A 449,013-nucleotide genomic window follows, 5' to 3' on the forward strand; every position below is an offset into this window, starting at 1 on the left:
GCGTGAGCGAGCCTGCGGCGGGCAGCGATGTGTCGGGCATCAAGAGTGTGGCGCGCAAGGATGGTGACGACTACGTGATCACCGGCCAGAAGATGTGGATCACCAACAGCCTGCAGGCCGACTGGATGTGCATGCTGGTCAACACGGGCGAAGGCCCCGTGCACAAGAACAAGAGCCTGGTGATGGTGCCCATGCGCGATGGCCCGGGCGGCAAGCTCACCAAGGGCATCGAGGTGGCGCAAAAGATCCGCAAGATCGGCATGCACAGCAGCGACACCGGCCTGATCTACTTTGACGAGGTGCGTGTGCCGCAGCGCTACCGCATCGGCGCCGAGGGGCAGGGCTTTATCTACCAGATGCAGCAGTTCCAGGAAGAGCGCCTGTGGTGCGCGGCCAGCACGCTCGAATCGCTGAACCACTGCATCCAGTGGACCATCGACTACGCACAGGAGCGCAAGCTGTTTGGCAGCACGCTGGCCGACCAGCAGTGGGTGCAGTTCAAGCTGGCCGAGCTCAAGACCGAGGTCGAAGCGCTGCGTGCACTCACCTACCGCGCCTGCGACCTGTATGTGAACGGGCAGGACGTGCTGGAGCTGGCCAGCATGGCCAAGCTCAAGGCCGGCCGCCTGAACCGCGAGGTGCCCGACACCTGCCTGCAATTCTGGGGCGGCATGGGCTTCACGCTGGAGAACAAGGTCTCGCGCATGTACCGCGACGGGCGGCTGGCGTCGATTGGTGGCGGGGCCGACGAAGTGATGCTGGGCATCCTCGCCAAGCTCATGGGCATCGCCAAGCGACCCGTGCACTGACATGACTGATTCGCTGTTGATCAGCCGCATGCCGCTGCCCAGCGGCAGCGTGGAAACCTGGACGCTCAACGACCCGGCCAGCCGCAATGCGCTGTCAGAAGCCATGGTGGACGCCCTGCTGGCCGCGTGCGAGCGCGCTGCGGCAGATGCCGACTTGCGTGGCGTGGTGCTGCGGGGTGCCGGTGGGCACTTCTGTGCGGGCGGCAGCCTGGGCGGTTTTGCCAAGACCATCGGCCAGCCACTGGCTGCGGGTACATCCGACCCGCTGGTGCCGCTGAACCGCCGCTTTGGCACGCTGCTGCAGGCGCTGTGTGCGTTGCCGCAGTGGTTCATCGTGGCTGTGGAGGGCGCCGCGATGGGCGGCGGCTTTGGGCTCGTGTGCTGCGCCGACCATGTGCTGGCCCACACCAGTGCACAGTTCGCCACGCCCGAGGTCACACTGGGCATCGTGCCTGCGCAGATTGCACCGTTTGTCGTGCGGCGCCTGGGCCAAGCGGCAGCGCGGCGGTGTTTGTTGACAGGCGAGCGCTGGGATGCTGCGACAGCTCAACGTGCGGGGCTGGTGGATGAGGTGGTCGCTGGCGACATGGAGGCTGCTGTGCAAGCCGCCATCGCGCGCCACGCCGCCGCAGCGCCGCAGGCCGTGGCCGCCACCAAACGTTTGTTGCTGGCCCAGACTGATACGCCGTTGCCCGCGCTGCTGGATGAGGCAGCGATGGCTTTTGCGCAAGCGCTGCGCGGGCCTGAGGCGCCGCAAGGGCTGGCGGCATTTGCCGCGCGCAAGGCACCGCCGTGGAGTGCGAAGCTATGAAAAAGATCCTTGTAGCGAACCGATCAGAGATCGCCCGCCGCATCATCCACACCGCCCAGCGCATGGGCATTGAAACGGTAGCCGTCTACTCCGACCCCGATGCCAACGCCCTGCATGTGCGCGAAGCCACGCAGGCCGTGGCCTTGGGCGGTGCGGCCAGTGCCGACACCTACCTGCGCATCGACAAGCTGCTGGCCGCCGCCCGTGCCACCGGCGCAGATGCCGTGCACCCCGGCTATGGCTTCCTCAGCGAGAACGCTGAATTTGCCCAGGCCGTGGTGGATGCGGGCCTGGCGTGGATCGGCCCGCCACCCGCTGCCATCCGTGCACTCGGCAGCAAGGCCGGGGCCAAGGCGCTGGCCCAGGCGCATGGCGTGCCCTGCCTGCCCGGCTATGCGGGGGAGGACCAGAGCGACGAACGTTTGGCCGCCGAGGCCGCGCGCATCGGCACGCCCCTCATGGTCAAGGCTGTGGCGGGTGGGGGAGGGCGCGGCATGCGCTTGGTCACCGACCTTGCGCAGTTGTCTGCTGCGCTCGCCAGCGCCCGGTCCGAAGCGCTGGCGGGTTTTGGCTGTGGCGACCTGCTCATCGAACGCGCGCTGCTGCAGCCGCGCCATGTGGAGGTGCAAGTCTTTGCCGACGCCCACGGTGCGTGCATCCACCTGGGCGAGCGCGATTGTTCGGTGCAGCGCCGCCACCAGAAGATCATTGAAGAGGCACCCAGCCCGGCGGTGGACGCAGCGCTGCGCGAGCGCATGGGCGCGTGCGCCGTGGCGCTGGCCCAGGCCGCTGGCTATGTGGGTGCAGGGACCGTGGAGTTCTTGCTCGACGGCAGTGACTTGAGCGCCGCCGGGCCGCCCCAAGGCGCGAAGGCCCCCTCGGGGGGCAGCGAACCACGCGAAGCGGGGAGCGTGGGGGCGCAATTCTTCTTGATGGAGATGAACACCCGCCTGCAGGTGGAGCACCCGGTGACCGAAGCGCTCACGGGGCTGGACCTGGTGGAGTGGCAAATCCGCGTGGCGCGGGGCGAGCCGCTGCCGCTCGCGCAAGACCAGGTGCATCTGCAAGGCCACGCCATCGAAGTGCGCCTGTGCGCCGAAGACGCGCACTTCCGCCCCCATACCGGTCGTGTACTGCAGTTCAGCGCGCCACCGGCCACCGCGTTTGAACGGGCTGCGCCGGGCGCGCTGCGCTTTGACCATGCGCTGGAGGAGGGGGCAGAGGTCACGCCTCACTACGACGCCATGCTGGGCAAGCTCATCGTGCACGCGCCCACGCGGGCCGAGGCCATCGCCGCGCTGGTGCGCGCGCTGCACAGCACCCGCGTGCTGGGCCTGCCCACCAACCGCGCGTTTCTGGCGGCCTGCCTGCAGCACCCGGTGTTTGCCAGCGGGCAGGCGCTGGTGCCGTTCTTGTCCGAACATGCCGCAGATTTGCAAGATTTGCTATTGAAAAGTGAGCTTAAAGCGCTTGCTCACTGCGCGGTAGAGGCTATTTTTTCTTCAAAAATTTCGTCTGACTTGCCCTGTGCGCTCGCCCGCCCGATGCGTCTGCGCCACCAGGGCCAGGTACATCCCGTGGCCGTGCGGGAGTTGGGCGGTGGGCGGCTGCAGGTGGAGCAGGCCGGGGCAGAACCTGTGACATTGCAACTGCCCCAGCACGGCGTGTATTGCTTGGCAGTGGGCTCCCGGCGTTGGCACTGGCAGTCGGGCGGTGTGGACGGCTGGGTGGAAGACGCATCGTGGGAGCCCGCAGCGCGCGCAGATGCGGCGGGCGGCGTCACGGAGCTGCGCGCCCCCTTCAACGGCAAGGTGGTTGCGCTGCCTGTGGCCGCAGGCCAGGCGCTGGCGGCGGGCGACACGGTGGTGGTCATCGAATCCATGAAGCTCGAACACAGCCTGTCCAGCCCCGCAGCCGCCACCGTGGCCGAGCTACTGGTAGCACCCGGCCAGCAGGTGTCGCCCGGCCAGGTGCTGGCCCGCTTTGCACCCGCCACGAAAGGGGCTCCCGCATGACCGCCGCAGCCGATGCAAATTCCGTGAGCGACGAAGACCGCGCCGCCCTCACCGACACCGTCACCCGCTTTGCCCGCACCGAGATCGCACCGCATGTGGACGCGTGGGACGCTGCGGGCGAGTTCCCCCGCAGCCTGTACCGCCGCGCAGCCGACCTGGGCCTGCTCGGCCTGGGCTACCCCGAGCAGTACGGTGGCACGCCCGCGAGCTATGCGCTGCGCCTGCCGCTGTGGCGCGCACTCAGCCGCCACGGCGCCAGCGGCGGTGTGCTGGCCAGCCTGCTGTCGCACAACATCGGCCTGCCGCCCGTGCTGGCGCATGGCAGCGACGCCGTGCGTGCCGAGGTCATCCCGCCGGTGCTGGCGGGCGAGCAGATTGCCGCACTGGCGATTACCGAGCCCGGTGGTGGGTCCGACGTGGCGCAGCTCAGGACCACCGCGCGGCGCGAGGGGGATGACTACGTCGTCAACGGCGAAAAGGTGTTCATCACGTCGGGCATGCGCGCGGACTGGATCACCGTGGCCTTACGCACCGGCGATGCTGGAAGCAAGGGCGCTGGGGGAATCTCCATGCTGCTCATCCCCGGCCACAGCGCAGGCCTGTCGCGCAGCAAACTCGACAAGATGGGCTGGCTCTGCTCCGACACTGCCCACCTGCGTTTTGACAACGTGCGTGTGCCCGCTCGCTACCTGTTGGGCGAGGAGGGCGCAGGCTTTCGCATCATCATGGCCAACTTCAATGGCGAGCGCTTTGGCCTGGCCGCATCGGCGCTGGGCTTTGCCGAGGCCTGCTACGACGAGGCACTGGCCTGGGCCCGCCAGCGCAAGACCTTTGGCGCCGCGCTGGTGGAGCACCAGGTCATCCGCCACAAGCTGGTGGACATGCAGATGCGCGTCCAGTCCACCGCCGCGTGGTGCGAATCCGTGGCTGCGCAGGCCGACGCGGGGCGCACTGGCCCCGATTGGGTCGCGCAGGTGTGCATGTTGAAGAACCACGCCACCCAAACCATGCAGTTCTGCGCCGACCAGGCCGTGCAGATCCTGGGCGGCATGGGCTTCATGCGTGGCATCGTCAGCGAGCGCATCTACCGCGAGGTCAAGGTCATGATGATCGGCGGCGGTGCAGAAGAAATCATGAAAGACCTGGCTGCACGACAGCTCGGCATTTGAATGAAGGAGACAGGCCCCATGCACAGCACCGACCACGGTAACAAAGCCATCATCACCTGCGCGATCACCGGCGTGCTGACCGACCCCGGCCAGCACCACGTGCCCGTCACGCCCGAGCAACTGGCCAAAGAAGCCCGCCGCGCCTATGACGCAGGCGCCGCCGTGGTCCACGTGCACTTTCGCAACCAGGAGCCCGGCAAAGGCCACTTGCCCAGCTGGGATACGGAGGTGGCGCGCGACTGCGTGCAAGCCATGCGTGAGGCCTGCCCGGGTTTGATCATCAACCAGACCACCGGCGTGGTCGGCCCCAATTACCAGGGCCCACTCGACTGCCTGCGCGCCACCCGCCCCGAGATGGCCGCGTGCAACGCTGGTTCGCTCAACTACCTGAAGGTGCGCAGCAACGGCACCTGGGCCTGGCCGCCCATGCTGTTTGACAACCAGCCCGCCAAGGTCAAGGACTTCATCGACGTGATGCTGGAGACCGGCACGCTGCCCGAGTTCGAATGCTTCGACGTGGGCATCGTGCGCTGCGTGGAGATGTATGTGCAGACCGGCATGTACACCGAGCGCCTGCCTGAATACAACTTTGTGATGGGCGTCGAGTCCGGCATGCCTGCGGACCCGGACCTGCTGCCCATATTGCTCAAGCTCAAGATCAAGGACGCCCCCTGGCAAGCCACCGTCATCGGCCGCAGCGAGATCTGGCCCGTGCACCAGCGCGTGGCCGAGCTGGGCGGGCACCTGCGCACGGGGTTGGAGGACACGTTCTATCTGCCGGATGGGACGAAGGCGGATTCGAACGGGCCGTTGATTGAGAAACTGGCGGAGTACGCGCGCAATGCGGGGCGTGAGGTGGCTTCGCCGCAGGAGGCGCGGGGGATGTTGGGGTTGGAGGCTGCCGGCGTGCCATAAGCACTGGCGCCTTCCGTCGCATGGTTTTTCATCCTTGCAAATTGATCAGCCAGCGATCAATTTGCAAGGATGAGAGGGTGCACATGGTTCCGTAGGACGCGAAGAGATTTCCCAACCTCTTTGCCATGGCGTTCATGTGCCAAGATGATATTGAAAGTTAATCCCAAAAAGGACTGGAAGGTAAGTTTTCTTCGCCTTCCTACAGGGCTTAAAGAAAAAACTAGGGTTTTTTAAGTGGTGGAAGCGGTGGCAGCTTGATTTCCTGCGCATCGACTGAGTATGGCTCTTGGGCAATTGCTTTTCGTGCTAGGGTTACGAAGGCATCCGAATACTTGTGAGATGTGCTGGTGGCCGCCATTCCAAATTTCAGGGCGACATGATATCGGTTGTCGAAGCTTTTTATGTTAATTCCTGTTTTTTCTGTTATGTCTTTAATAAGTTGGTTGACCTGATAGACGTTTTTCAGATTCAAAATTTTGACAAGCTCTGTAATAACGTATTTGTGGGTTAAATTGATCTTTGTCGGATCGCCAACTGATGTGACGCCGAAGAGCTTCGCAAACGTTTCACCACTCTTGACTGCATCTTCCAGCATCTGGAAATCAATTTCGATGTGCTTCTTTGGAATATCCGATCGAACCAAATCGACTGCGCGAGCCATCAATGCGCGCAGCAGTTTTGTATCCACTTTTTCCAGATTCCCAGCTTGGCCGAATGCTCTAAAAACCCATTCAAAAGATGATGCGCTAATGCTCTTGATTCGAATGTTTCGATCTGGTGTCACCGCCAAGACTTTGTCCCTTGGGGGGTAGGAAGCGTCGGTAATGGCCTCATTTCTCTCTAATATGTATATATTGGGAACGAGATCATATTCGCTGGCTCGTACCATTCGATCCACGTCGGAAAGAATTTTCTTTATATTTGGGTCGTTTGCTCGATATCCAATGAAAACCAGTGGATGTTCGATGAAGTAGGTGAGTAATTTGGCACTCAAATACTTGTGATCTACATCGAAGCGCTGGTAATCGGCCTCATTTATGACGATTGTATTTGGTTGTGATACGCATCCATGAATCTTGAAGATCTCGCCAATTGCTAAAAAGGGCTTCCTTAGAATCTGTTGGCTAATAACGCGCTCGTAGTCGGGGAACAGCGGTTCGATGATCTCGTCATAGTTAGTCGTTACTATTGCATGGGCGCTGATTGCTTTGAGGGCCGCAATTTCCGCATCAAGTGCGGCTGATCCGTATGACCCCATTTTGTCGGGGCCAAGTTTTTTTAGTAGTTGAGCAATGGCATGCTTCATGAATATGTCGCTAGGCATATTCGCTGCAAAGTACTCGGCCGGGAAATTTTCTTTCCCCTCGTTCCACGCCCATTCGTGATATTTTTCAGAAAAGAGCGAGCCGATCTTTAAAAGATCATCCTTGTAAGTCTGCATGTAATAGACAAAATTTTTGTCTATGAGTGGGCAACCCTCTGCAAGCAGTTTAAGAAGCCCTTCCCAACTGGGGCCCTTGGCATATCGCTGTGTGAATCCTGAACCAATAAACAAGATGGGCTGGCAACTTGCATCGGCAATGACTTTTGCGATGTCTTCTGTGACCTCTTGCTGGTACTGCTTGTAGTCCATCGGCATGGATTGGCCCTTTCATGAGACAGCAAGTATCTATCAGGGGGGCAATCCGCTAGATGCCCACTCTCGCGCGGGTCACACATTTTTTCCCGTGATCAAACGTTTCTCACCGGTAGTCTGGGGCAAGTCTATTTGTAGCTTCGAGCGTCTCGGCATCTATCGCGAACCCTGTTCCATGCTTTTTTGCTAGTTCGGTTGCCCTCTGCAAGAACGCTTCAATTCCAGTCCCGTAGACGAACTGCATCGCCCCCCCCGTCCACGCCGGAAACCCGATCCCAAAAATCGACCCAATGTTCGCGTCATGCACGCTGGTCAGCACACCCTCGGCCAAGCAGCGCGCGGTTTCGATGGCTTGGCGGTAGAGCAGGCGGTCCTGAATTTCCTGCACGCTCCATTCCACACCGGGCTTTTCGAATAGAGGTTTCAGCTCAGGCCACAGGTGCTTCTTGGCACCTGCAGGGTAGTCATAGAAGCCACCGCCACCCGCACGGCCGGGGCGCTTGAGCTCTTTGACCATGCGTTCCACCAGCAGCTCTCCGGGCGTGGCGTTGTACGTCTTGCCTTCGGCGGCGTAGTCGGCGCGGGTCTGGTCCAGCACATGCACGCTCAGGGTCAGCGCAGTTTCGTCCAGCACGGCCAGCGGCCCCACGGGCAGGCCCGCCTGCATGGCGGCGTTTTCAATCGCGGCGGCGGGGATGCCTTCGCCCAGCATGGCAGCGCCTTCCATCACAAAGGTGCCGAAGGTGCGGCTGGTATAGAAGCCGCGTGAGTCGTTGACCACGATGGGCACCTTGCCCAGGGCCTGCACGTAGTCGAAGGCGCGGGCCACCGTCTCATCGTCGGTGGCCTTGCCGCGGATGATCTCCACCAGCTTCATCTTGTCCACGGGGCTGAAGAAGTGGATGCCGACAAACTTCTCGGGCTTGCTGCTGGCCGTGGCCAGGCCGCTGATGGGCAGGGTGGAGGTGTTGCTGGCAAAGAAGCCGCCGGGTGCCAATTGCGGCTCGGCTTCTTGCGTCACCTTGGCCTTGAGGTCGCGGCTTTCGAAAACGGCTTCGATGATGAGGTCGCAGCCCGCCAGGTCGGCCGCGCTGGCGGTGGGCGTGATGCGGGCCAGCAGTGCCTGCTGCGCTTCGGCCGTCATGCGGCCTTTGTCCACGCGGGCCTGGGTGAGTTTGGCGCTGTAGGCCTTGCCCGCCTCGGCCTTCTCGGTGCTCACGTCCTTGAGCACGGTTGCGATGCCTTTGCTCGCCTGGGCCCAGGCGATGCCCGCGCCCATCATGCCCGCGCCCAGGATGCCGACCTTTTGCGGCTTGTAGCGCGGGGCCGAGCCAGGGCGTGACTTGCCGCTCTTGATCGCGTTCATGTCGAAGAAGAACGTGTTGATCATGTTGCGCGCGACGGGGCCGGTCATCAGGCGGGCGAGGTAGCGGCTTTCGATGCGCAGGGCGGTGTCGTAGTCCACCATCGCGCCTTCGACCATGGCGGCCAGCGCCGCCTCGGGTGCGGGGTAGCGGCCTCGGGTGGTCTTCTTGAGCATGGCGGGCGCCACGGTGAGGGCGCCAGCGATCTTGGGGTTGGCAGGTGTGCCGCCGGGCATCTTGTAGTTCTTGTCGTCCCACGGCTGCACCGCGTGTGGGTGGGTGGCGATGTGGGCCAGCGCGGCGGGCAGCAGTTGCTCGCGCGTAGCGACCAGCTCGTGCACCAGTTGCAGTTCCAGCGCCTCGGCGGGGTTGAAGAGCTTGCCTTCCAGGATGTAGGGCTGCGCGCCCATCAGCCCCAGCAGGCGCGTCATCTTGGTCACGCCGGTGGCGCCGGGCATCAGGCCCAGCGTGACTTCGGGCAGGCCGAACTGGATCTTGGGGTCGGCCACGGCGATGCGGTAGTGGGCGACCAGCGCCACCTCCCACCCACCGCCCAGCGCTGCGCCATTGAGGCAGGCCACCACGGGGATACCCAGCGTTTCGAGCGTGCGGAAGTGCTTCTTCATGCGCTCGATTTCGCCAAACGCGTTGGGCGCATTGGCGGGTGTGAGGCGCATGGTGGCCTTGAGGTCGGCACCGGCAAAGAAGCTGGTCTTGGCCGATGCCAGCACGATGCCTTTGAGCGCGGGGCCCAAGCGTTCGCGGTCGCCCAGCACCTGGGCCGTGACCTCGCCCAGCTCTTGTTGCCACTGGCGGCACATGGTGTTGACGGGGGAGTTGGTTTCGTCAAAGGTGATGACGACAACTTCGCCGTCGGTGCCCTGGGCGGGGATGAGTTCGTAGCGGATGGTTTGCATGTTGTTGTCTCCTTCCCAGTCAATCAGATTCGCTCGACGATGGTGGCAATGCCCATGCCGCCGCCCACGCACAGCGTGGCCAGGCCATAGCGCTGGCCCCGGCGGTGCAGTTCGTCAATCAGGGTGCCGAGGATCATGGCGCCTGTGGCGCCCAGCGGGTGGCCCATGGCGATGGCGCCGCCGTTCACGTTGACCTTGTCGTGTGGCACGCCCAGCTCGCGCATGAAGCGCATGGGCACGGCGGCAAAGGCCTCGTTCACTTCAAACAGGTCGATCTGGTCGATGGTCATGCCTGCACGGGCCAGCGCCTTCCTGGCGGCGGGCACGGGGCCGGTCAACATGATGGTGGGGTCTGCACCGCTGAGCGCCGTGGCCACGATGCGTGCGCGGGGCGTGAGGCCGTGGGCCTTGGCGGCGGCCTCGTTGCCGATGAGCACGGCGGCGGCGCCATCCACAATGCCGGACGAGTTGCCCGCGTGGTGCACGTGGTGGATGCGCTCCACCTGCGGGTAGCGTTGCAGCGCCACGGCGTCAAAGCCCATGCCGCCCAGTTGCTCGAACGATGCCTTGAGCGCTCCGAGGCCTTCGAGGGTTGTCTTGGGCTTGATGAACTCGTCTTCGGCCAGGATGGTCTGGCCGATGAAGTCGCGTACGGGTACGACCGAATTTTTGAAGTAGCCCGCCGCGCGCGCGGCGGTGGCGCGGCGCTGCGATTCGAGTGCGAAGGCGTCCACGTCGGCGCGGGTGTAGCCGTCCAGCGTGGCGATCAGGTCGGCGCCGATGCCCTGGGGCACGAACAGCGTGGCGGAGTTGGTCTCCGGGTCTTGCGCCCAGGCGCCGCCGTCGGAGCCGATGGGCACGCGGCTCATGCTCTCCACGCCACCTGCCACCACCAGGTCCTCCCAGCCGCTGCGCACCTTTTGCGCGGCCAGGTTCACGGCTTCGAGGCCCGAGGCGCAGAAGCGGTTGACCTGCACGCCCGCGCAGCGAAAGTCCCATCCGGCCTTGAGCGCCGCCACCTTGGGCAACACCGAGCCCTGCTCGCCCACGGGCGAGACGATGCCCATGACCACATCGTCCACCGCGGCGGTGTCAAAGCGGTGGCGCGCTTGCAGTTCGGTCAGCAGGCCCACCAGCAGGTCGATGGGCTTGACCTCGTGCAGGGTGCCGTCCTTCTTGCCCTTGCCGCGCGGGGTGCGCAGCGCGTCGAAAACGTAGGCTTCGGTCATGGTGTGGTCTCCAGATTTGAATGAAATTGGCCGTTTGCGCGCGTCCATCAAGCGCTATTAGCTATAAAAATTGAAGCGTCAGCGCGCTGGCAGGCCCATGCCGCGCGAGATGACTTCTTTCATGATCTCGTTGGTGCCGCCATAGATGCGCTGCACGCGCGCGTCGGCGTAGGCGCGGGTGATGGGGTACTCCCACATGTAGCCGTAGCCACCAAACAGCTGCACGCATTCGTCCATCACCTTGCACTGCAGGTCGGTCGTCCAATACTTGGCCATGCTGGCGGTCTGGGTGTCGAGCTGGTCTTTCACGATCAGCTCGCAGCATTTGTCCACAAACACGCGGGCCACCTGCACCTGGGTCTGCAGCTCGGCCAGGGTGTAGCGGGTGTTCTGGAAGGCGGCGACAGGCTGGCCGAAGACCTTGCGCTCTTTCACATAGTCGAGCGTCCAGTCAATCGCGGCCTGGGCAGCGGCCACTGCGGTGATGGCGATCTGCAGGCGTTCCCACGGCAGCTGCTCCATCAGGCAGATAAAGCCGCGCCCTTCCATGGCGGGACCGCCCAGCAGGTTCTCCACCGGCACCTTCACGTCATTGAAGAACAGCTCGGAGGTGTCCTGTGCCTTCATGCCCATCTTCTTGAGGCGCTGGCCTTTTTCAAAGCCGGGCATGCCGCGCTCCACCAGCAACAGGCTGGTGCCCTTGGCGCCTGCTGCCGGGTCGGTCTTGGCGACCACGATGACCAAGTCGGCATGCCAGCCGTTGGTGATGAAGGTCTTGCTGCCATTGAGCACATAGTGGCTGCCGTCGGCGCTCTTGATGGCGGTGGTCTTGATGCCTTGCAGGTCGCTGCCTGCGGCGGGCTCACTCATGGCGATGGCGCCCACCACCGCGCCGCTGGCCATCTGGGGCAGGTACTTTTGTTTTTGCGCCTCGGTGCCGTAGTGCAGGATGTACGGCGCCACGATCTCGCTGTGCAGGCCAAAGCCGATGCCCGTGGTGCCCGCGCGCGCCAGCTCTTCCATCTGTGCTACCGAATACAGCTTGTCGGCCCCGGCGCCGCCGTATTCCTCGGGCAGGCTCATGCACAGAAAGCCGTTGGCGCCCGCCTGGCTCCACACCTCGCGCCCCACGTAGCCCTGGTCTTCCCAGTCGGCGTGGTGGGGCGTCACTTCTTTCTCGATAAAGCGGCGGAAGCTGTCGGCAAAGGCCTGGTGGTCGGGCTGGAAGAGGGTGCGTTCGATCATGGTGCTGGCAGATCCTATTTATGCAAAGTTACTGCTTGGTTAAAATCATTTTGCCACCGACGCCGCCGAAACGCACCCCCTGAAATGCAAAAGCCGCCCGAGGGCGGCTTGAGTGCGGCGGGTCAGGCGCTCATGGCTTGACGTAGTCGGAGACCACCTTCCACTTGCCGTCGGTGATCTGCGACAGGCGCGAGAGGTCGCTGCCCAGGCGCTTCTGGGGGCCAAAGGTGCCCTCGGCGCTGCCGAACATGTCGGGCGGGATCACCATGGTGTCCATGGCCTTGATGAAGCTGTCGGTGCTCAGGTTGGGGCCTGCCTTCTGGGCCGCCTTGATGAACGCATCGACCGCGTTGTAGCCGTAGACCGAGAAGACGGTGGGGTCTTCGTTGAACTTGGTCTTGTACTTGTTGGCCCAGAAGCGGATGGGCTGGCTGGCCTCGTCCAGGTAGGGGTGCTGCACCGTCATGGTGGCGTACAGGCCATCCATGGGCTTGCCGCCCAGCTTGTGGATGAGGTCGGTGTAGGCGGCGCTGGAGCCGAGGAAGGTGGGGTTGAAGCCCGTCTTGCGCGCCTCGCCAATCGTGCCAATGGTCTCGCGGATGATGGTGCCCAGGATCACGAAGTCGCATTCGGACGATTTCATCTTGGCGACCTGCGAGGAAAAGTCGGTGGCGCCGCGCTTGTACGAGGTCTTCTCGGCAAAGTCCATGCCCATGGACTTGAGCGCTGCCTCGCCGCCGCGCATCACCTCCAGGCCGAACTCATCGTCCTGGTAGATGGTGCAGATCTTCTTGGCGCCTTTTTCCTTGATGAGCTTGGGGGCCGCCAGGCGGATCTGGTCGTAGTAGGTGGCGGCAAACGAATACTTGAGCTTGTGGAAGGGCTCGTACATTTCCCGCGCAGCGGTGACGGGGAAGAAGTTGATCACGTTCTTGCTGAACTGCACGGGCATGGCGGCCAGGTTCTGCGCCGTGCCGATGTGCGCAATCATCATGAAGATCTTGTCCTGGTTCACGAGCTTCTGCGCGGCCAGCACGGCTTTCTTGGGGTCGTAGCCCGAGTCTTCCACTTTCAGGTCGAGCTTGCGGCCGTTCACGCCGCCTTGCTCGTTGGCCTCGTCCACGCGCAGCATCATGCCCAGCCGCACCTGCTTGCCAAACCCGGCCAGCGGGCCCGACAGGTCCTGGATGGACCCCAGCGTGATGGTGTCCTTGCTCACGCCCTGGCTGGGCTGGGCCTGGGCGGAGGCACCGGCCATGGCCACGAGGGCCAGCGCGGCGATGTGATGAAACTTCATGGCACGTCTCCTTCGGTTGGATCGAAACAAAAACGATCGCTCGTTATAGAACGATGCCCCGGGTGGGGCACCAGCACTTTCCCTATCCTGATGGGCGTGGCCTGTCGTTGCGTGACGTGCGTGCCTATCGGTACATGGCTTCAATCTGCGGCGCGTACTTCTGTTGCACCAGCTTGCGCTTGAGCTTCATGGTGGGGGTCAGCTCTTCATCCTCGGCCGTGAGCTGGGTGTCGAGCAGGAAGAACTTCTTGATCTGTTCCACACGCGCGAACTTGGCGTTGACGCGGTCGATCTCGGCCTGGATCAGGTCCTGCACCTCGCGCGCGCGGGTCAGGCTGGCGTAGTTGCTGAAGGGCACGTCGTGGTCCTGCGCAAACTTCTCCACGTTCTCCTGGTCGATCATGATGATCACCGTGAGGTAGGGCAGCTTGTCGCCAATCACCACCGCGTCCGTCACATAGGGGCTGAACTTGAGTTCGTTCTCCAGCTCGCTGGGCGTGATGTTCTTGCCACCGGCCGTGATGATGATGTCCTTCATGCGGTCGGTGATGCGCAGGTAGCCGTCGGCGTCGATATTGCCCACGTCACCCGTGTGCAGCCACCCGTCGGCGTCAATGGTCTCGGCGGTCTTCTCGGGCAGGTTGAGATAGCCCTTGAACACATTGGGGCCGCGCACCAGGATCTCGCCCGTGGCGGGGTCGATGCGCACCTCGTTGTAGCTGGCGGCCGGGCCGATGGAGCCGGGCTTGATGCGCGTGGCAGGCACGCCCGTGGCCGCGCCACAGGTCTCTGTCATGCCCCACACCTCCAGCATGGGCACGCCCAGGGCCAGGTACCACTTCACCAGCTCGGGCGAGATGGGCGCCGCTCCCGTAACCAGGAAGCGCGCGCGGTGGATGCCGATAAGCTTGCGCACATTGTTCAGCGCCAGAAAGCGCGCGAGCATGAACTGCGCCTTTAGCAGACCGCCCACTGGCTGGCCCGCCAGCACCTTCTCTGCGATGCGTGTGCCCACGCCGATGGACCAGGCATAGGCCGCCTGCTGCAGCCGCGTCGATTCCTTGAGGGCAATCATCACGCCCGAATAGAACTTCTCCCACACGCGTGGCACGGCGGTGAAGACCGTGGGGGCGATCTCGCGCACGTTCTCGGGCACGGTGTCGGGGTTCTCCACAAAGTTCAGGCGCGCGCCGGTGTAGAGCGAGAAGTATTCGCCGCCCATGCGCTCGGCGATGTGGCACAGCGGCAGGAAACACATGGTCTCGTCGGCCTCGCTGCGCGAGATGAGGGTGTTGTAGCCGCGCACGGTGTAGGTGAGCGCGGCGTGCGTGTGCATCGCGCCCTTGGGCTTGCCCGTGGTGCCCGAGGTGTAGACCAGGATGGCCACGTCGTCGGGGCGGCAGGCCTTGACGCGCTGCATCAGCGCGTCGGGGTGTTGGGCGTTCCAGGCGCGGCCCAGTTCACGCAGGGCCGTGAGGCTCAGCACATCAGCGTCCTGCAGGCCGCGCAGGCCTTCCATGTCGAACACCACGATCTTGCGCAGCAGCGGCAGCTGGCCGCGCACTTCCAGCGCCTTGTCGAGCTGCTCGTCGTCTTCCACAAAAAGCACGGTGGTGCGCGAGTCTTCGCTCAGGTAGCGCACCTGCGCGGCCGCGTCGGTGGGGTAGATGCCGTTGGCCACGCCGCCGCAGCTCAGCACGGCCAGGTCGGCCAGCACCCATTCGATGTTGGTGTTGGACAGGATGGACGCACATTCGCCGGGCGCAAAGCCCAGCGACATCAGGCCGCCTGCAATCTCGCGCACGGCCTCGGCCGTCTGGTTCCAGGTCCAGCTCTTCCAGATGCCCAGCTCTTTTTGCCGCATCCACACGCGCGGGCCGCGCTCGGCCACGGCGTTCCAGAACATGGCGGCGATGGTGTCGCCTGCCAGCACGTCGGTGCCTGCGGGCTGGATGTGATCGAGGTCCCAGAGATTGCTCATGTTGTCCTCATCGCCATGTTTTCTTTTTCTTCCACCGCCGCTCGCCCCGCACGCCCTCGTCCTTCATGCCGAGGTAGAACTCCTTGATGTCGTCCTTCTCGCGCAGGCGCTCGCAGCTGTCTTCCATCACGATGCGGCCGTTCTCCAGCACATAGCCGTAGTCCGATGCGTTGAGCGCCATGTTGGCGTTCTGCTCCACCAGCAGGATGGTGGTGCCGCGCTCGCGGTTGATGCGCACTACGATCTCGAAGATCTCCTTGGTGAGCTTGGGAGACAGGCCCAGGCTGGGCTCGTCCAGAAGGATCAGCTCGGGCGCGGCCATGAGCGCGCGCGAGATGGCCAGCATCTGCTGCTGCCCGCCCGAGAGCAGGCCCGCGTCCTGCGCGGCGCGCTCCTTGAGGATGGGGAAGTAGCCGAACACCGTCTCGATGTCGCGCGCCACCGCGTCGCTATCGCTGCGGGTGTAGGCGCCCATCAGCAGGTTGTCGCGCACCGACAGCAGCGGGAACACCTCGCGCCCCTCGGGCACATGCATCAGGCCTTTGCGCACGATGGCGGCCGGGTCACGGGCGGTGATGTCCTGGCCCTGGAATTCGATGGAGCCCTTGCGCGGGTCGATGATGCCGCTGATGGTCTTGAGGATGGTGGTCTTTCCCGCCCCGTTACTTCCCAGCACGGCAGCGATCTCGCCGCGCCGCACCTGCAGGCTCACGCCCCGGATGGCCTTGATGGGGCCGTAGGCGCTTTCCACGTTCTGCAGGCGCAGCAGGGGCTGATCGGCGGCGCTGGCCACCGGGCTGGTGGCGGGGTCGGACAGCACGGCGCTCATGTGCGGACTCCCATGCTGGAACCCGCTGGGCGGCGCAGGTTGCTCACATCGTCGATGGTGCCCAGGTACGCCTCGATCACCCCTGGATGCGTCTGCACCTCGCGCGGCGTGCCCATGGCCACCACCTCGCCCTGGTTCATGGCCAGCACGCGGTCGGACACCTTGGAGACCAGCGACATATCGTGTTCCACCATCAGCACCGTGATGCCCAGCTCGTGCTGGATGTCCTGAATCCAGAAGGCCATGTCGTCGGTCTCCTCCACATTCAGGCCCGACGAAGGCTCGTCGAGCAGCAGCAACTGGGGTTCGGCGCACAGCGCGCGCGCCAGCTCCACCACCTTGCGCACACCGTACGGCAGGCCGGCCACCATGGTGTCGCGGTAGTGCTGCAGGTCAAGAAAGTCGATGACCTGCTCGGCCTTCTCGCGCGCCTGAATTTCGCCTTCGCGCACTTTGCGCGTGAAGAACATCTCGGCCCACAGGTTGCTGTGCTGCTGCGTGTGGCGGCCGATCAGCAGGTTGTGCAGCACGCTTGCGTGCTCGAAGAGTTCGATGTTCTGGAAGGTGCGCGCAATGCCCAGCCCTGCCACCTTGTGCGGCGGCTGGTCGGTGAGCGGCAGCATGGCGCCGCCGGGGCCTGCGTAGGCAATGGTGCCGGTGGTGGGCGTGTAGATGCGGCTGATGAGGTTGAACACCGTGGTCTTGCCCGCACCGTTGGGGCCGATGAGGGTGAATACCTCGCCGCGCCGCACGTCAAAGCTCACGTTGTTGACGGCCAGCACGCCGCCAAAGCGCACGCTGAGGTTCTGGGCGCTGAGAAGCACATCGGTCGTCACAGTGCTCCCTCCATGGCGCTCGTACTGTTGCGTGTGGGTTGAGACTGGCGTGGCCCAGGCCAGGAACGCCGAGCAAGGGCCGCCCCGCAGCGAGGGCGTTGTCCCCCTGCCCGCGCAGCGCAGCGAAGCGAGAGCGGGGGGAAGGCGCGAAGCGACTCAGGGGGGTGTTTCATTTCAAGCGATCCGATTTCTGGAACGATTTCTGCCGCTTGAACATGCCCTGGCGGTAGAACGGGAACATCTGCAGCCAGGTGCGCACCTTGAGCCAGCGGCCGTACAGGCCCATGGGTTCGAACAGCACAAACGCGATCAGCACCGCGCCATACACCACGGCCTGCAACCCCGGCGCCTGACCGATGGCGGCGGGCAGAAAGTCCTTGCTCAGCGAGATGAGCTGGGGCATCGAGATCAGGAAGATGGCCCCCAGGAAGGCGCCGTGCACCGAGCCCAGGCCACCGATCACGATCATGAGCAAGAGGTCGATGGACTGCAGGATGTTGAACTGGTCCGGCGAGATGAACTGCAGCTTGTGGGCATACAGCGCGCCACCCACGCCCGCAAGTGCGGCCGAGAGCGAGAACGACAGCGTCTTGTAGCGCGCCAGGTGGATGCCCATGCTCTGCGCCGAGATCTCCGAATCGCGAATGGCTACGAACGCGCGACCCGTGGGCGAGCGCAGCAGGTTCAGGATGGCCAGCGTGCTCACCACCGCAATCACCAGGCACAAGAAGTAGAACGACTCGGTGGACTCGAACGAGTAGCCGAACATCTGCGGCGGCACCAGGTGCTTGCCGGAGTTGCCGCCGGTGACGGACTCCCAGCGCGCAAACACCTCCTCAACGATGAAGCCGAACGACAGCGTGGCCATGCCCAGGTAGATGCCCTTGACGCGCAGCGCGGGCAGGCCTACCACCACGCCCACGGCGGCCGACAGACCGGCTGCACAGGCCAGCGACAGCGCAAACGGCCAGCCCATGCCCGTGAGCACAGCCTGTGTGTATGCCCCCACGCCCAGAAAGGCCGCGTGCCCCAGCGAGAACAGCCCCGTGAAGCCCGCCAGCAGCATCAGCCCCAGGCCCACGATGGCGTAGATGAGCACAAAAGTGAGCTGCGCCAGCCAGTATTCCGGCGCGACCCAGGGCGCGGCGACGAGGGCCAGGCCCAGCAGGCTGTACCAGAACACATGGCCGCCGTGTTTGGCGAGACGGATGTCTTGCGCGTAAGAGGTCTTAAAAAGAAAGCGCATGGGGTCAGACTTTCTTTCTCAGCTTTTCGCCGAACAGTCCATTCGGTTTGACCATCAGCATGATCAGCACCACGATGTACGCCGCCGTGTCCTTGAAGCCATCAGGCAGATAGAAGCCCGAGAGCGATTCGACAATGCCAATCACCAGTCCGCCAACAATGGCGCCCGGCAGGCTGCCAAAGCCCCCCACCACGGCGGCCGGGAAGGCCTTGAGCCCGATGAAGCCCATGTTGGCATGCACAAAAGTGATGGGCGCCAGCAGCAGCCCGGCCACCGCCGCCACCACCGCGGCCAGCCCCCAGGCCAGGCCGTTGAGCCGCTGCACCGGGATGCCCATGTAGTAGGCCGCCAGCTGGTTCTGCGATGCGGCCTGCATTGCAATGCCCAGCTTGCTGTAGCGGAACATCGCAAACAGCAGCACGCACAACACGCCCGTGGCGCCGATCACCACCAGCTGCTCGGCGCTGACCACCAGCTCACCCAGGCGCAGGGACTGGTCTTTGTAGGGCACGGGCAGCGTGTGTGTGTCGGTGCCAATGTTGGGGATCATGGTGACCAGGCCGCGCATCACGTAGCCGATGCCGATGGTGAGCATGACGATGGAGAACGCGGGCTGGCCGAGGATGGGGCGGATCACTGCGCGCTCGACCAGCACGCCGAAAAGCCCCATGGCCACCACGCTGGCCAGCACCGCCACCCAGAAGGGAAAGCCCAGCACGGTCATCAGCGCCAGGCCGCAAAACGCGCCGAGCATCATGAGTTCGCCCTGCGCAAAGCTCACGGTTTCGGTGGCCTTGTAGATGAGCACAAAGCCCAGCGCGATCAGCCCGTAGATGCACCCCTGGGAGACACCGCTGATCAACAGTTGCACAAATTGCACCCTGGCTCTCCAGAAGATTTTTACAAAGCGGTTGCTTTGCATAAATAATGTTGACTGCGACCGCTGCTTACCGCACTCGGGGCTAACCCTGAGAGGGGTGACGATCGGGTCGCGGCGGATATTGACGCAGCACGGCACCCCGCGCAATAGGAATAACGTCGGGTGGGTGAACAGGCTCTGAGCATCGGCCCATAGGAGAAGCACATGTCCGTAGAGGTGGAAACGCGAGGCCGTGTCACGCTGGTGACATTGCGCAGGCCCGATGTGCGCAACGCGGTGGACGCGGCAACGGCGCAGGCCCTGCATGCGGCCTTCCTCGCGTTCGACCAGGACGAGCACGCGGATGTGGCCGTGTTTCACGGTGCGGGCGGGCACTTCTGTGCGGGTTGGGACCTGCAAGCGGGGGCGCGCCTGCTGGCCGATGGCGTGGCGCCTGAGGCGCTGGCGCAAACGCTTGATTTCGCCGCCGATGCGGTCCACCCGCCGGGGCCGATGGGACCGAGCCGCATGCAGTTGTCCAAGCCTGTGATTGCGGCGATTGAAGGCGCGGCCGTGGCGGGCGGCATGGAGCTGGCGCTGTGGTGTGACCTGCGTGTGATGGCCGAGGACGCGTACATGGGCGTGTTCTGCCGCCGCTTTGGTGTGCCCCTGATCGACGGCGGCACGGTGCGGTTGCCGCGCCTGGTGGGCCTGTCGCACGCGCTGGACCTGATCCTGACCGGCCGCAAAGTCGAGGCGGACGAGGCCCTGCGCATGGGCCTGTGCAACCGCGTGGTGCCTGCGGGCCAGGCGCTGCAGGCGGCGCTGGCGCTGGCACACACACTGGCCGCCTTTCCGCAAGCCACCTTGCGTGCCGACCGCGCGAGCGCGCTGGCGGGCGAGGGGCTGCCGCTGCAGCAGGCGCTGCTGCAGGAGTGGGCCGGTGGGCGCGAATGCCTGGCCGAAGCGCTGCGCGGAGCCACCCGGTTTGCCACCGGGGAAGGGCGCCACGGCAAGTTTTAGATAAAAATGGCCGCTTGCGCCTGTCCATCAAGCGCTGATAGCTACAAAATCAGGAGCATTCAGGGGCGTGGCCCCTTGTTCCTCACACAACATCCATCCCAGGAGACCCATGAGCAAATCCGCGCCCCCCGCCCCGCAAGCCTTCGAGCCCGCCTTCGTCGCCGGGCTCAAGGCCATCTTTGAAGAGAAGATCGTGTTCAACCAGGTGCTGGGCCTCAAGATCACATCGCTGGCGCCCGATGGCGTGGTGGGCCGTATTGACATGAAGCCCGACCTAGTGGGGCACTATGCCTACAACCGAATCCACGGCGGCGTGATCAGCGCGGGGCTCGACGCCATGGGTGGCCTGGCCGTGATGGCCGCGATTGGCGCCAAGCACCTGGACGAGCTGCCCGAGCAGCGCCTGCACCGCTTTGCCAAGCTGGGCACGATCGACCTGCGCATCGACTACCTGCGCCCCGGCATTGGCAGCCACTTCGAGCTGCGAGCCCAGGTGCTGCGCCTGGGCTCGCGTGTGGCCACCACACGCATGGAGTTCCTGGGGCCGGACGGGCAGATCATGTCGGCGGGCGCGGCTGCCTACATCGTGTCTTGAGGTGTGCGCCGCAGGATGTAACTGCGGGATGTGTGATCCCGCAAGCCTTGCAAGTGCATGCAACCATCGAACCGTTTGGTTACCGTTCTTGCGTAACGAAGGCATCTTTCGCGGAGCGTGAAACCTAGCATGGCCTCTTTTCAAGGAGATCTGATGGCCGTGCAAAACCCCTTCTTTGGCAAGCGTGAACCCGAGTCGTTCCAACCCCGCAGCAGCACCACTTCAGGCTCCGTATTGGGCAGCAGTGCGGTGAGCAGCAGCGCAGCATCGGCACAGCCGGTGCCCCCAGCGGCAGCCCCCAAGCCCAGCAGTGCCAGCGACAGCACGGGCAGCAAGCTCACAGTGGGCCCCAACATCAAGCTCAAGGGCGTGGAGATCACCGACTGCGACACGCTCGTGGTCGAGGGCACGGTCGAGGCCACGATGGACTCGCGCGTGATCCAGATCTCGGAGAACGGGGCGTTCAAGGGCTCAGCCGAGATCGACATTGCCGAGATCCACGGCGAATTCAACGGCACGCTCACCGTGCGCCAGAAGCTCGTGATCTACAGCTCGGGCAAGGTCAACGGCAAGATCCGTTACGGTAAGCTGGTGGTGGAAGAGGGGGGCCAACTGGCGGGTGAGATCGAGGCCGGGTTCTCGGCCTCATCGTCGTCTTCCGGCAGCAGCCATCTGCAGCGCGGGGCAGGGCCTTTGCGCACCGAACCGGCCACCGCACTGGCGGCCTGAAGCCCCTATCTGCGCGCCGCCGCGTGTGGCGCGTCACTGCAGCGCCGTGCTCAGGCCGGTGCGTCGTGCTTGGGCACCGGGCGCGGGCGGCCCTGGTGGTCGATGGCCACGTACGTCAGGCGCGCCTCCGTCACTTTCACATACTGCCCCTGGGCAGAAAAACGTTCGGCATACACCTCCACCTCCACGGTGACCGAGGTGTTGCCCACGCGCGTGATGGCTGAGAAGAACGACAGGATGTCGCCCACGCGCACGGGCTGCTTGAAGATGAATTCATTGACCGCCACGGTGGCCATGCGGCCCTGGATGTAGCGCGCGGGCAGCACGGAGCCCGCCAGGTCCACCTGCGCCATCACCCATCCGCCAAAGATGTCGCCATTGCCGTTGGTGTCGGCGGGCATGGGGATGACCTTGAGCACCAGTTCCTTGTCGGTGGGCAATGCGGCGGGTGGTGGGCTGAAAACGGCAGACATGGGCACAATCTCGGTTGGGGCTGAGCCAATCCTTGGGGAAACCGGTGGTTTCACCAGGCCTTGCGCCCCGAGAAAAACCACCTGGGCATCAGCCAGGTCGGTAAAAACAACAACCGGAATTGTCCCCCATGCGCCACCACGGCGAAACTGCCCCCACCGCTGCCGGTGCCATTGCCCCCGCCGCTGGCACCCCGCCCGCCCCGTCCGACTGGGCCACCCTGCACCGGCTCCTGCCCTACCTGTGGCAATACAAATGGCGCGTGATCGCCGCCATCGTTTTCATGGTGGGCGCCAAGTTCGCCAATGTGGGCGTGCCCATCCTGCTCAAGACGCTGGTCGATGCCATGAGCCTGCAGCCCGGCGACCCGGCCGCCTTGCTGGTGGTGCCGGTGGGGCTGCTGGTGGCCTACGGCGCGCTGCGGCTGTCCACGTCGCTGTTCACCGAGCTACGCGAGCTGGTGTTTGCCAAGGCCACGCAGGGCGCGGCGCGCTCGATTGCGCTGCAGACTTTTGAGCACCTGCACGCCCTGAGCCTGCGCTTTCACCTGGAGCGCCAGACCGGCGGCATGACGCGCGACATCGAGCGCGGTGTGCGCGGCATCGAGTCGCTGATCTCCTTCACCCTGTTCAACGTGGTGGCCACGCTGGTCGAAGTGGTGCTGGTGCTGTCGGTGCTGGCCATCAAGTTCGATGCCTGGTTTGCGTGGATCACGCTGGCGGCGCTGGCGCTGTACATCACCTTCACGGTGCTGGTGACCGAGTGGCGCACCCAGTTCCGCCGCGAGGCCAACGAGTTTGACTCGGCCGCGCACTCCAAGGCCGTGGACTCGCTGCTCAACTACGAGACGGTCAAGTACTTCAACAACGAAGGCTTCGAGGCACGCCGCTACGACGAAAGCCTGGAGCGCCTGCGCCGTGCGCGGCTCAAGAGCCAGACCACGCTGTCCATGCTCAACACCGGCCAGCAGCTCATCATTGCCGTGGGCCTGGTGGCTATGCTCTGGCGCGCCACGCAGGGCGTGGTCGATGGCCGCATGACGCTGGGCGACCTGGTCATGGTCAACGCGTTCATGATCCAGCTGTACATCCCGCTCAACTTCCTGGGCGTGATCTACCGCGAGATCAAGCAGAGCCTGACCGACCTGGACAAGATGTTTACGCTGATGGACAAGGAGCGCGAGGTGGCCGATGCCCCCGGCGCGCTGCCGCTGGCAGGGTTGGACCAGCCCACCGTGTGCTTCGAGGACGTGGTGTTTGCCTACGATCCTGGCGTTATCAGCACTGGCGGGCGCACCATCCTGCAAGGCATCAGCTTTGAGATCCCTGCGGGCAAGACGGTGGCGGTGGTGGGGCCGTCGGGCTCGGGCAAGAGCACACTGGCACGGTTGCTGTTCCGCTTCTACGACATCCAGCAGGGCCGCATCACCATTGCGGGGCAGGAGATCCGCAGCGTGACGCAGGGCAGCGTGCGCCAGGCGATTGGCATCGTGCCGCAGGACACCGTGCTGTTCAACGACACCGTGGCCTACAACATTGCCTACGGCCGCCCCGGCGCCAGCCAGGACGAGATCGAAGCCGCCGCCCGTGCCGCGCGCATCCACGACTTCATCGCCAGCACGCCCAAGGGCTACGCCACCATGGTGGGCGAGCGGGGGCTCAAGCTCTCGGGCGGCGAAAAGCAGCGGGTGGCGATTGCGCGCACCCTGCTCAAGAACCCGCCCATCCTGATCTTTGACGAGGCCACCAGCGCGCTGGACTCCGCCAACGAACGCGCCATCCAGGCCGAGCTGCAGGGCGTGGCGCAGAACAAGACCACGCTGGTGATTGCCCACCGCCTGTCCACGGTGGTGGACGCACACGAGATCCTGGTCATGGACGCGGGCCGCATCATTGAACGCGGCACGCACGCGCAGCTGCTGGCCCTGGGAGGTCGCTATGCCAGCATGTGGTCGCTCCAGCAAAGCGATGCCGCCTGAGCGGCATCCCTCTCTCTTTCATTTGTTTCGCGATTTTTGATCCATGAAGCCCGTCCTTCTCGCCCTCATGTTTTTGTCTGAAGAGCACATCGCCCAGATGGCCCAGACCTTTGAAGTGATCTACGCGCCCGACGCGCCGCAGGCCGCCGCTGCCATCGCGCAGCACGGCCCCCGCGTGCGGGTGGTGTTGACCATTGGTGCGGTGGGCCTGAGCCCGGCGCAGATCGATGCGCTGCCTGCGCTCACGCTCATCTGCGCGCTGGGCGCGGGCTACGAGAACATTGCCGTGGCCCATGCCAAGGCGCGCGGCATTGTGGTGGCCACCGGTGCGGGCACCAACGACGACTGCGTGGCCGACCACACCTGGGGCCTGCTGATTGCGGCGCAGCGCCGCATCCTGCCGCTGGACAAGGCCACCCGCGCAGGCATCTGGCGCACGGCCCTGCCGCTGCCGCCCAACGTGTCGCACAAGCGGCTGGGCATCATCGGCCTGGGCACCATCGGCAAGAAGATTGCGCAGCGCGCGCTGGGCTTCGAGATCGAGGTGGGCTACCACAACCGCAGCGCGCGCACCGATGTGCCTTATCGCTACTTTGCCGACGTGGCGGCGCTGGCCGCGTGGGCGGACTTCCTCGTCGTGGCCACGCCGGGTGGCGCGGGCACCAAGCATCTGGTCAACGCCGACGTGCTGAACGCACTGGGCCCACGCGGCGTGGTGGTCAATATCGCGCGCGGCAGCGTGATCGACACCGCCGCCCTGGCCGCAGCGCTGCGCGGCGGCCGGATTGCCGCCGCAGGGCTGGACGTGTACGAGAGCGAGCCCGCGCCCCCGGCCGAGCTGCTGGACCTGGACAGCGTGGTGCTCACGCCCCATGTGGCGGGCTGGTCGCCCGAGGCGGTGCAGGCGTCGGTGGACCGGTTCATGGAGAACGCCCGGCGCCACCTGGCGGGTGAGGCGCCGGTGTCGCCGCTCTGAAATTTGAATAAAAAAGGCCTTCTGCGCGCAATGGGTAAGCGATTTTCGCTATCAAATCAGGAGTATTGATGTCCGCTGTCGATCTCGACGCCCTGAAAGCCCGGCTGCGCGCCTTTGCGGCCGAGCGCCACTGGCAGCCGTTCCACACGCCCAAGAACCTGGCCATGGCGCTGATGGTGGAGGCGGCCGAGCTTGCCGAGATCTTCCAGTGGATGACGCCCGAGCAATCGCTGGCGGTGGCAGGCGATCCGGCGCTGAAGGAGCCCATCGCCGACGAGGTGGCTGATGTGCTGCTCTACCTGCTGCAGATCGCCGACCACGCGGGCGTGGACCTGGCCGAGGCGGTGGAGCACAAGCTGCGCAAGAACGCGGTCAAACACCCGGTGCCAGATGGCGATTCGAAGAAATAATAGCTGCCTGAGCCTGATGGACAAGCGCTGGCAGCTATTATTTGTATAGCGCCGTCAGGTCGCTGATGGCGCGGGGTGGGCGGGCGTTTGCTTTCTTTTACTGCTTGCGCGCCGCAATCGCCTTCTCGGCCATGTTCACCAGGTCGGCGCCGATCTGGCCCTTCCACTTGTCGTACACGGGGCGGGTGGCCTTGACAAACGCGGCGCGCTCGGCGGGGGAGAGCTGGGTCACGGTCACGCCCAGGGCGGCGATGTCCTTGAGCAGGGGCTTGTCGGCCTCGACCACGCCCTTGCGGGCGATGGCGATTTCTTCCTTGCCTGCGTCGATGGCCGCCTGCTTCACGATCTCGCGGTCGGCGGGCGTCCAGCTGTTCCAGATTTCCTTGTTCACCACAAAGATCAGCGGGTCGTTCACGTAGCCCCACAGCGTGATGTTCTTCTGCGCCACGCTGTGCAGCTTGGCGGCGGTGAAGATGGACAAGGGGTTCTCCTGCCCGTCCACCGCGCCGCTGGCAAACGCGGGCTGTGCGTCGGCCCAGCTCATCTGCGTGGGGTTGGCGCCCAGGGCGGTGAAGGTGTCCAGGAACAGTGGCGAGCCCACCACGCGAATCTTCAGGCCCTTGAGGTCTTCCGGGGTTTTGATCGCCTTCTTGGAGTTGGAGATTTCGCGGTAGCCGTTTTCGCCCCAGGCCAGGGGCACCACGCCCGCCTTGTCCAGCGTGGCGAAGATGCTCTTGCCCACATCGCCCTGCGTCACCGCGTCCACGGCGGCGTAGTCGGGGAACAAAAAGGGCAGCGAGAACAGGTTGAGCTGCTTGACCTGGGGCGACCAGTTGATGGTGGAGCCCACGGCCATGTCGATCACGCCCTGGCGCAGCGCGCTGAACTCGCGCGTCTGGTCGCCCTGGATCAGCGACACGCCGGGGTAGAGCTTGATGTTGATGCGGCCCTGGGTGCGCTCGCGCACCTTGTTGGCCCACAGCTCGCCGCCCTTACCCCAGGGGAAGGCGGTGCCCAGCACCAGCGACATGCGGTATTCGCTCTTGTAGGTGGTCTGTGCGATGGCGGCGGGCGCGGTGAACGCCAGGGCGGCCGCAGCGGCCACGGCCGAGGTGAGGAAGGTGCGCAGTTTCATGGGTTGTCTCCTTGTTGGATGGATGGTGGGTTGAGTGAATAAGCAAAAGGCAATCAGTAGCCCAGGCGCTGGGGCAGCCACAGTGCAATCTGCGGGAACACGACGACCAGCAGCATGGCCACGGTCATGGCCAGCACCAGCCACACGACCCAGCGGGTGGTCTGCTCCATCCGCACGCCCGCGATCTTGCTGGACACCATGAGGTTCACGGCCATGGGGGGCGTGAACTGGCCAATCGCCACGGTGAGCGTCAGCACCACGCCGAACCACACCACGTCCCACTGGTAGTGCTGCATGATGGGCATGAGCAGGGGCACAAAGATCAGGAAGATGGAAATGCCATCGAGGAACATGCCCGCGACGAGCAGCACCACAATCAGCGCGCCCAGCACGCCTTGCTCGCTCAGGCCCGACTGCACGATGGCGCGGGTGATGGGGTCGATCACGCCCAGCGTGGACAGCGAGAACGCAAAGATGCCCGCGAGCGAGACCACCACCAGGATCACGGCCGAGAGTTCGCCCGCCTCGCGCAGGATGCCGAACAGGTCACGCACTCGGATCGTGCGGTGCACCACCATGCCCACAAACAGGCCGTAGAACACGGCGACCACGGCGGCCTCGGTGGGCGTGAACCAGCCCGCGCGCATGCCGCCCAGGATCACCACGGGCGCCGCCAGGCCCCAGGAGGCCTCGCGCAGGCTGCGCCAGAACGGCGGGCGCGGCATGTCGGCCTCGGCGCCGCCCATCTTGTGGCGCCGCGCCAGCCACACGGCCGGGACAATCAGTGCAATGCCCGCCAGCACCCCGGGGAACATGCCGGCAGCAAACAGCGCGGGCACCGAGGCGCCGGGCACCAACACCGAGTACACGATGAAGGCCACAGACGGCGGTATGAGGATGTCGGTGGCGGCCGCGCCCGCCACCACGCTGGCCGAGTAGGCGGCGGGGTAGCCCGCGCGCGCCATGGCCGCAATCATGACCCCGCCCACAGCAGCTGCGGTGGCCGGGCCCGAGCCCGAGATGCCGCCCAGAAACATGGCCACCGCAATCGCCACCAGTGGCAGCATGCCCGGGCCGCGCCCGACGATGGAGACCGCAAAGTTCACCAGCCGTAGCGCCACACCCGAGCGGTCGAAGATCGAGCCCACGAGCACAAACATGGGGATGGCCAGCAGCGGGTATTTGCCGAGCCCGGCATAGAAGTTCTGCGGCACGGCCAGCAGGCCGAACCAGGGGGTCTCGGCATTGGCCAGCGCAATGGCGGCAGCGCCCGCCAGGCCCAGGGCGGCGCCAATCGGCACGCCCAGAAACATCATGCCCAGAAAGGCCACAAACAGCAGCGTGGCGATCATGTGCGTGCCTCCGCTGTGGCTGATGTGGCCGCTGCGCGCCGCAGGCGTGCCCACAGTTGCAGCGCCCGGGCCGTCGTCAGCGCACACAGCACCGGCAGCCACACCGAGTACCACCACTGCGGCACGCCGATGCCGGGGGAGGTTTCTTCATACCGGTAGTCGTCCCACACCACGCGCACGCTCAGCACCGTGATCAGCCCAAACAGCAGCGCGACCATGAGCGCGCCGAACTGTGCGAGCCGCTGACGGCGTTGCTCGGAGCCACCATCGGCATAGAACTCGATGCGGATGTGCAGCTGCCGCGCCACTGCCGCCGAGCCGCCGACCAGCGCCAGCACGATCATCAGGAACACCGAGATCTCCTCGGTCCAGGCAAACGATGCATCGGTGAAATAGCGCACCACCACATTGACGAAGGTGATGAGTGCCAGGGCGGCCATCGTCAGGACGATGAGCCAGTCTTCCAGGCGCAGGGAGCGGGGGGCGTCAGCAGCCGCTGGCGCGTCGGGCGCAGCGGGCCGCCCATCGGGAGTGGAGGTGGACATGGACGCGGGGAGTCAGAAAACACAAGGGGCGGATACCGATCTTGTGGCCCGGCGGTGTTGTGCACCTGGGCGTTGACCGATGGAGCGGCGGGGTGAGCGCGCCGAGCATTATGCGTTGCCTGCTATGCATGCACAGCATTGGTGCAGTGCCGCAAGCGATGCCACCGGGCGCGGCCGGGGCCCGCGCAGGTGCCCCAACCACACTGGATCGCTCCACCCGTGATCTGTAGAAACCCTCATGCCGGGCGCCAGCAAGGCGCAGCCTGCGCGCGGATAATGCGCCGATGGAAACCAAGTGGCTTGAAGATTTCGTCAGTCTTGCGGAAACCCGCAGCTTCAGCCGGTCAGCGCAGCTGCGGCATGTGACCCAGCCAGCGTTCTCGCGGCGGATCCAGGCGCTGGAGGCCTGGGCCGGTACCGACTTGGTGGACCGCAGCTCCTACCCCACCCGCCTCACGCCCGCTGGCAAAACCCTCTACGACCAGGCCCTGGAAATGCTGCAGGCGCTGCAGAACACCCGCGCCATGCTGCGCGCGCACACCAGCGCGGGCAAGGACATGATCGAGTTCGCCGTGCCGCACACGCTGGCATTCACCTTCTTCCCCGCCTGGGTGTCCAGCCTGGCCGACAAGTTCGGCCCGTTCAAGAGCCGCCTGATCGCCCTGAACGTGCACGACGCCGTGATGCGCCTGGTAGAGGGCGGCTGCGACCTGCTGATTGCCTACCACCACCCTTCTCAGCCCTTCCAGCTTGATGCCGACCGTTATGAAATGGTCAGCCTGGGGCAGGAGGTGCTGTCGCCCTACAGCAAGGCCGACGCCGAGGGCCAGCCCGTGCACCGCCTGCCGGGCCGCGCGGGCCAGCCGCTGCCCTATCTGGGCTACGCACCCGGCGCCTATCTGGGGCGGGTGACTGAACTCATCCTCAAGCAGTCGCAAACGCCCATCCACCTGGAGCGTGTGTATGAGACCGACATGGCCGAAGGCCTCAAGGCCATGGCGCTGGAAGGCCATGGCGTGGCCTTCTTGCCGCACAGCGCCGTGAAGAAGGAGCTGCGCTCGCGCCGCCTGGTCAGCGCGGCGCCCTCGGAGGCAGAAGGCCTGCAGATGACCATGGACGTGCGGGCCTACCGCGAGAAACCAGCGGGCAAGGAGGCCCCCAAAGGCACGGCCCAGGCGCTGTGGACCTACCTCCAGGCCCAGGCCGGGTCATGCTAAGGGTAAATACGGATATAAACACTTTGCATAGTTGCGCCCGCAAACGGCATTGGAGTTTCATAGTAACGACACGTACAGTTCGCGCCATCGCTGGGTCGGTGGCAACAACACATGCCTGCAACTGCCGCGATGGCACGAACATTGCAAACCCGATTCCTTTCTTTTACCGGGACGTCGTATGAAAGTTCAGCACTGGAGATTCGCTAAGGGCCTGGTCGCCCTGGGCTGCCTGCTGGCGGCGTCTGTGCAGGCGGCAACGGTGCTGGAACGTGTGAGCGCTGGCGGCAAGTTGGTGATTGCCCACCGCGAGTCGTCGGTGCCGTTCTCGTATGTGGATTCCCAGTCGGGCAAGCCCGTAGGTTATGCCGTGGACCTGTGCCTGCGCCTGGCCGATGTGGTGCGCAAGAAGACCGGCAAGAAGGACATGGAGGTGGAGTTTGTGGCTGTCACGCCCGCCAACCGCATCACCATGATCGAGCAGGGCAAGGCCGACATGGAATGTGGCTCCACCACCAACAACGCCGAGCGGCGTCAACAAGTGGCGTTCACCATCCCCCATTTCATCACCGGTGCCCGGCTGCTCGTGAAGTCCGCCAGTGCCATCGACAAGGTGGAAGACCTCAACGGCAAGAAGCTGGTGTCCACCAAAGGCACCACACCGCTCAAGGCGGCCGACCAGGCCAACCGCGAGCGCCTGATGGGCATCACCATCGTGGAAGCCCCAGACCATGCCAAGGCCGTAGATATGGTCGAAAAGGGCGAGGCCGATGCCTTCGTGATGGACGACGTACTGCTGTATGGCCTGGCGGCTGGCCGGCCCAACCCCAAGGCGCTCAAGGTGGTGGGCCGCTTCATGACCACCGAGCCGCTGGCCATCATGCTGCCCAAGAACGACCCCGAGTTCAAAAAACTGGTAGACGAAGAGATGCGCCGCCTGATCACCAGCCGCGACATCTACCCCATCTATGATAAGTGGTTCAACAAACCCATCCCTCCGAATAACACGGTGCTGAACCTTCCGGTCAGTTATCTGTTGCGCGACTTCTGGAAATACCCTACCGATCAGGTCCCCTTCTGACGAGTATCCTCGGGTAAGTCCTCCCCCATTTCTAGACGTTTGGGCTTGCAGCCCGGGCGGGTTGCGGCCAGTCTCTAGAATTTCCCCCTTTTTTCTGTTTTCAACACAAGGAGATCCCTATGAAGAAACATTTGCTCGCGATTGCTGTGACCGCCCTGGCCGCAGGCAGCGCGTTCGCTCAAGCCACCGACACCCTGGCCAAGATCAAGGCCTCGGGCAGCGTGACGCTGGGTGTGCGCGAGTCTTCGGGTCTTTCCTACACGCTGGGCAACGGCAAGTACGTGGGCTTTCACACAGAAATGGGTGAAATCGTCCTGCACGACGTTCAGAAGCAACTGGGCCTGGCCAAGCTGGACATCAAGTACCAGCCTGTGACCTCGCAGAACCGTATTCCCCTGGTGACCAACGGCACCGTGGACCTGGAGTGTGGCTCCACCACCAACAGCGCCGCCCGCCAGAAGGACGTGGCCTTTGCCGTGACCACCTATGTGGAAGAAGTCCGCATGGTCGTCAAGGCCAACTCGGGCATCACCTCCATCAAGGACCTGAACGGCAAGACTGTGGCCACCACCACGGGCACCACCTCGGTGCAGACGCTGCGCAAGCACGAACGTGCTGGCGGCATTGACTTCAAGGAAGTCATGGGCAAGGACCACGCCGACAGCTTCCTGATGCTGGAAACCGGCCGTGCCGAAGCGTTCGTGATGGACGGCTCCATCCTGGCCGCCAACATCTCCAAGTCCAAGGCACCTGCCGACTACAAGATCGTCGGCGAAGTGCTGAACGTGGAGCCCATCGCCTGCATGCTGCGCAAGGACGACCCTGCGTTCAAGAAGGCCGTGGATGATTCCATCAAGCGCCAGATCAAGGATGGTTCGCTGGCCAAGCTGTACGACAAGTGGTTCATGCAGCCCGTGCCACCCACCAACGTGAAGATCGGCCTGCCGATGTCGGATGCGACCAAGGAAGCTTGGGCCAACCCGAACGACAAGCCCATGGAAGACTACGCCAAGAAGTAATCTTCTTGACGCGCGTGCCCCTTCGGCCAGCCGGTTTGAAGGGGCTTTTTTGTTGGGCACGCTGCCTGCGCGCCGTGCCCGGCGCAATACCAAGAATTAAAGGGGTGCTCCTATGAGTTGGGATTGGCAGGTGTTCTGCCAGGACACCATGGACCGGGAAGTTGTGCAGAGCTGCTTTGGCAAGGGCGGCGACATCACTTACCTGGACTGGATGCTGTCGGCCTGGGGCTGGACGGTGTCCGTTTCGTTGCTGGCCCTGGTGCTGGCGCTTGTGTTGGGCTCTTTCATCGGCACGCTGCGCACGCTGCAGGACCGGCCCATGATTGTTCGGCTGGGCAACGCCTGGGTCGAGCTGTTCCGCAACATTCCGCTTCTGGTCCAGATTTTCCTCTGGTACCACGTTCTCCCCAGCCTGTTCCCGGTGCTCAAGGGGGTTCCCGGCTTTGCCCTCGTGGTGCTGGCCCTGGGCTTCTTCACCTCGGCGCGTATCGCCGAGCAGGTGCGCTCGGGCATCCAGGCCCTGCCGCGCGGCCAGCGTTACGCGGGCATGGCTGTGGGGTTCACCACCTTCCAGACCTACCGCTACGTGCTGCTGCCCATGGCGTTCCGCATCATCATCCCGCCGCTGACCAGCGAGACGATGAACATCTTCAAGAACTCGTCCGTGGCGTTTGCCGTGTCGGTGGCCGAACTCACCATGTTCGCCATGCAGGCGCAGGAAGAAACCTCGCGCGGCATCGAGGTGTACCTGGCCGTGACCACGCTCTACATCATCTCGGCCTTTGCCATCAACCGGATCATGGCGTTCATCGAAAAACGCGTGCGCATCCCGGGCATGGTGGTCGCAGGTGCTGCTGGAGGGGGGCATTGATATGAATCTCGACTTTTCCTTCTACAACTGGGACCTGATCTCCAACTTCGTGCTCAAGGGGCTGTACTTCAGCCTGATGCTCACGGTGATCGCCACCATCGGCGGCGTGTTTTTTGGCACCCTGCTGGCGCTGATGCGCCTGTCGGGCAAGAAGTGGCTCGATGTGCCCGCCACCATCTACGTCAACGGCATGCGCTCCATTCCGCTGGTGATGGTGATCCTGTGGTTCTTCCTGCTGGTGCCCGCCATCATCGGCCGCCCCATCGGCGCGGAAGTGTCGGCAGTCATCACCTTCATCGCCTTTGAAGCGGCGTACTTCAGCGAAATCATGCGCGCCGGCATCCAGTCCATCCCGCGTGGCCAGGTGTATGCCGGGCAGGCGCTGGGCATGACGTATGGCCAGAACATGAAGCTGGTGGTGCTCCCCCAGGCGTTCCGCAACATGCTGCCGGTGCTGCTCACGCAGACCATCATCCTGTTCCAGGATACGTCGCTCGTGTATGCCATCGGTGCCTACGACATGCTCAAGGGCTTTGAAGTGGCGGGCAAGAACTTCGGCCGCCCCATCGAGGCGTACCTGGCTGCCGCCGTGCTGTATTTTGTGATGTGCTATGCGCTGTCCTGGGCGGTCAAGCGCCTGCACCAGAAGATCGCCATCATCCGGTGATCCGAGAGATTGAGGAATAAACAATGATCGAACTCAAAAACGTATCCAAGTGGTATGGCCCCGTGCAGGTGCTCAACGAGTGCTCGGCCACCATCAACAAGGGCGAAGTGGTGGTGGTCTGCGGCCCCTCGGGCTCGGGCAAGTCCACGCTCATCAAGACCATCAACGCGCTCGAACCCTTCCAGAAGGGCGAGATCACGGTCGATGGCGTGAAGCTGCATGACCCCAGCACCAACCTGCCCAAGCTGCGCAGCCGCGTGGGTATGGTGTTCCAGCACTTCGAGCTGTTCCCCCACCTGTCGGTGACGGACAACCTGACCATCGCGCAGATCAAGGTGCTGGGCCGCAGTGCGGACGACGCCAAGAAGCGCGGCCTGAAGATGCTGGAGCGCGTGGGCCTGATCGCCCACAAGGACAAGTTCCCCGGCCAGCTCTCGGGCGGCCAGCAGCAGCGCGTGGCCATTGCGCGCGCCCTGTCGATGGACCCCATCGTGATGCTGTTTGACGAACCCACGTCCGCGCTCGACCCCGAAATGGTCGGCGAAGTGCTGGACGTGATGGTGGGCCTGGCCAACGAAGGCATGACCATGATGTGCGTGACCCACGAAATGGGCTTTGCGCGCAAGGTGAGCAACCGCGTGATCTTCATGGACGTGGGCGGCAAGATCCTGGAAGACTGCTCGAAGGACGAGTTCTTCAACAACCCCGAGGCACGCCAGCCGCGCACAAAAGACTTCCTCAACAAGATCCTGCAGCACTGATGCAGCGTCGCCCCGGACCGTCAGGTCTCGGGATTGGAAGCAAAAAAAGCGCTCTTCGGAGCGCTTTTTTCATGGGCGTCGTAACGCCTGAAAACCTTGCGCGGGCCAGTAGCCAGGATCACGCCGGTCAGCGCTTGCCTCCCCGCCGCCCCGCTGGCGGGTTGCCTTCCACGATGAGCTGGGCTTCCACGTCCTTCCACAGGTCGTCGCGCCGCTGCAGGGCTTCGGACACGGCTTCGTGCCGCAGCTGGGCCACGGCCGACACCAGGGCGTTGCACACGAAGAACGCGGCGGTGTACGAGTCAAAGGGCGAGGCGTTGGAGATGCGCACCTGCACGCGGTGGTGGGCCAGGGCCGCCAGCGGCGCGGCGGTGCTGTCCACAATGGCCAGCACCTGGGCCCCCGCGTCGCGAAACCGCTGCGCTACTTTCACAGGCCCGCTGGCATAGCGCCGGATGCTGAAGACCAGCAGCGTGTCCTCGGGCTGGATCCAGAGCAGCTGGTCGGTGGCGGCCACGGCGCCCGCGCCCAGTTCGTGTACGCCGGGGCGGCACATGTTCAGGTGCAGCGCCAGCCAGGCGGCCACGGGGGCGCTATTGATCTGCGCCAGCACAAACACACGCCCGCTGTTCTGCGCGATGCGCGCCACGATGGCCTCGAACGCCGCCATGTCCAGCCCGTCGCGCGTGGCGGTGATGTTGTGCTGGTCGTGCAGCAGGGCGTCGTCCACGCATTGCTGCAGGCTGCGCTCGGTGCCGATGGTGACGGGCGCACGCTGCCCGGCGGTTTGCAGCAGGGCCGTGACCTCGCCCCGGGCCTCGCGCTGCGCCTCGGCATAACTCGCGTAACCGAGCTTGGCAAACAGCCGCACCACGGTCGATGCGCTGGTGCCGGTGCGCGCTGCCAGGGCGGTGGCCGACTCCAGCAGCGCGTGGGGGTAGTCCCGCCCCAGGGCCTCGGCCAGGGCGCGTTCGCTGGCCGTGAGTTCGCCGCCCTGGCGGGCCAGGCGCTCGGTCAGCAGTGCGGTGGATGTTTGCAATGATGATTTCATTTATGTCTCATTTATGAAAAATGTATTGCAAACAGCCGAAACGCATGCAACACTGCGGCCCAAATTTTGCCCCGACCCGGGGTCCGACCCAAGGACAACCATGCTCGAAACGCTTGAAAACACAGCATCCCAGGCGCCATCTGCCCCATCCGCGCCGGCACTGGCCTGGCTGGCGGGCCAGGGGCAGGCCATGCAAGAGCTATTGCAGAAAGTGGTCAACATCGACAGCGGCAGCCGCGATGAGGCGGGCGTGACCGCTGTGGCCCATGCACTGGCCGAGCGCCTGCTGGCTGCGGGCGTGCCCGTGCAGTTCGAGCCCGTGCCCGGCTACGGTGTGCTGCTGCACGCACAGGTCAACGCGGCCGGGGCAGGCGGGGAGGGCGCGCCCCTGATCCTCATGGGCCACATGGACACCGTCTATCCCGCAGGCACCGTGGCGCGCCGCCCCTTCCGTGTGGAAGACGGCCGTGCCTACGGCCCCGGCGTGGCCGACATGAAGTCGGGCCTGGTGCTCAACGTGTTTGTGGCCGAGGCCTTTGCCCGCTGCGGCGGGCTGAAGGCGCCCCTGCACCTGTTCTTCTCGTGCGACGAAGAGATCGGCTCGCCCGCCACGCGCGACCTCATCATGGCCCGGGTGCGCGGCGCCCGGGCCGTGCTCAATGCCGAGCCCGGCCGCGTGAGCGGCAACGTGGTCACCAGCCGCAAGGGCTCGATGGTGGTGGAGTTCGAAGTGCAGGGCGTGGCCGCGCATGCGGGCATCAACCACGCGGCAGGCGCCAGCGCCATCGAGGCCCTGGCACGCAAGACGCTGGCGCTGCACGCGCTCACCGACCTGGCCACGGGCGTGACCTGCAACGTGGGTGTGGTGCAGGGCGGCATTGTGCCCAACATGGTCGCCCCGCATGCCAAGGCCGAGGTGGACCTGCGCTTCACCGCCGACACCAACCCCGACGACCTGCTGGAGCGCGTGCGTTCCATCGTCGAGGAAGAATCCGTGCCTCGCACCCAGGGCCGCATCACCTTGCACCGCCGCACGCTGCCGATGAAGCCCACGCCAGACTACCTGCTGGCTCTGTACCAGCAGGGCGCCCGTTCGCTCGGCTTTGAGGTGCAGGGCGAGTTCACCGGCGGCGCGGCAGACAGTGGCCTCACCGCCTCGGTGGGCGTGCCCACGCTGTGTGCCACGGGCCCCGTGGGCGGCCACCCCCACACCGAGCGCGAGTACTGCGAACTGGCCACCTTTGTGCCGCGCGCCCAGGCCGTGGCGCTGGCGGTGCTGGGCCATCCCTGATTCCAGCTTTTATTCCCCTTTTTTGCTTTTTGCGTTTTTGAAGACTGCCATGAACCACATCCCTTCCCGCCGCCACCTCCTGTCTACCGGCCTAGGCCTCGGCCTGGCCGGTCTTGCAGCGCTGCCTGCGCTGGCGCAGGACAAGTTCCCCTCGCGTCCCATCACGCTGGTGGTGCCGTTCCCGCCCGGTGGGTCGGTGGACATCATGGCGCGCCAGTATTCCGAGCCGCTGTCCAAGGTGCTGGGCGTGCCCATCGTGGTGGAAAACCGCGCGGGCGCGGGCGGCTCGGTGGGCGCGCAGTATGTGGCGCGTGCCAAGGCCGACGGCTACACGCTGGTCGTGTCGTCGCAAAGCAGCCACTTGGCCAACCCGCTCACGCAGCCCAAGGTCGGCTACGACCCGGTGAAGGACTTTGAAAACATCGCCATCCTGGGCCGCCTGCCCAATGCGCTGGTAGTGCACAGCAGCCTGCCGTTCAAGACCTTCAAGGAGTTCATCGACTACGCCAAGAAGAACCCCGGCAAGCTCAACTACGGCAGCGGCGGCGTGGGCAGCATGGGTCAGCTGAACGTGGAAATGCTCAAGGCCGCCACCGGTGCCTTCACCACCCACATCCCCTACCGGGGCGGCACGCCGCTGATCACGGCGGTGCTGGGCAATGAGGTGCAGTTCATCCTCGACAACCTGGTCATCATGCTGCCGCACATCCAGGCGGGCAAGGTGCGTGCGCTGGCCCTGGCCAACGACCAGCGCCTGCCGCAGCTGCCCGACGTGCCGACCCTGGCCGAAGTGGGCTACCCCCAGCTCAACCTCACCTCGTGGATCGGCCTGGCTGCGCCGGGCGGCACGCCCGATGCGGTGGTGCAGACCCTGTACAAGGCGGTGCGCGAGGTCGCCACCTCGCCCGCGATGCTGGCCAACCTCAAGGAACGCGGCGTGATCGCCCCGGAAGAGATGACCCCCGCCGCCTTCGAGAAGATGATGTCCGAGCGCCTGGTGAAGTTTGGCGAGGTGGTGCGCAAGGCCGGCATCACCGCCGAATAAGGTGTGGGCCGCTGGGATATGAGTGTTTTTGGCTGCCTCCGCGCAATGGATAAGCGCTGATAGCTATAAAAATGATAGTAATCATGCCAATGGGACAATGTCGCCCATGACAGCCGCACTCCACACCCCCACCGCGCCCACCACCCTCACCATCACCCGCCCCGACGACTGGCACCTGCACGTGCGCGACGGGGCGCCGCTGCACACGGTGGTGCCGCACACCGCCGCCCAGTTCGGCCGCGCGATCATCATGCCCAACCTGCGCCCGCCCGTGACCACGGCCGAGCAGGCCCTGGCCTACAAGCAGCGCATCCTGGCCGCCGTGCCCGCGGGCGTGAGCTTTGAGCCGCTGATGACGTTGTACCTCACCGACAACCTGCCGCCCGAAGAAATCGCCCGCGCCAAGGCCGCCGGCGTGGTGGCCTGCAAGCTCTACCCCGCAGGCGCCACCACCAACAGCGACGCAGGCGTGACCGACCTGCGCAAGACCTATAAAACGCTGGAAGCCATGCAGAAGGTGGGCATGCTGCTCTTGGTGCACGGCGAGGTGACCAGCAGCGACATCGACCTGTTCGACCGTGAGGCGGTGTTCATCGAGCAGCAACTCATCCCGCTGCGCCGCGACTTCCCCGAGCTGAAGATCGTCTTCGAGCACATCACCACCAAGGACGCGGCCGACTACGTGATGCAGGCCGACCGCTTCACCGCCGCCACCATCACCGCGCACCACCTGCTCTACAACCGCAACGCCATCTTTGTGGGTGGCGTGCGCCCGCACTACTACTGCCTGCCGGTGCTCAAGCGCGAAACCCACCGCGTGGCCCTGGTGCAGGCCGCCACCAGCGGCAGCAGCAAGTTCTTTCTGGGCACCGACAGCGCACCGCACCCCGCGCACCTCAAGGAGCACGCCAGCGGCTGCGCAGGTTGCTACACCGCCCACGCCGCCATCGAGATGTACGCTGAGGCGTTCGACAACGCGGGTGCGCTCGACCAGCTCGAAGGCTTTGCCAGCTTCCACGGCCCGGACTTTTACAGCCTGCCGCGCAACACTGGCACCGTCACCCTGCGCCGCGAGTCGTGGACACCGCCCGACAGCTTTGCGTTTGGCGAAGCCGAACTCAAGCCCCTGCGCGCCGGTGAAGCCCTGCCGTGGCGGCTGGTGTAAGCGAAACCTTCGCCGCCATTGACTGGAGCGCCCCCTGGCTAGCGCCGTGGCGCGGCCTGGGCCAGCCCCTGGCGCAGCAGCTTCAGCACGATCCGACAGTGCACCGGGCGTTACAGACGGCAGCGCCACCGGGTGCACCGGTAGCTTTTGTGCCCCAGTCCGACCTGCCCGAAGGCACCGCCTACGAGCAGCACATCTGGGACACCCGCAGCGTGCCCACCCGCGACAACCTGCACGACTTCTTCAACGGCCTGGTGTGGCAACACCTGCCGCACACCAAGCGCCGCCTGAACCAGCTGCAGGCCCAGGCGATTGCCGCCGATGGTGTACAGGCTGTGCGCGGCCCGCTGCGTGATGCCCTCACGGTGTTCGACGAAAACGGCGCACTGCTGCAGGCGCCGGATGCCCTGTGGGATGCGCTCCGGGCGCGGGACTGGCAGCGTCTGTTCATCGACCTGCGCCCGCGGTGGGCCGAGGCCCGGCTGGTGCTGGTGGGCCATGCGCTGCTCGAAAAGCTGGTTGTGCCTCGAAAACCCATGGTTGCGCACGTCTATCAAGTCCCATTAGCTATTGAATCGATAGCGAATATGGACGCCTGGCTGGCGCAGGAGATCCAGCCGCTGACCTGGGCTGCCAAGCCCTTCACGCCGCTGCCGGTGCTGGGCGTGCCCGGCTGGTGGCCCGCCAACGAGGCGCCGGGCTTTTATGCCGACGCCCAGGTGTTCCGGCCCTTGCGGGCAGCGCCTGTGCCGTAATTCCCGCCAAGCCTTGTGTGATAAGGCCCTGGCCGGGGTTTGCACCTACCATAGCGCGATGCAATCGCGGCCATGGGGCGGGTGCCGTTGCCACCAAGGACAGCGGCGCTTGAAGCGCGGCCCCCGGCCCCCATCTGAGCCAGCAAACACTCGTTGTTGTTTACCCCACGGAGAAACCATTCCATGAAGCGGATCCTTTTGTTTGTGATGACCAACCTGGCCGTCGTTGTCGTGCTGGGGGTGGTGGCCAGCCTGCTGGGCGTCAACCGCTACCTCACGGCCAACGGCCTGAACCTGGGCGCGCTGTTGGGCTTCGCGCTCATCATGGGTTTTGGCGGCGCGATCATCTCGTTGCTCATCAGCAAGCCCATGGCCAAGTGGACCTCGGGCGTGCGCGTGATCGACGGCTCCGGCTCGCCTGACGAGCGCTGGATCGTCGAGACCGTGCGCAAGTTCGCCGACCAAGCCAAGATCGGCATGCCCGAAGTCGGCATCTTTGAAGGCGACCCCAATGCGTTTGCCACGGGCGCGTTCAAGAACTCGGCGCTGGTGGCCGTGTCCACCGGTCTGCTGCAGGGCATGACCCGCGACGAGGTCGAGGCCGTGATCGGCCACGAGGTGGCCCACATCGCCAACGGCGACATGGTGACCATGACGCTGATCCAGGGCGTGATGAACACCTTCGTGGTGTTCCTGTCGCGCGTCATCGGCTACGCGGTGGACAGCTTCCTGCGCAAGAACGACGAGAACAGCTCGGGCCCCGGCATCGGCTACTACGTGACCACCATCGTGCTCGACATCGTGCTGGGCTTTGCCGCTGCCATGGTCGTGGCCTGGTTCAGCCGCCAGCGCGAGTTCCGCGCCGATGCAGGCGCCGCCCAGCTGATGGGCCGCCGCCAGCCCATGATCAACGCCCTGGCCCGCCTGGGCGGCATGCACCCCGGCGAGCTGCCCAAGAGCGTGGCCGCCATGGGCATTGCCGGTGGCATTGGCAAGCTGTTCAGCACCCACCCGCCCATTGAAGAGCGCATTGCTGCGCTGCAGAACGCACAGCAGCAATAACCAGCCTCGGGTGCAATGCCTGTTGGGCCCGGAGGGCCGCCATAGTCTCGCACTGTGGCGGTCTTTTTGTTTGCGCATTGAGGCTGTTGCTTTGCCGCTCCGGTAGGGAGCCGCCTGTTGTAGGGCGGCTCAAGGACTTGTAACTTTTTGTCGATACCTCCGCAACGGCTGCCACCCGAAACGGCGGCGCCATGTGGTCCCCTTCACCCTCACGAGAGCCTCCCCATGTCCATCTCCCACGCACGTGTTGCCGTCCGCCTGGCCCTGGCCTTTGGTGTGGTCTGCCTCGTCATGTCCCTGTCGGCGGCCGTGGGCATCTGGCGGCTGGCGGGGCTGCAGGACATTGCGGACGACTTGGGCGGCGCGTCCTCCGAACGTGCGCTGCTGGCGCGCGAGCTGCACGCCATCGTCGTGCTCAGCTCCGCGCGCGCCGAGACGCTGCTGGAGATCGACAACAACCCTGCCTACGCCGCGCGCATCGATGCGGACCGCAAAACCACCTCCGCCCGTTCGTCCGAGGTGCGCAAGCGCCTGGATGAGTTGGCCGCAGACCCCGAATCACAGGCACTGTTCGACGCCATCGACAAGGCGGGCAACGGCTTTCGTACGGTGCGTGACGACCTGGTGAAGCGCCGCAAGGCGGGCGAGGCCCTGCCTGCAGACGCCATTGCCAACCAGTTGCGCCCGGCGGCCGATGCCTATGCGGCGGCGGTGAACAAGCTGGCTGAATTCCAGCGCCAGCGCGTGGCCCAGGCCCGCGATGCCGCCGCCAGCAGTGCGCGCCAGGGCATCACCCTGCTGGTGGCAGGCTCGGTGGTGGGGCTGCTGCTGAGCCTGGCCTGCGCATGGTGGCTGTCGCGTTCCATCCTGCAGCCGCTCGCCCAGGCGTCCGAGGTGACGGACCGCATTGCCGACGGTGACCTCACCTCCGCCATCCCCGCACAGAGTGCAGGCAACCGCGACGAGCTGCAGGCGCTGCTGTCGCGCCTGGGGGGCATGCAGGCCCGTCTGGCGGGGCTGGTGGTGGGTATGCGCCAGGCCAGCACCTCGGTGGCCGGGGCCAGCAGCGAGATCGCAGCAGGCAACAGCGACCTGTCGGCCCGCACCGAACACACGGCCTCCAACCTCGAAGAAATCGCCGCCAGCATGGAGGAGCTGCTGGCCACCGTGCGCCACAGCGCCGACGCCGCCACGCAGGCCAGCAACCTGGCCACGGGCGCGAGCGACGTGGCCCAGCGGGGCCGCGAGGCGGTGGACCGCGTGGTGGGCACCATGGATGGCATTGCCTTGTCATCGCGCCGCATTGCCGACATCACCAGCGTGATCGATGGCATTGCGTTCCAGACCAACATCCTCGCGCTGAATGCCGCCGTGGAAGCCGCCCGGGCCGGTGAGCAGGGGCGGGGCTTTGCGGTGGTGGCCAGCGAGGTGCGCAACCTGGCCCAGCGCTCGGCCACGGCGGCCAAGGAGATCGGCGGGCTCATCAGCGACAGCGTGCGGCAGGTGGATGAGGGCACGCAGCTGGTCCACGCTGCAGGCGGCACCATGGGCGAGATTGTTCAGTCCGTGCAGCAGGTGGCCACCATCATTGGTGAGATCAGCACCGCTGCCCGTGAGCAGACCACGGGCCTGAGCCAGGTGGGCGAGGCGGTGTCGCAGCTCGACCAGATGACGCAGCAGAACGCGGCGCTGGTGGAGGAATCCTCTGCCGCCGCGCAGGGCTTGCGCGTGCAGGCGCAGCAGCTGGCCGAGCTGGTGGAGGCGTTCCGCCTGCCCGCCGGCAACGCGCTGCGCTGAGCTGGGCGCAGGGGCGTTCCGCTACTTCACCTCCACCCGCCAACGCCTGCGCGGCGCGCGCAGCGCATGGCGCTTGCGGTACTCGGCGGGCGCCATGCCCATGTAGCGCACAAAAATGCGCCTGAATGCCGCCGGGTCCGCATAGCCGCAGGCCACGGCAATGCTGGGCACGCTCTCCAGCGTTACTTCCAGCATCACCCGGGCGCGTGCGCAGCGCAGGCTGTGCAGGTGGTCCAGGGGCGACTGTGACAGCTCCTGCTGAAAGTGCCGCAGCAAGGTGCGCCTGCTCACCGATGCGGCCTCGGCCAGCCGGGCCAGTGAGTAGGGCTCGTCGAGGTGGGCCTCCATCCAGGCGATGGCACGGGCCAGTGCGCTGTCGCGCGTGGCGGGGATGTGCTGCTGCGCGTTGGCCTGCAGCGCCGCGCGGGCGCGCTGGTGATCCGGGGCCATCACGGTTTCGCAGGCGATCCCCAGCTCTGGCCCCAGCGCATGGCGTGCCAGGGCCATGACCAGCAGGTTCACGCTGCTGGGCAGCGCGCAGCTCAGCCAGGGGCCGTCTTCCGACAGGTCCTGGCCCAGGCTGTGGCCGATGCCCGGGAAGTCCCGCTCAAACCCCGCGACGTAGAACCAGGGCAGGCAGGCCTGGCGCCCGTTCAGCCGCCCGCTTTGTGCAGCCAGCCAGGCGCCGTTGCCCACGGTGAGCAGTTTCTGGCCTGCGTCGAGCGCGATGCCCAGCTGGCGCGACAGCGCCTGGTGGCGGGCTGCCACAGCACGGATGCCCGGGATGTCGGGTGCGTGGAACGAGGGGATGAGCAGGGCATGGGCGGGCGCGGGGCCCGTGGCCTGCTCATCGGGTGTGGTGTAGGCCGCCAGGGGGCCGGGCAGCGGCGCCAGGGGCAGGCCCTCGGCATCCAGCAGGCGCCAGGCCAGGCGCGGTGCCTGCGCGCCTTGGCGCTGGCTGGCCAGCAGGTTGGCGCCGCGCAGCAGGTCGATGAACTGCAAGGCACTGCCCACGGCCGACTCGGGCAGCAGCGGGATGTCCACGCGGAACACTGGGGGCTTCGAGCTGGCCGAGGGCAAGGACAAAAGGGACGGTGGCATGGCGATATTGGCTCTGTGGATGGCCATTTTCGCTTGTCATGAAGGCACAGGCGGCTTTTAGCATGAACGTGCATTTCGCTTCCCCCACCCAGGCCCTTGAGGCTTTTTTACTCCCTACGGATCTGCCCATGCACAAACCCCTTTCTGCCATTGCGCTTGCCGCCAGCCTCGTCGCCAGCGGGCTGACTTTTGTCTCGTCGGCCCAGGCCCAGGCGCTGGATGCCTCCGGCCTGCAGGCCATTGACGCCGCCGTGACGGCCGTGGCGCCCAAGATGGTCAACTGGCGCCGCGACATCCATTCCCACCCCGAACTCTCGGGCCAGGAAGTGCGCACCGCCAAGCTGGTGGCGGAGCACCTGAAGAAGCTCGGCATGGAAGTGCAGACCGGCGTGGGCGGCACCGGCGTGGTGGGCACACTCAAGGGGGGGCTGCCCGGCAAGGTGGTGGCCTTGCGCGCCGACATGGACGCGCTGCCCGTGCTGGAGAACACCGGCCTGCCGTTTGCCAGCAAGGCCAAGGCCAACTACCTGGGCAAGGAAGTGCCCGTGATGCACGCCTGCGGCCACGATGCCCACACCGCGATGCTGATGGGCGCGGCCGAGGTGCTGGCGGGCATGAAGGCCCAGCTGCCCGGCACCGTGAAGTTCATCTTCCAGCCCGCAGAAGAGGGCGCGCCGGTGGAGCCCGATGCCAACGGCAAGGTGCCCAGCTTCGGCGCCAAGGCCATGATCGAAGCCGGTGCGCTCAAGGACGTGCAGGCCATCTACGGGCTGCACATCACCTCCAACCTGCCTGGTGGCGTGGTGGGCTACCGCAGCGGCCCGCTGATGGCCGGGTCGGACAACATCACCATCCATGTGGAAGGGCGCGGCGGCCATGGCTCGTCGCCCTGGGCCACCATCGACCCCATCGTAGCCGCCAGCCAGGTGGTGATGGGCCTGCAGACCGTGGTGAGCCGCCAGCTCAACATCAGCCAGGAACCGGCCGTGGTCACCATCGGCCAGATCCAGGGTGGCACGCGCTACAACATCATCCCCGACAAGGTGGAAATGATGGGCACGCTGCGCACCTTCGACGAAGACATGCGCCAGGAAGCGCTCAAGCGCATCACTACCACGGCCGAGTCGATCGCCGCCGCCAGCGGCGCCAAGGCCAGCGTGCGTTTTGGCCCTGTGGCCTACCCCGTGACCACCAACCCCGCGCAACTCACGCAGGCCTCGCTGCCCGCGCTGAACCTGGCCATGGGCGGCAAGACCATGGTGATCCCCAAGGTCGCAGGGTCGGAGGACTTCTCGGAGTTCCAGAAGGTTGTGCCGGGCTTCTTCTACTTCCTGGGCGCGCCGCCCAAGGGCAAGGAGTTTGCCAAGGCCCCGCCCAACCACTCTGCGCTGTTCGACATCGACGAAGACCAGCTGCCCACCGGCGCACGCAGCTTGGCCGCGCTGGCCGTGGACTTTTTGCAGCGCAAGTAAGAAGCGAAAAGCAGAGGGGCGCCCCGCGGCTCAGGCCGTGCGGCGGGGCGAAGCCAGTCGGCTGCCGATGAGCAGGCGAAACGGCAGCAGCAGCGCCACGCCCAGCCCCAGCTTCACCGCGAGGTCACCCAGTGCCCAGGTGATCCACGGGTCGCTGGTGCCTGCAAACGCAATGCTCCAGAACACGGCGGTGTCCAGCACCGCTGCGAGCAGCGTGGCCACCAGCGGCGCGCGCCACCAGGTGCCGTGGCGCAGGCGGTGGAACACGCTGATGTCCAGCCACTGCGAGAGCAAAAACGCGGTGCCCGACGCGATGGCAATGCGCACCGGCGCCAGCACCAGCGAGGCCGCCACCGCCACCGCAAACCCCACCCACGCCACCCGCCGCGCCTGTTGCGGGCCATGGGCGCGGTTCACCAGCTCGCTCACCAGAAAGGCCACCGGGTAGGTGATGGCGCCCCAGGTGAGCCAGTCATTGAGCGGGAACTGGACGAGGATGTTGGACGCCAGCACCACGGCGGCCATGGCCAGGGCCGCCGCTGCAAACTGCGGCAGGCTGGGCGCCCGCATCATGCGGCCGCGCCGAGCAGGCTGCGCGCCACGGCCTCGCCCACCTTGATGCCATCCACCCCGGCTGACAAAATGCCGCCCGCGTAGCTGGCGCCTTCACCCGCCGGGTACAGCCCCGGCGTGTTCAGGCTTTGCAGGTTCTCGCCCCGCCCGATCTTGAGCGGCGACGAGGTGCGCGTCTCCACGCCCGTCAGCACCGCGTCGTGCATGTCAAAGCCCTTGATCTTGCGGCCGAACACGGGCAGTGCCTCGCGCAGCGCCTCGATGGCATAGCCGGGCAGGGCGGCGTGCAGGTCACCAAGGGCCACGCCGGGCTTGTACGAGGGCTCCACGCTGCCCAGCTGGGTCGAAGGCTTGCCCGCAATGAACTCACCCACCAGCTGACCCGGCGCGCTGTAGTCGCGCCCGCCCAGCACGAAGGCGTTGGATTCGAGCTGGCGCTGCAGCACGCTGCCCGACAGCGGGTGGAACTGCCCGGCGGGCAAGGCCTCCACGCCATAGGTCTGGCCCAGGTGGGTTTCAAACGCCTGTGCGTCCTGCGGGTAGTCGCGCGGGTCGATGCCCACCACCATGCCCGCGTTGGCATTGCGCTCGTTGCGCGAATACTGGCTCATGCCATTGGTCACCACGCGGTTGGGCTCGCTGGTGGCGGCCACCACGGTGCCGCCGGGGCACATGCAGAAGCTGTAGACCGCACGCCCATTGGCGGCGTGGTGCACCAGCTTGTAGTCGGCCGCGCCCAGCAACGGGTGGCCCGCGTGGCGGCCCCAGCGCGCGCGGTCGATCACACCCTGCGGGTGCTCGATGCGAAAGCCGATGGAAAACGGCTTGGCCTCCATGTCCACGCCGCGCTGGTAGAGCATGGCAAAGGTGTCGCGCGAGCTGTGGCCCAGCGCCATCACCACATGGTCGGCGCGCAGCTCGGTGGTCTCGCCCGTGGCCTGGTTCAGCACCTTGAGGCCGCGCAGGTGGCGTTTCTCGCCAGTGCCTTCCACGATGACGTCCGTCACGCGCTGCTCGAAGCGGATCTCACCGCCCAGCGCAATGATCTGCTCGCGCAGGTTCTCCACCACCTTCACCAGTTTGAAGGTGCCGATGTGCGGGTGGGCGACGTACAGAATTTCTTCGGGCGCACCGGCCTTGACGAACTCGTTCATGACTTTGCGGCCCAGGTGGCGCGGGTCCTTGATCTGGCTGTAGAGCTTGCCGTCACTGAACGTGCCAGCACCGCCTTCGCCAAACTGCACGTTGCTCTCGGCATGCAGCTCGCGCTTGCGCCACAGGCCCCAGGTGTCCTTGGTGCGCTCGCGCACGGTCTTGCCGCGCTCCAGCACGATGGGTTTGAAACCCATCTGCGCCAGCACCAGTGCCGCAAAAATGCCGCAGGGCCCAAAGCCCACCACCACGGGGCGCAGGGGCAGGTTGGCAGGTGCCTGGCCTACGGGGTGCCAGGCCATGTCGGGCGTGGGCTGGATGTGCGGGTTGCCTGCAAACTGGGCCAGCAGCGCGGCCTCGCGTGCGGGTTGGGCCAATGTCACGTCCACGATGTAGACGGCCTGCAGGTCCGCCTTGCGCGCATCAAAGCTGCGCTTGAAGACGTGCAGGTGGGCAATGTCGGTGTCTGCCAGGCCCAAGATCTTGGCGGCAGCGGCGCGCAGGGGCGCCTCGGGGGCTTCGGCCACGGTGAAGGGCAGCCGGATTTCGGAGAGTCGGATCATGGTCTTGCGGGCCCGTGGTTATCGGGCGGCTTGCAAAGTCGTGGGGCCATGATTTTACCGGGGCGGGCCCGCTGACCAGTGCCAAGACAAAAGGCCCGCCGGGCGGCGGGCCTTGGGGCGCAAGCTGTCAAAGCTTGAATGCTATCAATTAAGTAGCTTTAAGCGCTTGATGGTCGCGCGCAAACGGCCTTTTTGTTGTATTTTCTGCCATCAGGCAGGCAGGAAACCTTCCACCGACAGGTAGCGCTCGCCCGTGTCGTAGTTGAAGCCCAGCACTTTGGCGCCTGCAGGCAGCTCGGGCAGCTTTTGCGCAATGGCCGCCAGCGTGGCGCCCGACGAGATGCCCACCAGCAGGCCCTCTTCACGGGCAGCGCGGCGCGCAAATTCGCGCGCGGGTTCGGCATCGACCTGGATCACTCCGTCGAGCAGGCTGGTGTCCAGGTTCTTGGGGATGAAGCCTGCGCCAATGCCCTGAATCGGGTGGGGCGAAGGCTGGCCACCCGAGATCACGGGCGAGGCCGTGGGCTCGACCGCAAACACCTTCAGCTGGGGGAACTTCGCCTTGAGCACCTTGGCAACGCCTGTGATGTGGCCGCCCGTGCCCACGCCCGTGATCAGCACGTCGATGCCGTCGGGGAAGTCCGCCAGGATCTCCTGTGCCGTGGTGCGCACATGGATGTCGATGTTGGCGGGGTTCTCGAACTGCTGGGGGATCCACGATCCGGGCGTCTGCGCCTGCAGCTCCTGCGCACGGGCAATCGCGCCCTTCATGCCCTTCTCGCGCGGGGTCAGGTCAAACTGCGCGCCATAGGCCAGCATCAGGCGGCGGCGTTCGATGCTCATGCTGTCGGGCATCACCAGAATCAGCTTGTAGCCCTTGACAGCAGCCACCAGCGCCAGGCCAATGCCGGTGTTGCCGCTGGTGGGCTCGATGATGGTGCCGCCGGGTTTCAGTGCGCCGGACTTTTCCGCGTCTTCCACCATCGACAGCGCAATGCGGTCCTTGATGGAGCCGCCCGGGTTGCTGCGCTCGGACTTCACCCACACGCTGGCGGCAGGGCCAAACAGGCGGTTGATGCGCACGTGGGGCGTGTTGCCGATGGTCTGCAGAATGTTGTCAACTTTCATGGCGTCTCCTGTGAAATGTCGGGTGGGTCCAAGGGGAAGGATGTGAGGCGCATTCTGAACCAGTTGTTCTACTGCCCTGGTGATATGGATATAGCCAGGACGTTGATCCAGGTGCCTGGCCGCCCGGACAGAGCCTGTTTGCGATCCTCTGCGAGATCGCAAACAGGCTCTTAGGGTGCGGGCAGGATCCCCACCTGCATGGCGCGTTCCACGGACGTGATCTGTACACGCACCGGCAGCCCGAGCGCAATCGTCTGCGCGTTGGTGGCCGTGTGCTGCGTCACCTCGCTGCAGGTGTAGCTGGCGGCCTGCCCACTGCGCCACACCGCCAGGGCCAGCGGCAGCATCCACTGATCAGCCAGGTGCGGGCCCAGGGCGCCCGTGCTGCGTTGGTAGGCGCGCACCTCGTCCACCAGCCGCTTGGCCACTTGCTCGGCCGACAGGTGGCGTTCGCCCAGCTGGCAGAACACTTCGGTCACCTGCTCGTATTCCAGCGTGGCGATCAGCGCATTGCCCGGCCCTTCGTTCTGGCGCGTGGGCGGGTGGCGCAACTGGCCGCCCTCAAACGTCCAGCCCATGCGCTGGCCCAACGCCTCCAGCTCCCGCGTGGCAATGTTGCGCGCCAGGCCCGGCACCAGCGCTTCGCCATAGGCGTTCAGCAATGCCCCGCGCTCCGTTGCATCCACGGGCGTGAGCGGCTGCGCTGAGGGCGCAATGCGCGCCACCAGCTCGCCGCCCCCGGCGGGGTAAAAACCGCGCCGCTGCAATTGCAGCTCCAGCCCCACGCCCAGCCGCCGCACCAGCGGCGCAAAGGCCCGCTCCAGAAAATCAAACGGCGGCGCCATCGGGTTGTGTGTGCCGCCCGAGAGCTGCACGCGGCTCTCGCCATCGGCCAGCATCAGCGCAGGCAACACGGTCTGCAGCACCAGCAGGCAGCTGCCCGCTGTGGCGATCTGAAACTGGTAGTCGCCTGCGCGCACCGCACCCGGTGTGAACACCAGCGTTTGCGACCCCAGTTCGGCGCCCTCCGACTGCCCGCCGCATACGGCGGCGGCCGCCTGCACACAGGCCAGGTGCTGGCGCATCAGCCCCGGCTTGGGCCGCCCGGCGCGGATGCTTGTGATGTGCAGCGGCCGCCCGGTGACCATGGCAAGCGCCAGCCCGGTGCGCAGGATCTGGCCGCCGCCCTCGCCGGTGGAGCCGTCGAGGGCGAGGATGCTTTGAATGGCACTGCCTGTAGCGGTGAGTGTCTCGTTCAAGGTAACCTCAAACGTTGATTTGGTGCGACAGCGGCGCGTGGTGCAAGATGGCTTGCTCCATGCGCTGCGCTCTGCCGGATATCCATGGGTTTGGGGTGTTCCGCAGGACGCGTAGCTCTTGCAAGAAGCGCTGGTCTGAGACCTGGATGGCCAGCCGACAGTCGTATCGGAAGCCGCCCGTAGAAGGGCGACGAACGATGGATGCCAGCAGCGCGTACTGGATGTCCTTGCGTTCGCGGTGGGTGAGCGCGGCTTGCTTCAGTCTCGTGCACACCACATCGCGCAGATAGCCGGAGCGAAAGAACCTGGGACTGATAGCCAGATACACAATGGCCGTTTCGCGCCACCCAGCGTTGCCCGCCACGATATCGCTCTGCGCTCGTGTGCCCCACAGTTCCCATAGAGGGCTCTGGTATGTTCGAAACGCTTCGGCTGCGCGCAGGTACTCTCTACGCGCAGCCGTGCCGCCACGCTGGCCTGCGGTTTTTTCCCGGCATGCTGCGTAGAGCAAGTTCATTGCAGTCTCTGTCTCGCGGATCACGCGAGCGTCGATCAAAGTGCTTGTCACGTTCGACTGCGGATCGAGTCTGTGGTGCCGTACCGCAGCACAGTGTCATATAGCAGCGCATCCAGCGTGGCATGCCCGGGCACGGGCAGCGGCTGTAACGGCTCGGCCGCGTTCCGCGCCAGCTCGGCTTCGATGAACGCATGGATGCCGGGCCAGCGTGGGCTGGTGGCGGCCTCGCCTGCGCGCATCTTCACCTCCAGCAGGGCGTTGATCTCAGCGACCAGCGCCGTATCCTGCACAGGGTGCAACGTGTGCTGGGCCAGCTCGGCAAAGCGCATGGGCGGCACGCCGGGTTGCGTGCGGGTCCAGCGCGCCGCCAGCAGCGGGCGCAGCACGTACAGGTACTTTTTGTAGCGCACCTCGTCGGCCTGCAGATGTTCGCGAAAATTCTTCTTCGCCATCGATGCGTAGTGGTGCCAACCCTTGGCGTTGGAGAACACCTGCGCCGCCAGCGCGCGGAACTGTGCCATGGTGTCGGCCTCTTCGCGGTAGACGATGGGCGAGCGCAGCCACTCCAGCAGCGTGGGGTTGGATTCGCGCATCAGGCTCAGGGCCTTGCGCAGGTCCCAGCCGTTGATGTCCAGGTCGCCGCTGATGGGAACTTCGATCACGTCACGCCCTGGCGCCACAGTCAGGTACCAGGGCAGGCGGTTCACGTAGATGAAGCGCACGTCGTAGTCGCTGTCAGGCGAGGCAAAGCCCCAACCCCGGCTGCCGGATTCGCAGGCAAACAGCACGGTCACGCCGTGCGTGGATTCGATGCGCTGCAGCTCCTGCATCACCTGCGCGCGCATGTGCGGCTCCACCGGGTGGGCGGAGTGCAGCATTTCTTGTTGTTCTCTTTTCATAAAAAATGGCTCCTGCGCCTGATGGTCGGCCGCTGGTAGCTATCAAAAATATAGTAAATGGTGCGGCGCTGTCCTCAGCGCCGCACGGAGCTACCCCTTCACACACACCACCTGCTTGAGCGTGTACCCCCGATGGCCACCCCAAACTGCTCCACTGTTGGCCAGTCAAACTGCTCCAGGCAGGACGGGGTGATTATGCGGGGTCTGAGGTGATGATCAGGCGTGCAGCAGCCTCTTTGAGCCTGTAGCTCTTGCCCTCGAACTCCAGCATGGCGCAGCGGTGCATGAGGCGATCGAGGATGGTGGTGGCCATGGTCGCGTCGCCCAGGTAGCGACCCCAGTCCTGCACGACGCGGTTGGAGGTGATGACGATGGAGCGGCGCAGCTTGTAACGCTGGTGGACCAGGGCCTGCAGCAACTCGGCGGCATGCTCGCTGATGCGCCTTGCCAGGAACAGGTCATCGAGCACCAGCAAGTCGGCCGCCACCCAGCCCTTGAGCAGACTGGCGCGCTCGTCGGCGTCGGCCAGCGCATAGCGAGCGAACTCGCTGTCAGCTTCGATGTAGGACACGTCATGACCGAGCAAGGTGGCTTGGTAGGCCACGGCCTTGGCGATGTGGCTCTTGCCGGTGCCGGGCTTGCCTACGATCAGGGCGTTGGCGCCTTCGCTGAGGAACTTCAAGGTGTGCAACTCGAAGCAGGCTGCGCGCGGCAGCTTTGGGTTGAAGCGCCAGTCGAAGTCGGCCAGGGAGGGCTTCTCATCCAGGCCGGAGAGCTTGAAGCGACGTGCCATCAGCCTGCTGTGGCGTCGGTCGAGTTCGTCTTGCAGCAAGGCTGAGAGCGTATCCAGAAAGGGCTCCTGAGCGGCCTGGGCCTGCATCAGGCGCGTCTGCAGGGTCTCAGCCATGCCTGACAGGCGCAGCTTGCGCAGGGTGGCCTCGATGTCGTGGGGGGTCATGGCGGTCATGCGAAGAAATCTCCTTGAGGTGTGATGGCGGGTGTCGTGGCCGCTGTGGCCATGGCGAAGAGTTCGCCGTACTCCTGTGGGTTGCGGATGAGGTCGTGCGTTTGCGTGGTGCTCGCGGGTGCGGCCTGCGTCGCTGTCGGGGCGGCATCGAGTTGGGCCAGAGCCTGCGCCACCAGGCGTTCGGTGATGGCCTTGACGTGGCGGTAGCTGTGCACACCGTCGTCGATGGCCTGGGCACAGGCGGTGTTGACCATCTGGCGTGGATAGCGGTCGGCCAGGTGCACGATGCCCCACAGCTTGCGCTGGCCCACACGGCCTTCGATGGCAAACAGCATCTGGCACAGCCGGGCGGCGTCCACGCCGATGGCATCGGCCTGCTTGAGGATGTGGAGGGTCTCGCGGGAGGGGTTGAAGACGCGCTCGTCCATGGGCAGCACCACGGTGCCTGGCCGCTCGGCCAAGGTGTGCGTGCGCAGCAGGGCCTGGGTCTGTAGGTCGCGAATCTCCAGGCGGCGCTCGAAGATGCGCACCAGCACCTTGGTGCCAATGTGCGCCGGCCGCGCGGCGTAGCTGCAATGGGCCACGCGCACGCAGCCGTCGTCGCACACGGTGCGCTGCTCGTCACGGAAGTACGCCATGGGCAGCGTGGGCAAGGGCTGCAGGTGGGGCCGCTCTTCTTCGAACATGGCCTGTACCTGGCGGCGCTCTGAGCCGTGGATGCGAGAGGCCGCCCACTTGGTCTCCCAGTGCTCCAGGTAGGTGTTCTGTTCTTCAATGGTCTCGAAGCGCTTGCCCTTGAGTGCCGTGGCCTGAGTGTGACCAATGGCATTCTCGACACTGCCCTTGCGGTTGGGGTCACGTACCCGCGCCGGGTCGGCCACGACCTCGTAGTGTGCCAGGGTGGCGGCGTACACGGGGTTGAGCTCGGGCTCGTACAGGTCGGGCTTGAGCACGCCTTCCTTGAGGTTGTCCAGGACCACGTATCGGCACGAGCCGCCAAAGTAGCGCCAGGCTTGTTCGTGCAGTTCGGCCCAGACCTGTTGGCCAGAATTCCAGACCACGCGGCGGAAACTGCGGCGCGAATACCGAAGCGTGGCCACGAACAGGCGTGGCTTGCGCCAGCGGTCGGTGCCGGGCACGCGGGTGGGCGCGCCTTCGCCGAAGTCCACCTGCATCTCCTCGCCGGGCAGGAAGCTCAGGCGGTCGAACTGCTCAGGCTCACGCACCCGGATGCGCGCCACGAAGCGTTTGACGGAGTTGTAGCGTGCAGCAAAGCCGTGGGCATCGACCAGGTCCTGGTAGATGGCCGTGGCATTGCGGCCCAAGCGCAACTGAGCTTCGATGAAGGCGCGGTGGGGCTCACACAGCGAGGTGGCCGCCGGCGCAGGCGCCAGCAGTAAAGCCGGTGGCCGGGGTGGAGCAGTTTGGCTGGCCAGGGGCACAACCAGGTCGGTGGCCACCCCGGGGCAGTTTGAATCGTCAGGCGACGGGGGCGGCGGATCGCCCTGGGCCTCAAAGCGCTTAGCCCAGGCGCGGATGGTGTGGCGGGAGATGCCGGTGCGGCGCTCAATCTCGCGCTGGGTGTTACCCGCGCGCAGGAGCGTCCAGATCGTGGTTTGTAGATGTGGCTTCAAGACGTTCACCTCGTGAATCCCCCCTTGTGATCAAGGGGGTGGAAGTTACGTCCTGCACGTCAGAGCTGAGGCGCCTGACTCACCGAAATCAATGGGTCAACTCACCCCGGCCAGGTGGAGCAGTTTGGGTGGCCATAAGTGGGGCAGTTTGGGTGGCCGCCGGGGGTACACCACCTCCACCAGGTCTTCCTGCGCCGCCATCACCGCGTCGATGTCCTTGTACGCCATCGGAATCTCGTCGATCACATCCGCGTCCTTTCGGCATTCCACACCCTCGGTGGCCTTGATCTGGTCTTCCACGGTGAACAGCTTCTTGGCCTTGGTGCGGCTCATGGTGCGGCCCGCGCCGTGGCTGCAGCTGTTGAAGCTCTCGGGGTTGCCTTTTCCGCGCACGATGAAGCTTTTGGCCCCCATGCTCCCCGGTATGATCCCCAGCTTGCCTTGTTCGGCACTCACCGCGCCCTTGCGGGTCACGAACACGTCTTGCCCGAAGTGCGTTTCGCGCTGCACGTAGTTGTGGTGGCAGTTCACGGCTTCCACGTGGGCTTCGAACGGCTTGGTGATCACCTTGCGCAGCGCGGCAATCACGCGGCCCATCATCACCTCGCGGTTCGCGGCAGCAAATTTTTGCGCCCACCCCACGGCCTTCACGTAGTCGCCAAAGTACTGCGCGCCTTCCTCAAAGTACGCCAGGTCCTTGTCCGGCAGGTTGCGCTGGTTCATCTCGGCGTCTTTCTTGGCCAGCTCGATGAAGTGGGTGCCGATGGCGTTTCCCACTCCGCGCGAGCCCGAGTGCAGCATCACCCACACGCTCTGGTGTTCGTCCAGGCAGATTTCGATGAAGTGGTTCCCCGTTCCGAGCGTTCCCAGGTGCTTGTAGTTGTTCGTGTTCTTGATGCGCGGGTGCGCCTCGCAAATTTCATCGAACTCATCCACCAGAGCGGCCCAGGCGCGGTCGGTTTCTGCTGGCGGGGTATCCCAGCTCCCCTTGTCGCGGCCGAAACGCTTGGGGGTCATCCCCACGGGCACGGCGCGTTCAATGGCAGCGCGCACGCCACATAGGTTATCGGGCAGGTCGCTGGCCGTGAGCGTGGTCTTGCACGCCATCATTCCGCACCCCAGATCCACCCCCACCGCAGCGGGGATGATGGCCTTGAGGGTGGGCACCACCGAGCCGATGGTCGCGCCGATCCCCAGGTGCACATCGGGCATCACCGCCACGTGCTTGAACACGATGGGCAGGCGAGCGATGTTGCGCAGCTGGTTCTTGGCGTCTTCTTCCACGGGCACGCCGTTCGTCCACATCTTCACGGGCACGCCGTTCGGGATTTCGAGTTGTTCGTAGTTCATGGTTCTTTTCTCGTTGTTTCTTCGTTGTGTTTCTTTTTTGCGGCGAGGGGCGTCATGCAGCCATTGCGTCAAAGACCGCGCTGATCCGCTCTGGGAGCGGGTAGCAATGGTGGTCCACGGCCCCCGCTGGCAACCAGGAACTGGTGGGGCCCGCATCTACCAGCCGCATGAGCTTTTCTGTCCAACGCGCTTTGGTGGCGGGTCTGTTCAGCCATTCCTCCATGGTGCGTTTGTATTCGACCTCATCCGTGGCAAACGCATTGCCCATCTGGTTGGCATTCCACACATAGTCCCAATAGCACGCGTCCACAAAGTTCAGGGTCGATGCGTCGCTTTCGCAGTCCAGCCAGTGTTGCAGCAGCGGCTCCAGCGGCACGCGGGCATAGGCCCAGATGAGCAAGATGGAGAAAGCGTTATCGCCCTGGAACAGCGAATCGCCGCCCGCAGACCATTGCTCCAACCCCTGTGCAAAGTACGCCAGCGCAAAGCCCCGCAGCGCAGATTGTTCGGCCGCTGAAAACGAGCCGGGCTCGCACCGCCCCAAGCGGTCCAGGTACAGCTCGGTGGAGTGGTGCAGCCGGGCGCCTTCGGCCAGCAGTTCCAGCAGCCGTGGAGCCAGGTATTTGATTTCATCCGCAGGCTGCACCTGGCTCTTGGCCGAATCGTTGTACTCGTAGAAGTGCCTCTGGGTCAGTTGGCGCAGCGGCAGATGTCGCATTTCGCGTTCCAACTCAGCATCCATGCAGCAGGCAGTACACACGTCCAGCAGGCCATGCGGTGCGTCGTAGCGTGCAAAGGCCTGGTAGACCGCCTGTGTGGCGACTTCCAGCGGCGTACCCCTGGGGGGGATTGCTTTTTCATAGCGTTCTTTCATCTCATCTTCACCAGCCCATTCAGCACCTGGTCCAGGCCGCCAAACACCGAGATCTTGTCGATGCGCTCGGCCACACGTTCCAGCGTCTCCAGCTCCTTCATGCGCAGGGCGACGGGGTTGTCCTCCATCACCTTGGCGGTGTTGAGCAGCGAGCGCGTGGCGGCGGTTTCTTCGCGGCGGCGGATCACGTTGGCCTCGGCCTGCTTCTGGGCTTGCACCACCTGGGTCAGGATGGTTTTCATCTCGCCCGGCAGCACGATGTCCTTCACGCCCACGCTCTCCAGTTGCATGCCATAGGGCAACAGCTTGGCGGACATATGTGCGGTCACCACCTCGTCGATCGCCGTCTTGTTCTCCAGCAGTTCATCGAGCGTGCGGGTGCCCACGGCGGCACGCAGCGCAAACTGCAGCTCGCGGTACAGGTAGTCGGCAGGCTTTTGCAACTGGGTATAGGCCTGCAGCACCTGCACAAACCGGTAGGTGGCGCACAGGTTCAGGCGCAGGCTCACCTTGTCGCGGGTCATGATGTCCTGGCCCGACACCTCCACGGCTTGCAGGCGCAAATCCACCATCTCTACAGCCACGGTGCGGCCATACTTCCAGAAGGCGTAGGTGCCAGCGTTCAGCAGGCGTTCCACCTTGCCGTCCACCGTCAGCAGGCCGCACTGGCCCTCGGGCACCTGCACCTGCAGCACGCCGGCCAATCCGGTCACGCTGCGCTGGCGCAGCTGGGTTTGCGTCAATCGCGCCACCAGTGCGGCGGGCAGTTCTGCGCCTGCTTGCAGGTCCACCACCTGCACGCTCACCTCCACCAAACCTTTCCAATAAAGGCGGCGGGTGCCAGGGGGCAGGATCTCGACCAGCACGCCGTTTTCGCTGCGCAGGCCCACTTCGGTTTCCGACAGGTTCACCTGCACAAACTCGGCTGCTACCACGGCGGGTTCTTGCGCCATCAGGTACTCGGCCAGGCCGTGGGTGAAGGCGGGTTGTTCGAGGGCGAAGGTCTCCACGCGCAGCGCGTCGGTGCCTGCAAACAGCCAGTAGGTGCCGCTGCGCAGCACGCGGTCAAAGCTGCCATTGCGCAGCAGCAGTGCGCGTTCGTTTTTCTTCACGGTGGCGCGTTGGAACATCTTCATCAGCATCTCTTTTTCCTCTTTCTTCTTCGTTGTCGTCACTCGTCACATATCGGGTTGCCGTTACAGCGATGGCGGGGTGCCAGCGGGCGCAGCCTGGGCCGTGCAGTGCGCCGTGGTGGCTGCCCCCATCCCCAGCGGGAAGGGCGGCAGCGCGGCTGGCTGCGGGCGCGGGCTGTGCCGGGTGCTGGCACAAACCGCCACCGGCTGACGGGGTGACTCCCTTGCGGTTGCGGCGCAACCTCGGGGCCTCTCCCCGCGTTCGGCGGGTGGTCTTTCGACCGGTACAAAGTTCCAGCCTTGCGGCCGGAGTAATGGGCAGGAATCGAACCTGCGACAACCGCCTTTCGGCGGGGCTCTACCAGACTGAGCTACCAGTGGTGGCACGCCTGGAGTCGAACCAGACAGTTCCTTTGGGAGTGGTCACCACGACCGTGCCGTCGTTACCCAGCGTTTGCGATGTGCGGCATGCAGAACATCAACAGAGCCCGAAGGCCCCGGATGCCCGGCACCGGTGGGGCGGACGGCTGTCCTAACCCCGGCCTGTGAGCGGTCACCGCTTGCGCTAGATATCTCTTCTATTGCCAGATATGTGCCAGCTTGCAATGCATGGCGTTGGATGCGAATAAGTTGTTGATTTGTATGAAATTATTTTCTTTTTGGTGATGCTGGTATGGTGCTTGTCTATCAAAATAACTAGAATAAAAACTAGTTAAATAGACAAAAATACATGCGGAAAAACAAGGTGGTCATCGGCTTCCTGGGCACTCAGCTGGACTCTGGCAAGGGCGCCGGCCGGTGGGAGAAATGGCGCCCCACCGCGTCCCTGGTGCAGCATGAGGACGTGGTGATCGAGCGGCTGGAGCTGCTCTACACCCCGCCGCACCGCGAGCTGGCCCACCAGGTGCGTGCGGACATGGCCACCGCCTCGCCCGAAACCACGGTGAACCTGGTGCCGTTGCCCATCGCCGACCCCTGGGACTTTGGCGAGGTCTATGCCCAGCTGTACGACTGGACGCAGGCCTACCGCTTTGACAACGAGCGTGAGGAATACTGGACGCACATCACCACCGGCACGCATGTCGCGCAGATCTGCCTGTTCCTATTGGTGGAGTCGCGCCGAATTCCTGGTGTGCTGGTGCAGACATCCCCGCCCAAGCGCCAGCGCATCGGCGACCCCGGCAGCTACACGCTGATCGACCTGGACCTCTCGCGCTACGACGTGATCGCGCAGCGCTTTGGCGCCGAGCAGCAGGACGCAGTGCAGTTCCTCAAAAGCGGCATTGCCACGCGCAACGCCTGCTTCAATGCACTGATCGACGAGGTGGAGCGGGTCGCAGTGCGTTCGCGCGCGCCCATCCTATTCACCGGGCCCACGGGCGCGGGCAAGTCGCATCTGGCACGGCGCATGTACGAGCTGAAGAAGGCGCGACACCAGGTGGAGGGCGAATTTGTGGAAGTGAACTGCGCCACGCTGCACGGCGACGGTGCCGCGTCCACCCTGTTTGGTCACAAGAAAGGCTCTTTCACCGGCGCGGCGGCCGACCGCGCGGGCCTGCTGCGCACGGCACACAAGGGTGTGTTGTTCCTCGACGAGATTGGCGAGCTGGGCCCCGACGAGCAGGCCATGCTGCTCAAGGCCGTGGAAGAAAAGCGCTTCTACCCCCTGGGCAGCGACCGCGAGGTGGAGAGCGATTTTCAGTTGGTGGCGGGCACCAACCGCGACCTGCGCACTGAGGTGGCGGCCGGGCGCTTTCGTGAGGACCTGTTTGCGCGCATCAATCTCTGGAGCTATGTGCTGCCCGGCCTGGCGCAGCGGCCCGAAGACATCGAGCCCAACGTGGACCACCTGCTGCAGCGCGCGGGCGAAGAGCTGGGCCGCAGCGTGCGCTTTTCCAACGAGGCGCGCGCCGCTTACCTGCGCTACGCCCAGTCGCCCGAAGCGCTGTGGACTGGCAACTTCCGCGACCTCTCAGCTAGTGTCACGCGCCTGGCCACGCTGGCCGACAGCGGCCGCATCGGCCTGCCGCTGGTGGAGGCCGAAATCGCCCGACTGCGCTGGCTGTGGCAGCCCGCGAGCGATGCACGCCATGGCCTGGCTCCCGCCGCAGGCGCGGTGGGGCGCGACGAACTCGCGGCCTTGCTGGGGGACGAGGTGGTGGAGTCCATGGACCTCTTCGACCAGTTGCAATTGGCCGCCGTGTTGCAGGTCTGCCGCCAGTCGCGCACCTTGTCGGACGCGGGGCGCCTGCTGTTCCAGGCCTCGCGCACGCAGCGCACCGTGGTCAACGATGCGGACCGGCTGCGCAAGTACCTGGCGCGGTTTGGGCTGGATTGGGAGCGGGCATTGGGTGCTGGGCGATAATCTTGCCTGTGAAGCACGCCAGACCGCCGCTGGTGCAATCTGGGAAACCAGGCACTGGAGGAACGTCCGGACTGCACAGGACAGCGTAGCAGCTAACGGCTGCCCATCGTGAGGTGAGGATCAGAGCAACAGAGACGAGTCCCGGGGGAGTGCCGCAAGGCAAACCACCGGGGGTGAAACGGGCAATCTCTACGCGCAGCAATACCAAGTAGGCCAGCGTTGATGTGGTTCCGCAGAGCTGGCGGGTAGGTAGCACCGAGCCGTGGTGGCGACACCCGGCCCAGATTAATGGCGGTCACACTGCGGGCAACCGTGGTGCACAGAATCCGGCTTATCGGTGTGCTTCACACTTTATTTTGTCCCGCTCTGGCGAGCGGGTGCGGTGCCCGCCCTGGGCGCCGCTTCAAACCATTCATTCAGCTTTTGGCGCAATGTGGCGCATGCCCCTGCTCCAGCTCGGTGGCGCGTTTCACCGTCTCGGGGTGGCTGCTGAGCAGCGACCAGACCGGGTGGGATTCGGCCTCCTGGCCCAGCTTGCGTTTGCGTGTGGCGTCGGGTGCGCTGGCGGCGGATTGGGGCGTGGGGGCGTGGGCAGCATCGGCTGGGTTGTCGCCGGCCGCTTTTTTGTCCTTGTCGCTGCCCTTGTCCTTGCTCTCTTCGTCTTCCTCGTCGCGCGCAATGGCCAGCAGCAGCTTGCCCATGGGCGCCGTGGGCAGCGCGGTATGGCGCATGAGGGCGATGGCGTAGCAGTCCGCCTCGCGCTCGTGGCTGCGGCTGTAGGCAAGGCCTGTCATCACCGAGGCACCGGTGGAGACGATGGCCGACACATCCCCCAGTGCCAGGCCCAGGCCGACGTTGAGCACGCCTTGTTCCACCACCATGCGGGTGGTGTGGCGGTGCACGACATGGCCGATCTCGTGGGCCAGCACGCCCACCAGGGCGTCGTCGGGCAGGCCCTTGTCGGCAGCGGCTTTCACGATGCCATCGGTCATCACGATCTTGCCGCCGGGCAGGGCAAAGGCGTTGGCGCCCATGCCCGAGCGGAACTCCAGTGACAGGGGCGGGTTGTACTGTGTGTAGCGGTGCAGCGTGGCGGGGGCTTGTTGCACCAGTGTGTTGAAGCGTGCCTGGAGTTGCTGCTGCCGCTCCTTGGGGAGCTTGCTGGGCTTCAAGGTGCCGTTGTCCATCTGCTGGAGCACGTTCTCAGCCACGCTGGTTTCCCAGCCCAGGGGCACAAACCGTGTGAGCTGCGTGGCGGCCCAGGGCGTTCCGTAGCGGTAGAACAGCGTGAGGCCGATGACGGCGGCGGCCGTCACGCCCAGCAGTACGGGCCAGCGGGTCTGCATGCGTTGTGCGATGCCGGGGCGTTCGCCTGCAGCGGCCAGGGCGACGCGCCATTCGGTCACGGCGTCGATCTCTACGCTGCCATGGTCGCGCAGATCCACGACTACGCGGGGCTGGGGCTTGCGCTCGTTCCAGGCTTCGGGCCAGCCCACCTGTTTCCAGGCAAAGACCACGGGCTCGGCTCCGGGCTGCGAAAGCGGGTGCAGCACCAGGGAGGGGCCCTGCGGCGTGGGCCGCAGGCTCACCATCACATGCCGGGCCTTGCTGCTCTGGCCGTCAAACCAGCGCCCTGGGACCAGGGTGGTGTGCTCGGATGCCGACATGCTCAACCGATGAGGTCGAGGCCAGCAGCATCTGCCAGCGCATCGCCCAGGCCGCCCTGCTGCTGGCGCACCATGGCACCGGCCACCTGTTCCACGCCACCCTTGACGTGCAGGGTGACGGACTCGACCTTCATGCGGTATTCACTCACCCGCGCAAACGGGCGGTACAGGCCCAGCGTGAGCAGGGTGAGCAGGATGTTCTTGATGCGCAGCCACACATAGCTGCTGCTCTTGAGGCGGCTTTTGAAGCGGGCCACATGGCTCACGCCGATGTTGTTCCACATGAGCTGGAACATGCGCGCCTCACGGTAGGCCCGGGCGGGGGCCGAGGCCAGGATCAGCATGAAGAAACCCACCACGGCAGCCACGATGCCCACCACGATCATCCACAGGCCCATGCGCTCGCTCTGGCTGGCCATCAGCGCGATGGAGCTGCCCGCGAGCACGCCCACCAGGGCGGCGATGCCCACCACACACAGGATGAACACGGCCACAGTGGCCAGCCAGATCTTCACAAAGTCCATGTAGACCGGCTTCCAGCGGCCTTTTTCGGCGCCGATCTGGGCCTTGAGCACCAGCAGGCTCTTGAAGTTGTATTCCAGCCGGATGAAACACAGGATCGACAGCACCGGGCCCAGCAGCAGCAAGCCGCCCATGGCCGGGGTGAAGCTGGGCATGGGGGCTTTCTTGCCTTCTTCCTCGACGGCGTCCATGGCCTGCGCCAGGTCGGGTGAGAGCATCTGCAGGCCGAAGAACACGCCAAACCACACCAGTGCCAGTGCAAACACGGGCCAGCTGGCGATGTAAACCTCTTTCCAGCTCGCGGTGAACTGCAGCCGCAGGCCGCGCCAGCGCGTGGCCCCAAGGCGAAAACGCATGGCGCTGGCCCAGATGAACGGGGCCAGCGCCGCGCCCGCCAGAAGGAACAGTCCCACGGCCGTGTCCTGCCCGGTTCGGACGGCGATGTTGTAGGCAATGGTGAGCATCATCAGCATCACAAAACCCATCACCATCTTGCGCTGCTGCGCGGTGAATTCGAGGGGGCTGCCCGCCACCAGGGTGTGGCTGTAGAAATACTGGGCGGTGCGGCGCCGGGCCCAGGGGGTGTAGATGCCCAGCGTGACGATGGACAGCAGCACGTTGACGATCCACACCCGGAAATACTCGCCACCGCTGCCGGTGAATTCGATGGGGTGGGCATCGATGGCCTGTGGCATGAAGGTGGACATCGGCCCCGCCGTGCCACCGGATTGTTGTTGGTTCATGAACTCCCTCCTGAGTGCCGCGCAGTGTAGCAGCGGCCCCAGCGCAAGGGAATCATGAAAAAATGGCCGTCAGCGCTCGGCCATCATGCCTGGATAGCTATGTTTTCAGGAGCATATCTGGGCTGATTCATACCGCCTCAGAACTTCTCCCACGGCTGCAGGTAGCGCCATTGCCCCTCGGGCACCTTGGCCAGTGGCACGCGGCCGATGCGGATGCGCTTGATGCCCACCACCGAGAGGCTCACGGCATCGCACATGGCCGGAATCTGGCCTGGGCGAATGCCCTTGAGCGCAAAGCGCAGCTTGGTTTCGTTCTGCCAGCTCACCTTGATGGGCGGCAGCGGGCGGCCGTTGAAGCTCAGGCCATGGCACAGGCGCTGCAGGCCGTTGGGGGCGATGTCGCCCGCCACTTCGACGATGCACTCCTGCTCCAGCACCTCGATGTCTTCGGCCAGCTTGCGCGCGATGCGTTTGTCCTGCGTGTAGACCACGAGGCCGCTGGCCTCGGTGGGCAAGGGCGTGAAGCATTCGAGCTGCTTGAAGTGGCGCTGCAGCACGCGGATGCCCGAGGCGTCTTCGGGCAGGTGGGACGCGGCGCTGAGCAGCGTGAGCGCCTGTTGCGCCCCCTGGCTGCGGCTGGCGTGGGCCGCTTGCCCTGTGGGTGCGCCTGGCAGACCCAGGCCGGCTTCAAACCCTGCGGGCTTGTGCAGCAACAAGGTGACCGGGGTCAGCTCCAGCAGGCTGGCATCGGGTGCGACCGCTACCGTCTGATCGGGCCGCACGCGCGCGCCGGGGGCTTCCTCGATCTGGCCGTCCACGCTCACAAAGCCGCCCTCGATGAATTGCTCGGCCGTGCTGCGCGAGCAGTTCAGTTGTTCGGCCACGCGTTTGGCCAGGCGGATGTGGGTGGGGTCGGGGTTCTTCTCGGTCATTGAATCAGGGTGATTGTGTTTGGGTGTTCTTCGGTTCAGTTGTTGCCGGGGCGCTGGGAGCGGATGCGTTCCACATGCGCCAGCAGCGAGCGCTGCGCCACCGGCCACATGCGCGGCGGCACGTCGTCGTAGGCGTGGCGCACCCAGTCTTCCATGCTGCCCTGGGGCAGCGCCTGCATGGCGGCCAGCACCTTGGCCTCGCGCGCCAGGCGGTGGGCCTTGAGCTTGGCGATGGCGCCGCGCGCATCGCCGAGCACATAACCGTGCGCGGGCAGGATGAACTCCACGCCCTGCTCGGCGCAGACGGCGTCCAGCCGGTCCAGCGAATCCAGGTAGTCGGCCATGTTGCCGTCCGGTGGGTCCACCACGGTGGTGTTGCCGTTCAGGATGTGGTCGCCGCTGAAGAGCAGGCCGTCTTCCACCAGCAGCAGGCACAGGTGGTTGGCCGCGTGGCCGGGGGTGTGGATGACCTGCAGGGTATGGGTGATTTTGGCCTCTCCCGCGCCACCATTCAGCCTGAGTAGCTCATCATTTTGTAGCGCCCTGTCGGGCGTGAACTGGCTGGCGGCGCGCGCCGTGGGGGCCGAGGGCAGGCCCAGGATCGGCGGTTGGGGCCTGCCTGCCTGCACACACTGCGCCTGCAGCGGTGCTGCGCCGGGCGAATGGTCGGGGTGCGAGTGCGTGCAGACAATCATGCGGATGTCGCCGCCCGCAGCGCGCCAGAGTTTGTCCAGGTGCTCGGGGTCGGCCGGGCCGGGGTCGATGGCGATGAAACCCGTGGCCGGGTCGCCCACCAGGTAGCTGTTGGTGCCGGGGCCGGTCATCACGCCGGGGTTGGGGGCGGTGAGGCGCATCACATTGCGCAGCAGCGGCACGGGGCGCTCGGTCTGCCAGTCCAGCGGGTGCACGATCTGCCCGTCGGGGCAGACCAGGGCCAGCTCGCCGTAGGGCATGTCGCTTTCCATGTAGCGGGCCTCTTTGCCTGCCAGCGTGCCCGCGCGCGGGCAGCTGGTCCACAGCGGCGCTTCGCTTTTCAGCGCATCGAACACCGCCTGCGTGCTGCAAAACGCGGCCAGCCGCTGCAGGGTGCGGATGGTCGGGAAGATCATGAAGAACTGCCCTGCCTCGTGCCGCGCCAGCGCATCGGCCGGGCGCACCCACACGGGCTCAAACTGCTCGGCCTCGTCGGCCACGGGCTCCTGGCCCTCGGGCATGCGGGCGACGAGGAAGGGAACGTCAAAGCGGCGCGGCAGGTCGCGGTCGGTGATCCAGTGCGCGAGCAGAAACACGCCGTCGGCCGCCAGCCGCAGCCCGCGCGCGGCGCATTGCGCCACAAAGGGCTGGTGGCGGTCGATGGCGGCGATGTCCTGCGCATCGGCCATCTGCCCCTGGCGCGGGCCATCGGTATGGCGCGCGAGCAGGATGCCCAGCTCTTCAAAGCTCTCGCGGATGGCGGCGATCGCCTGCGTGAGGTGCAGGTCGCTCTGCGTGGGGCGGCAGTCAGCGGCCGCGTGGGTGTCGGGGGCCGCATCCAGCGCATCGATGCCGCCGCCGGGGAACACATAGGCGCCCGGAGCAAAGCTGGCTTTGTCGGAGCGCCGCGTCATCAGCACCTCGATCCCCCCCGCGCCGTCAGCGGCGGTGGCATCGCGCAGTAGCAGCACGGTGGCGGCGGGGCGGGTGGCGACGGGTTCGCGGAAGGGGTGGAGCTGTTGGGTGGAGCGAGGCATCGGGCCATTATCCGGCGTTGCCCCTAGGGCGTGTCATCAATCAATACCCCCACGCGAAAGCCATCCAGGCCGTGCAGTGCTAGGCGCCCTGAGTGCCGTGTAGCCCCGCTACACAAGCGAAGGGCAACGACGCAATGCGCGGCCTGGATGGCTTTCCCTCCGGGCTGACCCCGCAATGCGGCGTCTGCTTTGTCGCGTGGCTTGCCCATAGATGACTATGGGCTGCGCCCCGCTTCGCGCATCCATCCGCATTGCGGGGTCAGCGCGTGGGGGTATTGATTGATGACACGCCCTAGCTGCTTTCGGCTTCCGCCAAAGACGAAGCCTTTTGCTCCGCGCAGGGATCAGTAGGCGCCGGAGAGCAGCGCGCCTGCGTTGGGTACCCGCGTTTCCAGCCCCAGGCGCTTGAGCATCGCCCAGGTGGTGCATGCAGCGGCGGACACGACAGGAATGCCCAACTGGTCCTGTGCCATCTGCACGGACGCCAGCGAGGGCATCTGCACGCAGGCCGAGATCACCACCACATCCACGCCGCGCGTGTCCAGCCGTTGCACCAGCTCGGCCGGGGCGGCCGGGTCCTGTGCGCCCACCTGCAGGTTGTCGGCAATTTCCAGCGACAGGCTGTCGTGCACGGCAATGCCTTCGTGCTCGATGTAGTCCACCACCAGTTGGGTCAGCGGCTTCATGTACGGCGTGAGCACCGAGACCTTCTTCGCGCCCATGGCCTTGAGCCCTTCGACCAGTGCGCCTGCGCTGGACACCACGGGCGCGGGCTTGCCATTGGCCACGGTGACCTCGTGCAGCCGCTTTTCGGATGTGCGGTGGTAGCCCAGGCCCATGCTCATGATGGCCACGAGGCAGGCGTAGCCCATCACGTCCATCTTGCCGTCCGACAGCTCCAGCGCGCAGCGGTCAGAGTCGCGGTCCATCGCGGCCAGCTCTTCCTTGGTGACCTTTTGCATGCGCATGCGGCTGGCGTGGAAGCTGAAGCGCTCGGGCAGGATCTGCTCGCGGGCGCGCAGCATGGCCGGGATCTCGGTCTCCATGGTGGTGTTGGAGCTGGGCACGATCTGCCCGATGCGGTAAGTGCGTTGCATGGTGGTCTTTCAGGGATAGATGGGCAAAGCGCTGCCCAACCGGCGCGCAAAGCGCCGGGAATGGGAGTGCGCAGGGGATGTTTGTGGGCCGGTCAGTCGGCCTTGATGCCGGCGGCCTTGATGGTCTTGGCCCAGTAGGCGGTTTCGGTCTTCACCAGCTCACCCAGCGCGTCGGGCGGCAGGTAGCGCAGTTCGATGCCCGCCGCGTCGGCGCGCTGGCGTGTCTCGGGCATGTCCAGCGCCTTCTTCACATCGGCTGTGAGCTTGGCCACCACGGCGGGTGGCGTGGCGGCCGGGGCGAACAGGCCCACCCAGGCTTCGAGCTTGAAGTCGGGCATGCCGGCCTCGGCCACGGTGGGCACGTTGGGAAGACCGGGGTGGCGCTTGGTGCCGGTCACGGCAAAGGCCTTGAGCTTGCCACTCAGCACATGCTGCATGACCGACGGTGGCGTGGTGATGAACACCTGCACCTGGCCCGCCAGCACATCGGCCACCGCAGGGCCCGAGCCACGGTAGGGGATGTGGGTCATGAAGGTGCCGCTCTGCTGCTTGAGGATCTCGGTGCCGATGTGCGACAGCGAGCCGTTGCCCTGCGAGGCGTAGTTCACCTTGCCCGGGTTGGCCTTGAGGTACGCGATGAATTCCTTGAGGTTGTTGGCTGGCACCGAGGGGTGAGCGGCAATCACGTTGGTGGCCACGGTGAGCAGCGCGATGGGGGCGAAGTCCTTGGCCTCCCAGGGCAGACTGGGGGTGAGCGCCGGGTTGCCCACGTGGTAGGCCGAGTACGAGATCAGCAGGTTGTAGCCATCGGCCTTGGCGCGGGCCACGGCGCCATAGGCCACGTTGCCGCTGCCGCCTGCCTTGTTGTCGATCACCACGGGCTGGCCGATCACACGGGCCAGCGGCTCGTTGAGCAGGCGGGCCGAGGTGTCCACCACACCGCCGGGCGGGTTGGGCACGGTGAGCGTGATGGCTTTGCTGGGGTAGTTGTCTTGCGCCATGGCCAGGCTGGAAAGAGCGAGCGTGGCTGCCATCAGGCTGTGTGAAATCTTCATGGGTGTCTCCGCCGGGTTGTTGTGGTCTGGGCGTATTGTCGAAACGGCGGGGTTTACAGTCCAATATATTGTTGGTCTTGATCTAGATCGGAAAAGTATCAATGGAACTGCGCCACCTGCGTTACTTCGTCGCCCTGGCGGAAGAGCTGAGCTTCACACGTGCCGCGCAGCGCCTGCATGTCTCGCAGCCGCCGCTGAGCCTGCAGATCGCCCAGCTGGAACAAGAACTGGGCGCCCAGCTCTTCGTGCGCACCAGCCGACGCGTGGAGCTGACGCTGGCAGGCCAGGCCTATCTGGTGGATGCGCGTGCGGTGCTGGAGCGGCTGGACACGGCGCGCCAGCGTGTGGCGGCCATCGGCCAGGGGCAGGCCGGGCGCATCGAGGTGGGGCTGTCGGGCTCACATTTCCTCGGGCCGTTTCCGGCGGCGCTGGCGCGCTACCGGCAAAGCCACCCGGGCGTGGACGTGGTGCTGCACGAGATGCAGCCCTCGCTGCAGCAGGCGGCACTGCGCGACAAGCGCATCGATGTGGGCATCTCGCGCACGGCAGTGAATGACGACCAGCTCGCCAGCACCCTGCTGTGGCCCGACCCTGTGGTGGCTGCTTTGCCGCCCGGCCACCCACTCGCAGCGCGCAAGGCGCTGGCCTTGAAGGACCTGCGCAGCGAGCCCTTTGTGATGCTGCGCCGTGATTCATCGGCCCATGCCGAGCACATGGTGCAGTGCTGCGTGCAGGCGGGCTTTGCGCCCCGGGTGGCGCAGACCACGGTGGAGCTGGCGGCTGTGCTGAGCCTGGTGGCGGCTGGGCTGGGCGTGGCCCTGGTGCCGTCGTCCCTGGGCATGCTGTTCGGGCCGCGCGTGGTGTTCAAGCCCCTGGGCGCCAAGGCACCGCGCGCCGATGTGCATGCGGTGCAGCGGCGCGACGACCTGCTGGGCGTGGTGCCGGCTTTTGTGCGGGTGATGGCGGGCTGACGTGGGCTCAGTGCCCCGCAGGCACCACACCAGCGGCACGCACGGGGATGCCGCTGCGCCGGTCCAGCACGCCGCTCCAGTGCGTGAGGGCCAGCGACACCAGCACCACCAGCGCACCGATCCACGGCGTGTGCTGCAGGCCCAGGTGCGTCACCATCAGGCCTCCGGCCCACGCGGCGCCTGCAATGCCCAGGTTGAAGGCAGCGATGTTCAGGCCCGAGGCCACGTCCACCGCTTGCGGCGTGAAGCGCTCGGCCTGCTTGACCACATACACCTGCAGCCCCGGCACATTGCCGAATGCCACGGCGCCCCACAGCAGCACGGTGCCCACGGCCAGCCAGGGGTGGGGCGCGGTGAACTGCAGCAGCAGCAACACGGCCGCCAGCAGCGCAAAGATGATGCGCAGCGCAGGAATGGGGCCCAGTCGGTCGGCCAGCTTGCCGCCCCAGAGGTTGCCCACGGCCACGGATACGCCGTACACCAGCATCACCCAGCCCACGGCACGGGCGCTGAAGCCCGAGATGTCGGTGAGGATGGATGCGAGAAAGGTGAACGGAATGAAGGTGCCGCCGTAGCCAATGGCCGTCTTGGCGTACACCAGCAGCAGACGGGGCTCGACCAGCACCTGGGCCTGTTGCGCCAGCGAAGCGGGGGGCGTGTGGGCGATGTGGCGGGGCACAAAGACTGCACTGCCGATGAAGGCCACCATCCCCAGGACCGACACGGCCAGAAAGGTCTCGCGCCAGCCGAAATGCTGGCCGATGAAAGTGCCCAGTGGCACGCCGGTGACCATGGCCACCGTGAGGCCGGTGAACATGATGGCGATGGCGCTCGCGGCCTTCTCGCGCGGCACCAGGCCGGTGGCGATGGTGGAGCCGATCGAGAAGAACACGCCATGTGCCAGCCCGGTCAGGATGCGCGCGGCCACCAGCGTCTCATAGCTGGGGGCCTGCCAGGCCAGCAGGTTGCCGGCGGTGAACAAGGCCATCAGCGCCAACAGCAGCGCCTTGCGCGGCAGCTTGCCGGTGAGTGCGGTGAGTACCGGGGCGCCGACGGCGACCCCCAGGGCGTACAGGCTGACCAGCAGGCCCGCCGAGGGGATGCTGATGGAAAGGTCTGCCGCCACGGTGGGCAGCAGGCCAACGATCACGAACTCGGTCGTGCCGATGGCAAATGCGCTGAGCGTCAGCGCGAGCAAGGCAATGGGCATGGGAACACTCCAGTTTTCAGGCTTTCGGGCTGTGGAGTGTGGGTGTTTAAGTCTTGCTGAAAAAGATAGTTATGTGCCATTGATAATTGATTTGAAATCAACAATCAAGCGCCAGGAGTCCCCATGAAAACCACGCTGGAAGAACTGCAGGCCTTTGTGGCCGTGGTGGACGGCGGTTCGATCACGGCCGCAGCCGACACCCTGGGCCAGACCGTCTCGGGCATCAGCCGGGCGCTGGCGCGGCTGGAGAAAAAGCTGGACACCACGCTGCTGCGCCGCACCACGCGCCGCACCGAGCTGACGGAGGAGGGCCAGGCCTTTTTGCAGCGCACGCGCGCCATCCTGGCCTCCATCGACGACGCCGAGGAGCACATGGCCGCGCGCCGCCAGCAGCCCGCCGGCCGCCTGCGGGTGAATGCGGCCACGCCGTTCATGCTCCATGCCGTGGTGCCCCTGGTGCCAGCGTTTCGCAAGGCCTATCCGCAAATCACGCTGCAGCTGGACACGGACGAGACATACATCGACCTGCTGGAGCGGCGCACGGACGTGGCCATTCGCATCGGGCAGCTTCCCGACTCCACCCTGCACGCGCGCCCCCTGTGCACCAGCCGCCTGCGGGTGCTGGCCAGCCCTGACTACCTGGCGCGGACGGGCAGGCCCAAGAGCGTGGCGGACCTGGCCCGGCACACGCTGCTGGGCTTCAACCAGCCCGAGTCGCTCAACCAGTGGCCGCTGCGGGGCGCGCATGGTGATGCCTGGCCCATCGTGCCCAGCCTCACAGCATCGAGCGGCGAAACGTTGCGCCAGCTCGCGCTGCAGGGGGTGGGCATTGTGTGCCTGTCGGACTTCATGACCGCTGGCGACCGCGCGCGCGGCGATCTGGTGCAGGTGCTGGCCAAGGACACGGTGGAGGTGCGCCAGCCCATCAGCGCGGTGTATTACCGCAACACGCAGCTGGCGGCACGCATCGCGTGTTTTCTGGATTTCTTGCAGGAGCGTCTGGGCTGAGCAGACCTGTCTTGCAGGCCCGCCGTCAGCGCAAGGCGCGCAGTTGCTGCAGGCGCTGCAGCACGGCGTCGATGACGGCGTTGGCGCCCTCCACATCGCAGCTCCACAGCATTTCCAGCAACTCGATCAGCGCGATGGCGTTGGTTTCCTGCAGCGCTGCGCGGGCGGCAGCCTGCAGGTCGTGCAGGTCCAGATCCTGAAGAACATCAACGGTCAATCCCATGGGGTGCTCCCTGTTTTTTTGAGGAGGCCCATGGTAGGTGCGTGGCGGCCGGGTGCCGGGCTGCGCGGCATGATCAAGATCAAGGGCGGATGAGAAACCCGGCGCCCTGGCCGTCAGCCGCGTGCCGGAATTGCCAGCCCCCGGGCCACCGCCGGGCGGGCCACGAAGGCGGCGAGCACGCGCTGCACTTCCTTGAACTGGCCAAACTCCACCAGTTCGCCCGCGCCGTAAAAGCCCACCAGGTTGCGCACCCAGGGAAGGATGGCGATGTCGGCGATGGTGTACTGGTCACCCATCACCCACTGGCGGCCCGCAAGGCGTTCGTCCAGCACCTTGAGCAGGCGCTTCGATTCGGCCACATACCGGTCGCGTGGACGCTTGTCTTCATAGTCCTTGCCCGCAAACTTGTGGAAAAAGCCGAGCTGGCCAAACATGGGGCCTACACCACCCATCTGCCACATCACCCACTGCAGGGTTTCGTAGCGTCCGACGGTGTCTTGTGGCATCAATTGGCCGGTCTTGCTGGCCAGGTAGACCAGGATGGCGCCGGACTCGAACAGCGCCAGCGGCTTTCCATCCGGCCCGTTCGGGTCCAGGATGGCCGGGATCTTGTTGTTGGGGTTGAGCGAGAGGAATTCGGGCGAGGTCTGGTCGTTGGTCTCAAAGCTCACCAGGTGGGGCTCGTAGGGCAGGCCCAGTTCTTCGAGGGCAATCGACACCTTCACGCCGTTGGGCGTGGGCAGCGAATACAGCTGCAGGCGGTCGGGATGCTGGGCTGGCCACTTGCGGGTGATGGCAAAAGCGGAAAGATCGGTCATGCGCGGTTCCTGAAAAGCCGGGGGACGAATGGAGTGGCGAAGCCTACCCTCGCGCGCGGTTTGGCGCAGGGCCGGGGCCATAATCCCTTCCCATGCAGATTCGCTTTACCAAAATGCAAGGCGCGGGCAACGATTTCGTGGTGCTCGACGAAACCCAGGGCCGCCTGGGGCTGTCTGCGGCGCAATACCGCTTTCTGGCCGACCGCCACTTTGGCGTGGGTGCCGACCAGATCCTCACCGTGCGGCCCTCGCCGGGTGAAGGCATCGACTTCGAATACGTGATCCACAACGCCGATGGCGGCGAGGTGGAGCAGTGTGGCAACGGCGCGCGCTGCTTTGCGCGCTTTGTGCACGACAAGGGGCTCACCGGCAAGGACCAAATCCGTGTGCAGACCCAAAGCGGCGTGATCGCCCCGCGCCTCACGGCCGATGGCCGCGTCACCGTGGACATGGGGCGCCCCGAGTTCGACCCTGCCAAGGTGCCGTTTGATGCATCCGGCCTGGAGCCCGTGGCGCAAGGTTTGGGGCAAAAATGGCCGTTACCGCCTGATGGTAAAGCGCTTTCAGCTATTGTTTTGGTAGCGGTTGTGTCCATGGGCAACCCCCATGCCGTGCAGCTGGTGGACGACGTGGACACCGCGCCCGTGCTGGAGACCGGCCCGCTCATCGAAAGCCACGCACGCTTTCCGCAGCGGGTGAATGCGGGCTACCTGCAGATCGTGGACCGCCGCCATGTGCGCCTGCGTGTGTTTGAGCGCGGCGTGGGCGAAACCCTGGCCTGTGGCACCGGTGCCTGCGCAGCGGTGTCGGCAGGCATCCGCCTGGGCCTGCTGGACCCCGAGGTGCACGTGGACACGCGCGGCGGCCGCCTCACCATTGCCTGGAGCGGCCAGGAGGCCGATTCCGTTTTCATGACCGGCCCCGCCACCACGGTGTTCGAAGGCCAGATCGACATTCCTGACACCCTCGTATGACGACCTCCCACATCCCACCGATCACCGAAGACGACATCGCCCAGTTCCTGACCAACACCCCTGGCTTCTTCGAGCGCCATGCCGAGGTGCTGGCCAGCGTGCAGATCACCAGCCCCCACGGCGCGCGCGCCGTGAGCCTGCAGGAGCGCCAGGCCGAGATGCTGCGCGAAAAGATCAAGGGCCTGGAGCACCGCATCATGGAGATGGTGCGCAACAGCACCGAAAACGCCGCCATTGCCCACAAGGTGCACCAGTGGACGGGCGCGTTGCTGCAGGTGAAGGACCCGTTCGACCTGCCCCAGGCCGTGGTTGATGGGGTGCGCATCCTGTTTGATGTGCCCCAGGCCACCGTGCGTGTGTGGGACGTGGCCGGCCCTTACATCGATGCCGACTTCACCCAGGGCGCAAGCGAGGATGCGCGCGCGTTTGCCTCGTCCCTGACCATGCCGTTTTGTGGCCCCAACCTGGGCTTTGAGCCCGCGGGCTGGCTGGCGCAGGAGGCGGGCGAACCGGCACAGTCGCTGGCGCTGCTGCCGCTGCGCGCGGGCGCCATCGACAGCGCCACGCCCGCATTTGGCCTGCTGGTGCTGGGCTCGCACGACCCGCAGCGCTTTGACGCCACCATGGGCACGGACTTCCTGTCGCGCATGGCTGAGCTGGCCAGCGCCGCCCTGCTGCGGCTGAAGTAATCCCACCCACGCGCAGCAACCCGTTGGGCGTCCAGCCAAGGCAAGCATGTCTGACACGCCCACCGTCCCCGACCCCCATGTGCTGCGCTACCTGGAGCATGTGCGCGTCGAAAAGCGGCTGGCCGCGCGCACGCTCACGCTCTACACCCTCGATCTGGAAAAGCTGGCGCAGTTCGCGGCGGGCGTGAATGTGCCGCTCTTGCAACTCACCAGCGCGCACATCCGCCGGTTTGTGGCGCAGATGCACAGCGCGGGGCGCAGCGGGCGGGGCATTGCGCTCATCCTCTCGGGCTGGCGCGGTTTTTTCACCTGGGCCGGGCGGCAGGGGCTGGTCCCGCACAACCCCGTGCAGGACGTGCGCGCCCCCAAGGCGCCCAAGCCGCTGCCCAAGGCGCTGGGCGTGGACGACGCCGTGCGCCTGGCCGAGTTTGACAACACCGGCGCCGACCCCTGGCTCGAAGCGCGCGACGCGGCCATGGTCGAGCTGCTGTATGGCTGTGGTCTGCGTGTGGGCGAGCTGGCGGGGCTGGACGCCGTCCCCAACGCCGACACCCAGCGCTTGGGGCGCGGCTGGATCGATCTGCAGGCGGGCGAGGCCCATGTGTTTGGCAAAGGCAGCAAGCGCCGCAGCGTGCCCGTGGGCAGTGCCGCCACGGCCGCGCTGCAGGCCTGGCTGGCCATCCGCGCCACGCCGTTTGGTGGCGAGGGCTCGGCACGGCTGGATGCCGCGCTGTTTGTGGGCCAGCGCGGCGCGCGGCTCACGGCGCAGGCCATCTGGCTGCGCCTGCGCCAGCGCAGCCAGCAGGCAGGGCTGACCACACCGGTGCACCCGCACATGCTGCGCCACTCGTTTGCCAGCCACCTTCTGCAAAGCAGCGGCGACCTGCGCGCGGTGCAGGAGCTGCTGGGCCACGCCAACATCACCACCACGCAGGTTTACACGCGGCTCGACTTTCAGCACCTGGCCAAGGTCTACGACGCCGCCCATCCGCGCGCGCGCAAAAAGCCGCCCTGAGCCGCTGCGCGGCTTTTCAGGGGGATGGCGCAACCGGCTGCCTGCCGGGTGGAACCAAGTGGCCACCCGGCGCCTCCGACCAAACTGGCGTCCGCTGCGGGCGCCCTGGAGTTGTCGTCATGCTGCTGAACTGGATCAAATCGAACCGGTGGTTCATCGTGCTGTTGTTGTGCTTCGGCGTTTTTCGCACTGCTGTGGCCGATTGGAACCCCATCCCCTCGGGCTCGATGCGGCCCACGCTGCTGGAAGGGGACGTGGTGCTGGTCAACCGCCTGGCCTACGACCTCAAGCTGCCGCTCACCGACGTGATACTGGCGCACATCGACGACCCGCAGCGCGGCGATGTGGTCACCTTCTCGTCACCGCTGGATGGCACCCGCCTGATCAAACGCATTGCCGCTTTGCCCGGCGACACGGTGGAGATGCGCAACGAGGTGCTCTACATCAACGGCCAGGCGGCCGAATACGACATGCCCGATTCTGTGCAAGAGGCGGTGCTGCCGGGCCACACGCTCACCGCCACGCGCTGGACGGAGCGCCTGCTGGGGCATGAGCGCCGCGTGCAGTGGCTGCAGGGCGTGACAGCGCGCAGCAGCTTCGATCCGGTGCAGGTGCCCGAGGGCGAGTACCTGGTGCTGGGTGACAACCGGGACAACAGCGCCGATTCGCGCTACATCGGCCTGGTGCCGCGCCATCTGCTCATCGGGCAGGCGCACCGCGTGCTGCTGTCGGCCGATGTACTGGGCCACTGGGCGCCGCGCCTGGAGCGCTTTGGCCAGGCGCTGTAGTCCGGTTCATCCACGGCGTGACCTGCCTGGTTAAGAGGGGCCAAAAAACTCAGCGAAGCGGCACTGGCTAGGCGTTTCGCCGCAGGCAGTACAGCCAGTACGACAAGGCGAGACAACGACGCCAGGGGCGTTTTGTTAGCCGCGCTGAGCCGCTCAGGCGGCCGCCATCGGCAGATGGGCGTGGCCCAGCAAGGGGCGGCGTACGGGGCGGTGTTGCACGACAGCGCGTGGCTCCTGGACGGGCGTCTGGGCTTGGTCCTGGCCATCAGGCAGCTTGAAGGTGGCGACCGTGTGGACCAATTCGCCCGCCTGCTGGTTCAGGCTGGCAGCGGCGGCGGCCATTTCTTCCACCAGGGCAGCGTTTTGCTGTGTGGCCTGGTCCATCTGCGTTACGGCCTCGTTGATCTGGTCTACGCCCTGGCTTTGTTCGGTGCTGGCGGCACTGATCTCGCCCATGATGTCGGTGACACGGCGGATGGAGGCGACGACCTCGCTCATGGTCTGACCGGCGCGGTTCACCAGGGCCGAGCCGGCTTCCACGCGCTCCACGCTGGTCCCGATCAGGCCCTTGATCTCGCGGGACGCCTCGGCCGAGCGGCTTGCCAGCACGCGCACCTCGGTGGCAACCACGGCAAAGCCCCGGCCCTGGTCGCCTGCGCGGGCGGCCTCCACGGCAGCGTTCAGCGCCAGGATGTTGGTCTGGAACGCGATGGAGTCGATGACACCAATGATTTCGGAGATCTTGTTGCTGCTGTCGTTGATGTCCTTCATGGTGCTCACCACATCTGCCACCACCTCGCCACCTTGCACGGCAATCGATGTGGCGGCCTGGGCCAGCTGGTTGGCCTGGCGCGAGTTGTCGGCGTTCTGGCGCACGGTGGCGTTGAGCTGCTCCATGGAGGCGGCGGTTTCCTGCAGTGCGCTGGCCTGTTGCTCCGTACGGGCCGACAGATCGTTGTTGCCCTGTGCGATTTCGGCCGATGCGTAGGAAACGCTGTCACTGTTGGTCCGCACCTGGCCGACCAGATGCACCAGTGACTGCTGCATCTCCTGCAGGGCCTGCAGCAATTGTGCGGCTTCGTTGGTGCCACGGTAGGTGATGGGCAGGCTCAGGTCCCCGGCCGCCACAGCGCGGGCAGCATCCACCGCACGGCGCAGGGGGGCGGTGGTGGAGCGCACGATGCCAAAACCAATCGCCGCACCGGCCACCAGGGCCAGCCCCGTGAGCGCCAGCACAGACACGTTCAGCGTGGACACAGCCGCCACGGCATCGCCCTGGGCCGTCTTCGCCAGCGACTCCTGGAATTCGATCAGACCGTCCAGGGCATCAAAGTACGCCTTTCGCGGCGCCGCCATGGACCCTGTCAGGACGGCCCGTGCATCGTCCATCCGGCCGGCGGTCAGCAGTTCGGAGTAGCGCGACAACTGCGCGGCGTACTCACCGCGTGCGCGCAGGGTTTCGGCCAGCGCGGCCTTGCCTTGGGGCGTGGTGATCTGCTGTGCGAGGGTTTCGAACAGCTGCGTGATCTGTTGGCGCTTGGCGTTGATGGTGGCCTGGTGCCGTTGCACGTTTTCGGGGCTGGTATCCAGCAGCATCTGCGTGAGGGCCAGCTCGACCCCGGTTGCGTCTTCCTTGGCCACATGCAGGTGCAGCACCTTGGGAAAGCGGTCGTCAATGATGGAGTGAAAGGCTTTGTCAGCGCTGCTTGCCAGCACCACCGACAGCGTGCCCATGAGGCCGATGAGCAGCGCCATGAAGCCGAAGCCCAGCGTGAGGCGGGTCGAAATCTTCAGGTCATTGAATTTCATGGTGTGTCCAGTTTTTGGGGTATGGGGCCGTTCAGTGGGTGGTGGCAAGGGCTTCGCCCTCCACCGATCTGGCAAGGAATTTCTCGATGTCCAAGAGGATCAGCATGCGCGGGCCCACCGAGCCGATGGCCAGCAGGTGTTCGGGCTTGACGTTGCCGCGCAGGGCGGGCACGGGGCGCAGCTGTTCGCGCTCCAGAGTGAGTACATCGGAGACCCCGTCCACCACCACGCCCACCGTCCGCTGGCCGATGTGCAGCACGATCACTACCTTCAGGTGGTCGTATTGCACGGCTGTCTGTCCCAGCTTCAGGCGCAGGTCGATGATGGGCACGATCACGCCGCGCAGGTTCATCACGCCCTGGAGTTCGCCCGTGGCATTGGCGATGGTGGTGGGCTTTTCGTACGAGCGGATCTCCTGCACGCGCAGGATGTCCACCCCGTATTCCTCGTTCCCGATCTTGAACGCCAGAAACTCGCGCAGGTCGGTCATGGTGGCCTGTGCGGCGCCGGGCGCTGGTGCCAGTCGGGTGGCAGGGGGAAGAGCGTGGGTTGTGGTCATGTTTGATAAAAATGATATTTTCCGAAATTCTAAATTTGATAAATCATATTTGTCAAATAAAAGTGCAAATTTGATAAATCGCGGAGAGGCAAGGGCGGCTGTTGTGTCGCATTGCCCAAGTCCCCATTGGGGCGTGAAGGCCGCTGGATGCAGAGGGCATCGCTGTTTTTGAGCGGTCCGGGACCGAGGCCGGCTCCCAACCCGCACAATCCGGGGCATGAAAACCCTCCGCCTTCGCCCTGGCAAAGAGCGCTCGCTCTTGCGCCGCCATCCCTGGATTTTTGAATCGGCCATCGCCAAAGGCGGCGGCGACAGTGGCGAGACCGTGCGTGTGGAGTCGCACGAGGGCCAGTTCCTGGCCTGGGCCGCTTTCAGCCCCAGTTCGCGCATTCGCTCGCGGGTGTGGAGCTTTGACGAGGCGCAGCGCATTGATGCTCCATTTTTTATAGCTGCTTGCGCACGATCCATCATCGCCAGAGCCCGTTTTGACGTGCAAAGTGATGGTGTTCGTCTGGTGCATGGCGAGTCCGATGGCCTGCCTGGGCTCATCGTGGACCGCTATGGCGATACGCTGGTGGCGCAGTTCACCAGTGCGGGCACGGAGCGCTGGAAAAGCGTGATTGCCGATGCGCTGCTGCGCGAGACGGGCCTGACCAAGCTGTATGAGCGTTCGGACGCCAGCGTGCGTTCGCTGGAGGGCCTGGAGCCCGCCACCGGCTGGCTGCGCGGCGGGCCCACGGGCGCGGCGGGCGATGGCGAAGGGCCACCGCTGGAGCTGACGATCCGCGAGCACCAGTGGCGCCTGACCCTCAACATCGCTGAGGGCCACAAAACGGGCTTTTATCTGGACCAGCGCGACAGCCGCAAGCGCTTTGCCGACTACACGCAGCGCCTGGGCTTCAAACATGTGCTCAACTGCTTTTGCTACACCGGCGGCTTCAGCGTGGCAGCGCTGGCGGGCATGCGTGCGGCGGGCGCAGCAGCCGATGGGCATGTGACGTCCATTGACTCGTCCGGCCCCGCCTTGGAGCGCGCCCGTGCGCACGTGGCGCTCAACGGGTTCGACCCGAACCGCGCAAGCTTTATGGACGCTGATGTGAACGCCTCGCTGCGCCAGTTCCTCAAGGAAGGCCAGCGCTTCGACGCCATCATCCTGGACCCGCCCAAGTTCGCGCCCACGGCGGCCCACGCCGAACGGGCAGCCCGCGCCTACAAGGACATCAACCGGCTAGCGCTGCAGCTGCTGTCGCCTGGCGGGGTGCTGTTCACCTTCTCATGCTCGGGCGGTATCAGCGCCGACCTGTTCCACAAGATCGTGGCGTCGGCCGGCGCGGATGCAGGAGTGGACGGCTACATCCTGGAGCGCCTGGGCGGCGCGCCCGACCACCCGATGACGCTGGAGTTCCCGGAGGGCGAGTACCTCAAGGGGCTGGTGGTAATGCGCAAGGGGTGAACGTTCCGGCGTCAGCAGGGGCTTGACAGCCTCGGTAAACTGAAAAGCGCTCCCTGACCGGGCCCCTGCGGCCTGCAGCGCAAGTATTTGATCCCCTTGAAAGACAGATTTATGGCACTGATCCCCGTCACCATCCTCACCGGCTTCCTGGGCTCGGGCAAAACCACGCTGCTCAAGCGCCTGCTCTCCGAAGCCCATGGCCAGAAGATCGCCGTGATCGAGAACGAGTTCGGTGAAGAGAACATCGATAACGACATCCTGGTGACCGAGTCCAAGGAGCAGATCGTGCAGATGAGCAACGGCTGCATCTGCTGCACCATCCGCGAAGACCTGCGCGAGACGCTGCAGCTGCTGGCGGCCAAGAAGCGCAAGAACCTGCTCGAATTCGACCGCATCGTGATCGAAACCACCGGCGTGGCCGACCCAGGCCCGGTGGCGCAGACCTTCTTTATGGACGAGGAGATCGCCGAGACCTACCTCATCGACTCCATCATCACCCTGGTGGATGCCAAGCATGCACCGCAGCAGCTTAACGACCGCCAGGAGGCGCGCCGCCAGGTGGGTTTTGCGGACCAGATTTTCCTGTCCAAGACCGACCTGGTATCCAAGGAAGAGACCGAGGCGCTGACCCATCGCCTCAAGCACATGAACCCGCGTGCGCCTATCAAGGCCGTGCACTTTGGCGAAGTGCCTTTGAGCGAGGTGCTGGACCTGCGCGGCTTCAACCTCAACGCCAAGCTCGACATCGACCCGGACTTCCTCAAGGAGGAGGGCGATGACCATGGCCATGACCATCATGATCACGACCATGAACATGGCGAGCACTGCAACCATCCCTCGCACCAGCACGACCACGGGCATGGCCACCACCATCACCATGACGACGATGTGAAGAGTTTTGTCTACCGCTCGGAGCGCCCGTTCGACCCGGCAAAGCTTGAAGACTTCCTCGGAGCGATTGTCAACATTTATGGCCCGCGCATGCTGCGCTACAAAGGCGTGCTTAATATGAAGGGCACCGAGCGTAAGGTGATCTTCCAGGGCGTGCACCAGCTCATGGGCAGCGACCTGGGCCCCCAGTGGGCCGAGGGCGAGCCAAGGATGAGCAAGATGGTCTTTATCGGCATCGACCTGCCCAAGGACATCTTCCTGCAGGGGCTGGAGCAGAGCCTGGTCTGAGCCTTTCGCCGGTGCGTGGGCGCCGATTCGGCCCGATTTGTGTTGTATCTGCAACGTTTCCGTTTGCGTCAGCCCAGGTCGATACAATCGCGCCCCGGTAAAACCACCCAAGGCTTGCCACCAGTCCCGGGCCGTGAGAGCGGCCAAGGGCCCGCCCGTACAGCGAGGAGACCAGGAAGTGAAAGCCGACACCAGCAAACCCAAGGCGGCCACGAAGGCAACCAAGCCCGCCGCTGCAGCCCCTGCGGTAGCGCCCAAGGCAGCAGCCAAGGCCGCTGTGGCCAAAGTGGCCGCAGCCGCTCCCAAGGCTGTTGTGGCCAAGGCCGCCAGTCCCGCCGCAGCGCCCGTGGCAGCCCCTGCTGCCCCGGTCGATCCACAGGTACCCGTGCGCACAACCCGGCCTTCTTCCCGATTGGCCCAATTGACCGTACCATCCATGGCACAGGCAGTGGCTTCCACCGCTGCCAAAGCCAGTTATCTACATACCATGCCCACGACCGCGCAAGCGCAGCCCACTTTCACGGCTGCCAAAAAAGACCCCAAGCTGGCGAACAACTGGAAGACCAAGTCCGCCGCCGAGTTGACCGACGCTGAAGTCATGGCCATGCCCGACAGCGAGTACATGAACGACAAGCAGATGGCGTTTTTCCGCCTCAAGCTCGTTCAGCTCAAGCAGGACATCCACAACAGCGCTGGCGAAACCACCGAGCACCTGCGGGAAGACACCGTGGTGGTGCCCGACCCGGCCGACCGCGCCACGATCGAAGAAGAGCACGCCCTGGAGCTGCGCACCCGCGACCGCGAGCGCAAGCTGCTCAAGAAGATCGAGCAATCCATCGCCCGCATCGACGCTGGCGACTACGGCTATTGCGACGAGACCGGTGAGCCCATCGGTACGGGCCGCCTGATTGCCCGCCCCACGGCCACGCTGTCGCTGGAAGCGCAGCAGCGCCGCGAACTCAAGCAGAAGATGTTCGGAGACTGATCCGGCCGCCCTGGCCTGATGACGATCATCGCTGCGCACTCTCTCCTCTACCCTGAGCCATGAGCAAGGAAGAAACCACCCCCGGCGGCCTGCTATCAAAGGTGGTTCGGTTCGTGAAAAACCCGACCGTCAACTGGACGGAGCTGGACTCCATCCAGGACGACCGGGAGAGCCAGTACAGCAAGCAGATGCTCAAGGAGATGATCGAGCGCAAGCGCCGCAACGACTTTGTGCGGCGCCGCGAGTTCGATCAGCTACGCAAGCTGCGCCAGCGTGAAGTGCTGCAAGGCCAGCGCGTGGAAGACGCGGCAGGCCGTCCCTCGTTCTTCCAGAGCAGCATGGCCTCGCCCGATGAGCGCGCCGTCACGCTCAAGAAGATCGACGAGATCGAGGCGCAGATGTCGCAGCAGTGGTGGAAGAGCAAGCAGGGCGCCGACGCACCCACCCAGTCTGGTGTGATGCCCGAATCCAGTGCGGAGCCCTCCGACTCCGCCCACGCCCGGGCTTATGCCCCCACGGCACCTGGCAGCCTGCCTGCGCCGCTCGATAACAAAGCCGCTGTCCAGCCGCTGTTTGCGGACGACAGCATGGCCATTGGCAAGTTTGGTGGCACCGACGCGCAGATGCTTGCCGGCAGCCAACACCCTGTCGAGGCGTCCTTCAGCCCTGCGGCCCCTGCGGCATCGCCCGCGACCGCATTCGAACCGGAGGAATTCGTGCACGAACCCGACCTAGAAGAAGCCGCCATCCGGTTTGCCAATGGTGACCACGCGGGTGCAGAGTCCGGACTGCTGGATGTGCTGGCCCAGCACCAGCAGGACGAGCCCGAACAGCAGCTCGAAATCTGGATGACGCTGTTTGACCTGTACCGCGCCACCGGACAACACGATCGTTTCGATGCGCTGGCCATCGACTTTGCGGCCCAGTACAGCCGCTCGGCCCCCCTGTGGTTCTCGATACCCGAGCAATTGGGCTTGGTGGCAGCAGCCGTGCCCGCTGCGGGCGCCGTGGAAGCCGCGCCTGCGCCTGGCATGCGCCGCGATTTCAGCTGGAATGCGCCCCCCACCCTGGCGGTGTCGTCGGTGGCGGCACTGCAGGCCTCGCTGGCGCGCGCAGCCTCCCCCTGGACGTTGTCCTGGTCGCGCCTCACTGGCATCGACGAGGCGGCGGTGCCCCTCTTGGCTGATCTGGTCTCGCAGTGGTCTGACCGCGAAGGCCAGTTGGTGTTCTCGGGGGTAGAGAAGCTCAACGCACTGATGGACGCCAAGACCCAGTCGGGCGACCGGTCCAACAGCCCTGAATGGTGGCGCCTGCGCATGGCCATGATGCGGCTCATGGGCAAGCCCGATGAGTTCGAGCTGGTGGCGCTGGACTACTGCGTGACCTACGAGGTTTCGCCCCCGTCCTGGGTGTCGCCGCGCTGTGGGTATTCCGACAACGAAGGTGTGTCCTCCGGCGCAGCACCCCTGGCGGCCGACAGTGACTTCATGGCCTCCGACCTGGGTGAGCTGTCGGCCCCGGCGCCGCTGGAGTCCGGGCCCGTGGCGCAGCTCAGTGGCCACATTGACGGCGATGCCACGCCGCTGCTGCAGCCATTCGAGGCTTTCCTGCGGCCGGGCGTGCCCCTGACCATCGCCTGCGACAAGCTCATCCGCGTGGATTTTGCGGCGGCTGGCTCGGTGCTCAACTGGGCGGCCGAGCAGCAAGGGCATGGCCATGTGGTCCAGTTCCACAACCTGCAGCGGCTGGTGGCGATTTTCTTCAACGTGATCGGCATCAACGAGCACGCCTGGGTGGTTCCACGAAAGAACTGACTCCCCCTGAGTCGCTTCGCGCCTTCCCCCTCTCTCGCTGCGCGGGAGGGTGACGCCCCCAGCGCACGCAAGCGAAGCGCCGCATCCGCAGCTTGGCGGCCCTTGCGCGGGGGCGCTGGCCTGGGCCGTGCCAGTAGCGTGAGCCGCCTGACAGTGGCTTAGATTTGCGCACGGCATGCGGTGCCACCTTGGCTTGAAAGTGGCGCCCGTGCCCCCATCTTCCGCAGCTATGGACTCATCTCAAAACACCCCGGTGTTCCACGGCACCACCATCCTCAGCGTGCGCCGCCAGACGCCCGCAGGCATCCAGGTCGCCATTGGCGGCGACGGTCAGGTCACCCTGGGCAACATCGTGGTCAAGGGCACGGCGCGCAAGGTGCGCAAGCTGTACCACGGCAAGGTGCTGGCAGGTTTTGCGGGCGCCACGGCCGATGCCTTCACGCTGTTCGAGCGGTTTGAAGCCAAACTGGAAAAACACCAGGGCCACCTGACGCGCGCAGCCATCGAACTCACCAAGGACTGGCGCACCGACCGCGTGCTGCGCCGACTCGAAGCCATGCTGGCCGTGGCCGACGCAAGCGCCTCGCTCATCATCACGGGCAATGGCGACGTGCTGGAGCCTGAGCAGGGCATCGTGGCGATCGGTTCGGGCGGCGCCTACGCGCACTCGGCCGCCAAGGCGCTGCTGGTGAACACCGATCTGTCCGCGCAGGAGATCGTGAAGAAGTCGCTCGAAATCGCGGGCGAACTCTGCATCTACACCAACATGAACCACACCATCGAAACGCTGTAAGGCGGCGAGGTGCGTTTACTCCCATTTTGATAGCTGACTGCGCTTATCCATTGCGCGCAGACGGCTGTTTTTGCTTTGAATTTGAAGGCAGGCCCCGCATGTCCTCCATGACCCCCCAGGAAATCGTCTCCGAACTCGACCACCACATCGTGGGCCAGGCCAGCGCCAAGCGCGCCGTGGCCATTGCGCTGCGCAACCGCTGGCGCCGCCAGCAGGTCGAAGGCAGCCTGCGCCACGAGATCACGCCCAAGAACATCCTCATGATCGGCCCCACGGGCGTGGGCAAGACCGAGATTGCCCGGCGCCTGGCGCGGCTGGCCGATGCGCCCTTCATCAAGGTCGAGGCCACCAAGTTCACCGAGGTGGGCTATGTGGGCAAGGACGTGGATTCCATCATCCGCGATCTGGCCGAGATGGCCGTCAAGCAGACGCGCGAGGCAGAGGTGAAGAAGGTGCGCATGCGTGCCGAAGACGCCGCCGAGGAGCGCATTCTGGATGTCCTGATCCCACCCGCCCGGGCCGCCACGGGCGCCGAGCCTGCGGCCGACAGCACCGCCCGGCAGGTGTTCCGCAAGAAGCTGCGCGAGGGCGCTCTGGACGACAAGGAAATCGAGATCGACGTTGCCGAAGCCCGCGCGCCGCTGGAGATCATGGGGCCCCAGGGCATGGAGGAAATGACCGAGCAGCTGCGCGGCATGTTCAGCCAGATGGGCCAGGACCGGCGCCGCGCGCGCAAGCTCAAGATCGCGGAAGCGCTCAAGCTGCTCACCGATGAAGAGGCGGGCAAACTCGTGAACGAGGAAGAGATCAAGACCCGCGCCGTGGCGAATGCCGAGCAGAACGGCATTGTCTTCATCGACGAGATCGACAAGGTGGCTGCGCGCCAGGAAAGCAGCGGCGCCGATGTGTCACGCCAGGGCGTGCAGCGCGACCTGCTGCCGCTGGTGGAAGGCACGACGGTGTCCACCAAGTACGGCATGATCAAGACGGACCACATCCTGTTCATCGCTTCGGGCGCGTTCCACCTGTCCAAGCCCAGCGACCTGATCCCGGAGTTGCAAGGGCGTTTCCCGATCCGTGTGGAGCTGGAGTCGCTGTCGGTGAAGGACTTCGAGGCTATCCTCACGCAGACGCACGCATCGCTGGTCAAGCAGTACCAGGCTCTGCTGGCCACAGAAGGGGTCACGCTGGAGTTTGCGCCCGAAGGCATCACGCGCCTCGCGCACATTGCCTTCGAGGTGAACGAGCGCACCGAAAACATCGGTGCGCGCCGCCTGTCCACGGTGATGGAGCGCCTGCTGGACGAGGTGAGTTTTGACGCCACGCGCCTATCCGGGCAGACCATCACCATCGACGCCGCCTACGTCGATGCCCGCCTGCAGACCCTGAGCCAGGACGAAGACCTGTCACGCTACATCCTGTGACGATACGGCCCGGCCTTGAGAGGTCACTTTCATAGGCTTCCGTAAGTTCTTCTTTTTCAACAACTTTTGGCACTTTGCGGTCTGCAAAGTCGCGTCTAAGTCGTTGATTTCATTACCAAAGTTTGGTGGACGCCCTGTTGTTCGGTGTGCTTTTCCTGCTACAGTGCAAAAAAGTGCAATTAAGTGGTGAAAAGTGCCCTCAAAGTCCGCTTCTGGACCTGCGAGGCGCAAAACCGAACTGGGAATCTGTCCGTGTTTCAAGGTGCCTCGTCGCTAAGTCTCGATGCGAAGGGTCGGCTGTCCGTGCCGACCCGGCATCGTGACGTGCTCACGGCCACCGCATCGGGCCAGCTCACGATCACCAAACACCCGCACGGCTGCCTGATGGTGTTCCCCCGCCCCGAGTGGGAGAAGTTCCGCGAGCGCATCGCCCAGCTGCCCATGTCCGCCCAGTGGTGGAAGCGCATCTTTCTGGGCAACGCCATGGATGTGGAGATGGACGCCACGGGCCGCGTGCTGATTTCGCCCGAGCTGCGCGAAGCCGCCGGGATTTCCAGGGACACCATGCTGCTGGGCATGGGCAACCACTTCGAACTCTGGGACAAGGCCACCTACGACGAGCAGGAGGCCAAGGCCATGCAGGGCGAGATGCCGGATGTCTTCAAGGACTTCTCCTTCTGACCATGACATCCACTCCTTTGCAACACACCACCGTTCTGCTCGATGAAGCCGTGGACGCCCTGCTGGGCGGCGCCGGCCCCGAGCCTGCAGGCACCTGGGTCGATGGCACCTTCGGGCGCGGAGGGCATTCGCGGCGCATCCTGCTGCGGCTGGGCCCCCAAGGGCGTCTTGTCGCTTTTGACAAGGACCCCGAAGCCATCGCCGAAGCAACGCGCATCACCGATGCGCGTTTTTCCATTCGGCACGAAGGTTTTCGCCATCTGGCCGACCTGCCGCCCGCCAGCGCTGCGGGCTTGCTGATGGACCTGGGCGTGAGTTCGCCCCAGATCGACAGCCCCGGTCGGGGTTTCAGTTTCCGTTTTGACGGCCCGCTGGACATGCGCATGGACACCACGCGCGGCGAAAGCGTGGCCGATTGGTTGGCCACGGCCGAAGTCGGTCAGATTGCGGAGGTGATACGTGACTACGGTGAAGAACGGTTTGCTGGCCCCATTGCAAAGGCGATTGTTGCGCGGCGCGAAGAGCGGGGCCCTGTTGCAACCACCGCCGAATTGGCCGATCTCGTGGCTGGCGCGGTCAAAACCCGCGAGCCGGGCCAGAACCCTGCAACGCGCACATTTCAAGCTCTTCGGATTTTCATCAACGCCGAGCTTGAAGAGCTGCAACAGGCGCTAGAGGCCAGCCTCTCGGTGCTGCAGCCGGGCGGGCGCCTGGTGGTGATCAGCTTCCATTCGCTCGAAGACCGCATCGTGAAGCAGTTCATCGCCAAACACTCCAAGGAGGTGTTTGACCGCCGCGCGCCCTTTGCCAAGCCGCAGGCCATGAAGCTCGTGGCGCTGGACCGCATCAAGCCCTCTGCCGCCGAGGTCGAGGCAAACCCCCGCGCGCGCAGCGCGATCATGCGCGTGGCCGAACGCACTGGGGTCTGAAAACATGACCCGGCTCAACCTCGTCCTGCTGGTGGCCGTGCTGGCCAGCGCCGTCTATCTGGTGCATACCCAGTACGAGTCGCGCCGCCTGTTCACCGAGCTGGACCGGGCCATTGCCGAAGCCCGCCGCCTGGAAACCGAACACCAGCGCCTGCAGGTGGAAAAGCGCGCGCAGGCCACGCCGCTGCGTGTGGAGAAAATTGCCCGCGACCAGCTGAAAATGCGCACGGCCACCCCCGCCATCACGCAGTATGTGTCCGACCCCCAAGGGGTGTCCGGTGCTGCGGTGGCGGCGGCCAGCACGGCGGCACAACCTGGGGGCACGCAGCCATGAGCCGCAGCGTGGTCTACACCGCAAGCCCCCTGCTGGCGAGCAAGACGCCAGTCTGGCGCAGCAAGTTCATCGTGGCGGTGATCGCACTGGGCTTTGTGGGCCTGGGCGCGCGCGCGGCCTATGTGCAGGTGTTCGGCAACGACTTCTTCCAGCGCCAGGGCGAGGTGCGGTTTGCACGCACGCTGGAGCTGCCCGCCAACCGCGGCAAGATCCTGGACCGCAACGGCCTGATCCTGGCGTCCAGCGTGCCGGCGGCCAGCATCTGGGCCATCCCCGAGGACGTAGACCAGGACAAGCCCGAGGTGCGCGCCAAGCTCAAGCAGCTGGCCAAGCTGCTCGACATGCCCCAGGCCGAGTTGATGAAGAAGCTGGCCGACGAAGACAAGACCTTTGTCTGGGTCAAGCGCCAGCTGGACTGGGATGTGGGCCAGCAGATCGCCAAGCTCGATATCAAGGGCATCTATCAGCGCAAGGAATACAAGCGCCAGTACCCCGAGGGCGAGGCAGCTGCCCACGTGGTGGGGTTCACCAACGTGGAAGACCATGGCCAGGAAGGCATGGAACTGGCCTTCAACAAGGACTTGGCGGGCAAGCCGGGCTCGCGCCGCGTGATCAAGGACCGCCTGGGTCGGGTGGTGGAGGGCGTGGGCGAGACAGTACCCCCTGTGGACGGCAAGGACATGCAGCTGTCCATCGACAGCAAGGTGCAATTCTTTGCTTACCAGAAGCTGCGCGACCAGGTCACGGCGCACAAGGCCAAGGCGGGCAGCGTGGTGGTGCTCGATGCCCACACGGGCGAGGTGCTGGCGCTGGCCAACTACCCCAGCTACGTGCCCGACAAGCGCCAGAGCCTCACGGGCGAGCAGCTGCGCAACCGGGCGCTCACCGACACCTTCGAGCCGGGCTCGACCATGAAGCCCATCACCATCGGCCTGGCGCTCGAAAGCGGCCGGGTGCGGCCCGAGACCGTGGTGGATACCAACCCAGGCCGCATCAATATCACGGGCTCCACCATTTCGGACACGCACAACTATGGCGTGCTCACGGTGGAGGGCGTGATCCAGAAATCCAGCAATGTGGGCACGACCAAGCTCGCCATGCAGATGCCCGCGCGCGAGATGTGGGAGACCTTCTCCGCCGCAGGCTTTGGCCAGAAGCCGCAGATCGACTTCCCCGGTGCGGTCAGCGGCCGGTTGCGCCCCTACAAGAGCTGGCGCCCGGTGGAGCAGGCCACCATGTCCTACGGCTACGGCCTGTCGGCCAGCCTGTTCCAGATGGCGCGCTCGTACACCGTGTTTGCCAACAGCGGGCGCGTGATCCCCGCCACCATGCTCAAGTCCGAGCAGCCCGCCGTGGGCGTGCCCGTGTTCTCCGAGCGCACGGCCGACCAGGTGCGCAAGATGCTGCAGATGGCCGCAGGCCCCGGCGGCACGGGCCAGAAGGCGCAGACCGTGGGCTACTCGGTGGGCGGCAAGTCCGGCACGGCGCGCAAGCAGGTCGGCAAGAGCTACGCCGTGGGCAAGTACCGCGCCTGGTTCACCGGCATGGCGCCCATCGACAAGCCGCGCATCGTCGTGGCCGTGATGATCGACGAGCCCAGCAACGGCGTGTATTACGGCGGCGCCGTGGCTGCGCCGGTGTTCAGCGAAGTGGTGCAGCAGACGCTGCGCATGATGGGTGTGCAGCCCGACATGGCGGTCAAGCCGCAGATCGTGGCCAACGCGGTGGAGGAGTCGCTATGACGCTGCCACTGCCCTTGCTCACCTCGGTGCATGACGCAGTGGCCTGGCTGCGCGAGCGCGTCACGGGCACGCTGCAGACCGACAGCCGCCAGATCCGCCCGGGCGATGGTTTCATTGCCTGGCCCGGTGCCGCCACCGATGGCCGCGCGCACATTGGCGATGCGATCGCACGCGGGGCCGTGGCTTGCCTGGTGGAGCATGAAGGCGCCGAAGCGTTTGCGCTGTCTGGCCTGCCTGTGGCCGCACTGCACGGACTGAAGGCCGCCACGGGCCTGATCGCTGCCGACTGGTTCGAACACCCCACGCAGGGTCTGGACGTGCTGGCCGTGACAGGCACCAATGGCAAAACCAGCACCAGTTGGTGGCTGGCCGAAGCACTCAATGTGCTATCGAAAAATGAGCTATATGGGCAGGATGGTTGCGCGCTGGTAGGCACTTTGGGTATGGGAACGCCCCCCGCGCTGACCAGCACGGGCATGACCACGCCCGACCCGGTCCGCCTGCAGCGTGCGTTCCGGCAGTTTGCCGATGCAGGCCGTGGCGCCTGCGCCATTGAAGCCTCGTCCATCGGCCTGGCCGAACACCGCATGGCAGGCACCCGCATCCGGGTGGCGCTGTTCACCAACTTCACGCAAGACCACCTGGATTACCACGCGGGCATGGCGGCCTATTGGCAGGCCAAGAGCATGCTGTTCGACTGGCCCGGGCTGCAGGCCGCTGTGGTCAACATCGACGATGTGCGTGGGGCCGAGCTGCACGCGGCACTGGCAGGGCGCCACCTGGATCTGTGGAGCGTCTCCATCACCGGCCCCGCCCGGCTGGCGGCGCGCGACATCGGCATGGGCGAAGGCGGCCTGCGCTTCACTGTGGCTGAAGGCGTGCAGGCGCATGTGCTGCAGACGCGCGTGATCGGTCTGTACAACGTATCCAACCTGCTGGGCGTGCTGGCGGGTTTGCGCGCGCTGGGTGTGCCGCTGGAGCACGCGCTGTACGCCTGTGCCCAGCTCTCGCCCGTGCCGGGCCGCATGGAGCAGATCCACCAAAGCGGCCAGCCCCTGGTGGCCGTGGACTATGCCCACACGCCCGATGCCCTGGACAAAGCCCTGCAAGCTTTGCGCCCCATCGCTGCCGAGCGCGGTGGGCAGCTGTGGTGCGTGTTTGGCTGCGGCGGCGACCGCGATGCGGGCAAGCGCCCGCTGATGGGCGCTGTGGCGCAGCAGCAGGCCGACCAGGTGGTCGTGACCAGCGACAACCCACGCAGCGAAGATCCCGCTGCCATCCTGCACCAGATCCTGCAAGGCACCATCGCCAGCACCGCCGTGCGGGCCGAGCCCGACCGCGCTGCCGCCATCGCCCTGGCCGTGGCCGAAGCCGCCCCTGCCGATGTGGTGCTGATCGCCGGCAAGGGCCATGAAAACACCCAGGAGACAGCGGGTGTACACCAGCCGTTCTCCGACATGGCCCATGCGCTCGGAGCGCTGCAGGCCCGAGGAGCCCGCCCATGAGCGCCACCCCTGGCACCATGCTCACCCTGCAACAGGCCTTGGCGCTGCTGCAGCCGCAGATCCCCGCAGCGCGCCTGGTGGGCGAGGGCAGCACGCCCCTGGCCCGTGTGCACACCGACACCCGCACCCTGCAGGCGGGCGACCTGTTTGTGGCGCTCAAGGGCGAGCGTTTTGATGCCAACGCCTTCATCGCCGACGCACGCGCCGGGGGCGCTGCTGCGGCCATTGCCCACGGCGGCCTGGCTGCTGCGGGCTTGCCGGGCATCGAGGTGCCCGACAGCCTGGCCGCCCTCGGGGCGCTGGCCACCGGCTGGCGCGCGCAATTCCACCTGCCGCTGATCGGCGTGACCGGCAGCAATGGCAAGACCACGGTGACGCAGATGATCGCGTCCATCCTGCGCGCCTGGCAGGGCGAGGCTGCGTTCGCCACTCAGGGAAATTTCAACAACGACATCGGCGTGCCGCTGATGCTGCTGCGCCTCACGCCCGCACACTGCGCCGCCGTGATCGAGATGGGCATGAACCACCCGGGTGAAATCGCCACGCTGGCTGCCATGGCCCAGCCCACGGTGGCCCTGGTCAACAACGCGCAGCGTGAGCATCTGGAGTTCATGCACACCGTGGAGGCCGTGGCGCGCGAGAACGGCGCGGTGTTTGCCAGCCTGCCCGCCGATGGCGTGGCGGTGTTCCCGGCGGGCGATGCCTACACGGGCCTGTGGCAGTCGCTGGCACTGGCCCAGCCGGGCCGCCGCACGCTCACGTTTGGCGAGGGCGGCGATGTCCGCTGCACACGCGCCGCGTGGGAGCGCGGCGCCTGGGCCGTGGCCCTGGCCACGCCCCGGGGCGAGGTCGTCACGCGCCTGCACATTGCGGGTCGCCACAACGTGACCAATGCCCTGGCCGCCACCGCCTGCGCGCTGGCCGCAGGCGCGCCGCTGGCTGCCATCGCCCAGGGGCTGCGCGACTTCACGCCCGTCAAGGGCCGCTCGCGCGCTTTCAGCGTGGCGGTGGCGGACCGCGAGGTCACGGTGGTGGACGACACCTACAACGCCAACCCCGACTCCATGCACGCCGCCATCGATGTGCTGGCCGAACTGCCCGGCCCGCAACTGCTGGTGATGGGCGACATGGGCGAAGTGGGCGATCAGGGGCCGCAGTTCCACGCCGAGGCCGGGACGTTGGCCCGCGCGGCGGACATTCCCCTGCTGTTTGCGCTGGGCGCACAGTCGGTGCACGCGGCTTCGGCCTATGGCGACGGGCAGGGGGGTGTTGCCCGGCATTTCAACGATATGGGCGCGCTGCTGGATGCGGTGCGCCAGGCCCTGCCCACGGTGGGCAGCGTGCTGGTCAAGGGATCGCGATTCATGAAGATGGAACAGGTGGTGGGGGCCATTGCCGCTGCTGCACCACCCGCAGAACAACAACAAAAGACGATGGAATCACCGGAGGGACCCCATGGCGCAACACATTGATCTTGCCCGCGTGGTGCCTGCCTTGGTCGGAGGTACCCCATGCTGCTGATGCTCTCGCAATGGTTGCAGGGGCTGTCGCCCGAGTTCGGCTTTTTCCGCGTTTTCCAGTACCTCACCTTCCGTGCGGTGATGGCGGCCATGACGGCGCTGCTCATCGGCCTGGTGGCGGGCCCCAAGGTGATCCGCATCCTCACCTCGCTCAAGATCGGCCAGCCCATCCGGGGCTATGCCATGCAGTCGCACCTGTCCAAGAGTGGCACGCCCACCATGGGCGGCGTGCTGATCCTGTTGTCGATCGCGATCTCTACCTTGCTGTGGTTCGACCTGTCCAACCGCTTCGTGTGGATCGTGCTCATCGTCACGCTGGGCTTTGGCGCCATCGGCTGGGTGGATGACTGGCGCAAGGTGGTTAACAAGGACCCCGAGGGCATGCGCTCGCGCGAGAAGTATTTCTGGCAGTCCATCATCGGCCTGGTGGCCGCGCTGTACCTGGCGTTCAGCATTTCCGAAAGCTCCAACGCCAAGGTGTGGGAGCTGTTCGTGGCGTGGGTGCAGTCCGGCTTTTCGCTCGACCTGCCGCCCAAGGCCGGGCTGCAGTTGCCCTTCTTCAAGGAGATCAGCTACCCGCTGGGCGTGCTGGGCTTTGTGGTCCTGACCTACCTGGTCATCGTGGGTTCGAGCAACGCAGTGAACCTGACCGACGGTCTGGACGGCCTGGCCATCATGCCCGTGGTGATGGTGGGTTCGGCTCTGGGCGTGTTCGCCTATGTCACCGGAAGCTCGGTGTACTCCAAATACCTGTTCTTCCCGCACATCCCCGGCTCGGGCGAGCTGCTGATCTTCTGCGCGGCCATGGCCGGCGCGGGCCTGGCCTTCCTGTGGTTCAACGCCCACCCTGCGCAGGTGTTCATGGGCGACGTAGGCGCACTGGCGCTTGGGGGCGCCCTGGGAACCATCGCCGTGATCGTGCGGCAAGAGATCGTGCTGGCCATCATGGGCGGCATCTTCGTGGTCGAGGCCCTGTCGGTGATGCTGCAGGTGACCTGGTTCAAGTACACCAAGAAGCGCTACGGGGAAGGCCGCCGTCTGCTGAAGATGGCGCCGCTGCACCACCATTTCGAAAAGAGCGGCTGGAAGGAAACGCAGGTCGTCGTGCGCTTCTGGATCATCACCATGCTGCTGTGCCTGATTGGCCTGTCCACCCTGAAACTGCGATGAATCCGAACGATCCTTCCACCCTCTCTGGCACCCCGGGTGTGCCCGAGGCCACGCCGACCGAGGCGGGGCTGGGGGTGGGCGCGCCCAGCGCTGCAAGCGCCGGGCCCGTGCCTGATGAGGTGGTTTTGTCTGGGTCGTCTGCTGCTCCGGTCGCCGATACGGATGGTGATGCCAACGTGGACATGGGCCAGTCGGAAGAGGCCGCGCCCGAAATGACGGTTTCTTCCGAGGCCGAGGCCCCAGCGCCCGCCACCGATGCCCATGCCGCTGCGGCCCCAACCCCCGGCACCGCCTGGAACCCTGAGGCTGTGCCAGCCGTCTCGGCCGCCAAGGCCGCCGCCGATTTTGTGGCCCAGATTTTTGCCGAGGTGGCGGCGCCCGAAGGGCCTGCCGCTACCGAGCCCGATGTCGTGCAAGACGCGGATTTGGAGGAAGACGCCTCGCCCGCAGAACCCCTGGTCAGCCCCGTAGAGGCCATGGCCCAGTTGCTGCAAGGCCAGAACATCCTCATCCTGGGCCTGGGTGCCTCGGGCATGGCCATGGCGCGCTGGTGTGTGCGCTGCGGGGCTGAGGTCACCGTGGCCGACACCCGTGCCACCCCGCCACAACTGCCCGCGCTGCAGCAAGAGATGCCCCAGGTCCGCTTTGTGGCGGGTGCCTTCGATGCCAGCCTGGTGGTGGGGCACAACCTGCAGGCCGTCTACCGCTCGCCGGGGCTGAGTCCGCAGCAGGTTGCTCCTGTTTTGGAAGCGGCTGTGGCAAGCGGGGTGCGCGCAGGGGGTGAATTAAGCTTGTATTCCGATGCGCTGGCAGCGCTGCGCGCCTCGCATGCGTATGCACCTGCGGTGCTGGCCATCACCGGCACCAATGGCAAGACCACCGTGACATCGCTCACCGGCCAGCTGGTGGAGCGCGCTGGTAAAAGCGTGGCGGTGGCGGGCAACATCGGGCCCACGCTGCTGGACACGCTGGCCACGCACCTGGACGCCGACACGCTGCCTGAGGTGTGGGTGCTGGAGTTGTCGAGCTTCCAGCTCGACGGCGTCACCGGTTTCGAGCCTACGGCCGCTACCGTGCTCAACATTACGCAAGACCACCTCGACTGGCACGGCAGCATCGAGGCCTATGCCGCCGCCAAGGCCCGCATCTTCGGCCAGACCGGGCTCATGGTGCTGAACCGCGAAGACAGCGCCGTGATGGGCATGCTGCCGCCGCCCGTCAAGGTCAAGCTGCAAAAACCGCAGGTGCGCGCCCACATCACCTTCGGCGCCGACATGCCCCGGCGCCCGGGCGACTTCGGCATCGAGGTCGTGAGTGGCATGCCCTGGCTGGTGCGCGCCATGGATGCCGACGAAACCCGCAAGCGCGGCCGCAATGAGGTGGAGGAAGACCTCCACATCCAGCGCCTCATGCCTGCTGACGCGCTGCGTATCCGGGGGCGCCACAACGCCACCAACGCGCTGGCGGCGCTGGCCCTGGCGTCGGCCACGGGCTGCCCGCTTGCGCCCATGCTGTACGGCTTGCGCGAGTACCGGGGCGAACCCCACCGTGTGGAGCCCGTGGCCATCATCTACGGGGTGGAGTATTTCGACGACAGCAAGGGCACGAACGTGGGCGCCACGGCGGCCGCCCTCGTCGGGCTGGGCGCCGAGCGCCGCCTGGTGGTCATCCTGGGGGGCGAGGGCAAGGGGCAGGACTTTGCGCCGCTGGCCGCCCCCGTGGCGCGCTATGCCCGCGCCGTGGTGCTGATCGGCCGCGACGCACCGCTGATCCGCACCGCGCTGCAAGACGCCGGCGTGGCGCTGCTGGACGCCCCCACGCTGCCCGAGGCCGTGGCGCTGGCCACCCAGCGCGCCCATGCGGGCGATGCGGTGCTGATGTCGCCCGCCTGCGCCAGCTTCGACATGTTCAAGGACTACGAGCACCGTGCGCAGGTCTTCTGCGACACCGTGCGGGCCATGGCCGACGATGCCGGGCAGTCGGCAGGGGGCATGCAATGACCATGTCTGCCAGCGCCCTCTTGCAACGCCTGACCGGCTGGTTCGGCGGCTTGCCCGGCAAGGCGGCCGATGTGCTGCCCGTGCGTGTGGGCGGCACCGAGTACCGCCAGTCGTCGGCCACACCGGCCAGCGTGCTGGGCTTTGACCAGACCCTGCTGTGGGTGGTGGTGGCGCTGCTCGCCTGGGGGCTGGTGATGGTGTATTCGGCGTCGATCGCGATGCCGGACAACCCCCGTTTTGCCAACTATGCGCCCACCCATTTCCTCACCCGCCACATGATGTATCTGGTGGTGGGTTTTGTGGCGGCGCTGTTGGCGTTCCAGGTGCCCATGCTGCTGTGGGAGCGTGTGGCGCCCTGGCTGTTTGTGGTGGCGCTGCTGCTGCTGGTGGCGGTGCTGATCCCCGGCGTGGGCAAGGTGGTCAATGGCGCGCGCCGCTGGTTGTCCATCGGACCCATCGGTTTTCAGCCCTCCGAGGTGGCCAAGTTCGCGGTGCTCATCTACGCCGCCGACTACATGGTGCGCAAGATGGAAGTGAAAGAACGCTTCTTCCGCGCGGTGCTGCCCATGGGCGCGGCCGTGGCCATTGTGGGTGTGCTGCTGCTGGCCGAGCCCGACATGGGCGCCTTCATGGTGGTGGCCGTGATCGCCATGGGCATCCTGTTCCTGGGCGGCGTCAACGCCCGCATGTTCTTCCTGATTGCGGGCGTGCTCGTGGGCGCGTTCGCCTTGATGATCGCCAGCTCGCCCTGGCGGCGTGAGCGCGTGTTTGCGTACCTAGATCCGTTCAGCGAACAACACGCGCTGGGCAAGGGCTACCAGCTGTCGCACTCGCTGATCGCCATCGGGCGGGGCGAAATTTTTGGCGTGGGCTTGGGCGGCAGCGTGGAAAAACTGCACTGGCTGCCCGAGGCCCACACCGACTTCCTGCTCGCCGTGATCGGCGAGGAGTTCGGCCTGGTGGGCGTGCTGGCGCTGATCGTGCTGTTCTTCTGGATGATCCGCCGCATCATGCACATCGGCCGCCAGGCCATTGCGCTGGACCGCGTGTTCTCCGGCCTCGTCGCGCAGGGCGTGGCGATCTGGATCGGCTTCCAGGCCTTCATCAACATGGGCGTGAACCTGGGCGCCTTGCCCACCAAGGGGCTCACGCTGCCGCTGATGAGCTTTGGCGGCTCGGCGATTCTGATGAATCTGGTGGCGCTGGCGGTGGTGCTGCGGGTCGATTACGAGAACAAACTTCTCATGCGCGGAGGCCGCGTATGAGCAAGCAGAAAACCGCCCTCATCATGGCTGGTGGTACCGGCGGCCACATCTTCCCCGGCTTGGCTGTTGCCGAAGAGCTGCGCGCGCGCGGCTGGCGCGTGCACTGGCTGGGCGCGCCCGGCAGCATGGAGTCGCGCATCGTGCCGCAACACGGCTTTGCGCTGGAACTCATCGATTTTTCGGGCGTGCGCGGCAAGGGCCTTGTCACGCTGGCCTTGTTGCCGCTGCGCCTGCTGCGTGCGTTCTGGCAGGCGCTGCAGGTCGTGCGGCGCGTCAAACCCGATGTGGTGGTGGGCCTGGGCGGCTACATCACCTTTCCGGGCGGGATGATGGGCGTGCTGGCGGGCAAGCCCCTGGTGCTGCACGAGCAGAACTCGGTGGCAGGCATGGCCAACAAGGTGCTGGCCGGTGTGGCCGACCGCGTGTTCACCGCCTTCCCCAACGTGTTCAAGCAGGGGCAGTGGGTGGGCAACCCGCTGCGCACCGCCTTCACGCAGCAGCCCGGCCCGGCCGAGCGCTTTGCGGGCCGCACCGGCCCGCTGCGCCTGCTGGTGGTAGGGGGCAGCCTGGGCGCGCGTGCGCTCAACGAGATCGTGCCGCAGGCCGTGGCGCTGATGCCCGCCGACCAGCGCCCGCAGGTGATCCACCAGAGCGGCGCCACGCAGATCGACCAGCTCCGCGCCAACTACGCCGCCGCCGGGGTCGAGGCAGAGTTGACACCTTTCATCGACGACACGGCCAGCGCGTTTGCGGCGGCCGACGTCATCGTCTGCCGCGCGGGCGCCAGCACCGTGACCGAAATTGCCGCTGTGGGGGCCGCGTCCATTTTTGTGCCCTTCCCCTCGGCCGTGGACGACCACCAGACCACCAACGCGCAGTTCCTCGTGGATGCCGGGGGCGGCTGGCTGGTGCAGCAACGCGACCTGACGCCCGAAGGGCTGTCGCAGATGCTATTGAAATTAGAGCGCTCCACGCTCGTGGATAGCGCGCAGAAGGCCAAAAACATGCAAAAAATCAACGCCACCCGCGAAGTGGTGACTGCCTGCGAGGAGTTGGCCCAACCATGAAGCACGCGATTCGACACATCCATTTTGTCGGCTTGGGCGGTGCGGGCATGAGCGGCATTGCCGAGGTGCTGTTCAACCTGGGCTACCGCATCTCGGGCTCGGACCTGGCCGACAGCGCCACGCTGCGCCGCCTGGAGGGCCTGGGTATCAAGACCTGCCTGGGCCACGCTGCGGCGCACATCGATGGCGCGGATGCGGTGGTCACCTCCACTGCAGTCACGCCCGACAACCCCGAGGTGCTGGCCGCCCGCGAGAAAAAGATCCCTGTGGTGCCGCGCGCCCTCATGCTGGCCGAGCTGATGCGCCTCAAGCAGGGTATTGCCATTGCGGGCACGCACGGCAAGACGACAACCACCAGCCTCGTGACCAGCGTGCTGGCCGAGGCGGGCCTGGACCCGACCTTTGTGATCGGCGGCAAGCTCAACAGCGCGGGCGCCAATGCCAAGCTGGGCAGCGGCGACTACATCGTGGTCGAAGCCGATGAGTCCGACGCGTCGTTCCTGAACCTGCTGCCCGTGATGGCGGTGGTGACCAACATCGACGCCGACCACATGGAGACCTACGGCCACGACTTTGGCCGACTCAAGGGCGCGTTTGTCGATTTCCTGCATCGCATGCCGTTCTACGGCACGGCCATCCTGTGTGTGGACAGCCCGGCCGTGCGCGACATCCTGCAGAGCGTGACCTGCCCCATCACCAGCTACGGCTTCTCGGAAGACGCCCAGGTGCGGGCCATCAACGTGCGCGCCGAGGCGGGGCAGATGCGCTTCACGGTGCAGCGGCGCAATGGTGTCACGCTGCCTGACATGGAGATCGTGCTCAACCTCGCAGGCGAGCACAACGTGCTCAACGCACTCTCGGCCATTGCCGTGGCGGTGGAGCTGAACATCCCCGACGAAGCCGTGCAGCGCGCGCTCGCAGGCTTCAAGGGGGTGGGCCGGCGCTTCCAGCGCTATGGCGATTTGCCCGCGAAGGACGGCGGCCAGTTCACCGTGATCGACGACTACGGCCACCACCCGGTGGAGATGGCCGCGACGCTGGCCGCTGCTCGCGGTGCCTTCCCAGGCCGCCGTCTGGTGCTGGCCTTCCAGCCGCACCGCTACAGCCGCACGCGCGACTGCTTCGAGGATTTCGTGAAGGTCATCGGCAACGCCGACGCCGTGCTACTGACCGAGGTGTATGCCGCAGGCGAAGCGCCGGTGGTGGCGGCCGATGGCCGGTCGCTGGCGCGCGCGCTGCGCGTGGCGGGCCGGGTGGAGCCCGTGTTCATCGACAACGTGGCAGACCTGCCCCAGGCCATCGCCGACAACGCCAGGGACGGCGACGTGGTGATGTGCATGGGCGCGGGCTCCATCGGTGCCGTGCCTGGCAAGGTCGTGGATATGCTACAAAATAGTGAGCTTAAGGCGCTGAAGGGGAGCGCGGTATGACCTCTTTTGAATCGAACATTGATGTGAAAACCCTGGGCAAGGTGGCCGTGCTCATGGGCGGCGAATCGGCCGAGCGCGAGGTCTCGCTCATGTCGGGCAGCGGCGTGCTGCAGGCGCTGCGCTCGCGCGGTGTGGATGCCCATGCCTTCGACCCGGCGCAGAACGCGCTGGGCGACCTGAAGCGCGACGGTTATGCGCGCTGCTTCATCGCGCTGCATGGCCGCCATGGGGAAGACGGCACGGTCCAGGGCGCTCTCGAACTGCTGGGCATCCCGTACACCGGCCCAGGCGTGATGGCGTCCAGCATTGCCATGGACAAGGTCATGACCAAGCGCGTGTGGCTGGCCGAGGGGCTGCCCACGCCACGCTACGTGTGGCTGGCGCCCGACCGCCAGCAGCGCGAAGTGGTGCGCACCGTGCCCGACGAGCTGGGGCTGCCCCTGATCGTGAAGCCGCCGCGCGAAGGTTCATCGATTGGCGTGACCAAGGTGCGCGGCTATTCAGACATGCAGGAGGCGGTGCAGCTGTCTGCCCAGTACGACCCCGATGTGCTGTGCGAGGAATTCATCGATGGCGAAGAGGTCACCTGCCCCGTGCTGGGCCAGGGCGCCGACGCCCGCGCGCTGCCGGTGATCCGCATCGTCGCGCCCGATGGCGCCTACGACTACCAGAACAAATACTTCACCGACGACGTGAAGTACCAGTGCCCGAGCGGCCTGCCCGAGGCCGAGGAACGCGAAATCCAGCGCATCGTGCTGGAGGCCTACCGCAGCCTGGGCTGCCGAGGCTGGGGCCGCGCCGACCTGATGATCCGCGCGAGCGACCGCAAGCCCTTCCTGCTGGAGATGAACACCTCGCCGGGCATGACGGGCCACTCGCTCGTGCCCATGTCGGCACGGGCCTCGGGCATCAGCTACGAAGAACTGTGCCTGCGCATCCTGGCAAGCGCAGCACTGGACACGCCCGCAAGGCCAAAGGCTGCCTGATGACCCACACGCTGCCCGCACCCCTGGACGTCAAGCTCATGAACCTGACCGCGTCGGTCTTGTTCGTGGGCTGCGCCATGGCCGTGCTGGCAGCGGGGGTCGGGTGGGTGCTGCGCTACCCGGGCTTTGCGATTGCGCGCATCGTGGTGCAGGGCGAACTGGTGCACAACAACGCCGTGACGCTGCGGGCCAATGTGGGGCCGCACCTGACGGGAAACTTCTTCACGGTGGATCTGCGTGCAGCGCGCGAGGCCTTCGAGCAGGTGCCCTGGGTGCGCAGCGCCCAGGTGCGCCGCGTGTACCCCGCCAGCCTGCGGGTGGAGCTGCAGGAACACGACGCCGTGGCGTTCTGGGGGCCGGAGTCCGGTTCCTCCATGGTCAACAGCCATGGCGAGGTGTTCGAGGCCAACGTGGGCGATGTGGAGCAGGAGGGCCTGCCGCGCCTGCTGGGCCCCCAGGGCTCGTCTGCCGAGGCTCTGAAGATGGTGGGGCTGCTGCAGCCTGTGTTCCGGCCGCTGGGGCTGGAGGTGGAAGAGCTGGAGCTGACCGGCCGGGGCGGCTGGCGTGCGCGGCTGGACAGTGATGCCATGGTGGAGCTGGGCGGCGGCACTCCTGAAGAGGTTGTGCTGCGCACGCAGCGGTTTGCGCGCACGCTGACCCAAGTGGCGGCGCAGTACGGGCGGCGTGTGGACGCGCTGGAGTCGGCCGATTTGCGCCACGCCGGGGGTTATGCACTGCGGCTGCGGGGAGTCACCACGGTGATCCCCGATGCCGCCGGGGCCGTGGCCGGTGCCACCGGCGGCGTGCGCAGGAGGTGACGCGATGTTGGGCAGCAGAACAGCACAAAGGGCGGGGCAGGCCATCGGGCGGTTGATCACGCGGTGGGACGGGCAGCGGGACAGAACAGAAAAGGGCAGAGGCTGATATGGCAAGAGAGTACAAAGACGTGGTGGTGGGGCTCGACATCGGCACGGCCAAGGTCATGGCCGTGGTGGCCGAAGTGCTGCCCGGCGGCGAGCTGAAACTGGCCGGCCTGGGCGTGGCGCCCAGCAATGGCCTCAAGCGCGGCGTGGTGGTCAATATCGACGCTACGGTGCAGAGCATTCAGCAGGCCTTGAAAGAGGCCGAGCTGATGGCCGACTGCAAGATTCAGCGCGTGTACACCGGCATCACCGGCAGCCATATCCGCGGCCTCAACTCCAGCGGCATGGTGGCAGTCAAAGACAAGGAAGTCACCTCTGCCGACGTGGCGCGCGTGGTGGAGACGGCCAAGGCCATCAACATCAGCAGCGACCAGCGCCTGTTGCTGGTGGAGCCTCAAGAGTTCGTGATCGACGGGCAGGATGTGAAGGAGCCCATCGGCATGAGCGGCATCCGACTGGAGGCCAAAATCCATATCGTGACCGGCGCGCAGAGCGCGGCCGAGAACATCATCAAGTGCGTGCGCCGCTGCGGCCTCGAAGTGGAGCAGCTCATGCTCAACCCGCTGGCCAGCAGCCAGGCCGTGTTGACCGACGATGAGCGCGAGCTGGGCGTGGTGGTGGTGGACATCGGCGCAGGCACGACCGACGTCGCCATCTTCACCGGCGGTGCCATCCGCCACACGGCCGTGATTCCGATTGCGGGCGACCTGATCACCAGCGACATCGCCATGGCGCTGCGCACGCCCACCAAAGACGCTGAAGACATCAAGGTGGAAAGCGGTTACGCCAAGCAATTGCTGGCCGACCCTGAAGCCCAGGTGGAAGTGCCCGGCCTGGGTGACCGCAGCCCGCGCATGCTGAGCAAGCAGGCGCTGGCCGGCGTGATCGAGCCGCGTGTCGAAGAAATCTTCTCGCTCGTACAGCAGGTGGTGCGCGAGTCGGGCTACGAAGAAGTGCTGTCGTCGGGCATCGTGCTCACGGGCGGCAGCTCCGTGATGCCCGGGATGATCGAGTTGGGCGAGGACATCTTCCTCAAGCCTGTGCGGCGCGGCATTCCCAAGTATTCGAGCGCTCTGGCGGACATGGTGGCCCAGCCCCGTGCAGCCACTGTGATGGGCCTTCTGGAAGAGGCCCGGCTGGCACGCCTGCGCGGGTTCAAGGTGGCGCAGAAGAGCGGGTCCATGAAGACCGCGTTCGGGCGTTTCAAAGATTTCATCGTGGGGAATTTCTGACCATGAAATACCCCCTCTGGCTGGCGCGCGGTAGCCCACACCGAAGACCGCGAGAGCGATGGCGATGCACAGGCCCGCCACGCTCTCCGTCCGTCAATACCCCATCTCCCATTTGGCAATTGCATACGAATTTAGAACCAGGAGCTCCAAGATGACCATCGAAATGATCGAAGCCGAAGAATTCAACCAGGGCACCCAGATCAAGGTGATCGGTGTGGGCGGCGGCGGCAGCAATGCCGTCGAGCACATGATTGCCCGCAGCGTGCAGGGCGTGGAGTTTGTCAGCGCCAACACCGATGCACAGGCGCTCACGCGCAGCTCGGCCCACCGTGTCATCCAGCTGGGTGGCAGCGGCCTGGGCGCGGGCGGCAAGCCTGAAAAGGCCCGCGATGCGGCCGAAGCCGCCGTGGAAGACATCCGCGACGCCATTTCCGGCGCGCACATGCTGTTCATCACGGCCGGCATGGGCGGCGGCACGGGCACGGGGGCGGCCCCCGTGATCGCGCGCGTCGCCAAGGAAATGGGCATCCTGACCGTGGGCGTGGTGACCAAGCCGTTCGACTGGGAAGGCGGCCGCCGCATGAAGAACGCCGATGACGGCTTGGCAGAGCTGGAAGCCAATGTGGACTCGCTGATCGTGGTGCTCAACGAAAAGCTGCTCGACGTGCTGGGTGACGACATCACCCAGGACGAGGCCTTTGCGCACGCCAACGACGTGCTCAAGAACGCCGTGGGCGGCATCGCCGAAATCATCAACGAGTACGGCCAGGTGAACGTGGACTTTGAGGACGTGCGCACCGTGATGGGCGAGCCCGGCAAGGCCATGATGGGCACGGCCACGGCCAGCGGCCCTGACCGCGCGCGCATCGCCGCCGAACAGGCCATCGCCTGCCCGCTGCTCGAAGGCATCGACCTGTCGGGCGCCAAGGGCGTGCTGGTGCTGGTCACGGCGAGCAAGGGCAGCCTCAAGCTGTCCGAGTCGCGCCAGGCCATGAACACCATCAATGCCTACGCCTCGACCGACGCGCATGTGATCTTCGGTGCGGCCTACGACGAAACCCTGGGCGACGAGATCCGCGTGACCGTGGTGGCCACGGGCCTGTCGCGTGCCAACGCACGCCGCCAGCCTATCTCGGTGGTGCAGGGTGGCCTGCGCACGGGTACGGACAACATGGCCTACCAGATGCCCGTCGCAGGTGTGGGCACGCTGGGTGGCGCCGTGGGCGTGCAGGGCGGCCATGCAGGCAGTGCGCAGGCCGACTACGGCAGCATGTCGGTGCCCAGCGTGTGGCGCACCAACCGCACGCAGGCGGCAGCCCGCGTGGATGCGCTGTCGTCCGGCGGCATGGATGACCTGGAGATCCCGGCCTTCCTGCGCAAGCAAGCCGACTGACATCCCGCTGATCGCACAGTGCTGGCCCCTCCCGGGGCCGCAAGACAAAAAGCCCTGCCAGCGCAAGCTGGCAGGGCTTTTTTACTGGTGGGGTGTGGCGTGATTCAGCGCGCACTCAGGCCTGGGTAGCCCCAGGCATCTCAGCGATCAGAAAGACTCCCAATCATCGTTGTTGTCTGCCGCAGGCTTGGTGCTGCTCGCTTTGGGTGGCAAAGCCGCCGCTGGGGCTGGCGAAGGGGTGGAAGGGCGAGGGGGCGCCGGCGCCTTGGCGAGGGCCGGGCGGGGCGCTGCTGCACGCGCCACAGGAGCCACGGCGGGGCGTGGAGCGGCTGCGGGCCGGCTGGCCGGAGCGGGAGCGGCGGTGCTGCCGTTCACTCGGAACAACGCCACCACCTGGGTGAGCTTCATGGCCTGCTCCCGCAGGCTGTCGGCGGCGGCGGCGGATTGTTCCACCAGCGCCGAGTTCTGCTGCGTCATCTGGTCCAGCTGGTTCACGGCCGTGTTGACCTGGGCAATGCCCTGGCTTTGCTCGGAGGTGGCCGAACGGATCTCTCCGATGATGTCCGTCACGCGCTGAACGCTGTCCACGATCTCGGTCATGGTGGCGCCGGCATTGCCTACCAGCTGGGTGCCCGATGCGACCTTTTCCACGGATGCGTCGATTAGCGCCTTGATTTCCTTGGCGGCAGCAGCGCTGCGCTGGGCCAGGTTGCGCACTTCGCTGGCCACCACGGCAAAACCGCGCCCTTGCTCGCCAGCTCGGGCGGCCTCGACGGCGGCGTTGAGCGCCAGGATGTTGGTCTGGAAGGCGATGCCGTCGATCACGCCGATGATGTCGCTGATCTTGCTGCTGCTGGCATTGATGTCCTGCATGGTGGACACCACGCGCGACACCACCTCGCCCCCCCGTGCCGCCACCGCAGCGGCCGATGTCGCCATCTGGTTGGCGGTCTGGGCCGAGTCCGAGGTCTGCTTGACGGTGCTGGTCAGCTCTTCCATGCTGCTGGCCGTGGTCTGCAGGTTGCTGGCCGTGTCTTCGGTGCGGTGGGCCAGGTCGTTGTTGCCCTGGGCAATTTCGCCCGAGGCAGTGGCAATGCTGTCGGTGGCCGAACGCACCTCGGTGACCAGCTTGCGCAGCGATCCCACCATGTGGGCCAGGCCGTCCAGCATCGAGCCCGGGTGGGCGGTCGGGATCTGCGCGTCCAGGTTGCCCTCGGCCACCTCCTGCATGATGGCGATGGCCTCGGTAGGCTCACCGCCGATCTGGCGCAGCACCGAGCGCGAGACCACCATGCCAATGGCTCCCACCACCAGGAACACCACCACCACCAGCGCCAGGCTGGACCACAGGGCCTTTTGCAGCAGCGCATCCACATCATCGGTGTACAGGCCCGAGCCCACCATCCAGTTCCAGCCATCCACCCGCACGATGTACTGCAGCTTGGGCACGGCAGTAGTCTGGCCGGGGCGGGCAAACATGGTGGGCACGAACGCCTTGCCATCCTTGCTGCTGCGCATGCCGTTCACGAGCAGGCCGATGATGTCCACGCCCGAGCCGTCCTTGACCTTGCCCAGCATGTCCTGCCCATCCCATTCGGGCTTGAAGGGGTGCATTACCCCCACGCCTTCGGTGGTCCAGATGTAGAAGTACTCGGTCTTGCCCTCGGGGCCGCCGTAGCGCGCCAGGCGCAGGGCCTCCTTGGCGGCTTTCTGGGCTTCCTCCTGCGGCATGGCGCCGCTCGCGGCCTTGGCCTGGTAGGCAGCCACGATGCTGTGGGCAGACTGCACGGCGGTGGTCAGCATGTCCTTGCGCGATTCGCTGATGAGCCTGCGTTCCTGCAGCAGCGACAGGATGGCCATGATCAGCAGCGCTGCAAGCGCGGTGCCGATCATGAGCATGATTTTCATTTTGAAGCTGAGCTTGCTCATGGTGTGCGTTCTCCGGTGGGGCGGCTTCTGTCGGTCTCTGTGGGCTGTCACGTTGTCTTTGTTTTTGCTGGGGCGCCGGGGCGCTGCCGCCAAGGCATTGTGCGGCGAAGGCCGGGCCGGGCGCTGTAGGTGAAAACGCTGCGGTAGCTCTACCTACCCGCGATGCCGGTGCCCGTAAAACCTCAGTGTGTACGGGGCAGGGCCCAGAAACTAAAATGCGCGGATGCTCCAGCAACGCACCCTCAAGACATTGACCCGCGCCGTTGGCGTCGGACTGCACAGCGGCCAGCGGGTCGAACTGACGCTCCGGCCTGCACAACCCGACACTGGCATCGTCTTCCGCCGGGTGGACTTGCCCCAGCCCGTGGACATTCCGATCCGGGCTGAGGCCGTCACGGACACGCGGCTGGCGTCCACCATCGCGGTGGGCAGTGCCAAGGTGCACACGGTGGAGCACCTGATGTCGGCCTGTGCGGGGTTGGGCATCGACAATCTCTATGTGGACATCACGGCCGAAGAGGTGCCCATCCTTGACGGCTCGTCTGCAGCCTTCGTGTTTCTGCTGCAAAGCGCGGGTATCGCGCTGCAAAATGCGCCCAAGCGCTTCATCTGCGTCACTCGGCCGGTGGAGGTGCGCGAGGGCGAGGGCTCCAACACCAAATGGGCGCGTCTGTCGCCGTACCACGGCTACAAGCTCCGTTTCGAGATCGACTTTGACCACCCCGCGGTCGATTCCACCGGCCAGAGCGTGGAGTTCGACATGGGCACTGGCAACTACAGCCGCGATATCGCCCGGGCGCGCACCTTCGGTTTCACACGCGATGTCGAGATGATGCGCTCGCGCGGGCTGGGACTGGGCGGCGGTCTGGACAACGCGATCGTGATGGATGACTACAAGGTACTCAACAGCGAGGGCCTGCGCTATGACGATGAATTCGTCAAGCACAAGATGCTGGACGCCATGGGCGACCTGTACCTCATCGGCAAGCCCTTGCTGGCCGCGTACAGCGCATTCCGCTCGGGCCATGCCATGAACAACCTGCTGCTGCGCGAGTTGCTGGCCCAGCGCGATGCATGGGAGGTGGTCACCTTCGAGGACGAGCGCCAGGCCCCCAGCGGTTTTGCGCAGACCGTGCGCGCCTGGTAGCGCTGCGATGCTGATCTTCCGCTGGCTGGCGATGCTGCTGCTTCTGGCGGCGGCCGTGTCGTTTGCGTTTTATGCCGGCACGGGGCAGGTGCGCTACAAGCGCCTGGGGCTGGTCATCCTCAAATGGACGGTGATTGCAACCGTCTTCTTCTTTGCGGTGATCCTCATCGGCCGCCTGGCCTGAGCTTCTGATCGCACTGACACCGACGCCCCCGTTTTTCCTCTGCCCTATACTCGCGCCTGCTCCGGGGTGTGCTGATGCGCTGAGATGCAAGGGTCCTGAAGGAATTCAGGCGAGCTTGCGAACCCGACGAACTTGATCCGGTTCATACCGGCGGAAGAAGAGCCGACCTCCTTGTCCCCGTGCCCGCAGTCCCTGTGGGCACGCCTTGCCTCAGGGGCTGCCATGCGCAGCCACCCGAGGGGCGCACAGGTCCATTCCGGAGCAGAACCCACCGCCCCGGAACCAGGAGACCTGCCCATGAACGCCCCCGACCCCCACGCCAAGCTCGCCGCCCCCGAAAAATTTGCCGAGCTGCTGGCCCGCACTCGCGAACCCTTCCCCGCATCGCGCAAGGCCTACATCCCCGGCGAACTGCACACCGACCTGCGCGTGCCTGTGCGTGACATCGCGCTCACCAATGGCGAGCTGGTCAGTGTGTACGACACCTCGGGCCCCTACACCGACCCGAACGCCGTGATCGACGTGCGCCAGGGCCTGGCCAGCGTGCGCGGTGGCTGGATCACCGGCCGTGGCGATGTCGAGCACTACGAAGGCCGTGCGCCCGTGGCGCTGGACGACGGACAAAAGAGCGAAGACGCCACCCGCCTGGCCCAGCTGCGCGCCGAGGCTGCCGCGCTGCAGCGCAAGCCGTTGCGTGCCAAGGCAGGCGCCAACGTCACGCAGATGCACTACGCCAAGAAGGGCATCATCACGCCCGAGATGGAATACGTGGCCATTCGCGAAAACGGCAAGCGCGAGTGGATGGAGCAGTACATGGCCGACGCAGGCCGTGAGAAGCGCCTGATGGGCAACCCGATGGGTGCCAGCATCCCTCGCATCATCACTCCCGAATTTGTGCGCGACGAAGTGGCCCGGGGCCGCGCCATCATCCCCGCCAACATCAACCACCCCGAGGTGGAGCCGATGGCGATTGGCCGCAACTTCTTGGTCAAGATCAACGCCAACATCGGCAATTCGGCTGTCACATCGAGTATCGAGGAAGAAGTGGAAAAGCTCGTGTGGGCGATCCGCTGGGGCGCCGACAACGTGATGGACCTCTCCACCGGCAAGAACATCCACACCACGCGCGACTGGATCGTGCGCAACTCGCCCGTGCCGATTGGCACGGTGCCGATCTACCAGGCGCTGGAAAAAGTGGGCGGCGTGGCCGAAGACCTGACCTGGGAAATCTTCCGCGACACGCTGATCGAGCAGGCCGAGCAGGGCGTGGACTACTTCACCATCCATGCGGGCGTGCGCCTGGCCTACATCCACCTCACGGCGCAGCGGCGCACGGGCATCGTGTCGCGCGGGGGCTCCATCATGGCCAAGTGGTGCATGGCGCACCACCGCGAGAGCTTCCTGTACGAGCACTTCGAGGACATCTGCGACATCATGAAGGCGTACGACGTGTCGTTCAGCCTGGGCGATGGCCTGCGGCCCGGCTGCGCATCGGACGCCAATGACGAAGCGCAGTTTGCCGAGCTGCACACGCTGGGCGAGCTGACCCAGGTGGCCTGGAAGCACGACGTGCAGACCATGATCGAAGGCCCCGGCCATGTGCCCATGCACATGATCCAGGCCAACATGACCGAGCAGCTCAAGACCTGCCACGAGGCGCCGTTCTACACACTGGGCCCGCTGACCATCGACATCGCCCCCGGCTACGACCACATCGCCAGCGCGATTGGCGCCGCCATGATCGGCTGGATGGGCACGGCGATGCTGTGCTACGTGACGCCCAAGGAACACCTGGGTCTGCCCGACCGCGACGACGTGAAGCAGGGGATCATTGCCTACAAGATCGCCGCGCACGCCGCTGATGTGGCCAAGGGGCACCCAGGCTCCCGTGCGCGCGACGATGCACTCAGCCAGGCGCGCTTCGACTTCCGCTGGCAGGACCAATTCAACCTGGGCCTGGACCCCGAAACAGCCAAGGAATACCACGACGAAACCCTGCCCAAGGACTCGGCCAAGGTGGCGCATTTCTGCTCGATGTGCGGGCCCAAGTTCTGCTCCATGAAGATCACCCAGGAAGTGCGCGACTTTGCTGCGCAAAAGGGCCTGGCCGAGGCCGATGCGCTGGCCCAGGGCATGGAGACCAAGGCGGTGGAGTTCCAGCGCGGCGGCGGCGAGCTGTACATCCCGCTCAAGCCCGTCTGATCGGCACGGCGCGATCCTCTGGATAAGAGCGGCTACTGGCCCCGTGGTTTCCCTACACAAGGGCCACGGGGCCGTGCTTACCCTGTGCGGCGAAGGCAGCGGCTGGGCCTATATTTCCTCCAACGTCCGGCCCAGAAGGCCGGTTGGTGGGTGTGGCACCAAATTTGCTATGCTGGGTAATCTGTTAAAAATTGTAAGGAAGAGCCATGAATGCTCTCGGCCGCTTCTCCATCCGCACGCGTCTCTATTTCGGAACCGTCTTTTCCCTGATTCTTCTGGTCGTCATTGGTGCGATGGGTTATGTGGCCCTGGACCGCACGCGTGGCACGCTGCAGGTGCTGTTCTCCGAGCGGGTGCAGACGCTGACCGACATGTCCGAACTGCGCACCACCCTGGGTGACCTGCGCCGGACCGAAAAAGACATCATCATCAATTTCAACAACTCGGTCGAGGTGTCTGCCCTGCGCGAGTCCTGGGCCAAGACCCTGGCTTCGCTGCGCAAGAGTCTGGCCGAGGTGCGGCAGGTGCAGTCGGGCGACGCCGCGTTTGTGGCCTCCATCGACAAGTCGCTGGACGAGATCAAGCAGTACGAAACCGGCATCTCCCCCATCTTCGAGAAGATCGAGGGTGCGCAGCTCGATGGCGCGGGCGGCGGCGCCTATGCCGACCGCCTCAAGGTGCACATGGAGGCCACCGACAAGTTGTTCTCCAGCCTGGCCAGCTCGGCCCGCACACAGATGGACGAGGCCCGCGCGGGCGTTGAGTCGCGCACCTCCACCATGTCGGCGCTGATCGGCATCGGGCTGGTGCTGGGGCTGGCGGTGCTGATCCCGCTCACCTTCTTCAGCGTGCGCTCCATCACCAAGTCGCTGGGCCAGGCCCAGGAACTGGCCGAACGGATCGCCAGCGGAGATCTGTCGCGCGATGTGGCGCCCATGAACCAGGACGAGGTGGGCCAGCTGGTGGGCGCCATGGGCCGCATGCAGGATGCGTTGCGCAGCCTGGTGCGCGAGGTGCAGGACGCAGCGGGCAACATCTCCACTGCCAGCTCCGAGATCGCCAGCGGCAACCACGACCTGAGCCACCGTACCGAGCAGACGGCGGCCAACCTGGAAGAAACCGCTTCGTCGATGGAAGTGCTGACCAGCACGGTGCAGCAAAGTGCGCAGTCATCGCGCCAGGCCAGCGACTTCGCCTCGTCGGCCGCCGAAGTGGCTGCGCGCGGTGGTGCCGTGGTGTCACAGGTGGTGACCACCATGGACCAGATCACCACCAGCTCGCGCAAGATTGCCGACATCACGGGCGTGATCGATTCCATCGCGTTCCAGACCAACATCCTCGCGCTCAATGCCGCCGTGGAAGCCGCGCGTGCCGGTGAGCAGGGCCGGGGTTTTGCGGTGGTGGCCAGCGAGGTGCGCAACCTCGCGCAGCGCAGCGCCGAGGCCGCCAAGGAGATCAAGGGCTTGATCGGATCGTCGGTGGAGCGGGTCGAAGACGGCTCGCGCCTGGTGAGCCAGGCGGGCCAGACCATGACCGAGATCGTGAGCAGCGTGCGCCGTGTGTCGGACATCATTGCCGAGATCACCGCCTCGTCGGCCGAACAGAGCGACAACATCGGCCAGATCAGCCAGTCGGTCACCCAGCTCGACCAGATGACGCAGCAGAACGCGGCGCTGGTGGAGGAGTCCACGGCGGCCTCCGAATCCCTCAGGGAGCAGGCGCACCACCTGACCAGTGCGGTCAGCCAGTTCAAGCTGCAGGACGGCGGCGCCTCGTCGGGGTTTGCCATGCCCGCCCCGGTGGCCGCGCACCCGCCGGCGGTGGCCCAGGTGGCGCGGCGCTCGGCCTTGCAGATCCGGTAGTTTGAAGCTTTTCTGGCCGTTTGCGCGCGGCCAGTAAGCCTTTTGAGCTACTAAATATGTAGCAAACTCAGTCCCGTGTCACTCGCAGCACTTCTTCGCGGCTGGTGATGCCCGCCGCAATCAGGCGTTCGCCATCCTCCCGCATCAGGGCCATGCCATCGGCCATGGCGGCGGCGCGGATGTCGGCCTCGGCGGCTTGGTTGTGGATCTGGGCGCGGATGGCGTCGTTGGTCACCAGCAGTTCAAACACGCCCGTGCGCCCCGCGTAGCCTGTGTGGCCGCAGGCGTCACAGCCCGTGCCGTGGCAGTGGGTGCAGTATTTGCGCACCAGGCGCTGGGCCAGCACACCCAGCAGCGAGGACGACAGCAGGAACGGCTCCACGCCCATGTCGGTCAGGCGCGTGACGGCGCTGGCGGCGTCGTTGGTGTGCAGCGTGGCCAGCACCAGGTGGCCGGTCAGCGAGGCCTGGATGGCAATCTGCGCGGTCTCGAAGTCGCGGATTTCGCCAATCATGATGATGTCCGGGTCCTGGCGCAGGATGGCGCGCAGGGCCTTGGCAAAGGTCAGGTCGATCTTGCTGTTGACCTGCGTTTGCCCCACGCCGGGCAGCTCGTATTCGATGGGGTCTTCCACCGTCATGATGTTGTTGCGCGTGGCGTCGAGCCGCCCCAGGCCCGCGTACAGCGTGGTCGTCTTGCCCGAGCCCGTGGGCCCGGTCACGAGGATGATGCCGTGCGGCTGGCTGATCAGGCCCTCAAAGCGCTGCAGCGTGTCGCCCTGCATGCCCACGGATTCCAGGCTGAGCTTGCTTTCACTCTTGTCCAGCAGGCGCAGCACGGCGCGTTCGCCATGGGCGCTGGGCAGGGTCGAAACGCGCACATCGATGGCACGCGTGCCCAGGCGCAGGCTGATGCGGCCATCCTGCGGCAGGCGTTTTTCCGAAATGTCGAGGTCGGCCATGATCTTCAGGCGCGAGATCAGGGCCGCGTGCAGCGCGCGGTTGGGCTGCACCACTTCGCGCAGCGTGCCGTCCACACGGAAGCGTACGCTGCTGTGGCGCTCGTAGGGCTCGATGTGGATGTCGCTCGCGCCATCGCGCGCGGCCTGCGTGAGCAGGGCGTTGAGCATGCGGATGATGGGCGCGTCGCCCGCCGACTCCAGCAAGTCCTCGACGGCAGGCAGCTCCTGCATCATGCGCGAGAGGTCGGCGTCGCTCTCGACCTCGCTCACCACGGTGGCGGCGCTCGATTCGCTGTGCGAGTAGGCGGCGCTGATGCGCTGGGCCAGGCCCGGTGCATCGAGCGGCAGCAGCTGCTGCACGGGGTGCTTGCGCAGCACTTCGGACAGCGCCCCCGCGTCGGGGCTGGGGCCATGCCACAGCACGAGCTGGTGGCCGTCATCCTCCAGCAGCAGCTGGGCCGTGCGGGCAAAGGCGTAGGGCAGGGGGTGGCGCATGGTTTGGTCTGCCTGCCTGCTTATTGCTGCGGCTGGGGCGCCGCCGGGGTGGTGGCGGGCTTGTTGGCGGCAGGCGCTGGCAACGCAGGCAGTACGGGGGCGCCCGACACGGTGCCCATCATCAGGCTGGGCGCAGGCTGGGTGGTCTGCTGCAGCGCGCGGATGGCTTCGTAGCGGTCCACCACCAGCGCGTCGCTGGTGGCGGTGTCGCGCACCACGATGGGGCGCAGGAAGATCATCAGGTTGGTCTTGCGGCGCGAGCGGTTCTCGCTCTTGAACAGATTGCCCACCACGGGCAGGTCGCCCATCAGGGGCACCTTGTCCTCGCCCTGCGAGTAGGTGTCTTCCAGCAGGCCGCCAATAACGATGATGCTGCCGTCGTCCACCACCACGTTCGATTCGACCGCACGCTTGCTGGTGGTGGGGCCAGTGGCGTTGGACAGGGTGGAGCGGTCGATTTTGGAGATCTCCTGGTAGATCGCCATCTTCACCATGCCGTTTTCACCGATCTGCGGGCGCACCTTGAGCATCAGGCCCACGTCCTTGCGCTCCACGGTGTTGAACGGATTCACGGTGCCGTTGTTGCCGGTGTTCGCATACGAACCCGTGACGAAGGGCACGTTGTCGCCGATGAGGATGCGTGCCTCTTCGTTGTCCAGCGTCATGAGGTTTGGGGTGGACAGCACGTTGGCGTCGCCGCTGTTCTGCAGGAAGTTGGCCAGCGCGCCCAGGTAGTACTGGCCGTTGATGCGTGGCGCCAGCGCCAGGTTCATGCCAGCGCCCAGGCCTGTCGCTGCGGTGGCGATGCTGGTGGTGCTGCCCGAGGCCAGCGCGGCGGTCAGCCCGATGATGTTGGAGCCCGCGGCACCGGAGTTGGTGCCAATCACGCCAATGGTGCCATCGCCCTGCTTGCCCAGGATGCCCTGCCACTGGATGCCGAACTGCGCCACCTTGTTGGCCGCGACTTCCACGATCAGGCTTTCCACCAGCACCTGCGCGCGGCGGCCGTCGAGCTTGTCGATCACGGTGCGCAGCTGGCGGTACAGCGGTTCGGGCGCGGTGATGATGAGTGAGTTGGTGGTCGGGTCGGCCTGGATCTGGCCGCCGGTGGAGGGCTGGTTGTTGTTGGTGCTGGCGGTGCCCATGGTGTTGCTGCCAGCGCCCAGGCCGCTGCTGTTGCCCGACAGGCCGCTGCCCGTGGACAACATGCTGCCGCTGTTGTTGCTGCCGCCGCTCAGGCTGGTGCTGGGGGCCGGGGCCGGGCTGGCGCCACCACCCGTGCTGGTGCCGCCGCCTGCGCCCATGGCGGCCATGGCCGCGCGCAGCGTGGTGGCCAGCTTGGTGGCGTCGGCGTTCTTGAGGTAGACCACATGGATGTTGCCGCTGGCGGCGCTGCTGCCGGGGGCGGGTGGTTGGTCCAGCCGGTCCACCAGGGCGCGCACCTGGGCCACGCGGGCCGGGTTGGCCGCTCGCAGGATGAGCGAGTTGCTGCGCGGCTCGGCGATCAGCGTGGTCTTGAACGAGGTGTCGGCCTGGCCGGGTGTGGCGGCGGGCGCACTGCCGCCATCGATCAGGCGGGCCACCAGCGGCGCCAGGTCAGCGGCCACGGCGTTGCGCAGCGGGATCACCTCCACGTCGCTCGCGTTGGAGACATCCATGGCTGCCACGATGCGCGCCAGGCGCTGCAGGTTGTCGGCGTAGTCGGTGATCACCAGCGAGTTGTTGCCGGGGTTCACGTTGATGGTGTTGTTGGGGCTGATGAGCGGGCGCAGCACCGGCACCAGGTTGGCCGCGTTTTCGAAGTTGAGCTTGAAGATCTGCGTGACGATCTGCCCGCCGCTCGGGGCGCTGCCCGCGTTGCCCTGCACCACGCTCACGCTGCCGCCCTGCAGCTTGGCATCGGCCTCGGGCACCACCTTGTAGAGGCCCGCGGTTTCGACCACGGTGAAACCTTGCAGCCGCAGGGCTGCCAAAAACTGCTGGAACGCGGCGGCGGGTGTCACTGCGCGCTCGGTCACCAGGTTGAGCTGGCCCTTCACGCGCGGGTCCACCACCACGTTGCGGCCGGTGATGGTGGCCATGGTGCGGGCCACGGCCTCGATTTCGGCGTTGGCAAAGTTGAGCGTGACGGGTTCGCTGGCGCGCACGCTGCCAGTCCGGGTATCGATCGCAGTTTGGGCAAAAATTTGGCCGCTTCCGCCCGCTAGTAAAGCGCTTGCAGCTATTGTTTTGAGAGCGAATCGCAGGCGTGGTGACAACAAGGAGTTCATAGGTTCAACCCACCGTGATGATGGAGCGCGCGCCGTTGCGCCGTCCGATGATGTTCAGAAGATTCGACAGGGCGGCCTCGCGTTCCGGGGCAGCACTGGCCTCCCCGGCAAAACGCAGGCGCTGGCCCACCCATTGGCCGGTGCCGCTGAGTTGCAGCGCGCCGTCCAGGGTGCTGAGCGTGAGGGTGGGGGCTTCGCCACCTTGCAGTGCCAGCCGGTAGCTGCCCATGGGGCGCAGCGTGGACAGCCGCGACGACATGGCCCGCGCATCCAGCTGCGCCTGGCCGGACAGCACCATGCGGCCCGCCGCCCAGCGCAGGGTGAGCGCCTGGGTCTGCAGGGCCAGCTGGCCTTGGGGCTGCAGCGTGTTCCAGGGCGTGCCCAGGCCCGCCAGCAGCGCGGCAGGCCATTGGCTCTGCCCATCGGCCACGGTCAGGGCCATGCCCGCCCAGCGCGCTTGCACCCGGGCCTGCAGGGGGGCCGGGGTGCAGCAGGCGGCGTGCAACTGCACGCGCAGGCCATCGAAGGTGGGGCGCAGCTGCCAGTCCACGCGGCCGGGCAGGGCGGCGCTGTCGCGGCTGGCGGCGCCACCGGTAAGCACCAGCTGTGCCGATCCCGTCCAGACCGTGCCGCGCGCCTGCAGCAGCTGCACCTGCCCCTGGGTGGCGCGCGCCACGCCATGGGCGAGCCAGTGCGCAGGTGCAAATGCGACCACGGCGGGCAGCACCCCGGCCACGGCACCCACCAGCGCCCAGCCCCAGGCGGGGCGGGGGGCGGCGGCAGTGGCCGTGCGGCCTCGGGGGTTGCGGTGCGTGCGGGGGGATCGGTTCACGGTGGCGGGGCGGTTCAAGGGGCTCAACGGGCTCACCGGCTGGATGCCGTGGGCAGGGCCAGCACCAGGGTGCCATCCCAGCGGGGCATGGCCACCACGGGGCGGCCCAGCGTGACCGGGGTTTGGCTGGCGGGCGCGGCAGGTGTGGCGCTACGGGTCAGGCGGGCCTCGATGGGTGTGGCGCGTGCATTGCTGCGCGCCTGTGCCAGCCACTGGGCCAGGGCGTCGGCCGACGCGCCTTTGAGGGTGATGGTGGCGCGGTCGCCTGCCACATTGAGCTGGGCCGTTGTGCCCAGGCGCTGCGTGAGGGCTGCGCGCAAGGCGCCGACGGCATCGCCGGTGCTGGTGGCGGGGGCGGCCTGAAGTTGCTGGGCTTCGGCCTGCAGGCTGTGCATGCGCTGCAGCTGGGCGTCGAGCGCCGTGTGGCGCGCAGGGGCTGCGCGCAGGGTGGCCAGCGCGGGGGCCACGGCCACCCACCACAGCAGGGCCAGGCCCACCAGGGCGGCAGCGGCCAGCACCAGGTTTTGCTCACGGGGGGCCAGCGCTTGCCAGCGGGCTTGCAGTGCCGACTCAGAGAGGGGGGTAGTCATGGGCTCACCTCGGTGCGCAGCAGCAGGCTGCCGTCGTCCAGCCGCGCACGGTAGCCGGCGGCCTGCACGCGGCCAAAAAGCGCGGTTTCTTCGTCGGGGGCCAGCGTCACGCCGCGCAGGCGCAGCTCGCCAGGGGTGTATTCGATGCTGGTGGGTAGGCGGCCGTCGGGCAGTGCAGCCCCGGCGGCGGCGAGCAGGGGCTCCAGGTCGCGGGCCGACACGCTGCCTGCAGCCTGCCGCAGCTGGGCCAGTTCGCGTTCCATCTGCACGGGGGCATCGACCACCACCTGCACCTTGGGGAAGGTCTGGGTGAGCGCAGTGCGCACGGCGGTCTGCTTAGCGGCCAGTGCCTGGCGCTCCTGCCAGGCCCAGGCATTGAGGCCCACCAGGTGGGCCACCACCAGCAGCCCGGCGCCCCAGCGCGCGGCGCGCCATTGGGGGGCATTGAGCAGTGCGCTGGCCAGGCTGCCCGCCTTGCGCAGGGCGCGGGTGCGGCCGGTGCTGGCCAGGTCGAACTGGGCCAGGTCCCAGTCACCCCGGGCGGCATCGAGTGCGCGCTGGCTGGCGGTGTGCAGTGCAACGCGCTGGCCCAGCGTGCGCTCGGCCAAGGCCGCGACGGCGGGTTCGGCGCGCACGGGGAGGGTGTTGCCATCTTGTTCGGCCGTGGTGCTGGCGATGGGCGCCCCCGCACGGGCCAGTGTCAGGGCCATGGGGGTCAGGGGCAACACGGCCACGCCCTGGTCGGCGCCCTGGCCGGTGAGCACCACAAAGGCTTCTTCCGGGGTGCCCAGTGCGCAGAGTTCGGGGCCGCCGCTGGCTGTGGGGCCGGGGGCGAATTCGGGCACCACGCGGGACACCCGGCGACCTGCGGCCTCCAGCGCCTGCAGGTTCTCGCGCAGCCAGGCGCGGTCGCACACGGCCACCCACACGGGTTCGCCGCCCTGGGCCGTGCTTTGCGCGCCGGGCTGCAGTGCAAAGTGCAGCTGGGTGGCGTCGTCCAGCACGCGGTCTTCGAGCAGGCCTTCGAGCACCGAGCGCAGCCGGGGTGTCTGCTGGCCCGACCCCAAGGGCACACCGGCGGGCATCTGCACCCGCTGCCACGACAGCGCGCGGGCGGGCACCACCGCCACCACCTCGCCCCCGGGGCGGGTGGGCTCGGGCAGCAGCGCGGCGGGCGCGGTGGCGTGGCGAAGGGCGGTGTGGCCGTCGGCCGTCAGCGTGTAGCTGTACTCGGTGGCGGGGCCCGGGCGGACCGGCGGCAGGAAAAGGATGAGGGTGCTCATGGACAGGTTTTGCGGGCCATTTTAGGGGGCGGACTTGACGCTGGCGGCCAGTCGTTGTGCGGGTGTCGCCAATGTGCTGCAGCTCATCGCGGCAGCGGCGCCGTGGCCAGGGTGTTTTCGCGGTCGAATGCGCCCCGCTCGCGCCATAGCGTGGTCACGTCGATGCCCTGTTTGCGCACCAGCGAACGCTCGTCCACCATCGCATCGCCCAGGCGCAGGCGGCCCCGCACTTCGAAGTAGGACGAGGCCACGGCATGGGCGCCTTCGTTGATGTCGATGGTGGCGCCCACCAGGTCGCGCACCTCGCTGAGGGTGCGGAAATGCCGGGCCTCGCGCGCCTGCACCATTTTTTGAGCAGTGGCGCTGTCCAGCCCGTCGATGGCGGCCATGAGCACGTCGATGTCTGCGGTGTTCACGTTGACCGGCGTGCGCACCGGCAGCAGGGTCACATGGGGGGCCAGGGTGGCCACCGTGGCCGGGTTCAGGCCCAGCCACCCCAGCTGGCTGATGGTGGGGGGAAGCAGCGGCGCCGCATTGCCATCGCTGCCTGCGCCCGCCTGTGCCCGGCGCAGGCCGTCCACCAGCCGCGCGAGCTGCTGCGGCGGCAGGCCCAGGCGTTCGAAAAGGCGGGTGAACTGCCGCAACGCCACAGCCTGCACCTGCCCGCCCTCGGCCAGGTTGGTGATGTTCAGGCGGCCCTGCATGTCGGTGATCTGGCCCGACAGAAAGGCTTCGGTGGTGTCGGTGCTCGCGTCATCGACCTGGCTCACATTGTTTTCGGCCGCCAGGAAGGTGGACAGCCGCGCTTCCTCCAGTGGCACGGCCCAGGGCTCGGCCAGGTGGTCGGCGCCGCCCGAACGCCCGTCTTCGCGCAGGATCAGGCGCGACCAGTCGAGTGCGCCAATCAGGATCCAGGTGGACTGCACCCGGCCCCGCTCGGCCGTCTCGACCTCCACCGCGCGCCACTGCTGCCACATGGCGGCAGCGGCAAAGGTGGCGACCAGGGTGACGGTGAGCATGGCGGCGAGCAGGGCGGCGCCTTGCGTCCTGTGCCTGCGCAGTGGGTGCTGCAGCCGCGTGTTCAGGTGGGGGCTCATGTCCTGCCTCCGCCCAGCACGGGATTGACCCAGTCGCGCGTGAGCTGGCCCGCCAGCGCCTGGCCGGGGGGCAGCGTGATCTGCAAGCGCACGCCATCGGGGACGGCGGCCGAACTGTCGCCCGGCGTGGTGCCGGTGCTGGACAGTGGGTTGGACCAGGCACCGCCCCGGTAATAGAAGATCTGCCAGCTGTCGAGCGGCAGCAGCGTCACTTCGTAGCGCCGCTCGGCATCGCCCGGCGTGCGCGCCCACTGGGCTGCCTGCTGCCAGGCCTGCTGCCAGTCGGCGCGGGTGCGCACCGGGGGCGATTGCCAGCGCAGCCACTGGCCGCCGCCGTTGGCATTGCGGCGTGTCCAGGCCACCACCAGTGCGCCTTCATCGGGCACGGCGCTGCTGCGGCGTGTGAGGCGCAGTACCTGGCCATCCCAGTCCAGCGGCGTGGTGTTGGCGATGGGCATCAGCGCATCGAGGTCGGTGCCCCACTGGCCCAGGGCGGCTTGCAGCACCAGCATTTCATCGGCCCGCTGGCGTGTGATTTCCTGCGCCCGCACCATGCCATCAAGCCCGCGCCAGCTCAGGATGGCCAGCAGGCTCATCACCGCAATCGCCAGCAGCAGCTCGACCAGCGTGAAGCCGCGCACAATTTTCACAACTGGCGCGGCGCGAGGCCAGCGCACCCGTGGAGCTGGCTCTGCCAGGCCACCGGGTGCGTCCCCTCCACGGGGGGAAGGCGCGAAGCGACTCAGGGGGGGCATCAATACCTTCCAATGATGGTGGAGATGCGCAGGATGGAGTTGTCGCCATCCAGCACCTGGGCGTCGATGCGCCGGAAGCTCGGGTTGGGCGTGGGGCGCACGATGGTCAGCACCTGCAGCTGGCGCCCGGCCTGCTCGCAGGGCTGGGTGCTGTCGCCCACGCTGGGCATCTGGCGCGAGAGCCGGGCCTTGACGAGTTCATTCTCGGCGCAGAGCTGTGCCAGCACGATGTCGGATTGCCGCAGCGCGTTGCGCGTGAGCGCCGAGGTGGCCTGCAGCCCCGCCATGAGCGCGATCGCCACAATGGCCAGCGCCACTAGCACCTCGACCAGCGTGAAGCCCTGCTGTCGGGGCATCGGCGCAGCGGCGTGTTTTTTCACTGCACTGCGTCCACAGAAAACGGGCGCACGCCATCGGTGGCGATGCGCAAGACGCGCTCGGGGTGGGTCTGGTGGGTGATCAGCACCTGCTGCGGGCCAATGAGGGGCTCGGGCCCCAGCTGCAGCACGGCCGGGCCGCGCACGGTGGTGCCATTGTCCAGCCACTGGTTGGGCAGCGCCGCCTGCGCGCTGGGCGGCAGCCCCTCGAAGCGGAACCCCTGGGGCAATGCCCGCCAGCGCACGGGCAGGCCCCCGGCGCGCGATTGGGCTCGCGCAGATTCGAGCAGGGCCGCCAGCCGTGCGGCTTCGCGCTCCAGCTGCGTCTGCCCGCTGTCGCGCATGGCCAGGCCTGCACCGGCGGTGGCCAGCGCAACGATGCTGAGGACCACCAGCAGCTCTAACAGGGTGAAGCCGCGTGAATGGTTCATGGGCCGGTGCGGCGCTTGGTTGCAATGGTCACGGCGTTTCCAGAAGGAGTGCGGCCGCAGGGCCGGGCCGCCCCAAGCAAGGCCCGGCCCCCTCGGGGGGCAGGGAGCGACACGCAGTGCGCGACCGTGGGGGCCATTTATTGCCAGCTGCCGATATCGGCGTCCTTGCCTTCGCCGCCCGATTGGCCGTCGGCGCCGAACGACATCACGTCGATCTCGCCCTTGATGCCGGGGTTCAGGTACTGGTAGGGGCGGCCCCAGGGGTCGTTGGGCAGCTTTTCCAGGTACAGCTTCCAGTTGCCGGGCACCGGCGCGGCGCTGGGCTTGATGACCAGCGATTGCAGGCCCTGCTCTGCCGTGGGGTAGCGCTGGTTGTCCAGGCGGTAGAGCTTGAGCGCCTGCATGATGTTGGTGATGTCGGTGCGGGCGGCCGTCACACGGGCGTCGTCGGCGCGTTCGAGCACGTTGGGCACGATGAGGGCGGCCAGCACGCCGATGATCACCAGCACCACCATCAGCTCGATGAGGGTGAAGCCCCGGGCCACGGTACGGGCCAGGCGGCGGGGGGCGGAGCGCACAAGGAGGGGAAGGGATGTGTTCACTGCAAGCGATCTCTCGGTGGGTCGAATCGCGTGAATCATAATCGCCGCATGGTGACCAATTCGTACAGCAAATGGGGCGTCCGTCTGGGCACACTGGCGCTCTGGGCCGTGGCCGGTGCCAGTGTGGTGTTCTGGGGGCTGCGTCTGTCGGCGCCGTCGGCCTCTGGTGTGGGCCCGGCGGTGGCCCCGGCCCCCGTGGTGCCGGATGCCCAGGCATTGGCGCGTTTGCTGGGGGCCCAGCCGTCGGTTGCTGGCGCTGCACCCGTGGCGCCCGTGGCATCACCGGCCAGCCGTTTCACGCTGGTGGGGGTGCTGTCGGGGCGCAGCAGTGGCGGCGGCGCGGCGCTGATCGCGGTGGATGGCAAACCGGCCAAGCCCTTCCGCGTGGGGGCTGCGGTGGACGAGGGGCTGGTGGTGCAGGCGCTGGGGCCCCGGCAGGCACAACTGGGTGGGCAGGTGGGTGGGCCCGCCACGCTGACGCTGGACATGCCGCTCAAGAACTGACGAGAACGGACCTGTCTAGGAGGCCGGGCGCCCAAGCCTGGTCGTGAAGCCGGTCTGGGGCCGGGTGTCAGGCCAAATCCCGGGTTTCCCATTCGCCCCAGCCCGGTGCGGCCACGGGCCAGTCTTCTGAGCGGGGCATCACGCCTTCGCCATGCTGCTGCAGCCAGGCCACACAACGCATCACGCCCGCGTGGGTGATCCACACCACATCGGCCCCGGCATGGTGGGCGCTCCACTCGCGGGCCGTCTGCAGCGCCAGCGCCACGCGGTCGAGCATGTGGGACAGGGGCTCGCCGCCGCCGGGCGCGTGGTGGGCGAAATCTGCCGTCCAGGCGTCGATGTCGCTTTTGGCGAGGGTGTTCCAGGCGCGGCCCTCCCAGGCGCCAAAGTCCATTTCACGCAGCCTGGCGTCCGGAATTGGCATCAAATCAGGCCTTTCCGCGCACAGCGCTTGCCCTAGCTGCTCACATCTTTGTAGCGTGGAGCAAAACACCCCCGGTGCTGGCGGCAGGGCAGCGGCCAGGCGCCGGGCGGTGGCCTGGGTGGCGGCCGGGTCGGCGGGCACATCCAGCGTGCCATAGCAGGTGCCTGGGGCCACCTGGGGCGCGGCATGGCGCACCAGCCACAGGCGGGCGCCGGGGTGGGGGCGGGTCATGCCCAGCGCAGGGCGAGGGCCGCGCCCAGGTAGAAGCCGATCTCGCCGATCTGTTGGGTGGCGCCCAGGCAGTCGCCGGTAAAGCCCTGCAGGCGCCGCGCAAACCAGCGCCACATCCAGGCGGCAGCCGCCGCGCTCACAGTGACGGCTGCTGCTAAAAAGATAGCTGACTGGGTATGCCAGACAAGCGCCAGCGGCACAAAACACCACACAACGGCTGTGGCCAGGGCGCCGCCCGAGATCTGGTCGGCCAGCGGCTTGCTTTTGGAGCGCGCCGTGTCGCCCACATGCGGCAGGCTGCGCACGATGAACAGCGGCCACAGCCGCGACAGCACGTGTGCGCCAACCACTGCCGACAACGCGACTCCCAGGCTGTGTGCACCCAGCAACGCCAGCAGCGCCAGTTTGGACAGCAGGGCCAGCACCAGCGCCATGGCGCCGAAGGCACCGATGCGCGAGTCCTTCATGATGTCGAGCGCTCGCTCGCGCTGGGCGCTGCCGCCCAGGCCGTCGGCCACGTCGGCCAGGCCGTCTTCATGGAAGCCGCCCGTCATGAGCACGGTGGCCACGGTGCTGAGCACGGCGGCCACGGCCGGGGCAAAGGGGTTGGGGGCCAGCGCCCAGTGCAGGCCGCCATACACCCCCGCCGCCAGCAGGGCCGCAAGCCAGCCGATGCCGGGGAAGTGCGCGGCACTGGCGCGCAGCATGGCGGGGCTGTAGCCCACCCAGTCCGCCAGCCGCCCGGTGACGGGAATGCGGGTGAAGAACTGCACGGCCAGCAGGTAGTGGCGCAGGGCTTGCATGGCGTGCGGTGGGGCGAGTTTTGGGTTTGCTTCTGTTTTGATAGCTATCACCGCCCTTGTATCAGGCGGTGGAGGCCATTTTTTGCCATTATTTCGAACGCAGGAACAGCCGGTAGGCCGGGTTCAGCGTCTCTTCCACGTAGGGGTAGCCCAGCGTGGCCAGGAAGGCGTCGAAGGTGGCGGTGTCTTCGGGTGGCACCTGAATGCCCACAAGGATGCGTCCGTAGTCCGCGCCCTGGTTGCGGTAGTGGAACAGGCTGATGTTCCAGGTCGGCTGCATCAGGCTCAGGAACTTGAGCAGCGCGCCCGGCCGCTCGGGGAAGGTGAAGCGCATCAGGCGCTCGTCCTGCGCCAGCGCCGAGTGGCCGCCCACCAGGTGGCGCAGGTGTTCCTTGGCCAGTTCATCGTGGGTCAGGTCCAGCGCCTCGAAGCCGTTGCGGCCGAAGTTCTTGGCGATCTTTTCCGACTCGCCCTTGCCGTTGGTCGTCAGGCCCACAAACACATGCGCTTGGGCGGCGTCGCTGATGCGGTAGTTGAACTCGGTCACGTTGCGTGGGCCGCCGGGCAGGCCGCCCACCACCTCGCAGAAGCGGCGGAAGCTGCCGCGCTCTTCAGGGATGGTGACGGCGAAAAGGGCTTCACGCTCCTCGCCCACCTCGGCGCGCTCGGCCACAAAGCGCAGCCGGTCGAAGTTCATGTTGGCGCCACAGAGGATGGCGGCGTAGGTCTCGCCCTTGGTCTTGTTCTTGGCCACATATTGTTTGATGGCCGCCACGGCCAGCGCGCCAGCGGGCTCGACGATGCTGCGCGTGTCCACAAAGATGTCCTTGATGGCGGCGCAGACGGCGTCGGTGTCCACCGTCACGAACTCATCCACCAGGCCCTGGGCCACGCGGAAGGTTTCCTCGCCCACCAGCTTGACCGCCGTGCCGTCGGAGAACAGGCCCACATCGGGCAGCGTGACGCGCTGGTGGGCGTTGACGGACTGGATCATCGCGTCCGAGTCGTTCATCTGCACACCGATCACCTTGATCTCGGGCCGCACGGCCTTGATGTAGTTGGCCACGCCCGACACCAGGCCGCCGCCGCCGATGGCCACGAACACTGCGTCGAGCTGGTTGCTGCCCAGGCTTTGCAGCTGGCGCAGGATTTCCATGGCGATGGTGCCCTGGCCCGCGATGACCAAGGGGTCGTCAAAGGGGTGGACGAAGGTCAGGCCCTGTTCCTTCTGCAGGCGGGCGGCGTGCTCGTAGGCGTCGGAGTAGCTCTCGCCGTGCAGCACCACGTCGCCACCCAGGGTCTTGACGGCATCCACCTTGAGCTGGGGCGTGGTCGTGGGCATGACGACCACGGCGCGCGTGCCCAGCTTGTGGGCGCTCATGGCTACGCCCTGGGCGTGGTTGCCTGCCGAAGCGCAGATCACGCCACGCTGCAGTTGCTCGGACGTGAGGTGCGCCATCTTGTTATAGGCACCCCGCAGCTTGAAGCTGAACACGGGCTGCTGGTCCTCGCGCTTGAGGAGCACCTTGTTGTGCAGGCGGCGGCTGAGGCTCTTGGCGGGTTCCAGGGCCGACTCGACGGCCACGTCATAGACGCGGGCGGTCAGGATCTTCTTGAGGTAGTCGGCGGGGGTGAGGTGCTGGGTCATGGCAGAAGCTGGGGAGTGCCCGCTCAGGTGCTGAAGGCGGGGGCCACATCATAGGGGGTCGCCTCTGGCGCTCCCTGGGGGGCGGGCCGTGTGGGCACCCTGCAGGGCCTGGGCAAAAAAAAGCCCCGGGCCGTGAGGCCTGGGGCTAATCCATCCTTTGAGGAGATGGAGGAGACAATCGGTGCGGGGCAGAGATCCGGGGTTGTTCAGACGCCTGCCGTCTGCTTCTTCAGTGATCACTCAAAAAGCAGCGCATGTGGAAAGTTTACCGCGAGTCTTGTTGCGATGCAGCAAAATCTGCATCAAATTCACCTCGCCGGGCCCATCCGTGCGAAAAAAACCACGTCATTTAGGAGAAATATCAATGGAATGCACAGTCAGCTGGACCGGCGCTGCGGGAACCCGCTCGGGCATGGGTTTTGTGGCCGAGACCGGCAGCGGCCATGTCCTGGCCATGGACGGCGCACCCGATGCCGCCAATCCGGCCAACGGCGGCCAGAACCTGGCGCCCCGGCCCATGGAGACCGTGCTGGCGGGCACGGGCGGCTGCACGGCCTATGACGTGGTGCTGATCCTCAAGCGTGGTCGCCACGATGTGCGTGGCTGCAGCGTCAAGCTGACCACCGAGCGCGCCACCACCGATCCCAAGGTGTTCACCAAAATCCACATGCACTTCACGGTGACCGGCAAAAGTATTCCGGCGGCTGCCGTGGAGCGCGCCATTGCCATGAGCCACGACAAATACTGCTCGGCCAGCATCATGCTGGGGAAAACGGCGGAAATCACCACCGGATTCGAGGTGCTGGAAGCTTGAGGGCGACCGGGGCTACTAGGCCCCGGGGCGTGCCTGCCGCTCAGAGGTAGTGGGCGGTGGTCGTCATCACCTTGGCCGCCGCCTTCATGGCCAGGCGCACCGGTGCGGGCAGCTCCAGTGCCCCGGAGGCGCGGGCTTGTGCGGCGTGCCGCTCCTCATCTTCTTTCATGCGCGCCACCACGGCCCGCGAGGCGAGGTCCTGCTCCGGAAGCCGTGCGAGGTGGCTTTGCAGGTGGGCTGCGACCTGGTTTTCGGTTTCCACCACAAACCCCAGGCTGGCCTGGTCACTGACTTTGGCCGCCGCCAGGCCCAAGGCGAACGCACCGGCGAACCACAGGGGGTTGAGCAGGCTGGGCCGGGCACCCAGTGCGTCCAGCCGCTGCCGGGTCCAAGCGAGGTGGTCTGTTTCTTCCCGCGCCGCCTCTAGCAGATGTGCGCGCAATTCAGGGTCGCGGGTCACAGCGGCCTGGGCGGTGTACAGCGCCTGCGCGCACACCTCGCCCACATGGTTCACGCGCATCAGCGCTCCTGCGAGCCGCTTCTCTGCGGGCTCCAGCGCGGCTTCAGCCACGCCGTGGGCCGGCGTCCTCTCGGCGGCACGGGGAGATGCAAAAAGGGTGCGCAACGCGCTGTCTGCTGCAGTGAAAAAAGCGTCCATGGAAACCTTGCGGCGCAAAGGGTGCGCCGAAACAAAAATTGCACTTTGATACAAAAATCAAGGCGTGCGGCACAGGAGTTGCGAGGTCCAAAAGCGATTCTGCCCCCATGCACTGGAATGTTGCAACACTGCAACGAAATTTCCCTTTCGGGGCGATTGTGGGTGAATTCCTTTGCGAAACCCGGCCGGGTCTGGTGCAATAAGAGCAACTTCCCCACCAGGAGGTTGGCCCGGGAAACCGGCGGGACTGTGCAGGTGCTTTCACCATAGACCCCCCGTACCGGAGCCCGATGTTTAACCTTGGAGTAACTCGCAATGAAAAAATCCCTGATTGCCCTGGCTGTGCTGGCTGCTTCCGGCGCTGCAATGGCTCAATCTTCCGTGACCCTGTTCGGCGTGGTTGACGCAACCTATGCCTACGGTTCCGGTAGCGTCGCTAACAAGTCGCAACTGACGAACTCCGGCTACAACAGCAGCCGTCTGGGTTTCCGTGGCGTTGAAGATCTGGGTGGCGGTCTGTCTGCTTCCTTCTGGCTCGAAGCTGGCGTGAACAACGACAACGGCACCGGCGGCGTTACCAACACCAACAACCAAGCAGCTACCAGCACTGGCGGCGGCCTGACTTTCAACCGTCGTTCGACGGTTAGCCTGAACGGCGGCTTCGGTGAAGTGCGTCTGGGCCGTGACTACACTCCCCAATTCTGGAACCTGACCGTGTTCGATCCGTTCGGCACGAACGGCGTGGGCACGACCCAAACCCTGAACTCCAGCCTGGGTGGCCCTACCACCGTCCGCGCTTCGAACGCCATCGGCTACTTCCTGCCTGGCAACCTGGGTGGTTTCTACGGCCAAGCCCAGTACTACATGGGTGAAAACCTGAGCAACGCAGCCAACAAGAAGGACGGCAACGGCCTGGCACTGCGCGCTGGTTACGCTAACGGCCCCATCAACGTCGCTCTGGCTTTCTCTGAAACCAAGTTCGTTTCCGGCAACATCCAAGCTTGGAACCTGGGTGGTCAATACGATCTGGGCGTCGCCAAGATCATGGCTCACTACAGCAACGACGACGTCAAGAACGGCAACGAAGGCACTGGTTTCCTGATCGGTGGTCTGATCCCCGTGGGCGCTGGCGAAGTTCGCCTGGCTTACTCCACCTACAAGATCGACACCGTGGGTGCTGATCCCCGTTCGAACAAGATCGCTCTGGGCTACGTGCACAACCTGTCCAAGCGTACCGCTCTGTACACCACGTTCGCTCGCGTGAGCAACAAGAACGGTGCCGCTCAGTCCCTGAACGGTGCAGTGACTGCTGCAAACCGCAACTCGACCGGTTACGACTTCGGTATCCGTCACAGCTTCTAATATCAACGCTGGCTTATGCCAGTGGTCGATATGAAAAGCAAAAAAGCCGCCTTCGGGCGGCTTTTTTTTGCTTGTTTTGGCCGTGAGGTTGGTGGAGCAGCGTTTGGGTTATTGGTGGTTTTAGTGGCCGATTTTGTGGATTGATTCCAAGTGTGGCTGCGCTAATGCTGCTTGATGAATTCTGATGGCCGGGCGGCGATCATCCGTCGGTCAGTCTGTCGCTTTGGGGTTTTGTGGCGCAACGCGCAGCGAATGAAGCTGGTGGATAAAAGACTTCACTTGGGGGGAGTGGAGGATCACCTCTGTGCGGAGGCTGAGATCGCGTGCTGTAACCCTATTTCAGGTGCAATCGCATCAGGATGACGGGTGTCGAATGATTGGCACCATCCTTGCATGAGAAATGCTGCCTAAAGCAGTATGCATTGGCCCTTCGATGCGCCCGGGATTCAGGGATTTCCCGTTGGCTATAGAGCAATCATTACTGCATAGTAAAACTTTTATTCAAGAGGGTTCCATGAAACTCAAATACAGTCTTTTGTCGGTGGCTGCGGCCGCCGCGCTGTTGTGTGCACCTGTGGTGCACGCCAAGCCCTTCAAGTGGGCGAGCCAGGGAGAAATTGCTACGTGGGATATCCACTCCCAAAACAATGCTCTGCAAAACGGCATACATGCCAATGTGTATGAGAGCCTGGTTTACTACAACAGCAAGACATTTGAGGTGGAGCCGGTCTTGGCAACCGCCTGGAGGGAAGTCAGCCCCACGCAGGTGCGTTTCACTCTGCGCCAAGGGGTCAAGTTCCATGACGGTTCGATGCTGACTACGGATGACGCTGTGTACTCGATCCAGCGCGCCATGGCCAAGACCTCGAACTTTACGCCCTACGTGCAGGGCATCAGCAAGGTTGTCAAAGTCGACGCCCAGACCTTCGACGTGATCCTGTCGGCGCCCAACCCCGTGCTGCTGCGCCAGATGACCGAGCTGCGCATCATGAGCAAGGCTTGGGCCGAAAAGAACAAGTCGGTCGAGCCTAAAGACATCAAGGGTTCGGACGAGAACTTCGCGCACCGCAATGCCATGGGCACCGGCCCCTATACGCTGGATTCGTGGCAGCCCGACGTGAAAATGGTGTTCAAGCGCAACCCTAACTGGTGGGGCAAGATGGACGGCAACGTGACCGAGATCACCTACACGCCGATCAAGTCCAATGCGACGCGTATTGCAGCGCTGATTTCGGGTGAAGTCGATATGGTGCTGGACCCCACGCCCCAGGATCTGGGTCGCCTGCGCGCGAGCCCTGACCTGAAGGTGATTGACGGTGTCGAGAACCGCACCATCTTCCTGGGCATGGACCAGTTCCGCGAAGAACTGCCGGGCTCCAACATCAAGGGCAAGAACCCGCTCAAGGACGTGCGCGTGCGCAAGGCCCTGTACCAGGCCATCGACGCCGACACCATCTCGCGCAACATCATGCGTGGCCTGGGCAAGCCCACCGGCACCATCGTGGCGCCCCAGGTGGCGGGCTACACCGAAGCCGTGGGCAAGCGCTTCCCCTACAGCGTTGAGGCTTCCAAGAAGCTGCTGGCCGAAGCGGGCTACCCCGATGGCTTTGAAGTGGACTTCGCCTGCCCCAACAACCGTTACATCAACGATGAGGCCATTTGCCAGGCCGTGACCGCGATGTGGTCGCGCGTGGGGGTGAAAGCCAAGCTGCGTACGCTGCCGCTGGTGAACTACTTCCCGATGATTCAGCGCTATGAAGCCAGCATCTACATGCTGGGCTGGGGCGTGCCCACCTTCGATGCGCTGTACAGCCTGCAGTCGCTGGTGCGCAGCGTGGGCCAGGGCGGTGACGGCAACTACAACGTGGGCCGCTACAGCAACCAGCGCATGGACTACCTGGTGGATCGCATCAAGGCAGAAACAGATGCGCCGGTGCGCTCGCGCATGTTGACCGAAGCGCTGCAGCTGTCCAACGACACGGTGTCCCACATCCCACTGCATGACCAAGTGATTCCATGGGCCATGAAGAAGAATGTGGAACTGGTGCACCGCGCCGACAACCGTGTGGACATGCGTACGGTCAAGGTGAACTGATCTCGCTCAGCCTGAAGAGAGCAAGGGCCTGAAGGTCCTTGCTCTTTTTGGCTTAGATTGACGACATCTCGCCAACCGGCGCCCTGGCCATCAAAAGTAGCTGCGGCGCCTCCATCGAACACTCACTCGACTCTCCGATGCTTGCTTTTATATTGCGCCGCCTGATCCAGGCTGTGATTGTCATGATCACGGTGGCCTTCATCTCCTTCATGCTGTTCCAGTATGTGGGCGATCCCGTGGTGTTCCTGCTGGGCCAGGATGCCACCCCTGAACAGATCCGTGAGCTGCGCGCCTCACTCGGTCTGGACAAACCCTTTTTCGTGCAGTTCGGCCACTTTCTGGTGAACGCGGCCCAGGGCGAATTCGGCCTGAGCCTGCGCCAGGGCGCCAAGGTCTCGCGGCTGATTGCTGAACGTTTCCCTGCCACGCTGGAACTGGCCCTTGTGGCTGCGTTTCTGGCGCTGGTCATCGGTGTGCCCATGGGCGTGTATGCAGCGCTCAAGCGCGGCACCTTCACCAGCCAGCTGTTCATGACCTTGTCGCTGCTGGGCGTGTCGCTGCCCACCTTCCTCATTGGCATTCTGCTGATCCTGGTGTTCGCGGTCACCCTGGGCTGGTTCCCGAGCTTTGGGCGTGGCGAAGTGGTTCAGATGGGGTGGTGGAGCACGGGTCTGCTCAAGGCCAAGGGCTGGCACCACATCATCCTGCCGGCAGTGACGCTGGCCATCTTCCAGCTCACGCTGATCATGCGGCTGGTGCGCGCTGAAATGCTGGAGGTGCTGCGCACCGACTACATCAAGTTTGCACGTGCGCGGGGTCTGTCCAACCGGGCGATCCACTTTGGCCATGCACTCAAGAATACGCTGGTGCCCGTGATGACCATCACTGGCCTGCAGCTGGGTGGCCTGATTGCGTTTGCCATCATCACCGAGACCGTGTTCCAGTGGCCGGGCATGGGCCTGCTGTTCATCCAGGCAGTGACTTTTGCGGACATCCCTGTGATGGCGGCCTATCTCTGCCTGATCGCCCTGATTTTTGTGGTGATCAACCTGGTGGTGGACCTGTTGTATTTTGCGGTGGACCCGCGCCTGCGCGTTGGCAAGGCAGGAGGCCACTGAAATGAAGTACCCCCTGAGTCGCTTCGCGCCATCCCCCCGGAGGGGGGACGCTCCCGGCGCGGCGGGGCGGCCCTTGCGCGGGAGCGCTCGCTTGCGCCGCGCCGGTTTCGCGGGCTGTGGGTGCATCCCGAACTTTTCGGACAACTGAAATGCAGTCGCTTCGATACAAAGCAGGTGGACGGGCGTTCGCACATATCGCCCAGTTCCATCCCGAGCTGACGGCATTGCGCCGTGACTTGCACGCCCACCCCGAGCTGGGGTTCGAGGAGGTTTACACCAGCAAGCGCGTCAAGGAAGCCTTGAAGCTCTGCGGTGTGGACGAGATCCATGACGGCATCGGGCGCACCGGTGTGGTGGGTGTGATCCGGGGGCGCAGCACTTCCAGCGGCAGCATGGTCGGCCTGCGGGCCGACATGGATGCGTTGCCGCTGGCCGAGCACAACGACTTCTCCTGGAAGTCGTGCAAGCCCGGCCTGATGCACGGCTGCGGCCACGATGGCCACACCGCCATGCTGGTGGGTGCAGCCCGTTACCTGGCCGAAACCCGCAACTTCGACGGTACGGCCGTGCTGGTGTTCCAGCCCGGCGAAGAGGGCTTTGCGGGTGCTCGCGTGATGATGGAAGACGGCCTGTTTGACCGCTTTCCGGTGCAGTCCATCTATGCCATGCACAACTGGCCCGCCATGAAGCCCGGTACTGTGGGCATCAACTCGGGCCCCATGATGGCGGCGGCAGACCGCTTCACCATCGAGATCACTGGCCGTGGTGGCCATGGCGCCCACGCCTACCAGACCGTGGACGTGATGGTCGTTGCGGCCCACATCATCACTGCGGCGCAGACCATCGTGTCGCGTAACGTGCGCCCCATTGAAAGTGCTGTAGTCAGCATCTGCGCTGCGCAGGCGGGCGACCTGGGGGCATTCAGTGTGTTGCCGGGCTCTGCCACGCTGGTGGGCACCGTGCGCACGTTCGATCCGGTGGTGCAAGAACTGGTGGAAAAGCGCCTCAAGGAGCTTTGCAACGCCATTGCGCTCGGCTTCGGGGCTACTGCCACCGTGCATTACGAACGCATCTACCCGGCCACCATCAACAGTGAAAGCGAAGCCATCTTTGCCGGTGACGTCGCCGAATCGCTGCTGGGCGCCGACCATGTCGTGCGCGACCTGGAGCCCAGCATGGGCGCCGAGGATTTCGCCTTCATGCTCCAGACCCGCCCTGGCGCTTACCTGCGCCTGGGCCAGGGCACGGGTGCCAGCGGCAGTGCATTGCACAACAGCCGCTATGACTTCAACGACGACATCCTGCCCCTGGGCTCCGCACTGCACGCGAGCCTGATCGAGCAGTCGATGCCCTTGGCAACGCCCTGAGGCAACCCGCTTCGTGCTATGCCAGAACCTGTACCCCTGGATGTACATCCCTTCCGCATCCTTTTCCACTACGAGGAGATTTCCATGAAATTCCAGAAGAAAGCCACCTTGGCTGCATTGTTTGTTGCGATGGCCGCAGGCAGCATGGTTGCCGGCGCGCAGACCATCCGGATTGCGAACCAGGGTGACGCGCTGTCCATGGACCCGCACTCGCTCAACGAGTCGCTGCAGCTGAGCGTGACCAGCAACGTGTACGAGCCGCTGGTTGGCCGCAACAAGGATCTGAGCGTTGCGCCCGCGCTGGCGACGGCCTGGAAGCAGACGGCGCCCACCGTGTGGCGTTTCGAGCTGCGCAAGGGCGTGCAATTCCATGACGGTACGCCTTTCACCGCCGACGACGTGGTGTTCAGCTTCGGCCGTATGAAGGGCGAAGGCTCCGACATGAAGGCTACCAACAGCGACATCAAGCAGGTGCGCAAGATCGACGACCACACTGTCGAGATCGAAACCGTTGCGCCGCAGCCCATCCTGCCCGACGTGATCACGACCTCGTTCATCATGAGCAAGAAGTGGTGCGAGACCAACCAGGCCGTGATGCCTGTGGACCGCCGCAAGGGCATCGAGAACGCAGCCTCGTTCCGCGCCAACGGCACCGGCCCCTTCCGCCTGCGCGAGCGCCAGCCCAACGTGCGCTCCGTGTTCGTGCGCAACGGCTCCTACTGGGGCAAGATCGAAGGCAACGTGAGTGAGGTGGTCTTCACCCCCATCGCCAACGATGCCACGCGCGTGGCGGCCCTGCTGTCGGGCGAAGTGGACGTGATGGAGCCCGTGCCGGTGCAGGATATCGACCGCGTCAACAGCAGCGCCAACACGCGCGCGGTGACTGGCCCTGAGCTGCGCACCATCTTCCTGGGCATGGACCAGAAGCGTGATGAGCTGCTGTACTCCAACGTCAAAGGCAAGAACCCCTTCAAGGACAAGCGCGTGCGCCAGGCCTTCTACCAGGCCATCGACATCGAAGGCATCAAGAAGACCGTGATGCGCGGCGCATCGAACCCCTCTGCGCTGATGGTCGGCCCGGGCATCAACGGCTTCCAGCCCGAGACCAAGCGCCTGCCCTATGACGTCGAAGCCGCCAAGAAGCTGATGGTGGAAGCGGGCTACCCCAACGGTTTTGAAGTGGCCATGAACTGCCCGAACGACCGCTATGTGAATGACGGCCGCATCTGCCAGACCGTGGCTGCCAACCTGTCGCGCATCAACGTCAAGATCAACCTGCAGGCCGAGACCAAGGGCACCTACTTCCCCAAGGTGCTGCGCCGCGACACCAGCTTCTACATGCTGGGCTGGACGCCTACGACGTACGACTCGCACAACGCGCTCAATGCGCTCATGATCTGTCCGGACGAAAAAGGCGGTGCGGGCCAGTTCAACCTGGGTGCTTACTGCAACCCCAAGCTTGATGAGCTGACCAAGAAGGTGCTGGTTGAGACCGACAAGGCCAAGCGCGACGCCATGATCAAGGAGGCCTTCGATCTGCACAGCGCCGACATCGGCCACCTGCCGCTGCATCAGCAGGCGCTGGCCTGGGGTGTGAACAAGAACGTGAAGCTCGTGCAGATGGCCGACAACTTCATGTACTTCAAGTGGATGAGCATTAACAAGTGATCAGCTGGCAACGCAACAAGAAGATCCGCACGTAGAGCGAAAGAAATCGAGAGAACGACAACCGTTTCTTTTGACAATCCACACCACCGCGAGGCTGCTATCCGCGCCCTGCGGTGGTGCCTGTTTACTGGTTCCCACAATGAAAACAACCCTTGCCCGCTGGTTTGACAGCGATGTCGGCTACAGCTTTCGCACATCGCCCATGGCGATGGTCGCTGCCGCGATTGCGCTGATCTGTGTGTTCTGTTCGGTGTTTGCCGGATGGGTCGCACCGCACAACCCCTTTGACCTGGCCACGCTGGAGCTGAGCGACGCCCGCTTGCCCCCCGCCTGGAGCGCCGAAGGCTCGATGAAATACCCCCTGGGCACCGACGACCAGGGCCGCGACATCCTGTCCGCGCTGATCTATGGCGCTCGCATCTCGCTCGTCGTGGGCCTGGCCTCTGTGGTGCTGTCGGTGCTGGTGGGTGTGGCTTTTGGCCTGCTGGCCGGCTTCAAGGGCGGCTGGATCGATGGCCTGCTCATGCGCCTGTGCGACGTGATGCTTTCCTTCCCCGCCATTCTGGTGGCCCTGCTGATTGCTGGCGTGGGCCGTGCGCTGTTTCCCAACGCGCACGAATCACTGGCCTTTGGCGTGCTGATTATCTCCATCTCGCTCACCGGCTGGGTGCAATATGCGCGCACGGTGCGCGGCTCCACGCTGGTGGAGCGCAACAAGGAATACGTGCAGGCCGCCCGCGTCACCGGGGTGTCGCCGCTGCGCATCATGCGGAAGCATGTGCTGCCCAACGTGATGGGCCCGGTGCTGGTGCTGGCCACCATCCAGGTGGCCACGGCCATCATCACCGAGGCCACGCTGTCCTTCCTGGGCGTGGGCGCACCGCCCACGTCACCGTCGCTGGGCACGCTGATCCGCATCGGCAACGACTACCTGTTCTCCGGCGAATGGTGGATCACCGTGTTCCCCGGCGCCATGCTGGTGCTGATTGCCCTGTCGGTGAACCTGCTGGGCGACTGGCTGCGTGATGCGCTCAACCCACGCCTGCGTTGAACAAGAACAACAAGAAAAGCGACATTCCCATGAGCCTTCTCGAAGTCAAAAACCTCGTTGTCGAATTCCCTGGCCGCCGCGGTACCCTGCGCGCCCTGGACGACATTTCCTTTTCCATCGCACCCGGTGAGATCCTGGGCGTGGTGGGAGAGTCCGGCGCTGGAAAATCCCTCACCGGCGCGGCCATCATCGGCCTGCTGGAGCCACCAGGCCGCGTGGCCTCGGGCCAGATCCTGCTGGAAGGCCAGCGCATCGACAACCTCGGCAACGAGGAAATGCGCCACATCCGTGGCCGCCGCATCGGTGCGATCTTCCAGGATCCGCTGACCTCGCTGAACCCGCTGTACACCGTGGGCCGCCAGCTCACCGAGACCATCCTGGCCCACCTGCCTGTGAATGCGGCAGAAGCCCGCCAGCGCGCCATCCAGCTGCTCAAGGACACCGGCATTCCGGCCGCCGAAGAGCGCATTGACCACTACCCGCACCAGTTCTCCGGCGGCATGCGCCAGCGCGTGGTGATCGCCCTGGCCCTGGCCGCCGAGCCCAAGCTCATCGTGGCCGACGAGCCCACCACGGCGCTCGATGTGTCGATCCAGGCGCAGATCATCACGCTGCTGAAAAACATCTGCAAATCGCGCGGCGCGGCCGTGATGCTGATCACCCACGACATGGGCGTGATCGCCGAGACCTGCGACCGCGTGGCCGTGCTCTACGCCGGGCGCGTGGCCGAAATCGGCCCGGTGCACGATGTGATCAACAAGCCCTCGCACCCCTACACCAGCGGCCTCATGGCCTCCATCCCTGACATGGAGCAGGACCGCGAACGCTTGAACCAGATCGACGGTGCCATGCCCCGCCTGAACGCCATCCCCAAGGGCTGCGCCTACAACCCCCGCTGCCCCAACACCATTGACCGTTGCATGACCGAACGCCCTGAACTGATGTCTGCAGGCTCCACCCGTGCCGCTTGCTGGCTGCACGCCGGTGCGTCCACGACCGCCCACACCGCCACGAAAGCCGGGGTGACCGCATGAGCGCCGCAGCCACCACCTCTACGGCGGCCCCCGCCGCCGTGAAGAGCAAGGCCCTGGTCCAGGCCCACGACCTGGCCAAGACCTTCGACGTCTCCGCCCCTTGGCTCAACCGCGTGCTCGAGCGCAAGCCGCGCACCCTGCTGCATGCGGTAGACGGCGTGAGCTTCGAGATTGAAAAAGGCAAGACCCTGGCCCTGGTGGGCGAATCCGGCTGTGGCAAGAGCACCGTGGCGCGCCTGCTGGTGGGCCTGTACGAACCCACACGCGGCGGCCTCACGTTCGACAACCAGGACGCCCACGCCGCCTTCAAGGGCAAGGACGCGCAGGCCATGCGCCGCCGCATCCAGATGATCTTCCAGGACCCGTACGCGAGTTTGAACCCGCGCTGGTTGGTCGAAGACATCATCGGCGAGCCGCTGCGCGAGCATGGCCTCATCACCGACAAGGCCGAACTCAAGGCCCGTGTGGGCGAGCTGCTCAAGTCCGTGGGCCTGTCACCGCTCGACATGGTGAAGTACCCGCACCAGTTCTCCGGCGGCCAGCGCCAGCGCATCTCCATCGCACGCGCCCTGGCCACCGAGCCAGAGTTCCTGGTGTGCGACGAGCCCACCTCGGCTCTCGACGTGTCGGTGCAGGCCCAGGTGCTCAACATCATGAAGGACCTGCAGCGCGAGCGGCAGCTCACCTACCTGTTCATCAGCCACAACCTGGCCGTGGTGCGCCACGTGAGCGACCAGGTGGGCGTGATGTACCTGGGCCGCCTGGTCGAACTGGCCGACAAGCACCAGCTGTTCAACAGCCCGCGCCACCCCTACACCCGCATGCTGCTCGATGCCATCCCCAAGATGCACGACACCGGCAAGGCGCGCACCCCCGTGCAGGGCGAGGTGCCCAACCCGCTGAACCCGCCGCCCGGCTGCGCCTTCAACCCGCGCTGCCCCCATGTGAACGACCGCTGCCGCACCGAGCGCCCCAAGCTGCTGAGCATTGGCGGCATCCGCATCGCGTGCCACGCGGTGGAAGAGGGCCGTATTTGATAACTTGCTATTGAATGTATAGCTATCAGCGCATGATGGACGCGCGGTGAAGGCCTTTTTCCTTTAAAGAATTGACCTGTCCCGCCCATCCTGCGCGGTGGGCTCCACGCCAGACAACGCCACAGGCTCCTTCGGGGGCCTGTGGCGTTTTTGCCTTGGGCGAAGCCTGGTGCGGTTTCACGCCCCTGTCACGCGGCCTGCCCACCATGCAGGCTCTAACAGCGGCTAACAAAACTCTTCTGGCGTCGTTGCCGCGTCTTGTCGTACTGCTCGTACTGCCAGCGACGTGGCGCCTGACCAGAACCGCTTTGCTGAGTTTGTTAGCCGCTCTCAACACAGGGGCTGGAACATGACGATGGGTTTGTGGGCAATTCAAAAGCAGGTGCGCCGCGTGCGCGTGGGCATGCTGTCGCTGGCGGCCGCCAGTGCGCTGGCCGCTTGTGGCGGCTCCGACGGCGGCGATCAGGCCAAGCCGCTGGAGCTGACCATCCTGCACATCAACGACCACCACTCCACGCTGGAGTCCCGGTCCAAGATGCTCAAGCTCTCGGCGGGCGGCGCGGCGGCCGTGGATGTGGTGGTGGATGCCGGTGGCTTCCCGCGTGTCACGGCGGCCATCAACGAACTGGCCGCCCAGTCCCCCCATGTGCTCAAGCTGCATGCGGGCGATGCCCTCACCGGCACGCTGTACTTCAACCGCGCCGGGGCCGATGGCGAGGCCGACGCCGCGCTGATGAACACCGTGTGCTTCGACGCTTTCACCCTGGGCAACCACGAGTTCGACAAGGGCGATTCGGGCCTCAAGGCATTTCTGGACCTGCTGCGCAAAGGCGCGTGCAAGACCCCCGTGCTCAGCGCCAATGTGCAGTTTGGCGCAGGCTCTGCCTTGAATGCCACGCGCGCGCCGGGTTACGTCAGCCCGTCCACCGTGGTCGAGCGTGACGGGCAAAAGATCGGCATCGTGGGCCTGACCATTGCGCAGAAGACCAAGGCATCGTCCAGCCCCGACGCGGACACCACCTTCCAGGACGAGACCGCTGCCGCCCAGCGCGAGATCGACGCGCTGCGTGCCAAGAACGTTAACAAGATCATTCTGCTCAGCCACATTGGCTACGACTACGACAAGCAGGTGGCCGCGCGCCTGTCGGGGGTGGATGTTGTGGTGGGCGGCGACTCGCACACCCTGCTGGGCCCAAACACCCTGACCACCAGTGGCGTGGGCTCGCCCGCCGGGGCCTACCCCACCCGCGTCACCGACAAGGACGGCAAGCCCGTGTGTGTGGTGCAGGCCTGGGAGTACGCGCAGGTGGTGGGCGAACTCAAGGTCAGCTTCAACGCGCAGGGCGAGGTCACGCAGTGCGCGGGCACGCCCCATGTGCTGATGGGCGACAGCTTCACCCTCGGCGGCAAGGCCGCTACCGACGCGGAAAAGGCGGCGATCAAGGCCAGCGCAACCGCCACTGGCGTGCTGCGCATCACCGCCCCGTCTGCCCCGGCGACCACCGCCCTGCAGCCGTTCAAGGACCGCGTGGCCGTGTTCAACAAGACGCAGGTCGCCGTGGTGCCGCAGGAGCTGTGCTCGCGCCGCGTGCCGGGAGGTGTGGGGTCGGTGGACTACAGCCGCTCCAGCGCAGCCTGCAATGCCGAGGGCAGCGTGAGCCTGCGCGGTGGCGACATCCAGCAGCTGGTGGCCCAGGCCTACCTGGACGTGGCCAACCAGAAATACGGTGGTGCCGACATCACGCTGCAAAGCGGCGGTGGCGTGCGCATTCCGCTGCAGGGCACGGTGACGGCTGCGCAGGTGATCCAGGTGCTGCCGTTTGGCAACATGCTGTTCCGCCTCGACATCACGGGCCAGGAGGTCAAGGGCATGCTCGAAGACGGCCTGGAAGCCGTGTACGGCACGGGTGGCTCCACCGGCCCGTACCCGTACACCGGCGGCCTGCGCTACGACGTGAACCCCAAGGCCGTCTTCGGCAGCCGCGTGGCCAACATCGAGGTGCGCAATCCGGCCACCGGCGCCTGGGGCGCGCTGGACCCCGCCAAGACCTACAAGCTGTTTGTGCTGAGCTTCAACGCCACTGGCGGTGACGGCTACAAGACCCTGGCCGCCGTGCCCGCCGCACGCCGCCTGGACATTGGTGTGCTGGATGCCGACGTGTTCTTCAGCTACATCGACAAACAGGCCAAGGACACGGCCACCGGGCTGCCGGTGCTCCAGCGCCTGCCGGTGGAGCTGTACAGCACCAGGAACTTTGCGAACTGAGTGCTGCCAGTTTTCTGAAGCAAAAATGGCTGCCTGCGCCTGATGGATAAGCGCCGGCAGCTATGCTTTTTGTAGTGTTTGTGCCGCGCGCCCCCGGCGCGTCCCGAACCCGCCGTCAGGCATACCGCTTGGCCCGCAGGTTCTCCTTCATCTGCTGCAGGATGGGCTGCAGCGACCCCCCGATGCGCAGCGCCACGCAGGTAGCCAGCACGTCGATGATGAGCAGGTGCATGAGCCGCGACACCATGGGGCTGTAGCGGTCGTAGCCCTCGGGGTGGTCTGCCGCCAGGTGGATCTGGCAGGTGCTGGCCAGGGGCGAGCCGCTGGCGGTGATGGCGATGGTGGTGGCGCCGTTCTTGCGCGCAATGTCGGCGGCGTCCATCAAATCGCGCGTGCGGCCCGAGTTGGAGATGATCACCGCGCAGTCGCCCGGGCCCAGCAAGGTGGCGCTCATCACCTGCATGTGGCCGTCGCTGGTGGCGATGGATGTGACACCCAGGCGGAAGAATTTGTGCTGCGCGTCCTGCGCCACGATGCCGGAGTTGCCTACGCCGTAGAACTCGATGCGCTTGCCGGTTTGCCAGGTGGCGGCAATGGCCTCGGCCGCGCGCTCCAGCGCCACGGTGCTGGCGGCGTTGCGGTACTGCAGGAAGGCGGCCACAGCGTTGTCCACCACCTTTACCAGCACATCGCCCGTCTTGTCGTCCACGTCCACGCTGCGGTGGATGAAGGGCACCCCCTCGCTCACGCTGCCCGCGAGCTTGAGCTTGAAATCGGCCAAGCCGTCATACCCCATGCTGCGGCAAAAGCGCACCACGGTGGGTTTGCTCACATGGGCACGCTCGGCCAGTTCGCGCACCGGCAGGCGGGCAAAGCTGCGCGGGTCGGCAAGCACCAGCTTGGCCACACGTTGTTCGGCAGGGGCCAGGGACGAGAGCGAGGCGGTGATGCGGTCGAGCATGGGAGCGGGTTTCCTGGGAGGGGGCGGCAACAGAGAAAGAAATGGTAACTGCGTTTCACGAAAAGTGGATCATGAGTTACCACGAGGGCGGCTTCGCTCGGCGTTTTCATTCAGTGTTCGCATAAGGCCCTCGCGCACTGTGTGCGCCCCCTGCGTGTTATCCCGGTGGCCGGGGGCGTGGCATGGCCCTAGGATGAACTGAAACTTTGTTGTCATATTTGAATGGAACGGACACCCCCGATGCGCAAGCCCATGCTCCACACCTTTGCCGCTGCCGCCCTGGCCCTGCTGGCCACCGGCGCCCACGCCCAAGGCCAAGTCAACATCATCTGTTCCGTGCAGGCCGAGTGGTGCAACCTGATGTCCACCGTGTATGCCAAGACCACCGGTACCAAGGTCAACATGACCGCCAAGGGATCGGGCGAGGCGCTGGCCCAGCTCAACGCCGAGAAGGCCAACCCCAAGACCGACATCTGGTTCGGCGGCACCGGCGACCCGCACCTGCAGGCGGCCGAGCAGGGCCTGACGCTCGAATACAAATCGCCCCAGCTCGCGCAGCTGCACCCCTGGGCGCAGAAGCAGGCGGTCGATTCCAAGTACCGCACCGTGGGCGTGTACCTGGGCCCGCTGGGCTTCGGCTACAACACGGAGCTGCTGGCCAAGCGCAAGCTGAAAGCCCCGCAGTCGTGGGCCGACCTGCTCAAGCCTGAATTCAAGGGCGAAGTGCAGATGGCCAACCCCGCATCGAGCGGCACGGCATACACCATGATCGCCACGCTGGTGCAGATCATGGGCGAGGAAAAGGCGTTCGAATACCTCAAGGCGCTGCACCCCAACGTCAGCACCTACACCCGCTCGGGCACCGCACCCGTCAAGGCCGCGGCGCGCGGTGAGACAACCATCTCGGTAAGCTTTGTGCACGACGTGACCACCGAGGCGGTCAACGGCTTCCCTGTGGGCTCGGTCACGCCGTCCGAAGGCACTGGGGCCGAGGTGGGCTCCATGAGCATTGTCAAGAACGGCCCCAACACCGAGGTCGCCAAGAAGTTCTATGAATGGGCGCTCACGCCCGGCGGCCAGCAGTTTGGCCTGGCGGCCAAGCAGTTCCAGCTGCCCAGCAACACGCAGGTGCCCAAGGACCCGCGCATGACCGATCCCGCCAAGATCAAGCTCATCAACTACGACTACGCCAAGTACGGCGCCAGCGCCGAGCGCCGCCGCCTGATTGCGCGTTGGGAAAAAGAAGTCCAGAACGCGGCGCGCTGAAGTGCTGCACCCCCTGAGCGGCTGCGCCGCTTCCCCCTCTCCTGCGGGAGGGGGACGCCCCCGGTGGCCTGGCACAGCCAGTTCCACGGGTGCACTGGCCTTGGCCACGCCGGTTTCACACGACTTGGATCGTGCGGCGCATCATGAACAACGGATCCGATGATGGTATCTACACCGAACCGGCCCCTGTGGGCCTGGGTAGTGATGGGTGTGTTGGGTTACCTGCTGCTGCCCTGGTATGCGCAGCAGGACGCCAACGGCCTGCTGGCCATGGGGCAGGTGTGGGGCGATGCACAGGCGGCCAATGGCCTGCTGCAGGCCGCCCAGCATGGGCGGCCCTGGCTGTGGCTGGGCCTGCTGGGCCTGGCCGTGGCGGGCGCAGGCGCGGCCCTGCCAGCAGGGCGCCGGCAAGGCGCCGCGCTGATCGCCGGTGGTGCGCTGGGGCTGGTGGCCCTGCTGCTCAGCGGCTTTGCGATTGGTGCGCGCGGCTGGGCGTTTGAATGGATGAACGCCAGCCTGGGCGAGTTGGGCGCGCGCCAGCCGGGCATGGGCTGGGGCGGCTTCGTGGTGCTGTCGGCGCTGCTGGTGTTGATGTCGTTCGGCATTGCGCGGCGCGGCTTCTTCAAGGGCGATTTGTTCGTGGCAGCGGCCGTGCTGGGCTGCGGCAGCCTGCTGGCGCTGTTCATCGTGTTTCCGGTGCTCAAGGCGCTGTCGGCTGCGTTTTTTCTGGAAGACGGGCCGTTCTCACTGGCCGTGGTGTGGGAGCGCATTGCGCACGAGCGCAACTTTGGCCTGGCATGCCTCAGTGGTGGGCAGCGCTGCGGTGTGGCCTGGAACACGCTGTTCCTCGGTCTCATGACCGCCACCAGCACCACGCTCCTGGGCACCTTCATGGCGCTGATGGCCGAGCGCGCCTCGCGCCGCTATGCGCGGCCGCTGAACATCGTGGCGCTGTTGCCCATCATCACGCCGCCGTTTGTGGTGGGCCTGGGGCTTATCCTGCTGTTTGGCCGGGCGGGGGTGTTCAACCAGTTTCTCGAATACGCGTTCGGCATCACGCCCAGCCGCTGGTTCTACGGCTGGTTTGGCGTGTGGGTGGCGCAGACCTTTGCCTTCACGCCGATTGCCTTCATGATCATGCGCGGTGTAGTGCAGGGCGTGGCCCCCAGCCTGGAAGAGGCTGCACAAACCCTGCGCGCCAGCCCGCACCGCACCTTCATGACCGTGACCTTGCCACTGCTCAAGCCCGGCCTGGCCAATGCGTTCCTGGTGGGCTTCATTGAGAGCATGGCCGACTTCGGCAACCCCATCGTGGTGGGCGGGCAGTTCTCGGTGCTGTCCACCGAAATCTTCTTCGCCATCGTGGGCGCGCAGTACGACCAGGGCCGTGCCGCGTCGCTGGCCTGGATCCTCACGTTCTTTGCGCTCACGGTGTTTGCTATCCAGCGTGGGCTGCTGGGCAGGCAGAACTTCACCACCGTGTCGGGCAAGGGCGATGCGGGCATTGCCATGCCGCTGCCCACCGGCGTGCGCCGCGTGGTGCATTCGATTGCGCTGCCTTGGATGGCCTTCACGCTCATCGTGTACCTGTTCGCACTGGCCGGTGGCTTTGTGCAGACCTGGGGGCGTGACTACACCATCACCCTGGCGCATTTCCGCACCGCGTTCAGCGTGGAGTGGGGTGAGTTTGGTGTGGTGTGGGCAGGCACGGCGTGGAACTCGTTCTTCACCACGCTCAAGCTCGCCGCCATTTCGGCGCCACTCACGGCCACGCTGGGCATTGGCATTGCGTGGCTGCTGGCACGCACCGAGTTCCGGGGGCAGGGCGCGTTCGAGTTTGCGGCGTTGCTGGCCTTTGCCATCCCCGGCACGGTGCTGGGCGTGAGCTACATCCTGGCCTTCAACGTGCCGCCGTTCGAGCTGACAGGCACGGCTCTCATCATCGTGTTGTGCTTCATGTTCCGCAATTTGCCCGTGGGCGTGCGCGCGGGCACGGCGGCGTTCAAGCAGCTGGACCGCTCGCTCGACGAAGCGTCCGTCATGCTGCGCGCAGGCAGTGTGCAGACGCTGCGCCACGTGGTGCTGCCACTGCTCAAGCCTGCGCTGGTGGCGGCACTGGTCTACAGCTTTGTGCGCGCCATCACCACCGTGAGTGCGGTGATCTTCCTGGTCACGGCCGAGAACGAGCTGGCCACCACCTACATCATTGGCCGCGTGGGCAATGGCGACTATGGCGTGGCGCTGGCGTACTGCACGGTGCTCATCATTCTCATGTCGGCCTCCATCGGCCTGATCCAGCTGCTTGTCGGCGACCGCAAGCTGGGCCGCCGTGGGGCCGCCCCCGTCGCGCACTGAACACCCTTGCAGAAAAAGAAGAAACGCCATGAACCACAACGACGCGGGCATCGTGTTCCGCAACATCACCAAACGCTACGGAAGCGACAGCAGCGCAGCCCTGGCCGTCAAAGGCATCAGCTTCGAGGTGCCGCGCGGCACGCTCACCACCATCCTCGGCCCCTCGGGCTGCGGCAAGACCACCACCTTGCGCATGATCGCGGGGCTGGAGTCGCCCACCTCGGGCGAAATTTTCATCGGCGGCAAGGACGTGACCACGCTCGGCCCCGCGCAGCGCAACGTGAGCATGATGTTCCAGAGCTACGCGCTGTTCCCACACATGAACGTGGTAGAGAACGTGATGTACGGCCTGCGCATGTCGGGCCAGCCCAAGGAGCAGGCGCGCGCCAAGGCCGTGGAGGCGTTGCGCGGCGTGGGCCTGGTGGGCTATGACGACCGCTTGCCCAGCGAACTCTCGGGGGGGCAGCAGCAGCGTGTGGCCCTGGCCCGCGCGCTGGTGCTGGAGCCCGAGGTGCTGCTGTTCGACGAGCCCTTGTCCAACCTCGACGCCCGCCTGCGCCGCGAGATGCGCGAGGAGATTCGCGCGCTGCAGCAGCGCCTGTCGCTCACGGTGGCCTATGTGACGCACGACCAGGCCGAGGCCATGGCCGTGAGCGACCAGATCATCGTGATGAACCAGGGCCTGATTGCGCAGAAGGGCTCGCCCCGCGCGCTGTACGAAACCCCACACAGCGAATTTGTCGCAGGCTTCATGGGCGAGGCCATGCTGTTCCCGGCTGTGGCGGGCCCCGACGGCACGGTGGCGCTGGGCCCGTTGGTGCTGCGCCCTCGCATGGCGGTGCAGAGCGGCCCGGTGAAGGTGGCGGTGCGGCCGGAGGCCTGGCGCATCACCCGGCAGGGCGACGGACTGCTGCCCGCGCGGCTGGCCAAGTCGGCCTACCTGGGCGCGGTGTACGAGTACACGTTCGACACCTCGCTGGGCTCCATCTTTGTGGTGTCGTCCGATCTGGACGATGTGCTGGCCGTGGGCGACGAGGTGCTGCTTGGCCTGGGTGTGCACGGCGTATCGGTGGTTGGTAGTACCGAAGGCCGCGAGCGTGATGCGGAATAATGGCGCCATGACCAACCAACTCGACGCCCTCAAACAGTTCACCACCGTGGTTGCCGACACTGGCGACTTCAAGCAACTGGCGCAGTTCCAGCCCCAGGATGCCACCACCAATCCGTCGCTGATCCTCAAGGCTGTGCAAAAGCCCGAGTACGCACCGCTGCTGCAGGACACCGTGGCCCAGTTTCGGGGCCGCCCCATGGACGAGATCATCGACCGCCTGCTGGTGCGTTTTGGCCGCGAAATCCTCGCCACCATTCCAGGGCGCGTGTCTACCGAAGTGGACGTCCGCCTGAGCTTTGACACCAGCGCCACCGTCACGCGCGCCGAGCGCATCATCGAGCTGTACCAGGCCGAAGGCATCCACATCGACCGCGTGCTCATCAAGATCGCTGCCACCTGGGAGGGCATCAAGGCCGCAGAGCAGCTGGAGCGCAAGGGCATCCACACCAACCTCACGCTGTTGTTCTCGTTTGCCCAGGCCGTGGCCTGCGGCGATGCCAAGGTGCAGCTGATCTCGCCCTTTGTGGGCCGCATCTACGACTGGTACAAGAAGCAGGCGGGTGCGAGCTGGGACGAGGCCGCGCGCGCTGGCGCCAACGACCCCGGCGTGCAGTCGGTCACGCAGATCTACAACCACTACAAGCGCTTTGGCATCGCCACCGAGGTGATGGGCGCGAGCTTCCGCAATGTGGGGCAGATCACGGCCCTGGCCGGGTGCGACCTGCTGACGATCGCTCCCGAACTGCTGGCGCAACTGGCTGCGAGCGATGCGCCATTGCAGCGGGCGCTGAACGCCGACGCCGCCAAGACCATGGACTTGCCCGCCGTGAACTACGACGAGGCGGGTTTCCGTTACGCGCTGAACGAAGACGCGATGGCCACCGAGAAGCTGGCCGAGGGCATCCGTGCGTTTGCCGTGGATGCGGTGAAGCTGGAGAAGTTGATCCTGGCTGCTTGAGTCTGTTTCTGGTTTTGTTGGGCGGCTGGTGCTTGTTGGGGGAGCGCCAGCCGTTTTTTGTTTTTGTGGCTCTGTCGTTTTGATGTCCCGGTGGGCTGGGTTTTTTGGCGCTTGGGCGTGCGCCCAGGCTGCGAAAGTTCAGCTCCTTGTTGCATTTTGCTATCAAAAAAAGAGCTATAAGGGCATAGCCAATGCGCGGAGAAGCCCGAAAAGGGGCTTAAAAATCACCCCGCAGGCACCCGCATCCCCACCCGCAACCCCTTCGGCACCACTCCCTCGGCCACCGTCCGGCCCCCATGCCGCAGTGCAATCTCCTCCACGATCGACAAGCCCAGCCCACATCCGCCCGCCTTGTCCGACCCGCGCCAGAAGCGAGCGAACAGGTCGCCCAGATGTTCGGCGGGTACGCCCGGCCCGTCGTCTTCCACCACCAGCTGGGCCCAGTGGCCGCGCTCCTCGCGGCGCACGCGCACCGTCACGGTGGCGCCGGGGCCTGCGTAGTGCAGGGCGTTGTCGATGAGGTTGTTGAGCGCCTCGCGCAGCAGCAGCGGATGGCCCTGTACGGGCAGGCTGTCGTCGCCCTCGTAGCCCAGGTCCATGCCCTGGGCCAGGGCACGGGCCGCCCATTCGCGGGCCACCTCGCGGGCCAGGGCGGCGAGGTCGGTGGGCTGCATCTCCACGTTCGATTCGGAGCGCGCAAGCTGCAGCAGCTGGTGCACCAGGTGGGCGCTGCGCTGGGCAGCCGAGAGCACTTTTTGCAGCCGCTCCTGCACGGCGGGCTCGTGGCTTTCGTGCAGGGCCAGCTCGGTCTGGCCGATCAAGCCAGCCAGTGGTGTGCGCAGCTGGTGTGCAGCATCGTTGAGAAAACGCTTTTCCTTCTGCTGACCGCGCGCCACGGTCTCCAGCAAGCGGTTGATGGTGCTGGCCAGCGAGTGCACCTCCTGCGGGGCCTCAGTCAGCTCGATGGGGGGCAGGGGGGCGGAGCCCGCCTTGGGCAGTGCGCCAGCGCGCTCGATCTGGGCCTCCAGCCGCTTCAATGGCTGCAGGCCGCGCAGCACGCCCGCATACACCACGGCGCTGAGCGCCAGGCCCATCAGCCCCATGGGGAACACCATCTGCTCCAGCAGCTCCTGCGCGATGCGCTCGCGCACCGTAAGGCTCTGGGCCACCTGCACGCGCAGAGTCTGGCGCGTCTGGGGCGTGCCGTAGTCCACATCCAGCAGCGCCACGCGCACGGCGCGGTCGTCCACGCGCGCGTGGTACAGGTAGGGGTCGCCCACACGCACCTCCACGGGCGGTGGTGGCGGCAGCTGCGCGTTGCCCAGCAAAAAACGGCCGGGCGGGGACGACACCATGTAGGTGATGCGGTCGGCCGGGTCCTGCTCCAGGATGTCCTGCGCGGCCTTCGGAAAATCCACCAGCAACCCATCGCCAATCGGCTTGATCTGCCGCGCCAGCGCCCGCACCGACTGGGTCAGCGTCTGGTCAATGCCCTTCTCGCCGTTCTGCAGCGCAATGCGCCACGCCAGAAACCCGCCCGACAGCCACAGCACCAGCTGCGGCAGCAGCAGCCACAGCAGCAGCTTGCGTTGAAGAGAAACCCCAGGAACGTGGCGCATGAATGACCGTAAAAATTAAGCGGCGCGCGGCTTGCAACTGGCGCGACCGAGGCCAGTGCCGCCGCGCAAGGGCCGCCAAGCCGCAGATACGGCGCTGCGCTTGTGTGCGCTGGCGGCGTCCCCCCCAAGGGGGGAAGATGCGAAGCATCTCAGGGGGGGCTTCATGGTCTATTTAGCATGTACCCCAGCCCCCGGATATTGCGGATGTTCAGGGGCGAGGCGTCCAGCTTCTTGCGCAGGCGGTGCACATACACCTCCAGCGCGTTCGAGGCCAAGGGGGCTGCGGCCTGGCCGGGGTCGGTGGGGCTGGCGCGCCAGGCGGCCAGCACGTCGTCGCGCGTGACCACCTCGCCTGCGCGGTGGGCCAGCAGCGCCAGCAGTTCCCACTCGCGCTGGGTCAGGTCCAGCGGGTCGCCGTTCAGCGCGGCGGCCTGGCCCGCGTGGTCCAGCACCAGCGGGCCCAGGGTGGTGAGCTGCGGGCCCTGGGTGCTGCTGGCCTGGGTAAATGCGGGCTGGCGTGCACGGCGCAGCATGGCCTGCAGGCGGGCCTGCAGCTCCTGCATGTTGAAGGGTTTGGTGAGGTAGTCGTCGGCCCCGGCGTTGAGGCCCTGCACGCGGTCTTCCACGCCGTCGCGGGCGGTGAGGATCAGCACAGGCAGGCCCGCAATGTGGGCGCGGGCCCAGGTCAGCAGCTCGGTGCCATCGGCGCCCGGCAGGCCCAGGTCCAGGATGATTCCGTCCACGGCCTGCATCTGCAAAAGCGCCATGGCCTGTGGCACGCTGCTGGCGGTGCAGACGCTGTAATCGAGTTGCTTGAGTTGGCCGGTAAGTGCGTCGAGCAGGAGGGCGTCGTCTTCGACAATGAGTAGCGTGGCCATGGATTGAGCATATCAAAGCGCCCCGTGGCGGGCCTGTTGTGGGCCTTCCGCGACTCTCAGGGAAAGCCCTGAGAATTAAATTAATTATTGTAATTAAAGTACCGACTGCGCTGAACAGCACCGGATTCCGGCGCACCAAACGGATTCAAACATCGAGGAGACACGGGTATGTGGAAGATGACAAAAATCGCCGCAGTGGCGGTGGGCCTGGCGGCAGCGATGTCGGCCAGCGCGGGGGAGGTCGAAGTCCTGCACTACTGGACATCGGGCGGCGAGGCCAAGTCGGTGGCCGAACTCAAGAAGATCATGCAGGGCAAGGGCCACACCTGGCGCGACTTTGCCGTGGCGGGCGGCGGTGGCGACAGTGCCATGACGGTGCTGAAAAGCCGTGTGATCTCGGGCAACCCGCCCTCGGCCGCGCAGACCAAGGGCCCGGCCATCCAGGAATGGGCTGCCGAAGGCGTGCTGGCCAACATGGACACCCTGGCCAAGGCCGAGAAGTGGGACGAGCTGCTGCCCAAGGTCGTCGCCGACGTGATGAAGTACAAGGGCGCCTACGTGGCCGCCCCGGTCAACGTGCACCGCGTGAACTGGATGTGGGGCAGCTCCGAAGCCCTGAAGAAGGCCGGTGTGGCCGCCATGCCCAAGACCTGGGACGAGTTTTTTGCCGCCGCCGACAAGCTCAAGGCCGCGGGCCTGGTGCCTGTGGCCCACGGCGGCCAGAACTGGCAGGACTTCACCACGTTTGAATCCGTGGTGCTGGGTGTGGGCGGCGCCAAGTTCTACCAGGACGCCCTGGTCAAGCTCGACAACACCGCACTCACCAGCGACACCATGAAGAAGTCGCTGGAGACCTTCCGCCGCATCAAGGGCTACACCGACCCCGGCGCACCCGGCCGCGACTGGAACCTGGCCACGGCCATGCTCATCCAGGGCAAGGCGGGCTTCCAGCTGATGGGTGACTGGGCCAAGGGCGAGTTCCTGGCCGCAGGCAAGGCACCGGGCAAGGACTTCCTGTGCGCTGCTGCGCCGGGCTCGGCCAACGCGTTCACCTTCAACGTCGATTCGTTCATCCTGTTCAAGCTCAAGGACGCTGCCGCGCAGAAGGCCCAGAGCGACCTGGCCAGCTCCATCATGAGCCCGGCCTTCCAGGAAGTGTTCAACCTGAACAAGGGCTCCATCCCCGTGCGTGCGGGCCAGCCCATGGACAAGTTCGACGACTGCGCCAAGGCCTCGGCCAAGGACTTTGTGGACACCGCCAAGAGCGGCGGCCTGGTGCCCAGCGCGGCCCACGGCATGGCGATTGCCCCGGCCACCGAAGGCGCCATCAAGGACGTGGTCAGCCAGTTCTGGAACGACGACAAGGTCAGCGTCGCCGATGCCATGAAGAAGATCGCGGCCGCCGCGAAGACCAAGTAAGCCGTGCCAGATACACGCGCACACACGCACTAAAACCAACCCCAGAGGGATCCCATCATGAAGACAAGAAACCGCCTCACGGCGGTGGCTTTGGCCGCCGCATGCGCGAATGGCGCCTTTGCTATGGACGTAGCAGGCTTTGAGTTCAACGGCTACTCACGCGGTGGCCCGGTGTTCAATCACTCGGACGGCGTCAAGGGCAACCTGGCGCTCGGTGGCGAGCTGCAGAAGTACCGCCTGGGCAACGAAGGCGACAACGGTATCGAAGTCAACTTTGCGCGCACCTTTGAAGCCGGTGGCGTGAAGTGGAAGGTGAACTACATGCCCGCCAAGTGGGGCAGCGGCGACATCAGCACCGAGCAGGCATTTGTGGAAATGAGCGGCTTCTCGTTCGCTCCCGAAGCCAAGTTCTGGGCCGGCCAGCGCCGCCTGCGCATCCAGGACGTGCACATCGTTGATTACTTCCTGCTGAACTACGGCGACAACATCGGTGCCGGTGTGACCGACGTGCCCGTGGGTGGCATGAAGCTGGGCGTGGGCGTGTTCACCGGCGACAAGTTCGACGGCGGCCTGCCCAACAACGTGAAGGCGCACCGCCTCAACGCCGACCTGTCCGAAATCAACACCAACCCCGGCGGCAAGCTGCGGGTGTTGCTCACGGCCGTGGGCGGCAAGGGCCAGGTCAACGGCGGTTCGGGCTCGGGTATCTCCTTCATGCACACGCAAAAGGAATTCCTGCTGCCCAGCATCAGCAACACCTTCTACCTGCAGACCTCGCGCGGCCACGCCCGCATCGACGGCGAGTTCGAAGCCATCGACGGCACGCGGGCCGGCCGGCGCTCCACGCGCATTGCCGACTCGATCAACTGGCAAAGCGGTCCGTTTGGCGGCCAGGCCCTCATCGGCTACCAGACCAACAAGGCCGACCTGACCGGTGTGGAGACCAAGGACTTCTCGCTGGGTGGCCGGGGCTCGTACGCGTTCACCAAGAACTTCAAGGGCCTGGTGGAACTGTCCACCACCACCCGCAAGGGCAGCGGCCCGGACCAGCGCCTGTCCAAGGCCACGCTGGCGGGTGCCCTGGCCCTGTCGGAAGACTTCTGGTCGCGCCCCGAGCTGCGCCTGTATGTGACCAAGGCCAACTGGAACCAGGCCGCCGCCGCAGCCAACGCGGGCAGCTTTGGTGCCAATGGCAAGACCTCACGCACGCTGGTGGGCGTGCAGTACGAGGTGTGGTGGTGATCCGTTGAGGAGATCGTGAGTTAGCGAGTTATTCCGAGGTGACTTTGTTCAGTTTTGGGGGGCACTCCTGCGTGTCCCCCGCTTTTTTTCCCTGCAGGACGATGACAAACACATACCGCAGCCATGAGCAAAAACACGTTTGAAACATGGCTGCCCAAGCTGGTGGTAGCGCCTGCCTTTGTGCTGGGCTTCGCCTTCATTTACGGCCTGATGGTGTGGAACGGCGTGCTCAGCCTCACCGTCTCGCGCATGCTGCCCAACTATGAATGGGCGGGCCTGGCGCAGTACGAGCGCCTGTGGGAGATGGACCGCTGGTGGGTCGCCCTCAAGAACCTGGGCATCTTCGGCGTGGGCTACGTGGGCGGGTCGCTCGCCATCGGCGTGGTGCTGGCCGTGCTGCTGGACCAGAAGATCCGCGCCGAAGGTGCATTGCGCACCATCTACCTCTACCCCATGGCCCTGTCGTTTGTGGTCACGGGCACGGCCTGGAAGTGGCTGCTCAACCCCGGCCTGGGTCTCGAAAAAATGGTGCGCGACTGGGGCTTTCCCAATTTCGAATTCGGCTGGCTGGTGGACACCGAGATGGCCATCTACTGCGTGGTCATCGCTGGCATCTGGCAAAGCGCCGGGTTTGCCATGGCGCTGTTCCTGGCGGGCCTGCGCGGCATCGACGATAGCATCATCAAGGCTGCGCAGGTCGATGGCGCCTCGCTGCCGCGCATCTACTGGCGCATCGTGCTGCCCGCATTGCGGCCCGTGTTCTTCTCCACGCTCATGGTGCTGTCGCACCTGGCGATCAAGAGCTTTGACCTGGTGATGGCGCTCACGGCGGGTGGCCCCGGTTTTGCCACCGATGTGCCCGCCACCTTCATGTACACCATGTCGTTCTCGCGCGGCCAGATTGGCCTGGGCGCGGCCAGCGCCACCATGATGCTGGCCACCGTGGCCGCCCTGGTGATTCCTTACCTTTACAGCGAACTGCGGACCAAGCCCCATGACCGCTAAGCCTTCTTTGTTCCCTTCCGTGGGCCGCCTGCTGGTCTACGTGGTGCTGGCCCTGGCCACCGCCTTCTTCCTGCTGCCGCTGTACGCGATGCTCGTCACGTCGTTCAAGGACGCTGAAGAGATCCGCAGCACCTCGCTGCTGGCGCTGCCGGGTTCGCTGAACTGGTCGGCCTGGGGCACGGCCTGGTCCAGCGCTTGCACGGGCGTGGACTGCAATGGTCTGCGCCCGTTCTTCATGAACTCCGTGTTCATGGCCGTGCCTGCGGTGCTGATCTCCACCGTGTGGGGCGCCGTCAACGGCTATGTGCTCAGCCTGTGGAAGTTTCGCGGTAGCGATGTTCTGTTTGGCCTGCTGCTGTTCGGCGTGTTCATGCCTTTCCAGGTGGTGCTGCTGCCCATGAGCCAGGTGCTGGGCTGGCTCGGCCTGTCGAGCTCGATCACGGGCCTGGTGCTGGTGCACTGCCTGGCGGGGCTGGCGGGCACCACGCTGTTCTTCCGCAACTACTACGCGGCCATCCCCAAGGAGCTGGTGAACGCGGCGCGCATGGATGGCGCGAGCTTCTGGCAGATTTTCTGGCGCATCGTGCTGCCGCTGTCCACACCCATCGTCATGGTTACGCTGATCTGGCAGTTCACCAACATCTGGAACGACTTCCTGTTCGGCGTGGTGTTCTCGGGCACGGATTCGAAGCCGGTGACGGTGGGGCTGAACAACCTGGCCAACACCAGCTCCAGCGTGAAGGCCTACAACGTGGACATGGCGGCCGCCATCATCGCGGGCCTGCCGACCATGGTGATCTATGTTCTCGCAGGCAAGTTTTTTGTGCGCGGCCTCACGGCGGGCGCGGTCAAGGGTTAAAGGTTAGAAATCATGGCGTCATCACTCGACATTGCAGGCATCAACAAGCGCTTTGGCAAAGGCGACAAAAGCGTGGAGGTGCTGCGCAAGGTGGACATCCACGTGGCACCGGGCGAGTTCCTGATCCTGGTAGGCCCCTCGGGCTGCGGCAAGTCCACGCTGCTCAACATCATTGCGGGGCTGGACGAGCCTACCGAGGGCGAGATCCGCATCGGCGGCAAGAACGTGGTGGGTATGCCCCCGCGCGACCGCGATATCGCCATGGTGTTCCAGAGCTATGCGCTGTATCCCACGTTGAGCGTGGCCGACAACATCGGCTTTGCGCTGGAGATGCGCAAGATGCCCAAGGCCGAGCGCCAAAAGCGCATCGACGAAGTCGCAGCCATGCTGCAGATCAGCCACCTGCTGGACCGCCGCCCCAGCCAGTTGTCGGGCGGCCAGCGCCAGCGCGTGGCCATGGGCCGGGCATTGGCGCGCCAGCCGCAGCTGTTCCTGTTCGATGAGCCGCTGTCCAACCTCGATGCCAAGCTGCGCGTGGAAATGCGCGCCGAGATCAAGCGCCTGCACCAGGCCAGCGGCATCACCAGCGTGTACGTCACGCACGACCAGGTCGAGGCCATGACGCTGGGCTCGCGCATCGCGGTGATGAAGGGCGGGGTGGTGCAGCAGCTGGGCACGCCCGACGAGATCTACAACCGCCCGGCCAACACCTACGTGGCCACCTTCATCGGCTCGCCCACTATGAACCTGCTGCGCGGCGCGGTCACCGGGGGGCAGTTTGGTATCCAGGGCGCGGCGTTGAACCTGGCGCCGCCACCCTCCAGCGCCAACGAGGTGCTGCTGGGCGTGCGACCCGAGCACCTGGTGATGCAGGAGACCGCCCCCTGGCGCGGTCGGGTCAGCGTGGTTGAGCCCACGGGCCCGGACACCTATGTGATGGTGGACACCGCTGCGGGCAGCGTCACGCTGCGCACCGACGCCCAGACCCGCGTGCAGCCCGGCGAGCATGTGGGCCTGGCGCTGGCGCCCGCGCATGCTCACTGGTTCGATGTGAAGTCGGAAGAGCGGCTGGTGGCCTGAGAGAAAAGGTGTGATCCTGCGGCGCTGGCGCCGCCACCCGACTTTGGTCTTTGTCGCGGCAAAGATTTGAAGTAAAAACAGGCTTCTGCGCGCGACTGGTATGCCTTTTAAGCTATAAATTATGTAGCATATGAGGGCCGCAGTCGCTGGCTCTCCCGCTGCCGGGCGGGTGGCGCATGCTGCCTGCCCGGCCCTTCTTCGGACCCTTTGGGATTCTTTTCGTCGATCTATGCACCCGCAGCGCCTTCTTGCCGACATTGGCGGCACCAACATCCGCCTGGCCTGGCAGGCATCGCCCACGGGCCCGCTCAACGACACGCGGGTCTTGCCCTGTGCGCAGTTCCCCACGGTGGACGCAGCACTGGCCGCCTACCTGCAAGAGGTGGGCGTGCCCACCCCGCGCGAGGCTGCTTTTGGCATTGCCAACCCGGTCACGGGCGACGCGATCCGCATGACCAACCACAGCTGGAGCTTTTCGCAGCGCGCCGTGCGCGAGGCGTTTGGTTTTGAGCGGCTGGTGGTCATCAACGACTTCACCGCGCTTGCACTGGCGCTGCCCCTGCTCACGCCCGACCAACTGCGCCCCGTGGGCGGCGGTGCGGCCGTGCCAGGCGCCGCGATTGCGCTGCTGGGCCCAGGCACGGGCCTGGGCGTGTCGGGCCTGGTGTTTCCGCCCGGCTCCAGCCTGGGCGTGCCGCTGTCGGGCGAGGGCGGCCACGTCACGCTGGCCGCGCAGACCCAGCGTGAATTCGATGTGCTGGCCATCCTGCAAGAGCGCTACGGCCATGTGTCGGCCGAACGCGCTGTGTGTGGCGCCGGGCTGGTGGATCTGTACCACGCGCTGCGCCGGCTGGCCCAGCGCGGCGGCAAGGAAGTCAGCTCGGCCGCGCAGGTGACCGAGCTGGCATTGCAGGCCAACGACCCGCTGGCGCTGGAGGCGCTGGAGCTGTTCTGCGGCTTTCTGGGCAGCGTGGCGGGCAACCTCGCGCTCACGCTGGGCGCGCGCGGTGGTGTCTTCATCGGCGGTGGCATGGTGCCGCGCCTGGGCACCTGGTTCGACCAGTCGCCGTTCCGCGCGCGGTTTGAATCCAAGGGGCGCTTCCAGTCTTACCTGGCGACCATTCCCTGCTGGGTGATCGACCCCGGCGCCACGCCCGCGCTGCACGGCGCCTCGCGCGCGCTGGACATTGCGGGCTCCGGCGCGTGAGCGGCAGCACCCCGGCCACTGCGCCGCTGCCCGCGCTGCGGCCCAGCGGCGTGCACCACGTGGCCATCATTGCCAGCGACTACGCCCGCTCGCGCCGCTTCTACACCGAGGTGCTGGGCCTGCAGGTGGTGCACGAGCACTACCGCGCCGAGCGGCAGTCGCACAAGCTGGACCTGCAGCTGCCTGACGGCACACAGGTGGAGCTGTTTTCTTTCCCCCACCCGCCCGCACGCCCGTCTTACCCCGAGGCCTGCGGCCTGCGCCACCTGGCCCTGCGCGTGGCCGACATGGAGGCCGGCGTGGCCGCCCTGGTGGCGCACGGCGTGGCTGTGGAGCCGGTGCGGGTGGACCCGTTCACGGGCGCGCTGTTCACGTTTTTTGCCGATCCGGATGGGTTGCCCATCGAGCTGGTTGAGGGGCGCGATAGAAAGACCGCTGGAACCGACTGAGCCTCCCGCGCGAATCACAACGCCTGTTTTTTCTCTCTCGTTGTTGACTTGGCTTCTACCGACACTAGCTGCTGGCGCTCGGAGAGGTGAAACGACACTGAGTAACCTCGTGCTGAGGTGCGTTTGAATTGAAGCCAGTAGTCGCAGCGATAGAGGCGGGCATTCACCTCTTCGCAGGTAGATTCCATGAATCTGCTGGTTTCCTTGATTTCTCGCATGCTGGAGCCAACGGGAATCTTGCGCCTGAAGCCAGAGGCAACTCTTTCTGCGTCCAGCTTGTCGAGGTCCACAGAAGCCGGGAAAGATGACCCTTCCGCTTCAATCGACAGGATGCGCACGAACTCCCAGTCTGCAGGCATGCATCCACACGCAGACTTCCAACCTTCAGGACTCAATGGCCCGAAGAAGGCGACCGCCCCGATCAAAGGAATGCTCAGGATGAAGGGTATTAGCTTTCGTTTCGTGAGCATGCCAGTGGCGCTGTTTGATTCTGGGGCAGGCGGAGCTTTCAAGGCTACCACCTGTCGATCACATCTCCTCGCTCCAGCAATACCCGTCGCGCGCAATCATCGCGCTGGCTGCACGCGGGCCCCAGCTGCCGGCGGGGTAGGGGCGGGGGCCTGTCGGGTCGTTCTTCCAGTATTGCAAGATGGGTTCCACCCAGCGCCAGGCTTCTTCCTGCTCGTCGCTGCGCACGAACAGGTTCAGGCGGCCGGCAATCACGTCGAGCAGCAGGCGTTCGTAGGCGCCCACGCGTTCGGTGCCAAAGCGCTGGTCAAAGTCCAGGTTCAGGTGCACCTGCGACAGCGCGGGCTCGGTCTGGTGCTGGGCGGCGCCCTGCGCCATCAGGTGCAGCTCCAGCCCGTCCTTGGGTTGCAGGTTGATCACCAGGCGGTTGGCGGCGCCCGCAGGCGTCTTGAAGATGGGGTGGGGCACGGGCCGGAAGTTGATGACGATGTGCGCATCGCGCCCCGCCAGCCGCTTGCCGGTGCGGATATAGAACGGCACACCCGCCCAGCGCCAGTTGCTGATTTCGGTGCGCAGCGCCACAAAGGTTTCGGTGGTGCTGCCGGGGGCTACGCCTTTTTCTTGCGCGTAGCCGGGCACGGGCTGGCCCTGGTGGTTGCCTGCCGCGTACTGCCCGCGGATCACATGCTGGCCGATGGTCTCCAGCGTCCAGGGCTTGAGCGATTGCAGCACCTTGAGCTTTTCGTCGCGGATGGCGTTGGCGCTGGAGTTGATGGGCGGCTCCATGCCAATGGCGCACAAGAGCTGCAGCGCATGGTTCTGCACCATGTCGCGCATCGCGCCGGTCTGGTCGTAGAACGCGCCGCGCGACTCCACGCCCAGCTCTTCGGCAATCGTGATCTGGATGTTGGCAATGGTCTCGCGGCGCCACAGGGGCTCGAACAGCGCGTTGCCAAAGCGCAGCGCAAACAGGTTCTGCACCGAGGGCTTGCCCAGGTAGTGGTCGATGCGGAAGACCTGCTCTTCCTTCAGCACGCGGCGCAGCGTGTCGTTGATGGCGCGGTTGGACTGCAGGTCGTGGCCCAAGGGCTTTTCCAGCACCACGCGGGTGGTGGGGCCGTTCAGGCCCACGGCGGCGATCTGCTCGCACACGTTGGTGAACAGGCTGGGCGCGGTGGCCACATACATCACCACAGAATCCGCACCGCGTGCCTTCAGCGTTTCGGCCAGGCGTTCGTAGTCCTGGGTTTTGGACAGGTCCATGCGCAGGTAATTCAGCAGGGCCGCAAACCGCGCAAACTCGTCCGGCGTCGGGCGCTTGGCCAGCTCCACGCTGTCGAACCGCGACTGGATCAGGCTGCGGTATTGTTCGTCGCTCAGGTCGTCGCGCGCCACGGCGATGATGCGTCCGCCCTCGGGCAGCGTGCCATGCCGGAATGCCTGAAACAATGCGGGCATGAGCTTGCGCCAGGCAAGGTCGCCGGTGCCGCCGAACAGGACGAGGTCAAAACTCATGGTGTCTCCGTGGTGGGTGTTTCGTTTTGCTGCGTGGAATTGTAATCACGTTACATAAATTTGTAGTCTTCTTTGCTATGTTCCTGCTGCTTGTAACCCAAAAGAATCTGTGAAGTTCATTGAATTTCTGTAATCAAGTTACCATTCCGGCGCATTTCCAACCCCAGACGACTGACCTTCATGCCCACCCGTTGCGACCAGACTGCTTCTTGGCCCCTGCTGGCGGCCCACTTCGACGCCCAGGGCCGCAGCCTGGACATGCGCCAGGCCTTTGCGCAGGACGCCCAGCGTTTTGCACATTTCAGCCAGCAGGCGCCCCACGTGTTTGCCGACCTCTCCAAGAACCTCTGGAGCCGCGAGACTGAAGCTCTGCTGCTGGACCTGGCCCGCGCCTGCGGGGTGGAGCAGCACCGCGATGCGATGTTGGCGGGCGAGGCCATCAACACCACCGAAAACCGCGCCGTGCTGCACACGCTGCTGCGCCGCCCTGCAGGCGTGGCCCTGCCCGGTGATGTGCCCGAAACCGCGCAGCGCCTGGCCGACGTGCACCACACGCTCGATGCGATGCTGCACTACGCCGAGCAGGTGCGCAGTGATGCCGCCATCACCGATGTGGTGAACATCGGCATCGGCGGGTCGGACCTGGGGCCACACATGGCCGTGCGTGCGCTCGAAGAGTTCCGCACACCCGGCAAGCGCTTTCACTTTGTCTCCAACGTGGACGGGCACGAGCTGCACCATGTACTCAAGGGCCTGCAGCCCGAGAGCACGCTGTTCCTGGTCGCGTCCAAGACCTTCACCACCGCCGAGACCATGACCAATGCGCGCTCGGCCCTCGCGTGGTTTGCTGCCCAGGGCGGTCGCAATGTGGCGCGCCACTTTGCGGCGCTCACCACCAACATCGAGGCTGCAGCGGCCCTCGGCATCACCACCACGTTCGGCTTCTGGGACTGGGTGGGCGGCCGCTATTCGCTGTGGTCGGCCATTGGGTTGCCGATTGCCATTGCGATCGGTGCGCAGGGCTTCCGCGACTTCCTCGCGGGCGCACACGCCATGGACGAGCATTTCCGCACCGCGCCACTCGCGCAGAACCTGCCTGTGCGCTTGGGCCTGCTCGATGTCTGGTACCGCAACTTCCATGGCTTCACCAGCCGCTGCATTGCGCCGTACCACGCGGCGCTGGGCCGCTACTCGGCCTATCTGCAGCAGCTGGAGATGGAGAGCAATGGCAAGCGCGTGGCGCAAGACGGCAGTGCACTGGCGTGCGTGACATCGCCCGTGCTGTGGGGTGAGCCCGGCACCAACGGCCAGCACGCGTTCTTCCAGATGCTGCATCAGGGCGCCGACGTGCTGCCGCTGGAGATCGTGGCCGTGCGCAAGGCCTCGCACCCGCTGCCGGGCCACCAGCAAAAACTGCTGGCCAACGCGCTGGCGCAAACGCAGGCGCTGATGGTGGGCAAGGCCAGCGACGACGGCCACCGGCACTTTCCGGGCAACCGCCCCAGCACGCTGATGCTGCTCGATTCGCTCACCCCCACGTCGCTGGGTGCGCTGATTGCACTGCAGGAGCACCGCGTGTTTGTGAGCGGCAGCCTGTGGGGCATCAACAGCTTTGACCAGTGGGGCGTGGAGCTGGGCAAGGTGCTGGCCAAGGATCTGGAAGCGCGGCTGGAGAGTGGCGATGTGTCGGGGCTCGATGGCTCCACTGCAGGCCTGCTGGGCCTGTTGCGCGACGCGACCTGACCGCCGGAACACCACATGTCTTGGGGCAGCGCTGGCGGCAGACCACGCGCCCCATCGGCAGAAACCGCACGGTTTCCGGCCGATAGCTAATGCATCAGGAGACACCTACCATGCCGATCCCGCCCCTTCCGGACTTCCGCTCCGTTGCCTTTTTGCGCCAGCATCTGCGGGACACCATGGCGTTCTATGACCCCGTGGCCACCGACCCGGGCGGCGGGCAGTACCACTTCTTTCTTGACGATGGCACGGTCTACAACACGCACACCCGCCACCTCGTCAGCGCCACACGTTTTGTGGTCACACACGCCATGCTCTACCGCACCACGGGCGAAGCACGTTACCAGGCGGGCATGCGGCATGCGCTCACGTTCCTGCGCGCCGCGTTTCGCGACCCTGCCACGGGCGGCTATGCGTGGCTGATCGACTGGCAGGATGGCCGCGCCACCGTGCAAGACGCCACACGCCACTGCTATGGCATGGCCTTTGTGATGCTGGCCTACGCCCGCGCTTTCGAGGCCGGTGTGCCCGAAGCCCGCGCGTGGCTGGCCGAAGCGTTTGACACCGCTGAACAGCATTTCTGGCAACCCGACGCTGGCCTGTATGCCGACGAGGCCAGCCCCGCCTGGCAGCTGACGGGCTACCGGGGCCAGAACGCCAACATGCACGCCTGCGAGGCCATGATCTCGGCCTTCCGCGCCACGGGCGAGCGCCGCTACATCGAGCGCGCCGAGCAGCTCGCGCAAGGCATCTGCCAGCGGCAAGCCGCACTGTCGGACCCAGCGCATGCCCCTGCTGCCGAAGGCTGGGTGTGGGAGCACTTCCATGCCGACTGGTCCGTGGACTGGGACTACAACCGCCACGATCGCAGCAACATCTTCCGCCCCTGGGGCTACCAAGTCGGCCACCAGACCGAGTGGGCCAAGCTGCTGCTGCAGCTCGACGCCTTGCTGCCCGCCGACTGGCACCTGCCCTGTGCGCAGCGCCTGTTCGATGCTGCGGTGGAGTGGGGCTGGGACGCCGAGCACGGTGGCCTGTACTACGGCATGGCGCCCGATGGCAGCATCTGCGACGACGGCAAATACCACTGGGTGCAGGCCGAAAGCCTGGCTGCCGCTGCCGTGCTGGCCCAGCGCACAGGCGATGAACGCTACTGGCAGTGGTACGACCGCATCTGGGCCTACTGCTGGGCGCATTTTGTGGACCACGAACACGGCGCGTGGTTTCGCATCCTGCACCGCGACAACCGCAACACCACCCGCGAGAAGAGCAACGCGGGGAAGGTGGACTATCACAACATGGGGGCGTGTTATGACGTATTGTTGTGGGCGCTGGATGCGCAGGGATTCTTGGGGGAGGGCCGTTTGCGGCCCCTGGTCACCCTTGAGAACCGGTGACTGTGCTGGCCCGCTTTCGCTGTCAGCACTGCTGCGCCACGCGCCGGAACAACCCTTGAAGATCCGTTACGGCGCCGCCAGGGCTGCCGTGGTTCCCGTGCCGACAGCGCCTGGCCAGTGAGCGCTCAAGCCGCGGAGTTGCGAGCTGCTCTGGAAGGCCAGAACTTGCCGACCCCCACGACCAGCGCTGCGCCCAAAGCTGCGGCGATGTAGTGCAGCGCCGGGTGTGCCACGGCATAGTCATGCAGCGCCGCATCGCTTGCGATGGTTTCCCCGCCCACCCATCCAATGAGTGCGGCACCCAGCAGCACGATGACGGGGAAGCGTTCCATCAACTTGATCATCAGCGTGCTGCCGAAGATCACCAGCGGGATGCTGATGGCCAGGCCCAGCACGAGCAGCAAGACACTGCCTTGCGCCGCAGCAGCCACGGCAATCACGTTGTCCAGGCTCATCACCAGGTCGGCGATCAGGATCGTGCGCACAGCGGCCATCAGGCTGCCATAGGTCTTCGATTCGCCTTCGTCTTCTTCATCGCTGCTGAGCAGCTGAAAGCCGATCCACAGCAGCAGGCATCCGCCCAAAATCTGCAGGAAGGACAGTTGCAGCAATTTGGCTGCAACAACAGTGAGCGCAATGCGCAGCACGACGGCCGCGCCCGAGCCCCAGAAAACTGCCTTGCGCTGCTGGTGCGGCGGAAGCGAGCGGGCCGCCAAGGCAATGACCACGGCGTTGTCGCCGGAAAGAATGATGTTGATCCAGACGATCTTCACCAGGCCGATCCAGAAATCGGCACTTTGAACAAACTCCATACTGAACTCCACTGTTATGAATGCAAGAAGCGCCCGGAACAGGGTTCCGAGCGCTTCTCTTTTTATGGGAGTGGCCAGTCTACTGAACGGCGTAGCGCTCGGCGTCCGTAATTGTGCTTACGGTGGGCGTTTTGCAGCCGGGGCCGGTCGCGTGGTTTGGCATCCTGTGCTGCGACAACCGCAACACCACCTGCGAGATGGGCAATGCGGGGGGCGTCACAACATAGGGGCGTGTTGTGACGTGTTGGGTGTGGTGGTGTGTGAGCAAGAATGATGGCTATCGGCCAATTTCGGACAAGGGAGTCACAAGTGTCAATCGAATGGAAACACTCTACGGATGGGATCGACTGGGAAGAACTTTCTGCCCTTTATCGAGCCGCCCCTTTGGGTGAGAAGAGCCCGCTTCATCTGCAGAAGGTCTTCTCGAACAGCATGTTCAAGTGTTTCGTCTACGAGGATGCAAAGCTGGTAGCGGTGGGGCGTGCGCTCGCAGATGGTGCAGATTGCTCGTATATCTGCGACATTGCGGTATCGCCCGGTCATCAGGGGACTGGCCTTGGCAAACAGGTTGTCCGCAACTTGATGGAAATGTCATGCGGACACAAGAAAATCATCTTGTATGCAGTCCCTGGCAAAGAGCCTTTCTACAGGAAGTTTGGCTTCTTGCGAATGAAGACTGCCATGGCTGTTTTTGAAAATCAGAAGCAGCAAGTTGAAAAGGGCTACCTCAGTGAAGCCTAGTTCTCCTGTCGTTAGAGTAAGCGTGGGCAGTAGGTGCCGACCTTCAGAGAGGTCAAACGTCTGCAATGTTTCTTGAGCTGCCCAGCGTCCTCAGTACGTGAAGAGATTCACTGGTAGTCCAGCAGTCTCCACCCGCACGCTGAATAGCGACCCCGCAGGAATGTCTGCCTGCTGCTCCTCCACCGGTCTCCCCGCCCGTGCCGATGTGATGAACAGCGTCCGCAAGTCCTCCCCTCCAAAACAGACCATGGTCGGGCACTGCACCGGCACGGCGATGCGCTGCAGCACCTTACCCGCTGGCGAGAGCTGCAACACACACGCCCCCTCGTACATCGCCACCCAGTAGTTCCCCTCCACATCCACCGCTGCGCCATCGGGCCGGCCACCGTAGGGCTGGCCTTCCACCTTGCGGTCGAACTGCACCCAGGGGCGGCGGTTGGTGATTTCGCCTGTGGCCGCATCGAACTCGAATTGATCGATGCGGTGCTCCGGCGTGTTGGACCAGTACAGCGTGTGGTTGTCGGGGCTGAAGGCCAGGCCGTTGGCGGTGAAGTTGTCGCCTGCCATGTGGCGCACGCTGTAGCCGGTGGCACTGGCCGGGTCGGCCTGCAGGCACCACAGCGCTGCATGGGGCGCGGTGCGGGGCGTGATGACCGAGCCCGCCCAGAACCGGCCTGCGGTGTCGCAACGCCCGTCATTCAGGCGCAGCACGGCGGTGTCGTGCCGCTCGGGCGGCAGCAGGGCCAGGCAGGTGAGGGCGGTGGGGTCTGCGCTGGCTTTCGCCGTATCCAGAAGATAGAAACCGTTTCGTAACCCGATTACCAATCGCCCATCCGCCGCTGGCGCGCAGCAGCCGGGTTCGCTGGGCATGTGCCATTGGCGATGCTGGCCGGTGCTGGGGTTCCACGCATGCACTGCAAAACCCTGAATATCGCACCAGTAGAGCTGCTGCTCCTCGGGGTGCCAGAAGGGGGATTCGCCCAGTTCGGACGGCGGCAAGGGCAAGGTTTGCAGGGACATGGGTTGAATCGAGGTGGTTATCGAGTTACATTCTAGGGCCTCAGATACTGAGCCCTGGCACCATGCACGGGGCCGAGCCACCCACCGATGGAGACTTCCATGCATCCAGTTGTAGCGCGCGTCACCGAGCGCATTGTCCAGCGCAGCGCAGACACGCGCGGCGCATACATTGCAGGCATCGACGCCATGATCGCTCGCAAGCCCGCACAAGACCGCATGGGCTGCGCCAATCTGGCCCATGCCTATGCGGCGTTGCCGGGCTCGGACAAGTTCAAGGTCACGGTCGAGAAAGCCCCCAACATCGGCATCGTCACGGCCTACAACGACATGCTCTCGGCCCATCAGCCGTACCAAAGCTACCCCGCCGTTTTGCGCGACGAAGCCGCCCAGCTTGGCGCCACGGTGCAAGTGGCGGGCGGTGTGCCTGCGATGTGCGACGGCGTGACGCAAGGCACGCCCGGCATGGAGCTCTCGCTGTTCTCCCGCGATGCCATTGCCATGGCCACGGCGGTAGCGCTGTCCCACGATGTGTTTGACGGTGCGCTGCTGCTGGGCGTGTGCGACAAGATCGTGCCGGGCCTGCTGATCGGCGCGCTGCACTACGGCCACTTGCCCTGCGTGTTTGTGCCCGCAGGCCCCATGGGCACGGGCCTGTCGAACAAAGACAAAGCCAAGGTGCGCGAGCAGTACGCACAAGGCCTGGTGGGCCGCGACGAGCTGCTCAAGGCCGAGTCCGCCGCGTACCACAGCCCTGGCACCTGTACCTTTTACGGAACGGCCAACAGCAACCAGATGCTGCTCGAAGCCATGGGCCTGCATGTGCCCGGCGCGGCGTTCGAGTCGCCCGGCACCGAGGCGCGCGAGGCCTTCACGCGCCAGGCGATGCGCACGGTGCTCGACATCGGCAAGCGCAGCAAGCGCTTCACGCCCATTGGCAAACTCGTGGACGAGCGCTGTATCGTCAACGCCATGGTGGCCCTGCTGGCCACGGGCGGCTCTACCAACCACCTGATCCATTGGGTGGCCATTGCGCGCAGCGCGGGCATCCTGATCGACTGGACGGACTTTGACGAACTCTCGTCCGCCGTGCCGCTGCTGGCCCGCGTGTACCCCAATGGCGATGCCGATGTGAACCAGTTCCAGGCCGCAGGCGGCCCGCCCTGGATCCTGCGCGAGCTGCTGGCGGGCGGCTTCATGCACCCCGATGTGATGAGCGTGAACGCGGGCGGCATTGCCGATGGCGGCAAGAGCGCACCGGCCGTGTCGGGCGACACCTCGGTGCTGCGGCCCGTGAGCGCGCCGTTCTCGCCCACGGGTGGCCTGCGCCTGCTGCAGGGCCGCCTGGGCCGCGCGGTGATCAAGGTGTCGGCCGTACCCGAAGACCGCCACATCGTCGAGGCACCCGCCCGTGTGTTCGATTCGCAAGAAGCCCTGCTCGCAGCCTTCAGCGCGGGCGATGTGAACCAGGACATGGTGGCCGTGGTGCGTTTTCAGGGCCCGCAGGCCAACGGCATGCCCGAGCTGCACAAGCTCACGCCCCCGCTGGCGGTGCTGCAGAACCAGGGCTTCAAGGTGGCGCTGGTGACCGATGGCCGCATGAGCGGTGCATCCGGCAAGGTGCCCGCCGCCATCCACGTCACGCCCGAGGCGCTGGCCGGTGGCCCGCTGGCCAAGGTGCGCGACGGTGACATCGTGCGCGTGGACGCGGTGGCGGGCACGCTCGATGTGCTGGTCGATGAAGCCACCTGGGCGGCACGCACACCAGCGCCGTACAGCGCCCCATCCCAAACCGGCTTTGGCCGCGAACTCTTCACCAACTTCCGTCGCCACGCTGGCGGTGCCGAGCAAGGCGCCTGCACGTGGCTGTAGCAGGATGCACCCTGAGAAGCCGAGAGTCTTTTATCCATGCCCGCCTTGCACGCCAAAAAGCCCCGGCTCGTCGTTGCAAATGCTCGCCATAGCCCGAGCTATGGCTGTGCTTTGTGCCTAGATCCGAGGCGTTTTCGCGCGCCTTTCGGGCTTGGCTAAAAAACTCTCAGCCTCTAAGTCGCTTCGCGCCTTCCCCCTCTCTCGCTGCGCGGGAGGGGGACGCACCCGGTGGCCTGGCAAAGCCAGTTCCACGGGTGCACTGGCATCGCGTCGCGCCCGTTTTGTAGGCCGCTTGCGGCATCCGACATCGAACACACCAAGGAGCACCAACCCATGAACCCTCTCGACATCGCCAGCCACGGCCCTGTGATCCCTGTCATCGTGATTGACCGCGTGGAAGACGCGTTGCCCCTGGCCGAGGCCCTGCTGGCCGGTGGCGTGAAGGTGCTGGAGGTGACGCTGCGCACCGCTGCCGGTCTGCCCGCCATCGAAACCATCGCCCGCCATCTGCCCGAAGCCGTCGTGGGCGTGGGCACGGTCCTCAATGCCGATGACGCCCGCCGTGCGAGCGAGGCCGGTGCGCGTTTTGCCGTGAGCCCAGGCTACACGTCGGAAGTGGGCAGCGCCTGCAAGGGCCTGAACCTGCCGCTGCTGCCCGGCGTGGCCACGTCGAGCGAGATCATGGCGGCGCTGGCCGATGGGTTCTCGTTCCTCAAGCTGTTCCCGGCCGAGGCTGTGGGCGGCATCCCGCTGCTCAAGTCCTGGGCCAGCCCGTTTGGGCAGGTGAGTTTTTGCCCCACCGGCGGCATCAGCAACGCCACGGCACCTAACTACCTGGCGCTGCCCAATGTGCGCTGCGTGGGCGGCTCGTGGCTTACGCCCACCGACGCGGTGCGTGCGGGCGACTGGGCACGCATCACCGAGCTGGCACGCGCCACGCAGGCGCTGCGCACAGCGGGTTGATACCGAAAAATGTAGTCAAAATGGCCGCTTCCGCCTAACGGATATGCCTTTATAGCTATAAAAATAGTAGTAAATGGCTGCGGATGCGCCGCAGGCCGCCCGAGCTGCCAAGAGCAGCCAGGCGGCGTCAGGCAGTTTCCTTCAGGCTCTGACGCAGAGCGCCCCTATCATGGTGCGGGGGCTGGGGCCCCACATCGCTGGTTTGCTTTTTCAACCAAGAGAGGGAGTTCACTATGGATTTTGTTTCGGCTGTCAAAAGCTGCTTCGCGCAGTACGCAGGTTTTTCGGGCCGTGCGCCGCGCTCGGAGTTCTGGTGGTTTGCCTTGTTCCAGCTGGGCGTGTTGGTGATTGCCACCCTGGTGAGCCAAGTGCTTTATGGCATTGCTGCGCTGGCGCTGCTGCTCCCAGCACTGGCCGTGGGTGCGCGCCGCTTGCATGACATCGGGCGCTCGGGCTGGTGGCAGCTGCTGTCGCTCACCGGCATCGGCTCGCTGGTCTTGATCTACTGGTGGGTGCAGCCCAGCGGCGACGATTGAACCCCGCTGCGCAGGCGCCCGCGCCCTCAGCGCAGAGCTGCCCAAAGAAACAAAGCCCGCAGGCCATGAGGTCTGCGGGCTTTTTTGTGGCGGGTCGGAGGCGCGGCGGGCCGCGCGGGCTTCAGACCTTGAGCGAGCGCTCGATGTCCGTGAGCTTGTAGCGCGCCAGGGCGAGGTTGCCCTTGGCCTTGTCGAGCACCAGGTACAGGAACAGGCCCAGGTTGTTGGGCACCAGGCGGATCAGGTGGTACTGGTCGCCCAGGGTGATGAGGATGTCCTCGATGCCGCGGCGCAGGCCCAGCATCTCCATGGTCTTGAGCTTGGCCCTGACCACTTCGGTGTTGCCGGCGGCCGCCAGGTCCAGGTCCAGGCCACCGCCTGCCTGCGCCAGGCACATGCCGCTGCGGTAGTCCACCAGCGCCACCGCTTGCGCGCCGTCGATGGTCATTGCGGCATCCATACATTGCTTCAGGTTGGAATTCATATCGTCGGTCTGCGAAAGGTTGTGGGTGTGTTGGAGGGCCAGTTCATCCATGGCGCTGAGCTTGCCCAGCTGCTCCATCAGGATGAACCACAGGGTCTGGGGGCTGCTGTCGGGCAGTTGGTAGACATGGGTGCGCGCCATCTGTGCAGGTGGCGCAGACTTGAAGATGGACTCCTCCATGAGCGCGTTGGGCATCAGGAAGGCCCAGACCACGGCGGGGTTCTGGGGGGCCAGCCACTCCAGCGTGGCACGCACCAGGTTCACCGAGCCCGGGCCCACCAGCAAGATCACGGCGGCGCTTGCGGGCGAGGGCAGCTGCAGCTCCTTGGCGCTGGCGGGGCGCAGCCAGTCGATCATGGGCGCCACGCTGGCGTCGGCCAGCGGCACCTGCAGCCAAGGCCCGGGGCCAGACGCATTGGCCACCCCCAGCTGCGCCAGGGCATGCAGGCCCAGCCGGGCGGTCAGGTCAAGAACGGTGACGGTGGGAGGGGTGAACGCCATGGTCGTGGAGGGGGGGGGCTCCGAGACGCGGCGCTGCAAGGAAGATCGCCAGCGAATCCACGCAGAGGGTGACGGAACGCTAAAAATTGTATCGAAATATAACTAATTGGGTGTTTCACGCTGAATGGCGTATTCAGTATGAGGGCTTATGAATTGTTGATATTTGTTAACTGCTGATATCGCATATAGGCGGGTGAATGCGGTTTGCTTCCGCCATGAAAAAAGCCCGCAGGCCGTGGGGCCTGCGGGCTTGGGGGTGCGGAGCCAGGGGCTCAGCAGCCGGGCAATTACATGCCCATGCCGCCCATGCCACCCATGCCGCCCATGTCGGGCATGCCGCCGCCAGCACCGGCTTCTTCCTTCGGAGCCTCTGCCACCATGGCTTCGGTCGTCAGCAGCAGCGATGCCACGGAAGCAGCGTTCTGCAGGGCCGTGCGGGTGACCTTCGTGGGGTCCAGGATGCCCAGTTCGAGCATGTCGCCGTACGTGTCGTTGGATGCGTTGAAGCCGTAGTTGCCCTTGCCAGCCAGCACAGCGTTCACCACGACGGAGGCTTCGCCACCGGCGTTGTTCACGATTTCGCGCAGGGGGGCTTCGATGGCCTTCAGCACCAGCTTGATACCGGCTTCCTGGTCGGCGTTGTCGCCCTTGACCGAGTCACCCACAGCTTGCTTGGCACGCAGCAGAGCCACGCCGCCGCCAGCCACAACGCCTTCTTCCACAGCTGCGCGGGTAGCGTGCAGTGCGTCTTCCACGCGGGCCTTCTTTTCCTTCATTTCGACTTCGGTGGCAGCGCCGACCTTGATCACGGCCACACCGCCAGCCAGCTTGGCCACGCGCTCTTGCAGCTTTTCGCGGTCGTAGTCGGACGTGGCTTCTTCGATCTGCACGCGCACTTGCTTGACGCGGGCTTCGATGTCAGCGGCAGCGCCAGCGCCGTCGATGATGATGGTGTTTTCCTTGCCCACTTCGATGCGCTTGGCTTGGCCCAGGTCGGCCAGGGTGACCTTTTCCAGGGTCAGGCCCACTTCTTCAGCGATGACCTTGCCGCCCGTCAGGATGGCGATGTCTTCCAGCATGGCCTTGCGGCGGTCGCCGAAGCCAGGAGCCTTCACAGCCACCACCTTCAGGATGCCGCGGATCGTGTTGACCACCAGCGTAGCCAGGGCTTCGCCGTCAACTTCTTCGGCAATGATCAGCAGGGGACGGCCAGCCTTGGCGACTTGTTCCAGCGTAGGCAGCAGGTCGCGGATGTTGCTGATCTTCTTGTCGAACAGCAGCACGAAGGGGTTGTCCAGAATGGCGGATTGCTTTTCTGGGTTGTTGATGAAGTAGGGCGACAGGTAGCCGCGGTCGAACTGCATGCCTTCCACGACGTCCAGTTCGCTGTCCAGCGACTTGCCGTCTTCCACGGTGATCACGCCTTCCTTGCCGACCTTGTCCATGGCGTCAGCGATCAGCTTGCCGATGGTTTCGTCGGAGTTGGCGGAGATCGAACCCACTTGGGCGATTTCCTTGGAGGTGGTGGTGGGCTTGGAAGCCTTCTTCAGCTCGATCACCAGGGCTGCAACAGCCTTGTCGATACCGCGCTTCAGGTCCATGGGGTTGATGCCAGCGGCCACGTACTTGAAGCCTTCGCGCACGATGGCTTGTGCCAGCACGGTGGCGGTGGTGGTGCCGTCACCAGCGTTGTCGCTGGTCTTGGAGGCCACTTCCTTCACGAGCTGGGCGCCCATGTTCTGCAGCTTGTCCTTGAGTTCGATTTCCTTGGCCACGGACACACCGTCCTTGGTCACGGTGGGGGCGCCGAACGAGCGCTCCAGCACCACATTGCGACCCTTGGGGCCCAGCGTGACCTTGACCGCGTTGGCCAGGATGTTCACGCCTTCAACCATGCGAGCGCGGGCTTCGCCGCCGAAAACTACGTCTTTTGCTGCCATGTTTGGCTCCTAAAATTTGATTCAAATTGGCTGCTTGCGCCTATCTGGTAAGCGCTAGCAGCTATGAAAAAGTGAGTAAACGAGGGAGGAGGGATTACTTCTCGACCACGGCGAACAGGTCGTCTTCCTTCATGACCAGCAGCTCGTCGCCCTTGACCTTGACGGTCTGGCCCGAGTACTTGCCGAACAGAACGCGGTCGCCGACCTTCACGTTCAGGGCAACCACTTCGCCCTTGTCGTTCTTCTTGCCAGGGCCCACGGCCAGCACTTCACCTTGATCAGGCTTTTCAGCAGCGTTGTCGGGGATCACGATGCCGGAGGCGGTCGTGGTTTCGCTTTCAATACGCTTGACGATCACGCGATCGTGCAGAGGGCGAAGGTTCATTGCAATGCTCCTGTTTTCAGTAAAAAAGCTGACGTACTCAGCGCCTGGATGCCCAGGCGCTACCAAACTTCCGGCAGGCGGGGTGGTGTTAGCACTCGTCTGCAGTGAGTGCTAATGATACGGGCATTTGTGGCCGTTTCAAGACACCCCCTACAGACGCCTGGGGGTTTGGAGGGGCAAAAAGGGGGGCGAAGGTGTGCAGAACGCCGCCGCCCGGGTGGGGTAGGGGTGGAGGCCCCCGGGTGACAGGCGCTGGGCAGGTTGTCGGGGCGGCCGTTACAGGCCCTGCAATACCTGGGCGTGCCAGGATTGCAGGGTGGCCTGCCGCTCGCGGCGGGCGGTGTCGTCCGCGTCCTGGGCCTCCTGCTGGCGCTGCAACTGCTTGAGCAGGGGGAGCAGGTCGGTGTGCCGGGACTGCTCGCCGGGCGCGGTGGTGGTGCTGGCGGTGACTTGGTTGTTTTCGACCCGGGTGGTGTGTTGCGAGCGCGACATGGCCCGTGTGAGCGTGGCGCGGATAGCCTCGCCGTTGTCGTAGGCCAGGTCCACCTCCGTGCTGCTGCGGTCTTCCACCTTGTTGTAGAGGTAGTTCTGCGATGCCGAGGTGGTGTCGAGCCGGGGCGCGGCCGACACCAGCAGGGACTGGTGGTAGGACGCCATGAGCTGCGCCGTCTGGGTCTGGCTGACGGCCCGGTTGCGGCTGGAGCTGCCCGTGATGTGGGTGGACTGGTTCAGCGTGTAGTGGAACGTGTCGAGTTCCTGCGTGCGGCGCGGGTTGGTGGCCCGGGTGGTGGCGGTGATGCTGGCATCGAAGTCTGCCAGGCCCGTCAGCAGGCCCTGGTCGTCTTCGCCGAAGGTGCCTGTTTGGGTGTGCAGCGGGGTGCCAAGCTTCAGGCCGACGCCCGCCTGGGGGGCGTCGTAGCGGCTGTGCATGGCCGCAAAGGTGGACTTGAACAGGTCCACCAGCGCCGGTTGGGCCTGGCCGCGTTCTGCCGCCTTGTCGATGCGGCCCAGGTAGTGCTCCACCGCGCTGGCTCGTTGCGCATCCGTGCCCCACTGCGCGGGTTGGCGCAGGTCGGTGGCCATCTTCACCACCCCCTCGCGGCTGCGCAGCTGCACTGCGCGCCGGTCTCCATCGACCTGAAGCTGTGCTCCCAGCGTCAGCACCCGGTTGCCGTCCCTGTCCTTGCCGTAACTCTCCAGCTGCAGTTCCAGCCGGGCAAAAGCCTTGGTGTCGAACCGGAGCAGTTCTTCCACGTCCAGCTTGGGGTCGTCGCCCGACAGGCCTTGCACGGCCTTGTCGAACCCGCCCGCGAGGGCCCGAAGCGCCTCGCGCTCCTGCACGCTGAGTTCTCCGTCCACCACGATTTCAACCGACATGCCAGAACCCGTGGCGCTGGGCTCGCGCTGGTCGTGGATGGACAGTCGCACCCGGGCGCCGGAACGGGTCTCGATGGAGAGTTCCACGCTGCCGCTCGGGCGGCTCTTGAAGGACCAGAGCGCATCCATCGCCTTGCTCTGGATCCGGTCGGGCGAATAGGCGGGAGCCATGTCCACCACGGTTTGCCGGTAGCCTGCCCCCGTGCTGGCCACTTGCTCCAGCAGCGCCGAGCCCAGGCCCGCCAGACGGCCCTGTTGTGTGGTGCCGCTGGCGTTGCGGCCCATGACCTCGGCCAGTGTGTTGTCAGGGGCCTGTTCCCAGACCTGCATGCGCCCGCCCCGGTTTTGCATTTCCAGCAGCGCTTCGTAGGTGGCAGTGGCTGTCTCCAGGCTGCCTGGCCTCTGCGTGATGTGCAGGAACTGGCTGCTGCCATTCACCGATGGGGTGGCGGCGGCGCTGTGGCTGGGCGTGGTGGGGTTGACTGTGATGGGTGTCGGCGGTGCGGCGACCAGGGGCGTAGCTGCCAATGGGGCGGGGGCCACTGTGGGGCTCCACGCGGTCGCCGGGGTGGGGGAGAGGCTGGACAGGCCGACAACACTCATTGCTGGATTTTTCTCGTTGGTTTTATCCAGGTTTTATCGGCAGCCAGCCGCAGAACTGAAAGGCAAGCACACCGCCAGCCCCGTCTGTCAACCCGGCTTCGGTGGGGTGGGTGCGAGCGCCTGCAAAAACTAGAGTGCGTGCTGGCCTGCCGGGCCGCTGTCCCTGTCCCGTGCGCGGAGAACCCTTGATGTCCCGATCTGCTTCTTTTCCCTCCCCTACCCCTAGCCCAACCCTTTGCCCACAGCGCCCCAGCGGCGCACCGTGTGGGCCGCTCGGGCTGCCCCAGGCGCTGCAGCGCATGCGCCGCTGGGCGGCCGGAGTGTTTGTGGGGGTGTTGGGCAGCGCGCTGGTGGCCTGCGGGGGCGGCGATGGCGCGGCGGCCCCTCCGCCCCCGCCGCCTGCGGCAGTGCAGCACCCCGTGGGTGGCCAGGTGAGCGGGCTCGCCGGGGTGCTGGTGCTGGCCAATGGCACGCGGGGGGAATGGACCATCACCACCAGCGGCAGCTATGCCACCCAGGTGGCGCAGGGCGAGTCGTACAACATCGTGGTGCGCACCCAGCCCATGGGGCAGACCTGCCTGGTGGAGAACGGCGCGGGCGTGGTGGCGGGGCCGGTCACCAATGTGCTGGTCCGCTGCACCACCAACACCTATGCCGTGGGCGGGACGGTGGCGGGCCTCGCGGGGGCGCTGACCTTGCGGCTCAATGGCACGGCCGACCTGTTGGTGACCATCGATGGGGCATTCCGTTTTGCCCAGGCCGTGCCCCATGGCAGCACCTATTCGGTGGCTGTGCAGGTGCAGCCGGTGGACCAGTTTTGCGAGGCCAATGGCGCCACTGGCGTGGCATTGTCAGAGGTGACGCAGGTGCGGGTGACCTGTCGCACGATCGATGTGCCCCCCCCGCCACAGCCCCCTCCACCCATTGCTGCTGCTCCGCTGGGCCTGGCCATTGCCTATGGGACGAAGACGCTCAACTTTTCGTGGCAGGCCGCAGTTCATGCCACCAGCTACACCGTGTACGAAGACCCTGACGGGCCGGGGCCGCTGGCAGCTGCGCAGATCGGCACCACGGCCACCACCACGCTCGCGCACGCGGTGCCGGTGCTGCTGCACCTGCGGCTGAATGCCAACTACACGGTGCGGGCCTGCAACGTCAGCGGATGCAGCGCCCCCTCGGCCTCGGTGGCGGCAGACATGGTGCAGGCCGTTGGCTACTTCAAAGCCTCCAGCACGGCAGCGGAGGCGCGGTTTGGAAACCGGGTGGCCTTGTCGAGTAACGGCACGACCCTGGCCGTCGGGGCGTATGGCGAAGCTGGCAACACGGGCGCGGTGTATGTCTTCACCCGCACGGGCAGCACCTGGTCGCAGCAGGCGCGCATCACCGCGCCCAATGGCGAGGCCAACGATTACTTCGGCAACGCCGTGGCCCTGTCGGCCGACGGCAACACCCTGGCGATTGGCGCCGATGGCGAAAGCGGCGACCAGACGGGAACCTTTGCGGCCATGCCCCCCAGCAACAACCTGGCCAGCAGCTCTGGCGCCGTGTATGTCTATTCCCGCGCGGGCACCGCGTGGTCGCAGCAGGCGTTCATCAAGGCCAGTAACACCTTTGCCTTCGATCTGTTCGGCGCGTTTGTTGCGCTCTCGGCCGATGGCAACACCCTGGCCGTTGGCGCCTACTACGAAAGTGGGGACCTGACGGGTGCCCACGGCGATGCGGCGTTTGCGTCGTCCGGCGCGGCCTATGTGTTCAACCGCACGGGCACCAGCTGGGCGCAGCAGGGCTATATCAAGGCCGCCAATGCAGGGGCGGGGGACTTCTTCGGGATCTACCTCAGCCTGTCTGGCAGTGGCGACACGCTGGCAGTGGGGGCGTTCTTTGAGCGCAGCGCCTCGGCCGCCACCCCGGCCGACGACTCCCTGCAGGACGCGGGTGCCGCCTATGTGTTCCAGCGCAGCGCCGGGGTCTGGGCCCAGCAGGCCTACCTCAAGGCCCCCAGCCCTCTGGCGCTGGACCGCTTTGGCGTGGCGGTCATGCTGTCGGGGGACGGCAATACGCTGGCCGTGGGCATGGACGGAGACAGCAGCGACCACACGGGCGTTTTTGTGGTGCCACCGGCCAGCAACAGCCTTGCACTCAACTCGGGGGCCGTGTTTGTCTACACCCGTGCAGGCGGGACCTGGCAGCCGCAGGCTTACCTGAAGGCGTCCAACACCCGCACCCCGCACCGCTTTGGCAACAACCTCAGCATGTCGAGCGACGGCAACACGCTGGTTGTGCCCTCCTACCGCGACAACAGCGCGGCCACGGGCTTCAACGGCAACCAGGCCGACACCACGGCCGCAGATGCGGGCGCCGTGCTGGTGTTTCGCCGCACGGCGGGCACCTGGGTGCAACAGGCCTACCTGAAGGCGCCGAACACCGGGACTGGCGACCGTTTCGGCGGCCGGGTGGCGCTGTCGGGCGATGGCACCACGCTGGCCGTCGGGGCCTCGACGGAAGACGGTGGATCGAACGGCATTGGCGGCAACCAGGCTGACGAAAGCCGCACCAACGCGGGTGCCGTGTACCTGTACTAGAGACGGCGGTGGGGGGCGCACAGCCCTTGCGTGCCGCCAAGAAAGCGTCGCCTTTAAACAGGCTCTGAGGGTTTGCGCCCGCCCTGCCCGTGGTTCTGAAAGAAACCACGGGCTTTTTTTATGCCTGTCCACACCACGCGGCATTGTTTCAAATACTGGAACAGTCAGTTCGCGACCCAGTGGTTTTTCCCTGAACACCATCGGCGTACAGTTCAACCCATCGATGAGCCGAACCCGCAAGGCGACTCACCGAACCCGGTTCAGGAATGGTTTTTTGGCCCGGCTTTTTTGAGACGCTTTTTAACTTCAAGGATTTTCATCATGAACAACACCGCACGTTTCCTCTCCATTGCCGCTGTCGCTGCTTTCGCCTCTTTCGGCGCCCACGCTGACGAAGCCGATGCTTCGCAATTCGCCACCAAGTTCGAAACGAACCGCACCCGCGCTGAAGTGGCTGCCGAAGCCGCCACTGTGGCCCAGACCCGCAGCATTGAGCCTGCTGGTTCCCGCGTCGTGACCTACAAGAGCACCGCTGATCGCGCTGCTGTGCGTGCCCAGGCTGCTGAAGCTGTGCGCACTGGCCAGATCTCTTACGGCGAGCGTGGTTGATTGATCAGCGCTTGATTCGCTGAATCCACCGCTCTTCCTGTTTCGTATTGCCTAGTACATCCCTCTTTTTTGAATTTCATCGGAGTTTCACCATGAACAAGACCGCTCGCATCATCTCCATCGCTGCTGTGGCTGCTTTCTCTGCTTTCGGCGCCCACGCTGACGAAGCCGATGGCTCGCAGTTCGCTCTGAAGTTCGACACCAACCGCACCCGTGCTGAAGTGGCTGCTGAAGCCGCCACGGTGGCCCAGACCCGCAGCATTGAGCCCGCAGGTTCGCGTGTGGTGACCTACAAGTCCACGGCCGACCGCGCTGCTGTGCGTGCCCAGGCTGCTGAAGCCCTGCGCACGGGCCAGATCCCTTCGGGCGAATTCAGCGCCATGTAATCGGTTGACGCAGTTGCGGGCCTTCCCATGGTGGTGGCACGCCGCGTTGGCGGGGTGTTGCTGCCATGGGGAGTGTTTTTCCCCGGGGCTGCAAATCAAACAGATCGGGCTCCCATCGGGAGCCCTTTTTGTTGGCGCGGGCTCAGAGCCCTGGGGCTAACCGGCCCTGTGGGCCAGCATCAAATCCAGGTTCTGCACGGCCGCGCCCGATGCGCCCTTGCCCAGGTTGTCGAACACAGCAGTGAGCAGCACCTGCCCATGCCGCGCGTTGTGGAACACGCCCAGCCGCAGCTGGTTGGTGCCATTGAGGGCCTGCGGGTCCAGGTGTTCGGCGGCTTCGGCCTGTGCCAGGGGCATGACTTCGACATGGGCGGCGCCCGTGTAGTGCTGCTGCAAACAGGCGTGCAGCCGCTCGCCGCTGGCACCCGAAGGCAGCTGGTGCATGAACAGGGGAATGCTCAGCACGATGCCCTGGCGGAACGCGCCATAGGCGGGCACAAAAAAAGGGCGCTGGGCCAGGCCCGCGTGCAGTGCGATTTCAGGCGTGTGCTTGTGCTTCAGCTGCAGTCCATACAGCTGAAAGGCCGGGGCATGCGCGCCACTGGGGCCTTCATGCGCTTCCACCCGGGCCCGCCCGCCGCCCGAGTAACCCGATACCGCGTGCACCGACACCGCATGCTCGCGGCCCAGCAGGCCCGCTTGCACCAGGGGGCACAGCAGGGCCACTGCGCCGGTGGGATAGCAGCCGGGGTTGCTTACCCGCCGGGCGCTTGCAATGCGCGCAGGCTGCGCGGCATCCATTTCAGGAAAACCATAGACCCACTGCGGGTCGGTGCGGTGCGCCGAACTGGCGTCGATCACCTGCACGGCCGGGTTGGTGATGGCGGCCACGGACTCGCGCGCGGCGGCATCGGGCAGGCACAGGATGGCGATGTCGCAGCTGTTGATGGCCTCGGCCCGGCGGGCCGCATTTTTGCGTTCGGCATCGGGCAGGATCAGCAGGCGCAGGTCGGTGCGGCCGCGCAGGCGCTCGTGGATCTGCAGGCCGGTGGTGCCCTGGTCGCCGTCGATAAAAACAAGGGGAGATGCAGTCATGGGGTGGGGCTCCTGGTGGTCAAGGCAGCATCCCTGGCCGGGGGGCGGATGCCGAAGTGGATGGGTGCCGGTAAAGAAGGGATGTGAGGGATGTGCAATCTTCGGCGCCGGTCTAAACTTTGAAAAGTTGAATTTCACAAACATCAGCATCAGGTTTACTGAACGTCATGCGCGAACTCAACCTTGACCGGCTGCGTACCCTGGTCACCATTGCCGACCTCTGCTCCTTCGCCGAAGCCGCACGGGTGCTGCACCTGGCACCACCCACGGTGAGCCTGCACATCGCCGACCTGGAGGCACAGATTGGCGCGCCCCTGCTGGTGCGCAAACGTGGCGAGGTGCGGCCCTCGGGCGTGGGCGAGGCGCTCGTCGAACGCGCGCGGCGCTTGCTGTCCGATGCGGACGACACTCTGGACCTGATTCAGCGCCAGGTGCAGGGGCTGGCCGGGCGGGTGCGCCTGGGTGCATCCACTGGCGCCATTGCGCACCTGCTGCCCCAGGCGCTGGAGGTGCTGGGCCAGCACCACCCGGGCGTGGATGTGCAGGTGGCGGTGCTGACCTCGCCAGAGACCATGGCCCGGCTGGCGAGCGGAGCGCTGGACATTGGCCTGGTGGCCTTGCCGCAGCCCGCCGTGCGCGGGATGGCGGTGCTGCCCTGGCGCCGCGATCCGGTCATGGCCTTTGTGCCATCGGCCTGGGCCGCGCCCCGGCGCGCCACACCCCGTTGGCTGGCGGGCCAGCCGCTGATCCTGAACGACGAGGGCACCAGCCTGTCGCGCCTGTGCAAGGAATGGTTTACCCAAGCGGGCGAGCACCCCCGGGCGCGCATCCAGCTCAACTACAACGACGCCATCAAAAGCTTGGTGGCGGCTGGGTATGGCGCCACGCTGCTACCCCATGAAGCCCCCTCTGCCCCCGGCGGCCACCCAAACTGCCCCACTTATGGCCACCCAAACTGCTCCACCTGGCCGGGGTGAGTTGACCCATTGATTTCGGTGAGTCAGGCGCCTCAGCTCTGACGTGCAGGACGTAACTTCCACCCCCTTGATCACAAGGGGGGATTCACGAGGTGAACGTCTTGAAGCCACATCTACAAACCACGATCTGGACGCTCCTGCGCGCGGGTAACACCCAGCGCGAGATTGAGCGCCGCACCGGCATCTCCCGCCACACCATCCGCGCCTGGGCTAAGCGCTTTGAGGCCCAGGGCGATCCGCCGCCCCCGTCGCCTGACGATTCAAACTGCCCCGGGGTGGCCACCGACCTGGTTGTGCCCCTGGCCAGCCAAACTGCTCCACCCCGGCCACCGGCTTTACTGCTGGCGCCTGCGCCGGCGGCCACCTCGCTGTGTGAGCCCCACCGCGCCTTCATCGAAGCTCAGTTGCGCTTGGGCCGCAATGCCACGGCCATCTACCAGGACCTGGTCGATGCCCACGGCTTTGCTGCACGCTACAACTCCGTCAAACGCTTCGTGGCGCGCATCCGGGTGCGTGAGCCTGAGCAGTTCGACCGCCTGAGCTTCCTGCCCGGCGAGGAGATGCAGGTGGACTTCGGCGAAGGCGCGCCCACCCGCGTGCCCGGCACCGACCGCTGGCGCAAGCCACGCCTGTTCGTGGCCACGCTTCGGTATTCGCGCCGCAGTTTCCGCCGCGTGGTCTGGAATTCTGGCCAACAGGTCTGGGCCGAACTGCACGAACAAGCCTGGCGCTACTTTGGCGGCTCGTGCCGATACGTGGTCCTGGACAACCTCAAGGAAGGCGTGCTCAAGCCCGACCTGTACGAGCCCGAGCTCAACCCCGTGTACGCCGCCACCCTGGCACACTACGAGGTCGTGGCCGACCCGGCGCGGGTACGTGACCCCAACCGCAAGGGCAGTGTCGAGAATGCCATTGGTCACACTCAGGCCACGGCACTCAAGGGCAAGCGCTTCGAGACCATTGAAGAACAGAACACCTACCTGGAGCACTGGGAGACCAAGTGGGCGGCCTCTCGCATCCACGGCTCAGAGCGCCGCCAGGTACAGGCCATGTTCGAAGAAGAGCGGCCCCACCTGCAGCCCTTGCCCACGCTGCCCATGGCGTACTTCCGTGACGAGCAGCGCACCGTGTGCGACGACGGCTGCGTGCGCGTGGCCCATTGCAGCTACGCCGCGCGGCCGGCGCACATTGGCACCAAGGTGCTGGTGCGCATCTTCGAGCGCCGCCTGGAGATTCGCGACCTACAGACCCAGGCCCTGCTGCGCACGCACACCTTGGCCGAGCGGCCAGGCACCGTGGTGCTGCCCATGGACGAGCGCGTCTTCAACCCCTCCCGCGAGACCCTCCACATCCTCAAGCAGGCCGATGCCATCGGCGTGGACGCCGCCCGGCTGTGCCAGATGCTGTTTGCCATCGAAGGCCGTGTGGGCCAGCGCAAGCTGTGGGGCATCGTGCACCTGGCCGACCGCTATCCACGCCAGATGGTCAACACCGCCTGTGCCCAGGCCATCGACGACGGTGTGCACAGCTACCGCCACGTCAAGGCCATCACCGAACGCCTGGTGGCGCAGGCTCTGGCCCAACTCGATGCCGCCCCGACAGCGACGCAGGCCGCACCCGCGAGCACCACGCAAACGCACGACCTCATCCGCAACCCACAGGAGTACGGCGAACTCTTCGCCATGGCCACAGCGGCCACGACACCCGCCATCACACCTCAAGGAGATTTCTTCGCATGACCGCCATGACCCCCCACGACATCGAGGCCACCCTGCGCAAGCTGCGCCTGTCAGGCATGGCTGAGACCCTGCAGACGCGCCTGATGCAGGCCCAGGCCGCTCAGGAGCCCTTTCTGGATACGCTCTCAGCCTTGCTGCAAGACGAACTCGACCGACGCCACAGCAGGCTGATGGCACGTCGCTTCAAGCTCTCCGGCCTGGATGAGAAGCCCTCCCTGGCCGACTTCGACTGGCGCTTCAACCCAAAGCTGCCGCGCGCAGCCTGCTTCGAGTTGCACACCTTGAAGTTCCTCAGCGAAGGCGCCAACGCCCTGATCGTAGGCAAGCCCGGCACCGGCAAGAGCCACATCGCCAAGGCCGTGGCCTACCAAGCCACCTTGCTCGGTCATGACGTGTCCTACATCGAAGCTGACAGCGAGTTCGCTCGCTATGCGCTGGCCGACGCCGACGAGCGCGCCAGTCTGCTCAAGGGCTGGGTGGCGGCCGACTTGCTGGTGCTCGATGACCTGTTCCTGGCAAGGCGCATCAGCGAGCATGCCGCCGAGTTGCTGCAGGCCCTGGTCCACCAGCGTTACAAGCTGCGCCGCTCCATCGTCATCACCTCCAACCGCGTCGTGCAGGACTGGGGTCGCTACCTGGGCGACGCGACCATGGCCACCACCATCCTCGATCGCCTCATGCACCGCTGCGCCATGCTGGAGTTCGAGGGCAAGAGCTACAGGCTCAAAGAGGCTGCTGCACGCCTGATCATCACCTCAGACCCCGCATAATCACCCCGTCCTGCCTGGAGCAGTTTGACTGGCCAACAGTGGAGCAGTTTGGGGTGGCCATCGGGGCCTCTGCTGTGCCGCTGGACCCGCGCATCCGCATGCTGCCCCTGCAGCGCCCGCTCTGGCGCCCGCTGGGCATTGCCCACCGCGAAGGCGGCGTGGAGCCTGCCACCCAGCATGTGCTGGATGTGCTGTGGCAGCAAAAGCAGGCCTGATGCGACCGGGGCGTGGGTTGCCAGCGCCGATCCCTCAGGCGCTGTCATCACCAATCAGCAGGCGGGTGTCCGACACGTAGTGGTGGGGCGGCACTTCCAGGTTGACGGGCGCTGGCTTGTTCTTGAACACGCGACCCGCCAGGTCGAAGGTGGAGCCATGGCAAGGGCAGAAGAAACCCCCTTGCCAGTCGGGCACCACGCTGGGGTGGGCCGTGCCCGCGGGGATGGCGCTGGGCGAGCAACCCAGGTGGGTGCAGATGCCCACGGCCACTAGAAGTTCGGGGCGGATGGAGCGTGCCGGGTTGCGGGCGTAGGCGGGCTGCTGGTCTTTCTGCGATGTGGGGTCGGCCAGGGCCGGGTCCAGCTGGGGCAGGGCGGCCAGCATGTCGGGCGTGCGCCGCAGGATCCACACCGGTTTGCCGCGCCACTCCACTGTGGCCAGCCCGCCCGGCGGCAGGTCGCTGATGTCCACCTCCACGCTGGCACCCAGGGCCCGCGCCCGCTCACTGGGCGCGAGGCTAGACACCAGGGGGATCGCCACCCCGGCGGCGGCCAGGCCGCCAGCGGCTGCGGCCAGCAGCACCATCTGGCGGCGTTCGGTGGGGGCCGGGTTGTCGATAGCGGGGACAAGTGCGGCAGGGGAGGGCAGGAGTGTGGAGGGCATGGCGACTTTCCAGTGTTCGAGAGGGAGGTGGAGCAGGCGGGGGCGCGACCAGAGGGGATACAAAATCGTCCGGCGGCTGTTCCGGTCTGGCTTTCTCTTGGCAATTGGCGTGCCACCGAGGCGCCGGGCGGAAAACCGTTGTGAATCAACGGGGTGCCGAAATTTTTCGCGTGCCCAGGGATACGAGCTACTGCCAAAACACTGCCAACCGACTGCCAGGTGCAGACGCCATGGCATAGATCAAAGCCAGGGAGCCCGAACTCGGGCACCGTAGGGCCTTCGGCGCTCTGCCTTGTGCTCCGTCTGCACCACATCCATCCATGGCCAGCCCCCACCTCCCGCCGCCCGAACTGGTGTCGTTCCTCGACGGTCTGCCCGACCCCCACATCCTGCTGGACGGTGCCTACCGCATCCTGGCGGCCAATGCGGCCTACCGGCAGCAGTTTGGCGGCGGTGCCCCTGTGGTGGGCCGCCGCTGCCATGAGGTGTCGCACCATGCCAGCCTGCCCTGCGACCAGGCGGGCGAGTCCTGCCCCCTGGCGCAGGCGCGCCAGTCGGGCCAGCGCGAACATGTGCTGCACCTGCACCACACGCCGCAGGGCGAGGAATATGTGCAGATCGCGCTCGCGCCCATCCGGGGGGCTGACGGGCAGGCCGCCTTCTTCGTCGAGAAGATGGTGCCGCTGCCCCTGGCGGCCCCCACCCTGCCCGGCGTGCCGGGCCTGGTCGGGCGCTCGCCAGCGTTCCAGCGCATGCTGGCGCTGGTGGCGCGTGCGGCACCCGCGCGGGCAGCCGTGCTGCTGCTGGGTGAATCTGGCACCGGCAAGGAGCTGGTGGCCCGGGCGCTGCACCAGGGCAGCCCCCGGGCCACACGCGCCCTGGTGCCGGTGGATTGCGCCAGCCTGTCCGAAAGCCTGTTCGAGGCCGAGCTGTTCGGGCACGAGAAGGGCGCCTTCACCGGCGCGGCCCAGGCCCGGGCCGGGCTGGTGGAGGTGGCGGACGGTGGCACGCTGTTTCTGGACGAGGTGGGCGACATCCCCCTGCCCCAGCAGGTCAAGCTGCTGCGCCTGCTGGAGACCGGCACCTACCGCCGTGTGGGCAGCACCGAGCTGCGGCATGCCGACCTGCGTGTGGTGTCGGCCACCCACCGCCACCTGCCGCGTCTGGTGGCCGAGGGGCGCTTCCGCGAAGACCTGTACTACCGCCTGGGCACCTTCCCCGTCCTCCTGCCGCCCCTGCGCGAGCGGCAGGAGGACATCGCGCTGCTGGCGCAGGCGCTGCTCGACCGCCTGGCACCTGCCCACCGCGCGCTGCGCCTGTCCGAAGCCGCTGTGGCCGTGCTGCAGGCGCAGCCCTACCCGGGCAACGTGCGCGAGCTGCGCAACCTGCTGGAACGCGCCGCCCTGCTGTGCGACCACACGCTGATCGATGCCGAACATGTGCACCAGGCGCTGGCCTGTGGCCTGCCAGCCTTGGCGGATGGTGCGGGTGCAACACATGCCTCCGCCCCGCCGGACGACGCCACCCTGCGCCAGGCGCTCGCCAGCCACCGGGGCAGCCGTGCGGCGCTGGCGCGGCAACTGGGCATCAGCGAACGTTCGCTGTACCGGCGGCTCAGGGCGCTGGTGCCGCCGGTGAGAGGGGAGGTTGGATAAAAATTGGCCTTCTGCGCGCGACCATATTGGCTTTTAAGCTATTAAATATATAGCATTCAGGCTTTGGCCCGCTGGATGGCTTCGCCACCATGCCGCTTTCAGCGCTCAGACCACCGCGTCGGGCGACAGCGCGCTCAACACCATGCGCACGATCAGTTCCTCGGCCTTCTCGTAGTCGCGCTCGGTCAGTGCGGGTTTGCCCAGCAGCAGGGCGAACTGCGCTTCCTGCTCCGCATACGCCTGCGTGACCGACCAGATGATGAACATCAGGTGTGTGAAATTGACCTTGGCAATGCGGCCCTCGCGCGCCCAGCGTTCGAAGGTGCGCACCTCGGTCTTGAGCAGCGGCGCCACCCGCTCGGTGATGGCCGTGCCATAGCGTGGTGCACCCGCAATCACCTCTTTGGTGAACACCTTGGCGCCCTGGGGCCGGGTGCGCGAGTAGTGCAGCTTGGCGCGGATGTAGCGCCGCAGCGCCTGCTGCGGGTCGTCGCTGTGCGACAGGTCTTCCATGCCCGCCAGCCACTGGGTGAGCACGTCGTCCAGCACCCGCTGGTACAGCGCCTCCTTGCTCGGGAAGTAGTACAGCAGGTTGTGGCGGCTGATGCCCGCAGCGGCGGCAATGTTCTCCAGTGAGGCGCCCTCGAAGCCGAATTGGGCGAAGTGGTTCTCGGCCTCGGTGAGGATGCCCTGCTCCTTGGCCAGGCGCGAGGCCTTGGGTGCGCGGGGCGCCACCTCGTCACCAGGGGCGGTGCGTCGCACCTGGGGGGATCGGGGCTTGCGGAGGGCGGAGGGGGCTTGGGGCGGGCGGGCGGCGGCAGTCATTGCACCATTGTGGAACAAGCCGGGGCCTGAAAACTGGCAAATCGCTGGCGCGGGGCTGGCACGCGGTTTGCTCTAGGGATTTTACCAATTGGTAAATTTTTACGCGTTGGTAAATTGACCCACAACGCAGGGCACCGCTGCACCAAAGCAGCGGGCACCTGCCACCCCACAGCGAGGACCACGATGAAACCTCCGAAGTTTGCGGGTACCAGCATTCACGCTGGTGCCGCATTGGTTGGCGCCACTGGCTGGCGTTCCAACGCCGCGCGGCGTGCGCTTGCACGCCCCATGGGCGCCCAGACCCCCACCCTGACCCCCTCGGAGGAAACCTGATGGACACACCCGCAAGCCGTGCCTGCGGCATTCATGCCGCACGCCTGAACCTGGCCGACTACGCCGTCAACTTTGGCGACGCACACCCACCGCTCACCCGGGCGCAGGCGCTGATCGAGGCCGAGCGCTGCTACTACTGCCACGACGCCCCCTGCGCCACGGCCTGCCCCACGGGCATCGACATCCCCTCGTTCATCCACCGCATTGCGCAGGACAACAACCGGGGCGCCGCCCGCGCCATCCTGGAGGCCAACCCGCTGGGCGGTATGTGCGCCCGCGTGTGCCCCACCGAGGTGCTGTGCGAACAGGCCTGCGTGCGCAACACCAACGAAGACAAGCCGGTGGAGATCGGCTCGCTGCAGCGCTACGCCACCGACGCATTTTTTGAAAAGCCCGGTGCACCGCTGTTCCAGCGCGCAGCCGCCACCGGCAAGCGCGTGGCCGTGGTGGGCGCCGGGCCTGCGGGCCTGGCCTGCGCACATGGCCTGGCCGTGCGTGGGCATGACGTGGTGCTGTTCGAGGCACGCCCCAAGCTCGGCGGCCTCAATGAATATGGCCTGGCCAGCTACAAGACCTCCAACAACTTTGCGCAGAAGGAAGTGGAGTGGCTGCTGTCCATCGGCGGCATTGAAGTGCGCACCGGCCAGCAGCTGGGCCGCGATATCACGCTCGACAGCCTGCTGGACGCCTACGACGCCGTGTTCCTGGGGCTGGGCCTGCAGGGCGTGAACGCGCTGGGCGTGGCCGAGCCCACGGCCTCCGGCTTGCGCAATGCGGTGGATTTCATCGCCGAGCTGCGCCAGAGCACTGATCTCTCGACGCTGCCCGTGGGTCGCCGAGTGGTGGTGATTGGCGGCGGCATGACGGCGGTGGATGCCGCCGTGCAGTCGCGCAAGCTGGGCGCCGACGAAGTGACCATCGTCTACCGCCGGGGCGCTGAGGCCATGTCGGCATCGGCTGTGGAGCAGCAGTGGGCGCAGACAAATGGCGTGACCATTCGCCACTGGGCCGCACCGAAAGAGGTGCTGAGCGAAGGCGGCGCGGTGAAGGGCGTGCGCTTCGCCGCCACGGCGCTCAGCGGCGGCAAGCTGGTGGAAACCGGCGAGACCTTCACGCTCGATGCGGACATGGTGCTCAAGGCCATCGGCCAGACCTTTGTGGCCGAGCCCGTGGGCAAGAGCATTGCACTGGAGGGCGGGCGCATCGCCACCGATGCCGAAGGCCAGACCAGCCTGGCGCGTGTGTGGGCGGGTGGCGACTGCCGCGTGGGCGGCCGCGACCTCACGGTGGAGGCGGTGGAGCACGGCAAGGTCGCCGCTGTTTCCATCCACGCCGCATTGATGGCTTGAACCCCTTCACCCCAGTTTTCACGGGAGTACCCCATGGCAGACATTCGCAGCAATTTTCTGGGAATCCAAAGTCCCAACCCCTTCTGGCTGGCCTCCGCACCACCCACCGACAAAGAGATCAACGTCACCCGCGCCTTCGAGGCGGGCTGGGGCGGTGTGGTGTGGAAGACGCTGGGCGAAGACCCGGCGGTCGTCAACGTCAACGGCCCGCGCTACTCCACGCTCATGTCGCAAGACCGCCGCGTGATCGGCCTGAACAACATCGAGCTGATCACTGACCGGCCGCTGCACACCAACCTCGAAGAGATCAAACGCGTCAAACGCAACTGGCCGGACCGGGCCATGATCGTCTCGCTCATGGTGCCCTGCGTGGAAGAGAGCTGGAAGAACATCCTGCCGCTGGTGGAGGACACCGGTGCTGATGGCATCGAACTCAACTTCGGCTGCCCGCACGGCATGAGCGAGCGCGGTATGGGCGCGGCCGTCGGCCAGGTGCCTGAATACATCCAGATGGTCACGGCCTGGTGCAAGCACTACAGCAAGCTGCCCGTGATCGTGAAGCTCACGCCCAACATCACCGACGTGCGCCAGCCTGCGCGCGCCGCCAAGGCGGGCGGGGCGGATGCGGTGTCGCTCATCAACACCATCAACTCCATCATGGGGGTGGACCTGGACCGCATGGTCATGAGCCCGAGCACCGACGGCTGGGGCTCGCACGGCGGCTACTGCGGCCCGGCCGTCAAGCCTATCGCGCTCAACATGGTGGCGGAGATTGCGCGCGACGCACAGACCGCCGGTCTGCCCATCAGCGGCATTGGCGGCATCACCACCTGGCGCGATGCGGCCGAGTACATCGCGCTGGGCTGCGGCACGGTGCAGGTGTGCACGGCGGCCATGGTGTACGGCTTCAAGATCGTGCAGGACATGTGCGACGGCCTGTCCAACTTCATGGACGAGCACGGCTACGCCACGCTCGACGACTTCAAAGGCCAGGCCGTGCCCACGGTCAAGGACTGGAAGAACCTCAACCTCAATCACATTGAAAAAGCCGTCATCAACCAGGACGCCTGCATCCAGTGCGGCCGCTGCCATGTGGTGTGCGAAGACACCTCGCACCAGGCCATCACCTTCACCAAGGAAGGCGGCGTGCGCAAGTTCGAAATCAACGAGGCCGAGTGCGTGGGCTGCAACCTCTGCGTGTCGATCTGCCCCGTGCCCGAGTGCATCACCATGCGCGCGCTGGAGCCCGGCGAGGTCGATGTGCGCACGGGTAAGAAGGTGACGGGCGAATACGCCAACTGGACCACGCACCCCAACAACCCGCAGCGCGTGTCTGCAGCCGCTTGATATGTGCCCCTGCGAGCTTGTGCCACCGACCCCGCAAAGCGTTGTGACAGCACCCGTTGTGGTGCCGATTTGCAACGCATGCTGCACTGCATCTGGTGCAGTTCTTGCGTGATCTCTAGCATCGCTCGCTTCCCTTTGCCCGCCATCTGCCAGCGTGAGGGCGCTAGACCAGACAGCGGGTTGTGTGCAACCCTAACGACGTCTTTGACAGGAGTACAGGCATGACCAACAGTACCGGCAGCGCGGCCCATGTGGCGGGGCTGATGCCCGGCGATGCATCCAACACGCTCGCCAATGAAGATCTGCTCCCCACCACCGCCGCGCAGCGACACTGGACGTGGAAGGACTTTGCCGCACTCTGGGTGGGCATGGTTGTGTGTGTGCCCACCTACACCATGGCCAGCTCCATGCTGGACCAGGGCTTCACCTGGCAGATGGCGGTGTGGCTGGTGTTCCTGGCCAACTGCATCGTGCTCATTCCCATGGTGCTGATCGGTCGCGTGGGGCCCAAATATGGTGTGCCGTTCCCGGTGCTGGCGCGCGCTTCGTTCGGTGTGAAAGGCGCCAATCTGCCGGCCGTGTTGCGCGGCCTGGTGGCGTGTGGCTGGTTCTCCATCAACTGCTACTTTGGCGCGCTGGCGCTGCATGGCTTCCTGAATATCCTGGGCATGGGGCTCGCGGGCCCGGCCGAGGGGCAGACCATCAGCACCTCGCAGTTCATGTGTTTCCTGGCGTTCTGGGCAGTGCACATCTACTTCATCTGGAAGGGGCCTGAATCCATCCGCAAGCTCGAAGTGATTGCCGCGCCTCTGATGATCATTGCGTCCATCGTGCTGGTGGTGGTGCTGATGATGAAGGTGCCCTCGGGTCAACTCTTCAACCTGCCTGCCAAGGTGGTCGAAGGTGGCCCCAAGACCTGGGCGGCATTGACCGGCCTGGTCGGCTTCTGGGCCACGCTGGCGCTCAACATTCCGGACTTCACACGGTTCGCCAAGACGCAGAAGGACCAGGTCATGGGCCAGGCGATTGGCCTGCCGATTCCCATGGCGCTGTTCTCCATGGTGGGTGTGATTGGCTTCTCGGCATCGGCCATCCTGTACGGCAAGGCGCAACTGTTCCCCGATGGCCTGCTCACGCAAATGGGCAGCGTGGCCGCAGGCCTGGGTCTGCTGGTGATCTTGCTGGCCAACCTCACGACCAACGTGGCCGCCAATCTGGTGTCTCCGTCGTATGACTTCAGCCAGTGCGCGCCGTCCAAGATCAGCTTCCGCATGGGTGGCCTGATCGCTGCGCTGATTGGCCTGGTGTTCATGCCCTGGAAGCTGCTGGCAACGTCGGGCGGCTATTTGTTCACCTGGCTGGGCGGCTATGGCACGTTGCTGGGCGCCATTGCGGGCATCCTGCTGGTGGACTACTACCTGGTGCGCAAGAGCGAGCTGAAGGTGGACGACCTGTACCGCCGTGGCGGTGAATACGAGTACAGCAACGGCTGGAACCTGCAGGCGCTGATTGCCTTTGCGCTGGGCGTGCTGCCCTGCCTGCCCGGTTACCTGGCCGTGTCCGGTGTGATCGATAAAGCGGCTGTTTCCGGCCTGTTGCTGTCCTTGTTCGACTTTGGCTGGTTCTTCAGCCTGGCAGTGGCCGGCACCTACTACTACCTGACTGCCAAGAAGAAGTAACCCCTTGGCCCTGCCTGGGCCTGGTGCCAGCGCAGGGCCTTTTTTGATCTGAACCTTATCCCTGAAGGAGACCCCCATGAGCCAAGCTACTACCCAAGCTCTGGTGATCCGCGGTGGCACCGTGGTCAACGCCGACCGTGAACAGCGCGCCGATGTGTTGTGCGTCGATGGCCGCATCGTGGCCGTGGGGGAGGACGCTGCGGCCCAGGCCCCTGCGGGTGCGCAGATGCTGGATGCCAGCGGCCAGTACGTGCTGCCCGGCGGCATCGACCCGCACACGCACATGCAATTGCCGTTCATGGGCACCGTCACCATGGACGACTTCTTCACCGGCACGGCGGCCGCGCTGGCGGGCGGCACCACGAGCATCATCGACTTCGTGATCCCCGACCCGCAAGAGCCGCTGATGGACGCCTACCGCAAGTGGCGCGGCTGGGCGGAGAAGTCAGCGGCTGACTATTCCTTCCACGTCGCTGTCACCTGGTGGAGCGAGCAGGTGCGCGCCGACATGGGCACGCTGGTGCAGCAAGAAGGCGTGAACAGCTTCAAGCACTTCATGGCCTACAAGAACGCCATCATGTGCGACGACGAAACCCTGGTGAACAGCTTCAAGCGCGCGCTGGAGCTGGGCGCCATGCCCACGGTGCATGCCGAAAACGGCGAGCTGGTCTACCTGCTGCAGCAAGAGGTCGCCAAGATGGGCATCACCGGCCCCGAGGGTCACCCGCTGTCGCGCCCGCCCATGGTCGAGGCCGAGGCCGCCAACCGCGCCATCGCCATTGCCGACGTGCTGGGCGTGCCCATCTACGTGGTGCATGTGAGCTGCATGGAATCGGCCGACGCCATTGCCCGTGCCCGCGCACGCGGCCAGCGCGTGTACGGCGAGGTGCTGGCGGGCCACCTGCTGGTGGACGACAGCGTGTACCGCGACCCCGACTTTGCCAAGGCCGCCGCCTACGTGATGAGCCCACCCTTCCGCCCCAAGGGCCACCAGGAGGCGTTGTGGCGCGGCCTGCAGTCGGGCCAGCTGCACACCACCGCGACGGACCACTGCACCTTCTGCGCCGCGCAAAAGGCCATGGGCAAGGAGAACTTCGCCAAGATTCCCAACGGCACGGGCGGCGTGGAAGAGCGCATGGCCGCGCTGTGGGATGGCGGCGTGAACACCGGGCGCCTCACGCCCAGCGAGTTCGTTGCCATCACCTCGGCCAACGCGGCCAAGCTGTTCAACATCTACCCGAAGAAGGGCTACATCGGCGAAGGTGCCGACGCCGACCTGGTGCTGTGGGACCCTGAGGGGACCAAGACCTTCTCGGCCAAGACCCAGTTCAGCAAGGGCGACTTCAACATCTTTGAAGGCCGCACCGTGCGCGGCATCCCCAGCCACACCGTGAGCCAGGGCCGCGTGGTGTTTGCCAACGGCGACCTGCGCGCCGAGCAGGGCAAGGGCCGCTACATCAAGCGCCCGGCGTTTGGCGCCAACTTTCAGGCCGTGCAAAAGCGCGCGCAGGACCTGGCCCCTACGGCGGTGGCGCGCAACTAACGACGAGTTCCGTTTCAACGGCGCACAACTCCCCCCAGCCCGTTCAGCCTGAGCCTGTCGAAGGCCGTCACCGCCCTGGCCTCGACAGGCTCAGCCCGAACGGGTGGTGAATGCATTGGCATCCCAGACATCCCCGGAGAACCCCATGGACACCCAAGTCAAACCCAACATCGACAACCTGCGCATCAACGGCGAGCGCCTGTGGGATTCGCTCATGGAGCTGGCGCAGATCGGCGCCACGCCCAAGGGCGGCGTGTGCCGCTTGACCCTCACTGACCTGGACAAGCAGGGCCGCGACCTCGTCACCCGCTGGGCACGCGAGGCGGGCATGACGGTGACCATCGACAAGATCGGCAACGGCTTCATGCGCCGCCCCGGCCGCAACAACAGCCTGCCGCCCATCATGACCGGCAGCCACATCGACACCCAGCCCACGGGCGGCAAGTTCGACGGCAACTACGGTGTGCTCGCGGGCATCGAGGTGGTCCGCACGCTGAATGACCATGGCATCGAAACCGAAGCACCCATCGAGGTGGCTTTCTGGACCAACGAAGAAGGATCGCGCTTTGTGCCCGTGATGATGGGATCGGGCGTGTTCGCCAAAGCCTTCACGTTGGAGCACGCCTATGCCGCCACCGACACCGAAGGCAAGACGGTGAAGGGCGAGCTGGAGCGCATCGGCTACATCGGCGACCAGGAGCCCGGCGACCACCCCATTGGCGCGTACTTCGAGACCCACATCGAGCAAGGCCCGGTGCTGGAAGACAACGACAAAACCATCGGTGTGGTCAGCGGCGTGCTGGGCATCCGCTGGTTTGACTGCACGGTGACCGGCATGGAAGCCCACGCCGGCCCCACGCCCATGGCCCTGCGCAAGGACGCGATGCTGGCCGCCACGCGCATCATGCAGGACGTGGTGGCGGCAGCCCACCGTCACCCGCCCCACGGGCGTGGCACCGTGGGCATGGTGCAGGTCTTCCCCAACAGCCGCAACGTGATTCCGGGCCGGGTCAAGTTCAGCATCGACCTGCGCAACAGCACCGATGCACTGGTGGACGCCATGGCTGCCGAGGTCAAGGCCTTTGCCGATCAGGTGGCCCAAGAACACGGTGTGCAGGTGCACATCGAGATGGTGTCCAGCTACCCCGCACAGCTGTTCCAGCCCGAGTGCGTGGAGGCCGTGGGCCGCGCCGCCGCCAAGCTGGGCTACAGCCACATGCCCGCCGTCTCGGGTGCGGGGCACGATGCTGTCTACATGGCCAAGCTCGCGCCCAGCGGCATGATCTTCATCCCCTGCAAGGACGGCATCAGCCACAACGAGATCGAGGATGCGAAACCCGAGCACATCGAGGCGGGGTGCAATGTGTTGCTGCATGCCATGCTGGAGCGGGCCGGGACCTGATCTGGCGCGGCCAGACGGGGCTCCGCGCCCCAGGTTTTAGGCCACCACGCCCACAGGATATGGGCCACGTTGTATCTTCTGGTTACTTTCAATTTCGTATTCCGAGAAGAGGACAGGTCCATGAAGCTCAAAACCCGCATCCTGTGGCTGTGTGCCGCCACGCTCCTGGGCCTGGTCGTGCTGTCGGCCATGGCGCTGACCACGCTCTACCAGTCGATGATGAAAGAGCGCACGGCGCAGCTGTCCAACCTGGTGGTGCTGGCCCATGCGGCCGCCCAGAAGTCGCACGAAAAAGAGAAGAGCGGTGCGCTCTCGCGCGAAGACGCCATCAAGGAAGCCACCCAGACCATCGGCAGTTTTGTGGACAAGGACAAATACTTCTTTGTCCGGGGCTTCACGAACGATGTGAACTACGTGCACCCCAACCCCAAGCGCATCGGCATCGTCGATGAAAAAGGCGGCAAGGAGGCGGGCGTGCGCTACCGCGCCGCGCTGCAGGGCGTAACCGTGGGCACCGTGACGGCGCCCGGCACGCGCCCCGGTGCCAAGGAGCCGGTGGACAAGCTCTACGCCATCATCAAGTTCGAGCCCTGGGACTGGATCATCGGCTTTGGCGACTATGTGGACGACATCGAAAACGCCTTCTGGCGCAACACGGCCATCCTGCTGTCCATCGGCGCGGTGCTGATGCTCATCGTGGCGCTGATGGCCTGGCAGATGCTGCGCACGCTGGTGCACCAGCTTGGCGGCGAGCCGCAGTACGCGGCCGAGGTGGTCACCCAGATCGCCGAAGGCAACCTCGCCGTGGACGTGCAGACGCTGCCCGGCGACACCACCAGCATCCTGCATGCCATCCGCGCCATGCGCGACAACCTCTCGCACCTGGTGAAGCAGGTGCGCGACAGCACCGACTCCATCAACACCGCGTCCTCCGAAATTGCCGCAGGCAATGGCGACCTGTCAGCCCGCACCGAGTCGCAGGCCAGCGCGCTGCAGGAGACAGCGGCCTCGATGGAGCAGCTCACCTCCACCGTGCAGCAGAACGCGGCCAACGCCAAACGGGCCGATGAGCTGGCCCGCTCGGCATCCGACATGGCCGTGCGCGGCGGCGACGTGGTGCAGCAGGTGGTCGGCACCATGGGCTCCATCGACCAGTCCTCGCGCAAGATCGTGGACATCATCAGCGTGATCGACGGTATTGCGTTCCAGACCAACATCCTTGCGCTCAACGCTGCGGTGGAAGCGGCCCGCGCCGGTGAGCAGGGCCGGGGTTTTGCCGTGGTGGCCAGCGAGGTGCGCAGCCTGGCCCAGCGCAGCGCGGCCGCAGCCAAGGAGATCAAGGGCCTGATCGATGACTCCGTGGCCAAGGTGGGTGTGGGCACCCAGTTGGTGGAGCAGGCCGGCGCCACCATGGGCGAGGTGGTGGCGGGCGTGAAAAGCGTGACCACCATGGTCGCCGAGATCAGCGCCGCCAGCGGCGAACAAAGCGCGGGCATTGCCCAGGTCAACCAGGCCATCTCGCAGATGGACCAGAGCACGCAACAGAACGCGGCGCTGGTGGAGGAAGCCCTGGCAGCTGCCCAGTCGCTGAGCCAGCAAGCCGTGGCGTTGTCGCAGACCGTGGGGCAATTCCGCGTGGCCTGACCCCGGAGGCGGGCAGGGCAGGCGACGGGCGCAGCCCCTGCCAAAGTGGACTGGACAAGCCATGGGAGTGTGCGAAGATGCAATTGATAATTGCTTCTGGCGCAAACCTCCCTTGCGTTTTTCTCCCACCTTCTGACCGCCCATGTCCGCCCGTTTGTCGCTGACCCTCTTGTGTGCGCAGGCCCTGGGCCTGGCGCCGGGCTGCGGGTTGGCATGACCGTGTCGGCACCCACCCCGGCAGCCCGCCTGCCGGCGGACCGCCTGCCCCCCGCCAGCGAGCTGGCCGCGCGCGCAGCGCGCTACGCGGCGCTGGAATGGCTGGCGCCCCCCGTCTGGGTGTTCGACATCGACGGCCGGTGTGTCCACTGGGCCAACAGCCCCGCATTGGCGGTATGGAACGCCGCCACACTGGCCGAACTGTGTGGGCGTGACATGGGGCACGACATGTCCGAGTCGGTGGCACGGCGGCTGGCGCAGTACCAGAGCGACTTTGTGCTGCGGGCCGACGCCAGCTTCAACGAGCAGTGGACCATCTACCCCGGTGGCGTGCCGGTGTCGCTCAATGTGCGCTTCAGTGGCCACCGGCTGCCCGATGGTCGCACGAGCATGCTGTGCGAGGCCGAGCCCGTGGGCGCGGTGCCGCCCGAGTCGCTGCGCTCGGTGGAGGCCCTGCTGCACACGGCGGTGATGATCACCCTGTATGACCAGGGCGGCGCGGCGCTGTACCGCAACCCGGCCGCGCGGGCTGCCGTGCTCAGCCCGGGCGAGCGGCTGCAGGAGCGCATCGGCAACCCGGCGGCCTTTGCCGCGCTGTCGCGCAGCCTGGACCAGCACGGCGTGGGCACGCTCACGCTGGCGGTGCGCACGCCGCAGGGCGACCGCTGGCACGAGCTGTCGGCACGGCGCTGCAACGACGCCATCACCGGCCAGGAGGCCGTGCTGGTGAGCGAGGCCGACATCAGCGCCATCAAGCACACCGAGGAGCGCGCCAACTTCCAGTCGCTGCACGACGTGCTCACCGGCCTGCCCAACCGGGCCCACTTCACCCAGCGGTTTGCGCGCGCCATCGACGAAGCCCGCGCGCAGTCGCTGGAGGCCGCGCTGCTGCTCATCGACCTGGACCATTTCAAGGATGTGAACGACACCCTGGGCCACGCGGCGGGCGACGAGCTGCTGGTGGCCTTGTCGCAGCGCCTGCACCACACGCGCCATGGCACCGAGGTGCTGGCCCGCTGGGGAGGCGACGAGTTCCTGGTGCTGCTGACCTCGCCGCGCATCCGCGAGGACCTGGATGCGCTGCACGAACGCATCTCTGTGGCGCTGGCTGCGCCGCTGCTGGTGGCCGGCACGCAGCTGCGCGTGACCTCCAGCATCGGCGTGGCGCTGTATCCGCAGGATGGCGAGAGCATCGAGATCCTGCTGCGCAACGCCGACCTGGCGATGTACGCGGCCAAACAGCGCGGGCGCAATACGCTGGCCTATTTCGACGGGCACATGGCCGAGACGGTGCGCAGCCGCACCGAGTTGGAGAAAGAGCTGCGCCACGCGCTGGAGCGGGAGGAGTTCGAGGTGTACTTCCAGCCCCGGGTCGATGTGGCCACCAACCGCATCCGCGCGGTGGAGGCGCTGGTGCGCTGGAACCACCCGCGCCTGGGCCTGGTGTCGCCCGCACATTTCATCCCGGCCTGCGAAAGCATGGGCCTCATCGGTGCACTGGGGCTGTGGGTGCTGGCCCAGGCCGCGCGCCAGCAGGTGGCGTGGGCCGCGCAGGGCTGGGACCTGGTGGTGTCCGTCAACCTGTCGCCGCGCCAGTTTGCCGCGCCCGACCTGCTGCACGACATCACCGGTGTGCTGCGCGAAGCCGGGGTGAACCCTGCGCGCATGGAGCTGGAGATCACCGAATCCATGCTGCTGGGCGAAGATGAGCATGTGTTGAGCGTGCTGCGCGAGCTCTCGGTGCTGGGCCTGACGATTGCGCTGGACGACTTTGGCACGGGCTATTCCAACCTGGTCTATCTGCAGCGTTTTCCCATCCACACGCTCAAGATCGACAAGACCTTCATCCAGGACACGGACGCCAACCGCTCGCTGGCCGATCTGATTGTGTCGCTCTCCACACTCATGAAACTCACCGCCGTGGCCGAAGGCGTGGAGACGCAGGAGCAGCTGGACTGGGTGGCAGGGCGTGGCATTGCGCAGTACCAGGGCTACCTGTATGCGCGGCCCATGCCGGTGCAGGCCCTCACAGACTGGCTGCGCAAGCACCCGCTGCCGCGTTGATCGGCGGGTTCGCGGGGCGGACTGTCAGCCCCGCAGCGGCGCCCCGGTGATCGTCAGGAAGTGGTCCAGCATGTGGAAGTGGTCTTCAAAGAACTCTTCTTCCATCCCGGCGAGCTGATCGATGCGGGTCCACTGCACCAGCATCGCATCGTCATCGGCCTGCACCACCGGGAACGGCGCATCGCCCAGGTCGAAGTAATGCGCATGTGTGATGGTGCGCCCGCGCTGGCTGCGGTCAGGGTGGTCGAACACGGCCACCGACTGCAGCGCGGCGCGCATGTGGGCCTCGGGCAGGTGGCAGTGGGTTTCTTCCACCAGCTCGCGCAGGCAGGACTGCCACACGGTTTCGCGCTGTTCGATGAAGCCGCCGGGCACGGCCAGCTGGCCCTTGCCGGGCGCGTGCGCACGGCGGATCAGCAGCACCTGGTCCTGGCAGCGCAGCACGGCGTCCACCGTCACGAACACGGGTGGGTAGGGCGCGGCAGACCAAGCCTGGCGGTAGCCGCGCAGCATGCGCCATTCCTCCTGCAGCGCCGCGTAGTGCGGGGTGTGCGCAAAGGCCTGCAGCTGGGCGAGCGTGCTGGCCGGAATCTGCGCGGCCAGCGGCGCCAGGGCTTGGTCCACGGTGGTGGCCGTGGCGCCAAAGTAGGCGTCGCGGATGGTGGTGGCGTCCATGCTGCCCTGGCGCGGCAGGTCAATCAGCGCCCAGCTGGGGAAGGCGCGCAGGTAGCTGCTGGTCGCGTCCTTGAAATGGCCCACCAGCGCAATGTGGGCACCGTGTTGCGTGTGCTGTGCCACGCCCTGGCGCACGGCCTGCACCCACACGGCTTCGTTGTAGTAGTCGCGCACGGGCAGCACGCGCACGCGGCTGCGGTCGGCCAGGGGCAGCGCATCGCGCAGCATGGCCTCGCGCTCTTGCCAGGTGAAGGGGTTCTTGGGCGAGCGGGCCTGCCAAGCCGAGCCCACCACCACGATGACCTGGGGCGCCATGCGCAGGGCCTCGTGCAGCAGGGCGAGGTGGCCGCTGTGCACGGGTTCAAAGCGGCCGATGAGGAGGGCGGTGTCGTACATGGGTCTCCGAAATTTTGAGGTTTTTTGGCCCCTTGCGCTCGTCCATCATGCCCAAGTAGCTATTGTTTTTATAGTAATTCTACCGAAGGGGAACAGCTCACACATACCGCGCAGCAATGGGCATTTGGCGCCCGCTGCCAAATGCCCGGGGCCGTACGCGCAGGATGGGCGGGGCCTGGCGGCGTTTGTACTCGTTGCGCGCCACCATCATGCGCACGCGGTGCACCAGGGCGCGGCCTGCGTCGTCGGTCTGCAGTTGCGCCACGAACCCCTGTGCGGCGGCCAGTTCGGGGGGCGACAGGCGCTCGCCTTCGATGAGCAGCTTGAGCACTTCGTCCAGCACGGGGTAGGGCGGCAGGCTGTCCACGTCGCGCTGGTCCGGGGCCAGTTCGGCCGACGGCTCCTTGTCGATGATGGCCTGCGGGATCAGCTCGCGCCCCGCTTGTTCGTTGACATGGCGCGAGAGCGCAAACACCTCGGTCTTGTACAGGTCGCCAATCAGCCCCAGCCCGCCGTTGGTGTCGCCATACAGCGTGCAGTAGCCCACCGAGATTTCGCTCTTGTTGCCCGTGGTCAGCAGCAGGTGGCCGAAGGCGTTGGAGTATTCCATCAGCACCGTGCCTCGGATGCGGGCCTGCAGGTTTTCGAGCGGCAGGCCCTGCAGCGGCTGGCCGAAGCTGCCCTCGAACTGCTGCGCGTAGCCCGCCACCAGGTCGGCAATCGGGTGGGTGTGCAGCTGCACGCCCAGGTTCTGGCACAGCGCCACCGAGTCATCGACCGAGCCGCTGCTGGAGTAGCGCGAGGGCATGGTCACGCCCGCCACGTTCTCGGGTCCGAGTGCCTGCGCAGCCAGTGCCAGCGTGAGTGCGCTGTCGATGCCACCCGAGCTGCCCACCACCACCTGGCTGAAACCGCAGCGCCGCGCGTAGTCCTTGAGGCCCAGCAGGATCTGCTGGCGGTAGAACTCCATGGTGGGCAGGCCTTCGGCGGGCACACGCTCTGGCGCCTGGCCGTCGGCCGTGAGGAAGTGGCCGTTGTCAAACCTCAGCGTGCGCAGGTCCTCCACAAAACGTGGCGCCTCGAACACGATGCCTGCCTCGGGCTCGGCCGCGAACGATGCGCCGTCGTACACCACCTAGTCGTGCCCGCCGACTTGGTTCACGTACAGGATAGGCAGGCCGTGGCGGCGCGACGAGCCTCCGAAGATCTGGTGCCGCTGCTCGCGTTTGCCCACGTGGCTGGGGCTGGCGTTGATGCTGATGACCAGGTCGGGCGCAGCGTCGCGTAGGCGCTCGAAGGGGTTGGTGGCGTAGTCGGTGCCATGGTCGTTCCAGCCGTCCTCGCACACCAGCAGGCCCACCTGCGTGCCGCTAATGCGCAGCACCTTGGCCACGTCCGGGCCGGGCTCAAAGTGGCGGCGCTCGTCAAAGATGTTGTAAGTGGGCAGCAACTGCTTGGCGTACTGCAGGCGCACGGCGCCGCCTTGCAGCACCAGCAGGCTGTTGTGCAGGCGTTTGCCCGGTCCTGTGGCGGGCGTGGGCGCGCCCACCACCCAGTGCAGCGCGGGCAGGTCGGCCGATGCCTTCAGCAGTGCCGCCAGGCCGTCCTGCACACGTTGCAGGAAGGGCGGTTCGTCCAGCATGTCGCCGGGGTAGTAGCCGCACAGCGCGAGTTCGCTGAACACGATGAGGTTGGACCGCTCGCTGGCGGCCTGCTGGGCGGCAGCCACCATGCGGGCCACGTTGCCCTCGATGTCGCCGACGGTGAGGTCGAGCTGGGCGATGGTGATGCGAAGCATGGTGTCAGTCCTTCACGTTGAAGACTTGGCGCAAGTACGCGAGGTAGGTTTCATCGTCGCACAGCGTCTTGCCCGGCGTGTCCGACAGCTTCGCCACCGCTTGGCCATTGGCGCGGGTGAGTTTCATCACGATGTTCAGGGGGCGCATCTCGGGCGCATCCCCCATGTCGTTGGTGAGGTGGGTGCCAATGCCAAAGCCCAGCTGCGTGCGGTCGCCGAAATGCCGGTACAGCGCCAGTGCCTTGGTGAGCGTGAGGCCGTCCGAGAACACCAGCCGCTTGGTGTGCGCGTCGATGCGCAGCTTGGCGTAGTGGGCCAGCGCCTTCTCGCCCCAGGCCACCGGGTCGCCCGAGTCGTGCCGTAGGCCGTCGAACAGCTTGGCGAAGTACAGGTCGAAGTCGGCGAGGAAGGTGTCCATGCCCACGGTGTCTGTCAGCGCAATGCCCAGGTCACCCCGGTACTCTTGCACCCAGTCTTCGAGCGCCGCCTTTTGAAAATCGCGCAGGCGCACGCCCAGCGCCTGGTAGCTTTGCAGGTATTCGTGCGCCATGGTGCCGATAGGCACCAGGCCCAGGTCGCGCGCCAGCAGCACGTTGCTGGTGCCCTTGAACCACTGTGGCGCCTGTTCTGCAAAGGTCTTGACTACCTCGCGCTGCCAAGCACCGCTGTAGCGGCGGCGCAGGCCAAAGTCGAACAGCTCGAAGGGGTGGCGCAGCGTGGCCTGTTGCGCCAGGTCCTGCAGCTGCTGCACCTTGACTGCCAGCCGCTCGCGGCCGCTGGCCAGGGCGGCGGTGGCATCGAAGCGGCGGAAGTACAGCTCGTTCACGATGGCCAGCACAAAGATCTCGAAGCCCATCACATGCACCTGCGGCCCCTGCGCCACGATGTGCAGCTGGTCGCCCTCGGCGCGCGCCTCGATGAAGCTGCGCTGGAACTGGAAGATGCGCAAAAAGTCGATGAAGTCGCTCTTGATAAAGCGCAGGCTGCCCAGGTAGGCCAGCTCGTCGGCACTGAAGCGCAGCGAGCACAGGTGGTCCAGTGCGGCATTCACTTAGGGCAACAGCTCGGCCAGCGGGTAGATGGGCTGGTTGCGGCAGACAAAGCGGTATTCGCTCTGCGTCTGTGGGTGCCGGTGCAGCAGCGCCTGCCACATGGTGAACTTGTAGAGGTCGTTGTCGAGCAGACTGGTGATGATGGGAGACATGGTTTGCTTCTGAATTAATAGCTATCAGGGGAAGATGGTCAGGCGCTAGAGGCCAATTTCATTCATGGTTTTCAGCTGTACGCCTGCGGCGCGCATGGCCTCCAGAAACGCCTGGTGCTGCGCCTCAAAGCCACCCACGGGGCTCATGGCGTCGGTCAGTAGCACGATGCGGCTGGCCTGCCAGCCGGGCACCAGGCGGGGCAGGTGCTGAACGATGTGCTCGGTGGTCGAGCGCACGCAGTGGCTGCTGGCCTCGCCCGCAACCAGCAGCTGATCGGCCTGGCCCAGCGACAGCAGCAGGGCGGTGTTGAGCGCGGTGCTGGCGTCGTCCGCATCGGGCACCTCGGCCTCGATGGCGCTGTAGTGCTCGGTCCAGGGGTTGGTGCCCTTGAACACGTTGCGCACCGCGCGCTGGCGCTGCAGTTGCCAGTCGCCACAGGCGGCCAGCACATCGGCGTGGATGCCGTGGCCCCAGCTGCCGATCTCGCAGTGCACAGGCCAGACCATGAGCGTGTAGCGGCCCTGGGCTTCGAGTGCGTCCAGGTAGGCCAGCGTGCGCGGCAGGGCGGCCGCATCGCGCGGCGTGAAGTCGCCTGCGCGGACCTGGGCGGCGGTGATGGGGGTGAAGGGCGCCACCTCGGCCTCTGCGCCGGTGCGCCAGAAGCCAGGGTGGGCGATGTCAAAGCGCTGGTGCGAATCGAGCGTGACGGTGATGGCGTCGATCTGGCCGCCCTGTGCCCGGATGAAGTCCGCCAGGCGCAGCATGTCGGCATGGGCACCCGCCACAGGCAGGCTGGGCGCGCGGCCTGCGGGACAGTGGCTGGCGGGCAGGTCGCAGAAATCGTTTTGGGGGTCGATCACCAGAAGCTGGGTGGTACGCGTGGCCATGGTCTTTCTCCTTCGCTGTGGCTGCAGTGTAGTTTTGTTAATTCAAATTTGCAACTAAGTAATTTGCAAGCCGATGTTTCCAATGCGCGGGGCATAGCGGGATTGCAGTGCTTTCCCGATGTGCGGCTTGGTGGTAGCCTTGTTCGTTCAACTTTGCAATGAACTACCACGCAGCATGACAACCGACAGCATTCCCGCCGTGATCTGCACCGTGGACGTGGTGCTGCTGACCCTGGAACAAGCCACGCTGAAGGTGGCCCTGGTGCGCCGCGAGCGCGAGCCTTTTGCCCAGGCCCTGGCGCTGCCCGGCGGCTACATCCATGCGCAGGACGATGTGGATGCCCAGGCCAGCGCCGCGCGGGTGCTGCGGGACAAGGCTGGGCTCGAAAGCCCTTACCTGGAGCAACTCGCCACTTTTACCGGCGCAGTGCGCGACCCGCGCGGCTGGTCGGTGGCCGTGGCCTATTGCGCCCTGGTGCCCGCCACCGTGCTGGCACAGGCCGGGGGGCGGGTGGAGCTGGTGGCGGTGGATGCACTGCCGCCGCTGCCCTTCGACCACCGCCAGATCATCGACACGGCCGTGTTGCGCGTGCGCAGCAAAAGCCAGTATTCGTCGCTGCCTGTGCACCTGTGCTCTGAGCCCTTCACGCTGCCGCAGCTGCAGGCGGTGTACGAAGTGGTGCTGGGCGAGCCGGTCAACAAGGTGAGCTTTCGCCGCAAGGTGGACGAGCTGGCTATGCTGGAGCCCGTGCCCGGTGCGTTGCAGACCGGCGGCGCACACCGCCCCGCACAGTTGTACCGGGTGCGCCCCGCTTACCGTCGCCAGCTGTCGTTGAGTGCCCGGGGCCTGTAGCCTTGCCCCGGTGGGCGCACAAAACATTGGACCGCCGCGCGCAAATCTGGCACAAACGCAAACTTTGTGTCCCACGAACAATGGTTGCGCGCGGCCGGACTCTTCGGCCCCAGTGCCACCGCCAATGAACCGCCAGCCCGGTGCTGGTCCCTGAGGGAGATCCATGTCTTTGCGGCTCAAATTCAACCTGGTGCTGGCGGGCGTGCTGCTGCTGGCGGTGCTGGGCGCGGGCGCCTATGTGCACCGCTTCCTGCAGCAGTCGGCCATCGAAGAGGTGCAGCACAACTCGCAGATCATGATGCACGCCGCCATGGCCATCCGCGACTACACCACCGAGCTGGTCAAGCCGCACCTGGACGTGACGCTGGCCGAGAAATTCCTGCCGCAGACCGTGCCCGCCTACGCCGCCACCGAGACGCTGCGTCGCCTGCAAGGCCGCTTTCCGGGCTATGAATACAAGGAGGCGGTGCTCAACCCCACCAACCTGCGCGACCGGGCCAACGAGTGGGAGGAGCGCCTTATCAGCGACTTCCGCGAAGGCCGGGCAGACCTCAAGAAAGAGGTGACGGGCGAGGTGGGCGAGGGCATGCACCGCGCCATGTATGTGGCCCGGCCCATCACCATCAAGCAGGCCCAGTGCATGGCCTGCCACAGCACACCGGCCGTGGCGCCGCCCACCATGCTCAAGGTCTATGGCGACAAGAACGGCTTTGGCTGGGGCATGAACGAGACCGTGGGCATCCAGGTGGTGAAGGTGCCCATGTACTTCCCGCTGGAGAAGGCGCGCCAGACCTTCAACACCGTGATGGCGGCGCTGGTGGTCAGCTTTGCGCTGCTGTTTGTGGTGCTCAACCTTTCGTTGTCGTCGCTGGTGATTGAGCCCATGGCGCGGCTCAATGCCAAGCTGGAAGACCTGGCGACCAAGGACTTCCTCACCGACCTGGTCAACCGCCGCCGTTTCTTCGAGCGGCTGGAGGGTGACATGGCCGAGACCCGGGTCAAGAAGAGCCAGTTGTCGGTGGTGATGTTCGACATCGACTTCTTCAAGCGCATCAACGACACCTTCGGCCACGACTCGGGCGATGTGGTGCTGAAGAACACGGCGCTGCGCGTGCGCGAGCTGCTGCGCTCATCCGACTGCGCCGCGCGCTTCGGGGGCGAGGAATTCATCATCCTGCTCAAGGAAACCCCGGTGGATGCCGCCATGGCCATGGCCGAGGCGGTGCGCGCGCGCATTGCGGGTGTGCCGTTCGACGCGGTGGGCCATGTGAGCGCCAGCTTCGGCGTGGCCACCTGGGACCACAAGGAAGACAGCCATGCGCTCATCAAGCGCGCGGACACGGCGCTGTACAAGGCCAAGTCCAGCGGGCGCAACTGCGTGGTCCAGGCCGAAGACGCAGCCTGATTCGTGGGTGCGGGGCTTCAGGCCGTGGTGGCCAGGGCCTCTTCGTAGTCCGCCCGGTAGTCAGCAGCCAGCGCGGTCTTCTGCTTTTCTGTCAGCAGCTTGCCCGCCATCTGGAAGAAGCGGTGTTCCTCTTCCTTGAGGTGGTGCTCTACCTTCTCGGCGAGCTTCTTGGCCAGGGGCAGCCATGCAGGGCTTGAAGGCTCGGTTTCTTCCAACGACTCCACCAGCTCATCGATCTGGTGGTGCTCGGAAATGGCGTGGCGCGACAGATCAATGCCTGCGTCGTGCGCCATCAGCGGGATGTAGAAGTGGCGGTCCTCCGCTTGGGCGTGTGCGGAGAGTTCCTTCTTGAGCTGATCGAACAGATCGCGCCGCTCGGGCGTGTCGCCACTGGTGTTGGTGAGTGCGCTGTACAGCGCGCGCTGGCGCTCGTGGCTTTCGCGCAGGGCTTCAAAGATGTTGGTGGTGTCGGTCATGGTGGGGTGTGTATCGGATGTTGGTTGCGAAGGCGTGTGGCCTTACTTGAGGACCTTGCGTGCGGCGCCCACGCCGATGGCGGCCAGCACCACAAACACCACGGCAATCACCAGGAACAGCACAAACAGCACCTTGGCGATGCCCGCCGCGCCTGCGGCCACACCGGTGAAACCCAGGGCACCGGCTACGAGGGAGATGAGGGCAAAAATGAGGGCGTACTTCAGCATGGTGGTCGCTCCTTGCAGTGGATGTTGACGCAGCGCGGGGCTGCGGAGGGTGTGCAGGAACGATACCGGTGGGCGGTGGGGTGCGCCGTCAGTGCAGGCGGGTGGCGGGTGTAGGAGAGGGCCGCTGGCGGGTTGGGGTGAAGCGCCAAAAGAAAAGCCGCAACGCGGGGCGTTGCGGCTTGGGAGGTGGGGCGGCTTTGGCGGTCTTTTGGGTCTCCGTTCACATCGCTTGTACGATATGAGCCTTGTCCGTACCTTGGTCTTCGTTCACATCGCTGGCGCGATATGAACTGCGCTCGAAGACCGAAAACCGCGCTAGTGCGCGGCGGGCTTACAGCCCGGCTGCCGCGCGCAGCGCAGCAGCTTTATCAGTCTTTTGGCCTGCGCTCACATCGCTGCGCGATATGAGCTTCGTCCACGTACGGAAAGCCGCGCGTGCCGCGCGGAGGGCTTACAGCCCTGCTGCCGCACGCAGTGCGGCAGCCTTGTCCGTACCTTGGTCTCCGTTCACATCGCTGGCGCGATATGAACTGCGCCCGAAGACCGATGCCGCGCTATTCGCGCGGCGGGCTTTACAGCCCGGCTGCCGCGCGCAGCGCAGCAGCTTTATCGGTCTTCTCCCAGCTGAACTCGGGTTCTTCGCGGCCGAAGTGGCCGTAGGCGGCCGTCTTCTCGTAGATCGGGCGCAGCAGGTCCAGCATCTGGATGATGCCCTTGGGGCGCAGGTCGAAGTGCGCGCGGACCAGCTTGGCGATCTGGTCGTCGGGGATCACGCCCGTGCCTTCGGTGTAGACCGTGATGTTCATCGGCTCGGCCACACCAATCGCGTAGGCCACCTGGATCTGGCACTGGCGGGCCAGACCGGCGGCCACGATGTTCTTGGCCACGTAGCGGGCAGCGTAGGCGGCCGAGCGGTCCACCTTCGTTGGGTCCTTGCCGCTGAACGCGCCGCCGCCGTGGGGGCAGGCGCCGCCGTAGGTGTCTACGATGATCTTGCGGCCGGTCAGCCCGCAGTCGCCTTGCGGGCCGCCGATGACAAAACGGCCGGTGGGGTTGATCAGGTAGCGCGTGTCCTGGATCCACTCCTTGGGCAGCACGGGCTTGATGATCTCTTCGATGATGGCTTCGGTGAACGAGGCCTTCATCTTGGTTTGCGTTTCGCTCTGGTCGGGGTGGTGCTGGGTGGAGAGCACCACGGTGTCGATGCTGTGGGGCTTGCCGTCCACGTAGCGCATCGTCACTTGCGACTTGGCATCAGGGCGCAGGAAGGGCAGGCGGCCGTCCTTGCGCAGCTGGGCCTGGCGCTCGACGAGGCGGTGCGCGTAGTAGATGGGCGCGGGCATCAGCTCGGGCGTTTCGTCGCAGGCGTAGCCGAACATCAGGCCCTGGTCACCGGCGCCAGTGTTCAGGTGGTCGTCGCTCGCGTGGTCCACGCCCTGGGCGATGTCGTTGCTCTGCTTGTCGTAGGCCACGAGCACGGCGCAGCCCTTGTAGTCAATGCCGTAGTCGGTGTTGTCGTAGCCGATGCGCTTGATGGTGTCGCGCGCCACCTGGATGTAGTCCACGTGGGCGTTGGTGGTGATTTCGCCTGCCAGCACCACGAGGCCGGTGTTGGTCAGCGTTTCAGCGGCGACGCGGCTGCGGGGGTCCTGTTTGAAGATCGCATCGAGAATCGCATCCGAGATCTGGTCGGCCACCTTGTCGGGGTGGCCTTCGGAGACGGATTCCGAGGTAAAGAGAAAGTCGTTCGCCATTTGAATAAACTCCTGTGTTCCGGCATTTGGGGCGTTGCCCTCACCCCGAAGGAGATCTGGCGAACGCTTTAGCAGATTTTTTTAACGTCGCCCTGCAAGTTGCTCATTTAACTCAGCGACCTCTTTATTTTAATGCCAGTCGTCTTTCGATTCTTTTCCGTATTTCCACTGTGGTTGCTGCATGTCATGGGCGCGGCCATGGGCTGGATGGCGTTTTGCGCGTCGCCCACCTACCGGCGCCGCTTCCTTGCCAATTCGGCACTGGCGGGCTATTCGTTCGGTGCGGTGCGTGCCGCCGTGGCCCATGCAGGCCGCATGGTGGCCGAGCTGCCGCGCCTGTGGCTGGGGGCGCCGCTGCCCTGCCGCATCGAAGGCGAAGCCTGTGTGGAGCAGGCCTATGCCGCCGGTCGTGGCATCGTTCTTTTGACCCCGCACCAGGGGTGTTTTGAGCTGTCGGCGCAGGCGGTGGCGCGGCGCTGGAGCGGCGAACGGGGCCCGATCACGGTGCTGTACCGCCCGGCGCGCCAGGCCTGGCTGGCCAAGGTGATGGAGACCGCGCGCAACCGCCCCGGCATGCTGGCTGTGCCCACCACGCTGGCGGGGGTGCGCCAGATGATCAAGGCGCTGCGCCGGGGCGAGGCTGTGGGCTTGCTGCCCGATCAGGTGCCGCCCGAAGGCCAGGGCCAGTGGGCGCCGTTTTTTGGCCGCGATGCCTACACCATGACCCTGGCCGCGCGCCTGGCGCAGCAGACCGGCGCCGCCGTGGTGCTGGTGCGCTGCGAGCGCCTGTCCTGGGGGCGGGGCTATGTCACGCATTTCGAGCCTTTGCCCGCGCCGCTGTCGGCAGACATGGACCAGGCCTTGCTGCAGATCAACCAGGCTATGGAACACCTCGTCCGCCAGTGCCCCGAGCAGTACCTGTGGGGCTACGGCCGCTACAAGCAGCCACGCGGCGACGCCGCGCCCGCCGAGCCTGCTGCAGGAGGTGCCGCATGACCGGCCGCCTGGGTGTGTGGTTCATGAGCGTGCTGGCGCTGCTGCCTTTGCCCGTGCTGCGCGGCATGGGCTGGGTGCTGGGGCAGGTGGCCTATGTGCTGGTGGTGCGGCGGCGCAAGGTGGCGCTGCGCAATCTGGCGTTGTGTTTCCCCGACTGGACCGAGGCGCGCCGCCGGGCCGTGGCGCGGGCCAACTTTGTGGTGTTTTGCCAGACCTGGCTGGACCGCAGCTGGCTGTGGGCCGCACCGCGCGCGGTGGTCGAGCAGCGCGTGCGCCTGACCGGGGCGGTTCATGAGCTGGAGGGCGACACGCCCACCATCCTGTTCGCACCGCATTTCTACGGCATGGACGCAGGCGGCCTGGCGCTGCCGCTGAACACCCAGCGCGCCTTCACGTCGATTTTTGCCACCCACCCCGACCCGGCGGTGGATGCCTGGTTCATGGCCGGGCGCCAGCGTTTTGGCGATGTGCGCATGCTCAACCGGGCTGATGGCGTCAAGCCCATCATCTCCAGCCTGCGCAAGGGCGGATTGTTGTATTTGCTGCCCGACATGGACTATGGCCGCAACGATTCGCTGTTTGTGCCGTTCTATGGCGTGACGGCGGCCACCATCCCGTCGCTGTCGCGTTTTGCGCGGCTGGGGCGGGCCAAGGTGGTGGGTGTGTACTCGCGCATGACACCCACGGGCTATGTGGCCGAGGTCTCGCCCGCGTGGGCCCACTACCCCACCGACGACGCCGAGGCCGACACCGTGCGCATGAACCGAGAGCTGCAGGCCGTGATCGACACCATGCCCGAGCAGTACTACTGGGTGCACAAGCGCTTCAAGACCCGGCCTGAGGGCGAGGATTCGGTGTACTGATCTTTGGCGGTGGGGCTCCGCCCGGGCAGCGTAGTTTGGGTCCGCTGATGGACTTCATGAATTTTGGCAAAAATGGCCGACTCCGCGCTCCCAGTATGCCTTTGTAGCTATGATTTTTGATAAAAGAAGCGCTGCAACTCCTGGGCCACGCGCTCCGGGTGTTCGTGCACGATCCAGTGCGAAGCGGCTTCCACCTGCTGCAGTTGCAGCCGGGGCACCCAGCCCGGCAGCCCGTCGAGCAGGCCGGGCAGCAGGGCCGGGTCGTCCATGCCCCACAGCACCAGGGTGGGCAAGTCCACCGTCAGCATCGATTCGGGCAAGGTGATGGCCTGCGCGCCGGGGTCACCATCGCGTGGCGGGCGGATGGGGCTGGCGCGGTAGTAGTTGCAAGCGCCCTTCAGGCCCTGTTGCCACAGCGCGCGGTACTGGGCACGCACGCTGTCGGTGAGCCAGGCCGGTGCACGGCCGTGCGGGTCGTCAAAAAAGCCGAACAGGCGGCGGAAATCGTTGTCTGCCAGCAGCTCTTCGGCGTCCGGGCGGCACAGGAAGTGCATGTACTGGCTGCCCGCCTGCTGTGCGGCGTTGTGCGACAGCTCGCGCACAAAGGCGCCGGGGTGGGGGGAGTTGATGATCGCCAGGCGCTTCATCAGCTGCGGCTGCTGATTTGCCAGGTTCCAGGCCACGGCGCCGCCCCAGTCGTGGGCCACCAGGCATTCCAGTGCGCCGCCAGGACATTCGTGGGCGATCAGCGCCACCAGGTCCTGCACCAGGTGTTTGGCGCGGTAGGCCTCCACCTCGGCCGGGCTGCTCGATGGGCCAAACCCGCGCAGGTAGGGCGCTACGCAGCGGTAGCCGCCGTTTTCGGGACGGGAGAAGTGCAGCATCAGCTCGTCCCAGATGAAGGCCCCCTCGGGAAACCCGTGCAGGAACAGCAGCACCGGGCGCCCCGCCACGCCACTCACGCGGCAGTGCAGGGTGATGCCATGGGGGAGGGCGACGGGGTGTTGTTGGATCATGGCGCTTTTGCTACTAATTGAATAGCTTCTAGCGCATGATGGTCGCGCGCTAGGGGCTGTTTTTGTCTGAATCCTCAGGGGCAGGGCCTGTTGCAGAAGGCTGCGCGCTGTCGGCCGCCTCGGGTTCTGCCGCAGGGCGCACCGGGTGGGCCCACTGCCACAGCAGCTGGGCCACTTCGTCCACCCCTTGCTTCTTGAGGGCCGAGAACATCTTCACCTCGCCGCCGCCCGCGTGCAGTCGCGTAATCGACAGCACCTTGGCTTGCTCGGCGCGCGTGAGCTTGTCGGCCTTGGTCAGCACGACCAGGAACTTCAGGCCCTCTTCAACGCGGGGGCGTACCACTTCCAGCAGGGCTTCGTCCAGTTCGGTCAGGCCCAGGCGGGGGTCGCACAGCAGCACGATGCCGGTGAGGCTGGTGCGGCTGACGAGGTAGTTCACCATCACCTGCTGCCAGCGCACCTTGTCCGAGCGCGACACTGCGGCATAGCCATAACCGGGCAGGTCGGCCAGCACGGCGTCCGTCACGCCCTGCTTGCCCAGCGAAAACAGGTTGATGTGCTGCGTGCGGCCGGGTTTTTTGGACGCAAACGCGAGCTGCTTTTGCTGCGTCAGCGTGTTGATGCAGGTGGATTTACCGGCGTTGGAGCGGCCCACAAACGCGATTTCGGGCACATCAATGGGGGGCAGATGGTGCAGCTGCGCGGCCGTGGTCAGGAACCTGGCCGTGTGCATCCAGCCCATGGCGATCTTGGCGTCGGGTGCGGGCGGAAGGGAGCCAGCAACTGGCGCGGTAGGAGAAGTCGTCATGAGAAATTGGGATGCGAGGAAGCCTCATTGTAGAATCGCGCGGTTTTGCGCACATAAACATACACCCTCGATATGAAGTTGCTCGCCTCCCTGCTGACGGCTGCCACACTGGCAGCACCTGTTTTCTCGGCCTACGCGGCGGGCGACGCCCCCAAGGCGGCCAAGCCGGATCTCGTCAAAGGCGAGGCCAGCTTCACCGCCGTGTGTGCGGCCTGCCACAGCGCCGACGGCAATTCGGCCATCGCGGCCAACCCCAAGCTGTCGCAGCAACACCCTGAATATCTGGTCAAGCAATTGCAGGAATTCAAGTCGGGCAAGCGCAACAACGCCGTGATGAAGGGTTTCGCGTCCGCCCTGTCGGACGACGACATGCGCAACATTTCCTACTGGCTGGCCTCCAAGCCCGCCAAGGCAGGTTTCGCCAAGGACAAGGACCTGGTCGCCCTGGGCGAGCGCATCTACCGTGGCGGCATTGCCGACCGCAACATCGCCGCCTGTGCGGGCTGCCACAGCCCCAATGGCGCAGGCATCCCCGCCCAGTACCCCCGTCTGGCGGGTCAGCACGCCGACTACACCACTGCCCAGCTGAACATGTTCCGCGACGGTTCGCGCGCCAACAGCCTGCAGATGACCCAGGTGGCTGCCAAGCTCAACGACAAGGAAATCAAGGCCGTCTCGGATTACATCGCCGGCCTGCGCTGATTGATCTTCGTCAAACCGTGGCCCCATGACGTCTTTTTGACCGGGTCACGCGGAACCTACCGCCAATAACAACCCCAAAAAGGGCGGGTCCATCTGAACAGATGGTCCCGCCCTTTTTCTTTCGCGCTTCGCAGACCCGTTTTATCCATGTCCGACAACACCCAAGGCCTTCGCATCCAGTCTGGTTCCCAGGCATGGCGCGCCGGGATCGAACTGCTGTCCTCCATGCGGTTCGCCATCTCCCTGCTGACGGTGATCTGCATTGCCTCGGTGATCGGCACGGTGCTCAAGCAGCACGAGCCTGCGGCCAACTACGTCAACCAGTTCGGGCCGTTCTGGGCCGAGCTGTTTGGTGCCATCCAGCTCAATGCGGTGTACAGCGCCTGGTGGTTTCTGCTGATCCTCGCGTTCCTGGTGATCAGCACCTCGCTGTGCATTGCACGCAACACGCCCAAGATCCTGGTGGACCTCAAGGCCTACAAGGAAAACATCCGCGAGCAAAGCCTCAAGGCCTTTCACCACAAGGCGCAGGCCGACCTGCCCGCATCGGCTGAGGCCGAGGCACGCCGCATTGGCACCCTGCTGGCCGGTGGTGGCTGGAAGGTGCGCCTGCAGCAGCGCGACACCGCCGCAGGCCCCGGCACGGGCTGGATGGTGGCGGCCAAGGCGGGTGCGGCCAACAAGATCGGCTACATCGCGGCGCACAGCGCCATCGTGCTGGTGTGCGTGGGCGGCCTGCTGGACGGCGACCTTATCGTGCGCGCCCAGATGCTGCTGGGCGGCAAGACGCCGTACCAGGGCGGCGGGCTGATTGCCGACGTGAAGCCCGAGCACCGTTTGTCCGAGCGCAACCCCACCTTCCGTGGCAACCTGCTGGTGGCCGAAGGCACGCAGTCGAGCACGGCCATCCTGAACCAGTCCGACGGCGTGCTGCTGCAGGACCTGCCGTTTGCCATCGAACTCAAGAAGTTCATCGTGGAGCATTACTCCACCGGCATGCCCAAGCTGTTCGCCAGCGAGATCGTGATCCACGACAAGGCCACGGGCGAAAAAACCCCGGCGCGCGTCGAGGTGAACCACCCGGCCAGCTACAAAGGCATCGAGATCTACCAGTCGAGTTTTGACGACGGCGGCTCGCACCTCAAGCTGCGCGCTGCGCCCATGGTGGCCGGAGCCAAGCCGTTTGATGTGGAGGGTGTGGTGGGCGGCTCTACCCAGCTCACCAACAAGGGCGGCGGCCCGGGCAGCGATACGCTGACGCTGGAGTTCACGGCCCTGCGCACCATCAACGTCGAGAACTTTGGCGGCGCGGGCCCTGGCGGCAGCGGCGCGGACGTGCGCAAGGTGGACCTGCGCGAATCGGTGGAATCCCGTCTGGGGGCCGCCAACAAGACTGTGACCAAAAAAGAGCTGCGCAATGTGGGCCCGAGCGTGAGCTACAAGCTGCGCGACGCCGCAGGCCAGGCGCGCGAGTTCCACAACTACATGCTGCCGGTGGACACCGGCGATGGTGTGCCGGTGTTCCTGCTCGGCGTGCGCGAGTCGCCTGCCGACCCCTTCCGGTATCTGCGTGTGCCTGCCGACGACAACGGCAGCATGGACGGATTCCTGCGCATGAAGGCCCTGCTGGCCGATCCCGATGCGCGCGAGCAGGCCGTGCGCCGCTATGTGTCGCAGGCCATGGATTCGTCGCGCCCCGAACTGGCCGAGCAGCTGCGCCTTTCTGCATCCCGCGCGCTGGCGCTGTTCGCGGGCCAGGGCATGGTCGATGGCAAGCCCACGGGCGGCCTGCAGGCGGTATCGGACTTCATGGAAACCAATGTGCCCGAGGCCGAGCGTGCGCGGGCGGGCGAGGTGCTGGTGCGCATCCTCAACGGCACGCTGTTCGAGGTGGCCCAGCTCGCGCGCAAGCAGGCGGGCCAGGCACCGCTGCAGCAGGATGACCGCACCCAGGGCTTCATGACGCAGGCCGTGCTCTCGCTGTCTGACGCGCAGATCTACCCCGCGCCGCTGGCGTTCGAACTCAAGGACTTCACCCAGGTGCAGGCCAGCGTGTTCCAGGTGGCGCGCGCCCCTGGCAAGAATGTTGTCTATCTGGGCTGCGCCTTGCTGATTCTGGGCGTTTTTGCCATGCTCTACGTGCGCGAGCGGCGCGTCTGGGTCTGGGTGGCGCCGCAGGATGGACGCACCCATGCCACCATGGCCCTGTCCACCAACCGCAAGACCATGGATGGCGATCAGGAGTTTGTCCAGCTCGCACACAAACTGATCGGGGCATCGCCCCGCGAAGGCACCGCATGAACACCGCGACTTCTTCCTCGACTGCTACCACGATCACCCTGAACGAGGGCTTTTTTGCCCGCCGCAACTGGCTGGACTGGCTGTTTGCGGCCATCGTGACCGTGGGGGGGCTCTACGCGCTGCAGCGCTACGGCAATTTCATGGACGGGTACGAAAAAGGCATCCTGCTCGGCGCCATCCCGTGCACGATCTGGCTGTGCTGGTTCTGGCGCCCGCTGCGGGTGCTGCTGCTCATCGTCGCAGCCGTGGCGCTGATGGCGATTGGGCTCTACCAGCAGGACGGGGCGGGCAATCTGGCGCGGGCCGATACCGTGTTCGGCCTCAAGTATTTCCTCTCCAGTCAGTCGGCCATCCTGTGGATGAGCATGCTGTTCTTCATCAGCACCGCGTTCTACTGGATCGGCATGTTCTCGCGCGGAGAAGGCAAGACCATGGGCATGCTCGGCTCGCGCATCGCCTGGTTGGCAGTGGCCATGGCGCTCATCGGCACGCTGGTGCGCTGGTACGAGAGCTACCTCATCGGCCCCGACATCGGCCACATCCCCGTGAGCAATTTGTACGAAGTGTTCGTGCTGTTTTGCTGGATGACGGCGGCTTTCTACCTGTACTACGAAGAGCAGTACGACACGCGCGCCCTGGGTGGCTTCGTGATGCTGGTGGTGAGCGCGGCCGTGGGCTTTTTGCTCTGGTACACCGTGGTGCGCGAGGCGCACGAAATCCAGCCCCTGGTGCCCGCCCTCAAGAGCTGGTGGATGAAGCTGCACGTGCCCGCCAACTTCATCGGCTACGGCACCTTTGCGCTGGCGGCCATGGTGGCGTTTGCGTATCTCATCAAGCAACAGGCCACCGAAACCCGCTGGTACAAGCTGGCCCCGCTGTGGCTGCTGGGCGTGGTGCTGTGTTTTGAGCCCATCGTGTTCCGCCAAGGGGCGACCGAAAACGGCGGCAGCTACTGGATGGTGTATTTCGGCATCTCCGCGCTCATCGTCGCGGGCATCCTGCTGGGCCGCAAGCGCATTGCGGCACGCCTGCCGTCGTTCGAGATCCTGGACGATGTGATGTACAAGTCCATCGCCGTGGGCTTTGCGTTCTTCACCATCGCCACCGTGCTGGGCGCCCTCTGGGCGGCCGAGGCCTGGGGTGGCTACTGGAGTTGGGACCCGAAGGAGACCTGGGCGCTGATCGTCTGGCTCAACTATGCCGCCTGGCTGCACATGCGCCTCATGAAGGGGCTGCGCGGCACAGTGTCCGCCTGGTGGGCGCTGGTGGGCCTGGCGGTGACCACGTTCGCGTTCCTCGGGGTGAACATGTTCCTGAGCGGCCTGCACAGCTATGGCACGTTGTAAGAACGTCAACACGTTCTAAGAGCCTGTTTACGATCTCCCAGGGGTCGCGCAGCGGTCTTTGCGGGATGGGATGCAAGGCGCGGTGCGCGGTGAATAGCCCGGCTATCCACAAGCGCCGCAACGCCGCAGACTGCCCGCAAAGACCACTGCCCGAAGGGTTGGAGCGAAATCGGGCGATTGAACGCCCCGGCTGCTTGCATGGGCATGAGCCCATGCGGCGCATCTGCAGCATCCACTCATCCCGATTGCGCGCCAGCGCGATCCCCCGCGAGATCGTAAACAGGCTCTAAGGGTTGAAGGGATGGCGCCCCGGTCGGGCATCGGCGCAGGAGGCGGCAACTATTGCGTCGTCGGTGTAACCTGCGCGGTTCAGGGAACGAACTAACAGTTGTGCAGCTCTACCGCTGCAGCTGTTTCCACCAGACCATGACCGGAGCCTCCCCATGCTGATCCCCTCGCGCGACTCGGGTTTCAACCACCCCCATCCCTCCGAAATCACGCCCCGCGCGTTCTACGAAGACCGCCGCCAGATGCTCAAGCTCATGGCGGGCGGCGCGGCAGGTGCCGCGATGGCGGCCTGGGCGGGCCGCGAAGCGCTGGCGCAGCAGGCCCAGGTGGTGCGGCCCAACAAGCTGGCTGCGCTGACGGGCGCCAAGTCCACCGTTGCCGGTGCGATCACGATGGAAAAGCTCACCGACTACAAAGACGCGAGCACCTACAACAACTTCTACGAGTTCGGCACCGACAAGGCCGACCCGGCGCGCAATGCCCATACGCTCAAGACCACCCCCTGGACAGTGGAAGTGGAAGGCCTGGTCAAGAAGCCCGGCAAATACGGCATCGAAGACCTGATCAAGCTCAGCGCGCAAGAAGAGCGCATCTACCGGCTGCGCTGCGTGGAGGGCTGGTCGATGGTGATCCCCTGGGTGGGCTATTCGCTGGCCGAACTGATCAAGCGCGTGGAGCCGCAGGGCAGCGCCAAGTATGTAGAGTTTGTGACCCTGGCCGACAAGGCCACCATGCCCTACGTGGGCTCGCGGGTGCTCGACTGGCCGTATGTGGAAGGCTTGCGCCTGGACGAAGCCATGAACCCACTGACCCTGCTCGCGTTTGGCATGTACGGCGAAGTGCTGCCCAATCAGAACGGTGCGCCGGTGCGCCTGGTGGTGCCTTGGAAATACGGCTTCAAGAGCGCCAAGAGCATCGTCAAGATCCGCTTCGTCGAGAAGGAGCCGGGCACGGCCTGGAACAAGGCGGCCAAGCAGGAATATGGTTTCTACTCGAATGTGAACCCTGAGGTGGACCACCCGCGCTGGAGCCAGGCCACCGAGCGGCGCATTGGCGAAGACGGCCTGTTCGCCAAGAAGCGCAAGACGTTGATGTTCAACGGCTACGAAGCCCAGGTCGGCCAGCTCTATGCGGGCATGGACCTCAAGAAGTTCTACTGATTCCGGTAGTCACCGACGACCTCCGACGATCATGGCCTGATGCTCCCTGGTCCTTGTGTTGCGCCCGGCCCGCCTTGTGGGGGCTGCGGAGGCAATGCCAGGCACTGATCCCATGCGCAAACTCCTGCTCCACCCCGCTGCCAAACCCTTGGTGTTCGCTCTGTGCCTGCTTCCCCTGGTGTGGCTGGTCCTGGCCACCGCTACCAACCAGCTAGGCGCCAACCCGGCCGAGGCCCTGATCCGCGCCACGGGTGACTGGACGCTGCGGGCACTGTGCCTGGTGCTGGCTGTCACGCCGCTGCGGGTGCTCACGGCCACGCCACAGCTGGCGCGGTTTCGGCGCATGCTGGGCCTGTTCGTGTTTTTCTACGGGGTGCTGCACCTGCTGAGCTATGCCTGGTTCGACATGGGCTTTGATGTGGCCGACATCCTGCGCGACATCGCCAAGCGGCCCTTCATCCTGGTGGGATCGCTGGCGTTGCTGCTGCTGGCACTGCTGGCGGGCACCTCGTTCAACCGGGCGATCAAGGCCTTGGGAGGCAAGCGCTGGCAAGCGCTGCACCGTACGGTCTATGCGGTGGCGGGCCTGGCGGTGCTGCATTTTTTCTGGATGCGCGCCGGGAAGAATGACTTTGCCGAGGTCGCGCTGTATGCCTCTATCCTGGCTGCGCTGTTGGGCTGGCGTGCCTGGCACCGCTGGCGCAGGCCGCAGCCCACTGTGACCGCGTCCCAGCGCGGGCGCGGCAATCCGGCGGGTTCGCCATAGCATCACTAGCTGTTTGCTATATGTTTAATAGCAAACTTTGCTTGCCCATCGCGCGGAGAAGGCTCTTTTTCCTTGTGGGGGCAGGTTTTTATCCGTTGACGGCCCGCAGTGCAGGGCGCATCTGCCGGGTCACCGGGTCGATGTAGGCCGTGGGGATCTGGTAGGCCCGGTCGTCGAACAGGTCAATGCCACACATCAGGTTCTCTATCCACTCAAAGAAGTCGTTGATGGCTTCCTTGCCCATGATGGGGGCTCCGTGTTGTGGCACCAGCATGGCAATGTCGAGCTGACGCACCATGCGCACCCACAGGCGCAGGATCTTGTTGGACACCATGTAGCGGCGGTGGAAACCCTCCATGCGCGGGATGTGCGCCTTGAGGTCGGTCACCGGCACCCGGGCTTCGGCGCCCGACATCATCGACACGCCCAGGTCACCTGTGAACAGGATGCGGCTGACCGGGTCGTAGAAGTGGAAGTTGCCTTCGGAATGCATGAAGTGCGCAGGCAGCAGCACCAGCTCATGGCGGCCCAGGGGCAGGTGGCCGCCGCTGTCGGGCACGCCGATCACGCGGTTCTCGGTCTTGCCCACCTTGGTGAAGTGGGGCGCAAAACGTTCCCACACGCGCGAGATCACCAGGTTGGCCTTGGTGCTTGTCATCCAGCGGTCGAGCGAGGCGATGATGTCCGGGTCGGCGTGCGATGCAATCAGGTACGAGAGCTTGTGGGGTGGGAAATGTTTGGTCATCCCCATGAACAGCTCGTTGAAGGCCAGGTTGCCACCCGGGTCGATGATGGCGCCCGTGTCGTCATCAACGATCAAAAACTGATTGGCCTGCACGGCCTGGCCGTCCTCCTCAATGAGGTCGGTGAACATCAGGCAAGCGTGATTCTTGTCGCGGTAGAGTTCCAGGGCCATGGCCATCCTGCGGTGCAATAAAGCGCAGACTGTACGAGTGCCCCTAGGGTTTGTACTTGATAGAAATCAAGTGAATGGGCATTGGCGCCCCTGGGTGAAGAGGCGCTCGCGGCGCTTGCCCCGGTCGGGCTAGCGAGGGGCCGATGCTGCCGGAGTGGGCGCCTGCGTGGCCCCGGCGCTGCTGCCGGGCGTCAGCGTCTCGGGCAGCGTGGCGCGTTGCCCTGCAGCGGGCCCGGTAGGAAGATACAGCGGCCCCCGCTGTCCACAGCCAAACAGGGCCGCCGCGCTGGCAGCAAGGACAAGCGTCCTGACTAGAATTTGGGGAGCTTTCAACATGCGCAAATTGTAATGACCGACCTTGAATACATGGACCACGCCGAACAACTGCTGCTTGCCGTCGAGCGCAGTTGTGATCGCATCAACGACACCACGGATGCCGATGTGGACGCCCAGCGGTCGGGAGGCATGGTGACGTTGACTTTCCCCAACCGCAGCCAGATCGTGATCAACCTGCAAAAGCCTCTGCAGGAGGTCTGGATGGCCGCCCGCTCCGGGGGCTACCACTACCGGTTTGATGGCAGCGTGTGGCAAGACACCAAGGGGGCGGGAGAGTTTTTCGTGTGCCTGAGCCGCGATGCGACCCAGCAATCAGGGCTGCCCCTGCAGTTTGCGGCCGCCCTTTAGGCGCCCCTGCCCGGCCGACCGGCTTCAACCCCCAAAACGGCTGGCGCCGGGTGGCCCCTGCTGCAACGTCATCCTGTCGGGCTGTTCAGCCCCCCAACACCAATGCAGTGTCGGGGGGAAGCGCCGATCAGTTGCGGAACAAGTCCAGAATGCGGCTGCGCTCTTCGGAAGGCGGGGGCGCCTGGGGGGTAACCGCCGGTGAGGCCGAGCGATGGTCTTCCAGCCCCACGCTGGACACGCCAGAGCTGCGTGCGTATTCGTCGTAGAACCATTCCCCGCCGACATTGACTACGCCTGCCGGCACGGTGGGCTCCATGACCGGCACGCCCTTGAGCGCACGCTCCATGAAGCTGATCCAGACAGGCAGGCTGAGTCCACCCCCGGTTTCACGGCTGCCCAGATTGCGGGGCGTGTCGTATCCGATCCAGGTCACGGCTGCGATGGTCGGCTGGTAGCCCGCAAACCAGGCGTCCACCGAATCGTTGGTGGTACCGGTCTTGCCGTAAAGGTCGGGGCGCTTGAGGGTGGCCTGGGCACGGGCCGCAGTCCCGGAGCGGGTGACTTCCTGCAGCAGGCTGTTCATCAGAAAAGCGTTGCGTGCCTCAATCGCCCGAGGTTGTTCGCTGGTCACCGGCGGTATGGTCTCGGAAATCACCCGGCCCTTGTGGTCGGTCACCTTGGTGATCAACCAGGGGTTCACGCGGTAGCCCCCGTTGGCAAACACCGAGTAGGCGGTCGCCATCTGTAGCGGCGTGACGGATCCCGCGCCCAGCGCCATGGTCAGGTAGGCGGGGTGTTTTTCGGGGTCGAAGCCAAAACGCCCCACCCACTCTTGCGCCGTCTTGGGGCCCACGGCCTGCAGGATGCGGATCGAGATCATGTTTTTGGACTTGGCCAGACCCGTGCGCATGCTCATGGGCCCATCGTATTTGCCGTCGTAGTTCTTCGGCTCCCAAGGTTGGCCGCCAGTGACCCCTGCGTCAAAGAAAAGGGGCGCGTCGTTGATGACCGTGGCCGGGGTGAAGCCTTTTTCGAGGGCTGCCGAGTAGATGAACGGCTTAAAGCTGGAGCCCGGCTGGCGCCACGCTTGAGCGGCGTGGTTGAACTTGTTCTTATCGAAGTCGAACCCCCCCACCAGGGCTCGGATGGAGCCGTTGCGCGGGTCGAGGGCCACAAAGGCGCCTTCCACTTCAGGCAGTTGCGTGATCTCCCAGGCACCCTTGGGGGTCTTGACTACGCGGATCACTGCTCCACGGCGGATTTTGATGTTGGGCGGTGCCTTATCGCTCAGGCCGGACTGCGCAGGCTTCAAGCCGTCGCCCGTGATCTCCAGTGCATCGCCATTGGCGCGGGCCGCCACGATCTTGCGCGGGCTGGCCTCCAGCACCACGGCTGAAAGCACATCGCCGTTGTCCGGGTGGTTGGCCAGGGCGTCGTCAATTGCATCCTCGACTTCCTGCTGGGCCGTAGGCAACGTCACGAACTTCTCGGGGCCCCGGTACTGCTGGCGCCGCTCGTAGTCCATGATGCCTCTGCGCAAGGCGCTGTAGGCAGCCTCTTGCTCTGCCGCATTCAGCGTGGTGTAGACGTTGAGGCCCCGCGTGTAGGCCTCGTTGCCGTACTGCGTAAAAATCAGCTGGCGCGCCATCTCGGCCACGTATTCGGCATGGACTCGCGTGTTGTCGGGGCCGGTCCGGATCTTGAGTTCTTCCTTCTTGGCTTCTGCCGCCTGCTGCGCCGTGATGAACCCGTTTTCCTCCATGCGTTCGATGATGTACTGCTGGCGAACGCGGGCACGTTTGGGGTTGCTGATGGGGTTGTAGGCCGACGGGGCCTTGGGCAGGCCCGCGAGCATGGCAGCTTCTGCAATCGACAGTGATTTCAGCGGTTTGCCAAAATAGGCTTCCGAGGCTGCGGCAAAACCATAAGCGCGATTGCCCAAGAAAATCTGATTCATGTAAATCTCAAGAATCTGATCCTTGGTTAGTAAGTGCTCCAGTTTGAATGTCAGTAAGATTTCGTAAATTTTGCGGGTAAATGTTTTTTCTGAAGACAGATAAACATTGCGTGCCACTTGCATTGTGATAGTCGATGCCCCCTGGCTCTTCACGCGGCCCAAATTGGCAAGGCCTGCACGCAACACACCTTTGTAGTCCACGCCCCCGTGCTGGAAGAAACGCGCGTCTTCAATCGCCAGGACCGCGTCCTTCATCACCTTCGGGATGTCGTCAATGGGCGTGAGGTTTCTACGCTCTTCACCAAACTCACCCAGCAAGGCACCTTCGGCAGAGTAGACGCGCAGCGGCAGCTTGGGCCGGTAGTCGGCCAGGTCCGAGATGTCGGGAAGGTTGGGGTAGGCCACCGAGAGCGCCACCGCAATGATCAGTGCAAGCCCTGCCGCTCCAGCCGCAGCCAGCCCCGCCATCCACAGCGTGATGCGAAGAAGCCAGCGAAGCCAAGTGGACCGGGGGCGAGCAGAGGATGTGTCCGACTTGTCGGACGACTTCGAGGAGGAGGGCGGCATATCGCTCCGGATGGGTAAGGCTGCCCATTATAAAAATGTCTGTCCGAGCTTCCCTGGAATCTCAAATTCCAGCCATTCCGCTGCTGCCGAAAGGCGTCCGATCCTTGTCGAACGGTATTGCCGTCCGTCGAAATTTCGTCTGCTTTTGGCAACGCTACGCAGACGTTACAACGGGAAAAATCTTTGCTGGAGAACTATCTTACTGATAGCATTCATGTGAAGTGTTAAGTTTTGTTGCCTCATTTTGGCAAGTTACAGGGGACCAATCTTGATCTCAATGGGGTCTTTGTTCAGTCGCCAGTCTGCTCCGCTGCTGGGAATCGACATCAGTTCCTCCAGTGTCAAACTGGTGGAGTTGGGGCGTGATAAGGCGGGTGGCCTGGTTCTGGAGCGCTGCGCCATCGAGCCACTAGAACGTGGCTGGATCACGGATGGCAACATCGAAAAGTTCGACGAGGTCGCAGACGCTCTGCGTCGGCTTGTGAAGAAGAGCGGCACGCGGACAAAAAATGTCGCACTCGCTCTGCCGCCGTCCGCCGTCATCACGAAGAAGATCACTCTGCCGGGTGGAATGACGGAACAGGAACTCGAAGTCCAGGTCGAGTCGGAAGCCAATCAATACATTCCATTTTCTCTGGATGAAGTGAGCCTGGACTTCTGCGTGATCGGGCCGAGCAAAAATGCTCCCGGCGACGTGGATGTGCTCATCGCTGCGTCGCGGCGCGAGAAGGTCCAGGATCGACAGGGCCTGGCGGAGGCTGCGGGGCTGAAGCCGGTGGTAGTGGATATCGAGTCCCATGCTTCCCGGCTGGCTGCGGGACGTTTGATTGAGGCACTGCCCAACAAAGGTGTCGATGCGATGGTGGCATTGTTCGAGGTGGGGGCGTTGACCACCAGCATGCAGGTTATTCGCAATGAAGAAGTCCTTTATGACCGCGACCAAGCCTTTGGCGGCGCGCAACTGACGCAGTTGATCGTGCGCCAATATGGTTTCTCTGTAGAAGAGGCCGAAGGCAAAAAACGCAATGGCGATCTCCCAGAGGACTACCAGTCGGCGGTCCTCCGTCCATTTGTCGATAGCATGGCCCAGGAAATTGGCCGGGCGTTGCAGTTCTTCTTTACCAGTACGCCACACAACCGTGTGGATCACATCATGCTTGCGGGGGGGTCTGCTCCTTTGCCCGGTCTCACCGAAGCGGTAACTCAGCAGACGGGGTTCGCCTGTAGCGCGGTCAACCCATTTGATGGGATGGAGATAGGAAGTTCCGTCCGGCTCAAAAAGATGGTCCGTGAAGCGCCGTCCTATTTGACCTCTTGTGGCTTGGCTATGCGGAGGTTCTTGCAGTGATTCTGATTAACCTACTTCCTCACCGAGAGGAGGCGCGTAAGCGCCGTAAAGAGGCCTTCCAGGCCACGATGTTTGCGTCATTCCTTCTTGGGCTGGTGATCGCTGGTGCTATTTACTGGTGGTTCCAGATGATGATCACCGATCAGCAGGCCAAGAATAATTTCCTGCAACGAGAAATAAAGGTGCTCGAAGAGCAGATCAAAGAGATCGCGTCCATTGAAGACGAGATCGCAGCTTTGCGCGCACGCCAGAAGGCCGTGGAGGATCTTCAGTCCGACCGCAATCTGCCGGTTCACTTGTTGACAGAGCTGGTCAAGCAGTTGCCAGACGGTGTCTACATTACCGCGATCGGGCAAACCGGGCAAACGATCACAATGCAAGGCATGGCCCAGTCTAATGAACGGGTTTCCGAGTTGCTGCGTAACCTGTCCGCAAATACCCCATGGCTCGACAAGCCGGAGTTGAGTGAAATTACAGCCAGCACGGTGTCCTTAAGTCAACGTGATCAGCGGAGAGTGTCTTCATTCAATCTGAAGTTCCAACTAGTGCGTGCTAGTGAAGCCCAAAAAACGATGGCTGCTGCGAGTGCCGCTTCATCGTCGGGAGGTAAGTAATATGGCTAATAAGAAAGAGAAATCTATTAGCTTTGCCGAGCAGATGGAGCTGGTTCAACGGCAATTCAAAAATTTGGATGCCAAAGATCCATCCCTGTGGCCGGCACTGCCCAAAGGGTTGCTGTGTCTTTTTATCGCGGGAGCTGTGGCAGCGGTTTCGTGGTTTGCATTTTTGCAGGATTATGAGGCCGAGCTTGAAGGTGAGCGAAATAAAGAAATAGCATTGCGAACTGATTATCAAAAAAAATTGGTGAAAGCCGTAAGCTTGGATGCACTAAAAAAACAGAGAGAGCAAATTCAACAATACGTTATTCAGTTGGAGAAGCAGCTTCCTAGCAAAGCCGAGATGGCTGCGCTGTTGTCTGATATCAATCAAGCGGGCCTCGGACGGAGTTTGCAGTTTGAATTGTTCCGGCCGGGGCAGGTTGTCGCGAAAGACTATTATGCGGAGCTGCCTATTTCGATTCGCGTGACAGGGAAATATCACGATATAGGCGCTTTTGCGTCAGATATTGCGCATCTTTCGCGAATTGTGACTCTGAATAATTTGGCGATCACTCCGGGGGCTCGCGATAATTTGATTATGGATGCAACGGCGCGGACTTTTAGATATCTGGATCCAGAAGAGATCCAAGCCCAGAAGAAGGCAGGAGGCGCGAAATGATGAATGCCGTACGTAGCCTGCTTCTTTTTTTGTCTATGGTTGTCCTTGTTGGATGCTTGCCATCAGGTGAGGATGAGTTGCGTCTTTGGATTGCCGATCAGCGAGCTAGCACGAAGCCCAGTGTCGCGCCTTTGACGGAGCCCAAGAAATTTATCCCAGAGCCATACTCCCAAGAAGCTGCACTTGAGCCATTCAATCAAATGAAGCTCACTCAGGCATTGCGAAGGGATTCAGCACAAGTCGCCTCCAATGCAGCGCTAATTGCCCCTGAAATGACTCGGCGTAAAGAGCCTCTAGAAGCGTTCCCGTTGGACGCTATGGTGATGGTTGGTAGTCTGAACAAGACGGGCGTCCCTACTGCTTTATTGAAGGTTGATAATCTTGTTTATCAAATTAGGGTTGGAAATTATTTGGGGCAAAATTACGGCAAAGTTGTTCAGATAACTGAAAATTCTATTCAGGTGCGTGAAATTGCGCAGGATGCAACTGGAGACTGGATAGAGCGCCCAGTGTCGCTTGACCTGCAAGAGGGGAAAAAATGAAATATCAAAATGGCTTTTTTGTAAGTTTTTGCCGTAGCGCCGTTGTAGGCGTTTCTGTTGCAGTTATTTCCTTAAGCGCAGTTGCCCAAGGCTCTATCAACGGGATTGCTGCAAGCATCCAAGGTGGAGTAGAGGTATTGAAGGTTGATTTCGACGAGCCAATCTTAACGGCTCCTACGGGATTCTCAACGCAATCACCTGCGCGCGTTGCACTTGATTTTTTAGGCGTTGGAAATTCTACCGGTAAATCAAACTACGAAGTAAATCTTGGTAACTTAAAATCGGTCAATGTGATTCAGGCAGGTGAGCGATCGCGCATTGTTTTGAATCTAAAATCTGCGACCTCATATCGCACGGACATTCAGGGCAAAACTCTGATATTGTCGCTTGATCCGATTGTGGGATCGGTTGCAGGAGCTACTCAGTCTGTAGTTCATTTTTCTGACGGCCAGAATGGGGACGTTTTGCCATTGAAAGATGTTGATTTCCGCCGTGGTGCAGATGGTTCTGGCAGGGTGGTGGTTAATTTGGCGAGCAACCAAGTGGGGGTAGACCTTCAGCAGCAGTCTAAAGGAATAGTTATTGATTTTATGCGTTCTTCGCTGCCTGAGGGTTTGAGGCGTCGCTTAGATGTGACCGATTTTGGAACGCCCGTGCAGACTGTGACAACGACTCAAACTGGCGAACGTGTCCGAATGTTGATTGAGTCGACCGGGGATTGGGAGCACAGTGCGTATCAAAGCGATAGTCAGTTTGTTGTGGAAATCCGTCAAAAGAAAGTTGACCTGAGCAAGCTCACCCAGGGGCCAGGATATTCAGGAGAAAAGCTCTCGTTGAATTTTCAAAACATCGAAGTGAGATCTCTGCTCCAGGTAATCGCAGATTTTACGAATTTTAATATTGTAACTTCTGATACTGTTACTGGCGCTCTTACATTGAGGCTCAAAGATGTGCCGTGGGATCAGGCTCTGCAAATCATCATGGATGCCAAGGGCCTTGGCATGAAAAAAACCGGTTCTGTTCTCTGGATTGCGCCGAAGGACGAAATTGATGCCCGATTAAAGAAGGACTTTGAAGCAGCTCAGGCTATACAAAAGCTTGAGCCTTTGAAAACACAGGCATATCAGCTCAATTACGCAAAAGCTGGAGATATTCTTACTCAACTCACGACCTCTGCTTCTAGTGGTGGTGGTGTTGGTACTCGCTTTTTGTCGGAGCGTGGTAGCGCGATCTCTGAGCCACGCACCAATCAGTTGTTTGTGACAGATACGCCGAGTAAGTTGGAGGAAGTGCGTCTTCTCCTTGCAAGCCTGGATGTTGCGGTTCGGCAAGTTCTTATAGAGGCTCGCATTGTTGAAGCGCGAGACTCATTTGGTCGCTCGCTGGGTGTTCGCCTTGGGGGCACCGATCTCCGTGCTAATCGTGGCGGGGATGGTGGGTACGGACTCGGTGGGGGTAACCGCGTTGCCTTTGGCTCATCGTATGGAGACGCTGTGGCATCAAGTGGAGCGGGCGGGACAACCAATACGAATGGGAATTTCGTCAATCTGCCCGCGAGTCTTTCAAATGTGAGCAGCGTCGGGAGTTTTGCTCTTTCGATATTTAATTCGGCTGCCAATCGATTTCTGACTTTGGAGCTTTCTGCGATGGAGGCTGATGGAAAGGGACGTATTGTTTCAAGCCCAAGAATCATAACGGCAGACCAGACGAAGGCGCTTATTGAGCAAGGTACAGAATATCCTTATTCAGTAACTGCTCCAAATGGTGCAACTACTCTTGCTTTTAAGAAGGCTGTATTGAAACTCGAGGTGACCCCGCAGATAACTCCAGAGGGTAATATAATCTTGGACCTCGATGTGAATAAAGACAGTCGAGGTGAAACAACAACCCAAGGGGTAGCTATTGATACTAAACATGTCAAGACACAGATTCTAATTGAAAACGGCGGAACTGTTGTAATTGGTGGTATTTTTGAAATGGAAGAGACTAATCAAGAAAATAAGGTTCCTCTGATTGGAGATGTGCCTGTCGTTGGTAATCTTTTCAAGAGCCGAACGAAAGAATCTACAAAGCGTGAAATGCTTGTATTTATTACGCCAAAGGTTCTCTCGGACAAGGTGTCTGCAAAATAGTTGACAAGGAGGATATATGCGTTTGTGGAAAAATTTTCTAATTACAGGAGTTGCTCTTTTGCTGGCTTCCTGTGGTGGTGGTGGTGGCAGTGGTGGAGACTCCAAATTACAGTACTCCATATCTCTACGCAGTGCAAAGAGTCAACTGCCTCTTAATATTTCTAACGCCGGTGCGGGTTTGGGTGCAAACGCCTCGTACACCACTACGCTGTATGTGGAGGGGAGAGAGGGAAGTGCCCCCATTTTGAATGGGGCGGAAGTTTTTAGTTGTAATCTTGCTCAGGGACTTGATACCGGGGCACTTTATTATCTTGACGGGAAGCCGGAGCATGAAAAGGATGGGGTCCCTCTCGCATATCGATCCGTAGTTTTGGGGTCGAATGCAGGTGGGGCTACTTTTCATTTTCATGCTGGGAATCAGGCTGGGACCGCTCGCGTAACCTGCTCAATCACAAATCCACGCGACCTACAGGTGTCGATCGCCTCTGTTGACATCGTTGTTGGTGCGGCAACGGGTAAGCCGGCAAGTGTCGTTGGTGTGACGCAGGCGCCCTCGTATTTGGGTACAAAAAATAATCCCAATATGGTTCGGAATAATGTTGCTATTCAGGCCTTTTTGAGGGATGATGCCAATCAGCCGATTCCCACCTCGACCGCCGCGAATCTGCAAGTCAGTATTCTTCCGATAGGTAGCGCTGCTGATGGTGCCCGTCTGGTCTCTGGAAATCAGTCTGGTAGCGTGCTCCAAGTTCGCACTATTGGTGGAATTGGGCAGATTTCATTGTCGAGTGGTGTAAATATCGGGACGATTATTTTGCAATATGTTGCAGATCGTTTTGATAATGACGTCACGAATGGCATTCAGGATCCTGTTACATCTTTGCATCCTGTAGTTGTTGTCACGGGTGTTCCAAATGCCGTTTTGGCCTATGCGGATGAGGTTGATATATCTGTTCCAAATGGTCGCCCATTCATTCGAGGACTCACTGCTTCCGGAGGGGTTCCTCCATATGCCTGGACATATTCTGGAACTCTGCCCAAGGGGTTGACAGTGGATGTGGCTGGCTTGCTAGTTGGTACGCCTAAGGATAATCCCGGTGATTATCCAGTTCAATTGATTGTGACCGATGCTAACGGCATGAGCGTTGCGAAAAATGTGACTATCAAATTGGTCGGTGCCTTGATTGAGCCTATCGTGTTTAACATCACGGGTTGCACTGGTGACGTGAATACGCCGTGTGTTCTCCCTGCTGCGACGTTGGGGGCGGACTACGCATATGCATTCTCTGCAACTGGTGGGGATTCAAGCGCGGGTTACACTTGGACCTTTACTGGGCTGCCCGCTTGGTTGACCGCAGCTGGCGTGGGGTCCAATGGCCTTATTACATCAGCTGCTGCTACGCCGGCGGGAACATATCTGTTCTTTGTAACAGTACGAAGCGGCACGCAGTCGGTGACTCGCCAAGTGTCTATAACGGTTCTGTAGTTCACCAAGAGTGATTTGGTCTGGAGTTCCCTCCAGACCATCACATCAAGCCCTGCTGAGTTATCAGCGGGGCTTTTTTTCGCACTCGTGGCATCGCTATATACATGTACATATGGGTTGGACGACCTGAGGGGCGTTAGCGCATTCACGGCAGCGCTGGTGCCCTAAAATAGATAGCAATAGTCCACAGGTGTCGAGGGAAAGTCTGGGCGCCTTTCACATCAATTCAGCCGAGGGGCGTTATGTCTTCAAATGGAGAAAGAGTTTTTATCGACCTTGAAGAGCGTAGCTACGACATTGTTGTTGGGGAAGGCCTGCTCAATGTGGTGGCTAGTTTTGACGGTTTGCCGTCCGCCAACGCAGCACTGATCGTCTCAAACTCTACCGTGGCGCCTCTGTATGCCTCGGCCCTGCGCTCCGCGCTCCATAGTCGTTACCCGATGATTTTTGAAGTTCTCTTGCCAGACGGCGAAGAGTACAAAAATTGGGAGACGTTGCAGCTGATATTTGATGCTCTGCTGTCAAATGCCTGCGATCGCAAAACGGTGCTTTTTGCTTTGGGCGGCGGGGTGATTGGGGACATGACGGGGTTTGCTGCTGCCAGCTACATGCGGGGTGTGCCCTTTGTGCAAGTGCCTACTACCCTGCTTGCGCAAGTGGATTCCTCTGTGGGCGGAAAAACGGCCATCAATCATCCGCAAGGCAAAAACATGATTGGGGCCTTTTATCAGCCACGGCTTGTCGTGTGTGACCTCGCCACCTTGGATTCACTGCCTTTGCGTGAGCTCAGCGCCGGTTTGGCCGAAGTGATCAAGTACGGACCCATCGCCGACACCAATTTCATGGATTGGCTTGAGTCTTCTATGGAGGCCTTGTTGGCCCGTGAACGATCGGCCTTGGCACATGCGGTGCGCCGCAGCTGCGAAATCAAGGCCTGGGTCGTCAGCCAAGACGAAAAGGAAACCGGCCTGCGTGCCATCCTTAACTTCGGGCACACCTTTGGCCACGCCATCGAGGCGGGCATGGGGTATGGCGTCTGGCTGCATGGCGAAGGGGTGGCTGCCGGCATGGTGATGGCCGCTGAGCTGTCTCTTCGCCTGGGTTTGGTGGATGCTGCGTTTGTCGAGCGGCTTACCGCATTGATTGCGCGGGCGGGTTTGCCTACGAAGGGGCCTGTTCTGGATGTGACCGACAATGCGGGTCGCTATCTGGAGTTGATGCGTATCGACAAGAAGTCGGAAGGTGGGGAGATCCGTTTTGTGCTGATTGACGGACCGGGCAAGGCTGTTGTGCGGGCTGCACCTGACGCTTTAGTGCGAGAGGTCATTGACGCGTGTTGCGTGTGATCGTTGCTCGATTGCTATTTAATCAATAGCTGATAACGTAAATCAGAAGCGCGCAGGCATCGATTTTGATTCAAAATTCTGACCATTCACCCTGCGCTGCAAACCCCGCGCAGACACGGGGGCGACGCTACCCGGAGCAACCGGCGCCGACGCGCACCGAGTACCAGCGGGACCGCGACCGGATCGTGCATTCCACCGCGTTCCGGCGTCTGGTGTACAAGACACAGGTTTTCCTCAATCACGAAGGGGATCTGTTCCGCACCCGGTTGACCCACTCGCTGGAGGTGGCTCAACTTGGGCGTTCGATTGCGCGGTCTTTGCAGATCAATGAAGATCTGGTGGAAGCGATTTCGCTGGCCCATGACCTGGGCCATACACCGTTTGGGCACGCGGGGCAGGATGCGCTGCATGGTTGCATGGCGGGGTTTGGCGGGTTTGAGCACAACCTGCAAAGCCTGCGCGTGGTGGACCGGCTCGAAGAGCGCTACCCCCAATACGACGGCCTCAATCTCACCTTCGAAACGCGAGAAGGCATCCTCAAACATTGCTCCCGGCAACACGCCGAGCAGTTGGAGGCCGCAGAGCCCGGTGGTGTCGGCGGCCGCTTTTTGCGACGCGAGCAGCCCGGTCTGGAGGCGCAGCTGTGCAACCTGGCCGACGAGATTGCCTACAACGCGCACGACATTGACGATGGCGTGCGATCGGGCTTGATCAGTCTGGCGCAATTGCGTGACGTTCCCCTGTTCGATGCGTACCGGGCTGCAGCGCAGGCCGAGTACCCGGATCTCTCCGCGCCCAGCCTGCAGCGGCGCCTGTTGTTCGAGGCCATTCGGCGCATGCTCAGCGCGCAGGTGTACGACGTGATTGATGCGACGCGGGAGGCGCTGCGCGAGCATGCGCCAGGCAGTGCTGACGAGGTTCGCCGTTGCCCACCGCTGGTGCTGTTCAGTGGGGGCATGCGCGAGCGATCGACGGCGCTCAAGCAGTTCCTGTTTCGGCACCTGTACCGGCATCCCCAGGTGATGGAGACCACGGGGCTGGCCCAGGAAATTGTGCGCGACCTTTTCGCCGCCTATGTGGCTGCTCCGCAGGAAATGAAAGCGGCGTTTGCCCAGCAGGCGCTGGCGGGCGATGCCAGCATGCGGGCGCGTGCCGTGGCCGACTTCATTGCCGGGATGACGGACCGTTTTGCCGCACGTGAGCATGAGCGGCTGACGGGGCGCAGTCTGTTGGGTGGCTAAGGGCTTTCAGCCGCAAGGCCACCTGAGTTCGCAGCTGTAGTGGGCTCTGGCACCGGCCCGTTGCCTAATTACTCTATCGCCTGCGGAATGGCAACAAATCTGCTCGCGTGCCCGTGCTGCACTGCCTTGTGAGGTACCGTCTACCTCGGGCCAAGCCGATGCCCCCGGTAAAATCGGGTCCCGCTTTACTGTGCCAGCCAGCGCGCCTATGACCTCCACCCCTTCCATCACCCCGATGGGCGCGTCCGATCCCGCAGCCCCGTTCATTCATGACACCGTGCACTGGCTTGAGAAGGCTGTGATCGGGCTGAATCTGTGTCCGTTCGCCAAAGGCGTGCATGTCAAAGGACAGATCCACTACGTTGTGGCGCTGACCGAAGACACCGAAACAGTGCTATCGCTGCTGCGCGAGGAGTTGCTGGCTTTGCAGAAGACACCCGCCGAGGTGCGGGATACGACCCTGCTGGTGCTACCGCATTGTTTGCAGGATTTTCTGGACTTCAATGATTTTCTTGGTGACGCGGAAGGTCTGCTGGATGCCTTGGGGCTGGATGGCATTTTGCAAATCGCCAGCTTTCACCCCCAGTTCCAGTTTGCGGGCACCGAGGTGGACGATGTGACCAACTGCACAAACCGCGCGCCCTATCCCACGCTGCATTTGCTGCGCGAGGACAGCATCGACCGGGCCGTGGAAGTGTTCCCAGAGGCTGAGGCCATTTTTGAGCGGAACATGGAAGTGCTGGAGGGCCTGGGGCTGGAGGGATGGCGCGCGCTGGATGTGGGGCCCCACGTGGTTGCGCCCCTGGCAGTAGACTCTCAGGGCCAGGGAGCTTGATGATGCAGAAGAAACCATCTCCCTCTTTGTGTGGAACTGCAGGGGCTACTTCCAAGAAGAACGCCCAAGCCTCGGCCCAGGCAGCCGAGCTGTCCGAGCTGCGGCCGGGGCAGTCGGTGGAACTGCTCAAGGAGTTGCACATCCTCACCCGTGACGGGCGGCTGAACCAGGACTCACGGCGCAAGCTCAAGCAGGTGTACCACCTGTTCAATTTCATCGAGCCGTTGCTGACAGAGCTGTCTGCGGGCGAGCAGGGCCCCACCCTGGCCGACCATGGCGCGGGCAAGTCATACCTCGGGTTCATTCTGTACGACCTGTACTTCAAGGCCCTGGGGCGTGGCCATATTTACGGGGTGGAAACCCGGGCCGAGCTGGTGGAGAAGTCGCGCCTGCTCGCGCAGCGGCTTGATTTTGGGCGCATGTCCTTTCTCAATCTGTCCGTGGCTGAATCGTCGGATGCGGGCGAGTTGCCTGCGCAGATCGATGTGGTCACGGCCTTGCATGCCTGCGATACCGCCACGGACGATGCCATCGCTTTCGGGCTGCAAAAGAAGGCGCGGGCCATGGTGTTGGTGCCCTGCTGTCAGGCCGAGATGGCTGCCTGCCTGCGCCAGGGCAAGGCCTTGCAGCTGGCCCGCACGCCTCTGGCCGAGCTGTGGCGGCACCCACTGCACACCCGCGAGCTGGGGAGCCAGGTGACCAATGTGCTGCGCTGCCTGTACTTGGAGGCCAGCGGCTACCAGGTGACGGTGACCGAGCTGGTCGGGTGGGAGCACAGCATGAAGAACGAACTCATCATCGCCCGCTACACCGGGCAGAAGAAACGCAGCGCGGCCGAGCGCCTGCGGGCCATCCTGGTTGAGTTCGGGCTGGAGAAGGCCCTGGGACCGCGTTTTGGGTTGGCGGTGGCTGCCGAGGTGACAGAGTCTGCCGCTGCGGGCTGATTGCGTCAGCCGTGCTTCCGTGGCGCGGCAGCGTGCCGGAGGTTTCAAAATCGGGGACGGGTCTATGATGGCGCGCATCGACTTCATTGACCCCCACTCATGGCCCGCCTTCCGCGCCTGACCCTGCCAGGCCATCTGCACCACGTGATCCAGCGTGGCAACAACCGCCAGCCGATTTTTCTGGATGGCGAAGACTTCAACACCATGCTCGGCCTGCTGGCAGACAACGCGCAGCAGCATGGGGTGGCTGTGCATGCCTATGTGCTGATGGACAACCATTTCCACCTGCTGGTGACCCCCTCGTCGGCCGATGCTTTGCCGCAGATGATGCAGGCGGTAGGGCGGCGTTATGTGCAGTATTTCAACCGCCGCCATGGGCGCACCGGCACCTTGTGGGAAGGGCGCTACCGCTCCACGGTGCTGCAAGCCGACAAGTACCTGCTGCCCTGCATGGTGTACTTGGACCTCAACCCGGTGCGTGCCGGACTGGTGGCGAATGCGGCGGACTACCCCTGGTCCAGCAATGCCCACTGGCGTGGCGTGCGCAATGACCGCCTGCTCACGCCGCATGCCCTGTACTGGGCGCTGGGCAACACGCCCTTTGCCCGCGAGGCGGCCTATGCGGCGCTGGTGCAGACAGGGATCGGATCGCTGGAGCAGACGGCACTCACGGCATCGGCCCTGAGCGGGTGGGCGCTGGGCGACACTGATTTCATTGAGGGTTTGCAAAAACAGACACCCCGTCGTGTGACGGCGGGGCAGGCCGGGCGGCCGAAGAGCATGAAAAAATCAGAGAAAAAATAGCTCTCTCCGACCATCTATATTGGGTTTTATGCTATTAAAATTGATATGTCCCCAATAAAGTATCAAACTGAGATACTTGGTTATTAAAGGGAATCTGACCCTAATTAATGTGCTTGCCAAATCATGTTGCAATGCACTAATCTCCCACTCCCTGCGAAAAATATGAGGAGTGCGCCATGACCACGGCTGCCGAGATCCAGCATCTGCAACAACACGGTTTGTATTCATCGGGTAACGAACACGACGCCTGCGGCCTCGGCTTCGTCGCCCACATCAAGGGTGTGAAGCGCCACGACATCGTGACGCAGGCCCTGAAGATCCTGGAAAACATCGACCACCGTGGCGCTGTGGGGGCCGACCCCCTGATGGGCGACGGCGCGGGCATCTTGATCCAGATCCCCGATGCGCTGTATCGCGAGGAAATGGCCAAGCAGGGCATCACGCTGCCTGCCGCCGGTGAATACGGCGTGGGCATGATCTTCCTGCCCAAGGAGCACGCCTCCCGTCTGGCCTGTGAGCAGGAAATGGAGCGCGCGATCAAGGCCGAAGGCCAGGTGCTGCTGGGCTGGCGCGATGTGCCGGTGAATGTGGACATGCCCATGTCGCCCACCGTGCGCAAGAAGGAGCCCATCCTGCGCCAGGTCTTCATCGGCCGTGGCAACGACGTGATCGTGCAGGATGCGCTGGAGCGCAAGCTGTACGTGATCCGCAAGACGGCCAGCGCCAACATCCAGGCGCTGAAGCTCAAGCACAGCAAGGAATACTACGTTCCGTCCATGTCCAGCCGCACCGTGGTCTACAAGGGCCTGTTGCTGGCCGACCAGGTGGGCGTGTACTACAAGGACCTGTCGGATGAGCGCTGCATCTCGGCCATCGGCCTGGTGCACCAACGCTTCTCCACCAACACTTTCCCCGAGTGGCCGCTGGCCCACCCGTACCGCTACGTGGCGCACAACGGTGAAATCAACACCGTCAAGGGCAACTACAATTGGATGAAGGCCCGCGAAGGCGTGATGGCCTCGCCCGTGCTGGCGGCCGACCTGCAAAAGCTCTACCCCATCAGCTTTGCCGACCAGTCTGACACGGCCACGTTCGACAACTGCCTCGAACTGCTGACCATGGCCGGCTACCCCATCAGCCAGGCCGTGATGATGATGATCCCCGAGCCCTGGGAGCAGCACACCACCATGGACGAGCGCCGCCGTGCCTTCTATGAATACCACGCCGCCATGCTGGAGCCATGGGACGGCCCAGCCTCCATCGTGTTTACCGACGGCCGCCAGATCGGCGCCACGCTGGACCGCAACGGCCTGCGCCCCTCGCGCTACTGCATCACCGATGACGACCTGGTCATCATGGGCTCGGAGTCGGGTGTGCTGCCCGTGCCCGAGAACAAGATTGTGCGCAAGTGGCGCCTGCAGCCCGGCAAGATGTTCCTGATCGACCTGGAGCAAGGCCGCATGATCGACGACGACGAGCTCAAGGCCAACGTCGTCAACACCAAGCCCTACAAGCAGTGGATTGAGAACCTGCGCATCAAGCTCGACAGCATCGAGGCCGGTGCCCAGGCTGCCGCGCCCCAGGCTGCGGAACTGCCCCTGCTGGACCGCCAACAGGCCTTTGGCTACACCCAGGAAGACATCAAATTCCTGATGGCGCCCATGGCCAAGAACGGCGAAGAGGGCATTGGCTCCATGGGCAACGACAGCCCGCTGGCCGTGCTCTCGGGCAAGAACAAGCCGCTGTACAACTACTTCAAGCAGCTGTTCGCCCAGGTGACGAACCCGCCCATCGACCCGATCCGCGAAGCGATCGTGATGTCGCTCAACAGCTTCATCGGCCCCAAGCCCAACCTGCTGGACATCAACCAGGTCAACCCACCGATGCGGCTCGAAGTGAGCCAGCCCGTGCTCGACTTTGCCGACATGGCCAAGCTGCGCGACATCGCGCAGTACACGCAGGGCAAGTTCAAGAGCGCGACCATCGACATCACCTACCCGCTGAGCTGGGGCCGTGAAGGCGTGGAAGCCAAGCTCGCCTCGCTGTGCGCACAGGCCGTGGACGCCATCAAGGGTGGCGCCAACATCCTGATCATCAGCGACCGCGCCGTGAGCGCCACGCAAGTGGCCATTCCCGCGCTGCTGGCACTGTCGGCCATCCACCAGCACCTGGTGGGCGCTGGCCTGCGCACCACGGCAGGCCTGGTGGTCGAGACCGGCACCGCCCGCGAAGTGCACCACTTCGCCGTGCTGGCAGGCTACGGCGCAGAAGCTGTGCACCCCTACCTGGCCATGGAAACCCTGGCCGACATGCACAAGGACCTGGGCGGCGACCTGTCGGCCGACAAGGCCATCTACAACTACGTCAAGGCCATCGGCAAGGGGCTGTCCAAGATCATGTCCAAGATGGGCGTGAGCACGTACATGAGCTACTGCGGTGCCCAGCTGTTCGAGGCGATTGGCCTGAACACGGAAACCGTGGGCAAGTACTTCACCGGCACCGCCAGCCGCGTGGAAGGCATCGGCGTGTTCGAGATCGCCGAAGAAGCCATCCGCATGCACAAGGCCGCGTTTGGTGACGACCCCGTGCTCGAAACCATGCTGGACGCGGGTGGCGAATACGCCTGGCGCGCCCGTGGCGAAGACCACATGTGGACGCCCGATGCGATTGCCAAGCTGCAGCACAGCACGCGTGCCAACAACTGGAACACGTACAAGGAATACGCGCAGATCATCAACGACCAGAGCAAGCGCCACATGACGCTGCGCGGCCTGTTCGAGTTCAAGATCGACCCGTCCAAGGCGATCTCGATCGACGAGGTCGAACCCGCCAAAGAAATCGTCAAGCGCTTTGCTACGGGCGCCATGTCGCTCGGCTCCATCTCCACCGAGGCGCACGCCACGCTGGCCGTGGCCATGAACCGCATCGGCGGCAAGAGCAACACGGGCGAAGGCGGTGAAGACGCAGCGCGTTACCGCAACGAACTCAAGGGCATCCCGATCAAGAAGGGTGACAGCCTCAAGAGCGTGATCGGTGCCGAGAACGTGGAAGTCGATCTGCCCCTGCAAGACGGCGATTCGCTGCGCAGCCGCATCAAGCAGGTCGCTTCGGGCCGCTTTGGCGTCACTGCCGAATACCTCTCGTCGGCAGACCAGATCCAGATCAAGATGGCCCAGGGCGCCAAGCCCGGTGAAGGTGGCCAGCTGCCCGGCGGCAAGGTCTCCAACTACATCGGCAAGCTGCGCCACAGTGTGCCTGGAGTGGGCCTGATCTCGCCCCCACCACACCACGACATCTACTCCATCGAGGACTTGGCCCAGCTGATCCACGACCTGAAGAACGTGGCGCCGCATGCCGGTATCAGCGTCAAGCTGGTGTCCGAAGTGGGCGTGGGCACGATCGCCGCAGGCGTGGCCAAGTGCAAGAGCGACCACGTCGTGATTGCCGGTCATGACGGTGGCACGGGCGCTTCGCCCTGGTCGTCCATCAAGCACGCGGGCGGCCCCTGGGAAATCGGCCTGGCTGAAACCCAGCAGACCCTGGTGCTGAACCGCCTGCGCGGCCGCATTCGCGTGCAGGCCGATGGCCAGATGAAGACCGGCCGCGACGTTGCCATCGGCGCGTTGCTGGGCGCGGACGAGTTCGGCTTTGCCACGGCGCCGCTGGTGGTCGAGGGCTGCATCATGATGCGCAAGTGCCACCTGAACACCTGCCCGGTGGGCGTGGCCACGCAAGACCCCGAGCTGCGCAAGAAGTTCTCGGGCAAGCCAGAGCACGTGGTCAACTACTTCTTCTTCATCGCCGAAGAAGTGCGCCAGATCATGGCCCAGCTCGGCATCAAGAAGTTCGATGATCTGATCGGCCGCACCGACCTGCTCGACATGCGCCAGGGCCTGGAACACTGGAAGGCACGCGGCCTGGACTTCGGTCGCCTGTTTGCCCAGCCCAATGTGCCTGCCGATGTGCCGCGCTTCCATGTGGATGTGCAGGACCACAACATCGAGCACACGCTGGACCGCAAGCTCATCGAGCGCAGCAAGCCCGCCATTGAAAAGGGCGAACGCGTGCAGTTCATCGAAGTGGCGCGCAACGTGAACCGTTCTGTGGGGGCCATGCTCTCCGGCGCCGTGACGCGTGCCCATCCCGAGGGCCTGCCGGATGACACTATCCGCATCCAGCTCGAAGGCACGGGCGGCCAGTCGTTCGGTGCCTTCCTCACACGCGGCATCACGCTGTACCTGATCGGCGACGCCAACGACTACACCGGCAAGGGCCTGTCGGGCGGCCGTGTGGTGGTGCGCCCCAGCATCGACTTCCGAGGCGATGCCGTGCGCAACACCATCGTGGGCAACACCGTGATGTACGGTGCCACCACGGGTGAGGCCTTCTTCAGTGGCGTGGCCGGTGAACGCTTTGCGGTGCGCCTGTCGGGTGCCACGGCGGTGGTGGAAGGCACGGGCGACCACGGTTGCGAATACATGACCGGCGGCACCGTGCTGGTGCTGGGCAAGACCGGCCGCAACTTCGCAGCGGGCATGAGCGGCGGTGTCGCTTATGTCTACGACGAAGACGGCCAGTTCGACACGCGCTGCAACCTCTCCATGGTGACGCTGGAGCGCATCCTGCCTGCCTCGGAGCAAGAGGCCACCGTGCCCCGCGCCATCTGGCACGGCGGCCAGACCGACGAAGCCCAGCTCAAGAAGCTGCTGGAGGACCACAACCGCTGGACGGGCAGCAAGCGTGCCCGTGAGCTGCTGGACAACTGGGCGGCATCGCGCGGCAAGTTCGTCAAGGTCTTCCCGACCGAGTACAAGCGCGCGCTGGCTGAAATTTATGAACGAAAAGTGCTGGAAGAGTCCGCTACACCGGCGGTAGCTGCTACCAAAAAAGAAGTGGCCCCTGCCAAATAAGGCGCCACAGACCTTCGCACAGCATTCATAGACAAGGACACCGTCATGGGAAAAACTACCGGCTTCATGGAATACGAGCGCATCGAAGAGGGCTACAAGCCCGTGCCCGAGCGCTTGAAGCACTACAAGGAATTTGTGATCGGGCTCGACAGCGCCCAGGCCAAGGTGCAAGGCGCGCGCTGCATGGACTGCGGCACGCCGTTCTGCAACAACGGCTGCCCGGTCAACAACATCATTCCTGACTTCAACGATCTGGTGTACCACCAGGACTGGAAGAGCGCGATCGAGGTGCTGCACAGCACCAACAACTTCCCCGAGTTCACGGGCCGCATCTGCCCCGCGCCTTGCGAAGCAGCCTGCGTGCTTAATGTGAACGACGACGCTGTGGGCATCAAGTCCATCGAGCACGCGATCATCGACCGCGCCTGGGAAGAGGGCTGGGTCAAGCCCCGTCTCGCCAAGCACCAGACGGGCAAGAAGGTGGCCGTGGTGGGCTCGGGCCCCGCAGGCCTGGCCGCTGCCCAGCAACTGGCCCGTGCCGGCCACAGCGTCACACTGTTTGAAAAGAACGACCGCGTGGGCGGCCTGCTGCGCTACGGCATCCCCGACTTCAAGATGGAGAAGTCGCACATCGACCGCCGCGTCAAGCAGCTCGAAGCCGAAGGCGTGGTCATCCGCACCAGCGTGTTCGTGGGCGCTGCCAAGGACGGCCTGGGCAAGGACTCCAAGGTCACCAACTGGGCCAAGGAAACCATCACGCCCGAGCAGTTGAACAAGGAGTTCGATGCCGTGCTGCTGACCGGTGGCGCCGAGCAATCGCGCGACCTGCCTGTGCCCGGCCGTGAGCTGGACGGCATCCACTTCGCGATGGAGTTCCTGCCCCAGCAGAACAAGGTCAACGCGGGCGACAAGCTCAAGGGCCAGATCATGGCCACGGGCAAGCATGTCATCGTGATCGGTGGCGGTGATACCGGCAGCGACTGCGTGGGCACCAGCAACCGCCACGGCGCGGCCAGCGTCACCCAGTTTGAGGTGATGCCCCAGCCCCCCGAGGTGGAAAACCGCCCCCTGACGTGGCCTTACTGGCCGCTGAAGCTGCGCACCAGCTCCAGCCATGACGAAGGCTGCGTGCGCGAGTTCGCGATCTCCACCAAGGAGTTCACGGGCGAAAAGGGCAAGGTCAAGAGCCTGACCACCGTGCAAGTCGAGTTCAAGGACGGCAAGCTGGTCGAGATCCCTGGCACTGAAAAGCACTACCAGGCCGATCTGGTGCTGCTGGCCATGGGCTTCGTGAGCCCTGTGGCTGCCGTGCTCGACGCTTTTGGCGTGGACAAGGATGCCCGTGGCAACGCCCGCGCCACCACCGAGTTCGACGGCGGCTATGCCACCAACGTGCCCAAGGTGTTTGCAGCCGGTGACATCCGCCGGGGTCAGTCGCTGGTGGTCTGGGCCATCCGCGAAGGCCGCCAAGCCGCCCGTGCGGTGGACGAGTTCCTGATGGGTTACTCGGACCTGCCCCGCTGATCACCTGCGGATGGATTCCAGCCGAAGCGGCGCCTGCGGGCGCCGCTTTTGTTGGTGGATGTGTGGTGGGGCCGGCAGGGGTTGACCATGCAAAACCATGGGCTCTGCTGCCCCGGCGCTTTGTTGGCACAATCGGCAGTCCTGTCAATCCGGGTTGTCTCGGCCTTTGGTGCGCTGAGGCCCACCAAGCACCGTGCGAATTTTTACAAACATGCGTGAATGTATGTTTGTGGCTTCGGCTACCATCGCGGCTCGTTCCTCGGGGCGCGTCCTGGGTTCGTGTGCGCAGGTCCCGGATTCCCATCACCCTTTTCTTGCATGCCAGAGCCGTCCTTCCTCGCCGAACTGCGCAACGTCACCTTCTCCTATGGTGACCGCGCCATCCTGCGTGACGTTTCGCTCTCGGTGCCACGGGGCAAGGTCACGGCGCTCATGGGGGCGTCGGGCGGCGGCAAGACCACGGTGCTGCGCCTGATTGGCGGGCAGCAGAAGGCCCAAAGCGGCCAGGTACTGTTCGATGGCCAGGACGTGGGGCGCATGGATGTTTCTGCCCTGTATGCGGCGCGCAGGCGCATGGGCATGCTGTTTCAGTTTGGAGCGCTGTTCACCGACCTGAGCGTGTTCGAGAACGTGGCCTTCCCGCTGCGCGAGCACACCGATCTGTCCGAGGCGCTGATCCGCGATGTGGTGCTCATGAAGCTGCATGCGGTGGGCCTGCGCGGAGCACGTGATCTCGCGCCTAGCCAGATCTCCGGCGGCATGGCGCGCCGCGTGGCGCTGGCGCGTGCGATTGTGCTGGACCCGGAGCTGGTCATGTACGACGAACCTTTTGCGGGCCTGGACCCGATTTCGCTCGGCACGGCCGCCCAACTGATCCGCCAGCTCAACGACGCCATGGGCCTGACCAGCATCATCGTCTCGCACGATCTGGAAGAAACCTTCCGGCTCGCAGACCATGTGATCATCCTGGGGGAGGGCGTGGTAGCTGCACAAGGCACCCCCGACGAAGTGCGTGCCAGCCGTGATCCGCTGGTGCACCAGTTTGTGAATGCCTTGCCCACGGGGCCCGTGCCGTTCCACTATCCGTCCCCCGAACCCGCCGAAGACTTCGGGCCCGCAGGAGGGCGCAGGTCATGAGCTGGTACAAGCCTTCGGATGTGGGCCTTGCCGTGCGCCAGCAGCTGGCGGACACCGGCCTGGGCGCGCGCCTGTTTTTCCGGCTGCTGCGGCTGGTGGGTGCGACCTTTCTGCGGCCCGGTCTGGTGCGCGACCAGATCCACTTCCTGGGCAACTATTCCCTGGCCATCATTGCGGTATCGGGCCTGTTCGTGGGCTTTGTGCTGGGGCTGCAGGGCTACTACACGCTGCAGCGCTACGGCTCGTCGGAAGCCCTGGGCCTGCTGGTGGCCTTGAGCCTGGTGCGCGAGCTGGGGCCCGTGGTCACGGCGCTGCTGTTTGCGGGGCGGGCTGGTACGTCGCTCACGGCCGAGATCGGCCTCATGCGTGCAGGCGAGCAGCTCAGCGCCATGGAGATGATGGCCGTGGACCCGGTGCAGCGCATCCTGGCGCCGCGTTTCTGGGCCGGGGTGATCACGATGCCCCTGCTGGCGGCGGTGTTCAGCGCGGTGGGCATCATTGGCGGCTGGTTGGTGGGCGTACTCATGATCGGCATCGACCCCGGGGCCTTCTGGAGCCAGATGCAGGGCGGGGTGGATGTCTGGAAAGACCTGGGCAACGGCGTGCTCAAAAGTGTGGTCTTTGGCTTCACCGTGACCTTTGTGGCACTTTTGCAGGGCTATGTGGCCAAGCCCACGCCCGAGGGCGTCTCGCGGGCCACCACGCGCACGGTGGTCATGGCGTCCCTGGCGGTGCTGGCGCTGGACTTCGTGCTCACGGCCCTGATGTTCAGTATCTGACGCTGGCGAAGCTAGCGCGGGAAGGAATCCAAGACAATGCAACGTTCAAAAAACGATCTCTGGGTGGGGCTCTTTGTGATGCTCGGCACGGTGGCGCTGGTGTTTCTGGCGCTGCAGTCGGCCAACCTGCTGACCCTGAACTTCCGGCCGGGCTACCAGATTACCGCCCGTTTCGACAACATTGGCGGCCTCAAGCCCCAGGCGGCGGTGCGCAGCGCCGGTGTGGTGGTGGGGCGGGTACAGGCCATCACCTTCGATGACAAGACCTATCAGGCGCGGGTGACGCTGGCGATGGAAAATCGCTACGCTTTCCCCAAGGACAGCTCGCTCAAGATCCTCACCAGCGGCCTGCTGGGTGAGCAGTACATCGGCATCGAGGCCGGTGCGGACGAGAAAAACCTGGTGGCGGGCGACATGGTCACGGCGACCCAGTCGGCCGTGGTGCTGGAAAACCTCATCGGACAATTTCTTTACAGCAAGGCCGAAGACGGCAGCAAACCTGCTGGGACAGGTGGCAAAAAATGACGAACTCTCACGATACAACCCCGGTCTCCCACCCAGCGCGTGGGGCTTTGGCAATGCGCCTGGCAGCTTGCCTGGGGCTTTTGCTGGGCGCCGCGCTGCTGACGGGCTGCGCCACGGTGGCCAATCCCGACCCGCGCGACCCGCTGGAGTCCTACAACCGCAGCATGACCAACTTCAACGAGCAGGTTGATGCGATGGTGCTCAAGCCGGTGGCAATTGCCTACAAGGAGGTGACTCCCGCCCCTGTGCGCACGGGGGTGAGTAATTTCTTTGCGAACCTGGGCGATGTGTGGTCCTTCGTGAACAACGTGTTGCAGCTGCGCGGCGAAGCCGCCGCCTCCACCTTCATGCGGGTCAATGTGAACACCCTCATGGGCCTGGGCGGCGTGCTGGACATCGCCAGCGAGCTGGGCATCGACCGCTACAAACAGGACTTCGGCCTGACGCTGGGCTATTGGGGCATGGGCACCGGACCGTACCTGGTGCTGCCCATCCTGGGCCCGTCCACGGTGCGTGACACGCTGGCCCTGCCGGTGGACATGAAGGGCAACGTGGTGAGCTATGTGGACCCGGTCTCCGCCCGCAACTCGCTGTACGCGCTGCGCATCGTGGACACGCGATCGAACCTGCTGCGCGCCAGTTCGGTGCTCGACAGCGCCGCGCTGGACAAGTACAGCTTTACACGCGATGTGTTCCTGCAGGTGCGCAGCCAGCAGGCCGGCGTGCCGTTCAGTGGCGATGACAAGAGCGACAACGATGGCAACAACGGCGTCTTGCCCGAGGAACCTCCGCGCTGAGGGGCTCGCTTGAAAGGGCTCCAGCTGGACTGCCACTGTTGCACTTGCTTGCAATCCGCAACCGCAGCGACGCATGCGGGCCCACCCGCGCCACCACAATGATTTGACGGGCACGAGCCCGCACCGATGAAAGTCACGAACATGATGAACCGACGTACCCTGGGACACCGCGCCCTGGGCCTGGCTGCCGGGATGGCGCTGTCGCTGGGCCTGTCCCTGCCCGCACTGGCGGCCGATGAAGCCCCCGACGCGCTGATCAAGCGCCTGTCTTCCGATGTGCTCACCACCGTCAAGGCCGACAAGGCCATCCAGGGCGGCGACATCAGCAAGGTGATTGCGCTGGTGGACAAGACTGTGATGCCCAACGTCAACTTCCGCCGCATGACGGCTGCGGCCGTGGGCCCCGGCTGGCGCCAGGCCACGCCCGAGCAGCAAAAACGCCTGCAGGAAGAGTTCAAGATCCTGCTCGTGCGCACCTATGCCGGCGCCCTTGCCCAGGTGAACGACCAGACCATCCAGGTCAAGCCCCTGCGTGCTGCGGCCGAAGACAAGGACGTGCTGGTGCGCACGGAAATCGTGGGCCGGGGCGACCCCATCCAGCTCGACTACCGGCTGGAAAAAACCCCGGGCGAGGGCGCGGGCTGGAAAATCTACAACCTCAATGTGCTGGGCGTGTGGCTCGTTGAAACCTACCGGGGCCAGTTTGCCCAGGAAATCAATGCCAAGGGCATTGACGGCCTGATCGAGACCCTGGTTGCGCGCAACAAGACCAACACCTCAGCCAAAGGCTGAGGCGGTGTGACCAATTCCGCCATGCTGGTACTGCCCCACGAACTCACACACCGCCAAGCCACGGCCTGCCTGCAGATGCTGCTGCAGGGCCTGCGCGTGCACCGTGAGACGGGGGTGGTGGTGGACGCGAGCGCCATGGCGGTGTTTGACAGTTCGGCGCTGGCGGTGCTGCTGGAATGCCGGCGCGAGGCGCTCTCGGTGGGTAAGACCTTTGCCGTTCAGGGCCTGCCCCCGGCGCTGCGCGGCATGGCGGGCCTGTATGGCGTGGGCACGCTGCTCACGCCCGTGTCCTGACGCGGCCCCGCTATTTTTGCCGGGCCTGGGCCGCTGCAAGCCGCTGTCTGCCCCCTTCCCAACGCGGTTCAAGGCAAGGCCGTAAAATCGGGGGCTTCATGCCCGCAGTCTCCTTTCAAGCCATCTCCAAGACCTTTGCCACGCCCAAAGGCCCTTTTCAGGCGCTGAACCAGGTCAACCTGGACATTGAGGAGGGCGAGTTCTTCGGGCTCCTCGGCCCCAACGGCGCCGGTAAAACCACCCTCATCAGCATCCTGGCCGGCCTGGCGCGTGCCAGCAGTGGCCGCGTGCTGGTGCAGGGCAGCGACGTGCAGGCCCAGTACGCCGAGGCCCGCCGCAAGCTGGGCATCGTGCCGCAAGAGCTGGTGTTCGACCCCTTCTTCAATGTGCGCGAGGCGTTGCGCATCCAGTCGGGCTACTTCGGCGTGAAGAACAACGACGCCTGGATCGACGAGCTGCTCGAAAACCTGGGCCTGGCCGACAAGGCCAACGCCAACATGCGCCAGCTCTCGGGCGGCATGAAGCGCCGCGTGCTCGTGGCGCAGGCGCTGGTGCACAAGCCGCCCATCATCGTGCTCGACGAGCCCACCGCGGGCGTGGACGTGGAGCTGCGCCAGACCCTGTGGCACTTCATCGCCCGCCTGAACAAGGAGGGGCACACCGTGCTGCTCACCACCCACTACCTCGAAGAAGCCGAAGCCCTGTGTGGCCGCATCGCCATGCTCAAGGCGGGGCAGGTGGTGGCGCTCAACCGCACCAGCGAGCTGCTCAAGGCCGCGTCGGGGAGCGTGCTGCAGTTCAAGACCGACACGGTGCTGCCCCCGGCGCTGGCTGCGGTGGCGCGGGTCACGGGTCGCATCGTGCAATTGCCCGCCCACGACGCGGCAGAGATCGAAAGCCACCTGGCTGCCTTGCGCGTGGCCGGGGTCGAGGTGCAGGACATGGAGATTCGCAGGCCTGATCTGGAGGATGTGTTCCTGCAGGTGATGTCCGGTACATCGGCGTCCAACATCCCACTCGAAGGTGTCGCGCTATGACCGGCTGGCAAACGCTGTTTTACAAAGAAGTTTTGCGGTTCTGGAAGGTCAGCTTCCAGACCGTGGCCGCCCCCGTGCTCACCGCCGTGCTGTACCTGCTGATCTTCGGCCATGTGCTTGAAGACCATGTGAAGGTCTACGACCGCATCAGCTACACCGCCTTCCTCGTGCCAGGCCTCGTGATGATGAGCGTGTTGCAAAACGCGTTTGCCAACAGCTCGTCCAGCCTGATCCAGAGCAAGATCATGGGCAGCCTGGTGTTTGTGCTGCTCACGCCGCTGTCGCACTGGGCCTGGTTTGTGGCCTATGTGGGCTCGTCGGTGGTGCGCGGGCTGGTGGTGGGCCTGGGCGTGTTCATCGTCACGCTGGCGTTTGCGCGGCCCGAGTTTGCGGCGCCGCTGTGGATTCTGGCCTTTGCCCTGCTGGGCGCGGCGCTGCTGGCCACACTGGGGTTGATTGCGGGGCTCTGGGCCGACAAGTTCGACCAGATGGCCGCGTTCCAGAACTTCATCATCGTGCCCATGACCTTCCTTTCGGGCGTGTTCTATTCGATCCAGTCGCTGCCGCCGTTCTGGCAGGCCGTGAGCCACCTCAACCCGTTCTTCTACATGATCGACGGCTTCCGCTACGGCTTCTTCGGCCAGAGCGACACCTCGCCCTGGCTCAGCCTGGGCATCGTGGGCATCGCCTGGCTGGCCGTGAGCGCGCTGGCCGTGCACCTGCTGCGCACGGGCTACAAAATCCGTAACTGACATGACTTACGCAAAACAAGGTTCAGGCAAGCACTCCCCTCCAGGGCGAGGCGGTTGTTGCATCCCGATTTGCGTCAGTCCTCATTGATTCCGAGCGCCCCACCATGACCGCTGACCAACTCAAAGACATCATCGCCGCTGGCCTGGCCTGCGAACACATCACACTCGAAGGCGATGGCCGCCACTGGTACGCCACCATCGTCTCGGCCGAGTTCGAGGGCAAGCGCGCCATCCAGCGCCACCAGCGCGTGTACGCCACGCTGGGCGCGAAAATGCACACCGACGAAGTGCATGCGCTGTCGATGAAGACCTTCACCCCCGCCGAGTGGGCAGCGCAGGCGCAGTAAACACCGGGGCAGAGCGCCGGGTGTTCGCTCATTTATTGATAGCTAACAGCGCATGATGGATGCGCGGTGAAGCCCATTTTTATTCATATTCTGGTTACCTGACATGGACAAACTCCTGATTCGCGGCGGACGCAGCTTGCAAGGCGAGGTGCTGGTCTCCGGCGCCAAGAACGCCGCCTTGCCGGAGTTGTGCGCCGCCCTGCTCACGGCCGAGCCCGTGACGCTGCTCAACGTGCCCCAGCTGCAGGATGTGAGCACCATGCTCAAGCTCATCCGCAACATGGGCGTGGCGGCGGAGCGGGCCGACGACGGCACGGTGCGTATCGACGCCAGCGCACTGAGCACGCCCGAAGCCCCGTACGAGCTGGTCAAGACCATGCGCGCCTCCGTGCTGGCGCTGGGCCCACTGCTGGCGCGCTTTGGCGAGGCCACGGTGTCGCTGCCCGGCGGCTGCGCCATTGGCTCGCGGCCCGTGGACCAGCACATCAAGGGCCTGGCCGCCATGGGCGCCGAGATCGTGGTCGAACACGGCTACATGATCGCCAAGCTGCCCGCAGGCTGGAAGCGCCTGAAGGGCGCGCGCATCACCACCGACATGGTCACCGTGACGGGCACCGAGAACTTCCTCATGGCCGCTGCGCTGGCTGAGGGCGAGACCGTGCTTGAAAACGCCGCGCAAGAGCCCGAGATTTCGGACCTGGCCGAGATGCTGATCGCCATGGGCGCCCAGATCGAAGGCCACGGCACCAGCCGCATCCGCATCCAGGGCGTGGACAAGCTGCACGGCTGCACCCACCGCGTGGTGGCCGACCGCATCGAGGCCGGCACCTTCCTGTGCGCCGTGGCGGCCACGGGCGGTGATGTGGTGCTGCGCCATGGCCGCGCCGACCACCTCGACGCCGTGATCGAGAAGCTGCGCGAAGCCGGTGCCACCGTGCAAGCGGTGGACGGCGGCATCCGCGTGCAAAGTGCAGGCGGCGCCACGCTCAAGGCCCAGGGTTTCCGCACCACCGAGTACCCGGGCTTCCCCACCGACATGCAGGCGCAGTTCATGGCGCTCAACTGCATCGCGCAGGGCACGGCCACGGTGACCGAGACGATTTTTGAAAACCGCTTCATGCACGTCAACGAGCTGGTGCGCCTGGGCGCCAAGATCCAGACCGATGGCAAGGTGGCGGTTATCGAAGGCGTGCCCCGCCTCTCCGGCGCCACCGTGATGGCCACCGACCTGCGCGCCTCGGCCAGCCTGGTCATCGCGGGACTGGTGGCCGACGGCGAAACCGTGGTGGACCGCATCTACCACCTGGACCGTGGCTACGACTGCATGGAAGCCAAACTGCGCGGTATTGGCGCGGACATTGAAAGACTGAAAGCATGACGATGATCACACTGGCGCTTTCCAAGGGCCGCATCTTTGACGAAACCCTGCCGCTGCTGGCCGCCGCAGGCATCGAGGTGCTGGAAGACCCCGAAAAGTCGCGCAAGCTCATCCTGCCCACCAACCAGCCCGACGTGCGTGTGGTGCTGGTGCGCGCCACCGATGTGCCCACCTACGTGCAGTACGGTGGTGCCGACATTGGCGTGACCGGGAAGGACACCCTCATCGAGCACGGCGGCCAGGGCCTGTACCAGCCGCTGGACCTGCAGATCGCCAAGTGCCGCGTGAGCGTGGCCGTGCGCAACGACTTCGACTACGAACGCGCCGTGAAGCAGGGCGCACGCCTGAAGGTTGCCACCAAGTACACCAGCATCGCCCGCGACTTCTTCGCGACCAAGGGCGTGCACGTGGACATGGTCAAGCTGTACGGCAGCATGGAGCTGGCCCCGCTCACCGGCCTGGCCGATGCCATCGTGGACCTGGTCTCCACCGGCAACACGCTCAAGGCCAACCACCTCGTCGAGGTCGAGCGCATCATGGACATCAGCTCCTACCTCGTCGTGAACCAGGCCGCGCTCAAGCTCAAGCAGGCGCCGCTGCGCCGCATCATCGATGCGTTCGCCTCGGCCATACCGGCTGAAAAAAACTGATCCATCTCCACCGACTGACACTATGACTTTGGTAGCTGCTCCCGCCCGTCTGTCCACCGCTGCGGCCACTTTTGAGGCTGATTTTGCAGCCCGCCTGCATTGGTCTGCCGACACCGACGCGGCCATCGAGCAGCGCGTGGCCGACATCCTGGCCGATGTGCAAAAGCGTGGCGACGCCGCCGTGCTGGAGTACACCGCCCGTTTCGATGGCCTTTCGGTGCCCACCATGGCCGCGCTGGAACTGACCCAGGCTGACTTCAAGGCCGCGTTCGACGCCATCCCACAGGCCCAGCGCGACGCACTGCAGGCCGCCGCCAAGCGCGTGCGCAGCTACCACGAAGCGCAGAAAAAGGCTTCGGGCGAGAGCTGGAGCTACCGCGACGAAGACGGCACGCTGCTGGGCCAGAAGGTCACGCCGCTCGACCGCGTGGGCATCTACGTGCCCGGCGGCAAGGCCGCGTACCCGTCCAGCCTGCTGATGAACGCCATCCCGGCCCATGTGGCGGGTGTGCAGGAAATCATCATGGTCGTGCCCACGCCCGTGCGTGGCAGCGTGGCGACTGGCGGAACGGGCGAGGGCACGTCCACGAAGGGTGAGCGCAACGAGCTGGTGCTGGCCGCCGCCTACGTGGCGGGCGTCACCCGCGCCTTCACCATCGGCGGCGCCCAGGCCGTGGCTGCACTGGCCTACGGCACGGCCACCGTGCCCAAGGTGGACAAGATCACCGGCCCCGGCAACGCCTACGTGGCCAGCGCCAAGAAGCGCGTATTCGGCACGGTGGGGATCGACATGATCGCGGGCCCGAGCGAAATCCTGGTGCTGGCCGATGGCACCACGCCGCCCGACTGGGTGGCCATGGACCTCTTCAGCCAGGCCGAACACGACGAGCTGGCGCAGTCCATCCTGCTGTGCCCCGACGCCGCCTACCTCGACGCCGTGCAACGCGAGATCGACCGCCTGCTGCCCACCATGCCCCGCGCCGAGATCATCGCCAAGAGCCTCACCGGCCGGGGCGCGCTGATCCTGACCCAGGACATGGAAGAAGCCTGCGCCATCAGCAATCGCATCGCACCCGAGCACTTGGAGGTCAGCAGCACCGACCCACACCGCTGGGAGCCGTTGCTGCGCCACGCGGGCGCGATCTTCCTCGGGGCCTACACCAGCGAGTCCTTGGGCGACTACTGCGCGGGCCCCAACCACGTGCTGCCCACCAGCGGCACGGCGCGTTTTTCGTCGCCACTTGGCGTGTACGACTTCCAAAAGCGCAGCAGCCTCATCGAGGTGAGCGAGGCCGGTGCCCAGGTGCTGGGCACCATCGCCGCCGAACTGGCCTATGGCGAGGGACTGCAGGCCCACGCGCAGGCGGCTGAGATGCGGCTGACCACGCCCGTCAAGCCGCGCTGATCGCGCCCCGGGGCAGGGCACCCTGTGCGGGTGCTGTGGCCTTGGGCATAGAGGCCGCTGTGGGTGCGGGCGGATAGGCGGCGCTTGCCACTGCCCGGTGCTGCGCCCAGTTCAGCCGTGCAGGCTGGCGGCCTTCTGCACTGACACGCAGCCGCACGGGCCCGGTGAACGACAGGCGCTGGCCTGCTTCCAGAAAATAGTCTTCCAGCAGGCCGTCGCAGGTCACCCAGACGCGGCCTTGTTCGACTTCGAGCAAGGCGATGTCGCCCGCGCGGAAGTCCAGCACCTGGACGGCCTGCAGCGGTGGCAGGGGCTGGCGCTTCCATTGGAGTGGCAGGGCACCCGGCACCTGTGGGGCAGTGGCGGGCGACGAAGGGGTGGGGGCTGGCTGGGTTTTCATGCCTTCCACTGTGCGGGCGCAAGGCTTTGGCGGCCAGCCACAGCCTGGGGCCACCTGATGCAGTACAGATGACCAGTACAGGGGATCTGTACTGCCCGTACAGATGCGCCTCTGTACTGCCCTTTGGCGCAGCGATCAGTACAGAATGCTCGCATGGCCACCGATGACGCCCCCCCGCTGTACCTTCAAATCGCCGAACAGCTCGCGCAGCTGATCCGCAACGGCACCCTGGCGCGCGGCGAAAAGCTGCCTTCGGTGCGCGAGCTGGCGCGCCAGCACGGCGTGGCGCAGACCACGGTGGTGCAGGCCTACCACTGGCTGGAGGACGCGCGCCTGATCACGGCCCGCCCGCGCTCCGGATTTTTTGTGGCGGCGCGGCCTGTGAGCCTGCCCGAGCCCAGCACGCCGCGCCCCATGCGCCGCCCGCGCGAGGTGTCGGTGGACTGGCTGGGCCAGCGCATCCTGGGGCGCAACCAGCCCGAGAACATGGTGTCGTACAGCAGCGGCACGCCCGGCCCCGAGCTGTTCAACCCCGACCGGGTGCGCCGGGCCGTGGTGCGTGCAGCGCAGCGCCACCGCAACCTGCTGTGCACTTACCCGACCTCGTCAGGGCATGAGGATGCACGTCGTGCGATTGCGCGGTATGCCGTCAGCCTGGGCTGCAGCCTGGACCCGGAGAACATCGTGGTCACCGGCGGCTGCATGGACAGCATTGCGCTGTGCCTGCGTGCGGTGACGCAGCCGGGCGACGTGGTGGCGCTGGAGTCGCCCACACATTTTTCTTTTCTGGAGGTGCTGCAGGGCCTGCACCTGCGCGCGCTGGAAATTCCCACCCACCCGCGCAACGGCCTGTCGCTCGATGCCTTGCAGCTGGCGCTGGAGACCCAGCCTGTGAAGGCTTTGATGATCGTGCCCACGCTCAGCAACCCGCTGGGCAGCTGTATGCCGCAGGCCGAGCGCAAGCGCCTGGCGCAGATGGCTGCACGACATGGCATGGCGGTGATCGAGGACGCGATCTACAACGACCTCGTGGAGGTGGACGAGATGCGCCGCACCGTGAAGTCGTACGACACCACGGGCCATGTGATGCTGTGCGATTCGTTCTCCAAAACACTGGCGCCGGGGCTGCGCCTGGGTTGGCTGGAGGCCGGGCGCTGGGCCGACAAGGTGCGCGCCATCAAGGACCTGCAGGCGGGCGGCCAGTCGGCCGTGCTGGAGCTGGCGCTGGCCGACCTCATCACCCAGGCGGGCCATGCGGCCGCGATGCGCCAGCTGCGCGCAGCGGTGGCGGCGCGCATGGACGAGGTGCGCCACGTGATTGCGGCGCATTTCCCGCAGGGCACGCGCGTGAGCGATCCGCCGGGAGGCCTGCTGCTGTGGCTTGAGCTGCCCCGCGCGCTGGATTCGGTGCAGTTGCACGAAGCCTGCCTGGAAAAGCAGATCCTGATTGCGCCCGGCACGGTGTTCAGCGCCAGCGGGCGGTTTCGCAATTGCCTGCGCATCGGCGTGGGGGGTGACTGGTCGCCCGCCCATCTGGCGGCGCTGCGCACCGTGGGCGACATGGCCTGCCAAATGCTCCACAAAGGCGCATAACCCCGGGCCGCATGATTGCCTGAAAAAACACGAACTTCGTGTTGCACGAACTTCGTGTAATATTTTGCCCATGAAGAACATCACCGTGACCATGGACGACACCGTTGCCGAATGGGTGCGCGTGGAAGCCGCCAAGCGCGGCAGCAGCGTGTCGCGCCTGCTCGGTGAATGGCTGGCCGAAAAGATGCGCCAGGAAGACGCCTACGCCCAAGCCATGCGCGAGGCGCTGGGTTTTGAGTCCTGGGGCGCGTCCAGCGGGCCCTATGTGCCGCGCGACACCCTGTTTTTGCGCTGAGCGGGGCAGAACGCATGAGCACCGTCCCCATCTTTGTCGATACCGAAATCCTGCTCGCCAGCGTGGACGACCGCGATGCCGAGCGCCAGGCGCGGGCGCGTGAATGGGTCGCCTTTTGCTGGCAAACGCGTAGCGGCCGCATCAGCTCGCAGGTGCTCAACGAGCTGTACAACCAGGCCATCCAGCGTTTCGACGGCCCGCAGGTGCTGCAGCAGGTGCGTGCCCAGGTGCGCCGCCTGCGCGTGTGGCTGCCGCCGCACCTGGACTCCTACACCGTGGATGGCGCCTGGGACCTGCAGGACCGCTACCGCCTGGGCTACTGGGACGCGCTCATCCTCTCGTCCGCCCACCAGCAGGGCTGCCGCTATCTGCTGACCGAGGCGCTGCCGCACAACGAGCCGCTGGACGCCGTGCGGCCCATCAACCCGTTTCTCACCACCCCCAACGAACTGGACACCACCGAATGACTACTCCCGCGTCGTCCCCCCTCCAGGCCCTGGCCCGCATCCGCCCCGACGTGCGCGCCATGCACGCCTATGCCGTGCAGCCCTCCACCGGCATGCTCAAGATGGACGCGATGGAGAACCCGTTCCGCTTGCCCGCACACCTGCAGGCCGCGCTGGGCCAACGCCTGGGGGGCGTGGCGCTCAACCGCTATCCCGGCGACCGCCTGCTGGACCTCAAAGCCGCCCTTGCCAAGTACGCGGGCATGCCCGACGGCTATGGCATCGTGCTGGGCAACGGCTCGGACGAACTCATCACCCTGCTGGCCCTGGCCTGCGCCCAACCTGGCACGGGCCAGCGCGCCACCATGCTCGCGCCCATGCCGGGTTTTGTGATGTACCCGCTGTCCGCGCAGCTGCAGGGGCTGGACTTTGTCGGCGTGCCGCTCACGTCCGATTTCGAGCTGGATGAGCCCGCCATGCTGGCCGCCATCGCGCAGCACAACCCCGCCATCACCTACATTGCCTACCCCAACAACCCCACGGCCACGCTGTGGGACGAGGGCGCGGTGCAGCGCATCATCGACGCCGCAGGCGCACAGGGCGGCATCGTGGTGATGGACGAGGCCTACCAGCCCTTTGCCAGCCGCACCTGGATCGATCGCATGCGCGCCGAGCCCGCACGCAATGCCCATGTGCTGCTCATGCGCACGCTCAGCAAGTTCGGCCTCGCGGGTGTGCGCCTGGGCTACCTCATCGGGCCCTCGGCGTTCGTGAGCGAGATCGACAAGGTGCGCCCGCCCTACAACGTGAGCGTGCTCAACTGCGAGGCCGCGCTGTTTGCGCTGGAGCATGCCGACGTGTTCGCTGCCCAGGCCGCCGAGATACGCACTGAACGCACCAAGGTGATCGCGGCCCTGCGCCAGATGACCGGCATCGAAAAATGCTGGGACAGCGAGGCGAACATGATCCTCGTGCGCGTGGCGGATTCCGCCAAGGCCTACGAGGGCATGAAAAACCGCAAGGTGCTCGTCAAGAACGTTTCTACAATGCACCCCATGCTGGCCAACTGCCTGCGCCTCACGGTGGGCGCTGCCGAAGACAACGCGCAGATGCTGGCCGCACTCCAAGCCTCCCTATGACTTCCTCCGCACTTGTACCCTCCACACCGGTGGACCCGATGGCCGACCGCATTGCCGAGGTCAGCCGCAACACCGCCGAAACGCGCATCCGCGTGCGCATCAACCTCGACGGCACCGGCCAGGCCAAACTGCACACGGGCATCGGCTTCTTCGACCACATGCTCGACCAGATCGCCCGCCACGGGCTGATCGACCTCGACATCGACTGCGAAGGCGACCTGCACATCGACGGCCACCACACGGTGGAAGACGTGGGCATCACGCTGGGCCAGGCATTTGCGCGCGCCGTGGGTGACAAGAAGGGCATCCGCCGCTACGGGCACGCCTACGTGCCGCTCGACGAAGCGCTGTCACGCGTGGTGGTTGATTTTTCGGGCCGCCCGGGCCTGCACATCGACGTGAAGTTCACGGCGGGCAGCATCGGCCAGCTCGATACGCAGCTGGTGTACGAGTTCTTCCAGGGCTTTGTGAACCACGCGGGCGTGACGCTGCACATCGACAACCTCAAGGGCTTCAACGCCCACCACCAGTGCGAGACCATCTTCAAGGCGTTCGGGCGCACGCTGCGTGCGGCGCTGGAGCGCGATCCGCGCTCGGCCGGTGTCATCCCCTCCACCAAGGGTTCGTTGTAAAAATATGGATCAAATCAGGCGCTACCGCCTGATGGATAAGCGCTAGCAGCTATGAATATGGAAGCAAAAACCGTCGCGGTCGTGGACTACGGCATGGGCAACCTGCGCTCCGTCTCGCAGGCCGTGTTGGCCGCCGCACAGGGCACGGGCTGGACCGTAGTCGTCACCCAGCGCCCCGAAGACGTGCGCGCCGCGGCGCGCGTGGTGCTGCCCGGCCAGGGCGCCATGCCCGACTGCATGCGCGAACTGCGCGAGTCCGGCCTGCAGGAATCGGTGCTCGAAGCCGCTGCCAGCAAGCCGATGTTCGGCGTGTGCGTGGGCATGCAGATGCTGCTGGACCACAGTGCCGAAGGGGACACCCCGGGCCTGGGCCTGATCCATGGCGACGTGCGCAAGTTCGACCTGGCAGGCCGCACTCAGGCCGATGGCAGCCGTTTCAAGGTGCCCCAGATGGGCTGGAACCAGGTGCGCCAGATGGCCCACCCCCACCCTGCGGGTGGCGTGGCCGTGCACCCTGTCTGGGCCGGTGTGCCCGACAACAGCTACTTCTACTTCGTGCACAGCTTCTATGCCCTGCCGCAGGATCCCGCCCACTGTGCGGGGCAAACCGACTACGGCGGTTTGTTTGCTGCGGCCATTGCACGCGATAATATTTTTGCGACGCAATTCCACCCGGAGAAAAGCGCGGAACACGGCCTGGCCCTGTACCGCAACTTTCTGCACTGGAATCCCTGATTTTCCAACCACCCCTTCCTTCCCCTTCAACCACCCCGTTCGGGCCGTGCCGAGACCAGGCCTCTCCCCCGAACCCCCACCACCATGCTGCTCATCCCCGCCATCGACCTCAAAGACGGCCACTGCGTACGCCTCAAACAAGGCGATATGGACCAATCCACCACCTTTGGTGAAGACCCCGCCGCCATGGCGCGCAAGTGGGTGGACGCGGGCGCACGCCGCCTGCACCTGGTGGACCTGAACGGCGCCTTTGCGGGCGTGCCCAAGAACTACGGTGCCATCAAGTCCATCCTCAAAGAGGTCGGCTCCGATATTCCGGTGCAGCTCGGCGGTGGCATCCGTGACCTGGACACCATCGAAAAATACATCGACGGCGGCCTGCGCTACGTGATCATCGGCACGGCGGCCGTGAAGAACCCTGGCTTCCTCAAAGATGCGTGCAGCGCCTTCGGCGGCCACATCATCGTGGGCCTCGACGCCAAGGACGGCAAGGTGGCCACCGACGGCTGGAGCAAGCTCACGGGCCACGAGGTCGTGGACCTGGCCAAGAAGTTCGAGGACTGGGGCGTCGAGTCCATCATCTACACCGACATCGGCCGCGACGGCATGCTCTCGGGCATCAACATCGACGCCACCGTCAAGCTCGCGCAGGCGCTCTCCATCCCCGTGATCGCCTCGGGCGGCCTGTCGAACATGGCCGACATCGAACAGCTGTGCGCCGTGGAAGGCGAGGGCGTCGAGGGCGTGATCTGCGGTCGCGCGATCTACAGCGGCGACCTGGACTTTGCCGCTGCGCAAGCGCGCGCCGACGAGTTGAACGGCTGAGACAGATACCCCCTGAGCGGCAGCGCCGCCTCCCCCAGGGGACGACGCCAGTGGCCTGGCGAAGCCCGTTCCACGGCGTCTGCTGGCCTCGGCGGCGCCCCACCCACGAATCGCTGACTGACTACCGACATGCTTGCCAAACGCATCATCCCTTGCCTCGACGTCACCGGAGGCCGCGTGGTCAAGGGCGTCAACTTTGTCGAACTGCGTGACGCGGGCGACCCGGTCGAGATCGCCGCGCGCTACAACGCGCAGGGCGCCGACGAACTCACGTTTCTCGACATCACCGCCACGAGCGACGGGCGCGACCTGATCCTGCACATCATCGAGGCCGTGGCCAGCCAGGTGTTCATTCCCCTCACCGTGGGGGGCGGTGTGCGCTCGGTCGAGGATGTGCGCCGCCTGCTCAATGCGGGCGCAGACAAGACCAGCTTCAACTCCGCCGCCATCGCCAACCCCGACCTGATCAACGCCGTGTCGGCCAAGTACGGTGCGCAGTGCATCGTGGTCGCCATCGACGCCAAGCGCCGCCAGGGCGATGACCTGGCCGCGCGCGGCGAGGGCTGGGACGTGTACAGCCACGGCGGGCGCAAGAACACGGGCCTGGACGCCGTGGCCTGGGCCACCGAAATGGCGCGCCGTGGCGCGGGCGAGATCCTGCTCACCAGCATGGACCGCGACGGCACCAAGTCCGGCTTTGACCTGGCCCTCACGCGCGCCGTGAGCGATGCGGTGAGCGTGCCCGTGATCGCCTCGGGCGGCGTGGGCAACCTCGACCACCTGGCCGACGGCGTGCAGCAGGGCGGGGCGGATGCCGTGCTGGCGGCCAGCATCTTCCACTACGGCGAATACACCGTGGGCCAGGCCAAGCAGCGCATGGCCGAACGCGGGATTCCGGTGCGGCTGTAATGGCGCGGTTCGCGGGCGCCTGCGGGGCGCTGGCCGCCCTGGCTGCTGTGGCCTTCATGGCCACGGCGCTGCCCGCTGCGGCCCAGGTGCCGCCCCCGTCATACGCCAGTTTTTCTGAGCGCCTGCCTTGTGTGCACCGCATCGGCCGGTGTTTTGACGCCACCATCGGCGGCAAGCGGGTGGACGTGATTGCTGACAAGGCCGAATTCGACAAGCTCAAGGCCCTGCTGCAAACGCTCAACCGCAATGTGCGCGACGTGCACTGGATCGTGCGCGAGCCCGTGCCGGGCGCCCAGGCGCTGGATGTGGAAACCCGTGCCACCGCGCAGGGGCTGCCCCATGTGGGGGACGAGCAGGAAGAGCCCGATGTGATCGTCTACGCCCTGGATGGCCAGGACCTGGACAGCGAATCCGAGCTGGTGGCCCAGCAAAGCGTGCGCATCAACGGCCAGCCGGTGGTGACGCAGCAGGAAACCCTCACGCAGGACTTCCTGCCCCCGGGCCGGTATGCCTTCGCCATCAAGTACCTGGGGCGCAAGAACTGGGACCGCAAATGGGTCTTCCTGACTGTGGCTCCATAGTTAGAAGGTAAAACGGCTCTCCCGCGCGCTGGGCAAGCGTTGGTAGCTATCATTTTTGAATGGATGTGTGGCGGGCCGGTTGCGCTGCAGCAGGGCCCGGTGCCTGCGATCCGGTGGGGGCGGTTTACTCATGTTTTGATAGCTGACAGGGCTTGATGGTCGCGCCCAAAGGGCAAAAAAACCGCGTCCCCCGGTGCCTGCTGCAAAGGCCCGCCGGGCAAATCACCGACAATCCCCGCCATGAACTGGCTCAACGAAGTGAAATGGGATGCGCAGGGCCTGGTGCCCGTGATTGCGCAAGAGCAGGGCACGGGCGACGTGCTGATGTTTGCGTGGATGAACCGCGAGGCCCTGCAGAAAACCGCCGAACTCGGCCGCGCCGTGTACTTCAGCCGCTCGCGCAAGAAGCTGTGGTTCAAGGGCGAAGAATCGGGCCATGTGCAGACCGTGCACGAGATCCGCCTCGACTGCGACAACGACGTGGTGCTGCTCAAGGTCACCCAGCAGGGCCACGAACCCGGCATCGCCTGCCACACCGGCCGCCACAGCTGTTTCTTCAGCGTGCTCAAGGACGGCGCCTGGACGCCAGTCGATCCGGTCTTGAAAGACCCCGAATCCATCTACAAATAGCACCCATGAGTTCCAACGATTCCCTCGCCCCCGCGTCGCAAGACGCGCTCGCGCGTTTGGCCGCCGTCATTGAAAGCCGCAAGCCTGCCAATGGCGGCGACCCTGCGACGAGCTATGTCTCGCGCCTGCTGCACAAGGGGCCGGATGCCTTCCTCAAGAAGATCGGCGAAGAGGCCACCGAGGTGGTGATGGCGGCGAAGGACGTAGACCATGGCGCGGACAAGTCCACGCTGGTGTACGAGGTGGCGGACCTGTGGTTCCACTCCATGGTGGCGCTGGCCCACTACGGCCTGACGCCCGCCGACGTGCTGGTCGAGCTGGAGCGCCGCGAGGGCACCAGCGGCATCGAAGAAAAAGCCTTGCGCAAGGCCGATGCGCGTGCCACCGAGGAGGGTTCTTCATGAGCGACATCGTCGATGTGCAGACCAACGACCAGAAGGCCCAGGGCCTCAAGAACGTTGGCTGGGTCAGCTATGTGCTGCACCTCATCGTGGCCGTGGGGGCGGTGCTGCCGGGGGCACAGGCCAGCGCACTGCTGCTGGTGATTGCGCTGGTGATCGACTTGGTCAAGCGCGGCGATGCCGAAGGCACCTGGCAGGCCAATCATTTCTCCTGGCGCATCCGCTCGACGATCTGGGTGGGCGTGCTGTACATCGTGACTGCACCCCTGTGGCTGCTGCTGATTGCGCCGGGCTGGATTGCCTGGGGCATCATTTCGCTGTGGTTCCTGTACCGCATCGTGCGCGGCATGCTGGCCATGAGCAACAACCGGGCGGTGGATGCCTGAAGCCCCCGCAGCCCCGCTGCCGCGCCTGAACCTGGCCCTGCAAGGCGGTGGTTCGCACGGTGCGCTCACCTGGGGCGTGCTGGACGCGCTGCTCGAAGACGGGCAGTGGCAGTTCGATGGCGTGAGCGGCGCCAGCGCCGGCGCCATGAATGCTGTGGCGCTGGCCCACGGCTTTGCCACAGCCGCCAAGGAACACAAAGACCCGCATGAGGCGCACCAGGCCGGTTGCCAGCAGGCGCGCGACACCCTCACCCGCCTGTGGGAGGGCGTGGGCACGCTGGGCAGCCTGATGTGGGGCTCGCCCCTGTCGGCCGCCAACCCCATGCTGGGCATGATCAGCCAATGGCTCTCGCCCTACCAGACCAACCCGCTCGACATCAACCCGCTGCGCCGCCTGCTGGAGCGCGAGGTGGACTTTGACCTGCTGTGTTCCGAGCGTCGCGCGATCAGCGCCGCAGGCGGGCCCAAGGTGTTTGTGTGCGCCACCAATGTGCGCACGGGGCGCGGCGAGATCTTCTCCGGCCCCCGGCTCAGCGCCGATGCGGTGATGGCTTCGGCCTGCCTGCCGCTGCTGTTCAAGGCGGTAGAGATCGACGGCCAGCACTACTGGGACGGCGGCTATTCGGGCAACCCCGCGCTGCACCCGCTGATCTACCAGACCGAAACCTCCGACATCCTGCTCGTGCAGATCAACCCCATCGAACACCTGGAGCTGCCCCACACCGGCCCCGAGATCATGGAGCGCATGAACGAGGTCACCTTCAACGCCAGCCTGCTGGCCGAGATGCGCGCCATCGAGTTCGTGCGCCGCCTGCTGGCCGAGGGCAAGCTGGACCCGCGCCGCTACAAGAGCGTGCGCATGCACCGCATCGACGGCGGCGCCGTGCTCGCGCCCTTCGGGGCAGACAGCAAGACCCGCGCGGACCTTCCCTTTGTGCGCAAGCTGTTCGCGCTGGGCCGCACGGCCGGGCAGGAATGGCTGCAGGCGCACCGCAAGGATGTGGGCGTGCGGCCCTCCATCAAGATCGCTGAAAATGCGTGAAGCCCCCTGTGTCGCCTGCGGCGCCTTCCCCCTCAGGGGAATGCCACCCGTGGCCTGGCGGAGCCAGTTCCACGGTGGCACTGGTCTCGGGTACGCCGGTTTCAATCGCTTTGGGGGCCGAGCAGCGCCCGCTGAACTGTTAACTTCGTTTTGACATTTTTTCCATGCACGATCCGAACTGCCTTTTCTGCAAGATCATCGCGGGCCAGATTCCTTCGAAGAAGGTCTATGAGGACGAAGAAATCTTCGCCTTCCACGACATCCACCCCTGGGCGCCGGTGCATTTCTTGATGGTTCCCAAGCTGCATATCCCTTCGATGGCCCAGGTCACTGCCGAGCATGCGGGCGTGCTGGGGCGCATGATGGCGCTGGCCCCGAAGCTGGCCCTGGAGCAAGGCTGCAACCCGTACCCCGAGGGTGGCTTTCGCGTCGTGGTAAACACCGGTCTGGAAGGCGGACAGGAAATCCACCACCTGCATGTCCACGTGATGGGCGGCCCCCGTCCGTGGCTTAAAGGCTGACCCAGGCTGACGGCGCGAGCCGGTGGTTTCCCGCTCTTGGGGGCCTGTGTGCCGAACTTTGGTCACAGCCCCCGTCTAAAATGGTTGCAATTCGTTAGGAGATATTCCATGGGCTCTTTTTCCATCTGGCACTGGCTGATTGTGCTGCTGATCGTTGTCATGGTGTTTGGCACCAAGAAGCTCAAGAACATGGGCTCCGACCTCGGGGGCGCCGTCAAGGGCTTCAAGGACGGCATGAAGGACGGCTCCACCCCCGACAACGCTGCAACGCCTCCCGCAGGTCAGGTGGCCAACAGCCAGGCCAGCGACAAGACCACCATCGATGTCGAAGCCAAGCAAAAGAGCTGAGCCGCTGTGGCTGCTGACCGGCACACGCTGCACTCTGTTTTGCCTTTGCGCCTGATCCATCCATGATTGATATCGGCCTGTCCAAGATGGCGCTGATCGGCGCCGTGGCGCTGATCGTCATCGGCCCCGAAAAGCTGCCCCGTGTGGCGCGCACCGTGGGCACGCTGCTGGGCAAGGCCCAGCGCTACGTGTCCGACGTGAAGGCCGAGGTCAACCGGTCGATGGAGCTGGACGAACTCAAGAAGATGAAGGACACGGTCGAGAACGCCGCACGCGATGTGCAGAGTTCCATCCAGACCAGCGCCAGCGAGTTCGAGAAGGACTGGGCCGAAGCCACCGACACCGCCACTGCGGCCCTGAACGAGCAGACCACGGTGGTGCCCGCCTACAAGCACCCGGGCAAGAACTGGCGCCTCAAGCGCGGTGCCGTGCCCCAGTGGTACAAGTCCAGAAGCGGTGTGCGCACCAAGGCGCAGTCGGGCGCGGCGCGCGTGGCCCGCTTCCGCCCCCAGAAATTCCATTGACGATGATGCCGCGCGGACTTTTGTGCGCGGCGCTGCATGGGCGCCCTGTGCGCCCCTGAAAACCCACCATGTCCGAAACCCCCACCAAAGAAGACGAGCTGGCCGGCACCGAGCAGCCGTTTGTGCAGCACCTGATGGAGCTGCGCGACCGGCTGGTCAAGGCCATGATCGCCATCGCGATTGCGGCGGCGATCCTGTTCTTCTTCCCCGGCCCTGGCGCGCTGTATGACTTTCTGGCGGCGCCCCTGGTGGCGCATCTGCCCAAGGGGGCCACGCTGATCGCCACCTCGGTGATCTCGCCCTTCATGGTGCCGCTCAAGATCTTGCTGATGTCGGCCTTCTTGCTGGCGCTGCCGTTTGTGCTGTGGCAGGTGTGGGCCTTTGTGGCGCCCGGCCTGTACTCGCACGAGAAGAAGCTGGTGCTGCCGCTGGTGATCTCCAGCACGCTGCTGTTCTTCATCGGCGTGGCGTTTTGCTATTACCTGGTGTTTGGCCAGGTGTTCGCGTTCATCCAGAGCTTTGCACCCAAGAGCATCACGGCCGCGCCTGACATCGAGGCCTACCTGAGCTTTGTGCTGTCGATGTTCCTGGCCTTTGGCCTGGCGTTCGAAGTGCCTATCGCCGTGGTGGTGCTGGCCCGCATGGGCGTGGTCAGCGTGCAGAAGCTGCGCGAGTTCCGGGGCTACTTCATCGTGGTCGCCTTCGTGATCGCCGCCGTGGTCACCCCGCCCGATGTGGTGTCTCAGCTGTCGCTGGCCATCCCCATGTGCATCCTGTACGAGGTGGGCATCTGGGCGGCACAGATCTTCATCAAGCACACCAAAGCGCCGGAAGAAGCGGAAGAGTCCGCCTCGGCCTCCTGAGGTTCTCAACGCCGGGGGTGTACAGAGCAACCCCTGGCGCACCCTGCGCCAGCACATGCGTGGGGCAAGCTGAGCGGGTCAAGGCCACAGCGGCCTGTGCCCGCCTCTGACCCTGTTTGGGTGGCTGATTTTGAATAAAGTTGGCCGTTACCGCGCATCTATAAAGCACTTGTAGCTATATTTTTGATAGCTAAAAGTGCTTGTCTTGGATCTGCCACCGCCAGTGATGGTGATCCCTGTGGGCGTCGTCTTAGGCCAGGACAGGGCAGGGTGGGGCAGATGCGTTTGCCCTGCAGTCCGGGCCACGCCACGAGTCCTGCCCGCTTGCTGCCCCCTCCCGCCTTATCTCCGGATATTGCGCTGCTGCGGCCGGGGGCGCACACCGGGGTTGATGCTCAGCTCCACCAGCTTGTCCCCGCGCTGCACGTTGAAGGCCGAGCTGGTGCCGGGCTTGAGTGCCGCCACGGCGCTCAGCAGCTCGGACACATTGCCCACCTTCTTGCCATCCACTTGCACGATCACGTCGCCAGGCCGCATGCCTGCCTGGGCGGCGGGGCCGTCCTGCAGCACGCCGGTGATGATCACGCCCTCGGTGGCCTTTTTCACGCCAAAGGTCTCCGCCAGTTCGGGCGAGAGTTCGTTGGGTTCCACGCCGATCCAGCCGCGCGTGACCTGGCCGTCCTTCACGATGCCGTCGAGCACCATGCGCGCCGTGGACACAGGAATGGCAAAGCCGATGCCCATGCTGCCGCCCGAGCGCGAGTAGATCGCGGTGTTGATGCCCATGAGGTTGCCGTTCACGTCCACCAGCGCGCCGCCCGAGTTGCCGGGGTTGATGGCCGCGTCGGTCTGGATGAAGTTCTCGAAGGTGTTGATGCCCAGCTGGCTGCGGCCCAGCGCGCTCACGATGCCGCTGGTCACCGTCTGGCCCACGCCGAAGGGGTTGCCAATGGCCAGCACCTGGTCGCCCACGTCCAGCCCGTCGGAATTGCCCAGCACGATCACGGGCAGTTTGTCGAGTTCGATCTTGAGGATGGCCAGGTCGGTGTCGGGGTCGGTGCCGATCACGCGCGCACGGGCGCGGCGGCTGTCGGTGAGGGTGACTTCAATCTCATCGGCGCCTTCGACCACATGGTTGTTGGTGAGGATGTAGCCATCGGGGCTCACGATCACGCCGCTGCCCAGGCCCGCCTGGGCCTGGCTGCCCTGGTCACCAAAGAAGAACTGGAACCAGGGGTCGTTGCTGCGCGGGTGGCGCACTTCCTTGCTGGTGTTGATGCTGACCACGGCCGGTGCGGCCTTGCGCGCCGCACCGCTGAAGCTGCCCGCCGCAGGCTGGGAGGGCGGCGTGGCGGGCGCCTCCAGCAGCGCAATGCCCGCCCCTGAGCGCGTGGTGCCCCGGCCCAGCCAGTCGGGCTGGAGCGTGGCGACAACAAAATAGGCCGCAACGAGCACCGTCACGGTCTGGGAAAACAGCAGCCAGAGTCGTTTCATGAAATTCACGTGCCAATGCACGTACGAGGTGGTGGGCGATGGAGCGTGGACGCGGGCCGGGCGCCACGCATGGGCGGCTGCGGCGCGCTGTCACGGCGGCATTGTCCCCCATGTGGGGGTGGGTCCACCGAATCCAAGAAATCCACAACGGGCCTGGGCTGCAGCGGGTTCGCGGCGGCGTTGCCTGCCTTGCTATGCATCTCCTCGCAGTCCCTTCGCACCACCAATGTCTCTGACGCAGTGGCCGAGGCTGCGCGCGACAATAGCACCATGAGCATTTCTCGCCACCAACTTTTGCAGGCGTTCGACGGCCTGCTGCAACCCGAGCGCTTCAAGGACTACGGCCCCAACGGCCTGCAGGTCGAGGGCAAGGCCGAGATCCAGCGCGTGGTGAGCGGCGTGACCGCCAGCCGCGCCCTGATCGAGGCTGCCATTGCTGCCCGCGCAGACGCCATCTTTGTGCACCATGGCCTGTTCTGGCGCGGGCAGGATGGCCGCATCACGGGCTGGATGAAGCAGCGGCTGCAGCTGCTGCTGGCGCACGACATCAACCTGTTTGCCTACCACCTGCCGCTCGATGCCCATGCCGAGCTGGGCAACAACGCGCAACTGGGCCGGGTGCTGGGTTTTGCCGCCGATGCGCGGTTTGGCGAGCAGGACCTGGGGTTCTCCGCGCCGGCGTCTTTTGCCAGCGGCCAGGCCTTGGCCGACCATGTGGCGCAGGCGCTGGGCCGTGCCGTGACGGTGGTGCAGCCCCCGCCAGTTGGCGCGCAGCGGCCTATCCGCCGTGTGGCTTGGTGCACCGGGGGCGCCCAGGGGTACTTCGAGTCGGCCATTGCAGCGGGTGCCGATGCGTTCATCACCGGTGAAATCTCCGAACCCCAGGCCCACCTGGCGCGCGAGATGGGTGTGGGCTTCATCGCTGCCGGGCACCATGCCACCGAGCGCTACGGCGCGCCTGCCGTGGCCGCCCATGTGACGGCGCAGTGCGGGCTGGACCACCAGTTCATCGAGATCGACAACCCCGCGTAGCCGCCTGCTTGGCCGTTGCATCCCGTGTCGGTTGCATCTGCTGCGTAGAACGGGTGCTCACTTATTTATAGCTGCCAAGGCTTTCTAATAGCGCGGTAGCGGCACAAAAAAGCTTCAAAGAATCATGCGCACCATTGCCATCACCCAGGGAGACCCCGCCGGCATCGGTCCCGAGATCGTGGCCAAGGCCTTCCGCGACGCGCCCGAGGTGCTGCGCCATTGTTTTGTGGCGGGCGATGTGGCCACGCTGCGGCGTGCGGCGCAGGCCATTGCGCGGCCGGGTGTGGGGGGCTTGCCGGTGGCCCAGATCAGTGCACCGCAAGAGGCGCTGGCCATGCCCCCGCGCTGCATGCCCGTGCTGCCAGTGCCGGGCATTCCGGGCCCTCAGCCCTGGGGCCAGGTCAGCGCCGCAGCGGGGCGGGCGGCGGCCGATTGCGTGGTCTGGGCGGCCCGCGCTGCATTGCGCGGTGAGGTGGCGGCGCTGGTCACCGCGCCGCTGCACAAAGAGGCGCTGTCTGCTGCGGGCGTGGATTTTCCGGGGCACACCGAGCTGCTGCAAGCCGAGGCTGCAGCCCACCAGAGCGTGCCGCTGGCCCGCATGCCCGTGCGCATGATGCTGGCCAACGACGAGCTGCGCACCGTGCTGGTCAGCATCCATGTGTCGCTGCGCGATGCGCTGGCGGCCGTCACGCACGACAACGTGCTGCAGACGCTGCAGATCACCCATGCAGCACTGCAGCGCAGCCTGGGCCGTGTGCCGCGCATCGCGGTGGCCGGGCTGAATCCCCATGCAGGGGAGGGCGGCCTGTTTGGCCGCGAGGAGTTGGAGGTGATCGCCCCCGCCATCGCTGCAGCACGTGCCCAGGGGCTGGATGTGCATGGCCCGTTTGCGCCCGATACGGTGTTCATGCGCGCACGCAGCACGCCACAGCGCGCGGGCGAGTTCGATGTGGTGATCGCCATGTACCACGACCAGGGCCTGATCCCGGTGAAGTACCTGGGGGTGGAAAAGGGGGTGAACGTGACGCTGGGCCTGCCCCTGGTGCGCACCAGCCCCGACCATGGCACGGCGTTTGACATCGCGGGGCAGGGCATTGCCGATGCCTCTAGTCTTGTGGAGGCGGTGCACATGGCCCGCCAGTTGTCCACGTAGCAGGTCGGTGTTTATGCTGCCCGCGCCCCGGTGGCGGGTGGTGCGCAGCCTGCGAAACTGGCGCAGCCAAACCCAGTGCCCCCGCGCAAGGGCCGCCCCGCCGCGCTGGGGGCGTCCCCCTCTCTCGCATGGCGCAGCCATGCGAGAGAGGGGGAAGGCGCGAAGCGACTCAGGGGGTGTTTACTTTTTCAGGCTGTCCCGGATTTCGCGCAGCAGCACGATGTCTTCTGCGGGGGCTGCAGGGGCTTCAGGTGCGGGTGCCGGGGCTTCGCGCTTTAGGCGGTTGATCTGCTTGATCATGATGAAGATGATGAACGCCAGGATCAGGAAATTGACGCCCACCGTCAAAAAGTTGCCATAGGCAAATACCGGCACCCCGGCCTTCTTGAGCGCATCCAGCGTGGTGCCCGTACCTGGCGGGATCGTGCCCAGCACCACAAACAGGTTGGAAAAATCGAGCTTGCCGAACACCAGGCCGACCACCGGCATGATGAGGTCGGACACGACAGAATCCACAATCTTGCCGAAGGCGCCACCGATGATGACCCCCACGGCGAGGTCCACCACATTGCCCTTGACCGCAAATTCCCTGAACTCTTGCATCATCCCCATGTTGTTGCTCCTTGTGCGAATGGATGTTGATGCGGGAGTATTGCTCAGCACAATGGGCTGTCAAGACAGACGAACGCGTTGAAATAACCATTTTCACTCCGCTACAATTCGCGGTTGACCCCAATCTAGCGATGATCAATCGAGGATCCCCATGAGTGACACTCCAATCGACTCCAGCAAGCGGACGTGGATCATCACGTCAGCATGTGCTGGTGCGGTGGGCGGCGTGGCAACTGCCGTCCCTTTCGTGAGTACCTTCCAGCCTTCCGAGCGCGCAAAAGCCGCCGGGGCTGCGGTAGAGGTGGATATCTCCGCCCTCAAGCCTGGAGAAAAAGTCACCGTGGAGTGGCGCGGCAAGCCCGTCTGGATCATCAAGCGCACGCCCGAGCAGCTCGCAGAGCTGCCCAAGCTCGATAGCCAGCTGGCCGACCCCAAGTCCGAGCGCAAGCCTTCCGAGCTGACCCCCGAGTACGCGCGCAACGAAGCGCGTTCGATCAAGCCGGAGATTTTTGTGGGTGTGGGCATTTGCTCGCACTTGGGTTGCTCGCCGTCGGACAAGTTCCAGACCGGTGCCCAGCCTTCGCTGCCCGATGACTGGAAGGGTGGCTTCCTGTGCCCTTGCCATGGCTCCACGTTCGACATGGCCGGCCGCGTGTTCAAGAACAAGCCCGCGCCCGACAACCTTGAAGTTCCTCCGCACATGTACCTGTCCGACACGCGCCTCGTGATCGGTGAAGACAAGAAGGCTTGAAGGAGCACGACGACATGGCTGAATTCAAGGAAATCTCTCCCAACGCCTCGGCAGGCGCCAAGGTCACGAACTGGTTCGAGAACCGCTTCCCGACCGCGTTCGATGCCTACAAGGTGCACATGTCGGAGTACTACGCTCCGAAGAACTTCAACTTCTGGTACATCTTTGGCTCGCTGGCCCTGGTGGTGCTGGTGATCCAGATCGTGACCGGCATCTTCCTGGTCATGCACTACAAGCCAGACGCCAACCTGGCGTTCGCTTCAGTCGAGTACATCATGCGCGATGTGCCCTGGGGCTGGCTGATCCGCTACATGCACTCCACGGGCGCTTCGGCGTTCTTTGTGGTGGTGTACCTGCACATGTTCCGGGGTCTCATCTACGGTAGCTACCGCAAGCCGCGCGAACTGGTCTGGATCTTCGGCTGCGCGATCTTCCTGTGCCTGATGGCCGAGGCCTTCATGGGCTACCTGTTGCCCTGGGGTCAGATGTCCTACTGGGGCGCTCAGGTGATCGTGAATCTGTTCGCTGCCATCCCCTTCATCGGTCCTGATCTGGCTCTGCTGATCCGTGGCGACTATGTGGTGGGCGATGCGACGCTGAACCGCTTCTTCAGTTTCCACGTGATCGCCGTGCCGCTGGTGCTGCTGGGCCTGGTGGTGGCGCACTTGCTGGCGCTGCACGATGTAGGCTCCAACAACCCCGATGGCGTGGAAATCAAGGGCCCCAAGGCGCCCAAGGATGCCAACGGCAAACCGCTGGACGGCGTGCCCTTCCACCCCTACTACACGGTGCATGACATCTTCGCGCTGAGCATGTTCCTCATGGCCTTCACGGCAGTGGTGTTCTTCGCACCCGAGTTCGGTGGCTACTTCCTCGAATACAACAACTTCATCCCTGCGGATCCGCTCAAGACCCCTGCGCACATCGCGCCGGTCTGGTACTTCACGCCGTTCTATTCGATGCTGCGTGCCATCACCACCGAAATGATGTATGCCCTGATCCTGTGCGTGGTGGCGGGTGCGGGTTTTGGGGTGCTCAAGGCCAAGCTGCCCAGCTTCATCAAGGCCGGCATCGTGGGCGTGGCCCTGGTGGTAGTGGCCATGATGCTGTCCATCGATGCCAAGTTCTGGGGCGTGGTCGTGATGGGTGGTGCTGTGATCATCCTGTTCTTCCTGCCTTGGCTGGACTTCAGCCCGGTCAAGTCGATCCGCTACCGTCCTGACTGGCACAAGTATCTGTATGGCATCTTTGTGATCAACTTCCTGATCCTGGGCTATCTGGGTGTGCAGCCACCATCGCCGATCGGCGAGCGTGTGTCGCAAGTGGGTACCCTGTTCTACTTCGGCTTCTTCCTGCTGATGCCCTGGTGGAGCCGCATCGGTGAAACCAAGCCCGTGCCCGACCGCGTGACCTTTGTGGCGCACTGAGCCTGGAGACAACAACAATGAAGAAAATCATCCTCACGTTGATCGCCGCTGTGGGCCTGGTCGCCGGTGCAGCCCATGCTGCCGGTGGCGACACCATTGCCTGGGACAAGGCGCCCAACAAGACCAACGACCTGGCTTCGCTGCAAAACGGTGCCAAGGTGTTCGTCAACTACTGCCTGAACTGCCATTCGGCTGCGTTCATGCGCTTCAACCGCCTGCGTGATATCGGTCTGACCGAGCAGCAGATCAAGGACAACCTGCTGTTCACGACCGACAAGGTCGGTGAGACCATGAAGGCGTCCATCGATCCCAAGCAGGCCAAGGAATGGTTTGGTGCGAATCCGCCCGACCTGACCGTGATCGCACGTTCGCGTGCTGGCCACGGTGGCACGGGTGCTGACTACCTCTACACCTTCCTGCGCACCTTCTACCGTGACGAGACCAAGGCCACGGGCTGGAACAACCTCGCTTTCCCGAGCGTGGGCATGCCCCATGTGCTGTGGGAAATGCAGGGCGACCGCCGCCCCGTGTTCGAAGAGCATGAAAGCCACGGCCACAAGACCCAGGTCTTCAAGGGCTGGGAGCAGGTCAAGCCTGGGACCATGACTACGCTGCAGTTCGACCAGACCGTGGGTGATCTGGTGAACTACCTGCAGTGGATGGGCGAGCCCGCCCAGAACACCCGCGTGCGCGTTGGCGTGTGGGTGCTGATTTTCCTCGGCGTTTTCACTCTCGTTGCCTGGAGGCTGAACGCAGCTTTCTGGAAGGACGTGAAGTAACAGCACGAGCCGCCAATCCTTGATCAGGCGCCCTTCGGGGTGCCGCTGGATTGTTTGCAGAGTGGGCGCTTTGGGCTCCCACTCTTTTGATTTTTAGGAGCCTCCCACCATGATGGTGCTTTACTCGGGTACGACCTGTCCCTTCTCCCACCGCTGCCGCTTTGTCCTGTTCGAAAAGGGCATGGACTTCGAAATCCGCGATGTGGACCTGTACAACAAGCCCGAAGACATCAGCGTGATGAACCCGTATGGCCAGGTGCCCATTCTGGTTGAGCGCGACCTGATCCTGTACGAGTCGAACATCATCAACGAGTACATCGACGAGCGCTTCCCCCATCCACAGCTGATGCCTGGCGATCCTGTGGACCGTGCCCGCGTGCGTCTGTTCCTGCTGAACTTCGAAAAAGAGCTGTTCGTGCATGTGAACACGCTCGAATCGCGCGCGACCAAGGGCAACGAAAAGGCGCTGGAAAAGGCCCGCGCCCATATCCGCGACCGCCTCACGCAGCTGGCCCCTGTGTTCCTCAAGAACAAGTACATGCTGGGTGACAACTTCTCGATGCTGGACGTGGCCATCGCCCCGCTGCTGTGGCGTCTGGACTACTACGGCATCGACCTGTCGAAGAATGCGGCTCCGTTGCTCAAGTACGCCGAGCGCATCTTCTCGCGTCCGGCCTACATCGAGGCACTGACGCCGTCCGAAAAGGTCATGCGCAAGTAAGCTGCGGTCTGTCTACATTCCTTCCCATCCACGCCGCTGGCATCCATCCATCCCAATGACCGCACAGGAATCCACCTCCACGCGCCCGTATCTCATTCGTGCCTTGTACGAGTGGTGCACAGACAACGGGCTCACGCCCTATGTGGCTGTGCGCGTGGACGATTCCGTGCAGGTGCCGCGTGAGTATGTGAAGGATGGCGAGATCGTGCTCAACATTAGTTTTGATGCCACGAGTGCGCTGCAGCTGGGCAATGACTTCATTGAATTCAAGGCCCGCTTTGGTGGCAAGCCCCGTGAGATCCTGGTGCCCGTAGGCCGGGTGATCGCGATCTATGCCCGTGAAAATGGCCAGGGCATGGCGTTCCCTCCGCCAGTGGACATGTTGGCGGGCGGGGATGTGCCTCCCGTGCTGGCGTCTGCGCCCGCGCCCGCGAGCCCTGCGGTGGCGGCGCCTGCATCTGCAGAGGACCGGGTGGTTCAGCTGGTGGGCAGTGACGACGGCGCCAAAGATGACGGGGGCGATGCTCCCCGGCCTCCACCTGCCTCTGGTGGTGCGCGCCCGTCCCTCAAGCGCGTCAAGTAGCGCTGCTTTCGATTTTTGGGCTGTATTTACAGGATAAAATACTGCCTTCGCCGGTTTAGCTCAGTTGGTAGAGCACCCGCCTTGTAAGCGGTAGGTCGTCAGTTCGATTCCGACAACCGGCACCATTTTTCTTGCTTTCTTCTGCATTCCCTGGTTCTGGCGTTGACCGTCAGGTTTGAACTTTCAGGCGAATCGCGTTAACCTCCCACCCCCGACTGCGCAGATGCGCCTGCAACGCAGGCAGCAGTTGGCGTATTTTTGCCGCTGCGGCATTGCTCTTGACCAGCAGGCACCAGCTGTCCCCATCAATGGGGCCGGCCTGGATGGTTGGACGCAAGGCTGCGGGTATCAGCAATTCAATGGCCTTGAGCCGATCACTGGAGTCGCGTGTCAGCGCTGTGAGCCTGGCCAGCGTGGGAGATTCCGCGCTGGCTTGCTGCACGGTGACAGCGTGGTGGCGGCGATTCATGGTGTGGCGTCTTCGGGCGTGGGGAATTCGTAGTGCATTTGATTATCACGGACGCCAGGTTGGCGCGCAGCCGGGCCATTCATCTGTCGGGCGCGCGCCTGCTTCTGGCGGGCTTGGCGTTGTCGCTGTGTCTCATGCTGGTGGCGGCCACCTTATACCACTGGGTTTTTTTGAAGGGCGCGCGGGAGGGCTGGCCTATTGTTGGCTCCCTCGTGCGGCTGGTGGTCAAGGATGAGTTTGCCGAGCGTGACCGCTTTATGCGTGCCAACCTTGATGCCATGGCGCGCCGTGTGGGCGAAATGCAGGCGCGCATGGTGCAGCTGGAGTCGCTGGGGGAGCGTGTCCTGGGGCTGGCTGGTATGGCGCCGGGTGATCTCCAGAAGGCGGACGCGCGTGGTGGTGCGCTGGTCAGCGCCCACAATCTGTCAATGGAAGAGCTGCAGGCCACGCTGGATGAGCTGGAGCGCCTGACCAGCCAGCGTGTGGATCTGATGACGGTGCTCGAATCCCGGTTGTTTGACCAGCACATCCGCAAGAAGATGGTGCCGACCCACGCGCCTGTGACTGGGCGGGCTGCAGGATCGGGGTTTGGCTGGCGACTGGACCCGATCACTGGCCAGTCGGCCTTGCACACCGGCCTGGACTTTCAGGCGGATACCGGAACCCCCATCCTGGCGGCCGCAGGGGGTGTGGTGGTGACGCAGGAATACCACCCAGCCTACGGCAACATGATCGAAGTGGACCATGGCAACCAGCTGATTACTCGCTACGCCCATGCTTCGCGTACCCTTGTGAAGCAAGGGGACATCGTGCGCCGGGGGCAGAAGATTGCCGAGGTGGGCACCACGGGGCGGTCTACCGGGCCCCATCTGCACTTTGAAGTGCTGGTGCAGGGCGTTTTTCAGGACCCCCAGAAGTTTCTGAGCGCCGGGGGCACGGCCACCAATGCACAGGTGGCCACTGCACAGGGGGCCGGGGCCACCCCGGGCAGGTAAAATCACGGGTCCGGTGTTCATTGCCTGGGTTGCAAACCCGGCCAAAGGACCCACCTGAACTCAATTCATCTTAGGGATTTCGGTCGCTTGGCGCGCTGATTGCAGCGGGCAAGCGGTCCTGTTCGCATGGCCACCAACTTCCTCACCAAAATATTCGGCAGCCGCAATGACCGGCTCCTCAAGCAGTACCGCAAGACGGTGTCCCGCATCAATGCGATGGAGCCCGAGTACGAGAAGCTGTCGGACGAACAGCTCAAGGCCAAGACGCAAGAGTTCAAGGAGCGCGTAGCCAAGGGCACGTCGCTGGACGATATCCTCCCCGAAGCCTTTGCGGTGGTCCGCGAAGGCTCCAAGCGCATCATGAAGATGCGCCATTTCGATGTGCAGATGCTGGGCGGCATGGCGCTGCACTACGGCAAGATCTCCGAAATGCGCACGGGTGAGGGCAAGACCCTCACGGCCACGCTGCCGGTGTACCTCAATGCCCTCTCGGGCAAGGGCGTGCACGTGGTGACGGTGAACGACTACCTCGCCAACCGCGATGCGCAGTGGATGGGGCGGCTGTACAACTTCCTGGGCCTCACGGTGGGCATCAACCTGCCCAACATGCCACGCGAGCAAAAGCAGGAAGCCTACCGCGCCGACATCACCTACGGCACGAACAACGAATACGGCTTCGACTACCTGCGCGACAACATGGTCTATGAGGCCGCCGACCGCGTGCAGCAGGGCCTGAATTTCGCCATCGTGGACGAGGTGGACTCCATCCTGATCGACGAGGCACGCACGCCCCTGATCATCAGCGGCCAGGCCGAGGACCACACGGCCACCTATGTCGCCATGAACAAGGTGGTGCCCCTGCTGGTGCGCCAGGAGGGCGAAGCCGACCCCCGTACGGGCGAAGGCGTGACCAAGCCAGGCGACTTCACGCTGGACGAAAAGAGCCACCAGGTGTTCCTGACCGAACAAGGCCATGAGACCGCAGAGCGCGTGCTCGCAAGCCATGGCCTGATTGCCGAAGGCGCCTCGGTGTACGACCCGGCCAACATCACGCTGATGCACCACCTGTATGCAGCGCTGCGTGCCAACCACCTGTACCACCGCGACCAGCACTACGTGGTGCAGAACGGCGAGATCGTGATCGTGGACGAGTTCACCGGCCGCCTGATGTCGGGCCGCCGCTGGAGCGAAGGCCTGCACCAGGCCGTGGAGGCCAAGGAAGGTCTGAAGATCCAGGCAGAGAACCAGACGCTGGCCTCCATCACCTTCCAGAACTATTTCCGCCTGTACAGCAAGCTCGCCGGCATGACCGGCACGGCCGATACCGAGGCGTACGAATTCCAGGAGATTTACGGTCTCGAAACCGTGGTCATTCCGCCCAACCGCCCGAGCAAGCGCGACGACCAGCTGGACCGTGTTTACAAGACCACACGCGAAAAATACGAAGCCGCGATCAAGGACATCCGCGAGTGCCATGAGCGCGGCCAGCCCGTGCTGGTGGGTACGACGTCGATCGAGAACTCTGAGATCATCGATCAGCTGCTGAACAAGGAAAACCTGCCACACCAGGTGCTCAATGCCAAGCAGCACGCCCGTGAGGCCGACATCGTGGCCCAGGCCGGCCGTGCCGGCATGATCACGATTGCCACCAACATGGCTGGCCGTGGCACCGACATCGTGCTGGGCGGCAACATCGAGAAGGATGTGGCGGCCGTCGAGGCCGACGAATCCCTGTCCGAATCCGAGCGCGCCGCCAAGGTGGCTGCGCTGCGCGAGCAGTGGAAGGTGGACCACGAGAAGGTCAAGGCCCTCGGCGGCCTGCGCATCATTGCGACCGAACGTCATGAGTCCCGCCGCATCGACAACCAGCTGCGTGGCCGTTCGGGTCGCCAAGGTGACCCAGGCTCCTCGCGCTTTTACCTGAGCCTGGATGACTCGCTGATGCGCATCTTCGCGGGCGACCGCGTCAAGTCCATCATGGACCGCCTGAAGATGCCCGATGGCGAGGCCATTGAAGCCGGCATCGTGACCCGTAGCATCGAGTCGGCCCAGCGCAAGGTGGAAGCCCGCAACTTCGACATCCGCAAGCAATTGCTGGAGTATGACGATGTGGCCAATGACCAGCGCAAGGTCATCTACCAGCAGCGCAATGACATCCTCGACGCGTCCGATCTGTCGGACGTGATTGCCGCAATGCGCGAAGACTGCATGACCGACCTGGTGCGCCAGTATGTGCCGGTCGAGTCGGTGGAAGAGCAGTGGGACCTACCCGCGCTCGAAAAGGTGTTGGCCGAAGATTGGCAGGTGGCGATTGCACTGCAACAGGACGTGCAGGGCGCGAACAGCGTGACCGACGACGAAATCCTGGAAAAAGTGCTGCAAGCCGCCAACGCTGCGTTCGACAACAAGGTGGAGCAGGTGGGCCGCGACAACTTCACGCAGTTTGAGCGTGTGGTGCTGCTGCAGAACTTTGACTCCAACTGGCGCGACCACCTCTCTGCGTTGGACTACCTGCGCCAGGGCATCCACCTGCGCGGCTATGCACAAAAGCAGCCCAAGCAGGAGTACAAGCGCGAAGCGTTCGAGCTGTTCCGCCAGCTGATCGATCAGGTCAAGAACGAGGTCACCAAGATCCTCATGACCGTGCAGATCCAGTCGCAGGCCCAGCTGGACCAGGCCGCGCAGGACATGGAAATCCGCGCCGAGAGCATCGCCAACGTGACCTACACCGCCCCCACGGAAACGGGCGAGGTGGAAACCACGGTGGATGCACAGACGGTGGGCCAGGCCCTGCCGGAGGGCATCCGCGTGGGCCGCAACGACCCTTGCCCCTGCGGCAGCGGCAAGAAGTACAAGCAGTGCCACGGCAAGCTGGCTTGATTTCCTGATCTACACAACACGGGCTTCGGCCCGTGTTTTCATTGGCGCGCCACAGTTTTCCGGATAATCGGCCCCAATCTTCATCGACGGATGCCGAGGCTCTGTAGCCACCATGCATCCGTCCCTCTCCTTCCGATAGAAAGGCCCCGTCCCATGCCTGTGAATCTTGTTGCCCCTGTTGCCGCCGACCTGCATCCGATTGCCGGTGTTCGTATTGGTGTTGCCGAAGCCGGCGTCCGCAAGGCCCACCGCAAGGACCTCACCGTGTTCCTGCTGGACGAAGGCGCCAGCGTGGCGGGTGTGTTCACCCAGAACCGCTTCTGTGCGGCTCCGGTGCAGATCAGCCGTGAACATCTGAACAGCGGCCAGCCGATCCGTGCCATGGTCATCAACACTGGCAATGCCAACGCGGGCACGGGGGCCGACGGCCTGGCGCGTGCGCGCTCTACCTGCATCGCAATGGCGCGCCAGCTGAGCGTGGCGCCCGAGCAGATCCTGCCGTTTTCCACCGGCGTGATCATGGAGCCCTTGCCCAATGACCGCATTGAAGCAGGCTTGCCCGCCGCGATTGCCGATGCACAACCAGGCCACTGGGCGCGCGCCGCCGAAGGCATCATGACCACGGACACGCTGCCCAAGGCGTTCTCTGCGCAGGCGCAGATTGGCGGTGCAACGGTGTCCATCACCGGCATCAGCAAGGGCGCGGGCATGATCCGCCCCAACATGGCGACCATGCTGGGCTTTCTGGCCACCGACGCCTGCGTGGCCCCTGGCGTGATGCAGCAGCTGGCGCGCGAGCTGGCCGATGGCTCGTTCAATCGCGTGACCATCGACGGCGACACCTCGACAAACGACTCTTTCGTTGTGGTGGCCACCAACAAGGCCGCGCACGCGCCCATCACTTCGCTCGACAGTGCCGAGGGCCAGGCCCTCAAGGCGGCCATGCTGGCGGTGTCGCAGAAACTGGCCCAGGCCATCGTGCGCGATGGCGAAGGCGCCACCAAGTTCATCACCGTGCGGGTGGAAGGCGGCAAGACGGGCGATGAATGCCGCAAGGTGGCGTATGCGATTGCCCATTCGCCTCTGGTCAAAACCGCCTTCTTTGCCAGCGACCCGAACCTGGGCCGCATCCTGGCGGCTGTGGGCTATGCGGGCATCGACGATCTGGACCAGACCGGCATCGACCTGTACCTGGACGACGTGCATGTGGCCGTGCAGGGCGGCCGTAACCCCGCCTACCGCGAGGAAGACGGCCAGCGCGTGATGAAGCAGGCCGAGATCACGGTGCGCGTGCTGCTGGGCCGTGGCGATGCTGTGGACACGGTATGGACCTGCGATTTCAGCCACGAATACGTGACGATCAACGCGGACTACCGCTCCTGATTCACTGTAGAACTCCTGATTTGATAGCTGCTAGCGCATGATGGACGCGCGGTAGCCGCCAAAATGAACCAAAAATTTGAACATCTGATCGAGCGTGCCGAGCAGCTCATCGCCCGCATCGAATCCGTATTGCCCCAGCCGCTCTCGGCGCCCGACTGGTCGGCCGCCATCGCCTGGCGCTACCGCAAGCGCAGCAGCGGCCATGGCACCCTGGAGCCGGTGCGCCATGTGGCCGCGATGGCGCTGGCGGACCTCAAGGAAATCGATCCCCAGAAGGAAAAGATCGAGCGCAACACGCAGCAGTTTGTGCAAGGCAAGCCCGCCAACAACGTGCTGCTGACTGGCGCACGCGGTACGGGCAAGTCCTCGCTCATCAAGGCCTGCCTGAATGCCTATGCGGCGCAGGGCCTGCGCCTCATCGAAGTGGACAAGGCCGACCTGACCGATCTGCCCGACATCGTGGACGTGGTGTCCGGCCGACCTGAGAAATTCATTGTTTTCTGCGATGACCTGAGCTTTGAAGACGGCGAGCCGGGCTACAAGGCGCTCAAGTCCATCCTCGACGGCTCGGTGGCTGCGGCCACGCCCAATGTGCTGATCTACGCCACCAGCAACCGGCGCCACCTGCTGCCGGAGTACATGAAGGAAAACCTCACCTACACCCACACCGAGGATGGTGAGGTGCATCCCGGCGAGGTGGTGGAAGAGAAAATTTCCCTGTCGGAGCGTTTTGGCCTGTGGGTGAGCTTCTACCCCTTCAGTCAGGAGGAGTACCTGACCATTACGGCGCAATGGCTGTCGTCGCTGGGCGTGCCTGCCTCGGCCATTGCTGCAGCCCGGCCCGAGGCGCTGGTCTGGGCGCTGGAACGGGGCTCGCGCAGCGGTCGCGTCGCCTACCAGTTTGCGCGCGACTATGCGGGGCGGCACGGTGGCTGAAACAACACGTAAACACACCGAGGTGGCCGTGGGCATCTTGCTGCGCGCGGATGGCGCGATGCTGCTGTCCACGCGCCCACCGGGCAAGCCCTATGCGGGCTATTGGGAGTTTCCGGGCGGCAAGCTGGAGGCGGGCGAAACGGTGGAAGAGGCGCTGCGCCGCGAACTGATCGAAGAGCTGGGCGTGACCATCGGGGCAGCCAGCGTCTGGAAAGTCACGGAGCACGACTATCCCCATGCCCTGGTGCGCCTGCACTGGTGCAAGGTCTGGGCGTGGACGGGGGAGTTCGAGATGCGCGAAGGCCAGTCCATGGCCTGGCAGCAGATGCCGTTGACGGTAAGCCCCGTATTGCCAGGCGCCTACCCGGTACTGCAATGGCTGGCCGAGGAGCGGGGCCTGGTGTTCACCCCCGAGTGAGTGGCCGGTGGGTGGTCGCGCCACTTGCCCGCTGTGCAGGATGTGGCCGAAAGGCCAATCTGTTCGCTATATTTTTAATAGCTTGAAAGTCTTTGCAGTCAGGCGCAGACGGCCAATTTTCTGCAATTCTTGATGACCCGGTGCGCACATCAATGCTGCAGGCGCGGATCGCCATACTGGGCGTCCGCTGGCGGGGCCTCGGCGGGCATGCGGAAGTCCTCGCTGGCCCAGGCGCCCATATCGACCTGCTTGCAGCGTTCGCTGCAAAAAGGCCGGTAGGCGTTGGCGGGGCTGTAGATGCTGTCGCCGCCGCAACTGGGGCAGGCCACAGTGCGTGCGGTTGGAGGGTCCGTGGGCGTGGGGCGGGTCATGGCGGGTTGTGCTTCCGGGTCGCCGGGCTCAGTCAGCTTGGCCTGGCGCGTTGCAGGCCATTGAACGAAGACTCAGGCGCAGAGCGTGAGTTCAAAGGCCGCATCTTCGTTGCAGGCGTGCAGGCGACCATCTCCTTCAAGCCGCATGAGGCGCACGGAAACAATCAGCCGGTTGCCGCTGATCTCGGGAATGAGGTTCAGGGCAGGGTCGATGCGCAGGCGCAGCAGTTGGAACGTGCGCCCTTGTGGCAGATTCTGCTGGAACTGGCCGCGTTCTGCCGCCACCTTCTGGGGGACCCCTGAGTCTCGCAGCAGCTTGAGCAGCACATAGATCGATTCAGCCAGTGGAGCGAGGGTGGACGCCCATTGCTCCAGCGCCTGCTGGCGCACGTCGGGGGTGTGGTGTTGCCACGCGTAGTAGGCAGGCAGATCGAACCCACAGGTGCCACCGGGAATGCCGATGCGGCTGCGGATGCTCATCAGCCAGTCGTTTTCGGTCAGTGCGTGGCCTGATTTCCCGCTTTGTCCGTTCAGTGCTGTGAAGCACCGGTCGAGCTGCGCGATCACAGCGTCCAGTGCCGCCTCCGAGATGGAAGGATTGCCACGGTAACCGTCGAGCTGGTGCTTGTGTTTTTCGATGTCCTTGAGCACGTCCGACTTCAGGTCGGCCCGTGCAGCCACATCCATGATCTCGAAGATCGTGACCAGGGCGAAGTGGTGGTCCAGCGCGTGGGTGCGGGGAATCAGCTCCCCCAACCGGCGGAACAACTGCTCAAGCCGCAGATAGGTTCTGAGACGCTCGTTAAAGGGGTATTCGTAAAGGATCACGCTGGCGGATTCTTGAGGCTCTGGTGCATCATAGCCCGAACAGGGCGGCTGCTTGCCGCACCTGGGCCTGCAATGCGGGCAGCGTACAGCTAGGCCCGTTGGTTATCACGATATCGGCCACTGCCCGACGCGCATGGCGCGTGGCTTGCGACGCGATGATGCCTTGCACTACCTCGCGTGCGAGGCCATTGCGTTGCACGACCCGCTCGATCTGCGTCTCAACGGGACAGTCCACGACCACCACAGCATCCAGCTGGCGCGCCCACCGGCCGGATTCCGCCAGCAGTGGAATGTCGTGCACGATCATGCGGGAGCCTGCGGCAAGGGCCTGTTGCGTCTGCAAAAGGCTGTGGCGGGTCACGAGCGGATGCACGATCGCCTCCAGCCGCGTGCGGGCCTCTGGTTCGCTGAAGGCCAGTTGGCGCATCCTGGTGCGGTCCAAGGCGCCAGAGTCATCCACGAACGTGTCGCCAAATGTGCTGCGGATGGCATCCATGGCATCGCCCTGGGGGCCTGTCACATCGCGTGCGATCTGGTCTGCATCGATCAAGGTGGCTCCGAGCGATACAAACATGCCGCCCACGGTGCTCTTGCCGCTGCCAATCCCGCCGGTCAGGCCCAGGCGCACCGGGCGCCTCTGGTTTGCCATGGTCGAGCTAACGCTATAGCCCCAGCGCGCTCAGCACTGTGTTCAGGATAGCGTTGGGGCCAAACACCATCGCCGTCAGCCCAGCTCCCACCAGGAACGGACCGAACGGAATGTAGCCACCTTCGCGCAGGCTGCTGAAGACCTTCATGGCGATGCCGATGATGGCGCCAATGATCGACGACATCAGAATGATGGGCACCAGTGCTTGCCAGCCGAACCAGGCGCCCAGCGCGGCGAACAGTTTGAAGTCTCCGTACCCCATGCCCTCCTTGCCCGTCGCCAGCTTGAAGCCCCAGTACACCAGCCACAACGACAAGTAACCGGCAGCAGCACCCACCACGGAGGCATGCAGCGGAACGGCAGTCCACTGAAAGGCGGCAGAGAGCAGGCCCGCCCAGAGCAAGGGCAAGGTGATGTCGTCTGGCAACAGCGTGGTGTCCCAGTCGATAAAGGCCAATGCCACCAGTGCTGCCGAAAAGCCGCACCACGCAAAACCGGCCGGGGTTACACCCCAGCGGTAGATGCAGAAGAAGAACAGTGCCCCCGTCAGGAGCTCGACCAGTGGGTAGCGAACGCTGATCCGTGTCTTGCAGGCAGAGCACCGGCCCCGCAGAAAGAGATAACTCAGGACGGGAACATTCTCATACCATTGCACCGCATGCCCGCAACCTGGGCAACGCGACCGCGGGGTCATGAGGTTGAAGGGCTCCTGCGTGCTCGCAGGAGGCTCCGTGCCTTGTTTTTCTGCCTCCAACTGAGCCAGCTCTGCCGCCCATTGCCGCTCCATCATCTTGGGCAGCCGATAGATCACAACGTTCAGGAAGCTGCCAATCAGCAAACCAATGACGCCGCCCAGGGCAGCGCCCGACCAGACCTCGAACTCCATTACACAACCTGCCCCAGTTTGAAGATGGGGAGATACATGGAAACAACGATGCCGCCAATCAGGGTACCCAGGAACACGATGATGATGGGCTCCATCAGGCTGGAAAGGCCTGCCACCATATCGTCCACTTCAGCTTCGTAGAAATCGGCGGCTTTGCCGAGCATGTGGTCAATGGAGCCGGATTCTTCCCCGATGGCGCACATCTGCAGCACCATGGAAGGAAAAACGTTGGCATTGCCCATCGCGGCAGTCAGGCTGGTGCCGGTGGATACTTCTTGCTGAATTCTCTCGGTAGCAAGGGAGTACACGGAGTTGCCTGCAGCACCGCCGACCGAGTCCAGCGCTTCCACTAGAGGAACACCCGCCGCAAACATGGTGGAGAGGGTCCGGGTCCAACGTGCGACGCAGGATTTGTCGATCAGCGCTCCAAAGACGGGCATGCGTAATAGCAAGCGGTCCATGAACATTTGCATCTTCTCGTTGCGGCGCCATGCCTGCATAAAAAAGAAAAAGCCGCCACCCAGAACACCAAAAATCAGCCACCACCATTTAACAAAAATTTCACTCACGGCCATCACAAAAAGTGTCGGAGCTGGGAGGTCGGCCCCGAATGATGTGAAAACTTCCTTGAATGCTGGGATCACGAAGATCATGATCACTGTCACAACAACGAAAGCAACAATAACCACAGAGATCGGATACATCAAAGCTGATTTGATTTTTGATTTGATGGCCTCAGTTTTTTCCATGTAAGTGGCCAACCGGTCCAGCAGTGCCTCCAAGATACCCGCAGCTTCCCCTGCTTCAACCAGGTTGCAGTAGAGGCTGTCAAAATACATCGGATACTTGCGAAAGGCGCCATTCAGTGATGTCCCTGTCTCGATGTCAGCGCGAATGTCATTGAGCAGTTTGGTAACGCTGCCATTTGTATTTCCTCTTCCTACAATATCAAATGCTTGCAACAAAGGGACGCCAGCCTTCATCATGGTCGCAAGTTGTCGGGTGAAAAGGGCAATATCTTTCGGTTTGATCTTTTTGCCAGAACGCATTCGGCGCTTTTTGATCTTTGTCGGAAAAACCCCCTGACGCCGCAAGGTAGCCTGTACTTGATTTTCACCAACTGCGCGAATTTCGCCGCGAACAATTTTTCCGTTGCGATCTTTGCCTTCCCATTCGAAGACAAAATCCTTGATATCTCTTTTTGATGCTACGGTCGCCATACTGCCCTCGTCAGTGGATGCTATTCATTGGTAACTGCCAAGACTTCTTCGAGTGAAGTCATTCCGAGCCTGGCTTTGTGGAGCCCAGACTCCCGCAGCGAACGCACGCCTTCGGCCCGCGCTTGTTCCGCAATTTCCAGGGCGCTTCCATCGCGAAGAATGATGCGCTGGATGTCCTCGGATACCGGCATGACCTGGTAAATGCCGACCCGGCCTTTGTATCCGTTGTTGCAGGCAGAGCAGCCGACGGGGCGGTAGGTGACCCAGGAGCCGTCGATGTCGTCCTCCTTGTAGCCGGCTTCCACCAGTGTTTCGTGGGGAATATCGGCAGGGGCCTTGCACGCAGGGCACAACCTGCGCGCCAGTCGCTGGGCGGTGATCAAGATCACGCTCGAGGCAATGTTGAAGGGCGCTATGCCCATGTTGCGCATCCGTGTCAGCGTCGTCGGTGCATCGTTTGTGTGCAGGGTGGACAACACCAAATGACCGGTTTGGGCGGCCTTAATCGAAATGTCGGCAGTTTCCAGATCCCGGATTTCACCCACCATGATGATGTCAGGATCCTGGCGGAGAAAGGATTTGAGTGCGACAGCAAATGTCAGGCCAGCCTTCTCATTCACATTGACCTGATTGACGCCAGGCAAGTTGATTTCCGAGGGGTCTTCGGCTGTCGCAATATTGACGCCCGGTTTGTTGAGAAGATTCAGGCAGGTGTAAAGGGACACTGTCTTGCCGGAGCCTGTAGGCCCAGTAACAAGAATCATGCCGTAAGGGCGACCAATGGCTTGAAGGAGTCGTTCCTTCTCCACGGGCTCGTAGCCCAGTGCGTCAATACCTAGTTTGGCGCTGCTCGGATCCAGAATACGGATCACGATTTTTTCACCAAACAAAGTAGGCAGCGTGCTGACGCGGAAATCGATGACCCTGTCGGGGCCCACTTTCAGTTTCATGCGGCCATCTTGCGGCACGCGCTTTTCCGAGATGTCTAATCGCGAAATCACTTTGATTCGCGAAGCCAACTTGTCCTTGATGGCGATCGGAGGGGAGGCTATTTCGCGCAGTTCGCCGTCAATCCGAAAGCGTACGCGGTATTGGTGCTCATAAGGCTCAAAGTGCAAATCAGATGCTCGCATATTGAAAGCGTCGAGCAGCATTTTGTGGAGAAACTTGACGATCGGGGCATCTTCGACTTCAGTGACGCCCGTGTCGGCTTCGTCTGGCGCTTCCTCAATGGAAACATCATCAAATTCAAAATCGCCGCCGCCGCTGACCAGCGTATCCATGGATTCGCTGGTGGATTTGGTCGATATTTCAACCAAGCGACTCAGCTTGTCATATTCCGCAATAATCCAATCCACGCCCATCTGCGTGGTGAATTTGATTTTCTCGGCCGCTTCTTGGTCGGTGGGGTCGGCCGTGGCGACAATCAGCCGGTTGTTGCGCTTGCTGAGCACTACAACACGGTAGGCTTGGCATATTTTTCCGTCCAGCAACTCTTTGGGAAGTCGAAGTGGATCAATAGCATCCAGGTCCAGCAGCGGCGCACCAAACACGGCAGAAACGGTATGGGCCAAATCAGCTGCAGATACCGCACCAGAGCCCGTCAGTTCGGCGATAAAACTGGTGCGACTGATTTGTGATTTTTTGTAAATGTCCTCGGCTGACTTTTGGGTCAGTTTGCCAGCAGACATCAAAGCCCGACCCAGTCCGGGCAGGGCTACTGCAGAGGCTTCTTTGGGGACAGTATCAACAGCGGCCATGTAACCGGTATATGTGTTAGGTGTGGAGAAGAAACCATCCTATCATCACCGATCGCACAGAGGGTGTACAGCGCTGGATATTGGTAACCGCGCCACAGGCGGCGCAAATGCGCGTGCGATTGATTTGTGGTCGGGGTGAGAGGATTCGAACCTCCGGCCTCTACGTCCCGAACGTAGCGCTCTACCAGGCTAAGCTACACCCCGTGAATTGCAATACATCCGTTTGTGAGCGGAGTGGGCGTTTTAGTTGCGTCGAGCTAACAACTGCGCGGCTAATTCTAGCAAGGCCTTTGAATGCGCATTGGCTGGGAGTCGGTCTGCGGCGGCCATGGCCCGGCGTGCTTCGGCGAATGCGGCTGCGCGAGTGACATCCAAGGCTCCGGTGGCTCGAACAATGAGGATGATCTCGCTCAATTGTTCTGTTGAGCCTTGTTCGATGGCCTGGCGAACAATGAGGGCCTGGCTGGGGGTTCCTCGCTCCATGGCGGCAATCAATGGCAGCGTGGACTTGCCTTCGCGCAAGTCGTCGCCCAGGTTTTTTCCCATTTCCGAGGCATCGCCGTCGTAATCCAGGACGTCGTCAATGATCTGGAAGGCGGTACCCAACGCTTGCCCGTAGGTGGCGCATGCTTCTTCGATTTCGGGTGTGCTGTCGGCGAGTACGGCGCCAAGTCTGGCGCTGGCTTCGAACAGCTTGGCTGTTTTGGAGCGGATCACGCGCAAATAGCCCGCTTCGTCCAGCGAGGCATCATGCATATTCATGAGCTGAAGTACCTCACCCTCGGCGATCACGTTCGTGGCTTCCGAGAGGATTTCCATGATCCGCATGCTTCCTGCTTCCACCATCATCTGGAAGGAGCGGGTGTGCAGGAAGTCGCCCACCAGCACGCTGGCTGGATTGCCGAATGTCTCGTTGGCCGTGGGTCGGCCCCTGCGCAATGTGGATGCGTCCACCACATCGTCATGCAGCAATGTAGCGGTGTGAATCAACTCGACCACCGCTGCGAGACTGAATCGATGGGCGCCGCGATAGCCCAGTGCGCCACACACCATGAGGAGTAGCGCAGGGCGCAGGCGTTTGCCTCCGGCGGCAATGATGTACTGCGATATCTGGGCGACCAGCGGTACGCTGGACGTCAGGCGCCGCCCAATGACCTGATCGACCTCGTGCATGTCATCGGCAACGAGCGTGAGGGGGGAGGCTGTGGGGGCGGTATGGTCAGTCAAGATGGCGGTCACAGAAAGTGCCCGGATTATAGGAAGGCCTGAGCGGGGCCATTGCAGCGCAGGCGTTGCTTGTTGTGCTGGTCTGTGCAGGGGCTGGACGCTTTTCTAGCGATGCGCTATACTCATTGGCTCTGCAGAAATCCGTCTGCGGAACTCATATCAAGAGGTCAACATGTACGCGGTCATAAAAACCGGCGGCAAGCAGTATCGCGTTGCTTCCGGCGAAAAAATTAAAGTAGAACAGATTGCTGCGGACGTAGGCCAGGAGATCGTGATCGACCAGGTTCTGGCTGTCGGCAACGGCGCTGAACTGAAGGTTGGTACGCCCCTGGTGTCCGGCGCAACCGTGAAAGCCACTGTGGTGGCCCACGGCAAGCACGACAAGGTGCACATCTTCAAGATGCGCCGTCGCAAGCACTATCAAAAACGCCAAGGCCATCGCCAGCAGTTCACCGAACTGCAAATCGGTGCGATTGCTGCTTAAGCGAAGGAGCTGAGTCATGGCACAGAAAAAAGGCGGCGGCTCTACGCGAAATGGGCGCGACTCCAAGCCAAAGATGCTGGGTGTCAAGGCGTTCGGTGGTGAACTGATCAGCGCAGGCTCGATCATCGTGCGTCAACGTGGCACGCGTTTCCACCCCGGTACCAACGTCGGTGTCGGCAAGGATCACACCTTGTTCGCCCTGGTGGACGGCCACGTGTCGTTCGGCACCAAGGGTGCATTGTCCAAGTCCACGGTCAATGTGACTCCCGCCTGAGGAATTTTCCTCCGGCAAGCAACGAAGCCCCGCTTTGCCGGGGCTTTGTTGTTTGGTCTGTACGGGTGGCTGTTGCATGCCGTCCGCCTGAGGCGCCTGGAAGGCGCTCCGCTGTTCCGCCACAATCGGCCGTTGGCTGTCGGTCGGTCCGGCGCCTTTTTGTAAACTGGATATTCCATGAAGTTCGTCGATGAAGCCTTTATTGACATTGCTGCCGGTGACGGTGGCAATGGCTGCGTGTCGTTCCGGCACGAAAAATACAAGGAGTTCGGCGGGCCCAATGGGGGCGATGGTGGGCGTGGGGGGCATGTGTTTGCCGTTGCCGATCCCAATCTGAACACCTTGGTGGACTTTCGCTACTCGCGCCGGCACGAGGCCAAGCGTGGAGAGCATGGCATGGGCTCTGACATGTTTGGCGCGGCTGGCGCCGACATCACCCTGAAAATGCCCGTGGGCACCATCATCACCGACGCGGAAACGGGTGAGGTGCTGTATGAGTTGCTCAATCCGGGCGAGGTCATCACCATCGCCAAGGGCGGGGATGGCGGGTTCGGCAACCTGCGCTTCAAGAGTGCCATCAACCGTGCACCCCGGCAGAAAACGCCGGGCTGGCCGGGTGAGAAAAAGAATCTGAAGCTGGAGCTGAAAGTGTTGGCCGACGTTGGCCTGTTGGGCATGCCCAACGCTGGCAAGTCCACCTTCATCACAGCGGTTTCGAATGCCCGGCCCAAGATTGCCGACTACCCCTTCACCACGCTGCATCCCAACCTTGGCGTAGTGCGTGTGGGCCCCGAGCAGAGTTTTGTGGTGGCAGACATCCCTGGCCTGATCGAAGGGGCCTCGGAGGGGGCGGGGCTGGGTCACCAGTTCTTGCGCCATCTCCAGCGCACGCGCCTGTTGTTGCATATCGTTGATCTGGCGCCCTTTGATGACGCAGTGGATCCGGTGGCGCAGGCCAAGGCCATCGTCAACGAACTGAAGAAGTACGACCAACAGCTCTATAGCAAACCCCGCTGGCTGGTGTTGAACAAACTCGATATGGTGCCCGCCGACGAGCGCGAGGCGCGTGTCAAAGACTTTGTGAAGCGCTTCAAGTGGAAGGGGCCGGTGTTTGAGATTTCTGCGTTGACGCGTGAGGGCTGCGAGCCTTTGATCCACGCGATCTTCCGCCATGTGCAGTCGGAACAGCGCACGGAGAACGAGCCCGTGGAAGTGGACCCCCGGTTTGCCGGAGACGCGCCTGCCTAGTGCCGAGTGCTGCGGGTTCCGTCATGGGATTGCTATATTTTTAATAGCTGCTAACGCTTGATGAGCGCGCGGTAGTGGCCCAAATTGATTGAAACAATGGTTTCCAGCGTATTGCGAGATGCCCGCCGCATCGTAGTGAAGGTGGGTTCCAGCCTTGTGACCAACGAAGGCCGTGGCCTGGACGAAACCGCCATTGGTGAATGGAGCCGCCAGCTGGCAGCCTTGGTGCGTGGTGAGGGCGGGGCCGCGCGCGAGGTGGTGATGGTGTCCAGTGGTGCCATCGCCGAGGGCATGAAGCGTCTGGGCTGGACCACGCGCCCGCAGGAAATCCACGAGCTGCAGGCTGCAGCGGCCGTAGGGCAGATGGGCCTGGCGCAAATGTACGAAACCAAGCTGCGCGAAGAGGGCATGGGCAGTGCCCAGGTGCTGCTCACCCACGCCGACCTGGCCGACCGCGAGCGTTATCTGAACGCACGTTCTACTTTGCTCACGCTGCTGCACTTGGGCGTGGTGCCGGTGATCAACGAGAACGACACGGTCGTCAACGACGAGATCAAGTTTGGCGACAACGACACCCTGGGGGCGCTGGTGGCCAATCTGGTCGAGGCCGATGCGCTGATCATCCTCACGGACCAGAAAGGTTTGTACACCGCCGATCCGCGCCGCGATCCCTCCGCGCAATTTGTGCACGAAGCCAAAGCGGGGGATTTGTCCCTGGAGGCCATGGCCGGGGGCGCAGGCTCCAGCATTGGCAGGGGCGGCATGATCACCAAGATCCTGGCGGCCAAGCGGGCTGCGGGTTCGGGCGCCTCCACTGTGATCGCCTGGGGGCGTGAGCCGGATGTGCTGCTGCGCTTGGTTGGGGGCGAGCCCTTGGGGACGCTGCTTGTCGCACAAACCCAGAAGAAACAGGCCCGCAAGCAATGGATGGCCGACCACCTGCAACTGCGGGGCTCGGTGGTGGTGGATGCCGGGGCCGCCGCCAAGGTGCGCGACGAAGGCAAGAGCCTGTTGCCGATTGGTATGACGGCGGTGGAGGGCGACTTTTCGCGGGGTGACGTGATTGCCGTGCGGGATGCCTCTGGGGCTGAAATTGCACGTGGCCTGGCCAACTATGCGGCTGCTGAGGCGCGCTTGCTGTGCCGAAAGCCTTCGGCCGAGTTTGAAAAGCTGCTGGGTTATGTGGCCGAGCCAGAAATGGTCCACCGCGATAACCTGGTTTTGGCTGCGGGGGCTTGATCGCCTGAGCGCCAGAACCCCTTCTTGAACGCTTGTGTGCTCCGGCGCATTGCTGTCCAGCCAATAAAAAAGCCTGCAATTGCAGGCTTCTTTATTGGTGGCTGAGGAGCTCAGCGGGGTGTGGTGGTCAGTGGTGGAATCCCATCAAGCTCCCCGGGCATGCTGTTCTGTGGGTCAGGATCAAAACTGGCGCCGGGTGGCAGTTCCATGCCCGGATTGATCAGCATGGACCCTGTGCGGTACATGCTGGTCCCTGCGTGTTCGCCTTCCCGTGTCCGCATGCCACTGCGGAGATAGCGGTTGCGTTGTTCGTGCCGTGGTAGATAGCGCGACAGTTCGGTCAAGGCCATTTCGTAGACCCCGCGCTTGAACTCCACCACCACATCCAGAGGCACCCAGTAATCGTTCCAGCGCCAAGCATCAAACTCGGGGTGGTTGGTCGCGCGGAGATTCAAGTCCCAGTCGTGGCCCACCAGTTGGAGCAGATACCAGATTTGCTTCTGGCCCTTGTAATGTCCGCGCGCATCGCGGCGGATGTACCGGTCAGGCACCTCATAGCGCAACCAGTCCCGGGTGCGGGCCACCACGCGCACGTGGTCAGGCAATAATCCCACCTCCTCGTGCAGCTCGCGGAACATGGCCTGCTCGGGGGTTTCGCCCCGGTCAATGCCACCCTGCGGAAACTGCCAGCTGTGGGTGCGTATGCGCTTGCCCCAGAACACCTGGTTTCTCTGGTTGAGCAGGATGATGCCGACGTTCGGCCGAAAGCCGTCCCGGTCAAGCATAATCAAACCCCAAATTTTTAAACTGTGTCCATTATGCACGGCGCCTAGCGCGCAGCAAGTGGACGGCCCCGTTCCGCCTGAAATCGATTCCGATGAAAGCCTCCCAATTCTTTATCTCCACCCTCAAGGAAGCCCCGGCCGACGCAGAAGTGGTCAGTCACAAACTCATGACGCGGGCAGGGCTGATCAAGAAGCTGGGCGCGGGTATCTATAACTACATGCCTATGGGCCTTCGGGTCATCCGCAAGGTGGAGGCCATCGTGCGGGAGGAAATGAACCGCGCAGGTGCCGTGGAGCTGACCATGCCCGTGGTGCAGCCCGCAGAGCTGTGGCAAGAGACGGGTCGCTTCGACAAGATGGGCCCCGAGCTGCTGCGCATCCAGGACCGTCATGGCCGTGACTTCGTGGTGCAGCCGACCAGCGAAGAAGTGATCACTGACATCGCACGCCAGGAGCTCAAGAGCTACAAGCAGCTGCCGAAGAACCTCTACCAGATCCAGACTAAGTTCCGCGACGAGCGCCGTCCTCGCTTCGGCCTCATGCGCGGCCGCGAGTTCATCATGAAGGATGCCTATAGCTTCGACCGCGACCAGGTGGCCGCCAAGGCCAGCTACCAGGTGATGGCCCAGGCCTACCGCCGCATTTTTGACCGCTTCGGCCTGACCTACCGTGCGGTGGCGGCTGACAGCGGTGCCATCGGTGGCGACCTGTCGGAAGAGTTCCAGGTGATCGCGGCCACCGGCGAGGACGCCATCGTCTACTGCCCACAGAGCGACTACGCCGCCAATATGGAAAAGGCGGAGGCCCTGGCGCCTTCCGGTCCACGCCCTGCACCCGCCAAGGCCATGGAAAAGACGGCGACGCCCGGCAAGAGCACCTGCGCCGACGTGGCAGAGTTGCTGGGTGTGCCTTTGAGCACCACCGTGAAGTCCCTGGTCTTGGCCACGGACGAAACCAACGAGGCAGGCGAGATTGTCAAGAGCCAGGTCTGGCTGCTGCTGCTGCGTGGCGACCACGATATGAATGAGATCAAGGTGGGCAAGGTGCCTGGCCTGGCAGGCTTCCGTTTTGCCACTCTCTCCGAAATCGAGGACCACTTTGGCTGCAAGCCCGGCTACCTGGGCCCCATCGGCCTGAAGAAGCCCCTCAAGATTGTGGTGGACCGCGAAGTGGCACAGATGGCTGACTGGATCTGCGGCGCCAACGAGGTGGACTTCCACATCACCGGCGTGAACTGGGGGCGCGACCTGCCCGAACCCGATGCGGTGGCCGACCTGCGCAATGTGGTGGCAGGCGACCGCTCCCCCGATGGCAAGGGTGAGCTGGCCATCGAGCGCGGCATCGAAGTGGGCCATGTGTTTTACCTCGGCACCAAGTACAGCAAGGGCATGAACGCCACCTTCCTGGGTGACGATGGCAAGCCCGCGTTCTTCGAGATGGGCTGCTACGGCATTGGCGTGACGCGCCTGCCTGCGGCGGCCATCGAACAGAACCACGATGAGCGCGGCATCATCTGGCCCGACGCGATTGCGCCTTTCACCGTGGTGATCTGCCCTGTGGGCATGGACCGCAGCGAGGCCGTCAAGGCTGCTGCCGAGCAGCTCTATGCCGACCTGCTGGCAGCCGGCGTGGATGTGATCCTGGACGACCGTGGTGAACGCCCCGGCGCCATGTTTGCCGACTGGGAGCTGATCGGCGTGCCCCACCGCGTGACCATTGGCGACAAGAGCCTCAAGGAAGGCATGGTCGAGTACCAGAACCGCCGTGATACGGCAGCCACCAAGGTGGCGGTGGCAGACATCCTGGCCCACGTGAAGGGCCGCATGGTGGTATGAGCATGAGCGAGCGGGACGCCCACGCATCCTCCGTGGTGCCGCCTGGCGCGGTGGCGGGACTCTCGCGGCGCGCATGCCTGCTGGCCACTGCTTCGCTCGCAGCGCCAGCTGCCTGGCTGGCCGCGCCGCAGGCGGCGCACGCAGGCGGGCAGCTGGAAGAGCCCTTGATGGATTCCGTGCGCACGGCGCTGAGTTCGGCCATTGCCAACCAGGCGCCGCCCGAGCCCGAGTTTTTCACCACCGAGGCCCGCCTGCACTACCTGCGCTGGCTGGGCACCCAGAGCGACCGGCTGCGCCGCCGCAAGCCCGAGTGGGAGGTACGCCGCGACTTTTTGCAGACGGTCTGGTACGAGTCCAAGCGTGCGGGCCTGGATGTGTCGCTGGTCCTGGGGCTCATCCAGGTGGAGAGTGGGTTCCGCAAATTTGCCGTGTCCAGCGTTGGTGCCCGGGGCTACATGCAGGTCATGCCGTTCTGGACGCGGGTGATCGGCGATGGCGATGCGGGCAAGCTGTTCCACATGCAGACCAACCTGCGTTTTGGCTGCGTGATCCTGCGCCACTACATTGACCGGGAGCAGGGCAACCTCTTCATGGCCCTGGGTCGTTACAACGGTAGCCGTGGCCGCTCACCCTACCCGGATGCGGTGTTTGGTGCCCAGCGCAGTTGGGCGTTTGCCGACAGGCCTGCGGGGGCGCCTGCCGCATGACGGGTGGGCATTGGCGGAGCATGGCAGCCAGCGGGCGCGCACATAACCTGACACCCTGGATCAGCCCCCAGCGCCCAGGGCATGCTCCGTGTGTGGGGTGGGCGGGTTGCCGCTGCCACTGGCAGAGTTCACGCGCGAGACCATGACCTGGTCGATGCGGTAGCTGTCCACGTCCAGCACCTCGAACTTGTAGCCGCCCCAGCTCACGCTGTCGGTGCGTCGTGGCACGCGGCGCAGCATCACCATCAGGAACCCCGCCAGGGTCTCGTACTCGCCGGTGTGCGGCAGTTCATCGAGCGACAGCGCGTGCAGCACATCTTCAATGGGCGTGACGCCATCGATGAGCCACGAATCCTCGTCGCGCCGCACGATCTGCTCTTCGTCCGCCGGGCCCACCAGGTCGCCCATCACGGTGCTCATCACGTCGTTCAGGGTGACCACGCCGACCACCAGGCTGTATTCGTTCACGATGACAGCAAAGTCCTCGTGCACCTGGCGGAACTGCTCCAGCACCTCCGACAAGGTCAGGCGGTCCGGCACGATGAGCACCTTGCGCACCAGGCTGTCGTCGGCCAGCGAGATGGGCTGGTTGTTGAGTACGCGCTGGAACAGGTCTTTGGCGTCCACATAGCCCACCACATGGTCGATGTCGCCCTCGCACACGGGGTAGGTCGAAAACGGTTCGGCCGCAATGCGCAGGCGGATGACGGAGTCGGGCTCGTCCCGCAGAAAGAACGCTACCCGGTCGCGGGGCGACATGGCGCTGGACACGGTGCGTGTGTCCAGCTCGAACACATTGGTGATGACCTGCTGCTCCCGCGCGGCCAGCACGCCGGCACGCGCGCCTGCCTCCATCATGGCCAAGATGTCGTCCGAGGTGATGCGGTCATCGCGCAGCGACGACAGCCCCAGCACGCGGAACAGCGCATCGGCCCCCCGGCTGTAGAACCACACCAGTGGCCGCAGCAGCGTCGTGCACCAGGCCATGGGCTGCGCCAGGCGCACCACGAGCCGCTCTGGCTCGGCCATGCCCAGGCGTTTGGGGAACAGGTCGGCAAACAGGATGAACAGCGAGGTGATGACCAGGAAGGACGCCAGAAAACCGGCCTTCTCTGCTGTCGATTCAGACAGCCACAAGCTGAACAACGCGCTGAAGTGCGGGCTCAGCGCCCCTTCGCCCACGATACCGCCCAGGATGGCCACCGCGTTTTGCCCCACCTGCACCACGGTGAAATAGTCGCCCGGCTGCTCCTGCATGCGCAGCACGCGGCCTGCGCGCGCGTCGCCCTCGTCGGCCATCTGCCGCAGGCGCAAACGGCGTGCAGCGGCGAGCGAAATCTCGGCCATGGAGAAGAAGGCGCTGGCTGCGATCAGCAGCCCGATGACAAAAAGGCTTTGGGACAGGGTCATGAAGAGGGAGGGCAGCGCAGGCCAAGGCACAGCGGCCACCCGAGTGTATCTGTGCGCCCTGCGGGCGGCCCCCGCAGCGCACCGTGCGCTGGGGCAAAGCACCCGCTGTGGGTTACTGCACGAAGCCGATGCGGCTGCGGCCAGAGGCCGCCTTGGGCAGATCGGTGATCTCCACCGTGCTGCGCCGGTCCAGCCGTGCATTGCCAAAACCCGTCATCAGCGCCCGCCGCATCTCGCGCGGTGGCATCTGGGCCAGGTGGTCTAGCACATCGTCCAGCGGATCGGGGTCCAGCAGACGGCCCCAGTCGTGCCCCGCGCGGATGCCTTGGTACAGGTTGCGGGCGATGGTGCGGGCCTGCTCTAGCGTGGGCGCCTCCACCTCGAACACGTTCATGCGGTTCAGGATGGGGTCGGGAATGCCGCGCGTGTCGTTGGCCGTGGTGATCCAGATCACCTGGCTCGCGTCGATGGCCACCTCGGCAAACTCGTCGGTAAAGCTCTGGGCTGTGTCGTGCTCCAGCAGGCTGTACAGCGCGCCCAGTGGGTCGTACTGCGCATCGCTGCTGGCCTTGTCGATCTCGTCCACCACGATCACGGGGTTGGCGTATTCGCCCTCTACCAGCGCTTCAAACACCTTGCCAGGCCGCGCGCCCTTCCACTGGGCCGACGAGCCCGACAGCAGCCAGCCGGCGGTCATCGAACTCATGGGCAGCAGGTTCATGCCCGTGCCCAGCAGCTCGGCCAGGTGGCGTGCAAAGTGGGTCTTGCCGATGCCGGGCGGGCCCAGCAGCAGCATGGGCGTGACTTCCAGCCCGTCGCTGCTGTCCTGCGCCAGCGCCACGTGGCGCTTCACGTCGTCCAGCACCTCGGTGAAGTTGGGCAACTGCTCATACAGGCTGGCCATGTCGGGGATGCCCGAGGGCTTGACCTGAAAACGCTCTGGGCCGCGCTCCAGCATGCGTTCGTACACGGTGCGCAGGGTTTCGTATTCGCGCTGGTTGCCCGACTCTTGCAACCGGGCCAGCTTGCGTTCCACATCACCCGGATGGAACACGTTGCGCATCTGGGCCACCGGCAGGCGCAGGGCGGGAGACTGGGGAACAAGGCTATGGCTGGTCATTGCATGCTCCTGTGATGGTTACGTCACGCAATCATTCAAGCACACAACATGCCCGCCGCTCCACCGGAAAAGCCCCTGATTGGTGCCTCTGTTGCGGGCAAACAAAAAGGCCGCCCGAAGGCGGCCTGATGGCGGGTGGCGCAACAGCTGCGTCGATCAGCCTTCGGTGCCCAGCACCTGCTTGAGTTCACCCGATTCGTACATCTCCATCATGATGTCCGACCCGCCAATGAACTCGCCCTTCACGTACAGCTGGGGGATCGTGGGCCAGTTGCTGTATTCCTTGATGCCCTGGCGGATGGCGTCGTCTTCGAGCACGTTGACGGTGACCACGGCCTTGGGGTCCACGCCGCAGGCCTTGAGGATCTGGATCGCGCGACCGGAGAAGCCGCACATGGGGAAGCTGGCGCTGCCCTTCATGAAAAGCAGGACCTCGCTGGATTTGACGAGGGCGTCGATGCGTTGTTGGGTGTCGCTCATGGGTAAAACTCCTTGAAAGAGGCGGGCGGGCCTGGGTGGGGTAGGGCCCGCAATGGGGTGGATTATTTCACTGTCTGCGTTAGGGCGTGTCACCCTTTAATTTCCCCACGCGAAAGCCATCCAGGCCGCGCAGTGCTAGGCGCCCTGAGTACCGTGTAGCCTTGGCTACACAAGCGAAGGGCAACGACGCATTGCGCGGCCTGGATGGCTTTCCCTTCGGGCTGGCTACGCAATGCGGCGTCTGCTTTGTCGGGCGGCTTGCCAATAGCCCGCTATTGGCTGCGCCATCCTTCGCGCATCCATCCGCATTGCGCAGCCAGCGCGTGGGGAAATTAAAGGGTGGCACGCCCTGGTGGCCACTGCCCGCCCGTGCAACGCGCAATGCCAGCGAGGTCATTGCGGCTTTGTACCTGGGCAAAGCCCTGGGCGGCCAGCAGCGCCTGTACCGCGTCTGCCTGGTCGTAGCCATGTTCCAGCAGCAGCCAGCCGCCGGGCTGCAGGTGGGCGGGCGCCTGGGCAATGATGGTGCGGATATCGTCGAGCCCGTCTGCGCCACTGGCCAGGGCCTGCAGCGGTTCGTGCGTGAGCGCGGCCAAGTGCGGGTCGGCGCTGGGGATGTAGGGGGGGTTGGAGACGATGGCGTCGAACAGGCCCTCCACGCCAGTGAGCCAGTTGGCTGGCTGAAACTGCACGGGCAGGCCCAGCCGCGCCCCGTTGGCCTGGGCCACTGCCAGTGCGTCGGCGCTGGCATCCACCGCCAGCACCTGGGCGTCAGCGCGCTGGCTTTGCAAAGCCAGCGCAATCGCGCCGCTGCCGGTGCCCAGGTCCACCACGCGCGGCGATGCCAGCGGGGCGATCAGTTCCAGCGCCCAGTCCACCAGCGTTTCGGTGTCGGGGCGCGGGTCCAGCACGCGGGCGTCCACCTGCAACGGCAGGCCGTAGAACTCTTTGCGCCCCGTGAGGTAGGCCACGGGCTCGCCTGCCAGGCGGCGCTGGCACAGGGCCATGAACTGGCCATGTGCGGTTTCGTCCATCGCGTCCGTGTCGTGGGCCAGCAGCCAGGCGCGGCCTGCGTCGGGGCGGGCCAGGGTGTGCAGCAGCAGCAGTTGCGCGTCGATGCGTGCCAGGCCCAGCGTGTGGGCCTGGGCCAAAGCCTGGGCGAGGGTGGGGGTGGCAGAGGTCACTATGGTTTTGATAGCTGCTTGGGCTTGATGGTCGAGCGCAGAAGGCCTATTTGACTCAAATTCTGGACGGCGCTCAGCCTGTGGCGCCCATCTCCAGGTCTTCCAGCTGCTCGGCCTCGCGGGCATGCTGCAGGGACTGCAGCACATCGCCCAGATCACCTTCCATCACATACAGCAGCTTGTACAGCGTGAGGTTGATGCGGTGGTCGGTGAGCCGTCCCTGCGGGAAGTTGTAGGTGCGGATGCGGTCGCTGCGGTCGCCGCTGCCGATCAGGCCCTTGCGCAGCGCGGCCTCCTTGGCGGCGCGCTCGCTGCGCTCTTTCTCCTGGATGCGCGCCTGCAGCACCTGCAGCGCCTTGGCCTTGTTGCTGTGCTGGCTGCGGCCGTCCTGGCATTCGGCCACGATGCCGGTGGGCAAGTGCACCACGCGCACGGCCGAGTCGGTCTTGTTGATGTGCTGGCCGCCCGCGCCCGATGCGCGGAAGGTGTCGATGCGCAGGTCGGCCGGGTTGAGTTTGATGGCTTCGTGCTCGTCGGGCTCGGGCATCACCGCCACGGTGCAGGCGCTGGTGTGGATGCGGCCCTGTGTCTCGGTGGCGGGCACGCGCTGCACGCGATGGCCGCCGGATTCGAACTTGAGCGCGCCATAGACGTGGTCACCCTCAATGCGCAGCACGATTTCCTTGTAGCCACCCAGCTCCGCCGCGTTCTCGCTCACCACCTCCACCTTCCAACCCACGTTGGCGGCGTAGCGGGTGTACATGCGTGTGAGGTCGCCTGCGAACAGGGCCGATTCGTCGCCGCCCGTGCCTGCGCGGATTTCCACAAAGGCGTTGCGCGCATCGTCGGGGTCCTTGGGCAGCAGCAGGCGCTGCAGTTCATCCTCCAGCTGCAACAGCTCGGCCTCGGCACTGGTAATTTCTTCCTGCGCCATTTCGGCCATGTCCGGGTCGGCCAGCATCTCGCGGGCGCCCGCCAGGTCGGCCTCGCGCTGCTGGTAACGGGCGTAGCGGCCTGCGATCTGCGTGACCTCGGCATGCTCGACGGAGATGCGGCGGTACTGCGCCATGTCGCTCATGATGTCTTCGCGCGAGAGCAGGAAATCGAGTTCGCCCAGGCGTTGTGCGTAGCGCTCCAGCTGGCTTCGGAGAAAAGGTTTCATGGGATAGGGAAAGATGATTTGCTACAATTTTTGTAGCTTCTGGCGCTGATCCATCAGGCGCCAGGGGCCGATTTGGCGTGAAATCGGGGCGGGCGGGGAGCGGGCGAGCGCCGCTACAGCCCGTTGGTGTTGTTGGTGGTCTTGCTCTGCGAGCGCAGGAACAGGCGCGAGACGGTCTGGGCCGTCTGGGCGCGCACCTCGGCGTCGCCCGCGCGCAGCTCGGCCAGGGTGCCATGCAGCATCTTTTGCGTGAGGCCGCGCGACAGCGCTTCGAGCACGGCGTCCACGTCCTCGCCCTTGGCCAGCAGCTTCTTGGCGCGGGCGATTTCCAGCGCGCGCCACTCGTCCGTCTGGGCGTTGAGCTGCTGGATCAGCGGCACCACGCCACCCTCGGCCGCGGCGGGGCTGCGCAGCTCCATCCAGTGCATGAAGCTTTGCACGCCTGCGTCGATGATGGCTTCGGCCTGTGCCACGGCGGCCTGGCGGTTGGCTTGCGCGGTCTGCACCACGGTGGCGAGGTCGTCCACGGTGTACAGGTACACGTCGCCCAGGGCCTTGACTTCGGGCTCGATGTCGCGGGGCACGGCCAGATCGACCATGAACATGGGGCGGTGGCGGCGCTTCTTGAGCGCACGCTCCACGGCGCCCAGGCCGATGATGGGCAGGCTGCTCGCGGTGCAGCTGATCACAGCGTCGAATTCGTGCAGGCGCTCGGGCAGGTCGGCCAGGCGCATCACCTCGCCGCCAAAGCGGGTGGCGAGCTTCTCGCCGCGCTCCAGCGTGCGGTTGGCAATCGCGATCTGCTTGGGGTTCTTGGCCGCGAAGTGCGTGGCGCACAGTTCGATCATCTCGCCCGCGCCCACAAACAGCACGCGGATCTTGCCCAGGTCTTCAAACAGCTGCCCGGCCAGGCGCACGGCAGCGGCGGCCATGCTGATGCTGTGCGCGCCAATTTCGGTGCTGCTGCGCACTTCCTTGGCCACGGCAAAGCTGCGCTGGAAGAGCTGGTTGAGCGTGGTGCCCAGGGCACCCGCCGTTTCGGCGGCACGCACCGCGTCTTTCATCTGGCCGAGGATCTGCGCCTCGCCCAGCACCATCGAATCCAGCCCGCTGGCCACGCGGAACGCATGGCGCGCCACCAGGCTGTCTTCCAGGGTGTAGGAGTGCGAGCGCAACAGCGCCGGGCTCACGCCGCCGCTGTGGGCCAGCCAGCCCAGAGTGTGGTCCATGGCGGGCTGGTCGCCTGCGCAGTAAATTTCGGTGCGGTTGCAGGTGGAGATGATGGCGGTTTCGACGCCCGGGTGGCGGCTGGTACCACCGCCAGAGTGGCCCAGCGACTGGCGCAGGCCCTGCAGCGTGGGCGCGATATGGTCGAGCGCAAACGCGAACCGGCCGCGCAGGTCGAGCGGCGCGGTGGTGTGGTTGATCCCGAGGGCCCAGACTGCCATAGCTGCCGATTATAAAATTGTTGGCCCGGGCAGGCGGCCTTGCCTGTTCAAGCCTTGATTTGGGTCAATTCATGGGTCCCCTCGACATCCTCAACCACCTGCTGAACTTTGTGGCGCCCGCCGCTTTTGTGGCCTTGCTGCTGGTGTGGGGTGGGCGGCTTTTGGGCGCCAAGGGCGCAGCCCTGGCCATCTGGCGCCAGTGGGCCGTGGTGTTTGTGGTGGGCCTGGTGGTGCTGGCCGCAGGGCTGGCTCTGTGGGGGCGCGACGGCAAGATGCTGACCTATGCCGCGCTGGTGGTGGCCATGGCCACCTGCCAATGGTGCCTGCTGCGGGGCTGGAAGGGCTGACTGCCCCAGGTGTCTGCCGGGCCCGGAGAGGCCCCGTGTTTTCAGGGAGTTTTCGGGGGCCAAATGCCGCTGAGAATCGGGGCATGCCCCCGGGGCCCGCGCAACGCGCGCCCGGTGCTTTTTTCCCCCAACTCCGGAGACACAACAATGAAATCCAAGATCGCGCTGAAAACCTGTTGGGCCCTGGCGGCCGGCCTGCTGCTCTCCGTGGCGGCATCGGCGCAAACCGCTGCCAGCTTTCCGTCCAAGCCCGTGCGCATCGTGGTCGGTTTTCCGGCGGGTGGCCCGCTGGACCAGCATGCGCGCCTGTTGTCCGACCGGCTGCAGGCCGTGCTGGGCCAGCCGGTGGTGATGGATTACAAGGCGGGCGCGGGCGGCACCGTGGGGGCGCAGGATGTGATGAAGGCCCCGCCCGACGGCCACACGCTGATGCTGGCCAACACGGGCGTGATGGTGATTAACCCGGCGCTGTACAGCCGCCTGCCGTATGCCACGCTCAAGGACTTCACACCGATTGCGCGCACCGCCATGCAGCCGCTGGCGCTGCTGGTCAACCCCAGCGTGCCCGCCAAGAACCTGCAGGAGTTCATGGCGTATGCCAAGTCGCGGCCCGGCCAGGTCAACTTCGGCTCGGCGGGCAACGGTGGCATCAGCCACCTGGTGCCCGAGATGTTCAAGACCGCCACGGGCCTGTTCATGGTGCACATCCCCTACCGGGGCAGCGCGCCCGCGTTCACCGACCTGATGGGCGGCCAGGTGCAGTTCATGGCCGAGAGCATTCCGCAGGCCGCTGCGTACCACAAGCAGGGCAAGGTGCGCGCCCTGGCCGTGACCAGCAAGGAGCGTAACCCCGCGCTGCCCGATGTGCCCACGGTGATCGAGAGCGGCATCAAGGGCTTCGAGGTGGTGGGTTTCTACGGCTTTCTAGCGCCCGCAGGCACACCCAAGGACGTGGTGGCCAAGCTCAGCGATGCCTTCGGCCAGGTGATGCAGTCGCCCGACGTGAAGAGCCGCATGGTGAGCCAGGGGGCCGACCCGGCGTTTCTGGGCGCGGACGATTTCGCGAAGTTCCTGGCCGCCGAGATGCCGCGCTGGGCGGATGCGGTGAAGAAGTCGGGCGCGAAGCTGGACTGACCCCCTGAGGCGCTGCGCGCCTTCCCCCTGAAGGGGGACGCCACCCCTGGCCCGGCGAAGCCGGTTCCACGGTGGCGCTGGCTTGGGGTGGGGTTCTTTAAGCCGTGGCGGGAGAGAAGAAGTCCACGCGGTCGGTAATGATGCCGTCGGTGCCAAGCGCGATGAGGCGCTGTGCGGCCCAGTCGTCGTTGACGGTGTAGCTCAGGGTGCGCATGCCCAGGCCCTTGACCTGGGCCACCATGGTTGCGTCCCACAAGGCGTGGTTGCAAACGATGGCCACGCAGCCCAGCCGCTGGGCCACGTCGGCCCAGCCCTCCCACAGGGTGTCGAGCAGCAGCGCGCGCGGGATGTGGGGCGCGGCGGTCTTCGCACCCTCCAGCGCATCGGGCTGGAAGGATGAAAACAGTGGCGGCACGGCCTGACCTTGCCACAGGCGCGCGGCGTGTTCGCCGACCACCTTGCCAGTGGTGGCTTCGGTCCCCGGCGTGGGCTTGATCTCGATGTTCAGCAGGAACCCGTTGGCGATGCAGTAGCGCGCCAGGTTTTCCAGTGTGGGCAGGGGCTCGCCCGCGTGGCTGCGCGAATGCCAGCTGCCCGCGTCCAGCTGCGCGAGCTGGCTCCAGGGCAGGTCGCCACCGGTGCCGTGGCCGCTGGTCGTGCGGTTGAGCGTGGCGTCGTGCATGAGAAATGGCACGCCGTCAGCGCTGAGCTTGGCATCGCACTCGAACATGCGGTAGCCATGCTGCGCGCCCAGGCGAAACGCGGCGAGGGTGTTTTCAGGGGCCAGCTTGCCAGCGCCTCGGTGGGCGATCCAGCGGGGGTAGGGCCAGGTGGGGGACATCGTCGAATTGCCTTGTACCTTGTAATGTGCGCGGCGCGCTGCTGTGGATACTGGCGCGGACCCTGGCGCGGGACGCCGAGAAAGGGCCGCCCCGCATCGAGGGCGTCGTCCCCCTTCCCGGCGCAGCCGAGAGAAGGGGGAAGCGGCGCAGCCGCTCAGGGGGTTGTCACTTGCGCTTCCCCGTGGTGGCATCAAACGCATGCAGGCGGTCGGTGCGGGGCTGCACGTGGATCACGGTGTCGGGCGCCGGGGCATGGGTGCCTTCTTCCACGCGCACGATGACCTGTTCGCCGTTGATGCGGCCATAGATCAGGCGCTCGGCGCCCAGCAGTTCCACGGTTTCCACCGTCACGGCCCAGCCTTCGCTGCGCACGTCCAGGTGCTCGGGGCGGATGCCCAGGATGGTGCCGGGCTGCACGCCGGGCGCGTTCTTGAGCAGGTTCATGGGTGGCGAGCCGATGAAGCTGGCCACAAAGGTGGTGGCGGGCGTGTGGTAGACCTCTTCGGGCGTGCCGAACTGTTCCATGTTGCCCGCGTTCATCACGATCATGCGCTGCGCGAGCGTCATGGCTTCGACCTGGTCGTGCGTCACGAACAAGCTGGTAATGCCCAGTTCGCGGTGCAGCTTCTGGATTTCGAGGCGGGTCTGGGCGCGCAGCTTGGCGTCCAGGTTGGACAGGGGCTCGTCGAACAAGAACACCTGCGGCTGGCGCACGATGGCGCGGCCCATGGCCACGCGTTGGCGCTGGCCGCCGGACAGCTCGCGGGGCTTGCGCTCCAGCAGGTGCGAGAGTTCGAGGATCTTGGCGGCCTTGTCCACGCGGCGCTGGATTTCATCCTTGGGCACCTTGGCGATCTTCAGGCCATAGGCCATGTTCTCGAAGTTCGTCATGTGGGGGTAGAGCGCGTAGTTCTGGAACACCATTGCGATATCGCGCTGGGCGGGTTCCAGGTCGTTCACCACACGGTCGCCAATGCGCAGTTCGCCACCCGAGATTTCTTCCAGGCCCGCGACCATGCGCAGCAGCGTGGATTTGCCGCAGCCCGAGGGGCCGACGATCACGACGAATTCGCCGTCCTTGATCTCGGCGTTCACGCCATGGATGACTTGGTTGGCCTTGGGCCCGTGCCCGTAGCGCTTGATGATGTTGCGAAGAGAGAGAGATGCCATTTTGCTATTAAATTAGTAGCTGCTAGCGCAGATGGATAAGGCGGTAGGGGCTGTTTTGGCTTGTGTTTTTGTCACTTTTCCGTATCCACCAGACCCTTGACGAACCAGCGCTGCATCACCACGACCACAAAGGCCGGGGGCAGCATGGCCAGGAGGGCTGTGGCCATCACGATGTTCCACTCGTTGCCTGCGTCGCCGCCAGCAATCATGCGTTTGATGCCGATGACCACGGGGTACATGTCTTCGGACGTGGTCACGAGCAGCGGCCACAGGTACTGGTTCCAGCCATAGATGAACTGGATCACGAACAGCGCAGCAATCGAGGTGCGTGACAGCGGCACCAGGATGTCCTTGAAGAAGCGCATGGGGCCCGCGCCGTCCACCCGCGCGGCTTCGACCAGCTCGTCGGGCACGGTGAGGAAGAACTGGCGGAACAGGAAGGTGGCCGTGGCCGAGGCGATCAGCGGCACCGTGAGGCCCGCATAGCTGTTGAGCATGCCCAGGTTGGAGACGACCTGGTAGGTGGGGCCGATGCGCACTTCCACCGGCAGCATCAGGGTGATGAAGATCAGCCAGAAGCAGATGCCCTTGAAGGGAAAACGGAAGTACACGATGGCAAACGCCGACAGCAGCGAGATTGCGATCTTGCCCACGGTGATGACGATGGCGGTGACAAAACTCACCCACATCATGCGCGCCACGGGCGCGGTGGAGCCCGCGCCCGAGCCGCCGCCAAACAGCGTGTCGTGGTAGGTCTGCCAGAAGTTGCCACCGGGCACCATGGGCATGGGCACCTGCACGATGTCCTGCGCCGTGTGGGTGGAGGCCACAAAGGCCAGGTACAGCGGGAAGCCGACGATGATCACGCCCAGCACCATGATGAGGTGCGAGAACGCGGTGAGATAAGGACTGCGTTCAACCATTTCAGTACTGCACTTTCTTCTCGACGTAGCGGAATTGGATGACCGTCAACACGACGACGATGGCCATCAGCACGACCGACTGCGCTGCCGAGCCGCCCATGTCCATGGCCTTGAAGCCGTCGTGGTAGACCTTGTAGACCAGGATGGCGGTGTCGCGCCCCGGGCCACCCTGCGTGGTGGCGTCCACGATGGCGAAGGTGTCGAAGAAGGCATACACCACGTTGATCACCAGCAGGAAGAAGGTGGTGGGCGAGAGCAGCGGGAACTGGATGCTCCAGAACCGGCGCCAGGGGCCTGCGCCGTCGATGGCGGCCGCCTCGATCAGCGACTTGGGAATGGACTGCAGGCCTGCCAGGAAGAACAGGAAGTTGTAGGAGATCTGCTTCCACACGGCGGCAATCACGATCAGCGCCATCGCGTGGTCGGAATTGAGCATGTGGTTCCAGTCAAAGCCCGACTGGCGCAGCATGTAGGCCACCACCCCCAGCGAGGGCGAGAACATGAACATCCAGAGCACGCCCGCCACAGCGGGTGCCACGGCATAAGGCAGCAGGAGCGCGGTCTTGTAGACCATGGCGCCCTTGATGATGCGGTCGGCAAAGATCGCCAGCATCAGCGACAGGCAGATGCCCACCGTTGCCACCAGTATCGAGAAGAAGGCCGTGGTCTTGAACGAGGCGAGGTAGCCAGGGTCTTCGAACAGGTGCTTGAAGTTGTCCAGCCCCACCCATTCGGTGGACATGCCGAAGCTGTCCTGCATCTGGAAGGACTGCACCAGGGCCTGGCCTGCAGGCCAGAAAAAGAAGACGCTGATGATGACCAGCTGGGGTGCCAGAAGCACCCACGGCAGCCATGCAGAGCGGAAAAGTACGCGTTTTTCCATGTCGGAACTCTCAAAAAGAAAACCCCGCCGCCCCGTGAACCATGGTGGTTGACGGGGCGGCGGGCTTTCGACGCCACCTGGCAGTGTTGCCAGACGGTATCGGCAGATGCTAGGCAGCGTTTACTTGTTGGCGCGTGCGAAGCGGGCCAGCTGCTCATTGCCACGGGTCACGGCCGTGTCCAGGGCTTCCTTGGGCGACTTCTTGCCCGACCAGATTTGCTCAGTTTCCTCGTCGATGATCGAGCGGATCTGCACGAAGTTGCCCAGGCGGATGCCGCGCGACTTCTCGGTCGCCTTCTTGATCATCTGTGTCACGGCCACGTCGGTGCCGGGGTTCTTGGTGTAGAAGCCCGATGCCTCGGTCAGCTGGTAGGCACCCATGGTCACAGGCAGGTAGCCCGTGCGCTGGTGGCTGGCGGCCTGCACCTTGGTGTCGTTCAGGAAGTTCAGGAAGTCGGCCACGCCCTTGTATTCCTCGGCCTTCTTACCAGACATCACCCACAGGCTGGCGCCGCCGATGGCAGTGTTCTGGGGTGCGCCCTGCACGTCAGAGTAGTAGGGCAGGGTGGAGATGCCATAGGCGAACTTGGCTTCCTTGGCCACGCGGGCGTACAGGCCCGACGAGCCGGTGATCATGGCGCATTCGCCCGAAGGGAACGAGGCATCAGGAATGTTGCCACGGCCCTTGTAGACGAAGCTGCCTTCCTTGGAGGCCTTGGCCAGGTTCTCGAAGTGGCGCACGTGCAGGGGGGTATTGATCTGCAGTTGGGCGTCGTTGCCGTCAAAACCGTTGTTCTTGGTGGCGAACAGGGTGTTGTGCCACAGCGAGAAGCTTTCCAGCTGCGTCCAGCTGATCCAGCTGGTGGTGAACGGGCAGCTGTGGCCGCTGGCCTTCAGCTTGGACGCTGCAGCGAACACTTCGGGCCAGGTCTTGGGCGGCTTGTCGGCGTCCAGGCCTGCCTTCTTGAAGGCGTCCTTGTTGTAATAAAAGATCGTGGTGGAGCTGTTGAGCGGGTAGCTCAGCATCTGGCCGTTGGGGGCGGTGTAGTAACCGGCCACGGCCGACACGTACTGGGTGGGTTCGAACTTGAAGCCGCCGTCGTTGAGCACCTTGGCTGCGGGCACGATGGCGCCCTTGCTGGCCATCATGGTGGCGGTGCCCACTTCAAACACCTGCAGGATGTGGGGGGCATTGCCGGCGCGGAAGGCCGCGATGGCGCCTGTCATGGATTCGTCATAGGTGCCCTTGTAGGTGGGCACCACCTTGTACTTGGTCTGGCTGGCGTTGTATTGCTTGGCCAGGTCATTGACCCATTCGCCAAGCGCTGCGCTCATCGAATGCCACCACTGAATCTCTACCGGTTGTTGCTGTGCTTGTGCCGGGGCACAGACGGACAGCGCGATGGCCGCAGAGAGCGCCAGATGCTTGAGTTGCATGTATGTATCTCCAAGAATGACGAAATGCACAAAGGCCGGAGGGTAGGCAGCCAATGTGACGGGAGTGTGTCGTTGTCGCAGACGCAGTTGCCTGTAACAACGGGGGAAACCCCGTGGGGTACCCGCAAGGGGAGCGATTGTGACCTTTTTGTGACAGTCTCGCAGCCAATTGCCCGGTGCTGCAAGGTTTTGTGCGTTGCAGCATGCTTGGTGCATAGTGGCGTTCGCCATTTCACGGGCCGCGTTTTTCCTTCCCGGGGGTTGCGGCCTCCTTTTTTAAACCAATCCCTCTAAAGCCATGGCCCTCAATTCGCTCGACAAGAACAAGATCAAATTTTTGTTGCTGGAGGGCATTCATTCCTCTGCGGTGGATGTGATCCGGGCAGCGGGCTACACCCAGATCGAGACGGTGTCTGGCGCACTGCCGGACGAGGAACTCAAGCGCAAGATTGCCGATGTGCACTTTGTGGGCATCCGCTCGCGCACGCAGCTCACCGAAGAAGTGTTTGCCCAGGCGCACAAGCTGGTGGCCGTGGGCTGTTTTTGCATCGGCACCAACCAGGTAGACCTGAACGCGGCGCGGGAGCGTGGCATCGCGGTGTTCAACGCGCCGTATTCCAACACCCGCTCGGTGGCGGAGCTGGTGCTGGCCGAGTCCATCCTGCTGCTGCGCGGCGTGCCCGAGAAAAACGCTGTGGCGCACCGGGGCGGCTGGCTCAAGAGCGCCGACAACGCCTACGAGATCCGGGGCAAGACGCTGGGCATCGTGGGCTATGGCTCCATCGGCACGCAGCTGTCGGTGCTGGCCGAGGCGCTGGGCATGCACGTGGCCTTTTTTGACGTGGTCAACAAGCTGCCTCTGGGGAATGCGCGCCAGGTGCAACACCTGCACGACCTGCTGGGCCAGAGCGACATCGTGAGCCTGCATGTGCCCGAACTGCCGTCCACCGAGGGCATGATCGGCGCCGCCGAAATCGCTGCCATGAAACCGGGCGGCATCCTCATCAACGCGGCGCGGGGCACGGTGGTGGATATTGAAGCGCTGGCCGGGGCGCTCAAGGCTAAAAAGCTGCTGGGTGCGGCCATCGACGTGTTCCCGGTCGAGCCACGCACCAACAAGGACGAGTTCCAGTCGCCCCTGCGCGGGCTGGACAACGTGATCCTGACACCGCACATCGGCGGCTCCACCATGGAGGCCCAGGCCAATATTGGCCTGGAGGTGGCAGAGAAGCTGGTGAAGTACAGCGACAACGGCACCAGCACGTCCTCGGTCAACTTCCCCGAGGTGGCGCTGCCCGCCCACCCCGGCAAGCACCGCCTGCTGCACATCCACCGCAACGTGCCAGGGGTGTTGTCCGAAATCAACCGCATTTTTTCGGACAACCAGATCAACGTCTCGGCCCAGTACCTGCAGACCAACGAGAAGATCGGCTATGTGGTGATCGACATCGACGCCGCCTCGTCCGACCTGGCGCTGGACAAGCTGGCCAAGGTCGGCGGCACCCTGCGCAGCCGCGTGCTGTTCTGACGTTGGCGCTGGGCATTGCCCGGCCGTTTGGCGTTGTGTGGCTTCCCCCTGCCCGGCAGGGCGGAGGCCGGTGGCTTAAAATCGCGCCCCCACCCCAGGTAGACCCCCATGAATGTACCGATCGCGTTGGCGGCCTTGCAGACGCAGGCCGCCGAGCCCGCCCGTCTGCGTGAAATTCCTTATAACTACACCTCGTTCTCCGACCGGGAGATCGTGATCCGCCTGCTGGGCTCCGCCTCCTGGGATGTGCTGGACCAGCTGCGCAAGGAGCGCCGCACGGGCCGCTCGGCCCGCATGCTGTACGAGGTGCTGGGTGATATCTGGGTGGTGCAACGCAACCCCTATCTGCAGGACGACCTGCTGGACAACCCCGGCCGCCGCAAGCTGCTGGTGGAGGCTCTGCACCACCGCTTGGCCGAGATCGAAAAACGCCGCACCCCGGCCGATGACGCCGGGCGCGACCGCCTGGTGGGCGAGCTGGTCGTGGCCGCGCGCCGCGCCGTGACCGAATTCGATGCCAAGTTCGAGCAGGCCACGCAGCTGCGCCGCCAGATCCAGAAAACCCTGGGGCGCCTCACGGCCAAGGACAACATCAAGTTCGACGGCCTCTCGCGTGTGTCCCACGTGACCGATGCGACCGACTGGCGCGTCGAGTACCCGTTCGTGGTGCTCACCCCCGACACCGAGGTGGAGATGGCGGGCCTGGTCAAGGGCTGTATCGAACTGGGCCTGACCATCATTCCCCGTGGGGGCGGCACTGGCTACACCGGCGGCGCGATCCCGCTGACGTGGAAGAGCGTGGTCATCAACACCGAAAAGCTCGAAGCCATGACCGAGGTGGAAATGCGCCGCCTGCCGGGCCTGGACCGCGAGGTGGGCACGGTGTGGACCGAAGCCGGCGTGGTCACCCAGCGCGTGGCCGACGCGGCAGAGCGCGCAGGTTTTGTGTTCGCCGTGGACCCGACCAGTGCCGAGGCATCGTGCATTGGCGGCAACATTGCCATGAACGCGGGCGGCAAGAAGGCCGTGCTGTGGGGCACCGCGCTCGACAACCTGGCCAGCTGGCGCATGGTCACTCCCGACGCCCAGTGGCTGGAGGTGACGCGCCTGGACCACAACATGGGCAAGATCCATGACGTGGACGTGGCGACCTTCGAGCTGCAGTATTTCGAGGCCGACGGCAAGACACCCGTGCGCACCGAGCGTCTGAGCATCCCAGGCCGCACCTTCCGCAAGGAAGGCCTGGGCAAGGACGTGACGGACAAATTCCTGGCGGGTCTGCCCGGCATCCAGAAGGAAGGCTGCGACGGCCTCATCACCAGCGCGCGCTGGGTGGTGCACCGCATGCCCGAGCACACACGCACCGTGTGCCTGGAGTTCTTCGGCAACGCCAAGGACGCCGTGCCTTCGATTGTGGAAATCAAGGACTTCATGTTTGCCGAGCAAAAGCGCAGTGGCGTGTTGCTGGCCGGGCTGGAACACTTGGACGACCGTTACCTGAAGGCTGTGGGCTACGCCACCAAGAGCAAGAAGGGCAATGGTGGCCTGCCCAAGATGGTGCTGATTGGCGACATTGCCGGTGACAACGCCGATGACGTGGCCCGCGTCACCAGCGAGGTCGTGCGCCTGGCCAACACCCGCAGCGGCGAAGGCTTTGTGGCCATCACGGCCGATGCGCGCAAGAAGTTCTGGGCCGACCGCAAGAAGACGGCGGCCATTAGCCGCCACACCAACGCCTTCAAGATCAATGAAGACGTGGTGATCCCGCTGCCGCGCATGGCCGAGTACACCGACGGCATCGAGCGCATTAACATCGAACTGAGCCTGCGCAACAAGCTCAAGCTGTGCGACGCGCTGACCGAGTTCTTCGAACGCGGCAACCTGCCGCTGGGCAAGCACGACGCCGACGATGAAGTGCCTTCGCCCGAACTGCTGCAAGACCGCGTGGCCCAGGCCATCGCCCTGGTCGAAGAGGTGCGCGCCCTGTGGCAAGGCTGGTTGCACGATGTGGAAACCCTGTTCCCCCAGCTGCAGGATCACACGCTGCGTGCGAGCTGGAAGACCCAGTTGCGTGCCCCGCTGCAAGGCATCTTCACCGGTGCGGCCTTCAAGCCCACCCTGGACGAGGCCGTGGCCATTCACAAGCGCGTGCTCAAGGGCCGCGTATGGGTGGCGCTGCACATGCACGCGGGCGACGGCAATGTGCACACCAATATCCCCGTCAACAGCGACGACTACGAGATGCTGCAGACGGCGCACGAGGCCGTGGCGCGCATCATGGTGCTGGCGCGCAGCCTGGATGGTGTGATCTCGGGCGAGCACGGCATCGGCATCACCAAGCTCGAATTCCTGACCGACGACGAACTGCGCCCATTCGCGCAGTACAAGCAGAAGGTGGACCCGGAAGGCCGCTTCAATAAGGGCAAGTTGCTCCGAAATCAGGAGCTATCAGGCCATGATGGAAGCGCGGAAGGGGCGAATTTAGCCTCGAATTCTGGCGTGATGCACGCGGATCTGACCAACGCCTACACCCCGAGCTTCGGCCTGATGGGCCACGAGTCGCTGATCATGCAGCAGAGCGACATCGGCGCCATTGCCGATTCGGTCAAGGACTGCCTGCGCTGCGGCAAGTGCAAGCCCGTGTGCTCCACGCACGTGCCACGTGCCAACCTGCTGTACAGCCCGCGCAACAAGATCCTGGCCACCTCGCTGCTGGTAGAGGCTTTCCTGTACGAAGAGCAGACGCGCCGGGGCGTGAGCATCAAGCACTGGCAGGAGTTTGAAGACGTGGCCGACCACTGCACGGTGTGCCACAAGTGCGAGAGCCCTTGCCCGGTGAAGATCGACTTTGGCGACGTCACCATGAACATGCGCAACCTGCTGCGCAAGATGGGCAAGAAGACCTTCCGCCCCGGCAACGCGCTGGCGATGACCATGCTCAACGCCACCAACCCGGACACCATCAAGTTTATGCGCAGCGCCATGGTGGACGTGGGCTTCAAGGCCCAGCGTGTCGCGGTGGACCTGCTGCGCAAGGTGGCCCGCAAGCAGACCGGCAAACCGCCTGCGACGGTGGGCACCGCGCCCGTCAAGGAGCAGGTGATCCACTTCATCAACAAGAAGCTGCCCGGCGGCCTGCCCAAGAAGACGGCGCGCGCGCTGCTCGACATCGAGAACAAGGACTACGTGCCCATCATCCGCAACCCGGCCACCACCACGGCCGAGACGGAGGCGGTGTTCTATTTCCCCGGCTGCGGCTCGGAGCGGTTGTTCTCGCAGGTCGGTCTCGCGACCCAGGCCATGCTGTGGCATGCGGGCGTGCAGACGGTGCTGCCACCGGGTTACCTGTGCTGCGGCTACCCGCAGCGCGGCAGCGGCCAGTTCGACAAGGCTGAGAAGATGATCACGGACAACCGTGTGCTCTTCCACCGTGTGGCCAACACGCTCAACTACCTGGACATCAAGACCGTGGTGGTGAGTTGCGGCACCTGCTACGACCAGTTGCAGGGCTACGAATTCGGCAAGATCTTCCCGGGCAGCCGCATCATCGACATCCACGAGTACCTGCTCGAAAAGGGCATCCAGCTGCAAGGCAAGGGCGCATACCTGTACCACGAACCCTGCCACAACCCCATGAAGCAGCAGGACTCGCTGAAGACTGTGAAGGCGCTGGTGGGCGAGCAGGTCTTGAAGAGCGACCGCTGCTGCGGCGAGTCGGGCACGCTGGGCGTGACCCGGCCCGACGTGTCCACACAAGTGCGTTTCCGCAAGGAAGAAGAAATCCGCAAGGGCGAGGCCAAGCTGCGCGAAAGCGGCGCCGTGGCCGCCCAGGACAACGTGAAGATCCTCACCAGCTGCCCCAGCTGCCTGCAGGGCCTGAACCGCTACCAGGACGACCTGCAGAACGGCTTGCTCGAAGCCGACTACATCGTGGTCGAGATGGCGCGCGAGATTCTGGGTGAGAACTGGATGCCGGAGTATGTGGAGCGCGCCAACGGCGGCGGCATCGAGCGGGTGCTTGTCTGATGGCGGACATGGCGTGCCCCCTGTGCGCGGAAGACGGCGGCGCGCTCATTTGGCGCGGTGAACGTTTGCGCGTGATCCGCGCCCAGGAGGCGGGCTTCCCGGCCTTCTACCGCGTGGTGTGGAACGCACATGTGGCCGAGTTCTCAGACCTGTCGGCCGCCGAACGCGCCCATTGCATGGAGTCGGTGACGGTGGTGGAACAGGCCCTGCGCGAGCACTTGGCCCCCACCAAGGTCAACATTGCTGCGCTTGGCAACATGGTGCCCCATCTGCACTGGCATGTGATTGGCCGGTTCAGTTGGGACAGTCATTTCCCGTCGCCCGTGTGGGCGCCCGCCCAGCGGCCCAGCCCAACCGCGCAGGAAGACGCCGTGCGTGCGCTGCTGCCAGCGCTGGAGGCGGCCTTGCGTCTGCGGCTGGCAGAGCTGCCCTTGCTTTGATCAAGCCCCTGGCGGCACGGTGCCCGGCCCTTGCCGGTCGCGATGGTGGGGCTCGGCCACAATCCACAACACAGTTTTCTCTTATCAGGGGAGTCCCATGGCAGGTTTGAAAGCAGGCGCGCCCACGCCGCAAGCACTCACGGTGCACGAGACCTCGCGGGTGCTGGAGGTCGGGTTTTCCGATGGCGCCACCTTCCGTATTCCGTTCGAATTGATGCGCGTGTATTCGCCCTCGGCCGAGGTGCAGGGCCACGGCCCTGGCCAGGAGGTGCTGCAGACGGGCAAGCGCGATGTGGCGCTGGTGAACCTGGAGCCCGTGGGCAACTACGCCGTCAAGCCCACGTTCTCTGACGGGCACGACAGTGGCATCTTCACCTGGGACTACCTCTACGAACTGGGTCAGCAGCAGGAAGCCCTGTGGGCCCAGTACACCGAGCGCCTGGCGGCCGCCGGGGTCGATCGCGACGCCCCAATGCTGCCCAAAGGTGGTGCTGGCGGCCATGGCTGCGGTAGCCACTGAGCGCGGCCACAGAAGCCCTTGTTGACTGGTTTGCTATTAAAGAAAGAGCTGCAAAGCCAATATGGACAGGCGGTAGCGGCTGTTTTTCTTTGAATGGCGTTGTCCAAATTGCGACACAAGCCCCATTTCGGTGCGGGGTTGTCGCTGTACCTCTGGCGCTTGCGCGCCTAGCATGAAACTTATGAGCACGACCCACTTTGGTTTTCAGTCGGTGGATGAGCAGGACAAGGCCCGCCATGTGCGCGGTGTGTTCGACTCGGTGGCCTCCAAATACGACGTGATGAACGACCTCATGTCGGCGGGCCTGCACCGTGCCTGGAAGGCCTACACCGTGATGGTGGCCAACCTACGCGAAGGCAGCCAGGTGCTGGACATCGCGGGGGGCACGGGCGACTTGTCGCTGGCCTTCGCCAAAAAGGTGGGCGCCACCGGCCGGGTGGTACACACCGACATCAACGAAGCCATGCTGCGCGTGGGCCGCGACCGCCTGATCGACGCGGGCGTGGTGCTGCCCACCCTGGTGTGCGATGCAGAGAAGCTGCCGTTCCCCGACGCGCATTTCGACGTGGTGAGCGTGGCGTTTGGCCTGCGCAACATGACACACAAGGACCAGGCGATTGCCGAGATGTGCCGCGTGCTCAAGCCGGGCGGCAAGCTGCTGGTGCTGGAGTTCTCGAAAGTGGCCAAGCCGCTGGAGAAGGCCTACGACTGGTATTCGTTCAAGGTGCTGCCCCAGCTGGGCAAGCTGGTGGCGGGCGACGATTCCAGCTACCGCTATCTGGCCGAATCGATCCGCATGCACCCGGGGCAGGAAGAACTTAAAAGCCTCATGCAAAAAAATGGCTTTGGGCATGTGGACTATCACAACATGACGGGGGGAATTGTGGCCCTGCATGTTGGAATCAAGTGCTGAGCATGTTGCTCGGTGATTAACGGAGACGGAGAAGTCATGATGAAACTGTGGTCTGTGGTGTTGGTCGCGATGCTGGCGTTGGCACACGCAGATGCTGATGCCCGGCGACTGGGTGGTGGCAAATCGACGGGCAAGCAGTCGAGCAACGTGACGCAGCGCGAGTCGGCCACGCCGCCGCCCGCCACGCCTGGCGCCCCCGCCCAGAATGTCAACAGTGCTGCAGCGCCCAAACCGGCGGCTGCACCCGCGGCCACGCCCGCAACACCGGCCAAGAAGCCCTGGGGTGCCATGCTGGGCGGCCTGGCAGCGGGTCTCGGTCTGGCCTGGTTGGCCAGCTCGTTGGGGCTGGGTGCAGGTTTTGGCAACATCCTGATGATCGTGCTGCTGGCCGTGGCAGCGTTTGTGGTCTTCAAGCTGGTGATGCGCGCGCGCAGTGGGGCGGGCAATGGCGGTGGCGCAGCGGCTGGCGGATCACCGTTTGCCTTCCAGGGCGCAGGCGCGGGTGGCGGGGCCGCAACGCCTGCGGCGGCGCAAGTTCCTCCGCAGTACAGCCCCAACAACGTGGGCAACGATGCCTCGGCGCGCCCCTGGGAGCGCAACAGCATGGCCTTTGACGCCTCGCGTGGTGCACAGGGCGGCGGCGTCGGTGCAGGTGTGGTGATTGGTTCGGGCCTGTCGGGTGCACAGAACTGGGGTGTTCCGGCCGACTTCGATACCGAAGGTTTCCTGTCGGCCGCCAAGCGCAACTTCGTCACGCTGCAGGCTGCGTGGGACCGCTCGGACATCAGCACCCTGCGCTCCATGATGACGGACGGCATGCTGGACGAAATCCGCACGCAGCTGACCGAGCGTGAAGCCCACCGGGGCGCACAGCCCAACCACACGGACGTGGTCATGATCGAAGCCCAGCTGCTGGGCATCGAAGACCTGGGCGACGGCTACATGGCCAGCGTGGAGTTTTCCGGCATGATCCGCGAGGAGCCCTCGGCCGGCCCGAGCCCGTTCCGCGAGGTGTGGAACATGACCAAGCCCAAGGCCGGCAGCAGCGGCTGGCTGGTGGCAGGCGTGCAAGCCCTGCAGTAAAGAAAGACGCAAGCCCCTGTGCAAGGGGCTTTCCAGTTCAGGGAATAATCGGGGACTATGGCAACACCACAGTCCCCTTTTTCTTTTCTGGACGGCCTTTTCGAGCGCGTGGCCGCCGGTCCGCAACCCCCGCAATGGCTTGTGCATGAGGTGCAGCAGCGTCTGGTGCTGTTCCTCAACCATGTGCTGATGCAGGAAAAAGAGGCCATGGACCGCCTGGTGCGGCAAAAGGGCCGCGTTGCCCGTGTGCAGTGGCGGGTGTATTCGCTGGCGCTTGTCATCACGCCTGCGGGCCTGTTCAACCTGGTCCCCGAGACGGCTGTGCCGGATCTGCAGCTGCACGTCACCGAAACCTCCCCCTTCACCCTGGCCCAGGGCGCGTTGCGCGGCGACAAGCCCGCCATCCGCATCGAAGGCGATGTGCAGCTGGCGGCCGAGATCAACTGGCTGGTGGACCATGTGCGCTGGGATGTCGAGGAAGACCTGGCCCGCGTGATCGGTGACGCACCGGCCCACACTGTGGCCCAGGTGGCCAGCCGTGGTGCCCAGGCACTGCGCCAGTTTGTGGGGGCGCGCATGGCTGGCGCATCGCCATCGCCCGCGTCCGCCGCACCGCTGGCCCCGGCCGCGCCCTTGTCGCCCCATGCAGGCAACGACCGGGCCGACGCATGAAACGCTTTTTGCGGGGGGTAGCCATCCTTTGGGTGGTGTTCCGATATGGCCTGGATGGCCTGGTGCTCGACAGCTTCCAGAAGCCCTGGCTGCGGATGATCTCGCGCATCCTGTCGGTCGGGCGCAATCTGGAAGCACCGCGCGGCCAGCGGCTGCGTGAGGCGCTGGAGAGCCTGGGGCCCATTTTCGTGAAGTTCGGCCAGGTGCTCTCCACGCGCCGCGACCTGTTGCCCCCCGATATCGCCGACGAACTGGCGCGCCTGCAGGACCGCGTCCCGCCCTTCGATCCGGATGTGGCCATTGCTACCATCGAGCGCGCCTTCCGCAGGCCCGTGGGTGAGGTGTTTGTCTCGTTCGACCGCACACCCGTGGCCAGTGCTTCGATCGCCCAGGTCCACTTTGCCACGCTGCGCGACCGCCAGGGGGTGGAGCGCGAGGTGGCAGTCAAGGTGCTGCGCCCCGGCATGCTGCCGGTGATCGAGAAGGACCTGAGCCTGATGCGCATGATGGCCGGATGGGTGGAGAGCCTGTCGGCCGACGGCAAGCGCCTCAAGCCCCGCGAGGTGGTGGCCGAGTTCGACAACTACCTGCACGACGAGCTGGATTTGGTGCGCGAGGCCGCCAATGCCGCGCAGCTGCGCCGCAACATGCAGGGGCTGGATCTGGTGCTGATCCCAGAAATTTTCTGGGACTTTTGCCACGCCGAGGTGATGGTGATGCAGCGCATGAACGGCGTGCCCATCAGCCAGATCGACCGCCTGCGCGAAGCGGGCGTGGACATCCCCAAACTCGCACGCGACGGCGTGACCATCTTTTTCACCCAGGTGTTCCGTGATGGGTTCTTCCATGCGGACATGCACCCGGGCAACATCCAGGTCAGCCTGGACCCCGCCACCTTCGGTCGCTATATCTCGCTCGATTTCGGCATCGTGGGCACGCTCACCGAATCGGACAAGGAATACCTCGCCCAGAACTTCGTGGCCTTCTTCCGCCGCGACTACAAACGGGTGGCCGAGCTGCACATCGAAAGTGGCTGGGTGCCGCCCGAGACCCGGGTGAACGACCTCGAATCGGCCATCCGTGCGGTGTGCGAACCGTATTTCGACCGCCCGCTCAAGGAAATCTCGCTGGGCATGGTGCTGATGCGCCTGTTCCAGACCTCGCGGCGCTTCCATGTCGAGATCCAGCCGCAGCTGGTGCTGCTGCAAAAGACCTTGCTCAACATCGAAGGCCTGGGCCGCGAGCTGGACCCGGACCTGGACCTGTGGAGCACCGCCAAGCCCTTCCTCGAAAAGTGGATGCTGGAGCAGATGGGGCCCCAGCGCCTGTGGCGCGAGCTGCGCGCCGAGGCGCCGCACTACGCCAAGCTGGTGCCGGAGCTGCCGCGCCTGCTCTATGACGCACTGCGGCAGCGGCCCGCCGACCAGCAGCATTTGCTCAAGGAACTGCTGGAGACCCAGAAACGCACCAACCGGCTGCTGCAGTCCATCATCTATGGCGGTGTCGGATTTGTGCTCGGCCTGCTGGCCATGCAGCTCTTCATGCGGATCCGGGTGTTCTGAGGCACAAAAGTTGCCTTCATAATCCGCTGCGACTTTTGTTACGAATTTGGAGAAGGGGCCAGAACCCCTCGGTCTTCCCGGTGCAGCCGCGCGGCCGCACGCTGTGCCTGCCGCGCGTCCTGTTTATTTCGCAACCCCCTTGGAGCTTCGGAGCGGCACCATGCTGTTGTCTTTCATCGTTCTGTATCTGCTGATTTCGATTGGTGTGGGCCTGTATGCCGCGACCCGCGTGCACAACACGGCCGACTATGCGGTGGCGGGGCGCAGCCTGCCCCTGGCCGTGGTGATCGCCACCACGTTTGCGACCTGGTTTGGATCGGAAACCGTGCTGGGGGTCTCGGCCCGCTTCGTCAGTGGAAACCTGGGGGCGGTGGTCGAGGACCCCTTCGGCGCTTCGATGTGCCTGGTGCTGGTGGGTTTCTTTTTTGCCTACAAGCTCTACCAGAAGAACCTGATCACGCTGGGTGACTACTACCGACAGCGCTACGGGCGGGTGATCGAGGTGGCCTGCTCGGCCATCATCATGTTCAGTTACCTGGGCTGGGTGGCGGCGCAGATCACTGCCCTGGGCCTGGTCTTCAACCTGCTCACGCAAGGGGCGGTGTCGATCACCATGGGCATGGTCATCGGCACGCTGGTGGTGCTGATTTACACGCTGTATGGCGGCATGTGGTCTGTGGCCATGACCGACTTCGTGCAGATGATTGTGATCGGCGTGGGCTTGCTGGCCATTGCCTGGTTTGCTGCCGACCTGGCGGGGGGCGCTGGCAAGGTGGTGGAATACGCGGCGCGTGAGGGCAAATTCCAGTTTTTCCCGAGCGGAGGGCTCAAGGAGTGGACATTCTTCATTGCCGCCGCCATCACCATGATGCTGGGCTCCATCCCGCAGCAGGATGTGTTCCAGCGCGTGATGTCTTCCAACAGCCCTGAAACGGCGCGCAAGGGCCCCGTGATTGGCGGGATGCTGTACCTGCTGTTTGCCTTTATCCCCATGTTTGTGGTGACGGCCGCTGTGCTGGTGATGCCCGAAACGGCGCAGACGCTGCTCAATGAAGATCCGCAGAAGGTGCTGCCGACCCTCGTGATGGAGCGTATGCCCATCATGCTGCAAGTGGCCTTTTTTGGCGCATTGCTGTCGGCCATCATGTCCACGGCGTCCGCCACCCTGCTGGCGCCCTCGACGACGTTTGTGGAGAACATCCTGCACAACCTGCGCCCCGGCATGACCGACCAGCAGACACTCAAGGCCATGCGGATCTCGGTGCTGGTGTTCACCGCTTGTGTGCTGACCTATGCCATCACCATGCAGGGCACCTCGATTTATGAGCTGGTGTCCGGTGCCTACCAGGTGCCTTTGGTAGGTGCCTTTGTGCCGCTGGTTTTTGGCCTGTACTGGAAACGTGCCACGACCCAAGGGGCGCTGCTGGCCGTGGCGATGGGTCTGGGCGTGTGGCTACTGTTTGTGGCCAGCCCCATGCTGTCGGAGGCGTTCCCGCAGCAGCTCGCTGGTGTGCTGGCCGCGCTGGTGGGCATGATCGGGGGTTCTCTGGCGCCGCAGTGGATTGATGACCACAAGGGCCACGTCACCCACTACGAAGGCAGCGCCCGCTGAGTGCTTGGCCCCTGTGCCCATGGCGCGGGGCTTGAGGAGCAGGCATGCCGCCTATAATTGAGGGTTTTGCACTTTCCCTCAACACACTGACATGCCTATTTACGCCTACAAATGCGGCTCCTGCGGCCATGCCAAGGATGTGCTGCAAAAAATCTCTGACGCGCCCCTCACGGTGTGCCCCGCCTGTGGGGCCGAGGCCTTCTCCAAGCAGGTCACGGCGGCAGGCTTCCAGCTCAAGGGCTCGGGCTGGTATGTGACTGATTTCCGGGGTGGCAGCGGTGGCAACTCCGCACCGGCGACGGAAGCCAAATCGGGCGCTTCCACCGAGGCTGCAGCCCCTGCCAGCACGGGTGATGCTCCTAAAAAAGAAGCTGCTAGCCCAAGCGCATCAGGCGCCAGTGGCAGTTCTGCTTCTGTTTCTTCGAGCTGAGGATCTGCATGGCTGCCTTGCGCAAATGGCTGTTGACGGGTCTTCTGGTCATCGTTCCCGGTGTCATCACGGCATGGGTGCTCAACTGGATTGTGAGCACGCTCGACCAGACCCTGCAGATACTGCCCGTCGCATGGCATCCCGACAAACTGCTGGGTGTCCATGTGCCCGGCTTTGGTGTGGTGCTCACCCTGCTGATCCTGCTCGTGGTGGGCGCCGTTGCCAGCAACTTTGCCGGCCGCAAGCTGGTGCAGTGGGGCGATGCCCTGGTGCACCGTATCCCGGTGGTGCGCTCCATCTATTCCAGCGTCAAGCAGGTGTCCGACACGCTGTTTTCCGAAAGCGGCAACGCTTTTCGCACAGCAGTGCTGGTGCAGTGGCCCCGTGAGGGCGTCTGGACGGTGGCTTTCGTCACCGGCGCGCCCAACGGCGAAGTAGCAGCCTACCTGCGCGACGAATTCGTGAGTGTGTATGTGCCCACCACACCCAACCCCACCGGTGGGTACTTTGTGATGGTGCGCAAGAGCGACTGCGTCGAGCTGGAGATGAGCGTGGATGCCGCCCTCAAATACATTGTTTCGATGGGCGTGGTCGCTCCTGCAGACCCCACGCTCGTTTCCCCCAGTAAGTGAATCCCTTTTAACGCGCCCCTCGGGCGCCGGAAGTTTTTGCCATGGCCATGCGTTCCCACTATTGCGGTCTTGTGACCGAAGCCCTGATGGGCCAAACCGTCACCCTGTCGGGCTGGGTGAACCGCCGCCGCGACCATGGTGGCGTGATCTTCATCGACCTGCGCGACCGCGAAGGCTACGTCCAGGTGGTGTGCGACCCCGACCGCGCCGATATGTTCAAGACCGCCGAAGATGTGCGTAACGAGTTTTGCGTGCAGGTCAAGGGCCTGGTGCGCGCGCGCCCTGCTGGCACCACCAACGACAAGCTCAAGAGCGGCCAGATCGAAGTGCTGTGCCACGAGCTGACCGTGCTCAACCCGTCCGTCACGCCTCCGTTCCAGATGGACGATGAGAACCTGTCGGAAACCACCCGCCTCACGCACCGCGTGATGGACCTGCGCCGCCCGCACATGCAGCGCAACATGATGCTGCGCTACAAGACCGCTATCCAGGTGCGCAACTTCCTGGACAAGGAAGGCTTCATCGACATCGAAACGCCCATGCTGGGCAAGAGCACGCCCGAAGGCGCGCGCGACTACCTCGTGCCCAGCCGTGTGCACGATGGCCAGTTTTTTGCGCTGCCCCAGTCGCCCCAGCTCTACAAGCAGATGCTGATGGTGGCCGGCTACGACCGCTACTACCAGATCACCAAGTGCTTCCGTGACGAAGACCTGCGCGCTGACCGTCAGCCCGAGTTCACGCAGATCGACTGCGAAACCTCGTTCCTGAACGAGGAAGAAATCCGCGCCATCTTCCAGCGCATGATCACCGAAGTGTTCCAGACCCAGTTGGGTGTGGACCTGGGCGAATTCCCCATCATGACCTACCAGGAGGCGGCCTTCCGCTTTGGCTCCGACAAGCCCGACCTGCGCGTGAAGCTCGAATTCACCGAGTTGACCGAAGTGATGAAGGACGTGGACTTCAAGGTGTTCTCCGCCCCCGCCACCACCAAGGGTGGCCGCGTGGTGGCCCTGCGCGTGCCTGGTGGCTCGCAGATTTCGCGCGGCGAGATTGACGCCTACACCGAGTTCGTCAAGATCTACGGCGCCAAGGGCCTGGCCTGGATCAAGGTCAACGAAGTGGCCAATGGCCGTGACGGCCTGCAGTCGCCCATCGTGAAGAATCTGCACGACGCCGCCATAGCCGAGATTCTGAAGCGCACCGGTGCGCAAGACGGCGACCTGCTGTTCTTTGGCGCCGACAAGGAAAAGATCGTCAACGACTCCATCGGCGCGCTGCGCCTGAAGATCGGCCACAGCGAATTCGGCAAGAAGAGTGGCCTGTTCGAGAGCCGCTGGGCGCCCCTGTGGGTGGTGGACTTCCCCATGTTCGAACACGACGAGGAAGAAGACCGCTGGACCGCCGTGCACCACCCCTTCACCAGCCCGAAGGACGGCCACGAGGATCTGATGGACACCGACCCGGCCAAGTGCCTAGCCAAGGCCTACGACATGGTGCTGAACGGCTGGGAACTGGGTGGCGGTTCGGTCCGTATCCACCGCGCCGACGTGCAGAGCAAGGTGTTCACCGCCCTCAAGATTTCGGCCGAGGATGCGCAGGCCAAGTTTGGCTACCTGCTGGATGCACTGCAGTACGGCGCGCCCCCGCACGGTGGCCTGGCCTTCGGCCTGGACCGCTTGATCACGCTGATGACCGGCGCCGAGTCGATCCGCGACGTGATCGCCTTCCCCAAGACCCAGCGCGCCCAGGATCTGCTCACGCAGGCACCATCGCCGGTGGACGAGAAGCAGCTGCGCGAGCTGCACATCCGCCTGCGCAACCCGGACGCCATCAAGGCTGCCTGATCCGGGGCGTTTCTCGATTCCATGGATCGCTGCAGATGCGCTTTCGGGGCATCGCACCACTGAGCGGCACGGGCTTCAAGCCCGGGCCGCTTTTTTACTGGCCGGCCCCCACTGGCGCACAAAGGAAGTTCTCCATGCGTTTTCAGACGATGCAGGCGGTCGCTGCCGGTTTGGTGTTGCTGGCCCTGGCGGGCTGCGGCGAAAAGAAAACCGAGCTGGGACAGGGGGGCTCGGTCGTCACCGGCTCGGCAGGCCCCCAAGGCGCGCAGAACGCCGCCAAGGAGCTGGTGCGCTGCGACGCACCGGTGGCCACGCTGGCACTGGCCGAAAACCCCAATGGCTACATCATGGGGTCGGGCTACCAGCTGCCGGCATCGCCGGTGCCCCTGGTCAAGCTGCTGGCCCAGCAAAGCGGGTGCTTTCGGGTGGTGGACCGGGCGGCGGGCCTGAAAGGCACGATACAGGAGCAGGAGCTGAAGGACGCAGGCATCCTGCGCAAGAACAACTCCACAGTGGCCAAAGGCAAGGGCTATGAGGCGCAGTACACGCTCACGCCCAGCCTCACGTTCAGCGAGCAGGATGCAGGCCGGGGCCTGGCCGGGGTGATCGCCATGATTCCGGTGCTGCGCGACATTGCCGGCCTTGCCGGGATGGTGGAACAGGTCAAGTTCAAAGAGGCGCAGACGGCATTGCTGCTGTCCGACAACGAAACCACCGAGCAGGTGGCGGCGGCCACGGGCGCTGCCCGCACCACCGACCTGGGAGTCGGAGGCCTGGTGTTCGGCAAGCTCGGCGGCGCAGCCGGTGCAGGCTGGAGCAATACCAACGAGGGCAAGGTGATTGCAGCCGCCTTCCTGGATGCGCACAACCAGCTGGTGGTGCAAGTGCGTGCGCTGCAGGCCAAGGAGCTGCCGCCCCCGGTGGCGACCAAAACCAAGCCCTGACCCCGGCGGCGGCGATGGAGCAGCAGCAGCCCTTCAAGATCCCCGAGTCTGTGCTGGTGGTGATCCACACCCCGGCACTGGATGTGCTGCTGATGCACCGCGCGGACGGCGGGGCGCATTGGCAATGTGTCACCGGCAGCAAGGACCATCCCCATGAACCTTGGGAAACCACAGCGGCGCGCGAGGTGCGGGAAGAAACGGGCATCGACGTGTACGCCCCCGGCTGTGTGCTGAGCGACTGGCTGCTGGAGAACGTCTACGACATCTGGCCGCAGTGGCGCCACCGCTATGCGCCTGGCGTGGTGTTCAACCGCGAACGGGTATTCGGCCTGTGCGTTCCAGCCGGTACGCCGGTGGTGCTCAGTCCGCGCGAGCATGTGGCCTTCGAATGGCTGCCCTGGCGCGAGGCGGCCGACCGCTGCTTCTCGGCCTCGAATGCCGAGGCCTGTCTTCTGCTGCCGCGTTTCGTTTGAGGCGCTGAAGTCGGCCGTGGGCAGGCCATGAAGCCCGGTTTACCGCGGCCTGGCCAGCAGCTTGACCAAATGCTCGGCAAACCCCTCGGCGGCGGGAGAGGTGGCACGTTGCGTGGGGCTGTAGAGGCACACGTAGCGCATGGCTTCGGGCTGCAGAATGCGCCGCCGCACCAGTCCCAACGGCTTGGCCAATGCGCCGACGTAGTCGGGGGCGAGCGTGGCGCTCACGTCGGCAGCGGCCAGGCCCAGTGCAGTGGAAATGTTGTCCACGATCTCCACCGGCGTCACGCGCTGCTCCGTGGGCAGACCCGTGTGCATCTGGGCCACGCTGCGCTCATGGTCGCGCCCTGCTGCCACCAGGGAGTGGGCGTGCAACTGGGCCCAGGTCACGCTGCGCTGGCGCGCCAGCGGGTGGGTGGGGGCGCACCACAGCACCCAGGGGCTTTCAAACAACGGGGTGCGTGCAATGTCCTCTCCGCAGGCGCGGTCCGGTCCGAGGGCCAGGTCAGCGTCGCCGCTGGCCACGGCATCGACCAGTTTTTCCACCGGTGCGTCGCGGATGTGGATACGCACCTTGGGCCGCGTTTGTTGGTAGGCCTTGATGGCCCGGGGCAGGATGACGCTGGCCACCACCAGCGGGGCGGCAATGCGCACGACCCCGGCTGCACGGTTGCGCACATCGCTCGCTGCCGTCTGGGCCATGCGCAGGTGCTTGAGCACCGATTCGGCCGAGGCCAGGAACTCTCGTCCTGCACTGGTGATGCCCACCCGGCGGGTGCTGCGCTCGAACAGCTTGAAGTTCAGCACATCCTCCAGCTCGCCCACCAATTGGCTCACGGCCGAAGGCGTGAGCGCCAGTCGGTCGGCGGCGGCCGTGAAGCTGCGCATTTCGGCGATGCTAACGAAAGCCTCCAGTTGGCGCAGCGTGAAATGGGGCAGGGACATAGGCACACGAATGGCAGTGGTGCCATTCATTAGATCATCTTCACAATCTGTAAGAAAGCATTGATTGTGGTCAAGAAACCGGCTGCAGATACTCCGCGACGGTTGGGCAAGGTTGCCTGACCCCGTTTGTTGTCTGACCGGAGAATTCCCTTGAGCACCGACACGCTGAACGTCGCCGGCATTGCCGTATCGCCCCACCACTACATCGACGGCCAGCGCGTGGTATCGGACATGCGCTTTGACCTGCACTCGCCCATTGACCAGGCGCTGCTGGGGCGCATCAGCGAGGGCTCGCCCGCGCATGTGGACGCAGCCGTCACTGCAGCCGCACGCGCCTTCCCGGCGTGGAGCGCTCTCACGGCCGCCGAGCGCAAGCCGTACCTCGACCGCTTCGCTGCCGAGATCGGCAAGCGTGCCAATGACTTCTGCACGCTCGAGTCCAACGACGCGGGCGTGCTGCTTTCGCGCATGAAGCACGGCGTGGTGCCGCGCGCCATGCTCAACATCACCTGGTTCGCCGAGCACGCGCTGTCCCTGCAGGACCGCTGTATCGAGACCGAGCAGGCCACCCACATCGTGCGGCACGACCCGGCTGGCGTGGTGGCCATCATCACGCCATGGAACGCGCCGCTGATGCTGGCCACCTGGAAGCTGGGCCCGGCCCTGGCCGCAGGCAATTGCGTCATCGTCAAGCCGCCGGAGTGGGCGCCGCTCACCAGCAGCCTGCTGGCCGACTGCGCGCACGCGGCGGGCCTGCCGCCGGGGGTGTTCAACATCGTGCAGGGGGCCGGCGCCAGCACCGGTGCGCGCCTGGTCAGCGACCCGCGGCTGGCGCGCATCTCGTTCACTGGCTCGGTTCCCACGGCCAAGTGGATCGCGCAGTCTGCCGGTGCCAACCTCGTGCCCTGCAGCCTGGAGCTGGGCGGCAAGTCGGCCTTCATCGTGCTGGAAGACGCCGACATCGACAACGCGGCCGCCACCGGTGCGCTCATGTACCGTAATGCCGGCCAAGTGTGCCTGGCGGGCACGCGCTTTCTGGTGCACCGCAAGGTGCACGATGCCTTCGTCGCTGCGCTGCGCGGCTATGTGGAAAAGCTCACTGTGGGTGACCCGCGCGAGGAGGCCACCGAGGTCGGCCCCATCATTCACCCGCGCCAGCTCGAGCGCGTGCAGGGCTTCGTGCAGCGCGCCGTGGCCGATGGCGCCACGCTGCTCTGGGGCGGTGCGCACCACGCCTTCGGTGCACAGTACTACCAGCCCACGATGCTCACCCATCTGCGCCAGGACAGCGAAATCGTGCAGAACGAGGTCTTCGGCCCCGTGCTCACGCTGCAAAGCTTCGACAGCGACGAGGAAGCCATCGCCCTGGCCAACGGCACGGACTACGGCCTGGGCGGCGTGTGCTACGGCGCCACGGAGCATGCCAGCGCCGTGGCGCAGCAGGTGCGCACCGGCTTCATCTGGGTCAACAGCTTCGGCATCCGCGACCTGGCCGCGCCGTTCGGTGGCATCAAGCGCAGCGGCGTGGGCCGTGAGGGCGGAGACTGGAGCTTCGAGTTCTTCTGCGACATCAAGGATGTCGTCGTTCCCAAGAAGCCCTTCCGCGCGAGCTTCAGCCACCGCTGAACGCCACCAAGTACACAGGAGACACCCACCATGGGAAGCATCGTTGGCGCCGCCATCGTCTCGCACCACCCCGGCCTGATGCAGTGCGAGGAGTTCCGCGTGCTGCAGGGCGCGGGGGCCGACTCGGACCTTATCCCCGGCTACGCCCGCCTGCGCGAGAAGATTGCCGCAGCCCGGCCCGACGTGGCCATCATCTTCGACTCGCACTGGTTCACCACCGGCTACCACCTGGTGGACGGCGCGCCGCGCTACCAGGGCATGTTCATCTCCGATGAGATGCCCTGGTACCTGCACGGCGTGCCCTACGACTACCGCGGTCACCCGGACCTGGCGCTGGCCATCGAGGCCGTCTCGCGCGAGCAGAAGGGCTACAACCGGGTCATCAACCACCCCGACCTGGGCAAGCAGTACGCCACCATCAACCTGGTCAAGCACCTGCGCCTGGAGCGAAGCGACACGCCCGTGGTCACCGTGAGCTCGTGCCAGAACTGCGACTGGCGCCACTTCCTGAAATCGGGCGAGGCGATTGCCGAGGCCGTGCGCCGCAGCGACCTGCGCGTGCTGCTGCTGGCCTCGGGCGCGCTCAGCCACAAGTTCAACCCCATCGACTGGAAGCCCAACCACCCGCGCATCTTCCACGAGAGCAATGTCTCGCGCCCCGAGAACATCGTGAGCGACAAGGGCGCCATCGCGCTGATGGAAGAGGGCCGTCACGACAGGGTGCTCGACCGCTGGCAGGACGAATACCGCACCATGCCTTGGGAGGCCTTTGGCGCACATTACCTGCAGATGCTGGGCGCCATGGGCGGTGCCGACTGCCGCGCGAAGGGCGTGGCCCTGTCGGCCTACGAGAACGCACGCGGCACAGGCAACGTGCACATGTGGTTCGACGGTGAACAGGCGATGGCGGAGGTGGCGGCATGAACTTCGAATTCCCGATCACTGAACTGCCTGCCGTGATGTGCGGCCCGCGCGTCGAGCGCCGCCGCGTGCTGGTGGGCGGCAGCGCCTGCTGGGGCACCATCGTCGAGGAAGGGGCGCAGCAAGGGCAATTGCGCCTGGACGATGGCCGCGTGCTCGACCTGGCCAGCGTGCAGCACCTGCCGCCCGTTTCGCCGAGCAAGATCATCGCAGTGCACATCTCCTACAGCTCGCGCAGCTTCGAGACGCGCAACCAGTCCAAGCCCACCGAGACCCCGACCTACTTCACCAAGCCGCCGACCTCAGTCAACGGCCATGGCTGCGAGATCCACAAGCCCGCCGACAGCCAGTACCTGAACTACGAAGGCGAATACGCCGTGGTGATTGGCAAGACCTGCCGCAACGTGCTGCCCGACGAGGCCTGGGACTACATCGAAGGCTTTTGCCCGGCACTCGACATGGGCCTGCAGAACTACCGCGACACCGACCAGGGCAGCATGCTGCGCGTGAAGGGGGCGGATACGCTGCTGCCCATCGGCCCTGGCATCGTGCGCGGCGTGAACCTGTTCGAGCAGACACTGCGCACCTACCGCAATGGCCTGGTGGTGCAGGAGGCACACATCGGCGACGAGACCATCTGGGGCCCGCACTACGTGGTGGCCGACATCGCGCGCCACATCACCCTGGTGCCGGGCGATGTGATCCTCATGGGCACACCCTGCCACTCCCGCTCGGTGGACCCCGGCGATCTGGTGGAGTGCGAGATCACCGGCCTGGGCCGCCTGGCCGGCACGGTGGTTGCGATCGACGCACCTCGCGCCTCGGCCCTGGGCGTGGGTCACCAGCCCACCGACAGCCCCGAGGTGCGGCGCGTGGCCTGCGGCTTTGACGAGCGCGTGCCCGAGCACCTCAAGGCCAACTACCGGCAGGCCGCGAAGAAGCAGTGACAGTGATCAACAACCAGCACAGGAGACATCCCATGACCAAGCCTTCCCTCACCCCCTCTCGCCGCGACATCCTGCAATGGGCCCTGGCCGGAACGGCCAGCGGTATGCCCTTCATGGCCCAGGCCCAGACGCTGGATACCGTGAAGATCCTGGCGGGCTTCGCTGCGGGTGGCACGGTGGACACGCTGGCGCGGCGCGTGGCGACCCAGATCACGGGCGGCTATGCCAAGTCCGCCGTGGTCGAGAACAAGACCGGCGCGGGCGGGCAGATCGCCATCACCACGCTCAAGGGCGTGCCCGCAGACGGCGCCACCTGGCTGGTGACGCCCATGTCCATGCTGGGCATCTACCCCCACACCTACAAGAAGCTGCCCTACGACCCCGTGGCTGACGTGACCCCTGTCTCGCTGGGCGTGGTGTTCGACATGGGCTTTGCGGTGGGCCCGCAGGTGCCAGCATCGGTGAAGACCGTGCCCGAGTTTCTGGAGTGGTGCAAGGCCCACCCCACGGGCGCCAACTTCGGCTCGCCCGCACCGGGCTCTGTGCCGCACTTTGTGGGCGAGTTGATCAGCCGCGCGGGCAAGGTGGACATGCGCCATGTGGGCTTTCGCGGCTCGCAGCCCGCCATCCTGGACCTGCTGGGCGGGCAGATCGCGGCCGTGTCGGCCCCGGTGGGCGAGTTCTTGCCGCATCTGCAGGGCGGCAAGTTGCGTGTGCTCGCCACCTCAGGTGCCACGCGCAACAAGTTCGTGCCGGGCGTCAGCACTCTGGTCGAACAGGGTTTGCAGGACATGGTCTATGGCGAGTGGTTCGGTTTTTTCCTTCCGGGCAAGGCCCCGGCCGAGGTGGTGCAAAAGGCCAACGCCGCCATCCGCACGGCGCTGGCCGACAAGGACGTGGTCGCCGGGCTGGCGGCCATGGGGCTGGAGGCGCGCTCTTCCACACCGGCCGAGCTGGCGACACTGCTCAAGGCCGATGGGGACAAGTGGGGCCCCATCGTGAAGGCCATTGGCTTTACCGCAGAGTCTTGAAGACACCCCCTGAGTCGCTTCGCGCCTTCCCCCTCAAGGGGGACGCCGCCAGCGCGGCAGGGCGGCCCTTGCGCGGCAGCCACTGGCCTCGGTCGCGCCAGTCTTCGCGCGGTTGCCACGGTGCACAACCTTGAAGAGAGAACAACAGATGTTTGACGGCGCACTGATCCAGCAACTCGCCAGCGAGCTGCACCAGGCCGAAAAGACCCGCGTGCAGGTGGAGCATTTCTCCAAGCGCCACCCCGGCATGACAGTGCAGGACGGCTATGCCATCTCGCGCGCCTGGGTGGCGATGAAGATCGCTGAGGGCCGCACCGTGCGCGGCCACAAGATCGGCCTGACCTCGCGCGCCATGCAGGTCGCCAGCCAGATCACAGAGCCCGACTTCGGTACGCTGCTGGACGACATGTTCTTTGCCGAGGGCGGCGACATCCCCACGCAGCGCTTCATCCTGCCGCGCGTGGAGGTGGAACTGGCCTTTGTGCTCAACAAGCCGCTGCACGGCGAGCCGGGGCGCCCGCCGGTGAACATCTTCGACGTGTTGGCCGCCACCGAGTACGTGGTGCCCGCCATCGAGATCATCGACGCGCGCATCGAGCAGCACGACCGCCACACGGGCGTGATGCGCAAGGTGTTCGACACCATCTCGGACAATGCGGCCAATGCCGGCATCGTCACTGGCGGGCGTCCCGTGCGGCCCGATGCCGTGGACCTGCGCTGGTGCGGCGCGCTGCTCTACAAGAACGGCGTTATCGAGGAGTCGGGCCTGGCGGCCGCCGTGCTCAACCACCCGGCCACGGGCGTGGCCTGGCTGGCCAACAAGCTCGCTCCGTATGGCGAGGGCCTGGCTGCGGGCGAAGTGGTACTGGGCGGTTCGTTCACCCGGCCGGTGGCGGCTGCGGCGGGCGACACCTTCCATGCGGACTATGGCCCGCTCGGCAACATCGCGTTCCGGTTTGTGTGACTGGAATGGTTTGCGTGCACCGCACGCGGAGATCGGTGTGTGCTCAGGGGCGCAGCCGGAGCTTGTCCGCCGCGCTTTCGGGCCCGGCGCCATCGGGCTCCCCTGCGCCATCACTGCCGTTGGCGCTGCCGTCTGTGGCAGGGGCGGCGCGTGCGGCAGGGGCGCCTTCCACGGCATTGCGTGAGCGGATGACCACCCCCCCGGGGCGACGCTCGTTGTCCTGCCCCAGGATGGCGCGCGCCGGGGCGTTGCCAATGCGCAGGCGCAGTGCATCAATGGCCTCCTGCAGCGGCTCGGGCGATGCGATGCGTGCGCCGTGCCGCAACAGCACCTGCTGCGACAGGTCCAACAGCTTGGAGTTCAGGCTGGTGTTGGCCTGCTGCAGCAGGTTCTGCACGGCGCCTGCGGGGTCGCCTGCCAGACTCTGTGCCATGGCGACTTCGGCGGCCTTGTTGACCTGCTGCAGGCAGTCGCGCACCAGCACGCCGTAGGGCTCGTGCAGGCTGCAGGCGTTGGCCATCAGTTCGGTCAGCCCGCGTGTGTTGGCGTAGCGCATGCCCAGGGCGCGCACCCAGCTTTCGCCTTCGGACAATTCGATGGACGTGACGGCCAGCACCGCAAGCAGGCTGCCCAGGTTACAGGCCGCTTCGAAGTCAAAGCTGGCGGTGCCGATCTCGCGCGCCATGGCGCGCACCGACTCCACCGCCTGCGAAAACTGCCGCTGCTGGATCAGTTGCAGCGCCCGCGCTACCTCGGAAAAACGGCGGATGCGTGCGCTGTCAGAGTGGCGCTCCATGATGCGGACAAAATCGGCCATGCAGCGCTCGATGCCCTTGCGGTCGTTGTCGGCGTAGTAGGAAAAGGTCAGCAGCACCAGCGACTGGTAGTCGAACAGCTTGGAGTCGATCCCCAGGATCACGGCCCGTGCCAGCACCTTGGTGGCGGTCTCGCGGTCGCCCATGTAGTACGACATCATCCCCAGCTTCTGCAGCCGCACCACCGAGTCGGGCGTGAGGGTGCTGGCGGTGCGGTAGGTTTCGATGGCCTGCGCGAAGTTGCCCAGCTCCACCTGCGCGCGGCCGAGCACGTCGTAGGCATCGGCAAACGAGGCGTCTTCGCCGATCAGCTCCTGCAAGGTGGTGATGGCGCGCGCTGCCTGGCCCGACTCGATCTGCGCACGGGCCACGCCCAGCTTGGCCCAGGGCAGGGCGCGTGCAGCGATCACGGCCTCGAACAGCGTGCGCGCCTCATCGTGCCGACCCAGGCGCAGCAGCAGCTCCGAGCCAATGCGTGCGGCATACAGCCAATAGGGCTTGCGTGCTTCAAAGCGTTCCACGCACAGCGCTGCGGCCTGCTCGAAGTCCTCGGCCTCGATGGCGTCAAAGATGGGCTTGAGGTGCACCTTGCGCAGGCGCGCCAGACTCAGGCGCTCGAACAGCGCGCTGGGCGTGAAGGGTTTGAGCAGATAGCCGTCCAGCGCCGATTCGGCAGCCTCGGCCACGGCGGCATATGAGGCCTCGGCCGTGACCATAAAGAACACGGTGGAAAACGGCAGCAGCTGCGCGCGCCGCAGGTCGTCCAGCAGGGTCTGGCCTGAGTAGTTGGCATCGCCAAAAAACTGGTCGCACAGCACATAGTCGAACACCGTGTGCTCCAGCCTACTGCGTGCGTCCTGCACACGCGAGCACTGCACGATGCGGGACACGCCGTACTCGCGCAATTGCCCCACCAGGATGCTGCGTGACGTGGCATTGCTGTCCACAATCAGGGCCTGAACCTGCGGGGGAACGGGTTGTCGGTTCTCGGTGGCCATGGGGCTGATCTGGCCTGTGTGTGGTGTGAATGAGACGGCTCCAGTGTACTGGCCCATGGCACCGTGCGGGCGTCGGGCAAACCCGCTGCCAATCTAGCTTGCGACACAATCCCAAGTCCTAGAAACGGCAGTTGACCGCTTGCCATTTTCAAGAGAGCCCGATGGATACTGATTTTCGCTGCTTCGTTGACGTTCGCCTGTCGAGTGGGCACGCTACACACTCGCCAGCACCGCGCTCGCCGCGCCATGCAGCGTTGCTCCTCCTTGCGGGCATGGGCCCGCTGCGTCCTCGCGCCTTGCCTGGCGCGCCGATCACGGCACTGGTGAGTGCGTTCAACTACCGTTTCTAGGACCATGCAACACGACGACATCCTGCGGGTAGCCACCTACAACATCCACAAGGGTGTGCAAGGCATCGGCCCCGCGCGGCGGCTGGAGATCCACAACCTGGGGCTGGCGGTCGAGCAGCTCGATGCCGACATCGTCTGCCTGCAGGAGGTGCGCAAGCTGCACCGGCGCGAGGCGGCCTATTTCCAGCGCTGGCCCGACGTGCCGCAGGCCGAGTTCCTGGCGCCCGAAGGCTATGAGGCCGTGTACCGCACCAACGCCATCACCAAACATGGCGAGCACGGCAACGCGTTGCTCACGCGCTGGCCTGTGATTGGGCACCAGCACGAAGACATCTCCGACCACCGCTTCGAGCAGCGCGGCCTGCTGCACGTCGAGGTCAACGCCCATGGCCGCAACGTGCATGTGATCGTGGTGCACCTGGGGCTCATCCCCGGCAGCCGGGTGCGGCAGATCGAGCGCCTGCAGGGCTTCATCGACCGCGAAGTGCCGCCCGGTGCACCCCTGGTGGTGGCGGGCGACTTCAACGACTGGGGGCAGCAGCTCAAGCGCATGCTGGCCGGTTTTTCGCTCTACGAGTTCGAGGAACCACGCGCCTTCACCTACCCCGCGCGGCTGCCCCTGACCCAGCTCGACCATGTGTATGCGCGGGGCCTCACGCCCCTGTCGCTGCATGTGCCGCGCGGCCGCATCTGGTGGCGCATGTCCGACCACCTGCCGCTGATTGCCGAATTCCGGTTGTGAACGCGTGAAGAAAAAACCACCTCTGGTTCGTGGCACGGAGTTTTCCGACGACCACCGGGTGCGCCTGCTGCAGGGGGCCGAGGAACTGTTCCCGGCCCTGATCGAGGCCATGGACGCCGCGCTGTCGGACATCCAGTTCGAGACCTACATCTTCGATTTCACCGGCTCGGGCGCGGCCGTGGCCGAGGCACTGATGCGTGCGGCGCAGCGGGGTGTGCGCACCCAGCTGGTGGTGGACGGCGTGGGCACCGGGGCACTGCCTGAGGCCTGGGCTGCGCGTCTGCTGGCCGCCGGGGTGCAATACAGCGTGTATTCGCCGCTCGGGCCCCTGGGCCTGCTGCTGCCGCACCGCTGGCGGCGCCTGCACCGCAAGCTGTGTGTGGTCGATGGCCGCCTGCTGTTTTGTGGCGGCATCAATGTGCTGGACGATTTTCACGACCCCAACCACGGCACGCTCGATGCCCCCCGGTTTGACTTTGCCGTGCGTGCCACGGGCAGCCTGGTGGAGGCCGCCAGCGACACCATGGACCAGCTCTGGTGGCGCATGCAGGCTGTGCGCGATGCACGCCTGCGCCGCCTGCCCGATGCGCTGCAGGCATTGCTTGCTGCCAGCGCTGCCAGCCACGCGGCGCGGCTTGATGGCAACGCGGGGCCGCCCATGCGCGCTGCGCTGGTGCTGCGCGACAACGTGCGCAACCGCAGCCGCATCGAGAAAGCCTACCGCCGCGCCATTGGCAACGCGCGGCACGAGATCATCATTGCCAACGCCTACTTCATGCCCGGCGGCAAGCTGCGCCGTGCGCTGGTGATGGCCGCGCGCCGGGGCGTGCGCGTGCGCCTTCTGCTGCAGGGGCGCTATGAATATTTCATGCAGTACCACGCGGCCCGGCCGGTGTATGGCGCGCTGCTGGCGGCGGGGGTCGAGATTTATGAGTACGCTCCCAGCTTTTTGCACGCCAAGGTGGCCGTGATCGACGCGCAAGGCGAGCGGCCCTGGGCCACGGTGGGTTCGTCCAACCTCGATCCTCTGAGCCTGCTGCTGGCGCGCGAGGCCAATGTGGTGGTGGAAGACGGTGCCTTTGCCACCGACCTGCGCCAGCGCCTGGTACACGCCATGCAGCACGCGGGCCGTCGCATGGACCCGGCACGCTACGCAGGCCGCCCGCTGCGCCAGCGGGTGCTTGACCGCATTGCGTTCGGCCTGATGCGGCTGGCGCTGTGGGTGACTGGCAACCGGTATTGACGAAGACACCCCTTGAGCAGCCTTGCTGCGGATGTGGCGCTTGGTCGGCGGCCCTGGCCTGGGCCGCGCCCGCCGACTGGGCCGAGCATGGTACGTAGTGCGCAGCGCCCTGTATCCCGATAATGCTATAAAAAATATAGCTATCAAGGTATATGCAGCAGGCGGAAAGGGCCTAAAACCCTTGAAATCTACAGAGAGTGGTTCGCTGTTACGATCCCAGCCATGTCCAGCCAACCTGCCGCCGATATGACGCCCACCCCGCCGGAAGATGAAGGCACGCCCGTTTCTGTGAAGATCCGCGAACGCTTGGCCGCCGCCCGCAAGCGTTTTCACGCCAATGACAACATCGCCGAGTTCATCGAGCCCGGCGAGCTGGAGAAGCTGCTCGACGAGGTCGAGGTCAAGATGCAGGGCGTGCTCGACAGCATGGTGATCAACACCGAGGGCGACCACAACACCAACAACACCGCGCGCCGCGTGGCCAAGATGTACCTCAACGAGGTGTTCAGGGGGCGCTATGTCGCGCAGCCGCCCATCACCGAGTTCCCCAACGCCGAGCACTTGAACGAGCTGATGATCGTGGGCCCGCTCACCGTGCGCAGTGCCTGCAGCCACCATTTCTGCCCGGTGATCGGCAAGATCTGGATCGGCGTGATGCCCAACGAGCACACCAACGTGATTGGCTTGAGCAAGTACGCGCGCCTGGTGGACTGGATCATGGGCCGACCCCAGATCCAGGAAGAAGCCGTGGTGCAACTGGCCGACCTGATCATGGAAAAGACTCAGCCCGACGGCCTGGCCATTGTCATGGAGGCCAGCCACTTCTGCATGTCCTGGCGCGGCGTGCGCGACAACGACAGCCGCATGATCAACTCGGTCATGCGCGGCGTGTTCCTCAAGGACTCTGCGCTGCGCCGCGAATTTTTGTCCCTCATCCCCGGAAAGAACTAAGCCATGTTGGTACGCCTGCTTTATGCCAGCCGCGCGGTGGACACCTCTCCTGCCGCCATCGAAGCCATCCTGACACAGTCGCGCCAGCACAACCCGGGCTGCGGCATCACCGGGGTGCTGTGCTACGGCGGTGGCGTGTTCTTGCAGGCCATCGAAGGTGGCCGCTCCGCCGTGAGCGACCTGTACGGCCACATCCAGAAAGACCCGCGCCACAAGAACGTGGAGCTGCTGCACTACGAAGAAATTGCCGAGCGCCGCTTTGGCGGCTGGACCATGGGGCAGGTAAACCTCTCCAAGATCAACCATTCCATCCTGCTCAAGTACTCCGAGAAGCCCGAGCTGGACCCGTATGCCGTGTCGGGCAAGGTGTCGTATGCGCTGCTCGAAGAGTTGATGGCCACAGCCTCCATCATCGGCCGAGCCTGAAAAGCGGGGCGCTTTGCTACTGCGCCAGCCGATTCCGGGCCTGCTGTGCTCGCCGTACGGGAGTACGGCTGCGCGCATCGACCCAGACTAGGCTGGCTCGCTACGCAAATCGCCCCACTTTTCTTCGCAGCCATCCATCACGTTTCGCAGCCGCAGCCGCCCAGAAGGCGCTGCGGCTTTTCTGTTCAGGCCGTTCTTTTCTCCGCCCGTGACCTTCACCGCCTTCGCACTCATCATCCTTGCTGGCCTCATCCACGCGTGCTGGAACATCGTGGCCAAGAAGGCTGGGGGGGACTCGCGGTTTGCGTTCTTCACCTCGGTGATCATGATGGTCGTCTGGGCGCCGCTGGGCTGGTACCTGGGGCGCGACGCGGTGCCGCTGTGGGGTGCGGTGGAGTGGGGCTTTGTCGTAGCCAGCGGGCTGCTGCATGTGGCTTATTTCGTCATCCTGCTGCGCGGCTATCGTGTGGCGGACCTCACGGTGGTCTACCCGCTGGCGCGCGGCTCGGGGCCGCTCTTGTCGTCGCTGGTGGCCATCACGCTGCTGGGCGAGCAGATCTCTGGGCTGGGTGCCCTGGGCATCGTGGGCGTGGTCGGGGGCGTGTTTCTGATCGCGGGCGGCCCGGGCCTGCTTCGCGCCGCGCACGACCCTGCCGCGCGGGCGCGGGTGCACAAAGGCATGTTGTATGGCTTGCTCACGGGTGCGTTCATCGCCAGCTACACGGTGGTCGATGGCTACGCGGTCAAGTTTTTGCTGATGTCGCCCATCCTTGTGGACTACATGGGCAACTTTGTGCGCGTGGGCCTGCTGGCGCCGGTGGTGCTGCGCGATTTGCCCACCGCCCGCACGCTGTGGCTGGCCCAGTGGCGTTTTGCCCTGGCCGTGGCGGTGGTGAGCCCGGTGGCCTATGTGCTGGTGCTTTACGCCATGCAGCAGGCGCCCCTGTCGCACGTGGCCCCCGCGCGCGAGGTGTCCATGCTGTTTGCCGCGCTGATTGGTGGGCACTTGCTGGGCGAGGGCGACCGCGTGGCGCGCATTTTTGGCGCGCTGTGCATTGCGGCCGGTGTCACGGCGTTGGCACTAGGATGACAGCCGCCGCACCACAAACCCTGCTGCTGGGCTGCGACTTCTCCAGCAGCCCCACGCGGCGCAAACCCATCGTGCTGGCGCTGGGCCAGCGCCAGGGCGCGCGCGTGGTGCTCACCGCGCTGCAGCCGTTCGACACCCTGGCCGTATTCGGCCAGTGGCTGGCGGAGCCCGGAGACTGGGTGGGCGGCTTTGACCTGCCCTTTGGCCTGCCGCGCGAGCTGGTGCAGGCGTTGGGCTGGCCTACCGACTGGCATGCCTGCATGCAGCACTACCGCAGCCTGAGCCGCGAGCAGATCCGCGCGCAGTTTGCGGCGTTCTGCGATGCGCGCCCCGTGGGCGGCAAGTTTGCCCACCGCGCCACCGACGGGCCCGCAGGCTCCAGCCCGTCGATGAAATGGGTGAACCCGCCCGTGGCCTACATGCTGCACGCGGGCCTGCCGCTGCTGCTGGACGCGGGCGTGCACCTGCCCTGCCTGCACGCAGGCGACCCCCGCCGCGTGGCGCTGGAGGCCTACCCCGGCCTGCTCGCGCGCGAGGTGCTGCAGCGCCGCAGCTACAAAAGCGACGACCGCGCCAAGCAAACGCCCGACCGCCTCATCGCCCGCAAAGACCTGGTCAACGCGCTGGAGCTGGGCCAGACCCGCCTGGGCCTGCGCCTCAAGCTCAGCCACGCCCAGCGCGATGCGCTGGTGCAGGACGCCAGCGGCGACAGCCTGGATGCCGTGCTGTGCCTGCTGCAAGCCGCCTGGGCCGAGCAGCGCCATGCCGAGGGCGATGCTCTCTATGGCTTGCCGCCGGGGCTGGACCCGCTCGAAGGCTGGATAGTCACCGCTGACAAGCCCTGACCGACGATCCCGCCCCTTTTCCGGGCATCGGCCCGCCGCAGGCGGCATAGCATGGGCGGGACACGTTGGATGCTTTGTTTGCCCATGCCTTTCGCCCCCCGCCTTTCGTGCGCGCTGTTCGCGCTGGTCGTCTTGCTGGCCCCGCTGCTGGTGCATGCCGCCCCCGCGCCCTGGTACTACTGGCGCAGCCTGGTCGATGGCCAGCGGGTATGTGCGCAAACCTCGCCCGGCCCGGGCTGGGAACAGGACAGCGCCGCCTACGAAGGCCCCGGCTGCCAGCCTCGCCGCAAGGTGCTCATCGTGCCCATGCGGTAGTGCGTAGGGGCCCTCTGCACGAATCGCCGCGCCGTGTTCATCTGCGGGCTCGGGCGGCCTGCGGCGGTGCAAAACCTCGCAATAGCTGCGGCTATTGCTGCGTTTTGCGCCTTGCAGTCCATCCCGATCCGCAGCGCACACGTGCCGCTCGATTTGTGCAGATGGTCCCTGCGTTGTTTTGTTATAAAAACAATAGCTATTCAGGCATGCTGGACGCGCGGTAGCGGCCAAAAAACCTTGCAATCGTGTGTGTACATTCGATAATGGCACGCATGACTGAATTGATTCTGATCCGCCACGGCGAGACCGACTGGAACCGCGAGCTGCGCTTTCAGGGCCACGTGGATGTGCCCCTCAACGCCACCGGCCACGAACAGGCCCGTCGCCTGGCCGAGCGCCTGGCCGCAGAGCGCCCCGTGGTGCACCACCTCATCTGCAGCGACCTCATCCGTACCCAGCAGACCGCCACGCCCAGCCTGCAGGTGCTGTTCCCTCAGGCCCGCATCGACACCCTCACCGACAGCGCCCTGCGAGAGCAAAACTTTGGCGTGGTAGACGGCAAGCGCGTGGACGACGTCAAGCAGGACCACGCCGATGCATGGAATCAGTGGCTGCGCTTTGAAGCCGACTACGGCATGCCCGGCGGCGAGACCACCCGCCAGTTCCACACCCGCGTGATGGACGCCGTCTACCGCATCGCCCAGCAGCACAGAGGCCAGACCGTGATGGTGGTCACCCATGGCGGCGTGCTCGACATGATCTGGCGCACTGCGCGTGGCACCGGGCTGGATGGCCCCCGCCAGAGCGACATCCCCAACGCGGGGCTCAACCGCGTGCGGGTGAGTGGCGAGGCGGTGGAAGTGCTGGACTGGGCCGATGTGCGGCACCTGGCGGATTTGCCGGAGCAGCCGGTGTATGACCAGACGAAGTTGGTGGTGCGGTGAGTGCCAGCGTGCGAGCACGAGCTGGATCAGGCGGCATGTACATCAGAAGTCAAGAAGTGCTCAACTCCTCAGCTACGGTTCGCAGCGCGTAAAGCATGCCAAAGAGCTCGTTAGGGTGATATCGAATAGCGGCTTTTTCTAGCGGGGCACCGTTGGCAATCCACTCTTTTCCCTTGGTCACGTACTGTTCTTCCGACCACCCTTCGTAGCGACCCCATGGATATCGCAGGTCTACGAAGTTCTTGCCCAATTCCTTGAAAACGCGCTGATGATTGTTCGTTAAACCCGATGGCCCAATTCGCTCTCCAGCCAGCCGGAGAAGACGATCTCGCAGATCTTTCGGCAGGCGCTTGAACAGCTGGTCATATTTATGCCCGTGTGCCTTTTCATGGAGCGTTTGCTCAAAAACCACTTTGAGCAAAAGCTCTAGGCTCAGTAAACGCAGCAGGTAGTAGGAGTCAGATCGATCTCCTTCGTCCGAAGCTGCGTAGAGTAAGTCAGCGTCACTCAATCTCTTTAGGGCGTCCTCGTGCATCAGCCTCAGACGCAGCTTGGAGACTGGCAAGGGAGGCTTTTTGTACGTTTCAGGTAGCCCTAGCTGTTCGTCTACTGCCCTCATTTGCCGCGCCAGCCTCACCGACTCCGGCTGCCCATTCACCATCGGTTGCAACACGTTTTGCACCGTCGCCCACTGCCCATTGCGCTGCAGTGCATCCAGCCAGATCTGGTGAAACAGATCCCGTTGCGCATGGCTGCCGCCAATCTCCACCAGCCGGGGCAGCGCCATGCCCAGCTTCTCCACGGCAGTAGCCCAGTCGCCCTGCGCATGCGCCAGCAGGCCGTGCGCGGCGGGCACGCACACTTGTTGCCACACCATGCGCTCGTGCGCCTCGATGCGGGTGGCGGCGTGGGTGGTGATGTTGTTGTGCAGCGTGCGTGCGGCCTCCATGCGCCCGGCACGGGCCAGGCCGTAGAGATATTGCAGGTCTAGGAAAGGCAGCACATGGTCGGTCAGGCGCAGGGCCAGGTGGTCGGCCACGTCGGTCCAGCGGTCGCCGACATCCACGCCTGCCAGCTCCAGCCGGGAGAGCAGGGACACGGCGTTGATCTGGTCCTGGGTGTATTCCTTGACCACGCCCCACACCTGCTGGTCGTAGAGCGCCAGCACCTCGGCGTGCCGGTCTTGTTCCAGCAGGAACAGCGCCTGGTGCCACCAGTTGTGCGTGACCATGAAAGAGTTCAGGCCCGTCCAGGTGTCGCTCACGCTGGCCATGAAGTCGGCGCCTTCGCGGATGCGGCCCTGGGTCAGCATGACGTGGGCCAGGGCGTGGTGGGCCCAGGGCTCTTTGCGGCACAGGGTGATGGCGTAGCGTGCAGCACTTTCGGCCTCTGGCAGGCGGTGGCATTGCTCCCAGCCAAAGGCGAGCATGCCGTGCAGGTAGGGCACCTCGGCCGCTGCGGGCAGGGCCTGCAGCGCCAGGCGCAGCATGCCGGGCGAGTCGCCCTGGTTGAACAAATGGTATTGGCCGAGCTTGAGGGAGGCGAGGTCGCGCGGGTGCAGGCGGGCTTGCTCTTCGTGCAGCGCAATGGCGCGGGGCAGGTCGCCATCTACCCAGGCGGCGACGGCGGCCACAAAACGTTGTTCGCGCTCCGTCGCCTCTGCGGCGTGGGCGAGGGCCTGGTCGATGAAGGGGCGGGCGTTGCGCGGGGCATCGGCCGACTCGGCAAACATGTGCAGCGCCGCGCAGCTGGCCTGGACGATGGGGCTGGTGTCTGCCGCTGCGTTCAGCACATTCACCGCGCGGGCTTCGCAGGCGATGAAACCTTCCACAAAGTCATTCACGGCGGCCGCGCTGGCCGAGTCGTGCAGCGTGAGGGGGTTGCCCAGGCTATCGGTCGTGCGGGTGTGCGTGGAGGATGGCATGGGGCTTTATGGGGGCGGGGTCAGCCGCCCTGGATGAGGGCCATGTAGGCCTTGCGGGTTTCAGGCGACACCGAGGCCACCAGCTGTTCGTGTGGCGTCTGGTGCCGGGCCAGCATGCGGGCGGTGGCAATGGTCTTGGATTTGCAGAACCAGTGGCAGGTGTGCTGCATGAGGAACAGCTCGGCGGTCATCATGTAGGCGCGGTCCTTGGGGGCCAGGTGGCCGGTGTTCTGCACCACGTGGGCAATGCCGCGTGCATGGATGGCCAGGGCCTTGCGCATATCGAAGGTGGCGGCGGGCAGCAGCTTTTCGGCAAAGGGCAGGGCGATGGAGAGGCGGCTGACCCGCGCGTCGGCTTCGTTGATTTGCGCGAAGTCGGCGGCAAAGCGGCTGAATTGTTCGGTGAGCTGCGATTCGGTGGTGCTCAGCAGGCTCCAGATCTGCTGGCGGCGCTCGTCGGTGCTTTCGCCCAGGGCGCGCAGGTAGCCGTCGGTCAGGGCTTCCATGAGCTTTTCGATCTGGTAGTTGGCCAGGTGGCTGCCTAGCAGCGCGATGCGCTTGCGCTGCTCTTTGGCGTTGAGCATGTAGGTGCCGGTGGCGATCAGGATCGCCAGGATGAGGATGTCCATGCGGTGGGGCTGCTGGTGTGCAGGGGTTGTCGGTCTGTGGCGGGGCTGGCTGCGCCGCACCCCCCAAAAGGGGCTGCGGCTGCCAGCAAAACCCCAAGGTTACCAACAACCTCCTTGCAGGCTTTCTCGACCTCGCGGGTTGGCGGATTGACTTACGCCCTCAAGCCGCAGGCGGCTGGGGCCATGCCCGCTGGGGCTCGCGGATCAGCTCGAAGGCGTGCGCCACCTGCAGCACCCCCAGGTCGTCAAAACGGGCGCCTGCAATCTGCAGGCCGATGGGCAAACCCGCGCGGGTGTAGCCGCAGTTGACCGAGGCGGCAGGCTGCTCGGACATGTTGAACGGCACGGTAAAGCCGATGTGTTCCAGCGGGCGCAGCGGGTCGTTGGTGGGCGAGGGCAGCTCGGCCTGGAAGGCCACGTTGGGCGCCACGGGCGAGATCACGTAGTCGAACGCGCTGCAGGCCTTGACCGTGTTCACCCGGGTCAGGTGGAACTGGTGGCTGGCGTTGAAGACTTCAGTACCGCTCATGCCCGCAGCGCTCTCGGCCCAGGTGCGGATATAGGGCAGCACCTTGTCGCGCCGCGCGGCGGGCAGGGCCTGCAGGTCGATGTGCGAACGCATGCGCCAGAAGTGGTCCATGCCGTCGAGCATGGCCTGGGTCATGAACGGTGCCATGGGCACGATGGTGGCGCCAGCGCGTTCCATCAGGCGGGCGGCGTGTTCGACGGCGGCTTTCACTTCGGGCTCCACGCTCAGGCCGCAGCCAGCGTCCAGCAGCAGGCCGATGCGCAGGCCGCGCAGGCGTTCGGCGCCCTTGTTGAACTGGCTCCAGGCGATGTCCTGGTAGGGCAAGCTCATGCTGTCGCGTGCGTCGGGCTGGCTCAGCACCTGCATCATCAGCGCGGCGTCGGCCACGGTGCGGGTCATGGGGCCGGCGGCGCGGCCGGTGTAGGGTGGGTCGATCGGAATACGGCCCAGGCTGGGTTTCAGGCTGAAGATGCCGCACCAGCTGGCGGGCAGGCGCAGCGAGCCACCGATGTCGGTGCCGATGTGCAACGGGCCGTAGCCCGCTGCGGCCGCCGCGCCACCACCAGCGCTGGAGCCGCCGGGGCCCTTGCTCACATCCCACGGGTTGCGCGACAGCGGGTGGAAGGTGGACAGGCCCGAGGACAACATGCCGTAGTCGGGCATGGTGGTCTTGGCGACGATGACGGCACCGGCCTCGCGCATGCGGGCGGCGGGTGGGGCGTCGGCTGCGGCGGGCACCAGCTCGACAGCAGCGGTGCCCAGCGGGGTGGGGTCGCCTTCTGTGGAGATGTTCTCTTTGATGGTGCTGGGCACGCCGTCCAGCAGCCCCTTGGGCTCGCCGCGCAGCCAGCGGGCCTCCGAGGCGCGGGCCTGCTCCAGCGCCGCGTCGGGGCGCAGCAGGTAGGTGGCCTTGATGTGGGGCTCCCAGCGCTCGATGTGCGCTAGCACGGCCTGCGTGACCTCCACGGGGGACAGCGTGCGCTGGCGGTAGGCAGCCAGGAGTTCGTGGGCGGGCAGGTCGTGCAGGGCAGTCATGTCGGGGGTAAAAGTAAAAAAGGCTGCTACCGCCTATTGGTAAAGCGCTGGTAGCTATTGTTTTAGTAGCAATCGGGCTTCCGCGTGTTTCCGTGTTCCAGCGCTCTGTGCGGAACGCGCAGCCCCTGAGACTGACGTAGCCCAGGCGCGGGCAGCCGAGCAAGGGCCGCCCCGCAGCGAGGGCTGCGTCCCCCTGCCCGCATTGCGCAGCAATGCGAGAGCGGGGGGAAGGCCCGTAGGGCCTCAGGGGGGTGTCCCATCAACTCCAGGACAGCGACGAGATGTCGTTCACGAACACGGGCATGTCTTTCCACAGGCCCTTGAGGTTCTTGTTGGCTACCGTGATCCACTGGTTGGAGTACAGGAAGGCGTGCACCGAGTCCTCGGCCAGCAGGCGCTGCGCATCGCCCAGCAGCTTGGCGCGGTCTGCAGGGCGGGCGGCGTTCTTGATCTGGTTGAACAGGTCGTTGAACTTGGGCGAGTTGTAGGCCCAGTAGTAGTCGGGCTTGGCAAAGTTGCCCAGGTCAAAGGGCTCCACGTGGCTGATGATGGTCAGGTCGTAGTTCTTGCTGCCGTAGGTGCCGCTGAGCCACTGCGCCCATTCCACGTTCTGGATCTTGGCGATGATGCCGACCTTGGCCAGCTGGGCGGCCACCACCTCGCCACCCTGGCGGGCGTAGGGGGTGGGCGGCAGCGTCAGGGTCAGCTCCAGCGGCGTCTTGATGCCGGCCTCGGCCAGCAGCTTCTTGGCCTTCTCGGGGTCGTAGGGGTTCACACCCGTGGTGTCCACGTAGCCGAACGCGCCGGGCACGTAGTGGCTACCAATGGGCGCACCGTAGCCATCGCCCGCGCCTTCGATCACAGCCTTGCGGTCCACCGCTGCAGCAATGGCGCGGCGCACGCGCACGTCATCCAGCGGCTTCTTGCCGTTGTTGATGGCCAGAATGGTCTTGGCGCGCGAGCCGCTGACCACCACCTGGAACTTGGGGTTGGCCTTGAACTGCGCCACGCTGCGGGGGGTAACGCGGGGGAAGGCGTCCACGTCGCCCGCCAGCAGGGCAGCGACCTGGGCTGCGGGGTCGGAGATGAAGCGGAAGGTGGCGCGCTTGATCTTGATGGCCTTGGCATCGCGGTAGTCGGCCCACGCGGTCAGCACCACGGACGAGCCCTTGTTCCACGCCTGCAGCTGGTAGGGGCCGGTGCCCACGGGCTTGTTGGCGTTGGTGTCGGCGCTCTTGGCGTCCACGATGATCGACGTGGCCTGGCCCAGCACGAACAGCAGGTCGGGGTCGATCTCCTTGTTGAGCAGCACCACGGTGTAGTCGTCCACCACCTGGGTGGTGATGCCTGCAAAGGTGCGCTTGTCCTTGTTGGTGCTCTTCTCGCCACCGGCGCGGTCGTACGAGAACTTCACCGATGCAGCGGTGAAAGGCTCACCGTTCTGGAACTTCACGCCACGGCGCAGCTTGAAGGTGTAGGTCTTGAGGTCGGGCGAGACCTCCCAGCTTTCGGCCAGCAGGGGCGACACGCTGCCGTCGGGGTTGATTTTGGTGAGCGTTTCGAAGATGTTGTACTGAACGATCTCGGCGATGGCAGAGGCCGCACCGGCGGTGGGGTCCAGGCCTGGGGGCTCCAGCGTCATCGCCAGCGTCACCGCATCTTTGCGGCCCTGCGCCAGGGCGCTGAGCGGGGTGGACAGGGGCACGGCGGCAATCGCGCCAGTGGCAAGGACGGTACGGCGGTTCAGCATGTTCGGACTCTCCAGACAAAAAACCAGACAACAACCATAAAGACCCCCGGTGCAATTTGTTACCGGGGAGGAAAGAAGCTTTTTACACCATCACACCTGCATGTGGTTATGCGGTTTTCGCCGTTGCGGCAGAAGCTGCAGCCGCAGCGGCGGCCGCACGGCGCGCCCTGGCGCGGCCCGGCAACACCTGAGGCACGGCGCCCACCAATGATTGCGTGTAAGGGTGCTGCGCATTGCGGAACAGCTCGGCGGGCGAGCCGCGCTCCACGATGCGGCCCTGGTACAGCACCACCACCTCGTCGCAGAGGTGGTTGACCACCGCGAGGTCGTGGCTGATGAGCATGTAGGTGATGCCGAACTGCTGCTGCAGGTCCTGCATCAGGTTGAGCACCTGGGCCTGCACCGACACGTCGAGCGCGCTCACGGGCTCGTCGGCCACGATGAGGCGTGGGCGGGTGATGAGTGCGCGCGCAATGGCGATGCGCTGGCGCTGGCCGCCAGAAAATTCGTGCGGGTACTTGCCCAGGTCATTGGTGCGCAGGCCCACCTGCGACAGCACCTGGGCGGCCTGCTCGCGCTGCTCGGCGCGTGTGGTCTGGCCCTGCGCCTGCAGCGGCTCGGTCACGATGCGCTCCACCGTCTGGCGCGGGTCCAGCGACCCATACGGGTCCTGGAACACCATCTGAAAGTCGCGCCGCGCCTGGCGCAGTTGCTCGGCGGGCAGCTGGTGCAGGTTGCGGCCCAGCAGCTCCACCGTGCCGGAGGTGGGCGCATCGAGCGCCATCACCAGGCGCGCCAGGGTGGATTTGCCCGAACCCGATTCGCCCACCACGCCCAGGCTGCGCCCGGCGGCGATGGAAAAGCTCACGCCATTGAGGGCCTGCACCGTGCCTGGCGGGCGGAAAAGGTGCTCGCGCGGCAGCGTGTATTCGCGCACCAGGTCTTTCACCTGCAGCAGGGGGCTGTTGTTGGCGTTGTTGTTCGTGGTGATAGTGCCGCTCATGCCGCCACCTCCGCGCCCTGTAGCGCGCCGTGCGCTTCTGCAATGGCTTCGCGGCGCAGGCAGCGCACGGCGTGGTCGCCATCGGCATCGGTGGCCACCACGGTGGTCGGCGGGGGTTCGTGGTGGCAGGCGTCGATGGTGTAGCTGCAGCGGCCCGCAAAGGGGCAGCCTGCGGGCAGGTCCACCAGCTCGGGCACGGTGCCCGGGATGGTGGACAGGCGCGGGCGCTGGCCGGGCGCATGCACGGCGCCCAGGTGGGGGCGCGCCGCAAACAGGCCCCGCGTGTAGGGGTGCGCCATGGCCGAGAAGACGGACGCGGTAGAGCCGCTTTCGACCACGCTGCCGCCGTACATCACCATCATGCGGTCCACGTTCTGCGAGATCACGCCCAGGTCGTGCGAGATCAGGATCATGGCCATATTGCGCTCGGCTACCAGGTCGCTGATGAGGTCCAGGATCTGCTGCTGGATGGTCACATCGAGTGCCGTGGTGGGCTCGTCGGCAATCAGCAGGTCGGGACTGCAGGCCAGCGCCATGGCGATGGTGATGCGCTGGCGTTGTCCGCCCGAGAACTGGTGTGGATAGGCGTCGATGCGCTGCGCCGCGTTGGGAATGCCCACGCGGTCCAGCAGCGCGATGGCCTCCTTGCGGGCGCTGGCCGCGTCCATGCCCCGGTGCAGGCGCAAGGGCTCGGCCACCTGGCGGCCAATGGTGTGCACGGGGTTGAGGGCCGTCATGGGCTCCTGGAACACCATGCCAATGCGGTTGCCGCGCATCTTGCACATCTGCGCATCGGTGCGGCCCACCAGCTCTTGCCCGTCAAAACGGATGCTGCCCGTGACCTGAGCGCTGTCGGGCAGCAGGCCCATGAGCGACATGGCGGTGATGGATTTGCCACAGCCCGATTCGCCAATCAGGCCCAGGGTTTCACCGCGCGCCAGCGAAAAGCTCACGCCGCGCACGGCATCGGCTGGGCCCCGGTGCGTCTGCAGGCGGATGCGGAGGTTGGAGACTTCTAACAGGGACATCGTGGGCTCTTGGCGTATCGTTTTTATGTGGCCGTTCAGCGCTTGCGGGAAAGGCGGGGATCCAGCAAATCGCGCAGGCCGTCGCCCAGGAGATTCAGGCCCAGCACCGCCATGGCGATGGCCACGCCGGGCCACACGGCCAGCAGCGGGGCCTGGAACATCAGCGTCTGTGCCTCGCTGAGCATGCGGCCCCAGGAGGGCTGGGGCGGCTGGGTGCCCAGGCCCAGGTACGACAGGGCCGCCTCGGCCAGGATGGCAATGGCGAACTGGATGGTGGCTTGCACGATGAGCACCGACAGGATGTTGGGCAGCACATGCTCCAGCGTGATGCGCCAGCTGCCTTTGCCGCAGGCGCGCGAGGCCATGATGTATTCGCGCGACCACACGGCGTTGGCCGAGGCGCGGGTGACACGCGCAAACGTCGGGATGTTGAAGATGCCGATGGCGATGATGGAATTGACGATGCCCGCACCAAACACCGCCGTCATCATGATGGCCGAGAGGATGGCGGGAAAGGCAAATGTGAAGTCCGCCAGCCGCATGATGAGTTCTTCCACCCAGCCGCGTTTGGCAGCCGCCAGCAGGCCCAGCGCCGTGCCGATGGTGAGACCAATGCCCACCGCAATGACGCCGACCAGAATGGAGTTGCGCGCCCCGACCAGCAGCAGCGAGGCCACATCGCGCCCGAAGGCATCGGTGCCCAGCCAGTGCGTGCCTGTGGGCGGTTGCAGTTTGGACGCCAGGTCCATTTCGTAAGGAGACCAGGGCGTCCAGACCAGCGACAGTGTCGCCGCAAGGATCAGCAGAAGCGATAGCACGGCGCCAATGACAAAGCTGCGGTGGCGCAACGCGCGGTGCAGCCAGCCAGGGGCGGAGGAAGGCGTTGAAGAAGGAATGGCAGCGCTCATGGGGATCAGATGTCAGAGGCTTTGACGCGCGGGTCGATCACGGCGTAAAGAATGTCCACGACGAAGTTCACGATGACCACCATGGCGGCGAGCAACATTACGCAGTTGCGCACCACGATCAGATCGCGGTTGGAGATGGACTGGAAGATCAGGCGCCCGAGGCCCGGCAGGTAGAACACGTTTTCCACCACGATGGTGCCCGCCAGCAGGTTGGCAAACTGAAGCCCCATCACCGTGACCACTGGAATCATCGCGTTGCGCAGCACATGACCCCACAGCGCGGCGCGCTGCGTCAAGCCCTTGGCACGCGCCGTGCGCACAAAGTCTTCACGCAGCACCTCCAGCACAGCCGAGCGGGTGATGCGCGCCAGGATGGCGGCCTGCACCACGGCCAGCGCAATGGCAGGCAGCAGCAGGGCCTTGAGGGCTTCGAGCGGGCTGCCGCCAGCGTCTTCCGTCCAGCCCGGAAAACCCCCGGCCGAGAACCACTGCAGCTTCACCGAGAACAGCAGGATCAGCAGGATGGCGAACCAGAAGTTGGGGATGGCAATGCCGATCTGCGCCAGGCCCATCACGCCCACATCGCCCACCTTGTTGTGGCGGGAGGCGGCATACACGCCAGCGGCCAGGGCCAGCACCGTGGTGATCACCATGGCCATCAGGGCCAGTGGCACGGTCAGGGCCAGGCGCTCCAGCACCAGGTCGAGCACGGGCGAGCTGTAGGCGTAGCTGTCGCCCATGTTGCCCACCACCAGGCCGCTCACCCATTGCCAGTAGCGCAGGCTGGCGGGCTGGTCCAGCCCCAGCTTGGTGGCCAGAGCGGCCACGGCATCGGGAGAGGCATCGGGGCCCATAAGAATCTGCGCGGCATTGCCTGGCAGGATCTCCAGCACCAGAAACACAACGATGGATGCGCCGATCAGCGTGGCCAGGAGGGTGGCAAACCGTTTGAGGAAAAACAGACCCATGGAGCAGGCGGTGGAGGAGGGTGGGACGCGAGCGCGTAAAAATTAATGTGTATACACAGCATAACGGTAAAAACATCCCCGTCAGCGGTGGTGGGTTGCAGTGTGGCACGCAAGGCACATGCCACCGCGCGGGATAATACGGAGCATGAACTGCGCCATGTACCCCGTTGCCCCTGTGTCTGGCCCTGCGCCCAGGGAGGCCGTATGGCGCTGATGATCACCGACGAGTGCATCAACTGCGATGTGTGCGAGCCCGAGTGCCCCAATCAGGCGATCTATCTGGGGCAGGAGATCTACGAGATCGACCCGCACAAGTGCACGGAATGTGTGGGGCATTTTGACGAGCCCCAGTGTGTGCAGGTCTGCCCCGTGGCCTGCATCCCCGTGAATCCGCAGCATGTTGAAAACCGCGAGACGCTGTGGCAGAAGTTCCAGCGCCTGCAGGCGCCGGCGGCAGGCTGATCCTTAAGCTTTTTTGGCCGTCTGCGCGCGACCATCAAGTGTTTTAAGCTATTAAAAATATAGCAATTGGTCATTACCCAACCGCTGATCAGTCCTCCACCGGGCGAACAGGCTTGGGGCGGGGTGGCTTGGTGGTGTGGATGAGCAAGGTGGCCTTGTCCATCTCGCCCGCCAGCATGGCGGGGTAGGCTTTCAGCGAATGGATGATGCAGTCCTCGATCAGCGTGCGCTGGTCGGGCGACGGCTTTTTCAGCACCCAGTTGGCGACTTCGCTCTTCACGCCGGGGTGGCCGATGCCGATGCGCAAGCGCCAGTAGTCCGGCGAACCTAGCTGGCCGTGGATGTCGCGCAGGCCGTTGTGCCCGGCGTGGCTGCCGCCGCGCTTGAGCTTGACCTGTCCGGGGGGGATGTCCAGCTCATCGTGCACCACCAGAATTTCCTCGGGCTGGATCTTGAAGAACCGTGCAAGCGATGCCACGGATTTGCCCGAGAGGTTCATGAACGTCTGGGGCTGCAGCAGCCAGACGCTCTGGCCATGCACCGTGGTGCGCGCCACCAGCCCGTGGTAGCTGCGCTCGGGCACCAGCGTGGCCTTGAGTTCGCGCGCCAGAGCGTCAATCCACCAGAACCCGGCGTTGTGGCGGGTCGCTTCGTAGTCGGGCCCCGGGTTTCCAAGGCCTACAAACAGCTTGATCATCTGTGGATTATCCGTGTGCGAAGGTGGATTGCCGCGCGCTGGGTGGTGCGGTGCCTGGTGCTCGTTGGTGGTTGGCCGCTATGGGGTCAGTGCCGCGTGGCGGCCACGCAGGCCAGGCTACAAAAACAAACGCCAAAAACAAACGGCCCACCGAGGTGGGCCGTTGGGAGGCCAAACCCGCCGAGACGGGTTGGCCTGCTTGGTAAGGCGAGTGAATCAGCGAGCGGCCGATTACTTCTTGCCCTTGCCCTTGCCCTTGGCGTCAGCAGCAGGAGCGGCGTCAGCAGGGGTCTCAACGACCACGACTGGAGGCACAACGGACACCAGCACGGGGTTGTTATTCTGGCCGCCACGGACCTTGGCTACCACGCCCTTGGGCAGCTTGATGTCCTTCAGGTGCAGGGAAGCACCCTTTTCCAGCTTGGACAGGTCCACAGCGATGAATTCGGGCAGATCCGAAGGCATGCAGGTCACGTCCAGTTCGTTCACGATCGGGTTGACCATGCACTTGTCCACCTTGACGGCGTTGGACTCTTCAGCACCGCTGTAGTGCAGTGGCACCTTCAGGTGCAGCTTGGTCTTGTCGTCCACGCGTTGGAAGTCGATGTGCAGCACCAGTTGCTTGTAGGGGTGGTATTGCACGTCACGCAGCACGACCTTGGAGGTTGCGCCGGCCACTTCCATGTCCAGCACGCTGGAGTGGAAAGCTTCCTTCTTGAGGGCGTGCCACAGAGCGTTGTGGTCGATCTCGATCAGTTGGGGTTCGGTGGCACCACCGTACACGATGCCAGGCGTCTTGCCCGAGTTGCGCAGACGGCGGCTCGCACCCGTACCTTGCTTGGCGCGCTCAAAAGCGACGAAGTTCATAGTTAGCTCCTGGAAAGAGGCGACCGCGACCAGTCATCCTCTGTTTTAAAAAGGCTTGCGGCATTGTTGCCGCCCGCCACTTGGTGTCCCCGAACAGACAACAAGCCTCCCGAGGGAGGCTTGTGTGCAACCGGTCTGCAGCGCTCCCGGCGGGAGCGGGTCAGAACAGGTTGTCCTGGTCCGAGAACAGGCTCATCACCGACTCACCCTTGGCAATGCGCTGGATCGTCTCGGCGATCAGCGGGGCCACGGAGAGCTGGCGAATCTTGGTGCATCCCTTGGCGTTGTCGCTCAGGGGGATGGTGTTGGTCACGACCACTTCATCGAGGGCCGTGCCCTTGGCGATGCGTTCGATGGCGGGACCCGAGAAAATGGGGTGGGTGCAATACGCGTACACGCTCTTGGCACCACGTTCCTTGAGCACTTCGGCGGCCTTCACCAGCGTGCCGGCGGTGTCGATCATGTCGTCCATGATCACGCAGTTGCGGCCTTCAATCTCGCCGATCACGTGCATGACTTCCGACACGTTGGCCTTGGGGCGGCGCTTGTCGATGATGGCGAGGTCGCAACCCAGCTGCTTGGCCAGGGCACGCGCACGCACCACACCGCCCACGTCGGGGGACACCACGATCAGGTCCTCGTAGTTCTTCTGGCGCAGGTCGCCCAGCAGAACCGGAGAGGCGTAGATGTTGTCCACGGGAATGTCGAAGAAACCCTGGATCTGGTCCGCATGCAGGTCCATGGTCAGAACGCGCGCAACACCCACGGCCTGCAGCATGTTGGCAACCACCTTGGCGGTGATCGGCACACGGGTGGAGCGAGGGCGGCGGTCCTGGCGGGCGTAGCCAAAGTAGGGGATCACGGCGCTGATACGCTCGGCCGATGCACGCTTGAGCGCATCCACCATGATCAGCAGTTCCATCAGGTTTTCGTTGGTGGGTGCGCAGGTGGACTGCACCACGAAAACATCGCGTGCACGCACGTTTTGCTTGATTTCGACGGTGACTTCACCGTCAGAGAAGCGACCCACGTCGGCTGCACCCAGGGTGGTGCCGAGGTGCTGGGCAATTTCAGCTGCCATGCCAGGATTGGCATTGCCGGTGAAAACCATGAAGTCGGGGTGATTGGCTTGCATGAGAGTCCCAGCAATCTGAAAAAAAAGCCCGTACGCGAGAAGATATTTGGCAGGGGAAGAAGGATTCGAACCTTCGCATGCCGGAATCAAAATCCGGTGCCTTAACCAGCTTGGCGACTCCCCTACACAGGTCAACTGCTGAAAGCAGCCAACCTTAATTCTCGTCTGATACCCACCCTGCCAGAGGATGAATCATCAGATTTTCACACGCTTTGACTTGCCAGCCTTCAGGGGCTCCGCTCAAATCCACTGCATGTGATATTTGCGCAAACACCGCACTTCCAGAGCCTGTCATTCGGGCTTGCAATCCGCGACTCCTGAGCCATTCGATGGCCTTGGTGACGTCCGGGCAAAGTGCCTGAGCAACTGGCTGCAAGTCATTTCTACCGAAGTGAAAGTGTGCTGCAGCAAAGCCTAAGATTGTAGCACTATCTGAATCGCGTTTCAAACTTGGTGACGAAAAAATTAATTTTGTCTCCAAACCTGCTGCGGGCTTCACGATGGCAAAGCGCGCTTGCGGCAGTTGGTGTGCTTTCTCAAGCGGCGTGATTGTCTCACCAATTCCCTCCACCCAAGCGTTGTGACCGCGTAAAAAAAACGGAATATCTGCGCCGAGCTGCAAACCGATCGATTCCAGTGCCGCGCGTGACAGGCCCAGGCCCCATAGACGGTTCAATGCGAGCAGTGCCGAGGCCGCGTCGGACGAGCCTCCGCCCATGCCGGCCTGCGCAGGAATGCTCTTGAGAACACCAATGTGCGCGCCGAGTGTGCAGCCCGTGGCGGATTGCAGGGCCTGTGCAGCTCGCAGCGTCAGGTCCATATCCGGCAAGGGTGGGCCCAAATCTTCCCGGGAGATGACGCCATCACTGCGGCGCTCGAAATGCAAGGTGTCGCACCAATCCACCAGCATGAAGACGGACTGGAGCAGGTGGTAACCGTCAGCACGCCGCCCGGTGATGTGCAGAAAAAGATTGAGCTTGGCCGGAGCCGGCACGTCGTACAGCGCTTGCATCGCAGAGTGGGAAAAGTGGCGCGGGCTGAGGTGGCTGGGGCGATCGCCTCAGCGGGTCAACAGGATGCGCAAAGTGGCTTGTGGAGCGGGGTGGTTGCGCAGGGCGGTGAGGCGCCCGTCGGGCATGCCCGAAAGGTCCGCCTGCCAGCCAGGCGCCGTGGCCTGAATGCCGTTGAGCCAGCTGAACAGGGCTGCAACGGGAATGCGGGTGCCTGTCACATCCAGCAGCAGCGTTTCCAGGGAGTCTGAAGTGCGTGTTTCTTGTCCGCTCTGCAACTGGGCTTGGCCATCGTTCCAATCCAGCTGGGCAATGCGGTTGCCAAAGGGGCTCAGCAGCACCAGGCCGCCATTTTCAGGATTGCCATGCAGCTCAAACGTGGCCGAGAACGACTGGGCGGCTTGCCCCTCGACCTGCAGTGCGATTCTTCCGCGCCAACTGCCGTCGTCAGGGGGGGGGCTTCGTGTCGGTTGGGCGCAACCCGAAATCCACAGTACGCAGAACGTGATCCACAACACCATCCAGCGGCGTTGAAAGGCCACGCCAGATCCTGGCTGGAGGCTTTCGCCGTGGGCCTGCATCAGAGCCCTGCTCCAAGCCGCTTGAGTGTTTCTTTGAGGATGTCGTTGTCTGGGCTGATGCGCTGCCCTTCCTTCCAGACTCTGGAGGCGCCTTCCTTGTCGCCCAGGCTCCACAGCACCTCGCCCAGGTGGGCAGCGATTTCGACATCAGGGCGCGCCTTGAAGGCGGTTTCCAGAAGGCGTTTGGCATCGGCCTTGTTGCCCAGGCGAAACTCCACCCAGCCAAGACTGTCCATGATGAAGGGATCGTTTGGCGCAAATTCCAACGCTTTCATGATCAGTTGCTTGGCCTCGGCCAGTCGAAGCCCCCGGTCTGCAAGTGAATAGCCGAGCGCGTTGTAGGCGTGGTGGTACTGCGGTTGGCGCGCAATCACCTGTCGCAGCAGTTGCTCCATGGTGTCTGGGCTGCCCATTTTTTCCGCCAGCATTGCCTGGTCATAAACCAGTTCCGCATCGTCCGGCGCCAGTGCCACCATTTCAACCTGTACTTGGTAGGCTTCCTTGAAGAGGCGCTGCTCGCGCAGCAGCTGCACTTCGGCCGACAGCTTCATGCGCAGGCTTTCTGCAGAGGTTCCGGGCAGGCTGCGCAGCAACGCACGCGCCTGGGCAAGTTTGCCTTGGCGTGCCAACAAAGAGGCTCGGCGGATTTGGGCGCCAAACACTTCTTCCGCGTTATCAATACGGCCCAGCCAGGCCTCTGCAGCCGCAAAGTCTTTCTTTTTCTCTGCAATTTGTGCGTACAGCAAATATGCCTGGGTCAGGCTCTTTTGTCGTACTTCTGCATCGGTCGAGGCCGAGGCCAGATCGAGAAAGCGCTGCAGCGAGGCCTCTGCAGCGGGCAAGCGGTTGTCCTGAAGTTGCAGCGTGGCAACCACGAGCCAGGCTTCTGCCAGATCCGGCTTTTCTTTGGTCACGGCTTCCAACTGGCGGCTGGCATCTGGATAGCGTTGCAGCCCCAACAATACGCGCGCATAGGCCATTCGCAACTCGGGGATGGGCTGTTTGGCCAGCGCCTGAATCACGATGGCTTCGGCTTCCGGGATGTTTTCGTCCAGCAGTTCGAGTGCCAACCGCGCGGCGTCCTCGCTGGCGTTGTCCAGTTCCTGCGCCTTGCGCGCGGCACTCAGTGCACCGCCTTTGTCGCCAGCAGCCAGGCGCAGGCGTCCTAGGGCCACCCAGGCGGCAGGGCCTGTGGCGGGGTTGGCCAACTCGTCCACAAGGGCCTGTTCTACCACCTTGGCTGCCAGCGCCTTGTCGCTGGCGCGCCCGTACATCTGGGGCAGGGCGGACAGCGTGGCTGCCTTGGCACGAGGTGGGGACTGTGCGAGTTCCTGGCGCAGCAGGTCGGGGGTTTCTCCGATTCGGTTGAGTGCCACCAGGATCTGCAGCACATAGCGGTTGGCTTCACGGGATTGGGGCAGGGCCTCTTTCCAGGCTTTGGCTGCGGCCAGGGCGTACTCGCCTGAGCGCGCTTGCAGGGCGATGTCGGCCGCCCGTTGGTAGAGCTGGCCGTCAGCACTGCGGCGAGCGGCCTCAAGCATGAAGGCATAGCCAGCGCCAGGGTCACCCGTGCGTGCGCTGATCTCGCCCAGAAAGATTTCATAGAACAGCTCGGCATCCAGGGCTGGGTTGGCGGTCGCAGGTGGCCTGCTGGCAGCGGCACGGCTGTCATTGCTAACTTGCTGGGCCCATGCGGACTGGGCAGTCACCGCCACTACGGTAGCGAGTGCGGCGGTTCGAAAGCTGTGAAAAAGCACCATCGGGTCATAATAATCCATGCCTGTGAAGCCGTTGTCCGGCATTTTGTATGCCTGAGTTGCCCGAAGTGGAAGTGACCCGCCGCAGTTTTGCCGATGCAATCGCGGGGGCAAAAATTCAAGCCGTGGTTCTGGGCAAGCCGTTGCGTTGGCCCTTGGGCTGTGATCCTCTGTCTCTTGTGGGGCAACAGGTATTGGGGTTGCGCCGACGGGGCAAGTACCTGCTAGCGGACCTGAGTGGCGGGCTTCTGTTGGTCCACCTGGGCATGTCGGGCAGTTTGCGTTTTGCACGTGGTTTGCCGCCGTGCGGACCTCATGATCATTTTGATCTGGTAACCGACCAGGGAACCTTGCGATTGCACGATCCGCGTCGCTTTGGCGCGGTGGTGTATGCCGCCAGTGAAGATGCGGCAGCGGCCGTGAAGCTGCTGGGGGCGCTTGGAATGGAACCGTTGTCTGATGCGTTCTCGCTTCCGCATTTTCAGGAAGGCCTGAGAAAAAGCCGTATGCCCATCAAACAGCTGCTGCTGGCGGGGCATCTGGTGGTGGGGGTGGGCAATATCTATGCGTCTGAAGTGCTTTTTATGGCGGGGATCCGGCCCACTGCGGCGTCTTGCCGCATCGGGGCTGCGCGGGTACGTCGTCTGTACGAGGCAATTCGTGTGGTGCTGGCGCGTGCCGTGGATATGGGGGGCAGCACATTGCGCGACTTTTCAAATGCGGAGGGCATGGCAGGGCATTTTCAGACCGCTGCCAATGTGTACGGGCGGGAAGGCGCTCCATGCCATGCCTGTGGCACGACGATACGGCTTTTGCGTCAGGGGCAGAGGAGCAGCTACTTCTGCCCCCGGTGCCAGAGACCATAGGGGGATAGGCTGCGCGGTGAATAGTGCAGCGGTACGCTTTAGGCTTGCAAAGGCCTCAATCCTGGGCCGGCGACAGCCCGCGTGCGGTCGATGCTATATTTTGTGTATGTCTACCCTGTAGGCCATTCATAGATCTGTGGGAGCAAAGTGGGACCTTCATTCAACGAACAGTTCGACCAGCATGGTGCCTGGCGGCGGGAGTTCGCCCAGCAGCTCAAGCGGCTGGCCGAGTGGATGTCCTCGCATGACCTCATGGATGCCGCCGTGCAGGAGAGGCTGCACCGCCTGGAGGAGCAGGTCCGTAGCGACAAGGTCATGGTGGCCTTTGTGGCGGAGTTTTCCCGTGGCAAGTCCGAGCTGATCAATGCGATCTTTTTTGCGGACTATGGGCGCCGCATCATGCCTGCGAGCGCTGGTCGAACCACCATGTGCCCGACGGAGCTAGGGTATGACGCTGCGGTTGCGCCCAGCTTGAGGTTGTTGCCGATCGAGACGCGTCTGCAGATGCAGGGGTTGGCCGAGTGGCGAATGAAGACCGACCGCTGGACGGAAATTCCTCTGGATGTCAGCAATGCTGACCAGATTGCCAAGGCGCTGGAGAAGGTGGCCGAGGTTCGCAAGGTCAGTCTGGACAACGCCCGCGCGCTGGGCTTCTGGCACGATGAGCTAACCGATGAAAATCCTGTGCCCGACGCACAGGGCCTGGTGGAAGTGCCCATGTGGCGGCACGCCATCATCAATATTCCGCACCCCTTGCTCAAGCAGGGGCTGGTGATTCTGGACACGCCGGGTTTGAATGCGGTGGGCGCAGAGCCTGAGTTGACCGTGAACCTGATTCCGCAAGCGCATGCGGTGGTTTTTATCCTGAGTGCTGATACCGGGGTCACCCGTTCTGACCTGTCCATCTGGCGCGAGCATCTCGCGATCTCGTCAGACGGAATGGATGCGCGTCTCGTCGTGCTGAACAAAATCGACACGCTGTGGGACACGTTGAACAGCGCCGAACAGGTGCAGGCTCAGATGGAGCGCCAGTGCAGCACCTCTGCTGAAATGCTTGGCGTGCCGCTGGACAGGGTGGTGCCTGTTTCGGCCCAGAAGGGGCTGGTTGCCAAGATCACTGCGGACGACGTCTTGCTGGAAACCAGTGGATTGCCAGTGCTGGAAGAGGCCCTTGCCAAAGGCATCATGGGGCGCCGCCGTTCCATTCTGCGGGCGGCGGTTTCCACTGGGGTGGCCAGCCTGCGTACGGAGACCGCTCGGGTCATCAACATCCGCCGCCGCGACCTGGACGACCAGATGGCCGAGTTGCGCAGCTTGCGAGGCAAGAATGCCTCGGTGATTGAGTCGATGCGCCATCGCATCGAGCAGGAGCAGCGCGAATTCGACCTGAGCACCGCCAAGATTCAGGCTGTGCGCGCTGTGCACCTCAAGCTGCTGCGGGACGTGTTCCAGCAACTGGGCGCTAAAGCGCTCAAGGCCGAGCTTGCGGAGCTGGCGCAGACGCTGCAGCAAAAGGGTCTCAAGCTGGGCGTCAAGAAAATTTATGTTCAGACTTTCGACAAGCTGCGCGGCACGCTGGACAAAGCGCAGGCTTCCGGCACAGAAATTCAGGCCATGCTGGGGGGCACCTTCCGGCAGCTCAATGCCGAGTTTGGGTTCTCTCTCCAGGTGCCCACACCTCCGCAGCTAGAGCACTTCACACATGATCTGAACCAGATCGAACAAAGCCACTTGCAGTACCTGGGCGTGGGCAACGCGCTGAAGCTGGCGCAGCCGGAGTTTGCCGAGCGGCTCGTACGGGCCTTGGCCATGCGATTGCGCACGGTGTATGAATCTGCTGCCAACGACCTTGAGCTGTGGAGCAAGTCGGCAACGGCGCAGCTGGATGCGCAATTGCGTGAGCGCCGCCGCAGTTTCGCGCGCCGCATCGAAGCGGTGGACCGCATACAGCAAGCGGCCAGCGGGCTGGTGGAGCGTATTTCGGAGATCGAAATTGGTGAAGAGGCGCTGAGCCAGTTAGAGCGCCGACTGCAGGAACTTACGTCCCAGCTCATCGCCTTGCCGGGCCTGGAGCCTTCCGCTTCCGACGCATATCTTGTGTCGGCATGAGTGTGTTCGCAGAGGAAGCACGCATCGCCGAGCGTGTGGTGGTATGGCAGGCACGCCATGGCCGCAACCACCTGCCATGGCAGCAGACCCGAGACCCTTATCGGGTATGGCTGTCAGAGATCATGCTGCAGCAGACCCAGGTCAGTACAGTGCTCGATTACTACGCGCGGTTTCTGGCGCGGTTCCCTGACGTCACTGCGTTGGCAAATGCCCCGCAAGATGAAGTCATGGGGCTTTGGAGCGGCCTGGGGTACTACAGTCGGGCGCGCAATCTACACCGGTGTGCGCAGCAGGTCGTGGCAGAGCATGGGGGGGCGTTTCCTCGTACGGCGGAGGTTCTTGCGACCCTGCCGGGCATTGGTCGATCTACGGCAGGGGCCATTGCCGCATTCTGTTTTTCAGAGCGGGTGCCGATCCTGGATGCTAATGTGCGGCGGGTGCTGACGCGCTTGCTGGGTTTTGACAAAGACATGGCATCGGCGGCCAACGAGCGTTTGTTGTGGGGGCTTGCCGAGTCGCTGCTGCCGTCGCAGGACCTGGGCTACGCGATGCCCCGCTATACCCAGGGGCTCATGGACCTGGGTGCTTCGATTTGCACTCCGCGCGCCCCTAGCTGTTCCGCCTGTCCTGTGATGGAGTCCTGCCAGGCTTTGAAAGATGGCGACGCTGAGCGCTACCCCGTCAGAACACGCAAGCTGACCCGCAGGGCCGAGTCCTGGCACTTGGCAATTGTTCGTGATGAACGGGGCCGTGTCTGGCTGCAGCGACGCCCTCCAACGGGCATCTGGGCAGGCATGCATTGTGTGCCGGTCTTTTCCGATGATGCTGCCTCCGCTGCTTTCGTGGCAGGACTTGGTGACCCGTCGCAGCGTGTGTTGGAAGAGTTGCCTCCTTTTGTGCATGTACTCACGCATAGGGACCTGCATCTTCATCCGGTGCTGATCAGCGGTGATGTTGGGGGCGGCGCCTTGGGGGAGGGCGAGTGGCTGGGGCAGGATCAATGGCCGTCGGTGGGGTTGCCCGCCCCCATTCGCAAGTTGCTGGACGCAACGCAGGCCCGGCTATGGTAGGAAGGCAGAGCTGGTCTCCACTGGCGACCCTCAGCGACCGTCGAGTTCCCGGTGGCGCTTCAGGGCAGTCCAGCGGTCGCTGAAAGCCTCCGCGAGCCTCTCCACTAGGTAAACAGAGCGGTGCTGCCCGCCAGTGCAGCCAATCGCAACCGTGACATAGCTGCGGTGGTTTCTGTCCAGCATGTCCAGCCAATGTGCCAGGAACTGCTCGATGTGTGCGCGCATGAGACTCACGTCGGGCTGGTGGTGCAAAAAGTCTGCGACGGGCTGGTCTAGTCCGGTCAAGTCGCGCAGTGCCGACTCATAGTGGGGGTTGGGCAGCATTCGCACATCAAATACATAGTCTGCATCCATGGGGATGCCACGTTTGAATGCAAAGGACTGAAACACCAGGGTCAATTGCCCTTGTGCGGTGGACATCAGGCCCTTGACATAGCTTTGCAGTTGGGACGCCCGTATCGTGCTGGTATCGATGACGTGTGATTGCTCGCGCAGGTCGGCCAGCAACTCACGTTCGAGTTCAATGATTTGCACCAAAGCCCGCCGTCCTTGCTGCAGATCGTCATGGGACAGGGGGTGGCGGCGGCGCGTTTCGGAGAACCTCCGCACCAGCGTGTCGATGGTCGCATCGAGAAAAATCGACTGGACAGCTACGCCCTGGCTGCGCAGGCGGTTCAGCTCCTGGGGAACCTGATGCAGAGATGTCGCGCTGCGCACGTCCATGGCGATGGCGACGCGGTTCCCATGGTGGCGATGCTCCAGCGCCACAAAAGCGGGCAGCAGCTCGGGGGGGAGGTTGTCCACGCAGTAGTACCCTGCATCCTCCAGGGCATGCAGGGCCACAGACTTGCCTGAACCCGACATTCCCGTGATCAGAACAATCTCAAGCGCCATCAGTCATCCACTCCCAGGGTTGTCGCCACATGGTTCAGCATTTCCCTGGCATGGGCCAAGGTTGTGGCTGTGGAGCGTTCGCCACCCAGCATGCGCGCAATTTCAGCTACACGCTGTTCCTCCTGGATCGCCTGCACGGTACTGGTAGTTCCTGTCGGGCTCTTGCGTTTGGCCACCTTGAGGTGATGGTGCGCGCAGGCCGCGACCTGGGGGAGGTGGGTTACGGCCAGCACTTGGCGATCGCTGCCCAGCTGTTGCATCAGCTGGCCCACAGTTTCTGCAACAGCGCCGCCAACACCGGAGTCCACTTCGTCGAAGATGAGTGTAGGCGCCATGCCCAGTTCGCTCGTAGTGACCGAGATGGCGAGAGAGATGCGCGACAGCTCACCGCCGGAGGCGACCTTGCCGATCGGCTTGGGGCTCATGCCAGGGTGGCCGGCGACCAAGAACGCTATCTCATCCAGCCCGTGGGCTGCGGGCTCCTGGGCGCGTGTCACGGACGCTTCGAACCTTCCTCCTTCCATACCGAGGCCTTGCATGGCCTGGGTAATGGCGATAGACAGCTTGGGTGCTGCCTTGGCGCGCGCCTGGGAAAGCGTCCGAGCTGCAGCCTGATAGGCTTTGGCGCTGGCCGTCTCGGCGGCTTGTAACCGTTCTATGTCGGTGGCGGAGTCGAGGTGGCGCATCTCGGCCTTCCAGTCCTCCAGAAGTGCGGGCAGCTCAGCGGGTGGCCGTTTGTACCTGCGGGCCAGGGCCATCCATTGAGACATGCGGGTATCCAGCTGGGCAAGCCGCTGTGGATCAATGTCTGCATGTCGCAGGTATGAATGCAGCGAATGGACCACGTCATTGGCCTGAGCAAGGCTTGACGCCAGGATGTCGGCCAGGTTGGCAAATTCGGGTTCGATGTGCTCCTGGGCCTGAAGGAGCGCTTGGGCCTGCGTCAGTGCACTGAGTGCACCAGCCTCATCTGCTTGCAAGGTCTGAATGGCGCCGTCGGCGGCATCCAGAAGCGCTTGCGCATGCGACAGGCGCTTGTGTTGCGCATCCAGCTCATCCCATTCATCGCGAGCAGGTGCCAGTTTTTCTACTTCGCTGATTTGCCATTGGAGCCGCTCACGCTCCTGCTGCAATGTGGCCTGGGCCTGGCGTGCCTGCTGCAGGGTTTTTTGGTCCGCGCGCCATTGCGACCATCGGGTCAGGGTGTCCGCGGTGCTGATGCCCGCAAACGCATCGAGCAACCCACGTACCGACTCGGGACGGGTGAGGCTTTGCCAAGCATGTTGACCGTGAATGTCGAGCAGCATGTCGCCTAGTGCGCGCAACTGCGCTGCCGTTGCCGGTGTCCCATTGATCCATGCGCGACTTTTACCCTGCGCGTCTACCGTGCGACGCAGCAAAAGCATGTCCTCTGAATCAAACCCTGCTTCTTCCAGCCACGGTCGAACATGCTCTGGACAATCGAATTCTGCGCAAATATCTGTTCGAGGGCAGCCTTCACGCACAACCCCAGCGTCCGAGCGCGCCCCCAGGGCCAGTTGCAATGCATCGATCAGAATGGATTTGCCCGCCCCGGTTTCGCCGGTCAGCACGGTAAAGCCAGATTGGAGCTCGAGCTCCAGCGCCTGAACAATCACAAAGTCACGCAGCGTGATTCGCCGGAGTGCCATGGTCAGGAGCCTCCCTCGTTCCAGCGCAGCTTTTTGCGCAGCGTTGCAAAGTAGTTCCAACCCTGAGGATGCAGGAACCGCACACAGTGCTCCGATCGTTTGACCAGAATACGGTCGCCATGGAGCAGCGAGGCCAGCGACTGCATGTCAAAGTTGGCACTGACATCGCGGCCGCTCACGACCTCCACTGCCACCTCCGTGGCGTCTGACAACACAATGGGGCGATTGGACAAGGTGTGTGGCGCAATGGGCACCAGAACCCAGCCTGGAATGGATGGGTGCAGCATGGGCCCTCCGGCGGACAGCGAGTAGGCCGTCGAACCCGTGGGGGAGGCGATGATGAGCCCGTCGGCACGCTGATTGGCCACCAGCCGTCCACCGACTTCGACCCGCAACTCCACCATGCCGGAGGTTGCGCCGCGGTTCACGACCACGTCATTCATGGCAAGGGCTTCAAACACCACCCGCTCATCGCGCACCACGGTGGCGTGCATCAAGGGCCTGAGATCCTCTTCGTAAGCCCCCTTCAGCATGGGCGAGAGGGTTGTCTGATAGGTGTCGAACGGAATGTCGGTGATGAAGCCCAGTCGCCCCTGGTTGATGCCAATCAGCGGCGTGCCAAACCGGGCAAGCCTGCGGCCGATGCCCAGCATCGTACCGTCGCCACCAACCACCAAGCCCAGATCACATCGGGCTCCGATGTCGTCTACATTCAGCGAAGGGTAGTCATGTGTCAACCCCGTGTTGCTGGCGGTCTCAGCTTCCAGCGCCACCTCGCATCCCTGGCGTTCCAGAAAGTGGGCTATGTCTTCCAGTGCCTGGCGAGAACTGTCGCCCATGGAGCCCGCAGATGAAGCTTGATACTTGCCTATGAGTGCGACATGGCGGAAATTGGACGTCATCGCGAAATTACATCATTAAACAGATGTGAGTTTTGCGACGCGCTTCATCATCCGCGTCTTGCATGCGCTTTCTCGCTCTGATTCCAGCGCTGCAACCACTATCCACGTCTTCACATCCTCGCCCAGCTCGTCTGCGAGTGCTCCTGCTATTGCTGGGCTGATGTGGCCCCTTTGTCTCGCGTTATGAAGCGCGTTCCTGTTCAGGTTCAGCTTTTCGTGCCAGTACTGAGCTGGTTGCATCGATAGGGCTTGTTCCAATAGGGTCATTGTTGACAGCATTTTTCGATCCTTTGAGGGTGCTTTTTTCCAGTGGGAAGTCGCGTTGCAGTTGGTCAATGTCTGGGATGTTGGCGTATCGGATGACGCGGTATCCAGCGCTCGCTAGTAGGGTGTCTCTCGCTGCGTCTTCTTCTGTTTTTTTCTTGTGTGAATCGTCGTCCAGTTCGATAACCGCTTGCACTTGCAGGGACTTGTCGCACACAACGAAGTCTGCGATTTTTCTGTCAAAGCTGTTTCGTGTAGCTCTTGATTTGGCAGATAGCAAAGCTCCGAATGAAACCTGCGCCAGAATTTTTGATTCCGGCAAAGAGGTCGTGAGCCGGTTGTACATGGCCTCTTCGCGCTGTGTGAGAAGGCGCTTCCTTTTTGGTGGTTCGCGCTCTTCACCCTCGCTGCGGTCGGCTGTGTGTTTTTTCTTCAGCGCAGCTATCACGATCGCTGCAATCACCACCAAGACGACCAGAAATATCAAGGTTTTCATGTTTCAAGCGTTGTAATTTTGCAATCACCATGGTTGCAGTGTTGCAATCATGGTGATGGCGAGTCTATTCTCCCGCCTGCAATCAATGTGATTGCAATAGCCGGAGCCGCCATGACCGCCACAACCCCCGTCTGCCCACCCCCAGCCACCAAAGGCGCTGCAAGTGCTGTGGCGGCTCCTGCAGCGTCTGCGCTGGGGGCGGGCACCCGTCGCAAAGTCCTCATGCAATCGGGCGCCGGGATGCTGGATCTGTTCTCCAGCTCGGTGTTACAGCGACCTGGTGTGTCGGTCCTCTTCGCCCGCTCCGATTCCTGTTACTTCGGCCTGGTTGATGACGTTTGGGATGCGCAGCGCGATGCACGCGGCTACACCGGAAAAAACCCCGTTGTCTGCCATCCGCCTTGCCGTGGCTGGGGCCGTCTGCGCCACTGGGCCAAACCTCGCCCCGATGAAAAAGCCCTCGCCCTGTTCGCCGTCGAGCAGGTGCGCCGCTGCGGGGGAGTGCTGGAACACCCATGGGGCAGCACCCTATGGCATGCCGCAGAGCTTCCGCACCCGGGAAAAGTGGACGCCTGGGGCGGCTGGACATTGCTTGTCGATCAGGGCTGGTGGGGCCACCCCGCACCCAAGCCGACATACCTCTACATCGTCGGCTGCAGCCGCGAAAACGTTGGTGAGCTGCCTGTGCAGTTACACCGAGCTGCGGGCCGCACCCTCAAGCTCTCGCCTGCAGATCGTGAGCGCACGCCACCAGCATTTGCCCGTTTTCTGGTGGGCCTTGCCGCCAAGTGCGCTGGCTCGCAGTTACAGCCATCGATCGCAGTTACAGCGGCCGGCGCAACGTCTGCTGTTACCGCTGGCCAGGACCGCTGTTACAGCGACCAGGCTGCGCCAATCCGCGCAGCTTCCAAGCGTGCTGCCTTCAAGGCATGGGCGGAGAGCGGCGCAGCCGCGACCGGCAAGCGAAGCGCGGGCGCGGCTGCGACGCGCGGTGCTATCAATTTTGGGGGGTGCGTAGCACCTTGCACAGCTTCGGTCCCCGATGGTAATCACGGGGACAACTTTCCAGAGTCAGCCGCATGACCCATCCCACATCGCTCGTCCTAGAGGGCAATGAGGTCAAGCTCCGTTTGCAAGCGGAGCGCGTCCAAACCGGCTCTCCCGTTCATGTCGATTGGCTCCGCTTCACAGTCAATTTGCGGTTTGCTCCCATTCCCACGGTCGAGCATCTTTTCCCGCCCGCCCAGGCTTCGGAATTCGACCTCCGTTCAGATCACCAGCTCAGCGAAGACGACCGCCGCCGCTCCAAGCTCTGCCACCTGCTGCGCGACATTCCAGATCCTGATTTTGCAGCCAGCACGCAAGCGCTGGAGCTTGCCAACAACGTGTGCGCAATCCTCGGAAAAGGCTTCACCGTAGACCCCGAATTGAAGAAGGGGCACGACTTCTATCGATACCGCTGGAGCATCCTGCGCGCAGGCACTGAATGCGGATGGGTTGGCTTCCTCGCCTCCGGAGAAAGCCCACGCCAGCGCGCCCAGTCCAAAACCATTCACTGCAACCTGTACGGCGTTGCCTGCACCTTCGCTGCCCCAGGCTGGGCACCACGCATGGCCGACTACATGGACGAACACCGCGCCCTGGTCACTCGCTGCGATCTGGCCTTGGATTTCTTCGATGGCATCAGCGGCGGCATGGATCGCATCGCAGCCGACTACGACAGCGGCTGCATGGATCACCTCGGCCACCGTCCAGATCACAACTGTGTGGGTGCGTGGCGTGCTGGTGGTGTTGGGCGCTCGTTCTACTTCGGCAGCAAGGCCGCAGGCAAGCAAACCAACGTCTATGACAAGGGCGTTCAGCTCTACGGAAAGCAGGACGCCACCGGCTGGCAACGTATCGAGTTGCGCTATGGAAATCAAAAGCGCCTGCTCCCCACAGACATGCTCCGCAGGCCCGCCGATTTCTTCGCAGGTGCCAGCGATTGGCACGCATTGATGCTGTCTGAGCATGGTGCTATTGCAGCGCCTGAGCCCATCAAAACAGAGCCACGCCTCCCCCTCGAAACACTCATGGCGGAGTGCACGCGCAACGCGCGCTGGCTCTTCTCTACGGCTGGTAAGTCCGCTGCGCTTGCGTTCCTTTGCATGGACCGCGAAACCCTCTCGCAATTCATTGAGAACTGCGCAGAGCTGCCCGGTCGCCTCTCTAAATTCAAGCGCCCCGAAGTAGAGCGCGTCTATCAAGCCATGTTCAAAAAAGTCTCTGGCTCCGGTGCTGGCCACACCGCGTTAGCCCACTAACCCAGGCCACGAAAGACCAACCATGAAGATGACCAGCAAAGCCGTGTTGCACGGCCTCAAGCAATCCAAGGGCGACTACGAAGGCCGTCCTTTTGACTCCACCACGTTCCATCTGTCGGTGGACATTGCGCAGTCTTCCAGCGGCGAGAGCATCGGCGTCGTCACTCGCCCCTTCAAGCTGGGCGACTCCACCGAGTTCCAAAAGTGGGCACACCTCAAAAATTCGTGGCCCCTCGGTGGCGTGATGTGCGAATGCGAATTCGACATCGTGGCCGGGTCCGACAACACCACGAAGCTCACGCTGCTCGCCATCAAGCCAGCGCCCACAGCCAAGGCCGCGTAAGGCCAAAAGGCACGCCATGCGCAACGTGATCCAGTCCCGCACAACAGGCGCATTCCTCGCGCCGTCTTTCGAGGACGGGCAACCGGAGTGGGTCATGTTGCTCTGCGAAGCCGCCATCGTGGAAGACCTCGAAATCTGCGTTCAGCTCATCGAGGACCACACCGAAGCATTCCACCGCCCCCAGGTCGTGGACCTCGATGATCTCTACAAGAAACAGGAGCCCATCCATGGAAATTGATCTTGTCCACGTGGCCCAGCGGTTGGCCATCGTCGGCATCTGCAGCGGCTTCATAGGTGCCGCCTTGTGGCAACTGCTCGTTGGCTCCATGCACGTTCTGGCCCTGCGCCTGCACGCCCGCATTGCCCAGCGCCAACGCATTGCAGACGCTCGCACTCGCGTCCATGTCTGACCCCACCGTCATCGACTGCCCCAGCACCTGCACGGTGACTGTGGTGCACGAATTAAGCCTTCCTCCGCTGCAGTTGACTGCAGAAGAGGGAGCAGCAATCGCCAGCGCCATCCTGGCGGTATGGGCCGTTGCGTGGGCATTTCGCATGCTCATTCAAACGGTCAAAACATCCGATGGAAACCAACCTAACGAGGACTGAAAAATGAACCGCTTCAACACCCAAACCCGCAAGCTCGCAGCCCTGGCCGCAGTCGGTGCCCTGACCCTGGCAACCAACGCTGCACACGCCGCCATCGACGTGACCAGCGTTGTCGCTGAGATCGACGACACCATCGCCCCTATCGGCCTGATCGGCGCCGCCGTGCTGCTGGTCGTGGTGGCCGTCGCCGCCTTCAAGTGGGTGCGCCGCGCTATCTCCTAAGCGCCCGCTGCATGTGCTCCCTGACCGGCCGGCAGGGGCCTTGCAAAAGCTCACGCGGTGGGCTTCTTCAAGGTGCAAAACATGGGCCTACTCGTCATCATTTCAACGCTGGGGGCTGCATGGCTCATCTTCACCGCCTAGCCCTCGCCGCGCTGCTCTCGCTGTTCGCGTGCAATGCCTTCGCGTTTCAAGCGTGGTCGATCAGCTACGGTGACCGGACTTCGCGCGGCACAACTGCGGCAGATGCCTGTAGCGGTTTGGTCGGTGCGAAGTACCTGTCTGCTACAGGAACAAACACAGTCATCACTGCTGCCATTGATGGTGATCAGTGCCACTACACCTACACCAGCAGCTGGGGCAGTGGCTACAACGGCGGCGGCACTGGCATCCCCGTTCGCGGCCCTGATACCGCCTGTCCAAACCCTTATGACGTTGAGCAGGGCGGCGCATGCGTTCCTCGCAACTGCAATCCTGACGAAATCCGTGTAAACGGTTTGTGTGTCAAGGAACCGCCATGCGAGCCGGGATACACGCGCATCAATGGGCAATGCAAAAAGAATGGTTGCGAGCCCGGTAAGGCTGTCGGGGATCGTATGACCGATGGCGAGAACCCCACCTTCACTTGTGAGGATGGTTGCACGGTCAAAGCAAACCCGTCTGTCTGCGTCCGCCTCAATGGTCAACTGTCATGCGTGGGCACGGGTCGCCAGACTGGCGCTACTTGCAAGCCCGGTGATGGTGGTTCAGGCAGTGGCGGGTCTGGTGGCGGTGATGGCGGTGGTACCGGTGGGGGCACTGGTGGTGATGGGGGTGGCGGAACTGGTGGCGACACTGGCGGCGGTACCGGTGGAGGTACAGGCGGCGGCACTGGTGGGACTGGTGGTGGCACGGGTGGTGGTACCGGTGGGGGTACTGGCGGCGGTACCGGTGGGACCGGTGGCGGCACTGGCGGTGGCACTGGCGGCACCGGTGGGGATACGGGCGGTGATGGCCCTGGGCCTGTCAAGCCCGGTGATGAGAGCGGCTCTATGCCTCCCCCTGAGCCAGCCCCCAAGGAGCCTGACGGCTCCTGTCCTGCTGGCTACTCGCAAAGTGGTCGCTTCTGCATAAAGAACCCCACCGCGCCGGATGGCGACGGGGTTTGTCCGCCCGGTTCTGTCAAGGTGGGTAGCACCTGCGTTTACACAGAGCCACCCTCGGGCGGTGGCGGCGGTGGTGGCGGTGGCGGGGATGGTGAAGGCGACGGGGAAAAAAGCGGCTTCGGCGGTGCCTGCATGAGTGGCTTCTCATGCGAAGGCGATGCCATTCAGTGCGCCATTGCTCAAGAGCAGCACCGCAGGGCCTGCAAGCTCTTCGATGACGAATCACCCGAGTCGAAGCTCTACCAGGACAACAAAGGCAAAGAGGGCAATCAAACCGGCAACCTCCCCGGCAATGAAACCGTCAGCTTCCTTGGCCGCATCAGCATGAATGACCTGTTTGGCGGTGGCGGTCAGTGCACCAACGATGTCAACGTCGTTGTCATGGGGCAGGCGATCACGCTGCCATTCACAAAGATTTGTCCCGCCATCGCGGTCATCGGAAACATCATGGTCGCGGTGTCCCTGCTGCTGGCCGCGCGCATTCTCACAAGGGGTTAGAGATGCCTGTATTCATCGCCGCAATCGGCGGCATGCTCATCAATCTGGTCGGCACCCTGGTCGGTCGCGTGCTGATCGCCCTGGGCATGTCTGTCATCACCTACACCGGCATGTCGGCGTCCCTGGACATGCTCAAGTCGCAGGCCGTGAGCAGCTTCACGGCACTGCCCCCCGAGGTCTTCTCCATGCTCGCCGCCATGAAAGTCGGCGTGTCCATCAGCATCGTGACAAGCGCAATCGCTGCGCGCATGCTGCTTGATGGCCTGCAGAGCGACACCTTCAAGCGCTGGGCGATCAAGTAAGCCATGCTGCACATCATCACGGGCGCGAACGGCGCCGGAAAAACTCTCAACACCCTCAAATGGGTGCGAGAACGCCAGCTCAAAGAAAACCGCCCCGTCTGCCACAACGGGCGCTTTGAACCCACTCCAGGCGGTGAGCTGGACGGCTGGAAAAAGATCGACTTCAAAGACTGGCAGGCAGAGCCAGACGGCACAATCTTTTTGATTGACGAAGCCCATAACGACCTGCCCAACCGCCCCGCAGGCGCTGCCGTGCCCGATGCCGTCAAGATGCTGGCAGAACACCGCAGGCGCGGTTTTGACTTCTACTTGGTCACCCAGCACCCGCAGAACCTCGATAGCTTCGTGCGCCGCCTCGTTGGTCCCCCAGGCTGGCACCGCCACCTCAAGCGCTCGTTTGGCGTCGATATGGTCAGTGTGTTGGAATGGGCCGCAGTCAATCCCAACTGCGAGAAAGACGGTAGCGGCAAAACCGGCACCGTCACGATGCAGGCGTACCCCAAGGAGGTGTACGGCTGGTACAAATCCGCCAGCCTGCACACCGGCAAAAAGCGCATCCCTGCAAAGGTCTGGGTGTTCATCGCCTGCCTGCTCCTGATCCCTCTCTTGATCTGGTTTGCAAGCTCCAAGCTGCTGTCAAAAACCGAAGCCAAAGCCGCAGCCAAACCCGCCGCGCAGGCCGGTGCAGCACCGCAGATGCCGGGTCTACAAAAGCTCACTCCCGACCAGTACATTGACCAGCGCACCGCGCGCCTGAAAGACTTCCCGCACACAGCCCCCGCCTACGACGAAGTGACCCGCCCCACGGTCGCGCCATACCCTGCTGCGTGCGTCCAGATGGGCAACGTTTGCAAGTGCTACACCCAGCAAGCCACCCTCCTGCAGGTGAGCGGCTCTGTGTGCCTCCAGATCGTCGCGCAGGGCTTCTTTGTGGATTGGCAGCAGTCCACCCCTATGCAGCAGCCAATGGCCCCGCCGCAGGCCCCCGCCGTGCCCCTTCCTGCCTCTGCAGCAGCATCGCAGCCGCAGCCCGTGCGCTCGGTGCCCATGCCCATGCATGCGCCCAAGCCTGAGCCCGTCAAAACAACGTCCGAATGGGCGCAGGGCCTCGCCGCGCGCAATGCCCAGGTGCGATCTAGCTTGACCGAATGAGGTGCCTATGTGCGTTGACTACTCTCTGATTGCTCTAGAGCTTTTGCACACCGGGCTGATGGTGGCCTTCGGCTATGTGTTGCGCTGGCTCGCCAAGTAGCCCGCCCCTCTGTTTCTGAGAGACAAACCGGGGCCCCGAGAACGTAGCCCTTGTGGCGTAGTGGTGGGGTCGGGGTATGGGGTGATAAACCCCATGTGTGGCCGTAAATCAGGCAGTACCCTTTGATACATTCGCGCTATCAAAATCACAGCTGACTGATTACAGTTTTGACCATCTACGGCTACGCCCGCGTCTCCACCACTGAACAAAACACAGCGGCGCAGCTGGCCGCATTTCGTCGGGCGGGCATCGACAAGGTTGTGCAGGAAAAGCGCTCGGCGGTGAAGAACCGCCCAGAGTTGGACAAGCTGTTGACCGCCATGGTCAAGGGTGATGTTCTCGTCGTCTACAAGCTTGATCGGCTGGCCCGCTCCGTGTCCCATTTCGTGAAGGTGTTTGAACACCTGAAAGGGAAGGGCGTTGGCTTCCGGTCGTTGACCGAGTCAATCGAAACCGACACGCCCCAGGGGCGCATGTTCCTTCATCTGCTGTCAGCCTTCGCAGAGTTCGAGCGTGAATTGATCCGGGAAAGGTGCCTCGCTGGTCAGCGGGCAGCGCGTGCCGCTGGCAAAACGTGGGGCCGAAAGCGTGCCCTTTCTGAAGAAGATGCAGCCCAGGCGGCGGCGTGCTGGCGTTCTGGCTGGTATGACCAGCGGACCCTTGCGGATATGCTGGGCGTTTCCATCAGTAGCTTACGCGACCACATCCACCGCCATGAGGGGCGGGGACGCTGGGCGAAGACGCGATTACAAAAGTAAAATCATTCCATGCTCGATGACCGTGCCAAGTTGTTGCTCAAAGCCCTGGTCGAGCGCTACATCGCTGACGGGCAACCAGTGGGGTCTCGGACCCTGTCCAGGGCGTCCGGCCTGGATTTGTCACCTGCCACCATCCGCAATGTGATGGCGGACCTGGAGGAGTTGGGGCTGATCGCAAGTCCCCATACTTCTGCAGGGCGAATCCCCACGGCACGTGGCTACAGATTGTTTGTAGACACCATGCTGACGGTGCAACGGGACCCGCTGACGCCCCCCCAGCTTGCCCCAGAGCAGCCGCAGAAGGTGATTGCCAATGCGGCGCAGTTGTTGTCGAACCTGTCGCAGTTTGTCGGCGTCGTGATGGCTCCACGGCGCACTTCGGTGTTTCGCCACATCGAGTTCCTGAGACTCTCCGAACGGCGCTTTCTTGTCATCATTGTCTCGCCCGAGGGCGATGTGCAGAATCGGGTGATCTTCACAGAAGCCGACTATTCCCAGTCTCAGCTGATCGAAGCATCCAACTTCCTGAATGCGCACTATGCAGGACTTGCGATGGAGCAGGTGCGCGAGCGCCTGAAGTCCGAGGTAGATGTGCTGCGTGGCGAGATTGCATCACTCATGCAGGCCGCCGTGAATGTCGGATCCGAAGTGCTATCAGAGGCACAAGACGCAGTGGTCATTTCTGGTGAACGCAACCTGCTGGCGGTCAGTGACTTTTCCAGCGACATGGGCAATTTGAGGCGTGCCTTTGACCTCTTTGAGCAAAAGACCCAAATCCTGCGTCTGCTCGACATCTCCAGCCAGGCAGAAGGTGTGCGCATCTACATTGGCGGCGAGAGCCAAGTCGTTCCTTTTGAAGAGTTATCTATCGTCAGTGCGCCCTACGAAGTCGATGGTACGGTGGTGGGCACGCTGGGGGTGATCGGCCCCACACGCATGCCCTACGACAGGATGATCCAGATTGTGGACATCACCTCCAAGCTGGTTTCCAACGCGCTCAGCCACCGCAAGTAAGCCTCTACAATACGGCGCTTGCCCCGTTGTATAGCGCTGGAGCATGGCTTGGGGCGTTAGCTCAGTTGGTTAGAGCAGAGGACTCATAATCCTTTGGTCGTTGGTTCAAGTCCAACACGCCCTACCAGTGTTTATGCGCCCCAGAACCCGAAAGGGCTCTGGGGCGTTTCTACATTTCCGCCTGAATTTCTACAATTCCCGCCTGAATTGCATCCGAAATTTCTTGCTCAGGGTTTCAGCGCCTTGCGGAATTGGCTTTGGATTCCCTTGTGGAGTGCCTGGTACTCCGCCCCGCAGCGTTGTGAGCGTGCATCGGAGAGGGCTACGAATTGCGCCAGGCTTCTCCCTGCACCCGGGTTGTTTCCATAAACCCAGCACGCGAAATTCACAGCGCGCTGCCCCTGTAGCGAGTGCTCATCGGACAGCAGGTGCGCGAGGGTTTCGGGTGGGAGGTCTTTTAGGCGCTGCGAGGTTGCCAGTTCCTTGAAATACCAAACCCCTGGTACGAACGCTGGCAGTCCAAGATCGTTGACGTAGTTGAGGGATGCCCAAATGGCGAACTGATCCGCCACATCTTCCTCGCGGCCGGTTACCGCTACCTGGTTCAGATCGATGATGGCGTGGCCCAGTTCGTGGAGATAGACGATCCACAGAATGCTCAATAACCACTGTCCGGCGACTTCGGGCGGTTGCTGCGCGAAAAAGGCCCTGCGGTCTGCAATTAGATCTGCAACGTGTTTGACGAACTCGGTGCAAATGACAACTGCACGATTCGTCGGCTTGTAGAAGGCATTCGACATGCCGCAGTCTTGAAATCCGATGGCTAAATTGTGGCGAAGGCGCATCCGACCTTGGGTGAAAGATGCCATGCGTTCAGCCAGATTGGCACCTTGTACCAATGCCAAAATGCCTTTTGATTCTTCGCTAGAGGGCGTTCCATAGAACGGAATAGCCCTGCCTGACCACAGCAGATGCTCAAGCGGAAGAGGGGCGGGCTGACACCATGTGCTGCTCGCGCCCAGGGTCACCAACAGTGCAATGAGCCAGCGATGCATGACGTGTTCGTTGGTGGGATTGAAACATTATGTTAGCGCAGGGGGCGCACCCTCTCCCCAGTGCGAGCCTTCACATAGTGCTCCGTCATGCCGCGATTCTTGTGTGCGAGCAACCTTTGGGAGTGCGCCAGGTCCCCGGTATCTGTCGCTGCCTTCGCGCGTATATCCCGAAACTGAAAATCCACATTCGCCAGCATGCGCGCCTTGTCAAAGCGTGAGCGCAGCGCCCCCTGGCTGAGTGGCTGGCCGTTCTCGTCCTGAATCAGAAAGGCGCTGATGGCCTTCCTGGGCCGCTGGTTGATCCTGTCGATGACCGCCGCCAGCTCGCCCGTGATCTCAATGCCCAGGCGTGCCCCGGTCTTGTTCTGCACGATCCACAAGGCGCCATCCCGAATGTCGGTCCGCTTGATCTTGAGCACATCGGCGGGGCGCTGGCCGGTGAGCAGGGCAATGTCCATGGCGTCCACCACCGTGCAATGTGCGTTGGCCCGCACGCGGTCGAATTCCTCGTCGGTGACATAGCGCGAGCGCCCCGTTTCCTTGAAGCCCTTCACGCCCTGGCACGGGTTCTGCGCTGTGGTGAAGCCCCACTCCCTGGCCTTGTTGAAGATGTGCGAGAACAGGGCTTTCTCCCGGTTGGCGCGCACCTTTGCCACCTGGCCGCGCAGGTCCATGTACTGGCGGATGTGCATGGGGGCGATGGCCTCGATGGGCATGTGCCCGAACACGCGCAGCAGGTTGGCGAGTTCCTTGTCGTTGTCGCGCCGGGTCTGCACGCTCTTGGTGGGGAACACCTCGCGCACGTACCGCCTGGCCACCACTGAGAACAAACGGGTAGATTCGTCCTCGCGCACCCCTTCACGCTGTGCCCACAGACGCAGGGCTTCGGCGCGGTCGTTGGAGAGCTTGGACCAAACGCGGGGCAGGGTGCCACTCACGTGATACCAGACGTTGCCCTTGCGGTGAAAGCGCGGGGGATCGTCGAAATTGGACTGCCTACGCCGACCCATCACGCCCCCTGAAATGCACCGAAATTCGGCTGATAGGCATGGGCTTCGGGTACACCGCAACCCAGCATCTTTTCGGCGTATTTGCGCGCGACGATGGCCCGGCGATTGCCGTTAATTTCAAAGCGCCAGCCCTTTGTGCGCAGCCATTCCACCTGGCGGGCAGGCGTCTTGAAACCCGTAAGGGTTGCAAGCTCTTCGCCTGTGAGAAAAAGAGGGGGTTCCACCGTGGATGCCTCATCAGTGTGCAGCTGCGCGAAGGCGTGAAAGGGCCTGCATTGCCTGGGTGGCTCGGGGTGAAATGGATGCTGCGGGGCTGGCTTTTGACTGCGGCGGTGTGGTGTCATGCGTCGCGGGCGGAATGGATTCCGCGCTGAATGTCGGGGCGGGCGTAGCGCTGATGGTGGGCAGCTCTTCAAAGATCGGTTCATTGGCGGACCCGGCGTGTATGGCTCGGAGTCCGGCCACCATGTCTTTTGCCCTCTGATACTGGTCCTGCAGGATGCAGACGTGCTGGTACAGCAGGCGGATTTCGTTCACCTGTTCGGTGAAGATTTGGGAGCGACCCCACCTCGATTCCCAGAAGAGAGCCAGGACAGCGGCGCGAGGGACACGGCCAGTGGATAGCCAGTGCCAGACAGTGCGCTCTGAAACGTCCAGGTACTTGTGAACCTTCTTGGGGCCGCCAAGCTCATCAATGAACATGCGCAGCAGCTCAGGGCCGTAGATATCGCGGGGAGCGTGAAAGAACATGGGGAACCTCGATTCGTAGCCTCTGACGGCCTACATGCAGTAAGCTGTCAGGGCCGATCACTGAGTGGTTTTTTGTGGTTCGGTGGGCGCTCATGTGTTGCTGCACGTGAGCGCTTTTTTCATTCCGACTCGGGCAGCTTGAATGCCTGCTGGAACTTGGCCTTGGTGAGAACCACAGTTGCAGAGCCCTCCTTGCCTGGCTTGGTTCGGATGGTGATGTCGTAGATGGCAGGGGCACCGTAGTGCTTGATCTCGTTGAACACTTCATCGGTGATCGTCACCTTCATGGGCTTCTCTCCCACCGCGTTCGGGGTTTCGACCTGGGTGTCGCTGATGAATTCGACGTTCGCCCCCTTGATGATTTCGCCTGTCTTTTCGCTGGTGAATTCGTATCGGGAGGCACGGAGTACGAGAACGGTTTCGCTCATGGTCTTCTTTCGGTTTGGGCCTTACGCGGCCAGTTGGAGTAGTCCGCTTCGGTAGTCGAACGCGGGTCTTTCGCGCACCAGGCTGGTACAGCGCCTGGCATTTGCACGAACGGGGGAGAAGTCAGCGGGCAGCATTTGCCCCTGACGCTCAATGAGTTGCATGTCGGTGGCGAGCCAGGACACACCGGCATCGACAAGCTGTTTGCGGCGGCGGTAGAACGTGGCGCGGGTGCTGCGCTTCTTCATGTCGTCTTCGCCATGGGTGGACATTCCCAGCCAGAAGCCATGCAGCAGCCCTGCCAGCTCGGGCGAGAACCGGGCTTCCAGGCGATCACGTACAGCCAGGCTGGAGCGCACCACGTTCACACCCTCTTTGCCCTCACGTAACAGGCGAGCCATCTCCTTGTCGAAAACGGCCTGCAGGTATTCCGTGGTCACTTCGCGGACCTTGGGTTTGTGGCCGAAGTCGTAGTCCAGCTTTTCCGCGTGGACTTCCACCTCAGCGCGCAGACGGTTGTTTGCCAGTCGCTGGATGGCCGCCACCTTGCGGTAGGCCTGCCGTTGGGCCCAGTCGGGCGCGGCGTCACGTGGCCTGTTCTCGTGGAAGTAGTTGCGCAGCACCCAGGCCAGGCGCTTGCGGTCGTTCTTTTGGAACTCGGGACCCTTGTGGTAAATCTTGATCGTGGTGGTGGTGCCCGGCACGAAGATGGATTCGTTGCCGTACTTTTGCATCTTCCGGCGCGGGAAGGCCACGTGATAGATGCCCTCGAAGAACTCCTGCACGGCCTGATATGGGAGCTGGAAGGACTCGGCCCAGTCCACGCGCTGCACCGTCCAATTGGCTGTGTGGGGCATCTCAATGCCCATGAGCTGCTGCAGCAGCGTGCGCACGTTCTCGCAGGCCGTCTGCATGTCCTCGATCACCCCATAGACGTTCTGGCCGTTCATGGCCTTTGGGATCGAGCATTCCACGATCAGATAGGGCGGGCTGGGGTGCCATTCCGGCTTGCCGCTCTTGCCCTTCTGGCAGTCTTCGTACATGGGTTTGACCATGATCCGGGAGTCGTAGGAGCCCTTGAGGTTGGTGCGGGTGACCTCCCACAGCAGTTCCCCGGTTTCGTTGAGTACCTGGCAGTAGCTCTGCCCTTGGGCTTTGACTTTGTCCCCGGCGGCCACCCAAACTGCCCCACTTATGGCCACCCAAACTGCTCCACCTGGCCGGGGTGAGTTGACCCATTGATTTCGGTGAGTCAGGCGCCTCAGCTCTGACGTGCAGGACGTAACTTCCACCCCCTTGATCACAAGGGGGGATTCACGAGGTGAACGTCTTGAAGCCACATCTACAAACCACGATCTGGACGCTCCTGCGCGCGGGTAACACCCAGCGCGAGATTGAGCGCCGCACCGGCATCTCCCGCCACACCATCCGCGCCTGGGCTAAGCGCTTTGAGGCCCAGGGCGATCCGCCGCCCCCGTCGCCTGACGATTCAAACTGCCCCGGGGTGGCCACCGACCTGGTTGTGCCCCTGGCCAGCCAAACTGCTCCACCCCGGCCACCGGCTTTACTGCTGGCGCCTGCGCCGGCGGCCACCTCGCTGTGTGAGCCCCACCGCGCCTTCATCGAAGCTCAGTTGCGCTTGGGCCGCAATGCCACGGCCATCTACCAGGACCTGGTCGATGCCCACGGCTTTGCTGCACGCTACAACTCCGTCAAACGCTTCGTGGCGCGCATCCGGGTGCGTGAGCCTGAGCAGTTCGACCGCCTGAGCTTCCTGCCCGGCGAGGAGATGCAGGTGGACTTCGGCGAAGGCGCGCCCACCCGCGTGCCCGGCACCGACCGCTGGCGCAAGCCACGCCTGTTCGTGGCCACGCTTCGGTATTCGCGCCGCAGTTTCCGCCGCGTGGTCTGGAATTCTGGCCAACAGGTCTGGGCCGAACTGCACGAACAAGCCTGGCGCTACTTTGGCGGCTCGTGCCGATACGTGGTCCTGGACAACCTCAAGGAAGGCGTGCTCAAGCCCGACCTGTACGAGCCCGAGCTCAACCCCGTGTACGCCGCCACCCTGGCACACTACGAGGTCGTGGCCGACCCGGCGCGGGTACGTGACCCCAACCGCAAGGGCAGTGTCGAGAATGCCATTGGTCACACTCAGGCCACGGCACTCAAGGGCAAGCGCTTCGAGACCATTGAAGAACAGAACACCTACCTGGAGCACTGGGAGACCAAGTGGGCGGCCTCTCGCATCCACGGCTCAGAGCGCCGCCAGGTACAGGCCATGTTCGAAGAAGAGCGGCCCCACCTGCAGCCCTTGCCCACGCTGCCCATGGCGTACTTCCGTGACGAGCAGCGCACCGTGTGCGACGACGGCTGCGTGCGCGTGGCCCATTGCAGCTACGCCGCGCGGCCGGCGCACATTGGCACCAAGGTGCTGGTGCGCATCTTCGAGCGCCGCCTGGAGATTCGCGACCTACAGACCCAGGCCCTGCTGCGCACGCACACCTTGGCCGAGCGGCCAGGCACCGTGGTGCTGCCCATGGACGAGCGCGTCTTCAACCCCTCCCGCGAGACCCTCCACATCCTCAAGCAGGCCGATGCCATCGGCGTGGACGCCGCCCGGCTGTGCCAGATGCTGTTTGCCATCGAAGGCCGTGTGGGCCAGCGCAAGCTGTGGGGCATCGTGCACCTGGCCGACCGCTATCCACGCCAGATGGTCAACACCGCCTGTGCCCAGGCCATCGACGACGGTGTGCACAGCTACCGCCACGTCAAGGCCATCACCGAACGCCTGGTGGCGCAGGCTCTGGCCCAACTCGATGCCGCCCCGACAGCGACGCAGGCCGCACCCGCGAGCACCACGCAAACGCACGACCTCATCCGCAACCCACAGGAGTACGGCGAACTCTTCGCCATGGCCACAGCGGCCACGACACCCGCCATCACACCTCAAGGAGATTTCTTCGCATGACCGCCATGACCCCCCACGACATCGAGGCCACCCTGCGCAAGCTGCGCCTGTCAGGCATGGCTGAGACCCTGCAGACGCGCCTGATGCAGGCCCAGGCCGCTCAGGAGCCCTTTCTGGATACGCTCTCAGCCTTGCTGCAAGACGAACTCGACCGACGCCACAGCAGGCTGATGGCACGTCGCTTCAAGCTCTCCGGCCTGGATGAGAAGCCCTCCCTGGCCGACTTCGACTGGCGCTTCAACCCAAAGCTGCCGCGCGCAGCCTGCTTCGAGTTGCACACCTTGAAGTTCCTCAGCGAAGGCGCCAACGCCCTGATCGTAGGCAAGCCCGGCACCGGCAAGAGCCACATCGCCAAGGCCGTGGCCTACCAAGCCACCTTGCTCGGTCATGACGTGTCCTACATCGAAGCTGACAGCGAGTTCGCTCGCTATGCGCTGGCCGACGCCGACGAGCGCGCCAGTCTGCTCAAGGGCTGGGTGGCGGCCGACTTGCTGGTGCTCGATGACCTGTTCCTGGCAAGGCGCATCAGCGAGCATGCCGCCGAGTTGCTGCAGGCCCTGGTCCACCAGCGTTACAAGCTGCGCCGCTCCATCGTCATCACCTCCAACCGCGTCGTGCAGGACTGGGGTCGCTACCTGGGCGACGCGACCATGGCCACCACCATCCTCGATCGCCTCATGCACCGCTGCGCCATGCTGGAGTTCGAGGGCAAGAGCTACAGGCTCAAAGAGGCTGCTGCACGCCTGATCATCACCTCAGACCCCGCATAATCACCCCGTCCTGCCTGGAGCAGTTTGACTGGCCAACAGTGGAGCAGTTTGGGGTGGCCATCGGGGACTTTGTCCACGATGTTGCGGGCCATGTAAGGGCTTTTGATCCGTACCGTATCGAGTCCCATGAGCTGCTGCGCTTCGCTGGCTGTTGTCTCACTCATGAGACTCATACGGGGTGTTACTGCCCGTGAAAGGGAAAATTTGTGCCGTTGTGCGGGTGGCCTCCTGCGGTCGTTGAGGTGCGGCCTTTGCGCCAGAAAATGGACGGCGATGCAGGCCCATGGCGGGCTGTGTGGGAGCGCGATGCAATGCGCGGGTTGTGGGGGTGGTCCACCAGGCGAAGGCGGGCTGTGCGGGCTTCTGGCTCATACCTTCACCCAGGGCCACAGCAGCGCGAGCTGCACGGGCTTGAGGAACAGGAAGACGCCCTCGTGATCGATGGAGAACGAGAAAGGGCCGGTGTTGGCCGAGGGGTTGGAAAGCACGTACCAATCGAGCTTGGCAATGCCCAAATCGAGCTTGACCATGATTCAGAGCCTCTGTGTGTGGTGTTGATGGGGTGACCTGGGCCGGGTCTGCGGCAGGGCGCTGTGGCCCCGCGCCCAGCCCACCGCGCGTGATGAAAACCGTGCGGGGGTCCTGCCAGGTCAGGAGAAAACCGGCTGCGCGCCAAACGGCCACATAGCCGTCGAAGCACTGCAGCTGGCGGAAGCGCTTGCAAACGCCATTGGGAAGCGTGGCTCTGGCAATCCAGCCACCGCCGTCTGCCCGATCCGTCGCCCTGGTGGATGTGGTTCCCTCCCCCCCCGCATGCACTGGCGTGCAAGCGGGTGCCCCGGTCGGCGCCTTGTGGCGCCACATCTGGGGAGGGCAGAGAGGCACGCGGGCCCCCTGTTGATCAATGAGGTGGCGCATTGCCGCCGCGCCTCAACCGACCAACGCGTGCAGCACCTCCACCGGCTCAGCGCGGCCCTTGCGGCGCGCCTGAGCCTCTTTGTCGTCGTGCACCGTGGCTCGCTGCACATCGGCCATTGCGGCCTGCAGCAGCTCGCCGTGGGTTTTTGCGTCAGCGGCGAGTTTGATCGGATCGCCCTCAGGCACCGCCACCGGAGCGCGGCCCAGCAGCTTTGCGAACAGTAGGCCGTTTTCGGCGAGCAGTTTTTGAATGGCGATCTGTTGCGCTTGGGCGGTTGCGTCGATGGAGGTACTGAAAAGAACACCGCGCGAGAGCTTCCGTTCAAGTGCCGCTGTCAGGCTGGTCTCGTTGTCCTCGATGCACTCAAAGATGGCATCGATTTGCTTGTCGCTCAGGCTTGGATCAATGCGGATGTGATGCAGCTTGGACGCGATTGGGCGGGCTGGTTTTCTTTGGTTTTCCGAGGGGGAACCATCGGTTTCGCCCGTGGCGCTGGCCGTTTTACCAACCACGCCTGCGGGGAAAACATCTCCACGCAATTTGGCTTTGGCCCCGGGGGTGTCCTTGTCGTGGAAGTCGTAACCCTCACCCTCATAGAACTCGCGCAGGTCATCGAGGAACTGCGCGTCGGGCACATAGTTGCCCGTCTCGAAGCGCTTCAGCTTGTGCGCGGGGAGGTTGGATTTCTCGGCGGCCTGCGCTTGGCTGAGGCCGAGGAAGTTACGCGCGGCGCGAGATGCGTTGGGCGATAGCGCCAGTTCTGAAAAGTCGATCACTGTTGGCTCCTTGGTTGGTAAACATAACGAGCAAAAATCTCGTTATGAAAACTATATAGGAAACCAACGGCCAGTCAATACAAAATGAGAAAAAAGTATCCAAAACGATCAATTGGATGCTTTGACCCTTTCGAGCAGTGCTTTGTAAGTCTCGTCATCGGGGGCTTGCTCCGCTACTTCCTTGATCAAGCCTTGGGCGTCAACTTGGCCCATCACGATATCGGTAATCCGCATCTCCAGCTCCAGGCGATAGGAGCTCATTGGGTCGGTTCGTTCGCCATAGAACAGCAAGGCCAACGGTCTGCGAGTTGCAAAGCTGATGAGGCGCAGCTCGCGTAGGCCGGGCAATGAGGCTCCGTTCTCATACCTTGAAAGGGCAACTCGAGACACGCCGGTTCCAGCGGGATCAATCTCCTTGGTCAGGCGGCTGAGCTGCTCGAGAGTGAGGTCATGGTGAGCGCGAGCGTGCTTCAGGTAGGAGGCGACCTTCGTGTCGTCGAAGAGATGCGCGGAATCGATGGGCATGAGCGGGAGGTACTTCTACAAAGCGTCAAGCGCCACAGGATACACGGGCCTTTTCCGTCAGTGCAATTCGCTTGAGTTGTAGAAGGCGTAGCCCGCTAAAGGACTGTCAGCATTGAAGGCGGGGGCAGACTCATAATCCTTTGGTCGTTGGTTCAAGTCCAACACGCCCTACCACCCGTCACTCGCATGGGTGATCATCACGATCAAAGCCATTTTTCTTCAGCAATGTGCCCCGTTTCTCTTTGGGACGCTTTGGAGTGCATTACAATTGTGGCTTGCGCTGAGTTAGCTTTTGTTTGCAGCAAGTCTCTCAAGAGGATGCAAATAAAAAGCAAGATTTCAAGGGTCGCCAAGAAATCATGCTATAATTCAAAGCTTAGCGGCTGTAGCTCAGCTGGATAGAGTACTTGGCTACGAACCAAGGGGTCGTGGGTTCGATTCCTGCCAGCCGCACCAATGTTTAAAGCCTGCAATCGCAAGATTGCAGGCTTTTTCATTTGTCCGCGCGCTTGGCGTTGATCGGGGATATCTGGCGATGAGCAAGGCTTTTACCAAAGAAACCGATGGGGCTGACGACGATGAGTTGGCGTTGCCGCCACTGCCTGCTGGGGGCAGGAACTACATCACGCCTGGCGGGTATGCGCGTCTGCGGGATGAGTTGCTCGACTTGATCGACAACGAACGCCCCAAGATTGTGGATGTGGTGCATTGGGCTGCGAGCAACGGCGACCGCTCTGAGAACGGTGACTATCTGTACGGCAAGAAGCGTTTGCGTGAAATTGATCGGCGCATCCGCTTCCTGACCAAGCGATTGGAGATCGCCGAAGTGGTCGATCCCAGCCAGCATGCTGGAAGCGACCAAGTCTTTTTCGGAGCAACGGTGACCTATCTGGATGATGAGGGGGTTGAGCGCACCATCACCATCATGGGCATTGATGAAGCCGACACCCGCGAATCACAGGTCAGCTGGATTGCACCCGTGGCGCGTGCGCTGCTCAAAGCCCGGGTGGGAGACGAAGTCCAGCTGCCCACCCCAGGGGGCGTACGCCACCTGGAGGTGGTCGAGGTCCGTTATCCGCTGCCACATCTCACCTAGTGGTGCGCTGCGGCCACAGGTTCAGCGTTGGCCTCGCGGGATGTCCTGTTTGGGGCCTCGGGGCCGCTTTCAGGCCTGGGGTGTTATCCGGGCCGCGCGAAGGACGGCCTGGGTGCGGCGCAGGTTGCGCAGTGCCAGCTCCAGATGTGCCTGGTCACGCACGGCAACGATGAAGCGCAGGTCCGTAGTGTCCAGCGCTGCCTCGTCGTCCATATCGACATGGGTGATATCCGCCTCGGAGTTCGCCAATTCTGCAGCCACGCGTGCCAGTACGCCTTTGCCGTTGGTGACGGTGACCACCACACCGGTTTCAAACATGCGCGTAGGCTCGTCCGACCAGTCCACGGCGATAAAGCGCTCGCTGTCCTTGTGTTGCAGTCGCTTGGCGACACTGCAGTGCACGTTGTGGACAACTAGGCCCTCGCCACGGCCCAGATAGCCAACGATGCTGTCACCGGGCACGGGGCGGCAACAGGATGCGTACTGCACCGAGGCATTCTCGCTGCCGTCGAGCGTGACCGCGCCCTGCGACAGGGTCTCGTGTGACGTGTAACGCTCGCGGGTCATGAGCAGGGCGTCAGGGCGATGGCCGTGCTCCGACATCAGCACCATGAGTCGCTTGGCCACGATGCTGGCGATGCGTTTCCCCAGGCCGAGGTCGGTCATGAGTTCGCTGCGGCTGCGGTTGCCTGTGAAGCGCAGCAGCTTGTCCCACATCGGTTGGGTGTCTGTGTTGAGCGGGGGCAGCTGTTCCAGCCCCTCGGCACGGATCGCCTGGGTCAGGAGTTTTTCGCCCAGGCCTTCTGATTCTGTATGCGCCAGGGTCTTGAGGTAGTGGCGAATTTTCGATCGCGCGCGCCCGGTTCGCACAAACCCTAGCCATGCCGGGTTGGGGGTGGATACGGGGTCCGTGATGATCTCGACCACATCGCCGTTCTTGAGTTCGGTGCGCAGTGGCACCTGCTCGTTGTTGATCTTGGCTGCGGTGGTGCGGTCACCGACATTGCTGTGGATCGCGTAGGCGAAATCCACCACGGTGGCGCCGCGTGGCAGAGCCATAATCTGGCTCTTGGGTGTGAACACATAGACCGCGTCGGGGAACAGGTCCACCTTCACGTGGTCCCAGAATTCGGCGGCGTCGCGCGTTTCGTTCTGGATATCGAGCAAGGACTGCAACCACTTGGTGCCCAGGCGTTCGGCCGAGGTGCCATCGCCGTCTTGCGCCTTGTACAGCCAGTGCGCGGCCACGCCGGCCTCGGCAATGACGTGCATTTCGTCGGTGCGCATCTGGAACTCGATGTTCACACCTGACGGCCCCACGAGGGTGGTATGCAGCGACTGGTAACCGTTGAGCTTGGCAATGGCGATGTGGTCCTTGAACTTGCCGGGCACGGGCTTGTACATCTGGTGCAACACCCCGAGTGCCGTGTAGCAGTCTGTCACCGTGGGCACGATCACCCGGAAGCCGTAGATGTCCGTCACTTGCGCGAAGCTCAGGTGCTTGAGGTCCATCTTCTGATAGATGGCGTACAAGGTTTTTTCTCGGCCTGCCAGGCGCACCTTCATGCCGATCTTGGAGAAGGCGGTGTCCACCTCGGTCTGCACCTTCTGCACCAGATCGCGGCGGCGGTTGCGTGACTTGTTGACGGCCTTCGACAGCGTGGCATAGCGCCAGGGATGGAGATGCCGGAAAGCCAGGTCCTGCAGCTCGCGGTAGGTCTGGTTCAGGCCCAGGCGGTGAGCGATGGGCGCATAGATCTCCAGTGTTTCCGACGAGATGCGGCCCCACTTGCTGCGCGGCATGTCCGACAGCGTGCGCATGTTGTGCGTGCGGTCGGCCAGCTTGATGAGGATGACACGCACGTCGCGCGCCATGGCCAGCAGCATCTTGCGGAAGGACTCGGCCTGGTTCTCTTCGCGGGTGTTGAACTGCAGCTTGTCCAGCTTGGTGAGGCCATCCACCAGTTCGGCCACGGGGGCGCCAAAACGGTCGATCAGGTCGGCCTTGGTGACGCCACAGTCTTCCATGGCGTCATGCAGCAAGGCTGCCATCAGGGCCTGAGCGTCGAGCTTCCAGGTGGCGCATTGGGCCGCCACTGCTATCGGATGGGTGATGTAGGGCTCACCACTGTTGCGCAACTGGCCCAGGTGCGCCTCGTCGGCAAAGCGGTATGCCTGGCGCACCTGTTCGATGCTGGAGGCATCCAGGTAGTCGAGGCTGTCTGTCAGCGCGGCAAAGCTGGCCGCTGCAGCATTGGCCGCTGCTGCGGCTGCAGAAAGACCGCCTGCCGTGGGCGGATCGCCAGGCCGGGGCTGCGTTGCAGAAGGTGAGTTGAGCACCGCGTTCATGCCTTTAATGTAGCGCGGGAGCGCATCAGACGATTTGCGGGAAAAAAAAAGCACCGCTGTCGCGGTGCTCTTTCGGGGCTGCGCCCAGGAAATGGCTCAACCAGGAACCTTCTTGAGCATCTCCAGGCCGACCTTGCCTTCGGCGATTTCGCGCAGGGCAGTCACGGCGGGCTTGTTGCGGCTTTCGATGCGGGGCGCGTGGCCCTGGCTCAGCATGCGGGCACGGTACGTGGCGGCCAACACGAGCTGGAAGCGGTTGGGGATCTTTTCCAGACAGTCTTCTACAGTGATGCGTGCCATCGTTTTACTCCGGGATTCAGGTGATATTGAGCGACTGGAAGGTGTCAGCACGTGCGCGGCGCTGGGCGACGTACTTGAGTCGCTGGGCGTGAACGACGGCTTTCAGGTCGAAAAGCGCGCGCTCAAACAATTCGTTAATTATAACGAAGTCGAATTTGCTGACCTGGGCCATCTCTTCGGCCGCATTCTTGAGGCGGACTTCAATCACCTCTGCCGTGTCTTCCCCGCGCCGCTCCAGGCGGGAGCGCAACTCTTCCCAGCTGGGGGGCAGGATGAAGACCAGTACCGCGTTGGCAAAGGCCTCCTTGATTTGCAGAGCGCCCTGGAAGTCGATTTCCAGGATCACATCCGACCCCTGGGTAATGCGCTCCTCGATCGCCTTCTTGGAGGTGCCGTAGCGGTTGCCGTGCACATGTGCCCATTCCACAAAGGCATTGCTTTGCACCATGGCGTCGAACTCGGATTGCGACGCAAAGTAGTAGTCGCGGCCGTGCTTTTCCTGGCCGCGTGGGGCGCGGGTGGTGTGGGAGACCGAGAGGTGAACGTGCGAGTCCAGTTCCAGCAGCGCCTTGACAAGGCTGGATTTGCCTGCGCCGCTGGGCGCCGCTACTACGATGAGATTTCCGGGATAGTCCATAGTTGATGTGCGCTATGCGCTATCAAAAAATGAGTTTTATTCGATATTCTGCACTTGCTCGCGCATCTGCTCGATCAGCACCTTCATGTCCACGCTGATGCGTGTCAGGTCGAGTGCTGCCGATTTGGAGCCCAGCGTGTTGGCCTCGCGGTGCAGTTCCTGGATCAGGAAGTCCAGGCGTTTGCCTACTTCGCCCCCCTTTTTGAGCAGGCGCTCGATTTCGTCCAGGTGCGAATCCAGCCGGGTGATTTCCTCGGCCACATCGATGCGGATGGCGAAGGCTGTGGCCTCGGTCAGGGCGCGGTCACGGGCGGCCTCGGGCAGCGTGGCGCCATCGGTCAGGGCCATGGCCTCTTTCCAGCGTTCCATGAAGCGCAGCCTTTGCTGTTCGACCAGCAAGGGCACCATGGGCACGGCTTGCTGGGCCAGGGCGCGCAGTTGTTTGACGCGGTCCAGCAGCATGGTGGCCAGGCGCTTGCCTTCGCGCTCCCGGGCCGCCAACAAGGCGGTGAGCGCTTCTTCGGCCAACGCGGGGACGGCTTCGCTCCAGTCTTCCGTGCCGGAATGGGGGTTGGCGCACAGGCGCAGGGCGTCGGCCACCGTGAGTGGGGCAGCTGCGGGCAGCCAGGCCCGCACGGAGTCCTGCAGGGAGTTGAGCCGCTGCAGCAAGCGGGCGGGCGGGTCTTGCAGGGTGTTGCTGTCGTCGGTGTCCAGGGCGGCACGCACCTCGACCTTGCCGCGTTTGAGGTGGGCCGTCAGCAGGCTGCGCAGCGTGGGCTCCAGGGCGCGCAGTTCGTCGGGCAAGCGGAACGAGAGGTCCAGAAAGCGGCTGTTGACCGAGCGGATTTCCAGCCCCAGCCGGCGCGATTGGGGTGCGCGGGCGTCGGTTTCAGCGCCGGCGGCAGATGCGCCATGCTGTGCGCTGGCGTATCCGGTCATGCTGTAAACTGGCATTGGACTTTTTGATGGTTGCTTGCGATCCGGCGATTATCCGGGTTCCGCTCTACCCCCGAGTCATCTTCGCAAAATATGTCAAAAATCAAGCCGGCACCCTTGCCGCCCGATACCGCAATTGGCGGCTACCGCGTGGTGCGCCGGTTGTCTTCCGGTGGTTTTGGGGTGGTCTATCTGGCCCTGGATGCCGAAGGCCAGCAAGTGGCCATCAAGGAATACCTGCCCTCGTCCCTGGCCACGCGTGCGCCCGGAGAGCTGCCGCCCAAGGTTCCTTCCGAAAAGCTCTCTCTCTACCGCCTCGGCCTCAAAAGCTTCTTTGAAGAAGGCCGCGCGCTCGCGCAGATCTCGCACGCCTCGGTGGTGAGCGTGCTCAACTTCTTCCGCGAGAACGAAACCGTCTATATGGTGATGAACTATCTGGAGGGCGCGACCCTGCAGGATTTCATCATCACCGCGCGCGACTTGAAGACCCAGAAGGTCTTCCGCGAATCCACCATCCGCTCGCTGTTCGACGAGGTGCTGCGCGGCCTGCGCATCGTGCACCAGCACAAGATGCTGCACCTGGACATCAAGCCGGCCAACATCTTCATCACCGACGACAACAAGGCCGTGATGATCGACTTTGGCGCCGCGCGCGAGGTGCTGAGCAAAGAAGGCAACTTCATCCGCCCCATGTACACCCCTGGCTTTGCTGCGCCCGAGATGTACCGGCGCGACTCGTCCATGGGGCCGTGGACCGATATCTATGCCATCGGTGCCTGCATCTACGCCTGCATGCAGGGTTTTCCGCCCAACGAGGCCCCGCAGCGCATCGACAAGGACCGCCTCTCGCTCGCGCTGACCAAGCTGCGTGGTGTGTATTCCGACAACCTCATCGAGGTGGTGGAGTGGTGCATGGCGCTCGACCCGCTCTCGCGCCCGCAGTCGGTGTTTGCGCTGCAAAAGGAACTGAGCCGCGAAGGCGAGCGCCGCTACACCAAGCTCTCGGTGGCGGAAAAAATGCGCTTGCAGCTTGACACCCTGGTGTCCGACACCAAGAAAAATGTGCAGAAGGTGGGTGAAGCCACCGGCATCGGAGCCAAACCCAAATGAAGCACACCCCCCTGAGCCGCTGCGCGGCTTCCCCCCCGCTCTCGCCTTGCTTCGCAATGCGGGCAGGGGGACGCAGCCAGCGCGGCGGGGCGGCCCTTGCGCGGCTGCCCGCGCTTGGGGCGCGCCGGTTTTGTGCGCTGCGGGTGGCAAATGGCGTGGTGGAGCAACTGAAATGAAATTCTCCGTATTCCAGATCAGCCGCCGCGGTGGCCGCGAGAAGAACGAAGACCGCATGGGCTATTGCTACACGCGCGAATCGGGCCTGTTTGTTCTGGCCGACGGCATGGGGGGCCACCCCGAGGGCGAAGTGGCGGCGCAGATTGCGCTGCAGACCATCTCGGCACTGTTCCAGCGCGAGGCCAAGCCCCAGCTCAAGGATGTGCAGGAGTTCCTGTCTGGTGCCTTGCTGGCCGCGCACCACCAGATCCTGCGCTACGCCACCGACAAGGGCATGCTCGACACGCCCCGCACCACGCTGGTGGCGGCCGTGCTGCAGGCGGGCACCGCCACCTGGATCCACTGCGGCGATTCGCGCCTGTACATGGTGCGTGATGGCGACCTGCTGACCCGCACGCGCGACCACTCGTACATGGAGCTGCGCAACAACCCGCCTCCAGGGCTGGAGCGCATCAACCGCAACGTGCTGTTCACCTGCCTGGGCTCGCCCACCAAGCCCATCTACGACATCACCGGGCCCGTGTACCTGGAGCAGGGCGACCGCATCCTGCTGTGCTCCGACGGCCTGTGGGGCACGCTCAGCGATGACGAGATCGCCAAGCAGCTCTCGCGCAACGCGGTGTCGCATGCCGTGCCCGACCTGGTCGAAGACGCCCTGCGCAAGGCGGGTGACAGCAGCGACAACGTGACCGTGGTGGCGCTGGAATGGGAGACGCCTGATGCGTTCGAGTCCACCCAGGGCGTGTCCACCGACAGCATCAGCGAAGACGTGTTTGCATCCACCATCCAGGCGGGCCCGCTCGACGGGCTGGTGGACGACCTGGACGACGCGGCCATTGAGCGCTCGATCGCCGAAATCAACGAGGCGATCCGCCGCTCCGCTGCTCGAAAAGCCTGACAGACTGATTTGCCCGGGCTGCACAGCCTCGTGCGGTGGTCTGAGGCCTGCTGCCTGACCTGTTTCGTTTTCTGGCGCGCGCCTTGGGCGGCGCATGGAAGGCATTTTCTGGACACCCAACGACCATGACCACATTCATCCGCACCAGCGGCCGCGCCGCCGACCAGCTGCGCCCCGTGCGCATCACCCGCCACTACACCATGCACGCCGAAGGCGCGGTACTCATCGAGTTTGGCAACACCAAGGTGCTGTGCACCGCCTCGGTCGAAGAACGCGTGCCGCCGCACAAGCGCGGCAGTGGCGAAGGCTGGGTCACGGCCGAATACGGCATGCTGCCGCGTGCCACCCACACGCGCAGCGACCGCGAGGCCGCGCGTGGCAAGCAGACCGGCCGCACACAAGAGATCCAGCGCCTCATCGGCCGCAGCCTGCGCGCGGTGTTTGACCTCAAGCTGCTGGGCGAGCGCACCATCCAGCTCGACTGCGACGTGATCCAGGCCGACGGCGGCACGCGCACCGCCGCCATCACGGGGGCCTGGGTGGCCGCGCAGGATGCGGTCAACCAGTTGCTGGCCAGCGGCAAGATCACGCAGTCGCCGCTGCTGCAGCCCGTGGCGGCGATCTCGGTGGGCATCGTGCAGGGCACGCCGCTGCTCGACCTGGAGTATGTGGAAGACGTGGATTGCGACACCGACATGAACGTGGTGATGACCGGCGCGGGCCACTATGTGGAGGTGCAGGGCACGGCAGAGGGCGTGGCCTTTAGCCGCGCCGAGATGGACCAGCTGCTGGGCCTGGCTGAAAAAGGCATCGCCGAGCTGGTGCATCTGCAGCAGCAAGCCCTTCAAGATACTCACTAATTAATAGCTACTCAGGCATGCTGGTCGAGCGGTAGGGGCCATTTTGACTATGAAAATTGTTCTTGCATCCAACAACCGAGGCAAGCTGGCCGAGCTGCAGGCCATGTTCGCCCCGCTGGGCGTGGAGCTGGTGCGCCAGGCCGACCTGGGCGTGGGCGAGGCCGAGGAGCCCTTTCGCACCTTTGTCGAAAACGCCCTGGCCAAGGCGCGGTTTGCGTCTGAACACACCGGCCTGCCCGCGCTGGCCGACGACGCTGGCATGTGCGTGGATGCCTTTGGCGGTCTGCCAGGGGTAGACACCGCGTACTACTGCACCCAGTTCGGCTATGAAAAAAGCGACGACAACAATGTGCGCGCCCTGCTGGAGCAACTGCAGGGCGTGGCCAACCGCCGCGCCGCCATGGTCAGCACCCTGGTGGCCGTGCGCAGCCCGCAAGACCCCGAGCCGCTGATCGCCGTGGGCCGCGTGGTGGGCGAGATCACCACCGAACCCCGGGGCAGCAACGGCTTTGGTTTTGACCCCGTGATGTTCATCCCCGAGTTCGGCAAAACCTTTGCCGAGCTGCCCGTGGAGGTGAAAAACGCCCACAGCCACCGGGGCCGCTCGGCCGCGCAGATGCTGGCACTGATGCGCGAACGCTGGTTGGCATGAAATCCCCCCTGAGTCGCTTCGCGCCTTCCCCCCAAGGGGGACACCGCCAGCGCACGCAAGTGAAACGCTGCTGTGCCGCTCGGGCGGCCCTTGCGCGGCGGTCGTGCGCGCGACAGCTCACGCTGCAAGCGGCTACTGCGGCGCGAGCGCTATGAACCTTTGATGCTTGCAATGGCTATTCCTATCATCCCTGCTGCTGACGATGCGCCCGCCGTGGTGCGCGACATCCAGCACTACATGCGCCCCGGCCTGCTGCAATTGCCCAGCCTGCCTCCGTTGTCGCTGTATGTGCACCTGCCCTGGTGCCTCAAGAAATGCCCGTACTGCGACTTCAACTCGCACGAGGCCCGCAGTGACGGGGCGGGGGACAACGGGGTGCCCGAGCAGCGCTACATCGACGCGCTGATGGCCGACCTGGAGGCCGCGCTGCCCCTGGTCTGGGGCCGCACGGTGCACAGCATCTTCATTGGCGGCGGCACGCCCAGCCTGTTTTCGCCTGCAGCCATCGACCGGCTGATTGGCGACATCCGCGCCCGCCTGCGTCTGGAGTCCGACTGCGAGATCACGCTGGAGGCCAACCCCGGCACCTTCGAGAAAGACCGCTTCCGCGCTTTCCGTGCAGCGGGCGTCACCCGCCTGTCGGTGGGGGTGCAGAGCTTCAACGACCAGCACCTGAAGGCGTTGGGCCGCGTGCACGACCGTGCCCAGGCGATGGCAGCGGTGGAGGAGGCCGCTGCGTCCTTCGACACCTTCAACCTCGACATCATGTATGCGCTGCCGGGCCAGACGCAGCAAGAGCTGGAGCAGGATCTGCGCACGGCGCTGGCCTTCAAGCCGCCGCACATCTCCATCTACCACCTCACCATCGAGCCCAACACCTACTTCGCCAAGTTCCCCCCGGCCATCCCCGAGGACGACCAGGCCTACGCCATGCTCGACCGCATCACCGAACTGACGGGCCAGGCGGGCATGGCGCGCTACGAAATCTCGGCCTACGCGCAACCGGGCCACCAGTGTTTCCACAACACCAACTACTGGCAGTTTGGCGACTACCTGGGCATCGGCGCGGGTGCGCACAGCAAGCTCAGCTTTGCGCACCGCGTGGTGCGGCAGGTGCGCTTTCGGGACCCGGCCCGCTACATGGACAACGCCCTGGCCGGCCGCGCCGTGGCGCAGGACGATGAGGTGCGCCGCTCCGATCTGCCGTTTGAATACATGCTCAACGCCCTGCGCCTGCGCGACGGTTTTGCGCTGCAGGACTTCATGGCCCGCACGGGCCTGCCCCTCACCGCGATTGCCAAGGGGCTGAAGGAGGCCGAGAGCAAGGGCCTGATCGAGCGTGACCTGGCCCATGTGCGCCCCACCGAGCGGGGCTTTGACTTCCTGAGCGACCTGCAGGAGCTGTTCCTGGCCGACTGAGCCGGGTGAAGCGCCTGAATTTCAAGGAAAAGAGGCCGTCTGCGCGCGATGGGTAAGCGCTAATAGCTATCAAAATAATAGCTATTGATTGCTGCTGCATCGGGCGCGGGGTTCAGGCACCCGGCCTGGGGCCCCAATCAGCCGCAGCGCACCGCCAGGATGCGCCCGTTGGCATCCACCTCCAGGTTCAGCCGCTGGGTGTCGAACTCCTTGGTGACCATCTGGCCCGGCCGCAGGATGCGCACCATCCGCGCGCCCGACCGGGCCCGTGCCGATTCGACCACCGACGCCGTGCTGCTCTGCCCCACCGCCGCCTGGGCTGGTTGCGCATTGCACAGCGTGTCTGGTGCGGGCGCCTGCGCCTGTGACTGGGTGGGCGAGGGGGCCGCTGCCGGGGCGGGCCCGTGGCTGGCACAACCCGCCATCAGGGCGGCCATACCCAGGCTGGCCACGGCGGCCAAAGCGGTGTTTGTCATGAAATCATCTCCATCAAAAACAGGGCCTGACCATACCGGAAGGCGCGCGCCAAAGGGGTGTCGCTGCGTAACCGCCCATGCCTTGCGCAGCCCCCGGGCGTGGCTGGAGCTTGACGCTGGTCAAGACAGTGTGGGCTGACCGCAACGCAAGCGCGTGGCCTGGAGTCTGCGCTGGTGGGGTGACGGGTTGGCGTAAGGCGCACCCGGCAGAATCGGCAGTGCCCGAATCTGCGCGCCGCGCGGGCCTCTGGTTTCCGTGTTCTTGCCGCAGCCCTGCCCGCCATGTCCGACGACCCGACTCTCCGCCTCATCCACGCCCTGGGCGACACCCTGGATGGACTGGATGTGGCCCTGTGTGCCTTTGACGAAGGCGACTGCACCATCGCCTGGAACCGGACCTTCTTCAAGTTCTTCCCCGAACACGAGGGCCATGTGTACGCGGGCGAGCCCTACCACGCCAACCTGCGCCGGTTCTACACCGAGCGGCTCGATGCGCAGGAGCTGCCCAACATCGAGCGCTACATCGCCGCCGGTGTGGACCGCCACCGGGCCCAGACGCGCCCCTACAGCTTTGAGCACCGGGGCCTGCGGGTGCAGGTGGCGTCCCTGCCCATCGCCGGGTTGGGCCGGGTGCGCGTGTGGCGTGCCCAGGCCCTGCACACGCCTGGTGCGGCAGATGCCCCCAACATCCACGAGCCCGGTTACCTGCGCAGCCCCCTGATCGAAAGCACCGAGCTGTTCGACCGCATCCCCGACGGGCTGATGATTTGCGGCGAAGACCAGCGCATCCAGTGGGTCAACGAGCCCTTCATGCAGATGTACAGCCTCACCGACCGGGTGGCGGCCACCGGCCTCACGTTTGCTGAAGCCTACCGCCACGCCTGGGCCGCCGACGGGCCGGGCGATATGGCGCCGTTTTATGACGGCCTCTCGATCCTGCAGGAGAACATGCGTTTTGCAGGCGCGCCCTTCGAAGTGCCCCTGCCGCGCAACCGCTGGAGCCGCGTGATCGCCAAGCAGGGGGCGGACGGCACCGTGTTTCACGCGCATGTGGACATCACCGAGTTCAAGCGCCAGCAGCACCTGCTGGCACAGGCCGAACGCAGCGCACGGGACAGCGAAGCCCAGCTGCGCGAGAAATCCATCCTGCTGGAGGCCACGCTGGAGCACATGGACCAGGGCGTGGCCAAGATCAGCGCCACCGGCATCGTGGAGCTGTGCAATCGCCGCGCGCTGGAGCTGCTGGACCTGCCCGCAGAGCTGATGGCCGCCAAACCGTCCCTTGTGAATGTGCTGGCCTACCTGCGTGCACGCGGCGAATTTGACGGTGCCTCGCAGGAGATCCAGGACCTGCTGCTGCACAGCAACGGCGGTGTGGACCAGCAGCAGGTGTACGACCGCCCCCGGCCCGACGGGCGCGTCCTGGAGGTCCAGACCGTGCCCATCAAAGGTGGCGGTGCGCTGCGCACCTTCACCGACGTTACCCAGCGCAAGGAGGCCGAGTTGCGCATCCGCCATGTGGCCGAGCACGACGGGCTCACCACGCTGCTCAACCGCACGGCCTTCCTGCTCACCCTGCAGGCCGCCGTGGCCGATGCGCGGCGCCCGGCACGGGGTTTTGCCGTGCTGTATGTGGACCTCGACGGCTTCAAGCCCATCAATGACCGGTTTGGCCATGCGGTGGGCGACCAGCTGCTCATCTGGGTGGCCCAGCAACTGACACAGGTGGCACGCGGCGACGACGTGGTGGCCCGCCTGGGTGGCGATGAATTTGCACTGCTGCAGCGCGGCGTCTCTGACCCCGATAGCGCCTACCGCCTGGCCGAGCGGCTGGTGCAGGCCCTCGGCCAGCCCACCGAAATCGAATCCCACTTTATCCAGATCGGCGCCTCGGTGGGCATCGTCATGGCCCCCGCCGACGCGGCCGATGCCGAAGAACTCCTGCGCAAGGCCGACTCCGCCATGTACCTGGCCAAGGCCTCCGGCCGTGGCTGCGCGCGCATCTACGGCATGTGATGGTGGGGCGCTGCGGAGAGTGTGTGGCCGCACGGGCGCACCACAATCGGCGCTGTCCTACACCCATGGGTTCTGGTGCGTTTTACGATCCATCCGTCGATACCCCTTCGACATCCCTCCCGCTTGCTCCAAGCAAGTGTTCAGCCCGCACCCTGCGGGCTTTTTTTTGCCTCGCACATCGCGGGCTTGCCTGCAAAAAAAGTCGGCCTATCCCTGGGTCTTTTGACCCTGCTCCATGCAAGCCGCATGAAGTGGCGGCACCATCGGCTCATCATCGGTTGCCAGCCTGGGTGTCACGGCGAGGCAACGGCCGCTCGCTACAAAACAAGAATGATCCTGTACAAACCCGGCACCCCATTCATCTACAAAGGCCGACGGGTCACCGTGGACTACATCATCATCCGCCGCACCGGCCTGTGGATCCGCCTGGCCCACAGCGAAGACGTGTGCCGGCCCGAAGACCTGACGCCAATTGCACCGCAGGGATCGAACCTGGCGGAAAGCGCAGGCCGCACTTGATGTGAACGGCTGATTCCCCCGCATTGCCCGGTGCCGTGTATGCGGCGCCTCAATCAGGAGGCGAGGGTGGGAGGAAAACAAAACGGGCCGCATGGGCCCGTTTTGTTTTGTGTTCTGGCGGAGACTGTGAGATTCGAACTCACGGACGGTTGCCCGTCGGCAGTTTTCAAGACTGCTGGTTTAAACCACTCACCCAAGTCTCCGGGATGGAAGGCGCGAATTCTAGCCGACTGCAGGCGCTGATTTTTTCAGCATGCCCCGCGTCTCGATGAAGCCGATCACCTCGGCAAGCCCGCTCAGGTTCTTCAGATTGGTCATCACAAACGGCTTGAGGCCCTGTGCGTTGGTGCGCATGCGGGTGGTGTCGGCGTGCATCACGTCGAGGTTGGCGCCCACGTGGGGGGCCAGGTCGGTCTTGTTGATGACGAAGAGATCGCTCTTGGTGATGCCGGGGCCGCCCTTGCGGGGGATTTTTTCGCCTGCGGCCACGTCGATGACGTAGATGGTGAGGTCGCTCAGCTCGGGGCTGAAGGTGGCGGCCAGGTTGTCGCCGCCGCTTTCTACAAACACGATGTCGGCGTTGGGGAACTCGCCCAGCATGCGGTCGATGGCTTCCAAGTTAATAGAGCAGTCTTCGCGGATGGCGGTGTGGGGGCAGCCGCCGGTTTCCACGCCCAGGATGCGTTCGGCGGGCAGCGCGCCGCTCACGGTGAGCAGGCGCTGGTCTTCCTTGGTGTAGATGTCGTTGGTGATGGCGATGAGGTCGTAGTCTTCGCGCATGGCCTTGCACAGCATCTCCAGCAAGGTGGTCTTGCCGGAACCGACGGGGCCGCCGATGCCGACGCGCAGGGGGGGCAGTGGCTTGGTGCGGTTCGGGATGTGGTGCAGGTTGCTGGTGGTCATGATCGGAAGAGGCGGGAGTATTGGGTTTCATGCTGCGCCGACAGGATGGCGAGCATGGGTGAGAAGGCCTGGCGTTCGCTGTCCATGAGGCTGGCGGCGTGGTCAGCGGCTGCAGGGATGGCGTCGGCCAGGCGCGCCAGGATGCGCTGGCCTGCGCTCTGGCCCAGTTGCATGGACTTGAGCGCGGCCTGCACCATGTTCTCGGCCCAGCCAAAGGCGTAGGCCAGCAGCACATCGCGAACAGGCGCCTGGGTGATGGAGGCAGCCAGCGCAAAGGCCACGGGGTAGGTGGGGGGCAGGGTGGCCAGGTGGCGCACGGCGGGCATCAGGGCCTCATTGCCCTGGTGCTGGTTGCGCAGCCACTCGGCCATCGAGCGGCCCATCTGCTCGGTCTGCAGGCGCAGCTCGCTGGTCTCGCGGGTGTGTAGCACCCAGTCGTTGAGTTCGCGCACATGCGCCCAGTCGGCACGGCGCCAGGCTCCCAGGGCCTTGGCGATGAGGGCCATGTCGCCGCGTGCCTGGGTGATGTGGAGCTGGTCCAGCAGCCAGTCGCCCACGGTGGCTTCGCTGGCGAGGCCTGCGTTTTCGATGGCGCTTTCCAGCCCTTCGGAATACGAAAACCCCCCCACGGGCAGCGCGGGGGAGGCCAGCCACATCAGCTGCAAGAAGCTGGCGGCGGGCAGGGGCGTGGGGCGGTCCAGGCGCATGCAGTGAGGGTCAGTGGTCGTGGTTGCAGCCGGGGCCGTGCACATGCCCCTGGGCGACCACGGGGATGGACACGGTGCGCCCACGGGCCGGGGCTGCGGTGGTGGCTGCATGGCTGTGATCGTGGCCATGCCCATGGTCGTGGGCGTGGTCATGACCGTGGTGATGGTCGTCCCCATGTCCATGCCCCCCGTGGTGGTGCCCGCCGCCATGCCCTGCGGCATAGGCGCCCCCTTCGGGCTCAAACGCCAGGTTCTGCTCGGTCACGATGAGGTGCATGGCGCGCAGCATGTCGGCCAGCACATGGTCGGGTTCGATCTTGAGGTGGTCGGGTTGCAGCTCGATGGGCACATGGCGGTTGCCCAGGTGGTAGGCAGCGCGGGTCAGGTCAAACGGTGTGCCATGGCTGTTGCAGTGGGTGATCACCAGCACGGGCTGGGGCGCGGCGATCACGCGGACCATGGAGCCGTCTTCGGCCACCAGCACGTCGCCGCCGCGCACCAGCGTGCCGCGCGGCAGGAAGATGCCCAGCTCGCGCCCGGCAGAGTCGGTGGCGGCAAAGCGGCTTTTCTGGCGCACGTCCCAGTCCAGTTCAACGGTGGTGGCGCGCTTGAGCAGCACGGGGGCCAGGCCTTGGCCCTGGGGGAGGAGTTTGGAGGCTTGGAGCATGGGGTTTCGGTCCAACAGGCAATCAACAAAACGCGCATTGTGGGCCCGGCGCGCGCGGTGCGCGGGCGCCGGTCACACGGGGCGGGTCATGAAGAAGCTGTAGGGGTCCGGGCCGTAGTCGGCAAAGGGCCCGCATTCAACAAAGTCGTGCTGAAAGTACAGCTGGCGCGCGGGTTCAAAAAAGGGCTGGGGGCCCGTCTCCAGGCTCACGCGGGAGAAACCGCGTGCGCGGGCCTCTTGCAGCAGATGGGCCAGCACCTGGCGCGCGATGCCTTGCCCCCGGTGGCGGGCGCTGGTGCGCATGGACTTGAGTTCGGCATGGTCGGCATCCAGCCGCTTGAGTGCGCCCGTGCCCACCAGCAGGTCGCCATCGTCCCCGGGCAGCCACGCCGACCAGAACGCGATATCGGGCTGGCGCAGCTGGTCCATGTCCAGCGCGTGCACGCTTTCGGGCGGCGACACCGCATACATGTCCTGCAGGTGCTCCTGCATGAAGGCTTCGATGCGCGGGTCGCTCAGGTCGTCCAGGCGGATTTGCAGCGGGGTCGGGAGTGCGGTCATGTATTGCTCAGAAAAGGAAGTAGCGCTGCGCCATCGGCAGCACGGTGGCGGGTTCGCAGGTGAGCAGCTGGCCGTCGGCGCGCACGGTATAGGTCTGCGCGTCCACCTCCATCTTGGGCGTGTAGCTGTTGTGCACCATGTGCTGCTTGCGCACACCACGGATGTTGCGCACGGCGCTGAGCTGCTTGCGCAGGCCGAAGCGCTCGCCGACTCCCGCATTCAGGCCCGCCTGCGACACGAAGGTGAGCGAGGTCCTGGCGATGGCCCCGCCGAACGCCCCGAACATGGGCCGGTAGTGCACGGGCTGGGGTGTGGGGATGGAGGCATTCGGGTCGCCCATCGCGGCCATGGCGATCAGGCCGCCCTTCAAGATGAGCGCGGGTTTCACACCGAAGAAGGCGGGCTTCCAGATCACGATGTCGGCCCATTTGCCGACTTCGAGCGAGCCCACCTCGTGGCCGATACCGTGGGCAATGGCGGGGTTGATGGTGTACTTGGCCACGTAGCGCTTGATGCGCGTGTTGTCATTGCGGGCGGTGTCGCCAGCCAGGCTGCCGCGCTGCACCTTCATCTTGTGCGCGGTCTGCCAGGTGCGCAGGATGACTTCGCCCACGCGGCCCATGGCCTGGCTGTCGCTCGACATCATGCTGATGGCGCCCAGGTCGTGCAGGATGTCTTCGGCAGCGATGGTCTCCTTGCGGATGCGGCTTTCGGCAAAGGCCAGGTCCTCGGCGATGCTGGCATCCAGGTGGTGGCACACCATGAGCATGTCCACATGCTCGTCCAGCGTGTTGTGCGTGTAGGGCATGGTGGGGTTGGTGGACGATGGCAGGAAGTTGTCCTCACCCACCACGCGCAGGATGTCGGGCGCATGCCCGCCGCCCGCGCCTTCGGTGTGGAAGGCGCAGATGCCGCGCCCGCCCACGGCGGCGATGGTGTTCTCGACAAAGCCCGATTCATTGAGCGTGTCGCTGTGGATGGCCACCTGCGTGTCGGTGGCTTCGGCCACATCGAGGCAGTTGCTGATGGCCGCCGGCGTCGTGCCCCAGTCTTCGTGCAGCTTGAGGCCGATGGCGCCCGCGCTGATCTGCTCGTGCAGCGCATCGGGCAGGCTGGCGTTGCCCTTGCCGAGAAAGCCCAGGTTCATCGGGAACGCATCGGCCGCCTGCAGCATGCGTTCCATGTTGAAGGGGCCGGAGGTGCAGGTGGTGGCCAGAGTGCCCGTGGCGGGGCCGGTGCCGCCGCCCAGCATGGTGGTCACGCCGCTGGCCAGGGCTTCTTCGATCTGCTGTGGGCAGATGAAGTGGATGTGGCTGTCGATTCCGCCCGCAGTGACGATGTTGCCCTCGCAGCTGATGACCTCGGTGCCCGGGCCGATGATGATGTCCACGCCCGGCTGCGTGTCGGGGTTGCCCGCCTTGCCGATGGCGGCGATGCGGCCCGCGCGCAGGCCGATATCGGCCTTGAAAATGCCGGTGTGATCGACGACGAGCGCATTGGTCAGCACGGTATCCACGGCGCCGTGGGCATTGCTGCGCTGCGATTGCGCCATGCCATCGCGGATGGTTTTGCCGCCGCCAAACTTCACCTCTTCGCCGTAGCTGCCCGCGCGCAGGGTGTAGTCGGCTTCGACTTCGAGGAGGAGTTCGGTGTCGGCCAGGCGCAGGCGGTCGCCCACCGTGGGGCCGAACATTTCGGCGTAGGCGCGTCGTCCAATGGTTGCCATGGTGTGGGTGCTCCGCGATAACGGGTGATTACTATATTTTTGATAGCTACTTGCGCTTACGGGGTGCGCGCAGAGGGCTATTTTTGCTTGTATTTTCTAGAGCGCGCCCTGGGTCAGGCCCTGAAAGCCGAACACCTGGCGCTCGCCCGCGTAGTCCACCAGCTCCACGGTGCGCTCCTGGCCGGGCTCGAAGCGCACGGCCGTGCCCGATGCAATGTTGAGCCGCATGCCGCGTGCGGCGGTGCGGTCAAAGCCCAGGGCGTTGTTGGTCTCGGCAAAGTGATAGTGCGAGCCCACCTGGATGGGCCGGTCGCCGGTGTTGCGCACCACCAGCGTGAGGGTGCGGCGGCCGGTGTTGAGTGGGTGCTCGCCGGGTTCGGTGAAGAGTTCGCCGGGGATCATGGGATGCTCCTGTGGGGCGGGTTGGCTTAGGCCATCTGCGCCAGCAGCGCGCCGCCGAACGCAGCCACGCCAGCACCTGCAGCGCGGGCCAGCCACACATGGCGGTGGCGCAGGGCCCAGCCCGCCGCCATACCTGCGCTGTGCAGCAGCGCGGTGGCCGTCAGCATGCCTGCCAGGGTCAACCAGGCGCTGTCGCTGCCTGCCAGCTCGTAGCCATGGGCCACGCCGTGGAAGACGGCAAACACGCCCACCCCCAGCGCCGCCACCAGTCCGGGCACACGCAGGCGCGACACGACGAGCAGGCCCGTGACTAGCAGCGACGCGGCGATCATCGGCTCCACCGCTGGCAGCGCCACACCCTGCAGGCCCAGCACCGCGCCCACCAGCAGCATGGCCGCAAAGCCCAGGGGGCCCCACAGCAGATCGCGCCCGGCGCTGCGGGCGGCCAGGGCGCTCCACAGGCCCACGGCCACCATGGCAGCCAGGTGGTCCAGGCCGAACAGGGGGTGGGCAAAGCCGCTCAGAAAGCTGTTGTGGATATGGGATTCAGCGCCCGTATGGGCGCTGGTGCCAGTGCTGATGGCGCTGGCAGCTATGAAAAGAAGAGCGGCTGTGTGGCGGTGTGAGAGGGCGATGCGCATGGGGGCTCCACGGAGAGAAGAGGGGGAGAAAAGGGTCAGACGATGGGCTGGTGCACGGTGACGAGCTTCGTGCCGTCGGGGAAGGTGGCCTCCACCTGGATGTCCGGAATCATCTCGGGGATGCCTTCCATCACGTCTGCGCGGGTCAGCACGGTGCGGCCTTCGCTCATGAGCTGCGCAACGGTCTTGCCGTCGCGTGCACCTTCCATCACGGCAGCGCTGATCAGGGCCACAGCCTCGGGGTAGTTGAGCTTCAGCCCCCGGGCCTTGCGGCGCTCGGCCAGCAGGGCGGCGGTAAAGATCAGCAGCTTGTCTTTTTCGCGAGGAGTCAGTTCCATATCGTTTTTCTCAAAGCTGGGGTCGTTAGCTCGCGCGACCGCCGAGGCGGTCGAACGCGTGGGGTCAGTTCCATGGTGTACCGATTGAGCGAGTGAATGCGAATTCATCATAGGCAGCAAGCCCCGTGCCCGCCATACGCCAGAGGGCGAAGACGGGCGGGGCGCGGAAGGCGCCGGTGGCATGGAAACTGCACTTGCAAGGGCTTCCATCCCCTTTGCCCATGCCCCCCACCACCGCCTCCCCTGCACCGCCCGATGTGACCTCGGCGCCCGCGTTGGGGGCCGATGCCGACGCCCAGGCCCCGCAGCAGGTCGTCAAGGTCCGTCGCGACTACAACAGCTGGGTGGCCACCGAGACCATGGAGGACTACGCGCTGCGCTACACCCCCCAGCGCTTTCGCAAGTGGTCCGAATGGCGGGTGGCCAACACGGCGTTCGGCGCCGCATCCTTCCTAATCCTTGAAGCCGTGGGCGCCACGCTGCTGGTGCAGTACGGCTTCATCAATGCCTTCTGGGCCATCGTGGCCACGGGGCTCATCATCTTTTTGGCGGGGCTGCCCATCAGCGTGTACGCCGCGCGCTACGGCGTGGACATGGATTTGCTCACGCGCGGCGCGGGCTTTGGCTACATCGGCTCCACGCTCACCTCGCTGATCTACGCGAGCTTCACCTTCATCTTCTTCGCGCTCGAAGCCGCTGTGATGGCCTACGCGCTGGAGCTGGCGCTCGACATCCCGCCCACCTGGGGCTACCTGATCTGCGCCATTGTGGTGATTCCGCTGGTCACGCACGGCGTGTCGGCCATCAGCCGCCTGCAGGTGTGGACGCAGCCGCTGTGGCTGGTGATGCTGGTGGTGCCGTTTGTGTATGTGCTGATGCGCGATCCTGGTGCGTTTTCTGGGGTGATGCACTACGGTGGTGAATCTATGCGCGGCGCTACGTTTCAATTGCCCTTGTTTGGTGCGGCGCTCACCGTGGGCATTGCGCTCATTACCCAGATGGGGGAGCAGGCGGACTACCTGCGCTTCATGCCCGCCCGCACCGCCACCACACGCGGGCGCTGGTGGCTGGGCGTGCTGGTGGGCGGGCCAGGCTGGGTGGTGCTGGGCGTGCTCAAGATGCTGGGCGGAGCCCTGCTGGCCTGGCTGGCCCTCAAGCACATGGTGCCCACCGAGCGTGCGGTGGACCCGAACCAGATGTACCTGGTGGCGTACGAATACGTCTTCCCGCACTACGGCTGGGCGGTGGCGGCCACGGCACTGTTCGTGGTGGTCTCGCAGATGAAGATCAACGTGACCAACGCCTATGCGGGGTCGCTGGCATGGTCCAACTTCTTCTCGCGCCTCACGCACAGCCACCCAGGGCGGGTGGTGTGGGTGGTGTTCAACACGCTGATCGCCTTCATGCTGATGGAGATGAACGTGTTCCGCGCCATGGGCGAGGTGCTGGGGCTGTACTCCAACATCGCCATCGCCTGGATCATGGCCGTGGTGGCCGATCTGGTCATCAACAAGCCGCTGGGCCTGTCGCCCAAGGGCATCGAGTTCAAACGTGCGCACCTGTACGACATCAACCCGGTGGGCGTGGGATCGATGGCGCTGGCGTCTGTGCTGTCCATCAGTGCGCACCTGGGCTTGTTCGGCCCGCTGCCGCAGGCGTTCTCGGCCGTCATTGCCATGGCGGTGGCCTTTGTGACTGCGCCGTTGATCGCTTGGGCCACACGCGGCAAGTACTACATCGCACGGCAGAGCGAGCCGGTGGCTGTGCCTGTGGCGGGGCCCGTGCCCGGCGCGCGGGCTTCCGACATGGGCAGCTACCAGCGCTTCACCGTGCAGCGTTGCGTGATCTGCGAGCGCGAATACGAAGCGCCTGACATGGCCCAGTGCCCCGCCTACCGAGGCGCCATCTGCTCGCTGTGCTGCACGCTGGATGCGCGCTGCGGCGACCTGTGCAAGCCGCACGCGAGCATGGCGGTGCAGTGGTCGGCTGCGCTGCGCTGGGTGCTGCCGCGTGCCATCTGGCGCTATCTGGACACGGGCCTGGGCCACTTCCTGCTGCTGATGCTGGTGATTGCGCCGCTGCTGGCGTCGGTGATGGGGCTGCTGTACCACCAGGAGCTGAACACCATTGCCCAGGCCGCCACCGACACCGAGGTGATGGCTGCCCCCGAAGTGGCGCTGCGCTCGGGCCTGCTCAAGGCCTATCTCGCGTTGCTGGTCATCTCCGGCATCGTGGCCTGGTGGCTGGTGCTGGCGCACAAGAGCCGCCAGGTGGCGCAGGAAGAATCCAACCGCCAGACGGGCCTGCTGGTGCGTGAGATCGAGCTGCACCGCCAGACCGACGAAGCCCTACAGACCGCGCGCAGCGTGGCCGAGGCCGCCCAGCAGCAGGCCGAGGAAGCCCGCTTGCGCGCCGACCAGGCCAACCAGGCCAAGAGCCGCTACATCAGCGCCATCAGCCACGAGATCCGCACGCCGCTCAATTCCATCCTGGGCTACGCGCAGCTCATGGGCGAGGACGCGGGCGTGCCCCCACACCGCAAGCAGGCGGTGCATGTGATCCGCCGGGGCGGTGAGCATTTGCTGTCGCTGATTGAGGGCACGCTCGACATCGCGCGCATCGAGTCGGGCAAGCTCACGCTCGACGTGGCGCCCATGCGTTTTGCCGACGGGCTGCACGAGATGGCCGCGCTGTTCGAGCTGCAGGCTGCTGCCAAGGGCCTGGCGTTTGTGTTCGACGTGCAGGGTGTGATTCCCGAGGTGGTGCGCGCCGACGACAAGCGCCTGCGCCAGATCCTCATCAACCTGCTGGGCAACGCCGTCAAGTTCACCGCGCAGGGCACCGTCACCCTGCGCGTGCGTTATGCGCGCGAGATGGCGCGCATCGAGGTGCAGGACACCGGGCCGGGCCTCACGCCGGGCGAGATCGAGCGCATCTTTGAACCCTTTGCGCGCGGTGGCTCGGCCGGTGCGCCTTCGACCCCGGGTGCCGGGCTGGGGCTGACCATCGCCAAGATGCTCACCGCGCTCATGGGCGGCGAGCTCACGGTGAGCAGCACGCCCGGCGTGGGCTCGGTGTTCCAGGTCAAGCTGTTTCTGCCCGAGGTGCATGCCGAAGCGCTGGGCAAGGCAGCAGCACCCGTGGCCGCGCAGGCCCGGCGTGCCCGCAAGGGCTATATCGGTGAGCGCCGCCGCATCCTCGTGGTGGACAACGAAGAGCCCGACCGCGAGCTGCTGGTGCAGCTGCTGGAACCCCTGGGTTTCGAGCTGCGCCAGGCCGCAAGCGGCCACGACGCGCTGGACCTGCTGGCCACCGGCTACCGCCCGCACGCGATCTTCATGGACCTGGCCATGCCGGGCATCGACGGGTGGGAGACCTTGCGGCGGGTGCGGCAGATGCAACTTGCAGATGTCCAGTGCTCCATCGTTTCCGCCAATGCTTTCGACAAGGCGCTGGACAACGATGTGAACATCCGCCCCGAGGACTTCATCGTCAAGCCCGTGCGCCACACCGAGCTGCTGGACTGGCTGGAGCGCCGCCTGGGGCTGCAGTGGTGGTATGAAGGCGATGGGTTGGCGCAGACTGAGGCACCACCGCTCTCGAAACCCTCAAACACCGCAGCAGCCCCGTTCAGCTACCCCGACGCCGCCGCCCTGGCCGCACTGGCCCAGGCTGTGGCGCTGGGCTACTACCGGGGCATCCTCAACACCCTGGACGAGATCGAACGCAGCCAGCCCGCCCACCAGGCGTTTGTGCACACCATGCGGCAGATGGCGCGTGAGTTCCAGTTCGACGCCATGGGCCAGATCCTGGAGCGGGCCCCCTCGTGACGACCACCAACCCCATGACCGCGACCTTGCCACCCTCCAACCCAGCAACCCCCGCGCTGGCCGCACTGGACCGCAGCGACAGCGACGTGGTGCTGATCGTGGACGACGTGCCTGACAACCTGGCCGTGCTGCACGACGCGCTCGACGAATCAGGCTACACCGTGCTGGTCGCCATGCACGGCGAAGCCGCGCTGCAGCGCGCCGCACAGGCGCTGCCCGACATCGTGCTGCTCGACGCCATGATGCCCGGCATGGACGGCTTCGAGGTCGCGCGGCGCCTCAAGGCATCACCTGCCACGGCGCACATCCCCATCATCTTCATGACCGGCCTCACCGAGACCGAGCACCTGGTGGCCGCGCTGGAGGCCGGTGGCGTGGACTACGTCACCAAGCCCATCAAGCCGCGCGAGGTGATGGCGCGCATGGGCGTGCACCTGGGCGCCGCCCGCAAGGCCCGGCAGGACGCCCGCCAGGCGCGCGAGGCACGCAACGCGCTCGATGCCTTCGGCTATGCCAGCATCACCGTGCGCGCGGTGGATGGCCGCATCGTGTGGCAGACCCCGCTCGCGCGCGAGCTGCTGCAGAGCTACTTTGGAGAGGTGGGGCCGGACGGCGCACCCACCGCCTTCGGCCAGTGGGCACCCGAGCCGGTGCAGGCCTGGCTGCGCCGCCATGTGCTGGCCGACAATGCCGCCGAGCTGCTGGCCGCATCGCTGGCTGAACCGCCGCGTCTGGCGGTGGAGCAGGGCGCCCGCCGGCTCACCTTCCGCCTGCACCAGCAGGCCGGCGACAGTGAGGGCGGGGGCGACTGGCTCATCGTGATGCGCGAGGTGTCGGACGCGAAGATCATCGAATCCATGAGCCTGTCGTTCAAGCTGACCGCGCGCGAGGCTGAGGTGCTGTACTGGGTGGTCAAGGGCAAGATCAACCGCGACATCGGCGACATCCTGGGCGCGAGCCCCGCCACGGTGAAGAAACATCTGGAGAGGGTGTTCGCCAAGCTGGGGGTGGAGACGCGCACGGCGGCGGCGGGCATGGCCATGAACCGCATCCGCCAGCTGCACCCGCAGTTCGAGGGCTGAGAAGGTGTGAACGAACCCGCCATGCCCGCTCATCCCGCCAAAACACACCTGCTCGTCGTTGCCAATGCTCGCCATAGCCCGCGCTATGGCTGCGCTTTGCGCCTAGATCGGGCGCGTTTTGACGGCCTGCTCGGGCACGCCGAATTCATTCGCACCTTCTGCGGTTTTGAGGGCTTTTTGGCCGTCTGCGCGCGCTGGTAAAGGGTTTTTAGCTATCTTTTTTGAATAGGCAGCGCCCCTGGCGCGGCCACCCCCTTACATCCCCAGCGACTTCAACAGCGCGTCGGTGTCGTCCTGCCCGGCGGGTGGGGGCGCGGGCACGGCAGGGCCTTCCTGCGACTGGGCCATCAGCGCGTCCGGGTCCGGGGCTTCCTGGGCCTCGAAGTCGTAGAGCTTGATGAACTCGGTGCGGTCAATCGCCAGCTCCAGGTAGAAGATATTGTTGTTGGCGGTGTAGAAGGTCACGCGCCGGGCTTCGGGCTTGTCGAGGTTGGCATCCACGCTCAGCTGCACCTGCTTGTTCAGCACCAGCATCTTGGGCTGGTTCTGGGTGATGTGGGTCTGCAGCTCGCGCCGCACCTTGCCGGTGAAGTCGCCCACCACCTGGTTCATCAGCTCGCCCATCACGTTGCTGACCTCGTCTGAGGTGTAGGAGCTGACCAGGTCGTCCTTGGACATGCCCATGTTCAGCAGGTAGTTGGCATACAGCTCCATGGCCGCCTGGCCGCTGAAGTTGATGATCACCAGGCCCGAGAAACCGCCGTCGAACAGCACAAAACAGCCGATTTCGGGCCGCAGGCAGGTTTTGCTGATGCGCTGCACCATGCCGGAGTAGTGGATCTGGCTGTGGGTGGCCACGCCCAGCACGCGGGTGACGGAGTTGCACAGGCTGATCAAGAGGTCTTCGGTGCCGTAGACGGAGGATTTTTCGGGGATGCTCATGGTGTGGAGTGGCTGTCGGCCAGAAAACGACTTGGTGCACAGCATAGGCGATGACGCCCCCGGAAACCAGAGTATTGGCCCTGCCGTGGCGCGCGCCGCCACCCGGTGCGGTGGAGCAGTACAACGCCAATTGACTTTCGACCCGGCTTGCGTATCGTGCTCCCACCAACAATATGAAGAGAGAGGGCGCCTCATGGGCAATGTCTATTTCTATGGGTTGACTGATTTCCAGGCGATTGCGACCGGTGCGGCCGTGCTGGCCAGCGGTGGTGGCGGCAGCTACCACGACGCCTGCGCCATCGTGCAGCAGCTGGCCGACCAGGGCTACACGGGCACAGTGCAGGTGCAGGACTACGACGGTGCCACGAACGCCTGTGTGCTGGCCATCATGGGCTCGCCCGATGCGGCTGACAACCTCACCCTCACGGCGGTGCAGAACTCCATCAGCAACACCGTGGCCGTGATGCAGGCTTACACGGGCATGGCGCCGGGCGCCTTCATTCCGGTGGAGATCGGGCCCATCAATTCGCTGGTGCCGCTGATCGGCGCCGCCATGTCAGGCGGCAGCATCTGGGTGGTGAACGGCGATGGCGCGGGCCGCGCCGTGCCTGAGCTGCCCCAGACCACTTTCACCGCCCCGTCAGGGCCGGCGCCCAGCCCCGCCGCGCTGGCCAGCGATGCGCCCACGCTCGTGGCGGCGGAATATGCGGTGCTGGGCTCCGCCACGGCGTCGGGCATCGAGTCTCTGGCGGGCGGGGTGGTGGGCGGTTTTGGCGGGTATTCGGGCATTGCGATGTGGCCCTCGAACGCCAGCAACCAGTTCGCGTTGTCGGGCAGCTACATCCCCGGCACGCTGGAGCAGGCGCGCCAGCTGGGCCTGCAGATGCTGCAGGCCGTCACGCCGCTCGGCACCTCGGCGGTGGCAGCATCCATACAGGAGATCACCGGCCGTGCCGCGCGTGCCGTGCTCACCAACTTCTACATCACCTCGGTCACCCAGTCCACGTCGAGTGCGTCGCTGGACTCGGGCATCATCCGGCTGGACAATGCGCAGGACCCCGCCCAGAGCACCGAAACGCACTACCTCTACAACCTCAACGAGAACCTGATCATGTATTCGGCGGCGAGTACCACCCCCGACATCATTGCGCCCGACTCGATCTGCTACTACTCCGAGAGCACAGGGCGCGGGTTCTCAAACGCGAGCGACGACCTGGCCCAGTATTTCGATGCAGCCACCGGCCGCAGCACTGGCAACCAGGTGAGCGTGATAGCAGTGCAGACGGCGCCCCAGCTCTACAAAACCCCGGGCGTGGTGGCATCGTTTGCCGCGCTGCTGCGCAACATCGGCTACGCGGGCGGCATGCCCCCGGCCTGAGTGTTGGAAGATGGAATCCTGTCACCTGGCGCAAGACACCTGAGAGAAACGGAACGCTGTGAAAAATGGCCACGGGTATGGGTGAAGTAGACCTGAACAAGGAGCGGCTGGAACTGGCCCTGGAGGCTGCCGGGCTGGACCTGTGGGAGAACGATCTCATCACCGGGAACGTCACGCGCAAGGCCACCAAGACCTTCGAGGAGCTGGGGTTCACCGAGGAGGAAATCGTCTCGGGCGTGCAGGACATCTATGGCCTGTTCCACCCCGACGACATCGACACCGTGCGCCAGGCCGTGGCCGACCACCTGACGGGTGTCACGCCGCAGTACCGTTGCGAGTTCCGGCTGCGCTCCAAGAGCGGCGAGTGGGTCTGGTTTGCCAACTACGGCCGCATCATGGATGGCCACAGCGATACGCCGGGCAAGCGCTTGATCGGCGTCACCTTCAACATCCACGACCGCAAGTGCCGCGAGACCGAGATCGCGCACATCAACCAGCAGCTCACCGAACAGAACCGCCTGCTGCAGCAGCTCAACACCGCGCTGGAGCGGCTGGCCGCCAACGATTCGCTCACCGGCCTGTCGAACCGCCGCACGCTGATGGAGCTGGGCGCCAAGGAGTACAAGCGCACCGAGCGTTTTGGCCACCCGCTGTCGCTGCTGGTGGTGGACATCGACCTGTTCAAGTCTGTCAACGACGCCTTTGGCCACCTCGCGGGAGACCGCGTGATCTGCGCCGTGGCCCGGGCCTGTGCGGCGCGCAAGCGCAGCGGCGTGGACATCGTGGCGCGGTTTGGTGGCGAGGAGTTTGTCATCGTGCTGCCAGAGACCGATGGCCCGAGCGCACTGCGCGTGGCCGAAACGCTGCGCCAGGATGTCGAGGCGCTGCGGGTGGCGGTGGGCGACGCGGGGCAGGACGTGGCGGTCACCGTCAGCATCGGGGTGGCCACGCTGCACAAGGGCTCGGGGCTCGACTTCGAGGAGCTTGTGAACCGTGCCGACAAGGCCCTCTACCAGGCCAAGGGCACAGGGCGCAATGCTGTGTACGTCGCTGCTGCACAGACCGATGACGGCAGCATGGCTGCACCGACGCAGCTGGACCTGGGCGAGGGAATCTAGGACAGATTTCTAGCCCTGGCGCGGTGCCTGGGCGGCCTGGTGGATGGCCGCCCGGATGCGAGGGTACGTGCCGCAGCGGCACGCGTTGCCTCCCATCGCCGCGTCAATGTCGGCATCGCTGGGTTTGGGGGTTTTCTTGAGCAGTGCGCAGGCCGACATCAGTTGCCCGCTCTGGCAGTAGCCACACTGGGCCACATCCACTGCCGTCCATGCTGCGCGCAGGGCCGTGGCCTCGGGGCCCTGCAGGCCTTCGATGGTAGTCACATCGGCAGTGCCCACGGCCGCCAGCGGCGTGATGCAGGCGCGCACCGGTTCGCCGTTCAGGTGCACGGTGCAGGCACCGCACAGCGCCATGCCGCAGCCAAACTTGGTGCCGTTCATGTGCAGCTCGCCACGCAGCACCCACAGCAGCGGGGTGTCGGGCTCGGCGGTGACGGAGACGGCTTTGCCGTTGATGCGCAGGGTGGTGGTCATCGTCATTCCTTGATTCGCAAACAGGTTCTCAGGCCAGCTTCAGCGGCAGGGCGCGCAGGCGCTGGCCGGTCAGTGCAAACAGCGCATTCGCCACGGCCGGGGCCACCGGCGGCACGCCGGGTTCGCCCACGCCTTCGGGGGGCTCGGCGCTGTCGATGATGTGGGTCTCCACCTTCGGGCAGTCGGCCATGCGCAGCAGCGGCACGTCGTGAAAATTGCTTTGCTGCACTTGTCCGTCTTTCAGCGTGACTTCGCCATAGAGTGCTGCCGTGAGGCCGAACACCACCGCGCTTTCCATCTGCTGCGCGATCAGGTTGGGGTTGATGGCCGCGCCGCAGTCGATCACACACACCACGCGGTGCACGCGGATGGCCTTGTCCGCCCCCACCGACACCTCGGCCACCTGCGCCACGATGGAGCCAAATGACTGGTGCAGCGCTACGCCGCGCGCCCGTTGCATGCCCGACGCATCAGGCGGCAAGGGCTGGCCCCAGCCCGCCAGCTCGGCTGCCTTTTGCAGCACCTTGAGGTGGCGCGGGTGCTTTTGCAGCAGCGCGGCGCGGAAGGCGACGGGGTCCTTCTTGGCCGCATGCGCTGCTTCGTCCACAAAACTCTCTTTGAAGAACGCCTGGTGTGAATGCCCCACCGAGCGCCAGAAGCCCACGGGCAGCGGCAGGTCGATGATCTCGTGCGCGATGCGCGCATGGGGCCATTCATAGGGCTGGTCGAAGGCGCCCTCCGATGCTGTCTTGTCCGGCCCCGCGCCGGGTAGCCCGAAGGTGCGGGCCAGCACCTGCGGCACGATGGCCTGGCCCACCGACAGGTTGTGCCACGCCAGCAGCTGCCCCTGGGCGTCAAACCCCGCCTTGAAGCGCGCCATGCAGGCCGGGCGATAGAAGTCGTGCTGCGTGTCCTGCTCGCGGCTCCACAGCGTCTGCACGGGCGCACCGCCTGCGGCCTGGGCAATGGCAGCAGCCTGGGCCACATAGTCCACCTCCAGCCGCCGCCCAAAGCCGCCCCCCAGCAACAGCTGGTGTACGGTCACTTTTTCTTCATCGATGCCCAGCGCCTTGGCCGCCGCCATGCGCGCCAAGCCCGGCACCTGGGTCGATGTCCACACCTGGGCTGCGCCGTCCTTGACCTGCACTGTGCAGTTGATGGGCTCCAGCGCCGCGTGCGCCAGATAGGGCGCGCGGTAGTCGGCAGTGATGTTGCTGGCCGCGCCCTGCATAGCCTGGTCCACATCGCCCGCGCTGTGGTAGCCAAAGCCCTTGGCTTCGTCCAGCGCCTGGGCCAGCCGCGTCATCACGGCCTCGCTCGACAGCGTGGCGGCGGGGCCGTGGTCCCATTCCACGGAGACGGCGGCCGCCGCCTTTCTGGCGTGCCAGGGTGTGTCGGCAATCACGGCCACACCGCCTGTGCCGCCGTGGTAGGGCGCCACGGCCAGCACCTGCTTCACGCCCGGCAGCTTCTGCGCGGCGGCTGCGTCAAACCGGGCCACCTTGCCGCCGCGTGTGGGGCACATCACCACACTGGCGTGCAGCAGGCCGGGCGGGTTGGCGTCGATGCCGAACACGGCGCTGCCGTCGAGCTTGCTGGGTGCCTCTATGCGCGTGAGGGGTTTGCCAATCAGCTTGAACTGCGCGGGCTCCTTCAGCGCCACCTTGCCCGGCATGGGCTGCTGCGCGGCCAGCGCAGCGAGTTCGCCAAACGTGGCACGCTGGCCTGCGGCATGCTCCACCCAGCCTGCGTTGGCCGTGCACTCTGCTGCCTGCACCTTCCACTGCGCGGCGGCGGCGCGGATCAACATGGCGCGCGCATGGGCCCCAGCTTCGCGCATGGGCAGCCACAGGTCCTTGATGCTGCTCGATCCGCCCGTCATCATCACGCCCACCTCGCGCATGGTCTTGGCCGTGAGCCAGCCCGCCACGGCCTTCATCGATCCGTCGTTGTCGGGGTGGAAGGGCAGGCCGTCCACCACGGTGGCCAGGTTGTTGTAGATGTCGTCGATGGGCGCCATCTCCAGCCGCACCTGGGCCCAGTCGGCGTCCAGCTCTTCGGCCAGGATGGCGGCCAGGCCGGTGTGGGTGCCCTGGCCCATTTCGGACTTGGCCATCATCACCGTCACGGTGTTGTCGGTGCCCACCTTCAGCCAGCCATTGAGCGAGGCCTGGCCCGGCGCGGCGGGCACGGGGTCTGCGGGGTGCAGGCGCTGGCGCGGCGGCATCACCCCCCAGCCAATGACCAGCGCGCCGGCTGTTGCGGCGCCGCCAAGCAGCACTGTGCGTCGTTTCACCATGGGTTCCATCCTTTGTGGCTGAGCGGGGGGCTGTGGTCGCCATCGTAGAGGGGCCGGGCATTTCCCGGAGGGCTCTGTGGTTGCCGAAGATTTTGACTGTTTTTGGCCGTTTCCGCGCATTGGGTATGCCCTAATAGCTATTAAATGCATAGCGTTTCGCCTACCCGACACAGGCGGCCGCTGCGGCCCGCACCCTGCAACGGCGCTGCCCCCGTGTACGCCACCCGGCGTATTTCGCCAACGGGCCCCGCTCTCCAGAATCCATTCCATCGCCCGATCCCATGCGGCTCCACACCGGGGCCTGCCGGGCGAAGCGGTTTGATTGATTCCCTGATTGAAACCACCACCGGAGAAGCACACATGCAACGTCGTTATTCCCTCAAGGCCCTCGCGGCCGTCGCTACGCTCGCTGGCCTGTCTGCACTGCCAGCCCACGCCCAGGAGACCATCAAGGTCGGCATCCTGCACAGCCTCTCGGGCACCATGGCCATCTCTGAGACCGTGCTGAAAGACACCGTGCTCATGGCGATCGACGAGATCAATGCCAAGGGCGGCGTGCTGGGCAAGAAGCTCGAACCCGTGGTGGTGGACCCGGCCTCCAACTGGCCCCTGTTCGCTGAAAAGACCAAGCAGCTGCTGGGCCAGGACAAGGTCTCGGTCATCTTCGGCTGCTGGACCAGCGTGAGCCGCAAGTCGGTGCTGCCCGTCGTGGAAGAAATGAACGGCCTGCTGTTCTACCCCGTGCAGTACGAAGGTGAAGAGCTGTCCAAGAACGTGTTCTACACCGGCGCCGCGCCCAACCAGCAAGCCATCCCTGCGGTGGACTACCTGATGAGCAAGGACGGCGGCAGCGCCAAGCGCTGGGTGCTGCTGGGCACCGACTACGTCTACCCCCGCACCACCAACAAGATCCTGCGCGCCTACCTCAAGAGCAAGGGCGTGAAGGATTCCGACATCGACGAGAAGTACACGCCGTTTGGTCACTCTGACTACCAGACCATCGTGGCCGACATCAAGAAGTTCAGCCAGGGCGGCAAGACGGCCGTGGTGTCCACCATCAACGGTGACTCCAACGTGCCCTTCTACAAGGAACTGGGCAACGCGGGCCTGAAGGCCAAGGACGTGCCCGTGGTTGCATTCAGCGTGGGCGAAGAAGAACTGCGCGGCGTAGACACCAAGCCGCTGGTCGGCCACCTGGCCGCCTGGAACTACTTCCAGTCCATCAAGAGCCCGGACAACACCGCCTTCATCAAGAAGTGGAGCGACTACGCCAAGGCCAAGAACATTGCCGGCCACAAAGACAAGCCGCTCACCAACGACCCGATGGAAGCCACCTACATCGGCATCAACATGTGGAAGCAAGCGGTTGAAAAGGCCAAGAGCACCGACGTGGACAAGGTGATCGCCGCCATGGCAGGTCAGACCTTCAAGGCACCGTCGGGCATCGTGAGCAAGATGGACGAGAAGAACCACCACCTGCACAAGAGCGTGTTCATCGGTGAGATCAAGGCCGACGGGCAGTTCAACGTGGTGTGGAAGACGCCTGGCCCTGTGAAGGCCAAGCCATGGTCTCCTTACATCGAAGGCAACGACAAGAAGAAGGACGAGCCCGAGAAGAAGTGATCTCCCCCTGAGCGGCTACGCCGCTTCCCCCTCTCTCACGCTGCGCGTGGGAGGGGGACGCCCCCAGCGCACGCAAGCGAAGCGCCACATGTGCGGCTCGGCGGCCCTTGCGCAGGGAAGCTGGCATGGGCTGCGCTCACCGCACAGGCTGGCTGATTTCTTTGAACCACTGGCCCTTCCATGCTTTCCTCATTTTTTTCCCGTCTGGTTGCCTGCGTTCTGTTGTGCGCAACTGCGCAGGCCCACGCACTCACCGCCGAGCAGGCCCTGGCGATGGCCGCTGGCGACACCGACGACCGCGTGGCCGCCGTGCAGCAGGCCGTGGTGGAGCCCAGCGAACGCACCGCTGCCTTCTTGCAGGCGCTGGCCGATGACGCGGTGAAGGTCGCCGCAGGCAAGGCCCTGATCGTGCGTGATGACAAGGGCATCGACCCCGTGACGGGCGCCGAGGTGTCTGTGCCCGCAGATGCCGAAGACATCATCAACAACAACCGCATGCGCGGCGAGATCGACACGGCCCTGGCTGGGCTGGCGCTGTTTGGCAAGGACGAAGCAAAGCGCATGGCCGCCGCCAAGGCGCTGACCAAGGAGCCCGATGCAGGCCGACTGCCCCTGCTCGACAAGGCTTTGGCGCAGGAAACCAGCGACAAGATCAAGACCCAGCTGGAGCTGGCGCGCGCCGCCACCTTACTGGGCAGCGATGAGGCCGCACAGCGTATTGCTGCTGCTCAGGCCCTGTCGGCCAGCGCCACGCCCGACACGCGCCTGCTGCTGAACGAGCGCGTGGCGGTGGAAGAGGACGCCAAGGTCAAGGCCGCGTTGCAGGTGGCCCTCAAAGCCATTGACGGCCAGTTGGCCTGGGGCGAGCGCTTGGGCGCTGCGTTCTCGGGCATCAGCCTAGGCTCCATCCTGCTGCTGGTCGCTTTGGGCCTGGCCATCACCTACGGCCTCATGGGCGTGATCAACATGGCCCATGGCGAGCTGATGATGATCGGCGCCTACGCCACCTACGTGGTGCAGGGCATCTTCCAGAAGTATTTTCCGGGCGCGTTCGACTGGTACCTGGTCGCCGCGCTGCCACTGGCGTTTGGCGCATCGGCCGCTGTGGGCGCGGTGCTGGAGCGTGGCGTGCTGCGTTTTCTGTACGGCCGCCCGCTGGAGACACTGCTTGCCACCTGGGGCATCAGCCTGGTGTTGATGCAATTGGTGCGCACGATTTTTGGCGCGCAGAACGTGGGCGTGGAAAACCCCGCGTGGATGAGCGGTGGGGTGCAGGTGCTCTCCAACCTCACGCTGCCCTACAACCGCCTTGTCATCATCGGCTTTGCGATTGCGGTGCTGCTGGGCATGGGCTACCTGATTGGCCGCACGCGCCTGGGCCTGTTCGTGCGTGGCGTGACGCAGAACCGCCCCATTGCCTCGTGCATGGGCGTGAACACCGCGCGCATCGACACCATGGCCTTTGCGCTGGGCTCGGGCATTGCGGGCCTGGCCGGTTGCGCGCTGAGCCAGGTGGGCAATGTGGGGCCCGACCTGGGTCAGAGCTACATCGTCGACGCCTTCATGGTGGTGGTGCTGGGCGGCGTGGGCCAGCTGGCGGGCACCGTGTATGCCGCGCTGGGCCTGGGCATTCTGAACAAGTTCCTTGAAGGCTGGGCGGGCGCTGTGCTGGCCAAGATTGCGGTGCTGGTGTTCATCATCATCTTCATCCAGAAGAGGCCCCAGGGCATCTTCGCGGTCAAAGGGCGTACGGCCGACTGAAGCACCAGAGACGACAGATCATGACTACGCCAACCTCTCCCAACCTTCAACTGCCCGCACCGGCGCCGCTGCTCACGCGCGGTGGCTGGTCGGCCTTCATCGTGGCGCTCATCGTGGTGTGCGCCGTGGCCCCCGTGCTCAATCTGTGGGTGCCCGCAGGCAGCGTGTTCCACCTGTCGGACTACGCCGTGGCGTTGCTTGGCAAGATCATGTGCTACGCCATCTGCGCGCTGGCCATGGACCTGATCTGGGGCTACACCGGCATCCTGAGCCTGGGCCACGGCCTGTTCTTTGCGCTGGGCGGCTACGTGATGGGCATGTACCTCATGCGCCAGATCGGCCGCGACGGCAACTACAAGAGCGACCTGCCCGACTTCATGGTGTTCCTCGACTGGAAGGAGCTGCCCTGGCATTGGGCGCTGTCCGACAGCTTCATCGCCACGCTGATCCTCATCGTGGCCGTGCCCGGCGTGATTGCGTTCGTTTTCGGCTACTTCGCCTTCCGCTCCCGCATCAAGGGCGTGTACTTTTCGATCATCACGCAGGCCATGACGTACGCGGCCATGCTGCTGTTCTTCCGTAACGAGACGGGCTTTGGCGGCAACAACGGCTTTACCGACTTCAAGCGCATCCTGGGCACACCCATTGCCACGCAGAACATGCGCATGACGCTGTTTGTGCTGACAGGCATCACGCTGCTGGGCTTCTTTTTGCTGGCCCGCTGGCTGGTGCGCAGCAAGTTCGGCCGCGTGCTGCAGGCCGTGCGTGATGCGGAGAGTCGCGTCATGTTCTCCGGCTACTCGCCGCTGCCCTACAAGCTCACCATCTGGACCATCAGCGCCATGATGTGTGGCGTGGCGGGCGCACTGTATGTGCCCCAGGTCGGCATCATCAACCCTGGCGAGATGAGCGCTGCCAACTCCATCGAGATCGCAGTGTGGGCGGCCGTGGGCGGGCGCGCCACGCTGATCGGGCCCATCGTGGGGGCGTTCATCGTCAACGGTGCCAAGAGCTGGCTCACGGTGACGGCGCCAGAGTTCTGGCTGTACTTTCTGGGCGCGCTGTTCATTGCGGTGACGCTGTTCCTGCCCGATGGCGTGGTGGGGCTGGTCAAGAAGCTCAAAGCAAAAATGACAACCACGAAGGGAGCTGCGCAATGACGCCCGATCTGATGGAGGAAGGCGCGCGGCGGCTGCAGAAGACGCTGGCGCCCCCTGTGCTGGGCCAGACCGAGTCGGGTGGCCGCGCGGCAGGCTTCTCGCGCGTGGCGGTTCCGGGCGAGGTGGATGTGACCCATGGCCGCATCCTGTACCTGGAAGATGTGCATGTGAGCTTTGACGGCTTCAAGGCCATCAATGGCCTGAGCCTGGACATCGCCCCCGGCGAGCTGCGCTGCATCATCGGCCCCAACGGCGCGGGCAAGACGACGATGATGGACATCATCACCGGCAAGACGCGGCCGGACAAAGGCACGGTGTTCTTTGGCTCCACGATTGACCTGCTGCGCCACAACGAGCCTGAGATCGCCAGCTTAGGGATCGGCCGCAAGTTCCAGAAGCCCACGGTGTTTGAGCAGCTCAGTGTGTTCGAGAACCTGGAGCTGGCGCTCAAGACGCACAAGGGTGTGAAGTCGAGCATGTTCTTCCGCCTCGATTCCGCGCAGTCGGACCGTCTGGCCGAGATCCTGCACACCATTCATTTGGCCGACAGCGTCACGCGGCAATCCGGCAATCTGAGCCATGGGCAAAAGCAGTGGCTGGAGATTGGGATGTTGCTGATGCAGGACCCGAAGTTGCTGCTGCTGGACGAGCCGGTGGCGGGCATGACGGATGAAGAAACTGCCCGTACGGCGGAGCTTTTCCTGACTTTGAAGGGAAAGCATTCGCTGATGGTGGTGGAGCATGACATGGGGTTCATCCGCACGATTTCCGAGAAGGTGACGGTGTTGTGCGATGGCTCGGTGCTGGCGGAGGGCACGCTCGATCAGGTGCAGGCGGATGAGCGGGTGATTGAGGTTTATTTGGGGCGGTGATGGTCGTTTTTGGCCCTGGCTCTTTTCAACTCGTGCGCTTCAGCGATCCGTTCGGGCTGAGCTTGTCGAAGTCTGGGCGCTGCCTCGAAACCGTTCGGGCTGAGCTTGTCGAAGCCTGGGTGTGCTGGTTTGGGCTCCATGCTTGTGTTTGGGGCGGAGGCCGGGTTGTCGCCCCGGCAGGCGACTCACTTTTCTTTGCTTCGCCAAAGAAAAGTAAGCAAAAGAAAGGCGACCCCCAGTCTGCGACCCCTGCGCTTCGCTGCGGGGCAAACCTGCGTCGTGTCGGTTGCGGGGTGCGCCGTGGAACTCGCTTTGCGCTGCGCGCGCCGCTCGGACAGCCACGGCGAGTCAGAGCACGAAGCATGGGCGCTGCGACGCCCATGCCACCCCACAACCGCCCCGCCGCAGGCGCAGCCAGCAGGGGTTGGGCAGCCGAACCTCCAACAGCCGAACAACCAACGGGCCATCGCTTCGCTCGGCCCCGGCTGCGCAGCGCGTGGCGCTTGCGCCCGCGAGAGGGGGCCGAGCGCTGCGCAGCGAAGCAATGGCCCGTGTGGATGTCCGCACCCCGGGTTCCCTTCAGGATGCGCCGAGGAGCGCAGCGGCCAGCGGATCAGGGCTCGCGATTGTTTGAGCGAAGCGAGTTGGAGCGAGACCCCGCTGGACGCGAGCACCGCAGGTTGCCCGCAGCGAAGCGAAGGGACGCAGCCTGTAGGGTCGCCTTTTCTTTGGTGACTTTCTTTTGGCGAAGCAAAAGAAAGCCACTGCGCCGCCGGGCGCACACCCCGGCCTCCGCCCTCAGCAAAAGCACACCGCCCCAACCAGCGCACAAGCCCAGGCTCAAACAAACTCAACCCAACCGTTTGGTCTCAATACAGATGCTATAAAAATAATAGCTAAAAGCGCTTTCTGAACAGGCGCAAGCAGCCAAAAACACTCAAAAAACACCATGCTCACCGTCCAAAACATCAACCAGTACTACGGCGGCTCCCACATCCTGCGCGACGTGAGCCTCACCGCCACCCCCGGCAAAGTCACCGTCCTGCTCGGCCGCAACGGCGTGGGCAAAACGACGCTGCTCAAAAGCCTCATGGGCCTCGTACCCATCAAAAGCGGCAGCATCAGCTTCGACGGCAAACCCATCGACAAAGCCACCCCCTACGACCGCGCCCGCGCAGGCATCGGCTTCGTGCCCCAGGGCCGCGAAATCTTCGGCCGCCTCACCGTGGAAGAAAACCTGCGCATGGGCCTGGCCTACAAAAGCGGCTCCACGCCCGTGCCTGCGCACCTGTACGAACTCTTCCCCGTGCTCAAGCAAATGCTCAAGCGCCGGGGCGGCGACCTCTCGGGCGGACAGCAGCAGCAGCTGGCCATCGCGCGTGCGCTGGCCCCCGGCCCGCGTTTGCTCATCCTGGACGAGCCCACCGAAGGCATCCAGCCCAGCATCATCAAGGACATCGGCCGCGTGATTCGCATGCTGGCCGACAAAGGGGAGATGGCCATCCTGCTGTGCGAGCAGTACTACGACTTTGCGCAAGAACTGGCCGATGAATACCTGGTGATGGAGCGCGGCGAGGTCATTGCACGCGGGCCGGGCAGCGAGATGGAAGCCAAGGGCATTCGCAACCTCGTGGCGATCTGATGGCTCAGGGCCGTTGCGCTGCAGCGACGGCCAGGGCCGGGCTGCGCCAGCGCGACACGCCCTCCATGATCAGCACCGTGCACACCATCCAGGTGCCGCCCAGCAGCCAGCCTGCCAGCACATCGCTGGCGTAGTGCACCTGCAGCACGATGCGGCTCCAGCCGGTGGTGAAGATCAGCGCACCGGCCACCATCGCTGCAGGCAGGTGCCAGGCGCGCGGCAGCAACCGCGTGGCCAGGTAGGCCAGCATGGCGTAGGCCACCATGGATGCGCTGCTGTGTCCGCTGGGAAAGCTGTAGCCGCTGGCCTCGGCAATGCCATGTGTGTGCTCGGGCCGCACGCGCTCGAAGAGGTTTTTCAGCACCTTGGTCAGTGCGCCGTTGCCCGCCATGGCCACCAGCCAGCCCATGGCCAGCAGACGGTGCTGGTGCAGCCACAGCGCGGCGGCCACGCCCAGCGCCAGGGCTGTCAGCACCCAGGTGTCGCCCAGGTGGGTGAGGGTGGCAAACACCTGCAGCACGGCGGCGTCGGCCTGGGCCCGCAGGCCCGCTGCGATGGTGTCATCCAACACGCCCCAGGGGCCCTGGGTGCGTCCGCTCTCGGCCAGTTCGGCCATCGTGGCGCCCGCCAGCACCAGCACACAGGCCGATGCAGCCATGGCCACCAGCATGAGGGTGGGGGCCTGCGCTGGGAAGAATCGGTTCAGCGGCGGGCCTGCGTGGCGGCGCAGGGAACGCAGGCCCGCCAGTGCGGCGGCGCCTAGCAGTGCCAGGATGGCCATGCCAACGAGCCACCAGCCCACGGGGTGCTGCGCGAGCAGGGTGCCCAGCTCGGATGCGGTGAGTGCAGTGGATGGGGTGGCAGGGGCGGTCATTGTCATGGTCTGGAGTGAGCCTTTCCTTGTGGATGGGGGGGGCGCGCAGCCATTGGCTCCGCACCTGTCAACAGACAGAAGCCACAGGTTGTACCGAAGTTCCCAGCATCCCGCGCAGCGGTGGGTTTATTGGTGTTGGTGCAGGCCGCTGGTGTCGGCGCAGGCTGACACGGCAAGAGCGCTGCGACCGGCTGCGCAGGCGGCCCGGGGCTGCCACCATGGCGCCTTGCCTGCGCTGCCCCTCCATGGCGTGGGGCTACCCCTGTTTGTTGCAGAGTTTTTGCATGACCTCTTCCGACCACCCCCATCCCCCAACGCCCCGTGGCCCCATCCACTTGGTGGTGCCCAAGCGGCCGGGCGCCGACCTGGACCTGCTGCGCGCCAAGCTCGAAGGCGTGGCTGCGTTGCAAGCGCACGACGTGGTGTGGCATGTGCCCCACCAGCGCGGCGACATCGTGCAACTGGCGCGTGATGCCGCTGATGCCGCACGCACTGATGGCGGCCTGGTGGTGGCCGCCGGTGGCGACGGCACCATCAACGCGGTGGCGGCAGCCGCGCTGCATGCGGGCGTGCCCATGGGGGTTGTGCCCATGGGCACCTTCAACTATTTCAGCCGCGAACACGGCCTGGCGCTGGACCCGGAGCAGGCCGTGCAAGACCTGCTGCAGGCCCTGCACGCAGGGGACATGCGCCCCGTGCAGGTGGGCCATGTCAACCGGCGCATGTTCATCGTCAACGCCAGCGTGGGCCTGTACCCCAAGCTGCTGGCCGAGCGCGAGCGGGCCTCCAAGCGGTTTGGCCGAACACGCTGGGTGGCCGTGGCGTCAGCGGTGTGGAGCCTGTTCCGGCCCGCCGCAGGCAGGCGCTGGCGCGTGGTGATGAGCACCCACCATGGCGCCGAGGTGCGGCACGAGGAGCACCTGGTCACCACCCTGTTTGTGGGCAACAACCCGCTGCAGCTGGACCGCATGGGGCTGCCGCAGGCGCAGCAGGTGGCCGATGGCGGGCACCTGGCGGTGGTCATGCTCAAGCCCCAGAGCCGCTGGGCCACGGCCCGCACCGTGTGGAACGCCGCCACCGGCCAGCTGGACAAGGACAGCGCTGTGACCAGCATTGCCTGCACCGAGCTGACCGTGGCCCCGGCCAGCTGGCGCCCGCCGCAGGTCAAGGTGGCGTTTGATGGCGAGCGCGAATGGATGGCCCCGCCGCTGCACTTTCGCGTCGGCACACGCCCGCTGTGGCTGGTGGCGCCATCGCCGCTGGTGCGCGATGATGCGGCACAGCAGCCTGCACCGGCGGCAGCAGCGGCCGAGACGGGTGCACCGCCCGCCCCCGGACTGATACCCGCTTGACAACCCACCGCCATGTCCGCCTTGATGCACCTGTCCGACCTGCACTTTGGGGCGCACGACCCCGATGTGTGCGCCGCTGCCCAACGCCTGGCGCAGCGGCTGGGCGTGGCCCTGGCGGTGGTGTCTGGCGACCTCACCCAGCGCGCCACCGCCAGCCAGTTTGCGCAGGCCGCGTGGTTTGTGCAGGGCCTGCATGCGCGCAGCACCCTGGTGCTGGCGGGTAACCACGACCTGCCGCTGTTTGCCTGGTGGCTGCGCTGGGGCCGTGCGTACGAGCGGTTTGCGGAGCAGTTTGGTGTGGATCAGGAGCCCGTGCGGCAGATGGGCCCTTTCTATGTGGTGGGCGTGAACACCACCCGCGCCTGGCGGCATGAGCGCGGCAGCCTGTCGTCCACACAGATCGAACACGTGGCCGTGCTGCTGGCGCGGGCCCCGCCCGACGCCTGGCGCATCGTGGCCAGCCACCATCCCCTGGTGGGGCGCGATGCGACTGACCGCGCCCACCGTCCGCACCGCGCCGATGAAGCCCTGCAGCGCTGGCGCGCGGCCGGTGCGCAGATGCTGCTGTCGGGCCATGTGCACGAGCCCGGTGTGCTGCAGCCGCTGCCCGGCCTGTGGGCCAGCCGCGCGGGCACGGCGGTGTCGCACCGCCTGCGGCACGGCAGCCCCAACAGCCTGGTGGTTCTGCGCGAAGAAACCTCGGGGGCGGCACCTAGCCAGCGCATGCGGGTGGCCGAGCGCTGGGACTATGACCGCGCCAGTGGTGAATTTGCCTGTGTGCTGCGCCAGCCTGTGGTGTCCGGTTGAAGCGGTCTTCAGTTCTGTGGTTCCCAAAAAAAGGGCACCCGAAGGCGCCCTGAAGCTTGGAGACAACCGTTGTGATCGGGCTTAGAACCGGTGGCGCACCCCCACTGCAAAGCTGGTGCCTTGGGCGCTGACCACTGAGGGCGGCGCGGGCAGGGTGCGGGTCTGGGTACTGTCGCGCATCACCATGGCATAGAGGTCGGTGCGTTTGGACAGGAAATAGTCGTACCCCAGGGTGAACACTTTGCGTTCCACATTGCCGCCCGCCACCGTGGCTGGCACCGGGCCCACGGTGTCGCTGGTGCGGCGCACCGCGTAGCCTGCCAGCACCCGGCCTGCGCCCACGGGCACCGAAGCGCTCACATCCCACACGCGGTACGCCACGTTGAGCGGCGCAGCGGCCGTGCCCCGGTTGTCGATGCGGCCCAGGTGGGCGAACAGCTTGACCACCTCGAAGTCGTACGACGCCGCCAGTTGCCAGGCGCGGGTGTCGTTGGGGGAGGTGCCGTCGGCAAAGGTGCTCGGGTTTTTCTTCACGCTTTGCCAGGCCAGAGATGCAGCCCAGGGGCCTTGGGCATAGACCAGTCGCGCAGCACTGTTGCCGCCGCCCTGGCCTTCGGAGATGGCATGCGCCACCGAGGTGCTGAAGCCCGCGATGTTGGGGCTGTCATACACCACCGAATTGGCCCAGCCGGTACCGCCAGTGAGCGGGCTGCCGATGAAGGTGACCAGGTTCAGCGGCCCCAGCACGGTGGAGTCGCCGAACGCGTTGGAGGTGATGGAGTTGAGGAACAGCAACGACGTGACATTGCCCAGCCGCACGCGGCCCCAGTCGCGGTGCGAAACCCCCACCCAGGCGGCGCGCGAGAACACGGGGTCGGCTGCCAGGTTCACCGGCGCGGGCAGCGCGTCGCTGCGGCCGGTGGCGCCGGAGTCGTTGCGCACAAAGGACGACAGCTCGAACTGCGCCGACAGCCCACCGCCCAGGTCCTCGGTGCCGCGCACGCCCCAGTGGCTGGTGGACATGCCGCCGCCCTCCAGCTTGGTGATGGCGCGGTCTTGTGCGTTGATGCCCGTGGCGGGGGCGGCAAAGCGGCCCACGGCGGCATCGACCAGGCCATACAGCTGCAGGCCGGGGCCTGCGGCGGGTTGGGCTTGTGCGGCGAGTGTGGCGGCAGATAGGGCTGCGGCGGTGCCCATGGCGCGTGTCCAGCGCTTGCGGGCGAGCGGGCGTGAAGACTTTGGAGCGAGGGAGGTGCGGGGTTTCATGGTGTCTTTCGATGAATGACGGGCAAGCGAGGGACGAACTGGCCCACGGCGCAGCCAGGGCTGTTCCGAAAACGCAGTTCAACGGGGGGAGGGCGTCAGCGCGTTGTGTGCGCTGGTGTGGTGGCGGCTAGGGTGCGCCGGTCTGCCGCGCCGACGCCTGGGGTGGGGCGGCAGCGCAGGGCCCCAGCCACCTGGGGTGGTGGCGGGCCGGGGCCAGAAAAATGGACGTGGCTGTGCTGTGCATGCGGCGCTCGCGCGGCAGTGCTGTGGATGGGAGTGCGAGTGGTGGTGGGCGCGTCAGCGGTAGCGCATCAGTGCACCGCGCCTTCACAGGCGCCGCGGATGCCTTGCGCAATAAAACGTACCAGCAGTGGCCCGGCCGTGGCCTCGTCGCCGGGCTGGTTCTGGCCGTACGACAGGCGCTCGATGCGCTGGTCGTTCACGTGGTGCAGCAGCGCGCCCAGCGCAAACTGGTAGCACCACGCGGCCTTGCTGCGCGTGGCCTGGGGCAGGGCGGCAGCAATGGCGTCGATGAACGCATGGGCCAGCGGGTCGAACAGCTCGCGGATGATGGGCTCGTCTTCTTCCAGGTGGTCGTTCATGCCGCGCGACAGCAGGCGCAGAAAGTGGTGGCCTGCGGGCTGGCTGGCCACCTCCAGCACGGGCAGCACAAAGGCTTTCACGATCTCTTCCAGCAACTGGCCGGGCGGTGCCTTCTGCTGGGCATCGGCCAGCGACTTGAGCCGCACGTCGATGTAGCCCGCATGCGCGCGGAAGATGGCGTGGTACAGCGACAGCTTGGGGCCGTAGTAATAGCCCACCAGTGCCAGCGGCACGCCAGCCTCGTCGGCAATGTCGCGGATCGACACGCCGTGAAAGCCGCGCGTGGCAAACAGCCGCTCGGCCGCCTGCAGGATGTTGGCCTGGCGGTTGGGGGCCAGTTCTTCTTCGCTGGTGGCGCTGCGGGCAGCAGCGCGCTTGCGGGCCGGTGCCAGGGCTTTGGCCGCCAAGGCTGTGGGCGCTGCAGCCGCTGTTTTTTTGGTGGGGGTGGATTTGGGCATAGGCTGGTTTATACGGTTGTATAAATTTGTTGAACACTCGTACAAACCCCAGTCATTTTGAATTTGTACGTTCGTATAATTTTTTCATGCCGCCCGCTGCAGGCCCTGTCGCACAGGGCTTGTGGGGCTTGTGCTGCATGCCCACCCACACCTACTGGAGACAGACAACATGATCACCCGCCGCCGCTTCACCCAGCTCTCTGCCGCCCTGTTGCCCACCCTGGGCGTTGCTCCCGCTGCCTGGGCGCAGGCCGGCAAGGACGCCATGCCCGACATGGCGCGCATCATCTCGGGCTTTCCTGCCGGGGGGACGGCCGACGCGCTGGCCCGCCGTGTGGGGGACCGCATGCGCGGACAGTACGCCGGTGCCGTCATGGTGGACAACAAGCCGGGTGCGGGCGGGCAAATCGGCATCCTCAACCTGCGCGACAGCCCGGCCGATGGCACCAGCCTGCTCATCACGCCGTCGTCCATGCTGTCCATCTACCCCTACACCTACCCCAAGCTGCGCTACACGCTGGACGACGTGGCGCCCGTGTCGTTGGGCGCCATGTTCGACCACGGTCTGGCCGTGGGCCCGGGCACGCCCGACAGCGTGCGTACGCTGGCCGACTTTTTGGCGTGGCTGCGCGCCAACCCCGGCAGCGCCAACTACGGCAGCCCCGGTGCGGGTTCCATGCCACACATGGTGGGGGTGCTGCTGGGGCAGTTCAGCAAGATCGACATGCGCCATATTGCCTACCGGGGCACGGTGCCGGGCATGCAAGACCTGCTGGGCGGGCAGATCCCTGCGTTCTGGGGACCCATTGGCGACTATCTGCAGCATGGCAAGGGCGGCAAGCTGCGCGTGCTGGCCATTGCGGGAGCCAAGCGCTCGCCCTTCCTGCCGCAGGTGCCCACGCTGACGGAGCTGGGCTACCCGCTCAAGGTCAGCGAGTGGTACGGCTTCTTCCTGCCCGGGAAGGCCTCGTCCGAGACCATCAAGCGCGCATCCGATGCCCTGCAGGCTGCGTTGCACCACCCCGAGGTGGTGGAGTACGGCAAGCAGTACGGCCTGGAGGTCAAGCCCTCCACTGCCGCGCAACTGGGGCAGATGCTCAAGTCCGATGCCGACCAGTGGCGAGGCCTCATCAAGCAGACCGGTTTCACGGCCGAGTCCTGATCGCCCCGTTTCAAACTTTCACCTGAGCCCACCCATGACCGCCACGCTCGCCACACCCGCTCGCCGCATCGTCGATATCTCGATGCACCTTGAAAACGATGTTGTCTCCGACCCGCCCGGTCTGGGCCCGCGCATCAACTACATCGACCACCAGATGAGCTTTGCGGACCTGGCGCAGTTCTTCCCGGGCCTTCAGAAGGAAGACCTGCCTGACGGCGAGTCGTGGGCGGTGGAGGAGGTGCAGCTCAACACCCACAACGGCACGCACCTGGATGCGCCGTACCACTTCGCCTCCACCATGGACGGCGGCCAGCGCGCGCTGTCCATCGACGAGGTGGATTTGAACTGGTGCTTTCAGCCCGGTGTGAAACTGGACTTTCGCCACCTGCCCGACGGTTATGTGGTGCAGGCTGCCGACGTGGAGGCTGAGCTGACACGCATCGGCCATACGCTGCAGCCGCTTCAAATCGTGGTGGTCAACACCCGCGCGGGCAGCGCCTACGGCACGCCGGGCTACACGCGTGCGGGCTGCGGCATGGGTTACGAAGCCACCATGTACCTGCTGGAGCGCGGTGTGCGCCTGACGGGCACCGACGCCTGGAGCTGGGATGCGCCCTTTGCCTACACCGCGCAGCGCTATGCCGAGAGCGGAGACGCATCGCTGATCTGGGAGGGGCACAAGGCTGGGCGCGACATCGGTTACTGTCACCTGGAGAAGCTGCACAACCTGGAGGCGCTGCCCGCCAGCGGCTTCTATATCTCGTGCTTCCCCGTCAAGGTGCGCGGCGCCTCGGCAGGCTGGACACGGGCCGTGGCGATCTTCGACCCGGTGCTGCCGCTACAACCTGCGGCCGGGGTGGCGCCATGAAACTCGCCACCCTGCGCAACGGCCAGCGCGATGGCCGCCTGGTGGTGGTGTCGGCCGATGCGCGCCGCTGCATCGACGCCTGCCCCGTGGCCCCCACGCTGCTTGATGCGCTGGAGCGCTGGAAGGTGGTGGAGCCCGCACTGCAAGACCTGTCCCACACCGTGAATGCACCCGCCGCCCTGGGCACCATGCCCTTCGATGCGCGCCAGTGCCTGGCCCCGCTGCCGCGCACCTGGCAGTGGATCGATGGCTCGGCGTTCTTGAACCACGGCCACCTCATGGAGCGCGCCTTCAAGGTGCCGCCCGTGGCGGACTTCGACACCATCCCGCTCATGTACCAGGGCGCGGCCGACGACTTTCTGGGACCGCACGACGATGTGCGGCTGCCGTCAGAGGACGACCAGATCGACTTTGAGGGCGAGTTTGGCGTGGTGCTCAGCGAAACACCCATGGGCGTCACCGCCGAGCAAGCGCTGCAGTTCGTGCGTCTCGTCGTGTTGATCAATGACTGGAGCCTGCGCGCCTTTGGCCCGCGCGAGGCCAAAAGCGGCTTCGGCTTTTTGCAGGCCAAGCCTTCCACGGCTTTTGCCCCCATCGCCGTCACGCCCGACGAACTGGGCGCGGCGTGGAATAGCGGGCGCGTGTACCTGCGGCTGCAGACGCAGCGCAACGGCGAATGGTTTGGTCACCCGCACGGCGGAGCCATGCACTTTCACTTCGGCCAGCTGATCGCCCACGCAGCACGCACGCGCAAGCTGTCTGCGGGCACCCTCATCGGCTCGGGCACCGTGTCGAACGCGGATGCGGGCGTGGGTTCGTCGTGCATTGCCGAGCGCCGCATGGTCGAGGCCCTGGCTGACGGTGCGCCGCGCACGCCGTTTTTGCGTTTTGGCGAGCGCGTACGCATGGTGGCGCTGGACGACCAGGGCCAGCCCGCGCCGTTTGGCGTGATCGACCAGATGGTGGTGCAGGGCGGCGCGGCGGGCCAGGAGCGGGTGAATACTGTGAATGCTACTAATTTGATAGCTATTGGGGCATGATGGTCGCGCGGTAGTGGCCAAAAAAGCTTTGAATTTTTCACTCCAGTCCATCCGGCCTCGGGTTGGCCGCCTCTGCTTCCACGCCCCATAGCGCTGGGTCTTTCTCCCTCTCCCCTCGCGGGAGAGGGTTGGGGAGAGGGGGCGGTCGCTCTGGGGCCCGGCGCCGCCTGCTGTCCCCCGGCCCCGGAGTGTTTTCACCGGTTGACCAGCCGTTGGGCGGCGCCTATTCTGGCTGGCAGGGGCCGGTGATGCCCCCCATACCAACAAACCGCCCCACTTCCTTCGCGCCCATGCACAAAGAATTCCACCACGATGCCGTGCGCCGCCTCCAGGCGCTGATTGAGCGCGAGACTGGCGCGCCCCTGTCCGAAGCGGCGCAGACCGAGATGGCCGCCGTCCTGCATGGCATGCAGAGCCCCGATGGCGGCGCCAGCGACGGCCTGGCCGTGGTGCCGCGCGAGGTCACCATCTTGCTGGCCGACCTGCGCGGGTTCACCGCGCTGTCGGGCTCGCAACCGGCGTCGGTGGTGATTGCGGCGCTCAACCGCTGCTTGGCGCGGCTGTCTGAAGTGGTGTTCAAGTACCAGGGCAGCATCGACAAGTTCATGGGCGACTCGATCATGGTGCTGTTTGGCGCCCCCGTGGCGCGTGAGGACGATGTGGACCGCGCGCTGCTCTGCGCCGTGGAGATGCAGATGGCCATGCGCGAACTGAACCTGGAGCACCTGCGCGAGCGGCTGCCCGAGGTGTTTCTGGGCATTGGCGTGAACACGGGCACGGTGATGGCCGGGCGCTTTGGCTCGGACGTGTATTCCGAATACACGGTGATTGGCGAGGCGGTCAATCTGGCCTCGCGCATCGAGGCGCTGAGCCTGCGCGGCCAGGTGCTGATCAGCGACACGACCTACCAGCGCTGCTGGGGCCTGGTGTCGGCATCGGCGCCCATGCAGGTCTATGTCAAAGGCCGCACGCAACCCGTCAGCCTGCGCGAGCTGATCGCCATCCCTTCGCAAAAACTCAAGGTGCCGCGCCAGGAGTTCCGCCGCAGCCACCGCGTGGATGCGCGCCTGCCCTGCCTGTGCCAGCGCATGCAGGACAAGATCGTCGTACCCCACATCGTGCATGGCGCCATCCGCGACATCGGCTACCACGGCCTGCTGGTGGAGCTGATCGAGCCGCTCGAACCGCACAGCGAGATCAAGCTGGAGTTTGAGCTGCCGCTGGTGGACTACCGCGTGGCCGATGTGTATGCGCGCGTCATCACCCTCAAGCAGGAGGGCGACGAATGGGTGGCCGGGCTGGAGTTCACCTCCATCAGCGCCGAATGCCACGCCAAGGTGCAGATGTTTGTGCAGCTGCTGGTGGCGCACTGATCCTGCGCATATCCTGCTGCAGATAGATAGCCCAGCTGTCGGGCACGCCCATGGCGCGGTGGCACAAACAATCAGGCGCAGCAACTAGCACGTAGCGAATACCGGCAGCGCTTGCACCCGCGCGGCGCCGCTGGGGCCATCGCCCCGGCGGGGGTATGCCCCCGGCCCAGCAGAGGTCCGCCGGGCATGTTATGGTTACCAAATTCGGGTTTACCCCTGTAACTGCGTAACAATGCAACCGCCCGGCGGCTGTGTTGCAGCTCTTTCCCCCCCATCGATCTCTTTTGTTGCGGCACCGTCGCCTGCCGGTGCTGCGCCCTCCGTTGTTGCCATGACTGCGCCCTTGCCCTCCACACTGCCCACCAACGACATCACCCCCACCGACGACCGCACCCTGGTGCGCGCCGTGCTGGCGCTGGGGGTGGGCGGTTTTTCCATCGGCACGGGCGAGTTCGTCATCATGGGCCTGCTGCCCGAGGTGGCACGCGACATTGGCGTGAGCATTCCGCAGGCGGGCCATGTCATCAGCGCCTATGCCCTGGGCGTGGTGGTGGGCGCGCCCGTGCTGGCCGTGTTGTGCGCCCACTGGGGGCGCCGCGCGCTGCTGATGGCGCTGATGGTGGTATATGCGCTGGGCAACTTCGCATCGGCGCTGGCACCGGGCTATGGGTCACTTACCGCCATGCGGCTGTTCACCGGCCTGCCGCACGGCACCTACTTTGGCGTGGCCGCGCTGGTGGCGGCTGCACTGGCCCCGCCCGGCCGCCGCGCGCGCGCCGTGGGCTGGGTCATGCTGGGGCTGACCACGGCCACGCTGGTGGGGGTGCCCATTGCCGCTGCGCTGGGCGAGGCGTTTGGCTGGCGTGCAGCCTTTGTGTTTGTGGGGCTGATTGCCGTGGCCGCCGTGGTCATGTTGCGCCTGTGGGTGCCCGCCATGCCCGCATCGCACGGCGCCAGCCCGCTGCGCGAGCTGGGCGCGCTGGCGCGCAAGCAGGTGTGGTTCACGCTGGGCATCGGCGCCATCGGTTTTGGTGGCATGTTTGCAGTGTTCAGCTACATCAAGCCCACCTTGCTGGAGGTGGCGGGCATGCCGCCCGCACTCATGCCCTTTGTGCTGTCGCTGTTTGGCCTGGGCATGGTGGCGGGCAACCTGGTGGGCTCGCGCATGGCCGACAAAGCGCTCATGCCCGCGATCGGCAAGGTGCTGCTGTGGTCCATCGTGGTGATGGCGCTGTTTGTGCCCGCCGCACACCACCCCGCCAGCGCCGCGCTGGCCACATTCCTGTTGGGCACGGTGGTGGCTATCGGCCCTGCGCTGCAGATCCGCCTGATGGACGTGGCGGGCGACGCGCAGACCCTGGCCGCCGCCCTCAACCACTCGGCCTTCAACGCTGCCAATGCATTGGGCGCATGGCTGGGCGGCGTGGCGATCTCGGCGGGCCTGGGCTGGACGTCCACCGGCTGGGTGGGTGTGGTGCTGGGCCTCGGTGGTGTCGGGATCTTTGCGTGGTCCATGGCGAGTGAACGGAGCACGAAACCCGCCATGGTGTGACCGTAGCGGCGGCGCGACACAGCCGCAGCGGGGGAAAAGAACACCGCGTTCTGCGCTACATTGAACGCGGGCTGGCCTTTCTGCCAGCCACGTCGCTCGGACGGTTCCGGGCGCTTACGTGAAAGTCACACCGCATGTCTGCATCGCAGGGCAAGCGCCGTTTTGCGCGCATCGATCGCCTCCCTCCCTACGTCTTCAACATCACGGCCGAACTTAAGTTGGCCGCCCGCCGCCGGGGCGAAGACATCATCGACATGAGCATGGGCAACCCCGACGGGGCCACGCCACCGCACATCGTCGCCAAGCTCACCGAAGTGGCTCAGCGGCCCGACACCCACGGCTACAGCGCCAGCAAAGGCATCCCGCGCCTGCGCCGCGCCATCAGCCACTGGTACAAAGACCGCTACGCGGTGGACATCAACCCCGACACCGAGGCCATCGTCACCATTGGCTCCAAGGAAGGCCTGGCCCACCTCATGCTGGCCACGCTGGACCGGGGCGACACCGTGCTGGTGCCCGACCCGAGCTACCCCATCCACATCTACGGCGCGGTGATTGCCGGTGCCGACATCCGCAGCGTGCCCGTGGCGCCCGATGTGGACTTTTTTGCCGAGCTGGAAAAGGCCATCCGCGGCAGCTACCCCAAGCCCAAGATGATGATCTTCGGCTTTCCCAGCAACCCCACCGCGCAGTGCGTGGACCTGGGCTTCTTCGAGCGCGTGATCGCCCTGGCCAAGAAGCACGACATCCTGGTGGTGCACGACCTGGCCTATGCCGACATCGTGTACGACGGCTACCGCGCCCCCAGCATCATGGAAGTGCCCGGCGCCAAGGACGTGGCGGTGGAGTTTTTCACCCTGAGCAAAAGCTACAACATGGCCGGCTGGCGCGTGGGCTTCATGGTGGGCAACCCCGACCTCGTGGCGGCGCTCGCCCGCATCAAGAGCTACCACGACTACGGCACCTTCACCCCCCTGCAGGTCGCGGCCATCGCCGCACTGGAGGGCGACCAGCAGTGCGTGAAAGACATCGCCGCCCAGTACCAGCGCCGCCGCGACGTGCTCTACAAGGGCCTCACCGAAGCCGGCTGGGCCGTGGACTGCCCCAAGGCCAGCATGTACATCTGGGCCCGCATCCCCGAGCCCTACCGTGCGCTGGGCTCGCTGGAGTTTGCGCGGCAACTGCTGGACAAGGCCAAGGTGTGTGTGTCGCCTGGCATTGGGTTTGGCGACCAGGGGGACGAGTACGTGCGGTTTGCGCTGATCGAGAACGAGGCGCGGATTCGGCAGGCGGTGCGGGGGATTCGGGGGATGTTCAAGGCCGATGGCTTACTGAAGGTGCCAACTGTGGCGCCGGTGTAAGCCAGCGAGAACTGCCGGTTTGAGGATCACACTACACACGGACTCCGAGCGGTTGGCCTTGAACGGGGCCACCGTTCGGTGTCCGAAAAAACCGCTGCAGAGCATTTCAATTGACAGGCTGTAGCGGCCCCATGCATGGAATTCTTCAATGGGATACGACAAGAATATTTCACCTGTGGGCTGGTATGTGGTTTCCTACCTGCTGCGCTTCGTGGAGTTGAATGACGACAGGAAAGACGATGATGAAGCTCGATTCCTGTCTTGGGAAAACACCGTTCTTGTACGTGCGTCAAACCTCGATGAAGCCCATCAAAAGGGTCTGTCGGTTGCTCGCGAGAACTCGAAACCCTACAAGGGTGGGCCCGAAGGTGTACCTGTTCAATGGAGGTTGGTAGGTATCACTGATGTCCTGCCTATCTACGAAGAGCTGGGAGATGGGGCGGAAATCATGTGGACGGAGCGTGCCCCTCGAAAGCTCAAGAACCTCAAACAGATGGTCAGGCAGAAGGGGGATTTTCGGCAGTAGATGCCAATCCCTACGCGGATGTTGGAAATCATCGGCTTTCGAAATCAATCCCTGGGGGCGCTTTCCCAAATCAGCCCTGCGCCAAAGCTGAATATCACTAGCAAAACGCCGTACCACCCGGTGAACCAACTGATGTTGATAGCCAAAAAGACGGCTGAAATCAGCGCAAAAAGCACCGCGAGTCCAATGCGCCAGTGAAACGCCAACATCGTGATCAGTTCAAAAAGGGCGTCCATACAACCTTTCAATTCAGCCGGATTGTCGTCGGCCACATGCGCCGCCTCACGCGGCCCACCTACATCGCCCAAATCCTGGGCGCCTCCCCCTCCAACCCCCACAACACCTCCCGCCAAACCACCCGCACGGCCTTGAGCAGCCTCATCGCGGGCTCCACCTGCGGCGCCAGCACGCGCACCACCACCATGCGGTCGTTGGGGCTGGTGGCGCCTGCAGTGGCCTTGACCTGGGGGTGCTGATCCATCACCGCACGGGCGGCGTCCAGGGCCGCGTCGCGGCGGGTGCGGTCAAGGGGCGTGCCTGCGGCAAAGAACATGCTGGCCGTGCAGCGGTGACCTGCCAAACCCAAAGGGCTGCTCAGCAGCCGGTCATCGGCGGCGTCGATGACGCCGCGCTCCAGCCACAGGCCGGGCACTTCCAGGTGCTGGGTGAAGCGGCCTTGTTCAAACGGCTGGCCCGCGTGCGGCAGGCCCAGCGCAGTCACGTCCCAGGCGATGCATTCGGCGCCGGGGGCGAGGTTCAAAGTGAGGTGGTTTTCAGCATGGCAGGCGCTGTAGCAAAGCGCCTCCAGCGGCAGCCATTCCAGGCGTGCGCCTTCAGCCAGGGTGAGGTGGCTGCGCTGCAGTGCCAGCGGGCCGGTGGAGCGGTAAAAGCGCGTGGCGCCGGGCGTGGTGACCAGGCCGTGGGCGCCTGGGCCCACGGTGGCGGTGATGTCCAGCGTGTCGCCACCCACCAGGCCGCCGGGCGGGTGCACCAGCACGTTGTGGCAGATGGCGTCGCCCTCGGGGTACAGGCTTTGCAGGATGCGCAGCGGCCCGTTGTGCTCGTAGCGGGCTACCGTGCGGGCGCTATGTTCTGCCGTGTAGTCGAGCTGAAGGCGGGCGTGCCAGGGCATGTTTCGATGGTTTGCTACTAAATGAGTAGCTGATTATGCCCTGCAGGTAAGCGGTAGAGGCCCGTGGGTGCGACACGCGCCACCCGTTTTCTCTACGCTGTTTGGCGTACAGGTGTCTGCACGGGGGCTGTGGGTTCGGCCGTGTACCAGCTGCGCAGCTTGCCGGGGTTGAGCAGGCCCTGCGGGTCAAAGCGGCGCTTCATGCCCACCACGGCCGGGTCCAGGTGGTTCTGCTTGCCGTCTTCCACGATGTACACGTGCGGGTTGTTGATCTGCACGCCGTGGTCGCGGTAGATCTGCATGATCTGGTTCAGGCGCTCCTCGGTGGTGTAGCGGATGATCTGCAGGCCGCTGCAATTGAAGGCGCCTTCCTTGGTACGCAAGAACTCCAGGTGCATCATCACCTCGCCCTTCAGCGCGGCCTCCAGTGCGCGCACTTGCTTGAGCCGGTGCATGGGGTTGAAGCCGCTCTGGATGTAGGTCAGGCCTTTGTCCACCTTCAGGGCGTGCAGGGTGGTGTGGTTCCAGGTGTATTCGAGCAGCGTCTTGTGGCTGCTGGCCACTTCGTCGGCCGTCTTGCGGTAGGTGACCTGGCCGCCGTGCTGGGCCACCATGTCGCGCATGCCTGCCTCGGAGTGCGGGGCCACCAGCAGCAGCACCGCGTGCTGATTGGCGGGCAGGTGCTCGGCCAGGCTGGTGAAGTACTGCGGGATGGGGGCGGCTACAAAACATACCTCTTTTTTCTCCAGCCCGGGTGCGCTGCCAAAGCGGTCGGCAAACTCCAGCGCCGCATCGAACTGCGCGAAGGTGGCGATGCATTCGGTCCACTCCACGGCGGGGGTCAGGGCCACTTCCAGCTCCAGCACGATGCCGTTGGTGCCGTAGGTGTGGTGCAGCAGCATGGCCTCGGGGCCGCGCAGTTCGATGACCTGGGGTTCGGGCTCCACCGTCATGGCGCGCACGGCCAGCACGTTGCCGGGCGCGGCCAACGGGCCGTGGTTGATGGAGCCAGCGCCGCCGAAGCCACCGCCAAACAGCCCGCCCAGCGTGGCGCTGCGGTAGGTGCTGGGCAGCCAGCGCAGTTCTTGCCCCTGGGGCTTGGCCTGCGCGTCGAAGTCTGCCAGCCGGATGCCCGACTGCGCGCGGCCCACGCCGCCGCGCACCCAGCCAAAGGCGTTGTAGCCGGACAGGTCCAGGATCACGCCGCCGTGCAGCGGCGTGCTCTGACCGTAGTTGCCGGTGCCGCTGCCGCGCACGGTGAGGGGAATGCCCGCACTGGCGCAGGCGGCCACCACCTGGCGGATTTCTGCTTCGGTGCGCGGGCGCACGGCGATGTCGCCGCGCTTGCCCGCCAGGTCGCGCTTGAGCACGGGGCTGAACCAGGCAAAGTCCTGCGAGAGGCGACCCACGCGCAGCGGGTCGGCGATCCAGTCCAGGTCGGGCAGCAGGTCGGGCAGTTGTTGGGCGGTGGTGGTCATGTCGGTATCTCCTTGGCCGCTGGTGGCCGTTTTGGGCAAAAGGAAGCCCGTGCCGCGCGCCAGTGGCTGCGCGCGGTGTGTTGGCGATGGGGGTGAAAGGTCTAGTCGTGCGACGTTTCGCTGGCGTGCCAGCCGCCCAAGGCGACGCGTGTGAGCCATGCCATCAGCACGAAGAGCGCGACACCGGTGAGCGAGATCAGCAGCAGCGCAGCAAACATGCGCGGGATGTTGAGCTGAAAGCCTGCCTGCAGGATCTGGTACGCCAGCCCGGCACCCTGGCCCCCGGTGCCCGCCACAAACTCCGCCACCACGGCGCCAATGAGCGCCAGGCCGCTGGAGATGCGCAGCCCGCCAAAGAAGTAGGGCAGGGCGCTGGGGATGCGCAGGCGCAGCAGCGTTTGCAGCCGCGTGGCGCGGTTGAGCTGGAAGTAGCTTTGCAGGTCAGGCTCCACACTGCGCAGGCCCAGCGTGGTGTTGCTGATGATGGGGAACAGGGCGACCAGTGCGGCGCAGATCACCATCGAGGCCGTCGGGTCCTTCACCCAGATGATGATGAGCGGCGCCACGGCCACGATGGGAGTGACCTGCAGCAGCACGGCGTAGGGGAAGAGTGCGGTCTCGATGCGTTTGCTCTGCACAAACAGGAACGAGATCAGCACGCCCGCCACCGTGGCCACCACAAAGGCCAGCACCGTGATCTTGACGGTGACCCACAGCGAGCCGCCCAGTGCGGCCCAGTCGGTGAACAGCGTCTTCATCATCAGGATGGGCGAGGGCACCAGGTAGGGCGGCAGCTCCATGGCCGTGACCAGCCCCTGCCACAGCGCGATCAGCACCAGGCCGACCAGCACGGGGTAGACCACGCGCTGCACGCGGGGTTGGGCCATGAGCGGCGGGCGTTTGGGTGTGGCCTTGGCGGCAGGTTTGGCAGCGACTGGTGCAGGCGCTGAGCGCGGGGCGGCTGCGGTATGGGCGGTGACCACCGGCGACGCCATCGGTGCGGAAGGGAAGGGGGTGCTCATGCCACGGTCTCCTCGGTGTCCACGCTGGCGCGCAGCAGGCTGTCCTGCAGCAGCTTGGCGTAGCGGCTGAATTCGGGCGACACCATGAAGTCGGCCGTGCGGGGGTAGGGCGCGTCGATGCGGAACTCTTCGACCACGCGGCCGGGGCGCGCGGCCATCATGACCACGCGGCTGGAGAGGAACACCGCCTCGTGGATCGAGTGCGTCACAAAGATCACGGTGAGCTTCTTCTTGCGCCACAAGTCCAGCAGGTCGGCGTCGAGCTTGTGGCGCGTGATTTCATCCAGTGCGCCAAAGGGCTCGTCCATCAGCAGCAGGTCGGGCTGGGTGACCAGGCCGCGCGCAATCGATACGCGCATCTGCATGCCGCCCGACAGCGCTCGGGGCAGGGCGTTGGCAAACTTGGACAAGCCCACCAGCGCCAGCGCTTCGGTCACGCGCGCATCGGCCTCAGCACGCGGCACGCCCGCCAGGTCCAGCGGCAGGCGCACATTGGTCTGCACACTGGCCCAGGGCATGAGTGTGGGCGACTGGAAGACAAACGCCATCTTCTTGCCGCTTTCGTCCAGCTGCGCCACGGGCTTGCGCCACAGGTGCAGGCGGCCGTCGGTGGGCTCCAGCAGGCCCGCCACCATTTTCAGCAGCGTGCTCTTGCCGCAGCCCGATGGGCCGAGCAGGGTGACGAATTCGCCTTCCTCAATGGTCAGGTCCACCGGCAACAGGGCCTGCGTGCCGTTGGGGTAGGTTTTTTCGGCGGAGAGCACCTCCACGGCGGGCGTGTAATGGGGCAGCGGTGCCTGGGCGTGTGCCAGCGGCGGAGATTCAGCGGGGGATGTCATGGTCGCCTTTCGATGGATGCGGCCGGGCGGGGGTAGGTTTGCGCACCGGCCGCTGTTTCAGGGCTGTCAGGGCTCAGGGCAGAACCTTGAGGTCTTTGACGAAGGCGGTGGTGTAGGTCTCGGTCAGCTTGACCTTGGCGGGGTCGATGAGCTTGGCGTCCACCAGGAAGTCGTAGCTGGCCTTGGCGCGCGCGTCGGTCATGATGCCGATGCCCATGGTGGCTGCGTCGCCACCGGTCGCCATGCCCATCTCCTTGAGCTTGGCCACGCTGTAGGCGAGCTGCTCGTCAGTCATGTTGGGGTTGTCTTTCTTGATGAGCGCGTTGGCGGGGGCCGGGTCGGCCAGGTAGCTCTTCCAGCCTTCCATCGACGCCTTCACGAACGAGGCCACTGCGGCGCTGCGGTCCTTCACCGTCTTTTCCATGCACGAGATGGTGGTGGCGTAGGCGGGGTAGCCCTGGTCGCTGAACATCAGTGTGTTGGCTTTGACGCCCGCCTTGGCAATCGCAAACGGCTCGGAGGTCAGGTAGCCCTGCTGGGCGCTGTTCTTGTCGGCGACGAAGGGCTGGATGTTGAAGGTGTAGGGGCGGGTCTGCGAATCGGTGAAGCCGTACTTGGCCTTGAGCCAGGGCCAGTAGCCGCGCTGGGCCGACGATGCGATCAGGATGGTCTTGCCCTTGAGGTCTTCGAACTTCTTCACGTCCTCGTGCGCGATGAGCACCTGCGGGTCCTTCTGGAACACCGCGGCCACGTTGACCACGGGCACGCCGCCTTCACGCATCTGGATCATCTGCAGGTCGCTCGATCCCATCACGCATTCGGCCTGGCCAGCGGCCATCATCTGCACGATGTTGACCTGCGGGCCGCCCATCTTGATGGTCACGTCCAGCCCGTACTTCTTGTACAGGCCCGTGGCCACCGCCTGGTAGAAGCCGCCATGCTCGGCCTGCGCGTACCAGTTGGTCATGTAGGTGAACTTCTCTTGCGCTTGGGCAGTGCTCGACATGGTGCCGACGGCACCCACAGCGAGCAGGGCGGCTGCACCAATTTTGGAAAGGCGGGAGGCGGTCTTCATCATGGTGGTACTCCGGTAGGGGGTGGAGGTGGAACGAAGGGACAACGAAGGGAAAGGAGAAAAGGATTGGCAGTGGCGTTCGCAGGTTTCAGGCCAGTGCGGACGGGTGCTCGATGTGGCCGGTGTGATGGGCGCGGCCCCAGGTGGGCTCAGCGCGCGGTGCCCACTGCAGCTTGTGCAGCTCGGTGATGGCGGCGGCCCAGCTCACGGCCAGCGATTCCAGGATGGCGTGGCCCTGCTCGGCCGTGGCGGGCAGCGGGTCGCCAATGATTCCGCTGGGACCGAAGTCGCGGGCGCTCCAGGCGCAGGCCGGGCGGCCGTCGGGCGAGAGCAGGGGCGAATCAAAAACGGGTGGGTAGTTGACCACCGCGCGCTCCATGTGCACGGTGTCGGGGGCCAGTGCCAGCATCAGTGCGGTTTCGCCGTGGCCCGCATGCATGGCCAGACTCTTTTCCTTGTCGGAGAGGAATTGGCCCGCTACGTGCGGCACACGCCAGGTGAAGCTGGGCACCACGATGAAGTCGCCATGGCGCAGACGCAGCTCGCGTGCACACATCTCCATCACCTGCGGCTGGCCGCCGTGGCCATTGACGAACAGCAGCTTGCGAAAGCCCGCGCGGTACACCGACTCGCCCACCTCGTTCATGGTGGCCAGCAGGGTCTCGCCGCTCAGCGTGACGGTGCCGGGGAAGTGCAGGTGCTCTTCGGACTTGCCGTAGGTGATGGGGGCCATCGCAAACGCGGGCACCTCAGCCGGCAGGCGCGCTAGCGCATGGCCCACCACGCCTGCGCTGATGACGGTGTCCACCGCACAGGGCAGGTGCGGGCCATGCTGCTCTGTGGCACCCGTGGGCAGCACGATGACGGTGTTTTCCTTGTCGGGCAGGTCGGCGATCTCGGTCCAGCTCAGGTAGGGCAGGTAGCGGTGGGGTGGGGTGTAGCCGTGCAGCATGAAAGACTTTCGTGAGGGTGTTGGGGGTGGATCAGCGCTGTGGCAGATAGGCCGTGGCTTCGACCTCAATCAGGATGTCGGGCGTGGGCAACATGCCGCTCACTTCCACCACGGTGGACGCGGGGGGCTCGCCGGGGAAGAACAGCTTGCGCACGCGGCTGTACTGCGGGAAGTGGTCCAGGTTCTTGAAGTACTGCACCAGCTTGAACACGTCGGACATCTGGCCGCCCGCTGCCTCGACGGTCTGGCGGATGCGGTCGAGCACATACCAGCTCTGCGCGAGGATGGGGCCCTCTTTGATGTCGCTGCTGAACTCGCCGGTGCGGCCAATCAGCGTGGCGGCCTCGTCGGGGATGTCGGCATAGCCGCGCACGATGCGGCTGGCGGCGGGGTCCACGGCGATGATCCCGCTCAGGTAGATGAAGTCGCCTGCGCGGCGCCATGCGGCGTAGCGGGCCAGGGGCTGGGCGATGCCCGGTGCAGGGGCGGTGGCAGTGGCAGATGCGGTGCTCATGCGAGGCTCCTTGCGGTTTGGGTGGTGGGCACATGCCAGGCAGCCGGTGCATGGCCGTTGGCGACGCGGCCCTGGCGCAGCACCACGCGGCCCTGCGCGCCTTGTGTGCGCGATGGAAAGCCCCAGTGGTCGGCCTGCGTGAAAACCAGCAGGTCAGCCACCGCGCCCGGCTGCAGGGGCAGCGCGGTGGGGCCGGTGCGCAGCCAGTCGCTGCGGCACAGCGATTCGCTCCATTGGTCGAAAGGTGTCTCCAGCTGCGCCGCCAGCACGCCCGTGGCCAGGGCCTCCAGCGGGTCGAAGCTGCCCACGGGGCAGAACGGGTCTTGCACGTTGTCGCTGGCGACCAGAACGGGGATGCCGCGTGCGCGCGCTTCCTTCACCAGCGTCAGGCCACGCTGGCGCGGTGTGCGGCCGGTGGTGGCGTCTTGCAGCAGTAAATTGGTGATGGGCAGCGTGACCAGGGTGATGGGGCTTTGCGCCACGGCGTCGAGCGTGGCGAGGGCGGTGGCTTCGTCCTGTGCAGCCAGCGCGCAGGTGTGGCCGCAGACCACATGGCCTTCAAAGCGCAGCTCCTTCAGCAGTGCTGCCGTGGTTGCCAAGCCCTGGGCGCCGGGGTGCAGTTCTTCGTCCACATGCAGGTCCACGTTCAGCCCGTGGTGTTGTGCGGCTTCTAACAGATGGCGCAGCGCCTGCGGGTCCCAGTTGGTGGAATGCACAAAGCCGCCCAGCAAGGCGCCAGGGCCGCTCGCAGCCACGGTGGCGGCCAGCCGCAGGGCCGCGCTGCGGTCTGCGTACAGGTGCAGGGGGATCAGGCTCACGCGCTCCAGCGTGATGCGGTCGGCCCAGTCGTGCGCCAGTGCGCGCAACACGTTCCAGGCCAGTGGCTGAGCGTCAGGTTCCCACCAGTCGCAGTGGGTGCGCAGGTGCACGGTGCCCGCGTCGTAGGCCCATTGCAGCGCGCGGCTGGCGCGGGCGTGGATGTCGGCTTCGGTCCAGCCCTGGCGGTCCACCATCATGGCCTCGATGGCGCCCAGCAGGCCGGGTTTGACCACGCCCATGCGGGGCAGGGTGAAGGCCTTGTCCAGGTGGGTGTGTGCATCCACCAGGCCGGGCAGCACCAGCGCGCCTGCCACGTCCCACACCGTGCCGTGGGGCGCTGGCTGGGAGCCATAGGGCAGCACCTGCACGATGCGGCCCTGGGCCAGGTGCAGGTCGGCCAGTGCGGGCTGGTGGCCCTGCTGCGGCCATGTAGCGGGCAGCAGCCAGCGCGGCAACCGGGCGCGCAGGATGTGGTCGGGGGTGTTGGATGCGTGCATGCCGTGGTCCTTAGAACGCTTTCTTATGCAAAGCGCGCCATGGCCTGGCCCACGCGGGCCTTGAATGCCGCGAGCCGGGATGGTGTGGCCACGTTCATGTGGTAGTAGGCGTGGTAGTCCACCCGCGCCTTGCCGCCCGTGAGCAGGCGCATGTAGCGGGTGATCGACTTGCGTGGCGGGTCGCCCATGAACAGCGCCGTCCAGCGTGGGCGGCCGTAGGTGACCACGGCCGAGATGCGCTGGATGTGCGTGAGCGAGGGTTTGACGTTGTGCGGGTCGCTGATGTCAAAGGCCACGCCGGGCATGAGCACGCGGTCGAAAAATCCCTTGAGCATCGCCGGCATGCCAAAGCACCAGGTGGGAAAGCAGAACACCACTGCCTCGGCCCAGAGCAAGCGGTCCACATAGCCCTGCACGGGCAACTGGTTGCTGGGCACCTCGTGGTAGCCCAGGCGCTCCTCGCGGGTCATTACAGGGTTGAAACCCTCGGCGTACAGGTCGCAGTCGTCCACCTCATGGCCCGCGCCGCGCAGCTGCTGCACCACCTCTGTGTGCAGGGCGGCGTTGTAGCTGGTCTCTACCGGGTGGCAATAGATCACGAGGATGCGCATGGCGGGTGTCCTTCGGGTGCGTGGGATAGACCTAGATGTCCAGGGTGAGCGTGGCGCTGTGGCTGCGTGCGCAGCACACGGCGACGTGGGTGGCTTGCTCTGCAGCGCTCAGGCAGCTGTCGCGGTGGTCAGGTTCGCCTTCCAGCCAGCGGGTCACGCAGGTGCCGCACACGCCCTGTTCGCACAGGGTTTCCAGCGGCACGCCAGCGAGCTGCAGCACGTCGGCCATGCTCTCGCCGGGGCCCACAGGCAAGCGCATCTGGCTGCGCTGCAGGATCAGCTCGAACGTGTGTTCTGTGCGGGTGGCGCTGGCGGTGTCAGGGGCTGTCTGCATTGTTTGACCATGTGATTTGATCGATTGGTCAAACTATTGCAAAGGCTGTGCCAGCCACAAGAACCCGTCAAACGTCTTTGTGGTGGATCAACGCGGCCTTATCGCGACGGATTTACGCCGCTTGCTGGTGCGCATCACGCCCCCGCAGGCCGTTTGGTGCCCGTACCACGCCCAGAAATGGGCGTTGGGCTTTAGTCTGGTGCGAGGCCGCAGCCCAGCAGCACAAAGCTGGTGAGTTCGCGCACGATGGGCTCGCGGTCGATGGGCTCGTCGGGCGCCAGGCCCAGCATGATGTGCACCTGCACCCCGTAGTCGGCGTAGTGCTGCGTCATGCCCCAGATCTGCATGAGCAGCAGCGTGGGGTTGACGGCGCGCATGCGGCCTTCGGCGATCCAGCGGTGGATGAGGTCCACCTTCTGCTGGGTGGACTTGACGGCCACGGGCCAGTATTTGCCCAGGTTGCGCCCACCGCCCAGCACCTCGGTGGTGAAGATGCGCGACAGGCCCGGGTTGTCCAGCGCGTAGTCGAGCTTCTTGCGCACGTAGCTGCTCAGCACCGTCTTGGGGTCGTTGCTGTTGGCGTCAAAGATGAAGGCACCCGACCAGCCGTTGAGCACCGAGTACAGCAACTCTTCATACAGTTCCTCTTTGCTGCTGATGTAGTAGTGCAACTGCGGCTTGGTTAGGCCCGCACGCTCGGCAATGGCCTTGGTGGATGCCCCTTTGAACCCATGGCGGCTGAACTCGGCAATGGCTGCATCGCGGATCGCTGCGAGGATGCGTTCGCGGCCCTGTTTGGCGCGGCTGAGCAGCGCGCCGGAGGCGGCTTCGGCTTCGGATTCGGTCATGGCTTGGGTACGGGGCATGGCTGACGGAGGATGGCAGAGTGTGCGCTGCAGATTCTGCCCGCGCAGCAACGGGTCAGACTTTCCAGAACCCGATATGCGGCGCGCTGGCCTCGTCGACCAGTGCCGGGCCAATGCATTCGATGGCGTGAGGCGACGCGGCAAACACGTCGCGGCACGACAGCTCGGCGTCGCGCTGCTCGGCCCGCTCGCCCCGGAAGACGCGCAGGCGCTCCGCATCAATGCCAAACACCACGCGCCCAATGCCCGACCAGAAGATGGCGCCCGCACACATCACGCAGGGCTCGGCCGATGAATACAGCGTGGCCTTGGCCAGGGCATCGCGCCCCACGCGCGGGCTGAGCTGGCGCACCGCATTCGTCTCGGCGTGGCCCGTGCAGTCTCCGGTCTCGGTGGTGTTGCAGTAAGCCTCGGCCAGCAGGCGCCCTTCGGCACTGATGACCACCGCACCAAACGGGCGGTTGCCGCGCGCGCGGGCCGTGCACGACCACGCGATGGCCTGGCGCAGGTAGGTGCCGTCGGTGTCGTTGATGGGGGTGGGGTCGTCAAAACTGGCGGGGGGGGCAGACATGAGCGCGTGCATGGTGTGGGTGTCTCCGTCGATGGTGGGTGGGTGGCTGTCGTTGTGCAACGCCGGACTGTCTGCACGCCCGCCGTTGTGGTGCAGGGCGCTATGCATTTGGCATGCCAATCACAATCAGTGACATGTATGCATGGCTTTTGATGCGCTGTGCACAAGCGCTCTCACCCTGCGTGGATACACAAGCAAGGTGCTGTGGGCATTCTTCTTGCATCGCTTTTGGCAAGAGTAGAAGCGTTCACTGCGTTGCCCCCAGTGCCATCCTGCACGGGGCGATGCCAGTCGGAAATTGCTCTTGAAGCCCGCTGTGCGCACAGCGGTGTGCGTTGGCACATCGTGGCTTCAAGGGTTGAAAGGACGGCCGCTGCAGGCGGTGCCACCCACTCTTGAAGCACCCAGCGGGAGGGCCTTTCTTCCTTCCACTTGTCTTCAGGAGAACTGCATGACCACCACTGCCACCTACGACCTCGCCGAGCTGCAAAAAGAAACGCGCATGGGCGCGATGGGCTCGGAAACCGCGAGCCGCGAAATCCGCCGTATCGACCTCAGCGACTTTGCGCAGCGCAAGACCGAGATTGCCGACCAGCTGTGGGACGCCGCCGTCGATGTTGGCTTTTTCCAGATCGTAAACCACGGCATTGACCTGGCCGAGGTGCACAACGCCTTTGCAATGACCGAGCGCTTCTTTTCGCTGCCCGACGCCGTGAAGGCGCAGTACCCGCTCAAGAAAGCGCTGAATGTGGGCTGGGAGAGCCGCGCGCAGGTGCGCCCCTCCACCGGCACGCCGGACCAGAAGGAGTCGTACCAGATCACCCGCCCACACATGGCGGGCCTGTGGCCCACCGACGAGGAGCTGGCGGGCTTTCAGTCCACCATGCTCGCCTTCGAAGGCCAGTGCTGGCAGGTGGCCATGCAGGTGCTGTCGTGCTTTGCGTGGAAGCTGGGGTTTGACGAGGCCTTCTTTGCCCGCGCGCACGACCCTGCGCAGGCCAGCTACCAAAGCACCTTGCGCCTGCTGCACTACTTTGCGACCCCGCCCGAGCAGCAAGCCCACCTGGGCCTGTGGCGCGCTGGGGCGCATACCGACTTTGATTGCCTGACCCTGCTCTTTCAGCGCCAGGGCCAGGGCGGCCTGCAGGTGTGCCCGGGCAAGGAGATGGACACCCAGGCCTGGACCTCGGTGGAGCCCGACGAGCAGGCGATCACCTGCAACATCGGCGACATGCTGATGCGCTGGAGCGACGACCAACTGCCCAGCAACTTCCACCGCGTGAAGAACCCGCTGCCCGGCGAGTACATGGGGCCGCGCTACAGCATCGCCTTCTTTGCCCAGGCCAACCGCGATGCCATCATCGAAGGGCCGGGCAAGAAGTACCCCGCGATTGCCGCCGGCGACTACCTGAACCAGCGGGTGGCGGCCAACTTCAAGGCCTATTGAGGCGCGATGGATGGCGCAGGGGTGGGCGTTGGTTCACCCCGCTCATGCTTTGGCGGGCACCGCCGTTGTTGGCCTGACCCGGTAGGGGCGGCTCAAGCAACGTTGCGGGGCACGCCCACAGCGCTGACCCGGAACACGTTGTCCTCCGGGTCCGCCAGCACCGCCTGCCATTGGCCGTAGTAGGTGGCGTAGGGTGGCTTGATGATCTGCCCGCCCAGAGCTTTTGCCTTCTCGCTGGCAGCGTCCACGGCATCTGGCATGTCCAGCATGAAGGTGGCGTAGCCTGTCACGCTGCGGGGTGACTGCAAGGCTGCGCCAGGCTGCCGGTCGGCGAGGTTCAGCAGGGCATAGGCCTCGGGGGCGTTGAAGCCGAGCTGGAAATGCTCGGTCTCCACCGCCCGGTAGATGGCCGAGCGCGTCCCCGGCGCCTCGGGCAACTGCAGCAGGCCTTGATAGAACTGCAGTTGTGCCTCGATGTCCTGGCACAGCAGGTTGAACCAGAGCCTCATGCCATCACCGCCGCGATGGCTGGGGAGGTGGATGTGGTGGTCTGACCCAGGCCGTAGGTCTTGCGGTACATGGCTTGCAAGTGCTCGCCCACGGTGCAGGGTGCAAAGCGCGGCGCCTCACCGGCAGGCACACAGGTGGAGACGGGGACCACCTGGGCCTCGTAGTCGGGCGTGTAGAAGAACGGAATGGAGTAGCGCGGTGCGCCCCCGCTGTGCACGTTGCGCACGCGATGCGGGTTGGACCGGTACAGCCCGTTGGTCCAGCGCGGAATCATGTCGCCCAGGTTCACCACCAGCGCGCCCTCGATGGGTGTGGCGGCCACCCATTCGCCGGTGGGCAGCTTCACCTCCAGCCCGCCATGGTGGTCCTGGGCCAGCAGGGTGATGGCACCCCAGTCCGTGTGCTCGCCCGCGCCAAAGGTGAGTGCATCGGCGCTTTCAGGATGCGGCGGGTAGCGCAGCAGCCGCAGCGTGAGCATGGGGCTCTGGTGGGTGTGGTCGAAGTAGTCCTCGGGCAGGTCGAGCGAGACAGCCAGCAGCTGCATCAGCCGCAGGGCCAGTTGCCGCATGGCGGCGATGTAGGTGCGGCTCTGGGCGGCCAGCTCGGGCAACCCCTCTGGCCATTGGTTGCTGCCGTAGGAGTGGTAGCCGCGCTGCACGTACGGATGGTCTGCCGCGTAATCCAGCCCGCAGTAGAAGCTCTCCTTGAGGTCCGGGCGCGCATTTGCGTCCAGGGTCTGCCCGCCCAGGCTTTCGTAGCCCCGCATGGCGGGTGAGTGGTGCAGCGAAATCGCATCTTTGGATGCGAGTGGCAGGTCGAAGAACTGCTGCGCCAATTCAAACTGGCGCGCAATCACGTCCTGTGGCACGCCGTGGTGGTGCACGTAGAAGAACCCTACGCCCATGCAGGCCTGGCGCAGTTGGGTGGCCACGGCCATCACGGCAGGGCTGCGCGGTGCGCCCGGCTGCAGGGCGCCGCTGAGGTCGATGAGGGGGATGCCCATGGCTTTCCCCGGGTCAGGCCTTGAGCTTACGGTCTGCGGCTGCGGGCAGGAAGCGGTCGGTCCAGATGTCGGCCACCGCCAGGCTGCTCTTGAGGCCGAAGGCCGCCACGGTCTCATCGATGGTGGCCTGCAGGCGCACAGGCGTGGCAGCACCCCAGCCATTGGCGCGTGTCTCGGCGGTCTTCATGGTGCCGTCCACGATGAGCTGCAGGCGCTCGAACTCGATCTCTTCATGGGCCAGGGGCTCGCGGGCCTTGATGGCGGCAGCGCCGGCGCGCGGGTCGGCAATGGCATCGATCCAGCCGCGCGTGGTGGCCTTGAGGAAGGCCTTCATGGCATCCGGGTTGTCTTGCATGCTCTTGGCGTTGGCGATCAACCCGTTGCCGTAGGACTTGAGACCGTAGTCCGAGAAGCGGAACACCGTGATCTGATCCGGCGTCAGGCCCCGCGCCTTCAGGTTGAGCAGACCGGTGAAGAAGAAGTACGCCGCTGCGTCAAAGTCGCCTTTCACAAAGCGCGTGTCGCCAATGTCGGGCGCCACGTTCTCCCATTTCACGCCGCTGCCATCAAAGCCCTGTGCCTTGGCAAAGGCAGGAAAGAGCTTGCGCGAGGCGTTGAAGGGCTGGCCCAGGATGGTCTTGCCCGCCAGGTCGGCGGGTTTTTTGATGGCGCCATCCTTGCGCACCATGACCGAGTTGGGGTTCAGGTCGTACTGGATGGCGACCGCTGCCAGTTTGGACTGCGGGTTGGCGGTGTTGAACTCGATCATGGTCGAGAGGTCGGCCGACGCCACGTCATACGCACCGCCCGCCACCAGGCTGATGGCCGAGGCAGACCCGTTGCCCGTGTCGATGGTGACGTCTAGGCCTGCATCCTTGTAGTAGCCGCGCTGCTGCGCCAGCAAAAAGCCCGCGCCCGAGGCCTCAACCTTCCAGCCCAGGTTGAACTTGAACTTTTGCAGATTGCCCTGGGCGCGCACAAACGGTGCGGCAGACAGCAGGGCGGCGGCGCCAGTGGCGCGGATGAGGGAACGGCGTTGCATGTTGGAGCACTCCTGGTCGTTGGCGGATAACCACGGCGGAGTGAAAAGCCAGGCTTCACACCCCTCCGAACGGGGTGCATGCAATCAACCGACAGGGCGCTGGGGCTGCAAGGTGGGGGCCGCGGCCTCCTGAAGACGCACAGTCCTGCGCGCCCGTGGTGGCGTCAGTCCATTGCATGCTTCAAGAGCAATTTCCGGGCGGTGGCCGCTGAACGCTTCTACTCTTGGCGCCGGCGTATTTGCAGGATCTGTGCCATGCGATCCCGTCGTATGGGCTATACCCGAACACCCTTGCGCGCCACACCATGGTGCGCGCTGCACCAGCGTCTGGCGCACAGCGGCAACTGTGGTGCAGAACGGGCTTAGAGCCTGTTCACGATCCCCTGCGAGATCGTAAACAGGCTCTTACAGCCAGGGCTTGAGCCAGCCCAGCCCGTCGCTGGTGGCGTGGGCGGCGGCGCCGCGCGCGGGGCGGTATTCGCAGCCAATCCATCCGTCGTAGCCCAGGTTGTCCAGCAACTTGAACAGGTAGGTGTAGTTGATCTCGCCCACATCGGGCTCGTGGCGCTCGGGCACACCGGCAATCTGGAAGTGGCCGACGTTGCCGGTGGGCAGGTACTGGCGCACCTTCATCGCCAGGTCGCCTTCCACGATCTGGCAGTGGTACAGGTCCATCTGCACCTTCACATTGGCGGCACCGATCTCGGCGATCAGCGCGTGGGCCTGGTCCTGGCGGCTGAGGAAGAAGCCGGGCATGTCGCGGCCGTTGATGGGCTCCAGCAGGATCTGGATGCCGTGCGGCGCAGCCTGCTCAGCGGCGTAGCGCACGTTGGCGATGTAGGTGGCGTGCACGGTGGCCGCATCTGCACCCTGGGGCACCAGCCCGGCCATCACGTGGATGCGGGGGCATTGCAGGGCCTGGGCGTATTCAACGGCCTTGGCAATGCCTTCGCGGAACTCGGCCTGACGCCCCGGCAGGCAGGCCAGCCCGCGCTCACCCGCGTCCCAGTTGCCGGGAGGCGCATTGAACAGCACCTGCTGCAGGCCGTTGGCTTGCAGCCGTGTGGCCAATTCTTGCGCGGGGTAGGCGTAGGGAAAGAGGTATTCCACCGCCTTGAAGCCGTCGCGGGCAGCGGCGGCAAAGCGGTCGAGAAAGTCCACGTCGTTGTAGAGCATGGACAGGTTGGCGGCAAAGCGGGGCATAACAAAGTTTCCTGAAAAATGCGGGTCAGCGGCGCGGTGTGTTGGTGAGCACCTGCGCCAGCCGGTCTTGGTAAAAGCGCGCCAAGCCCACCGTGCTGTGGCCGAGGGTGTCGGCGCTGGCAGGGATCACGTAGGCCTGTGCTTGCGGGATGCGGGCGATGGCTTTGTCCAGCACGCCCAGCTCGGGCGGGTTGCGCTCATCGTCTGCCGAGTTGATGGCCAGCACGCGCGCGGTGATGCGTTCCAGCCCGGGCTCGGGGTCGTAGTCGCGCGAGGCCTCCCACTGGTAGATGTGGTCGTTGGCATCGCCACGGAAAGGGGCTTTGAGTCGCTGCTCCACCAGCGCATCGGCCGCAGCGCGGGTGGGAGCCAGCTTTTGCAGGCCCTGGTTGCCGCCGTTGGTGCCCGTGCCAAAGAACACCGACGCGAACTGCAGGCTGCGGGGCTGGCGGGTGTAGTTGCCACCCTGCCATTCGGGGTCGTTGCGGATGGCATCGACCAGCAGGCGGCGCATCATCCAGTTGCGGCCCGACATGGCGGTGGGCAGCGAGGCCATGGGCACGGCGATGTCCATGAAATCGGGGTAGCGCTGGGCCCATACCCAGGTGTGCATGCCGCCCATGGAGTTGCCGATGATGGCGCGCACATGGCGCACGCCCAGGTGTTCGGTCAGCAGGCGGTACTGGGCCCGCACCATGTCGTCGTAGTTGTAGGCCGGAAAGGCAGCGCGCAGGCCGTCAGATGGCTTGCTGGAGCGGCCTGTGCCGATGGCATCCGGCAGGATGATGAAGTGCTTGCGCGCATCCAGCGGCTGGCCGGGGCCAAACAGCGTGCCTGCAAAGCCGGGCGTCAGCATGCTCTCTGCCGAGCCGTTGGTGCCATGCAGTACCAGCACCGGTTCGCCGGTGGGCTCGCCCACAGTGGAGTAGGCCAGCTTGAGTTCGGGCAAGGTCTGGCCCGTGTGGAAGCGGAAGTCCTTGACGATCCACTCGCCGTGCTTGGGGGCGGGGTAGTCTGCAGCCGATGCGCCGCCTGTGGCCAGCACACCCAGCAGCATGGGGGCGAAGGCTTTGCGCCAGAAAGAAAGGGTCATGGTTTGTCTCCTTGTGTTTTTTCTTTCGTCCCTGCGCCATGGGCACAGTCCGCCCGTTACCAGTGGGCACCAAAACTCTGGCGCAGCTCCTCGATCTGGGGCTCGGTCAGCGGTGTGGGGTGGGGCTGGCACAGCATCCACAGGCGCGCGGTTTCTTCCAGTTCCTCCAGCACGGCCATGGCGGCGGCAGGCGTGTCGTGCCACACGTTGGGGCCCAGGCGCGCCAGCATCACCGCGCGCACAGGGCTGCCCTGTTCGGCATAGCGCGTGATGGTCTGCGCCACCAGCGCGGCCGCTGCGGCATCACCGGGGCGGTGGTAGGGGATGTGTGGCACGCGGCCCACCTTCATGACGAAGTAGGGCGTGATGGGCGGTAGCAACTGCGCGTCGGGCGCCAAGCGGCAATCTGCAGCGGTGTCGGCTTGCAGCGAACATGCGACCAGATGCATGCTGTGCGTGTGGATCATGCAGCGGGCGGGTGCGGCTGTCGATGCCGATGCCTCGTAAATCTGCTGGTGCAGCGCAATGGTCTTGCTCGCCCGGTCGCCCGCCACCTGCTGGCCTTGGGCGTCCAGGCGCGCCAGCCGCTCGGGCTGCAGCGTGCCCAGGCAGGCATCGGTGGGGGTGATGAGGTAGCCATCGGCCAGGCGCACGCTGATGTTGCCTGCGGTGGCGTGCACATAGCCCCGCTCAAACAGGCTGCGGCCCACGCGGCAGATCTCGTCACGGGCCTGGCGCTCATCCATGAAGGCGGGGGTAGCGGTCATGCCTGCAATTGTGCAAAAGCCTTGGTGAAAAAGTCGGTACTGCCAAAATTGCCCGACTTCAGCGTGATGTGCAGCCCGTCCTTGGCGTCGGGCGCAACGGCATGGCACCACGGCACGCCGGGGTCAATCTGCGCGCCAATGCGCATTTGTGTGATGCCCAGGGCCTGCACGCAGGCACCGGATGTTTCACCACCCGCCACGATCAGCTGGCGCACACCGCGCTGCACCAGGCCGCGCGCAATGGCGGCAATGGTGTCTTCCACCATGGCCCCGGCCTTCTCGGAACCCAGCTTGCCTTGAATGGCGCGCACGGCCGAGGGTTCGGCGGTGGAGTACACCAGCACCGGGCCTTTGCCGATGTGGCCTTCCGCCCAGGCCAGCGCTTCGGCGGCCACATCCACACCTGCGGCGATGCGCAGCGGGTCGATGGCCAGGGCGGGTTGGCCCGCCTTGATGAAATCCATCACCTGCTGGTTGGTGGCTACCGAGCAACTGCCCGACACGATGGCCTGCAGCCCTTGCGCGGCGGGCAGGCGGGCGGCCTCGTTGCTGGGGGCCACGCCAAAGTTGCCCGGCAGGCCGATGGCCACGCCCGAGCCGGCGGTCACCAGCGGCATGCCCTTGAGCGCAGGGCCCAGGCGCAGCAGGTCGGCGTTGGACACCGCATCGACCACGGCCATGCGCACGCCTTCGGCCTTGAGTTGGTCGATGCGCGCGCGGATGGCAGCCTCGCCCTGTGCTACCACGCTGTGGTCGATCAGGCCCACACGGCTCTCGGTCTGCGCCTGCAGCACGCGCACCAGGTTGGGGTCGGTCATGGGCGTGAGCGGGTGGTTCTGCATGCCGCTCTCGTTCAGCAGCACATCGCCCACAAACAGGTAGCCCTTGAACACGGTGCGCTTGTTGTCGGGGAACGCGGGCGTGGCGATGGTGAAGTCGGTGCCCAGGGCCTGCATCAGCGCATCGGTCACGGGGCCGATGTTGCCCTCGGCCGTGCTGTCAAAGGTGGAGCAGTATTTGAAGTAGATCTGCTCGGCACCTTGTGCCTTGAGCCATTGCAGCGCAGCCAGCGACTGGGCGATGGCATCGCCCTTGGGAATGGTGCGCGACTTGAGTGCGACCACGATGGCATCAGCCTCGGTATCGAGCGGAGCCGTGGGAACGCCCATGGCCTGCACCACGCGCATGCCTGCACGCACCAGGTTGTTGGCCAGGTCGGTCGCGCCGGTGAAGTCGTCGGCAATGCAGCCCAGCTGGGCACGTGCGCGTGTCATGCCTTGTCCCTCCCTTCGGGCAGGGTGATGCCGGGGAAGATCTTGATCACAGCGCTGTCATCTTCCTTGGCAAAGCCTGCGGTGGATGCCTGCATGAACATCTGGTGCGCGGTGGCGGCCAGTGGCAGGGGGAATTTGCTGGCGCGTGCGGTGTCCAGCACCAGGCCCAGGTCCTTCACGAAGATATCGACGGCCGACAGCGGCGTGTAGTCGCCCGCCAGCACGTGGGCCATGCGGTTTTCAAACATCCAGCTGTTGCCCGCGCTGTTCGTGATCACTTCATACAAGGCGCTGGCTTCCACGCCTTCGCGCAGGCCCAGCGCCATGGCTTCGGCGGCCACGGCGATGTGCACACCGGCCAGCAGCTGGTTGATGATCTTGACCTTGCTGCCCGCGCCTGCCTTGTCACCGAGGCGGTATACCTTGCCAGCCATGCCGTCGAGCACGGCGCCCGCAGCGGCATAGGCCTCAGGCTTGGCCGAGGTCATCATGGTCATCTGGCCCGATGCGGCCTTGGCTGCGCCGCCGGAGATGGGTGCGTCCACATAGTGCAGGCCCAGGGCGTTCAGGCGCGCTTCCATCGCCACCGACCAATTGGGGTCCACCGTGGAGCACATCACGAAGGTGCTGCCGGGGCGCATGGTGCTGGCTGCACCGCCCTTGCCGTCATCGCCAAACAGCACGCTCTCGGTCTGCGCAGCGTTGACCACCACCGACACCACCACATCACTCACCGCTGCCAGTGCAGCGGTGGTGGCGTGTGCTGTGCCACCGTCTGCCACAAAGGCATCGGCCACGCCGGGGCGCACGTCGCACACGTGGATGGTGAAACCGTTGTTGCGCAGGGTCTTGGCAATGCCAGCGCCCATGGCGCCCAGGCCGATGATGCCGACGGTGGGTTTTGTCATGTTGTCAGTCCTTCAATGAAATTCAAAACGGGGGCGTTCAGGCCACCAGCACCCAAAGCAAGGCGGTGAGGGCAAAGCCCGCAATGCCCAGCACAGTGGTCAGCACCGTCCAGGTGCGCAAGCCATCGCCCACGCTCAAGCCCAGGTAGCGGGTCACGATCCAGAAGCCCGAATCGTTGACGTGCGACAGGCCCAGGCTGCCAAAGCCAATGGCCACCGTGAGCAGCGCCACTTGCAAGGGGGAATACCCGCCACCCGCCATCGCATCGGCCAGCAAACCGCAGGTGGTGATGATGGCCACGGTGGCCGAGCCTTGGGCAGCGCGCAGGGCCAGCGCAATGATGAACGCCAGCAGGATAAGAGGCAGATGAGTAGCGGTGAGGCTTTGCGACAGCGCAGCGCCAATGCCGCTGGCGGTGAGCACCTTGGCAAACACGCCGCCTGCACCCGTCACCAGGATCACGGTGGCAGCGGGGGGCAGGGCGGATTCCATGATGGCGTTGGTGCGCTCACGGTTCCAGCCCTGGTTGCGGCCCAGCAGAAACATCGCCAGGCCCACGGCCACCATCAGCGCAAAGATGGGCGAGCCGATGAAGCCCAGCACATTGCGCAGGTTGTCGCCCTTGGGCAGCAGCGTGGCGCCGGTGGTGCCGGCCATGATGAGGGCCAAGGGAATGATGATCAGCGCCATGATGGTGCCGACGCTTGGAGCAGCGCTTGCTTTGCTGGCCTTGCTGTCTTCGCTGTTGCCAAAAGCGGCAAACTGCTCAGCCGTGGTGGGCAGCATGGGGTAGCCCTTGCGGTTCAGCCAGCCCGCCACGACCTGCGACAGCGCCGCCAGCGGGATGCAGATGGCCAGGCCAATGATGGTGATCCAGCCAATGTCGCCCTTGACGATGGCTGCCCCGCCCACGATGCCGGGGTGCGGTGGCACCACCACGTGCGCGGCCAGCATGATGCCCGCCACGGGCAGGCCGAACTTGATGGGGTTGACGCCTGCCGCCTTGCAAAAGCCGTAGACGATGGGCACCAGGATGATGAAGCCCACATCAAAAAACACCGGGATCGCCAGCACCAGCGCGGCGGCGGTGAGGGCCATGGGCACCCGTGTGGGCCCCAAAAGCTGCGTAAAGCGGTTGGCCAGGCTGGCTGCGCCGCCCGAGACCTCGATCATGCGCCCCAGCATGGAGCCCAGCGCCACCAGGATGGCCACTGAGCCCAGCGTGCCGCCCATGCCCGCAATCAGGGTGCCGATGATGTCGCCAATGGGCATGCCGGTGGCAAACGCCACCAGAAAGCTCACCAGCATCATCGCCACGAAAGCGTGGACCTGCCAGCGGATGATGAGCAACAGGAGCAGGCCAATGCTGCCGGCGCCGATGCCGAGAAGTGCGAGGGTGGACATGAACGGGGTATCTCCGGGATGGAAGGGGGCAGGCCCAGGCAGCCAAAAACAGGCCCTGGAGCAGCCCTGTTTTGGTGCCTGGTTGCACCTTGGTTGGTGTGTTTATATGGTTATCATACAAATTATCGTGCACCGCTTTTGTGCGGGTTAACCCGCATACATGGGCTATAGGGCTGGATTGTGCGGCGCTATTTGAAGGTTTTTGGGCCCTCTGCGCGCGACTGGTAAGCGATGTAAGCTATTAATTTTATAGCAATTGGCGTGGGCATCCCTGATTCGCCCGCGCAGCGCCACTGCGCTGCAGGAGTCGGGCCCGCGCCGGGCTCAGAGCACCAGGGGGGTCGATGCAGCCACCAGCGGCTGCGCCAGCCGCGCGCCGTCCTGGGCCCAGAACGTGAGGTCGGCCTGCTCGATGCGGGCCAGTGCATTCTTCATGTGCTGGGCTGCAGCCGCCCGTGCAGCCACCGGGTCGCCCGCCTCGATGGCGCGCACGATGTGGGTGTGCTCGTGGGTCACCGCATCGGCAAAGTCGGTGCGCCGCGCCTCGTTGGCGCGGGTCACACGCGTGGCGCCTTTGAGGAACTGGGCCAGATAGTCCAGCGTGCTGATCATGAACGGGTTGCCCGCCGCCTGGGCAATGGCGCGGTGGAAGAGCACGTCTTCCTCCACCCCGTCGCGGCCTGCACGCACGGCATGGGCAATGTGCTGCATGGCGGCGCGAATGGCGGCAATGTCTTCATCGGTGCGGCGCAGGGCCGCCAGCTCGGCCACCTCGGCTTCGAGCGCACGGCGCACTTCCACAATCTGCATCACCGCTTCGCGCGATGCCGCAAGGGGTACATCGAACTGCAGCGGCTCGATGCCCGGTGCCAGCACATACACGCCGCTGCCCTGCCGTGAGTCCACCAGCCCCAGCGACTTGAGGCGCGAAATGGCCTCGCGCACCACCGTGCGGCTGACCTGGAACTGCTGCGCCAGCACCGCCTCGGTGGGCAGCTTCTCGGACGCCTGGATACGGCCCGCGCGAATCTCGGCCTCCAGCGCGCTGGCCACCTGGTCGGAGAGCTTGGCGTTGGGTTTGACGGCGGAGAACGGCGAAGACATGGAATGGGTGGGGCGGGCAGTGTGGGGCGTGAACGTGGTGCCGGGTGGTGCGGGCAGGCGTTGGGCGCAATGGACTTTACCCGAAGGGCTCTGTGCCGGAAGGGTTTGTTGGCTGCTCTACTTGAGGGCTGGGCAGGAGTCGTCCAGCTTGGCCAGGCCCGCCAGCTTCTGCAGTCGGCTGCGGTTGTCCAGGCAGGCCTGGTACTGCGCCTCGGCCGCTTTCTGCTGGGCCTGCGCTGCCGCCTTGCTGCGTTCTGCCTGCAGCTGGGCCACACGCTCGCGGATCTGCGGCATCACGGCCAGCGCGGCCTTTTCGCCTTCCACGATGGCATTGGCGCGCTGGCTGAAGTCGGCGGCGCCGATGTCCAGCACCTGGGGACGGATGATCACGTCGGCCCGCGCCAGCTCGGCCTGGCCCAGCTTCTGGCCCATGATGGCAATCGACTGGTTGAGCGCGCCCAGCATGTTGCCGGGCGTCTGGCCCCGGGCCTTGTTGGAGATGTCCACGGCGATCACGATGTCGGCACCCAGCTGGCGCGCTGCATCCACCGGCACGGGGCTCACGATGCCGCCATCCACAAAGTGGTACTTGCCGATGGTGACGGGCTGGAACACGCCTGGCACGCTGCTTGATGCGCGCACGGCTTGGCCGGTGTTGCCGCGTGCAAACACCGTGCGCTCGCCGTCTTCCAGCCG

At 64.7% G+C, this 449,013-nt stretch carries 416 protein-coding genes, 7 tRNA genes, 1 other RNA gene, 4 pseudogenes and 1 riboswitch (2 of these 429 cut by a window edge); of the genes and pseudogenes, 250 read left to right on the forward strand and 178 right to left on the reverse strand.

Features of this window, described 5'->3' with window-relative positions; translation table 11 throughout:
• The 5 genes in view from ACSQ3O_RS03655 to ACSQ3O_RS03675 are tightly spaced (at most 18 nt apart) and all read left to right on the forward strand, a layout consistent with a single transcriptional unit that may run on beyond the window.
• A protein-coding gene (locus tag ACSQ3O_RS03655) for an acyl-CoA dehydrogenase family protein (protein ID WP_436137892.1) crosses the window boundary here: on the forward strand, positions 1–809 show its 3' portion. It extends 370 nt beyond the left edge of the window; 809 of the gene's 1,179 nt are visible here — the last part of the coding sequence; the start codon falls outside the window, past its left edge; it ends in the stop codon at positions 807–809.
• Position 810: 1 nt separating this feature from the next.
• On the forward strand, positions 811–1,620 hold the full coding sequence (locus tag ACSQ3O_RS03660; RefSeq protein WP_137747004.1) for an enoyl-CoA hydratase/isomerase family protein: 810 nt from the start codon (positions 811–813) through the stop codon (positions 1,618–1,620).
• The gene (locus ACSQ3O_RS03665) at positions 1,617–3,635 is read left to right on the forward strand and encodes a biotin carboxylase N-terminal domain-containing protein (protein WP_436137893.1); all 2,019 of its coding nucleotides are present in this window, start codon (positions 1,617–1,619) and stop codon (positions 3,633–3,635) included. The genes ACSQ3O_RS03660 and ACSQ3O_RS03665 overlap by 4 nt, the downstream gene beginning before the upstream one ends.
• Positions 3,632–4,804: an acyl-CoA dehydrogenase family protein gene (locus tag ACSQ3O_RS03670; RefSeq protein WP_436137894.1), complete on the forward strand. Its 1,173-nt coding sequence runs from the start codon at positions 3,632–3,634 to the stop codon at positions 4,802–4,804. The genes ACSQ3O_RS03665 and ACSQ3O_RS03670 overlap by 4 nt, the downstream gene beginning before the upstream one ends.
• Positions 4,805–4,822: 18 nt before the next feature.
• Positions 4,823–5,719, forward strand: coding sequence for a 3-keto-5-aminohexanoate cleavage protein (locus ACSQ3O_RS03675; protein WP_436137895.1), 897 nt, complete (start codon positions 4,823–4,825; stop codon positions 5,717–5,719).
• Positions 5,720–5,939: 220 nt separating this feature from the next.
• Here the strand turns inward: ACSQ3O_RS03675 and ACSQ3O_RS03680 are convergent, their stop codons facing one another.
• The 10 genes from ACSQ3O_RS03680 to ACSQ3O_RS03725 all read right to left on the reverse strand — a co-directional run bounded on the left by ACSQ3O_RS03680 (position 5,940) and on the right by ACSQ3O_RS03725 (position 19,179).
• Positions 5,940–7,358 (reverse strand): SIR2 family protein, encoded by a 1,419-nt coding sequence (locus ACSQ3O_RS03680; protein ID WP_436137896.1) that lies wholly within the window; start codon positions 7,356–7,358, stop codon positions 5,940–5,942.
• Between the two features lie 103 nt (positions 7,359–7,461).
• A complete protein-coding gene (locus ACSQ3O_RS03685; RefSeq protein ID WP_436137897.1) occupies positions 7,462–9,636 on the reverse strand; it encodes a 3-hydroxyacyl-CoA dehydrogenase NAD-binding domain-containing protein in 2,175 nt (724 codons plus the stop codon).
• Positions 9,637–9,659: 23 nt separating this feature from the next.
• Positions 9,660–10,865, reverse strand: coding sequence for an acetyl-CoA C-acetyltransferase (locus ACSQ3O_RS03690; RefSeq protein ID WP_436137898.1), 1,206 nt, complete (start codon positions 10,863–10,865; stop codon positions 9,660–9,662).
• Between the two features lie 78 nt (positions 10,866–10,943).
• On the reverse strand, positions 10,944–12,110 hold the full coding sequence (locus tag ACSQ3O_RS03695) for an acyl-CoA dehydrogenase family protein (protein ID WP_436137899.1): 1,167 nt from the start codon (positions 12,108–12,110) through the stop codon (positions 10,944–10,946).
• A 130-nt stretch (positions 12,111–12,240) separates the two neighbouring features.
• Positions 12,241–13,407, reverse strand: coding sequence for an ABC transporter substrate-binding protein (locus ACSQ3O_RS03700; RefSeq protein ID WP_436137900.1), 1,167 nt, complete (start codon positions 13,405–13,407; stop codon positions 12,241–12,243).
• 124 nt (positions 13,408–13,531) lie between these two features.
• Positions 13,532–15,388, reverse strand: coding sequence for an AMP-dependent synthetase/ligase (locus tag ACSQ3O_RS03705; protein WP_436137901.1), 1,857 nt, complete (start codon positions 15,386–15,388; stop codon positions 13,532–13,534).
• Between the two features lie 7 nt (positions 15,389–15,395).
• Complete coding sequence (locus ACSQ3O_RS03710; protein WP_436137902.1) at positions 15,396–16,217, reverse strand: ABC transporter ATP-binding protein; 822 nt, start codon at positions 16,215–16,217, stop codon at positions 15,396–15,398.
• The gene (locus ACSQ3O_RS03715) at positions 16,214–17,053 is read right to left on the reverse strand and encodes an ABC transporter ATP-binding protein (RefSeq protein ID WP_436137903.1); all 840 of its coding nucleotides are present in this window, start codon (positions 17,051–17,053) and stop codon (positions 16,214–16,216) included. Before ACSQ3O_RS03715 ends, ACSQ3O_RS03710 begins: the two co-directional genes overlap by 4 nt.
• 169 nt (positions 17,054–17,222) lie before the next feature.
• A complete protein-coding gene (locus ACSQ3O_RS03720; protein ID WP_436137904.1) occupies positions 17,223–18,299 on the reverse strand; it encodes a branched-chain amino acid ABC transporter permease in 1,077 nt (358 codons plus the stop codon).
• Positions 18,300–18,303: 4 nt separating this feature from the next.
• The gene (locus ACSQ3O_RS03725) at positions 18,304–19,179 is read right to left on the reverse strand and encodes a branched-chain amino acid ABC transporter permease (RefSeq protein ID WP_094288787.1); all 876 of its coding nucleotides are present in this window, start codon (positions 19,177–19,179) and stop codon (positions 18,304–18,306) included.
• Between the two features lie 204 nt (positions 19,180–19,383).
• Between ACSQ3O_RS03725 and ACSQ3O_RS03730 the strand changes: the two genes are divergently transcribed.
• From ACSQ3O_RS03730 to ACSQ3O_RS03740, 3 genes are all read left to right on the forward strand, one after another.
• Positions 19,384–20,181, forward strand: a complete 798-nt coding sequence (locus ACSQ3O_RS03730; protein WP_436137905.1) for a crotonase/enoyl-CoA hydratase family protein — start codon at positions 19,384–19,386, stop codon at positions 20,179–20,181.
• A 109-nt stretch (positions 20,182–20,290) separates the two neighbouring features.
• A complete protein-coding gene (locus ACSQ3O_RS03735; protein WP_137746989.1) occupies positions 20,291–20,776 on the forward strand; it encodes a thioesterase family protein in 486 nt (161 codons plus the stop codon).
• Between the two features lie 153 nt (positions 20,777–20,929).
• The gene (locus tag ACSQ3O_RS03740; RefSeq protein ID WP_436137906.1) at positions 20,930–21,505 is read left to right on the forward strand and encodes a bactofilin family protein; all 576 of its coding nucleotides are present in this window, start codon (positions 20,930–20,932) and stop codon (positions 21,503–21,505) included.
• Between the two features lie 50 nt (positions 21,506–21,555).
• On the opposite strand, the gene ACSQ3O_RS03745 is transcribed toward ACSQ3O_RS03740, so the two are convergent.
• Positions 21,556–21,978: an acyl-CoA thioesterase gene (locus ACSQ3O_RS03745; protein WP_108618099.1), complete on the reverse strand. Its 423-nt coding sequence runs from the start codon at positions 21,976–21,978 to the stop codon at positions 21,556–21,558.
• Positions 21,979–22,106: 128 nt separating this feature from the next.
• Between ACSQ3O_RS03745 and ACSQ3O_RS03750 the strand changes: the two genes are divergently transcribed.
• From ACSQ3O_RS03750 to ACSQ3O_RS03760, 3 genes are all read left to right on the forward strand, one after another.
• Entirely contained in the window at positions 22,107–23,954 is a 1,848-nt protein-coding gene (locus ACSQ3O_RS03750; RefSeq protein WP_436137907.1) for an ABCB family ABC transporter ATP-binding protein/permease, read from the forward strand.
• Positions 23,955–23,997: 43 nt separating this feature from the next.
• The gene (locus ACSQ3O_RS03755; RefSeq protein WP_436137908.1) at positions 23,998–24,930 is read left to right on the forward strand and encodes an NAD(P)-dependent oxidoreductase; all 933 of its coding nucleotides are present in this window, start codon (positions 23,998–24,000) and stop codon (positions 24,928–24,930) included.
• A 68-nt stretch (positions 24,931–24,998) separates the two neighbouring features.
• Complete coding sequence (locus ACSQ3O_RS03760; RefSeq protein WP_436137909.1) at positions 24,999–25,340, forward strand: nucleotide pyrophosphohydrolase; 342 nt, start codon at positions 24,999–25,001, stop codon at positions 25,338–25,340.
• Positions 25,341–25,437: 97 nt separating this feature from the next.
• Here ACSQ3O_RS03760 and ACSQ3O_RS03765 read toward each other — a convergent pair whose 3' ends face one another.
• The 3 genes from ACSQ3O_RS03765 to ACSQ3O_RS03775 are packed head-to-tail and all read right to left on the reverse strand — an operon-like array spanning position 25,438 to position 28,372.
• Positions 25,438–26,475 carry a DctP family TRAP transporter solute-binding subunit gene (locus ACSQ3O_RS03765; RefSeq protein ID WP_137746984.1) on the reverse strand — a complete coding sequence of 346 codons (1,038 nt, stop codon included), beginning with the start codon at positions 26,473–26,475 and terminating at the stop codon, positions 25,438–25,440.
• A 53-nt stretch (positions 26,476–26,528) separates the two neighbouring features.
• Positions 26,529–27,827: a TRAP transporter large permease gene (locus ACSQ3O_RS03770; protein ID WP_137746983.1), complete on the reverse strand. Its 1,299-nt coding sequence runs from the start codon at positions 27,825–27,827 to the stop codon at positions 26,529–26,531.
• Complete coding sequence (locus tag ACSQ3O_RS03775; protein ID WP_137746982.1) at positions 27,824–28,372, reverse strand: TRAP transporter small permease; 549 nt, start codon at positions 28,370–28,372, stop codon at positions 27,824–27,826. The genes ACSQ3O_RS03770 and ACSQ3O_RS03775 overlap by 4 nt, the downstream gene beginning before the upstream one ends.
• A gap of 284 nt (positions 28,373–28,656) precedes the next feature.
• Here ACSQ3O_RS03775 and ACSQ3O_RS03780 point away from each other — a divergent pair, with 284 nt between their 5' ends.
• From ACSQ3O_RS03780 to ACSQ3O_RS03805, 6 genes are all read left to right on the forward strand, one after another.
• Positions 28,657–29,589 (forward strand): LysR family transcriptional regulator, encoded by a 933-nt coding sequence (locus tag ACSQ3O_RS03780; protein ID WP_137746981.1) that lies wholly within the window; start codon positions 28,657–28,659, stop codon positions 29,587–29,589.
• Positions 29,590–29,767: 178 nt separating this feature from the next.
• A complete protein-coding gene (locus ACSQ3O_RS03785; RefSeq protein WP_298458338.1) occupies positions 29,768–30,667 on the forward strand; it encodes an amino acid ABC transporter substrate-binding protein in 900 nt (299 codons plus the stop codon).
• A 119-nt stretch (positions 30,668–30,786) separates the two neighbouring features.
• Entirely contained in the window at positions 30,787–31,686 is a 900-nt protein-coding gene (locus tag ACSQ3O_RS03790; RefSeq protein ID WP_137746979.1) for an amino acid ABC transporter substrate-binding protein, read from the forward strand.
• Between the two features lie 112 nt (positions 31,687–31,798).
• Positions 31,799–32,557 carry an amino acid ABC transporter permease gene (locus ACSQ3O_RS03795; RefSeq protein ID WP_137746978.1) on the forward strand — a complete coding sequence of 253 codons (759 nt, stop codon included), beginning with the start codon at positions 31,799–31,801 and terminating at the stop codon, positions 32,555–32,557.
• A gap of 1 nt (position 32,558) precedes the next feature.
• Entirely contained in the window at positions 32,559–33,224 is a 666-nt protein-coding gene (locus ACSQ3O_RS03800; protein WP_137746977.1) for an amino acid ABC transporter permease, read from the forward strand.
• Between the two features lie 23 nt (positions 33,225–33,247).
• Positions 33,248–33,985, forward strand: coding sequence for an amino acid ABC transporter ATP-binding protein (locus ACSQ3O_RS03805; RefSeq protein WP_124511420.1), 738 nt, complete (start codon positions 33,248–33,250; stop codon positions 33,983–33,985).
• Positions 33,986–34,112: 127 nt separating this feature from the next.
• Here ACSQ3O_RS03805 and ACSQ3O_RS03810 read toward each other — a convergent pair whose 3' ends face one another.
• Positions 34,113–35,036, reverse strand: coding sequence for a MurR/RpiR family transcriptional regulator (locus tag ACSQ3O_RS03810; protein WP_436137910.1), 924 nt, complete (start codon positions 35,034–35,036; stop codon positions 34,113–34,115).
• Between the two features lie 100 nt (positions 35,037–35,136).
• Between ACSQ3O_RS03810 and ACSQ3O_RS03815 the strand changes: the two genes are divergently transcribed.
• The 6 genes from ACSQ3O_RS03815 to ACSQ3O_RS03840 all read left to right on the forward strand — a co-directional run bounded on the left by ACSQ3O_RS03815 (position 35,137) and on the right by ACSQ3O_RS03840 (position 42,151).
• A complete protein-coding gene (locus ACSQ3O_RS03815; protein WP_436137911.1) occupies positions 35,137–36,327 on the forward strand; it encodes a M20 family metallopeptidase in 1,191 nt (396 codons plus the stop codon).
• A gap of 49 nt (positions 36,328–36,376) precedes the next feature.
• Positions 36,377–37,372 (forward strand): Bug family tripartite tricarboxylate transporter substrate binding protein, encoded by a 996-nt coding sequence (locus ACSQ3O_RS03820; RefSeq protein ID WP_436137912.1) that lies wholly within the window; start codon positions 36,377–36,379, stop codon positions 37,370–37,372.
• Positions 37,373–37,469: 97 nt separating this feature from the next.
• Positions 37,470–38,537, forward strand: a complete 1,068-nt coding sequence (gene pyrC / locus ACSQ3O_RS03825) for a dihydroorotase (RefSeq protein ID WP_436137913.1) — start codon at positions 37,470–37,472, stop codon at positions 38,535–38,537.
• The gene (locus tag ACSQ3O_RS03830; protein WP_436137914.1) at positions 38,522–39,292 is read left to right on the forward strand and encodes a DUF3025 domain-containing protein; all 771 of its coding nucleotides are present in this window, start codon (positions 38,522–38,524) and stop codon (positions 39,290–39,292) included. The genes pyrC and ACSQ3O_RS03830 overlap by 16 nt, the downstream gene beginning before the upstream one ends.
• Before the next feature lie 183 nt (positions 39,293–39,475).
• Entirely contained in the window at positions 39,476–40,354 is an 879-nt protein-coding gene (gene htpX, locus ACSQ3O_RS03835) for a protease HtpX (protein ID WP_436137915.1), read from the forward strand.
• 225 nt (positions 40,355–40,579) lie between these two features.
• Positions 40,580–42,151 (forward strand): methyl-accepting chemotaxis protein, encoded by a 1,572-nt coding sequence (locus ACSQ3O_RS03840; RefSeq protein WP_436137916.1) that lies wholly within the window; start codon positions 40,580–40,582, stop codon positions 42,149–42,151.
• Positions 42,152–42,172: 21 nt separating this feature from the next.
• Here the strand turns inward: ACSQ3O_RS03840 and ACSQ3O_RS03845 are convergent, their stop codons facing one another.
• Positions 42,173–43,252, reverse strand: a complete 1,080-nt coding sequence (locus ACSQ3O_RS03845; RefSeq protein WP_436137917.1) for a GlxA family transcriptional regulator — start codon at positions 43,250–43,252, stop codon at positions 42,173–42,175.
• A gap of 128 nt (positions 43,253–43,380) precedes the next feature.
• On the opposite strand from ACSQ3O_RS03845, the gene ACSQ3O_RS03850 reads away from it, so the two are divergent.
• Positions 43,381–44,724, forward strand: coding sequence for an amidohydrolase (locus ACSQ3O_RS03850; protein WP_436137918.1), 1,344 nt, complete (start codon positions 43,381–43,383; stop codon positions 44,722–44,724).
• 30 nt (positions 44,725–44,754) lie between these two features.
• Here the strand turns inward: ACSQ3O_RS03850 and ACSQ3O_RS03855 are convergent, their stop codons facing one another.
• The 12 genes from ACSQ3O_RS03855 to ACSQ3O_RS03910 form a co-directional block, all read right to left on the reverse strand.
• On the reverse strand, positions 44,755–45,297 hold the full coding sequence (locus ACSQ3O_RS03855; protein ID WP_137746967.1) for a VUT family protein: 543 nt from the start codon (positions 45,295–45,297) through the stop codon (positions 44,755–44,757).
• The gene (locus ACSQ3O_RS03860; RefSeq protein WP_436137919.1) at positions 45,294–47,012 is read right to left on the reverse strand and encodes an NAD(P)/FAD-dependent oxidoreductase; all 1,719 of its coding nucleotides are present in this window, start codon (positions 47,010–47,012) and stop codon (positions 45,294–45,296) included. The genes ACSQ3O_RS03855 and ACSQ3O_RS03860 overlap by 4 nt, the downstream gene beginning before the upstream one ends.
• Positions 47,013–47,222: 210 nt before the next feature.
• A complete protein-coding gene (cysK, locus tag ACSQ3O_RS03865) occupies positions 47,223–48,140 on the reverse strand; it encodes a cysteine synthase A (protein ID WP_436137920.1) in 918 nt (305 codons plus the stop codon).
• 170 nt (positions 48,141–48,310) lie between these two features.
• Positions 48,311–49,357, reverse strand: a complete 1,047-nt coding sequence (rtcA, locus tag ACSQ3O_RS03870) for an RNA 3'-terminal phosphate cyclase (RefSeq protein ID WP_436141070.1) — start codon at positions 49,355–49,357, stop codon at positions 48,311–48,313.
• Positions 49,358–49,406: 49 nt separating this feature from the next.
• Complete coding sequence (locus ACSQ3O_RS03875) at positions 49,407–49,916, reverse strand: hypothetical protein (RefSeq protein WP_436137921.1); 510 nt, start codon at positions 49,914–49,916, stop codon at positions 49,407–49,409.
• A gap of 47 nt (positions 49,917–49,963) precedes the next feature.
• Complete coding sequence (locus ACSQ3O_RS03880) at positions 49,964–50,815, reverse strand: nucleotidyltransferase domain-containing protein (protein WP_436137922.1); 852 nt, start codon at positions 50,813–50,815, stop codon at positions 49,964–49,966.
• Positions 50,816–51,008: 193 nt separating this feature from the next.
• Complete coding sequence (gene istB, locus ACSQ3O_RS03885; protein WP_374258801.1) at positions 51,009–51,773, reverse strand: IS21-like element helper ATPase IstB; 765 nt, start codon at positions 51,771–51,773, stop codon at positions 51,009–51,011.
• Between the two features lie 5 nt (positions 51,774–51,778).
• Positions 51,779–53,425 (reverse strand): IS21 family transposase, encoded by a 1,647-nt coding sequence (gene istA / locus ACSQ3O_RS03890; RefSeq protein ID WP_374258795.1) that lies wholly within the window; start codon positions 53,423–53,425, stop codon positions 51,779–51,781.
• An 87-nt stretch (positions 53,426–53,512) separates the two neighbouring features.
• The gene (locus ACSQ3O_RS03895; RefSeq protein ID WP_436137923.1) at positions 53,513–54,766 is read right to left on the reverse strand and encodes an RtcB family protein; all 1,254 of its coding nucleotides are present in this window, start codon (positions 54,764–54,766) and stop codon (positions 53,513–53,515) included.
• Positions 54,767–54,818: 52 nt separating this feature from the next.
• Positions 54,819–55,640, reverse strand: coding sequence for a hypothetical protein (locus ACSQ3O_RS03900; RefSeq protein WP_436137924.1), 822 nt, complete (start codon positions 55,638–55,640; stop codon positions 54,819–54,821).
• The gene (locus tag ACSQ3O_RS03905; protein WP_436137925.1) at positions 55,637–56,776 is read right to left on the reverse strand and encodes a slipin family protein; all 1,140 of its coding nucleotides are present in this window, start codon (positions 56,774–56,776) and stop codon (positions 55,637–55,639) included. The genes ACSQ3O_RS03900 and ACSQ3O_RS03905 overlap by 4 nt, the downstream gene beginning before the upstream one ends.
• Before the next feature lie 307 nt (positions 56,777–57,083).
• Positions 57,084–57,149, reverse strand: a tRNA-OTHER gene (locus ACSQ3O_RS03910).
• A gap of 354 nt (positions 57,150–57,503) precedes the next feature.
• Between ACSQ3O_RS03910 and rtcR the strand changes: the two genes are divergently transcribed.
• Positions 57,504–59,138 carry an RNA repair transcriptional activator RtcR gene (gene rtcR / locus ACSQ3O_RS03915; RefSeq protein WP_436137926.1) on the forward strand — a complete coding sequence of 545 codons (1,635 nt, stop codon included), beginning with the start codon at positions 57,504–57,506 and terminating at the stop codon, positions 59,136–59,138.
• 10 nt (positions 59,139–59,148) lie between these two features.
• Positions 59,149–59,488, forward strand: an RNA gene (gene rnpB, locus ACSQ3O_RS03920) — RNase P RNA component class A.
• 66 nt (positions 59,489–59,554) lie between these two features.
• Here rnpB and ACSQ3O_RS03925 read toward each other — a convergent pair.
• The 6 genes from ACSQ3O_RS03925 to ACSQ3O_RS03950 form a co-directional block, all read right to left on the reverse strand.
• On the reverse strand, positions 59,555–60,805 hold the full coding sequence (locus ACSQ3O_RS03925) for a M48 family metallopeptidase (RefSeq protein ID WP_436137927.1): 1,251 nt from the start codon (positions 60,803–60,805) through the stop codon (positions 59,555–59,557).
• Positions 60,806–60,807: 2 nt separating this feature from the next.
• Complete coding sequence (locus ACSQ3O_RS03930; RefSeq protein ID WP_436137928.1) at positions 60,808–62,070, reverse strand: YjgN family protein; 1,263 nt, start codon at positions 62,068–62,070, stop codon at positions 60,808–60,810.
• Positions 62,071–62,207: 137 nt separating this feature from the next.
• Positions 62,208–63,002 carry an rRNA pseudouridine synthase gene (locus tag ACSQ3O_RS03935; RefSeq protein ID WP_436137929.1) on the reverse strand — a complete coding sequence of 265 codons (795 nt, stop codon included), beginning with the start codon at positions 63,000–63,002 and terminating at the stop codon, positions 62,208–62,210.
• Between the two features lie 35 nt (positions 63,003–63,037).
• On the reverse strand, positions 63,038–64,732 hold the full coding sequence (locus ACSQ3O_RS03940; protein ID WP_436137930.1) for an MBL fold metallo-hydrolase: 1,695 nt from the start codon (positions 64,730–64,732) through the stop codon (positions 63,038–63,040).
• 344 nt (positions 64,733–65,076) lie between these two features.
• The gene (locus ACSQ3O_RS03945) at positions 65,077–65,829 is read right to left on the reverse strand and encodes a maleate cis-trans isomerase family protein (protein WP_436137931.1); all 753 of its coding nucleotides are present in this window, start codon (positions 65,827–65,829) and stop codon (positions 65,077–65,079) included.
• Between the two features lie 92 nt (positions 65,830–65,921).
• A complete protein-coding gene (locus ACSQ3O_RS03950) occupies positions 65,922–66,884 on the reverse strand; it encodes a Bug family tripartite tricarboxylate transporter substrate binding protein (RefSeq protein ID WP_436137932.1) in 963 nt (320 codons plus the stop codon).
• A 101-nt stretch (positions 66,885–66,985) separates the two neighbouring features.
• On the opposite strand from ACSQ3O_RS03950, the gene ACSQ3O_RS03955 reads away from it, so the two are divergent.
• A complete protein-coding gene (locus ACSQ3O_RS03955; protein WP_436137933.1) occupies positions 66,986–67,855 on the forward strand; it encodes a LysR substrate-binding domain-containing protein in 870 nt (289 codons plus the stop codon).
• Positions 67,856–67,862: 7 nt separating this feature from the next.
• Here the strand turns inward: ACSQ3O_RS03955 and ACSQ3O_RS03960 are convergent, their stop codons facing one another.
• On the reverse strand, positions 67,863–69,065 hold the full coding sequence (locus ACSQ3O_RS03960; protein WP_436137934.1) for an MFS transporter: 1,203 nt from the start codon (positions 69,063–69,065) through the stop codon (positions 67,863–67,865).
• A gap of 123 nt (positions 69,066–69,188) precedes the next feature.
• On the opposite strand from ACSQ3O_RS03960, the gene ACSQ3O_RS03965 reads away from it, so the two are divergent.
• On the forward strand, positions 69,189–70,073 hold the full coding sequence (locus ACSQ3O_RS03965; protein WP_436137935.1) for a LysR substrate-binding domain-containing protein: 885 nt from the start codon (positions 69,189–69,191) through the stop codon (positions 70,071–70,073).
• A gap of 25 nt (positions 70,074–70,098) precedes the next feature.
• Here the strand turns inward: ACSQ3O_RS03965 and ACSQ3O_RS03970 are convergent, their stop codons facing one another.
• Positions 70,099–70,296 (reverse strand): hypothetical protein, encoded by a 198-nt coding sequence (locus ACSQ3O_RS03970; RefSeq protein WP_291437212.1) that lies wholly within the window; start codon positions 70,294–70,296, stop codon positions 70,099–70,101.
• Between the two features lie 113 nt (positions 70,297–70,409).
• On the reverse strand, positions 70,410–71,114 hold the full coding sequence (locus ACSQ3O_RS03975; protein ID WP_436137936.1) for a glutathione S-transferase N-terminal domain-containing protein: 705 nt from the start codon (positions 71,112–71,114) through the stop codon (positions 70,410–70,412).
• 92 nt (positions 71,115–71,206) lie between these two features.
• On the opposite strand from ACSQ3O_RS03975, the gene dapF reads away from it, so the two are divergent.
• The 4 genes from dapF to lepB all read left to right on the forward strand — a co-directional run bounded on the left by dapF (position 71,207) and on the right by lepB (position 74,580).
• Positions 71,207–72,088 (forward strand): diaminopimelate epimerase, encoded by an 882-nt coding sequence (gene dapF / locus ACSQ3O_RS03980; RefSeq protein ID WP_436137937.1) that lies wholly within the window; start codon positions 71,207–71,209, stop codon positions 72,086–72,088.
• A complete protein-coding gene (locus ACSQ3O_RS03985; protein WP_137746952.1) occupies positions 72,085–72,777 on the forward strand; it encodes a DUF484 family protein in 693 nt (230 codons plus the stop codon). The genes dapF and ACSQ3O_RS03985 overlap by 4 nt, the downstream gene beginning before the upstream one ends.
• 46 nt (positions 72,778–72,823) lie before the next feature.
• A complete protein-coding gene (locus ACSQ3O_RS03990) occupies positions 72,824–73,792 on the forward strand; it encodes a tyrosine recombinase XerC (protein WP_436137938.1) in 969 nt (322 codons plus the stop codon).
• A gap of 119 nt (positions 73,793–73,911) precedes the next feature.
• Positions 73,912–74,580 carry a signal peptidase I gene (gene lepB, locus ACSQ3O_RS03995; RefSeq protein WP_137746950.1) on the forward strand — a complete coding sequence of 223 codons (669 nt, stop codon included), beginning with the start codon at positions 73,912–73,914 and terminating at the stop codon, positions 74,578–74,580.
• A 153-nt stretch (positions 74,581–74,733) separates the two neighbouring features.
• Here the strand turns inward: lepB and ACSQ3O_RS04000 are convergent, their stop codons facing one another.
• Positions 74,734–76,389 carry a methyl-accepting chemotaxis protein gene (locus ACSQ3O_RS04000; protein ID WP_436137939.1) on the reverse strand — a complete coding sequence of 552 codons (1,656 nt, stop codon included), beginning with the start codon at positions 76,387–76,389 and terminating at the stop codon, positions 74,734–74,736.
• A 31-nt stretch (positions 76,390–76,420) separates the two neighbouring features.
• Positions 76,421–76,948, reverse strand: a complete 528-nt coding sequence (locus tag ACSQ3O_RS04005) for a chemotaxis protein CheW (RefSeq protein WP_436137940.1) — start codon at positions 76,946–76,948, stop codon at positions 76,421–76,423.
• Positions 76,949–77,165: 217 nt separating this feature from the next.
• On the opposite strand from ACSQ3O_RS04005, the gene ACSQ3O_RS04010 reads away from it, so the two are divergent.
• The 21 genes from ACSQ3O_RS04010 (at position 77,166) to ftsZ (ending at position 102,773) form a co-directional block, all read left to right on the forward strand.
• Entirely contained in the window at positions 77,166–78,401 is a 1,236-nt protein-coding gene (locus ACSQ3O_RS04010; protein ID WP_436137941.1) for a class I SAM-dependent rRNA methyltransferase, read from the forward strand.
• Positions 78,402–78,512: 111 nt separating this feature from the next.
• Positions 78,513–79,580 (forward strand): CobW family GTP-binding protein, encoded by a 1,068-nt coding sequence (locus ACSQ3O_RS04015; protein WP_137746946.1) that lies wholly within the window; start codon positions 78,513–78,515, stop codon positions 79,578–79,580.
• A 178-nt stretch (positions 79,581–79,758) separates the two neighbouring features.
• Positions 79,759–80,565, forward strand: coding sequence for an RNA polymerase-binding protein DksA (gene dksA / locus ACSQ3O_RS04020; RefSeq protein WP_137746945.1), 807 nt, complete (start codon positions 79,759–79,761; stop codon positions 80,563–80,565).
• A gap of 59 nt (positions 80,566–80,624) precedes the next feature.
• The gene (locus tag ACSQ3O_RS04025; protein ID WP_436137942.1) at positions 80,625–82,379 is read left to right on the forward strand and encodes an STAS domain-containing protein; all 1,755 of its coding nucleotides are present in this window, start codon (positions 80,625–80,627) and stop codon (positions 82,377–82,379) included.
• Between the two features lie 229 nt (positions 82,380–82,608).
• Complete coding sequence (gene hslV / locus ACSQ3O_RS04030) at positions 82,609–83,172, forward strand: ATP-dependent protease subunit HslV (protein WP_300211774.1); 564 nt, start codon at positions 82,609–82,611, stop codon at positions 83,170–83,172.
• 98 nt (positions 83,173–83,270) lie between these two features.
• On the forward strand, positions 83,271–84,596 hold the full coding sequence (gene hslU / locus ACSQ3O_RS04035) for an ATP-dependent protease ATPase subunit HslU (protein ID WP_436137943.1): 1,326 nt from the start codon (positions 83,271–83,273) through the stop codon (positions 84,594–84,596).
• A 252-nt stretch (positions 84,597–84,848) separates the two neighbouring features.
• On the forward strand, positions 84,849–85,277 hold the full coding sequence (gene mraZ, locus ACSQ3O_RS04040; protein WP_436137944.1) for a division/cell wall cluster transcriptional repressor MraZ: 429 nt from the start codon (positions 84,849–84,851) through the stop codon (positions 85,275–85,277).
• A 2-nt stretch (positions 85,278–85,279) separates the two neighbouring features.
• The gene (rsmH, locus tag ACSQ3O_RS04045) at positions 85,280–86,206 is read left to right on the forward strand and encodes a 16S rRNA (cytosine(1402)-N(4))-methyltransferase RsmH (protein ID WP_436137945.1); all 927 of its coding nucleotides are present in this window, start codon (positions 85,280–85,282) and stop codon (positions 86,204–86,206) included.
• Between the two features lie 4 nt (positions 86,207–86,210).
• A complete protein-coding gene (gene ftsL / locus ACSQ3O_RS04050) occupies positions 86,211–86,540 on the forward strand; it encodes a cell division protein FtsL (RefSeq protein ID WP_298458459.1) in 330 nt (109 codons plus the stop codon).
• On the forward strand, positions 86,537–88,282 hold the full coding sequence (locus ACSQ3O_RS04055) for a peptidoglycan D,D-transpeptidase FtsI family protein (RefSeq protein WP_137746939.1): 1,746 nt from the start codon (positions 86,537–86,539) through the stop codon (positions 88,280–88,282). Before ftsL ends, ACSQ3O_RS04055 begins: the two co-directional genes overlap by 4 nt.
• Positions 88,279–89,787 (forward strand): UDP-N-acetylmuramoyl-L-alanyl-D-glutamate--2,6-diaminopimelate ligase, encoded by a 1,509-nt coding sequence (locus tag ACSQ3O_RS04060; RefSeq protein ID WP_436137946.1) that lies wholly within the window; start codon positions 88,279–88,281, stop codon positions 89,785–89,787. The genes ACSQ3O_RS04055 and ACSQ3O_RS04060 overlap by 4 nt, the downstream gene beginning before the upstream one ends.
• Positions 89,784–91,259: a UDP-N-acetylmuramoyl-tripeptide--D-alanyl-D-alanine ligase gene (locus ACSQ3O_RS04065; protein WP_436137947.1), complete on the forward strand. Its 1,476-nt coding sequence runs from the start codon at positions 89,784–89,786 to the stop codon at positions 91,257–91,259. The genes ACSQ3O_RS04060 and ACSQ3O_RS04065 overlap by 4 nt, the downstream gene beginning before the upstream one ends.
• 39 nt (positions 91,260–91,298) lie before the next feature.
• Complete coding sequence (gene mraY, locus ACSQ3O_RS04070) at positions 91,299–92,477, forward strand: phospho-N-acetylmuramoyl-pentapeptide-transferase (protein ID WP_063460079.1); 1,179 nt, start codon at positions 91,299–91,301, stop codon at positions 92,475–92,477.
• Positions 92,474–94,477: a UDP-N-acetylmuramoyl-L-alanine--D-glutamate ligase gene (gene murD, locus ACSQ3O_RS04075; RefSeq protein ID WP_436137948.1), complete on the forward strand. Its 2,004-nt coding sequence runs from the start codon at positions 92,474–92,476 to the stop codon at positions 94,475–94,477. Before mraY ends, murD begins: the two co-directional genes overlap by 4 nt.
• Positions 94,474–95,742 (forward strand): putative lipid II flippase FtsW, encoded by a 1,269-nt coding sequence (gene ftsW, locus ACSQ3O_RS04080; protein WP_436137949.1) that lies wholly within the window; start codon positions 94,474–94,476, stop codon positions 95,740–95,742. The genes murD and ftsW overlap by 4 nt, the downstream gene beginning before the upstream one ends.
• Positions 95,739–96,809 (forward strand): undecaprenyldiphospho-muramoylpentapeptide beta-N-acetylglucosaminyltransferase, encoded by a 1,071-nt coding sequence (gene murG, locus ACSQ3O_RS04085; protein ID WP_436137950.1) that lies wholly within the window; start codon positions 95,739–95,741, stop codon positions 96,807–96,809. Before ftsW ends, murG begins: the two co-directional genes overlap by 4 nt.
• On the forward strand, positions 96,806–98,239 hold the full coding sequence (gene murC / locus ACSQ3O_RS04090; protein WP_298458479.1) for a UDP-N-acetylmuramate--L-alanine ligase: 1,434 nt from the start codon (positions 96,806–96,808) through the stop codon (positions 98,237–98,239). Before murG ends, murC begins: the two co-directional genes overlap by 4 nt.
• On the forward strand, positions 98,236–99,225 hold the full coding sequence (locus ACSQ3O_RS04095; protein WP_436137951.1) for a D-alanine--D-alanine ligase: 990 nt from the start codon (positions 98,236–98,238) through the stop codon (positions 99,223–99,225). The genes murC and ACSQ3O_RS04095 overlap by 4 nt, the downstream gene beginning before the upstream one ends.
• Positions 99,225–100,043, forward strand: a complete 819-nt coding sequence (locus ACSQ3O_RS04100) for a cell division protein FtsQ/DivIB (RefSeq protein WP_436137952.1) — start codon at positions 99,225–99,227, stop codon at positions 100,041–100,043. The genes ACSQ3O_RS04095 and ACSQ3O_RS04100 overlap by 1 nt, the downstream gene beginning before the upstream one ends.
• 107 nt (positions 100,044–100,150) lie before the next feature.
• A complete protein-coding gene (ftsA, locus tag ACSQ3O_RS04105) occupies positions 100,151–101,380 on the forward strand; it encodes a cell division protein FtsA (protein WP_063460085.1) in 1,230 nt (409 codons plus the stop codon).
• A 151-nt stretch (positions 101,381–101,531) separates the two neighbouring features.
• Positions 101,532–102,773, forward strand: coding sequence for a cell division protein FtsZ (ftsZ, locus tag ACSQ3O_RS04110; RefSeq protein ID WP_436137953.1), 1,242 nt, complete (start codon positions 101,532–101,534; stop codon positions 102,771–102,773).
• A gap of 147 nt (positions 102,774–102,920) precedes the next feature.
• Here the strand turns inward: ftsZ and ACSQ3O_RS04115 are convergent, their stop codons facing one another.
• Complete coding sequence (locus ACSQ3O_RS04115; RefSeq protein WP_436137954.1) at positions 102,921–104,702, reverse strand: methyl-accepting chemotaxis protein; 1,782 nt, start codon at positions 104,700–104,702, stop codon at positions 102,921–102,923.
• A 223-nt stretch (positions 104,703–104,925) separates the two neighbouring features.
• Between ACSQ3O_RS04115 and lpxC the strand changes: the two genes are divergently transcribed.
• The 4 genes from lpxC (at position 104,926) to ACSQ3O_RS04135 (ending at position 110,097) form a co-directional block, all read left to right on the forward strand.
• Positions 104,926–105,849 (forward strand): UDP-3-O-acyl-N-acetylglucosamine deacetylase, encoded by a 924-nt coding sequence (gene lpxC, locus ACSQ3O_RS04120; protein WP_436137955.1) that lies wholly within the window; start codon positions 104,926–104,928, stop codon positions 105,847–105,849.
• A gap of 7 nt (positions 105,850–105,856) precedes the next feature.
• On the forward strand, positions 105,857–106,033 hold the full coding sequence (locus ACSQ3O_RS04125) for a hypothetical protein (protein ID WP_171012186.1): 177 nt from the start codon (positions 105,857–105,859) through the stop codon (positions 106,031–106,033).
• Between the two features lie 52 nt (positions 106,034–106,085).
• Positions 106,086–106,209: riboswitch (TPP riboswitch) on the forward strand.
• A 121-nt stretch (positions 106,210–106,330) separates the two neighbouring features.
• On the forward strand, positions 106,331–108,235 hold the full coding sequence (gene thiC / locus ACSQ3O_RS04130) for a phosphomethylpyrimidine synthase ThiC (RefSeq protein ID WP_436137956.1): 1,905 nt from the start codon (positions 106,331–106,333) through the stop codon (positions 108,233–108,235).
• 206 nt (positions 108,236–108,441) lie between these two features.
• Entirely contained in the window at positions 108,442–110,097 is a 1,656-nt protein-coding gene (locus tag ACSQ3O_RS04135) for a methyl-accepting chemotaxis protein (RefSeq protein WP_436137957.1), read from the forward strand.
• 67 nt (positions 110,098–110,164) lie between these two features.
• Here the strand turns inward: ACSQ3O_RS04135 and ACSQ3O_RS04140 are convergent, their stop codons facing one another.
• The 10 genes from ACSQ3O_RS04140 to gspG all read right to left on the reverse strand — a co-directional run bounded on the left by ACSQ3O_RS04140 (position 110,165) and on the right by gspG (position 119,790).
• Entirely contained in the window at positions 110,165–111,553 is a 1,389-nt protein-coding gene (locus tag ACSQ3O_RS04140) for a GspE/PulE family protein (protein ID WP_436137958.1), read from the reverse strand.
• A gap of 20 nt (positions 111,554–111,573) precedes the next feature.
• Positions 111,574–113,823 (reverse strand): type II secretion system secretin GspD, encoded by a 2,250-nt coding sequence (gspD, locus tag ACSQ3O_RS04145; protein WP_436137959.1) that lies wholly within the window; start codon positions 113,821–113,823, stop codon positions 111,574–111,576.
• A gap of 4 nt (positions 113,824–113,827) precedes the next feature.
• Entirely contained in the window at positions 113,828–114,655 is an 828-nt protein-coding gene (gene gspN / locus ACSQ3O_RS04150; RefSeq protein WP_436137960.1) for a type II secretion system protein N, read from the reverse strand.
• 32 nt (positions 114,656–114,687) lie between these two features.
• Positions 114,688–115,245 (reverse strand): type II secretion system protein GspM, encoded by a 558-nt coding sequence (gspM, locus tag ACSQ3O_RS04155; protein WP_436137961.1) that lies wholly within the window; start codon positions 115,243–115,245, stop codon positions 114,688–114,690.
• Positions 115,242–116,528, reverse strand: a complete 1,287-nt coding sequence (gene gspL, locus ACSQ3O_RS04160; RefSeq protein ID WP_436137962.1) for a type II secretion system protein GspL — start codon at positions 116,526–116,528, stop codon at positions 115,242–115,244. The genes gspM and gspL overlap by 4 nt, the downstream gene beginning before the upstream one ends.
• A gap of 83 nt (positions 116,529–116,611) precedes the next feature.
• Positions 116,612–117,625 carry a type II secretion system minor pseudopilin GspK gene (gene gspK, locus ACSQ3O_RS04165; protein WP_298458512.1) on the reverse strand — a complete coding sequence of 338 codons (1,014 nt, stop codon included), beginning with the start codon at positions 117,623–117,625 and terminating at the stop codon, positions 116,612–116,614.
• Positions 117,622–118,275, reverse strand: a complete 654-nt coding sequence (locus ACSQ3O_RS04170) for a PulJ/GspJ family protein (protein ID WP_249368036.1) — start codon at positions 118,273–118,275, stop codon at positions 117,622–117,624. Before ACSQ3O_RS04170 ends, gspK begins: the two co-directional genes overlap by 4 nt.
• 104 nt (positions 118,276–118,379) lie before the next feature.
• Positions 118,380–118,736 carry a type II secretion system minor pseudopilin GspI gene (gene gspI / locus ACSQ3O_RS04175; protein ID WP_298458517.1) on the reverse strand — a complete coding sequence of 119 codons (357 nt, stop codon included), beginning with the start codon at positions 118,734–118,736 and terminating at the stop codon, positions 118,380–118,382.
• Positions 118,737–118,756: 20 nt separating this feature from the next.
• Positions 118,757–119,188: a prepilin-type N-terminal cleavage/methylation domain-containing protein gene (locus ACSQ3O_RS04180; protein ID WP_298458520.1), complete on the reverse strand. Its 432-nt coding sequence runs from the start codon at positions 119,186–119,188 to the stop codon at positions 118,757–118,759.
• 137 nt (positions 119,189–119,325) lie between these two features.
• On the reverse strand, positions 119,326–119,790 hold the full coding sequence (gene gspG / locus ACSQ3O_RS04185) for a type II secretion system major pseudopilin GspG (RefSeq protein ID WP_063460098.1): 465 nt from the start codon (positions 119,788–119,790) through the stop codon (positions 119,326–119,328).
• Positions 119,791–119,838: 48 nt separating this feature from the next.
• Between gspG and ACSQ3O_RS04190 the strand changes: the two genes are divergently transcribed.
• A complete protein-coding gene (locus ACSQ3O_RS04190; protein WP_436137963.1) occupies positions 119,839–120,294 on the forward strand; it encodes a type II secretion system protein N in 456 nt (151 codons plus the stop codon).
• A gap of 67 nt (positions 120,295–120,361) precedes the next feature.
• On the opposite strand, the gene ACSQ3O_RS04195 is transcribed toward ACSQ3O_RS04190, so the two are convergent.
• The 3 genes from ACSQ3O_RS04195 to ilvA all read right to left on the reverse strand — a co-directional run bounded on the left by ACSQ3O_RS04195 (position 120,362) and on the right by ilvA (position 123,400).
• Positions 120,362–120,949: a histidine phosphatase family protein gene (locus tag ACSQ3O_RS04195; RefSeq protein ID WP_436137964.1), complete on the reverse strand. Its 588-nt coding sequence runs from the start codon at positions 120,947–120,949 to the stop codon at positions 120,362–120,364.
• On the reverse strand, positions 120,946–121,752 hold the full coding sequence (locus ACSQ3O_RS04200; protein WP_436137965.1) for an adenosylcobinamide-GDP ribazoletransferase: 807 nt from the start codon (positions 121,750–121,752) through the stop codon (positions 120,946–120,948). Before ACSQ3O_RS04200 ends, ACSQ3O_RS04195 begins: the two co-directional genes overlap by 4 nt.
• Positions 121,753–121,840: 88 nt before the next feature.
• A complete protein-coding gene (ilvA, locus tag ACSQ3O_RS04205) occupies positions 121,841–123,400 on the reverse strand; it encodes a threonine ammonia-lyase, biosynthetic (RefSeq protein WP_436137966.1) in 1,560 nt (519 codons plus the stop codon).
• Between the two features lie 364 nt (positions 123,401–123,764).
• Here ilvA and ACSQ3O_RS04210 point away from each other — a divergent pair, with 364 nt between their 5' ends.
• Entirely contained in the window at positions 123,765–124,214 is a 450-nt protein-coding gene (locus tag ACSQ3O_RS04210; RefSeq protein WP_137746914.1) for an OsmC family protein, read from the forward strand.
• A gap of 40 nt (positions 124,215–124,254) precedes the next feature.
• Here the strand turns inward: ACSQ3O_RS04210 and coq7 are convergent, their stop codons facing one another.
• Complete coding sequence (gene coq7 / locus ACSQ3O_RS04215) at positions 124,255–124,872, reverse strand: 2-polyprenyl-3-methyl-6-methoxy-1,4-benzoquinone monooxygenase (RefSeq protein ID WP_137746913.1); 618 nt, start codon at positions 124,870–124,872, stop codon at positions 124,255–124,257.
• Positions 124,873–125,187: 315 nt separating this feature from the next.
• On the opposite strand from coq7, the gene ACSQ3O_RS04220 reads away from it, so the two are divergent.
• The 9 genes from ACSQ3O_RS04220 (at position 125,188) to ACSQ3O_RS04260 (ending at position 137,870) form a co-directional block, all read left to right on the forward strand.
• A complete protein-coding gene (locus ACSQ3O_RS04220; protein WP_436137967.1) occupies positions 125,188–126,234 on the forward strand; it encodes a porin in 1,047 nt (348 codons plus the stop codon).
• Between the two features lie 514 nt (positions 126,235–126,748).
• On the forward strand, positions 126,749–128,329 hold the full coding sequence (locus ACSQ3O_RS04225) for an ABC transporter substrate-binding protein (RefSeq protein WP_436137968.1): 1,581 nt from the start codon (positions 126,749–126,751) through the stop codon (positions 128,327–128,329).
• Positions 128,330–128,466: 137 nt separating this feature from the next.
• Positions 128,467–129,447, forward strand: coding sequence for an ABC transporter permease (locus ACSQ3O_RS04230; protein WP_137746910.1), 981 nt, complete (start codon positions 128,467–128,469; stop codon positions 129,445–129,447).
• A gap of 149 nt (positions 129,448–129,596) precedes the next feature.
• Positions 129,597–130,814 (forward strand): M20 aminoacylase family protein, encoded by a 1,218-nt coding sequence (locus tag ACSQ3O_RS04235; protein ID WP_137746909.1) that lies wholly within the window; start codon positions 129,597–129,599, stop codon positions 130,812–130,814.
• 84 nt (positions 130,815–130,898) lie between these two features.
• Entirely contained in the window at positions 130,899–132,482 is a 1,584-nt protein-coding gene (locus ACSQ3O_RS04240; RefSeq protein WP_137746908.1) for an ABC transporter substrate-binding protein, read from the forward strand.
• Between the two features lie 139 nt (positions 132,483–132,621).
• Positions 132,622–133,533 carry an ABC transporter permease gene (locus ACSQ3O_RS04245; RefSeq protein ID WP_436137969.1) on the forward strand — a complete coding sequence of 304 codons (912 nt, stop codon included), beginning with the start codon at positions 132,622–132,624 and terminating at the stop codon, positions 133,531–133,533.
• Between the two features lie 29 nt (positions 133,534–133,562).
• Positions 133,563–134,567: an ABC transporter ATP-binding protein gene (locus ACSQ3O_RS04250; RefSeq protein WP_436137970.1), complete on the forward strand. Its 1,005-nt coding sequence runs from the start codon at positions 133,563–133,565 to the stop codon at positions 134,565–134,567.
• Entirely contained in the window at positions 134,564–135,604 is a 1,041-nt protein-coding gene (locus ACSQ3O_RS04255) for an ABC transporter ATP-binding protein (protein WP_137746905.1), read from the forward strand. Before ACSQ3O_RS04250 ends, ACSQ3O_RS04255 begins: the two co-directional genes overlap by 4 nt.
• Before the next feature lie 403 nt (positions 135,605–136,007).
• A complete protein-coding gene (locus ACSQ3O_RS04260) occupies positions 136,008–137,870 on the forward strand; it encodes a bifunctional metallophosphatase/5'-nucleotidase (RefSeq protein ID WP_436141071.1) in 1,863 nt (620 codons plus the stop codon).
• 115 nt (positions 137,871–137,985) lie between these two features.
• Here ACSQ3O_RS04260 and ACSQ3O_RS04265 read toward each other — a convergent pair whose 3' ends face one another.
• On the reverse strand, positions 137,986–138,831 hold the full coding sequence (locus ACSQ3O_RS04265) for a MurR/RpiR family transcriptional regulator (protein WP_063460113.1): 846 nt from the start codon (positions 138,829–138,831) through the stop codon (positions 137,986–137,988).
• 240 nt (positions 138,832–139,071) lie between these two features.
• Here ACSQ3O_RS04265 and ACSQ3O_RS04270 point away from each other — a divergent pair, with 240 nt between their 5' ends.
• From ACSQ3O_RS04270 to tal, 4 genes are all read left to right on the forward strand, one after another.
• Positions 139,072–140,097, forward strand: coding sequence for an ABC transporter substrate-binding protein (locus tag ACSQ3O_RS04270; RefSeq protein ID WP_436137971.1), 1,026 nt, complete (start codon positions 139,072–139,074; stop codon positions 140,095–140,097).
• Between the two features lie 162 nt (positions 140,098–140,259).
• Positions 140,260–142,452, forward strand: a complete 2,193-nt coding sequence (locus tag ACSQ3O_RS04275) for an ABC transporter permease (RefSeq protein ID WP_436137972.1) — start codon at positions 140,260–140,262, stop codon at positions 142,450–142,452.
• Between the two features lie 28 nt (positions 142,453–142,480).
• Positions 142,481–143,563, forward strand: coding sequence for an ABC transporter ATP-binding protein (locus ACSQ3O_RS04280; RefSeq protein WP_137746902.1), 1,083 nt, complete (start codon positions 142,481–142,483; stop codon positions 143,561–143,563).
• A 7-nt stretch (positions 143,564–143,570) separates the two neighbouring features.
• Entirely contained in the window at positions 143,571–144,521 is a 951-nt protein-coding gene (gene tal / locus ACSQ3O_RS04285; RefSeq protein WP_436137973.1) for a transaldolase, read from the forward strand.
• Positions 144,522–144,745: 224 nt separating this feature from the next.
• Here the strand turns inward: tal and ACSQ3O_RS04290 are convergent, their stop codons facing one another.
• The gene (locus ACSQ3O_RS04290) at positions 144,746–146,140 is read right to left on the reverse strand and encodes a sensor histidine kinase (protein ID WP_436137974.1); all 1,395 of its coding nucleotides are present in this window, start codon (positions 146,138–146,140) and stop codon (positions 144,746–144,748) included.
• A 161-nt stretch (positions 146,141–146,301) separates the two neighbouring features.
• Positions 146,302–147,018, reverse strand: a complete 717-nt coding sequence (locus tag ACSQ3O_RS04295) for a response regulator transcription factor (RefSeq protein WP_436137975.1) — start codon at positions 147,016–147,018, stop codon at positions 146,302–146,304.
• 168 nt (positions 147,019–147,186) lie between these two features.
• On the opposite strand from ACSQ3O_RS04295, the gene ACSQ3O_RS04300 reads away from it, so the two are divergent.
• From ACSQ3O_RS04300 to gloA2, 7 genes are all read left to right on the forward strand, one after another.
• Entirely contained in the window at positions 147,187–148,437 is a 1,251-nt protein-coding gene (locus tag ACSQ3O_RS04300; protein WP_137746898.1) for an ABC transporter substrate-binding protein, read from the forward strand.
• A gap of 123 nt (positions 148,438–148,560) precedes the next feature.
• On the forward strand, positions 148,561–149,679 hold the full coding sequence (locus tag ACSQ3O_RS04305; protein ID WP_436141072.1) for a carbohydrate porin: 1,119 nt from the start codon (positions 148,561–148,563) through the stop codon (positions 149,677–149,679).
• A 123-nt stretch (positions 149,680–149,802) separates the two neighbouring features.
• A complete protein-coding gene (locus ACSQ3O_RS04310; protein WP_137746897.1) occupies positions 149,803–150,684 on the forward strand; it encodes a carbohydrate ABC transporter permease in 882 nt (293 codons plus the stop codon).
• Complete coding sequence (locus tag ACSQ3O_RS04315) at positions 150,674–151,543, forward strand: carbohydrate ABC transporter permease (RefSeq protein ID WP_436137976.1); 870 nt, start codon at positions 150,674–150,676, stop codon at positions 151,541–151,543. The genes ACSQ3O_RS04310 and ACSQ3O_RS04315 overlap by 11 nt, the downstream gene beginning before the upstream one ends.
• 12 nt (positions 151,544–151,555) lie before the next feature.
• On the forward strand, positions 151,556–152,623 hold the full coding sequence (locus ACSQ3O_RS04320; RefSeq protein ID WP_298458578.1) for an ABC transporter ATP-binding protein: 1,068 nt from the start codon (positions 151,556–151,558) through the stop codon (positions 152,621–152,623).
• A 229-nt stretch (positions 152,624–152,852) separates the two neighbouring features.
• A complete protein-coding gene (glk, locus tag ACSQ3O_RS04325) occupies positions 152,853–153,830 on the forward strand; it encodes a glucokinase (RefSeq protein ID WP_436137977.1) in 978 nt (325 codons plus the stop codon).
• Positions 153,827–154,279, forward strand: coding sequence for an SMU1112c/YaeR family gloxylase I-like metalloprotein (gene gloA2 / locus ACSQ3O_RS04330; RefSeq protein ID WP_436137978.1), 453 nt, complete (start codon positions 153,827–153,829; stop codon positions 154,277–154,279). Before glk ends, gloA2 begins: the two co-directional genes overlap by 4 nt.
• A gap of 14 nt (positions 154,280–154,293) precedes the next feature.
• On the opposite strand, the gene ACSQ3O_RS04335 is transcribed toward gloA2, so the two are convergent.
• Positions 154,294–154,749 (reverse strand): hypothetical protein, encoded by a 456-nt coding sequence (locus ACSQ3O_RS04335; protein WP_436137979.1) that lies wholly within the window; start codon positions 154,747–154,749, stop codon positions 154,294–154,296.
• 58 nt (positions 154,750–154,807) lie between these two features.
• A complete protein-coding gene (gene zwf / locus ACSQ3O_RS04340) occupies positions 154,808–156,262 on the reverse strand; it encodes a glucose-6-phosphate dehydrogenase (protein WP_137746891.1) in 1,455 nt (484 codons plus the stop codon).
• Positions 156,263–156,442: 180 nt separating this feature from the next.
• Between zwf and pgi the strand changes: the two genes are divergently transcribed.
• Both pgi and ACSQ3O_RS04350 read left to right on the forward strand, forming a co-directional pair.
• Entirely contained in the window at positions 156,443–158,005 is a 1,563-nt protein-coding gene (gene pgi, locus ACSQ3O_RS04345; RefSeq protein WP_436137980.1) for a glucose-6-phosphate isomerase, read from the forward strand.
• Positions 158,006–158,115: 110 nt separating this feature from the next.
• Positions 158,116–159,399, forward strand: coding sequence for an AGE family epimerase/isomerase (locus ACSQ3O_RS04350; protein ID WP_436137981.1), 1,284 nt, complete (start codon positions 158,116–158,118; stop codon positions 159,397–159,399).
• A gap of 125 nt (positions 159,400–159,524) precedes the next feature.
• Here ACSQ3O_RS04350 and ACSQ3O_RS04355 read toward each other — a convergent pair whose 3' ends face one another.
• The gene (locus ACSQ3O_RS04355) at positions 159,525–160,211 is read right to left on the reverse strand and encodes a TerC family protein (RefSeq protein WP_298458602.1); all 687 of its coding nucleotides are present in this window, start codon (positions 160,209–160,211) and stop codon (positions 159,525–159,527) included.
• Positions 160,212–160,520: 309 nt separating this feature from the next.
• On the opposite strand from ACSQ3O_RS04355, the gene ACSQ3O_RS04360 reads away from it, so the two are divergent.
• Complete coding sequence (locus tag ACSQ3O_RS04360) at positions 160,521–160,952, forward strand: GNAT family N-acetyltransferase (RefSeq protein ID WP_436137982.1); 432 nt, start codon at positions 160,521–160,523, stop codon at positions 160,950–160,952.
• A 90-nt stretch (positions 160,953–161,042) separates the two neighbouring features.
• Here the strand turns inward: ACSQ3O_RS04360 and ACSQ3O_RS04365 are convergent, their stop codons facing one another.
• Entirely contained in the window at positions 161,043–161,972 is a 930-nt protein-coding gene (locus ACSQ3O_RS04365; RefSeq protein ID WP_436137983.1) for an SMP-30/gluconolactonase/LRE family protein, read from the reverse strand.
• 99 nt (positions 161,973–162,071) lie between these two features.
• Between ACSQ3O_RS04365 and edd the strand changes: the two genes are divergently transcribed.
• The 3 genes from edd (at position 162,072) to ACSQ3O_RS04380 (ending at position 165,340) form a co-directional block, all read left to right on the forward strand.
• Positions 162,072–163,841 carry a phosphogluconate dehydratase gene (gene edd / locus ACSQ3O_RS04370; RefSeq protein WP_436137984.1) on the forward strand — a complete coding sequence of 590 codons (1,770 nt, stop codon included), beginning with the start codon at positions 162,072–162,074 and terminating at the stop codon, positions 163,839–163,841.
• 333 nt (positions 163,842–164,174) lie between these two features.
• A complete protein-coding gene (gene eda / locus ACSQ3O_RS04375; protein ID WP_436137985.1) occupies positions 164,175–164,804 on the forward strand; it encodes a bifunctional 4-hydroxy-2-oxoglutarate aldolase/2-dehydro-3-deoxy-phosphogluconate aldolase in 630 nt (209 codons plus the stop codon).
• 233 nt (positions 164,805–165,037) lie between these two features.
• Positions 165,038–165,340 carry a DUF805 domain-containing protein gene (locus ACSQ3O_RS04380; protein WP_137746883.1) on the forward strand — a complete coding sequence of 101 codons (303 nt, stop codon included), beginning with the start codon at positions 165,038–165,040 and terminating at the stop codon, positions 165,338–165,340.
• A 121-nt stretch (positions 165,341–165,461) separates the two neighbouring features.
• Here the strand turns inward: ACSQ3O_RS04380 and ACSQ3O_RS04385 are convergent, their stop codons facing one another.
• From ACSQ3O_RS04385 to ACSQ3O_RS04400, 4 genes are all read right to left on the reverse strand, one after another.
• Entirely contained in the window at positions 165,462–165,824 is a 363-nt protein-coding gene (locus tag ACSQ3O_RS04385) for a hypothetical protein (protein WP_436141073.1), read from the reverse strand.
• Positions 165,825–166,612: 788 nt separating this feature from the next.
• Positions 166,613–168,265, reverse strand: a complete 1,653-nt coding sequence (gene groL / locus ACSQ3O_RS04390; RefSeq protein ID WP_063460143.1) for a chaperonin GroEL — start codon at positions 168,263–168,265, stop codon at positions 166,613–166,615.
• 94 nt (positions 168,266–168,359) lie between these two features.
• The gene (locus tag ACSQ3O_RS04395) at positions 168,360–168,650 is read right to left on the reverse strand and encodes a co-chaperone GroES (protein ID WP_137746882.1); all 291 of its coding nucleotides are present in this window, start codon (positions 168,648–168,650) and stop codon (positions 168,360–168,362) included.
• Positions 168,651–168,926: 276 nt separating this feature from the next.
• Positions 168,927–170,630, reverse strand: a complete 1,704-nt coding sequence (locus tag ACSQ3O_RS04400; protein WP_436137986.1) for a hypothetical protein — start codon at positions 170,628–170,630, stop codon at positions 168,927–168,929.
• A gap of 299 nt (positions 170,631–170,929) precedes the next feature.
• Here ACSQ3O_RS04400 and ACSQ3O_RS04405 point away from each other — a divergent pair, with 299 nt between their 5' ends.
• The 3 genes from ACSQ3O_RS04405 to ACSQ3O_RS04415 all read left to right on the forward strand — a co-directional run bounded on the left by ACSQ3O_RS04405 (position 170,930) and on the right by ACSQ3O_RS04415 (position 174,207).
• Positions 170,930–173,212, forward strand: coding sequence for an FG-GAP repeat protein (locus ACSQ3O_RS04405; protein WP_436137987.1), 2,283 nt, complete (start codon positions 170,930–170,932; stop codon positions 173,210–173,212).
• A gap of 321 nt (positions 173,213–173,533) precedes the next feature.
• Positions 173,534–173,821 (forward strand): DUF4148 domain-containing protein, encoded by a 288-nt coding sequence (locus tag ACSQ3O_RS04410; RefSeq protein WP_298450385.1) that lies wholly within the window; start codon positions 173,534–173,536, stop codon positions 173,819–173,821.
• Between the two features lie 92 nt (positions 173,822–173,913).
• Positions 173,914–174,207: a DUF4148 domain-containing protein gene (locus ACSQ3O_RS04415; RefSeq protein WP_137745186.1), complete on the forward strand. Its 294-nt coding sequence runs from the start codon at positions 173,914–173,916 to the stop codon at positions 174,205–174,207.
• Positions 174,208–174,363: 156 nt separating this feature from the next.
• Here ACSQ3O_RS04415 and argC read toward each other — a convergent pair whose 3' ends face one another.
• Positions 174,364–175,302 carry an N-acetyl-gamma-glutamyl-phosphate reductase gene (gene argC / locus ACSQ3O_RS04420; RefSeq protein ID WP_436137988.1) on the reverse strand — a complete coding sequence of 313 codons (939 nt, stop codon included), beginning with the start codon at positions 175,300–175,302 and terminating at the stop codon, positions 174,364–174,366.
• Positions 175,303–175,469: 167 nt separating this feature from the next.
• Between argC and ACSQ3O_RS04425 the strand changes: the two genes are divergently transcribed.
• From ACSQ3O_RS04425 to ACSQ3O_RS04440, 4 genes and pseudogenes are all read left to right on the forward strand, one after another.
• Entirely contained in the window at positions 175,470–176,279 is an 810-nt protein-coding gene (locus tag ACSQ3O_RS04425; RefSeq protein WP_436137989.1) for a LysR family transcriptional regulator, read from the forward strand.
• A 92-nt stretch (positions 176,280–176,371) separates the two neighbouring features.
• Positions 176,372–178,018: an IS21 family transposase gene (gene istA, locus ACSQ3O_RS04430; RefSeq protein ID WP_374258795.1), complete on the forward strand. Its 1,647-nt coding sequence runs from the start codon at positions 176,372–176,374 to the stop codon at positions 178,016–178,018.
• Positions 178,019–178,023: 5 nt separating this feature from the next.
• A complete protein-coding gene (istB, locus tag ACSQ3O_RS04435; RefSeq protein ID WP_374258801.1) occupies positions 178,024–178,788 on the forward strand; it encodes an IS21-like element helper ATPase IstB in 765 nt (254 codons plus the stop codon).
• Between the two features lie 65 nt (positions 178,789–178,853).
• Positions 178,854–179,003 (forward strand): annotated as a pseudogene (locus ACSQ3O_RS04440) (LysR family transcriptional regulator); the annotation flags it as partial.
• Between the two features lie 34 nt (positions 179,004–179,037).
• On the opposite strand, the gene petA (ACSQ3O_RS04445) reads toward ACSQ3O_RS04440, so the two are convergent.
• Positions 179,038–179,667, reverse strand: coding sequence for a ubiquinol-cytochrome c reductase iron-sulfur subunit (gene petA, locus ACSQ3O_RS04445; RefSeq protein WP_436137990.1), 630 nt, complete (start codon positions 179,665–179,667; stop codon positions 179,038–179,040).
• Positions 179,668–179,987: 320 nt separating this feature from the next.
• Between petA (ACSQ3O_RS04445) and ACSQ3O_RS04450 the strand changes: the two genes are divergently transcribed.
• A complete protein-coding gene (locus tag ACSQ3O_RS04450) occupies positions 179,988–181,322 on the forward strand; it encodes a sigma-54 interaction domain-containing protein (protein WP_436137991.1) in 1,335 nt (444 codons plus the stop codon).
• A gap of 105 nt (positions 181,323–181,427) precedes the next feature.
• On the opposite strand, the gene ACSQ3O_RS04455 is transcribed toward ACSQ3O_RS04450, so the two are convergent.
• Complete coding sequence (locus tag ACSQ3O_RS04455) at positions 181,428–182,147, reverse strand: TetR family transcriptional regulator C-terminal domain-containing protein (RefSeq protein ID WP_436137992.1); 720 nt, start codon at positions 182,145–182,147, stop codon at positions 181,428–181,430.
• Between the two features lie 183 nt (positions 182,148–182,330).
• Here ACSQ3O_RS04455 and ACSQ3O_RS04460 point away from each other — a divergent pair, with 183 nt between their 5' ends.
• The 8 genes from ACSQ3O_RS04460 to ACSQ3O_RS04495 all read left to right on the forward strand — a co-directional run bounded on the left by ACSQ3O_RS04460 (position 182,331) and on the right by ACSQ3O_RS04495 (position 193,724).
• Positions 182,331–182,480, forward strand: coding sequence for a hypothetical protein (locus ACSQ3O_RS04460; protein WP_436137993.1), 150 nt, complete (start codon positions 182,331–182,333; stop codon positions 182,478–182,480).
• Positions 182,480–183,829 (forward strand): NAD(P)-dependent oxidoreductase, encoded by a 1,350-nt coding sequence (locus tag ACSQ3O_RS04465; protein WP_436137994.1) that lies wholly within the window; start codon positions 182,480–182,482, stop codon positions 183,827–183,829. Before ACSQ3O_RS04460 ends, ACSQ3O_RS04465 begins: the two co-directional genes overlap by 1 nt.
• A gap of 33 nt (positions 183,830–183,862) precedes the next feature.
• Positions 183,863–185,176, forward strand: coding sequence for an NAD-dependent dihydropyrimidine dehydrogenase subunit PreA (gene preA, locus ACSQ3O_RS04470; RefSeq protein ID WP_436137995.1), 1,314 nt, complete (start codon positions 183,863–183,865; stop codon positions 185,174–185,176).
• Positions 185,177–185,397: 221 nt separating this feature from the next.
• A complete protein-coding gene (locus ACSQ3O_RS04475; protein ID WP_436137996.1) occupies positions 185,398–186,855 on the forward strand; it encodes an NCS1 family nucleobase:cation symporter-1 in 1,458 nt (485 codons plus the stop codon).
• Between the two features lie 76 nt (positions 186,856–186,931).
• A complete protein-coding gene (gene hydA / locus ACSQ3O_RS04480; RefSeq protein ID WP_436137997.1) occupies positions 186,932–188,398 on the forward strand; it encodes a dihydropyrimidinase in 1,467 nt (488 codons plus the stop codon).
• Between the two features lie 145 nt (positions 188,399–188,543).
• Positions 188,544–189,800 (forward strand): Zn-dependent hydrolase, encoded by a 1,257-nt coding sequence (locus tag ACSQ3O_RS04485; RefSeq protein ID WP_436137998.1) that lies wholly within the window; start codon positions 188,544–188,546, stop codon positions 189,798–189,800.
• A 120-nt stretch (positions 189,801–189,920) separates the two neighbouring features.
• Positions 189,921–191,444, forward strand: coding sequence for a methyl-accepting chemotaxis protein (locus ACSQ3O_RS04490; RefSeq protein WP_436137999.1), 1,524 nt, complete (start codon positions 189,921–189,923; stop codon positions 191,442–191,444).
• 213 nt (positions 191,445–191,657) lie between these two features.
• The gene (locus tag ACSQ3O_RS04495; protein ID WP_436138000.1) at positions 191,658–193,724 is read left to right on the forward strand and encodes a putative bifunctional diguanylate cyclase/phosphodiesterase; all 2,067 of its coding nucleotides are present in this window, start codon (positions 191,658–191,660) and stop codon (positions 193,722–193,724) included.
• 24 nt (positions 193,725–193,748) lie between these two features.
• Here the strand turns inward: ACSQ3O_RS04495 and ACSQ3O_RS04500 are convergent, their stop codons facing one another.
• From ACSQ3O_RS04500 to ACSQ3O_RS04515, 4 genes and pseudogenes are all read right to left on the reverse strand, one after another.
• A complete protein-coding gene (locus ACSQ3O_RS04500) occupies positions 193,749–194,795 on the reverse strand; it encodes a bifunctional nicotinamide-nucleotide adenylyltransferase/Nudix hydroxylase (RefSeq protein ID WP_436138001.1) in 1,047 nt (348 codons plus the stop codon).
• 97 nt (positions 194,796–194,892) lie between these two features.
• Positions 194,893–196,593: pseudogene (locus tag ACSQ3O_RS04505) on the reverse strand (NAD+ synthase).
• A 4-nt stretch (positions 196,594–196,597) separates the two neighbouring features.
• Positions 196,598–197,797, reverse strand: a pseudogene (gene pncB / locus ACSQ3O_RS04510) (nicotinate phosphoribosyltransferase).
• Positions 197,798–197,842: 45 nt separating this feature from the next.
• Entirely contained in the window at positions 197,843–198,685 is an 843-nt protein-coding gene (locus tag ACSQ3O_RS04515) for a cysteine hydrolase (RefSeq protein ID WP_436138002.1), read from the reverse strand.
• Between the two features lie 175 nt (positions 198,686–198,860).
• On the opposite strand from ACSQ3O_RS04515, the gene ACSQ3O_RS04520 reads away from it, so the two are divergent.
• Together ACSQ3O_RS04520 and ACSQ3O_RS04525 are read left to right on the forward strand one after the other, a co-directional pair.
• Complete coding sequence (locus tag ACSQ3O_RS04520; protein ID WP_436138003.1) at positions 198,861–199,538, forward strand: NUDIX hydrolase; 678 nt, start codon at positions 198,861–198,863, stop codon at positions 199,536–199,538.
• A gap of 163 nt (positions 199,539–199,701) precedes the next feature.
• Positions 199,702–200,943 carry a diguanylate cyclase gene (locus tag ACSQ3O_RS04525; RefSeq protein WP_436138004.1) on the forward strand — a complete coding sequence of 414 codons (1,242 nt, stop codon included), beginning with the start codon at positions 199,702–199,704 and terminating at the stop codon, positions 200,941–200,943.
• 17 nt (positions 200,944–200,960) lie between these two features.
• Here ACSQ3O_RS04525 and ACSQ3O_RS04530 read toward each other — a convergent pair whose 3' ends face one another.
• The 3 genes from ACSQ3O_RS04530 to metK all read right to left on the reverse strand — a co-directional run bounded on the left by ACSQ3O_RS04530 (position 200,961) and on the right by metK (position 203,401).
• Positions 200,961–201,419: a hemerythrin domain-containing protein gene (locus tag ACSQ3O_RS04530; RefSeq protein ID WP_436138005.1), complete on the reverse strand. Its 459-nt coding sequence runs from the start codon at positions 201,417–201,419 to the stop codon at positions 200,961–200,963.
• 42 nt (positions 201,420–201,461) lie between these two features.
• Positions 201,462–201,647, reverse strand: a complete 186-nt coding sequence (locus ACSQ3O_RS04535) for a DUF1328 domain-containing protein (RefSeq protein ID WP_137746859.1) — start codon at positions 201,645–201,647, stop codon at positions 201,462–201,464.
• A 572-nt stretch (positions 201,648–202,219) separates the two neighbouring features.
• Complete coding sequence (gene metK / locus ACSQ3O_RS04540) at positions 202,220–203,401, reverse strand: methionine adenosyltransferase (RefSeq protein ID WP_015012644.1); 1,182 nt, start codon at positions 203,399–203,401, stop codon at positions 202,220–202,222.
• A gap of 132 nt (positions 203,402–203,533) precedes the next feature.
• On the opposite strand from metK, the gene ACSQ3O_RS04545 reads away from it, so the two are divergent.
• Together ACSQ3O_RS04545 and ACSQ3O_RS04550 are read left to right on the forward strand one after the other, a co-directional pair.
• Positions 203,534–204,397 carry a lysophospholipid acyltransferase family protein gene (locus tag ACSQ3O_RS04545; RefSeq protein WP_436138006.1) on the forward strand — a complete coding sequence of 288 codons (864 nt, stop codon included), beginning with the start codon at positions 203,534–203,536 and terminating at the stop codon, positions 204,395–204,397.
• Entirely contained in the window at positions 204,394–205,260 is an 867-nt protein-coding gene (locus ACSQ3O_RS04550) for a lysophospholipid acyltransferase family protein (protein WP_436138007.1), read from the forward strand. The genes ACSQ3O_RS04545 and ACSQ3O_RS04550 overlap by 4 nt, the downstream gene beginning before the upstream one ends.
• Before the next feature lie 107 nt (positions 205,261–205,367).
• On the opposite strand, the gene ACSQ3O_RS04555 is transcribed toward ACSQ3O_RS04550, so the two are convergent.
• Positions 205,368–206,276 carry an alpha/beta fold hydrolase gene (locus ACSQ3O_RS04555; protein WP_436138008.1) on the reverse strand — a complete coding sequence of 303 codons (909 nt, stop codon included), beginning with the start codon at positions 206,274–206,276 and terminating at the stop codon, positions 205,368–205,370.
• A gap of 49 nt (positions 206,277–206,325) precedes the next feature.
• Positions 206,326–207,084, reverse strand: coding sequence for a ribosome biogenesis GTP-binding protein YihA/YsxC (yihA, locus tag ACSQ3O_RS04560; protein WP_137746855.1), 759 nt, complete (start codon positions 207,082–207,084; stop codon positions 206,326–206,328).
• A 72-nt stretch (positions 207,085–207,156) separates the two neighbouring features.
• Here yihA and ACSQ3O_RS04565 point away from each other — a divergent pair, with 72 nt between their 5' ends.
• From ACSQ3O_RS04565 to ACSQ3O_RS04585, 5 genes are all read left to right on the forward strand, one after another.
• A complete protein-coding gene (locus ACSQ3O_RS04565; RefSeq protein WP_298453686.1) occupies positions 207,157–207,786 on the forward strand; it encodes a c-type cytochrome in 630 nt (209 codons plus the stop codon).
• 147 nt (positions 207,787–207,933) lie between these two features.
• Positions 207,934–210,087, forward strand: a complete 2,154-nt coding sequence (locus tag ACSQ3O_RS04570; protein ID WP_436138009.1) for a cytochrome c biogenesis protein ResB — start codon at positions 207,934–207,936, stop codon at positions 210,085–210,087.
• On the forward strand, positions 210,084–211,433 hold the full coding sequence (gene ccsB, locus ACSQ3O_RS04575) for a c-type cytochrome biogenesis protein CcsB (protein ID WP_436138010.1): 1,350 nt from the start codon (positions 210,084–210,086) through the stop codon (positions 211,431–211,433). The genes ACSQ3O_RS04570 and ccsB overlap by 4 nt, the downstream gene beginning before the upstream one ends.
• 443 nt (positions 211,434–211,876) lie before the next feature.
• Positions 211,877–212,881, forward strand: a complete 1,005-nt coding sequence (gene msrP, locus ACSQ3O_RS04580) for a protein-methionine-sulfoxide reductase catalytic subunit MsrP (RefSeq protein WP_436138011.1) — start codon at positions 211,877–211,879, stop codon at positions 212,879–212,881.
• 112 nt (positions 212,882–212,993) lie between these two features.
• Entirely contained in the window at positions 212,994–213,647 is a 654-nt protein-coding gene (locus ACSQ3O_RS04585) for a sulfite oxidase heme-binding subunit YedZ (protein WP_298453677.1), read from the forward strand.
• A gap of 88 nt (positions 213,648–213,735) precedes the next feature.
• Here ACSQ3O_RS04585 and ACSQ3O_RS04590 read toward each other — a convergent pair whose 3' ends face one another.
• Together ACSQ3O_RS04590 and lptM are read right to left on the reverse strand one after the other, a co-directional pair.
• On the reverse strand, positions 213,736–214,563 hold the full coding sequence (locus ACSQ3O_RS04590; protein WP_137746849.1) for an MBL fold metallo-hydrolase: 828 nt from the start codon (positions 214,561–214,563) through the stop codon (positions 213,736–213,738).
• Between the two features lie 129 nt (positions 214,564–214,692).
• Complete coding sequence (gene lptM / locus ACSQ3O_RS04595) at positions 214,693–214,899, reverse strand: LPS translocon maturation chaperone LptM (protein ID WP_137746848.1); 207 nt, start codon at positions 214,897–214,899, stop codon at positions 214,693–214,695.
• Positions 214,900–214,911: 12 nt separating this feature from the next.
• On the opposite strand from lptM, the gene cyaY reads away from it, so the two are divergent.
• Positions 214,912–215,247 carry an iron donor protein CyaY gene (gene cyaY / locus ACSQ3O_RS04600; protein ID WP_137746847.1) on the forward strand — a complete coding sequence of 112 codons (336 nt, stop codon included), beginning with the start codon at positions 214,912–214,914 and terminating at the stop codon, positions 215,245–215,247.
• Between the two features lie 127 nt (positions 215,248–215,374).
• Here the strand turns inward: cyaY and ACSQ3O_RS04605 are convergent, their stop codons facing one another.
• On the reverse strand, positions 215,375–217,771 hold the full coding sequence (locus ACSQ3O_RS04605; protein ID WP_436138012.1) for a penicillin-binding protein 1A: 2,397 nt from the start codon (positions 217,769–217,771) through the stop codon (positions 215,375–215,377).
• A 268-nt stretch (positions 217,772–218,039) separates the two neighbouring features.
• On the opposite strand from ACSQ3O_RS04605, the gene ACSQ3O_RS04610 reads away from it, so the two are divergent.
• The 25 genes from ACSQ3O_RS04610 (at position 218,040) to hisD (ending at position 246,054) form a co-directional block, all read left to right on the forward strand.
• Positions 218,040–219,119 (forward strand): pilus assembly protein PilM, encoded by a 1,080-nt coding sequence (locus tag ACSQ3O_RS04610; protein ID WP_094286470.1) that lies wholly within the window; start codon positions 218,040–218,042, stop codon positions 219,117–219,119.
• Positions 219,116–219,733 carry a PilN domain-containing protein gene (locus ACSQ3O_RS04615; RefSeq protein ID WP_298453664.1) on the forward strand — a complete coding sequence of 206 codons (618 nt, stop codon included), beginning with the start codon at positions 219,116–219,118 and terminating at the stop codon, positions 219,731–219,733. Before ACSQ3O_RS04610 ends, ACSQ3O_RS04615 begins: the two co-directional genes overlap by 4 nt.
• A gap of 1 nt (position 219,734) precedes the next feature.
• Complete coding sequence (locus ACSQ3O_RS04620) at positions 219,735–220,397, forward strand: type 4a pilus biogenesis protein PilO (protein WP_436138013.1); 663 nt, start codon at positions 219,735–219,737, stop codon at positions 220,395–220,397.
• Positions 220,397–220,939 carry a pilus assembly protein PilP gene (locus ACSQ3O_RS04625; RefSeq protein WP_436138014.1) on the forward strand — a complete coding sequence of 181 codons (543 nt, stop codon included), beginning with the start codon at positions 220,397–220,399 and terminating at the stop codon, positions 220,937–220,939. Before ACSQ3O_RS04620 ends, ACSQ3O_RS04625 begins: the two co-directional genes overlap by 1 nt.
• On the forward strand, positions 220,936–223,071 hold the full coding sequence (gene pilQ / locus ACSQ3O_RS04630) for a type IV pilus secretin PilQ (RefSeq protein WP_436138015.1): 2,136 nt from the start codon (positions 220,936–220,938) through the stop codon (positions 223,069–223,071). Before ACSQ3O_RS04625 ends, pilQ begins: the two co-directional genes overlap by 4 nt.
• A 16-nt stretch (positions 223,072–223,087) precedes the next feature.
• Entirely contained in the window at positions 223,088–224,557 is a 1,470-nt protein-coding gene (locus tag ACSQ3O_RS04635) for a putative Ig domain-containing protein (protein ID WP_436138016.1), read from the forward strand.
• A gap of 242 nt (positions 224,558–224,799) precedes the next feature.
• Positions 224,800–225,903, forward strand: a complete 1,104-nt coding sequence (aroB, locus tag ACSQ3O_RS04640; RefSeq protein WP_436138017.1) for a 3-dehydroquinate synthase — start codon at positions 224,800–224,802, stop codon at positions 225,901–225,903.
• 68 nt (positions 225,904–225,971) lie between these two features.
• Entirely contained in the window at positions 225,972–227,144 is a 1,173-nt protein-coding gene (locus tag ACSQ3O_RS04645) for a deoxyguanosinetriphosphate triphosphohydrolase (RefSeq protein WP_436141074.1), read from the forward strand.
• A gap of 208 nt (positions 227,145–227,352) precedes the next feature.
• Entirely contained in the window at positions 227,353–227,979 is a 627-nt protein-coding gene (locus ACSQ3O_RS04650; protein ID WP_436138018.1) for a DUF1415 domain-containing protein, read from the forward strand.
• A gap of 2 nt (positions 227,980–227,981) precedes the next feature.
• Positions 227,982–228,923 (forward strand): class I SAM-dependent methyltransferase, encoded by a 942-nt coding sequence (locus ACSQ3O_RS04655; protein WP_436138019.1) that lies wholly within the window; start codon positions 227,982–227,984, stop codon positions 228,921–228,923.
• Positions 228,924–229,022: 99 nt separating this feature from the next.
• A complete protein-coding gene (locus tag ACSQ3O_RS04660) occupies positions 229,023–229,727 on the forward strand; it encodes an REP-associated tyrosine transposase (protein WP_436138020.1) in 705 nt (234 codons plus the stop codon).
• Positions 229,728–229,903: 176 nt separating this feature from the next.
• Complete coding sequence (locus ACSQ3O_RS04665) at positions 229,904–234,637, forward strand: glutamate synthase-related protein (protein ID WP_436138021.1); 4,734 nt, start codon at positions 229,904–229,906, stop codon at positions 234,635–234,637.
• Between the two features lie 45 nt (positions 234,638–234,682).
• Complete coding sequence (locus ACSQ3O_RS04670) at positions 234,683–236,161, forward strand: glutamate synthase subunit beta (RefSeq protein WP_436138022.1); 1,479 nt, start codon at positions 234,683–234,685, stop codon at positions 236,159–236,161.
• Positions 236,162–236,479: 318 nt separating this feature from the next.
• On the forward strand, positions 236,480–237,298 hold the full coding sequence (locus ACSQ3O_RS04675) for an ABC transporter ATP-binding protein (RefSeq protein WP_137746835.1): 819 nt from the start codon (positions 236,480–236,482) through the stop codon (positions 237,296–237,298).
• Positions 237,295–238,077, forward strand: coding sequence for a lipid asymmetry maintenance ABC transporter permease subunit MlaE (gene mlaE / locus ACSQ3O_RS04680; protein WP_436138023.1), 783 nt, complete (start codon positions 237,295–237,297; stop codon positions 238,075–238,077). The genes ACSQ3O_RS04675 and mlaE overlap by 4 nt, the downstream gene beginning before the upstream one ends.
• 36 nt (positions 238,078–238,113) lie before the next feature.
• Positions 238,114–238,602, forward strand: a complete 489-nt coding sequence (mlaD, locus tag ACSQ3O_RS04685; protein WP_436138024.1) for an outer membrane lipid asymmetry maintenance protein MlaD — start codon at positions 238,114–238,116, stop codon at positions 238,600–238,602.
• Positions 238,603–238,655: 53 nt separating this feature from the next.
• Positions 238,656–239,399: an MlaA family lipoprotein gene (locus ACSQ3O_RS04690; RefSeq protein ID WP_436138025.1), complete on the forward strand. Its 744-nt coding sequence runs from the start codon at positions 238,656–238,658 to the stop codon at positions 239,397–239,399.
• A 126-nt stretch (positions 239,400–239,525) separates the two neighbouring features.
• Positions 239,526–240,191, forward strand: a complete 666-nt coding sequence (locus ACSQ3O_RS04695) for an MlaC/ttg2D family ABC transporter substrate-binding protein (protein WP_436138026.1) — start codon at positions 239,526–239,528, stop codon at positions 240,189–240,191.
• A gap of 21 nt (positions 240,192–240,212) precedes the next feature.
• Positions 240,213–240,485 carry an STAS domain-containing protein gene (locus ACSQ3O_RS04700; RefSeq protein ID WP_137747085.1) on the forward strand — a complete coding sequence of 91 codons (273 nt, stop codon included), beginning with the start codon at positions 240,213–240,215 and terminating at the stop codon, positions 240,483–240,485.
• Between the two features lie 98 nt (positions 240,486–240,583).
• The gene (locus ACSQ3O_RS04705) at positions 240,584–241,522 is read left to right on the forward strand and encodes an ABC transporter ATP-binding protein (RefSeq protein WP_436138027.1); all 939 of its coding nucleotides are present in this window, start codon (positions 240,584–240,586) and stop codon (positions 241,520–241,522) included.
• Positions 241,519–242,274, forward strand: a complete 756-nt coding sequence (locus ACSQ3O_RS04710) for an ABC transporter permease (protein ID WP_436138028.1) — start codon at positions 241,519–241,521, stop codon at positions 242,272–242,274. Before ACSQ3O_RS04705 ends, ACSQ3O_RS04710 begins: the two co-directional genes overlap by 4 nt.
• A 104-nt stretch (positions 242,275–242,378) precedes the next feature.
• On the forward strand, positions 242,379–242,621 hold the full coding sequence (locus ACSQ3O_RS04715) for a BolA family protein (RefSeq protein ID WP_010462096.1): 243 nt from the start codon (positions 242,379–242,381) through the stop codon (positions 242,619–242,621).
• A 103-nt stretch (positions 242,622–242,724) separates the two neighbouring features.
• Positions 242,725–243,999 (forward strand): UDP-N-acetylglucosamine 1-carboxyvinyltransferase, encoded by a 1,275-nt coding sequence (gene murA / locus ACSQ3O_RS04720; RefSeq protein WP_436138029.1) that lies wholly within the window; start codon positions 242,725–242,727, stop codon positions 243,997–243,999.
• Between the two features lie 2 nt (positions 244,000–244,001).
• A complete protein-coding gene (gene hisG / locus ACSQ3O_RS04725) occupies positions 244,002–244,649 on the forward strand; it encodes an ATP phosphoribosyltransferase (RefSeq protein ID WP_436141075.1) in 648 nt (215 codons plus the stop codon).
• A 22-nt stretch (positions 244,650–244,671) separates the two neighbouring features.
• Positions 244,672–246,054 (forward strand): histidinol dehydrogenase, encoded by a 1,383-nt coding sequence (hisD, locus tag ACSQ3O_RS04730; protein WP_436138030.1) that lies wholly within the window; start codon positions 244,672–244,674, stop codon positions 246,052–246,054.
• On the opposite strand, the gene ACSQ3O_RS04735 is transcribed toward hisD, so the two are convergent.
• On the reverse strand, positions 246,041–246,454 hold the full coding sequence (locus ACSQ3O_RS04735; protein ID WP_436138031.1) for a DUF2917 domain-containing protein: 414 nt from the start codon (positions 246,452–246,454) through the stop codon (positions 246,041–246,043). The genes hisD and ACSQ3O_RS04735 overlap by 14 nt on opposite strands.
• 153 nt (positions 246,455–246,607) lie before the next feature.
• Here ACSQ3O_RS04735 and ACSQ3O_RS04740 point away from each other — a divergent pair, with 153 nt between their 5' ends.
• From ACSQ3O_RS04740 to tatC, 17 genes are all read left to right on the forward strand, one after another.
• Positions 246,608–248,047 (forward strand): PLP-dependent aminotransferase family protein, encoded by a 1,440-nt coding sequence (locus tag ACSQ3O_RS04740; RefSeq protein WP_436138032.1) that lies wholly within the window; start codon positions 246,608–246,610, stop codon positions 248,045–248,047.
• Between the two features lie 70 nt (positions 248,048–248,117).
• A complete protein-coding gene (locus ACSQ3O_RS04745) occupies positions 248,118–248,342 on the forward strand; it encodes a CopG family transcriptional regulator (protein ID WP_298453604.1) in 225 nt (74 codons plus the stop codon).
• 14 nt (positions 248,343–248,356) lie between these two features.
• Positions 248,357–248,809 (forward strand): PIN domain-containing protein, encoded by a 453-nt coding sequence (locus ACSQ3O_RS04750; protein WP_436138033.1) that lies wholly within the window; start codon positions 248,357–248,359, stop codon positions 248,807–248,809.
• Positions 248,806–249,927, forward strand: coding sequence for a histidinol-phosphate transaminase (gene hisC, locus ACSQ3O_RS04755; protein ID WP_436138034.1), 1,122 nt, complete (start codon positions 248,806–248,808; stop codon positions 249,925–249,927). The genes ACSQ3O_RS04750 and hisC overlap by 4 nt, the downstream gene beginning before the upstream one ends.
• Positions 249,924–250,559 carry an imidazoleglycerol-phosphate dehydratase HisB gene (hisB, locus tag ACSQ3O_RS04760; RefSeq protein ID WP_298453599.1) on the forward strand — a complete coding sequence of 212 codons (636 nt, stop codon included), beginning with the start codon at positions 249,924–249,926 and terminating at the stop codon, positions 250,557–250,559. Before hisC ends, hisB begins: the two co-directional genes overlap by 4 nt.
• 51 nt (positions 250,560–250,610) lie before the next feature.
• Entirely contained in the window at positions 250,611–251,294 is a 684-nt protein-coding gene (gene hisH / locus ACSQ3O_RS04765; RefSeq protein ID WP_436138035.1) for an imidazole glycerol phosphate synthase subunit HisH, read from the forward strand.
• Positions 251,295–251,378: 84 nt separating this feature from the next.
• On the forward strand, positions 251,379–252,119 hold the full coding sequence (gene hisA, locus ACSQ3O_RS04770; RefSeq protein ID WP_124510365.1) for a 1-(5-phosphoribosyl)-5-[(5-phosphoribosylamino)methylideneamino]imidazole-4-carboxamide isomerase: 741 nt from the start codon (positions 251,379–251,381) through the stop codon (positions 252,117–252,119).
• A 129-nt stretch (positions 252,120–252,248) separates the two neighbouring features.
• Complete coding sequence (gene hisF, locus ACSQ3O_RS04775) at positions 252,249–253,028, forward strand: imidazole glycerol phosphate synthase subunit HisF (protein WP_137746820.1); 780 nt, start codon at positions 252,249–252,251, stop codon at positions 253,026–253,028.
• Positions 253,028–253,609: a hypothetical protein gene (locus ACSQ3O_RS04780; RefSeq protein ID WP_249368033.1), complete on the forward strand. Its 582-nt coding sequence runs from the start codon at positions 253,028–253,030 to the stop codon at positions 253,607–253,609. The genes hisF and ACSQ3O_RS04780 overlap by 1 nt, the downstream gene beginning before the upstream one ends.
• 231 nt (positions 253,610–253,840) lie before the next feature.
• Complete coding sequence (gene hisI / locus ACSQ3O_RS04785) at positions 253,841–254,239, forward strand: phosphoribosyl-AMP cyclohydrolase (RefSeq protein WP_171012192.1); 399 nt, start codon at positions 253,841–253,843, stop codon at positions 254,237–254,239.
• A 5-nt stretch (positions 254,240–254,244) separates the two neighbouring features.
• Complete coding sequence (locus tag ACSQ3O_RS04790) at positions 254,245–254,643, forward strand: phosphoribosyl-ATP diphosphatase (RefSeq protein WP_436138036.1); 399 nt, start codon at positions 254,245–254,247, stop codon at positions 254,641–254,643.
• Positions 254,640–255,026 carry a DUF4870 family protein gene (locus ACSQ3O_RS04795; protein WP_137746817.1) on the forward strand — a complete coding sequence of 129 codons (387 nt, stop codon included), beginning with the start codon at positions 254,640–254,642 and terminating at the stop codon, positions 255,024–255,026. Before ACSQ3O_RS04790 ends, ACSQ3O_RS04795 begins: the two co-directional genes overlap by 4 nt.
• The gene (locus ACSQ3O_RS04800) at positions 255,019–256,068 is read left to right on the forward strand and encodes a patatin-like phospholipase family protein (RefSeq protein ID WP_436138037.1); all 1,050 of its coding nucleotides are present in this window, start codon (positions 255,019–255,021) and stop codon (positions 256,066–256,068) included. Before ACSQ3O_RS04795 ends, ACSQ3O_RS04800 begins: the two co-directional genes overlap by 8 nt.
• 164 nt (positions 256,069–256,232) lie before the next feature.
• A complete protein-coding gene (locus tag ACSQ3O_RS04805; RefSeq protein ID WP_108618233.1) occupies positions 256,233–256,589 on the forward strand; it encodes a histidine triad nucleotide-binding protein in 357 nt (118 codons plus the stop codon).
• Between the two features lie 108 nt (positions 256,590–256,697).
• Positions 256,698–256,937, forward strand: coding sequence for a Sec-independent protein translocase subunit TatA (tatA, locus tag ACSQ3O_RS04810; RefSeq protein WP_137746816.1), 240 nt, complete (start codon positions 256,698–256,700; stop codon positions 256,935–256,937).
• Positions 256,938–256,999: 62 nt separating this feature from the next.
• Complete coding sequence (gene tatB, locus ACSQ3O_RS04815; RefSeq protein ID WP_298453579.1) at positions 257,000–257,461, forward strand: Sec-independent protein translocase protein TatB; 462 nt, start codon at positions 257,000–257,002, stop codon at positions 257,459–257,461.
• Positions 257,462–257,529: 68 nt separating this feature from the next.
• Entirely contained in the window at positions 257,530–258,324 is a 795-nt protein-coding gene (tatC, locus tag ACSQ3O_RS04820) for a twin-arginine translocase subunit TatC (protein WP_137746814.1), read from the forward strand.
• 342 nt (positions 258,325–258,666) lie between these two features.
• On the opposite strand, the gene ACSQ3O_RS04825 is transcribed toward tatC, so the two are convergent.
• The gene (locus tag ACSQ3O_RS04825; protein WP_137746813.1) at positions 258,667–259,818 is read right to left on the reverse strand and encodes a trypsin-like peptidase domain-containing protein; all 1,152 of its coding nucleotides are present in this window, start codon (positions 259,816–259,818) and stop codon (positions 258,667–258,669) included.
• Between the two features lie 270 nt (positions 259,819–260,088).
• Between ACSQ3O_RS04825 and ACSQ3O_RS04830 the strand changes: the two genes are divergently transcribed.
• Both ACSQ3O_RS04830 and pdxA read left to right on the forward strand, forming a co-directional pair.
• Positions 260,089–260,850 (forward strand): Nif3-like dinuclear metal center hexameric protein, encoded by a 762-nt coding sequence (locus ACSQ3O_RS04830; protein WP_436138038.1) that lies wholly within the window; start codon positions 260,089–260,091, stop codon positions 260,848–260,850.
• Positions 260,851–260,974: 124 nt separating this feature from the next.
• Positions 260,975–262,003 (forward strand): 4-hydroxythreonine-4-phosphate dehydrogenase PdxA, encoded by a 1,029-nt coding sequence (gene pdxA, locus ACSQ3O_RS04835; protein WP_436138039.1) that lies wholly within the window; start codon positions 260,975–260,977, stop codon positions 262,001–262,003.
• Between the two features lie 180 nt (positions 262,004–262,183).
• Here pdxA and mscL read toward each other — a convergent pair whose 3' ends face one another.
• Positions 262,184–262,615 carry a large conductance mechanosensitive channel protein MscL gene (mscL, locus tag ACSQ3O_RS04840; protein WP_137746810.1) on the reverse strand — a complete coding sequence of 144 codons (432 nt, stop codon included), beginning with the start codon at positions 262,613–262,615 and terminating at the stop codon, positions 262,184–262,186.
• A gap of 151 nt (positions 262,616–262,766) precedes the next feature.
• On the opposite strand from mscL, the gene petA (ACSQ3O_RS04845) reads away from it, so the two are divergent.
• The 6 genes from petA (ACSQ3O_RS04845) (at position 262,767) to ACSQ3O_RS04870 (ending at position 267,001) form a co-directional block, all read left to right on the forward strand.
• Positions 262,767–263,366 (forward strand): ubiquinol-cytochrome c reductase iron-sulfur subunit, encoded by a 600-nt coding sequence (gene petA, locus ACSQ3O_RS04845; RefSeq protein WP_137746809.1) that lies wholly within the window; start codon positions 262,767–262,769, stop codon positions 263,364–263,366.
• 14 nt (positions 263,367–263,380) lie between these two features.
• On the forward strand, positions 263,381–264,793 hold the full coding sequence (locus ACSQ3O_RS04850) for a cytochrome b (RefSeq protein WP_436138040.1): 1,413 nt from the start codon (positions 263,381–263,383) through the stop codon (positions 264,791–264,793).
• 17 nt (positions 264,794–264,810) lie between these two features.
• The gene (locus tag ACSQ3O_RS04855) at positions 264,811–265,572 is read left to right on the forward strand and encodes a cytochrome c1 (RefSeq protein ID WP_137746807.1); all 762 of its coding nucleotides are present in this window, start codon (positions 264,811–264,813) and stop codon (positions 265,570–265,572) included.
• Positions 265,573–265,681: 109 nt separating this feature from the next.
• Entirely contained in the window at positions 265,682–266,293 is a 612-nt protein-coding gene (locus ACSQ3O_RS04860; RefSeq protein ID WP_005794209.1) for a glutathione S-transferase N-terminal domain-containing protein, read from the forward strand.
• Between the two features lie 55 nt (positions 266,294–266,348).
• Positions 266,349–266,876, forward strand: coding sequence for a ClpXP protease specificity-enhancing factor (locus ACSQ3O_RS04865; protein ID WP_436138041.1), 528 nt, complete (start codon positions 266,349–266,351; stop codon positions 266,874–266,876).
• Positions 266,877–266,925: 49 nt separating this feature from the next.
• A tRNA-Thr gene (locus ACSQ3O_RS04870) sits at positions 266,926–267,001 on the forward strand.
• A gap of 44 nt (positions 267,002–267,045) precedes the next feature.
• On the opposite strand, the gene ACSQ3O_RS04875 is transcribed toward ACSQ3O_RS04870, so the two are convergent.
• The gene (locus ACSQ3O_RS04875; RefSeq protein ID WP_436138042.1) at positions 267,046–267,345 is read right to left on the reverse strand and encodes a hypothetical protein; all 300 of its coding nucleotides are present in this window, start codon (positions 267,343–267,345) and stop codon (positions 267,046–267,048) included.
• A 32-nt stretch (positions 267,346–267,377) separates the two neighbouring features.
• Between ACSQ3O_RS04875 and ACSQ3O_RS04880 the strand changes: the two genes are divergently transcribed.
• The 5 genes from ACSQ3O_RS04880 to ACSQ3O_RS04900 all read left to right on the forward strand — a co-directional run bounded on the left by ACSQ3O_RS04880 (position 267,378) and on the right by ACSQ3O_RS04900 (position 273,957).
• The gene (locus ACSQ3O_RS04880) at positions 267,378–268,340 is read left to right on the forward strand and encodes a M23 family metallopeptidase (RefSeq protein WP_436138043.1); all 963 of its coding nucleotides are present in this window, start codon (positions 267,378–267,380) and stop codon (positions 268,338–268,340) included.
• A 126-nt stretch (positions 268,341–268,466) separates the two neighbouring features.
• Complete coding sequence (gene secA, locus ACSQ3O_RS04885; protein WP_436138044.1) at positions 268,467–271,220, forward strand: preprotein translocase subunit SecA; 2,754 nt, start codon at positions 268,467–268,469, stop codon at positions 271,218–271,220.
• Between the two features lie 153 nt (positions 271,221–271,373).
• A complete protein-coding gene (gene argJ, locus ACSQ3O_RS04890; protein ID WP_436138045.1) occupies positions 271,374–272,603 on the forward strand; it encodes a bifunctional glutamate N-acetyltransferase/amino-acid acetyltransferase ArgJ in 1,230 nt (409 codons plus the stop codon).
• Between the two features lie 63 nt (positions 272,604–272,666).
• Positions 272,667–273,539, forward strand: a complete 873-nt coding sequence (locus ACSQ3O_RS04895) for an ATP-binding protein (protein WP_436138046.1) — start codon at positions 272,667–272,669, stop codon at positions 273,537–273,539.
• Positions 273,517–273,957, forward strand: coding sequence for an NUDIX domain-containing protein (locus ACSQ3O_RS04900; protein WP_436138047.1), 441 nt, complete (start codon positions 273,517–273,519; stop codon positions 273,955–273,957). Before ACSQ3O_RS04895 ends, ACSQ3O_RS04900 begins: the two co-directional genes overlap by 23 nt.
• Positions 273,958–274,106: 149 nt before the next feature.
• Here ACSQ3O_RS04900 and ACSQ3O_RS04905 read toward each other — a convergent pair whose 3' ends face one another.
• The 8 genes from ACSQ3O_RS04905 to ACSQ3O_RS04940 form a co-directional block, all read right to left on the reverse strand.
• Positions 274,107–274,328 carry a DNA gyrase inhibitor YacG gene (locus ACSQ3O_RS04905; protein ID WP_436138048.1) on the reverse strand — a complete coding sequence of 74 codons (222 nt, stop codon included), beginning with the start codon at positions 274,326–274,328 and terminating at the stop codon, positions 274,107–274,109.
• Between the two features lie 72 nt (positions 274,329–274,400).
• A complete protein-coding gene (gene zapD / locus ACSQ3O_RS04910) occupies positions 274,401–275,156 on the reverse strand; it encodes a cell division protein ZapD (protein ID WP_137746798.1) in 756 nt (251 codons plus the stop codon).
• 28 nt (positions 275,157–275,184) lie between these two features.
• Entirely contained in the window at positions 275,185–275,805 is a 621-nt protein-coding gene (gene coaE, locus ACSQ3O_RS04915) for a dephospho-CoA kinase (RefSeq protein ID WP_436138049.1), read from the reverse strand.
• A 13-nt stretch (positions 275,806–275,818) separates the two neighbouring features.
• Positions 275,819–276,691, reverse strand: a complete 873-nt coding sequence (locus ACSQ3O_RS04920) for a prepilin peptidase (protein WP_436138050.1) — start codon at positions 276,689–276,691, stop codon at positions 275,819–275,821.
• On the reverse strand, positions 276,691–277,911 hold the full coding sequence (locus ACSQ3O_RS04925; RefSeq protein WP_436138051.1) for a type II secretion system F family protein: 1,221 nt from the start codon (positions 277,909–277,911) through the stop codon (positions 276,691–276,693). Before ACSQ3O_RS04925 ends, ACSQ3O_RS04920 begins: the two co-directional genes overlap by 1 nt.
• A gap of 20 nt (positions 277,912–277,931) precedes the next feature.
• Positions 277,932–279,671 carry a type IV-A pilus assembly ATPase PilB gene (gene pilB, locus ACSQ3O_RS04930; protein WP_436138052.1) on the reverse strand — a complete coding sequence of 580 codons (1,740 nt, stop codon included), beginning with the start codon at positions 279,669–279,671 and terminating at the stop codon, positions 277,932–277,934.
• Between the two features lie 127 nt (positions 279,672–279,798).
• Positions 279,799–279,875, reverse strand: a tRNA-Pro gene (locus tag ACSQ3O_RS04935).
• 39 nt (positions 279,876–279,914) lie between these two features.
• Complete coding sequence (locus ACSQ3O_RS04940) at positions 279,915–280,844, reverse strand: polyprenyl synthetase family protein (RefSeq protein ID WP_436141076.1); 930 nt, start codon at positions 280,842–280,844, stop codon at positions 279,915–279,917.
• A gap of 226 nt (positions 280,845–281,070) precedes the next feature.
• On the opposite strand from ACSQ3O_RS04940, the gene rplU reads away from it, so the two are divergent.
• From rplU to proB, 4 genes are all read left to right on the forward strand, one after another.
• On the forward strand, positions 281,071–281,382 hold the full coding sequence (rplU, locus tag ACSQ3O_RS04945) for a 50S ribosomal protein L21 (protein WP_005794184.1): 312 nt from the start codon (positions 281,071–281,073) through the stop codon (positions 281,380–281,382).
• Positions 281,383–281,398: 16 nt separating this feature from the next.
• Positions 281,399–281,656, forward strand: a complete 258-nt coding sequence (gene rpmA / locus ACSQ3O_RS04950; RefSeq protein ID WP_005794180.1) for a 50S ribosomal protein L27 — start codon at positions 281,399–281,401, stop codon at positions 281,654–281,656.
• A gap of 177 nt (positions 281,657–281,833) precedes the next feature.
• The gene (gene cgtA, locus ACSQ3O_RS04955) at positions 281,834–282,904 is read left to right on the forward strand and encodes an Obg family GTPase CgtA (protein WP_137746772.1); all 1,071 of its coding nucleotides are present in this window, start codon (positions 281,834–281,836) and stop codon (positions 282,902–282,904) included.
• 96 nt (positions 282,905–283,000) lie between these two features.
• Positions 283,001–284,143, forward strand: a complete 1,143-nt coding sequence (gene proB, locus ACSQ3O_RS04960; protein WP_436138053.1) for a glutamate 5-kinase — start codon at positions 283,001–283,003, stop codon at positions 284,141–284,143.
• A 110-nt stretch (positions 284,144–284,253) separates the two neighbouring features.
• On the opposite strand, the gene ACSQ3O_RS04965 is transcribed toward proB, so the two are convergent.
• Positions 284,254–284,928: an RNA pyrophosphohydrolase gene (locus ACSQ3O_RS04965; protein WP_436138054.1), complete on the reverse strand. Its 675-nt coding sequence runs from the start codon at positions 284,926–284,928 to the stop codon at positions 284,254–284,256.
• Between the two features lie 92 nt (positions 284,929–285,020).
• Here ACSQ3O_RS04965 and ACSQ3O_RS04970 point away from each other — a divergent pair, with 92 nt between their 5' ends.
• Positions 285,021–286,763 (forward strand): proline--tRNA ligase, encoded by a 1,743-nt coding sequence (locus tag ACSQ3O_RS04970; protein ID WP_436138055.1) that lies wholly within the window; start codon positions 285,021–285,023, stop codon positions 286,761–286,763.
• 2 nt (positions 286,764–286,765) lie between these two features.
• The gene (locus tag ACSQ3O_RS04975; RefSeq protein WP_436138056.1) at positions 286,766–287,470 is read left to right on the forward strand and encodes a lytic transglycosylase domain-containing protein; all 705 of its coding nucleotides are present in this window, start codon (positions 286,766–286,768) and stop codon (positions 287,468–287,470) included.
• Between the two features lie 60 nt (positions 287,471–287,530).
• Here ACSQ3O_RS04975 and ACSQ3O_RS04980 read toward each other — a convergent pair whose 3' ends face one another.
• The 6 genes from ACSQ3O_RS04980 to hemA form a co-directional block, all read right to left on the reverse strand.
• Positions 287,531–288,880 carry a hemolysin family protein gene (locus tag ACSQ3O_RS04980; protein ID WP_436138057.1) on the reverse strand — a complete coding sequence of 450 codons (1,350 nt, stop codon included), beginning with the start codon at positions 288,878–288,880 and terminating at the stop codon, positions 287,531–287,533.
• 112 nt (positions 288,881–288,992) lie between these two features.
• The gene (locus ACSQ3O_RS04985) at positions 288,993–290,000 is read right to left on the reverse strand and encodes an AAA family ATPase (protein WP_436138058.1); all 1,008 of its coding nucleotides are present in this window, start codon (positions 289,998–290,000) and stop codon (positions 288,993–288,995) included.
• A 156-nt stretch (positions 290,001–290,156) separates the two neighbouring features.
• Positions 290,157–290,480, reverse strand: coding sequence for a Grx4 family monothiol glutaredoxin (grxD, locus tag ACSQ3O_RS04990; RefSeq protein ID WP_436138059.1), 324 nt, complete (start codon positions 290,478–290,480; stop codon positions 290,157–290,159).
• A gap of 332 nt (positions 290,481–290,812) precedes the next feature.
• A complete protein-coding gene (gene prmC, locus ACSQ3O_RS04995; RefSeq protein ID WP_436138060.1) occupies positions 290,813–291,664 on the reverse strand; it encodes a peptide chain release factor N(5)-glutamine methyltransferase in 852 nt (283 codons plus the stop codon).
• Between the two features lie 73 nt (positions 291,665–291,737).
• A complete protein-coding gene (prfA, locus tag ACSQ3O_RS05000; protein ID WP_436138061.1) occupies positions 291,738–292,826 on the reverse strand; it encodes a peptide chain release factor 1 in 1,089 nt (362 codons plus the stop codon).
• 113 nt (positions 292,827–292,939) lie between these two features.
• On the reverse strand, positions 292,940–294,274 hold the full coding sequence (hemA, locus tag ACSQ3O_RS05005; protein WP_436138062.1) for a glutamyl-tRNA reductase: 1,335 nt from the start codon (positions 294,272–294,274) through the stop codon (positions 292,940–292,942).
• 71 nt (positions 294,275–294,345) lie between these two features.
• On the opposite strand from hemA, the gene ACSQ3O_RS05010 reads away from it, so the two are divergent.
• On the forward strand, positions 294,346–294,621 hold the full coding sequence (locus tag ACSQ3O_RS05010) for a hypothetical protein (protein ID WP_436138063.1): 276 nt from the start codon (positions 294,346–294,348) through the stop codon (positions 294,619–294,621).
• A gap of 147 nt (positions 294,622–294,768) precedes the next feature.
• Positions 294,769–295,755: a Bug family tripartite tricarboxylate transporter substrate binding protein gene (locus ACSQ3O_RS05015; RefSeq protein WP_436138064.1), complete on the forward strand. Its 987-nt coding sequence runs from the start codon at positions 294,769–294,771 to the stop codon at positions 295,753–295,755.
• Between the two features lie 97 nt (positions 295,756–295,852).
• Here the strand turns inward: ACSQ3O_RS05015 and ugpQ are convergent, their stop codons facing one another.
• The 5 genes from ugpQ to ugpB form a co-directional block, all read right to left on the reverse strand.
• A complete protein-coding gene (gene ugpQ / locus ACSQ3O_RS05020; protein WP_436138065.1) occupies positions 295,853–296,596 on the reverse strand; it encodes a glycerophosphodiester phosphodiesterase in 744 nt (247 codons plus the stop codon).
• Positions 296,597–296,762: 166 nt separating this feature from the next.
• Positions 296,763–297,767, reverse strand: coding sequence for a sn-glycerol-3-phosphate ABC transporter ATP-binding protein UgpC (ugpC, locus tag ACSQ3O_RS05025; RefSeq protein WP_137746758.1), 1,005 nt, complete (start codon positions 297,765–297,767; stop codon positions 296,763–296,765).
• A 71-nt stretch (positions 297,768–297,838) separates the two neighbouring features.
• A complete protein-coding gene (gene ugpE, locus ACSQ3O_RS05030) occupies positions 297,839–298,690 on the reverse strand; it encodes a sn-glycerol-3-phosphate ABC transporter permease UgpE (protein ID WP_137746757.1) in 852 nt (283 codons plus the stop codon).
• A 1-nt stretch (position 298,691) separates the two neighbouring features.
• Complete coding sequence (ugpA, locus tag ACSQ3O_RS05035; RefSeq protein ID WP_137746756.1) at positions 298,692–299,573, reverse strand: sn-glycerol-3-phosphate ABC transporter permease UgpA; 882 nt, start codon at positions 299,571–299,573, stop codon at positions 298,692–298,694.
• A gap of 120 nt (positions 299,574–299,693) precedes the next feature.
• Positions 299,694–301,010, reverse strand: coding sequence for a sn-glycerol-3-phosphate ABC transporter substrate-binding protein UgpB (ugpB, locus tag ACSQ3O_RS05040; RefSeq protein ID WP_137746755.1), 1,317 nt, complete (start codon positions 301,008–301,010; stop codon positions 299,694–299,696).
• 298 nt (positions 301,011–301,308) lie between these two features.
• Between ugpB and serA the strand changes: the two genes are divergently transcribed.
• The 14 genes from serA (at position 301,309) to nudB (ending at position 317,689) form a co-directional block, all read left to right on the forward strand.
• Positions 301,309–302,538, forward strand: a complete 1,230-nt coding sequence (gene serA, locus ACSQ3O_RS05045; RefSeq protein ID WP_436138066.1) for a phosphoglycerate dehydrogenase — start codon at positions 301,309–301,311, stop codon at positions 302,536–302,538.
• A gap of 108 nt (positions 302,539–302,646) precedes the next feature.
• A complete protein-coding gene (locus ACSQ3O_RS05050) occupies positions 302,647–306,564 on the forward strand; it encodes a DUF3683 domain-containing protein (protein WP_436138067.1) in 3,918 nt (1,305 codons plus the stop codon).
• 8 nt (positions 306,565–306,572) lie between these two features.
• The gene (locus ACSQ3O_RS05055) at positions 306,573–307,004 is read left to right on the forward strand and encodes an HIT family protein (RefSeq protein WP_436138068.1); all 432 of its coding nucleotides are present in this window, start codon (positions 306,573–306,575) and stop codon (positions 307,002–307,004) included.
• A gap of 97 nt (positions 307,005–307,101) precedes the next feature.
• A complete protein-coding gene (locus ACSQ3O_RS05060; RefSeq protein WP_436138069.1) occupies positions 307,102–307,524 on the forward strand; it encodes a gamma-butyrobetaine hydroxylase-like domain-containing protein in 423 nt (140 codons plus the stop codon).
• Between the two features lie 181 nt (positions 307,525–307,705).
• Entirely contained in the window at positions 307,706–308,437 is a 732-nt protein-coding gene (gene ubiE / locus ACSQ3O_RS05065) for a bifunctional demethylmenaquinone methyltransferase/2-methoxy-6-polyprenyl-1,4-benzoquinol methylase UbiE (RefSeq protein ID WP_298457474.1), read from the forward strand.
• A 36-nt stretch (positions 308,438–308,473) separates the two neighbouring features.
• Positions 308,474–309,520, forward strand: a complete 1,047-nt coding sequence (locus ACSQ3O_RS05070) for a Tim44 domain-containing protein (protein ID WP_436138070.1) — start codon at positions 308,474–308,476, stop codon at positions 309,518–309,520.
• A 57-nt stretch (positions 309,521–309,577) separates the two neighbouring features.
• The gene (locus ACSQ3O_RS05075) at positions 309,578–310,192 is read left to right on the forward strand and encodes a hypothetical protein (RefSeq protein ID WP_436138071.1); all 615 of its coding nucleotides are present in this window, start codon (positions 309,578–309,580) and stop codon (positions 310,190–310,192) included.
• Positions 310,189–311,754: a ubiquinone biosynthesis regulatory protein kinase UbiB gene (gene ubiB, locus ACSQ3O_RS05080; protein WP_436138072.1), complete on the forward strand. Its 1,566-nt coding sequence runs from the start codon at positions 310,189–310,191 to the stop codon at positions 311,752–311,754. The genes ACSQ3O_RS05075 and ubiB overlap by 4 nt, the downstream gene beginning before the upstream one ends.
• Before the next feature lie 160 nt (positions 311,755–311,914).
• Complete coding sequence (locus ACSQ3O_RS05085; protein WP_436138073.1) at positions 311,915–313,366, forward strand: sodium:solute symporter family protein; 1,452 nt, start codon at positions 311,915–311,917, stop codon at positions 313,364–313,366.
• Positions 313,367–313,457: 91 nt separating this feature from the next.
• A complete protein-coding gene (locus tag ACSQ3O_RS05090) occupies positions 313,458–313,796 on the forward strand; it encodes an FmdB family zinc ribbon protein (RefSeq protein WP_436138074.1) in 339 nt (112 codons plus the stop codon).
• 8 nt (positions 313,797–313,804) lie between these two features.
• Complete coding sequence (locus tag ACSQ3O_RS05095) at positions 313,805–314,428, forward strand: DUF502 domain-containing protein (RefSeq protein ID WP_063459871.1); 624 nt, start codon at positions 313,805–313,807, stop codon at positions 314,426–314,428.
• A 41-nt stretch (positions 314,429–314,469) separates the two neighbouring features.
• On the forward strand, positions 314,470–316,272 hold the full coding sequence (gene aspS / locus ACSQ3O_RS05100; RefSeq protein ID WP_436138075.1) for an aspartate--tRNA ligase: 1,803 nt from the start codon (positions 314,470–314,472) through the stop codon (positions 316,270–316,272).
• Between the two features lie 134 nt (positions 316,273–316,406).
• A complete protein-coding gene (locus ACSQ3O_RS05105) occupies positions 316,407–317,216 on the forward strand; it encodes a CsgG/HfaB family protein (protein ID WP_298457459.1) in 810 nt (269 codons plus the stop codon).
• Positions 317,217–317,230: 14 nt separating this feature from the next.
• Entirely contained in the window at positions 317,231–317,689 is a 459-nt protein-coding gene (gene nudB / locus ACSQ3O_RS05110; RefSeq protein ID WP_436138076.1) for a dihydroneopterin triphosphate diphosphatase, read from the forward strand.
• Between the two features lie 39 nt (positions 317,690–317,728).
• Here the strand turns inward: nudB and ACSQ3O_RS05115 are convergent, their stop codons facing one another.
• Positions 317,729–318,634: a LysR family transcriptional regulator gene (locus tag ACSQ3O_RS05115; protein WP_436141077.1), complete on the reverse strand. Its 906-nt coding sequence runs from the start codon at positions 318,632–318,634 to the stop codon at positions 317,729–317,731.
• Positions 318,635–318,784: 150 nt separating this feature from the next.
• On the opposite strand from ACSQ3O_RS05115, the gene ACSQ3O_RS05120 reads away from it, so the two are divergent.
• The 5 genes from ACSQ3O_RS05120 (at position 318,785) to hpaH (ending at position 324,123) form a co-directional block, all read left to right on the forward strand.
• Positions 318,785–320,260: an aldehyde dehydrogenase family protein gene (locus tag ACSQ3O_RS05120; protein ID WP_436138077.1), complete on the forward strand. Its 1,476-nt coding sequence runs from the start codon at positions 318,785–318,787 to the stop codon at positions 320,258–320,260.
• 30 nt (positions 320,261–320,290) lie between these two features.
• Positions 320,291–321,184: an extradiol ring-cleavage dioxygenase gene (locus tag ACSQ3O_RS05125; protein ID WP_436138078.1), complete on the forward strand. Its 894-nt coding sequence runs from the start codon at positions 320,291–320,293 to the stop codon at positions 321,182–321,184.
• Positions 321,181–322,128, forward strand: coding sequence for a fumarylacetoacetate hydrolase family protein (locus ACSQ3O_RS05130; RefSeq protein ID WP_436138079.1), 948 nt, complete (start codon positions 321,181–321,183; stop codon positions 322,126–322,128). Before ACSQ3O_RS05125 ends, ACSQ3O_RS05130 begins: the two co-directional genes overlap by 4 nt.
• A gap of 32 nt (positions 322,129–322,160) precedes the next feature.
• Positions 322,161–323,159 carry a Bug family tripartite tricarboxylate transporter substrate binding protein gene (locus tag ACSQ3O_RS05135; RefSeq protein WP_436138080.1) on the forward strand — a complete coding sequence of 333 codons (999 nt, stop codon included), beginning with the start codon at positions 322,161–322,163 and terminating at the stop codon, positions 323,157–323,159.
• 148 nt (positions 323,160–323,307) lie between these two features.
• Positions 323,308–324,123: a 2-oxo-hept-4-ene-1,7-dioate hydratase gene (hpaH, locus tag ACSQ3O_RS05140; protein ID WP_298457439.1), complete on the forward strand. Its 816-nt coding sequence runs from the start codon at positions 323,308–323,310 to the stop codon at positions 324,121–324,123.
• Positions 324,124–324,166: 43 nt separating this feature from the next.
• Here hpaH and ACSQ3O_RS05145 read toward each other — a convergent pair whose 3' ends face one another.
• On the reverse strand, positions 324,167–325,936 hold the full coding sequence (locus ACSQ3O_RS05145; protein WP_436138081.1) for a response regulator: 1,770 nt from the start codon (positions 325,934–325,936) through the stop codon (positions 324,167–324,169).
• Positions 325,937–326,290: 354 nt separating this feature from the next.
• Between ACSQ3O_RS05145 and ACSQ3O_RS05150 the strand changes: the two genes are divergently transcribed.
• From ACSQ3O_RS05150 to ACSQ3O_RS05185, 8 genes are all read left to right on the forward strand, one after another.
• Positions 326,291–327,028 (forward strand): endonuclease/exonuclease/phosphatase family protein, encoded by a 738-nt coding sequence (locus tag ACSQ3O_RS05150; RefSeq protein ID WP_137746734.1) that lies wholly within the window; start codon positions 326,291–326,293, stop codon positions 327,026–327,028.
• A gap of 4 nt (positions 327,029–327,032) precedes the next feature.
• A complete protein-coding gene (gene clsB / locus ACSQ3O_RS05155; RefSeq protein WP_436138082.1) occupies positions 327,033–328,271 on the forward strand; it encodes a cardiolipin synthase ClsB in 1,239 nt (412 codons plus the stop codon).
• Positions 328,272–328,493: 222 nt separating this feature from the next.
• On the forward strand, positions 328,494–329,222 hold the full coding sequence (gene folE, locus ACSQ3O_RS05160; RefSeq protein WP_137746733.1) for a GTP cyclohydrolase I: 729 nt from the start codon (positions 328,494–328,496) through the stop codon (positions 329,220–329,222).
• Between the two features lie 3 nt (positions 329,223–329,225).
• A complete protein-coding gene (locus ACSQ3O_RS05165; protein ID WP_142148055.1) occupies positions 329,226–329,648 on the forward strand; it encodes a BLUF domain-containing protein in 423 nt (140 codons plus the stop codon).
• A 208-nt stretch (positions 329,649–329,856) separates the two neighbouring features.
• The gene (locus ACSQ3O_RS05170; RefSeq protein WP_436138083.1) at positions 329,857–330,738 is read left to right on the forward strand and encodes an EamA family transporter; all 882 of its coding nucleotides are present in this window, start codon (positions 329,857–329,859) and stop codon (positions 330,736–330,738) included.
• A complete protein-coding gene (locus tag ACSQ3O_RS05175) occupies positions 330,735–331,583 on the forward strand; it encodes a DUF429 domain-containing protein (protein ID WP_436138084.1) in 849 nt (282 codons plus the stop codon). The genes ACSQ3O_RS05170 and ACSQ3O_RS05175 overlap by 4 nt, the downstream gene beginning before the upstream one ends.
• Before the next feature lie 84 nt (positions 331,584–331,667).
• Positions 331,668–331,898: a hypothetical protein gene (locus tag ACSQ3O_RS05180; protein ID WP_436138085.1), complete on the forward strand. Its 231-nt coding sequence runs from the start codon at positions 331,668–331,670 to the stop codon at positions 331,896–331,898.
• A 272-nt stretch (positions 331,899–332,170) separates the two neighbouring features.
• Entirely contained in the window at positions 332,171–332,842 is a 672-nt protein-coding gene (locus ACSQ3O_RS05185; protein ID WP_436138086.1) for a histidine phosphatase family protein, read from the forward strand.
• Positions 332,843–333,428: 586 nt separating this feature from the next.
• Here ACSQ3O_RS05185 and ACSQ3O_RS05190 read toward each other — a convergent pair.
• The 8 genes and pseudogenes from ACSQ3O_RS05190 to ACSQ3O_RS05225 form a co-directional block, all read right to left on the reverse strand.
• Positions 333,429–334,766, reverse strand: a pseudogene (locus ACSQ3O_RS05190) (tetratricopeptide repeat protein); the annotation flags it as partial.
• A 20-nt stretch (positions 334,767–334,786) separates the two neighbouring features.
• Positions 334,787–335,395, reverse strand: coding sequence for a hypothetical protein (locus tag ACSQ3O_RS05195; RefSeq protein ID WP_436138087.1), 609 nt, complete (start codon positions 335,393–335,395; stop codon positions 334,787–334,789).
• Between the two features lie 160 nt (positions 335,396–335,555).
• The gene (locus ACSQ3O_RS05200) at positions 335,556–336,959 is read right to left on the reverse strand and encodes an amidase (protein WP_436138088.1); all 1,404 of its coding nucleotides are present in this window, start codon (positions 336,957–336,959) and stop codon (positions 335,556–335,558) included.
• 259 nt (positions 336,960–337,218) lie between these two features.
• Positions 337,219–338,709, reverse strand: a complete 1,491-nt coding sequence (locus ACSQ3O_RS05205; protein ID WP_436138089.1) for an ABC transporter substrate-binding protein — start codon at positions 338,707–338,709, stop codon at positions 337,219–337,221.
• 106 nt (positions 338,710–338,815) lie between these two features.
• Complete coding sequence (locus ACSQ3O_RS05210) at positions 338,816–339,712, reverse strand: ATP-binding cassette domain-containing protein (RefSeq protein WP_436138090.1); 897 nt, start codon at positions 339,710–339,712, stop codon at positions 338,816–338,818.
• Positions 339,709–340,740, reverse strand: coding sequence for an ABC transporter ATP-binding protein (locus ACSQ3O_RS05215; RefSeq protein WP_436138091.1), 1,032 nt, complete (start codon positions 340,738–340,740; stop codon positions 339,709–339,711). The genes ACSQ3O_RS05210 and ACSQ3O_RS05215 overlap by 4 nt, the downstream gene beginning before the upstream one ends.
• A 35-nt stretch (positions 340,741–340,775) precedes the next feature.
• On the reverse strand, positions 340,776–341,648 hold the full coding sequence (locus tag ACSQ3O_RS05220) for an ABC transporter permease (RefSeq protein WP_137746721.1): 873 nt from the start codon (positions 341,646–341,648) through the stop codon (positions 340,776–340,778).
• A gap of 5 nt (positions 341,649–341,653) precedes the next feature.
• Positions 341,654–342,616: an ABC transporter permease gene (locus ACSQ3O_RS05225; RefSeq protein ID WP_298450085.1), complete on the reverse strand. Its 963-nt coding sequence runs from the start codon at positions 342,614–342,616 to the stop codon at positions 341,654–341,656.
• 204 nt (positions 342,617–342,820) lie between these two features.
• Between ACSQ3O_RS05225 and ACSQ3O_RS05230 the strand changes: the two genes are divergently transcribed.
• Entirely contained in the window at positions 342,821–343,078 is a 258-nt protein-coding gene (locus ACSQ3O_RS05230) for a YfhL family 4Fe-4S dicluster ferredoxin (RefSeq protein WP_137746719.1), read from the forward strand.
• Positions 343,079–343,166: 88 nt separating this feature from the next.
• Here the strand turns inward: ACSQ3O_RS05230 and pth are convergent, their stop codons facing one another.
• The 7 genes from pth to ACSQ3O_RS05265 form a co-directional block, all read right to left on the reverse strand.
• Positions 343,167–343,775: an aminoacyl-tRNA hydrolase gene (gene pth, locus ACSQ3O_RS05235; RefSeq protein ID WP_063462555.1), complete on the reverse strand. Its 609-nt coding sequence runs from the start codon at positions 343,773–343,775 to the stop codon at positions 343,167–343,169.
• Between the two features lie 231 nt (positions 343,776–344,006).
• A complete protein-coding gene (locus ACSQ3O_RS05240) occupies positions 344,007–344,642 on the reverse strand; it encodes a 50S ribosomal protein L25/general stress protein Ctc (protein WP_137746717.1) in 636 nt (211 codons plus the stop codon).
• A 160-nt stretch (positions 344,643–344,802) separates the two neighbouring features.
• Entirely contained in the window at positions 344,803–345,777 is a 975-nt protein-coding gene (locus tag ACSQ3O_RS05245) for a ribose-phosphate pyrophosphokinase (protein ID WP_094286710.1), read from the reverse strand.
• Between the two features lie 47 nt (positions 345,778–345,824).
• Positions 345,825–345,901 (reverse strand) — tRNA-Gln (locus ACSQ3O_RS05250).
• Positions 345,902–345,931: 30 nt separating this feature from the next.
• Complete coding sequence (gene ispE / locus ACSQ3O_RS05255; protein ID WP_436138092.1) at positions 345,932–346,789, reverse strand: 4-(cytidine 5'-diphospho)-2-C-methyl-D-erythritol kinase; 858 nt, start codon at positions 346,787–346,789, stop codon at positions 345,932–345,934.
• Between the two features lie 48 nt (positions 346,790–346,837).
• The gene (locus ACSQ3O_RS05260; protein WP_249368025.1) at positions 346,838–347,329 is read right to left on the reverse strand and encodes a lipoprotein insertase outer membrane protein LolB; all 492 of its coding nucleotides are present in this window, start codon (positions 347,327–347,329) and stop codon (positions 346,838–346,840) included.
• A 38-nt stretch (positions 347,330–347,367) separates the two neighbouring features.
• Positions 347,368–349,146 (reverse strand): tetratricopeptide repeat protein, encoded by a 1,779-nt coding sequence (locus ACSQ3O_RS05265; protein ID WP_436138093.1) that lies wholly within the window; start codon positions 349,144–349,146, stop codon positions 347,368–347,370.
• Between the two features lie 29 nt (positions 349,147–349,175).
• On the opposite strand from ACSQ3O_RS05265, the gene mutM reads away from it, so the two are divergent.
• From mutM to mutY, 3 genes are all read left to right on the forward strand, one after another.
• Positions 349,176–349,991 carry a bifunctional DNA-formamidopyrimidine glycosylase/DNA-(apurinic or apyrimidinic site) lyase gene (mutM, locus tag ACSQ3O_RS05270; RefSeq protein ID WP_436138094.1) on the forward strand — a complete coding sequence of 272 codons (816 nt, stop codon included), beginning with the start codon at positions 349,176–349,178 and terminating at the stop codon, positions 349,989–349,991.
• Between the two features lie 147 nt (positions 349,992–350,138).
• Positions 350,139–352,100 (forward strand): dynamin family protein, encoded by a 1,962-nt coding sequence (locus tag ACSQ3O_RS05275; RefSeq protein WP_436138095.1) that lies wholly within the window; start codon positions 350,139–350,141, stop codon positions 352,098–352,100.
• Positions 352,097–353,170, forward strand: a complete 1,074-nt coding sequence (gene mutY / locus ACSQ3O_RS05280; RefSeq protein ID WP_436138096.1) for an A/G-specific adenine glycosylase — start codon at positions 352,097–352,099, stop codon at positions 353,168–353,170. Before ACSQ3O_RS05275 ends, mutY begins: the two co-directional genes overlap by 4 nt.
• A 30-nt stretch (positions 353,171–353,200) precedes the next feature.
• Here the strand turns inward: mutY and rapZ are convergent, their stop codons facing one another.
• From rapZ to ACSQ3O_RS05300, 4 genes are all read right to left on the reverse strand, one after another.
• A complete protein-coding gene (rapZ, locus tag ACSQ3O_RS05285) occupies positions 353,201–354,064 on the reverse strand; it encodes an RNase adapter RapZ (protein WP_137746711.1) in 864 nt (287 codons plus the stop codon).
• Positions 354,064–355,734 carry a DNA repair protein RecN gene (gene recN / locus ACSQ3O_RS05290; RefSeq protein WP_436138097.1) on the reverse strand — a complete coding sequence of 557 codons (1,671 nt, stop codon included), beginning with the start codon at positions 355,732–355,734 and terminating at the stop codon, positions 354,064–354,066. Before recN ends, rapZ begins: the two co-directional genes overlap by 1 nt.
• A 2-nt stretch (positions 355,735–355,736) precedes the next feature.
• Entirely contained in the window at positions 355,737–356,636 is a 900-nt protein-coding gene (locus ACSQ3O_RS05295) for an NAD kinase (protein ID WP_436138098.1), read from the reverse strand.
• Between the two features lie 181 nt (positions 356,637–356,817).
• A complete protein-coding gene (locus ACSQ3O_RS05300; RefSeq protein WP_436138099.1) occupies positions 356,818–357,396 on the reverse strand; it encodes a DUF2726 domain-containing protein in 579 nt (192 codons plus the stop codon).
• A 111-nt stretch (positions 357,397–357,507) separates the two neighbouring features.
• On the opposite strand from ACSQ3O_RS05300, the gene ACSQ3O_RS05305 reads away from it, so the two are divergent.
• The 14 genes from ACSQ3O_RS05305 to ACSQ3O_RS05370 all read left to right on the forward strand — a co-directional run bounded on the left by ACSQ3O_RS05305 (position 357,508) and on the right by ACSQ3O_RS05370 (position 365,966).
• Positions 357,508–358,479, forward strand: a complete 972-nt coding sequence (locus tag ACSQ3O_RS05305; protein ID WP_436138100.1) for a hypothetical protein — start codon at positions 357,508–357,510, stop codon at positions 358,477–358,479.
• Positions 358,476–359,699, forward strand: a complete 1,224-nt coding sequence (locus ACSQ3O_RS05310) for a replication initiation factor domain-containing protein (protein WP_436138101.1) — start codon at positions 358,476–358,478, stop codon at positions 359,697–359,699. The genes ACSQ3O_RS05305 and ACSQ3O_RS05310 overlap by 4 nt, the downstream gene beginning before the upstream one ends.
• A 22-nt stretch (positions 359,700–359,721) precedes the next feature.
• A complete protein-coding gene (locus tag ACSQ3O_RS05315) occupies positions 359,722–360,042 on the forward strand; it encodes a hypothetical protein (protein WP_436138102.1) in 321 nt (106 codons plus the stop codon).
• Positions 360,043–360,058: 16 nt separating this feature from the next.
• A complete protein-coding gene (locus ACSQ3O_RS05320; protein ID WP_436138103.1) occupies positions 360,059–360,280 on the forward strand; it encodes a hypothetical protein in 222 nt (73 codons plus the stop codon).
• Positions 360,270–360,452 (forward strand): hypothetical protein, encoded by a 183-nt coding sequence (locus ACSQ3O_RS05325; protein WP_436138104.1) that lies wholly within the window; start codon positions 360,270–360,272, stop codon positions 360,450–360,452. The genes ACSQ3O_RS05320 and ACSQ3O_RS05325 overlap by 11 nt, the downstream gene beginning before the upstream one ends.
• Complete coding sequence (locus ACSQ3O_RS05330; RefSeq protein ID WP_436138105.1) at positions 360,445–360,651, forward strand: hypothetical protein; 207 nt, start codon at positions 360,445–360,447, stop codon at positions 360,649–360,651. The genes ACSQ3O_RS05325 and ACSQ3O_RS05330 overlap by 8 nt, the downstream gene beginning before the upstream one ends.
• A gap of 3 nt (positions 360,652–360,654) precedes the next feature.
• The gene (locus tag ACSQ3O_RS05335) at positions 360,655–360,873 is read left to right on the forward strand and encodes a major capsid protein (protein WP_436138106.1); all 219 of its coding nucleotides are present in this window, start codon (positions 360,655–360,657) and stop codon (positions 360,871–360,873) included.
• Positions 360,874–361,608: 735 nt separating this feature from the next.
• On the forward strand, positions 361,609–361,983 hold the full coding sequence (locus ACSQ3O_RS05340; protein WP_436138107.1) for a hypothetical protein: 375 nt from the start codon (positions 361,609–361,611) through the stop codon (positions 361,981–361,983).
• Positions 361,984–362,147: 164 nt separating this feature from the next.
• Positions 362,148–362,513 carry a virulence factor TspB C-terminal domain-related protein gene (locus ACSQ3O_RS05345; RefSeq protein ID WP_436138108.1) on the forward strand — a complete coding sequence of 122 codons (366 nt, stop codon included), beginning with the start codon at positions 362,148–362,150 and terminating at the stop codon, positions 362,511–362,513.
• Between the two features lie 2 nt (positions 362,514–362,515).
• Positions 362,516–362,815, forward strand: coding sequence for a DUF2523 domain-containing protein (locus tag ACSQ3O_RS05350; protein WP_436138109.1), 300 nt, complete (start codon positions 362,516–362,518; stop codon positions 362,813–362,815).
• Positions 362,816–362,818: 3 nt separating this feature from the next.
• Positions 362,819–363,967, forward strand: a complete 1,149-nt coding sequence (locus tag ACSQ3O_RS05355) for a zonular occludens toxin domain-containing protein (RefSeq protein WP_436138110.1) — start codon at positions 362,819–362,821, stop codon at positions 363,965–363,967.
• Positions 363,968–364,234: 267 nt separating this feature from the next.
• Positions 364,235–364,825 (forward strand): recombinase family protein, encoded by a 591-nt coding sequence (locus ACSQ3O_RS05360; RefSeq protein ID WP_436138111.1) that lies wholly within the window; start codon positions 364,235–364,237, stop codon positions 364,823–364,825.
• 9 nt (positions 364,826–364,834) lie between these two features.
• Positions 364,835–365,839, forward strand: coding sequence for a heat-inducible transcriptional repressor HrcA (gene hrcA, locus ACSQ3O_RS05365; RefSeq protein ID WP_436138112.1), 1,005 nt, complete (start codon positions 364,835–364,837; stop codon positions 365,837–365,839).
• 50 nt (positions 365,840–365,889) lie between these two features.
• Positions 365,890–365,966, forward strand: a tRNA-Ile gene (locus ACSQ3O_RS05370).
• A 100-nt stretch (positions 365,967–366,066) separates the two neighbouring features.
• Here ACSQ3O_RS05370 and ACSQ3O_RS05375 read toward each other — a convergent pair.
• The 6 genes from ACSQ3O_RS05375 to ACSQ3O_RS05400 all read right to left on the reverse strand — a co-directional run bounded on the left by ACSQ3O_RS05375 (position 366,067) and on the right by ACSQ3O_RS05400 (position 370,258).
• Positions 366,067–366,894: a DUF4344 domain-containing metallopeptidase gene (locus ACSQ3O_RS05375; RefSeq protein WP_436138113.1), complete on the reverse strand. Its 828-nt coding sequence runs from the start codon at positions 366,892–366,894 to the stop codon at positions 366,067–366,069.
• A 32-nt stretch (positions 366,895–366,926) separates the two neighbouring features.
• Positions 366,927–367,904 carry a tyrosine-type recombinase/integrase gene (locus ACSQ3O_RS05380; protein ID WP_436138114.1) on the reverse strand — a complete coding sequence of 326 codons (978 nt, stop codon included), beginning with the start codon at positions 367,902–367,904 and terminating at the stop codon, positions 366,927–366,929.
• Positions 367,904–368,128, reverse strand: a complete 225-nt coding sequence (locus ACSQ3O_RS05385; RefSeq protein WP_436138115.1) for a DUF4224 domain-containing protein — start codon at positions 368,126–368,128, stop codon at positions 367,904–367,906. Before ACSQ3O_RS05385 ends, ACSQ3O_RS05380 begins: the two co-directional genes overlap by 1 nt.
• A 13-nt stretch (positions 368,129–368,141) precedes the next feature.
• Positions 368,142–368,654: a hypothetical protein gene (locus ACSQ3O_RS05390; protein ID WP_436138116.1), complete on the reverse strand. Its 513-nt coding sequence runs from the start codon at positions 368,652–368,654 to the stop codon at positions 368,142–368,144.
• A gap of 119 nt (positions 368,655–368,773) precedes the next feature.
• Positions 368,774–369,082: a hypothetical protein gene (locus ACSQ3O_RS05395; protein WP_436138117.1), complete on the reverse strand. Its 309-nt coding sequence runs from the start codon at positions 369,080–369,082 to the stop codon at positions 368,774–368,776.
• A gap of 21 nt (positions 369,083–369,103) precedes the next feature.
• Positions 369,104–370,258, reverse strand: a complete 1,155-nt coding sequence (locus tag ACSQ3O_RS05400; RefSeq protein ID WP_436138118.1) for a phage/plasmid replication protein, II/X family — start codon at positions 370,256–370,258, stop codon at positions 369,104–369,106.
• Between the two features lie 143 nt (positions 370,259–370,401).
• On the opposite strand from ACSQ3O_RS05400, the gene istA (ACSQ3O_RS05405) reads away from it, so the two are divergent.
• Complete coding sequence (istA, locus tag ACSQ3O_RS05405) at positions 370,402–372,048, forward strand: IS21 family transposase (protein ID WP_374258795.1); 1,647 nt, start codon at positions 370,402–370,404, stop codon at positions 372,046–372,048.
• Between the two features lie 5 nt (positions 372,049–372,053).
• Positions 372,054–372,818 carry an IS21-like element helper ATPase IstB gene (istB, locus tag ACSQ3O_RS05410; RefSeq protein ID WP_374258801.1) on the forward strand — a complete coding sequence of 255 codons (765 nt, stop codon included), beginning with the start codon at positions 372,054–372,056 and terminating at the stop codon, positions 372,816–372,818.
• Between the two features lie 368 nt (positions 372,819–373,186).
• Here istB (ACSQ3O_RS05410) and ACSQ3O_RS05415 read toward each other — a convergent pair whose 3' ends face one another.
• From ACSQ3O_RS05415 to ACSQ3O_RS05425, 3 genes are all read right to left on the reverse strand, one after another.
• Positions 373,187–373,348: a hypothetical protein gene (locus ACSQ3O_RS05415; protein WP_158236081.1), complete on the reverse strand. Its 162-nt coding sequence runs from the start codon at positions 373,346–373,348 to the stop codon at positions 373,187–373,189.
• A 400-nt stretch (positions 373,349–373,748) separates the two neighbouring features.
• A complete protein-coding gene (locus tag ACSQ3O_RS05420; RefSeq protein ID WP_436138119.1) occupies positions 373,749–374,513 on the reverse strand; it encodes a hypothetical protein in 765 nt (254 codons plus the stop codon).
• A 108-nt stretch (positions 374,514–374,621) separates the two neighbouring features.
• Positions 374,622–375,038 (reverse strand): helix-turn-helix transcriptional regulator, encoded by a 417-nt coding sequence (locus tag ACSQ3O_RS05425; RefSeq protein ID WP_436138120.1) that lies wholly within the window; start codon positions 375,036–375,038, stop codon positions 374,622–374,624.
• Between the two features lie 379 nt (positions 375,039–375,417).
• Between ACSQ3O_RS05425 and ACSQ3O_RS05430 the strand changes: the two genes are divergently transcribed.
• Both ACSQ3O_RS05430 and greB read left to right on the forward strand, forming a co-directional pair.
• Positions 375,418–375,494, forward strand: a tRNA-Arg gene (locus ACSQ3O_RS05430).
• A gap of 79 nt (positions 375,495–375,573) precedes the next feature.
• Positions 375,574–376,134 carry a transcription elongation factor GreB gene (gene greB, locus ACSQ3O_RS05435; protein ID WP_436138121.1) on the forward strand — a complete coding sequence of 187 codons (561 nt, stop codon included), beginning with the start codon at positions 375,574–375,576 and terminating at the stop codon, positions 376,132–376,134.
• Between the two features lie 69 nt (positions 376,135–376,203).
• On the opposite strand, the gene ACSQ3O_RS05440 is transcribed toward greB, so the two are convergent.
• The 4 genes from ACSQ3O_RS05440 to ACSQ3O_RS05455 all read right to left on the reverse strand — a co-directional run bounded on the left by ACSQ3O_RS05440 (position 376,204) and on the right by ACSQ3O_RS05455 (position 380,359).
• Entirely contained in the window at positions 376,204–378,483 is a 2,280-nt protein-coding gene (locus ACSQ3O_RS05440; RefSeq protein WP_436138122.1) for a RelA/SpoT family protein, read from the reverse strand.
• A 96-nt stretch (positions 378,484–378,579) separates the two neighbouring features.
• Complete coding sequence (rpoZ, locus tag ACSQ3O_RS05445; protein ID WP_005794722.1) at positions 378,580–378,783, reverse strand: DNA-directed RNA polymerase subunit omega; 204 nt, start codon at positions 378,781–378,783, stop codon at positions 378,580–378,582.
• Positions 378,784–378,799: 16 nt separating this feature from the next.
• Positions 378,800–379,420, reverse strand: a complete 621-nt coding sequence (gene gmk / locus ACSQ3O_RS05450; protein WP_137746705.1) for a guanylate kinase — start codon at positions 379,418–379,420, stop codon at positions 378,800–378,802.
• A 36-nt stretch (positions 379,421–379,456) separates the two neighbouring features.
• Positions 379,457–380,359 (reverse strand): YicC/YloC family endoribonuclease, encoded by a 903-nt coding sequence (locus tag ACSQ3O_RS05455; protein ID WP_436138123.1) that lies wholly within the window; start codon positions 380,357–380,359, stop codon positions 379,457–379,459.
• A 90-nt stretch (positions 380,360–380,449) separates the two neighbouring features.
• Between ACSQ3O_RS05455 and ACSQ3O_RS05460 the strand changes: the two genes are divergently transcribed.
• The 5 genes from ACSQ3O_RS05460 (at position 380,450) to hemW (ending at position 385,472) form a co-directional block, all read left to right on the forward strand.
• The gene (locus ACSQ3O_RS05460; protein ID WP_436138124.1) at positions 380,450–381,466 is read left to right on the forward strand and encodes a serine/threonine protein kinase; all 1,017 of its coding nucleotides are present in this window, start codon (positions 380,450–380,452) and stop codon (positions 381,464–381,466) included.
• A gap of 172 nt (positions 381,467–381,638) precedes the next feature.
• Positions 381,639–382,541 carry a PP2C family protein-serine/threonine phosphatase gene (locus ACSQ3O_RS05465; protein WP_137746703.1) on the forward strand — a complete coding sequence of 301 codons (903 nt, stop codon included), beginning with the start codon at positions 381,639–381,641 and terminating at the stop codon, positions 382,539–382,541.
• Positions 382,542–382,666: 125 nt separating this feature from the next.
• Complete coding sequence (gene rph / locus ACSQ3O_RS05470; protein WP_436138125.1) at positions 382,667–383,401, forward strand: ribonuclease PH; 735 nt, start codon at positions 382,667–382,669, stop codon at positions 383,399–383,401.
• 49 nt (positions 383,402–383,450) lie between these two features.
• The gene (gene rdgB / locus ACSQ3O_RS05475) at positions 383,451–384,053 is read left to right on the forward strand and encodes an RdgB/HAM1 family non-canonical purine NTP pyrophosphatase (protein WP_137746701.1); all 603 of its coding nucleotides are present in this window, start codon (positions 383,451–383,453) and stop codon (positions 384,051–384,053) included.
• Positions 384,054–384,224: 171 nt separating this feature from the next.
• Positions 384,225–385,472: a radical SAM family heme chaperone HemW gene (hemW, locus tag ACSQ3O_RS05480; RefSeq protein ID WP_436138126.1), complete on the forward strand. Its 1,248-nt coding sequence runs from the start codon at positions 384,225–384,227 to the stop codon at positions 385,470–385,472.
• A gap of 137 nt (positions 385,473–385,609) precedes the next feature.
• Here hemW and ACSQ3O_RS05485 read toward each other — a convergent pair whose 3' ends face one another.
• Entirely contained in the window at positions 385,610–385,948 is a 339-nt protein-coding gene (locus ACSQ3O_RS05485; protein WP_436138127.1) for an I78 family peptidase inhibitor, read from the reverse strand.
• A 282-nt stretch (positions 385,949–386,230) separates the two neighbouring features.
• Here ACSQ3O_RS05485 and ACSQ3O_RS05490 point away from each other — a divergent pair, with 282 nt between their 5' ends.
• Positions 386,231–387,964: a diguanylate cyclase domain-containing protein gene (locus ACSQ3O_RS05490; protein ID WP_436138128.1), complete on the forward strand. Its 1,734-nt coding sequence runs from the start codon at positions 386,231–386,233 to the stop codon at positions 387,962–387,964.
• Between the two features lie 330 nt (positions 387,965–388,294).
• Entirely contained in the window at positions 388,295–388,483 is a 189-nt protein-coding gene (locus ACSQ3O_RS05495; RefSeq protein WP_137746697.1) for a hypothetical protein, read from the forward strand.
• 115 nt (positions 388,484–388,598) lie between these two features.
• Here the strand turns inward: ACSQ3O_RS05495 and ACSQ3O_RS05500 are convergent.
• From ACSQ3O_RS05500 to ACSQ3O_RS05540, 9 genes are all read right to left on the reverse strand, one after another.
• Positions 388,599–388,686, reverse strand: a tRNA-Ser gene (locus ACSQ3O_RS05500).
• Between the two features lie 19 nt (positions 388,687–388,705).
• Positions 388,706–389,386, reverse strand: a complete 681-nt coding sequence (ureG, locus tag ACSQ3O_RS05505; RefSeq protein ID WP_436138129.1) for an urease accessory protein UreG — start codon at positions 389,384–389,386, stop codon at positions 388,706–388,708.
• Positions 389,383–390,093, reverse strand: coding sequence for an urease accessory protein UreF (locus ACSQ3O_RS05510; protein WP_436138130.1), 711 nt, complete (start codon positions 390,091–390,093; stop codon positions 389,383–389,385). Before ACSQ3O_RS05510 ends, ureG begins: the two co-directional genes overlap by 4 nt.
• 10 nt (positions 390,094–390,103) lie before the next feature.
• Positions 390,104–390,760 carry an urease accessory protein UreE gene (gene ureE, locus ACSQ3O_RS05515; protein ID WP_436138131.1) on the reverse strand — a complete coding sequence of 219 codons (657 nt, stop codon included), beginning with the start codon at positions 390,758–390,760 and terminating at the stop codon, positions 390,104–390,106.
• A gap of 72 nt (positions 390,761–390,832) precedes the next feature.
• On the reverse strand, positions 390,833–391,321 hold the full coding sequence (locus tag ACSQ3O_RS05520) for a GNAT family N-acetyltransferase (RefSeq protein WP_436138132.1): 489 nt from the start codon (positions 391,319–391,321) through the stop codon (positions 390,833–390,835).
• A 7-nt stretch (positions 391,322–391,328) separates the two neighbouring features.
• On the reverse strand, positions 391,329–393,047 hold the full coding sequence (gene ureC / locus ACSQ3O_RS05525; RefSeq protein WP_436138133.1) for an urease subunit alpha: 1,719 nt from the start codon (positions 393,045–393,047) through the stop codon (positions 391,329–391,331).
• Positions 393,048–393,143: 96 nt separating this feature from the next.
• Positions 393,144–393,449, reverse strand: a complete 306-nt coding sequence (locus ACSQ3O_RS05530) for an urease subunit beta (protein ID WP_436138134.1) — start codon at positions 393,447–393,449, stop codon at positions 393,144–393,146.
• A gap of 26 nt (positions 393,450–393,475) precedes the next feature.
• Positions 393,476–394,090 (reverse strand): HupE/UreJ family protein, encoded by a 615-nt coding sequence (locus tag ACSQ3O_RS05535; RefSeq protein WP_436138135.1) that lies wholly within the window; start codon positions 394,088–394,090, stop codon positions 393,476–393,478.
• 35 nt (positions 394,091–394,125) lie between these two features.
• Positions 394,126–394,428 (reverse strand): urease subunit gamma, encoded by a 303-nt coding sequence (locus tag ACSQ3O_RS05540; protein WP_015012806.1) that lies wholly within the window; start codon positions 394,426–394,428, stop codon positions 394,126–394,128.
• Between the two features lie 221 nt (positions 394,429–394,649).
• Between ACSQ3O_RS05540 and ACSQ3O_RS05545 the strand changes: the two genes are divergently transcribed.
• Genes ACSQ3O_RS05545 through ACSQ3O_RS05555 form a run of 3 tightly spaced genes read left to right on the forward strand, consistent with a single transcriptional unit; the run spans position 394,650 to position 399,541 of the window.
• Complete coding sequence (locus tag ACSQ3O_RS05545) at positions 394,650–398,258, forward strand: hybrid sensor histidine kinase/response regulator (protein ID WP_436138136.1); 3,609 nt, start codon at positions 394,650–394,652, stop codon at positions 398,256–398,258.
• A 14-nt stretch (positions 398,259–398,272) separates the two neighbouring features.
• The gene (locus ACSQ3O_RS05550) at positions 398,273–399,340 is read left to right on the forward strand and encodes a response regulator (RefSeq protein ID WP_436141078.1); all 1,068 of its coding nucleotides are present in this window, start codon (positions 398,273–398,275) and stop codon (positions 399,338–399,340) included.
• Positions 399,341–399,346: 6 nt separating this feature from the next.
• Positions 399,347–399,541 carry a hypothetical protein gene (locus ACSQ3O_RS05555; protein ID WP_436138137.1) on the forward strand — a complete coding sequence of 65 codons (195 nt, stop codon included), beginning with the start codon at positions 399,347–399,349 and terminating at the stop codon, positions 399,539–399,541.
• A gap of 54 nt (positions 399,542–399,595) precedes the next feature.
• Here the strand turns inward: ACSQ3O_RS05555 and ACSQ3O_RS05560 are convergent, their stop codons facing one another.
• Positions 399,596–400,282: a DUF3334 family protein gene (locus ACSQ3O_RS05560; protein WP_137746687.1), complete on the reverse strand. Its 687-nt coding sequence runs from the start codon at positions 400,280–400,282 to the stop codon at positions 399,596–399,598.
• Between the two features lie 193 nt (positions 400,283–400,475).
• Here ACSQ3O_RS05560 and ACSQ3O_RS05565 point away from each other — a divergent pair, with 193 nt between their 5' ends.
• Entirely contained in the window at positions 400,476–401,660 is a 1,185-nt protein-coding gene (locus ACSQ3O_RS05565; RefSeq protein ID WP_436138138.1) for an S-methyl thiohydantoin desulfurase domain-containing protein, read from the forward strand.
• 77 nt (positions 401,661–401,737) lie between these two features.
• Positions 401,738–402,778, forward strand: a complete 1,041-nt coding sequence (locus tag ACSQ3O_RS05570) for a sensor domain-containing diguanylate cyclase (protein WP_436138139.1) — start codon at positions 401,738–401,740, stop codon at positions 402,776–402,778.
• Positions 402,779–402,787: 9 nt separating this feature from the next.
• Here the strand turns inward: ACSQ3O_RS05570 and ACSQ3O_RS05575 are convergent, their stop codons facing one another.
• Together ACSQ3O_RS05575 and ACSQ3O_RS05580 are read right to left on the reverse strand one after the other, a co-directional pair.
• Positions 402,788–403,252: a (2Fe-2S)-binding protein gene (locus ACSQ3O_RS05575; protein ID WP_137746684.1), complete on the reverse strand. Its 465-nt coding sequence runs from the start codon at positions 403,250–403,252 to the stop codon at positions 402,788–402,790.
• Between the two features lie 28 nt (positions 403,253–403,280).
• Positions 403,281–405,551: a molybdopterin cofactor-binding domain-containing protein gene (locus ACSQ3O_RS05580; RefSeq protein WP_436138140.1), complete on the reverse strand. Its 2,271-nt coding sequence runs from the start codon at positions 405,549–405,551 to the stop codon at positions 403,281–403,283.
• 360 nt (positions 405,552–405,911) lie between these two features.
• On the opposite strand from ACSQ3O_RS05580, the gene urtA reads away from it, so the two are divergent.
• From urtA to urtE, 5 genes are all read left to right on the forward strand, one after another.
• Entirely contained in the window at positions 405,912–407,174 is a 1,263-nt protein-coding gene (urtA, locus tag ACSQ3O_RS05585; RefSeq protein ID WP_298450008.1) for an urea ABC transporter substrate-binding protein, read from the forward strand.
• 180 nt (positions 407,175–407,354) lie between these two features.
• On the forward strand, positions 407,355–408,935 hold the full coding sequence (urtB, locus tag ACSQ3O_RS05590; RefSeq protein WP_436138141.1) for an urea ABC transporter permease subunit UrtB: 1,581 nt from the start codon (positions 407,355–407,357) through the stop codon (positions 408,933–408,935).
• Between the two features lie 20 nt (positions 408,936–408,955).
• Positions 408,956–410,095, forward strand: coding sequence for an urea ABC transporter permease subunit UrtC (urtC, locus tag ACSQ3O_RS05595; RefSeq protein ID WP_436138142.1), 1,140 nt, complete (start codon positions 408,956–408,958; stop codon positions 410,093–410,095).
• Positions 410,092–410,967, forward strand: coding sequence for an urea ABC transporter ATP-binding protein UrtD (gene urtD, locus ACSQ3O_RS05600; protein WP_436138143.1), 876 nt, complete (start codon positions 410,092–410,094; stop codon positions 410,965–410,967). Before urtC ends, urtD begins: the two co-directional genes overlap by 4 nt.
• Before the next feature lie 949 nt (positions 410,968–411,916).
• Entirely contained in the window at positions 411,917–412,609 is a 693-nt protein-coding gene (gene urtE / locus ACSQ3O_RS05605; RefSeq protein WP_436138144.1) for an urea ABC transporter ATP-binding subunit UrtE, read from the forward strand.
• Positions 412,610–412,613: 4 nt separating this feature from the next.
• Here the strand turns inward: urtE and ACSQ3O_RS05610 are convergent, their stop codons facing one another.
• A complete protein-coding gene (locus ACSQ3O_RS05610) occupies positions 412,614–413,489 on the reverse strand; it encodes a phosphatase PAP2 family protein (protein WP_436138145.1) in 876 nt (291 codons plus the stop codon).
• A 278-nt stretch (positions 413,490–413,767) separates the two neighbouring features.
• Between ACSQ3O_RS05610 and ACSQ3O_RS05615 the strand changes: the two genes are divergently transcribed.
• Positions 413,768–414,835: a diacylglycerol/lipid kinase family protein gene (locus ACSQ3O_RS05615; RefSeq protein WP_436138146.1), complete on the forward strand. Its 1,068-nt coding sequence runs from the start codon at positions 413,768–413,770 to the stop codon at positions 414,833–414,835.
• Between the two features lie 12 nt (positions 414,836–414,847).
• Entirely contained in the window at positions 414,848–415,642 is a 795-nt protein-coding gene (locus tag ACSQ3O_RS05620) for a metallophosphoesterase family protein (RefSeq protein WP_436138147.1), read from the forward strand.
• 81 nt (positions 415,643–415,723) lie between these two features.
• On the opposite strand, the gene ACSQ3O_RS05625 is transcribed toward ACSQ3O_RS05620, so the two are convergent.
• Together ACSQ3O_RS05625 and ACSQ3O_RS05630 are read right to left on the reverse strand one after the other, a co-directional pair.
• A complete protein-coding gene (locus ACSQ3O_RS05625) occupies positions 415,724–416,908 on the reverse strand; it encodes a porin (RefSeq protein WP_436138148.1) in 1,185 nt (394 codons plus the stop codon).
• A 311-nt stretch (positions 416,909–417,219) separates the two neighbouring features.
• Positions 417,220–417,969, reverse strand: a complete 750-nt coding sequence (locus ACSQ3O_RS05630) for a TetR/AcrR family transcriptional regulator (RefSeq protein WP_436138149.1) — start codon at positions 417,967–417,969, stop codon at positions 417,220–417,222.
• A gap of 169 nt (positions 417,970–418,138) precedes the next feature.
• Between ACSQ3O_RS05630 and ACSQ3O_RS05635 the strand changes: the two genes are divergently transcribed.
• The 7 genes from ACSQ3O_RS05635 (at position 418,139) to ACSQ3O_RS05665 (ending at position 425,851) form a co-directional block, all read left to right on the forward strand.
• Positions 418,139–419,131 (forward strand): tripartite tricarboxylate transporter substrate-binding protein, encoded by a 993-nt coding sequence (locus tag ACSQ3O_RS05635; protein ID WP_137746675.1) that lies wholly within the window; start codon positions 418,139–418,141, stop codon positions 419,129–419,131.
• 34 nt (positions 419,132–419,165) lie between these two features.
• A complete protein-coding gene (locus ACSQ3O_RS05640) occupies positions 419,166–419,999 on the forward strand; it encodes a cyclase family protein (RefSeq protein ID WP_436138150.1) in 834 nt (277 codons plus the stop codon).
• Positions 419,996–421,039 carry a fumarylacetoacetate hydrolase family protein gene (locus tag ACSQ3O_RS05645; protein WP_436138151.1) on the forward strand — a complete coding sequence of 348 codons (1,044 nt, stop codon included), beginning with the start codon at positions 419,996–419,998 and terminating at the stop codon, positions 421,037–421,039. The genes ACSQ3O_RS05640 and ACSQ3O_RS05645 overlap by 4 nt, the downstream gene beginning before the upstream one ends.
• A gap of 290 nt (positions 421,040–421,329) precedes the next feature.
• A complete protein-coding gene (locus ACSQ3O_RS05650) occupies positions 421,330–422,412 on the forward strand; it encodes an adenylate/guanylate cyclase domain-containing protein (protein ID WP_298449984.1) in 1,083 nt (360 codons plus the stop codon).
• A 331-nt stretch (positions 422,413–422,743) separates the two neighbouring features.
• Positions 422,744–423,964, forward strand: a complete 1,221-nt coding sequence (locus ACSQ3O_RS05655; RefSeq protein ID WP_436138152.1) for an MFS transporter — start codon at positions 422,744–422,746, stop codon at positions 423,962–423,964.
• Between the two features lie 134 nt (positions 423,965–424,098).
• On the forward strand, positions 424,099–425,325 hold the full coding sequence (alaC, locus tag ACSQ3O_RS05660) for an alanine transaminase (RefSeq protein WP_146872254.1): 1,227 nt from the start codon (positions 424,099–424,101) through the stop codon (positions 425,323–425,325).
• 148 nt (positions 425,326–425,473) lie between these two features.
• Entirely contained in the window at positions 425,474–425,851 is a 378-nt protein-coding gene (locus ACSQ3O_RS05665) for a DUF4288 domain-containing protein (RefSeq protein ID WP_436138153.1), read from the forward strand.
• Between the two features lie 44 nt (positions 425,852–425,895).
• Here ACSQ3O_RS05665 and ACSQ3O_RS05670 read toward each other — a convergent pair whose 3' ends face one another.
• The 13 genes from ACSQ3O_RS05670 to ACSQ3O_RS05730 all read right to left on the reverse strand — a co-directional run bounded on the left by ACSQ3O_RS05670 (position 425,896) and on the right by ACSQ3O_RS05730 (position 436,561).
• Positions 425,896–426,123 (reverse strand): hypothetical protein, encoded by a 228-nt coding sequence (locus ACSQ3O_RS05670; RefSeq protein ID WP_146872253.1) that lies wholly within the window; start codon positions 426,121–426,123, stop codon positions 425,896–425,898.
• Positions 426,124–426,146: 23 nt separating this feature from the next.
• A complete protein-coding gene (locus ACSQ3O_RS05675) occupies positions 426,147–426,983 on the reverse strand; it encodes an urease accessory protein UreD (protein WP_436138154.1) in 837 nt (278 codons plus the stop codon).
• Between the two features lie 92 nt (positions 426,984–427,075).
• Positions 427,076–428,461: an FAD-binding oxidoreductase gene (locus ACSQ3O_RS05680; protein ID WP_436138155.1), complete on the reverse strand. Its 1,386-nt coding sequence runs from the start codon at positions 428,459–428,461 to the stop codon at positions 427,076–427,078.
• Positions 428,462–428,562: 101 nt separating this feature from the next.
• Positions 428,563–429,483: an ABC transporter permease gene (locus ACSQ3O_RS05685; protein WP_436138156.1), complete on the reverse strand. Its 921-nt coding sequence runs from the start codon at positions 429,481–429,483 to the stop codon at positions 428,563–428,565.
• Positions 429,480–430,322, reverse strand: coding sequence for an ABC transporter ATP-binding protein (locus ACSQ3O_RS05690; RefSeq protein ID WP_436138157.1), 843 nt, complete (start codon positions 430,320–430,322; stop codon positions 429,480–429,482). Before ACSQ3O_RS05690 ends, ACSQ3O_RS05685 begins: the two co-directional genes overlap by 4 nt.
• Before the next feature lie 73 nt (positions 430,323–430,395).
• Complete coding sequence (locus ACSQ3O_RS05695; protein ID WP_436138158.1) at positions 430,396–431,400, reverse strand: ABC transporter substrate-binding protein; 1,005 nt, start codon at positions 431,398–431,400, stop codon at positions 430,396–430,398.
• An 85-nt stretch (positions 431,401–431,485) separates the two neighbouring features.
• Complete coding sequence (locus ACSQ3O_RS05700) at positions 431,486–432,349, reverse strand: creatininase family protein (RefSeq protein WP_436138159.1); 864 nt, start codon at positions 432,347–432,349, stop codon at positions 431,486–431,488.
• Positions 432,350–432,380: 31 nt separating this feature from the next.
• A complete protein-coding gene (locus tag ACSQ3O_RS05705) occupies positions 432,381–432,863 on the reverse strand; it encodes a RidA family protein (protein ID WP_436138160.1) in 483 nt (160 codons plus the stop codon).
• Complete coding sequence (locus ACSQ3O_RS05710; RefSeq protein ID WP_436138161.1) at positions 432,860–434,179, reverse strand: amidohydrolase family protein; 1,320 nt, start codon at positions 434,177–434,179, stop codon at positions 432,860–432,862. The genes ACSQ3O_RS05705 and ACSQ3O_RS05710 overlap by 4 nt, the downstream gene beginning before the upstream one ends.
• Before the next feature lie 23 nt (positions 434,180–434,202).
• A complete protein-coding gene (locus tag ACSQ3O_RS05715) occupies positions 434,203–434,790 on the reverse strand; it encodes an NAD(P)H-dependent oxidoreductase (RefSeq protein WP_436138162.1) in 588 nt (195 codons plus the stop codon).
• Between the two features lie 31 nt (positions 434,791–434,821).
• The gene (locus ACSQ3O_RS05720) at positions 434,822–435,124 is read right to left on the reverse strand and encodes a 2Fe-2S iron-sulfur cluster-binding protein (protein WP_436138163.1); all 303 of its coding nucleotides are present in this window, start codon (positions 435,122–435,124) and stop codon (positions 434,822–434,824) included.
• 191 nt (positions 435,125–435,315) lie between these two features.
• Positions 435,316–435,972: a TetR/AcrR family transcriptional regulator gene (locus ACSQ3O_RS05725; protein ID WP_436141079.1), complete on the reverse strand. Its 657-nt coding sequence runs from the start codon at positions 435,970–435,972 to the stop codon at positions 435,316–435,318.
• A gap of 73 nt (positions 435,973–436,045) precedes the next feature.
• Positions 436,046–436,561, reverse strand: coding sequence for a nucleoside deaminase (locus tag ACSQ3O_RS05730; protein ID WP_436141080.1), 516 nt, complete (start codon positions 436,559–436,561; stop codon positions 436,046–436,048).
• A 451-nt stretch (positions 436,562–437,012) separates the two neighbouring features.
• On the opposite strand from ACSQ3O_RS05730, the gene ACSQ3O_RS05735 reads away from it, so the two are divergent.
• Positions 437,013–438,008 (forward strand): isopenicillin N synthase family dioxygenase, encoded by a 996-nt coding sequence (locus ACSQ3O_RS05735; RefSeq protein ID WP_298449960.1) that lies wholly within the window; start codon positions 437,013–437,015, stop codon positions 438,006–438,008.
• Positions 438,009–438,100: 92 nt separating this feature from the next.
• Here the strand turns inward: ACSQ3O_RS05735 and ACSQ3O_RS05740 are convergent, their stop codons facing one another.
• The 11 genes from ACSQ3O_RS05740 to ACSQ3O_RS05790 all read right to left on the reverse strand — a co-directional run.
• A complete protein-coding gene (locus ACSQ3O_RS05740; protein ID WP_436138164.1) occupies positions 438,101–438,517 on the reverse strand; it encodes a VOC family protein in 417 nt (138 codons plus the stop codon).
• Positions 438,514–439,521, reverse strand: a complete 1,008-nt coding sequence (locus ACSQ3O_RS05745) for an isopenicillin N synthase family dioxygenase (protein ID WP_436138165.1) — start codon at positions 439,519–439,521, stop codon at positions 438,514–438,516. Before ACSQ3O_RS05745 ends, ACSQ3O_RS05740 begins: the two co-directional genes overlap by 4 nt.
• A 13-nt stretch (positions 439,522–439,534) precedes the next feature.
• Positions 439,535–440,563 carry an ABC transporter substrate-binding protein gene (locus tag ACSQ3O_RS05750; protein ID WP_436138166.1) on the reverse strand — a complete coding sequence of 343 codons (1,029 nt, stop codon included), beginning with the start codon at positions 440,561–440,563 and terminating at the stop codon, positions 439,535–439,537.
• A 405-nt stretch (positions 440,564–440,968) separates the two neighbouring features.
• Positions 440,969–441,766: a 2-oxo-tetronate isomerase gene (otnI, locus tag ACSQ3O_RS05755; RefSeq protein ID WP_436138167.1), complete on the reverse strand. Its 798-nt coding sequence runs from the start codon at positions 441,764–441,766 to the stop codon at positions 440,969–440,971.
• A 25-nt stretch (positions 441,767–441,791) separates the two neighbouring features.
• The gene (locus ACSQ3O_RS05760) at positions 441,792–442,859 is read right to left on the reverse strand and encodes an alpha/beta fold hydrolase (protein WP_436138168.1); all 1,068 of its coding nucleotides are present in this window, start codon (positions 442,857–442,859) and stop codon (positions 441,792–441,794) included.
• Positions 442,860–442,915: 56 nt separating this feature from the next.
• Positions 442,916–443,605: a class II aldolase/adducin family protein gene (locus ACSQ3O_RS05765; RefSeq protein ID WP_436141081.1), complete on the reverse strand. Its 690-nt coding sequence runs from the start codon at positions 443,603–443,605 to the stop codon at positions 442,916–442,918.
• Between the two features lie 17 nt (positions 443,606–443,622).
• On the reverse strand, positions 443,623–444,900 hold the full coding sequence (otnK, locus tag ACSQ3O_RS05770; protein WP_436138169.1) for a 3-oxo-tetronate kinase: 1,278 nt from the start codon (positions 444,898–444,900) through the stop codon (positions 443,623–443,625).
• Positions 444,897–445,808, reverse strand: a complete 912-nt coding sequence (gene ltnD / locus ACSQ3O_RS05775; protein ID WP_436138170.1) for an L-threonate dehydrogenase — start codon at positions 445,806–445,808, stop codon at positions 444,897–444,899. The genes otnK and ltnD overlap by 4 nt, the downstream gene beginning before the upstream one ends.
• A 37-nt stretch (positions 445,809–445,845) precedes the next feature.
• Complete coding sequence (locus ACSQ3O_RS05780) at positions 445,846–447,213, reverse strand: GntP family transporter (protein ID WP_436138171.1); 1,368 nt, start codon at positions 447,211–447,213, stop codon at positions 445,846–445,848.
• Positions 447,214–447,537: 324 nt separating this feature from the next.
• On the reverse strand, positions 447,538–448,317 hold the full coding sequence (locus tag ACSQ3O_RS05785; RefSeq protein WP_436138172.1) for a FadR/GntR family transcriptional regulator: 780 nt from the start codon (positions 448,315–448,317) through the stop codon (positions 447,538–447,540).
• 117 nt (positions 448,318–448,434) lie between these two features.
• Positions 448,435–449,013 carry the 3' portion of a patatin-like phospholipase family protein gene (locus tag ACSQ3O_RS05790; RefSeq protein WP_137746652.1) on the reverse strand. 471 nt of this gene lie beyond the right edge of the window, so 579 of the gene's 1,050 nt are visible here — the last part of the coding sequence; its start codon lies beyond the right edge, outside the window — the gene reads right to left on this strand; it ends in the stop codon at positions 448,435–448,437.

This window comes from Acidovorax sp. LjRoot74, assembly GCF_964254355.1.
Lineage (GTDB): Bacteria > Pseudomonadota > Gammaproteobacteria > Burkholderiales > Burkholderiaceae_C > Acidovorax.

Bases quoted from the DNA above. Each gene is read 5' to 3' on its own strand.
- ACSQ3O_RS03660 (WP_137747004.1), top strand. From the start codon at position 811: ATGACTGATTCGCTGTTGATCAGCCGCATGCCGCTGCCCAGCGGCAGC.
- ACSQ3O_RS03665 (WP_436137893.1), top strand. From the start codon at position 1,617: ATGAAAAAGATCCTTGTAGCGAACCGATCAGAGATCGCCCGCCGCATC.
- ACSQ3O_RS03670 (WP_436137894.1), top strand. From the start codon at position 3,632: ATGACCGCCGCAGCCGATGCAAATTCCGTGAGCGACGAAGACCGCGCC.
- ACSQ3O_RS03675 (WP_436137895.1), top strand. From the start codon at position 4,823: ATGCACAGCACCGACCACGGTAACAAAGCCATCATCACCTGCGCGATC.
- ACSQ3O_RS03680 (WP_436137896.1), bottom strand. From the start codon at position 7,358: ATGCCGATGGACTACAAGCAGTACCAGCAAGAGGTCACAGAAGACATC.
- ACSQ3O_RS03685 (WP_436137897.1), bottom strand. From the start codon at position 9,636: ATGCAAACCATCCGCTACGAACTCATCCCCGCCCAGGGCACCGACGGC.
- ACSQ3O_RS03690 (WP_436137898.1), bottom strand. From the start codon at position 10,865: ATGACCGAAGCCTACGTTTTCGACGCGCTGCGCACCCCGCGCGGCAAG.
- ACSQ3O_RS03695 (WP_436137899.1), bottom strand. From the start codon at position 12,110: ATGATCGAACGCACCCTCTTCCAGCCCGACCACCAGGCCTTTGCCGAC.
- ACSQ3O_RS03700 (WP_436137900.1), bottom strand. From the start codon at position 13,407: ATGAAGTTTCATCACATCGCCGCGCTGGCCCTCGTGGCCATGGCCGGT.
- ACSQ3O_RS03705 (WP_436137901.1), bottom strand. From the start codon at position 15,388: ATGAGCAATCTCTGGGACCTCGATCACATCCAGCCCGCAGGCACCGAC.
- ACSQ3O_RS03710 (WP_436137902.1), bottom strand. From the start codon at position 16,217: ATGAGCGCCGTGCTGTCCGACCCCGCCACCAGCCCGGTGGCCAGCGCC.
- ACSQ3O_RS03720 (WP_436137904.1), bottom strand. From the start codon at position 18,299: ATGCGCTTTCTTTTTAAGACCTCTTACGCGCAAGACATCCGTCTCGCC.
- ACSQ3O_RS03730 (WP_436137905.1), top strand. From the start codon at position 19,384: ATGTCCGTAGAGGTGGAAACGCGAGGCCGTGTCACGCTGGTGACATTG.
- ACSQ3O_RS03735 (WP_137746989.1), top strand. From the start codon at position 20,291: ATGAGCAAATCCGCGCCCCCCGCCCCGCAAGCCTTCGAGCCCGCCTTC.
- ACSQ3O_RS03740 (WP_436137906.1), top strand. From the start codon at position 20,930: ATGGCCGTGCAAAACCCCTTCTTTGGCAAGCGTGAACCCGAGTCGTTC.
- ACSQ3O_RS03745 (WP_108618099.1), bottom strand. From the start codon at position 21,978: ATGTCTGCCGTTTTCAGCCCACCACCCGCCGCATTGCCCACCGACAAG.
- ACSQ3O_RS03750 (WP_436137907.1), top strand. From the start codon at position 22,107: ATGCGCCACCACGGCGAAACTGCCCCCACCGCTGCCGGTGCCATTGCC.
- ACSQ3O_RS03755 (WP_436137908.1), top strand. From the start codon at position 23,998: ATGAAGCCCGTCCTTCTCGCCCTCATGTTTTTGTCTGAAGAGCACATC.
- ACSQ3O_RS03760 (WP_436137909.1), top strand. From the start codon at position 24,999: ATGTCCGCTGTCGATCTCGACGCCCTGAAAGCCCGGCTGCGCGCCTTT.
- ACSQ3O_RS03765 (WP_137746984.1), bottom strand. From the start codon at position 26,475: ATGAAACTGCGCACCTTCCTCACCTCGGCCGTGGCCGCTGCGGCCGCC.
- ACSQ3O_RS03770 (WP_137746983.1), bottom strand. From the start codon at position 27,827: ATGATCGCCACGCTGCTGTTTGTGGCCTTTCTGGGCATGATGTTTCTG.
- ACSQ3O_RS03775 (WP_137746982.1), bottom strand. From the start codon at position 28,372: ATGTCCACCTCCACTCCCGATGGGCGGCCCGCTGCGCCCGACGCGCCA.
- ACSQ3O_RS03780 (WP_137746981.1), top strand. From the start codon at position 28,657: ATGGAAACCAAGTGGCTTGAAGATTTCGTCAGTCTTGCGGAAACCCGC.
- ACSQ3O_RS03785 (WP_298458338.1), top strand. From the start codon at position 29,768: ATGAAAGTTCAGCACTGGAGATTCGCTAAGGGCCTGGTCGCCCTGGGC.
- ACSQ3O_RS03790 (WP_137746979.1), top strand. From the start codon at position 30,787: ATGAAGAAACATTTGCTCGCGATTGCTGTGACCGCCCTGGCCGCAGGC.
- ACSQ3O_RS03795 (WP_137746978.1), top strand. From the start codon at position 31,799: ATGAGTTGGGATTGGCAGGTGTTCTGCCAGGACACCATGGACCGGGAA.
- ACSQ3O_RS03800 (WP_137746977.1), top strand. From the start codon at position 32,559: ATGAATCTCGACTTTTCCTTCTACAACTGGGACCTGATCTCCAACTTC.
- ACSQ3O_RS03805 (WP_124511420.1), top strand. From the start codon at position 33,248: ATGATCGAACTCAAAAACGTATCCAAGTGGTATGGCCCCGTGCAGGTG.
- ACSQ3O_RS03810 (WP_436137910.1), bottom strand. From the start codon at position 35,036: ATGAAATCATCATTGCAAACATCCACCGCACTGCTGACCGAGCGCCTG.
- ACSQ3O_RS03815 (WP_436137911.1), top strand. From the start codon at position 35,137: ATGCTCGAAACGCTTGAAAACACAGCATCCCAGGCGCCATCTGCCCCA.
- ACSQ3O_RS03820 (WP_436137912.1), top strand. From the start codon at position 36,377: ATGAACCACATCCCTTCCCGCCGCCACCTCCTGTCTACCGGCCTAGGC.
- pyrC (WP_436137913.1), top strand. From the start codon at position 37,470: ATGTCGCCCATGACAGCCGCACTCCACACCCCCACCGCGCCCACCACC.
- htpX (WP_436137915.1), top strand. From the start codon at position 39,476: ATGAAGCGGATCCTTTTGTTTGTGATGACCAACCTGGCCGTCGTTGTC.
- ACSQ3O_RS03840 (WP_436137916.1), top strand. From the start codon at position 40,580: ATGTCCATCTCCCACGCACGTGTTGCCGTCCGCCTGGCCCTGGCCTTT.
- ACSQ3O_RS03845 (WP_436137917.1), bottom strand. From the start codon at position 43,252: ATGCCACCGTCCCTTTTGTCCTTGCCCTCGGCCAGCTCGAAGCCCCCA.
- ACSQ3O_RS03850 (WP_436137918.1), top strand. From the start codon at position 43,381: ATGCACAAACCCCTTTCTGCCATTGCGCTTGCCGCCAGCCTCGTCGCC.
- ACSQ3O_RS03855 (WP_137746967.1), bottom strand. From the start codon at position 45,297: ATGATGCGGGCGCCCAGCCTGCCGCAGTTTGCAGCGGCGGCCCTGGCC.
- ACSQ3O_RS03860 (WP_436137919.1), bottom strand. From the start codon at position 47,012: ATGATCCGACTCTCCGAAATCCGGCTGCCCTTCACCGTGGCCGAAGCC.
- cysK (WP_436137920.1), bottom strand. From the start codon at position 48,140: ATGAAAGTTGACAACATTCTGCAGACCATCGGCAACACGCCCCACGTG.
- ACSQ3O_RS03875 (WP_436137921.1), bottom strand. From the start codon at position 49,916: ATGAACTTGCTCTACGCAGCATGCCGGGAAAAAACCGCAGGCCAGCGT.
- ACSQ3O_RS03880 (WP_436137922.1), bottom strand. From the start codon at position 50,815: ATGAAAAGAGAACAACAAGAAATGCTGCACTCCGCCCACCCGGTGGAG.
- istB (WP_374258801.1), bottom strand. From the start codon at position 51,773: ATGACCCCCCACGACATCGAGGCCACCCTGCGCAAGCTGCGCCTGTCA.
- ACSQ3O_RS03895 (WP_436137923.1), bottom strand. From the start codon at position 54,766: ATGAACTACGAACAACTCGAAATCCCGAACGGCGTGCCCGTGAAGATG.
- ACSQ3O_RS03900 (WP_436137924.1), bottom strand. From the start codon at position 55,640: ATGAAAGAACGCTATGAAAAAGCAATCCCCCCCAGGGGTACGCCGCTG.
- ACSQ3O_RS03905 (WP_436137925.1), bottom strand. From the start codon at position 56,776: ATGAAGATGTTCCAACGCGCCACCGTGAAGAAAAACGAACGCGCACTG.
- rtcR (WP_436137926.1), top strand. From the start codon at position 57,504: ATGCGGAAAAACAAGGTGGTCATCGGCTTCCTGGGCACTCAGCTGGAC.
- ACSQ3O_RS03925 (WP_436137927.1), bottom strand. From the start codon at position 60,805: ATGTCGGCATCCGAGCACACCACCCTGGTCCCAGGGCGCTGGTTTGAC.
- ACSQ3O_RS03930 (WP_436137928.1), bottom strand. From the start codon at position 62,070: ATGAACCAACAACAATCCGGTGGCACGGCGGGGCCGATGTCCACCTTC.
- ACSQ3O_RS03935 (WP_436137929.1), bottom strand. From the start codon at position 63,002: ATGACCGAGAAGAACCCCGACCCCACCCACATCCGCCTGGCCAAACGC.
- ACSQ3O_RS03940 (WP_436137930.1), bottom strand. From the start codon at position 64,732: ATGCCTCGCTCCACCCAACAGCTCCACCCCTTCCGCGAACCCGTCGCC.
- ACSQ3O_RS03945 (WP_436137931.1), bottom strand. From the start codon at position 65,829: ATGCAACGCACTTACCGCATCGGGCAGATCGTGCCCAGCTCCAACACC.
- ACSQ3O_RS03950 (WP_436137932.1), bottom strand. From the start codon at position 66,884: ATGAAGATTTCACACAGCCTGATGGCAGCCACGCTCGCTCTTTCCAGC.
- ACSQ3O_RS03955 (WP_436137933.1), top strand. From the start codon at position 66,986: ATGGAACTGCGCCACCTGCGTTACTTCGTCGCCCTGGCGGAAGAGCTG.
- ACSQ3O_RS03960 (WP_436137934.1), bottom strand. From the start codon at position 69,065: ATGCCCATTGCCTTGCTCGCGCTGACGCTCAGCGCATTTGCCATCGGC.
- ACSQ3O_RS03965 (WP_436137935.1), top strand. From the start codon at position 69,189: ATGAAAACCACGCTGGAAGAACTGCAGGCCTTTGTGGCCGTGGTGGAC.
- ACSQ3O_RS03970 (WP_291437212.1), bottom strand. From the start codon at position 70,296: ATGGGATTGACCGTTGATGTTCTTCAGGATCTGGACCTGCACGACCTG.
- ACSQ3O_RS03975 (WP_436137936.1), bottom strand. From the start codon at position 71,114: ATGACCGATCTTTCCGCTTTTGCCATCACCCGCAAGTGGCCAGCCCAG.
- dapF (WP_436137937.1), top strand. From the start codon at position 71,207: ATGCAGATTCGCTTTACCAAAATGCAAGGCGCGGGCAACGATTTCGTG.
- ACSQ3O_RS03985 (WP_137746952.1), top strand. From the start codon at position 72,085: ATGACGACCTCCCACATCCCACCGATCACCGAAGACGACATCGCCCAG.
- ACSQ3O_RS03990 (WP_436137938.1), top strand. From the start codon at position 72,824: ATGTCTGACACGCCCACCGTCCCCGACCCCCATGTGCTGCGCTACCTG.
- lepB (WP_137746950.1), top strand. From the start codon at position 73,912: ATGCTGCTGAACTGGATCAAATCGAACCGGTGGTTCATCGTGCTGTTG.
- ACSQ3O_RS04000 (WP_436137939.1), bottom strand. From the start codon at position 76,389: ATGAAATTCAATGACCTGAAGATTTCGACCCGCCTCACGCTGGGCTTC.
- ACSQ3O_RS04005 (WP_436137940.1), bottom strand. From the start codon at position 76,948: ATGACCACAACCCACGCTCTTCCCCCTGCCACCCGACTGGCACCAGCG.
- ACSQ3O_RS04010 (WP_436137941.1), top strand. From the start codon at position 77,166: ATGAAAACCCTCCGCCTTCGCCCTGGCAAAGAGCGCTCGCTCTTGCGC.
- ACSQ3O_RS04015 (WP_137746946.1), top strand. From the start codon at position 78,513: ATGGCACTGATCCCCGTCACCATCCTCACCGGCTTCCTGGGCTCGGGC.
- ACSQ3O_RS04025 (WP_436137942.1), top strand. From the start codon at position 80,625: ATGAGCAAGGAAGAAACCACCCCCGGCGGCCTGCTATCAAAGGTGGTT.
- hslV (WP_300211774.1), top strand. From the start codon at position 82,609: ATGGACTCATCTCAAAACACCCCGGTGTTCCACGGCACCACCATCCTC.
- hslU (WP_436137943.1), top strand. From the start codon at position 83,271: ATGTCCTCCATGACCCCCCAGGAAATCGTCTCCGAACTCGACCACCAC.
- rsmH (WP_436137945.1), top strand. From the start codon at position 85,280: ATGACATCCACTCCTTTGCAACACACCACCGTTCTGCTCGATGAAGCC.
- ftsL (WP_298458459.1), top strand. From the start codon at position 86,211: ATGACCCGGCTCAACCTCGTCCTGCTGGTGGCCGTGCTGGCCAGCGCC.
- ACSQ3O_RS04055 (WP_137746939.1), top strand. From the start codon at position 86,537: ATGAGCCGCAGCGTGGTCTACACCGCAAGCCCCCTGCTGGCGAGCAAG.
- ACSQ3O_RS04060 (WP_436137946.1), top strand. From the start codon at position 88,279: ATGACGCTGCCACTGCCCTTGCTCACCTCGGTGCATGACGCAGTGGCC.
- ACSQ3O_RS04065 (WP_436137947.1), top strand. From the start codon at position 89,784: ATGAGCGCCACCCCTGGCACCATGCTCACCCTGCAACAGGCCTTGGCG.
- mraY (WP_063460079.1), top strand. From the start codon at position 91,299: ATGCTGCTGATGCTCTCGCAATGGTTGCAGGGGCTGTCGCCCGAGTTC.
- murD (WP_436137948.1), top strand. From the start codon at position 92,474: ATGAATCCGAACGATCCTTCCACCCTCTCTGGCACCCCGGGTGTGCCC.
- ftsW (WP_436137949.1), top strand. From the start codon at position 94,474: ATGACCATGTCTGCCAGCGCCCTCTTGCAACGCCTGACCGGCTGGTTC.
- murG (WP_436137950.1), top strand. From the start codon at position 95,739: ATGAGCAAGCAGAAAACCGCCCTCATCATGGCTGGTGGTACCGGCGGC.
- murC (WP_298458479.1), top strand. From the start codon at position 96,806: ATGAAGCACGCGATTCGACACATCCATTTTGTCGGCTTGGGCGGTGCG.
- ACSQ3O_RS04095 (WP_436137951.1), top strand. From the start codon at position 98,236: ATGACCTCTTTTGAATCGAACATTGATGTGAAAACCCTGGGCAAGGTG.
- ACSQ3O_RS04100 (WP_436137952.1), top strand. From the start codon at position 99,225: ATGACCCACACGCTGCCCGCACCCCTGGACGTCAAGCTCATGAACCTG.
- ftsA (WP_063460085.1), top strand. From the start codon at position 100,151: ATGGCAAGAGAGTACAAAGACGTGGTGGTGGGGCTCGACATCGGCACG.
- ftsZ (WP_436137953.1), top strand. From the start codon at position 101,532: ATGACCATCGAAATGATCGAAGCCGAAGAATTCAACCAGGGCACCCAG.
- ACSQ3O_RS04115 (WP_436137954.1), bottom strand. From the start codon at position 104,702: ATGAGCAAGCTCAGCTTCAAAATGAAAATCATGCTCATGATCGGCACC.
- lpxC (WP_436137955.1), top strand. From the start codon at position 104,926: ATGCTCCAGCAACGCACCCTCAAGACATTGACCCGCGCCGTTGGCGTC.
- ACSQ3O_RS04125 (WP_171012186.1), top strand. From the start codon at position 105,857: ATGCTGATCTTCCGCTGGCTGGCGATGCTGCTGCTTCTGGCGGCGGCC.
- thiC (WP_436137956.1), top strand. From the start codon at position 106,331: ATGAACGCCCCCGACCCCCACGCCAAGCTCGCCGCCCCCGAAAAATTT.
- ACSQ3O_RS04135 (WP_436137957.1), top strand. From the start codon at position 108,442: ATGAATGCTCTCGGCCGCTTCTCCATCCGCACGCGTCTCTATTTCGGA.
- ACSQ3O_RS04140 (WP_436137958.1), bottom strand. From the start codon at position 111,553: ATGCGCCACCCCCTGCCCTACGCCTTTGCCCGCACGGCCCAGCTGCTG.
- gspD (WP_436137959.1), bottom strand. From the start codon at position 113,823: ATGAACTCCTTGTTGTCACCACGCCTGCGATTCGCTCTCAAAACAATA.
- gspM (WP_436137961.1), bottom strand. From the start codon at position 115,245: ATGACTACCCCCCTCTCTGAGTCGGCACTGCAAGCCCGCTGGCAAGCG.
- gspL (WP_436137962.1), bottom strand. From the start codon at position 116,528: ATGAGCACCCTCATCCTTTTCCTGCCGCCGGTCCGCCCGGGCCCCGCC.
- gspK (WP_298458512.1), bottom strand. From the start codon at position 117,625: ATGAGCCCCCACCTGAACACGCGGCTGCAGCACCCACTGCGCAGGCAC.
- gspI (WP_298458517.1), bottom strand. From the start codon at position 118,736: ATGCCCCGACAGCAGGGCTTCACGCTGGTCGAGGTGCTAGTGGCGCTG.
- ACSQ3O_RS04180 (WP_298458520.1), bottom strand. From the start codon at position 119,188: ATGAACCATTCACGCGGCTTCACCCTGTTAGAGCTGCTGGTGGTCCTC.
- ACSQ3O_RS04190 (WP_436137963.1), top strand. From the start codon at position 119,839: ATGGTGACCAATTCGTACAGCAAATGGGGCGTCCGTCTGGGCACACTG.
- ACSQ3O_RS04195 (WP_436137964.1), bottom strand. From the start codon at position 120,949: ATGACCCGCCCCCACCCCGGCGCCCGCCTGTGGCTGGTGCGCCATGCC.
- ACSQ3O_RS04200 (WP_436137965.1), bottom strand. From the start codon at position 121,752: ATGCAAGCCCTGCGCCACTACCTGCTGGCCGTGCAGTTCTTCACCCGC.
- ilvA (WP_436137966.1), bottom strand. From the start codon at position 123,400: ATGACCCAGCACCTCACCCCCGCCGACTACCTCAAGAAGATCCTGACC.
- ACSQ3O_RS04210 (WP_137746914.1), top strand. From the start codon at position 123,765: ATGGAATGCACAGTCAGCTGGACCGGCGCTGCGGGAACCCGCTCGGGC.
- coq7 (WP_137746913.1), bottom strand. From the start codon at position 124,872: ATGGACGCTTTTTTCACTGCAGCAGACAGCGCGTTGCGCACCCTTTTT.
- ACSQ3O_RS04220 (WP_436137967.1), top strand. From the start codon at position 125,188: ATGAAAAAATCCCTGATTGCCCTGGCTGTGCTGGCTGCTTCCGGCGCT.
- ACSQ3O_RS04225 (WP_436137968.1), top strand. From the start codon at position 126,749: ATGAAACTCAAATACAGTCTTTTGTCGGTGGCTGCGGCCGCCGCGCTG.
- ACSQ3O_RS04230 (WP_137746910.1), top strand. From the start codon at position 128,467: ATGCTTGCTTTTATATTGCGCCGCCTGATCCAGGCTGTGATTGTCATG.
- ACSQ3O_RS04235 (WP_137746909.1), top strand. From the start codon at position 129,597: ATGCAGTCGCTTCGATACAAAGCAGGTGGACGGGCGTTCGCACATATC.
- ACSQ3O_RS04240 (WP_137746908.1), top strand. From the start codon at position 130,899: ATGAAATTCCAGAAGAAAGCCACCTTGGCTGCATTGTTTGTTGCGATG.
- ACSQ3O_RS04245 (WP_436137969.1), top strand. From the start codon at position 132,622: ATGAAAACAACCCTTGCCCGCTGGTTTGACAGCGATGTCGGCTACAGC.
- ACSQ3O_RS04250 (WP_436137970.1), top strand. From the start codon at position 133,563: ATGAGCCTTCTCGAAGTCAAAAACCTCGTTGTCGAATTCCCTGGCCGC.
- ACSQ3O_RS04255 (WP_137746905.1), top strand. From the start codon at position 134,564: ATGAGCGCCGCAGCCACCACCTCTACGGCGGCCCCCGCCGCCGTGAAG.
- ACSQ3O_RS04260 (WP_436141071.1), top strand. From the start codon at position 136,008: ATGCTGTCGCTGGCGGCCGCCAGTGCGCTGGCCGCTTGTGGCGGCTCC.
- ACSQ3O_RS04265 (WP_063460113.1), bottom strand. From the start codon at position 138,831: ATGCTCGACCGCATCACCGCCTCGCTCTCGTCCCTGGCCCCTGCCGAA.
- ACSQ3O_RS04270 (WP_436137971.1), top strand. From the start codon at position 139,072: ATGCGCAAGCCCATGCTCCACACCTTTGCCGCTGCCGCCCTGGCCCTG.
- ACSQ3O_RS04275 (WP_436137972.1), top strand. From the start codon at position 140,260: ATGGTATCTACACCGAACCGGCCCCTGTGGGCCTGGGTAGTGATGGGT.
- ACSQ3O_RS04280 (WP_137746902.1), top strand. From the start codon at position 142,481: ATGAACCACAACGACGCGGGCATCGTGTTCCGCAACATCACCAAACGC.
- tal (WP_436137973.1), top strand. From the start codon at position 143,571: ATGACCAACCAACTCGACGCCCTCAAACAGTTCACCACCGTGGTTGCC.
- ACSQ3O_RS04290 (WP_436137974.1), bottom strand. From the start codon at position 146,140: ATGCGCCACGTTCCTGGGGTTTCTCTTCAACGCAAGCTGCTGCTGTGG.
- ACSQ3O_RS04295 (WP_436137975.1), bottom strand. From the start codon at position 147,018: ATGGCCACGCTACTCATTGTCGAAGACGACGCCCTCCTGCTCGACGCA.
- ACSQ3O_RS04300 (WP_137746898.1), top strand. From the start codon at position 147,187: ATGTGGAAGATGACAAAAATCGCCGCAGTGGCGGTGGGCCTGGCGGCA.
- ACSQ3O_RS04305 (WP_436141072.1), top strand. From the start codon at position 148,561: ATGGACGTAGCAGGCTTTGAGTTCAACGGCTACTCACGCGGTGGCCCG.
- ACSQ3O_RS04310 (WP_137746897.1), top strand. From the start codon at position 149,803: ATGAGCAAAAACACGTTTGAAACATGGCTGCCCAAGCTGGTGGTAGCG.
- ACSQ3O_RS04315 (WP_436137976.1), top strand. From the start codon at position 150,674: ATGACCGCTAAGCCTTCTTTGTTCCCTTCCGTGGGCCGCCTGCTGGTC.
- ACSQ3O_RS04320 (WP_298458578.1), top strand. From the start codon at position 151,556: ATGGCGTCATCACTCGACATTGCAGGCATCAACAAGCGCTTTGGCAAA.
- glk (WP_436137977.1), top strand. From the start codon at position 152,853: ATGCACCCGCAGCGCCTTCTTGCCGACATTGGCGGCACCAACATCCGC.
- ACSQ3O_RS04335 (WP_436137979.1), bottom strand. From the start codon at position 154,749: ATGCTCACGAAACGAAAGCTAATACCCTTCATCCTGAGCATTCCTTTG.
- zwf (WP_137746891.1), bottom strand. From the start codon at position 156,262: ATGAGTTTTGACCTCGTCCTGTTCGGCGGCACCGGCGACCTTGCCTGG.
- pgi (WP_436137980.1), top strand. From the start codon at position 156,443: ATGCCCACCCGTTGCGACCAGACTGCTTCTTGGCCCCTGCTGGCGGCC.
- ACSQ3O_RS04350 (WP_436137981.1), top strand. From the start codon at position 158,116: ATGCCGATCCCGCCCCTTCCGGACTTCCGCTCCGTTGCCTTTTTGCGC.
- ACSQ3O_RS04355 (WP_298458602.1), bottom strand. From the start codon at position 160,211: ATGGAGTTTGTTCAAAGTGCCGATTTCTGGATCGGCCTGGTGAAGATC.
- ACSQ3O_RS04365 (WP_436137983.1), bottom strand. From the start codon at position 161,972: ATGTCCCTGCAAACCTTGCCCTTGCCGCCGTCCGAACTGGGCGAATCC.
- edd (WP_436137984.1), top strand. From the start codon at position 162,072: ATGCATCCAGTTGTAGCGCGCGTCACCGAGCGCATTGTCCAGCGCAGC.
- eda (WP_436137985.1), top strand. From the start codon at position 164,175: ATGAACCCTCTCGACATCGCCAGCCACGGCCCTGTGATCCCTGTCATC.
- ACSQ3O_RS04380 (WP_137746883.1), top strand. From the start codon at position 165,038: ATGGATTTTGTTTCGGCTGTCAAAAGCTGCTTCGCGCAGTACGCAGGT.
- ACSQ3O_RS04385 (WP_436141073.1), bottom strand. From the start codon at position 165,824: ATGAATTCCAACCTGAAGCAATGTATGGATGCCGCAATGACCATCGAC.
- groL (WP_063460143.1), bottom strand. From the start codon at position 168,265: ATGGCAGCAAAAGACGTAGTTTTCGGCGGCGAAGCCCGCGCTCGCATG.
- ACSQ3O_RS04395 (WP_137746882.1), bottom strand. From the start codon at position 168,650: ATGAACCTTCGCCCTCTGCACGATCGCGTGATCGTCAAGCGTATTGAA.
- ACSQ3O_RS04400 (WP_436137986.1), bottom strand. From the start codon at position 170,630: ATGAGTGTTGTCGGCCTGTCCAGCCTCTCCCCCACCCCGGCGACCGCG.
- ACSQ3O_RS04405 (WP_436137987.1), top strand. From the start codon at position 170,930: ATGCGCCGCTGGGCGGCCGGAGTGTTTGTGGGGGTGTTGGGCAGCGCG.
- ACSQ3O_RS04410 (WP_298450385.1), top strand. From the start codon at position 173,534: ATGAACAACACCGCACGTTTCCTCTCCATTGCCGCTGTCGCTGCTTTC.
- ACSQ3O_RS04415 (WP_137745186.1), top strand. From the start codon at position 173,914: ATGAACAAGACCGCTCGCATCATCTCCATCGCTGCTGTGGCTGCTTTC.
- argC (WP_436137988.1), bottom strand. From the start codon at position 175,302: ATGACTGCATCTCCCCTTGTTTTTATCGACGGCGACCAGGGCACCACC.
- ACSQ3O_RS04425 (WP_436137989.1), top strand. From the start codon at position 175,470: ATGCGCGAACTCAACCTTGACCGGCTGCGTACCCTGGTCACCATTGCC.
- istB (WP_374258801.1), top strand. From the start codon at position 178,024: ATGACCCCCCACGACATCGAGGCCACCCTGCGCAAGCTGCGCCTGTCA.
- petA (WP_436137990.1), bottom strand. From the start codon at position 179,667: ATGCCCTCCACACTCCTGCCCTCCCCTGCCGCACTTGTCCCCGCTATC.
- ACSQ3O_RS04450 (WP_436137991.1), top strand. From the start codon at position 179,988: ATGGCCAGCCCCCACCTCCCGCCGCCCGAACTGGTGTCGTTCCTCGAC.
- ACSQ3O_RS04455 (WP_436137992.1), bottom strand. From the start codon at position 182,147: ATGACTGCCGCCGCCCGCCCGCCCCAAGCCCCCTCCGCCCTCCGCAAG.
- ACSQ3O_RS04460 (WP_436137993.1), top strand. From the start codon at position 182,331: ATGAAACCTCCGAAGTTTGCGGGTACCAGCATTCACGCTGGTGCCGCA.
- ACSQ3O_RS04465 (WP_436137994.1), top strand. From the start codon at position 182,480: ATGGACACACCCGCAAGCCGTGCCTGCGGCATTCATGCCGCACGCCTG.
- preA (WP_436137995.1), top strand. From the start codon at position 183,863: ATGGCAGACATTCGCAGCAATTTTCTGGGAATCCAAAGTCCCAACCCC.
- ACSQ3O_RS04475 (WP_436137996.1), top strand. From the start codon at position 185,398: ATGACCAACAGTACCGGCAGCGCGGCCCATGTGGCGGGGCTGATGCCC.
- hydA (WP_436137997.1), top strand. From the start codon at position 186,932: ATGAGCCAAGCTACTACCCAAGCTCTGGTGATCCGCGGTGGCACCGTG.
- ACSQ3O_RS04485 (WP_436137998.1), top strand. From the start codon at position 188,544: ATGGACACCCAAGTCAAACCCAACATCGACAACCTGCGCATCAACGGC.
- ACSQ3O_RS04490 (WP_436137999.1), top strand. From the start codon at position 189,921: ATGAAGCTCAAAACCCGCATCCTGTGGCTGTGTGCCGCCACGCTCCTG.
- ACSQ3O_RS04495 (WP_436138000.1), top strand. From the start codon at position 191,658: ATGACCGTGTCGGCACCCACCCCGGCAGCCCGCCTGCCGGCGGACCGC.
- ACSQ3O_RS04500 (WP_436138001.1), bottom strand. From the start codon at position 194,795: ATGTACGACACCGCCCTCCTCATCGGCCGCTTTGAACCCGTGCACAGC.
- ACSQ3O_RS04515 (WP_436138002.1), bottom strand. From the start codon at position 198,685: ATGGCCACGCGTACCACCCAGCTTCTGGTGATCGACCCCCAAAACGAT.
- ACSQ3O_RS04520 (WP_436138003.1), top strand. From the start codon at position 198,861: ATGACAACCGACAGCATTCCCGCCGTGATCTGCACCGTGGACGTGGTG.
- ACSQ3O_RS04525 (WP_436138004.1), top strand. From the start codon at position 199,702: ATGTCTTTGCGGCTCAAATTCAACCTGGTGCTGGCGGGCGTGCTGCTG.
- ACSQ3O_RS04530 (WP_436138005.1), bottom strand. From the start codon at position 201,419: ATGACCGACACCACCAACATCTTTGAAGCCCTGCGCGAAAGCCACGAG.
- ACSQ3O_RS04535 (WP_137746859.1), bottom strand. From the start codon at position 201,647: ATGCTGAAGTACGCCCTCATTTTTGCCCTCATCTCCCTCGTAGCCGGT.
- metK (WP_015012644.1), bottom strand. From the start codon at position 203,401: ATGGCGAACGACTTTCTCTTTACCTCGGAATCCGTCTCCGAAGGCCAC.
- ACSQ3O_RS04545 (WP_436138006.1), top strand. From the start codon at position 203,534: ATGCCAGTCGTCTTTCGATTCTTTTCCGTATTTCCACTGTGGTTGCTG.
- ACSQ3O_RS04550 (WP_436138007.1), top strand. From the start codon at position 204,394: ATGACCGGCCGCCTGGGTGTGTGGTTCATGAGCGTGCTGGCGCTGCTG.
- ACSQ3O_RS04555 (WP_436138008.1), bottom strand. From the start codon at position 206,276: ATGATCCAACAACACCCCGTCGCCCTCCCCCATGGCATCACCCTGCAC.
- yihA (WP_137746855.1), bottom strand. From the start codon at position 207,084: ATGACGACTTCTCCTACCGCGCCAGTTGCTGGCTCCCTTCCGCCCGCA.
- ACSQ3O_RS04565 (WP_298453686.1), top strand. From the start codon at position 207,157: ATGAAGTTGCTCGCCTCCCTGCTGACGGCTGCCACACTGGCAGCACCT.
- ACSQ3O_RS04570 (WP_436138009.1), top strand. From the start codon at position 207,934: ATGTCCGACAACACCCAAGGCCTTCGCATCCAGTCTGGTTCCCAGGCA.
- ccsB (WP_436138010.1), top strand. From the start codon at position 210,084: ATGAACACCGCGACTTCTTCCTCGACTGCTACCACGATCACCCTGAAC.
- msrP (WP_436138011.1), top strand. From the start codon at position 211,877: ATGCTGATCCCCTCGCGCGACTCGGGTTTCAACCACCCCCATCCCTCC.
- ACSQ3O_RS04585 (WP_298453677.1), top strand. From the start codon at position 212,994: ATGCGCAAACTCCTGCTCCACCCCGCTGCCAAACCCTTGGTGTTCGCT.
- ACSQ3O_RS04590 (WP_137746849.1), bottom strand. From the start codon at position 214,563: ATGGCCCTGGAACTCTACCGCGACAAGAATCACGCTTGCCTGATGTTC.
- lptM (WP_137746848.1), bottom strand. From the start codon at position 214,899: ATGTTGAAAGCTCCCCAAATTCTAGTCAGGACGCTTGTCCTTGCTGCC.
- cyaY (WP_137746847.1), top strand. From the start codon at position 214,912: ATGACCGACCTTGAATACATGGACCACGCCGAACAACTGCTGCTTGCC.
- ACSQ3O_RS04605 (WP_436138012.1), bottom strand. From the start codon at position 217,771: ATGCCGCCCTCCTCCTCGAAGTCGTCCGACAAGTCGGACACATCCTCT.
- ACSQ3O_RS04620 (WP_436138013.1), top strand. From the start codon at position 219,735: ATGGCTAATAAGAAAGAGAAATCTATTAGCTTTGCCGAGCAGATGGAG.
- ACSQ3O_RS04625 (WP_436138014.1), top strand. From the start codon at position 220,397: ATGAATGCCGTACGTAGCCTGCTTCTTTTTTTGTCTATGGTTGTCCTT.
- pilQ (WP_436138015.1), top strand. From the start codon at position 220,936: ATGAAATATCAAAATGGCTTTTTTGTAAGTTTTTGCCGTAGCGCCGTT.
- ACSQ3O_RS04635 (WP_436138016.1), top strand. From the start codon at position 223,088: ATGCGTTTGTGGAAAAATTTTCTAATTACAGGAGTTGCTCTTTTGCTG.
- aroB (WP_436138017.1), top strand. From the start codon at position 224,800: ATGTCTTCAAATGGAGAAAGAGTTTTTATCGACCTTGAAGAGCGTAGC.
- ACSQ3O_RS04650 (WP_436138018.1), top strand. From the start codon at position 227,353: ATGACCTCCACCCCTTCCATCACCCCGATGGGCGCGTCCGATCCCGCA.
- ACSQ3O_RS04655 (WP_436138019.1), top strand. From the start codon at position 227,982: ATGCAGAAGAAACCATCTCCCTCTTTGTGTGGAACTGCAGGGGCTACT.
- ACSQ3O_RS04660 (WP_436138020.1), top strand. From the start codon at position 229,023: ATGGCCCGCCTTCCGCGCCTGACCCTGCCAGGCCATCTGCACCACGTG.
- ACSQ3O_RS04665 (WP_436138021.1), top strand. From the start codon at position 229,904: ATGACCACGGCTGCCGAGATCCAGCATCTGCAACAACACGGTTTGTAT.
- ACSQ3O_RS04670 (WP_436138022.1), top strand. From the start codon at position 234,683: ATGGGAAAAACTACCGGCTTCATGGAATACGAGCGCATCGAAGAGGGC.
- ACSQ3O_RS04675 (WP_137746835.1), top strand. From the start codon at position 236,480: ATGCCAGAGCCGTCCTTCCTCGCCGAACTGCGCAACGTCACCTTCTCC.
- mlaE (WP_436138023.1), top strand. From the start codon at position 237,295: ATGAGCTGGTACAAGCCTTCGGATGTGGGCCTTGCCGTGCGCCAGCAG.
- mlaD (WP_436138024.1), top strand. From the start codon at position 238,114: ATGCAACGTTCAAAAAACGATCTCTGGGTGGGGCTCTTTGTGATGCTC.
- ACSQ3O_RS04690 (WP_436138025.1), top strand. From the start codon at position 238,656: ATGCGCCTGGCAGCTTGCCTGGGGCTTTTGCTGGGCGCCGCGCTGCTG.
- ACSQ3O_RS04695 (WP_436138026.1), top strand. From the start codon at position 239,526: ATGAAAGTCACGAACATGATGAACCGACGTACCCTGGGACACCGCGCC.
- ACSQ3O_RS04700 (WP_137747085.1), top strand. From the start codon at position 240,213: ATGCTGGTACTGCCCCACGAACTCACACACCGCCAAGCCACGGCCTGC.
- ACSQ3O_RS04705 (WP_436138027.1), top strand. From the start codon at position 240,584: ATGCCCGCAGTCTCCTTTCAAGCCATCTCCAAGACCTTTGCCACGCCC.
- ACSQ3O_RS04710 (WP_436138028.1), top strand. From the start codon at position 241,519: ATGACCGGCTGGCAAACGCTGTTTTACAAAGAAGTTTTGCGGTTCTGG.
- ACSQ3O_RS04715 (WP_010462096.1), top strand. From the start codon at position 242,379: ATGACCGCTGACCAACTCAAAGACATCATCGCCGCTGGCCTGGCCTGC.
- murA (WP_436138029.1), top strand. From the start codon at position 242,725: ATGGACAAACTCCTGATTCGCGGCGGACGCAGCTTGCAAGGCGAGGTG.
- hisG (WP_436141075.1), top strand. From the start codon at position 244,002: ATGATCACACTGGCGCTTTCCAAGGGCCGCATCTTTGACGAAACCCTG.
- hisD (WP_436138030.1), top strand. From the start codon at position 244,672: ATGACTTTGGTAGCTGCTCCCGCCCGTCTGTCCACCGCTGCGGCCACT.
- ACSQ3O_RS04735 (WP_436138031.1), bottom strand. From the start codon at position 246,454: ATGAAAACCCAGCCAGCCCCCACCCCTTCGTCGCCCGCCACTGCCCCA.
- ACSQ3O_RS04740 (WP_436138032.1), top strand. From the start codon at position 246,608: ATGGCCACCGATGACGCCCCCCCGCTGTACCTTCAAATCGCCGAACAG.
- ACSQ3O_RS04745 (WP_298453604.1), top strand. From the start codon at position 248,118: ATGAAGAACATCACCGTGACCATGGACGACACCGTTGCCGAATGGGTG.
- ACSQ3O_RS04750 (WP_436138033.1), top strand. From the start codon at position 248,357: ATGAGCACCGTCCCCATCTTTGTCGATACCGAAATCCTGCTCGCCAGC.
- hisC (WP_436138034.1), top strand. From the start codon at position 248,806: ATGACTACTCCCGCGTCGTCCCCCCTCCAGGCCCTGGCCCGCATCCGC.
- hisB (WP_298453599.1), top strand. From the start codon at position 249,924: ATGACTTCCTCCGCACTTGTACCCTCCACACCGGTGGACCCGATGGCC.
- hisH (WP_436138035.1), top strand. From the start codon at position 250,611: ATGAATATGGAAGCAAAAACCGTCGCGGTCGTGGACTACGGCATGGGC.
- hisA (WP_124510365.1), top strand. From the start codon at position 251,379: ATGCTGCTCATCCCCGCCATCGACCTCAAAGACGGCCACTGCGTACGC.
- hisF (WP_137746820.1), top strand. From the start codon at position 252,249: ATGCTTGCCAAACGCATCATCCCTTGCCTCGACGTCACCGGAGGCCGC.
- ACSQ3O_RS04780 (WP_249368033.1), top strand. From the start codon at position 253,028: ATGGCGCGGTTCGCGGGCGCCTGCGGGGCGCTGGCCGCCCTGGCTGCT.
- ACSQ3O_RS04790 (WP_436138036.1), top strand. From the start codon at position 254,245: ATGAGTTCCAACGATTCCCTCGCCCCCGCGTCGCAAGACGCGCTCGCG.
- ACSQ3O_RS04795 (WP_137746817.1), top strand. From the start codon at position 254,640: ATGAGCGACATCGTCGATGTGCAGACCAACGACCAGAAGGCCCAGGGC.
- ACSQ3O_RS04800 (WP_436138037.1), top strand. From the start codon at position 255,019: ATGCCTGAAGCCCCCGCAGCCCCGCTGCCGCGCCTGAACCTGGCCCTG.
- ACSQ3O_RS04805 (WP_108618233.1), top strand. From the start codon at position 256,233: ATGCACGATCCGAACTGCCTTTTCTGCAAGATCATCGCGGGCCAGATT.
- tatA (WP_137746816.1), top strand. From the start codon at position 256,698: ATGGGCTCTTTTTCCATCTGGCACTGGCTGATTGTGCTGCTGATCGTT.
- tatB (WP_298453579.1), top strand. From the start codon at position 257,000: ATGATTGATATCGGCCTGTCCAAGATGGCGCTGATCGGCGCCGTGGCG.
- tatC (WP_137746814.1), top strand. From the start codon at position 257,530: ATGTCCGAAACCCCCACCAAAGAAGACGAGCTGGCCGGCACCGAGCAG.
- ACSQ3O_RS04825 (WP_137746813.1), bottom strand. From the start codon at position 259,818: ATGAAACGACTCTGGCTGCTGTTTTCCCAGACCGTGACGGTGCTCGTT.
- ACSQ3O_RS04830 (WP_436138038.1), top strand. From the start codon at position 260,089: ATGAGCATTTCTCGCCACCAACTTTTGCAGGCGTTCGACGGCCTGCTG.
- pdxA (WP_436138039.1), top strand. From the start codon at position 260,975: ATGCGCACCATTGCCATCACCCAGGGAGACCCCGCCGGCATCGGTCCC.
- mscL (WP_137746810.1), bottom strand. From the start codon at position 262,615: ATGGGGATGATGCAAGAGTTCAGGGAATTTGCGGTCAAGGGCAATGTG.
- petA (WP_137746809.1), top strand. From the start codon at position 262,767: ATGAGTGACACTCCAATCGACTCCAGCAAGCGGACGTGGATCATCACG.
- ACSQ3O_RS04850 (WP_436138040.1), top strand. From the start codon at position 263,381: ATGGCTGAATTCAAGGAAATCTCTCCCAACGCCTCGGCAGGCGCCAAG.
- ACSQ3O_RS04855 (WP_137746807.1), top strand. From the start codon at position 264,811: ATGAAGAAAATCATCCTCACGTTGATCGCCGCTGTGGGCCTGGTCGCC.
- ACSQ3O_RS04860 (WP_005794209.1), top strand. From the start codon at position 265,682: ATGATGGTGCTTTACTCGGGTACGACCTGTCCCTTCTCCCACCGCTGC.
- ACSQ3O_RS04865 (WP_436138041.1), top strand. From the start codon at position 266,349: ATGACCGCACAGGAATCCACCTCCACGCGCCCGTATCTCATTCGTGCC.
- ACSQ3O_RS04875 (WP_436138042.1), bottom strand. From the start codon at position 267,345: ATGAATCGCCGCCACCACGCTGTCACCGTGCAGCAAGCCAGCGCGGAA.
- secA (WP_436138044.1), top strand. From the start codon at position 268,467: ATGGCCACCAACTTCCTCACCAAAATATTCGGCAGCCGCAATGACCGG.
- argJ (WP_436138045.1), top strand. From the start codon at position 271,374: ATGCCTGTGAATCTTGTTGCCCCTGTTGCCGCCGACCTGCATCCGATT.
- ACSQ3O_RS04895 (WP_436138046.1), top strand. From the start codon at position 272,667: ATGAACCAAAAATTTGAACATCTGATCGAGCGTGCCGAGCAGCTCATC.
- ACSQ3O_RS04900 (WP_436138047.1), top strand. From the start codon at position 273,517: ATGCGGGGCGGCACGGTGGCTGAAACAACACGTAAACACACCGAGGTG.
- ACSQ3O_RS04905 (WP_436138048.1), bottom strand. From the start codon at position 274,328: ATGACCCGCCCCACGCCCACGGACCCTCCAACCGCACGCACTGTGGCC.
- coaE (WP_436138049.1), bottom strand. From the start codon at position 275,805: ATGGCAAACCAGAGGCGCCCGGTGCGCCTGGGCCTGACCGGCGGGATT.
- ACSQ3O_RS04920 (WP_436138050.1), bottom strand. From the start codon at position 276,691: ATGGAGTTCGAGGTCTGGTCGGGCGCTGCCCTGGGCGGCGTCATTGGT.
- ACSQ3O_RS04925 (WP_436138051.1), bottom strand. From the start codon at position 277,911: ATGGCGACCGTAGCATCAAAAAGAGATATCAAGGATTTTGTCTTCGAA.
- pilB (WP_436138052.1), bottom strand. From the start codon at position 279,671: ATGGCCGCTGTTGATACTGTCCCCAAAGAAGCCTCTGCAGTAGCCCTG.
- ACSQ3O_RS04940 (WP_436141076.1), bottom strand. From the start codon at position 280,844: ATGCACGAGGTCGATCAGGTCATTGGGCGGCGCCTGACGTCCAGCGTA.
- rplU (WP_005794184.1), top strand. From the start codon at position 281,071: ATGTACGCGGTCATAAAAACCGGCGGCAAGCAGTATCGCGTTGCTTCC.
- rpmA (WP_005794180.1), top strand. From the start codon at position 281,399: ATGGCACAGAAAAAAGGCGGCGGCTCTACGCGAAATGGGCGCGACTCC.
- cgtA (WP_137746772.1), top strand. From the start codon at position 281,834: ATGAAGTTCGTCGATGAAGCCTTTATTGACATTGCTGCCGGTGACGGT.
- proB (WP_436138053.1), top strand. From the start codon at position 283,001: ATGGTTTCCAGCGTATTGCGAGATGCCCGCCGCATCGTAGTGAAGGTG.
- ACSQ3O_RS04965 (WP_436138054.1), bottom strand. From the start codon at position 284,928: ATGCTTGACCGGGACGGCTTTCGGCCGAACGTCGGCATCATCCTGCTC.
- ACSQ3O_RS04970 (WP_436138055.1), top strand. From the start codon at position 285,021: ATGAAAGCCTCCCAATTCTTTATCTCCACCCTCAAGGAAGCCCCGGCC.
- ACSQ3O_RS04975 (WP_436138056.1), top strand. From the start codon at position 286,766: ATGAGCGAGCGGGACGCCCACGCATCCTCCGTGGTGCCGCCTGGCGCG.
- ACSQ3O_RS04980 (WP_436138057.1), bottom strand. From the start codon at position 288,880: ATGACCCTGTCCCAAAGCCTTTTTGTCATCGGGCTGCTGATCGCAGCC.
- ACSQ3O_RS04985 (WP_436138058.1), bottom strand. From the start codon at position 290,000: ATGACCAGCCATAGCCTTGTTCCCCAGTCTCCCGCCCTGCGCCTGCCG.
- grxD (WP_436138059.1), bottom strand. From the start codon at position 290,480: ATGAGCGACACCCAACAACGCATCGACGCCCTCGTCAAATCCAGCGAG.
- prfA (WP_436138061.1), bottom strand. From the start codon at position 292,826: ATGAAACCTTTTCTCCGAAGCCAGCTGGAGCGCTACGCACAACGCCTG.
- hemA (WP_436138062.1), bottom strand. From the start codon at position 294,274: ATGGCAGTCTGGGCCCTCGGGATCAACCACACCACCGCGCCGCTCGAC.
- ACSQ3O_RS05010 (WP_436138063.1), top strand. From the start codon at position 294,346: ATGGGTCCCCTCGACATCCTCAACCACCTGCTGAACTTTGTGGCGCCC.
- ACSQ3O_RS05015 (WP_436138064.1), top strand. From the start codon at position 294,769: ATGAAATCCAAGATCGCGCTGAAAACCTGTTGGGCCCTGGCGGCCGGC.
- ugpQ (WP_436138065.1), bottom strand. From the start codon at position 296,596: ATGTCCCCCACCTGGCCCTACCCCCGCTGGATCGCCCACCGAGGCGCT.
- ugpC (WP_137746758.1), bottom strand. From the start codon at position 297,767: ATGGCATCTCTCTCTCTTCGCAACATCATCAAGCGCTACGGGCACGGG.
- ugpE (WP_137746757.1), bottom strand. From the start codon at position 298,690: ATGGTTGAACGCAGTCCTTATCTCACCGCGTTCTCGCACCTCATCATG.
- ugpA (WP_137746756.1), bottom strand. From the start codon at position 299,573: ATGGAAAAACGCGTACTTTTCCGCTCTGCATGGCTGCCGTGGGTGCTT.
- ugpB (WP_137746755.1), bottom strand. From the start codon at position 301,010: ATGCAACTCAAGCATCTGGCGCTCTCTGCGGCCATCGCGCTGTCCGTC.
- serA (WP_436138066.1), top strand. From the start codon at position 301,309: ATGGCCCTCAATTCGCTCGACAAGAACAAGATCAAATTTTTGTTGCTG.
- ACSQ3O_RS05050 (WP_436138067.1), top strand. From the start codon at position 302,647: ATGAATGTACCGATCGCGTTGGCGGCCTTGCAGACGCAGGCCGCCGAG.
- ACSQ3O_RS05055 (WP_436138068.1), top strand. From the start codon at position 306,573: ATGGCGTGCCCCCTGTGCGCGGAAGACGGCGGCGCGCTCATTTGGCGC.
- ACSQ3O_RS05060 (WP_436138069.1), top strand. From the start codon at position 307,102: ATGGCAGGTTTGAAAGCAGGCGCGCCCACGCCGCAAGCACTCACGGTG.
- ubiE (WP_298457474.1), top strand. From the start codon at position 307,706: ATGAGCACGACCCACTTTGGTTTTCAGTCGGTGGATGAGCAGGACAAG.
- ACSQ3O_RS05070 (WP_436138070.1), top strand. From the start codon at position 308,474: ATGATGAAACTGTGGTCTGTGGTGTTGGTCGCGATGCTGGCGTTGGCA.
- ACSQ3O_RS05075 (WP_436138071.1), top strand. From the start codon at position 309,578: ATGGCAACACCACAGTCCCCTTTTTCTTTTCTGGACGGCCTTTTCGAG.
- ubiB (WP_436138072.1), top strand. From the start codon at position 310,189: ATGAAACGCTTTTTGCGGGGGGTAGCCATCCTTTGGGTGGTGTTCCGA.
- ACSQ3O_RS05085 (WP_436138073.1), top strand. From the start codon at position 311,915: ATGCTGTTGTCTTTCATCGTTCTGTATCTGCTGATTTCGATTGGTGTG.
- ACSQ3O_RS05090 (WP_436138074.1), top strand. From the start codon at position 313,458: ATGCCTATTTACGCCTACAAATGCGGCTCCTGCGGCCATGCCAAGGAT.
- ACSQ3O_RS05095 (WP_063459871.1), top strand. From the start codon at position 313,805: ATGGCTGCCTTGCGCAAATGGCTGTTGACGGGTCTTCTGGTCATCGTT.
- aspS (WP_436138075.1), top strand. From the start codon at position 314,470: ATGGCCATGCGTTCCCACTATTGCGGTCTTGTGACCGAAGCCCTGATG.
- ACSQ3O_RS05105 (WP_298457459.1), top strand. From the start codon at position 316,407: ATGCGTTTTCAGACGATGCAGGCGGTCGCTGCCGGTTTGGTGTTGCTG.
- nudB (WP_436138076.1), top strand. From the start codon at position 317,231: ATGGAGCAGCAGCAGCCCTTCAAGATCCCCGAGTCTGTGCTGGTGGTG.
- ACSQ3O_RS05115 (WP_436141077.1), bottom strand. From the start codon at position 318,634: ATGTCCCTGCCCCATTTCACGCTGCGCCAACTGGAGGCTTTCGTTAGC.
- ACSQ3O_RS05125 (WP_436138078.1), top strand. From the start codon at position 320,291: ATGGGAAGCATCGTTGGCGCCGCCATCGTCTCGCACCACCCCGGCCTG.
- ACSQ3O_RS05130 (WP_436138079.1), top strand. From the start codon at position 321,181: ATGAACTTCGAATTCCCGATCACTGAACTGCCTGCCGTGATGTGCGGC.
- ACSQ3O_RS05135 (WP_436138080.1), top strand. From the start codon at position 322,161: ATGACCAAGCCTTCCCTCACCCCCTCTCGCCGCGACATCCTGCAATGG.
- hpaH (WP_298457439.1), top strand. From the start codon at position 323,308: ATGTTTGACGGCGCACTGATCCAGCAACTCGCCAGCGAGCTGCACCAG.
- ACSQ3O_RS05145 (WP_436138081.1), bottom strand. From the start codon at position 325,936: ATGGCCACCGAGAACCGACAACCCGTTCCCCCGCAGGTTCAGGCCCTG.
- ACSQ3O_RS05150 (WP_137746734.1), top strand. From the start codon at position 326,291: ATGCAACACGACGACATCCTGCGGGTAGCCACCTACAACATCCACAAG.
- folE (WP_137746733.1), top strand. From the start codon at position 328,494: ATGTCCAGCCAACCTGCCGCCGATATGACGCCCACCCCGCCGGAAGAT.
- ACSQ3O_RS05165 (WP_142148055.1), top strand. From the start codon at position 329,226: ATGTTGGTACGCCTGCTTTATGCCAGCCGCGCGGTGGACACCTCTCCT.
- ACSQ3O_RS05175 (WP_436138084.1), top strand. From the start codon at position 330,735: ATGACAGCCGCCGCACCACAAACCCTGCTGCTGGGCTGCGACTTCTCC.
- ACSQ3O_RS05180 (WP_436138085.1), top strand. From the start codon at position 331,668: ATGCCTTTCGCCCCCCGCCTTTCGTGCGCGCTGTTCGCGCTGGTCGTC.
- ACSQ3O_RS05185 (WP_436138086.1), top strand. From the start codon at position 332,171: ATGACTGAATTGATTCTGATCCGCCACGGCGAGACCGACTGGAACCGC.
- ACSQ3O_RS05195 (WP_436138087.1), bottom strand. From the start codon at position 335,395: ATGGACATCCTCATCCTGGCGATCCTGATCGCCACCGGCACCTACATG.
- ACSQ3O_RS05200 (WP_436138088.1), bottom strand. From the start codon at position 336,959: ATGACTGCCCTGCACGACCTGCCCGCCCACGAACTCCTGGCTGCCTAC.
- ACSQ3O_RS05205 (WP_436138089.1), bottom strand. From the start codon at position 338,709: ATGCTGAACCGCCGTACCGTCCTTGCCACTGGCGCGATTGCCGCCGTG.
- ACSQ3O_RS05210 (WP_436138090.1), bottom strand. From the start codon at position 339,712: ATGAGCGGCACTATCACCACGAACAACAACGCCAACAACAGCCCCCTG.
- ACSQ3O_RS05215 (WP_436138091.1), bottom strand. From the start codon at position 340,740: ATGTCCCTGTTAGAAGTCTCCAACCTCCGCATCCGCCTGCAGACGCAC.
- ACSQ3O_RS05220 (WP_137746721.1), bottom strand. From the start codon at position 341,648: ATGAGCGCTGCCATTCCTTCTTCAACGCCTTCCTCCGCCCCTGGCTGG.
- ACSQ3O_RS05225 (WP_298450085.1), bottom strand. From the start codon at position 342,616: ATGGGTCTGTTTTTCCTCAAACGGTTTGCCACCCTCCTGGCCACGCTG.
- ACSQ3O_RS05230 (WP_137746719.1), top strand. From the start codon at position 342,821: ATGGCGCTGATGATCACCGACGAGTGCATCAACTGCGATGTGTGCGAG.
- pth (WP_063462555.1), bottom strand. From the start codon at position 343,775: ATGATCAAGCTGTTTGTAGGCCTTGGAAACCCGGGGCCCGACTACGAA.
- ACSQ3O_RS05240 (WP_137746717.1), bottom strand. From the start codon at position 344,642: ATGAACTTCGTCGCTTTTGAGCGCGCCAAGCAAGGTACGGGTGCGAGC.
- ACSQ3O_RS05245 (WP_094286710.1), bottom strand. From the start codon at position 345,777: ATGCAAGCCAATCACCCCGACTTCATGGTTTTCACCGGCAATGCCAAT.
- ispE (WP_436138092.1), bottom strand. From the start codon at position 346,789: ATGCAAGCGCTGTACGACGTGCCGGCTCCGGCCAAGCTCAATCTTTTT.
- ACSQ3O_RS05265 (WP_436138093.1), bottom strand. From the start codon at position 349,146: ATGGATTATTATGACCCGATGGTGCTTTTTCACAGCTTTCGAACCGCC.
- mutM (WP_436138094.1), top strand. From the start codon at position 349,176: ATGCCTGAGTTGCCCGAAGTGGAAGTGACCCGCCGCAGTTTTGCCGAT.
- mutY (WP_436138096.1), top strand. From the start codon at position 352,097: ATGAGTGTGTTCGCAGAGGAAGCACGCATCGCCGAGCGTGTGGTGGTA.
- rapZ (WP_137746711.1), bottom strand. From the start codon at position 354,064: ATGGCGCTTGAGATTGTTCTGATCACGGGAATGTCGGGTTCAGGCAAG.
- recN (WP_436138097.1), bottom strand. From the start codon at position 355,734: ATGGCACTCCGGCGAATCACGCTGCGTGACTTTGTGATTGTTCAGGCG.
- ACSQ3O_RS05295 (WP_436138098.1), bottom strand. From the start codon at position 356,636: ATGACGTCCAATTTCCGCCATGTCGCACTCATAGGCAAGTATCAAGCT.
- ACSQ3O_RS05300 (WP_436138099.1), bottom strand. From the start codon at position 357,396: ATGAAAACCTTGATATTTCTGGTCGTCTTGGTGGTGATTGCAGCGATC.
- ACSQ3O_RS05305 (WP_436138100.1), top strand. From the start codon at position 357,508: ATGACCGCCACAACCCCCGTCTGCCCACCCCCAGCCACCAAAGGCGCT.
- ACSQ3O_RS05310 (WP_436138101.1), top strand. From the start codon at position 358,476: ATGACCCATCCCACATCGCTCGTCCTAGAGGGCAATGAGGTCAAGCTC.
- ACSQ3O_RS05315 (WP_436138102.1), top strand. From the start codon at position 359,722: ATGAAGATGACCAGCAAAGCCGTGTTGCACGGCCTCAAGCAATCCAAG.
- ACSQ3O_RS05320 (WP_436138103.1), top strand. From the start codon at position 360,059: ATGCGCAACGTGATCCAGTCCCGCACAACAGGCGCATTCCTCGCGCCG.
- ACSQ3O_RS05325 (WP_436138104.1), top strand. From the start codon at position 360,270: ATGGAAATTGATCTTGTCCACGTGGCCCAGCGGTTGGCCATCGTCGGC.
- ACSQ3O_RS05330 (WP_436138105.1), top strand. From the start codon at position 360,445: ATGTCTGACCCCACCGTCATCGACTGCCCCAGCACCTGCACGGTGACT.
- ACSQ3O_RS05335 (WP_436138106.1), top strand. From the start codon at position 360,655: ATGAACCGCTTCAACACCCAAACCCGCAAGCTCGCAGCCCTGGCCGCA.
- ACSQ3O_RS05340 (WP_436138107.1), top strand. From the start codon at position 361,609: ATGGTGGTTCAGGCAGTGGCGGGTCTGGTGGCGGTGATGGCGGTGGTA.
- ACSQ3O_RS05345 (WP_436138108.1), top strand. From the start codon at position 362,148: ATGAGTGGCTTCTCATGCGAAGGCGATGCCATTCAGTGCGCCATTGCT.
- ACSQ3O_RS05350 (WP_436138109.1), top strand. From the start codon at position 362,516: ATGCCTGTATTCATCGCCGCAATCGGCGGCATGCTCATCAATCTGGTC.
- ACSQ3O_RS05355 (WP_436138110.1), top strand. From the start codon at position 362,819: ATGCTGCACATCATCACGGGCGCGAACGGCGCCGGAAAAACTCTCAAC.
- hrcA (WP_436138112.1), top strand. From the start codon at position 364,835: ATGCTCGATGACCGTGCCAAGTTGTTGCTCAAAGCCCTGGTCGAGCGC.
- ACSQ3O_RS05375 (WP_436138113.1), bottom strand. From the start codon at position 366,894: ATGCATCGCTGGCTCATTGCACTGTTGGTGACCCTGGGCGCGAGCAGC.
- ACSQ3O_RS05380 (WP_436138114.1), bottom strand. From the start codon at position 367,904: ATGGGTCGGCGTAGGCAGTCCAATTTCGACGATCCCCCGCGCTTTCAC.
- ACSQ3O_RS05390 (WP_436138116.1), bottom strand. From the start codon at position 368,654: ATGTTCTTTCACGCTCCCCGCGATATCTACGGCCCTGAGCTGCTGCGC.
- ACSQ3O_RS05395 (WP_436138117.1), bottom strand. From the start codon at position 369,082: ATGAGCGAAACCGTTCTCGTACTCCGTGCCTCCCGATACGAATTCACC.
- istB (WP_374258801.1), top strand. From the start codon at position 372,054: ATGACCCCCCACGACATCGAGGCCACCCTGCGCAAGCTGCGCCTGTCA.
- ACSQ3O_RS05415 (WP_158236081.1), bottom strand. From the start codon at position 373,348: ATGGTCAAGCTCGATTTGGGCATTGCCAAGCTCGATTGGTACGTGCTT.
- ACSQ3O_RS05425 (WP_436138120.1), bottom strand. From the start codon at position 375,038: ATGCCCATCGATTCCGCGCATCTCTTCGACGACACGAAGGTCGCCTCC.
- greB (WP_436138121.1), top strand. From the start codon at position 375,574: ATGAGCAAGGCTTTTACCAAAGAAACCGATGGGGCTGACGACGATGAG.
- ACSQ3O_RS05440 (WP_436138122.1), bottom strand. From the start codon at position 378,483: ATGAACGCGGTGCTCAACTCACCTTCTGCAACGCAGCCCCGGCCTGGC.
- rpoZ (WP_005794722.1), bottom strand. From the start codon at position 378,783: ATGGCACGCATCACTGTAGAAGACTGTCTGGAAAAGATCCCCAACCGC.
- gmk (WP_137746705.1), bottom strand. From the start codon at position 379,420: ATGGACTATCCCGGAAATCTCATCGTAGTAGCGGCGCCCAGCGGCGCA.
- ACSQ3O_RS05455 (WP_436138123.1), bottom strand. From the start codon at position 380,359: ATGACCGGATACGCCAGCGCACAGCATGGCGCATCTGCCGCCGGCGCT.
- ACSQ3O_RS05460 (WP_436138124.1), top strand. From the start codon at position 380,450: ATGTCAAAAATCAAGCCGGCACCCTTGCCGCCCGATACCGCAATTGGC.
- ACSQ3O_RS05465 (WP_137746703.1), top strand. From the start codon at position 381,639: ATGAAATTCTCCGTATTCCAGATCAGCCGCCGCGGTGGCCGCGAGAAG.
- rph (WP_436138125.1), top strand. From the start codon at position 382,667: ATGACCACATTCATCCGCACCAGCGGCCGCGCCGCCGACCAGCTGCGC.
- rdgB (WP_137746701.1), top strand. From the start codon at position 383,451: ATGAAAATTGTTCTTGCATCCAACAACCGAGGCAAGCTGGCCGAGCTG.
- hemW (WP_436138126.1), top strand. From the start codon at position 384,225: ATGGCTATTCCTATCATCCCTGCTGCTGACGATGCGCCCGCCGTGGTG.
- ACSQ3O_RS05485 (WP_436138127.1), bottom strand. From the start codon at position 385,948: ATGACAAACACCGCTTTGGCCGCCGTGGCCAGCCTGGGTATGGCCGCC.
- ACSQ3O_RS05490 (WP_436138128.1), top strand. From the start codon at position 386,231: ATGTCCGACGACCCGACTCTCCGCCTCATCCACGCCCTGGGCGACACC.
- ACSQ3O_RS05495 (WP_137746697.1), top strand. From the start codon at position 388,295: ATGATCCTGTACAAACCCGGCACCCCATTCATCTACAAAGGCCGACGG.
- ureG (WP_436138129.1), bottom strand. From the start codon at position 389,386: ATGACCACCAGCAACCTGCACCACATCCCGAACCGCACCAAGCCACTG.
- ACSQ3O_RS05510 (WP_436138130.1), bottom strand. From the start codon at position 390,093: ATGCGCCTGGACCGCCCCACGCCCCTGCCCGCCGCCAGCTTCTTGCAG.
- ureE (WP_436138131.1), bottom strand. From the start codon at position 390,760: ATGCTCCAAGCCTCCAAACTCCTCCCCCAGGGCCAAGGCCTGGCCCCC.
- ACSQ3O_RS05520 (WP_436138132.1), bottom strand. From the start codon at position 391,321: ATGACCGCACTCCCGACCCCGCTGCAAATCCGCCTGGACGACCTGAGC.
- ureC (WP_436138133.1), bottom strand. From the start codon at position 393,047: ATGGCAACCATTGGACGACGCGCCTACGCCGAAATGTTCGGCCCCACG.
- ACSQ3O_RS05530 (WP_436138134.1), bottom strand. From the start codon at position 393,449: ATGATCCCCGGCGAACTCTTCACCGAACCCGGCGAGCACCCACTCAAC.
- ACSQ3O_RS05535 (WP_436138135.1), bottom strand. From the start codon at position 394,090: ATGCGCATCGCCCTCTCACACCGCCACACAGCCGCTCTTCTTTTCATA.
- ACSQ3O_RS05540 (WP_015012806.1), bottom strand. From the start codon at position 394,428: ATGGAACTGACTCCTCGCGAAAAAGACAAGCTGCTGATCTTTACCGCC.
- ACSQ3O_RS05545 (WP_436138136.1), top strand. From the start codon at position 394,650: ATGCCCCCCACCACCGCCTCCCCTGCACCGCCCGATGTGACCTCGGCG.
- ACSQ3O_RS05550 (WP_436141078.1), top strand. From the start codon at position 398,273: ATGACCGCGACCTTGCCACCCTCCAACCCAGCAACCCCCGCGCTGGCC.
- ACSQ3O_RS05560 (WP_137746687.1), bottom strand. From the start codon at position 400,282: ATGAGCATCCCCGAAAAATCCTCCGTCTACGGCACCGAAGACCTCTTG.
- ACSQ3O_RS05565 (WP_436138138.1), top strand. From the start codon at position 400,476: ATGGGCAATGTCTATTTCTATGGGTTGACTGATTTCCAGGCGATTGCG.
- ACSQ3O_RS05570 (WP_436138139.1), top strand. From the start codon at position 401,738: ATGGGTGAAGTAGACCTGAACAAGGAGCGGCTGGAACTGGCCCTGGAG.
- ACSQ3O_RS05575 (WP_137746684.1), bottom strand. From the start codon at position 403,252: ATGACCACCACCCTGCGCATCAACGGCAAAGCCGTCTCCGTCACCGCC.
- ACSQ3O_RS05580 (WP_436138140.1), bottom strand. From the start codon at position 405,551: ATGGTGAAACGACGCACAGTGCTGCTTGGCGGCGCCGCAACAGCCGGC.
- urtA (WP_298450008.1), top strand. From the start codon at position 405,912: ATGCAACGTCGTTATTCCCTCAAGGCCCTCGCGGCCGTCGCTACGCTC.
- urtB (WP_436138141.1), top strand. From the start codon at position 407,355: ATGCTTTCCTCATTTTTTTCCCGTCTGGTTGCCTGCGTTCTGTTGTGC.
- urtC (WP_436138142.1), top strand. From the start codon at position 408,956: ATGACTACGCCAACCTCTCCCAACCTTCAACTGCCCGCACCGGCGCCG.
- urtD (WP_436138143.1), top strand. From the start codon at position 410,092: ATGACGCCCGATCTGATGGAGGAAGGCGCGCGGCGGCTGCAGAAGACG.
- urtE (WP_436138144.1), top strand. From the start codon at position 411,917: ATGCTCACCGTCCAAAACATCAACCAGTACTACGGCGGCTCCCACATC.
- ACSQ3O_RS05610 (WP_436138145.1), bottom strand. From the start codon at position 413,489: ATGACAATGACCGCCCCTGCCACCCCATCCACTGCACTCACCGCATCC.
- ACSQ3O_RS05615 (WP_436138146.1), top strand. From the start codon at position 413,768: ATGACCTCTTCCGACCACCCCCATCCCCCAACGCCCCGTGGCCCCATC.
- ACSQ3O_RS05620 (WP_436138147.1), top strand. From the start codon at position 414,848: ATGTCCGCCTTGATGCACCTGTCCGACCTGCACTTTGGGGCGCACGAC.
- ACSQ3O_RS05625 (WP_436138148.1), bottom strand. From the start codon at position 416,908: ATGAAACCCCGCACCTCCCTCGCTCCAAAGTCTTCACGCCCGCTCGCC.
- ACSQ3O_RS05630 (WP_436138149.1), bottom strand. From the start codon at position 417,969: ATGCCCAAATCCACCCCCACCAAAAAAACAGCGGCTGCAGCGCCCACA.
- ACSQ3O_RS05635 (WP_137746675.1), top strand. From the start codon at position 418,139: ATGATCACCCGCCGCCGCTTCACCCAGCTCTCTGCCGCCCTGTTGCCC.
- ACSQ3O_RS05640 (WP_436138150.1), top strand. From the start codon at position 419,166: ATGACCGCCACGCTCGCCACACCCGCTCGCCGCATCGTCGATATCTCG.
- ACSQ3O_RS05645 (WP_436138151.1), top strand. From the start codon at position 419,996: ATGAAACTCGCCACCCTGCGCAACGGCCAGCGCGATGGCCGCCTGGTG.
- ACSQ3O_RS05650 (WP_298449984.1), top strand. From the start codon at position 421,330: ATGCACAAAGAATTCCACCACGATGCCGTGCGCCGCCTCCAGGCGCTG.
- ACSQ3O_RS05655 (WP_436138152.1), top strand. From the start codon at position 422,744: ATGACTGCGCCCTTGCCCTCCACACTGCCCACCAACGACATCACCCCC.
- alaC (WP_146872254.1), top strand. From the start codon at position 424,099: ATGTCTGCATCGCAGGGCAAGCGCCGTTTTGCGCGCATCGATCGCCTC.
- ACSQ3O_RS05665 (WP_436138153.1), top strand. From the start codon at position 425,474: ATGGGATACGACAAGAATATTTCACCTGTGGGCTGGTATGTGGTTTCC.
- ACSQ3O_RS05675 (WP_436138154.1), bottom strand. From the start codon at position 426,983: ATGCCCTGGCACGCCCGCCTTCAGCTCGACTACACGGCAGAACATAGC.
- ACSQ3O_RS05680 (WP_436138155.1), bottom strand. From the start codon at position 428,461: ATGACCACCACCGCCCAACAACTGCCCGACCTGCTGCCCGACCTGGAC.
- ACSQ3O_RS05685 (WP_436138156.1), bottom strand. From the start codon at position 429,483: ATGAGCACCCCCTTCCCTTCCGCACCGATGGCGTCGCCGGTGGTCACC.
- ACSQ3O_RS05690 (WP_436138157.1), bottom strand. From the start codon at position 430,322: ATGACATCCCCCGCTGAATCTCCGCCGCTGGCACACGCCCAGGCACCG.
- ACSQ3O_RS05695 (WP_436138158.1), bottom strand. From the start codon at position 431,400: ATGATGAAGACCGCCTCCCGCCTTTCCAAAATTGGTGCAGCCGCCCTG.
- ACSQ3O_RS05700 (WP_436138159.1), bottom strand. From the start codon at position 432,349: ATGCTGCACGGCTACACCCCACCCCACCGCTACCTGCCCTACCTGAGC.
- ACSQ3O_RS05705 (WP_436138160.1), bottom strand. From the start codon at position 432,863: ATGAGCACCGCATCTGCCACTGCCACCGCCCCTGCACCGGGCATCGCC.
- ACSQ3O_RS05710 (WP_436138161.1), bottom strand. From the start codon at position 434,179: ATGCACGCATCCAACACCCCCGACCACATCCTGCGCGCCCGGTTGCCG.
- ACSQ3O_RS05715 (WP_436138162.1), bottom strand. From the start codon at position 434,790: ATGCGCATCCTCGTGATCTATTGCCACCCGGTAGAGACCAGCTACAAC.
- ACSQ3O_RS05720 (WP_436138163.1), bottom strand. From the start codon at position 435,124: ATGCAGACAGCCCCTGACACCGCCAGCGCCACCCGCACAGAACACACG.
- ACSQ3O_RS05725 (WP_436141079.1), bottom strand. From the start codon at position 435,972: ATGACCGAATCCGAAGCCGAAGCCGCCTCCGGCGCGCTGCTCAGCCGC.
- ACSQ3O_RS05730 (WP_436141080.1), bottom strand. From the start codon at position 436,561: ATGTCTGCCCCCCCCGCCAGTTTTGACGACCCCACCCCCATCAACGAC.
- ACSQ3O_RS05735 (WP_298449960.1), top strand. From the start codon at position 437,013: ATGACCACCACTGCCACCTACGACCTCGCCGAGCTGCAAAAAGAAACG.
- ACSQ3O_RS05740 (WP_436138164.1), bottom strand. From the start codon at position 438,517: ATGAGGCTCTGGTTCAACCTGCTGTGCCAGGACATCGAGGCACAACTG.
- ACSQ3O_RS05745 (WP_436138165.1), bottom strand. From the start codon at position 439,521: ATGGGCATCCCCCTCATCGACCTCAGCGGCGCCCTGCAGCCGGGCGCA.
- ACSQ3O_RS05750 (WP_436138166.1), bottom strand. From the start codon at position 440,563: ATGCAACGCCGTTCCCTCATCCGCGCCACTGGCGCCGCCGCCCTGCTG.
- otnI (WP_436138167.1), bottom strand. From the start codon at position 441,766: ATGCCCCGCTTTGCCGCCAACCTGTCCATGCTCTACAACGACGTGGAC.
- ACSQ3O_RS05760 (WP_436138168.1), bottom strand. From the start codon at position 442,859: ATGACCCTTTCTTTCTGGCGCAAAGCCTTCGCCCCCATGCTGCTGGGT.
- ACSQ3O_RS05765 (WP_436141081.1), bottom strand. From the start codon at position 443,605: ATGGATGAGCGCCAGGCCCGTGACGAGATCTGCCGCGTGGGCCGCAGC.
- otnK (WP_436138169.1), bottom strand. From the start codon at position 444,900: ATGACACGCGCACGTGCCCAGCTGGGCTGCATTGCCGACGACTTCACC.
- ltnD (WP_436138170.1), bottom strand. From the start codon at position 445,808: ATGACAAAACCCACCGTCGGCATCATCGGCCTGGGCGCCATGGGCGCT.
- ACSQ3O_RS05780 (WP_436138171.1), bottom strand. From the start codon at position 447,213: ATGTCCACCCTCGCACTTCTCGGCATCGGCGCCGGCAGCATTGGCCTG.
- ACSQ3O_RS05785 (WP_436138172.1), bottom strand. From the start codon at position 448,317: ATGTCTTCGCCGTTCTCCGCCGTCAAACCCAACGCCAAGCTCTCCGAC.